This window comes from Candidatus Accumulibacter contiguus (assembly GCF_036625285.1).
In the GTDB taxonomy this organism is placed as follows: domain Bacteria; phylum Pseudomonadota; class Gammaproteobacteria; order Burkholderiales; family Rhodocyclaceae; genus Accumulibacter; species Accumulibacter contiguus.
Map to the genome: position 1 here is coordinate 1314051 of NZ_JAZKUC010000001.1, position 454820 is coordinate 1768870.

General features: G+C 61.6%; 413 protein-coding genes, 3 tRNA genes, 41 pseudogenes and 1 riboswitch (2 of these 458 cut by a window edge). Of the genes and pseudogenes, 210 read left to right on the top strand and 247 right to left on the bottom strand.

The window, feature by feature from the left end; all coding sequences use genetic code 11:
• Both V5B59_RS06380 and V5B59_RS06385 read right to left on the bottom strand, forming a co-directional pair.
• Nucleotides 1–284, bottom strand: partial view of a hypothetical protein gene (locus tag V5B59_RS06380; protein ID WP_332351704.1) — the 5' portion only. The gene continues 58 nt to the left of window position 1, outside the view; only the first 284 of its 342 coding nucleotides appear in the window; the start codon lies at nt 282–284; its stop codon lies off the left edge, out of view.
• Between the two features lie 96 nt (nt 285–380).
• Nucleotides 381–1016, bottom strand: coding sequence for a hypothetical protein (locus V5B59_RS06385; protein WP_332351705.1), 636 nt, complete (start codon nt 1014–1016; stop codon nt 381–383).
• Between V5B59_RS06385 and V5B59_RS06390 the strand changes: the two genes are divergently transcribed.
• Entirely contained in the window at nt 1015–1209 is a 195-nt protein-coding gene (locus V5B59_RS06390; RefSeq protein ID WP_332351706.1) for a hypothetical protein, read from the top strand. The genes V5B59_RS06385 and V5B59_RS06390 overlap by 2 nt on opposite strands.
• A 48-nt stretch (nt 1210–1257) precedes the next feature.
• Here V5B59_RS06390 and V5B59_RS26115 read toward each other — a convergent pair.
• A pseudogene (locus V5B59_RS26115) lies at nt 1258–1344 on the bottom strand (hypothetical protein); the annotation flags it as partial.
• Here V5B59_RS26115 and V5B59_RS06395 point away from each other — a divergent pair.
• A complete protein-coding gene (locus V5B59_RS06395; protein ID WP_332351707.1) occupies nt 1312–1494 on the top strand; it encodes a hypothetical protein in 183 nt (60 codons plus the stop codon). The pseudogene V5B59_RS26115 and the gene V5B59_RS06395 sit on opposite strands and share 33 nt — an antisense overlap.
• Nucleotides 1495–1512: 18 nt before the next feature.
• Here V5B59_RS06395 and V5B59_RS06400 read toward each other — a convergent pair whose 3' ends face one another.
• The 5 genes and pseudogenes from V5B59_RS06400 to V5B59_RS06425 all read right to left on the bottom strand — a co-directional run bounded on the left by V5B59_RS06400 (nt 1513) and on the right by V5B59_RS06425 (nt 5706).
• Nucleotides 1513–2559, bottom strand: a complete 1047-nt coding sequence (locus V5B59_RS06400; RefSeq protein WP_332351708.1) for a poly(R)-hydroxyalkanoic acid synthase subunit PhaE — start codon at nt 2557–2559, stop codon at nt 1513–1515.
• 221 nt (nt 2560–2780) lie between these two features.
• A pseudogene (locus tag V5B59_RS06405) lies at nt 2781–3191 on the bottom strand (MaoC/PaaZ C-terminal domain-containing protein); the annotation flags it as partial.
• Nucleotides 3192–3201: 10 nt separating this feature from the next.
• Nucleotides 3202–3642, bottom strand: a pseudogene (locus V5B59_RS26120) (MaoC family dehydratase N-terminal domain-containing protein).
• 57 nt (nt 3643–3699) lie between these two features.
• A pseudogene (locus V5B59_RS06420) lies at nt 3700–4880 on the bottom strand (acetyl-CoA C-acyltransferase).
• Between the two features lie 61 nt (nt 4881–4941).
• A pseudogene (locus V5B59_RS06425) lies at nt 4942–5706 on the bottom strand (3-hydroxyacyl-CoA dehydrogenase).
• 445 nt (nt 5707–6151) lie between these two features.
• Here V5B59_RS06425 and V5B59_RS06430 point away from each other — a divergent pair.
• Nucleotides 6152–8167: a PHA/PHB synthase family protein gene (locus V5B59_RS06430; RefSeq protein WP_248594717.1), complete on the top strand. Its 2016-nt coding sequence runs from the start codon at nt 6152–6154 to the stop codon at nt 8165–8167.
• Nucleotides 8168–8170: 3 nt separating this feature from the next.
• Here the strand turns inward: V5B59_RS06430 and V5B59_RS06435 are convergent, their stop codons facing one another.
• The gene (locus V5B59_RS06435; RefSeq protein ID WP_034912453.1) at nt 8171–9709 is read right to left on the bottom strand and encodes a class I adenylate-forming enzyme family protein; all 1539 of its coding nucleotides are present in this window, start codon (nt 9707–9709) and stop codon (nt 8171–8173) included.
• 604 nt (nt 9710–10313) lie between these two features.
• On the opposite strand from V5B59_RS06435, the gene V5B59_RS06440 reads away from it, so the two are divergent.
• Nucleotides 10314–11780 (top strand): metal transporter, encoded by a 1467-nt coding sequence (locus tag V5B59_RS06440; protein WP_169069618.1) that lies wholly within the window; start codon nt 10314–10316, stop codon nt 11778–11780.
• Nucleotides 11781–12015: 235 nt separating this feature from the next.
• Entirely contained in the window at nt 12016–12792 is a 777-nt protein-coding gene (locus V5B59_RS06445; RefSeq protein WP_034909634.1) for an enoyl-CoA hydratase, read from the top strand.
• 47 nt (nt 12793–12839) lie between these two features.
• On the opposite strand, the gene V5B59_RS06450 is transcribed toward V5B59_RS06445, so the two are convergent.
• Nucleotides 12840–15410, bottom strand: a complete 2571-nt coding sequence (locus tag V5B59_RS06450) for an extracellular catalytic domain type 1 short-chain-length polyhydroxyalkanoate depolymerase (RefSeq protein ID WP_169069617.1) — start codon at nt 15408–15410, stop codon at nt 12840–12842.
• Nucleotides 15411–15650: 240 nt separating this feature from the next.
• Between V5B59_RS06450 and V5B59_RS06455 the strand changes: the two genes are divergently transcribed.
• From V5B59_RS06455 to V5B59_RS06470, 4 genes are all read left to right on the top strand, one after another.
• Nucleotides 15651–16358, top strand: coding sequence for a glutathione S-transferase family protein (locus V5B59_RS06455; RefSeq protein WP_169069616.1), 708 nt, complete (start codon nt 15651–15653; stop codon nt 16356–16358).
• Nucleotides 16359–16580: 222 nt separating this feature from the next.
• The gene (ppa, locus tag V5B59_RS06460) at nt 16581–17129 is read left to right on the top strand and encodes an inorganic diphosphatase (RefSeq protein ID WP_288130918.1); all 549 of its coding nucleotides are present in this window, start codon (nt 16581–16583) and stop codon (nt 17127–17129) included.
• Nucleotides 17130–17192: 63 nt separating this feature from the next.
• Nucleotides 17193–18812, top strand: a complete 1620-nt coding sequence (locus V5B59_RS06465; RefSeq protein ID WP_034909139.1) for an NAD+ synthase — start codon at nt 17193–17195, stop codon at nt 18810–18812.
• A gap of 82 nt (nt 18813–18894) precedes the next feature.
• Complete coding sequence (locus V5B59_RS06470; RefSeq protein WP_034920839.1) at nt 18895–19233, top strand: P-II family nitrogen regulator; 339 nt, start codon at nt 18895–18897, stop codon at nt 19231–19233.
• A 148-nt stretch (nt 19234–19381) separates the two neighbouring features.
• On the opposite strand, the gene V5B59_RS06475 is transcribed toward V5B59_RS06470, so the two are convergent.
• Together V5B59_RS06475 and trxB are read right to left on the bottom strand one after the other, a co-directional pair.
• On the bottom strand, nt 19382–19942 hold the full coding sequence (locus V5B59_RS06475; RefSeq protein WP_248594716.1) for a Smr/MutS family protein: 561 nt from the start codon (nt 19940–19942) through the stop codon (nt 19382–19384).
• Between the two features lie 31 nt (nt 19943–19973).
• Nucleotides 19974–20939 (bottom strand): thioredoxin-disulfide reductase, encoded by a 966-nt coding sequence (gene trxB, locus V5B59_RS06480; RefSeq protein WP_169069614.1) that lies wholly within the window; start codon nt 20937–20939, stop codon nt 19974–19976.
• A 133-nt stretch (nt 20940–21072) separates the two neighbouring features.
• Between trxB and V5B59_RS06485 the strand changes: the two genes are divergently transcribed.
• The 3 genes from V5B59_RS06485 to V5B59_RS06495 all read left to right on the top strand — a co-directional run bounded on the left by V5B59_RS06485 (nt 21073) and on the right by V5B59_RS06495 (nt 22542).
• Nucleotides 21073–21148 (top strand) — tRNA-Phe (locus tag V5B59_RS06485).
• A 398-nt stretch (nt 21149–21546) separates the two neighbouring features.
• Nucleotides 21547–22266: a Uma2 family endonuclease gene (locus V5B59_RS06490; RefSeq protein ID WP_308240067.1), complete on the top strand. Its 720-nt coding sequence runs from the start codon at nt 21547–21549 to the stop codon at nt 22264–22266.
• A gap of 54 nt (nt 22267–22320) precedes the next feature.
• On the top strand, nt 22321–22542 hold the full coding sequence (locus V5B59_RS06495) for a hypothetical protein (protein ID WP_169069613.1): 222 nt from the start codon (nt 22321–22323) through the stop codon (nt 22540–22542).
• Between the two features lie 208 nt (nt 22543–22750).
• Here V5B59_RS06495 and V5B59_RS06500 read toward each other — a convergent pair.
• A tRNA-Ser gene (locus V5B59_RS06500) sits at nt 22751–22838 on the bottom strand.
• Between the two features lie 283 nt (nt 22839–23121).
• On the opposite strand from V5B59_RS06500, the gene V5B59_RS06505 reads away from it, so the two are divergent.
• Entirely contained in the window at nt 23122–23814 is a 693-nt protein-coding gene (locus tag V5B59_RS06505) for a Bax inhibitor-1/YccA family protein (RefSeq protein WP_034916141.1), read from the top strand.
• A gap of 39 nt (nt 23815–23853) precedes the next feature.
• Here the strand turns inward: V5B59_RS06505 and V5B59_RS06510 are convergent, their stop codons facing one another.
• Nucleotides 23854–24732, bottom strand: a complete 879-nt coding sequence (locus V5B59_RS06510; protein WP_169069612.1) for a polysaccharide deacetylase family protein — start codon at nt 24730–24732, stop codon at nt 23854–23856.
• Between the two features lie 57 nt (nt 24733–24789).
• Nucleotides 24790–25161: an Mth938-like domain-containing protein gene (locus V5B59_RS06515; RefSeq protein ID WP_034916152.1), complete on the bottom strand. Its 372-nt coding sequence runs from the start codon at nt 25159–25161 to the stop codon at nt 24790–24792.
• Between the two features lie 145 nt (nt 25162–25306).
• Between V5B59_RS06515 and alaC the strand changes: the two genes are divergently transcribed.
• From alaC to V5B59_RS06540, 5 genes are all read left to right on the top strand, one after another.
• A complete protein-coding gene (gene alaC, locus V5B59_RS06520; RefSeq protein ID WP_034916145.1) occupies nt 25307–26491 on the top strand; it encodes an alanine transaminase in 1185 nt (394 codons plus the stop codon).
• A 9-nt stretch (nt 26492–26500) separates the two neighbouring features.
• A complete protein-coding gene (locus V5B59_RS06525; protein ID WP_169069611.1) occupies nt 26501–27733 on the top strand; it encodes a pyridoxal phosphate-dependent aminotransferase in 1233 nt (410 codons plus the stop codon).
• Between the two features lie 80 nt (nt 27734–27813).
• Nucleotides 27814–29124 carry a homoserine dehydrogenase gene (locus V5B59_RS06530; protein ID WP_169069610.1) on the top strand — a complete coding sequence of 437 codons (1311 nt, stop codon included), beginning with the start codon at nt 27814–27816 and terminating at the stop codon, nt 29122–29124.
• Between the two features lie 76 nt (nt 29125–29200).
• Nucleotides 29201–29359 carry a hypothetical protein gene (locus tag V5B59_RS06535; RefSeq protein ID WP_169069609.1) on the top strand — a complete coding sequence of 53 codons (159 nt, stop codon included), beginning with the start codon at nt 29201–29203 and terminating at the stop codon, nt 29357–29359.
• 86 nt (nt 29360–29445) lie between these two features.
• A complete protein-coding gene (locus V5B59_RS06540) occupies nt 29446–30771 on the top strand; it encodes a matrixin family metalloprotease (RefSeq protein WP_169069608.1) in 1326 nt (441 codons plus the stop codon).
• Nucleotides 30772–30780: 9 nt separating this feature from the next.
• Here the strand turns inward: V5B59_RS06540 and pssA are convergent, their stop codons facing one another.
• Genes pssA through V5B59_RS06560 form a run of 4 tightly spaced genes read right to left on the bottom strand, consistent with a single transcriptional unit; the run spans nt 30781 to nt 35364 of the window.
• Nucleotides 30781–32163 (bottom strand): CDP-diacylglycerol--serine O-phosphatidyltransferase, encoded by a 1383-nt coding sequence (gene pssA, locus V5B59_RS06545; protein ID WP_169069607.1) that lies wholly within the window; start codon nt 32161–32163, stop codon nt 30781–30783.
• A gap of 36 nt (nt 32164–32199) precedes the next feature.
• Complete coding sequence (locus V5B59_RS06550; protein WP_169069112.1) at nt 32200–33642, bottom strand: bifunctional 2-methylcitrate dehydratase/aconitate hydratase; 1443 nt, start codon at nt 33640–33642, stop codon at nt 32200–32202.
• Nucleotides 33643–33683: 41 nt separating this feature from the next.
• A complete protein-coding gene (gene prpC / locus V5B59_RS06555) occupies nt 33684–34832 on the bottom strand; it encodes a bifunctional 2-methylcitrate synthase/citrate synthase (protein WP_169069113.1) in 1149 nt (382 codons plus the stop codon).
• A gap of 52 nt (nt 34833–34884) precedes the next feature.
• Nucleotides 34885–35364, bottom strand: a complete 480-nt coding sequence (locus tag V5B59_RS06560) for a septal ring lytic transglycosylase RlpA family protein (RefSeq protein ID WP_308240032.1) — start codon at nt 35362–35364, stop codon at nt 34885–34887.
• A 513-nt stretch (nt 35365–35877) separates the two neighbouring features.
• Here V5B59_RS06560 and V5B59_RS06565 point away from each other — a divergent pair.
• Nucleotides 35878–36396 carry a YqaA family protein gene (locus tag V5B59_RS06565; RefSeq protein WP_169069114.1) on the top strand — a complete coding sequence of 173 codons (519 nt, stop codon included), beginning with the start codon at nt 35878–35880 and terminating at the stop codon, nt 36394–36396.
• Nucleotides 36397–36413: 17 nt separating this feature from the next.
• Here V5B59_RS06565 and lipA read toward each other — a convergent pair whose 3' ends face one another.
• The 4 genes from lipA to V5B59_RS06585 all read right to left on the bottom strand — a co-directional run bounded on the left by lipA (nt 36414) and on the right by V5B59_RS06585 (nt 39587).
• The gene (gene lipA, locus V5B59_RS06570; RefSeq protein WP_169069115.1) at nt 36414–37406 is read right to left on the bottom strand and encodes a lipoyl synthase; all 993 of its coding nucleotides are present in this window, start codon (nt 37404–37406) and stop codon (nt 36414–36416) included.
• On the bottom strand, nt 37403–38029 hold the full coding sequence (lipB, locus tag V5B59_RS06575; RefSeq protein ID WP_034913616.1) for a lipoyl(octanoyl) transferase LipB: 627 nt from the start codon (nt 38027–38029) through the stop codon (nt 37403–37405). The genes lipA and lipB overlap by 4 nt, the downstream gene beginning before the upstream one ends.
• Nucleotides 38030–38082: 53 nt before the next feature.
• Nucleotides 38083–38352 (bottom strand): HP0495 family protein, encoded by a 270-nt coding sequence (locus tag V5B59_RS06580; RefSeq protein WP_034913614.1) that lies wholly within the window; start codon nt 38350–38352, stop codon nt 38083–38085.
• A 101-nt stretch (nt 38353–38453) separates the two neighbouring features.
• On the bottom strand, nt 38454–39587 hold the full coding sequence (locus tag V5B59_RS06585; RefSeq protein ID WP_034913611.1) for a D-alanyl-D-alanine carboxypeptidase family protein: 1134 nt from the start codon (nt 39585–39587) through the stop codon (nt 38454–38456).
• Nucleotides 39588–39784: 197 nt separating this feature from the next.
• On the opposite strand from V5B59_RS06585, the gene V5B59_RS06590 reads away from it, so the two are divergent.
• Nucleotides 39785–40699 (top strand): GAF domain-containing protein, encoded by a 915-nt coding sequence (locus V5B59_RS06590; RefSeq protein ID WP_034913608.1) that lies wholly within the window; start codon nt 39785–39787, stop codon nt 40697–40699.
• Here the strand turns inward: V5B59_RS06590 and V5B59_RS06595 are convergent, their stop codons facing one another.
• Genes V5B59_RS06595 through V5B59_RS06620 form a run of 6 tightly spaced genes read right to left on the bottom strand, consistent with a single transcriptional unit; the run spans nt 40700 to nt 47420 of the window.
• Nucleotides 40700–41779, bottom strand: coding sequence for a septal ring lytic transglycosylase RlpA family protein (locus V5B59_RS06595; RefSeq protein WP_169069117.1), 1080 nt, complete (start codon nt 41777–41779; stop codon nt 40700–40702).
• Nucleotides 41776–42882 (bottom strand): rod shape-determining protein RodA, encoded by a 1107-nt coding sequence (gene rodA, locus V5B59_RS06600; RefSeq protein WP_169069118.1) that lies wholly within the window; start codon nt 42880–42882, stop codon nt 41776–41778. The genes V5B59_RS06595 and rodA overlap by 4 nt, the downstream gene beginning before the upstream one ends.
• Before the next feature lie 3 nt (nt 42883–42885).
• On the bottom strand, nt 42886–44826 hold the full coding sequence (gene mrdA / locus V5B59_RS06605) for a penicillin-binding protein 2 (RefSeq protein ID WP_169069119.1): 1941 nt from the start codon (nt 44824–44826) through the stop codon (nt 42886–42888).
• Nucleotides 44827–44859: 33 nt separating this feature from the next.
• The gene (mreD, locus tag V5B59_RS06610) at nt 44860–45384 is read right to left on the bottom strand and encodes a rod shape-determining protein MreD (protein WP_034917194.1); all 525 of its coding nucleotides are present in this window, start codon (nt 45382–45384) and stop codon (nt 44860–44862) included.
• A 5-nt stretch (nt 45385–45389) separates the two neighbouring features.
• Nucleotides 45390–46322, bottom strand: coding sequence for a rod shape-determining protein MreC (gene mreC, locus V5B59_RS06615; protein WP_034917197.1), 933 nt, complete (start codon nt 46320–46322; stop codon nt 45390–45392).
• A gap of 54 nt (nt 46323–46376) precedes the next feature.
• Complete coding sequence (locus V5B59_RS06620) at nt 46377–47420, bottom strand: rod shape-determining protein (RefSeq protein WP_169069120.1); 1044 nt, start codon at nt 47418–47420, stop codon at nt 46377–46379.
• A gap of 104 nt (nt 47421–47524) precedes the next feature.
• Between V5B59_RS06620 and gatC the strand changes: the two genes are divergently transcribed.
• From gatC to gatB, 3 genes are all read left to right on the top strand, one after another.
• The gene (gatC, locus tag V5B59_RS06625) at nt 47525–47821 is read left to right on the top strand and encodes an Asp-tRNA(Asn)/Glu-tRNA(Gln) amidotransferase subunit GatC (protein WP_034917199.1); all 297 of its coding nucleotides are present in this window, start codon (nt 47525–47527) and stop codon (nt 47819–47821) included.
• Nucleotides 47818–49287 (top strand): Asp-tRNA(Asn)/Glu-tRNA(Gln) amidotransferase subunit GatA, encoded by a 1470-nt coding sequence (gene gatA / locus V5B59_RS06630; protein ID WP_169069121.1) that lies wholly within the window; start codon nt 47818–47820, stop codon nt 49285–49287. The genes gatC and gatA overlap by 4 nt, the downstream gene beginning before the upstream one ends.
• 94 nt (nt 49288–49381) lie before the next feature.
• Complete coding sequence (gene gatB / locus V5B59_RS06635; protein WP_034911397.1) at nt 49382–50833, top strand: Asp-tRNA(Asn)/Glu-tRNA(Gln) amidotransferase subunit GatB; 1452 nt, start codon at nt 49382–49384, stop codon at nt 50831–50833.
• 137 nt (nt 50834–50970) lie between these two features.
• On the opposite strand, the gene V5B59_RS06640 is transcribed toward gatB, so the two are convergent.
• Nucleotides 50971–51603 carry a hypothetical protein gene (locus tag V5B59_RS06640; RefSeq protein WP_169069122.1) on the bottom strand — a complete coding sequence of 211 codons (633 nt, stop codon included), beginning with the start codon at nt 51601–51603 and terminating at the stop codon, nt 50971–50973.
• Nucleotides 51578–52228, bottom strand: coding sequence for an orotate phosphoribosyltransferase (gene pyrE, locus V5B59_RS06645; protein ID WP_034910919.1), 651 nt, complete (start codon nt 52226–52228; stop codon nt 51578–51580). The genes V5B59_RS06640 and pyrE overlap by 26 nt, the downstream gene beginning before the upstream one ends.
• A gap of 43 nt (nt 52229–52271) precedes the next feature.
• Here pyrE and V5B59_RS06650 point away from each other — a divergent pair, with 43 nt between their 5' ends.
• The 4 genes from V5B59_RS06650 to V5B59_RS06665 all read left to right on the top strand — a co-directional run bounded on the left by V5B59_RS06650 (nt 52272) and on the right by V5B59_RS06665 (nt 54265).
• Nucleotides 52272–53054 (top strand): exodeoxyribonuclease III, encoded by a 783-nt coding sequence (locus tag V5B59_RS06650; RefSeq protein WP_332351709.1) that lies wholly within the window; start codon nt 52272–52274, stop codon nt 53052–53054.
• A 170-nt stretch (nt 53055–53224) separates the two neighbouring features.
• Nucleotides 53225–53545 carry a DUF883 family protein gene (locus V5B59_RS06655; protein WP_034910923.1) on the top strand — a complete coding sequence of 107 codons (321 nt, stop codon included), beginning with the start codon at nt 53225–53227 and terminating at the stop codon, nt 53543–53545.
• A 23-nt stretch (nt 53546–53568) separates the two neighbouring features.
• Complete coding sequence (locus V5B59_RS06660) at nt 53569–53979, top strand: phage holin family protein (RefSeq protein ID WP_169069123.1); 411 nt, start codon at nt 53569–53571, stop codon at nt 53977–53979.
• Nucleotides 53960–54265 carry a YqjK-like family protein gene (locus tag V5B59_RS06665; RefSeq protein WP_034910925.1) on the top strand — a complete coding sequence of 102 codons (306 nt, stop codon included), beginning with the start codon at nt 53960–53962 and terminating at the stop codon, nt 54263–54265. The genes V5B59_RS06660 and V5B59_RS06665 overlap by 20 nt, the downstream gene beginning before the upstream one ends.
• 73 nt (nt 54266–54338) lie before the next feature.
• Here the strand turns inward: V5B59_RS06665 and V5B59_RS06670 are convergent, their stop codons facing one another.
• The 19 genes from V5B59_RS06670 to V5B59_RS06760 form a co-directional block, all read right to left on the bottom strand.
• Nucleotides 54339–55070: a uracil-DNA glycosylase family protein gene (locus V5B59_RS06670; RefSeq protein WP_034910927.1), complete on the bottom strand. Its 732-nt coding sequence runs from the start codon at nt 55068–55070 to the stop codon at nt 54339–54341.
• Nucleotides 55037–56296, bottom strand: a complete 1260-nt coding sequence (locus tag V5B59_RS06675; RefSeq protein WP_169069124.1) for an AmpG family muropeptide MFS transporter — start codon at nt 56294–56296, stop codon at nt 55037–55039. Before V5B59_RS06675 ends, V5B59_RS06670 begins: the two co-directional genes overlap by 34 nt.
• Complete coding sequence (metW, locus tag V5B59_RS06680) at nt 56296–56919, bottom strand: methionine biosynthesis protein MetW (RefSeq protein ID WP_169069125.1); 624 nt, start codon at nt 56917–56919, stop codon at nt 56296–56298. The genes V5B59_RS06675 and metW overlap by 1 nt, the downstream gene beginning before the upstream one ends.
• Nucleotides 56916–58043, bottom strand: coding sequence for a homoserine O-succinyltransferase MetX (gene metX, locus V5B59_RS06685; protein ID WP_332351710.1), 1128 nt, complete (start codon nt 58041–58043; stop codon nt 56916–56918). Before metX ends, metW begins: the two co-directional genes overlap by 4 nt.
• A 33-nt stretch (nt 58044–58076) precedes the next feature.
• Entirely contained in the window at nt 58077–59825 is a 1749-nt protein-coding gene (gene ptsP / locus V5B59_RS06690) for a phosphoenolpyruvate--protein phosphotransferase (RefSeq protein WP_034910931.1), read from the bottom strand.
• 7 nt (nt 59826–59832) lie between these two features.
• Nucleotides 59833–60102: an HPr family phosphocarrier protein gene (locus V5B59_RS06695; protein ID WP_169069126.1), complete on the bottom strand. Its 270-nt coding sequence runs from the start codon at nt 60100–60102 to the stop codon at nt 59833–59835.
• A gap of 17 nt (nt 60103–60119) precedes the next feature.
• On the bottom strand, nt 60120–60512 hold the full coding sequence (locus V5B59_RS06700; RefSeq protein ID WP_169069127.1) for a PTS sugar transporter subunit IIA: 393 nt from the start codon (nt 60510–60512) through the stop codon (nt 60120–60122).
• A 70-nt stretch (nt 60513–60582) separates the two neighbouring features.
• On the bottom strand, nt 60583–61629 hold the full coding sequence (locus tag V5B59_RS06705; protein ID WP_332351711.1) for an FAD:protein FMN transferase: 1047 nt from the start codon (nt 61627–61629) through the stop codon (nt 60583–60585).
• Nucleotides 61616–62569, bottom strand: a complete 954-nt coding sequence (gene gshB / locus V5B59_RS06710; protein ID WP_169069129.1) for a glutathione synthase — start codon at nt 62567–62569, stop codon at nt 61616–61618. Before gshB ends, V5B59_RS06705 begins: the two co-directional genes overlap by 14 nt.
• A complete protein-coding gene (gene gshA / locus V5B59_RS06715; RefSeq protein ID WP_034916522.1) occupies nt 62560–63870 on the bottom strand; it encodes a glutamate--cysteine ligase in 1311 nt (436 codons plus the stop codon). The genes gshB and gshA overlap by 10 nt, the downstream gene beginning before the upstream one ends.
• A gap of 126 nt (nt 63871–63996) precedes the next feature.
• Nucleotides 63997–64479 carry a CreA family protein gene (locus V5B59_RS06720; RefSeq protein WP_034916520.1) on the bottom strand — a complete coding sequence of 161 codons (483 nt, stop codon included), beginning with the start codon at nt 64477–64479 and terminating at the stop codon, nt 63997–63999.
• A gap of 14 nt (nt 64480–64493) precedes the next feature.
• Nucleotides 64494–66845 (bottom strand): DNA topoisomerase IV subunit A, encoded by a 2352-nt coding sequence (locus V5B59_RS06725; RefSeq protein WP_332351712.1) that lies wholly within the window; start codon nt 66843–66845, stop codon nt 64494–64496.
• Between the two features lie 13 nt (nt 66846–66858).
• A complete protein-coding gene (locus V5B59_RS06730; protein ID WP_169069130.1) occupies nt 66859–67164 on the bottom strand; it encodes a hypothetical protein in 306 nt (101 codons plus the stop codon).
• Nucleotides 67165–67241: 77 nt separating this feature from the next.
• Nucleotides 67242–68009 carry an SDR family NAD(P)-dependent oxidoreductase gene (locus V5B59_RS06735; protein ID WP_169069138.1) on the bottom strand — a complete coding sequence of 256 codons (768 nt, stop codon included), beginning with the start codon at nt 68007–68009 and terminating at the stop codon, nt 67242–67244.
• 32 nt (nt 68010–68041) lie between these two features.
• The gene (locus V5B59_RS26125) at nt 68042–68284 is read right to left on the bottom strand and encodes a DUF3833 family protein (protein WP_372703486.1); all 243 of its coding nucleotides are present in this window, start codon (nt 68282–68284) and stop codon (nt 68042–68044) included.
• Nucleotides 68285–68287: 3 nt separating this feature from the next.
• Nucleotides 68288–69616, bottom strand: coding sequence for an NAD(P)/FAD-dependent oxidoreductase (locus V5B59_RS06745; RefSeq protein ID WP_169069131.1), 1329 nt, complete (start codon nt 69614–69616; stop codon nt 68288–68290).
• A 17-nt stretch (nt 69617–69633) separates the two neighbouring features.
• Nucleotides 69634–70449, bottom strand: a complete 816-nt coding sequence (gene folE2, locus V5B59_RS06750; RefSeq protein ID WP_034916513.1) for a GTP cyclohydrolase FolE2 — start codon at nt 70447–70449, stop codon at nt 69634–69636.
• A gap of 49 nt (nt 70450–70498) precedes the next feature.
• On the bottom strand, nt 70499–70705 hold the full coding sequence (locus V5B59_RS06755; RefSeq protein WP_211203277.1) for a hypothetical protein: 207 nt from the start codon (nt 70703–70705) through the stop codon (nt 70499–70501).
• Between the two features lie 251 nt (nt 70706–70956).
• Nucleotides 70957–71625: a ChaN family lipoprotein gene (locus V5B59_RS06760; protein WP_308240033.1), complete on the bottom strand. Its 669-nt coding sequence runs from the start codon at nt 71623–71625 to the stop codon at nt 70957–70959.
• Between the two features lie 169 nt (nt 71626–71794).
• On the opposite strand from V5B59_RS06760, the gene egtD reads away from it, so the two are divergent.
• From egtD to V5B59_RS06785, 5 genes are all read left to right on the top strand, one after another.
• The gene (gene egtD, locus V5B59_RS06765) at nt 71795–72715 is read left to right on the top strand and encodes an L-histidine N(alpha)-methyltransferase (RefSeq protein WP_169069139.1); all 921 of its coding nucleotides are present in this window, start codon (nt 71795–71797) and stop codon (nt 72713–72715) included.
• Nucleotides 72716–72739: 24 nt separating this feature from the next.
• Entirely contained in the window at nt 72740–73990 is a 1251-nt protein-coding gene (gene egtB / locus V5B59_RS06770; protein WP_034916507.1) for an ergothioneine biosynthesis protein EgtB, read from the top strand.
• 249 nt (nt 73991–74239) lie between these two features.
• On the top strand, nt 74240–74692 hold the full coding sequence (locus V5B59_RS06775; RefSeq protein WP_034916505.1) for an SRPBCC family protein: 453 nt from the start codon (nt 74240–74242) through the stop codon (nt 74690–74692).
• Nucleotides 74693–74744: 52 nt separating this feature from the next.
• The gene (locus V5B59_RS06780; protein ID WP_034916502.1) at nt 74745–75176 is read left to right on the top strand and encodes a PAS sensor domain-containing protein; all 432 of its coding nucleotides are present in this window, start codon (nt 74745–74747) and stop codon (nt 75174–75176) included.
• A gap of 66 nt (nt 75177–75242) precedes the next feature.
• A complete protein-coding gene (locus V5B59_RS06785; protein ID WP_034916500.1) occupies nt 75243–75533 on the top strand; it encodes a DUF427 domain-containing protein in 291 nt (96 codons plus the stop codon).
• A 65-nt stretch (nt 75534–75598) separates the two neighbouring features.
• Here V5B59_RS06785 and V5B59_RS06790 read toward each other — a convergent pair whose 3' ends face one another.
• From V5B59_RS06790 to V5B59_RS06800, 3 genes are all read right to left on the bottom strand, one after another.
• Nucleotides 75599–76201 (bottom strand): histidine phosphatase family protein, encoded by a 603-nt coding sequence (locus tag V5B59_RS06790; RefSeq protein WP_248594632.1) that lies wholly within the window; start codon nt 76199–76201, stop codon nt 75599–75601.
• 128 nt (nt 76202–76329) lie between these two features.
• On the bottom strand, nt 76330–76674 hold the full coding sequence (locus tag V5B59_RS06795) for a hypothetical protein (protein WP_169069133.1): 345 nt from the start codon (nt 76672–76674) through the stop codon (nt 76330–76332).
• A gap of 122 nt (nt 76675–76796) precedes the next feature.
• Nucleotides 76797–77537 (bottom strand): SDR family NAD(P)-dependent oxidoreductase, encoded by a 741-nt coding sequence (locus V5B59_RS06800; RefSeq protein WP_169069134.1) that lies wholly within the window; start codon nt 77535–77537, stop codon nt 76797–76799.
• Nucleotides 77538–77715: 178 nt separating this feature from the next.
• On the opposite strand from V5B59_RS06800, the gene V5B59_RS06805 reads away from it, so the two are divergent.
• From V5B59_RS06805 to V5B59_RS06820, 3 genes and pseudogenes are all read left to right on the top strand, one after another.
• Nucleotides 77716–78003: a TIGR02450 family Trp-rich protein gene (locus tag V5B59_RS06805; protein WP_169069135.1), complete on the top strand. Its 288-nt coding sequence runs from the start codon at nt 77716–77718 to the stop codon at nt 78001–78003.
• Between the two features lie 57 nt (nt 78004–78060).
• Nucleotides 78061–79033, top strand: a pseudogene (locus V5B59_RS06810) (NAD(P)/FAD-dependent oxidoreductase).
• Between the two features lie 365 nt (nt 79034–79398).
• Complete coding sequence (locus tag V5B59_RS06820) at nt 79399–79881, top strand: 3'-5' exonuclease (RefSeq protein WP_372703488.1); 483 nt, start codon at nt 79399–79401, stop codon at nt 79879–79881.
• Here the strand turns inward: V5B59_RS06820 and tnpC (V5B59_RS06825) are convergent.
• Together tnpC (V5B59_RS06825) and V5B59_RS06830 are read right to left on the bottom strand one after the other, a co-directional pair.
• Nucleotides 79863–80630: an IS66 family transposase gene (tnpC, locus tag V5B59_RS06825; protein WP_332351713.1), complete on the bottom strand. Its 768-nt coding sequence runs from the start codon at nt 80628–80630 to the stop codon at nt 79863–79865. The two genes, V5B59_RS06820 and tnpC (V5B59_RS06825), sit on opposite strands and share 19 nt — an antisense overlap.
• An 8-nt stretch (nt 80631–80638) precedes the next feature.
• Nucleotides 80639–81361 (bottom strand): DUF6444 domain-containing protein, encoded by a 723-nt coding sequence (locus V5B59_RS06830; protein WP_332351714.1) that lies wholly within the window; start codon nt 81359–81361, stop codon nt 80639–80641.
• Between the two features lie 208 nt (nt 81362–81569).
• On the opposite strand from V5B59_RS06830, the gene V5B59_RS06835 reads away from it, so the two are divergent.
• Together V5B59_RS06835 and V5B59_RS06840 are read left to right on the top strand one after the other, a co-directional pair.
• Entirely contained in the window at nt 81570–83186 is a 1617-nt protein-coding gene (locus tag V5B59_RS06835; protein WP_332351692.1) for an IS1634 family transposase, read from the top strand.
• A gap of 282 nt (nt 83187–83468) precedes the next feature.
• Nucleotides 83469–84473, top strand: a complete 1005-nt coding sequence (locus V5B59_RS06840; protein ID WP_248595015.1) for a GIY-YIG nuclease family protein — start codon at nt 83469–83471, stop codon at nt 84471–84473.
• Between the two features lie 929 nt (nt 84474–85402).
• Here the strand turns inward: V5B59_RS06840 and V5B59_RS06845 are convergent.
• The 4 genes from V5B59_RS06845 to V5B59_RS06860 all read right to left on the bottom strand — a co-directional run bounded on the left by V5B59_RS06845 (nt 85403) and on the right by V5B59_RS06860 (nt 90623).
• On the bottom strand, nt 85403–87457 hold the full coding sequence (locus tag V5B59_RS06845; RefSeq protein ID WP_169071536.1) for a nitric oxide reductase activation protein NorD: 2055 nt from the start codon (nt 87455–87457) through the stop codon (nt 85403–85405).
• Nucleotides 87458–87473: 16 nt separating this feature from the next.
• A complete protein-coding gene (locus V5B59_RS06850; protein ID WP_169071541.1) occupies nt 87474–88301 on the bottom strand; it encodes a CbbQ/NirQ/NorQ/GpvN family protein in 828 nt (275 codons plus the stop codon).
• A gap of 11 nt (nt 88302–88312) precedes the next feature.
• On the bottom strand, nt 88313–89692 hold the full coding sequence (locus V5B59_RS06855; protein ID WP_169071535.1) for a cbb3-type cytochrome c oxidase subunit I: 1380 nt from the start codon (nt 89690–89692) through the stop codon (nt 88313–88315).
• Between the two features lie 70 nt (nt 89693–89762).
• Nucleotides 89763–90623, bottom strand: a complete 861-nt coding sequence (locus V5B59_RS06860) for a c-type cytochrome (protein ID WP_169071534.1) — start codon at nt 90621–90623, stop codon at nt 89763–89765.
• Between the two features lie 571 nt (nt 90624–91194).
• On the opposite strand from V5B59_RS06860, the gene V5B59_RS06865 reads away from it, so the two are divergent.
• The 4 genes from V5B59_RS06865 to V5B59_RS06880 all read left to right on the top strand — a co-directional run bounded on the left by V5B59_RS06865 (nt 91195) and on the right by V5B59_RS06880 (nt 98078).
• Nucleotides 91195–92457, top strand: a complete 1263-nt coding sequence (locus V5B59_RS06865) for a ChaN family lipoprotein (protein WP_169071533.1) — start codon at nt 91195–91197, stop codon at nt 92455–92457.
• Nucleotides 92424–94499: a M1 family metallopeptidase gene (locus tag V5B59_RS06870; RefSeq protein ID WP_308240179.1), complete on the top strand. Its 2076-nt coding sequence runs from the start codon at nt 92424–92426 to the stop codon at nt 94497–94499. Before V5B59_RS06865 ends, V5B59_RS06870 begins: the two co-directional genes overlap by 34 nt.
• 343 nt (nt 94500–94842) lie before the next feature.
• Nucleotides 94843–95097 carry a hypothetical protein gene (locus tag V5B59_RS06875; protein WP_211203491.1) on the top strand — a complete coding sequence of 85 codons (255 nt, stop codon included), beginning with the start codon at nt 94843–94845 and terminating at the stop codon, nt 95095–95097.
• Nucleotides 95098–95339: 242 nt separating this feature from the next.
• Nucleotides 95340–98078, top strand: coding sequence for a hypothetical protein (locus V5B59_RS06880; protein ID WP_169071532.1), 2739 nt, complete (start codon nt 95340–95342; stop codon nt 98076–98078).
• 311 nt (nt 98079–98389) lie between these two features.
• Here V5B59_RS06880 and V5B59_RS06885 read toward each other — a convergent pair whose 3' ends face one another.
• From V5B59_RS06885 to V5B59_RS06905, 5 genes are all read right to left on the bottom strand, one after another.
• Nucleotides 98390–98710 carry a hypothetical protein gene (locus tag V5B59_RS06885; RefSeq protein ID WP_169071531.1) on the bottom strand — a complete coding sequence of 107 codons (321 nt, stop codon included), beginning with the start codon at nt 98708–98710 and terminating at the stop codon, nt 98390–98392.
• A 204-nt stretch (nt 98711–98914) separates the two neighbouring features.
• Nucleotides 98915–101893 carry an SUMF1/EgtB/PvdO family nonheme iron enzyme gene (locus tag V5B59_RS06890; RefSeq protein ID WP_169071530.1) on the bottom strand — a complete coding sequence of 993 codons (2979 nt, stop codon included), beginning with the start codon at nt 101891–101893 and terminating at the stop codon, nt 98915–98917.
• A gap of 270 nt (nt 101894–102163) precedes the next feature.
• Nucleotides 102164–102484, bottom strand: a complete 321-nt coding sequence (locus tag V5B59_RS06895) for a DUF2442 domain-containing protein (RefSeq protein WP_169071529.1) — start codon at nt 102482–102484, stop codon at nt 102164–102166.
• Complete coding sequence (locus tag V5B59_RS06900) at nt 102439–102699, bottom strand: DUF4160 domain-containing protein (protein ID WP_169071528.1); 261 nt, start codon at nt 102697–102699, stop codon at nt 102439–102441. Before V5B59_RS06900 ends, V5B59_RS06895 begins: the two co-directional genes overlap by 46 nt.
• A gap of 307 nt (nt 102700–103006) precedes the next feature.
• A complete protein-coding gene (locus tag V5B59_RS06905) occupies nt 103007–103903 on the bottom strand; it encodes a DMT family transporter (protein WP_169071527.1) in 897 nt (298 codons plus the stop codon).
• Between the two features lie 346 nt (nt 103904–104249).
• On the opposite strand from V5B59_RS06905, the gene purL reads away from it, so the two are divergent.
• On the top strand, nt 104250–108269 hold the full coding sequence (purL, locus tag V5B59_RS06910; RefSeq protein WP_332351715.1) for a phosphoribosylformylglycinamidine synthase: 4020 nt from the start codon (nt 104250–104252) through the stop codon (nt 108267–108269).
• 85 nt (nt 108270–108354) lie between these two features.
• On the opposite strand, the gene draG is transcribed toward purL, so the two are convergent.
• The 6 genes from draG to nifB all read right to left on the bottom strand — a co-directional run bounded on the left by draG (nt 108355) and on the right by nifB (nt 113152).
• On the bottom strand, nt 108355–109269 hold the full coding sequence (draG, locus tag V5B59_RS06915) for an ADP-ribosyl-[dinitrogen reductase] hydrolase (RefSeq protein WP_308240178.1): 915 nt from the start codon (nt 109267–109269) through the stop codon (nt 108355–108357).
• Nucleotides 109266–109640 carry a 2Fe-2S iron-sulfur cluster-binding protein gene (locus V5B59_RS06920; RefSeq protein ID WP_034916411.1) on the bottom strand — a complete coding sequence of 125 codons (375 nt, stop codon included), beginning with the start codon at nt 109638–109640 and terminating at the stop codon, nt 109266–109268. Before V5B59_RS06920 ends, draG begins: the two co-directional genes overlap by 4 nt.
• Before the next feature lie 38 nt (nt 109641–109678).
• Nucleotides 109679–109966 carry a 2Fe-2S iron-sulfur cluster-binding protein gene (locus V5B59_RS06925; protein WP_034916413.1) on the bottom strand — a complete coding sequence of 96 codons (288 nt, stop codon included), beginning with the start codon at nt 109964–109966 and terminating at the stop codon, nt 109679–109681.
• A 22-nt stretch (nt 109967–109988) separates the two neighbouring features.
• Nucleotides 109989–111263: an FprA family A-type flavoprotein gene (locus V5B59_RS06930; RefSeq protein ID WP_034916420.1), complete on the bottom strand. Its 1275-nt coding sequence runs from the start codon at nt 111261–111263 to the stop codon at nt 109989–109991.
• 79 nt (nt 111264–111342) lie between these two features.
• A complete protein-coding gene (locus V5B59_RS06935) occupies nt 111343–111621 on the bottom strand; it encodes a 4Fe-4S binding protein (protein ID WP_034916415.1) in 279 nt (92 codons plus the stop codon).
• Between the two features lie 10 nt (nt 111622–111631).
• Nucleotides 111632–113152 carry a nitrogenase cofactor biosynthesis protein NifB gene (nifB, locus tag V5B59_RS06940; RefSeq protein WP_169071525.1) on the bottom strand — a complete coding sequence of 507 codons (1521 nt, stop codon included), beginning with the start codon at nt 113150–113152 and terminating at the stop codon, nt 111632–111634.
• A 309-nt stretch (nt 113153–113461) separates the two neighbouring features.
• Between nifB and V5B59_RS06945 the strand changes: the two genes are divergently transcribed.
• Nucleotides 113462–113620 (top strand): hypothetical protein, encoded by a 159-nt coding sequence (locus tag V5B59_RS06945; protein ID WP_169071524.1) that lies wholly within the window; start codon nt 113462–113464, stop codon nt 113618–113620.
• A gap of 120 nt (nt 113621–113740) precedes the next feature.
• Here the strand turns inward: V5B59_RS06945 and V5B59_RS06950 are convergent, their stop codons facing one another.
• The 4 genes from V5B59_RS06950 to V5B59_RS06965 all read right to left on the bottom strand — a co-directional run bounded on the left by V5B59_RS06950 (nt 113741) and on the right by V5B59_RS06965 (nt 116904).
• Complete coding sequence (locus V5B59_RS06950) at nt 113741–114073, bottom strand: hypothetical protein (RefSeq protein ID WP_169071523.1); 333 nt, start codon at nt 114071–114073, stop codon at nt 113741–113743.
• Complete coding sequence (purB, locus tag V5B59_RS06955; RefSeq protein ID WP_169071522.1) at nt 114073–115440, bottom strand: adenylosuccinate lyase; 1368 nt, start codon at nt 115438–115440, stop codon at nt 114073–114075. Before purB ends, V5B59_RS06950 begins: the two co-directional genes overlap by 1 nt.
• Nucleotides 115441–115561: 121 nt before the next feature.
• Complete coding sequence (locus V5B59_RS06960) at nt 115562–116485, bottom strand: hypothetical protein (protein WP_332351391.1); 924 nt, start codon at nt 116483–116485, stop codon at nt 115562–115564.
• The gene (locus tag V5B59_RS06965) at nt 116482–116904 is read right to left on the bottom strand and encodes a hypothetical protein (RefSeq protein WP_034931510.1); all 423 of its coding nucleotides are present in this window, start codon (nt 116902–116904) and stop codon (nt 116482–116484) included. Before V5B59_RS06965 ends, V5B59_RS06960 begins: the two co-directional genes overlap by 4 nt.
• A gap of 167 nt (nt 116905–117071) precedes the next feature.
• Between V5B59_RS06965 and V5B59_RS06970 the strand changes: the two genes are divergently transcribed.
• A complete protein-coding gene (locus V5B59_RS06970) occupies nt 117072–117683 on the top strand; it encodes a glutathione S-transferase (protein WP_169071521.1) in 612 nt (203 codons plus the stop codon).
• A 3-nt stretch (nt 117684–117686) separates the two neighbouring features.
• On the opposite strand, the gene motB is transcribed toward V5B59_RS06970, so the two are convergent.
• Nucleotides 117687–118652, bottom strand: a complete 966-nt coding sequence (gene motB / locus V5B59_RS06975; protein WP_169071520.1) for a flagellar motor protein MotB — start codon at nt 118650–118652, stop codon at nt 117687–117689.
• Between the two features lie 32 nt (nt 118653–118684).
• On the bottom strand, nt 118685–119542 hold the full coding sequence (motA, locus tag V5B59_RS06980; RefSeq protein ID WP_034908604.1) for a flagellar motor stator protein MotA: 858 nt from the start codon (nt 119540–119542) through the stop codon (nt 118685–118687).
• A gap of 261 nt (nt 119543–119803) precedes the next feature.
• On the opposite strand from motA, the gene V5B59_RS06985 reads away from it, so the two are divergent.
• On the top strand, nt 119804–120343 hold the full coding sequence (locus V5B59_RS06985) for an NUDIX hydrolase (protein ID WP_034908602.1): 540 nt from the start codon (nt 119804–119806) through the stop codon (nt 120341–120343).
• Here V5B59_RS06985 and V5B59_RS06990 read toward each other — a convergent pair.
• The 16 genes and pseudogenes from V5B59_RS06990 to V5B59_RS26150 form a co-directional block, all read right to left on the bottom strand.
• Nucleotides 120340–121053, bottom strand: coding sequence for a TonB family protein (locus V5B59_RS06990; protein ID WP_332351716.1), 714 nt, complete (start codon nt 121051–121053; stop codon nt 120340–120342). The genes V5B59_RS06985 and V5B59_RS06990 overlap by 4 nt on opposite strands.
• Before the next feature lie 261 nt (nt 121054–121314).
• Complete coding sequence (locus tag V5B59_RS06995; RefSeq protein ID WP_332352177.1) at nt 121315–121605, bottom strand: FixH family protein; 291 nt, start codon at nt 121603–121605, stop codon at nt 121315–121317.
• On the bottom strand, nt 121554–121796 hold the full coding sequence (locus V5B59_RS07000) for a FixH family protein (protein ID WP_332351717.1): 243 nt from the start codon (nt 121794–121796) through the stop codon (nt 121554–121556). The genes V5B59_RS06995 and V5B59_RS07000 overlap by 52 nt, the downstream gene beginning before the upstream one ends.
• 19 nt (nt 121797–121815) lie before the next feature.
• Nucleotides 121816–122178, bottom strand: a complete 363-nt coding sequence (locus V5B59_RS07005; protein WP_332351718.1) for a FixG Ig-like domain-containing protein — start codon at nt 122176–122178, stop codon at nt 121816–121818.
• 6 nt (nt 122179–122184) lie between these two features.
• A pseudogene (locus V5B59_RS07010) lies at nt 122185–122650 on the bottom strand (4Fe-4S dicluster domain-containing protein).
• Nucleotides 122650–123153: a 4Fe-4S binding protein gene (locus tag V5B59_RS07015; RefSeq protein WP_332351719.1), complete on the bottom strand. Its 504-nt coding sequence runs from the start codon at nt 123151–123153 to the stop codon at nt 122650–122652. Before V5B59_RS07015 ends, V5B59_RS07010 begins: the two are co-directional and overlap by 1 nt.
• Nucleotides 123154–123488: 335 nt before the next feature.
• Nucleotides 123489–124388, bottom strand: a pseudogene (gene ccoP / locus V5B59_RS07020) (cytochrome-c oxidase, cbb3-type subunit III).
• Nucleotides 124385–124579 carry a cbb3-type cytochrome oxidase subunit 3 gene (locus V5B59_RS07025; RefSeq protein ID WP_169071517.1) on the bottom strand — a complete coding sequence of 65 codons (195 nt, stop codon included), beginning with the start codon at nt 124577–124579 and terminating at the stop codon, nt 124385–124387. The pseudogene ccoP and the gene V5B59_RS07025 overlap by 4 nt, the downstream one beginning before the upstream one ends.
• Before the next feature lie 4 nt (nt 124580–124583).
• Nucleotides 124584–125198 carry a cytochrome-c oxidase, cbb3-type subunit II gene (ccoO, locus tag V5B59_RS07030; protein ID WP_288129147.1) on the bottom strand — a complete coding sequence of 205 codons (615 nt, stop codon included), beginning with the start codon at nt 125196–125198 and terminating at the stop codon, nt 124584–124586.
• Between the two features lie 14 nt (nt 125199–125212).
• A pseudogene (gene ccoN / locus V5B59_RS07035) lies at nt 125213–126647 on the bottom strand (cytochrome-c oxidase, cbb3-type subunit I).
• 289 nt (nt 126648–126936) lie between these two features.
• Entirely contained in the window at nt 126937–127191 is a 255-nt protein-coding gene (gene ccoS, locus V5B59_RS07040) for a cbb3-type cytochrome oxidase assembly protein CcoS (protein WP_288129151.1), read from the bottom strand.
• Nucleotides 127192–127194: 3 nt separating this feature from the next.
• Nucleotides 127195–127359, bottom strand: a complete 165-nt coding sequence (locus tag V5B59_RS26130; protein WP_408612889.1) for a hypothetical protein — start codon at nt 127357–127359, stop codon at nt 127195–127197.
• A complete protein-coding gene (locus tag V5B59_RS26135) occupies nt 127356–128369 on the bottom strand; it encodes a heavy metal translocating P-type ATPase (protein WP_408612890.1) in 1014 nt (337 codons plus the stop codon). The genes V5B59_RS26130 and V5B59_RS26135 overlap by 4 nt, the downstream gene beginning before the upstream one ends.
• A 28-nt stretch (nt 128370–128397) precedes the next feature.
• Nucleotides 128398–129023, bottom strand: a pseudogene (locus tag V5B59_RS26140) (cation transporter); the annotation flags it as partial.
• Nucleotides 129020–129277, bottom strand: a complete 258-nt coding sequence (locus V5B59_RS26145) for a hypothetical protein (protein ID WP_408612891.1) — start codon at nt 129275–129277, stop codon at nt 129020–129022. The gene V5B59_RS26145 and the pseudogene V5B59_RS26140, both read right to left, overlap by 4 nt.
• Nucleotides 129278–129452: 175 nt before the next feature.
• Nucleotides 129453–129644, bottom strand: a pseudogene (locus V5B59_RS26150) (heavy metal translocating P-type ATPase metal-binding domain-containing protein); the annotation flags it as partial.
• 116 nt (nt 129645–129760) lie between these two features.
• Between V5B59_RS26150 and V5B59_RS07050 the strand changes: the two are divergent.
• The 17 genes and pseudogenes from V5B59_RS07050 (at nt 129761) to V5B59_RS07120 (ending at nt 145139) form a co-directional block, all read left to right on the top strand.
• A pseudogene (locus V5B59_RS07050) lies at nt 129761–130682 on the top strand (bifunctional riboflavin kinase/FAD synthetase).
• 56 nt (nt 130683–130738) lie between these two features.
• Nucleotides 130739–132110, top strand: a pseudogene (locus V5B59_RS07055) (class I tRNA ligase family protein).
• Nucleotides 132032–132663: pseudogene (locus V5B59_RS07060) on the top strand (class I tRNA ligase family protein); the annotation flags it as partial. The pseudogenes V5B59_RS07055 and V5B59_RS07060, both read left to right, overlap by 79 nt.
• A gap of 12 nt (nt 132664–132675) precedes the next feature.
• Nucleotides 132676–133263 (top strand): class I tRNA ligase family protein, encoded by a 588-nt coding sequence (locus V5B59_RS07065; protein WP_408612947.1) that lies wholly within the window; start codon nt 132676–132678, stop codon nt 133261–133263.
• The gene (locus V5B59_RS07070) at nt 133200–133520 is read left to right on the top strand and encodes a zinc finger domain-containing protein (RefSeq protein ID WP_332351720.1); all 321 of its coding nucleotides are present in this window, start codon (nt 133200–133202) and stop codon (nt 133518–133520) included. Before V5B59_RS07065 ends, V5B59_RS07070 begins: the two co-directional genes overlap by 64 nt.
• Nucleotides 133489–133973 (top strand): annotated as a pseudogene (gene lspA, locus V5B59_RS07075) (signal peptidase II); the annotation flags it as partial. The gene V5B59_RS07070 and the pseudogene lspA, both read left to right, overlap by 32 nt.
• 241 nt (nt 133974–134214) lie before the next feature.
• Nucleotides 134215–134651, top strand: a pseudogene (locus V5B59_RS07080) (FKBP-type peptidyl-prolyl cis-trans isomerase).
• Between the two features lie 8 nt (nt 134652–134659).
• A pseudogene (ispH, locus tag V5B59_RS26155) lies at nt 134660–134779 on the top strand (4-hydroxy-3-methylbut-2-enyl diphosphate reductase); the annotation flags it as partial.
• Between the two features lie 14 nt (nt 134780–134793).
• Complete coding sequence (locus V5B59_RS26160; protein ID WP_408612948.1) at nt 134794–135192, top strand: hypothetical protein; 399 nt, start codon at nt 134794–134796, stop codon at nt 135190–135192.
• Nucleotides 135102–135579 (top strand): annotated as a pseudogene (ispH, locus tag V5B59_RS26165) (4-hydroxy-3-methylbut-2-enyl diphosphate reductase); the annotation flags it as partial. The gene V5B59_RS26160 and the pseudogene ispH (V5B59_RS26165), both read left to right, overlap by 91 nt.
• A 154-nt stretch (nt 135580–135733) precedes the next feature.
• Nucleotides 135734–136180, top strand: coding sequence for a type IV pilin protein (locus tag V5B59_RS07090; RefSeq protein WP_332351721.1), 447 nt, complete (start codon nt 135734–135736; stop codon nt 136178–136180).
• The gene (locus V5B59_RS07095; protein WP_332351722.1) at nt 136174–136734 is read left to right on the top strand and encodes a GspH/FimT family pseudopilin; all 561 of its coding nucleotides are present in this window, start codon (nt 136174–136176) and stop codon (nt 136732–136734) included. Before V5B59_RS07090 ends, V5B59_RS07095 begins: the two co-directional genes overlap by 7 nt.
• Before the next feature lie 9 nt (nt 136735–136743).
• Nucleotides 136744–137379, top strand: a complete 636-nt coding sequence (gene pilV / locus V5B59_RS07100) for a type IV pilus modification protein PilV (protein ID WP_332351723.1) — start codon at nt 136744–136746, stop codon at nt 137377–137379.
• On the top strand, nt 137379–138425 hold the full coding sequence (locus V5B59_RS07105; protein ID WP_332351724.1) for a PilW family protein: 1047 nt from the start codon (nt 137379–137381) through the stop codon (nt 138423–138425). Before pilV ends, V5B59_RS07105 begins: the two co-directional genes overlap by 1 nt.
• Nucleotides 138422–138907 carry a pilus assembly PilX family protein gene (locus V5B59_RS07110; protein WP_034919177.1) on the top strand — a complete coding sequence of 162 codons (486 nt, stop codon included), beginning with the start codon at nt 138422–138424 and terminating at the stop codon, nt 138905–138907. The genes V5B59_RS07105 and V5B59_RS07110 overlap by 4 nt, the downstream gene beginning before the upstream one ends.
• A 33-nt stretch (nt 138908–138940) precedes the next feature.
• Nucleotides 138941–144373: a pilus assembly protein gene (locus tag V5B59_RS07115; protein WP_169071506.1), complete on the top strand. Its 5433-nt coding sequence runs from the start codon at nt 138941–138943 to the stop codon at nt 144371–144373.
• Nucleotides 144374–144410: 37 nt separating this feature from the next.
• Nucleotides 144411–145139, top strand: a complete 729-nt coding sequence (locus V5B59_RS07120; protein ID WP_034919185.1) for an energy transducer TonB — start codon at nt 144411–144413, stop codon at nt 145137–145139.
• A 5-nt stretch (nt 145140–145144) separates the two neighbouring features.
• On the opposite strand, the gene V5B59_RS07125 is transcribed toward V5B59_RS07120, so the two are convergent.
• On the bottom strand, nt 145145–146530 hold the full coding sequence (locus V5B59_RS07125) for a PAS domain-containing sensor histidine kinase (protein WP_169071504.1): 1386 nt from the start codon (nt 146528–146530) through the stop codon (nt 145145–145147).
• A gap of 1158 nt (nt 146531–147688) precedes the next feature.
• Here V5B59_RS07125 and istA (V5B59_RS07135) point away from each other — a divergent pair.
• The 3 genes from istA (V5B59_RS07135) to V5B59_RS07145 are packed head-to-tail and all read left to right on the top strand — an operon-like array spanning nt 147689 to nt 150136.
• Complete coding sequence (gene istA / locus V5B59_RS07135) at nt 147689–149188, top strand: IS21 family transposase (RefSeq protein ID WP_169071503.1); 1500 nt, start codon at nt 147689–147691, stop codon at nt 149186–149188.
• Complete coding sequence (gene istB, locus V5B59_RS07140) at nt 149175–149927, top strand: IS21-like element helper ATPase IstB (RefSeq protein WP_169071502.1); 753 nt, start codon at nt 149175–149177, stop codon at nt 149925–149927. Before istA (V5B59_RS07135) ends, istB (V5B59_RS07140) begins: the two co-directional genes overlap by 14 nt.
• The gene (locus tag V5B59_RS07145; RefSeq protein ID WP_169071501.1) at nt 149924–150136 is read left to right on the top strand and encodes a hypothetical protein; all 213 of its coding nucleotides are present in this window, start codon (nt 149924–149926) and stop codon (nt 150134–150136) included. Before istB (V5B59_RS07140) ends, V5B59_RS07145 begins: the two co-directional genes overlap by 4 nt.
• Before the next feature lie 492 nt (nt 150137–150628).
• On the opposite strand, the gene V5B59_RS07150 is transcribed toward V5B59_RS07145, so the two are convergent.
• Nucleotides 150629–150988 (bottom strand): transposase, encoded by a 360-nt coding sequence (locus V5B59_RS07150; protein WP_332351725.1) that lies wholly within the window; start codon nt 150986–150988, stop codon nt 150629–150631.
• Between the two features lie 196 nt (nt 150989–151184).
• On the opposite strand from V5B59_RS07150, the gene V5B59_RS07155 reads away from it, so the two are divergent.
• Together V5B59_RS07155 and tnpC (V5B59_RS07160) are read left to right on the top strand one after the other, a co-directional pair.
• On the top strand, nt 151185–152855 hold the full coding sequence (locus tag V5B59_RS07155; protein WP_332351726.1) for a DUF6399 domain-containing protein: 1671 nt from the start codon (nt 151185–151187) through the stop codon (nt 152853–152855).
• A gap of 431 nt (nt 152856–153286) precedes the next feature.
• Nucleotides 153287–154882: an IS66 family transposase gene (gene tnpC / locus V5B59_RS07160; protein ID WP_332351632.1), complete on the top strand. Its 1596-nt coding sequence runs from the start codon at nt 153287–153289 to the stop codon at nt 154880–154882.
• Nucleotides 154883–154967: 85 nt separating this feature from the next.
• Here the strand turns inward: tnpC (V5B59_RS07160) and V5B59_RS26170 are convergent, their stop codons facing one another.
• The 3 genes from V5B59_RS26170 to V5B59_RS07170 all read right to left on the bottom strand — a co-directional run bounded on the left by V5B59_RS26170 (nt 154968) and on the right by V5B59_RS07170 (nt 155591).
• Nucleotides 154968–155144, bottom strand: coding sequence for an H-NS family nucleoid-associated regulatory protein (locus V5B59_RS26170; protein WP_408612949.1), 177 nt, complete (start codon nt 155142–155144; stop codon nt 154968–154970).
• Nucleotides 155096–155260: a hypothetical protein gene (locus V5B59_RS07165; protein WP_332351727.1), complete on the bottom strand. Its 165-nt coding sequence runs from the start codon at nt 155258–155260 to the stop codon at nt 155096–155098. Before V5B59_RS07165 ends, V5B59_RS26170 begins: the two co-directional genes overlap by 49 nt.
• 115 nt (nt 155261–155375) lie before the next feature.
• Nucleotides 155376–155591, bottom strand: a complete 216-nt coding sequence (locus V5B59_RS07170) for a DUF6441 family protein (RefSeq protein WP_332351728.1) — start codon at nt 155589–155591, stop codon at nt 155376–155378.
• 852 nt (nt 155592–156443) lie between these two features.
• On the opposite strand from V5B59_RS07170, the gene istA (V5B59_RS07175) reads away from it, so the two are divergent.
• Genes istA (V5B59_RS07175) through V5B59_RS07185 form a run of 3 tightly spaced genes read left to right on the top strand, consistent with a single transcriptional unit; the run spans nt 156444 to nt 158915 of the window.
• Nucleotides 156444–157943, top strand: coding sequence for an IS21 family transposase (gene istA, locus V5B59_RS07175; RefSeq protein ID WP_332351729.1), 1500 nt, complete (start codon nt 156444–156446; stop codon nt 157941–157943).
• The gene (gene istB / locus V5B59_RS07180) at nt 157930–158691 is read left to right on the top strand and encodes an IS21-like element helper ATPase IstB (protein WP_332351730.1); all 762 of its coding nucleotides are present in this window, start codon (nt 157930–157932) and stop codon (nt 158689–158691) included. Before istA (V5B59_RS07175) ends, istB (V5B59_RS07180) begins: the two co-directional genes overlap by 14 nt.
• Nucleotides 158688–158915, top strand: coding sequence for a hypothetical protein (locus V5B59_RS07185; RefSeq protein WP_332351674.1), 228 nt, complete (start codon nt 158688–158690; stop codon nt 158913–158915). Before istB (V5B59_RS07180) ends, V5B59_RS07185 begins: the two co-directional genes overlap by 4 nt.
• A 94-nt stretch (nt 158916–159009) precedes the next feature.
• On the opposite strand, the gene V5B59_RS07190 is transcribed toward V5B59_RS07185, so the two are convergent.
• Nucleotides 159010–159366, bottom strand: a complete 357-nt coding sequence (locus V5B59_RS07190; protein ID WP_332351731.1) for a hypothetical protein — start codon at nt 159364–159366, stop codon at nt 159010–159012.
• 195 nt (nt 159367–159561) lie between these two features.
• Here V5B59_RS07190 and V5B59_RS07195 point away from each other — a divergent pair, with 195 nt between their 5' ends.
• The 7 genes from V5B59_RS07195 to V5B59_RS07225 all read left to right on the top strand — a co-directional run bounded on the left by V5B59_RS07195 (nt 159562) and on the right by V5B59_RS07225 (nt 168424).
• Nucleotides 159562–159834, top strand: a complete 273-nt coding sequence (locus V5B59_RS07195; protein ID WP_169071254.1) for a hypothetical protein — start codon at nt 159562–159564, stop codon at nt 159832–159834.
• Between the two features lie 168 nt (nt 159835–160002).
• Nucleotides 160003–161079 (top strand): hypothetical protein, encoded by a 1077-nt coding sequence (locus tag V5B59_RS07200; protein ID WP_169071253.1) that lies wholly within the window; start codon nt 160003–160005, stop codon nt 161077–161079.
• 39 nt (nt 161080–161118) lie between these two features.
• Nucleotides 161119–163020, top strand: coding sequence for an ROK family protein (locus tag V5B59_RS07205; protein WP_169071252.1), 1902 nt, complete (start codon nt 161119–161121; stop codon nt 163018–163020).
• A 264-nt stretch (nt 163021–163284) separates the two neighbouring features.
• Nucleotides 163285–163998, top strand: a complete 714-nt coding sequence (locus tag V5B59_RS07210; RefSeq protein WP_169071251.1) for a hypothetical protein — start codon at nt 163285–163287, stop codon at nt 163996–163998.
• A gap of 47 nt (nt 163999–164045) precedes the next feature.
• The gene (locus tag V5B59_RS07215) at nt 164046–164852 is read left to right on the top strand and encodes a hypothetical protein (RefSeq protein ID WP_169071250.1); all 807 of its coding nucleotides are present in this window, start codon (nt 164046–164048) and stop codon (nt 164850–164852) included.
• 392 nt (nt 164853–165244) lie between these two features.
• A complete protein-coding gene (locus V5B59_RS07220) occupies nt 165245–167359 on the top strand; it encodes a B12-binding domain-containing radical SAM protein (protein WP_332351732.1) in 2115 nt (704 codons plus the stop codon).
• A gap of 315 nt (nt 167360–167674) precedes the next feature.
• Entirely contained in the window at nt 167675–168424 is a 750-nt protein-coding gene (locus tag V5B59_RS07225) for a GntR family transcriptional regulator (RefSeq protein ID WP_169071248.1), read from the top strand.
• Nucleotides 168425–168609: 185 nt separating this feature from the next.
• Here the strand turns inward: V5B59_RS07225 and V5B59_RS07230 are convergent, their stop codons facing one another.
• Nucleotides 168610–169281, bottom strand: coding sequence for an IS66 family transposase (locus tag V5B59_RS07230; protein WP_248594976.1), 672 nt, complete (start codon nt 169279–169281; stop codon nt 168610–168612).
• A 1555-nt stretch (nt 169282–170836) separates the two neighbouring features.
• Between V5B59_RS07230 and V5B59_RS07235 the strand changes: the two genes are divergently transcribed.
• The 4 genes from V5B59_RS07235 (at nt 170837) to V5B59_RS07250 (ending at nt 174545) form a co-directional block, all read left to right on the top strand.
• Nucleotides 170837–171931 (top strand): isocitrate/isopropylmalate dehydrogenase family protein, encoded by a 1095-nt coding sequence (locus V5B59_RS07235; protein WP_034912885.1) that lies wholly within the window; start codon nt 170837–170839, stop codon nt 171929–171931.
• 212 nt (nt 171932–172143) lie between these two features.
• Nucleotides 172144–172854, top strand: coding sequence for an alpha/beta hydrolase (locus tag V5B59_RS07240; RefSeq protein ID WP_169071247.1), 711 nt, complete (start codon nt 172144–172146; stop codon nt 172852–172854).
• Nucleotides 172855–172990: 136 nt separating this feature from the next.
• Nucleotides 172991–173755, top strand: a complete 765-nt coding sequence (locus tag V5B59_RS07245) for a ParA family protein (protein WP_034912882.1) — start codon at nt 172991–172993, stop codon at nt 173753–173755.
• 145 nt (nt 173756–173900) lie between these two features.
• A complete protein-coding gene (locus tag V5B59_RS07250) occupies nt 173901–174545 on the top strand; it encodes an NAD-dependent epimerase/dehydratase family protein (RefSeq protein WP_034912879.1) in 645 nt (214 codons plus the stop codon).
• A 147-nt stretch (nt 174546–174692) separates the two neighbouring features.
• On the opposite strand, the gene V5B59_RS07255 is transcribed toward V5B59_RS07250, so the two are convergent.
• From V5B59_RS07255 to V5B59_RS07295, 9 genes and pseudogenes are all read right to left on the bottom strand, one after another.
• Nucleotides 174693–175922, bottom strand: a complete 1230-nt coding sequence (locus tag V5B59_RS07255; RefSeq protein WP_169071246.1) for an esterase/lipase family protein — start codon at nt 175920–175922, stop codon at nt 174693–174695.
• Between the two features lie 82 nt (nt 175923–176004).
• Nucleotides 176005–176580 carry a sugar transferase gene (locus V5B59_RS07260; protein ID WP_034912875.1) on the bottom strand — a complete coding sequence of 192 codons (576 nt, stop codon included), beginning with the start codon at nt 176578–176580 and terminating at the stop codon, nt 176005–176007.
• A 44-nt stretch (nt 176581–176624) separates the two neighbouring features.
• On the bottom strand, nt 176625–178571 hold the full coding sequence (gene rpoD / locus V5B59_RS07265) for an RNA polymerase sigma factor RpoD (RefSeq protein WP_211203471.1): 1947 nt from the start codon (nt 178569–178571) through the stop codon (nt 176625–176627).
• Nucleotides 178572–178623: 52 nt separating this feature from the next.
• Nucleotides 178624–180369, bottom strand: a complete 1746-nt coding sequence (dnaG, locus tag V5B59_RS07270) for a DNA primase (RefSeq protein ID WP_169071244.1) — start codon at nt 180367–180369, stop codon at nt 178624–178626.
• A gap of 89 nt (nt 180370–180458) precedes the next feature.
• On the bottom strand, nt 180459–180671 hold the full coding sequence (rpsU, locus tag V5B59_RS07275; protein WP_034910746.1) for a 30S ribosomal protein S21: 213 nt from the start codon (nt 180669–180671) through the stop codon (nt 180459–180461).
• A 159-nt stretch (nt 180672–180830) separates the two neighbouring features.
• Nucleotides 180831–182198 carry a phosphoglucosamine mutase gene (glmM, locus tag V5B59_RS07280; protein ID WP_034918910.1) on the bottom strand — a complete coding sequence of 456 codons (1368 nt, stop codon included), beginning with the start codon at nt 182196–182198 and terminating at the stop codon, nt 180831–180833.
• A 102-nt stretch (nt 182199–182300) separates the two neighbouring features.
• The gene (gene folP, locus V5B59_RS07285) at nt 182301–183125 is read right to left on the bottom strand and encodes a dihydropteroate synthase (protein WP_034918907.1); all 825 of its coding nucleotides are present in this window, start codon (nt 183123–183125) and stop codon (nt 182301–182303) included.
• Nucleotides 183126–183187: 62 nt separating this feature from the next.
• Nucleotides 183188–185071 carry an ATP-dependent zinc metalloprotease FtsH gene (ftsH, locus tag V5B59_RS07290; RefSeq protein ID WP_169071243.1) on the bottom strand — a complete coding sequence of 628 codons (1884 nt, stop codon included), beginning with the start codon at nt 185069–185071 and terminating at the stop codon, nt 183188–183190.
• 126 nt (nt 185072–185197) lie between these two features.
• A pseudogene (locus V5B59_RS07295) lies at nt 185198–185818 on the bottom strand (RlmE family RNA methyltransferase).
• 45 nt (nt 185819–185863) lie between these two features.
• On the opposite strand from V5B59_RS07295, the gene V5B59_RS07300 reads away from it, so the two are divergent.
• Nucleotides 185864–186223: a YhbY family RNA-binding protein gene (locus V5B59_RS07300; protein ID WP_332351733.1), complete on the top strand. Its 360-nt coding sequence runs from the start codon at nt 185864–185866 to the stop codon at nt 186221–186223.
• A 60-nt stretch (nt 186224–186283) separates the two neighbouring features.
• Here V5B59_RS07300 and V5B59_RS07305 read toward each other — a convergent pair whose 3' ends face one another.
• The 4 genes and pseudogenes from V5B59_RS07305 to carA form a co-directional block, all read right to left on the bottom strand.
• Nucleotides 186284–186748 (bottom strand): DUF4149 domain-containing protein, encoded by a 465-nt coding sequence (locus tag V5B59_RS07305; RefSeq protein WP_332351734.1) that lies wholly within the window; start codon nt 186746–186748, stop codon nt 186284–186286.
• Between the two features lie 7 nt (nt 186749–186755).
• A complete protein-coding gene (gene greA / locus V5B59_RS07310) occupies nt 186756–187232 on the bottom strand; it encodes a transcription elongation factor GreA (protein ID WP_034909153.1) in 477 nt (158 codons plus the stop codon).
• Between the two features lie 62 nt (nt 187233–187294).
• Nucleotides 187295–190505: pseudogene (gene carB, locus V5B59_RS07315) on the bottom strand (carbamoyl-phosphate synthase large subunit).
• Nucleotides 190489–191636: pseudogene (gene carA, locus V5B59_RS07320) on the bottom strand (glutamine-hydrolyzing carbamoyl-phosphate synthase small subunit). Before carA ends, carB begins: the two co-directional pseudogenes overlap by 17 nt.
• A gap of 374 nt (nt 191637–192010) precedes the next feature.
• Between carA and V5B59_RS07325 the strand changes: the two are divergent.
• Entirely contained in the window at nt 192011–192487 is a 477-nt protein-coding gene (locus V5B59_RS07325; RefSeq protein ID WP_169071241.1) for a CBS domain-containing protein, read from the top strand.
• 116 nt (nt 192488–192603) lie between these two features.
• Nucleotides 192604–193737, top strand: coding sequence for a cation diffusion facilitator family transporter (locus V5B59_RS07330; RefSeq protein WP_248594974.1), 1134 nt, complete (start codon nt 192604–192606; stop codon nt 193735–193737).
• An 18-nt stretch (nt 193738–193755) separates the two neighbouring features.
• Here the strand turns inward: V5B59_RS07330 and V5B59_RS07335 are convergent, their stop codons facing one another.
• A complete protein-coding gene (locus V5B59_RS07335) occupies nt 193756–194463 on the bottom strand; it encodes a DsbC family protein (RefSeq protein ID WP_034918424.1) in 708 nt (235 codons plus the stop codon).
• 27 nt (nt 194464–194490) lie between these two features.
• Nucleotides 194491–195660 carry a UbiH/UbiF family hydroxylase gene (locus V5B59_RS07340; protein WP_034918428.1) on the bottom strand — a complete coding sequence of 390 codons (1170 nt, stop codon included), beginning with the start codon at nt 195658–195660 and terminating at the stop codon, nt 194491–194493.
• Nucleotides 195661–195745: 85 nt separating this feature from the next.
• Here V5B59_RS07340 and V5B59_RS07345 point away from each other — a divergent pair, with 85 nt between their 5' ends.
• Nucleotides 195746–196126, top strand: a complete 381-nt coding sequence (locus V5B59_RS07345) for a hypothetical protein (RefSeq protein ID WP_169071239.1) — start codon at nt 195746–195748, stop codon at nt 196124–196126.
• Between the two features lie 43 nt (nt 196127–196169).
• Here the strand turns inward: V5B59_RS07345 and V5B59_RS07350 are convergent, their stop codons facing one another.
• The 14 genes from V5B59_RS07350 to ribBA form a co-directional block, all read right to left on the bottom strand.
• Nucleotides 196170–196373, bottom strand: a complete 204-nt coding sequence (locus V5B59_RS07350) for a PsiF family protein (protein WP_169071238.1) — start codon at nt 196371–196373, stop codon at nt 196170–196172.
• 49 nt (nt 196374–196422) lie between these two features.
• On the bottom strand, nt 196423–197367 hold the full coding sequence (gene hprK, locus V5B59_RS07355) for an HPr(Ser) kinase/phosphatase (RefSeq protein WP_034918435.1): 945 nt from the start codon (nt 197365–197367) through the stop codon (nt 196423–196425).
• Nucleotides 197368–197369: 2 nt separating this feature from the next.
• Nucleotides 197370–197816, bottom strand: coding sequence for a PTS IIA-like nitrogen regulatory protein PtsN (gene ptsN / locus V5B59_RS07360; protein WP_169071237.1), 447 nt, complete (start codon nt 197814–197816; stop codon nt 197370–197372).
• Nucleotides 197817–197914: 98 nt separating this feature from the next.
• On the bottom strand, nt 197915–198241 hold the full coding sequence (hpf, locus tag V5B59_RS07365; RefSeq protein WP_034918439.1) for a ribosome hibernation-promoting factor, HPF/YfiA family: 327 nt from the start codon (nt 198239–198241) through the stop codon (nt 197915–197917).
• 16 nt (nt 198242–198257) lie between these two features.
• On the bottom strand, nt 198258–199682 hold the full coding sequence (locus tag V5B59_RS07370; protein WP_288130470.1) for an RNA polymerase factor sigma-54: 1425 nt from the start codon (nt 199680–199682) through the stop codon (nt 198258–198260).
• Nucleotides 199683–199762: 80 nt separating this feature from the next.
• The gene (gene lptB, locus V5B59_RS07375; RefSeq protein WP_169071236.1) at nt 199763–200497 is read right to left on the bottom strand and encodes an LPS export ABC transporter ATP-binding protein; all 735 of its coding nucleotides are present in this window, start codon (nt 200495–200497) and stop codon (nt 199763–199765) included.
• A gap of 3 nt (nt 200498–200500) precedes the next feature.
• Nucleotides 200501–200935: a recombination regulator RecX gene (gene recX / locus V5B59_RS07380; RefSeq protein ID WP_034918253.1), complete on the bottom strand. Its 435-nt coding sequence runs from the start codon at nt 200933–200935 to the stop codon at nt 200501–200503.
• Between the two features lie 9 nt (nt 200936–200944).
• Entirely contained in the window at nt 200945–201958 is a 1014-nt protein-coding gene (gene recA / locus V5B59_RS07385; protein WP_034918250.1) for a recombinase RecA, read from the bottom strand.
• Nucleotides 201959–202107: 149 nt separating this feature from the next.
• Nucleotides 202108–203880 carry a type IV pilus assembly protein FimV gene (locus V5B59_RS07390; protein ID WP_169071235.1) on the bottom strand — a complete coding sequence of 591 codons (1773 nt, stop codon included), beginning with the start codon at nt 203878–203880 and terminating at the stop codon, nt 202108–202110.
• 132 nt (nt 203881–204012) lie between these two features.
• Entirely contained in the window at nt 204013–204522 is a 510-nt protein-coding gene (locus V5B59_RS07395) for a CinA family protein (protein WP_034918245.1), read from the bottom strand.
• A 54-nt stretch (nt 204523–204576) separates the two neighbouring features.
• Nucleotides 204577–205536, bottom strand: a complete 960-nt coding sequence (thiL, locus tag V5B59_RS07400) for a thiamine-phosphate kinase (RefSeq protein WP_034918242.1) — start codon at nt 205534–205536, stop codon at nt 204577–204579.
• 41 nt (nt 205537–205577) lie between these two features.
• Nucleotides 205578–206072, bottom strand: coding sequence for a transcription antitermination factor NusB (gene nusB / locus V5B59_RS07405; protein ID WP_034918240.1), 495 nt, complete (start codon nt 206070–206072; stop codon nt 205578–205580).
• Entirely contained in the window at nt 206072–206551 is a 480-nt protein-coding gene (gene ribH, locus V5B59_RS07410; protein ID WP_034918259.1) for a 6,7-dimethyl-8-ribityllumazine synthase, read from the bottom strand. The genes nusB and ribH overlap by 1 nt, the downstream gene beginning before the upstream one ends.
• 35 nt (nt 206552–206586) lie before the next feature.
• The gene (ribBA, locus tag V5B59_RS07415; RefSeq protein WP_169071234.1) at nt 206587–207723 is read right to left on the bottom strand and encodes a bifunctional 3,4-dihydroxy-2-butanone-4-phosphate synthase/GTP cyclohydrolase II; all 1137 of its coding nucleotides are present in this window, start codon (nt 207721–207723) and stop codon (nt 206587–206589) included.
• 364 nt (nt 207724–208087) lie between these two features.
• Between ribBA and V5B59_RS07420 the strand changes: the two genes are divergently transcribed.
• The 3 genes and pseudogenes from V5B59_RS07420 to V5B59_RS07430 all read left to right on the top strand — a co-directional run bounded on the left by V5B59_RS07420 (nt 208088) and on the right by V5B59_RS07430 (nt 215834).
• Complete coding sequence (locus V5B59_RS07420) at nt 208088–209416, top strand: response regulator (RefSeq protein ID WP_332351735.1); 1329 nt, start codon at nt 208088–208090, stop codon at nt 209414–209416.
• 69 nt (nt 209417–209485) lie between these two features.
• Nucleotides 209486–209917 (top strand): thioredoxin family protein, encoded by a 432-nt coding sequence (locus tag V5B59_RS07425; protein ID WP_034910247.1) that lies wholly within the window; start codon nt 209486–209488, stop codon nt 209915–209917.
• 172 nt (nt 209918–210089) lie between these two features.
• Nucleotides 210090–215834, top strand: a pseudogene (locus V5B59_RS07430) (DUF4011 domain-containing protein).
• Between the two features lie 5 nt (nt 215835–215839).
• On the opposite strand, the gene V5B59_RS07435 reads toward V5B59_RS07430, so the two are convergent.
• Together V5B59_RS07435 and V5B59_RS07440 are read right to left on the bottom strand one after the other, a co-directional pair.
• Complete coding sequence (locus V5B59_RS07435) at nt 215840–217375, bottom strand: class I SAM-dependent methyltransferase (protein ID WP_034909029.1); 1536 nt, start codon at nt 217373–217375, stop codon at nt 215840–215842.
• A gap of 138 nt (nt 217376–217513) precedes the next feature.
• Nucleotides 217514–217588: transfer RNA gene (locus V5B59_RS07440), tRNA-Val, on the bottom strand.
• A gap of 346 nt (nt 217589–217934) precedes the next feature.
• Here V5B59_RS07440 and V5B59_RS07445 point away from each other — a divergent pair.
• Complete coding sequence (locus tag V5B59_RS07445) at nt 217935–220139, top strand: SLC26A/SulP transporter family protein (protein WP_169071361.1); 2205 nt, start codon at nt 217935–217937, stop codon at nt 220137–220139.
• Between the two features lie 139 nt (nt 220140–220278).
• On the opposite strand, the gene V5B59_RS07450 is transcribed toward V5B59_RS07445, so the two are convergent.
• A complete protein-coding gene (locus tag V5B59_RS07450) occupies nt 220279–221229 on the bottom strand; it encodes a hypothetical protein (protein WP_169071362.1) in 951 nt (316 codons plus the stop codon).
• Nucleotides 221230–221504: 275 nt separating this feature from the next.
• Between V5B59_RS07450 and V5B59_RS07455 the strand changes: the two genes are divergently transcribed.
• The 3 genes from V5B59_RS07455 (at nt 221505) to V5B59_RS07465 (ending at nt 226103) form a co-directional block, all read left to right on the top strand.
• Nucleotides 221505–224492, top strand: a complete 2988-nt coding sequence (locus V5B59_RS07455) for an EAL domain-containing protein (RefSeq protein WP_211203481.1) — start codon at nt 221505–221507, stop codon at nt 224490–224492.
• A 282-nt stretch (nt 224493–224774) separates the two neighbouring features.
• A complete protein-coding gene (locus V5B59_RS07460) occupies nt 224775–225215 on the top strand; it encodes a hypothetical protein (RefSeq protein ID WP_332351736.1) in 441 nt (146 codons plus the stop codon).
• A gap of 132 nt (nt 225216–225347) precedes the next feature.
• Entirely contained in the window at nt 225348–226103 is a 756-nt protein-coding gene (locus V5B59_RS07465; protein WP_332351737.1) for an urease accessory protein UreD, read from the top strand.
• On the opposite strand, the gene V5B59_RS07470 is transcribed toward V5B59_RS07465, so the two are convergent.
• Nucleotides 226083–227618 carry a DUF6399 domain-containing protein gene (locus V5B59_RS07470; RefSeq protein ID WP_332351228.1) on the bottom strand — a complete coding sequence of 512 codons (1536 nt, stop codon included), beginning with the start codon at nt 227616–227618 and terminating at the stop codon, nt 226083–226085. The genes V5B59_RS07465 and V5B59_RS07470 overlap by 21 nt on opposite strands.
• A 214-nt stretch (nt 227619–227832) precedes the next feature.
• Here V5B59_RS07470 and V5B59_RS07475 point away from each other — a divergent pair.
• The 10 genes and pseudogenes from V5B59_RS07475 to V5B59_RS07520 form a co-directional block, all read left to right on the top strand.
• Nucleotides 227833–227967: pseudogene (locus tag V5B59_RS07475) on the top strand (urease accessory protein UreD); the annotation flags it as partial.
• Between the two features lie 138 nt (nt 227968–228105).
• On the top strand, nt 228106–229038 hold the full coding sequence (locus tag V5B59_RS07480) for a PEP-CTERM sorting domain-containing protein (protein ID WP_169071367.1): 933 nt from the start codon (nt 228106–228108) through the stop codon (nt 229036–229038).
• 209 nt (nt 229039–229247) lie between these two features.
• The gene (locus V5B59_RS07485; protein ID WP_034910451.1) at nt 229248–229769 is read left to right on the top strand and encodes a DUF1993 domain-containing protein; all 522 of its coding nucleotides are present in this window, start codon (nt 229248–229250) and stop codon (nt 229767–229769) included.
• A 202-nt stretch (nt 229770–229971) separates the two neighbouring features.
• Nucleotides 229972–231765, top strand: a complete 1794-nt coding sequence (locus V5B59_RS07490) for a SulP family inorganic anion transporter (protein WP_169071368.1) — start codon at nt 229972–229974, stop codon at nt 231763–231765.
• 159 nt (nt 231766–231924) lie between these two features.
• Nucleotides 231925–233589: a type I restriction-modification system subunit M gene (locus tag V5B59_RS07495; RefSeq protein WP_332352179.1), complete on the top strand. Its 1665-nt coding sequence runs from the start codon at nt 231925–231927 to the stop codon at nt 233587–233589.
• Nucleotides 233579–234640, top strand: a complete 1062-nt coding sequence (locus V5B59_RS07500; RefSeq protein ID WP_169071369.1) for a PDDEXK nuclease domain-containing protein — start codon at nt 233579–233581, stop codon at nt 234638–234640. The genes V5B59_RS07495 and V5B59_RS07500 overlap by 11 nt, the downstream gene beginning before the upstream one ends.
• 26 nt (nt 234641–234666) lie before the next feature.
• Nucleotides 234667–234768, top strand: a pseudogene (locus V5B59_RS07505) (type I restriction endonuclease subunit M); the annotation flags it as partial.
• On the top strand, nt 234758–236038 hold the full coding sequence (locus V5B59_RS07510; protein WP_169071370.1) for a restriction endonuclease subunit S: 1281 nt from the start codon (nt 234758–234760) through the stop codon (nt 236036–236038). The pseudogene V5B59_RS07505 and the gene V5B59_RS07510, both read left to right, overlap by 11 nt.
• A gap of 54 nt (nt 236039–236092) precedes the next feature.
• A complete protein-coding gene (locus V5B59_RS07515; protein WP_169071371.1) occupies nt 236093–236518 on the top strand; it encodes a GxxExxY protein in 426 nt (141 codons plus the stop codon).
• Nucleotides 236515–239715, top strand: coding sequence for a type I restriction endonuclease subunit R (locus tag V5B59_RS07520; RefSeq protein ID WP_169071372.1), 3201 nt, complete (start codon nt 236515–236517; stop codon nt 239713–239715). The genes V5B59_RS07515 and V5B59_RS07520 overlap by 4 nt, the downstream gene beginning before the upstream one ends.
• 90 nt (nt 239716–239805) lie before the next feature.
• Here the strand turns inward: V5B59_RS07520 and V5B59_RS07525 are convergent, their stop codons facing one another.
• Nucleotides 239806–240174, bottom strand: coding sequence for an ATP-binding cassette domain-containing protein (locus V5B59_RS07525; RefSeq protein ID WP_169071373.1), 369 nt, complete (start codon nt 240172–240174; stop codon nt 239806–239808).
• Nucleotides 240175–240396: 222 nt separating this feature from the next.
• Between V5B59_RS07525 and V5B59_RS07530 the strand changes: the two genes are divergently transcribed.
• Complete coding sequence (locus V5B59_RS07530; RefSeq protein ID WP_332351692.1) at nt 240397–242013, top strand: IS1634 family transposase; 1617 nt, start codon at nt 240397–240399, stop codon at nt 242011–242013.
• 50 nt (nt 242014–242063) lie between these two features.
• Here the strand turns inward: V5B59_RS07530 and V5B59_RS07535 are convergent, their stop codons facing one another.
• The 3 genes from V5B59_RS07535 to V5B59_RS07550 all read right to left on the bottom strand — a co-directional run bounded on the left by V5B59_RS07535 (nt 242064) and on the right by V5B59_RS07550 (nt 244000).
• A complete protein-coding gene (locus tag V5B59_RS07535) occupies nt 242064–242393 on the bottom strand; it encodes a hypothetical protein (RefSeq protein ID WP_332351738.1) in 330 nt (109 codons plus the stop codon).
• 11 nt (nt 242394–242404) lie between these two features.
• The gene (locus V5B59_RS07540; protein WP_332351739.1) at nt 242405–242566 is read right to left on the bottom strand and encodes a hypothetical protein; all 162 of its coding nucleotides are present in this window, start codon (nt 242564–242566) and stop codon (nt 242405–242407) included.
• A 300-nt stretch (nt 242567–242866) separates the two neighbouring features.
• On the bottom strand, nt 242867–244000 hold the full coding sequence (locus tag V5B59_RS07550; protein ID WP_332351740.1) for an ATP-binding protein: 1134 nt from the start codon (nt 243998–244000) through the stop codon (nt 242867–242869).
• A gap of 207 nt (nt 244001–244207) precedes the next feature.
• Here V5B59_RS07550 and V5B59_RS07555 point away from each other — a divergent pair, with 207 nt between their 5' ends.
• Both V5B59_RS07555 and V5B59_RS07560 read left to right on the top strand, forming a co-directional pair.
• Nucleotides 244208–245833: a methyl-accepting chemotaxis protein gene (locus V5B59_RS07555; RefSeq protein ID WP_332351741.1), complete on the top strand. Its 1626-nt coding sequence runs from the start codon at nt 244208–244210 to the stop codon at nt 245831–245833.
• Entirely contained in the window at nt 245808–246215 is a 408-nt protein-coding gene (locus tag V5B59_RS07560) for a PilZ domain-containing protein (protein ID WP_332351742.1), read from the top strand. Before V5B59_RS07555 ends, V5B59_RS07560 begins: the two co-directional genes overlap by 26 nt.
• A gap of 357 nt (nt 246216–246572) precedes the next feature.
• Here V5B59_RS07560 and V5B59_RS07565 read toward each other — a convergent pair whose 3' ends face one another.
• A complete protein-coding gene (locus tag V5B59_RS07565; protein WP_332351743.1) occupies nt 246573–247124 on the bottom strand; it encodes an Imm57 family immunity protein in 552 nt (183 codons plus the stop codon).
• A gap of 200 nt (nt 247125–247324) precedes the next feature.
• On the opposite strand from V5B59_RS07565, the gene V5B59_RS07570 reads away from it, so the two are divergent.
• Nucleotides 247325–248389 carry an IS4 family transposase gene (locus V5B59_RS07570; protein ID WP_332351744.1) on the top strand — a complete coding sequence of 355 codons (1065 nt, stop codon included), beginning with the start codon at nt 247325–247327 and terminating at the stop codon, nt 248387–248389.
• On the opposite strand, the gene V5B59_RS07575 is transcribed toward V5B59_RS07570, so the two are convergent.
• A complete protein-coding gene (locus V5B59_RS07575) occupies nt 248320–249480 on the bottom strand; it encodes an ISAs1 family transposase (protein WP_332351745.1) in 1161 nt (386 codons plus the stop codon). The two genes, V5B59_RS07570 and V5B59_RS07575, sit on opposite strands and share 70 nt — an antisense overlap.
• 162 nt (nt 249481–249642) lie before the next feature.
• Between V5B59_RS07575 and V5B59_RS07580 the strand changes: the two genes are divergently transcribed.
• Nucleotides 249643–249963: an IS4 family transposase gene (locus V5B59_RS07580; RefSeq protein WP_332351746.1), complete on the top strand. Its 321-nt coding sequence runs from the start codon at nt 249643–249645 to the stop codon at nt 249961–249963.
• 19 nt (nt 249964–249982) lie between these two features.
• Here the strand turns inward: V5B59_RS07580 and V5B59_RS07585 are convergent.
• The 3 genes and pseudogenes from V5B59_RS07585 to istB (V5B59_RS07595) all read right to left on the bottom strand — a co-directional run.
• Nucleotides 249983–250798 (bottom strand): annotated as a pseudogene (locus tag V5B59_RS07585) (IS1595 family transposase); the annotation flags it as partial.
• A gap of 293 nt (nt 250799–251091) precedes the next feature.
• Nucleotides 251092–251319: a hypothetical protein gene (locus V5B59_RS07590; RefSeq protein ID WP_332351674.1), complete on the bottom strand. Its 228-nt coding sequence runs from the start codon at nt 251317–251319 to the stop codon at nt 251092–251094.
• Nucleotides 251316–252077, bottom strand: coding sequence for an IS21-like element helper ATPase IstB (gene istB, locus V5B59_RS07595; RefSeq protein WP_332351730.1), 762 nt, complete (start codon nt 252075–252077; stop codon nt 251316–251318). Before istB (V5B59_RS07595) ends, V5B59_RS07590 begins: the two co-directional genes overlap by 4 nt.
• Before the next feature lie 135 nt (nt 252078–252212).
• On the opposite strand from istB (V5B59_RS07595), the gene V5B59_RS07600 reads away from it, so the two are divergent.
• The 11 genes from V5B59_RS07600 to V5B59_RS07650 all read left to right on the top strand — a co-directional run bounded on the left by V5B59_RS07600 (nt 252213) and on the right by V5B59_RS07650 (nt 262239).
• Nucleotides 252213–252629, top strand: coding sequence for a hypothetical protein (locus tag V5B59_RS07600; protein ID WP_332351655.1), 417 nt, complete (start codon nt 252213–252215; stop codon nt 252627–252629).
• Nucleotides 252617–252964, top strand: a complete 348-nt coding sequence (tnpB, locus tag V5B59_RS07605) for an IS66 family insertion sequence element accessory protein TnpB (protein WP_332351654.1) — start codon at nt 252617–252619, stop codon at nt 252962–252964. The genes V5B59_RS07600 and tnpB (V5B59_RS07605) overlap by 13 nt, the downstream gene beginning before the upstream one ends.
• 331 nt (nt 252965–253295) lie before the next feature.
• Nucleotides 253296–254897, top strand: a complete 1602-nt coding sequence (locus V5B59_RS07610; protein ID WP_332351748.1) for an IS66 family transposase — start codon at nt 253296–253298, stop codon at nt 254895–254897.
• A 288-nt stretch (nt 254898–255185) separates the two neighbouring features.
• A complete protein-coding gene (locus V5B59_RS07615; protein WP_332351228.1) occupies nt 255186–256721 on the top strand; it encodes a DUF6399 domain-containing protein in 1536 nt (511 codons plus the stop codon).
• Nucleotides 256708–258126 (top strand): IS66 family transposase, encoded by a 1419-nt coding sequence (tnpC, locus tag V5B59_RS07620; protein WP_332351749.1) that lies wholly within the window; start codon nt 256708–256710, stop codon nt 258124–258126. Before V5B59_RS07615 ends, tnpC (V5B59_RS07620) begins: the two co-directional genes overlap by 14 nt.
• 123 nt (nt 258127–258249) lie before the next feature.
• Entirely contained in the window at nt 258250–258423 is a 174-nt protein-coding gene (locus tag V5B59_RS07625; protein ID WP_169070494.1) for a hypothetical protein, read from the top strand.
• 414 nt (nt 258424–258837) lie between these two features.
• Nucleotides 258838–259815, top strand: coding sequence for an alpha/beta hydrolase (locus V5B59_RS07630; RefSeq protein WP_169070495.1), 978 nt, complete (start codon nt 258838–258840; stop codon nt 259813–259815).
• A 224-nt stretch (nt 259816–260039) separates the two neighbouring features.
• A complete protein-coding gene (gene flgA / locus V5B59_RS07635; RefSeq protein WP_288129274.1) occupies nt 260040–260690 on the top strand; it encodes a flagellar basal body P-ring formation chaperone FlgA in 651 nt (216 codons plus the stop codon).
• A 147-nt stretch (nt 260691–260837) separates the two neighbouring features.
• Complete coding sequence (gene flgM, locus V5B59_RS07640; protein WP_034916317.1) at nt 260838–261119, top strand: flagellar biosynthesis anti-sigma factor FlgM; 282 nt, start codon at nt 260838–260840, stop codon at nt 261117–261119.
• A gap of 14 nt (nt 261120–261133) precedes the next feature.
• Nucleotides 261134–261607 carry a flagella synthesis protein FlgN gene (locus V5B59_RS07645; protein WP_169070496.1) on the top strand — a complete coding sequence of 158 codons (474 nt, stop codon included), beginning with the start codon at nt 261134–261136 and terminating at the stop codon, nt 261605–261607.
• A gap of 20 nt (nt 261608–261627) precedes the next feature.
• Nucleotides 261628–262239, top strand: coding sequence for an NUDIX domain-containing protein (locus tag V5B59_RS07650; RefSeq protein ID WP_034916321.1), 612 nt, complete (start codon nt 261628–261630; stop codon nt 262237–262239).
• A 98-nt stretch (nt 262240–262337) separates the two neighbouring features.
• Here the strand turns inward: V5B59_RS07650 and V5B59_RS07655 are convergent, their stop codons facing one another.
• From V5B59_RS07655 to smc, 7 genes are all read right to left on the bottom strand, one after another.
• A complete protein-coding gene (locus tag V5B59_RS07655) occupies nt 262338–262829 on the bottom strand; it encodes a low molecular weight protein-tyrosine-phosphatase (RefSeq protein WP_034916323.1) in 492 nt (163 codons plus the stop codon).
• Between the two features lie 51 nt (nt 262830–262880).
• Entirely contained in the window at nt 262881–263414 is a 534-nt protein-coding gene (locus tag V5B59_RS07660) for a peptide deformylase (RefSeq protein WP_034916325.1), read from the bottom strand.
• Entirely contained in the window at nt 263407–264150 is a 744-nt protein-coding gene (locus tag V5B59_RS07665) for an S-methyl-5'-thioinosine phosphorylase (protein WP_034916327.1), read from the bottom strand. Before V5B59_RS07665 ends, V5B59_RS07660 begins: the two co-directional genes overlap by 8 nt.
• A gap of 1 nt (nt 264151) precedes the next feature.
• The gene (locus tag V5B59_RS07670) at nt 264152–264700 is read right to left on the bottom strand and encodes a hypoxanthine-guanine phosphoribosyltransferase (RefSeq protein ID WP_034916329.1); all 549 of its coding nucleotides are present in this window, start codon (nt 264698–264700) and stop codon (nt 264152–264154) included.
• Nucleotides 264701–264776: 76 nt separating this feature from the next.
• Nucleotides 264777–266798, bottom strand: a complete 2022-nt coding sequence (gene ligA / locus V5B59_RS07675; protein WP_034916334.1) for an NAD-dependent DNA ligase LigA — start codon at nt 266796–266798, stop codon at nt 264777–264779.
• Between the two features lie 16 nt (nt 266799–266814).
• Entirely contained in the window at nt 266815–267999 is a 1185-nt protein-coding gene (locus V5B59_RS07680; RefSeq protein ID WP_169070497.1) for a cell division protein ZipA C-terminal FtsZ-binding domain-containing protein, read from the bottom strand.
• 8 nt (nt 268000–268007) lie between these two features.
• A complete protein-coding gene (gene smc / locus V5B59_RS07685; RefSeq protein ID WP_169070530.1) occupies nt 268008–271514 on the bottom strand; it encodes a chromosome segregation protein SMC in 3507 nt (1168 codons plus the stop codon).
• Nucleotides 271515–271703: 189 nt separating this feature from the next.
• On the opposite strand from smc, the gene queF reads away from it, so the two are divergent.
• Together queF and V5B59_RS07695 are read left to right on the top strand one after the other, a co-directional pair.
• The gene (gene queF / locus V5B59_RS07690) at nt 271704–272123 is read left to right on the top strand and encodes a preQ(1) synthase (RefSeq protein WP_034916797.1); all 420 of its coding nucleotides are present in this window, start codon (nt 271704–271706) and stop codon (nt 272121–272123) included.
• Nucleotides 272124–272127: 4 nt separating this feature from the next.
• Entirely contained in the window at nt 272128–272838 is a 711-nt protein-coding gene (locus V5B59_RS07695; protein ID WP_034916799.1) for a UPF0149 family protein, read from the top strand.
• A 156-nt stretch (nt 272839–272994) separates the two neighbouring features.
• Here V5B59_RS07695 and katG read toward each other — a convergent pair whose 3' ends face one another.
• The 3 genes from katG to V5B59_RS07710 all read right to left on the bottom strand — a co-directional run bounded on the left by katG (nt 272995) and on the right by V5B59_RS07710 (nt 277403).
• Nucleotides 272995–275190 (bottom strand): catalase/peroxidase HPI, encoded by a 2196-nt coding sequence (katG, locus tag V5B59_RS07700; RefSeq protein WP_034916795.1) that lies wholly within the window; start codon nt 275188–275190, stop codon nt 272995–272997.
• A 144-nt stretch (nt 275191–275334) separates the two neighbouring features.
• On the bottom strand, nt 275335–276729 hold the full coding sequence (locus V5B59_RS07705) for a heavy metal sensor histidine kinase (protein ID WP_034916793.1): 1395 nt from the start codon (nt 276727–276729) through the stop codon (nt 275335–275337).
• Nucleotides 276726–277403, bottom strand: a complete 678-nt coding sequence (locus V5B59_RS07710) for a heavy metal response regulator transcription factor (RefSeq protein WP_034916791.1) — start codon at nt 277401–277403, stop codon at nt 276726–276728. The genes V5B59_RS07705 and V5B59_RS07710 overlap by 4 nt, the downstream gene beginning before the upstream one ends.
• 301 nt (nt 277404–277704) lie before the next feature.
• Here V5B59_RS07710 and V5B59_RS07715 point away from each other — a divergent pair, with 301 nt between their 5' ends.
• From V5B59_RS07715 to V5B59_RS07750, 8 genes are all read left to right on the top strand, one after another.
• The gene (locus V5B59_RS07715) at nt 277705–278934 is read left to right on the top strand and encodes a TolC family protein (RefSeq protein ID WP_308240118.1); all 1230 of its coding nucleotides are present in this window, start codon (nt 277705–277707) and stop codon (nt 278932–278934) included.
• On the top strand, nt 278931–280367 hold the full coding sequence (locus V5B59_RS07720; RefSeq protein WP_169070499.1) for an efflux RND transporter periplasmic adaptor subunit: 1437 nt from the start codon (nt 278931–278933) through the stop codon (nt 280365–280367). Before V5B59_RS07715 ends, V5B59_RS07720 begins: the two co-directional genes overlap by 4 nt.
• Before the next feature lie 24 nt (nt 280368–280391).
• The gene (locus V5B59_RS07725; RefSeq protein WP_169070500.1) at nt 280392–283523 is read left to right on the top strand and encodes an efflux RND transporter permease subunit; all 3132 of its coding nucleotides are present in this window, start codon (nt 280392–280394) and stop codon (nt 283521–283523) included.
• Nucleotides 283524–284229: 706 nt separating this feature from the next.
• Nucleotides 284230–284472: a hypothetical protein gene (locus V5B59_RS07730; protein WP_169070501.1), complete on the top strand. Its 243-nt coding sequence runs from the start codon at nt 284230–284232 to the stop codon at nt 284470–284472.
• Nucleotides 284473–284627: 155 nt separating this feature from the next.
• The gene (locus V5B59_RS07735) at nt 284628–285692 is read left to right on the top strand and encodes an ATP-dependent nuclease (RefSeq protein ID WP_332351750.1); all 1065 of its coding nucleotides are present in this window, start codon (nt 284628–284630) and stop codon (nt 285690–285692) included.
• A gap of 133 nt (nt 285693–285825) precedes the next feature.
• Nucleotides 285826–286617 (top strand): hypothetical protein, encoded by a 792-nt coding sequence (locus V5B59_RS07740; RefSeq protein ID WP_169070502.1) that lies wholly within the window; start codon nt 285826–285828, stop codon nt 286615–286617.
• Between the two features lie 106 nt (nt 286618–286723).
• Nucleotides 286724–287197: a hypothetical protein gene (locus V5B59_RS07745; protein ID WP_034919268.1), complete on the top strand. Its 474-nt coding sequence runs from the start codon at nt 286724–286726 to the stop codon at nt 287195–287197.
• A gap of 75 nt (nt 287198–287272) precedes the next feature.
• Nucleotides 287273–287920 carry a hypothetical protein gene (locus tag V5B59_RS07750; protein ID WP_034919265.1) on the top strand — a complete coding sequence of 216 codons (648 nt, stop codon included), beginning with the start codon at nt 287273–287275 and terminating at the stop codon, nt 287918–287920.
• Between the two features lie 186 nt (nt 287921–288106).
• Here the strand turns inward: V5B59_RS07750 and ltrA are convergent, their stop codons facing one another.
• The gene (ltrA, locus tag V5B59_RS07755; RefSeq protein ID WP_332351545.1) at nt 288107–289444 is read right to left on the bottom strand and encodes a group II intron reverse transcriptase/maturase; all 1338 of its coding nucleotides are present in this window, start codon (nt 289442–289444) and stop codon (nt 288107–288109) included.
• A gap of 537 nt (nt 289445–289981) precedes the next feature.
• Here ltrA and V5B59_RS07760 point away from each other — a divergent pair.
• Nucleotides 289982–290836: a transposase gene (locus V5B59_RS07760; protein ID WP_169070503.1), complete on the top strand. Its 855-nt coding sequence runs from the start codon at nt 289982–289984 to the stop codon at nt 290834–290836.
• 359 nt (nt 290837–291195) lie between these two features.
• On the opposite strand, the pseudogene V5B59_RS07765 reads toward V5B59_RS07760, so the two are convergent.
• The 4 genes and pseudogenes from V5B59_RS07765 to V5B59_RS07780 form a co-directional block, all read right to left on the bottom strand.
• Nucleotides 291196–291411 (bottom strand): annotated as a pseudogene (locus tag V5B59_RS07765) (type II toxin-antitoxin system VapC family toxin); the annotation flags it as partial.
• Between the two features lie 96 nt (nt 291412–291507).
• Nucleotides 291508–291723, bottom strand: a complete 216-nt coding sequence (locus tag V5B59_RS07770) for a type II toxin-antitoxin system VapC family toxin (protein ID WP_169070504.1) — start codon at nt 291721–291723, stop codon at nt 291508–291510.
• Nucleotides 291723–291950 (bottom strand): AbrB/MazE/SpoVT family DNA-binding domain-containing protein, encoded by a 228-nt coding sequence (locus tag V5B59_RS07775; RefSeq protein WP_034914363.1) that lies wholly within the window; start codon nt 291948–291950, stop codon nt 291723–291725. The genes V5B59_RS07770 and V5B59_RS07775 overlap by 1 nt, the downstream gene beginning before the upstream one ends.
• Nucleotides 291951–292364: 414 nt before the next feature.
• A complete protein-coding gene (locus V5B59_RS07780; protein ID WP_332351751.1) occupies nt 292365–292496 on the bottom strand; it encodes a hypothetical protein in 132 nt (43 codons plus the stop codon).
• Between the two features lie 411 nt (nt 292497–292907).
• Here V5B59_RS07780 and V5B59_RS07785 point away from each other — a divergent pair.
• Nucleotides 292908–293237: pseudogene (locus tag V5B59_RS07785) on the top strand (efflux RND transporter permease subunit); the annotation flags it as partial.
• Between the two features lie 264 nt (nt 293238–293501).
• The gene (locus tag V5B59_RS07790) at nt 293502–294086 is read left to right on the top strand and encodes a Uma2 family endonuclease (protein WP_169070507.1); all 585 of its coding nucleotides are present in this window, start codon (nt 293502–293504) and stop codon (nt 294084–294086) included.
• Nucleotides 294087–294434: 348 nt separating this feature from the next.
• Here V5B59_RS07790 and V5B59_RS26175 read toward each other — a convergent pair.
• From V5B59_RS26175 to typA, 6 genes and pseudogenes are all read right to left on the bottom strand, one after another.
• Nucleotides 294435–295069: pseudogene (locus V5B59_RS26175) on the bottom strand (transposase); the annotation flags it as partial.
• A 546-nt stretch (nt 295070–295615) separates the two neighbouring features.
• Nucleotides 295616–295882, bottom strand: a pseudogene (locus V5B59_RS26180) (transposase); the annotation flags it as partial.
• Between the two features lie 496 nt (nt 295883–296378).
• A complete protein-coding gene (locus V5B59_RS07805) occupies nt 296379–299042 on the bottom strand; it encodes a bifunctional acetate--CoA ligase family protein/GNAT family N-acetyltransferase (protein WP_169070510.1) in 2664 nt (887 codons plus the stop codon).
• A gap of 252 nt (nt 299043–299294) precedes the next feature.
• Complete coding sequence (locus tag V5B59_RS07810; protein WP_169070511.1) at nt 299295–300194, bottom strand: SphA family protein; 900 nt, start codon at nt 300192–300194, stop codon at nt 299295–299297.
• 100 nt (nt 300195–300294) lie between these two features.
• On the bottom strand, nt 300295–301902 hold the full coding sequence (locus V5B59_RS07815; protein WP_248594855.1) for a 4-hydroxyphenylacetate 3-hydroxylase family protein: 1608 nt from the start codon (nt 301900–301902) through the stop codon (nt 300295–300297).
• 148 nt (nt 301903–302050) lie between these two features.
• Entirely contained in the window at nt 302051–303889 is a 1839-nt protein-coding gene (gene typA, locus V5B59_RS07820; RefSeq protein WP_034915608.1) for a translational GTPase TypA, read from the bottom strand.
• Nucleotides 303890–304130: 241 nt separating this feature from the next.
• On the opposite strand from typA, the gene V5B59_RS07825 reads away from it, so the two are divergent.
• Nucleotides 304131–304634 carry a phasin family protein gene (locus V5B59_RS07825; protein ID WP_169070512.1) on the top strand — a complete coding sequence of 168 codons (504 nt, stop codon included), beginning with the start codon at nt 304131–304133 and terminating at the stop codon, nt 304632–304634.
• A gap of 314 nt (nt 304635–304948) precedes the next feature.
• Nucleotides 304949–305224 carry a hypothetical protein gene (locus tag V5B59_RS07830; protein ID WP_034915618.1) on the top strand — a complete coding sequence of 92 codons (276 nt, stop codon included), beginning with the start codon at nt 304949–304951 and terminating at the stop codon, nt 305222–305224.
• Between the two features lie 214 nt (nt 305225–305438).
• On the opposite strand, the gene V5B59_RS07835 is transcribed toward V5B59_RS07830, so the two are convergent.
• From V5B59_RS07835 to V5B59_RS07865, 7 genes are all read right to left on the bottom strand, one after another.
• A complete protein-coding gene (locus V5B59_RS07835; protein WP_169070513.1) occupies nt 305439–306878 on the bottom strand; it encodes a DUF294 nucleotidyltransferase-like domain-containing protein in 1440 nt (479 codons plus the stop codon).
• Between the two features lie 155 nt (nt 306879–307033).
• The gene (locus tag V5B59_RS07840; RefSeq protein ID WP_034919533.1) at nt 307034–307378 is read right to left on the bottom strand and encodes a Na+/H+ antiporter subunit G; all 345 of its coding nucleotides are present in this window, start codon (nt 307376–307378) and stop codon (nt 307034–307036) included.
• Nucleotides 307375–307644, bottom strand: a complete 270-nt coding sequence (locus V5B59_RS07845) for a K+/H+ antiporter subunit F (protein WP_034919535.1) — start codon at nt 307642–307644, stop codon at nt 307375–307377. Before V5B59_RS07845 ends, V5B59_RS07840 begins: the two co-directional genes overlap by 4 nt.
• Nucleotides 307638–308129 (bottom strand): Na+/H+ antiporter subunit E, encoded by a 492-nt coding sequence (locus V5B59_RS07850; RefSeq protein ID WP_169070514.1) that lies wholly within the window; start codon nt 308127–308129, stop codon nt 307638–307640. Before V5B59_RS07850 ends, V5B59_RS07845 begins: the two co-directional genes overlap by 7 nt.
• On the bottom strand, nt 308126–309646 hold the full coding sequence (locus V5B59_RS07855) for a monovalent cation/H+ antiporter subunit D (RefSeq protein ID WP_169070515.1): 1521 nt from the start codon (nt 309644–309646) through the stop codon (nt 308126–308128). Before V5B59_RS07855 ends, V5B59_RS07850 begins: the two co-directional genes overlap by 4 nt.
• Nucleotides 309643–309969 (bottom strand): Na+/H+ antiporter subunit C, encoded by a 327-nt coding sequence (locus V5B59_RS07860; RefSeq protein WP_034919543.1) that lies wholly within the window; start codon nt 309967–309969, stop codon nt 309643–309645. The genes V5B59_RS07855 and V5B59_RS07860 overlap by 4 nt, the downstream gene beginning before the upstream one ends.
• Nucleotides 309969–312761, bottom strand: coding sequence for a monovalent cation/H+ antiporter subunit A (locus tag V5B59_RS07865; protein ID WP_372703642.1), 2793 nt, complete (start codon nt 312759–312761; stop codon nt 309969–309971). The genes V5B59_RS07860 and V5B59_RS07865 overlap by 1 nt, the downstream gene beginning before the upstream one ends.
• 210 nt (nt 312762–312971) lie before the next feature.
• On the opposite strand from V5B59_RS07865, the gene V5B59_RS07870 reads away from it, so the two are divergent.
• The gene (locus tag V5B59_RS07870; RefSeq protein WP_169070516.1) at nt 312972–313811 is read left to right on the top strand and encodes an alpha/beta hydrolase; all 840 of its coding nucleotides are present in this window, start codon (nt 312972–312974) and stop codon (nt 313809–313811) included.
• Here the strand turns inward: V5B59_RS07870 and V5B59_RS07875 are convergent.
• Complete coding sequence (locus tag V5B59_RS07875) at nt 313800–315329, bottom strand: aminoacyl-histidine dipeptidase (RefSeq protein ID WP_169070517.1); 1530 nt, start codon at nt 315327–315329, stop codon at nt 313800–313802. The genes V5B59_RS07870 and V5B59_RS07875 overlap by 12 nt on opposite strands.
• A 248-nt stretch (nt 315330–315577) precedes the next feature.
• Between V5B59_RS07875 and rpsO the strand changes: the two genes are divergently transcribed.
• Together rpsO and pnp are read left to right on the top strand one after the other, a co-directional pair.
• A complete protein-coding gene (gene rpsO / locus V5B59_RS07880) occupies nt 315578–315847 on the top strand; it encodes a 30S ribosomal protein S15 (protein ID WP_169070518.1) in 270 nt (89 codons plus the stop codon).
• Nucleotides 315848–316022: 175 nt separating this feature from the next.
• Nucleotides 316023–318137, top strand: coding sequence for a polyribonucleotide nucleotidyltransferase (pnp, locus tag V5B59_RS07885; RefSeq protein ID WP_169070519.1), 2115 nt, complete (start codon nt 316023–316025; stop codon nt 318135–318137).
• A 112-nt stretch (nt 318138–318249) separates the two neighbouring features.
• On the opposite strand, the gene dksA is transcribed toward pnp, so the two are convergent.
• Nucleotides 318250–318675: an RNA polymerase-binding protein DksA gene (gene dksA / locus V5B59_RS07890; protein ID WP_034911337.1), complete on the bottom strand. Its 426-nt coding sequence runs from the start codon at nt 318673–318675 to the stop codon at nt 318250–318252.
• A gap of 336 nt (nt 318676–319011) precedes the next feature.
• Here dksA and V5B59_RS07895 point away from each other — a divergent pair, with 336 nt between their 5' ends.
• From V5B59_RS07895 to V5B59_RS07905, 3 genes are all read left to right on the top strand, one after another.
• Complete coding sequence (locus tag V5B59_RS07895; protein ID WP_169070520.1) at nt 319012–320394, top strand: DUF3300 domain-containing protein; 1383 nt, start codon at nt 319012–319014, stop codon at nt 320392–320394.
• Nucleotides 320395–320431: 37 nt separating this feature from the next.
• Nucleotides 320432–321379: a DUF2950 domain-containing protein gene (locus tag V5B59_RS07900; protein WP_169070521.1), complete on the top strand. Its 948-nt coding sequence runs from the start codon at nt 320432–320434 to the stop codon at nt 321377–321379.
• 170 nt (nt 321380–321549) lie between these two features.
• Complete coding sequence (locus V5B59_RS07905) at nt 321550–322335, top strand: 2-phosphosulfolactate phosphatase (protein WP_034911333.1); 786 nt, start codon at nt 321550–321552, stop codon at nt 322333–322335.
• A gap of 46 nt (nt 322336–322381) precedes the next feature.
• Here V5B59_RS07905 and V5B59_RS07910 read toward each other — a convergent pair whose 3' ends face one another.
• On the bottom strand, nt 322382–323773 hold the full coding sequence (locus tag V5B59_RS07910) for a DUF3999 domain-containing protein (RefSeq protein ID WP_169070522.1): 1392 nt from the start codon (nt 323771–323773) through the stop codon (nt 322382–322384).
• Nucleotides 323770–326505 carry a DUF2339 domain-containing protein gene (locus V5B59_RS07915; protein ID WP_169070523.1) on the bottom strand — a complete coding sequence of 912 codons (2736 nt, stop codon included), beginning with the start codon at nt 326503–326505 and terminating at the stop codon, nt 323770–323772. The genes V5B59_RS07910 and V5B59_RS07915 overlap by 4 nt, the downstream gene beginning before the upstream one ends.
• A 267-nt stretch (nt 326506–326772) precedes the next feature.
• Between V5B59_RS07915 and V5B59_RS07920 the strand changes: the two genes are divergently transcribed.
• Together V5B59_RS07920 and V5B59_RS07925 are read left to right on the top strand one after the other, a co-directional pair.
• On the top strand, nt 326773–327348 hold the full coding sequence (locus V5B59_RS07920; protein ID WP_169070524.1) for a DUF4337 domain-containing protein: 576 nt from the start codon (nt 326773–326775) through the stop codon (nt 327346–327348).
• 36 nt (nt 327349–327384) lie between these two features.
• On the top strand, nt 327385–328875 hold the full coding sequence (locus V5B59_RS07925) for a metallophosphoesterase (RefSeq protein ID WP_169070525.1): 1491 nt from the start codon (nt 327385–327387) through the stop codon (nt 328873–328875).
• A gap of 38 nt (nt 328876–328913) precedes the next feature.
• Here V5B59_RS07925 and V5B59_RS07930 read toward each other — a convergent pair whose 3' ends face one another.
• The 3 genes from V5B59_RS07930 to V5B59_RS07940 form a co-directional block, all read right to left on the bottom strand.
• On the bottom strand, nt 328914–330074 hold the full coding sequence (locus tag V5B59_RS07930; RefSeq protein WP_288131489.1) for a GNAT family N-acetyltransferase: 1161 nt from the start codon (nt 330072–330074) through the stop codon (nt 328914–328916).
• Between the two features lie 210 nt (nt 330075–330284).
• The gene (locus V5B59_RS07935) at nt 330285–331097 is read right to left on the bottom strand and encodes an ankyrin repeat domain-containing protein (protein ID WP_332351753.1); all 813 of its coding nucleotides are present in this window, start codon (nt 331095–331097) and stop codon (nt 330285–330287) included.
• 30 nt (nt 331098–331127) lie between these two features.
• Nucleotides 331128–331766 carry a tetratricopeptide repeat protein gene (locus tag V5B59_RS07940; protein ID WP_169070527.1) on the bottom strand — a complete coding sequence of 213 codons (639 nt, stop codon included), beginning with the start codon at nt 331764–331766 and terminating at the stop codon, nt 331128–331130.
• A gap of 710 nt (nt 331767–332476) precedes the next feature.
• Between V5B59_RS07940 and V5B59_RS07945 the strand changes: the two genes are divergently transcribed.
• Complete coding sequence (locus tag V5B59_RS07945; RefSeq protein WP_332351565.1) at nt 332477–333448, top strand: transposase; 972 nt, start codon at nt 332477–332479, stop codon at nt 333446–333448.
• A 627-nt stretch (nt 333449–334075) separates the two neighbouring features.
• Here the strand turns inward: V5B59_RS07945 and V5B59_RS07950 are convergent.
• Entirely contained in the window at nt 334076–334501 is a 426-nt protein-coding gene (locus tag V5B59_RS07950) for a hypothetical protein (protein WP_332351754.1), read from the bottom strand.
• A 941-nt stretch (nt 334502–335442) separates the two neighbouring features.
• On the opposite strand from V5B59_RS07950, the gene V5B59_RS07955 reads away from it, so the two are divergent.
• Together V5B59_RS07955 and V5B59_RS07960 are read left to right on the top strand one after the other, a co-directional pair.
• Nucleotides 335443–335637 (top strand): hypothetical protein, encoded by a 195-nt coding sequence (locus tag V5B59_RS07955; RefSeq protein ID WP_332351755.1) that lies wholly within the window; start codon nt 335443–335445, stop codon nt 335635–335637.
• 47 nt (nt 335638–335684) lie between these two features.
• Nucleotides 335685–336173, top strand: a complete 489-nt coding sequence (locus tag V5B59_RS07960; protein WP_332351756.1) for a hypothetical protein — start codon at nt 335685–335687, stop codon at nt 336171–336173.
• A 50-nt stretch (nt 336174–336223) separates the two neighbouring features.
• Here the strand turns inward: V5B59_RS07960 and V5B59_RS07965 are convergent, their stop codons facing one another.
• Nucleotides 336224–337840 carry an IS1634 family transposase gene (locus V5B59_RS07965; protein WP_332351692.1) on the bottom strand — a complete coding sequence of 539 codons (1617 nt, stop codon included), beginning with the start codon at nt 337838–337840 and terminating at the stop codon, nt 336224–336226.
• A 428-nt stretch (nt 337841–338268) separates the two neighbouring features.
• On the opposite strand from V5B59_RS07965, the gene V5B59_RS07970 reads away from it, so the two are divergent.
• The 4 genes from V5B59_RS07970 (at nt 338269) to V5B59_RS07985 (ending at nt 341715) form a co-directional block, all read left to right on the top strand.
• Nucleotides 338269–338646, top strand: a complete 378-nt coding sequence (locus V5B59_RS07970) for a hypothetical protein (protein ID WP_332351757.1) — start codon at nt 338269–338271, stop codon at nt 338644–338646.
• Nucleotides 338647–338939: 293 nt separating this feature from the next.
• On the top strand, nt 338940–339134 hold the full coding sequence (locus tag V5B59_RS07975) for a hypothetical protein (protein WP_332351755.1): 195 nt from the start codon (nt 338940–338942) through the stop codon (nt 339132–339134).
• Nucleotides 339135–340584: 1450 nt separating this feature from the next.
• Nucleotides 340585–340779, top strand: coding sequence for a hypothetical protein (locus V5B59_RS07980; protein WP_332351755.1), 195 nt, complete (start codon nt 340585–340587; stop codon nt 340777–340779).
• 513 nt (nt 340780–341292) lie between these two features.
• A complete protein-coding gene (locus V5B59_RS07985; RefSeq protein WP_332351758.1) occupies nt 341293–341715 on the top strand; it encodes a hypothetical protein in 423 nt (140 codons plus the stop codon).
• A 277-nt stretch (nt 341716–341992) separates the two neighbouring features.
• Here V5B59_RS07985 and V5B59_RS07990 read toward each other — a convergent pair whose 3' ends face one another.
• The 12 genes from V5B59_RS07990 to V5B59_RS08045 all read right to left on the bottom strand — a co-directional run bounded on the left by V5B59_RS07990 (nt 341993) and on the right by V5B59_RS08045 (nt 352992).
• Nucleotides 341993–342511 carry a transposase gene (locus V5B59_RS07990; RefSeq protein ID WP_332351759.1) on the bottom strand — a complete coding sequence of 173 codons (519 nt, stop codon included), beginning with the start codon at nt 342509–342511 and terminating at the stop codon, nt 341993–341995.
• 260 nt (nt 342512–342771) lie between these two features.
• Nucleotides 342772–343326 carry a hypothetical protein gene (locus V5B59_RS07995; protein WP_332351760.1) on the bottom strand — a complete coding sequence of 185 codons (555 nt, stop codon included), beginning with the start codon at nt 343324–343326 and terminating at the stop codon, nt 342772–342774.
• Nucleotides 343319–346204 carry a DUF927 domain-containing protein gene (locus V5B59_RS08000; protein ID WP_332351761.1) on the bottom strand — a complete coding sequence of 962 codons (2886 nt, stop codon included), beginning with the start codon at nt 346202–346204 and terminating at the stop codon, nt 343319–343321. The genes V5B59_RS07995 and V5B59_RS08000 overlap by 8 nt, the downstream gene beginning before the upstream one ends.
• Complete coding sequence (locus tag V5B59_RS08005; protein WP_332351762.1) at nt 346194–346412, bottom strand: hypothetical protein; 219 nt, start codon at nt 346410–346412, stop codon at nt 346194–346196. The genes V5B59_RS08000 and V5B59_RS08005 overlap by 11 nt, the downstream gene beginning before the upstream one ends.
• Nucleotides 346409–347077, bottom strand: a complete 669-nt coding sequence (locus V5B59_RS08010; protein ID WP_332351763.1) for a hypothetical protein — start codon at nt 347075–347077, stop codon at nt 346409–346411. The genes V5B59_RS08005 and V5B59_RS08010 overlap by 4 nt, the downstream gene beginning before the upstream one ends.
• A 251-nt stretch (nt 347078–347328) precedes the next feature.
• Nucleotides 347329–347862, bottom strand: a complete 534-nt coding sequence (locus V5B59_RS08015) for a hypothetical protein (protein WP_332351764.1) — start codon at nt 347860–347862, stop codon at nt 347329–347331.
• Nucleotides 347859–348113: a helix-turn-helix transcriptional regulator gene (locus V5B59_RS08020; protein WP_332351765.1), complete on the bottom strand. Its 255-nt coding sequence runs from the start codon at nt 348111–348113 to the stop codon at nt 347859–347861. The genes V5B59_RS08015 and V5B59_RS08020 overlap by 4 nt, the downstream gene beginning before the upstream one ends.
• 254 nt (nt 348114–348367) lie before the next feature.
• Nucleotides 348368–349045 (bottom strand): hypothetical protein, encoded by a 678-nt coding sequence (locus V5B59_RS08025; protein ID WP_332351766.1) that lies wholly within the window; start codon nt 349043–349045, stop codon nt 348368–348370.
• A 106-nt stretch (nt 349046–349151) separates the two neighbouring features.
• On the bottom strand, nt 349152–349463 hold the full coding sequence (locus V5B59_RS08030; protein WP_332351767.1) for a hypothetical protein: 312 nt from the start codon (nt 349461–349463) through the stop codon (nt 349152–349154).
• Between the two features lie 672 nt (nt 349464–350135).
• Nucleotides 350136–350360, bottom strand: coding sequence for a hypothetical protein (locus tag V5B59_RS08035; RefSeq protein ID WP_332351768.1), 225 nt, complete (start codon nt 350358–350360; stop codon nt 350136–350138).
• A 311-nt stretch (nt 350361–350671) separates the two neighbouring features.
• The gene (locus V5B59_RS08040; RefSeq protein WP_169070904.1) at nt 350672–351952 is read right to left on the bottom strand and encodes a tyrosine-type recombinase/integrase; all 1281 of its coding nucleotides are present in this window, start codon (nt 351950–351952) and stop codon (nt 350672–350674) included.
• A 173-nt stretch (nt 351953–352125) separates the two neighbouring features.
• The gene (locus V5B59_RS08045) at nt 352126–352992 is read right to left on the bottom strand and encodes a YicC/YloC family endoribonuclease (protein WP_169070903.1); all 867 of its coding nucleotides are present in this window, start codon (nt 352990–352992) and stop codon (nt 352126–352128) included.
• Nucleotides 352993–353096: 104 nt separating this feature from the next.
• On the opposite strand from V5B59_RS08045, the gene V5B59_RS08050 reads away from it, so the two are divergent.
• The 5 genes from V5B59_RS08050 to hemW are packed head-to-tail and all read left to right on the top strand — an operon-like array spanning nt 353097 to nt 357586.
• On the top strand, nt 353097–354059 hold the full coding sequence (locus V5B59_RS08050) for a serine/threonine protein kinase (protein WP_034916822.1): 963 nt from the start codon (nt 353097–353099) through the stop codon (nt 354057–354059).
• Nucleotides 354056–355012, top strand: a complete 957-nt coding sequence (locus V5B59_RS08055; RefSeq protein WP_034916820.1) for a PP2C family protein-serine/threonine phosphatase — start codon at nt 354056–354058, stop codon at nt 355010–355012. Before V5B59_RS08050 ends, V5B59_RS08055 begins: the two co-directional genes overlap by 4 nt.
• Nucleotides 355013–355020: 8 nt before the next feature.
• Nucleotides 355021–355737 (top strand): ribonuclease PH, encoded by a 717-nt coding sequence (gene rph / locus V5B59_RS08060; protein WP_034916817.1) that lies wholly within the window; start codon nt 355021–355023, stop codon nt 355735–355737.
• A complete protein-coding gene (gene rdgB, locus V5B59_RS08065; RefSeq protein WP_034916815.1) occupies nt 355734–356339 on the top strand; it encodes an RdgB/HAM1 family non-canonical purine NTP pyrophosphatase in 606 nt (201 codons plus the stop codon). The genes rph and rdgB overlap by 4 nt, the downstream gene beginning before the upstream one ends.
• Nucleotides 356339–357586: a radical SAM family heme chaperone HemW gene (gene hemW, locus V5B59_RS08070; protein WP_169070902.1), complete on the top strand. Its 1248-nt coding sequence runs from the start codon at nt 356339–356341 to the stop codon at nt 357584–357586. The genes rdgB and hemW overlap by 1 nt, the downstream gene beginning before the upstream one ends.
• On the opposite strand, the gene V5B59_RS08075 is transcribed toward hemW, so the two are convergent.
• Nucleotides 357546–358523, bottom strand: a complete 978-nt coding sequence (locus tag V5B59_RS08075; RefSeq protein WP_169070901.1) for an ankyrin repeat domain-containing protein — start codon at nt 358521–358523, stop codon at nt 357546–357548. The two genes, hemW and V5B59_RS08075, sit on opposite strands and share 41 nt — an antisense overlap.
• 88 nt (nt 358524–358611) lie before the next feature.
• Here V5B59_RS08075 and V5B59_RS08080 point away from each other — a divergent pair, with 88 nt between their 5' ends.
• A complete protein-coding gene (locus V5B59_RS08080; protein ID WP_169070900.1) occupies nt 358612–359136 on the top strand; it encodes an energy transducer TonB in 525 nt (174 codons plus the stop codon).
• Here the strand turns inward: V5B59_RS08080 and trmB are convergent.
• The 5 genes from trmB to V5B59_RS08105 form a co-directional block, all read right to left on the bottom strand.
• The gene (trmB, locus tag V5B59_RS08085) at nt 359095–359826 is read right to left on the bottom strand and encodes a tRNA (guanosine(46)-N7)-methyltransferase TrmB (protein ID WP_248594925.1); all 732 of its coding nucleotides are present in this window, start codon (nt 359824–359826) and stop codon (nt 359095–359097) included. The two genes, V5B59_RS08080 and trmB, sit on opposite strands and share 42 nt — an antisense overlap.
• Nucleotides 359827–359888: 62 nt before the next feature.
• Nucleotides 359889–360683 carry a thiazole synthase gene (locus tag V5B59_RS08090; RefSeq protein WP_169070898.1) on the bottom strand — a complete coding sequence of 265 codons (795 nt, stop codon included), beginning with the start codon at nt 360681–360683 and terminating at the stop codon, nt 359889–359891.
• A 32-nt stretch (nt 360684–360715) separates the two neighbouring features.
• Nucleotides 360716–360916, bottom strand: coding sequence for a sulfur carrier protein ThiS (gene thiS, locus V5B59_RS08095; RefSeq protein ID WP_169070897.1), 201 nt, complete (start codon nt 360914–360916; stop codon nt 360716–360718).
• Nucleotides 360917–361008: 92 nt separating this feature from the next.
• Nucleotides 361009–361467 (bottom strand): autotransporter domain-containing protein, encoded by a 459-nt coding sequence (locus V5B59_RS08100; RefSeq protein WP_169070896.1) that lies wholly within the window; start codon nt 361465–361467, stop codon nt 361009–361011.
• Between the two features lie 55 nt (nt 361468–361522).
• Nucleotides 361523–363694 carry a bacteriohemerythrin gene (locus tag V5B59_RS08105; RefSeq protein ID WP_169070895.1) on the bottom strand — a complete coding sequence of 724 codons (2172 nt, stop codon included), beginning with the start codon at nt 363692–363694 and terminating at the stop codon, nt 361523–361525.
• Nucleotides 363695–363709: 15 nt separating this feature from the next.
• Between V5B59_RS08105 and V5B59_RS08110 the strand changes: the two genes are divergently transcribed.
• Nucleotides 363710–364132, top strand: a complete 423-nt coding sequence (locus V5B59_RS08110; protein ID WP_034931510.1) for a hypothetical protein — start codon at nt 363710–363712, stop codon at nt 364130–364132.
• On the top strand, nt 364129–365052 hold the full coding sequence (locus V5B59_RS08115; protein WP_332351391.1) for a hypothetical protein: 924 nt from the start codon (nt 364129–364131) through the stop codon (nt 365050–365052). The genes V5B59_RS08110 and V5B59_RS08115 overlap by 4 nt, the downstream gene beginning before the upstream one ends.
• Here V5B59_RS08115 and V5B59_RS08120 read toward each other — a convergent pair.
• Nucleotides 365035–365526, bottom strand: a complete 492-nt coding sequence (locus V5B59_RS08120) for a hypothetical protein (protein ID WP_169071080.1) — start codon at nt 365524–365526, stop codon at nt 365035–365037. The genes V5B59_RS08115 and V5B59_RS08120 overlap by 18 nt on opposite strands.
• 318 nt (nt 365527–365844) lie before the next feature.
• Between V5B59_RS08120 and V5B59_RS08125 the strand changes: the two are divergent.
• The 3 genes and pseudogenes from V5B59_RS08125 to V5B59_RS08135 form a co-directional block, all read left to right on the top strand.
• Nucleotides 365845–366182, top strand: a pseudogene (locus V5B59_RS08125) (ATP-binding protein); the annotation flags it as partial.
• Nucleotides 366179–367003: a response regulator gene (locus V5B59_RS08130; RefSeq protein ID WP_169071081.1), complete on the top strand. Its 825-nt coding sequence runs from the start codon at nt 366179–366181 to the stop codon at nt 367001–367003. The pseudogene V5B59_RS08125 and the gene V5B59_RS08130, both read left to right, overlap by 4 nt.
• A gap of 22 nt (nt 367004–367025) precedes the next feature.
• Nucleotides 367026–367580: pseudogene (locus V5B59_RS08135) on the top strand (Crp/Fnr family transcriptional regulator); the annotation flags it as partial.
• Between the two features lie 214 nt (nt 367581–367794).
• Here the strand turns inward: V5B59_RS08135 and V5B59_RS08140 are convergent.
• The 3 genes from V5B59_RS08140 to V5B59_RS08150 form a co-directional block, all read right to left on the bottom strand.
• Nucleotides 367795–369276, bottom strand: coding sequence for an ATPase domain-containing protein (locus tag V5B59_RS08140; protein WP_169071083.1), 1482 nt, complete (start codon nt 369274–369276; stop codon nt 367795–367797).
• 85 nt (nt 369277–369361) lie between these two features.
• Nucleotides 369362–370087 carry a Crp/Fnr family transcriptional regulator gene (locus V5B59_RS08145; protein WP_248594955.1) on the bottom strand — a complete coding sequence of 242 codons (726 nt, stop codon included), beginning with the start codon at nt 370085–370087 and terminating at the stop codon, nt 369362–369364.
• 426 nt (nt 370088–370513) lie between these two features.
• Nucleotides 370514–370801, bottom strand: a complete 288-nt coding sequence (locus V5B59_RS08150) for a hypothetical protein (protein WP_034916107.1) — start codon at nt 370799–370801, stop codon at nt 370514–370516.
• A 367-nt stretch (nt 370802–371168) separates the two neighbouring features.
• On the opposite strand from V5B59_RS08150, the gene V5B59_RS08155 reads away from it, so the two are divergent.
• The gene (locus tag V5B59_RS08155; protein WP_169071085.1) at nt 371169–371318 is read left to right on the top strand and encodes a lmo0937 family membrane protein; all 150 of its coding nucleotides are present in this window, start codon (nt 371169–371171) and stop codon (nt 371316–371318) included.
• Between the two features lie 45 nt (nt 371319–371363).
• Nucleotides 371364–371576 carry a hypothetical protein gene (locus V5B59_RS08160; protein WP_169071086.1) on the top strand — a complete coding sequence of 71 codons (213 nt, stop codon included), beginning with the start codon at nt 371364–371366 and terminating at the stop codon, nt 371574–371576.
• A 112-nt stretch (nt 371577–371688) separates the two neighbouring features.
• Here the strand turns inward: V5B59_RS08160 and V5B59_RS08165 are convergent, their stop codons facing one another.
• The 4 genes from V5B59_RS08165 to V5B59_RS08180 all read right to left on the bottom strand — a co-directional run bounded on the left by V5B59_RS08165 (nt 371689) and on the right by V5B59_RS08180 (nt 374636).
• Nucleotides 371689–372078 (bottom strand): NADPH-dependent FMN reductase, encoded by a 390-nt coding sequence (locus V5B59_RS08165; protein ID WP_169071087.1) that lies wholly within the window; start codon nt 372076–372078, stop codon nt 371689–371691.
• 154 nt (nt 372079–372232) lie between these two features.
• Nucleotides 372233–373627, bottom strand: coding sequence for an ATP-binding protein (locus tag V5B59_RS08170; RefSeq protein WP_169071088.1), 1395 nt, complete (start codon nt 373625–373627; stop codon nt 372233–372235).
• The gene (locus V5B59_RS08175; RefSeq protein ID WP_332351769.1) at nt 373624–374286 is read right to left on the bottom strand and encodes a response regulator transcription factor; all 663 of its coding nucleotides are present in this window, start codon (nt 374284–374286) and stop codon (nt 373624–373626) included. The genes V5B59_RS08170 and V5B59_RS08175 overlap by 4 nt, the downstream gene beginning before the upstream one ends.
• Nucleotides 374286–374636 (bottom strand): PepSY domain-containing protein, encoded by a 351-nt coding sequence (locus V5B59_RS08180; RefSeq protein WP_332351770.1) that lies wholly within the window; start codon nt 374634–374636, stop codon nt 374286–374288. Before V5B59_RS08180 ends, V5B59_RS08175 begins: the two co-directional genes overlap by 1 nt.
• Before the next feature lie 139 nt (nt 374637–374775).
• Between V5B59_RS08180 and V5B59_RS08185 the strand changes: the two genes are divergently transcribed.
• Nucleotides 374776–375249: a DUF1924 domain-containing protein gene (locus tag V5B59_RS08185; RefSeq protein ID WP_332351771.1), complete on the top strand. Its 474-nt coding sequence runs from the start codon at nt 374776–374778 to the stop codon at nt 375247–375249.
• Nucleotides 375250–375287: 38 nt separating this feature from the next.
• Here V5B59_RS08185 and V5B59_RS08190 read toward each other — a convergent pair whose 3' ends face one another.
• Nucleotides 375288–375422, bottom strand: coding sequence for a hypothetical protein (locus V5B59_RS08190; protein ID WP_332352211.1), 135 nt, complete (start codon nt 375420–375422; stop codon nt 375288–375290).
• 18 nt (nt 375423–375440) lie between these two features.
• On the opposite strand from V5B59_RS08190, the pseudogene V5B59_RS08195 reads away from it, so the two are divergent.
• Nucleotides 375441–375664, top strand: a pseudogene (locus V5B59_RS08195) (cytochrome C); the annotation flags it as partial.
• Between the two features lie 186 nt (nt 375665–375850).
• Nucleotides 375851–377158: pseudogene (locus V5B59_RS08200) on the top strand (ferredoxin reductase family protein).
• Between the two features lie 168 nt (nt 377159–377326).
• Here the strand turns inward: V5B59_RS08200 and V5B59_RS08205 are convergent.
• The 8 genes and pseudogenes from V5B59_RS08205 to V5B59_RS08240 all read right to left on the bottom strand — a co-directional run.
• Nucleotides 377327–378676, bottom strand: coding sequence for a cation:proton antiporter (locus V5B59_RS08205; RefSeq protein WP_169071091.1), 1350 nt, complete (start codon nt 378674–378676; stop codon nt 377327–377329).
• Nucleotides 378677–378710: 34 nt separating this feature from the next.
• Nucleotides 378711–379628: a beta-ketoacyl-[acyl-carrier-protein] synthase family protein gene (locus V5B59_RS08210; RefSeq protein ID WP_169071092.1), complete on the bottom strand. Its 918-nt coding sequence runs from the start codon at nt 379626–379628 to the stop codon at nt 378711–378713.
• A gap of 34 nt (nt 379629–379662) precedes the next feature.
• Nucleotides 379663–380946: an NAD(P)/FAD-dependent oxidoreductase gene (locus V5B59_RS08215; protein ID WP_169071093.1), complete on the bottom strand. Its 1284-nt coding sequence runs from the start codon at nt 380944–380946 to the stop codon at nt 379663–379665.
• Complete coding sequence (locus tag V5B59_RS08220) at nt 380946–381398, bottom strand: hypothetical protein (RefSeq protein ID WP_169071078.1); 453 nt, start codon at nt 381396–381398, stop codon at nt 380946–380948. The genes V5B59_RS08215 and V5B59_RS08220 overlap by 1 nt, the downstream gene beginning before the upstream one ends.
• A 312-nt stretch (nt 381399–381710) precedes the next feature.
• Nucleotides 381711–382706 (bottom strand): annotated as a pseudogene (locus V5B59_RS08225) (ABC transporter ATP-binding protein/permease); the annotation flags it as partial.
• 4 nt (nt 382707–382710) lie between these two features.
• Nucleotides 382711–383664 carry an ISAzo13 family transposase gene (locus V5B59_RS08230; RefSeq protein WP_332352159.1) on the bottom strand — a complete coding sequence of 318 codons (954 nt, stop codon included), beginning with the start codon at nt 383662–383664 and terminating at the stop codon, nt 382711–382713.
• Nucleotides 383661–383882 carry a hypothetical protein gene (locus V5B59_RS08235; RefSeq protein ID WP_248594609.1) on the bottom strand — a complete coding sequence of 74 codons (222 nt, stop codon included), beginning with the start codon at nt 383880–383882 and terminating at the stop codon, nt 383661–383663. The genes V5B59_RS08230 and V5B59_RS08235 overlap by 4 nt, the downstream gene beginning before the upstream one ends.
• Before the next feature lie 127 nt (nt 383883–384009).
• Nucleotides 384010–384759: pseudogene (locus V5B59_RS08240) on the bottom strand (SbmA/BacA-like family transporter); the annotation flags it as partial.
• A gap of 166 nt (nt 384760–384925) precedes the next feature.
• On the opposite strand from V5B59_RS08240, the gene V5B59_RS08245 reads away from it, so the two are divergent.
• Nucleotides 384926–385348, top strand: coding sequence for a hypothetical protein (locus tag V5B59_RS08245; RefSeq protein ID WP_034931510.1), 423 nt, complete (start codon nt 384926–384928; stop codon nt 385346–385348).
• Nucleotides 385345–386268, top strand: a complete 924-nt coding sequence (locus tag V5B59_RS08250; protein ID WP_332351391.1) for a hypothetical protein — start codon at nt 385345–385347, stop codon at nt 386266–386268. Before V5B59_RS08245 ends, V5B59_RS08250 begins: the two co-directional genes overlap by 4 nt.
• A gap of 88 nt (nt 386269–386356) precedes the next feature.
• Here the strand turns inward: V5B59_RS08250 and V5B59_RS08255 are convergent, their stop codons facing one another.
• The 5 genes and pseudogenes from V5B59_RS08255 to V5B59_RS08275 form a co-directional block, all read right to left on the bottom strand.
• Complete coding sequence (locus V5B59_RS08255; protein WP_288129091.1) at nt 386357–386851, bottom strand: hypothetical protein; 495 nt, start codon at nt 386849–386851, stop codon at nt 386357–386359.
• 188 nt (nt 386852–387039) lie between these two features.
• Nucleotides 387040–387489 carry a hypothetical protein gene (locus V5B59_RS08260; protein WP_332351772.1) on the bottom strand — a complete coding sequence of 150 codons (450 nt, stop codon included), beginning with the start codon at nt 387487–387489 and terminating at the stop codon, nt 387040–387042.
• 228 nt (nt 387490–387717) lie between these two features.
• Nucleotides 387718–388041, bottom strand: coding sequence for a collagen-like protein (locus tag V5B59_RS08265; protein WP_332352180.1), 324 nt, complete (start codon nt 388039–388041; stop codon nt 387718–387720).
• Between the two features lie 245 nt (nt 388042–388286).
• Nucleotides 388287–388517: pseudogene (locus V5B59_RS08270) on the bottom strand (ABC transporter permease subunit); the annotation flags it as partial.
• A 55-nt stretch (nt 388518–388572) separates the two neighbouring features.
• Nucleotides 388573–388722, bottom strand: a pseudogene (locus tag V5B59_RS08275) (hypothetical protein); the annotation flags it as partial.
• Nucleotides 388723–388922: 200 nt separating this feature from the next.
• On the opposite strand from V5B59_RS08275, the gene V5B59_RS08280 reads away from it, so the two are divergent.
• On the top strand, nt 388923–389150 hold the full coding sequence (locus V5B59_RS08280; RefSeq protein ID WP_332351773.1) for a toll/interleukin-1 receptor domain-containing protein: 228 nt from the start codon (nt 388923–388925) through the stop codon (nt 389148–389150).
• A gap of 12 nt (nt 389151–389162) precedes the next feature.
• Nucleotides 389163–389753: a YiiX/YebB-like N1pC/P60 family cysteine hydrolase gene (locus V5B59_RS08285; RefSeq protein WP_332351774.1), complete on the top strand. Its 591-nt coding sequence runs from the start codon at nt 389163–389165 to the stop codon at nt 389751–389753.
• A gap of 242 nt (nt 389754–389995) precedes the next feature.
• Here the strand turns inward: V5B59_RS08285 and V5B59_RS08290 are convergent, their stop codons facing one another.
• From V5B59_RS08290 to V5B59_RS08315, 6 genes and pseudogenes are all read right to left on the bottom strand, one after another.
• Nucleotides 389996–390136: a hypothetical protein gene (locus V5B59_RS08290; protein WP_332351775.1), complete on the bottom strand. Its 141-nt coding sequence runs from the start codon at nt 390134–390136 to the stop codon at nt 389996–389998.
• Between the two features lie 135 nt (nt 390137–390271).
• Nucleotides 390272–390667: a GGDEF domain-containing protein gene (locus V5B59_RS08295; protein WP_332351776.1), complete on the bottom strand. Its 396-nt coding sequence runs from the start codon at nt 390665–390667 to the stop codon at nt 390272–390274.
• A 94-nt stretch (nt 390668–390761) separates the two neighbouring features.
• On the bottom strand, nt 390762–391319 hold the full coding sequence (locus V5B59_RS08300) for a GGDEF domain-containing protein (RefSeq protein ID WP_332351777.1): 558 nt from the start codon (nt 391317–391319) through the stop codon (nt 390762–390764).
• Nucleotides 391320–391360: 41 nt separating this feature from the next.
• Nucleotides 391361–392041: a type 1 glutamine amidotransferase domain-containing protein gene (locus tag V5B59_RS08305; RefSeq protein WP_332351778.1), complete on the bottom strand. Its 681-nt coding sequence runs from the start codon at nt 392039–392041 to the stop codon at nt 391361–391363.
• A 32-nt stretch (nt 392042–392073) separates the two neighbouring features.
• Nucleotides 392074–392238 (bottom strand): annotated as a pseudogene (locus V5B59_RS08310) (NADP-dependent oxidoreductase); the annotation flags it as partial.
• Nucleotides 392239–392282: 44 nt separating this feature from the next.
• Complete coding sequence (locus V5B59_RS08315) at nt 392283–393104, bottom strand: beta/gamma crystallin-related protein (RefSeq protein ID WP_332351779.1); 822 nt, start codon at nt 393102–393104, stop codon at nt 392283–392285.
• A gap of 252 nt (nt 393105–393356) precedes the next feature.
• On the opposite strand from V5B59_RS08315, the gene V5B59_RS08320 reads away from it, so the two are divergent.
• From V5B59_RS08320 to V5B59_RS08335, 4 genes are read left to right on the top strand one after another with little or no spacing between them, the layout of a single operon-like run.
• A complete protein-coding gene (locus V5B59_RS08320; protein ID WP_332351780.1) occupies nt 393357–394478 on the top strand; it encodes an ABC transporter permease in 1122 nt (373 codons plus the stop codon).
• 1 nt (nt 394479) lies between these two features.
• The gene (locus tag V5B59_RS08325; RefSeq protein WP_332351782.1) at nt 394480–395301 is read left to right on the top strand and encodes an ABC transporter ATP-binding protein; all 822 of its coding nucleotides are present in this window, start codon (nt 394480–394482) and stop codon (nt 395299–395301) included.
• Nucleotides 395282–396262 carry an MlaD family protein gene (locus V5B59_RS08330; protein ID WP_332351783.1) on the top strand — a complete coding sequence of 327 codons (981 nt, stop codon included), beginning with the start codon at nt 395282–395284 and terminating at the stop codon, nt 396260–396262. The genes V5B59_RS08325 and V5B59_RS08330 overlap by 20 nt, the downstream gene beginning before the upstream one ends.
• A complete protein-coding gene (locus V5B59_RS08335; RefSeq protein ID WP_332351784.1) occupies nt 396259–396933 on the top strand; it encodes an ABC-type transport auxiliary lipoprotein family protein in 675 nt (224 codons plus the stop codon). The genes V5B59_RS08330 and V5B59_RS08335 overlap by 4 nt, the downstream gene beginning before the upstream one ends.
• Before the next feature lie 25 nt (nt 396934–396958).
• On the opposite strand, the gene V5B59_RS08340 is transcribed toward V5B59_RS08335, so the two are convergent.
• On the bottom strand, nt 396959–397903 hold the full coding sequence (locus tag V5B59_RS08340) for an integron integrase (RefSeq protein WP_332351785.1): 945 nt from the start codon (nt 397901–397903) through the stop codon (nt 396959–396961).
• 138 nt (nt 397904–398041) lie between these two features.
• On the opposite strand from V5B59_RS08340, the gene V5B59_RS08345 reads away from it, so the two are divergent.
• The 3 genes from V5B59_RS08345 to V5B59_RS08355 all read left to right on the top strand — a co-directional run bounded on the left by V5B59_RS08345 (nt 398042) and on the right by V5B59_RS08355 (nt 402347).
• Entirely contained in the window at nt 398042–399502 is a 1461-nt protein-coding gene (locus tag V5B59_RS08345; RefSeq protein ID WP_169070536.1) for a PIN-like domain-containing protein, read from the top strand.
• Nucleotides 399503–399601: 99 nt separating this feature from the next.
• Entirely contained in the window at nt 399602–399922 is a 321-nt protein-coding gene (locus tag V5B59_RS08350) for a hypothetical protein (RefSeq protein WP_332351786.1), read from the top strand.
• 133 nt (nt 399923–400055) lie between these two features.
• Nucleotides 400056–402347 carry an NACHT domain-containing protein gene (locus V5B59_RS08355; RefSeq protein ID WP_169070535.1) on the top strand — a complete coding sequence of 764 codons (2292 nt, stop codon included), beginning with the start codon at nt 400056–400058 and terminating at the stop codon, nt 402345–402347.
• Between the two features lie 75 nt (nt 402348–402422).
• Here V5B59_RS08355 and V5B59_RS08360 read toward each other — a convergent pair whose 3' ends face one another.
• Entirely contained in the window at nt 402423–402662 is a 240-nt protein-coding gene (locus V5B59_RS08360; protein WP_169070534.1) for a hypothetical protein, read from the bottom strand.
• Between V5B59_RS08360 and V5B59_RS08365 the strand changes: the two genes are divergently transcribed.
• The 3 genes from V5B59_RS08365 to V5B59_RS08375 are packed head-to-tail and all read left to right on the top strand — an operon-like array spanning nt 402661 to nt 404355.
• Nucleotides 402661–403143 carry a type II toxin-antitoxin system VapC family toxin gene (locus tag V5B59_RS08365; RefSeq protein ID WP_169070533.1) on the top strand — a complete coding sequence of 161 codons (483 nt, stop codon included), beginning with the start codon at nt 402661–402663 and terminating at the stop codon, nt 403141–403143. The genes V5B59_RS08360 and V5B59_RS08365 overlap by 2 nt on opposite strands.
• On the top strand, nt 403133–403339 hold the full coding sequence (locus tag V5B59_RS08370; protein WP_248594859.1) for a hypothetical protein: 207 nt from the start codon (nt 403133–403135) through the stop codon (nt 403337–403339). Before V5B59_RS08365 ends, V5B59_RS08370 begins: the two co-directional genes overlap by 11 nt.
• 32 nt (nt 403340–403371) lie before the next feature.
• Entirely contained in the window at nt 403372–404355 is a 984-nt protein-coding gene (locus V5B59_RS08375; RefSeq protein ID WP_248594858.1) for a hypothetical protein, read from the top strand.
• A gap of 752 nt (nt 404356–405107) precedes the next feature.
• Here the strand turns inward: V5B59_RS08375 and V5B59_RS08380 are convergent.
• Nucleotides 405108–406295 carry an IS4 family transposase gene (locus tag V5B59_RS08380; RefSeq protein WP_332351557.1) on the bottom strand — a complete coding sequence of 396 codons (1188 nt, stop codon included), beginning with the start codon at nt 406293–406295 and terminating at the stop codon, nt 405108–405110.
• A 173-nt stretch (nt 406296–406468) separates the two neighbouring features.
• Here V5B59_RS08380 and V5B59_RS08385 point away from each other — a divergent pair, with 173 nt between their 5' ends.
• The 13 genes from V5B59_RS08385 (at nt 406469) to V5B59_RS08445 (ending at nt 418833) form a co-directional block, all read left to right on the top strand.
• The gene (locus tag V5B59_RS08385; protein ID WP_332351787.1) at nt 406469–406873 is read left to right on the top strand and encodes a type II toxin-antitoxin system VapC family toxin; all 405 of its coding nucleotides are present in this window, start codon (nt 406469–406471) and stop codon (nt 406871–406873) included.
• Complete coding sequence (locus V5B59_RS08390; protein WP_287667678.1) at nt 406866–407072, top strand: hypothetical protein; 207 nt, start codon at nt 406866–406868, stop codon at nt 407070–407072. The genes V5B59_RS08385 and V5B59_RS08390 overlap by 8 nt, the downstream gene beginning before the upstream one ends.
• A gap of 31 nt (nt 407073–407103) precedes the next feature.
• A complete protein-coding gene (locus V5B59_RS08395) occupies nt 407104–408870 on the top strand; it encodes an ATP-dependent nuclease (protein WP_332351788.1) in 1767 nt (588 codons plus the stop codon).
• Between the two features lie 130 nt (nt 408871–409000).
• The gene (locus V5B59_RS08400; RefSeq protein WP_332351789.1) at nt 409001–409297 is read left to right on the top strand and encodes a type II toxin-antitoxin system RelE/ParE family toxin; all 297 of its coding nucleotides are present in this window, start codon (nt 409001–409003) and stop codon (nt 409295–409297) included.
• Between the two features lie 5 nt (nt 409298–409302).
• A complete protein-coding gene (locus V5B59_RS08405) occupies nt 409303–409602 on the top strand; it encodes an addiction module antidote protein (RefSeq protein ID WP_332351790.1) in 300 nt (99 codons plus the stop codon).
• Between the two features lie 98 nt (nt 409603–409700).
• Nucleotides 409701–410219, top strand: a complete 519-nt coding sequence (locus tag V5B59_RS08410) for an HNH endonuclease (protein WP_332351791.1) — start codon at nt 409701–409703, stop codon at nt 410217–410219.
• 83 nt (nt 410220–410302) lie between these two features.
• Nucleotides 410303–411166 (top strand): PEP-CTERM sorting domain-containing protein, encoded by an 864-nt coding sequence (locus V5B59_RS08415; protein WP_332351792.1) that lies wholly within the window; start codon nt 410303–410305, stop codon nt 411164–411166.
• 361 nt (nt 411167–411527) lie between these two features.
• A complete protein-coding gene (locus tag V5B59_RS08420) occupies nt 411528–412526 on the top strand; it encodes a tyrosine-type recombinase/integrase (protein ID WP_332351793.1) in 999 nt (332 codons plus the stop codon).
• On the top strand, nt 412444–413541 hold the full coding sequence (locus V5B59_RS08425) for an IS91 family transposase (RefSeq protein WP_332352181.1): 1098 nt from the start codon (nt 412444–412446) through the stop codon (nt 413539–413541). Before V5B59_RS08420 ends, V5B59_RS08425 begins: the two co-directional genes overlap by 83 nt.
• A 153-nt stretch (nt 413542–413694) precedes the next feature.
• Nucleotides 413695–415230, top strand: a complete 1536-nt coding sequence (locus tag V5B59_RS08430) for a DUF6399 domain-containing protein (RefSeq protein ID WP_332351228.1) — start codon at nt 413695–413697, stop codon at nt 415228–415230.
• A 431-nt stretch (nt 415231–415661) separates the two neighbouring features.
• A complete protein-coding gene (locus tag V5B59_RS08435) occupies nt 415662–416414 on the top strand; it encodes a hypothetical protein (protein WP_332351794.1) in 753 nt (250 codons plus the stop codon).
• 440 nt (nt 416415–416854) lie between these two features.
• Nucleotides 416855–418225, top strand: coding sequence for a hypothetical protein (locus tag V5B59_RS08440; protein ID WP_332351795.1), 1371 nt, complete (start codon nt 416855–416857; stop codon nt 418223–418225).
• An 11-nt stretch (nt 418226–418236) separates the two neighbouring features.
• Nucleotides 418237–418833, top strand: coding sequence for an IS66 family transposase (locus V5B59_RS08445; protein WP_332352182.1), 597 nt, complete (start codon nt 418237–418239; stop codon nt 418831–418833).
• Nucleotides 418834–418858: 25 nt separating this feature from the next.
• Here V5B59_RS08445 and V5B59_RS08450 read toward each other — a convergent pair whose 3' ends face one another.
• The 6 genes from V5B59_RS08450 to V5B59_RS08475 all read right to left on the bottom strand — a co-directional run bounded on the left by V5B59_RS08450 (nt 418859) and on the right by V5B59_RS08475 (nt 423680).
• Nucleotides 418859–419296 carry a putative transposase gene (locus tag V5B59_RS08450; RefSeq protein WP_332351796.1) on the bottom strand — a complete coding sequence of 146 codons (438 nt, stop codon included), beginning with the start codon at nt 419294–419296 and terminating at the stop codon, nt 418859–418861.
• 62 nt (nt 419297–419358) lie between these two features.
• Complete coding sequence (gene tnpC / locus V5B59_RS08455; RefSeq protein ID WP_332351797.1) at nt 419359–421107, bottom strand: IS66 family transposase; 1749 nt, start codon at nt 421105–421107, stop codon at nt 419359–419361.
• Between the two features lie 331 nt (nt 421108–421438).
• On the bottom strand, nt 421439–421786 hold the full coding sequence (gene tnpB, locus V5B59_RS08460; RefSeq protein WP_332351654.1) for an IS66 family insertion sequence element accessory protein TnpB: 348 nt from the start codon (nt 421784–421786) through the stop codon (nt 421439–421441).
• A complete protein-coding gene (locus tag V5B59_RS08465; protein ID WP_332351798.1) occupies nt 421774–421950 on the bottom strand; it encodes a hypothetical protein in 177 nt (58 codons plus the stop codon). The genes tnpB (V5B59_RS08460) and V5B59_RS08465 overlap by 13 nt, the downstream gene beginning before the upstream one ends.
• Nucleotides 421951–422021: 71 nt before the next feature.
• On the bottom strand, nt 422022–423038 hold the full coding sequence (locus V5B59_RS08470) for a putative transposase (protein ID WP_332352183.1): 1017 nt from the start codon (nt 423036–423038) through the stop codon (nt 422022–422024).
• A gap of 390 nt (nt 423039–423428) precedes the next feature.
• Nucleotides 423429–423680 (bottom strand): hypothetical protein, encoded by a 252-nt coding sequence (locus tag V5B59_RS08475; protein WP_332351799.1) that lies wholly within the window; start codon nt 423678–423680, stop codon nt 423429–423431.
• A 207-nt stretch (nt 423681–423887) separates the two neighbouring features.
• Between V5B59_RS08475 and V5B59_RS08480 the strand changes: the two are divergent.
• A pseudogene (locus V5B59_RS08480) lies at nt 423888–425042 on the top strand (Mu transposase domain-containing protein).
• The gene (locus V5B59_RS08485) at nt 425029–425238 is read left to right on the top strand and encodes a hypothetical protein (RefSeq protein ID WP_332351800.1); all 210 of its coding nucleotides are present in this window, start codon (nt 425029–425031) and stop codon (nt 425236–425238) included. The pseudogene V5B59_RS08480 and the gene V5B59_RS08485 overlap by 14 nt, the downstream one beginning before the upstream one ends.
• A gap of 25 nt (nt 425239–425263) precedes the next feature.
• On the opposite strand, the gene V5B59_RS08490 is transcribed toward V5B59_RS08485, so the two are convergent.
• The gene (locus V5B59_RS08490) at nt 425264–426880 is read right to left on the bottom strand and encodes an IS1634 family transposase (protein WP_332351801.1); all 1617 of its coding nucleotides are present in this window, start codon (nt 426878–426880) and stop codon (nt 425264–425266) included.
• A 131-nt stretch (nt 426881–427011) separates the two neighbouring features.
• On the opposite strand from V5B59_RS08490, the pseudogene V5B59_RS08495 reads away from it, so the two are divergent.
• Both V5B59_RS08495 and V5B59_RS08500 read left to right on the top strand, forming a co-directional pair.
• A pseudogene (locus V5B59_RS08495) lies at nt 427012–427632 on the top strand (ATP-binding protein); the annotation flags it as partial.
• Complete coding sequence (locus V5B59_RS08500; protein WP_332351674.1) at nt 427629–427856, top strand: hypothetical protein; 228 nt, start codon at nt 427629–427631, stop codon at nt 427854–427856. The pseudogene V5B59_RS08495 and the gene V5B59_RS08500, both read left to right, overlap by 4 nt.
• 94 nt (nt 427857–427950) lie before the next feature.
• On the opposite strand, the gene V5B59_RS08505 is transcribed toward V5B59_RS08500, so the two are convergent.
• Nucleotides 427951–428619: a hypothetical protein gene (locus tag V5B59_RS08505; RefSeq protein ID WP_169071039.1), complete on the bottom strand. Its 669-nt coding sequence runs from the start codon at nt 428617–428619 to the stop codon at nt 427951–427953.
• 412 nt (nt 428620–429031) lie between these two features.
• On the opposite strand from V5B59_RS08505, the gene V5B59_RS08510 reads away from it, so the two are divergent.
• The gene (locus V5B59_RS08510; RefSeq protein WP_169071040.1) at nt 429032–429409 is read left to right on the top strand and encodes a nucleotide pyrophosphohydrolase; all 378 of its coding nucleotides are present in this window, start codon (nt 429032–429034) and stop codon (nt 429407–429409) included.
• Between the two features lie 39 nt (nt 429410–429448).
• Here V5B59_RS08510 and V5B59_RS08515 read toward each other — a convergent pair whose 3' ends face one another.
• The 8 genes from V5B59_RS08515 to cysK form a co-directional block, all read right to left on the bottom strand.
• The gene (locus V5B59_RS08515) at nt 429449–429931 is read right to left on the bottom strand and encodes a L,D-transpeptidase (RefSeq protein WP_169071041.1); all 483 of its coding nucleotides are present in this window, start codon (nt 429929–429931) and stop codon (nt 429449–429451) included.
• Between the two features lie 2 nt (nt 429932–429933).
• The gene (gene tadA / locus V5B59_RS08520) at nt 429934–430389 is read right to left on the bottom strand and encodes a tRNA adenosine(34) deaminase TadA (protein ID WP_169071042.1); all 456 of its coding nucleotides are present in this window, start codon (nt 430387–430389) and stop codon (nt 429934–429936) included.
• 210 nt (nt 430390–430599) lie between these two features.
• Entirely contained in the window at nt 430600–430869 is a 270-nt protein-coding gene (locus V5B59_RS08525; RefSeq protein ID WP_169071043.1) for a hypothetical protein, read from the bottom strand.
• 167 nt (nt 430870–431036) lie between these two features.
• A riboswitch (cyclic di-GMP riboswitch) is annotated at nt 431037–431123 on the bottom strand.
• Nucleotides 431124–431429: 306 nt separating this feature from the next.
• Nucleotides 431430–432275 (bottom strand): taurine ABC transporter permease TauC, encoded by an 846-nt coding sequence (gene tauC, locus V5B59_RS08530; protein ID WP_169071060.1) that lies wholly within the window; start codon nt 432273–432275, stop codon nt 431430–431432.
• An 11-nt stretch (nt 432276–432286) separates the two neighbouring features.
• Nucleotides 432287–433075, bottom strand: a complete 789-nt coding sequence (tauB, locus tag V5B59_RS08535) for a taurine ABC transporter ATP-binding subunit (RefSeq protein WP_169071044.1) — start codon at nt 433073–433075, stop codon at nt 432287–432289.
• 29 nt (nt 433076–433104) lie between these two features.
• Nucleotides 433105–434103, bottom strand: coding sequence for a taurine ABC transporter substrate-binding protein (gene tauA / locus V5B59_RS08540; RefSeq protein ID WP_169071045.1), 999 nt, complete (start codon nt 434101–434103; stop codon nt 433105–433107).
• A gap of 127 nt (nt 434104–434230) precedes the next feature.
• Nucleotides 434231–435547, bottom strand: a complete 1317-nt coding sequence (locus tag V5B59_RS08545) for an aminotransferase class III-fold pyridoxal phosphate-dependent enzyme (protein ID WP_332351802.1) — start codon at nt 435545–435547, stop codon at nt 434231–434233.
• Between the two features lie 170 nt (nt 435548–435717).
• Nucleotides 435718–436695 carry a cysteine synthase A gene (gene cysK / locus V5B59_RS08550; RefSeq protein ID WP_169071046.1) on the bottom strand — a complete coding sequence of 326 codons (978 nt, stop codon included), beginning with the start codon at nt 436693–436695 and terminating at the stop codon, nt 435718–435720.
• A 401-nt stretch (nt 436696–437096) separates the two neighbouring features.
• Here cysK and V5B59_RS08555 point away from each other — a divergent pair, with 401 nt between their 5' ends.
• The 7 genes from V5B59_RS08555 (at nt 437097) to V5B59_RS08585 (ending at nt 442314) form a co-directional block, all read left to right on the top strand.
• Nucleotides 437097–437312 (top strand): TOBE domain-containing protein, encoded by a 216-nt coding sequence (locus V5B59_RS08555; protein WP_169071047.1) that lies wholly within the window; start codon nt 437097–437099, stop codon nt 437310–437312.
• Between the two features lie 56 nt (nt 437313–437368).
• On the top strand, nt 437369–438157 hold the full coding sequence (ssuC, locus tag V5B59_RS08560; RefSeq protein ID WP_169071048.1) for an aliphatic sulfonate ABC transporter permease SsuC: 789 nt from the start codon (nt 437369–437371) through the stop codon (nt 438155–438157).
• Nucleotides 438158–438171: 14 nt separating this feature from the next.
• A complete protein-coding gene (locus tag V5B59_RS08565; protein ID WP_248594946.1) occupies nt 438172–439155 on the top strand; it encodes an ATP-binding cassette domain-containing protein in 984 nt (327 codons plus the stop codon).
• Between the two features lie 118 nt (nt 439156–439273).
• Nucleotides 439274–440107, top strand: coding sequence for an ABC transporter substrate-binding protein (locus tag V5B59_RS08570; RefSeq protein WP_169071049.1), 834 nt, complete (start codon nt 439274–439276; stop codon nt 440105–440107).
• Nucleotides 440108–440180: 73 nt separating this feature from the next.
• Nucleotides 440181–440879, top strand: coding sequence for an amino acid ABC transporter permease (locus V5B59_RS08575; RefSeq protein ID WP_248594947.1), 699 nt, complete (start codon nt 440181–440183; stop codon nt 440877–440879).
• Entirely contained in the window at nt 440876–441574 is a 699-nt protein-coding gene (locus tag V5B59_RS08580; protein ID WP_308240147.1) for an amino acid ABC transporter permease, read from the top strand. Before V5B59_RS08575 ends, V5B59_RS08580 begins: the two co-directional genes overlap by 4 nt.
• Nucleotides 441571–442314: an amino acid ABC transporter ATP-binding protein gene (locus V5B59_RS08585; RefSeq protein WP_169071051.1), complete on the top strand. Its 744-nt coding sequence runs from the start codon at nt 441571–441573 to the stop codon at nt 442312–442314. Before V5B59_RS08580 ends, V5B59_RS08585 begins: the two co-directional genes overlap by 4 nt.
• 32 nt (nt 442315–442346) lie before the next feature.
• Here the strand turns inward: V5B59_RS08585 and V5B59_RS08590 are convergent, their stop codons facing one another.
• On the bottom strand, nt 442347–442835 hold the full coding sequence (locus V5B59_RS08590; RefSeq protein WP_308240148.1) for a rhodanese-like domain-containing protein: 489 nt from the start codon (nt 442833–442835) through the stop codon (nt 442347–442349).
• A 270-nt stretch (nt 442836–443105) separates the two neighbouring features.
• On the opposite strand from V5B59_RS08590, the gene V5B59_RS08595 reads away from it, so the two are divergent.
• Nucleotides 443106–445886, top strand: coding sequence for an ATP-binding protein (locus tag V5B59_RS08595; protein WP_332351803.1), 2781 nt, complete (start codon nt 443106–443108; stop codon nt 445884–445886).
• Nucleotides 445887–446307: 421 nt separating this feature from the next.
• Here the strand turns inward: V5B59_RS08595 and V5B59_RS08600 are convergent, their stop codons facing one another.
• Both V5B59_RS08600 and V5B59_RS08605 read right to left on the bottom strand, forming a co-directional pair.
• Entirely contained in the window at nt 446308–447063 is a 756-nt protein-coding gene (locus tag V5B59_RS08600; RefSeq protein ID WP_169071053.1) for a transposase, read from the bottom strand.
• Nucleotides 446975–447643 carry a transposase gene (locus tag V5B59_RS08605; RefSeq protein WP_308240151.1) on the bottom strand — a complete coding sequence of 223 codons (669 nt, stop codon included), beginning with the start codon at nt 447641–447643 and terminating at the stop codon, nt 446975–446977. The genes V5B59_RS08600 and V5B59_RS08605 overlap by 89 nt, the downstream gene beginning before the upstream one ends.
• Here V5B59_RS08605 and V5B59_RS08610 point away from each other — a divergent pair.
• A complete protein-coding gene (locus tag V5B59_RS08610; protein WP_169071055.1) occupies nt 447596–447844 on the top strand; it encodes a hypothetical protein in 249 nt (82 codons plus the stop codon). The two genes, V5B59_RS08605 and V5B59_RS08610, sit on opposite strands and share 48 nt — an antisense overlap.
• Before the next feature lie 495 nt (nt 447845–448339).
• On the opposite strand, the pseudogene V5B59_RS08615 reads toward V5B59_RS08610, so the two are convergent.
• Nucleotides 448340–448510 (bottom strand): annotated as a pseudogene (locus V5B59_RS08615) (rhodanese-related sulfurtransferase); the annotation flags it as partial.
• Nucleotides 448511–448678: 168 nt separating this feature from the next.
• On the opposite strand from V5B59_RS08615, the gene V5B59_RS08620 reads away from it, so the two are divergent.
• From V5B59_RS08620 to cysI, 5 genes are all read left to right on the top strand, one after another.
• Nucleotides 448679–449713 (top strand): sulfate ABC transporter substrate-binding protein, encoded by a 1035-nt coding sequence (locus V5B59_RS08620; protein WP_169071056.1) that lies wholly within the window; start codon nt 448679–448681, stop codon nt 449711–449713.
• A gap of 38 nt (nt 449714–449751) precedes the next feature.
• Nucleotides 449752–451563: a SulP family inorganic anion transporter gene (locus V5B59_RS08625; RefSeq protein WP_169071057.1), complete on the top strand. Its 1812-nt coding sequence runs from the start codon at nt 449752–449754 to the stop codon at nt 451561–451563.
• Nucleotides 451564–451592: 29 nt separating this feature from the next.
• On the top strand, nt 451593–451778 hold the full coding sequence (locus tag V5B59_RS08630; RefSeq protein ID WP_169071037.1) for a SpoVR family protein: 186 nt from the start codon (nt 451593–451595) through the stop codon (nt 451776–451778).
• A gap of 193 nt (nt 451779–451971) precedes the next feature.
• A complete protein-coding gene (locus V5B59_RS08635; RefSeq protein ID WP_169071058.1) occupies nt 451972–453759 on the top strand; it encodes an assimilatory sulfite reductase (NADPH) flavoprotein subunit in 1788 nt (595 codons plus the stop codon).
• Nucleotides 453760–453780: 21 nt separating this feature from the next.
• Nucleotides 453781–454820 carry the 5' portion of an assimilatory sulfite reductase (NADPH) hemoprotein subunit gene (cysI, locus tag V5B59_RS08640; RefSeq protein ID WP_248594949.1) on the top strand. 652 nt of this gene lie beyond the right edge of the window, so only the first 1040 of its 1692 coding nucleotides appear in the window; the start codon lies at nt 453781–453783; its stop codon lies off the right edge, out of view.

The window sequence follows — 454820 nt, forward strand, 5'->3', positions numbered from 1 at the left end:
TCCGGACTCATGAAATGGGGAGCACCCGCAATCTCCCGATAGCTCAGCCGATCCGGATGCTCGCGATAGCGAGGCAAGAGCCTGGCGTGCAGGGCCTGGGCGGCTGCCGGCGGAACGACCGTGTCGTTCTCGGCGGTGATCGAGAGAAGCGCAGTGGGGAAAAAACGGTCAAGGGCGAGATGAGGGCTGTCCGGGAGCAGCCATTCAGGCGAACCGAGGAGCGCAGCCGCCGCACCAATGCGCCGATCAGCAGTAACCGCTCCGTAAACGATGCAGCCACCCATCGAAACACCGGCAACGGCGACTCGCTAGTCACGAACTCACTTTCCAGGGCGCCTCCCATCAACTCGCGTCCAGACGGACGCGAGCTGCTACAGACTTCAGGCGCCGCGCTCGCGCATCCAACTGGCAACCTTCGGCGCCAGGACCTTTTGCGCCAGACCACCGGTGTAGATGCCGATGTGGCCGGTGGCAATGGCAAACTCGGTGTAGTCCTTGCTGCCGACATGCTTGCCGAGGGCAACGGTGCACGGCGGCGGCACGATGTGGTCCTTTTCGGCAAAGATGTTGAGGATCGGAATCGTGAGTTCCTTGAGGTCCACCTTGCGGCCGCCAACCTCGAGGGTACCCTTGACGAGTTTGTTTCCTTTCAGGAAGTCGCGGATGAACTCCTTGAACATCTGGCCGACGGCGTCGGGACCGCCAAACAGCCACTTCTCCATGCGCAGGAAGTTCTGCAGCGCCAGACGGTCGTCGAGAATATCGATCACGTCGGCGTACTTGCCGTAGTTCAGGATAAACGGCGAAGCCATCATGAACGACTCGTTGAGCACAGTGGCCGGCACGTTGCCATGCACGGCAACCATTTTCTCGACGTCGGCGTCGGCCCCCATGGTGAACATCAAGCCCTCGTGCGGCTTGTGATTCGCCTTGTAGGCGTCGAAATCGATCGGCGACACGGTCAGAACCAGGTGGCTGATCTTGTCCGGATTGAGCGTCGCGTAGGTGGTTGACATGGCGCCACCCTGGCAGATACCGAAGCAGGGCAATCTTGTCGACACCATGGTACTTGCGAATGAAATCCACCGTATCGTCGAAGTAGCCGTTGATGTAGTCGTCGAGAGTGCGGTACTTGTCTACCTGACGCGGATAACCCCAGTCGTTGAGGTAGACGTCGATCCCCTGGTTCAACAAATTACGGACCAGTGAACGATCGGGCTGCAGGTCGGCCACCTCGTAACCATTGATCAGCGGCGGCACGATCAGCAGCGGCGTCTTCATGATCTTCGACGGCTCGACCAGCGGATGGTAGTGGTAGACCTTGATGCCGTCCTGCTCAAAGATGACGTCCTTCGGCGTGCTGCCAATATCGATATCGTCGTCGGTCAGGTTGGTGAGATTGCTGATGCCCTTGGCGAGCTTCTCGTTCAGGGCTGCGGTTTCAGCCGCGAGGTCAGCGGGAAGAATCTGGATTGGGAAAGAAAACATGGGTAGCACCCTCCTAAAGGTCTATTAGCTTATCAGCCGATCAACAACATTCAGGCTTCTCGGCTCATTCGCTCTTGGCACGCGCTGCCGCCGGCCTTGCGAGGCAACGCTGCCCTTGGCTGCAACTTGTGCTGCCGGAAGCAGTGCCTTTTTGAGCGCTCGGACCTCCTTCTTGAGTTCGTGGATGACCTGGTAGGTTTCGTCCAGTTCGCTGCGAGTGGGCATGTCCAGACTGCGGAAGATGTCCTCGACGACCGCGCGTTGTGCCAGCTTGAATTGCTGCTGTGCCTTGGTAAACGCGTTCTGCTTGTCGAGGAACTCTTGCGTATTGAAGGTCACCAGCAACGACTTGTCGGCCGTGCGGTACCAGAGGCCCATCAGTTGGCGCACAGCGGTGATCTTTTCACCCTTGGCAGCCACCTTGCCGAGTTCTTCGACGGTCGCCTCGACGGCTCTGGCCAGCGCTTCGGCGAACGCCGTGTGGAAATTCAGACTGGTCTTGCGCAGATCGACGACCGCGTCGACCAACCGCAACAACTTGGCGTTCTTCTCACGCGAAGCGCCAAAGAGAGGAATTTGACCGACGCCCGCCAGCGCACTGGCATCGCCTTCCATCGACAGCAGGCGATTGATTCCGGCGGTACCGCCGAGCATCGCCTCGCCGACGTGCCCGGACGAAGCCGCCTGCATCAGGAACGACAACCAGGGACCCATGGCTTCGGGCAAATCCTTGCTCAGCGTTCCACTCAGATTACCGATGTGCGAACCCATGCCAAAACTGCGCTCGAGCATGGCCGTCGACTCCTTGGCCCACTGCTCGGCAAAACCCTTGAGGTCGGGGCGCCAGTCCTTGTTGGCCTCGAGATTGGGCGCCACGACTTTCATCGACTTGAAAAAGAAATCCATGACGCGGTTCATCGCGCCCTGGCTACCGGTCATGCGATCCATCAGCATGCGTGCGGCTTCGTTCGTACCTTTGGTGGCGGCTTCAACACCTTGCTTCACCGCCTCGACAGGGGCCTTCCTGCCGCCCGGGAGATTCTGCAGCAGCGAGGACCAGTCGCCCCACATGCGCTTCTGCACTCAGCCCAAGCGTTGACGACGCCGCCCAGTTGCTCATTCGGATTCTTGTTTTCCACTCCTGTGATCTCCTTTCAGTGTGTCGGACACGCCTACCGCCACGGTAGGCGGATGCCCTGCGGTAGACGGGGTGCACTCTACAACAAAACTGCGGCCGTCTGTCGACGGCCGCGAGGATGCAGCTTTACTGGCCTGCTGATGGTATCAGGCCATGCCACCACGGCATCTGCCTTGTGCTTTGCCTCACCCTGCTCGTTGGCACAGGTCAACTCGAGACGAACACATTTTTCCCCACCCTGCTCCAGCTTTTCGACCACCTTGCCGGTGCACACCATGCGCTCACCAATCTGGGTGATGGCCGTGAAAGCGCACCCCAAAACTGCGGATCGCTTCCTGCGGCACCCATTGCGTCAGCATGCGGCCCAGGTAGCCATGCCCAGCATGCCGTGCGCAAAGACATCAGGAATCCCTTTCGAGCGGACATAGTCCTGGTCGAGGTGCAGGGGATGGTGGTCGCCGGAACCCGTGGCATACAGGGCCAAGGTCAGACGCGACACCGGCTCGGTGGTCAACGAAGGAATCTCGTCGCCAACCTTGAGCGCATCATAATTCGGTGTTGTCATCGACTTTCCCCTATGCCCGAATAACCATCACGGAGTGCACATCGCACACCAGTTCGCCCTGCCGGCGCACCTTGACATCCTTGACGACGAACTGCAGCGCACCGTTCTTCTTGTCGTAGATGTCGGTGATCTCGCCATCGAAGTCAGCGTATCGCCGGAATAGACCGGCTTGTGATACACGAACGACTGTTCGCCGTGCAGCATCTTGCCGAGGTCGCAGCCCATGGTTTCGAGGTAATCGAAGGGATGTTCCTTGTCCATGTCCATGCAGAAGAAAGAAGGTCGGTGGCGCCAGCACGCCCGGCAGACCGGCCTTCTTCGCGGCCTCCTCGTCGAAGTAGATCGGGTTCGTTTCACCCGTCGCCTTGGCGAACCACTTCAATTGCCACGCCGTCAAATGGACGGAATGTGGCGGCACTTTCATGCCAATGTGTTTCTTGTCAATCAACATCCGATTCACTCCTCGACCACCCCGGAGACCGGGGTGGAAACGCCGTTGGCGACTTGATCAGAGAATTTCGATGGCAATCGCGGTGGCTTCGCCGCCGCCAGCGCAGAGGCCGGCGATGCCGCGCTTGAGGCCACGCGCCTTGAGTGCGTAGAGCAGCGTCACCAGAATCCGCGAACCCGTGGCGCCGATCGGATGCCCCAGCGCACAGGCGCCACCATTGACGTTGACCTTGTCGTGCGGCAGATCGAGATCACGCATCGACGCCATCGTCACCGCTGCGAAAGCCTCGTTGATTTCCCAGAGGTCAACGTCCGTCGGTCTGCCAGCCGACCTTCTTCAACAGTTTCTGGAAGGCAAACACCGGCGCGGTCGTAAACCAGGCCGGTTCATGGGCAAAAGTGGCATGGCCGACAATCCGCGCCACGGCGTGATGCCGGCGCTCTTGGCGTCGGATTCGCGCATCAGGACAAAGGCCGCAGCACCGTCGGAAATCGACGACGAGTTCGCCGGCGTCACCGCCCCATCCTTCTTGAAGGCCGGCTTGAGTTTGGCGATCTTCGAAACGTCGCATTTCATCGGCGTCTCGTCGAGGGCAATCACTTCCTCACCCTTGCGGCTGGTAACGGTGACCGGCGCGATCTCGGCCTGAAGACACCGGAGGTGACTGCGTTCTGTGCACGCGTCACCGATTCGATGGCGAAGGCATCCATCGCTTCGCGCGAAAAGCTGTACTTGTCTACGCACAGTTCGGCGAAAGCGCCCATCAGCTTGCCTTGCTCATAGGCATCCTCAAGGCCGTCGAGGAACATGTGGTCATGCAGCACCCCATTGCCCAGCCGGTAACCCGTGCGGGCGGTGGTCAGTACGTGCGGCGCATTGGTCATCGACTCCATGCCACCGGCCACGGCGATGTTGATCGAACCGGCCAGCAGTTCGTCGTGCGCGATCATGACCGATTTCTGGGCAGAACTGCACATCTTGGTCAAGGTGGTGCACGGCACCGACTTCGGCAGACCGGCGCCCAGGACCGCCTGGCGTGCGGGCGCCTGACGCAAGCCGGCCATCAGGCAGCAGCCCATCAACGCCTCATCGATATCCTCGCCCTTGACGCCCGCCTGCTCGACCGCGGCCTTGATCGCGACGCTGGCCGAGTTGCGGCGCCGTCAACCCGCAAACTGACCCTGGAAGGCGCCCACTGGCGTGCGCTTGGCGCCTACGATGACAACTGATTCACTCATAAAACACTCCTTGATTACAACGGACTCTTGCCCGATTGAAATTAATGCTGCAGGTCAGAACTTACTTCCCTGGCATCCGGATGGCACCGTCGAGACGGATGACTTCACCGTTCAGATAGTGTTCTCGCAGATGTGCCGGACCAGCGCCGCGTACTCGGCAGGATAGCCCAGGCGCGACGGGAACGGCACCATCTTGCTCAGCGTATCCTGAACGGGTTGTGGCAGGCCCTTCATCATCGGCGTCCCGAAATACCCGGGGCGATCGTCACGACGCGGATGCCATGCGCTGCGAGCTCGCGCGCGACCGGCAGCGTCAGGCCAACGACAGCCGCCTTCGAAGAGGCATAGGCGGCCTGGCCAATCTGACCGTCGTAAGCGGCGATCGACGCGGTGTTGACGATCACGCCACGCTCACCGCCCTCGTTCGGCTCGTTCTTGCTCATCGCCTCGGCAGCCAGACGAATCATGTTGAAGGTGCCGATCAGATTGATGCTGACGACGCGCGCGAAGGTCGCCAGGTCATGCGGGCCATCGCGGCCAAGCACCTTCTTGGGTGGTGCGACACCGGCACAGTTGACCAGTCCGTGCAGCGCGCCGAATTCCTTGACGGCCATTTCGATGGCGGCGCGTGCGCTCGCCTCATCGGTCACGTCGGTCTTGGCAAAGCGCGCGTTGGCCCCCAGTTGCGCGGCCTGCGCCTCGCCGGCAGCAGCGTCGATATCGACAATCACCACTTTGCACCAGCATTGACCAGGCCGCTCGCCGTTTCCGCTCCGAGTCCGGAGCCTGCACCCGTTACCACAAACACACTGCCATTGATTTGCATTTTAACCCCCAAAAAAATATCGCGACATCACGCAATGCCGCGCTCCTGGCCTGTGCCGACGGCGATTCATGAACGAGCGTCGTCACAGTAAAAACAGAACCTCCTGGCACATCGAGAACTCCTCTTGATGATGCGAGTGCCTGAGCCAAAAAGACTGCTTGGCAACAACCCGTACAGCGAACCGTTGCGCTCAACAAGTTCCCTTGTGTCTGGCGCATTTACGCCTGGCCGGTAACGGCGGCGAGCAACCTCGCCATTGTCGAATGCAGACCGCTGCCGAGTCAAGCACCAGACGCAGTCCGGCAACGAGGGCCACGCCATTCCCATGCTGCAGTCGGTCGCTAAGTGCCAGGGCCGCGTCCGCGCGATGCTTTAGCATGCTGGTCACTTGGGCGCTATGGTGCCCTGATCTGACGATTGTTTCAGCACTCAACGGAGAATACTCATGGTCGAAACGCTTAACGAATCTCAGGAGCCTGCTGCGGCAACCGCGGCGGTCACCCCACCTGAAGCGAGCGGTGCAGCAAAGCCGCCCGCCAAGCCCCGCATCGCACGTCGGAAGAAACCCGCAGCAAAGCCGCCCGCCCTGCCACCGGTTGCTGATGCCTCAACAACCGCAGCGCCTGACACCACAACGGCCATGCCTCTGGCTGCCGTTACGGCAGCCACGCCGGCGACCGTCGATCCGCAGCCGCGAATGGAGTTCTCTCGCCGCCTGGGAGATCGCCATTTGCTGGATTCCGACGCACTGGAAAACATTGACCGGATGACCAATGTGGCGCTCGGTCAGTTGAGTGGCGGAATTTCACCAGCATCGCTGGCGATGGCTTATCTCGACTGGACGGTGCATCTGGCGGCATCGCCCGGCAAGCAGTTTCAACTGGCAGCCAAGGCGACCCGCAAGGCGATGCGCCTGGGCGCCTATGCCCTGTCTTCGGCAATCACGGGTAACGCCGAGCCGACCATCAAGCCACTGCCCGGCGACCATCGCTTCGATCATCCGGGCTGGCAACGTTTTCCCTACAACGTGATCTACCAGGGCTTCCTGCTCAATCAACAATGGTGGCACAACGCGACCACCGGCATTCGCGGCGTTTCCAAGCATGGCGAAGCCGCAGTCTGGTTCACCGCCAAACAGATCCTCGACATGACGGCACCATGCAATATGCCGCTCCTGAACCCTGAAATCGTTGAAACCACGATCAACGAGCGAGGCGCCAATCTGTCACGGGGTGCCCAGTTCTATGGTGAGGACATGCGCCGCTCGCTGCGTGACGAAAAACCGGCCGGAGTCGAGGCGTTCAAGGTAGGAGAAAATCTCGCCATCACGCCGGGCAAGGTGGTTTATCGCAATCTGCTGATGGAGCTGATTCAATACTCGCCGACCACGGATACCGTCCAGCGCGAACCCGTCCTGATGCAGTCGGCATGGATGATGAAATACTACATCCTCGACCTGTCGCCGCACAATTCGCTGGTCAAGTACCTGGTGGATCAAGGCCATACGGTGTTCATGATCTCGTGGCTCAACCCCGGCGCGGAACACCGCAATCTCGGCATGGAAGATTACCGCAAGCTGGGAACACTGGCCGCCATCAACGCCATTTCGGACATCCTGCCGGGGCGCAAGATCCACACCGTCGGTTACTGCCTGGGCGGCATTCTGCTGACCATTGTCGCCGCTGCGATGGCTCGCGACGGGGATGACCGGCTGGCCAGCGTCACCTTGTTCACCACCATGACCGACTTTACCGACGTCGGTGAAATCAACGTCTTCATGGATGCCAGCGAAGTGACCCTGCTCGAGGACATGATGTGGCAGAAAGGTTATCTGGGACACAAGCAGGTCTCCGGTGGCTTCCAGATGCTCAAGTCCGCCGATCTGATCTGGTCGAAGATGGTGCGCGAGTACTATCTTGGGCAACGCGAACCGATGTTCGACCTGATGGCCTGGAATGCCGATGGCACGCGCATGCCGTATCGCCAGCACTCCGAGGTTCTGCGCCGGCTGTACGTGGACAACGAACTGTTCCAGGGCAAATACCTGGTCGACGGGCGCGCCATCTCGATCAGCAACATCCATGTGCCGATGTTTGCCGTTGCTGCCGGGGCCGACCACGTCGCGCCGTGGCACTCGGTATACAAGCTGCACCTGCAAAGCGATGCGACCGAGCTGACTTTCGTCCTCACCAGTGGTGGCCATAACGTGGGCATCGTCAATGAGCCGGGGCGTCCGCGCCGCTCCTTCCAGCTCAGCGTTTGCCGGGAAGGTGAACGCTTCCTGGATGCCGAGACCTGGAAGGCAAAGACGCCGGTGTATCAGGGGTCGTGGTGGCCGGTGTGGCAACAATGGCTGCAGCGGCATTCCTCCGGCAATGAAGCCGCACCACCGATGGGAGCGCCCGACAAAGGCTATGTTCCGCTCTGCGACGCACCGGGAACCTACATCTATCAGGTTTGAGGATCAGCAACTTTCGCAATTCCCTGCCTGATAGTTGTCCCGCATCGTACGTTTCAAGGTCTTGCCTGCCGCGTTGCGTGGAAATTCGTCCATGATCTTCAACGCGTGCAGGCGCTGGTAACGGGCGTCGACACGCGCGTTGATCCAGTCACGCAGTTCGCAGGCGCCAACCGTCGCCCCGTCGTGGAGCAACACCGCAGCAACCGGCGTCTCGCCCCATTTTTCATGCGTCACGCCGAATACCGCCACCTCCCTGACATCCGGATGACGCGCAGCGACTTCTTCGATGTCCCTCGGGTAGATCTTGACGCCGCCGCTGTCGATCATGTCTTTCTTGCGGTCCACCAGATAGAGGTAGCCCTCGCCGTCGGTATAGCCCAGATCGCCGGTAAACAACCAGCCGTCGCGGATCGCCTGCGCAGTCAGGTCGGGGCGGTCGTAATAGCCCGACATCAGCGATGGTCCACGACCGACGATCTCGCCGACTTCTCCGGGCGGCGCGTCGCTGCCGTCTTCCCGGACGATGCGCAACTCGTAAAAACACGGCGGAGAGCCGACCGAACCGGCCTTGCGCAGCGACTGCGTCTTGTCGAGAATGGTCCAGAAACCTTCAGTCAGTCCGTAGAGTTCGTAGAAGCGGTCAGGCAACAGGCGATTGAGCAGATCCTTCTGTTCCTGATACAGCGGCGCACCCAGCGAAAGGATCATTTGCAGTGAAGAGAGCCGTTCGGCAGAGAAATTCGGCGAGTTGAGCACGGCAATGATCTGCGCCGGCACCATCATGGTATGCGTGACGCGCTCGCGAGCGATGATTTCGATCGCTTCTTCCGGATCGAACTGGCGCTGCAGGACGTAACGTGCGCCCAGATAGAAGCAAGGCATCATGGTCACGAAGGCGCCATTGAAGACGATGGCACCAGTATGCAGTACCACCGATTCGGGGCTCATTCGCCATGCCGAGGCGAACAAGGTGCAATACATCGAGCGCACGAAATGCGTGTGCATGATTCCTTTCGGGAGACCAGTCGTGCCGCTGGTGTACATCACATTGAACAGGTCATCCTGAGCGATCGATACCGGTTCCAAACGTCCATCCGGAGAGTTCCCGAACGGGGCCGTATAATCCGCGTAGTCGGCCCATGGGCCGTCGATCATCAGCACGTGCGCAGCCGTCAGCCCTGGCAACTCGTCGCGAATCTGATCAACCATCGGCGCCATCGAGCGCTGCGTGATCAGACATACGGCACCTGAATCACGCAGCAGGCTGGCCAGACCAGAAGCCATCAAGAGCGGACTCAGGGGTACCAGCACTGCACCGATCGACGGCACCGCCCAGTAGATTTCGAGCAGTTCCCGACAGTTGCTCAGGACCGTCGCCACCCGCTCACCTTTTTGCACCCCGAGCGATTGCAGCAAGCGGGCGCAACGGTTGACGCGCGCGTCAAACTCGCACCAGGTCAGACGTTCCTGCTCAAAAACGACGGCGACCTGATCCGGTCGGAACGTCGAGTGATGTTTGATCAAGCTTGCAAGTTGCAGCATTTCCCTTCCCTCCAAGAAACCGCGCCATGCGTGGCCAATCGCGGCAACCCGCCCGGTTCAGTACATTCCTGACTCGTCGAGAGCGAAACCGCCCCCCTCAGCCTGGCTGGCCCGCACCCGAGCGTTCTTCGCCGCCACGCTATCGCAGCGCAACAAAACGTTACTATACAACTCAACTTCGCCCGCCAGTGTAAAGCCCTGCGCAAACCCTGGCGCGGCTCGACGAATAGCGGCAACAAGCCCTCCGGAAAGCCATTTAACTGACGATTCGTGGCGCTTGCAGCCGCCTGGAAAATAATCCTTTCGAGAACTGTCAAGCGGGGTGAACAATTCCCGTACAGAGGAGTAGAATGCATTGTGCGGTGCGGAAAAGTGCTCGCTTGCAGCCGTCGTTCGGGCGCCAGCATGCATACCACCAGGTACGGCTGCTAGCGTTTGCTGTGCGAGTTGGCGAGCTTCTGAACTGCGCCAAGTGCGATGGCTGTTCGCATCGTTTTTCGGGAAGGAATCACCGGTGTCCGTTCTTGCGGCGGAGCCAAGGTAATCGTGGGTCGCCGACTGCGGTCTGGCCCGTTTTGACTGACGTTAATTTGGAGGTTGGAAAATGAATGCTCTGCTAAGGGAAATGCCTGATTTCACCACGAGTTGGTGGAGGTATACGCTGGCCATGATGCGCGCCACGAATCGCGAAGTCAGCGAGTTTAATGACAATCTCTTCATTGCCGCTCACATCGCCATGACCGCGGCCCGTGACAACCCGCTGAGCATGATGGAGACCTTCGAGATCCTCGAACACAACGTTGCCATGGGGCGCAAGGGTCTGGCCGGGATGCAGGCAAAGATGGCCGACTACTCTTTCGACCAGATCGAAGAAGGGACGCGCGCTTTCCTGAACACCATCCTCAATTCGGAAGGCGAAAAGCTGGGCGGCTACATGCGCCGCGAAGCCGAAATCATGGAGGCAGTCTCCAACTTCAATGAGCAGATCGAAGCCATCGCCGATGAATTCGGCTTCCATTTCAACACGGCGAATTACAAGCTGGTCCATGAAACGGACGCCTTCGAGCTCTATCAGGTATTGCCGCTGAAGGCGGGCGTTGAAGTTCGCAAGGATCTCAAACCAGTCATTCTCGTGCCACCGTACATGCTGGGGGTACACATCCTGGCGTTCCTGCCCTTCGAGAACAAGAGTTACAGCCACTCGTTCGCCAACGAGGGTATCCCGACCTATGTCCGTGTCGTCAAGGACATCATGAACAATCCGAAGGTCCAGACGCTCACGCCAGACCAGGACTGCGAACAGACGCGCGAGCTCTGCGCCAAGGTCATGGAACTCAACAGCGGCAAGAAAGTCACCCTCAACGGCACCTGCCAAGGCGGTTACATCTCCCTGATGAACATTCTGTCGGGTAAACTGAAAGATGTCTGCGACGCCTTGATCACCAACGTGACCCCGGTTGACGGCACCTATAGTGATGCCATCAGCGGCATGCCGACGATGCACCACGACTTCATCACCACGACCTTGCCGAGCGGCAACAAGGTCGCCAATGGCTACCTGTTGAGCCTGGGAATGCGCTTTGTCGCCATCGACCGGGAAACCCCGCTGGTCAAGGTGCTCGATCAGGTTTCACTGCACCGCGCCACCGACCTCAACCCCGGCAAGACACCGGCTGCCCTCTTCCGCTGGCTGCTCAAGGAACGTGTACACCTGCCGCTGGCGATCGCCAACATGAGTTCGCACACCTTCCAGGATCCGATTGCCGATGACGGTACGCTGCCCGTACAACTCTTTGGTCAGCCGCTGAATATCAAGAATCTGATCGATCTCAATGTGCCCTGGTATCAGAATTATGCGATCAAGGACGACCTGGTCACGCCACCGTGTGCCACCGCCGGCAACAAGTTCCTGGAAGGCTGGAATGGCCTGGAGTCGGTCGCTTTCTTTGGTGGTCACGTGGCCATCCTGACCAGTCCTCATGGCAAGAAAGCACCGGTCACCGGCACCTTCAAGGACGCCAACGGCAAGGATTCCCGCGGTCCGGTGAAATTCCAGCTGGACATCTCCTGATACCGCATCGTAGCTGACAGCAAGCAGCGCCGCAGCCTGAACATCCAATCGTTCAGGCCGGCGGCAGCATCTGTAACGAATGACGGCGCCAAACAAGGCGTCGTCAGCGTTAAGTGTCCGTGATTCCGGTTTTCCCCAACCCCGAGACGCAAGTCCCGACCCAGAGTACCAGGGAGAACCTGCGCCTCGTCACAGGTTCTCGAATCCATCCCTATTGAGCCCGGAGATTTTCTTTATGACCTACGTCAACATTACCGCCGAAGTGCGCGGAAAAGTCGGCCTGATCACACTCAACCGCCCGAAGCAACTGAATGCCCTGAACGATGACTTGATGGACGAACTCGGCAATGCGCTCAGCAGCTTCGAGGCCGACGAGAACATCGGGGCGATTGTCATCACTGGCTCGGACAAGGCCTTCGCTGCCGGTGCCGACATCACCGTGATGCAGTCGCTCTCGTTCATGGAGGCGTACAAGGGGGACTTCATCACGCGCAACTGGGATACCCTCAAGAGCTGCCGCAAGCCGGTCATCGCCGCCGTCGCCGGCTATGCCCTGGGCGGCGGTTGCGAATTGGCGATGATGTGCGACATCATCCTGGCAGCCGACACCGCTCAGTTCGGCCAGCCCGAAGTCCGCCTCGGGATCCTTCCTGGAGCGGGTGGCACGCAGCGCCTGCCGCGCGCGATTTCCAAGGCCAAGGCGATGGAATTGTGCCTGACCGCGCGCACCATCGACGCCGTGGAGGCTGAACGCGCCGGGCTGGTTTCGCGTGTCGTCCCGGCCGACAAGCTCCTCGATGAGGCGATGTCGGCTGCCACCAGGATCGCCGGTTTCTCGTTGCCGGTGGTGATGATGATCAAGGAATGCATCAATCGCTCCTATGAAAGCTCGCTGTCCGAGGGCCTGCTCTTCGAACGCCGCACTTTCCATTCGGCTTTTGCCCTCGACGATCAAAAAGAAGGCATGGCGGCTTTCGTCGAGAAACGCAAGGCTTCCTTCACCAATCGTTGACCTATGGCGCAACGGCCCCGCCCGAGCATCCCGTGCGGGGCCTGCGCTCAACAGTGGGCCAGATCGACGGCATTGTGAATCGTGATCTGGTCCACCCAGGCCTTGGCGTAAACCGTGCTGTAGATGTTCGAACAGGCAGCGACTTCGAGGGTCAGCGTGACCGTACGGTTGGCAAAGCGTGCCAGGTCGATCGCCGCCTGGCGCAGCCATTCGGTTTCCTGGTGGACCATGCCGATGGCAGTCACCTCGTCAACCACCTGGCCATCAATCAGGACACGGAAACTCGCACTGGTGTAATCGTTGACCCCGGCACTGAGATCCAGCCGCCGTACGTAGCTGAGTTCAGGCTGCGAACCCAGTTTGATCCGCCGAGAAATCGACTGTGCCCGTGCGCCAAGGGCACCGCGGTCGCCTGACGAGGCGTGGCCGTAGAGCATCGATCCACCCCGGAAGGCTCGCGGGTCGTCAAGCAGCAATTCCCATCCCGACCCTTCCCAGCCGGACGTTTTCAGATTCGCTTCGGGAGCTGCCGAAGCCGACCGCTGCGAGATGCCCTTCAATACACCGGCAGCCTCCAGCGCCGTCGAAATGATTCCCGGAACGTCGATGCCAAGCGGCGCCTTGCTGTCCGGTCGGCGACTGCTGGTACCCGGTTTGAGCAGGCCCGCTGCTTCCAGAGAGGCCGAAATGATGCCATGCACGTCGAGGCCGAATGGCCGGCCGGTTCCGGAACGCTGCTCCTGCGCACCGGATGCGTAGTCCTCCGGCCCGCTTTTTTGCGTGGCGTCTTCTTTGCAGGTACGCTGACCAAAGTCGATCGTGCTGGCACTCCCGGCAGTCGACGCACGGGCAGATCGCCCTGCTTCCTGCCCAGCCGTGGCCGGGTCACGCGCACTGGCCGGGCGCTCGGCAAGGAGTCCCCAGAAGTCGGCAATCCGGTGCGTCGAAGAAATTCCGACGGCGTTGAAGAACGGGGCTGCCGTGCCGCACTGATGGGGTTCGGCGCCCGGATCCAGAGCAGCACCGTGTGACATGCCGGTGACCGTATAGGACTCGATCAGTTCGTCGCCGCCGGGTCCCTGCCAGACTCGACGCGGATAGCCATCGACCGTCATCTGGATCGTCGGCTGCAGGTCGAGGCCATGGATGTCCGCCCATTGCTTGATGGTTTCTTCGGCGTTGACCGGCTTGACGGCGGTGTCGGCATCGCCATGCCAGACCGATACCCTGGGCCATGGCCCCTGGTGCGGCGATGCTGCCCGCACCAGTTCGCCCCACTCCCTGGACGAACGCGAGCGCCCCTGGAAGATGCTTTCGAGACCCTCTTGCAAACCCTTGGCCGTACGGTAGGGCACGCCGGCAATCACCGCACCGCCTGCGAAAACCTCCGGATAGGTCGCCAGCATCACATTGGTCATCGCCCCGCCAGACGAGGTGCCGGTGACGTAGACCCGGCGACGATCCAGGCCGTGATCACTGAGCATCCGGTCGACCATCTGTTTGATCGACAGTGGTTCACCCTTTTCGCGGTCATTGTCTTCCGGTTTGAACCAGTTGAAACAACGCAAGGGATTATTGTTCCAGTGCTGCTGCGGGAACAACACCGCAAAGCCGTAGCGATCGGCCAGTGTCGACCAGCCGCTCCCCTTGTTGTACGAAGCCGCGCTTTGCGTGCAGCCATGCAGCACGACCACCAGCGGGGCATTCGCCGGCAAGCGATCGGGGACATAGCGGTACATCCGCAATTCGCCGGGATTCGACCCGAATGCAGTGACTTCGAGCAAGCGGTTCTCTTGCGCGTCCACCTGCTCCGACCAGGCTTGCACCGCGGTCAGCGCCGACAGGAGTTTCTCCCAGCGACTTCCATGCGGCGTCTTCGCCGCGAGTTCTGCCATCTTCTTGATGGCGGCCACTTTATGGCCCAGTTTGTTCAACATTGGCGTACTCCTGTCATCGGACAAGGTGGTCAACAGACCGATCTCGAGCAATTTCCGGACCGGCAAGAAAACGGTGTGAAGGAGGCCCGGATCGACCACTCCACCACGTTGGGGATCAAGCCAGGCCGGCGGAGCAGCGTCCGGGGCCAGGCCATAGGTATGACTGATCACGGCGCGCCGGCCTTGCCAGCAAGCACTGAATTGCAGCGAGGCGACCGGGCAGCCGCGGTTGATCGAGACGCCGAACAGTTCGCTGGCAACGATTGGTCGCGTCTCCTCGGCACAAGCCAGTTCCAGCAGGCCGGCCAGCGCCTCACCGAAGGGCAGCCCATCCAGGCGGATCGAGAATTCGGGACGCTTCTCGGCGTTTTCATCGACCCTCGCCGGACCGAAGAGCACTCGCGGCGCGTTGCCACCCGCTGCTACCGCGTTCGGCCGCAGATCGGCATAACAACGAATGGCCTCGAGGGTCTGCGACTGTTGTGGTGCAGCCATCGCCCCGATCAGCAGATGGGCGGCGTACAGCGGACTCGCCGGCGGCGAGCCGCGCCCTCGCGGTCCAGGAGCGACCAGCCCGCCGGTGACCATCAGCGTAACGCGGAAGCGCAGGTCGCGCCGCGACTCGCCGAGAATGTCGGCGAGCCGCTCGCTGAATTCATAACGTGCCAGTCCATTTACCATGTAACAACGATAACACGCCTCCTGCAGAATTGCACGTAATTATTTAGTAAGTGACGATAAATAATTTTCGGCCGGATTCCTTTCGCTGCCGGAGCGGCCAAAAAGACCGACGGCAAGTTAGTCGGACCTCGCCACCTCCGGTTCCATGCAGTCACCCGGAAGGCGGGATTATTGTAAGATTCGGGAACGCTTCCTCACTTGCCACCCCGACCAGGCACTCGCTCCCAGGAATCTACGAGAATGATCGATCTGTACACCGCTGCGACCCCCAACGGGCACAAGATCTCGATTGCCCTTGAGGAACTCGCCCTGCCCTACACGATGCACACGCTGAACCTGTCCAAAAGAGAACAAAAACAGCCGTGGTTTCTGGCCATCAATCCGAACGGTCGAATTCCCGCGATCGTCGATCGCGCAGAAGACGATTTTACGGTCTTCGAATCCGGCGCCATCCTGCTCTACCTGGCGGAAAAAACCGGCCGCCTGATTCCTGACGACACCAAAGGCCGCTCACGGGTCGTGCAGTGGCTGATGTTCCAGATGGGCGGGATCGGACCGATGATGGGCCAGGCCAACGTCTTCTTCCGCTACTTTCCAGAGAAGATCACGCCCGCGATCGACCGCTATCAGGGTGAGTGCAAGCGACTCTTCCGGGTGCTGGATGGTCATCTCAAGGAGCACGAGTTCCTTGCCGGCGACTACTCGATCGCCGACATCGCCAACTGGGCCTGGGTGCGCACGCATCGCTGGTCAGGAGTTGACATCGATGACCTGCCGCAACTGCAACGCTGGCTTGAACAGATCCGCCGCCGCCCGGCGGTGCAGAAAGGAATCAATACACCACCATCGGAGATTGATCGCGACGCCGACGACGAGCAGGCGCGGCAATTTGCCGAGAAAACGCGCCAGATGGTCGAAATGGGCCAGTCGCTCCAGACCGGCGTCTGAGACAACACGGATTCAATCGCGGCAGCAAGCACCACTATCCACCCGGCCGCAGGCAGAGCGAGGGCACCATGAAACTTTTCATCTCGCCACGCACACCGAATATTGGCAATTGGCTTGGCGCAGCAGGGGCACCGCCCTGCCAATACACCACAGATCGAACCCAGGAATTAGGGATACGCGGGTATAATCGGCACTTCCGTCACCAGTAGAGAGATCACGAAAATGGGCCTAGATCGCGTGCCTTCCGGCAAGGCACTTCCCAACGATTTCAACGTCATCATCGAGATTCCGATGCATTCCGATCCGGTGAAGTACGAAGTGGATAAGGATAGCGGCGCGGTTTTCGTCGATCGATTCATGTCCACCGCCATGCACTACCCGTGCAACTACGGCTACATCCCGCATACCATCGCCGGCGATGGTGATCCGGTCGATGTGCTGGTGGTAAGCCAGTTTGCCCTGCCCCCCGGGGTGGTCGTGCGCTGTCGCCCGATCGGTATGCTGGCGATGGAAGACGAAGCCGGACCAGATGCCAAGCTGCTGGCTGTCCCGGTCGATAGTCTGTCGTCGATGTATCGCGACATCGAGTCGCCGCGCGATTTTCCGCAGGTCATTCTTGACCAGATTGCGCACTTTTTTGCCCACTACAAGGATCTCGAGCGCGGCAAGTTCGTCAAGGTTGCAGGTTGGCTCGGCAGTGACGAAGCCAAGAAGGAAATCATGGAAGGTGTCAAGGCGTACGCGGATGCCAAAGAGAAGCCGGCATTCTGAACGATTCCTCTGCTCACGCTGATCGGGGGCGCGCGAGCGCCCCTTTCGCTGGTACCTGCGCCCATGTCTCTGAAAATTGCGATTGCCCAGATCAATGCCACGGTTGGCGACTTCGCCGGCAACCGAAAGCGCATCCTCGATTTCGCCGAACGCGCCCGGCAACAGGGTGCCGACCTGCTGCTGACGCCGGAGCTGGCGCTCTGCGGTTACCCACCCGAGGACCTGCTGCTGCGCGACGACTTCTGTGCTGCCTGCGATCGCGAACTCGATACTCTGGCCGCCAGCCAGCCTGGCACCGATGGCATCGCAATCCTCGTGGGACACCCGGAGAAACGCGGCCTGCACTGCTACAACGCAGCGACGCTGATCAACGAAGGCAGGCGGGTGGCCACCTATTACAAGCAGCGCCTGCCGAGCTACGAAGTGTTCGACGAGGAGCGCTATTTCGACTCCGGTGACGACCCCTGTGTTCTGACGCTCAAGGGCGTTCGCTGCGGCGTGAATATCTGCGCCGACGTATGGGAAGCCGGTGCGGCCGATCTGGCTCGCCAGGCTGGTGCCGAGATCCTGCTGGTCCTCAACGCCTCGCCTTACCACATCGGCAAACGCGAGCGGCGCACCGAAGTCCTGCGTCAGCGCACCGCCAGCACCGGCCTGCCGGTAGTGTACGCGAATCTGGCCGGCGGACAGGACGAACTGGTCTTTGACGGTGGCTCGTTCGTACTGGACTCACAAGGTGCGCTCTGCTGCCAGTGGGCACAGTTCGAGGAAGCGCTGGGCATCGTTGACTTCGTCGATGGCCAACCGCAGCCGGGACCCATCGTTCCGGCGCCGTGTCTCGAAGCCGAGGTCTATCAGGCGCTGCTCCTCGGAGTCCGCGATTACCTCGGCAAGAACGGTTTTCCCGGCGCCATCATCGGCCTGTCGGGTGGCATCGACTCGGCGCTGACGTTGTGCATCGCGGTCGACGCACTGGGCGCCGACAAGGTCCGTGCGGTGATGATGCCTTCTCCATACACGGCCGAGATCAGTCTCGCGGACTCGCGCGAGATGGTCCGCCTGCTTGGCGTACGCTACGACGAAATCGCCATCGAACCGGCGATGCAGACGCTCGGCGGCATGCTCGACAAGCAGTTCGCCGGTCTGCCGGCTGATACCACCGAAGAAAACCTGCAGGCCAGGATTCGCGGCATGATCCTGATGGCGATCTCGAACAAGACCGGTTCGCTGGTACTGACCACCGGCAACAAGTCGGAAATGGCCGTCGGTTACTGCACGCTCTACGGCGACATGGCCGGCGGCTTCGCTGTGATCAAGGACATTGCCAAGACGCTGGTCTACCGTCTCGCGCGCTGGCGCAATACCGTCGCCTACGCAATCCCCGAACGGATCATCAACCGCCCGCCATCGGCAGAATTGAAACCCGACCAGACCGATCAGGACAGTCTGCCACCTTACGAAGTGCTCGACGCCATCGTCGAGGCGTACATGGAGAAGGATCTCAGTCCGCGTGAAATCATTGCCCGCGGTCATGCCGAAGCCGATGTGCGGCGCGTCGTGCATCTGCTCAAGATCAGCGAGTACAAGCGACGGCAGGCTCCGGTCGGCATCCGTGTCACGCAGCGCGGTTTCGGGAAGGATTGGCGCTATCCGATCACCAACCGCTACCGCGACCTCTACTGATGGCGATCGCGAGTCTACTGATCACTTGCGGATGCCTGATTTCTGATACGATTTCCTTACGATCTTCCCTGGAGCAGAGGCCATGAAAAAAATTGAAGCGATCATCAAACCATTCAAGCTCGACGAAGTCCGCGAGGCGCTGTCGGAAATTGGCGTCACCGGCCTCACCGTCACCGAAGTCAAGGGCTTTGGCCGCCAGAAGGGCCACACCGAACTCTATCGCGGGGCGGAATACGTGGTCGATTTCCTGCCCAAGGTGAAGATCGAGATTGTCGTTTCCGACAGCGCGGTCGACAATGCCATCGACGCCATCGTCAAGGCTGCGCGTACCGGCAAGATTGGTGATGGCAAGATCTTCGTCAGCACCGTCGAGCAGGTCGTGCGCATCCGCACTGGCGAACTAGACGAGTCGGCGATCTAAAAGCGCTCCGCAGCAGGAACGGCCTGCTGCGGGCCGTTCTCGAAGAGCAGTTTTTTCGCTTTCTCTATCCGTTTGGTCAGCAAGAGCTGGTGCGGCGTGACCGGTATTTTTGCACAGCCTCCCATACCAGTCATTCATTTGCGATTGTTTAGCGGGATCTGCCGCCCCCCTTCAGCAACACCCACAAGGCGCCATCACCGCCGTCGCTGGGCGGTGCGTGGCAGAAGGCCAGCACATCCTTGTAGCGACTTAGCCAGGCCTTGACCAGGTGGCGCAGAACCCCTTCCCGCCCCGGCGAGCCGTGGCCGCGACCGTGCACGATGCGCAAACAGCGCTTGCCGGCAGCCAGCGCTTCGGCAACGAACAGCGACACCTGCTCGTGCGCCTCGTGGCGGTTCATGCCATGCAGATCGAGATGATCCTGGATGCTCCAACGACCACGGCGCAGGTCACGCAGCAGGGTGCGCGGCAGGCCGCTGCGCAGGAACGAGTCGGCACCGCCAAGGTCTAGCCAGTCGTCGATGGCCAGCGGTCCGTGCAGCAACTCGGCCACCACCGCCGCTTCGTCGAGTTCGCGCTGCCGCGGTCGTGAACTTGGCTTGGGCGCTTCCAGGATGACCCGATCGAGCTTGCGCAAGGGCGTTGCGCCGTCGACAGCGGCGCGAAAAGCGGCCAGATCCTCCGGGCTGGGTTGCGGTCGCAGCGTCATCGCAGACATCGCTCCTCACGCCGGCAATGCCTCAGCCCGCCAGTCCAAGACTGTCCAGGTAGCGTTCGGCATCGAGTGCCGCCATGCAGCCGCTGCCTGCCGAAGTACAGGCCTGCCGGTAAATGTAATCCTGCACGTCTCCGGCAGCGAAGACGCCGGCAATCGACGTTGCCGTGAAATTGCCGTGTTGCCCGCACTGGGTCAGCAGGTAGCCGCCTTCCATCGCCAGTTGGCCGACAAACAGGTCGGTGTTCGGCTTGTGGCCAATGGCGATGAAGACGCCCAGCAATGGCAGGTCCTCGGTAGTATCGGTGAGCTTGTCGCGGATGCGCATGCCGGTCACTCCGGACTGGTCACCAAGCACTTCTTCCAGCGTGCAGTTCCAGCGGATCGTGACCTTGCCGGCTTTTTCCTTGGCAAACAGCTTGTCGTGCAGAATCTTTTCACCACGTAGCTTGTCGCGGCGATGCACGAGGGTGACGTGACTGGCGATGTTCGCCAGGTACAGTGCCTCTTCGACCGCGGTATTGCCACCGCCGATGACGGCGACCGGCTGGTCACGATAGAAGAAGCCGTCGCAGGTCGCGCAGGCGGAAACACCACGGCCGGCAAAGGTTTCTTCGGACGGCAGGCCCAGGTACTGAGCCGAAGCACCGGTGGCGATGATCAGCGCATCGCAGGTGTAGGTGCCCGAATCGCCGATCAGCGTAAACGGCTTTTCGGTCAGTCGGGCGGTGTGGATGTGGTCGAAGACGATCTCGGTTGCGAAGCGACGGGCATGCTCTTCGAAACGCTGCATCAGCTCCGGTCCCTGCACGCCCTGCGCGTCGGCCGGCCAGTTGTCGACGTCGGTCGTGGTCATCAACTGCCCGCCCTGCGCCATGCCGGTGATCAGCACCGGTTTGAGGTTGGCGCGCGCCGCATAAACGGCGGCGGTATAGCCGGCGGGCCCGGATCCGAGGATCAGCAGGCGGCAATGGCGGGTGGCTTGGGTCATATCGATGGGCTCTGGTAGTGAATCACGGAAAAATTATAACCGGCAACGCCGGCCGTTTCGCGCTGAAGTTTGTCGCTCGACGATTTCTTTCTTTGACGACGCGAAGTCGATTCGATATACTCCCGGCTTCGTTGGCCAAGTAGCTCAGTTGGTAGAGCAGCGGACTGAAAATCCGCGTGTCCGTGGTTCGATTCCGCGCTTGGCCACCAATAAAAACAAGCAATTAGCCCGATCCAAAAGGTCGGGCTAATTGCTTTTTATTTCTGTGTAGGCGATGTGTAGGTTTCTGGGGGTAACACACCGGCAGGTGCGTCGTTGGATCAGCGCAGACTAAGAGAAGGTCTGGCTCGCCGAGTCGGGCAGGGCTTCGGGTAGGTTCGCAAGATGGTGGCATGCTCGGCCGTTGCGGACGGAAAGGGATGCCGCCGACCGTTCGCCTACTACCCCCTCTGCAGAAGCAGTGCTTAACGGGTACTCTCTGCAAGAGGCCGGTGACTTTGCCCGCAGGCGCGTTGGGTGCTACACAGTATGCCGGCGGCAGCTGCGACCACTGCGCCAAGCACCACACCAGGCCGGTCGTCCGGGGACAGAGGAAGCACCGGGGAAAGTGGAAGCGATCCACCGGCGCGCCGCCCGCTACGCCTGGGCGCTGTTGCTCGCGCGGATCCATGAGGTCTTCCCGCCCCCTGCCTTGACGGCCATGTACCGGGCTTCATACACTTCTGAGGCTCCGTTGGATTTCTATCCGCTTTCAAACGAAGGGAGTACGAAGGCTATGTCCATGCAGCCAGCAGTAGAAGCCTACACGGTGCAGGATTACCTGCAATGGGAAGGTGATTGGGAGCTGATTCACGGCCAACCGGTTGCAATGGTCCCGTCGCCTAGCTTCGATCATCAGCAGGTAAGCGCCGCCGTATTTCGGCAACTTGACGAATCGCTCGACGATTGCCCGTACTGCCAAGCGGTGTTTGAAATAGACGTGGAATTTGCGCAAGACACCGTCGTCCGACCCGACGTGCTGGTGATCTGCTACCAACCTGAAAGTGAACGGCTGACCCGCGCCCCTGATCTGATTTTCGAAGTCATCTCGCCCAAGACTACCCGCCGGGATGAAGTTGTCAAATTCGAACTTTACCGCACGGAAGGCGTACCCCATTACGTGCTGGTCTACCCGGAAGCGAAAAAGGCCAAAGTGTGGCGGCTTGTGGAGGGGGAATATCGCAAGGTCGGCGACTTCCACGACGAAACTCACTGTTTCAAACTGTCCAAATGTGCCTTCGATTTCGACTTCAGCCGCCTGTGGAAGCGCAAGGGTGGCCAACCGTAAACGCATACGCTGCGAGAAATCTCCGCGCAGGCCTTTGCCCAAGCCCGGAAGCAGGTGTCGGCTATCGCCTTCGGGCTGCTCAACGAGCATTTCCTCGCCTTGGTCGATGCGCAATTCGGCTTTCCTCTCGGGCACGGGTTGCGGGTGGTGGCCGGCGATGCCAAGGTCCTGCGCCTGACCCGGTTCGGCAAGCCATTCGTCCGCCCTGTGGTCGACGCCATGGGCTTCGCGCTCTATCTGCCCGGGATCGAGAGGACTCTGGCCACCAAGCGCTAGACTCCCGACGTCGGCGAGCGCCAGAGGCTCTTCGAACCCCTCGACAAACTCCACCCCAACGACCTTCTGGTGCTCGACCGCGGTTAGCCGGCCTCCTGGCTCTTCGCCGCCTTGTGGCAGCGAGGACGCCATTTCTGCATGCGCGCGGACAGCCGCAATTTCAGAGTCATTGAAGCCTTCCGCCGATCCGGCCTGGCCGAACAAATACTGGCGGAAGCTCAGGGATTTGAACCCTGGATACCTTGCGGTATGCCGGTTTTCAAGACCGGTGCAATCGACCACTCTGCCAAGCTTCCTGCACGGCGCTGGAGACTGGGCACTGCTCCTGTGAGGAGCGGCCACGCGTCTGCAGCAGCGCGAATGATAGCACGGCTGCCACTCTGCCAACGTAGTCGGCGAGCCTTCGCAGAATTTCCAGCTTTGCGCTACCTCAACAGCGGGACGACCCGCTCCGGGGAGCGGATCGAGCAGTTTGCTCCGCTGGCTCAGGCGAAGCGGCGAAGCGCCAGTATTGAAACTTTTCCGTTAATTGGCTAGTCTTAAGCGCGTAATCGCATTTCCATCAACAGGAGGAACACCATGCAACCCCAATTTCAGATGACCGGCCAGGCCAGTGGCGAACTTGCGCTGCAGCAGAACCGGGTTCTGCGCAATACCTTCATGCTGCTCGCCTTGACCATGATTCCAACCGTCCTCGGCGCGCTCGTCGGCGTACAGATGCAGTTCTCGTTCCTGTCTGGCAGCCCGATGCTGTCTTTCCTGCTTTTCCTCGGTATCGCCTTCGGTTTCATGTGGGGCATCGAGCGCACCAAGGACAGCGGCGTGGGCGTGCTGCTCTTGCTCGCGTTTACCTTCTTCATGGGCTTGATGCTCTCACGCATCCTGCAGGTGGCGCTTGGCTTCAGCAATGGCGGTTCGCTGATCGCCATGGCCGCGGGCGGGACGGGGGTGATCTTTTTCTCGCTCGCCGGGGTGGCCACGGTGACCAAGAAGGATTTCAGTTTCCTCGGCAAATTTCTGTTCATCGGCATGATCGTCGTCCTGCTGGCAGCCGTGGCCAACATCTTCTTCCAGATCCCGGCCTTGTCGCTGACCATCTCGGCAATCGCGGTGATGGTCTTCTCTGCCTACATTCTCTATGACATCAGCCGGATCATCACCGGTGGCGAAGACAATTATATTTCGGCGACGCTGGCGGTGTATCTCGACATCTACAACGTTTTCGTCAGCCTGCTGAATCTGCTGATGGCCTTCAGTGGCGATCGCGATTGATCGTGTCCTGCACAGAAGGGCGGCCTTGGCCGCCCTTCTTCATTCAGGCGGCAGAAATGCGCCGCCCTGCAGCATGTGCGTACCGGAGCGACCCGGGATCTCGGCAAATATGACGTTGTGACGCGGCAGGGTCGCGAGCTTGCGCGAACTCAGCAGGTCGCGCAGAGCAACCAGTTGATAACCCTGGTTTTTCCACTCGACGAGCAGACGCTCGAAAGCATTGCCGAACTTCATCCCCTCCAGTTCGGCACGCAAAGTGAACACGTGCTCGCCGCCGGTATTGCCGGTCTCTTCGAGAAGCCGCTCGACGGCCTGATCCACAGACGCGGCTGCCGGAAGCAGCAGTTCGTCGAAGGTGGGTAGCGTCGTCGGAAGTTGCGGGCAGTGCACGAGTTCGCCGTCAATGACCGGGATGAACGGGAATTTCCCCCGGCAATCGCTGGCGTAAGCAAAGCCCAGGCGTTGTGTCAGGCGCAGAGCATGGCGATTCATCCGCCAAGCGGCAGCGCCGTGCGCCTGCGGTGGCTCGCCGAAAAGCGCTTCGAAACGTCGGTAGGCCTGCGCCATTTGGGCTTCGATCCAGGCGTTGTCGGCAGTGTAGACGCGGCTTTCCCAGCGCACGCGATTCCAGGTGTGGATGGCGACTTCAAAACCGGCAGCATGTGCCTGCCGCATGCTCTCGGCGCCGCGCCTGCCGATATCCGGTGCCGGCAGGAGCAGCCCGTAGAGGCGAGTGCGGAGATCGTAGTAACGGCCTGGCGAGGCCTGGCGCGTTTCCCGACCGCTGCAGTCCGGACCGAGCGAGAAAAAGAAACTGCCGGCAGCGTCGTGCCGCTGCAGCATCTCGATCAACGCCGGCACACCAACCAGCGTGCCGCGGCAGGTGTCGACGTCGATCTTGAGGGCGATTCGCTTCATCGGCACGGGAACCGTGGCTGTGTTCTGGCAAAACCTGCCGGCGATCGCCGAGCGCGCTCAGACAAGGAGCAGGCCGACGGCGACCTTGCGTCCTTCACCGATCAGAATGTTGTAGGTGCGACACGCGGCCGGAACATCCATCACTTCGATCCCCTTCTGTGCTCGCAGCAATGGTCGCATCAGTTCCGGGCTCGGAAAGCGCAGCCGCTGGCCAGTACCCAGCAGAACGACTTCGGAATCCAGTGCGGCGAGCAGTTCGATATCGGCGACGCTCAGTGTTTCGAAAGTCGCCTGCGTCCAGTTTGGCAGCAGGCGATCGGGCAGCACCAGCAGATTGCAGTGGTGACGGACGCCGTTCACGCTGACGTAGTCTTCTCCGTAAGCGGTAAAAGTGTTCAGACCGCTGGTGTTCTCGAGTTGCAGTTTCATGAAAATTGCGGTGCGCAATACGATAAAGTAGGATTATAGCTTTTTTGCTGATCACGTTCAGACGCCGGCAACGCGCAATCACTGCCTGTGCCACATGCTGATCGATGGCTCGTCAAGAACGCAGACCATTTCCAGAGACTGAATCATGAGAGAGTTTTCGCGCATCAAACGCTTGCCCCCCTATGTGTTTAGCATCACCGCCGAGTTGAAGATGGCCGCCCGTCGGCGCGGTGAAGACATCATCGACATGAGCATGGGCAACCCGGACGGCCCGACGCCGCAGCACATCACCGACAAGCTGGTCGAAGCGGCGCTGCGCGAGAATACGCACGGCTATTCGATTTCCAAGGGGATTCCACGCCTGCGGCGAGCGATTTGCGACTGGTATCAGCGGCGCTACGACATCAGCTTCGACCCGGACAGCGAAGCCGTGGTGACCATCGGGTCGAAGGAAGGCCTCGCGCATCTGATGCTTGCCACCCTGGATCGCGGCGATACCGTCCTGGTGCCCAACCCGTCGTACCCGATTCACATCTATGGGGCGATCATCGCTGGCGCCGACATCCGGTCGGTACGCATGACGCCGGATGTCGACTTCATCGAGGAGGTACAACGCGCCATCCGCGAGTCGATTCCGAAACCAAAAATGATGATTCTCGGCTTTCCGAGCAATCCGACGGCGCGCTGCGTAGACCTGGATTTCTTCGAGCGTATCGTGGCTCTGGCCAGGCAGCACGACATTCTGGTGGTGCATGACCTGGCCTACGCCGACATCACCTTCGACGGTTACCGGGCACCCTCGATCATGCAGGTCGAAGGCGCACGCGAGGTCGCCGTCGAATTCTTCACCATGTCGAAGAGCTACAACATGGCCGGTTGGCGGGTCGGCTACATGGTTGGCAACCAGGAACTGTGCAACGCCCTGGTGCGCATCAAGAGTTATCACGACTACGGCACGTTCACGCCGATCCAGGTCGCCTCGGTGATCGCGCTTGACGGTCCTCAGGACTGTGTCGAGGAAGTGCGCCAACTTTATCAGGGTCGTCGCAACGTGCTTGCCAAAGGGCTGCACGAAGCCGGCTGGATGGTCGAGATACCCAGGGCGTCGATGTACATCTGGGCGAAAATTCCCGCTGCCTATCAGCAGATGGGTTCGCTCGAGTTTGCCAAGAAGCTGCTCAACGAGGCGCGGGTGGCGGTGTCTCCCGGTATCGGTTTCGGCGAGTACGGCGACGATCACGTGCGTTTCGCGCTGATCGAAAACGAGGAACGCACCCGCCAGGCGATTCGCGGCATCAAGGACATGTTCAGGAAGGACGGCCTGCTCTAGGCCAAGACAATGAAAGCGATACGCAAATCAAACAAGCTGGACAACGTCTGCTACGACATTCGCGGCGCCGTGCTGCAGAAGGCCAAGCAGATGGAAGACGAAGGCCACCACATCATCAAGCTGAACATCGGCAACCTGGCGGCTTTCGGCTTCGAGGCACCCGAGGAAATCCAGCTCGACATGATCCGCAATCTGCCGAGTGCGGCCGGGTATGCGGATTCGAAAGGCATTTTCGCGGCGCGCAAGGCGATCATGCATTACACGCAGCAGAAGCATATCAAGGGCGTCGTGCTCGAAGACATCTACATCGGTAATGGCGTCTCCGAACTGATCGTGATGGCCATGAACGCCCTGCTCAATGCCGGCGACGAGGTGCTGGTGCCGGCGCCTGATTACCCTTTGTGGACGGCTGCGGTGAGCCTGTCGAGCGGCACGCCGTGCCATTATCTCTGCGATGAAGCGAATGACTGGCTGCCCGACCTCGACGATCTGCGCGCCCGGATCACACCGCGGACACGCGCGCTGGTGGTGATCAACCCCAACAACCCGACTGGCGCGCTGTATCCGGACAGTGTGCTGCGCGAGATGGTCGCCATCGCCCGCGAACACGGCCTGATCATCTACGCCGACGAAGTGTATGACAAAGTCCTCTACGACGGCGCCACGCACACGGCGATTGCCTCGCTCTCGCAGGACGTACTGACGGTGACCTTCAACGGCCTGTCGAAAAACTACCGTTCCTGTGGTTATCGCGCCGGCTGGATGGTGATTTCCGGCGACCTGCGCGAGGCGCGCGACTACATCGAGGGCCTCGACATGCTCGCCTCGATGCGCCTGTGCGCCAACGTGCCGGCACAACACGCCATCCAGACCGCGCTCGGTGGCTATCAGAGTATCGACGATCTGGTTGCGCCGGGAGGCCGCATGTGTCGCCAGCGTGATCTCGCGTATCAACTGATCACGGCCATCCCCGGAGTCAGTTGCGTCAAGCCAAGGGCAGCGCTGTACATGTTCCCGCGCCTCGATCCGCGGATCTATCCGATCGACAACGATCAGGAATTCATCGCCGAACTGCTGCAGGAAGAGCGCGTCCTGCTGGTCCAGGGCAGCGGCTTCAACTGGCCGTCACCCGATCACTTCCGCCTCGTCTTCCTGCCGTATGAAGACGATCTGCGCGATGCCATTGCCCGCATCGCGCGTTTCCTCGCCGCTTATCGCAAGCGCGCCGGAACACAGGCGTAGCGCGGCATGTCCACCCCGCAGCTTCCTCACGGTCGCTTTCTCCACGACCTTACTCCTTACTTCTTACTCGTGACTGCACTATGAAACCTATCCACGTTGGACTTCTCGGGATCGGCACCGTCGGTGGCGGTACTTACGCCGTTCTCCAGCGTAACGCTGAAGAAATCACCCGCCGCGCCGGCCGCCCCATTCAGATCAGTGTCGTTGCCGACAAGGACCGCGAACGGATCCGGCAGCTCACCGGTGGAAACTGCCGGATGACCGACGACGCCTTTGCGGTGGTCAGCGACCCGGAGGTCGACATCGTCGTCGAGTTGATCGGCGGCTACGGGGTCGCCAGGGAACTCGTACTGCAGGCGATCGCCAATGGCAAACACGTGGTCACCGCCAACAAGGCCTTGCTCGCCAGGCACGGCAACGAGATTTTTGCCGCTGCCCAGAAACAAGGCGTGATGGTCGCTTTCGAGGCCGCCGTCGCTGGCGGCATCCCGATCATCAAGGCACTGCGCGAAGGTCTCACCGCCAACCGCATCGAGTGGATCGCCGGCATCATCAACGGCACCACCAACTTCATTCTCTCCGAGATGCGCGACAAGGGCCTGTCCTTTGCCACGGTGCTCCAGGAAGCGCAGCGCCTCGGCTACGCCGAGGCCGATCCGACCTTCGACGTCGAGGGCGTGGACGCCGCGCACAAGCTCAGCATCATGTCGGCGATCGCTTTCGGCAACTCGATGAGCTTCGAGCAGGCGCACATCGAAGGCATCAGCCAGCTCGACGCGGCCGACATCCGGTACGCTGAACAGCTCGGCTACCGCATCAAGCTGCTCGGCATCACCAAACGCACCCCCGAGGGCGTCGAGTTGCGCGTGCATCCGACCCTGATCCCCGCCAAACGGCTGATCGCCAACGTCGAGGGGGCGATGAACGCGGTCCTGGTCAAGGGCGACGCCGTCGGCGCCACGCTCTACTACGGCAAGGGCGCCGGCGCTGAACCGACCGCTTCGGCGGTCATCGCCGATCTCGTCGATGTCACGCGCATGCATACCGCCGACCCCGAGCACCGCGTCCCGCATCTCGCCTTCCAGCCCGACGCGATGGTCGATCTCACGATTCTGCCGATCTCGGAGGTGGTCAGCAGCTACTACCTGCGCCTGCGCGTCGAAGACCGCCCAGGGGTGCTTGCCGACGTGACGCGCATCCTCGCCGACGACGGCATCTCGATCGTCGCCATGATCCAGCGCGAACCCGGCGAAGGCGAAGAGCAGACCGACATCATCATGCTCACCCACAAGACGGTCGAGCGCAACATCGACACCGCGATTGCCGGCATCGAGGCGCTGCCGGCAGTCAAAGGCCGGATCATCCGTTTGCGGCTGGAAGAATTGCTGTAAGAAGACCAGAATTCGCCTCAGCAACGAAAAAATCAGCTGCAGTGCGGGTTTACGAGAGGCTTGTGAGAGTGAGTACATGCCGAACAACGAATCCATCCCCGCATTGAATGCTGCCTTGACGGCCGATCAGTTGCGCAGGCGCTACATCACTGCTCTGTCGCTCATCGCGCTGCTCACCATCGCCTCCCAGATCGTCGTGCAGTATCTGATTTCCGATCAGGCTTATACGAGGTGAAACAGGAACGAAAACGGCTCTCCGTGCCGAAACCGTCGCCTTGAGTATCGCCTCGGCGCCCACCGACCCACCTTGAAGAGCGTACCATGACTACCGTCACCGACGTCAACACACAGGCCGCTTCCGGCCTGATCCATATCGATGCCCTCTTGAATACAGGCCCCGGCTGGAACTGGCTGACCCCTGCACGCAACACGCTCTTTTATACCTTCGCACTGAACGGCGGCAATAGCAGCGACATGGGCAGCCAGATCAGCACCACGCCGGTGGCCTTCAATGCCACACAGCAGACTGCCGCGGTGCAGGCCCTGCAGCGACTGGCGCAAATCACCGGCATCCACTTCGTGGCCACCGCCGACGGTGCTGCAGCCGACATCCACTTCGCTGCTGCCGACATCATCTCCAGCAGCACTGCGGGCCTTTGCACAACGCGCAGCAACTATGCTTTCGACGGTAACAACACGATCACTGCGTACACGGCGGACGCCTACATCTATCTTGACAACGCCAACTTAGCAGCCAGCAACAACGCGCCCATTGCAGGTTCGAACGGCTACGAGGTGCTCCTGCACGAGCTGGGCCACGCCCTGGGACTGAAGCACTCCTTTGAAGGCAGCGTGCGCCTGAGCAGAGCCGACGACAACACGGCGAACACGCTGATGTCCTATACCCATGTCGGTGGGCCCTACCGCGACTATTCACCCTACGACATCGCGGCACTGATGTTCCTCTATGGGGGTGACGGTCTGGGTGGCGCGCTCGGCCAGGGCGGCAGCGGGCAGTACCTGGTGGGCACCGCCGCTGCCGACGCCCTGACCGGCAGCAGTGGCAACGACCTGCTCGAAGGCAAGGCCGGCGACGACAGGCTGAGTGGTGGCGCCGGCAAGGACGCCGCCACTTACAGCGGTCCTGCCGACCGCTATGCGGTGGGCGTGGTGGACGGCGGCTGGTCGGTGGGTGACACCTCTGGCAACGATGGCCACGACCTCCTGTACGGCGTCGAACGCCTGCATTTTTCCGACCACAAGCTGGCGATCGACATCGATGGCAATGCCGGAACGACCGCCAAGATCCTGGGAGCAGTATTCGGCGCAGCCTCGGTCGACAACCTCGCCTATGTCGGCATCGGACTCGGCCTGCTCGATGGCGGCATGTCCTACCAGGATCTGATGCAACTGGCGCTGGATGCCCGGCTCGGCACAGGCGCCAGCCACGAGGCGGTGGTGACTTTGCTATACACCAACGTGACCGGCGGCGCGCCCCCGCCCGACGCGCTGGCGTTCTTCACCAAGCTGCTCGACAACGGCACATACACACCGGCCAGCCTGGGTGTGATGGCCGCCGAAACCCCGCAGAACGCGATCAACATCGATCTCGTGGGGCTCTCCGAAGTCGGCATCGGGTTTGTCTGATTGCCAAGATCAAAGCACCTGGTTCACCAGACGGTCCGCGCGCGTTCGCGCGAGGCGTTTGAGGATGCGCTGCACCGGCGCCGGGTAACTGTCGATATCATCTAGCGAGCGGTAATCATCGAGTCGGCGCGTGTGCGCCAGGATGCGATCGAGTTCCGCATGGTGCTGAGCGATCAGACGGCGCTCGGGATCGTGGATCAGCAGCCCGTTTTCGAGATCCAGGCGCCAAGCGCGCGGATTGAGGTTGCTGCCGGTGATCAGCGCGTAATCGTCGTCGACCAGAAGGCCCTTGAGATGAAAGCTGTGCTTCTCGTGGCGCCAGAGTTGCAGATCGAGCAATCCCTGGGCGACGGCGTTCTGGTGAGTCTTGCAGAAGCGGCGAAGATTGGTTTCGTAGAGGTAAGGCAGTGCGCCAATCGTCGTGAAGGGCTCTTCAGGAGGAATGTAGAAATCGTTGGCGGTCTTGTCGCCGACGACGATCGTCACCTGGCAGCGCTGCCGGATTTTTTCGTCGATGGCCCGGCGAACCACGCGGGGCAGGTTGAAATAAGGGGTGAACAACACCAGACGTCGCTCGGCGCGCTGGATCAACTGCAGAATCACTGCGTTGAGTTGGTTTTCGCGACTACCGAAACCGAGCAGCGGCGTGATTCCCACTTCGCCGCTGCCGATAGCCCCGGCAACGATGTGGTAGCGACTTTTCGCAAGAAGCCGGCGAAGCTTGACAATCGCACCGCGCAGAGCAGGCGTTTTTGGCCGCGACTCGGTATTGAGAGGGCATACCGCCGCATTGACCTGCAGGATCCGCGTCAGCAGCGAAGCCATGCTATCGGCAAGAGGGCGATTCTCGATCAGATGATAGCGATCGAGGCGATAGCGATCCTGGCGATACAGATAGACGTCATTGATGCTGGCGCCGCTGTAGAGCAGGCTGTCATCGATGACGAAGCCCTTCAGATGCAGTACACCCAGCCATTCCCGACCCTGCACCGGCACGCCGTAGATCGGGACGCCAGGGCCGAGGCGGCGAGCCATTTCAACGTAGAGGGCAGCATTGCCGGCGCTTGCCAGCTTGCCGATCAGGCCCCGCTGAGCACGGTGCCAATCAACGAAGATCGCGATCTGCAGGTATGGGCGCGCTGCTTTGGCGGCATACAGGGCCGCCAGCAGTTCTCGGCCGGATTCATCATCCTGCAAATAGAGCGCCGAGATGAGGATTCGCTGGCTGGCCGTGGCAATACGTTCGAGAAGTGCCGCACGGAACTCGCGCGGACCGAACAGGGTCAGGACACCCGCCGCCGCCACGGGGATGCAGGGCAGACCTTCCAGGCCGATCGCAGACTGACGATGGCCACGCAAATGCTGCACCACTGCTGCCAGGGCGCTGCTCATCGGAAGGTGCGCAGGAGTCCGATCGATGAGTGCCGATCAGGGTGCATATTGGTCGAGGTAATCGTGCACTGCCAGGGCTCCCAGTTGATATACGTCGCGCGAAGACTCTTCGATGCGGCTTTGCTGCTCCGGAGAAAACCGGCGTGCCAGATGCGTTCTGAATTTCTCGACCAGCACGGGAATACCTTCGGCACGGCGACGACAGTGCCCAAGCGGGTACTCGGAGATCAGTTCTGCTGTCCGGCTACCATCAGCGAATACGACTTGCACGGCGTTGGCGATCGAGCGCTTGGCCGGGTCCAGGTAGTCCGCCGAAAACCTCGGTTCTTCGCTGACCTCGATCTTCGCACGTAGCGCGTCGATGCGTGGGTCGGCAGCCGCTGCGTCCTCGTAGTCTTCGCCAGTCAGCCGGCCCTTGATCAGTGCAACGGCGACCATGTATTGCAGGCAGTGGTCGCGGTCGGCGGGGTTGAAGAGCGGCCCCTTCTTGTCGATGATGCGCAGCGCGGATTCGTGGGTACGAATCAGCACCCTGAAGATCGTATCGATCCGTCCAAGCACCTGTGGATGCAGTTCCACCGCACACTCGACCGCCGTCTGGGCATGGAATTCGGCAGGAAAACTGATCTTGAACAGCACATTTTCGATCACGTAGCTGCCATACGGACGCGACAGGCGGAATGGCTGTCCCCTGAACAGAACCTCATAAAAGCCCCAGGTCGGGGCAGTCAACACCGTCGGGTAACCCATTTCACCCTTGAGTGACATCAACGCCAGCAGCACACCACGCGCGCTGGCATCGCCGGCCGCCCAGGATTTGCGCGAACCGGTATTCGGCGCATGCCGATAAGTGCGCAGCGGCTGACCATCGACAAAAGCCTGCGAAACGGCATTGATGATCTGCTCTCGCCCGCCGCCCATCAGCCAGGTACATACCGCGGCAGTAGCCACCTTGACCAGTAGCACGTGATCCAGCCCAACGCGATTGAAGCTGTTTTCAAGTGCCAGCACGCCCTGGATCTCGTAGGCCTTGATCATCGCTTCGAGGACTTGGCGCATCTGCAGCGGCGCCTGCCCGCTGGCGACGCGGCTTCGCGACAACCAGTCGGCAGTGGCGAGAATACCCCCGAGATTATCCGAAGGATGCCCCCATTCGGCCGCCAACCAGGTGTCGTTGAAGTCCAGCCAGCGAATCAGGGTGCCGATGTTGAAGGCCGCCTGCACCGGGTCGAGTTGAAATGCGGTGCCGGGAACCCGGGCACCGTCGGGAACGACGGTGCCCGGGACGATCGGCCCGAGCAGTTTGCTGCAGGCCGGGTAGGCGAGCGCTTCGAGGCCACAACCGAGAGCGTCGATCAGGCAATAACGCGCCGTTTCAAAAGCCGCCCTCGACTCGACCTTGAAGTCGATGACGTAGTCGGCGATATCGACCAGAACCCGGTCCGGTACGGGACGAGTGGTGGGAATGCGTGTGCTCATGTCGGTTTCTCTTGCTGCAAAACGGATGCCTCGTGGAATACTCAGCTTCGTTTTGACAGGATGACGAACTCCTGTGCCTCCGGCCCGATGTAGTTGGCTGAGGGTCGGATGATTTTTCCATCGATGCGTTGCTCGATGACGTGCGCCGCCCAGCCGCTGGTGCGGGCGATGACAAACAGGGGCGTAAACATTGGTGTCGGAACGGCCAGCATGTGATACGCCACACCCGAGAACCAATCGACGTTGGGAAACATGCGCTTCTGCTCCCACATCACGGCCTCGATGCGACTGGCGATGTCGAACAGTACCAGGTTGTCTCCAGCGGTGCACAATTGCTGGGCGACGGAGCGGATGACCTTGTTGCGCGGATCGGCGATGGTGTACAGCGGGTGCCCGAAACCGATGATGATTTCCTTGTTTTCAAGACGGCGGCGAATGTCCTGCTCGGCGTGTTCGGCGTCGTTATAGCGGCTCTGGATCTCGAAAGCAACCTCGTTGGCACCACCGTGCCGACGTCCGCTGAGCGCGCCGATGGCACCGCTGACCGCCGCATACAGGTCGGCACCGGTGCCGCTGATCGTCCGGGCGGCAAAGGTCGAGGCGTTGAACTCGTGCTCGGCATAGAGCACCAGCGACTTGTCGAGGCTGCTCGCCTGCAGCGCCGTCGGAGCCTTGCCCCGCAAGAGGTGAAGGAAGTGCGCGGCGATCGAGTCGTCATCGGTCTCGGTCTCGATACGCCGGCCATTATGCGACCAGTGGTACCAGTAGAGCAGCATCGACGCGAAGCTGGCAATCAGCCGATCGGCAATCTCGCGCGCAGCACCGGGGTTATGGTCCTGCGCCTCCGGCAGAATCGTGCCGAGCGCCGAGCAACCGCTACGCAAGACGTCCATCGGATGCGCCGAGGCCGGCAGGTTCTCCAGCATCGGTCGCAGCATCACCGGCAACCCACGCAGCGTCTTGAGTTTCTTCTTGTACTGGTTGAGCTGGGTCAGACTCGGCAAGCGCCCATAGAGCAGCAGATAGGCCACTTCCTCGAAAGTGGCATGCTCGGCGAGCGCAATGACATCGTAGCCGCGGTAATACAGATCGTTGCCGACCCGCCCCACCGAACAGATTGCCGTGTCGCCGGCGACCACGCCGGACAGCGCGACCGATTTCTTGACCCTGGGCAGTTCGATTTCCTTCACTTCGTATTCCTCCCTCGTTGGCGAGCCACTCGGCCCGCGGCTGCAGGCCATCTTACTTCTTCGCAATTCCGGTATCTTGCCCGTCGCTGGCGTGCAGGTGCAGCGGTGGCAAAAAGGCGAGCAAACAGGCGTTTTCGTGGCCTTTCAGGTATTTGGGCAGGGCAACGACTTCCACCTCGGTGACGCCGGCCTCGATCATTCCGAGACGTACCGCCGCCTCACGTGACAGGTCGATCAGCCGGCTGCGATGTCCCATGCGATCATTGATCCTGACCACCACGCAACGCGCGGACAAGATCCGGCGCACGGCCACCAGCGAGCCCAGGGGAAAGCGATTGCTTGCTGCCGAAATGGTCTGGTGATCAAAATGCTCGCCGGAAGCCGTTTTGCGCCCGCTAAATGCGGTGCCGTAAAAGCTGGCTCGGCCGCTCAGGATCGGCGAAGTATTCGGCCATTCGCCCGGTGTACCGAGCGCAGGAGAGGCCGCGCCAAAAGCTGATCCTGAAAACAGCAAAACCAGCACCACAAACACAAATTTCACAGGATATGGCTCCTCAAGGTGGCCGCAAGAGCCAGATCGATTGCAGGCCAGGCCTGTCGTCAAGCATCCTCACTGCCTGCGCGCGCATCTGGGTGGGCAGCATCTGGTCAAACGGTCATGATTTTGCAAGACACACCCGATGATGAAAGTCAAGACCGTTTCCCCTCTCCCCCAACCCCTCCCCCGCGAGGGGGGAGGGGAGATTCGAGAGTCGCTCGCGACTTTCATAGTAGCCATAGTGCTGGAGGCGATCACCGCTGACGCACTGGCCAAGGGTGTCGAATACCGTCCGCAACAGCTCAGAGCGCTTACAATTCCGACAATTCCTGCAAGGTGGCGCATGGTGACTCCCCGGTGGCAATTGGCAAGGCTGCAGCTTCGCCTGCGTAAGCATATCCTGCGCTTCGGCACGCGCACAAGTCGGCAGACCATCAGGCTGCTGCCCGGGCGACCGCCGCGCGCGGCCGGGGTATGCAAATCGAATCGATCCGGGGCGTCGAAAGAATGAAGACGCACCCGCTTCCCGACTGGTTGCGACGGCTGCTGATGCGCAGTGTGGCACATCGTTACTATTCGCTGGTCGTGACGGCGATCGCCTTTTCGTCGACGATGACCTTCACCTTCCCATTCGTTGCCGTACTGATCCCGGCGGTGCTGCTCTCGCCCAGGCGCTGGCGATCGCTCGGACTGCTCTGTGGCCTTGCCAGTGGCTGCGGTGCTGCGGTACTGGTCGAGATTTTCCAGTATCTGGGATCGGAGTTCATCGTCTCGCACTACCCGGAACTGATGCACTCGCAGGCCTGGCTGACGGCCAGCGAATGGCTGCAGCGCTGGGGCCTGGTGGCCATGCTGATCATTGCCGGTTCGCCGATACCGCAGACACCCGCACTGCTTTTCTGCGCCCTGGCCGACGTATCGACGCTGGGCATCCTGATCGCAGTCGGCATCGGCAAGACGGTCAAATACCTGTTTCTGGCCTGGGCCACAGCCCGCTATCCGGCGCGCTTCATCCGTTACAACTGAGCAGCAGACACCCCGGATCAGGCGACGCCGGCGCTGTGCGCCTGCACATCCGCCCAGTAGCTGGAGCGCACCATCGGACCGCAGGCGGCACCAGTGAAACCCATCGCCAGCGCCTCCTGCTCGTACATCTTGAAGATCTCGGGATGCACATAGCGCATTACCGGCAGGTGATGGCCAGAAGGTGCCAGGTACTGGCCGATCGTCAGCATATCGACGTCGTTGGCACGCAGGTCTCGCAGCACTTCGAGGATCTCGTCGTCGCTCTCACCCAGGCCGACCATCAGTCCCGATTTGGTCGGCACCTGTGGATAGCGTGCCTTGAAGCCTTTGATGAAAGCCAGCGAATGCGCGTAATCGGCACCGGGCCGAGCCTGGCGATACAGGCGCGGCACCGTTTCCAGGTTGTGGTTGAGGATGTCGGGCAGCGCCTGCCCCAGGATCTCGATGGCGATCTCCATGCGGCCCCGGAAATCGGGAACCAGCGTCTCGATGGTCGTGTCGGGCGACCTGCGACGCACTTCGGCAATCACCTCGACGAAATGCTGTGCGCCGCCATCACGCAGGTCATCGCGGTCGACGCTGGTGATCACCACATAGCGAAGCTTGAGTCGGGCAACGCTGTCGGCAAGATGGGCAGGCTCGTTGACATCGGGCGCCAGCGGCTTGCCATGACCGACGTCACAGAACGGGCAGCGACGCGTACAGATGTCGCCGAGGATCATGAAGGTCGCCGTACCGCGGCCGAAACATTCGCCAATGTTCGGACAAGCGGCTTCTTCACAGACGGTATGCAGCTTCTGATCGCGCAACATTTTCTTGATTTCACCGAAGCGACCCGCCTCGTTACCCGCCTTGACCCGAATCCAGTCAGGCTTGCGCTGTGGCGCCTGCGGGACGATCTTGATCGGAATGCGGGCCGTTTTCAGTTCACCCCTTTCCTTGATGCCGGCGATCCTGGCACCTGTTCTTGCCACCCCCTGCCCTGCCTGCCCATCATTCTGACTGCTCATCGCTTGCGCTCCAGTTGTTCCACGAGATGTCCGGCCAGTGCCGTCGCTGCTTGTGCGGGGGTCAGCGCGATGCCGAGATCGCGGGTCTGCGTCACCGGCAGGCCGGGGTAACCGCAGGGGTTGATTGCTGCAAACGGTGACAGATCCATCGCAACATTCAAGCTGATTCCATGGTAACAGCACCCCTTGCGGACGCGCAGGCCAAGCGCCGCCACCTTGGCCACGCCCACATAAACTCCCGGTGCGCCGCCATGCCGCTCGGCAACGACACCATGCTCGGCAAGCAGGTCGATCGCCGCCTGCTCGATCGCCGTCACCAGCTCGCGCACTTTCAGCTTCCTTCGGTTCAGATCCAGCAACAGGTAGATCACCACCTGGCCCGGACCATGGTAGGTGATCTGGCCGCCCCGGTCGGTCTGCACCAGCGGAATGCCCAGGTCGGCCAGCAGATGCTCCGGTTTGCCGGCCTGCCCGAGGGTGAGCACCGGCGCATGCTGGCAACACCATAGTTCGTCGACCGTCTGGTCGCTTCTTGCAGCAGTAAAACGGACCATTTCCTGCCAGGTCTGCCAGTAATCGGTGCAGCCAAGATGGCGAACCCGCAGCGACGAGGCAGCCGGCATGGCGTCGCTGTCGAAACCGTCCGAATCACCGGCACCGCCCTCACCGGCCGGTTTCACAGAACGATCTTGACCAGCGGATGGCTGCTCAGTTCCCGATAGAGCGCGTCGAGTTGTGCCCTGCTGGTGGCATTGATGGTGCAGGTAAGGCTCAGATACTTGCCGGTCGATGAAGAACGCACCTCCATCGTCGCAGGATCGAAATCCGGCGCCTGCGACAGCATGACTTCGAGGACCGCCTGCGTCAAGGCCTCGCTGGCCGTTCCCATGATCTTCAGCGGGAAAGCGCAAGGAAACTCGAACAGGCGGTCAGTCTCGTCGGACATCGGCGCTCCGGTTTGTTTCATCGAGCAAAACGCTCATCGGCAGTAATCGCCTCTCGCGACGACACCCAGACATCGCGACGGCTGCATGCCCCATGTAAAGATCAAAGAAACCAGAGACGGACGCTGTCGATCATGCGGCCAAGAATGCCTGCGGCCGGCACCTCCTCAAGCGCCACTACCGGGTAATCGCCATACGCTTTGTCATCGATGCTGACCTTCAGGGTAGCCAGCACCTGCCCGAGGGCGACCGGCGCCATCAGCCGCTGTTGCGACACGAGTTCAGTCTTGATTTTGGGACCGAAACCCTTGGGCACTGTCATCACGAGATCCCTGGCAAAACCAATCTTGACCGTACTCTCCTTGCCCTTCCAGACCTTCAGCGTGGAAACCGGCTCGTTTTTCGCATACAGTTGCACGGCATCGTAGAACTGGAAGCCAAAGTTGAGCAGTTTCAGTGATTCCTGTGCGCGCGCACGGTCCGACGCCGCACCGAGCACCACCGAAACCAGGCGACGCGACCCGCGTTTCGCCGACGAGACCAGGCAATAACCCGCCGCCTCGGTGTGACCGGTCTTGAGGCCATCGACGGTCGGATCGATATACAACAGGCGGTTGCGATTCGGCTGCCTGATGTTGTTATAGCGAAATTCCTTCATCGAGTAGTACTTGGCGTACTCTTCGGGAAAATCACGAATCAGGGCATCGGCCAGAATCGCCAGATCGCGTGCCGTCGTATAGTGCTGCGGATCAGGCAGGCCGCTCGAATTGCGAAAACTCGATCCCTTCATGCCCAGTCTCTGCGCCTCACGATTCATCATCTGGGCGAAGTTCTCCTCGTCACCGGCAATGGCTTCGGCTAGCGCGACACAGGCGTCGTTGCCCGACTGGACAATCATTCCCTTCAGCAGATCCTCAACCCGGACCTCTGTGCCGACCTGGATGAACATTCGCGAACCGCCCGTTTTCCAGGCCTTCTGGGAGACCGGCACGGTCTGATCAAGCTTGATCGTACCCTGTCTGATCGCCGCAAAACTCAGATAGGCCGTCATCAGCTTGGTCAGTGACGCCGGCTCGAGGCGCTGGTCGGGCGCCTGTCCGGTCAGTTCCTGCCCGGAAGCCGACTCGACCAGCAGCCATGACTTGGCCGCCAGTACCGGCGGTGTCGGCAGTTGCTGAGCAGCGGCCAGAACGGGAAGGCAGAGGAGAACGAAAAGCAGGGATCGAAGCTTGAGCATGGCTGGATGTCTGGGCAAAGGGGCGATTATAGCAAGCCATCCCGGCCATACCCGTATGCGTTTTGTGACCAATCCAGTCAGGAGATTCCTCGCTTCCGTGATCTACTCCACAGCCCGTTACACCAAGCTGCCAGTACAGTAGTGACACTTTTCGGGATGTATACCCACGCGCAAGTGGTTACCGCTGGACTCTATTGTTGCCACCTTTCCGACCTATTTCGAACTCCCTTGATCTGCAAGGTGCGTTTGCACAACTGTCAAGACGAGGATTTGCCGGTCATCGCCTCGACGAGACCCTGCGCCAGCTCACCGCCACCACCAGCCAGATGCTCAACATCGAGCGTGTCAGTCTGTGGGGCTTGAGTTCGCAAGGCGAGAATCTCGAGTGCATCAATCTCTACGAGCTGTCTCGCGACCGGCATAGCAGCGGCCTGACACTGCGCGCGGCACGCTATCCGGAATATTTCCGGGCACTCGAGAAGGGCGACCCGATTGTTGCCGATGACGCGATGAAGCATCCGTCCACCCGTGAGTTCGGCAACGACTATCTGCTGATGAACGGCATCAGTGCCGTCATCAACTCGCCGATTCATGCCCAAGGAGAATTGCAGGGCGTGCTCTGCATCGAGCGCGTCGGACCGCACTCGGCCTGGACTTCGGTGCAGCGATTGTTTGCACATGCCGTCGCCAGTCTGGTCAGCCAGGCCCTGCTGCAAAATCAGCTGCTTTCGATCAAGGAAGAACTGCGCGACGCCAACAGCCTGCGACGCGCACTGTTCGAGAGTGCGCGTGACGCCATCCTGATCTCTGACGCCAACACCGGGCATATTCTCGAAGCCAACCCACAGGCGAAAAAACTCTTCGGGCGACAGTTGCAAGCGCTTCTCGGCGTCCAGAGCAATGCAGTCCATGGCAGCGGCGACAGCCTGGACATTCGTGATCTGTGCAAGCAGTTGGCCAGGAGCAGCGGTGCGGAGTCGGTGCGCAGCGAAATGCTCGCTCACGATGGCAAGCGCATCCCCCTCGAAATCAGGAGCCAGGTGGTGCAGCTCGGGCAAGGCAGGAAGGTCGTGCAGGGGGTATTCCGCCCACTCGACAGTGACGACGCCTGATCAGCGCGCCACGAAGGTGGGCTTGTAACCCAGTGCCAGACGAATCCTCTCGGCAATCTTTTCGGCATCGACACGGCTGATATATGGACCCAGATGGACGCGGTGCATGCCGCCACCGGCGTTGATCTGGATTCCCTCGTTGAGCCAGTCCAGTTCACGCAACAGGTGGGCACGCAGACTCTCGGCGTTTTCGGCGCTGGCAAAGGCACCCAATTGCAGGAAAACGCCGCGTAGGCCCACGGACGCGGTGGCAGATGCCGCCGGCGTCACATCGACCAGCAGGGATGGCGCGGCCGCCTTGTCGGGGCCGAGCCTGGCCGCCAGCAGTTCAATCTCGTCGCGCTCCGCCGGGCCGGGAACCACTCGTGATGGGCGTGCTGGCGCCGGCATCACCTGCGCGTAGCTCATCGTCGTCGCGCCTGCCGGCAGAATCGACTCGACTTCGACCAGGGTGCTGCCGTTGTCCACGTACCCCAATCGGTAAGCGGCCGCATACGAGAGATCGATGACACGATCCGCATGGAACGGCCCCCGGTCGGTCACTCTCACGACCACCGACTTTCCATTGCTGACATTGGTTACCCGCGCGTACGAAGGAATTGCCAGTGTCGGGTGTGCGGCGGTCATCGAGAACATGTCGTAGGGTTCGCCGATCGACGTGGGTTGTCCATGAAACTTCTTGCCGTACCAGCTCGCCACACCGCGCTCCTGATGGGGTCTGAGACTGGCATGTGGCTCATAGGCCTTGCCGAGAACGACATACGGTCGGTTGGCGAAGCGATGCAGCGGTTCAAGGCGCGGCTGCGCGTCGGGAATCTCATCGAGATTGTCGGGAAACTCGTCCCCCGGGCCATCGTCCTTGTAATAGGCGCCCCCTCGCTTCTGCAGGACGTTCGCCTTCCTGACCATCTTCGCCGGTGCCTTGGCCGGCTCGGCCGTGCGCGCCCCTGCCTCGGCCGGACGCGATGGCTGACTACCACAGGCTGCGAGGAGCAATGGCAACAGGCACAGTGCCGCGGTGTACGGCAGTTGCCTGGCCAGTCCAGCCAGCCCAGCCAGCCCACACTCCGCTCGCCTCATTTTCGGACCAGCATCCGGTGCGTCTGGATGCTCATCAGGATGCCGATACCGATCGACAGGGTCACCAGCGCCGTTCCGCCATAACTCATGAACGGCAGTGGCACCCCGACCACCGGCAGAATGCCGCTGACCATGCCCATGTTGACGAACACATAGGTGAACAGGCTCAGCGTCACCGAGCCGGCCATGACGCGCGCGAATAGCGTCGAGGCATTGGCGGCGATCATCAGGCCACGCGCAACCAACAGAAAGTAGAGCAGCACCAGGATGCTGTTGCCGAGCAAACCGCGCTCTTCGGAGAATACGGCGAAGATGAAGTCGGTATGGCGCTCGGGGATGAATTCGAGGTGGGTCTGCGTACCTTCCAGCCAGCCTTTGCCGAATGTACCACCCGAGCCGATGGCAATGGTCGACTGGATGATGTGATAACCCGCCCCAAGCGGATCGCTGGTCGGATCGATCAGGGTCAGGATGCGTTTGCGCTGGTAATCATGCAACATCGTCCACACGAAAGGTGCCGCCGCCGCCGCCGTAGCGAACAGGCCAATGATCACCTGCCAGGGCAGACCGGCCAGGAAAATGACGTAGAAGCCGGCGGCACCGACGAGTATCGCCGTTCCGAGATCAGGCTGCTTGGCAATCAAGGCGAAAGGGATGAGCAGCAGCAGACAGGCAAAGAGATAATGGCGGAATCTGAGCACCGCTTCGTGCTTGTGAAAGTACCAGGCGAGCATCAGCGGCACGGCAATCTTCAGCACCTCGGAGGGCTGGATGCGGGTAAACCCGAGCGACAACCAGCGTCTGGCCCCATTCACCTTGACCCCGAAGAAAAATACGCAAATCAACAGGATCACGCCGAGCACGTAGAGCGGCACGCCGAAGCCCATCAGCTTCTGCGGTGGCAACTGCGCCACCAGCCACATCGCACAAAATCCCACCGCCATGTTCACGGTCTGCGCCAGCAGGCGGTTGCTGGCGTCGTAGGTGGCGCTGTAGACGGTTGCCAGGCCAGTGGCCATGATCAATGCGGTGATCAGCAGCAAGGGCCCGTCGAGGTGTTCGACCAGGCGCACCCAGACGCGGTGCAGCAACGGCGGCAACATCAGCTAGTCCTCCTCGACATCGTCTTCCCGTGCTGCCCCCTTGGGCAGCTTGCCGAGCAGATAGTAATCGAAAACCATGCGTGCGATCGGCGCCGCCGACTGGGCACCAAAACCACCGTTTTCCACCAGCACGGCCAGCGCGATCTTCGGCTGGTCTGCCGGCGCAAAAGCGATGAACAGCGCATGGTCACGCAACTCCTTCTTGACACTCGACGACCGGTACTCCGCTCCCTTGAGGCTGAAAACCTGCGCCGTGCCGGTCTTGCCTGCGGAGATATAGCCGGCACCGGCAAAAGCGCGCGCGGCAGTGCCCGCAGTGTTGACGCCGATCATCGCCTTCTTGATGGTGTCGACATTCTGCCGCTTCCACGGCAGAATGCGCAGCGGCTCCGGCTCGATCATCGTCTGCTCGCCACTTCGGCTGTCGGTAATGTACTTCACGAGGTGCGGCCGGAACATCACCCCATTGTTGGCAATGGTGGCCGTCGCCTGCGCCAGCTGGATCGGAGTGTAGGCATTGTAACCCTGACCGATGCCGATCGAAATCGTTTCACCGGCAAACCACTTCTGCTGCTCCGGTCGCTTGAAACGACGCTTCTTCCACTCCGGCGACGGCAGCACACCTTCCGATTCCCCCTCGATGTCTACGCCGGTGCGTTGACCGAAACCCAGCTGCCCCATGAAGCGCGCGATGCTGTCGATGCCCATGTCGTTGGCGAGCATGTAGTAGTAGGTATCACAGGACTGGACGATCGACTTGTACATATCGACGCTGCCGTGCCCCCCCTTCTTGTCATCGCGAAACTGGTGCCCGCCGAAGTTGAAAACACCGGGATCGAAAATCGTCTGTCCGGGCGTGCGCTTGCCGGTTTCCAGCGCCGCCATTGCCATGAACGGCTTGAAGGTCGAACCCGGTGGATAGGCGCCGTTCAGCGCGCGGTTGAGCATCGGTTTGTCTGGCGAGTTGTTGAGCAATTCCCAGTCATCGTTGCGAATGCCATCGACAAAGAGATTCGGGTCGAAGGAAGGGGTGGACACCAGCGCGAGGATGCCTCCGCTCGATGGCTCGATCGCCACCAGCGCGCCACGGCGGTCGCCAAAAGCCTGTTCGGCCATTTCCTGCAACTTGACGTCGAGCGTCAGCGTCAGGTTGTTGCCCTGTACCGGCGCCGTCCGCGACAGGCTGCGAATGGCCCGGCCGCCCGCATCGATTTCGACCTGCTCATAGCCGGTTTCTCCATGCAACTGATATTCGTATTTCTGTTCCAGTCCGGTCTTGCCGATATGGTCGGTGCCTTTGTAGTTGGCGGTCTGTTCGTTTTCCTCGATGATCTCCAGGTCACGCTTGTTGATGCGATTGATGTAGCCGATGGCGTGCGCAGCGACCGGACCCAGCGGATACTGGCGGAACAGGCGCGCCTTGACCTCGACACCGGGAAAGAGATAACGGTTGGCCGCGAAACGGGCGACTTCTTCCTCGCTCAGGCGAGTACGAATCGGCAGGCTTTCAAAGTTCCTGCTCTCTTCGAGCAACCTGCGAAAACGCTTGCGGTCCTTGGGCAGGACCTCGATCACCTTGCCCAGACCTTCGATTGTCGCTTCGAGGTCCGCGACCTTCGACGGCGTAATCTCCAGCGTGAACGCCGAGTAATTGCGGGCCAGGACCGTGCCATTGCGATCGACGATGACGCCCCGGTTGGGAACGATCGGCACCAGGGAAATCCGGTTGTCCTCGGCGCGGGTGGTGTAGTAAGCGTGCTGAAACACCTGCAAATGGACAAAGCGCACAATCAGGACAATGAAAGCCGCCAGCACCGCGACCCCGGAAAGAGCGATCCGGAAGCGAAAGCGATACAGCTCGCGATCGGTGGCATTCAACGGTAACTGAGCAGCCAGCAAGGTGAAACCCTCAGCGATGACGTCGGACTCATGAGCGCTGCGCATCGGGGAACACAGCGCCGGCAGCACAGCACGGGCTCAGAGCGGCCGGTTGGCATCACGGTCTACGGGTTGGTGCTGCGGCAGCAGCAGGATGAAGGTCAGCAAGGGCCACAACAACGTACCGAAAATGGGTCCGAGGAAATAGCTGATGCCTGGTGAATCGGCGCCGGCGAGCAGGCGCACGCTGAACTGCACCAACTGGACCAGCAAGAGCAGCGGCAGTACCTGCAAGGCTTGCAGCCCGAGCGGAAACCACAGGATCCGGCGCGACAGCGAGGATCCGCAGTAAGCCGCCAGGACATAGGCCAGCGCGTGCTGTCCGAGCAGACTGGCATCGGCAACGTCCATGGCCACGCCGAAAACGAAGGCCAAGCCCATGCCGACGCGGCGTGGCTCGCGAATACTCCAGAAAACGATCAACAAAGCCAGCCAGTCGGGCACGCCGCGCCAGACGGTGGTCGGCAGGAAGTTCAGCAGCAGCGCTGCCAGCAAACTGAAACCGATGAACCACGGGCGTACCGGCAAGAGAATGCGTGATGAGGAGTAGCTGCTGGTCTGCATCGGGTTCAGTCCTTTTTCAGGCGTTTCTTCTTTGCCTGTCCGGATCGCACCGGCGATTTGGCTTCCCGACCGGCAGCCTCCCTGACGAGTTGCTCCGGCAAGACCACCGCCGGACGCGGGTCGAGGATCATCACTTCGCTGAAATTCTCGACGCCGGCCAAGGGCATGCAGAAGATTCTGGCAAATGAGTATGAGGTGTCGCGTTCGATGTGCACCACCCTGGCGACCGGGAAGCCCGGTAGAAAGATGCCGTCCAGTCCCGAGGTGACCAGCACGTCGCCATCCTGAACGTCGGCGTTGGCCGGCAGAAAACGCAGTTCGAGCTGGCCGTTGCCGAGACCGAAAACCACCGAGCGCAAGCCGGTGCGAACGATCTGTACAGGCACTGCCTGTTCCTTGTCGGTAATCAGCGTCACTTCGGCGACGAAGGGAAACACTCTGGTCACCTGACCGACGATGCCCGCATCATCGATCACCGGCTGCCCGGCAAGCACCTTGTCCTGCTGCCCCTTGTCGATGACGATACGCCGCGAATAGGGATCGCGCGCCGAATAGAGAATCTGTGCCAGTTGACCGCTCGCCTGCTGCCGCTCCTTGACGCCGAGGAGTTTGCGCAGACGCACGTTCTCGATTTCCAGGTGCTGGGTACGCAGCAGCGTCGCCACGTTGTCAAGGCGAGCACGTTTCAACTGGGCATTTTCATCCTGCAAACGCGACACGCTCACGAAATAATTCCCGGCGTTATCGAGAAACTTCGCCGGCAGCTGAGCCAGATGTTGCACCGGATGGGTGAACATGGACAGCGCCTGCCGCAGCACCTCCAGCGTTTGCAGGCGCGCGTCGGCCACCAGGAGTGCAACCGACAGCGCAACGTAGAACGACAGCAGCGCCACGGGTGCCGGCCCGCGTTTGAAAAACGGTGGCGGCTGGTGGTCCATCAATCAGGCCTGGAGTTGACAAGGTGCGGCGATCACAGCACGCACCGCGGCGCGTCAATCGGAAGCGAAAATGCTCCCGAGATTATCCATCTTTTCGAGCGCCATGCCACAACCTCGGGCAACGCAGGTCAAAGGCTCCTCGGCAACGATCACCGGCAGACCGGTCTCCTCCATCAGCAGGCGATCGATGTCGCGCAGCAAGGCACCACCACCGGTGAGTACCATGCCTTTGTCGGCAATGTCGGCGCCAAGTTCTGGGGGGGTCTTTTCAAGCGCCGACTTGACCGCCGAAACGACGCTGTTCAACGGCTCGGTCAGTGCTTCGAGAATTTCGTTCGAGGAAATGGTGAACTTGCGCGGAATCCCTTCGGCCTTGTTGATTCCTGAAACCTCCATCTCGCGCACCTCGGCGCCAGGAAACGCCGAACCGATATTTTTCTTGATGTTCTCGGCGGTGTTCTCGCCGATCAGCATGCCGTAGTTGCGGCTGATGTAGTTCATGATCGCCTCGTCGAGCTTGTCGCCGCCGACGCGTACCGAACCCGCATAGACCATGCCGCCGAGCGAAATGACGCCGACTTCGGTGGTCCCGCCGCCAATATCGACGACCATCGAACCCGTCGGCTCGGACACCGGCAGACCAGCGCCGATCGCCGCCGCCATCGGCTCCTCGATCAGAAAAACCTGACTCGCACCGGCTCCGATCGCCGACTCACGAATCGCGCGGCGTTCGACCTGTGTCGAACCCGAAGGCACACAGATGATGATCCGCGGCGACGGCGACAATAACCGCGAGTCGTGCACTTTCTTGATGAACTGCTTGAGCATCTGCTCGGTGACCGTGAAATCGGCGATCACGCCATCCTTCATCGGCCGGATCACCGTGATCGCGCCAGGTGCCTTGCCAAGCATTTCCTTGGCTGACTTGCCGACCGCCTGAATCGTTTTCTTCGAGTTCGGCCCACCCTGCGTACGAATGGCGACCACCGACGGCTCGTCGAGAACGATTCCCTTCGATCGCACATAGATCAGCGTGTTGGCCGTGCCTAGGTCGATCGCGAGATCATTGGAAAAATAACTGCGCAGAAAACTGAACATGCTTGCGAAATCCGTGATGGCCCGCAGTGAGGGCTGCGGTTGGAAAAACTTTTATGATACCTTATATGGCCTCCTCATTTAACAACCTTGGTGATTTCCTGCCCATGTCGCTTACCCTAGAACAGGTCCGTCGCGTTGCCCACCTCGCCCGAATCGAAATCAGTGATGTCGAAGCGCGTAGCACGCTCGGCCAACTGAACGAGATTTTTGGCTTGATCGAAGAGATGCAGGCGGTTGATACACAAGGCATCGAACCCATGGCGCATGCCCAGGATGTGGCACAGCGCCTGCGTGCCGATGTAGTGAGCGAGTCCGACCAGCTCGCTCAGCGTGCCGCTTTCCAGGCCATCGCACCGGAAACCGAGGCCGGACTCTACCTTGTGCCAAAGGTCATCGAATGATAGAGCACAGCCTCCAGGCGATGGCGGCCGCCCTGGCGAACAAGGAGATTTCGAGCGTCGAACTGACCCAGCTCTACCTCGAACGCATTGCCCGCCACAACTCGCAACTCAACGCTTACATCACCGTCGATCCGGCCCGCAGTCTTGCCCAGGCAGACGCCGCCGACGCGCGCCTGGCCAGGGGCGAAGGCGGTCCGCTGACCGGCATCCCGATCGCGCACAAGGACATCTTCTGCGCCAGTGGCTGGCTGACCACCTGTGGGTCGAAGATGCTGAGCAATTTCGTCAGCCCCTACGATGCCGCAGTAATTGCCCGCTTCCATGCCGCAGGTGCGGTGATGCTTGGCAAGACCAACATGGACGAGTTCGCGATGGGTTCGTCGAACGAAACGTCCTTCTACGGGCCGGTACACAACCCCTGGGACGACAGCCGCGTTCCCGGTGGTTCTTCCGGCGGATCGGCCGCTTCGGTCGCCGCGCGCCTGGCACCGGCAGCCACCGGCACCGACACCGGCGGATCGATTCGCCAACCGGCGGCATTGTGCAACCTGACCGGGATGAAGCCCACGTATGGCGTCATCTCGCGTTACGGCATGATCGCCTTCGCGTCTTCACTCGATCAGGCCGGACCCCTTGGCCGCTCGGCAGCCGACTGTGCCATCCTGCTCAACGCCATGGCCGGCTTCGACGAACGCGATTCGACGAGTCTCGACCGCCCAGCTGAAGATTTCAGCCGCGAGATCAATGCCACGAGCACCGCAAAGCCATTGGCCGGATTGAAAATCGGCCTGCCGGAAGAGTTTTTTGCCGGCGGCTGCAGTCCCGAAGTGATGCAACTGGTCGAGGCGGCAATCGGCGAGTACCGCCAGCTCGGTGCCGAAACCGTTTCCATCCGCCTGCCGAGCATGGGCCTTTCGGTGGCCGCCTACTACGTGATCGCACCAGCGGAAGCGAGTTCGAACCTGGCGCGCTTTGACGGCGTTCGCTACGGCTATCGAGCACCGGACTATCAGGACCTCAACGATATGTACTGCAAGAGTCGTGCGCAGGGCTTCGGTGACGAGGTCAAGCGACGCATCCTGATCGGCACCTACGTCCTGTCGCACGGCTACTACGACGCGTACTACCTGCAGGCGCAACGCATCCGTCGCCTGATCGCCAATGACTTCGCCAGTGCCTTCCAGAAATGCGACGTGATCATCGGGCCGACCAGTCCGAGCACCGCTTTCCAGCTCGGCGAAAAAGCGGCCGATCCGGTGCAGATGTACCTGTCGGATATCTATACGATCGCCGTCAACCTCGCCGGCCTGCCCGGAATTTCAATCCCCTGCGGGTTTGCCGGCGGCTTGCCGGCCGGCCTGCAACTGATTGGTGACTATTTCACCGAGGCCCGGCTGCTCAACATCGCCCACCGCTACCAGCAGGCAAACGCCTGGCACCTGCAGCGGCCAGGCGGATTCGACTGAGAAGCGGCAGCCGGCAAATACCGTCGGAGCGCCCTCCTCCGGCCAGCGCCGGCAGGCCTTTCGCCGACGGTTCTTGAAGAGAGAGTAAGCAGTGATGAAACAGTGGGAAGTCGTCATCGGCATCGAAACGCACGCGCAGTTGTCTACCCAGGCCAAGATCTTCTCGGGCAGTTCGACTGCCTTTGGCGCCGCCCCCAACGTCCAGGCGAACGCCGTTGACATCGCCCTGCCTGGCGTCCTGCCGGTGCTGAACAGGGGCGCCGTGATCTGCGCGATCCGCTTTGGCCTCGCGGTCGACGCGAAGATTGCCCCCCGATCGGTCTTTGCACGCAAGAACTACTTCTACCCGGATCTCCCCAAGGGGTATCAGATCAGCCAGTACGAATTGCCAGTGGTGCTGGGCGGCAAGTTGGCCATACCGGTCGGAGAAAGCGAAAAGGTCGTTTCCCTGACCCGCGCTCACCTCGAAGAGGATGCTGGCAAATCGCTGCATGAAGGCTTGGGGCAGCATTTCCGGGGCCGCTCGGGAATCGACCTCAACCGTGCCGGTACTCCCTTGCTGGAAATCGTCAGCGAACCCGACATGCGTTCTTCCGCCGAAGCGGTCGCCTATGCCCGGACCTTGCACGCGCTGGTGCGCTGGATCGGCATCTGTGATGGCAACATGCAGGAGGGATCCTTTCGTTGTGATGCCAACGTCTCGGTGCGCCCCGTCGGCCAGCCGCACTTCGGTACTCGCCGGGAAATCAAGAATCTGAACTCTTTCCGCTTCATGCAGCAGGCCATCGACTACGAGGTGCAGTGGCAGATTGCCACCCTTGAGGATGGTGGCAGCATCGAGCAGGCGACGGTCCTATTCGATCCGGAAAGCGGTGAAACGCGCGCCATGCGTTCGAAGGAAGATGCTCACGATTACCGATACTTCCCCGATCCGGATCTGCTGCCGCTGCTCATCGATCAGCAGTGGATCGAGCAGATTCGTTCGCAACTACCCGAGTTGCCGACCGCCAAACGCGAACGCCTGATTGCCGACTACGGGCTTTCCGCGTATGACGCCAAGGTTCTCACCAGTTCGCTGGAACTGGTCGGCTACTACGAAGCCGCCGTCGCCACGGCCGGCAAGGCAAACGCCAAGACCTGCGCCAACTGGGTCATGGTCGACCTGACCGCCCGCCTCAACAAGGAAGACCGAGAAATCAGCGAATCGCCGGTCTCGGCAGAACAACTCGGCGGCCTGCTCGCCCGCATTGGCGACGGCACGATCTCGACCAATATCGCCAGGAAGGTTTTCGATGCCCTGTGGAGCGGCGAGGGCAGTTCGGCTGACGAGATCATCGCCAGGCAGGACCTGCAGCAGATCAGTGACAGCGGCTCCCTGGAAACGCTGCTCGATGAACTGCTCGCCGCCAACCCGGCGATGGTTGCCGAGTTCCGGGCCGGCAAGGAAAAGGCCTTCAACGCACTGGTCGGTCAGGCCATGAAAGCGACGCGCGGCAAGGCCAACCCACAGCGCGTCAGCGACCTGCTGCGCAAGAAACTCGGCTAACGGTCATTACATGGCTTAATGTGAAAGTCGCGTATGCGACTCACGAATCTCCCCTCCCCCCTCGCGGGGGAGGGGTCGGGGGAGAGGGAAACGGTCATGACTTTCATGATCGGGGGTGCCTGGAAAAGTCATGACCGTTAGGGCCGCGCTGGTGGCCGCTTTGAAATCTCAACGAAGCGGCGCCGGTCCTCGTCGTACTTCAGCCGGATCGCCTCCAGATCCCTGTTCTTGGACTCGATGACCGACTCCTGCGCCCTGATCTCGTGATCGGCGTCGCGCAGACCCTTGGCCACGTCTACCGGCAACTGTCGGTTTCTGTAGAACTCCGCTTCATCCTCGAATTTCTTGCGCAGCCTGCGGATCTCCGCGATTCGATCCTGCGCAGCCTGAATCGCCGCAGTAAGGTCCCGCTCGGCGCGGCTACGCATGATTTCGATATCTTTTTCGCTGCCATAGGTATTGAGCAAGGCCTGATCCTTGCGCCGCTGTTCGTTGAGCACCCGTTCCTGCTCGCTACGCCGTTTTTCCTCGGCGGCGCGCTGGGCTCGCTGCTCGGCGGTCAGTGGCGCCTCGACAGTCCGTTCTCGGCCGGAAGTACCCAACTCGCGATAGGCACGTCCATAACAGGCCGGAGGCAAAACGTCGCCACATACCTGCTTGCCCTGCGCATCCGTGCAACAGAAAATCGAAGCGGCTGCGAAGCTCGCGTCTCCGCCGGTCACCACCAACAGCAGGAGGGCGCAACTAGCCGCTGTGGGCAAGAAGGCCATAGGTCTGCCGATAATGAGCTACCGCTGTCTCGTTCTGCCTGAAATCCGGATGCTGTTGGAGAAAGCTCATCAGATCATCGAGGTTGGCGACGGCCAGCACCGGAATGGCGTAGTCCCGCTCGACTTCCTGTACCGCCGACAACTCACCGCTGCCGCGCTCCATGCGATCCAGAGCGATGACCACGCCGCAGGGCGAAGCACCGGCGGCACGAATCAGCTCCACCGACTCACGAACCGAAGTACCGGCGGTGATCACGTCGTCGATGATCAACACGCGACCGGCCAGTGGCGCACCAACGATGCTGCCGCCTTCTCCGTGATCCTTGGCCTCCTTGCGATTGAACGAGAATGGCAGGTTGTGCCCTGCCCTTGCCAGGGCAACGGCGACCACGGCCACCAGCGGGATGCCCTTGTACGCCGGGCCGAACAGACCGTCGACGGCGATCCCACTGGCGGTGATCGCCTTGGCGTAGAATTCCGCCAGCCGCCCCAGCGCCGCACCGTTGTTGAACAGGCCAGCGTTGAAAAAGTAGGGCGAAAGCCGTCCCGCCTTGGTCGTGAAACTACCAAAACGCAGCACCTCCTGAGCAACGGCAAACTCGATGAATTCCTGACGAAAGCCCATAAAATATTTTCGCGATGAAAGCCGTTTCCGGCATCGGTCCTCTATGTTACGCATCATTACGTTGAATCTCAACGGTATTCGTTCGGCATGGCGCAAGGGGCTTCTGCCCTGGGCCGGCGCCCAGCATGCGGATATCCTCTGTGTGCAGGAAATCAAGGCGCATGCTGCGGACCTCGATGAAGAAATGCGAGCGCCCGAGGGTTTCCATGCCTACTACCGCTACGCCGAGAAAAAAGGCTACAGCGGCGTCGGTCTGTGGTGCCGCCACAGACCGGAGCGGGTATTCGACGTGCTGGGAAGTGAGGAGTTTGACCGCGAAGGGCGCTATCTGCGCGCGGATTTCGGAAATCTTTCGATCATCTCGCTGTATCAGCCCTCAGGTTCCAGCTCCGAGCAACGGCAGGAGGCCAAATTCCGCTTCATGGCCCTGATCTATCCGCATCTCGTCGAACTTGCGTCGAGCGGGCGCGACATCATTATCGGTGGCGACTGGAACATCGCCCATCAGGAAATCGACCTCCGGAACTGGCGTGGCAACCGCAGGAACTCGGGATTTCTGCCCGAGGAGCGTGCCTGGGTGAGCCGACTGCTCGACGAAGGCGGCTGGTGCGATGTATACCGCAGCCTGCATCCCGACAGCACTGGCGAGTCTTACACCTGGTGGTCGAATCGTGGCCAGGCCTGGGCAAAGAACGTCGGCTGGCGGCTCGACTATCAACTGGCGACGGCCGCCATCACCAGCAAGGCGCGCAGCGCAGCCGTCTACAAGGAACAGCGGTTCAGCGACCACGCGCCATTGACCATCGATTACGACTATTCACTGTAGGCCGATTGACGAGAATGAGTTCGCGTCTGCCCGGAACGGAGGCCCTGGCACAGCGCAACGGCTTTTATGCATTGCTCTCCGCGCCCGATTTCTATAATCTGAGAACCTCGTTGAGGTTTGCCCCTGCACCCTCGCTATTCCTGCCATCATCTTCCCCTGTGAGGTTCATCATGTCCGAAGTTACCGATCTTTCCTCCGCCAGCAAACAAAAACTCGTCTCCGACATGAAGGTCGTCGTCGCCGACGCAGAAGAAATCCTGCGTGCCACGGCTGGCGTTGCCGGCGACAAAATGGGCGATCTGCGCGAGCGCATCGGCGAGCGGCTGCGCGATGCCAAGCTCCGCCTGGCAGATGCCGAAGCGGCACTGGTCGACCGCACCAAGGCCGCGGCACGTGCCACCGACGACTTCGTACACGAAAATCCCTGGCGTGCCGTCGGCGTTGCCGCAGCTGTCGGTCTGCTGCTCGGGGTGATCATCGGTCGTCGATAATCGGTCGCGACCGTCTGACAGCCATGAGCGAGACACCGGGCGGCGCAAGCGGCGGCCTGCTGGCAGCCACCAGGAACAGCGCCGCCACACTGCTGGCCATCGGGCGCACGCGACTCGAACTCCTTGGCAATGACCTCAAGGAAGAAAAGCTGCGTGCCGTCCGTATCCTGCTCCTGTCGCAAGTACTGGCGTTTTCTCTGATGGTCGGCACGATCCTGGCGATCACCTTGCTGGTCGTCGTGTTCTGGGACAACCGGGTGCTCCTGCTGAGCGCTTTCACCGTCATTTCGCTGACCAGCGGAGGTATTGCCTACGCGGCTCTGCGACGTGCACTGCGTACCAGCCATCAACCCCTCGCGGCCAGCGTTGCCGAGCTTGCAGAAGACCTTCGCCAGATGAAAGGCGCCGCCAGCAATGAACCAAGAGCTGATTGACCTTGCCATCGAGCGCGGCAGACTGATCGAACGTATCAGCAACCAGCGCCGGCTCCTTGGCCAGCAACTGCAACCGCTGGGCGCAGGCCTCGCGACTGCCGACCGTGCCATTGCCAGCGTTCGTCAGGGCAGTGATTACGTCAAACAACACCCGGAAATGGTCGCCATCGGCGTCGCTGTGCTGGTCGTGCTGCAACCGCGCCGCGTCTGGCGATGGAGCCAGCGAGTTTTTTTCGTTTGGCGCACCTGGCGCATGCTGCGCAAACAGATCGGGATCCCGGCCTGATCATCCCTTGCCGCGCAAGCCGAGTCAGAGAATCACATCCCTCGCCTCCTCGGCAATCTGCAGAGCCTCCCGGTCACTCCCAGATACCCAGCTCGACCAGTTGCCGGGTCGCCGCTGCCGCCCAACCCTGATTCGCCAGCGGGCTCGCGGGACTCGGATGCAGCACGCGAGCGGTTCTGACCTGCGTCCCGGCGAGCGCTTCGGCTGCCCGCGTTTCGGCGAAAGCGCCGACGCCAACCACCCATTCGGGCTGCAAGACAGAGACCAGCGTCTTCAGGTGCGCATCGCAAGCCACCCGCAGCGCTGCCGCTGCAGCTGCCGGCAGCCTGTCGGGGGTCAGGTTGCGAGCTTGATCGAAAAAGGCCAGCGGGCAATAGTTGGCGACGAAATGCTCAGCAAAAAACGCGTCGGCAGAACCGAAGCGCTCGCGGAACAATCCCCACAGACGCCGCCCACTGACCTCGGAGCGTGCGCAGGCAAAGCCTTCGATCGGTCGCCGGGGATTTTCGACAGCCGGTTTCAGCACTGCGGCCTCGATCCCCAACCAGTCGCGCACCGCTGCGACTTCACCGAAAGGCACGCCGCATTGCACCATCCCGAAGGGACCCGGGTTCATTCCCAGAAAGACCACCCGCCGAGTGCTTGCTCCATAGCGACGCAGGTACAACTCGTGCGCTGACCAGGCATAACTCAGCGGATTGTAGACGTGGCTGACCGGCGGCGAGAAGGTGAGCGTCGAGACGCTGGCCGACAACTGCCGGGCGGCAGCGATCAGCGTGGCGGCGACGGGCGAATCTCGTTCCATGGCGCAACCTTCAGCAACAGCAACATGCCCGGAGCGGCAAGCAGAAAACACAGGATGAAGAAGCTGACCCAGCCCAGCGACTCGACCAGCGCGCCTGCCGTCGCGTTGATGAAGGTCCGGGGAACGGCGGCCAGGCTGGTAAACAGCGCAAACTGGGTGGCCGTGAAAGCCGGATTGGTGGCACGCGCGATGAAGGCGACGAAAGCGGCAGTACCCAGGCCGACGCCCAGGCACTCGGCAGCAATCACGGTGGCCAGAGCGGCCCGGTCAAGTGCATCGACAGGCGCCTGCACGCCACGCCACGCCAGCCAGGCGAAGCCGAGAATGGTCACCATCTGAACCAGGCCGAATAACCACAGCGCGCGGTTGATCCCCAGACGCACCATCCACAAGCCACCCAGCAGGCCGCCGAATACCGCCGGCCAGAGTCCGGCATGCTTGGCAATCACGCCGACATCGGTCTTGCTGAAGCCCAGATCCAGATAAAACGGCGTCGCCAGGGCGGTCGCCAGCGAATCGCCGAGCTTGTAGAGAAAAATGAAGCCGAGCACCAGCAGCGCACCCCGCCAGCCCTGACGGCCGATGAACTCGTGAAACGGCTCGACCACTGCCTGGCGCAAGGTCTTCGGCGCCCCGAGCATGGGCGGTTCGCCGACCAGCAGCACCATCACCATTCCCGGTAACATGAAAGCTGCAGTAATCCCGAAAACCTGCGCCCAGGGCAGCAGGTCGGCGAGGATCAGCGACAGCGATCCCGGCACCAGCCCGGCAATCCGGTAGGCATTGACATGCACCGAATTGCCCAGACCGAGTTCCTGATCGCTGAGGATTTCGCGGCGAAACGCATCGAGCGCGACATCCTGCGTCGCCGACAGGAAAGCCAGCGTCACCGACAACCAGATCACCGGTGTCAGATTGCTCGACGGCGAGAATCCTCCGAGCAGACCAATCGACAGTAGCAGGCCGAGCTGCGAGAACAGCATCCAGCCACGCCGGCGACCCAGGGGCAGGCGATAACGATCCAGCAGCGGCGCCCAGATGAATTTCCATGTGTAGGGAAACTGGATCAGCGCGAACAGGCCGATGGTTCTGAGATCCACTCCTTCGCTGCGCAACCACGCCGGCAGCAGATTGAGCAGCAGGTACAGTGGCAAACCCGAGCTGAAGCCGGTAAACACGCAGATCAGCATCCGCCTGGTCAGCAGCAGGCGTAGCCAGCCAGGCATCAGGATCTTCGTCCGAGGCGATAGAAGGCGAGACTGCCGTTGAGATTGGGATCTTCGCAGACCTCGCGTCCGGCTTCGTCGAAAGCCAGACGTTCGCGAATCTCGATGTCGAGCCGGCGACACAGATCCTCGAAGTCAACAATTGTGAAAAAGCGCACATTCGGGGTGTCGAACCAGTCATAGGGCAGGTCTTCGGAAACCGGCATGTGCCCTTCGCTGATCGCTGCTCGGTTGGCACGGTAGGCGAAATTGGGGAAGCTGACCACCGCCTCTGCAGCGACGCGCAGCATCTCGGTGAGGATGCGCTCGGTGGCACGCATCGTCTGCAGCGCCTGAGAAATGATCACATGCTCGAAGGATCTGTCCTCAAAACCGGAAAGTCCGCACTCGATATCCATCTGGATCACATCCACCCCGTTGCGGATACATCCGAGGATGCTTTCATGGTCGATTTCGACGCCGTAGCCACTGACATCCCGCGTTTCGTTCAGGTAACGCAGCAATCTGCCGTCACCGCAACCCAGGTCGAGAACGTGCTCGCCAGGCGGAATCCAGTTGGCGATCACCGCAAAGTCGAAGCGCTCCCGCTGCTCGGCCCGGACTCTCCGCTCATGCTCGGTCATACGGCGATGTTCTCCAGATAGGCACGTAGCAGCGCGTGATAGTGGGGATCGTCGAGCAGGAACGAGTCATGCCCGGCACCGCAGTCGATCTCCGCGTACACGACGCGCCGGCGATTGTGCAGCAGCGCAAAGACGATCTCACGCGAACGCGCCGGTGCGAAACGCCAGTCGGTCGAAAAACTGGCGACAAAGAAGCTGGCCTTGGCACGCGCCAGCGCAGCGGGCAGATTGCCCTCGTAGTCATAGGCGGGATCGAAGTAGTCGAGTGCCTTGGTCATCATCAGATAGGTATTGGCGTCGAAGAAAGCGGCAAACTTGTTGCCCTGATAACGCAAATAGGACTCGATCTCGAAATCGACCTCGTAACTGAACTTGTGCTCGCCATGGCGCAACTGACGACCGAATTTCTCGGCCATCTGCGTATCCGACAGATAGGTGATGTGACCGACCATTCTCGCCAGCCGCAAGCCCCTGGTCGGGATGACCCCATGATCAGCGTAGTAGCCCCCATGAAAATCCGGATCGGAAATGATCGCCTGTCGCGCCACCTCGTTGAAGGCGATGTTCTGTGCCGACAGCTTGGGCGCCGAAGCGATCACCATGGCGTGCCGGATTCGCTCCGGGAATTGCAGTGACCACTCGAGCGCCTGCATGCCACCGAGGCTGCCGCCAATCACCGCAGCCCATGTGCGCACGCCCAGATGGTCGGCCAGACGGGCCTGTGCCGCGACCCAGTCCTCGACCGTCACCAGTGGAAAATCAGCACCGTAGCGCTTGCCGCTCTCCGGATTGATCGACAATGGCCCGGTAGACCCGTAGCAGCCACCGAGGTTGTTGACCCCGACCACGAAGAATTTTCTGGTGTCGAGCGGCTTGCCCGGACCGACGAGGTTATCCCACCAACCGACGTTTTCCGGATCGTCAGCATAGTGGCCGGCGACATGGTGACTACCGGAAAGGGCATGGCAGACCAGCACGGCGTTGGTGTGTTCGGCGTTGAGCGTACCGTAGGTTTCGAAAACCAGTTCGAAACCCGGCAACTCGGCACCGCTCTGCAGCCGCAGCGGCTCGTTGAATTGCGCTCGCCGAGGCGCAACGACTCCGACTGAATTCTCAGGTGACATCGTGATCGGTTCGGTGGCAGGAAAAAAATGAATTCAGACGCAACTGTTGAGTTTCTCCAGTTGCTCGCGAATCTTCGCCGGTTCCTCATGGCGCAACAGGCGGCGAACGATGGGCGCCAGTTCGGCGCAGTTGCTCTGCATGATCTTCTGCTTGACCGAGAGGATCTGTGCCGGATGCATCGAGAACTGGCGCAGCCCCATCCCCAGCAGCAGCCGCGTCAGGGTCGGGTCACCGGCGAGTTCGCCGCAGATCGAAACCGGGATATAGACCTTTTCGGCGCTCGCGATGGTGTGCGCCAGCAGCATCAACACTGCCGGATGCAGGGGATCATAGAGCGGTGCGACCTCTTCATCGCTGCGATCGATGGCCAGTGTGTACTGGATCAGATCGTTGGTACCAATCGACAGAAAATGCATGCGCCGCAGGAACAGGCCGACGGCCAGCGCGGCGGCCGGGATCTCGATCATCGCTCCCACCTGGATCGCTTCATCGAAGGGAACGCGTTCGCCGCGCAGGCTCGACTTGGCCCGCTCTACTGCTGCCAGCGTCTGATCGATTTCGTGCGCCTGCGAAAGCATCGGGATCAGGAGCTTGATCTTGCCGTACTTCGAAGCGCGCAGGATGGCTCGCAACTGCGTCTGGAACATCTTCGGCTCGGCCAGCGACAGGCGGATGGCACGTAGCCCGAGCGCCGGGTTGCTTTGCAGGCGCTCGCCCTGCATCTTTTCCGGATGGAGATCCTTGTCGGAGCCGAGATCGAAGGTGCGGATGGTGACCGGCCGGCCGCCCATGCCCTTGACGACCGTACGATAGGCCTCGAACTGTTCGTCCTCGGTCGGCATGTCGCCGCGATCGAGGAATATGAACTCGGTGCGAAACAGGCCAATCCCTTCGGCACCGCCATCAAGCGCTGCAGCGACGTCGCCCGGCAGTTCGATGTTGGCCTGAAGATCGATATCGACGCCGTCGAGGGTCACCGACTTCGCTGTCCTGAGACGTCTGAGCTTGATCCTTTCAAGCTCGATCTGACTCTTTCTGAGCCGGTACTCTTCGAGGATGCGCGGATCGGGGTTGACGATCAGGACGCCACGCGTGCCATCGACAATCAACACCTCATCGTCGTGAATCAGTTGCCGGGCGTTATGCAGGCCAAGCACCGCCGGAATGCGCAGGCTGCGCGCGAGAATCGCGGTGTGCGAAGTCGAGCCGCCGACATCGGTGACAAAGGCAGCGAAATGATGTTCCTTGTAGGAAATCACGTCGGCTGGCGAGAGATCGTGCGCGACGACGATCAGATTCTCTTCCTTGATGCCCTTGCCGGTTCTCAGGGACATCCGGCCTGGCTGACCGACCAGTTCCTTGACCACCCGCTCGACGACCTGGCGTATGTCGTAGCTGCGCTCGCGCAGGTACTGATCGTCAATACTCTCGAACTGGGCGACCAGGAGTTCCATCTGCTGCACCAGCGCCCATTCGGCATTGCAGCGACGCTCGCGGATCAGTTGTTTGGGAACTTCCGCCAGTTCGGGATCGGAAAGGATCATCGAATGCAGGTCGATGAAAGCGCCGAACTCGGTCGAGGTATGCTGCATGCGTCCCTTCAGTGCCGCAAACTCCTCACGCACGCGCAGCAGCGCGGCCTCGAAGCGGGCCACCTCCTTGTCCACCAGGCGTGGCGCGATGAACAGATGCGAGACCTCGAGTGTCGCGTGCGACATCAGATGCGCCTGTCCAATCGCGATGCCACCGGAGACCGCCAGGCCATGCAGGGTAAAACTCATGATGCACTCACTCCGCCTCGCCGAACCTTTCCGCGATCAATCCGAGGATCGCCTCGTTCGCTGCCTGTTCGTCCGCACCGTCGGTCTCGACGACCACTGTCGAACCCTTGCCGGCAGCCAGCATCATCACGCCCATGATGCTCTTGGCGTTGATGCGGCGCGCCCCCTTCTCCATCCAGACGTCGCTGGCGAAGCGGCTGGCAAGTTGCGTCAGCTTGGCCGAAGCACGGGCATGCAGGCCCAGCTTGTTAATGATTGCAGTTTCAGCACGTACCATCAAAAACTCCTGTGATTCTAGGCAGGCGGCGGCAGCTTTACGACGCCATCATGGGCACCGCTGATCGCCTTCTGCAACATGGTTTCCATCCCTTTCTCGCGATAGGTCAGAGCGCGCAGCAGCATCGGCAGACTGAGGCCGGCAATGCCTTCGACACGGCCCGGCTCGAGCAGCTTGAGCGCCAGGTTGCCGGGTGTCGCACCGAAAACGTCGGTCATCACCAGGACCCCTTCGCCATGGTCGACTTCTTTCAGCAGCAGGCGCGCCAGCGGCAGGATGTCGAGCGGATCGTCCTGAGCTGCCACGCCAAGCTGTGCGATCAGGGGCGGACGCTTGTTGAGCACGTGACAAATATTCTGGATCAGGCTTTCACCAAACGAGCCATGCGTTATCAGGAGAATACCGATCATTGTTTCCACCCCTTACGACAGGCCGTCATTCTAAGCGATTCCGCGCTGCTCGGCAGCATTGGCGAACGCCTCAAGGGATGACTTCAAGCCCCTTCGGCTCGCCGCCGACGTATTCGAGCCGACCGTGCAGCGCACGGCTGACCTGCACCTGGCCTTGTGCGTCGACCCGCAGCACCTGCTCGACCTGCAGCGCACGCGCCAGGCGCGGCCAGTCGCTACCGGCAATGAACAGAGGCTTGGAGGCGACATCGGAAAGTGTCCCGGCCGCCGCGCGCGGCGTGATCAGGACGCTCAACGACTGCGTATGCGGCACCGGCTGCGCACTGCGCGGGTCGAGCAGATGGCAGTAGCGATGGCCGTCGAGCTCGAAGAAACGCTGATAGTCACCCGAGGTGCCGATCGCCTCACCATTCGCCAGTTCGACTGTCGCCAGCGGCCCGGGCTGACGCGGGTGCTGGATGCCGACGCGCCAGCGCTGCCCATTCTTGCTCCCCAGCGCCATGACATTGCCGCCGATGTTGATCAGTGCATTGTGCACCCCCTGCGCCTGCAGAATGGCCGCCGCGCGGTCGAGCGCGACACCCTTGAGGTAACCCCCGAAATCGAGGGCCACTTCGCGCTTGTCGCTGCTGACGTAAGCGCCCTCGATCCGCAGGTCGAGAAGGCTCGGCCGGACTGCCCGCCAGGCAGCCAGAGCCAGCGGATCGGGCAGGATGGCCGGCAATTCATCGGACTGAAAACCCCAGAGGCCGATCAGACGGCCGATTCCCGGGTCGAAAAGCTGTTCGCCGAGGCGAGTCAGATGCTGCGCCTCGGTAATCAGCTCGGCCATTTCCGGCGTCACCGGCTGCCGCCGGCCAGCCGCAATGGCCGCGTTCAGCGCGCTCAGTTCGGATGGCTTCCAGGCATGGTAGGTTCGATGCAGACGATCGAACTCGCGCAGCACGGCTGCCGCTGCCGGACGTGCTGCCGCTTCGTCCAGGCCGGCGATCAGCACTTCGACGCGGGTCCCGAAAACGAAGGCTTCCTGATGGTGCAAGGGCGCCCGCTCGCAGGCCGCCAGGACGCTGGCAAGAAGCAGCGCGAGCAGGCAGACTAGGAGGCTAGGAGGCGGCAAGGCACTGACGGTCGAGGGCGGCAATGAACATGGCGGCGGCGTCGAAACCGGTCTGCCCGGCGATTTCGACCATGCAGGTCGGGCTGGTGACGTTGATTTCCGTCAGCCAGTCGCCGATCACGTCGAGACCGACCAGCAACAGGCCGCGGGCGGCCAGCACCGGCGCCAGCGTGCTGGCGATTTCCCAGTCGCGCGCGCTCAGTTCGCGGGCCACGCCGGTGCCGCCGGCAGCCAGGTTGCCACGGGTTTCGCCGGCCTTGGGGATGCGCGCCAGGCAATAGGGAACCACTTCACCGCCAACGATCAGGATGCGCTTGTCGCCATCGACGATCTCGGGGATGTAGCGTTGCGCCATGAGCGTGCGCGCGCCGTCACGGGTCAGCGTTTCGACGATCACGTTGCGGTTCGGGTCGTCATGACGGACACGGAAAATCTGGGTACCCCCCATGCCGTCGAGCGGTTTGAGAATCGTGTCGTGTTCGTAGTCGATGAACGAGTGAATCACCGCAGCATCGCGCGCCACCAGTGTCGGTACCGAAAAATGCGCGAATTCGGCGATCGACAACTTTTCGGAATGGTCGCGCAATGCGCGCGGTCGGTTGAAAACGCGCGCGCCCTCGGCTTCGGCACCTTCGAGCAACCAGGTGGTGGTCACGTATTCCATGTCGAAGGGTGGATCCTTGCGCATCACAACGGCGCGAAAATCACGCAGGGCGACGACGCGACGGTCGACCTCGACGAACCAGTCCTGATCGTCGGCGAGCATTTCCAGATGCACCGCGGCAGCGCAGACGCCGTGCAGCGGCGACCAGTGAATCGCCTCCTGCTGGATCGTCCACACCGCGTGCCCTGCCGCCTGGGCAGCGCGCATCATCGCGATACTGGTGTCCTTGTAGGCCTTCAGCGACCGCAGAGGGTCGACGATGAATGCTATGCGCATGCCACTTGCTCCTCTATCGGTGCCGTACGTTCGAGTTCGAGCGAGGCCGCGAGCTGCGCCAGGCGGGCAACCACGCCGTAAACGTAAAAGCGGTTCGGTGCAGCATCGGGATTCTGGCAATGGTCGGGCAGCGAGCAACTGGTCTCGAAGGCCAGCGGCTCGAAGTGCATGCCCGGCGCGTTGAGATTCTCATCCTTGCCACGCCCGCTATGGACACGGTAGAAGCCGCCCACGACAAAGCGGTCGATCATGTACACCACCGGTTCGGCGACACCTTCGTCGCTACCGCTGCCGACCCGCTCATAGGAATGCACTCCTTCCTGGATGATCACCTGCGACACCGCCAGGCCTTCCTTGATCACCGACATCTTGTTGCGCTGCCTGCGGTTGAGGCCGGTCACCTGCGCCGCATCCTTGACCGTCATCACCCCCATGCCGTAAGTACCGGCGTCGGCCTTGACGACCACGTAAGGAGTTTCTTCGATCCCGTATTGCTGGTATTTCTCGCGGATCAGACCGAGCACGGCATCGACATTGGCAGCCAGGCAGTCCTCGCCCTGTCGCTCATGAAAATTGACGCTGCTGCAGACCGAGAAGTAGGGGTTGATCCGCCACGGGTCGATCCCGACCAGTCTGGCGAAATCCCCCGCCACCTCATCGTAGGCCGCAAAGTGGTTCGACTTGCGGCGCAAAGCCCAACCCGCATGCAGCGGCGGCAGAACGAACTGCCCGTCGAGGTTCTGCAGGATGGGCGGGATACCCGCCGAGAGATCGTTGTTGAGCAGGATCGCGCAGGGGTCGAAGCCTTCGAGGCCCAGCCGGGAGCGGCTGCGCAGCAGCGGTTCGAGAAGCAGCGAACTGCCGTCGGGAAGCGCCACCGGCGTCGGCCTGTCGATCTCCGGCGACCACGAGCCGAGGCGCACGTCGAGGCCGGTCAGGCGCAGGATCGCCGCGAGCTGTGCGACGTTCTGCAAATAAAAGAGGTTGCGCGTGTGCTTCTCGGGAATCAGCAGCAGCCTCCTGGCGTCGGGGCAGATCCGGTCGATCGCCGCCATCGCTGCCTGCACGCAGAGCGGCAGGAAGGTGGCGTCGAGGTTGTTGAAGCCCCCGGGAAACAGGTTCATGTCCACCGGCGCAAGCTTGAAACCTGCGTTGCGCAGGTCGACCGAGCCATAAAAAGGCGGCGTGTGCTCCTGCCACTGCCCGCGCAACCAGCGCTCGATCTCCGGCATGGCGTCGAGGAAACGCCGCTCAATCTCCAGCAGTGGCCCGCTGAAGGCAGTCATGAGACGTGGAACCATGGGCTTTCTCTCCTTCCGTCAGCGCCGGTCGACGCAGCGGAATGCTCGGTGGGAACACCTGCTCTACGGCAGATCGACTGGTGATCTTACAGCAGCACGGCTTCGGCAGGCGATCCGGACGCACCGTCAGCGTTCCCCCCAGGGCATCACCGGCACCGTCGAGATGCTGTTCGCTGGCGCGCCGTCGATCAGCTTGCGACTGATCGCGAGGTAGACCAGGGTCTTGTGGGCTTCGTCCCACATCCGGATGACGCGCGTCTCCTTGAACAGAATCGAGGTATCTTCGGCAAACACCGTTGCCTCTTTCGGCAGCTTCGCGGGCAGAACAATCGGTCCAGTCTGCCGGCATGCCAGCGAGAACTGCGAGGGGTCCTGCGCGAGGCCGAACGAGCCGCTGATGCCGCCGGTTCTCGCCTGGCTGACATGACAGGTCACACCCGGCACTTTCGGATCAGGAAAACTCTCGACGCAGACCCGGTGATTGGCGCCAACCAGCTTCCACTCGGTGGTCACACAACCGACCTGCTCGGCCATCGCCAGTGCGCTCCAGAAGGCAAGCAGGCCCCAGACAACAGCCTGCCGAAACGACGTCCAATGATTGCGATTCATCAATTTCACTCTCCTCACTCCGGATACGCGGCCAGCGTCACCTGGCCGAGTTGCCCCACCGGCGAGCCGCGCCGCGCACGCTGACCGAGATGCCGATCTTCCGAAAGCAGGGTCTTGATGCGGTTTCGGAACATCCCCTTGATCGTCACCCGGTCACCCTGGATGGCAACGACCGCGCGCAAGGATTCGTCGTCGTGCAGGCCGATGATCTGCACGCCCTTGCCGGCCGACAGGCGCTTCATCTGTTCGAGCGGAAAAATCAGCAGGCGGCCATCTTCGGATAATGCCGCCAGATGATCCTTGCCGGCAAGCCGCAGCGGCGGCAGGATGGTCGCGCCCTCTTCGACGCTCAGGAAGGCCTTGCCGGCCTTCTGACGCGACAAGAGGTCGGCGTAGGTGCAGATGAAGCCGTAGCCCGAGGTCTTGGCGACCAGCAGTTCGTCCTCCGGCAGTCCGGTGAGTACATGCGCGACCTTCCCGGTACCGAGCTCGACGAACGACGACAGCGGCGCGCCCATGCCGCGACCGTCGGGAAGACTGGCGACCGCCAGGGTGAACGCACGCCCTTCGGTCGACAGGATCACCAGCGAGTCCACCGAGCGGCATTCCTGCGCCGAACCGGCGCGATCGCCATCCTTGAAGACGACGCCCGAAAGGTCGAGGTTGTGCCCCTGCCGGACACGCGCCCAGCCCTTCTCGGAGATGATCACGGTCACCGGTTCATCGGCGACGGCAGCGACCTCCGAGCGCGAAGCGGTGGCCGCCGCGAGGAGGATCGTCCGGCGGGCGTCGCCATGCTTCTCGGCATCGGCCCGAATTTCGCGAATCACCTGCCGGCGCAACAGCGTGTCGCTGCCGAGCAGCCTGACCAGACCTTCGCGTTCACCACGCAGCTTCGCCAGTTCCTGCTCGATGCGAATTCCCTCGAGTCGGGCCAACTGACGCAGGCGGATTTCCAGGATGTCTTCGGCCTGCCGGTCCGAGAGCGTGAAGCGCGCGATCAACGCCCTTTTCGGATCGTCGGATTCGCGAATGATGCGGATCACTTCGTCGATGTTGAGGAAGACGATGTGCCGGCCTTCGAGAATGTGGATGCGGTCGTCGGCCTTCTGCAGGCGGAACTCGGTACGCCGATGCACGGTCCGGATGCGGAAGCTGCACCACTCGCCGATCAGGTCGGCGAGCGATTTCTGGCACGGCCGGCCGTCGATGCCGACCGCCACCAGGTTGATCGGTGCCGAGGTTTCGAGGCTGGTATGCGCCAGCAGCAGCGCCACGAACTCGTTGCGATCGATGCGCGAGCTGCTCGGCTCGAAGACCAGACGCACGTCGTCGTCCTTGCCCGACTCGTCGCGCGCGCGATCGAGCTGCGAAGCCATCAGCGCCTTGAGCTGCGCCGCCGCCTGTTCGATCACCTTCTTGCCCGGTTTCGGCTGTGGATTGAGCAGAGCCCCGACCTCGGAGAGCACCCTGGCCGAGGAAACGCCCGGTGGCAACTCCTTGAAAACCACCTGCCAGGCGCCACGCGCCATCTCCTCGATCTCGTAACGCGCACGCACGCGCAGGCTGCCGCGGCCGCTGCCATAGGCGGCGGCGATGTCGCTCGCCGACGAGATGATCTGCCCGCCACCGGGGTAGTCGGGGCCGGGGAGGTGCGCCATCAGTTCGCGGACGCCGGCGGCCGGGTGCTCGATCTTGTGGATCACCGCTGCGGCGACTTCGCGCAGATTGTGCGAAGGCATTTCGGTGGCCATGCCGACGGCGATTCCCGAAGCGCCGTTGAGCAGCAGGAAAGGTAGCCTTGCCGGCAAAAATGCCGGTTCATCGAAGGAGCCGTCGTAATTCGGCTGAAAATCGACGGTGCCTTCACCGAGTTCGCCGAGCAGCAGTTCGGCGATCGGCGTCAGGCGCGCTTCGGTGTAGCGCATCGCCGCGGCGTTGTCGCCGTCACGCGATCCGAAATTGCCCTGGCCATCGACCAGCGGGTAGCGCAGCATGAACGGCTGCGCCACGCGCACCATCGCGTCGTACGCCGAGGTGTCGCCGTGCGGGTGATACTTGCCGATCACGTCGCCGACGACGCGCGCCGACTTGACCGGTTTGGCGGTCGCCGACAATCCGAGTTCGCGCATCGCGAAGAGAACGCGGCGCTGCACCGGTTTCAGCCCGTCCTTGACATCCGGCAGCGCGCGACCCTTGACCACCGCGATCGCATACTCCAGGTAGTCGCGCGCCGCCGAATCGTGCAGCAGGATGCTGTCGTCGTCTTCGCCAGGCGGCAGCACCGCCGGCGGCGGTACGGCTGGCGGTGCCGCCGGCACCTCGAGCAGGTCGCCAAACAGGTCTGGCGTCGAATTTTTCCTCACTGGCAGATCACCCTCAAATTATTGCGCCGAGTCCCAGGCAACGCGAGATCGCCACCACCTCCGGCTGGACTCTCTCCAGTCGCAGGCGCTCGATCGCCGCCTCGCACTCGTCGCTGTCGAACGTATGGATCTTGCGCAGCATGTGCTTCCTGCCCTGGCCGGGGACATCATCAACCCGAAGGCCTGAGCGGAATGAGGAGGACAGGATCGCCTGCCTGGAGTGACGTTCCTGTGGTTCAGAATCGCTGTGAGTCAGTCCGGGAATCGTTTCGAAGCGCTGCATGGCATGCGATTGTACCGCACACGCGTGCTTCACCATGCCTGCGTGTTGCTGGCGGTGAAAAACCGCGTAAAGTTGGCGGCCAAGAGGTCCTGTCTGCAGGGCAGACGGTCATCTCAGCCCCCGGTGATGCGGCGAACGAGCGGAAAGTACCAGCTATAGGGCAGCAGCGACAGCCACTTCATCGCCCGCGTGAAGCGCTTCGGATAATGGATTTCAAAGGCGCTACCGGCAAAACCGGCAAGCGTCTCCACGGCCGCCTGTTCAGGGGTGAGCAGCGCCGGCATGGCGAAGTCGTTCTGGGCAGTAAGCGGCGTGGCCACAAAGCCCGGATTGATCACCCGCACGCCAATCCCTTGCGGGTGCAGATCAAGATACAGTGCCTCGGCAAAGTTGATCAGGGCGGCTTTGGTCGGACCATAAATCAGCGACTTCGGCAGACCACGATAACCGGCCACACTGGCGACGAAACCGATCTGGCCTTCGCCCTGCTGCAACAGTTGCGGGACGACACGGGCAGCGAACGCCACGGCACCGCCAAAGTTCACATCGATCATCTGGCGCGCCCTGGGCACGTCGAGTTCCCAGGCGCGCATCGGCAAATAGTCGCCAGCGACATAGAGCGCCACGTCGACGCCACCCCACGCCGCCAGCAGCGAGTCCCAGGCGCTGCACAGGCTTGCTTCGTCGGCCGCATCACAGGGGAGCACCAGCGCTTGCGGAGCGCCATTGGCCACCGCTTGCAGTTGGCGCACCTTCCGTGCCGAGAGCGCGACCCTTGCGCCGCGCGCCAGCAGCAGGCGGCCCAAGGCGGCGCCGATGCCACTCGAAGCGCCGAGCAGCCACACGCGTTTCCCCGACCAGTCGTCGATGTGCGGATTCATCATCTCATCGCCTGGTGAAACTCAGGGTGACTTCACCCAGATGAAAGTCCAGCGTCGACGCGGGTGATGGTCCATACGCGGCGCGAGGTGCGGCCATCCGACCACGAGAAATGCTCGTCAAGGGTACCGACATCGACTCCATCGCGCTTCTCCCAACTGGCGTCGATGATCACGTGAAAATGCCTGATCACTTCGCCGGAACGATTCTGAACTCCAGGGTGTTGCGCCAGCGCCAGGCCAACACGGCGGCGATGGACTTGAAGAGGTGAGGGCATTGTTCATGCGAAAACACCCGCTCGCCGCCGTACAGGCGGCGCCGGGGATGCCGCGGCCGTGCCTTGCCAGGGCGCACGACAGGCCAGGGCATTCGCCACCTGCAGCGCCGATTTCAGACCATCTTCGTGAAAACCGTAGCCGCCCCAAGCGCCGCAAAACCACACGCCGCTGGCGCCCGAAATGGTCGGCAGCTCACTTTGGGCTGCGATTGCGGGCCCGTCAAAAATCGGATGTGCATAGTCAAATTCGGCAATCACCCTCTCGGTCCTGGGCTCGCGCTGTGGATTCAGCGAAACCATCATCGGCATCCTGAAGGGCAGCGGCTGCAGACGGTTGATCAGGTAGGAGACACTGACCGGCCGCAGGTCGAGTTCCTGTGCGCTCGACAGGTAGTTCCACGCCGACCAGAGGGTAGGATCGCGGGGCAGAAGGGCAGCGTCCGTGTGCAGCACGGCGCGATTTGGCGCGTAGCGGATGGCACCGAGCGTGCGCCGCTCGGCCGATGTGGCTTCCTCTCCGAGAATTGCCAACGCCTGGTCGCTGTGACAGGCAAGCACAACCTGATCGTAGGACTCGACGCCTTCGTCGGTGTGCAAGAGCAGGCCGAGTTCGCGGCGCTGCACGTGGCGAACCGGCGTAGCCATACGAATGTCGTCGAGTCCGGCAGCCAGCTTGCAGACATACTCCCGGCCGCCGCCCCGGACTGTTCGCCAGAGTGGTCGATCGAAAACCTGGAGCAGTCCGTGATTGCGACAAAAGCGCACAAAACTGGCCAGTGGATAGTCGAGCATCTGGCCCGCCGGACAAGACCAGATCGCCGCCGCCATCGGCAGAAGATACCACTCGGCAAAGGGCCGCGAGTAACCGCCCGCGTCCAGGAAACAGCGCAGACTCCGGTCATACTCGGGATACTGTTCCAGGCAGGCAACGCTTTCCCGGTTGAAACGCAGGATGTCGGCAAGCATGCGCCAGAAATCACGCCGCAGCAGATTGCGTTTCTGCCCGAAGACGGTCGCCAGGCTGCTGCCGGCCCACTCCAGTTGCGGCTCTTCGAGGCTGACCGCAAAGGACATTTCCGTCTCGACGCTGGCTACCCCCAGGTGAGCAAACATGGCCGTCAGGTTTGGGTAGGTCTTGCTGTTATAGACCAGAAAACCGGTATCGACGGGATGCTCAACGCCGTCCACAGTCACATCGACGGTATTGGTGTGCCCCCCGAGATACGACCCTGCCTCGTACAGCGTCACCAGGTGCTTTTGCGACAGCAACCAGGCACTGGCCAGGCCGGAAATTCCCGATCCGACCACGGCGATACGTTGTGCGCCAGGCATGTTCTCGTCCTCCGGCTTCAGGCGACTTCACTGCCAGCATTTTCGCCGCTGATCTCGGCGTAGGCAGAGTGGTTGTGAATCGACTCGAAGTTCTCGGACTTGACCGTCCAATTTGCGATCCGTGGCTCGTTCATCAGACGCAACGCGATGTCGCGAACCAGGTCCTCGACAAACTTCGGATTGTCGTAGGCTCGCTCGGTCACCCACTTCTCGTCCGGGCGTTTGAGCAACCCGAAGACCTCGCAGGAGGCCTCCTCCTCGGCAAGGCGTACCAGTTCTTCCGGCGTCATCCCTGAACGGAGGCGGACGCTGATGGTGATGTGCGATCGCTGGTTGTGGGCGCCGTATTCGCTGATTTCCTTCGAGCAGGGGCATAGACTGGTAACCGGCGCGACCACCTCGAGCGTTAGTTCAACCGCCTGCCCTTGGCGCTTCTCCACAATCATCCGGACGTCGTAGTCGAGCAGGCTCTCGACCCCGGATACCGGCGCTGCCTTGCTGATGAAATAGGGAAAGGCGAGTTCGATTGCACCGCTCTGCGCATCCAGGCGCAGCAGCATGTCGTCAAACATGCGCAGCAAACGATTGACGTTCAGTGGTGCACGCCGCTGTTCGAGCACCTCGACAAAGCGGGACATGTGCGTGCCCTTCACCTCGGGCGGCAGGCCAACCGACATCGACAACCGGGCTACCGTGTTTTGAACGGTGCCGGCAGCATCGAGCAGCGCCAGCGGGTAGCGCAGGTCCTTGACGCCAACCTTGTGAATCGCCAACTGGCGAAGGTCGGCGCGGGCCTGCATGTCGGGAAGGAAGAATCTGTCTGGGGCGTTCATTTTGTGGTCTCCATGGTGGCGAAAAGGCTGGATGTCAGACGGACGTTGGTCACGGTTTGCCGAGAAACTCTTCGATCCTTGCGAGCAAAGCCCTGTCCTCGGGCTTGACGCGACTACCGAAGCTCAACACCTGCTGGCCGCTGCGATCGATCAGGTACTTGTGAAAATTCCATTGCGGTTCCGTACCGGTCACTTTGGCGAGTTGCGCGTAGAGCGGGTTGGCGTGCTTGCCGGTTACCGTTGTCTTGGCGAACATCGGAATTCGGTATCACCGGGCAGGCATCGGCTGCGATAGCAGGCGGTGCGGCCACTAGGCTGACCGCCAGGAACAGAGCAGACAGCAGGAGGGCACCAGTTGCTGGACCTACGTTGTGGCGCACGGTGGTGTTCACGTTTTGTCCTGGACAAAAATATAAATTACTGCCAATATATAAATACCTACCCATATTGTCAACAATTTTCTAAAATTTGTCCTGGACAACATGGGTACTCGTCCGGCCATGAATATCAGTGCCGTCGACTGCGATAGCGGCCTCGGAAAAGACACCCTGCGCGTCCGGGAGTGTCGTTACGGCTTCTATCGTGTTTTGAGCCGAGGCGCGGCGGCGCCACCGGTGTCGCGGGTTCTTTTGGAAAGGTGAAGACGGCATCGGCCAGGCCAGGGCGAATCTCGCGGCAGTCCTCGCCGGGTGAGAGCGGCAGGAGCGTCGTGACGCGATCGACGCCGAGACCGCGCAACTGGTGCGGCACGCCAAAGCCGAAGCGCAAATGCCCGCTGCCGATGATGCCGACGACCAGCGGCGGCTGCCCCTGCGGCCCGGTGACCCGTTGCGCCACCAGCGCCTCGGCCATGGCGTGCTCCCAGTTCTGCTGCGCCTCGACGAAGTACTGGAAGCCCGAGTCTGCCCGGCCGCCCTTCAGCTGCGCGTGCTGCCGATATACCGTAATCAGGAAGTCCAGGTAGGCCTCACTGGCCAGCGCCGGGCGGCCGACGCCCTGGCGTTGGTGGTCGGGGAGGGCCTCCCGGCCGCGCTCATCGATCGCCCGGGTCAGGCTGGCGTCGACATTGAGAGCGACCATCGGGATGCGGTTGATGCGCGCGAACTCGAACAGCGGCAGCCGGACGCTTGCAACCAGCCGCTCGGAGCGGCACAGGCAGCGGGCGGTGCCGACCAGCCGAGCGCGGCCGCGAGCACAGGATCAGCCGCGAAGTACGATAGCTATTCATGGCGCCGCTCCTGTCAAGTGTCGTTATGGTGGCTGGCAGGGCCGGTTGCAGTTCCCTTGTTCCTGCCAAGGAGTATGATCGGTCATCAAGACTTTTTTGGAGGTTGCTGAATTGCCTATGGCTTCCGTTGGCCTTGTCGCCGAAATCGCCGCCGGACTGTGCGCAGCGCAGGCAAACGTTTCGCCGAAGTATTTTTATGACGCCGCCGGCTCGGCGCTCTTCGAGCGGATTACGCGCCTGCCGGAGTACTACCTCACCCGTACCGAAGCCAAGATCATCGAGACCCATGGCGAAGAGATGGCACGGCAGATTGGTCCCGGCGCGACGGTGATCGAACTGGGGGCCGGCAACTGCGAAAAGGCGCGAGCGCTGTGCGCGATGATCAGGCCCAGGTGCTTCGTTGCCATCGATATCTCGGCCGATTTCCTGCATCAGGCCGTCGATGGCCTGCGCGACGCCTTTCCTTCCCTCGATGTTCGCCCCGTCGTCGCCGATCTGCTGGGCGAGATTGTCCTGCCCGGCGATGTTCCGTCCGCCCGACGCCTGGTGTTCTACCCTGGTTCGTCGATCGGGAATTTCGACCCTGAGGTGGCACTCACCCTGCTCGGCCGCATGCGCGGTCTGCTGGGGAACGATGGGGCGCTGCTGATCGGCGTCGACCTGGTCAAGGACGAAGCGGTGCTCGAAGCGGCTTACAATGACGCCGCCGGGGTGACCGCTGCTTTCAACCTGAATGTGCTGCAGCACCTCAACCGGCTGCTGGGTGCCGATTTTGACCTCACGCAGTGGCAGCATCGCGCTTTCTTCAATCGCCAGAAGTCACGCATCGAGATGCATCTGGAAGCTTTGCACGAAACGCGGGTAGCGTGGCCGAATGGCTTCCGGAACTTTCGCCGCGGCGAGCACATCCACACCGAGAACAGCTACAAGTACCGTATCGACGACTTCGCCGGCCTGCTCGGGCGCGCCGGCTTCAGCAACAGCCTGCGCTGGACCGATCCCGAGCAGTGGTTTGCGATCTTTCTTGCCCGGCCCTGAAAGCATCTCCTGGAGCATAGCCTGATGCCGCTCAACGATCTCTCGGCCCCCTACCGGCGGGTGCGTGACTGGACCCTGGAACTGTGCGCAGCGCTGTCGGTGGAGGACTGCTGCGTGCAGTCGATGCCCGACGCCAGCCCGGTCAAATGGCACCTCGCCCATACCACCTGGTTTTTTGAGACCTTCGTCCTGGAACCCTGGGAGCGTGGCTTCCAGCCCTTCAACGAAGCCTTCCGGGTGCTTTACAACTCGTATTACAACGCCGTCGGCGACAAGCATCCACGGCCCGAGCGCGGGTTGTTGACCCGCCCGGCGTTTGCTACCGTTCTCGCCTACCGGGCCGACGTCGACCGTCGCCTGCAGGGCCTGCTCGCCGAGCAGAGGGGGGGAGAAGCGTTGACGGCACTGGTCACTCTCGGCCTGCACCACGAACAACAGCACCAGGAACTGATCCTGACCGACCTCAAACACCTCTTTTCGCGCAACCCCCTGGCGCCGGCTTACGCCGCCAGGCCACCGGCCGCAGCAGCAGCGCCGGCGCTGAACTGGCATGACTTTCCGGGCGGGGTGGTGATGATCGGCCATCAGGGCTCCGGCTTCTGCTACGACAACGAGACACCGCGCCACCGTGTGTTCCTCGAACCCTACCGGCTGGCCTCGCGTCTGGTGACCAACGGCGAGTTCCTGCAGTTCATCGAGGCCGGCGGCTATCGGGAACCCGTCCATTGGCTCGCCGAGGGCTGGGACTGGCGGGTTGCCGAGAACCGCATTCACCCGTTGTACTGGCGGCGGCGGGAGGACTGGCAGGAATTCACCCTCGGCGGGCTGGTTCCCCTCGATCGCCAGCGACCGCTGGTGCATGTCTCCTACTACGAAGCCGATGCCTATGCCCGTTGGGCCGAGGCGCGGCTACCGACGGAGGCGGAATGGGAAAATGCGGCCGCCGGCGTCCCGATTGCCGGCCATTTCGCCGGTCGGCGGGACTTTCATCCCGCTGTCGCAGCAGCCGGCGGCATCAGCCAGTTGTTTGGCGATGCCTGGGAATGGACCCGCTCGAGCTACGATCCCTATCCGGGTTTCCGCGCCGGGGCGGGCGCCGTGGGTGAGTACAACGGCAAGTTCATGGTCAATCAGTACGTCCTCCGGGGTGGCTCCTGCGTCACCCCCGACGACCACCTGCGGGCCAGTTACCGCAACTTCTTTCCGGCGACGGCGTGCTGGCAGTTCTCGGGTATCCGCCTGGCCCGTGACGCCGAACCTGGCGGCAACGGATGACCCTGCGTGTGCGGTTTCTTCGCAGTGGGGAGTCGTCTCCTGCATTCGTCGAATGCACAGCGGCCGAAGAGGGAACGCAGGCGGTCATTGTCGTAATCGCATCAACTTGGGTTCAGGCGAGGCGCGGACAGCCTGACCAGAACGGCCTATAATCTCGCAATTGCTGGCGGGAACCGGGCAGACAGCACTGAGCCCAGCATTTTCGAATCGTTGCAGGCAGCACTACGCAACGATGATGAAGGATAGGCAATGATCACCGCTAAAGCGGACGTTCTGGTGTTTGAAGAGATCGACCGGGTCTACCAGTTCGTCGCCCCTGATTTCGTGACCAATTATCCCCGCTGGTCACCGGAAGTGGTGAGTCTCGAACCGCTGTCGGTCGGCCCGGTGCAGGTGGGTTTCCAGGCTCGGCAGACACGTGTCGATCACGGCCACAAGTCGGAATCGGTTTTTGAGGTGGCCGAACTCGAACCGCTGAAGCGGGTCTGCTTCAAGGGTGTTTCGGATCCGTTTCGCTCGATCTACGAATTCGATGACCGCAGTTCGTCCACGTTGCTGACCTTCACCTTCGAAGTGGAAGCGCTGGCGCCGCACATCCGCCCATTCGAAAAACTGGTGCGCATCGCGGTACAGGATGGTGCCAGGCGCTTGGTGAAAAAGCTCAAGCTGCTCATCGAAAAGGAAATGCTGAACAACGTCTAGCAGTGCAGGAGCAATCGCATTGCTGAGAGATTTGAGGTCCACGGAGGCTCTGATGTTCACGACGGCAAAAGACGATGGTTTGATTCCCTACGTTCTCACCCAGATTCTCGATGCCTGCGTCAATGGCATCACCCTGTCCGACCCGGATCTACCCGACAATCCCATTGTCTATGCCAACCAGGTCTTCGAGCAGATATCCGGCTACTCGCAAGCAGAGATCATCGGTCGCAACTGTCGCTTCCTGCAGGGAGAAGAACGCGAACAGCCGGCATTGGCAACCATCCGCGCGGCGCTGGCAAAAAAGGAGGGGTGCGTGGTGACCTTGCGCAACTATCGCAAGAACGGCGAGCTGTTCTTCAATCGACTGTCGATCCGCCCGCTGGTGGATCGCGAGGGCAAGGTTATTTACTACCTCGGCGTACAGTATGACATCACCGATCAACTCAGGGCCAGCGGCGAAGGCGACCCGATCAGCTTCGCGTAGTCAGCCTGAGCGGAACTTCAGCCGCCTCTGTGAGTCTTCATTGCAACCCTCAACGGGAGCCACACCATGCCAAGAGCCATTTGGAAAAACGCCGTCATTGCCGAATCCACGACCTTCGAGACTGTCGAGAACAATGTCTACTTTCCGCCTGGCACGGTAAAGACCGAGTATCTCCGCGCCAGCGACACCCACACTACCTGCCCGTGGAAGGGCGTCGCCAGCTATTACGACGTAATCGTCGACGGCCAGGTGAACAAGGACGCGGCCTGGTATTACGCCAACCCCAAAGACGCCGCGAAGAACATCAAGGACCACATTGCTTTCTGGAAAGGAGTCACGGTCGAGGCGGGTCGGTGAGCAGCAGGAGCGTGCAGCTACCAACGCACGAAGTGCGAGGCAGGTGCGTCGAATCGAGGCCCTATTCATGAACCTCCCCTTGTTTCGATCGGGATGGTGCCAAGCCACTTCGGCGCGCCGCTGCCGTTGATCTGAAAAATGCTGCCGCCACCGGCAGGAGGCGTTGCCTCGGTGAAGGCGTTCACCACGACCTGATGAGTGACCAGGATCACCGGCTGACCATCGATCGGCAGCCTGGCAAGAAACGCCCGCAAGCCGTCCAGAATCCGTTGCCGATCGTCCTGCCGTTCGAAAAAGGAATTCAGCGCGGGCAAGGGCTCTACTGGCCCAAGGTCCAGCAGGCGGGCCGTTTCGAGCGCGCGGCACCACTGGCTCGAAAAGACTCTCGCATGGGTCAGGCCGGCCGCACGCAGACGGGCCCCCAACTGTCGTGCCTGAGCCCGGCCACTGGCATCAAGATTGCGCTGGGTGGAACAATCGCCGATGACGAAATTCGGCGGGTCGCCGACCCCCGGCGCGTGGGCATGGCGGAGCATCAGCAAGCGGCCTGGCTTGGCCAGTTCGCCCAGCGGCACCGGCAGGCCGTCGGCCCGCGCCGGCAAGGAGCTTGCCATGGCCGCAAGGGAAAGGATGAGCAGCGAGAACAGCGTCCTCTTTCCTTCAGCCAACCAGTCCAGTCGCGAATCGATGGCTCTTGACCCGAGCCATCTGGCGATCGTCGGGCAGGTGACCTCGACGTCATCTGATCCTACAGTAGCCCGGAACATTGGCGAACAGTCCTTGGGCACGAAGACGGCTAACGCCGATCGGGAGAATCCGGGGTTTCCGAATCCTCGAGGGGATACGCGTCCGCCACATAAGCGGGCCCTTTCATAACCATGACGATGAGGGAAGCGATGGCCACTGTAAACACGGCCGTCCAGTGCAGGACCACGATACTGATCGCCAGAATGTCGACCGTCTGGAGGCGAGTCGCGGCCTGCACGGCATCCCCTTCCCCAGAAAAGATCCTGACGGCAAGCGACGGCAGTGCCAGAAGCAGCGTGCCGAAAACGAGCATGCGGGGTAACAGGCGCAGTACGTCGCGCTCACGCCCAGCTGGCGCCTGCACGAATCCCGGAAGTCTGTTGAAGGCGTTCATCGTTGCTCCTTTATTCGTTACCGTGAAAGTCGCGCCAGGAAGAGAAACGGCAGCAGTCCTCCGCAACCGAGCCAGGCAACGCTGTGTGGCATGGGATCAGGCAGCGAGTACGTTATGCCGCTTTACCTGACCAGGGGCCGAATCGTCGAAAAGCCGGCGTCCATCGACCACACCTGGCCGGTCACCCGCGCAGCCTTGTCCGAGAGCAGCCAGATCATCAGTTCCGCCAGTTCGTCTGGGGAGCCAATGCCCGGCAGCGGGTACTGGCGAGCCGCGGCGTCGCGGCCCATCGCGCTGCCGAGGATGGCCGTCGCGGCCGGCGTGTCCATGATGCCGGGCGCGACGGCGTTGATCCGGATGTTATTTCCCGCATAGGTCGCCGCCGCGCTGCGTACCAGTCCTTCGACACCGGCTTTCGCCGCTGCTACCGCCTCGTGATTGGGAGTGCCGATGCGCGCAGCAGCCGACGAAACCAGCACCGCCGATCCCGCGCACTTGGCGTCGCGCAAAGCGCCGACGAAAGCCGCCAGCGTATGGAAGGCGCTGATCAGATTGGCGTTGAGGCAGGCCGCAAAGTCGACCTCGGACATCCGATGCAGTGCGCCAAGGCGAATATTCCCGACGCAGTGCGCGAATGCTGTGGGCAGCATCTGGTGCGCTTGAGCCACCGCGAAAATGTGGCGCGATCCGGCTACGCTGGAGCAGTCAGCAACCACCTGTAGGTGGCTGTCGCCGTAGATGCGAGCCAAGCGCTCGCCCTCCCGGCTGGTCACGATCACCCTCCAGCCTGCCTCTGCCAGCCTGGCCACCACCGCTTGACCGAGCCCGCCTGCCGCTCCAGTGACAAGAGCTATTCTTTCCATGACATATCTTCTCCAGTTTCACCTGCTGTCCAGCAAGGGACTTCTTGTCCGTCACAGAAAGCAGCAGTTTGATCGATCGGAAGGCACTTTTGCGCTGGACAAAAAAGCAAAATGCACGTCAGATACACCTAATTTCGTGCTAGCATAACAAAACAACTGAATTTTGTCTAGGACAAATATGAAGAAAACCGAAAAAGGCTCTGCTACACCCCGAATTGGCGTCCAGGTTTTCGGTTCGCAAAATGCTCGCCGCCTGAACCCGAAGAAGCTGCTGCTCAGCAAGTGGACGGCGGTTACCCCGCATGACCAGGAGAAGCACTTCATCGTCACCCGAGTGATTCAACCGGAGCCCCCGGCCACTCGAATCGAGAGCATCGAACTGGAAGCCGTGTACTCTCGCCGAGTATTTTCGCTGTTCTGGCACAAGCTCACTGATCGCCAGCAGTGGCTGCAAGGCTGGCAATGACTTGTGCCAGGAAGAATCTGCGAACAGGCTCGCCGAATCGTGGTTGACAAGAAAACCATGAATTCAATTCCCCATCTGGCGCTGATCGGTGCCGGCATCGCCGGCCTGTCCTGCGCCACGGCACTGCAACAGGCTGGCCTCGAAGTCAGCCTGTTCGACAAGAGTCGCGGCGCGGGCGGACGGATGAGCACGCGTCGAGGCGACGACTGGCAATGCGACCACGGTGCCCAGTATTTTCCGTGCCGAAGTGGCGCGCTGGCAGCGGGCCGGGGTCGCGGGTTGGTGGGATCCCAGGCTATGGCTGTTTGATGGCAATTCGCCGAAAGAACGCGAGTCTACGGTCGAGCGCTTTGTCGGCATGCCAGCCATGACGGCGCCCGCCCGCTATCTGGCCAGCACACTGACCGTGCAAACAGCAACGAAGATCCAGCAGCTCAGGCGCCGGGCGCGCGGCTGGCAGGTTTTCTCGGCTGAAAACGGCTGGCTGGAGACGAGCTTTGCGGCCGTCCTGCTGGGCGTCCCGGCGCCGCAGGCGGCACCCTTGTTGCAGCACCTGGCCCCCGAGTTGGCGGCACTGGCCGGCAGTGCCGTGATGCGCGGCTGTTGGGCGCTGATGCTGCACTTTGCCGCTCCGGTGGACCTGGCCTTCGATGCCGCCTTCGTCAATCAGGGCCCACTGCGCTGGATCGCCCGCAACAGCGGCAAGCCGGGCCGCAGCGGCGAGGAAACCTGGCTGCTGCATGCCCGCGCAGAATGGAGCGAGGCGCATCTGGAAGAAGATCCGGAGAGCGTCGCCGCAGCGCTGCTGTACGCCTTTGGCCAACTGGGCGGTCCGGCCCCGCAAGCCTGGACTGCGCACCGCTGGCGTTACGCCGATACCGAACCAGCCCTCGTCGAAGGGTGCGCCTGGCGTCCAGAGATTGGCCTGGGGCTTTGCGGCGACTGGCTCAACGGTGGCAAAGTGGAGGGTGCCTGGCTCAGCGGCCGGACGCTGGCCGAACAGGTGGTGCGGTCGTTCGCGCGGTGCTGACCGCCGAACCTGCTCAGTCGCGGCCGAGGATGATGACCAGATCATCATGTTGACGCCCCATGACTTGCGGCACGCGCTGCGCGGGGCGCACACCCCAGAGGCGACAACTTCGCTGCGTCCTCTCCGCATTGCGGCGCAGCCCTGCCACGAACCTTTCCTTCTGACGCGCGGCTTGCCCTGTCTGGATCGGCAACACGACTTGCCGCAACGCCCGCGCATCGGGCTTGGTCAGAAAACCGTATGAGTCCCGGCACGCCCCTCCGGCAGACTAGCCGCTGGCGCGAGTACGTTCGCGTCTTCTACCGGGCGCACATGCCGAAGTATTTCGAGCAGAACGTATTCGGCCACACTCGGGCGCTGCCGGGATGGTTCTGGAACGGTCAGACCAGGATACGCTGTCTCTCGCACGCCATCGGCCAGTCTCTCTTCTTGTCCGGATGGTCGGCTACCGTGGCAAGGAGATCGCTCAACGGTTCGAGCTGCCGGGCACCGGGCTTGGCCTCGTGATTCCCGCGCGGCTTGCCTTCATCAACCTGCAGACCACCGGGGCCAATCCGGTACGGGACCGCATCACAAGGATCGGCGTGCTGGAAGCCGAGGGTGACCGGGTTTCGACCTGGAGCACCTTGGTCAACCCACAGCGGCCGATCCCTGCACTCATCCAGCGACTCAACGGTATCCGCAACGAGGCGATAGCCGACGCCCCTACTTTCGCCCAAGTCGCGGCAGAACTGGCCGATCGCCTGCATGGGCGTCCGTTCGTTGCCCACCATGCCCGCTTCAACTATGGTTTCGTCAAGGTAACTACTCAGGGCGACCACGCCGAAGCTCAAGCGAGGCGAGGCTGAGGGGGCTGGCCCTGGAAAGTGAGGATCAGGGCGTGGAAGAGATTGGCGCCCTGCTTGTGCATGGTTGCGAGATACGAGTGAATGATGCAGTAGGCATCGGCCCCCTTCTTGGTCCGGAAGCCGCCGGAGACTTTCTGTTTGACCTTGGACATGCGCACGGCTTGCTCGGCCAGGTTGTTGGTGAACGGAACGCCGGGATCCGTGGCAAAGCGCCAGACATCGTCGGTGTAGGTGCGCAAGCGCAGGAGGAGGTTCGTCGCCTTGCTTTGCCGGGGACGCCCGCGTTTGCCCGAGGGTGGAGCCCGGGGATTGAGGGCTTCCCCTTCACTGAGAATGTCGGCGTAGCGGGACAGGAAGAACGCCCGGCGGGATTCCGGCAGCGGCGCGCCGGTCTGACCGACCTCATGACAGGCCGTCCGCAGGAGATCGATCATGCGGCCGGCCCAGGCTTGCCCGAGATCCTCAAAGAGGTAGGTCAGCTCGCGCAAGTGATGGGCATTGCACAGACCGTGCTTGCAGAGGAGGTCACGATAAGGCTTCCAGCCATCGTGAATGAGGGTGCCCAGGAAGCCGGGCAGAATTCCCAGGGCATCGAACGCCTGCTTGCCGCGTTTCGCATGGCAGGCGACCCAGGTCAGCAGCGTGGTCGCCAGGACGTGCATCCAGTGCAGCGAGCCGGCGACACGCAGCCCGGTCTCATCGGCGTGCGCGACATCGGCGACTTGAAGGGCCTGGCCGATGGTGCTCACCGTCGGCGTCAGCCGGACCCCGGCCTCGCGACTTGAAGGGCTTGGCCGATGGTGCTCACCGTCGGCGTCAGCCGGACCCCGGCCTCCTGTGAGGCGGCGAGTACCGTGGCTTCGGCCATCGGCAGTCCGAAGAAATCGTCCATCAGCTCCGACGTGCGTTGCACCGGCATCATGTGGTGTTGCGTCAGATGCACCGCTGCCGCCAACGCCGCCGGCCCGTACTGGACCGGCGAAGAAACGCCTTCCGGGAACTCGCCACGGCACACCTCGCCGCAGGCGCAGGTCGCCGCCCAGACTTGATGCTCGGTGACCTCAAAGCGCAACGGCGGCAGATCGAACACCTGCCGGCTCTCGGCCATCGTCGCTTCCCCCAGGGGGCCTTGGCACGCGTGGCAGTGGGCCGCGGGCAAATGCACGACGACTCGATCCGGCTTTTCTACCTTCTGGAGCGTGTGTCCAGTATGCCCCGGCTGTCCGCCATTCGGGTGCTGCCCCGGTTTGCGCAGCGAACGGGGCTTGGCCGGCAGCTTGGCCAGCCCATCCGAGGACGGTGGTTTGCTCGAATTGTGGCTATTCTTGGCCCCTCGACCTTCCAGTTCCTGCACCTTCGCCTGCAGCTTCTCCACTTCTCCCCTCAACTGCCGCACCAGCGCACGTAAGGGCCAAAGCTCGCGGATCAGATCATCCTTCTCGGCAACACTCAGTCGTTCAAGGTCGGGAATCTCGTCCATGCCCACTCACCTGTACGAAGCCTATCCATTGCGAGGTCAATGCTGGGTTCTCTTGAAAGCTTGGACGTTCGCTCTGACGGACCTTCCCGGAGCCCTTGAGGTAAGTCGTTGATTCATGGCAAGAAACCAGAAAATCGGCAAAAATGTAGGCATGTAAATATAATAATAGCTATTTACAAACAATGTGCTATTGGCTATTATTGTCGGCATGTACATCGCCCGCGTCCCCAACCGAAAGTCCAGGCCGGCCATCCTGCTTCGCGAGTCCTATCGCGAGGGAGGCAAAGTCTGCACACGAACCATCGCCAATCTGACGAACTGGGCACCGGAACGAATCGTCGCCATGGAACGTCTGGTGAAGGGCGAATTCGACGACTGGTCGGGAGAGATGACCAGCGGCGAGATTTTTGGGGTGCTGTTTGCCCTCAAGCAGTTGGCCGACCAGGTGGGCCTCACGCGGGTGCTGGGCAGCGCTGCGGAAAGCAAGCTCAACCTGTTCCTGATTCTCGCGCGTATCGCGCATGGTGGCTCGCGGTTGTCGGCGGTACGCTGGGCGAAACAGCACACGGTGGCCGATGTGTTGGCGGTGGAGGCGTTCGATGAGGACGACCTCTATGCCGCGCTGGACTGGCTGGCGAGCCAGCAGGAACGCATCGAGCGGGAGCTTTACCAGGCCTATGTCAAGGCGCAGGGCCAACCGCCCGTGCTGGTGCTTTACGACGTCACTTCGAGCTACTTTGAAGGGGAATGCAACGAGCTGGGGCAATATGGTTACAACCGCGACGGCAAGCGCGGCAAGCCGCAAATCGTCATCGGTTTGTTGACCGCGGAGGACGGGGAGCCTCTGGCCGTGCGGGTCTTCGAAGGGAATACCGCGGACCCGACGACGGTGGCCAGCCAGATCACGATCCTGAAGGAACAATTCGGCATTGCCGAGGTGGTGATGGTCGGCGATCGGGGAATGATCAAGGCCAAGGGGAAAGCCGCGCTGTCGGTACAGGGCTTCCGTTATATCACGGCGTTGACGGACGCGCAGATACGCACCTTCCTCAAGGAGGGGGTGCTGCAGACGGATCTCTTCGATGCGCATCTGTGCGAGGTGGAGCACAACGATAAACGCCTGATCGTGCGCCGCAACGAGACTGTGCGGGTGCGCGAGGAGCGTCGGCGGGAGGACAAGCTGGCGCAGTTGCAAGCGAAGGTCGCCGAACGTAATGCCTTCGTCAAGGACTCCAAGCGCGCCAGCGCGGCAGCAGGCCTGGCCGCCTTGCAGCGCTGGACCAAGAGCCACAAGCTCAGCGCGTTTGTCACCCTGACGCTGAAAGAACGCGTCATTGTCTGTACCATCGACGAGGAGGCCAAAGAGCAAGACGCTCTGCTCGACGGCTGCTATCTGCTGGAAACCAATGTGCCGCTCACCTTGATGGACGCGAAGACGGTCGATGCGCGTTATCGCGATCTGCAAAAAGTCGAGCGCAACTTCCGCACCGTGAAAACCACCTTTCTGGAAATTCGCCCGATCTTCCTGCGCAAGGCCGAGCGGACCAAGGCGCATGTCTTCGTGGCGATGCTGGCCTTAAAAATCACGCGGCGGTTTGAAGCGGCTCTGCGGCAGACCTTCGGCAGCACCGAAGACGACCCCGCCGCCATCACCCCGGACGACGCCCTGGTGGCCCTCGGACGATTGACCTATCTCTACACCACCGACCGCAACGGTCAGCGTCACACGCATCTGCCACGCCCGGACGATCAACAGGCCAAAATCCTCAGCGCCATCGGTCTGTCCTTCCCGCTCAAGGCCAAAGCCGACAAGCTCGCCGCGTAGGCAGGCGCCGCTTTTGCGGCATCGGCTATTTTTTTAACAAAAACCGATAGTTACAGCATAACTGCGCTTGCTGGCTGGGGGAAGATCCGTCTGAGCAAAAATTCCAGTACCTGAGCGTCGCCACGCTTCAGCCTGTCCGCTTGGCGGAGGACTCCTGAGTAGTTACTCGTCAAGAGCGAATTCCAGCGTCTGGGGAAGTCCTTCCGGACCGACGTGTTGTGTACGGTGCGCCTGTCTCGCAAGCTCTTTCCTGAACATCAGCAACACAACTTGGACAGTCTCATGGTCCGTCATGATTTGACAACGGGCGACCGCTGCGGCGCCTTGGCCGAGGCTCACCTGCTTTGGCAGTTCTGGTGCCTGTTGAAACGGGATCACGGCGAAGAGGCTCTAGCCGAGGCCATCCGGCAGCAGCTCAAGCGCCCCAGCCTGCCGCCCCAGCTAGATTCTGTCGTGCTCGACGATCTGCCCGAATCCCCCGGGGTGTACCTGTTCTACGGCGACAACGACGCGCTTCTGTACGTTGGGAAAAGCGTCAACCTGCGTCAGCGCGTACGGGCTCACTTCGCGTCCGACCTGCGTGAGTACAAGGAGATGCGCCTCAGTCAGGAGGTGCGTCGCCTTCACTGGCATGAGACGGTCGGTGAACTCGGCGCACTGCTGCTGGAATCGCGACTGGTGAAGGAATGCCAGCCGATTCACAATCGTCGGTTGCGCCGCTCTTCGGATCTGTGCACCTGGCACTTGGTGCAAGTGGCCCCAGGCGATTACCGGCCGAGACTGGTTGGCGGCCAGGCTGCCGGCTGCCTGCGCTCGGAAGACCTTTTCGGCCTCTTTACCAACCGGCGGGAAGCCACCGACACCCTGCGCAAGGAGGCTGCCGCACACGAACTGTGCCCGATTATCCTCGGGCTGGAAAAGCCCGCCCGGCCCGGACGCCCCTGCTTCGCCCACCAGGTCAAGCAATGCCGGGGCGCCTGCGTGGGTAAGGAAGCCGTCGACGTGCACAGTGCTCGCATGATAGCGGCGCTGATGAAGCTGAAGCTCACCGCATGGCCGTACCCCGGAGCGATCGGCATCGTCGAGCGGGATGAGTTGCGGGAAGAGGAGGAAGTCCACGTCGTGAACGGCTGGCGGCACCTGGGCAGCGCGCGCAGCGAGGCCGAGATCCAGGGAATCCTGCTGGGTGAGTCGGGTCAGGGGCGGTTCGACCGGGATACCTACAACCTGCTCACCGCGCATCTGGCAAAGGGGCGAGTGCGCGTGCGGTTGTTGTCCGAGCGGTAACGACTCGCTATCGACGAAAGATCGATGGTGCCGTTGGATTTCCTGTCCTTTTCCCGCATCCCGAAAGCGGAGAAAAAATGACCTTCGCTCTCGTCTAGAGTGCCATCCGGGTTTCCTTCGAGATCAGGAAATCTGGAGTTACGGTGGCCAAGGATGCTATGCAAGCTGTCGAGTCCAGGCTCGAACGAAACGCCGGGTCGGCCGGAGGAATTTCACCTCCAGCCGCCCACAGAACCGTACGTAAACCTCTCGGTTTATACGGCTCGTCCCAGCCATTCCCTTGCCTCCTCGCGACGGCAAAGCGACTGCGAAAGTTGATGCTCCTCCTGGTTTCCCAGTTGGCAATGACTCTCGCAAAGCTCGTCCATCCCCTTCGCTCCACTTCCATTACAGAAGCTTCCACACTACTACGGGATGGTCCGCCCCCTGCATGTGCATCGATACTTTCCCCCTTCGTGGATCTCACTTATAAGGTTTTCTCTTCGCATCACATGCAGGTTTCCCAAGTTCCGTATTCGCGCCAAGACTAGAGTCGCGCCATCTGAACACCGGATACCGCGTGGCCAGTACACAGTTCTCCGCCACCCTTGTCCCGGGAAGGAGCGGCGTCCCCGGTTTCGATATCGCCTAACTTGTTTTCGATGCGTCATCGATGGTTCGCTTGCGCTCGCCTCTCTAATCCATACCTGCCGAAGTTCTTCTCCGGCTTTTGACCGTAACGTTCACCACCGCACCCTTTCGAATGAAGCAGCTTACGGCGGTTTGAAGCCTGTCACTGCTGCAGACCGACTTCGAAGGGCCTTCCTTCATCACGAATACAGCATCGACTCATCAACTACCTGAGTTCGTTCTTGGCACAACCGCTCCTACCCAAGTGGGACATCCTGATCCGACCGGCCTGCCCGGTATGAATATTCGTAGAAATCACCTTACGCCTGGATCAGCCGCTTCATCCACTCGAGTAGGACGATCGGCAGCAATTCAGGTTTCGTCAGGAGTGCGTATTGATGCACTCCGAAAACGGCAGCCAGGTAGGTGGCGGCGTTTCGATCCACGGTCAGGCAAAAAGGAAACACGCCCTGCAAGCGCGCTTCGGTTACTGCCTGCCGCGTGTCCTCGACGCCGTATCGGCCTTCGTACTGGTCCAAATCGTTCGGTTTGCCGTCGGATAGCAGCAGCAGCAGTCGGTGCGCAGCGGTTTCGCGCAGCAGTGTCGTGCTGGCGTGACGGATGGCGGCGCCTGCTCGCGTGTATTGTTCTGGTTCGAGCGCGGCGATGCGCCGGGCGACCTCGTTGTTGTACGGCTCGTCGAAGCGCTTGAGGGTCCGCAAGGTCACCGCATGCGGCCCTTGCCCGGAAAAAACCTGTACCGAATACCGTTCTCCCATTCCATCCAGGGCAACACAGACCATCAGCAATGCCTCTCGCTCGACGTCGATCACTCGCCGCTGGCCTGAAATCCAGCCATCGGTCGAGCCGCTGACGTCGACGAGCACCATGATGGCCAGGTCTCGCCTGGTGCGCCGATGCGTCAGATAGAGCGCTTGCGCCATCGGCAAACCGGCGCGGAAGTCGGCATGGCTGTCGATGTAGGCGTCGAGGTCGATTTCGTCGCCGTCGAGTTGCTTGCTGCGCCGCGTTCGCTGCGCACGCAGCATCTCGAAGCGCCGGCGGATCGCATCGAGCATCGAGCGGTGCTCGGCCAGTGTGCGGTCTACCCATTGTTGCGGGCCCGCTTGCGGAGGCAACAGGCGGATCGTGGCGCCAGGGTCACGATAGGCGCTGATGCGGTAATCCCATTCGGGGTAGCTGAAGCTGATGCTGGACGGATTCGCGACAGACGACTCGGCGGTTCGCTTGGCGCGCGCATCGGGAGGATCGTCCGACAGCAGGACTTCCTTGGCTCGGCCAGTTGTTGAAACCAGACGAGCCTCAGCCAGATCGGACAGCGAATCGGCAAATTCCTCGGCCGCCGTTTGGTCGTCGCGGTCCGTCGGGCGCTGCATGCCGAAGGGATCTTCGGCATGCTCGTGCGGCTGCGCCGACTGGATCATCCAGACCCCTTGCCGCACGTCATCCTCCTCCTCGTCTTCTTGGTCGCTCGATTGACGTACCTCGGGACGATGCGGCAAACGTGTGCTGCGGGGTTCTGCTGAGGTTTCGTGGCCGGAAACGCCGTCGTGGTTGGCGGCCCAGGTGGTCGGCAATGGGTTCGGCGCACGCAGTTCGCCCGTCCACCAGTCCTTGAACAGCGGATTGGCGCCAAGCAGCCGGGTCATCCCGGTCTCGGGAACGATCGCTGCCGCCAGCCGATGAGCGGCGCGCGCCGACTCTTGCGACGACGCCGGTAGTGGCTCGTCGCCGTTCGCTATCCCGCAGCCGCGCTGCAGCAGCGATCGGACATACTTCTCGAGAGGTTGCCGCTGCGCGGAGAAGCTGGCCAAGGCCGGCCGGGCCGCCAAGGCTGCCCGTCGCAGCGCATTCAGCGAGCCGATGATTCCCGGCAACTCCCGCGCCAGCGCTTCATCGGCTGCCTGTGCTTCGATCAGGAGATAAACATCGCGGATCAAAGGTGTTGCCTGGGCACTGATGAGGGCGGCGCTGCCGCGACTGGCGCGCATCGCCTGCTGTAGGGCGACGGTACGCAAACGTTCTGTGGCCAGCGCCGCATCGCTGATGCCGGCATCGGCTGGCAACCAGATGGACCACCCGTCCGTTGCCGGTATGGCGTATTGCACGCGGGGATCCTCGCGGCGCCGGAAAACCTGCGCCAGAAATGTCGCCGGCGCGGGCGCCTGTGCGCTGCGAAGTTGATAGCTGGTCCCGAACACGGCCACAATCAACAAGTCGATGCGTTGGGCGACGTCGGTCAAAGCGAGCATCGGTGTCGGCGCAGACCTGGCGCGATGTCGGCGCCAGAGTGCCTGTGCATAGACCGTCGCGTGGCGCGCGAGATCGGTGATAATCTCTTCGGCTTCAGCCACGCAGGCGGTGTCCGGGTCAGACGAAGGTCGCGTCGACCAGGTCGCGCATCGCGCCGACCAGCGACTCGTCGTCCGACAAGGGCGAGATCACGGCGCTGTAGCAAGCCTGCCGCACGGAAATGCCGCTGCTGATCAGCCGGGCGGCGGCAATCAGGAGACGCGTGCTCGGCACTTCTGCCAATCCCCGGTCGCGCAATCCGCGCAGTCGGTGGCCCAAGGAAACCAGCGCACGCGCTGTCGCACGGTCGGCGCCGCCTTCGCGCTCGATGATCGCCGCCTCACGGTCACCTGCCGGGAACTCGAAGTCGAGCGCTACGAATCGTTGTCGTGTACTGGGTTTCAGATCCTTCAGCAGGTGCTGATAACCGGGGTTGTAAGAGACGACCAACTGAAAGCCCGCGGCCGCCTCGATCGTCTCGCCTGTCTTGTCGATGGGCAGCATGCGCCGGTAGTCGGTCAAGGGATGCAGCACAACCACCGTGTCCTGGCGCGCCTCGACGACCTCATCCAGATAACAGATGGCACCCTCGCGGACCGCACGCGTCAGCGGGCCATCCTGCCAGATCGTACCGTCGTGGCGAATCAGGAAGCGCCCGATGAGGTCGCTCGCGGTCAGGTCGTCGTGGCACGAAATGGTTACCAGAGGGCATTGCAGGCGCCATGCCATGTGTTCGAGGAAACGGGTCTTGCCGCAACCGGTCGGCCCTTTGAGCATGACCGCCAGACGGCGCGCATGACATTGCTCGAACAGTGCCACTTCATCGCCCGACGGCAGGTAATAGGGCTCCGCGCGCGTCACCGATGGCTGGCCGTGCTGGTCGATGGCGCGCAAATCGCCTCGCATTGCGGACGTAATCACGAGATGGGTGCTGGGCGCACGGTATCCGGCCGCAGCGTCGGCTGCTTCTCGTTACCCACATCGAAGCGAGGCGCATAACGGAAGAAGTCGAAGATGAACAAGCCCACGCCGACCGAGAAGAGCGACGCAGTTGCCAGCAACATCAGGAAATGCACCTGGATCTTCAGTTGTACGTCGAGATACCCCATGCCGAGGATGCGCTCCAGATAGACCTGCGCGATGCCGGCGGTGGCGAAGGAGAGGGTCATTCCGAACATGCCGCCCAGTTGCATCCAGAACGCCCAGTAACCGATGCTGCTGCCACGTTCCGAGCGTCCTGGTGTCATGGTCGGCAAGGCGAAGGTGATCATCGCCAGGACGATCATTGCATAGGCGCCGTAGAACGCTGCGTGCCCATGCATCGCCGTGATCAGCGTGCCGTGCGTCCACTTGTTGACGTCCGGAAAGGTGTGTGCCAGTCCGAGCAAGCCGGCACCGAACAAGGTGAACACGGTGCTGCCGATCGTCCAGTGGAGCGCCAGGGTATTCGGGTGCGCCAGGCCGGAGCGACGCATCGCCGAGTAGGCGTAGATCGCCATGCCGATCAGCGCCAGAGGTTCGAGCGCGCTGAAAATGCCGCCGATCGGCAGCCAATAGGCCGGCACACCCACCCAGTAATAATGGTGAGCGGTCCCGAGGATGCCGGCAATGAGAACCAGTCCGACGATCACATACAGCCATTTCTCCATCACTTCACGGTCGGCGCCGGAGAGCCGAATCAGCAGATAGGCGAGAAACCCGCCCTGAATCATTTCCCATACGCCTTCGACCCACAGGTGGATCGTCCACCAGCGGTAGAAGATGGAGACGGTGTAGTTTTCGTATTCGAGCAAGGCCGGCAGGTACAGCAGCGCGGCCAGGCCTAGGCCGAGGACCAGCACGCCTTCGGTAGTCGTGAATCGCCGCGACTTCCAGATCGTCATGCCCACGTTGTACAGGAAGAGCAGCATGCAGATGACGATCACGATCTTGTGCGGCAAGGGCTGCTCAAGCAGCTTGTTGCCGGTGCCATAGCGGAACAGGTAGCCGACAACGGCGCTTACGCCCATCAGCGTCCACAGGATGAGCTGGATATAGGCAATCTTGACGCTATGCAACTCGGTGCGCGACTCGTCCGGTACCATCCAGTACGTTGCGCCCATGAAGCCCGTCAGCACCCAGACGATCAGCAGATTGGTATGGACGACCTTCGTCACGTCGAACGGAAGGATGTACAGCAGTGAGTCGGGGCCGAGGTATTTCGCCGCCGAGAGCAGCCCGAAGACCAGTTGCAGGCCAAACAGCACCATCGCGACGGCAAAATACCCATAGGCAACCGACTGAGATCTGTAACGCATTGCGCTATCCTTTCGAGAATTCGTGTGGTCGGGGCGACGTCTTTTCGGACAGGCAGGAATCAGTCTTCAACTACTTGAAGCTTGCCAGATACGCCGACAAGTGGGCTACCTGGTCGGGTGTCAGATCCTTGCCGAAGGTGGCCGGCATGAACGACACGCCATTCGCCGAGTACATCGCACCGGGAACCAGGTGCGCGCTGGGGCTCGTGATCGACTCGCTGAGGTAGCCCTCAACATCCTTGGCCTTGCCCTTGTACTCCGGCGAGCTGACGATCTGCTGGGCTCGCGTCGCGACGCCGGCGAGCGAAGGACCCGCCATGTTTGCCCCTGGTACGAGGGAGTGGCAGGCAGTGCACGCTGGCGAAACGGTCCGGAAGACGATCTCTCCCAAGGCCATAGGGTCCTTGTCTGAGGGCAGCGATTCCGGGCCGGGAGGCGGCGCCGATCTGCTGACAGCAGCCGCCTGGTCGGCGGAACGTGTGCCCGTAATGGCCACGCCGGCGCCAGTTACCAGGATCGGGCGCGGCGGCCAACCCTGGTTGTCGACCTTGCTCACCCAGTCGAGGAAGGCAACCAGGTCGGCAATCTCGGCGTCGGTCATGTCTTGTTTCGGCATCAGCCGGCGGTGGCGCTGTTCGTCGTAGAACTTGGATGGGTCGCGCAGGTAGGCCTGCAGGTAGGGGGCGCCTCGTTGCTGCGCGATCTTGGTCAGGTCCGGCGCGTAGTAGGCGCCCTCGCCAAACAGGGTGTGGCAGTTGATACAGTTGTTCTTGTGCCAGACGTTCTTGCCGTGTGTGACGGCAGGCGTGATATTCTGCGCATTCGTCAGGGCGGGAAACTGCCGGTGGCTGTCGATGGTCAGCGCCAGGAAAGCTACGGCCGCGACCACAGTCGAGCCGATCGCAAATAGTCTTGCTTGCCGTTTGTTCAATGGTCGTCCTTCTCGCGTTGGATTGCGTCAGACGCTGATGCCGGTCCAATACTTGATGCTGATGTAGCTCGCATAAACGATGCTGACGGCCAGCAACACCAGCACGACGTAGCTGAACGTTTTGAGTGCTGCATGCACGATCGTCCCCTGGAAGTGAACGGGATTTGCCTGCGTTGGCGAAGGGACTGCCCCGCCAGAAACAGAAACGCATGTTGGCCAACCCGCGCCGCGCCGTCTGTTCGGCAGCGCACAGACGGGCCTGGGCGTGCAATGGAGTCGAGCCTGGGCGAGATGACTCGCGCGCCGGGCGCTGAGGCCGCATGGCCACCATGCGCGTGCTGCTGGACACGCATCTCCGGCTGTCGGGCAGTGCCTAACCAGCGAGCGAGCCGGGAAAGATCATCGCCTTTGATGCCGACTCGTGCCAAGGTCGCAGCGTCTGTCCCGCTTGTAACACCCGGGGTATCTGGGAAAGAGGCGAGTGCGCGTGCGGTTGTTGTCCGAGTGGTAACGACTCGCTAACGACGCGAGATTCCTGTTTAATGTTCCTTTCTTCCTTGAGGTGCCCGGCATGAATTTTCCCCGTAGGCCATGGCTGTTCTTGTGCCCGCTGCTTGCCGCCGTCGCTGTACTGGTCGCTTCGGCAGCCTCGCTCGATTCGTCGGCACCGCCCGCCACCTGTGCCGCCCCAGGTGGCTGGTGGCAGATGTCCGGAACGATCCCTCAGAGCGTTTCCGGCACAGAGGTGCTGGCGCGGGCCGCAGCGGCCGAAATTGTTCTGCTTGGCGAGCAGCACGACGACGAGGATCACCATCGCTGGCAGGCGCAGGTGCTGGCTGGGCTGCATGCGCTGCGCCCGGATATGGTGATCGGCTTCGAGATGTTTCCGCGCCAGGCACAGCCGGCGCTGGAGCACTGGGTGGCAGGCCAGTTGACCGTGCCGGCTTTCCTGGCGCAGACGGCGTGGACAGAGCGCTGGAGTCTTCCGATCGAGTTCTATCTGCCCCTCTTCGAATTCGCGCGCATCAACCGCATCCCGATGATCGCGCTCAATGTCGATGCCAAACTGACCCGGGCCATCGGTGACAAGGGCTGGGATGCCATCCCGGAACGTGAGCGTGAGGGCGTCGGCCGCGCGGCGCCGGCTAGTGAGGCCTACCGCGATTTCCTGTTCGGCGTCTATGGCGAGCATGCTCACGGTGGGGACGCGCGCAGCAGCCGTGCTTTCCAGTACTTCGTCGAGGCACAGCAGAACTGGGACCGCGCCATGGCCGAGGCGCTGCTGGCGCGACGGATCTCCGGGCCGCAGGGGCAGCCGCCGCCGCTGATCGTCGGCATCATGGGCAGCGGGCATCTGCGCTATGGTCTCGGCGTGCCGCACCAGTTGCGCGATCTCGGCGTCGGTCGCGTTGTCACGCTCCTGCCGCTGTCGGCCAACGAGGATTGTCGCGAGATTCGCCCGAACCTTGCCAATGCGGTCTTCACCTTACCGAAAAAGCCCGCGCCGCCGGTACCGCCGCCGCGCCTTGGCGTTCAGCTCGAAGACGCCGACACCGGGCAGGGCGGCGTGCGCGTACTTGCCGTCACCGCGGGCAGTCTTGCCGACAGAAGCGGGCTCGTCGCTGGCGACAGCCTGCTCGAAGTCGCCGGTCGGCCCGCCAGCAAAGCCGCTGCGGTGACCGCAGTGGTGCGCGCAGCGCCGCCGGGCACCTGGCTACCCCTGCGCATCAGGCGTGGCGAGGCGATGCTAGATGTCGTCATCCGCTTCCCGCCGCCACTCCCCTGCTCCTGGCCGCAGGCGTGGGAGCCGCACCGGCGCTGGACCTCACCGTGACGCTCGATCCCGACCAGCGGCGCCTCGAGGTGATTGCCAAACTGCCGGTTTCCGGGCGGAGCTTCGAATTCGAACTGCACGAATCCCTGACTGTGAGCGAGGCCGTGGTGGCCGACTGTCGCATTCGGCCGGCAGACGCTGCCACCCCTCGTGACGGCACCCGCCTGTGGCGCCTCGCCCTGCCGGCAGGCGCCAAGCAACTGCGGATCACCTACGCCGGTACGCTGCCGGCGACCGAAGTGCACCGTGACTATCGCCAGGTGTTGAGCGGATTGCCGCCGATGGCGGCGGCGGAGGGATCGTTTCTTCCCGCTGGCAGCGGCTGGTATCCGCAGCCGCAGGCCGCGCTGTTTGCTTATCGGGTTCGCCTATCGGTGCCTGGCGAGCAGCGCGCGCTGGTTGCCGGCCGCCTGTTCGAGGAGCGCCTGCCGGTTCGCGCCGGCGAGCGCTACCAGGCCGAATTTGAGTTTTCCCAGGCAACCGGCGGCATCGATTTGATGGCCGGGCCATGGCGTATTCGCGAGCGCCTGGTGGCTCGCGGACGCGCACCGGCGCTGCGTTTGCGCACCTATTTTCCGGCCGATCTCGACTCCGAGCCGGGGCTGGCTGCGGGCTACCTCACCGATAGCGAGCGCTACATCGCGCGCTACAGTAGCCTCATCGGCGCCTATCCCTATGACGCGTTCTCGATCGTCGCCAGCCCGCTGCCGACGGGCTTCGGCATGCCGACGCTGACCTATCTCGGGGTCGACGTCCTGCGCCTGCCATTCATCCGCGCCAGTTCCCTCGGGCATGAAATCCTGCACAATTGGTGGGGTAACGGGGTTTATGTCGAGGCGCAGAGCGGCAACTGGAGCGAGGGGCTGACCACCTTCCTGGCGGATTACGCCTACAGCGAGGAGCGTTCGGCGGCGGCCGCGCGCGACATGCGTCTGGGCTGGCTGCGCGACGCCGCGGCGCTGCCGGCGACCGGCCAGCCAGCGCTAGGCGACTTTCGTTCGCGTCAGCATGGCGCCGAGGCGGCCATCGGCTACGGCAAGGCGGCAATGCTTTTCCTGATGCTGCGCGACCGCATCGGCGAGGCGGCCTTCCGGCAGGGGCTACGCGATTTCTGGCAGGCGCAGCGCTTCCAACAGGCCAGTTGGGACGATCTCTGCCGCGCCTTCGAGCGTTCCTCGGGCGCCGAACTGCGCGCTTTCTTCGCGCAATGGCTGAGTTCGCGGCAGTTGCCCGAGGTAGCGGTGGTTAGTGCCGTGGTCAGCGGACACGCCGCCGGCTATCGCCTGCACCTGACGCTGCGTCAGGAACAGCCGCCGCTCGCCCTGCGCTTGCCAGTTGAAATCGCCACCGGCGAGCGACGCGTCGTGCGCTGGGTCGCGTTTGACAAGGTGCGCGCGGTCGCCGAGATCGATCTCGACTTTCGTCCGGAGCAGCTTCGCCTTGACCCCGAAGCGCGTCTCTGGCGCCGCCTCGAGGTCAGTGAACGACCGCCCATCCTGCGCCGCTGGATCGGCGCGCTGAAGCCGCGCTCGATCGTTCTCGGTGGCGATGTCGCGTTTCGCGACGCGGCCAGGGTCGTCGTCGGTCAGTTTTTCGAGCGACCGGCGACGCCGCTTGGCTTGTCGGAGATGAAAGCGGCACTCGCTGCCGACGAGTCGGTGATGCTCATCGGCACACCGTCCGAGGTCGATGCCGCGCTGCTGGCCAGCGGCCTGCCAAAGCCGTCGGATGCCTTGGAAAAAAACGGTGAGCGGGGCTCGGCGCGGGTGTGGACGGTCGAGCGCGTGCCGCTGCTCGCGGTGGTCGCCACCGATGCCGCCGCGCTGCGTGCGCTGGCACGGCCGCTGCCGCACTACGGCGGGCAAAGCTGGCTGCTGTTCGATGGCGGGCGAGTCATTGCGCGCGGGCTGTGGCCGACACAGGCCCCGGTCATCAAGGTGCGAAGCGACAGACACGATCAAGGCCGCTCCAACATTCCCGAGTCGTTGTCACCCAGATCTGCCGTACCGACTTCGCACCCGTCACGCGCAGCATCCGGGTGACAGTCCAGACACGATGTTTTCACTCAGCGCCCCGAAAGCAAGGAGGCTTGATCAACCGGCTTGCGGGCGGATCGTTCATGGCTGCGGGTATTGCCCTGAGCACGGTGAACAATCGCTGAGCCCGTGTCGGTGCGCGTGAGACAGCTGAGCAGCAGAAGTACTGGCGTGGCGCTTCCCGGAGTTGACGGTGATTGTGGGTACTCGATGCTCGATCGCAGGACCTGCCCCCCGCAGCCTGAGCGACCGGCAACTCCGTGCGCATTGCGATCGTGGCGAAGATGCATTCCGCTCACAGCGGTGTGATGGTAAAGCCAAGGTTCAACAGTGTTCAACGAGGCAAACCATGGCCGGTGACGATTGGGCGGCGCATCTCGACCGCCTCGGCATCTGCGATGAGCGCCACCGCCACATCGCCACCGAGGCCGCCTTGTTGGGCGGCCACGTGGCCAAAGGCATCCATCCGATGCTGGCCATCGCCAGTCTGAAGAAAACCTGCCGAATGCTCGGTGTCTCCTTCTGGGCCTATCTCACTGACCGCCTCACCAACGCCGGCAAAGTGCCGTCCCTCGCCGACCGCATGCGCCAACGCGCCGCATGAGCCGGACCACCAGTTTTTGAGAAGCTACACTTGGGCTAGGGAGGTCCGTCTGGGTCGCTGGCCAGGCTTGACGGCGGACCCAAGGCGCTTACAATGCCCACAAGGGCTTTTTCGCTCGCCGCGTCAGCCCGCCGAGGTTCATCTGCTGTAATAGGCAAGCGATCAGACTGGGTAGTTTCTGGGCAGCGGATAAACGCTATCCTTGGGATCTCCGTTCGTTTGGCTATCCATAGGAGGCCGACATGTCTTACCACTTGTCCCCAGATTCACCAGGCGAGCAGGGAACCGCTCCGCCGTACGAAGCTGAAATCCAGCGTGCAAAAGGGCGCCGTGAGGGCTTCAAGGTCGTCCGGCCGGAAGGACACGACGACGAGCAATGGGCGCTTGCCTTCTCCGGTGGAGGGATCCGCAGCGCCACGTTTTGCCTAGGCGTCCTGCAAGGCCTCGCCAGGGCGCCCCGTCCGCAGGGTTCATCGATCGAGAAGTCGGGCCAGTCCGGCAGTAGCCGTGAGAGTCTGCTTCCCCAGTTCGACTACCTCTCGACCGTCAGTGGGGGTGGCTATATAGGCAGTTTTTTCGGCAGCCTATTTGCGAGAGGGCGTTTAAACAAGGAAGATGATCCTCCCAAGCAAGGTGATGCTCCGGACCCAGCCTTGGATGCAAAAACTGCACAACAAGCGTACGAGGTCTTCGCACACGAACCTCCCGGACGACTCACCAGCCGGGTTCACTTCACCCCTGAACGTCCAGGTGCGGCGCCGCTCGCCTGGTTGCGAGAAAATGGGCGGTACATGGCCCCAACCGGTTCCGGCGACATGGTGTATGCAGCATCGCTGGCGGTGCGAAACTGGTTTTCTGTGCAATACGTCTTGGGCATTGTGTTCCTGACGGCGTTCGCGTTGATCGCATTGGGTCGCGCCGGCCTTGTTGCGATTTCGTGTACCGGATGCTGGCTAGAGACCTACCGTACATACGAGTTGTCCCTGTTGAAGGGCGTGACCGATTGCGGCGGCTGGGTTTGGTGGAGTCCCGTGTGGTGGGTTTCGTTGCCGGTTGCGTTATTGTGGGTGATCCCCTGCGGACTCGCCTTCTGGTTTACGCACCCACCCCGTGGTGGAACGGTTCAGACCCGGCCGAAGGTGTTTTCGAAAGCAGGGCTTTTCGGGTTGCTGCTTGGCTTCCTCCTTGTCGTTGTGGCTGCCGCCTGTTATTCGAAACTGGGGCCGAATTGGCGTGGGTTCGCAAGAGCCTTGGGGGCTCTCGGGGCCTTAAGCGTGGGTGCCTTCGTCTGGTACGCGACGACTGCACGTACCGCCGTTTCCATTGGAGTGCAGCGTGTCACCCTGACACGCATGCTTACCACCGGGTGTATCTGGTTGGCCGGCGTGACCTTGGTGGCTTTGGTGGATACGACAGCCCAGTCGATTTATGTTCTGGACCATCGGATCGCCGCATGGCTGACATCAACGGCCGCAACCGGCGGATTGGCCTGGGTACTCCGGCAGATGGCGACCTCGCTGCCTGACGCGGCGAAGGGAGGTTGGCTGAGCAAAATCCCGGCCAGTGCCGCCGCGACGATTGGCGGAGTCGCCTTGCTGTTCCTGACGGCCATGTTTTGGTCGCTCTTGGTGCTGTGGATTCGTTGGCGGGGCGAGTCGCCAGTCGACCTTCTCGAATCGACAATTCAGACTGACCACGTCGACGCAGTCATTGCACTTGCCGTGACATTTGGCATTGCCCTGATCCTCTCCCTCGTCGGCGGCCGGTTTCCCGGATTTCTCAATCTGTCGACCCTGCAAACGCTTTATAGCGCACGCCTTACCCGCGCCTACCTGGGTGCCAGCAATGGCGACCGTTTTGGGAAAGGCAGCGACAAGCTTCGCAGTGTCGCCGAACCGGCCCCCGGGGACCAGATGACCATGGATCGGTACTATGATAATTCGTTGATGCCGATTCATATTATCAATGTGTGCCTGAACCAGACCAGCGACCCGGGTGAGCAACTCGTTCAGAGGGATCGCAAGGGAAAGCCGCTAGCCGTCCTGCCATCGGGCTTCGTTGTCGATGGCAAGCTCGTCCCAGGTCCAGGCAAGATCAGCAGCGGCGAACTGGATGCTGAACTGACGCTTGGTGAGTGGGTAGGGGTCTCTGGCGCAGCTTTCTCCACCGCTCTGGGACGAGGCACTACACTCGGCTTGTCGCTCCTCATGGGATTGACGAATATCCGGCTGGGCCGCTGGTGGGCGTCTGGAATCACCAGCTCAGGAAAGGGCTCCGGAGCTGGCAAACAAGTTACAGGGATGGGCTCCGGATTTGGTAAAGGCATCCGCACCCTGTTCAAGACCCAGACGTACCTGTTCTATGAATTGTTTGCGACCTTTCATGGGACCCGCCGGCCTCTACTGTATCTCTCCGACGGCGGCCATTTCGAAAACACTGCCATCTACGAGCTGCTACGGCCCGAGCGGAAAGTTCGCTTGATCGTCGTTTGCGACTGCGGGTGCGATCCCGGGTATCAGTTTGACGACATCGCCAATCTGGTGCGCCTGGCGCGCATCGATTTTCGTATTGAGGTCGAGGTCGACCGCGAAATAGCGGAAGACAAGATTCTCGGACCTGTATTCGGTATACCTGAGGACTTTGAGCCTGTTGGCGATAAAGGTGGGCCTGAGAGCGCCAAATGCGCATTGCTGTTGAAGGTGTTCCATGCGGGGGCCAATCCTGTTGCCAGGAACGCTCCGGATGCTCACGTTGTTGTTCTCAAGCCGCGGCTCGTCTCAGGGGTACCGGTCGATCTCGTGCAGTATCATTCCGCTCACCCAGACTTTCCCCAGGAGTCGACGACCGACCAGTTCTACGATGAAGCTCAGTGGGAGAGTTACCGTAAGCTGGGACTCGAGATCTCCACGCGCGTCTTTGGGGACAGCAATGGAAACGACACCTTCCGCAACGCACTTTGGAAGTACCTGGAGCGCGTATAGCCTGCCGTCGACATGCGTCATGTGATGTGAATGTCGCGGTGGGTCACGAATCAACGCTCTCAACCTATCAGAAGATAGCCATATTCTTCTCTTGTAAGCGTTTGATAAACGTGGATTTTACTTTAAATTTCTGGGGTATGACCGGTTTGGCTTGATCTGGACGAAGTTCTTGTGCAGAAATGGCGTCCTCGCTGCCACAAGGCGGCGACGAGCCAGTAGGCCTGCTAACCGCGGTCGAGCACCAGAAGGTCGTTGGGGCGGAGTTTGTCGAGGAGTTCGAAGAGCCTCTGGCGCTCGCCGATGTCGGGAGTCTAGCGCTTGGTGGCCAGAGTCCTCTCGATCCCGGGCAGATAGAGCGCGAAGCCCATGGCGTCGACCACAGGGCGGACGAATGGCTTGCCGAACCGGGTCAGGTGCAGGACTGTGACATCGTCGGCCAGCACCCGCAACCCGTGCCCGAGAGGAAAGCCGAATTGCGCATCGACCAAGGCGAGGAAATGCTCGTTGAGCAGCCCGAAGGGGATAGCCGACACCTGCTTCCGGGCTTGGGCAAAGGCCTGCGCGGAGACTTCTCGCAGCAGGTCGGCGCGGTTCGCCCGATTGGCGAAGAACGCGTCGAGTTCCGACTGCACTTTCGACGGATATCCGCCGAGCAGGCAGGCGATCAGACGGGGAAAACTGAGGAAGCCGGTTCGCGAGAAGGCTTTCTTCGAAAGACGCGACTCCAGGAAAAAAACTTGCGAAAAAAGATACTTGGAACATCAGTTAACGACTTTGTCATGGCATATAAAATTTTACATCCGTATCAAGGGCGAAAACCCTCGCCGGTCGGGTTTTCAGGAGGTCTGCACGCTGGGAGAGAGACACACCAGGCGCAAACCCAGGTAGCCGCTGCGGTAGCCAGGGAGGAAGCCGAGGCGGTAGGTACAGCGCGCGAAGCCGCGACCGTAATACCAGGAGCCGCCGCGCAGCACGCGCCGGACCTCGGCTTGTTCGGGATCCTTGCGGTGTCCATTGGGTGAATAAGAGTAAGGCAAATAGGGACTGCTGGTCCATTCCCAGACATTGCCGCACATGTCGACCAGCCCGTCCGGCGTATCACCTCCCGGAAAGACACCAATCGGTGTCGTGCCGCGCACATGGCTCTCGAAAGTGTTGCAGCGCGTCGCGTCAAAGACTTCGCCCCACGCATAGCGCCTGTGCTCAGGCCCGCGCGCAGCGGCTTCCCATTCGTCTTCGCTCGGCAGTCGCCAGCTCTGCCCGGTTTGCGCCGACAGCCACGCGCAGTAAGCAAGGGCTTCGTAGCAGCAGATACCGACCACCGGCTGACTGGGGTCATTGTACGCCGGGTCATTCCAGTACGCAGGCTGTGTTTGCCGACCGGAGGGGTACCAGTCATCGAGCAAGGCGTCAAATTCGCTGTCGGACATCTGCCGTATCGTCTCCCATTCCTTCGCATGCTTCGAGCTGATCCGCTCCTCTCTGAGCAGTTGTTCGATACGCTTCGGATTGTCACGCAGCCACTGCCTGAATTCGCGCTGCTGCTGCTTCTCTGCTTCCGTCGCCCCCTCGCCGCGCCGCCAGCGCTGCGCCGCTTTGCTCGGCCACCAGCGCTCGTCCTCATAGCCGCCAGCGTCGATGAAACCGCTCCATTCGGCGTTGCTCACCGGGAACTGACCAATCGCGAAAGGACTGAGCTGCACCTGGTGCGCCGTCAACTCTTCAGCGCTGCCGATCGAGTAGCTTCCGCCGTCGACAGTTACCAGCGGCGGCAACAGGAACTCGCCGTGTGGACCGGAGTGCCATGCGAAGCGCGGGTCGCCGAGTCCGCCGAGGGCACGGGCGGCGGCGATGCGCGCACGCAGGTCGACGGCGGGATCGCGAGTGCGCACGACCAGCGCCTGCTGCAGCCGCCGCCGCAGTGTGTCCGAGACGACGACGTCGGGCTGTGCCGCACAGCGACCGGCGAGCGGCAGGTTCACCGCCATCAAGGCGGTGACGAAAGCCTCCGGCGCCGGTGTCATGGCGGCAGCCAGAACGAAGGTTTCCTCCCAGCCGGTCGTCGGCACTTCGGGCAGCGGATCGGAATCGGCGAGGCTGGCCAGCACCTCGGCCAGGGTCGGTGAAATCTCATCGGTGCGCCAGGCGCTGGCCACGAGTTTGGGCTGCGGTTTGCCGGCCAGCACCCGCGCGGCAAAATACTCTTGCAGCAGTTGATGGACGTAGAGCACATCGTCCCACTGTACTTCGAGAACCTGCAGCGCGACGCCGGCGTGCAGCAGGTCGTCGCCGGGCTGTGCGCGCAGCAATTCGAGTGCGTCGTCGTACGGCACGCGCACCCGCGACACTTCACCGGGCACACGCCGCGCCTGCAGCGCGAAGGCGAGCTGGCACAAGGCCGGCAGCAGCGGCCCGCGTACTGGCAGGTCGATGGCGTTGCGCCATTGGCAGCGGATGATGCGTTCGTGGTCGCGCCTGCCGAGCAGCGCGCCGGGACGGAAGAGCGGATTGCCGGATGCGATCTCGCGCTGCAGCGCCTGCCGGACGAAACCGCTGAACAGCGCCGCCCTGCCCGACAAGGCCGGCCCGCCTTCGCCGGCCTGGGCGAGCAGCAGCTTGAGGAAAAAGAGCGAGCGGAAGAGGTCGAGCTGCGGCGTACCGCGCAGTTGCCGCCAAAGTGCGGGTCCGTGCCTGGAATCGTGGAGGGTCAGGAATTTTTCGACCTGGTGGTCGCTGAGCCGCTCGATGCGCACGTGCGGCACCGACAGCTTGGGAGTCGATAGCGAGGCGCTGTAATCGAGGCTGCGGCACGAGAACAGCACGCGTGTGCCGGCCGGCAGCTCGGCGACAAAGTCGCGCCAGCAGTGGATGCGCTCGCGGTAGTCGGCCTCATCGCTATGCGGAAGCTCATTGACGGCGTCGAGCAGGAGGATGAAGCGCCCCGCGTGCAGCACTTCGTCGAAAGCCGGCAGCTTCGGGTAGCGCCGCGCCCATTCCTGCGCCAGCCATTCCATCGGCGTCGGCAGTGCTTCGCCCGGGCGCGCCGGGCGATAGCGGTTGAGCGGCACGAAAAAGCTCAAGCACCCTGGCTCGGCTTCGCCAGCGTGCAAGGCATCGACCGCGAGGTCGAGTTCGAGCCGGCGCAGTAAGGTGCTCTTGCCACAGCCCGGCGGTCCGAGCAGTACCAGCGCGGGCTCGCTGAGCTCGGTCAGTACCGCGCGCAGGTCGTTGAAACGCTTCTGCTGCGCCTGCCAGCGCGGACCGTGCGTGTCCGGCCCCTGATCGAGCAGCAGGGTCAGGCGCGTGAAGCGCTTGTCGAGTGCATGGCGTGGCTGCGACCACTCGGCGATGCGCGCGAGACGGTATTCTTCGAGCGTGCACGGCGGATGGCGGAGGATTTCCTGCAGCGTTTTCTCGGTGAGTTGCAGGGTTTCGTGACGCACCATGAGCGCTTCACGAAAAACGCGCAGCGGCTCGGGCAACTCATCCGTTGCCGGCGCAACCCGCTGGCTCTGGATCGTGCACTGGCGGTCGAGTTCGTCGATCAGGGTCTGGAAGTGTTCCTGGAGTTCGCTGCCCGCTGCACCGCGTACAGTTTCAAGCAGCAGCGACAGCGCATGCCGGCTGCCGACACAGCCGCGTTCGAGCAGGTGGCGAACGCAGCGAACCGTGAAGACGGACGTCGCACCGTTCTGCGGAATGCCATCGTAGATACCGCGATGCTCGCCGTGGAATGCGAGTGTCAGCCAGGCGTCACGGTGATCCTCGCCCATGAAATGTCGCAGGAGCTGCGTCGCACGCTGGAGGATGTCCATGGTTTGCTCTGGTGGCCGGGCGGGAAGTCTGGCGCCTGTCGGGGGTGGGGTACAAGGGCGATGTTAGCCGAAAATCGTCGTTAACGGTCATGGCCGTTGCAGGCACCCCCGATCATGACAGCCATGACCATTCCCTCTGCCGCTTGCTGGCGAGGGGAGACCTTCGACAAGGATTCGTTGGTCCGGAACGAGAACTGCCAGCCTGAAGCCGGGTCAAGGGCTGGCGCCAGCCCGGCGCAGCGAATCCTTCACAAAGTCAAAAGGGCAAAGTCAAAATGGGACAGACCACGTTTTCTTGTCCGCCAATTCGGCATGAAGCCACCCGGGGTCGAGATCTGCGCCATTCGGCCAGGTCAGCGCACCGAGTTCCAGTCTGACCTGCGCGAAGAACTCCGGGGAGGCCAGGGGTGCATAAACTCCCGGATTGGTGCTGGTAAGGATAGTTGAGCAGTCGACGATGCCGTTGCTGCCATCGCGAAAGATCACAGCCAGTCTGTACTCGGGAAGGACAGAGACTGCCTGAATTCGCCAAGGTGCTGCCGGGATTACTCCAGCGGCTGAATTTTCTTTGGCTGCTGTTTGGCTTGGCATAAGTTCCAATCCTCCATGAGTTCTGCGCGATGTTCGATGGCCCACTCGATGGTGAGGTTAAACGCACGCTTGGGTAAATGGCCGACGATGACCTCCAGTGTTCGAATATCGATCTGCGCTTCGTGCTCTCCATACAGCGCATGGAAATGCGGTGGAGCGTGTTCGCGCCAAAACATCTGGATGACGATTCCGAAGAACTGGCTGATGGTTGGCATGGTGTTCTTAGGCGCTCGGCTATTGTTTGATGCCTGCAATGCAAAGCATCAGCGCTACTGTTCAAAGGTCGTCTGCCAGGCGGCGAGCGAGTCAAGCGCGGTGGCTGGCCAAACCGGAGAATCAAGGTTCTCACCGAGGGGCCGAGGCAGTGGCACGGCTGCAAGCCTGGCGCGCCAAGCATCCGGGCTATAGCCGCCGTCCGGGCAAAAGCCCGAGCCCTGCGCACCTCCCGCACCGTTACCAGAGGTCCTGCCCAGGCAAGGCCTTGAATTTGTCGGCGTATCCGGATGGGCTGCACGGCCCAGACTACAAGCTCACCAGCAACACGCCCGCGAGTACCAGCACCGCGCCGGCGATCTGCGCAGCCGAGATCGGCTCGGACAACAAGCACCAGCCGAAGAAAATCGTCAGCATCGGACCGAGGGTGCCGATCAGCACCGCCTGCGATGAGCCGATGCGGCGAATCGCCGCCGACTGCATGAACACCGGCAAGACCGTCGAGAACAACGCCATCGCTACACCATAGCCATAGATCGGCAGCGGCTGCAGCAGTGCCGAGAGGGGTTTGGTGGCGAGGAAATGGATTTGCGTCGCCAGTGTCGAAGCCAGCATCGCCAGCGCCGTGAAGCGCGCTGCGCCCAGTCGCTGGATGGCCGGGCCGCTGCCGGCGAGATAGCAGGCGTAACAGAGCGACGAGCCGAAAACGAAGGCCGCGCCGATCAGCACACTGTTCCTCTCGCCCAGCACCTGCAGGTCGTGCGCAAAAGCGAGACCGATGCCGGCATACGAGAGCAGCAGCGAACCGACCTCACGCCGCGACAGCGTCCTGCCCATGAACAGCACGCCGATCAGCACGGTCAGCGTCGGGTAGGTGAACAGGATCAGACGTTCGAGGCCCGCCGAGATGTATTGCAGGCCCAGAAAATCGAGCAAGCTCGCGCCATAGTAGCCGAGCAACCCGAGCGTCACCAGCGTCCCCCAATCCCGACCCGTCAACGGCAGCGCCGAACGACTGGCGACGAAGCCGACCCAGAGAAAAGCTGGCAGCGCAAACACCATGCGCAGCGACAGCAGCGTCACCGCATCGACCGGCGCCGCCGCGTACGCGAGCTTGACGAAGATCGCCTTGAACGAGAAACCCAGTGCCGCCAGCACCGCGAGGGCGATACCAAGACGTTCTGCGGACCATTTTTTCCAGGGCATCGGGACTCCGGAGTATTAAAGCGTCGCCGCCCAATCCTTGCGCGACCATTCAGGGAGCCACACCAGCGTCGCGCAGACCTCGGCCACCTGAGCTGCGCAGAACTCGCGATCGCAATGCACTCCATGCGTGCTTCAGGGCTGGGGCGGCGCGCAAGTTTTGACCCGATTCTAGCCCAGCAGCGCTGCACCCGGAATAGTCAATCATCGTCCACAACCGTTGCGAGTGTCTCGGGAGCGCTTGCCGGGCGACGGTGCAGGATACCGCTTCGGGCCAGAGCGCCCTGCGGGTCGGCTATAATCGCGCCGTTCCTTCCTTGAGCGCAGCTCGCCTGCCCTGCCGCCCACCATGGCCGATCTCCTGTTTCTCCGCGGTGCCCCCGCATTTTCTTCTTTCCGCCTGCAGGGCCTGCAGCAACGCGTGGCCACTGTCGCGCCAGGTCTGCGCATCGTGGCTGCCGAATATTGGCACTTTGTCAGCACCCGGCAGCCGCTGAGCGACGCTGAACGCCGGCAACTCGCGGCTCTGCTCGAAGAACGCCCGGCAGCCAAAGACACGCCAGGCGAGTTGCTGCTCGTCACACCGCGCATCGGGACGATCTCGCCCTGGTCGTCGAAAGCCAGCGACATCGCCGTCAATTGCGGACTGCACGCCATCGAGCGCATCGAACGCGGCATTGCCTACTGGCTCAAGGCCAGGCGACGCAAGCTGTCGGCCTCCGAGAAGGAAGCCCTCGCCGCCCTGCTCCACGATCGCATGCTGGAGACCGTTGTCGACGACTTTGCGCGCAGCGCCGACCTGTTCCGCCACTTTGCGCCGCAACCACTGACCCGCGTCGATCTGCTGGCCGGCGGTCGTGCCGCGCTGGTCGCAGCCAATGCGCGGCTGGGGCTGGCCCTGTCGGAGGACGAAATCGATTACCTCGTCGAGCTGTTCCTCAAGGCACAGCGCAACCCGACCGACGTCGAACTGATGATGTTCGCGCAGGCCAATTCCGAGCACTGCCGGCACAAGATTTTCAACGCCTCCTGGGTGATCGACGGGCAGCCGCGCAGCGAAACGCTGTTCGGGATGATCCGCGAGACACATCAGGCGCATCCGGATGGCACCATCGTCGCCTATTCGGACAACTCATCGGTCATCGCAGGCGCCAGCGTCCTGCGCTTCCACGCCGGCGCCAACGCCCGTTATGCCTATCACGAAGAGCCGACGCACATTCTCGCCAAGGTCGAGACGCACAATCATCCGACCGCGATCTCCCCGTTCCCCGGTGCCGCGACCGGCGCGGGTGGCGAGATCCGCGATGAAGGCGCCACCGGCCGCGGCTCGAAACCGAAAGCCGGCCTCTGCGGTTTCTCGGTCTCCAACCTCCACATCCCGGATTTCCCGCAGCCCTGGGAGCGCGCCAGCGCCGACTACGGTCGCCCGGCCCGCATCGCTTCGCCACTGGCGATCATGCTCGAAGGGCCGATCGGCGCCGCCGCCTTCAACAACGAGTTCGGCCGCCCGAACCTGGCCGGTTATTTCCGCAGCTACGAGCAACTCACCGGCAGCGGCGACGAACCGCTCGTGCGTGGTTACCACAAGCCGATCATGCTTGCCGGCGGCGTCGGCAACATCGCCGCCAGCCAGTCGTTCAAGGCCGGCACGCTGCCGCCCGGCACGCTGCTGCTCCAGATCGGTGGACCGGGCATGCTGATCGGCCTCGGTGGCGGCGCCGCCAGTTCGATGACCACCGGCAGCAACGACGCCGACCTCGATTTCGCTTCGGTGCAGCGCGGCAATCCCGAGATTCAGCGGCGCGTACAGGAAGTCATCGACCGCTGCTGGCAGATGGGTTCGCCCGACGGTGACGGCTCCACACCCGGCGACGGCAATCCGATCCTCTCGGTGCATGACGTCGGCGCCGGCGGCATCTCGAATGCCCTGCCCGAACTCGCGCATGGCGCCGGCAGCGGCGCGCGCTTCGAGCTGCGCGCTGTGCACATCGAGGAACCCGGCATGTCGCCAGCCGAGATCTGGTGCAACGAAGCCCAGGAGCGCTACGTGCTGGCGATTGCGCCCAGCCGCCTCACCGAGTTCTCGGCGCTCTGCGAACGCGAACGCTGTCCCTTCGCCGTCGTCGGCGTGACCACCCACGAAAAGCGCCTGCTCGTCGCCGACAGTCATTTCGGCAACCATCCGGTGGACATGGACATGGACGCGCTGCTCGGCAAACCGCCGCGGATGACGCGCACGGCGACGCACCTGCCACCACTGTGCGTGCCTTTCGATGCCACCGAGGTGGATCTCAAGGAAGCCGCGTATCGCGTGCTGCGCCTGCCTGCAGTCGCCGACAAGACCTTCCTGATCAGCATCGGCGACCGCAGCGTCGGTGGCCTGACGGCACGTGACCAGATGGTTGGCCCCTGGCAACTGCCTTGTGCCGACGTTGCGGTGACGTTGATGGCTTTTCACGGCTACCGCGGCGAAGCCTTCGCCATCGGCGAACGCGCGCCGCTGGCGCTCATCGACGCGCCCGCTTCGGGTCGCATGGCAGTCGGCGAAGCGCTGACCAACCTCGTCGCCGCCGACATCGCGACGCTCGGCGAGATCAAACTCTCCGCCAACTGGATGGCCGCCGCCGGTTTCCCCGGCGAGGATGCCCGCCTGTTCGATAGCGTGCGTGCGGTCTCCGATCTCTGCCAGCAAATCGGCGTCTCGATTCCGGTCGGCAAGGATTCGCTATCGATGCGGACTGCCTGGCAGGAAAGCGCCGGTGCCGACAAAGGCCGCCAGAAACAGGTGGTCTCGCCCCTGTCGCTGATCGTCACCGGCTTCGCGCCGGTGCACGATGCCCGCCGGACGCTGACCCCGCAACTGCGGCTCGACGCCGGTGAAACCGACCTGTTGCTGATCGACCTCGGCGCCGGCCGCAATCGCCTTGGTGCTTCGGCGCTGGCGCAGGTGTATCACGCCACCGGCAGCGAGCCCCCCGACGTCGACGACCCCACCCGCCTGCCCGCTTTCTTCACCGCGATCCGCCAACTCGCTGCCGCCCATCTGCTGCTCGCCTACCACGACCGCGCCGATGGTGGTCTCTTCGCCACCGTCTGCGAAATGGCCTTCGCTGCCCATTGTGGCGTTTCGATCGACACCGACGGCCTGTGCTACGACCCGCTGATCAACGACGTCGACGGCAACGAAAAACGGCCCAACCTGCTCGGTGGCCGTTCCTTCGAGAAGCTGATGCGCGCCCTGTTCTGCGAGGAACTCGGCGCTGTCGTGCAGATTCGCCGCAGCGAAAGGAGCCAGGTGATGGGTGTCCTGCGCGCCGCCGGCCTCGGAGCCTGCTCGCAATTCATCGGCGCCCCCAACCCCTGGGACCAGATCCGCATCATTCGCAACGCCAGGGCGGTGCTCAGCGAAGCACGCGTCGATCTGCAGCGCGCCTGGTCGGAAACCAGTTTCCGCATGCAGCGCTTGCGTGACCACCCGGAATGTGCGCAACAGGAATACGACCGGATTCTCGATACCGCTGACCCCGGCCTGTCGGTGACGCTGAGCTTCGATCCCGCCGACGATGTCGCGGCGCCGTTCATCCATAGCGGCGTTCGACCACAAATCGCGATTCTGCGCGAACAGGGCGTCAATGGCCAGGTCGAAATGGCCGCCGCATTCGACCGCGCCGGCTTCGCCGCCATCGACGTACATATGAGCGACATTCTCGCCGCTCGCGTCGCGCTGGCCGACTTCAAGGGCGTCGTCGCCTGCGGCGGTTTCTCCTATGGTGACGTACTCGGCGCCGGTCAGGGCTGGGCGAAGACGATCCTCTTCAACGACCGCGCACGGGACAGCTTCTCGGCCTTCTTCGCACGCCCGGACACCTTTGCCCTCGGCGTCTGCAATGGTTGCCAGATGCTGAGCGCCCTCAAGGACATCATCCCCGGTGCCGACGCCTGGCCGCGTTTCGCACGCAACCGCGTCGAGCAGTTCGAAGCGCGCTTTACGCTGGTCGAGGTGCCCGAGTCGCCGTCGATCTTCTTCGCCGGCATGGGCGGCAGTCGTCTGCCGATCGTCGTTTCACACGGCGAGGGGCTGGCCGTCTTTGCCTCGGCGGCACAGCAGGCGAGCGCGCTGGTCGCGATGCGCTACATCGACAACATTGCTCAGCCGACCGAAGTCTATCCGTACAACCCGAACGGTTCGCCGGCCGGTGTCACCGGCTTCACTTCCGCCGACGGCCGTTTCTCGATCATGATGCCGCACCCCGAGCGCGTCTTCCGCAGCGTCCAGATGTCCTGGCACCCGGCCGACTGGGAAGCGCGTGGCTGGGAGGATTCGCCTTGGTTGCGGATGTTCCGGAATGCAAGGCGGTGGGTAGGATGATTAGTTCCGTTTGCGTGTCCTTGCCCGCATTGCCGTCATCGCCTTGTTGGCCAGCACGCTGTCGGGCACCGGATGAACGGGGAATCTAATCCGGCACGGCCAGCGCCCGTGCCTGTGCCCGGCAACGCTCGTGGATATCGGGGTCGAGTGCCTGCAGCCAGCGCGCCGGCAGGGCTTCGCGGCCGTAGAGCGCGCCGGCCAGCATGCCGGCGATGGCGCCGGTGGTGTCGGCATCGCCACCGCGATTGACTACGTCGACCAGGCAATGCTCGAAGCCGTCGAGCTCGACCAGCGCCTGCAGCACGGCCTGCACCGTCTCGACGATCCAGCCGCTGGGGTTTTCGCGCCGAGGCCGCTCGTCGAAGGCGAATTCCGGATGCTGCTGCACCAGCGGCGAGATGCGCTGGCGGAAAACCTGACCCAGCGATGCGCCCGTGATGAAATCCTGCACCGTCAGCACGAGGAATTCGCAGGCGGCGTCGGACAGCGCATTGTGGTGGGTGACGCGGGCCTGGGCGCGGCAGGCGGCGCGAACCTGGGCCTCGGATCGGCCGAGGGTGACCAGCGCCACCGGCAGCACGCGCATCGCGGCGCCGTTGCCTGCGTCATGATCGGAATACTCCGCCACGGGATTACCGCTGTTGCGAAAGCGGATCAGGTTGCGGCGCACGGTGTTGCCGATGTCGATCGGCTTGCTACGCATCCAGGCGTCGAAGGCCTCGGCGCAGGCGAGCGGGACGACGTTGCCGCCTTTGGCCAGGATCGCCTCGCCAAGCGCCAGTGACATGCCGGTATCGTCGGTGATCTGGCCGGGTTTGAGCCTGAGCCAGCCGCCGCCGACGATCTCCCGATGCACGCCATAGTGATGGACGATTTCACGCGGCGTCATGAACTCGACCGTGGCGCCGAGCGCATCGCCGAGCGCGAGACCGAGGTAGGCGGCCTCGGCGTGTGCCAGAACCGTCCCGGGGGGCCGCGCGGACGCTGGCGCGGCAGTCACCGGCTCGGATACTCGACCAGAATGTCCTCGTCGCGCACGATGTACTGGCAAGCGAGACGCCATTCCGTCGGTGGCAGGTCATCGACGTACATCTGCTCGATCTGTGCCTGCCTGATCTTGCCCATGTCCTTGAGCACCGCAACCTCGCGTACGTTCAGAGGACCACCCATGTGCCCGTATTTGTTGTGGCTGCTCTTGTCGACGCTGCTGACCCTGACCAGGCAGGTGCCACACTCGCCATCGCCACAGGAAAAGTCGATCGGGACATGGTTCTCCTTGGCGAGCTTGAGAATCGTCTGGGTGTGGCTGCCGGCGACGGCGTAAATGGTCTTGTCCTTGTGCATCGGACTGGAAAAGGTGATATTGGGCATGCTGGACTCCTTGTAGATGGGAGGGTTGGTGAAAAAACTCAGGCAGGCTGGACGACAATGTTGCCGCCGAGGATCTGCGCCTGACACGCCAGACGGTGACGGCGTGGCGCGAGGTTGTCCTTGAGCACCTGGTCTTCGAGCACGGAAGGTGCGGCCAGGTGTTCATGACCGGAAACGATCCGCGTCAGGCAGGTGCAACATTCGCCTTCGCGACAACCGTAGGTGATGCCGGCACCGACTTTTTCCGATACCTCGATCAGGCGGGTGCCCGCGGGTACGGTAACGGTGACGCCGATATCCTGAAAAGTGACGCTGGCTTTGGGCATGGGGTTTCTCCGGTAAGTGAAATCAGACGAGGTTGGCCATATCGATGGTACGTGGCACGGCGCGACCCAGCAGGTGTAGCGCGACCTGGCGGCCGAGATCGTGGCAGGCGCTGAATTCGTCGGCGGTCGGCGTCAGGCGCGCCTTGACGCCGAGCACCGGCACGCGCAGCTTGAGGCGGCGCAGACGGTCCTCGATCATCGGCACCGCCTCGCCGCTCCAGCCATAGGAGCCAAAGGCGGCGCCGAGCTTGCCCTTGACATCGACCATGGTCAGCGAAGAGAGCAGGTCCCAGACCGGCTTGACGGCGTCGCCGTTGATCGTCGGGCTGCCGAAGACCAGCGCATCCGCTTCCTCGATCAGGTCAACGAAAGGCTGGGCGTGGCCGCCCTCGAGGTCGTAGAGTGAGACGCGCACTTCGCCGGCAGCGGTCGATGCCGATTCGGCGCCGGCCGCAACGGCCTCGGCCATGCGCCGCGTCGCACCGTAGGCGGAGATGTAGAAAACCAGCAGGGTCTTGGTACTCGCGCCGTGCAGGCCGGGCGCCGAGAGCGCGCGATAGCGCGCCACGTAGTCGCGCGGGTCGTTGCGCAGGATTGGGCCGTGTCCCGGTGCGATGACCTTGATCGGCAGCGGTTCGATCAGGTCGAGCGCATCGCGCACATGTGCGCGGAAAGGCCGCATGATGTGCGCGTAGTAGTACTCGAAGGAGAAACGGAAATCGCCGACCGCGTCATTGAACAAACGCGTGTCGCAGTAGTGGCAACCGAGGAAGTCGGCCGAAAACAGGATGCCTTCCGCCGCCAGCCAGGTGCACTGCGTGTCCGGCCAGTGCAGGTAGGGCGTGTTGAAAAATTCCAGCCGCCGGTCGCCGAGACCGGTACTGTCGCCGGTGCCGACCGAGACGATGCGGTCGGCAAATTCGCCCGGATCGAAAAGCCCCTTCAGCATCAGGCGCGCCTGCGGCGAGACATGCAGCTTGGCGCCGGGCGCTCGCCGCAGCAACTCCGGCAGGGCGCCGGAGTGATCGGGTTCGAGGTGGTTGAGGACGATGGTGGTGATTTCGTCGTATTCGGCAACCGACTCGAGACGACGGAAGAAGGTCTCCGAAAAACCGAGCTTGACCGTATCGATGACGGCGACGCCCTCGCTGCCGCGTACGGCATAGGCATTGTAGCTGGTGCCGTTGGCAGTGCGCAGGATGATGTCGAAGCTGCGCAGATCGGGGTCGAAAGCGCCGATCCAGTGCACGCCGGGGGCAACAGCCAGCGCGCTTTCAGGGTTTGCAGAGGCTCGCATGCGCTCTTTCATCGGCGAAGCGGCAGGGATATGCACCGCCGCCAGCCGATTGCACATAGAAAATGACCTCGGCCATGGCTCAGCGCGCCGCGATCTCGGCCTGCGCCGCGGCCCAGCGTTCGGGCGGAATGCCGGTCAGCGATCCGGGCGGGTTCAGCGCTTCGCCCAGTTCATCGATGATCGCTCCCTCGATCGGGCAAATGCTGGCGCACTGCGCTTCGGCAAAGTCGCCGACGCACTCGCTGCATTTGTCGGCGTCGATCAGAAAGTGAGGGGTGGCCGCATGGATGGCCTGGTTTGGACACAGCGGCTCGCAGGCCCAGCAATTGACGCAGCTTTCGATGATTTCGAGAGCCATGATCTCCTCCTCAGGCGCGCTTCGCGGCAGTCGACCCGGCGGTCAGCCTGCCGGCCACGAGCATCTCGTGCCACACGGCGATCACCGCCTCCTCGATCGGCTGCATGGCGTGCTCGCCGTTCGGCTGAATTCCGGCTGCTTCCAGTTCACCCCAGGGTTCATAACCGATGCGCGAGCAGAGCACGACTTCGCAGTCCTCGAGCGCCTGGATGGTTCTCGCGAGCACCAAATCGGCATCGCCGCAGTTCTCATCACCTGCACAGTAGGACTCGGCCTTGCGATGCCCGACCAGGCGAGCCCCGCTTGCCGACGCTTCATAGACCAGGAACTCCTTCGCGTGACCGAAGTGCACGGCGACCAGTCCGTTTTTTGCCGCGACCGCCATCAGTACGGGCCGACCTGCGGCTGGAGCGGGTTTCGCGGCGTGGGGCTGGAAGTGAATCACCTGCGGGGTCACTTGCGGCGCGGCCGGCGCGTGTGCCTGGGCACGCTTTTCGGCCAGATCCGCCGCGATCTGCGCGCGCAACTCGGCGCGCACGACCATCGCTGCTTCGTAATCGATGTCCATGGCCTCGATCTTGTCGAGCGTGAACTCGGCGCCGCGATCCTCACCGAGCAGTCCGACCGCATCGGCGCGGCACTGGCGGCAGTGGCGCATCATGTTCATGTCGCCTTCGCAGGCATCCTGCAGCGCCTTGAGTTCGGCCGGCTTCGGGCTACGCTGTCCCATCACGCCATAGAAGGTGCCATGCTCGGCCTCGGCAATCAGCGGCATGACGTTATGCAGGAAAGCGCCTTTCGCCTTGACGATCTTCGACACTTCCGGCAGGTGATGATCATTGACGCCGGGGATCAGCACCGAGTTCACCTTGGCCAGAATGCCCCGCGCGGTGAGCATCTCGAGTCCCTGCTGCTGTTGCTTGATGAGGATCGCGGCGGCCTCGCGGCCGAAAACGCGCCGGTTCTTCCAGAATATCCACGGATAGATGCGGGCGCCGACCTCCGGGTCCACGCAGTTGATGGTGATCGTGACGTGGTCGATGTCATACCTCGCCAGTTCCTCGACGTACTCGGGCAACACCAGGCCGTTGGTGGACACGCAGAGCTTGATGTCCGGCGCTTGCAGCGCCAACTGGCGAAAAGTCTCGAAGGTCCGCTGCGGATTGGCCAGCGGATCGCCCGGGCCGGCGATGCCGAGCACGCTCATCTGCGGAATCGTCGCCGCCACGGCCAGCGTCTTGCGCACCGCCTGGTCGGGCATCAGCAGTTCGGAAACCACGCCGGGGCGCGACTCGTTGGCGCAGTCGTACTTGCGATTGCAGTAGTGACACTGGATGTTGCAGGCCGGCGCCACCGCGACGTGCATGCGCGCGAAATAGTGATGCGCTTCTTCCGAATAGCAGGGATGATCCTGCACCCTGGCGCGGATGTCGTCCGACAGGCCATCCATCTGGCTGGCCGTCGAGCCGCAACTGCCGGCGCTGCAGCCAGCGGCTACGGGCGGCGAGGATTCAATGACAGGCAGATCCATGGCGAGCTTCCCTTACGTTCCGTCGAAGTTGGCGACAGCAAAGATCCAGCAATCGGCATGCCATGTTTGTCGAAACCATTAACAGGCTGAAAAATAAGGGGTTCTATCTTCCTGCCGGAATGTCGCAAACGCGACAATGGCGGATTGGCGACCAGCCGCAGCGGGCTGGTTTCCGGCCGACGCGAGGAGGGATCAGGAAGACGGCCAAATGATCGGCAACGACGACCTCTGCATAGACCCTCTCAGCGGCCCGCTTACGGAATCATGCGCGGCGGAACCGGTGGAAAGCCTGAAGCCATGGAGATTCGCATGTCCCATTACGCCTACATAACGCGCTGCCGTCTTCTGCTCGTCACCGCCGCTGCCAGCGGACTCTCGCTCGCGGAGGACAACCTCGCGGCCGGTCGTGGCCGCTTGCCAGACGCACGGCAACGGACCAGAATGGCCAATTACTTGGCGACGCTTTGAGCCGGAAGGAAGCTCCGCTCCTGCCAGCCCTTGCGTATCCCGTTCGCGCCAACAGTTGCCGAGAAGGGTGGCGGCTAGCCAGGCTAGCTTTTTCAGATTGTCGGCGAATGGCGGCGTCGCTTACGCTTTGCGATTGTGTATCGCGCCAAGCAGCATGCCGATCGCCGCGCAGGCCAGGGTGATCGCCAGAACCGGCTCGCCGCTAGCCTGTTCGGGACCGACGATCGAAGACCAGACGGCGGCTGCCAGGCCACCCGCCAGCAAGCCGAAAACGCCGCCAATGAAAGCGCCACGCTTGATCGCTCCACGCCGACCGTCTTCGCCGCAGCAATGCGGGCAGTACGGCGAGCCGGCAGGCAGCAGTTGTTCGCAACTGCGGCAGAGAATCATCGCCGCGCCAACCTCTGCTGGCGGCTGCTCGGGCGCGTTGACGGGGCTTTCCTCGGGCCGCATCAGATCCTCCGCGCCAGTTTGGCGGCCATACCCGTGTAGCCCCATGGCGTCAGTTCGAGCAGAGCGGCCTTCGCCGCTTCCGGAATCGCGAGTGACTCGACAAAGCGCTGCATGTCCTCGCGCGAAACCCGCTTGCCACGAGTCAGTTCCTTGAGCTTCTCGTAGGGATTGACAACGCCATGACGACGCATCACCGTCTGCACCGGTTCGGCCAGCAGTTCCCAGTTGGCATCGAGGTCGGCATGCAGGCAAGCCGGATCGGCCTCGAGCTTGTTCAAGCCACGCAACAGCGAGTCGTAGGCGAGCAGCGTATGGCCTAGAGCAACGCCCATATTGCGCAGCACCGTCGAATCGGTCAGATCGCGCTGCCAGCGCGAGACCGGCAATTTCTCGGCAAGGTGGCGCAAGACGGCATTGGCCAGACCGAGGTTGCCTTCGGAATTCTCGAAGTCGATCGGATTGACCTTGTGCGGCATCGTCGAAGAACCGATCTCGCCGGCCTTGAGCTTCTGCTTGAAGAAGCCCAGCGAGATGTAGCCCCAGACATCCCGGTTCAGGTCGATGAGGATCAGGTTGGCGCGCGCAAAAGCATCGAACAACTCCGCCAGCGTGTCGTGTGGCTCGATCTGAATCGTGTAGGGATTGAATTCCAGGCCCAGCGATTCGACGAAGGTTCTGGCAAAGTTCTCCCAGTCAAAGTCCGGGTAAGCCGCAAGATGGGCGTTATAGTTGCCGACCGCGCCATTGATCTTGCCGAGCAACTGCACCCCGGCGATGGCCGACCGGGAACGACCAAGGCGATAGGCAGCATTTGCCATTTCCTTGCCGAGCGTCGTCGGCGTTGCCGGCTGGCCATGCGTACGCGACATCATCGGCAAATCGGCCAACTCGTGTGCGAGTTCCCTGAGCCGGGCGATCGCCCGGTCAAGCGTCGGCAGCATCGTTTCGTCACGCGCCGCTTGCAGCATCAGGGCGTGCGCAAGATTGTTGATATCCTCGGAGGTACACGCGAAGTGAATGAACTCGGCGACGCGCATGACTTCGGTGTTGTTCGCCAGACGTTTCCGGATCCAGTACTCCAGCGCCTTCACGTCATGATTGGTTACTGCCTCGATCTCTTTCACCTCGGCAGCCTGCTGCGGACCGAAATCGGCCAGCAATGCAGCCAGCTCAGCGAGCGTTCTCTGCGAGAAAGCAGGAATCTCGGCAAAATGCGGCTCGGCGGCAAGCGCCTTGAGCCATTCCAGTTCGACCTGCAAGCGGCGCCGGATCAGCCCGTATTCGGAAAACTGCGGGCGCAGCGCATCGAGCCTGCCAGCGTAGCGACCGTCCAGCGGGGAAAGGGAAGTCAGGGAAAATAGGGACATGCAGTTTATCCTCAAGGCGTGCGCCGGGTAGCCCGCTATTCTACCTGTCTGTGAGATATGCCAGTAAACGGGATACAAGCACGAGGGTGCGAACGAAAGTGTTGGACGGGGAGTCTCGGTTTTAAGCCGCTCTGCGTAGAGGCTCCGCCCAGCGCTTTTCCCAATAGGTTTCCCACAGCTGGTTATGTCGCATGACACGCAGGTTGATCATGGCTTGAGCCATGTCCGCACGCCACCAAGCCCCTGGGCGCTTGAGGCGGGCCTGCACGAGGTAGCGATGAGAACTCTCGACCTCGCCAGAGCCGACGGGCAGATTCAGCGCAAGTGCGCGGGGGTAGTCCAACTGGTCGAGTCGGTTGGAGAAATAGCGCCAGGCGACGCGCACCGGAGCCTGCGGGTCATCGACCGATGCAGGTTCGAGGTGCAGTTTCATCTCTGCAACCACCTCGCGGGCCTGTCCCAGCAGGAATCGCGCCTTCTGGGAGGCCACCCAATCCTGGGCAGAATCCGGCGCGCAGACCTTGCTGGCTGGGGTCAGATATTCGCAGACGTGGAACAAGTCGACCAGGAAGGTCCCCTGAGTACCGAACAGTTCCTCGATTTGGCTGCTTATCCAAGCCGCCCCGTCGCCAACACAGTGAACCTGGGTCTTGGGGCCAAATCCCAGCGCATCGACCAGCCGCTTCAGGATGGCCCCCGCTTCCCGGGGACCCTCCATCGTCACGCCGGCCTTGGGAACGGCCTCGCCCTGCCGCTGTGCGATACAGACCTTCGCTTCTCGCCAGTGCGTGCGCTTCCCCTTGCGGGCGTCCGCAGCGCCCTCCACGGTCTCGACAAGGGGCACCATTCCGCCGTCCGTCTCCACAATCAGCCTCTTCGCGGTGTTCGATGGGCCCGCCACCGGCAGGCAATCTGCCTCCGTTAATTCACAGGCCACCCGTTCGGTGAGCGTCCGGGGCGCACTGACCGCCAAGTCAACACCGTAGTGCTCCTTGATTTTTGCCGCAACCTGTCCAAAGGGAAGGTCGGCGCCCAAGTCCGTCACGGCGCGCTCCAGTGGCAGAGAATGGCTCCGGCAACGGACACCGGCAGCTTCTGAAAAAGGACGAAGCAGCCGGTTTGTTTCTTTGTGGAGAAAGCATTCCTCCTCCACCATGACCGAGCCGTATGTCGTATACCAGAGAACTTTTTTTTCGCGTGTACCACGACCGGCTCAGCGGCCCGCACCTCGGCTGTCACCGCCTCAGCAACCTGCTCGGCCCATCCCGTCAGAATCTCCTGGCCCGTCCCGCGGAGAATTTCTATCACGCGGCGCTCGGCTTCATCGGCCCGACGCAGATCCCCTTCGGCGTTCTCCACCAACTCCAGCATCTCTAGCACTTTCGCCAGTATCTTTGGATTAGCCTCCAAACGGGCCACCAAGTCTCTGGAATCGCAAGGTTCGATGTGGGAAATCTTAGGCATGGCTTCTCTCCGTGGATGGGTTCCCTACTCTATCGCAACTCTCCGCTAATTTCCTTACGTTTGCTCACGTCGCTGACAATTATCAGAGCGGGACTCGCCCAACACTTTCGTTCGCACCCCAAGCACGATGCTATAATTCTGTGCAAACACTTATCATCAGGAAGCCAATGAAGCTTATCGGATCACTGACCAGTCCTTACGTCCGCAAAGCGCGCGTCGTGCTGGCCGAGAAGAAGATCGACTACGACTTCGAACTCGACTCTCCGTGGACACCGAACAACCAGGTGAACAACGTCAATCCGCTCGGCAAGATTCCGGTACTCGTCCTCGACGACAACACGGTCCTGTTCGATTCACGGGTGATTGTCGAGTACCTGGACAATGTTGCCCCGAACAACAAGTTGATGCCTGGGCAAAATCGCGAACGTACCGAAGTCAAGCGCTGGGAGGCCCTGGCTGACGGTGTGTGCGATGCGGCCGCACTGGTTTTTCTTGAGAAGAAGCGGCCTGGCGAGCAGCAGAGCGGCGACTGGATTGCACGCCAGGAAGACAAGATCGTCCGCAGCCTGGCATTCATGTCGGGCGAACTTGCCGACAACACCTGGTGCATGGGAACCCATTTCTCGCTCGCCGACGTGGCTATCGGCTGCGCGCTCGGCTACCTGGTATTTCGCTTTCCCGAAATCGACTGGCAGGAAAAGCACCCCAATCTCGCTCGCCTGTACGACAAATTGATGCGGCGGCGTGCTTTCCTGGACACCATCCCGCAAATCGGCTGATTCTCAACCGGGCTTGCTGCCCGGCGTGCTCCGTGGCGCAATCTGCCTGGTGTCCATTCCCTGCGCGCCAACTTCGACCTCATCACCCTTGCTGTCTTCCTGCAACAGCGACTCTTCCGATCTTTTGTTCAGAACGACGATGCTGATCCGGCGATTGATCGAACTGAGCGGATCGTTCTTGTCGAACAACACCGTGGACGCGAGTCCAACCACGCGCAGCACCTTGTGTTCATCCATGCCGCCGACAATCATCTCGCGCCGGGAAGCGTTCGCACGATTGGCCGAAAGCTCCCAGTTCGAGAAACCCTTGTCGCCACCGCCGAACTGCGCTGCATCGGTGTGCCCTGACAGACTCAGCTTGTTCGGTACGGCATTCAGCGCCTTGCCGATCTCGCGCAGAATCACCCGCGTATAGGGTTTCAGCTCGGCACTACTGGTATCGAACATCGGGCGATTCTGCTCATCGACGATCTGAATTCGCAAACCTTCACTGGTAATGTCGATCAGGAGCTGACTCTTGAACTGTTGGAGGGCCGGATTGCTCTCGATCAGTTTCTCGATGTTCTGCTTGAGATCACCGAGCATTGCCTTCTCGCGCTCTTCAAACTCCTTGCGCGCCAGTTCGGCATTGGTCTCCTTGAGGTTTATGGCCTTGCTCTTGGCTTCCGTGTCGCCACCCTTGACCTGCCCGGCGGTGCGCGACAAATCCTTGCCACCACCCTTCAGCACACTCGAACTGTCACCCGTCCCCGAACCGCCTGTCGAAGCGATCTTCAGCGGGTTCTGAAAATAATCGGCAATCCCTTTCAGATCACCGCTGGCAGTCGACCCCAGCAGCCACATCAACAGGAAAAAGGCCATCATCGCTGTCACGAAATCGGCATAGGCGATTTTCCACGCACCGCCGTGGTGACCCGCCGCGAACTTCTTGATACGCTTGATGACTATCGGTCGTACATCGTCGCTCATTCAGCTCCTCCGATCCGCTGCAACGGCATGGTTTACTTGCCCTTGCGGTTCTTGAGCTCTTCCTCGAGTTCGCTGAAAGTCGGGCGAACCCCGGCAACCAGCGTCTTGCGCCCGAACTCGACGGCCACTTGCGGCGCATAACCGGACATCGAAGCCAGCAGGACGACCTTGATCACCTGATAAATCTTCGCACCGTCCTGTGCCTTTTGCTCAAGCAGGTTGGCCACTGGCGAAACGAAGCCATAGGCAATGAGAATGCCGAGGAAGGTGCCAACCAGCGCTCCGCCGATCATCTTGCCGAGCACTGCCGGTGGCTCACCCACCGAACCCATGACGTTGACCACGCCCATCACCGCCACGACGATACCAAAAGCCGGCACGGCGTCAGCAACTTTGGATACCACATGCCCCGGTGTCTCGGCCTCGTGATGGTGTGTCTCGATTTCGATATCCATCAGATTTTCGATCTCGATGGCATTGAGGTTGCCGCCCACCATCATCCGCAAGTAATCGGTGATGAATTCCATCACGTGATGGTCACTGGCAAGCGCGGGATACTTGCCGAATATCGGACTGTTCTGCGGGTTTTCGACATCGCTTTCGATCGACATCAGGCCTTCCTTGCGCACCTTGGCAAGCACCTCGAAGAGCATTGCCAGCAGGTCGACGTAGAGCACCTTGGTAAACTTCGAACCCTTGAAGATCCCCGGCAAGGCGCCCACCGTCGTCTTGATGGTCTTGATGTCGTTGGATGCGACAAAGCCACCGATCGTCAAACCAACGATCGCTACATATTCAAGCGGTACCCACAGGGCAGCCAGGCTGCCGTGAACCGAATAGGTTCCCAGTGCTGCCGCCAGAATGATCACATACCCAACAATCAGAAACATCCGCCACCCCTTGTCATTGCGCGTTCCGCAAACGTCGCTGCTCCAAGCTCATCATTGTCCCGCATTCTAGCCAGATTGCGAACCACAGACGGTAGCCAATTTCCAGCTCACCGCCTCCGCAGTACAACTTGCGTCCCGCGCGCAACAATTCCACGCAAGTGTCGCCGCCCACTCTCGGGCGGTGCCGCCGGCGGAGACTTCCTTCTCGACACGAATCATATAAACTTGCCGAATGATCAAACAACGGCCGAGGGGATTCCAATGAAATTCTGCAGCGAGTGCGGCCAAACGGTCAGCCTGCTGATTCCTGAGGGCGATAACCTGCCGCGTCACGTTTGCCAGCACTGCGGGACGATTCATTACCTCAACCCCAAGCTTGTCGTCGGCTGCATTGCCGAATGGCAGGATCAAATCCTGCTCTGCAGGCGCTCGATTGCTCCTCGCCATGGCTTATGGACCCTGCCTGCCGGGTTCATGGAAAACGGTGAGACAACGACCCAGGCGGCAATCCGTGAAACGCTCGAGGAAGCCTGTGCTCGGGTCGACATCAGGCAACTCTTTTCGCTGGTCAATGTGCCGCATATCAACCAGGTGCACCTGTTCTACCGTGCCCGACTGCTCGATACCCGCTTCTCCGCCGGCCTGGAAACCCTCGAAACAGCGCTGTTCTCGGAAGATGCCGTACCCTGGCCGGATCTCGCCTTCCAGAGCGTCACACTATGCCTGAAAGCCTATTTCTCCGATCGCAGGACTGGTCGCTTTGTGTTCCACGAAGAAGCACTGCAGCCTCGGCAGGGTTAATGCTCATCCGACAGGGTGAATTCAATCGGCAACAAAACACGGAAATCCCTGCCTCTCAGACTGTCCGGCAAAGTCGTTGCCGCTGCGGCCTGTTCAATCATCGACAGTGCCTGCTCATCCAGTAGAGCACGTCCACTGGATCGAATCAGAGAAAGTTGGGGGCTCGGCTGCCAGGCACTGACGTTCACCGCGACCTCGACGCGCCCTTCCCAGCCACGCTCCCGCGCTACCAGCGGATATCGCTTGAAGCGACGTGCGGCGATCGCCAGAGCGACACGATACTGGCGCAAATCGTCGGCGCTGGCCCCTTCACGCAGCACGGTCGACGCACCGCTGGGCACGGGTACGGGTACTGGTGCCACCTCCGACTCTGACGGCGACAAGCGCTCAGTATTGGCATTCGCCGGGGACGCCAGCGCTGCCGTCCCGACATCGCGGACAGCCAACTCCGAACGGACACGCCGCCCGGAAATCGGCATTGGCGCAGTTTTCAGGCGCGCCGGCGCATGCGTGCTTGCAGGCACCGGTACGGCAGCACCGGCCGGCAGCACCCGATTCGGAACCTTGATCACCGCCAGCAGTGGCTTCGTAGACACCACAAGGCGTAGCGGCAATACCTGGACCATCATGGTCAGCAAGCCCGCGTGCACTAGCGTTGACACCGCCAGGGCAAGCCATAGGCGAGAGTGGGCGGACGCGAGCATCGACATGCTCTGGCCCCCCCACTTCAATATGAAAGTCGCGTCAGCGACTCATGAACCACCCCTCCCCACTCGCGGGGGAGGGGTTGGGGGAGAGGGAAACGGTCATGGCTTTCATGATCGGGGATGCCTGCAACAGCCATGACCGTTAATGTGAAAGTCGCGTCAGCGACTCACGAATCTCCCCTCCACACTTGTGGGGGAGGGGTCGGGGGAGAGGGAAACGGTCATGACTTTCATGATCGGGGGTGCCTGAAGAAGTCATGACCGTTAGTCAGAATTCCCCTTCGACGCAGCTGTTGCGATGGCAGACGCCGGCAGACGCAGCACCGACTGTTTCCCGGTCACCCAATCGCCCACCAGCCGCCACGCCTGCCCTTCGTCTTCGAGCGTAATGTGCCAACGGCCAGAAAACGGCTTCACTGCTCCGGCATAGACAGTACCCCCCTCGGAACGCAGGAGCACCTGCTGATCGAAACCCTGGCGCGTCGGGTGGGTAATGCGCAGGTTCAGTGTTTCCGGCAGGAGAACCCCCTCCTTGCCGCGCAGCAGGGCACGAATCCGATCACCGTCGCGCCCATGAGCAACTCGGCCTCGATTCCCAGCTCGGCAGCCCGCTGATCGCGCGCCGTACGCTGATTGACCGTCAGGCCCTGCTTGTAGTAGTCGTCTTCGACCAGACCATCACTGCTGACGACTGCCAGATAGGCGGTGACAAAACCCGCGACGATGACGCTCGCCGGGCCCAGCATCAGCAGCCACGGCCACGGCTCACGATACCACGCTGCTGGGGTTCATGGCCTCGCATTTTGCGTTCATGGCAGGAAGAAGCTCGTCTTTCTCGCGCACCGCGATCTTTTCGTGATTGTCGGCCCGGACTGTCGAAGAAGATCTGGTTCGAACCCTTCTTGCCCGCCCCCGGCTCGACCCGCGCCGACAGCGCAACCGTCGTCGATGAAGCCGACGGCAGTTCCACCTGCGTTCGCCGACAATATCGATACCGTCAATACCGCTGACGCTGATCGAATAGCGATGCGGAGCTTCGTCGGTATTCGAGATGTGCAGCCTGAACACGTTCTCGATGCGCCCGTCGTCGGCCTCGCGCGACAAGCGTCGAGCGGTCACGCAGGACATCAACCTTCAGGGGCACGCGGTGGGCAAGACTCCATGCTGCCGCCAGAATGATCGCCAGCAGGATGCTGGTGTACAGCAGTGTTCTGGCCGCAGCAGGTGGCCAAACATCTCGCTTGCCGTATAGTGCTTCGCCAAGGCATTCTCGGTCGAGTAGCGGATCAGGCCACGCGGCGAACCCACCTTGTCCATCACCTGGTCGCAGGCATCGATACAGGCCGCACAGGCAATGCATTCGAGCTGCAGGCCGTTGCGGATGTCGATGCCGGTCGGGCAGACCTGAACACAGATGCTGCAGTCCACGCAGTCGCCGAGCGGCTTCGCTGTCGCTGCGGCGCCTTTTGCGCCCCCCCCGCGGCTCGCCTCGCTCGGGGTCATAGCTGATGATCAGGGTATCCGGGTCGAACATCACGCCCTGGAAGCGCGCATACGGACACATGTACTTGCAGACCTGCTCGCGCAGGAAACCCGCCATCAGGTAGAGGAAGGCCGGTGTAGAAAAATATCCAGAAAGCCTCCCAGGGCCCCAGTTCGAAAGAGGCGATTTCGCCGAGCAGTTCCTTGATCGGCGTGAAATAGCCGACGAAGGTGACTCCTGTCCACAGGGCAACAGCAGCCACAGCGAATGTTTGATGAACTTGAGGCGAAACTTGCGCGCAGATTCATCGGCTGCGCGTCGAGCTTCATTCGCGCCGGGCGTTCGCCCTCGATCTTGCGCTCGATCCACATCAGAATTTCGGTATAGACCGTCTGCGGACAGGCATAACCGCAGAATAGACGACCGCCCACGGCAGTCACCAGGAACAGCCCGTAAGCGGAAATCACCAGCAGTACGGCCAGGTAGATCACATCCTGCGGCCAGAAGACCATGCCAAAGATGTAGAACTTGCGTTCGGTGATGTGGAAGAGCACCGCCTGCCGGCCACCCCATTCGAGCCAGCACAGACCATAGAACAAGGCCTGGGTGACGAAGACCATCGCCCAACGCCAGCTGTTGAAGATCCCCGTGACGCTGCGGGCGTAAACGGTGCTTGTGTTTCTCGTACAAACCATCGACGTTGATGGGAATTGCCTTGGCCTTGCTGCCGGCCGCCTGGTCCATGATCTCAGCTCCGATCCATTTCAGAATTACACCAAACTCTAATATTACCTTGTTGGCGCGAGCGTGGCGTTGATATGAATCAGCCAGAGCATCAATCTGGACTGGCGAGGCGAGAACACCGATGGGCACGCGTGCGTCAATCGGCCACCCTGGCACGCCGGTGGTAAACAAAAACGGAGCGGCCAAAAGCCGCTCCGTCGATCCCGCTTGACTACTTGCTGCCCGCACTCAGGCTCAACACGTAGGCGGCAAGAACGTGCACCTTTTCTTCGCCGAGGAACTCCTTCCAGGCCGGCATCTGGTTGGTGCGGCCCTTGGTGATGGTCTCGATGATCGTCGCTTCGGAACTGCCATAGAGCCAGATCTTGTCGGTCAGGTTCGGAGCCCCCATGGCATGCATGCCCTTGCGTCCGGACCGTGACAGCCCGAACAGCCAACGCTGTTGAAAGCCTCCTGTCCCTTGGCGACGCGTAGCGAATCAGCCGGCAAACCGGACAGAGAACGCACATAATTGGCAAGATCCTTGATCGTTTCGGCTCCGAGCTGGGCGTGCGGCGGCATCATCCCCATCCGACCGGCGCTGATCGTCTCGACGATCACCGCCGGCTCACCACCCCACTGCCAATCATTGTCGGCAAGATTCGGGAAGCCCTTCGAGCCACGTGCGTCAGCGCCATGGCACTGCATGCAGTAGGTCAGATACAAGCGCTTGCCGGTCTCGTTGCCTTCCTTGTCGGCCGCCAGCGCCCGCAAGTCCATTTTCATGTACTTGTCGTAGAGCGGTCTGGTCTGCTCGTCGGCCTTGGCCACTTCCTTCGCCAGCTGTCCACTCGACGACCAGCCAAGCATGCCCTGGTAGCTGCCCAGCGTCGGATAGAGCGCGCAGTAGACCAGCGAAAAAATCACCGTAATGTAGAACAGCCACATCCACCACTTCGGCAGCGGGTTGTTGTATTCCTCAAGGGTCTCGTCCCAGACATGGCCGGTGGTATCGAGCTTGCCGCCGGGGCGGCACACTTTGCATCCACAGCAGCACGCCGCAGGCAATGATGCTGACCAGCACGAGAAGAATGACGTACCAGTTCCAAAACTGATTCACAAAATCGTTCATGATGCTTTCCTTTGTCCGTTGCGATCCAGGCCCAATTCGGCCAGATCCGCCTCTTCATCGGTGAACGGCAGCATTGCCGCTTCTTCAAAGCGCTTCTTGTTGCCCTTCACGCCGTAGGCCCACCAGACTATCCCGAGGAAGGTCAGCAGGGAAACGACGGTCACGATGGCTCGCAGATCGTTGATGTCCATGCGCTTACTTGACGTTCTTCATTTCGAGGCCCATCCCCTGCAGATAGGCGATGAGTGCGTCCAGTTCGCTCTTGCCTTCAAGCTGCTTTCTGGCTCCGGCGATCTCGTCATCGGTATAGGGAACACCAACCTTGCGCAGGGCGTGCATCTTGGCTTCGATGCTGTTCGCATCAGCAGGCGCCTTCTCGAGAAAAGCGAAAGCAGGCATGTTGGACTCGGGAACCAGGTCACGCGGATTGATCAGGTGCGCACGCTGCCATTCGTCCGAATAGCGACCACCGACCCGATGCAGGTCCGGACCGGTACGCTTCGAACCCCACTGGAACGGATGATCGTACACGAACTCACCGGCCACCGAATAATGCCCATAACGCTCGGTTTCCGCACGGAACGGTCGAATCATCTGCGAGTGACAAAGGAAACAGCCTTCTCGAATATAGACATCACGACCCGTCAGACGTACCGGATCGTAGGGCTTGAGTCCGGTCACCGGCTCGGTGGTGGACTTCTGGAAGTAAAGCGGCACGATTTCGACCAGGCCACCGATGCTGACCACCAGCAGGGTCAGCACTACCATCAACGTGACATTGCGTTCAATTGCATCATGCGTAAGTTTCATTTGATTCTCTCCTGTCAGGCGTGGTGGGCGGCAGGCACCAGAACGACGCGTGCATCATCGACGAGCGGCCGCCGGCGATCGTCTTGACCATGTTGTAGGCCATGATCAGCATGCCGAACAGGAAGAGAATCCCACCGAGGAAACGGATCGCCCAGAACGGATACGAGGCCTTGACCGATTCAACAAAGCTGTAGGTCAGCGTACCGTCGATATTGACCGCCCGCCACATCAGACCCTGCATCACACCGGCAATCCACATCGAGGCGATATAGAGAACGACGCCGATCGTCGCCACCCAGAAGTGCACGGTGATCAGCTTGACGCTGAACATTTCGGACTTGCCGATACAGACGCGGCAACAAATAGTAGATCGAACCGATCGAGATCATCGCCACCCAGCCCAGCGCACCCGAGTGCACGTGACCAATCGTCCAGTCGGTGTAGTGCGACAGCGCATTGACCGTCTTGATGGCCATCATCGGACCTTCAAAGGTCGACATGCCGTAGAACGACAGCGAGGTGATCAGGAACTTGAGGATCGGATCGTCACGCAGTTTGTGCCAGGCGCCCGAGAGGGTCATCACGCCGTTGATCATGCCTCCCCACGAAGGCGCCAGCAGAATCAGCGAGAACAGCATGCCCACCGACTGGGTCCAGTCCGGCAGCGCCGTGTAATGCAGGTGGTGCGGACCGGCCCACATGTAGGTAAAGATCAGCGCCCAGAAGTGCACCACCGACAGGCGATACGAATAGACCGGACGACCGGCCTGCTTGGGAACGAAGTAGTACATCATGCCCAGGAAGCCTGCCGTAAGGAAGAAGCCGACCGCGTTGTGGCCGTACCACCACTGCACCATCGCATCCTGCACGCCGGCGTAGGCCGAATAGGACTTGGTCAGCGAGACCGGGATGGCGGCGCTGTTGACGATGTGCAGCAGCGCAACGGCAAGAATGAAGCCACCGTAGAACCAGTTGGCCACATAGATATGGGTCACCTTGCGCTTGACGATGGTGCCGAAGAACACGATCGCGTAGGCGACCCAGACCAGCAGCGATCAGGATGTCGATCGGCCACTCCAGTTCGGCGTATTCCTTGCCCGAGGTGAAACCCAAGGGCAGGGTGATCGCGGCCAGGACGATGACCAGTTGCCAGCCCCAGAAGGTGAAGGCTGCCAGACCATCCGAGAAGATCCTCGTATGGCAGGTGCGTTGGACAACGTAGTAGGAGGTAGCGAACAAGGCGCTGCCACCAAAGGCGAAAATGACCGCATTGGTATGCAATGGACGCAGGCGACCGAAATGCAGATAGGGCCCAAAGTTGAGTTCGGGCCAGACCAGTTGGGCGGCAATGATCACCCCCACCAGCATTCCGACAATCCCCCAGATGACGGTCATCACGGCAAACTGCCGCACCACCTTGTAGTTGTATGTTGACTGAGTTTCCGACATGGACTCACCTCGTTTTTTAACTAGAAACCGGTTTTCACCGCCCTGAATGCCCTTATCTCGAGCATTGCTATGTAGATGCTATTCTAACCTTTTGGGCACCAATTTGACACAGATCAAGCGCCACAGCCTTCACCAGTAGAATTCTGCCGCACAAAAAAAGGGTGCGTTTCAACGCACCCGAACCCCAACAGAGAATCATCCCTACACCCCCTCAAGGCGAATGGCATCGGCACTCCCACCATCGACCGGCGAATTATCCCAAGCCGCGGGAGAATCCTGTTGACTTGCATCAAGAGTCACGCAGATCGACTGCCGAAGCTGGCCTTGAACTTTCCCGAGGGGGCGCGCCTGAGTCCCCATCGGCAAGCTTCTCCGATGCTTGCGATGACTGCGCTGACACGCTGTCGTCATCCATCAGAATGCGATAGGCTGGCCCTTCGAGGTCGTCGAACTGACCGTTACGCAGCGACCACCAAAAGGCGATGGCGATCAGGAAGACCAGCACCACGGAAATCGGAATCAGCAGGTACAGCGTTTCCGTCATCGATCAGCCCTTGCAGCCTTTCTGCAGCCGCAGCGAATTCGCGACTACCAGCAATGAACTCCCGGACATGCCGATGCCGGCCATCCACGGCGTGATGAAACCGCTCATCGCCAGCGGCAGGGCAAGCAGGTTGTAGGCAAAGGACCATGACAGATTCTGCCGAATCACGCGCAAAGCACGCGCGCCAGAACCACGCCTCGCCAGAGATGATCCAGGTTCTCGGAGAGCAACACCAGATCGGCCTGCGTGCGCGCCAATTGCGAACCGCCCCCCATGGCCACCGAGACCTGCGCCTGCGCCAGTACCGGAGCATCATTGACGCCGTCGCCAACCATCGCCACCACCGCCCCGCTGGCCTGCAAGCGGCGCACATAGTCGTGCTTGGCCTGCGGTGACGCGTCCGCCTGCACCTCGTCGATGCCCAGTGCCTGCGCAACCCGGCGGGCAGCCGGCGCAGCGTCACCGGTCAACAGCGCAACCTGCCGCCCGGCGGCGCGCAAGGCGGCGACCATCGCCGCCGCTTCCGGCCGCGGCTCATCGCCCAGACGAAACAGCGCGATCCAGCCCGACTCGTCGCCGAGCGCGATCACCGTATCGCCACTCGCAGGCAGGGACTGCGCACCTTCCGGCAAGGGCTTGCCGTGCAGCGCCAGGACATAGTCCGGGCGGCCCAGGCGCACCGACCGGCCAGCATGCTGCGCGCTCATGCCGGACCCTGGCTCGTTGATCAACCCGTCGACCGCCGGCAGCAGCTTGCCCGCACTAGCCTGCCGCAAGGCTGCCCCGATCGGATGCTCCGAAGCCTGTTCGAGAGCCGCCGCCAGCGCCAGACTGTCCAGCTGATCGAGTCTGCCGAGTGGCAGTATGTCAAGCACACGCATCTCGCCGGTGGTCAGCGTCCCGGTCTTGTCGAAGACGAAATGGCTGGCGCGCGCGAGGGTCTCGACGGCATGACTGTGCGTCACCAGCAGACCGGTCCTGGCCATCGCCCCGCTGGCCACCGTCAGTGCCACCGGAGTAGCCAGCGACAATGCACAGGGACAGGTGACGACCAGCACCGAAACCGTGATCCACAGCACCTGCCCTGGATCGATGAACCACCAGACCACCGCCACCGCCGTCGCCAGAAACAACAGGGTGATGATGAAGCCGACTGGCAATGCGGTCAGCGAGTTCAACGATGCGCGGCTTCTCGGTCGCCGCACGCTCCATCAGACGGACGATCGCCGACAGGCGCGTCGCCTCGCCGACCTGCGTCACCTCGACCAGCAGCGGGCTCTCGACGTTGACCGCCCCGCCGTCACGAACGCTCCCGGGCGCTTGCTGACCGGCGCACTCTCACCGGTGAGCAGCGCCTCATTGGCGCTACTCTCGCCTTCAATGACCTGGCCGTCCGCCGGAATCGTCTCGCCGGGTCTGACCAGAACGACATCGCCGCTCCGCAGATCGGCCGCCATCACCTGCTCGAGGTCGCGATTCGCCGGATACGCAGAGATTCGCTCCGCTACCGCCGGCATCAGCCTGGCCAGCGCCTCGGTGACACTGACCGCGCGCTGGCGGGCCGTCATTTCCAGGAATCTCCCGCTCAGTAGAAAGAAAACGAACATCGTCACCGAGTCGAAATAGACCTCGCCGCTGGCAGTCAGCGTCGCCCAGACGCTGGCCGCAAAGGCAGCGCCAATCCCCAGTGCCACCGGCACATCCATGCCCGCACGCCGGAGTCGGAGATCGCGCCAGGCATTGCGAAAGAAGGGTGCGGCCGAATAGCAGACCACCGGCACCGTCAGGACCAGGCTGGCCCAGCGCAACAATTGTTCGACCGCCGGGGTCATCTCGCCGGTACCTGCGAAATAACCGGCACGGCGTACATCATCACCTGCATCATGCCGAAACCGGCGACGAACACCCGCCACAGCGCGCTGCGCCGTTCCTGGCGCGCCAGTTCCTCGCTTTTCGCCGTGTCGTAGGGATAGGCACGATAGCCGATCGCAGCGATCGCCGCCAGAATGGCCGACAGCTTGATCCGCCGCTCGTCCCAGCGCACCCGCGCACGCCGCGTCGCGTAATTGATTTCGACCGCGGTCACCCCGGCAAGGCGGCGAAAGATGCTGCTCGTTCAGCCAGATGCAAGCCGAACAGGTGATCCCCTCGAGAATCAGCGAGGCCTCGCGCTCGCTACCGTCAGGAGCGTCGCCGAGGATCCGCACGAAGCCCTTCTGGAAATCGGCGTGATCATAGAGCTGCAGGCCCTCGACGATCGCCGGCAGAGCCTCGTGTGGCGCATTCGGCAAGGCATCGCGATGACGGTAGTAGTCGGCCAGCCCGTTGTCGACAATCGCCTGCGCCACCGCCTGACATCCACCACAGCACATGGCGCGCGGCTGCCCGTCGATGCTTACCGCAAGATCGACCGCAGTGGGTACGGGCTGGCCACAATGGTAGCAATTGCCGATTCATCGCTGCCACAGACGAGGAAAAGGAAAAGGCGAAGGGAAAAAGGGGAGGCGCCGGCTGGTGCCTCACGAAACTGGTTATAATCGCACGTTTTGTCCGTTCCCACTCGCGCCCGATGCTCGTCTATCGCGGTTTTTCACAGACAGCGCCCAGTGCCACCGTCCTGACCGTAGGCAACTTCGATGGCGTGCATCTTGGCCATCGCGCGCTGCTCGCCCGTCTGAAGACGGCTGCTGCGACGCCGGCCTGCCGGCGGCAGTGCTCACCTTCGAACCGCATCCGCGCGAATTCTTTGCGCCCGAATCGGCTCCGTCACGGCTGTCCACGCTGCGGGAAAAACTCGAACTGCTCGCCGACGACGGCGTCGATCTCGCGCATGTCTGCCACTTCAATGCCCGTTTCGCCGCTCTGAGCGCCGAAGAATTCATCGAACGTGTGCTGCTTGGCGCGCTGCGCGTCCGGCATCTGATCGTCGGCGACGATTTTCGCTTCGGCGCCAGGCGCGCCGGCGACTTTGCGCTGCTGCGCGCTGCCGGCGCCAGGCTCGGCTTTCAGGTCGAGGCCATGGACAGCGTCACCCTCGACGGCGAGCGCGCTTCGAGCTCGGCAGTTCGCGACGCGCTGCAGGCAGGGCGGCTCGAACACGCGGCGCGTCTGCTCGGCCGCCCCTACTCGATCGACGGACGCGTCGTGCACGGCGACAAGATCGGACGGCAACTCGGCTTCCACACCGCGAACATCCGCATCAAGCACGAGCGGCCACCGCTGCAGGGGGTCTTTGCGGTCGAGGTCAAGGGCTTGCCGGGCGGCCCGCACCAGGGCGCCGCCAACCTCGGCTACCGCCCGAGTGCCCATCAGGTGTACGGCCGCTGCTTGAAGTGCATCTGCTCGATTTCTGCGCCGACATCTATGGCGCCCATCTGAACGTCCGCTTCCTGCACAAGTTGCGGGACGAAATGAAATTCCCTGACTATGACGCCCTCAAGGCGCAGATCGCCAGCGACGTTGCCGCCGTGAAACAGTACTTCCAGTTGTGAGAACCGCCATGGCCGACTACAAGAAAACCCTCAATCTCACCGACACGCCATTTCCGATGCGTGGCGACCTTGCCCGCCGCGAACCGCAGTGGGTTGCCGCCTGGCACAGACAAAGGCTCTACGAGCGGATCCGCGAGGCGTCGCGGGGACGCCCGCGCTTCGTTCTGCACGATGGCCCGCCCTACGCCAACGGCGACATTCACATTGGCCACGCAGTCAACAAGATCCTCAAGGACATCATCGTCCGCGCCAGGACGCTGGCCGGTTTCGACGCGCCCTATGTGCCGGGCTGGGACTGCCACGGCCTGCCGATCGAGCACCAGATCGAAAAACTGCACGGCAAGCATGTCCCGGCCGACCGCGTACGCGAGTTGTGCCGTGCCTTTCGCCGGCGAACAGATCGAGCGCCAGAAGAAGGACTTCATCCGCCTTGGCATTCTCGGCGAATGGGACAAGCCCTATCTGACGATGAACTTCAAGACCGAGGCCGACGAAATCCGTGCGCTCGGCCAGATTCTCGAAAAGGGCTACCTTTACCAGGGTCTCAAGCCGGTCAACTGGTGTCTCGATTGCGGTTCCGCTCTGGCCGAAGCCGAGGTCGAATACGAAGACAAGACTTCGGCGGCGATCGACGTCGCCTTCGAAGTACACCCGAATCATTCCGACAAGGTGGCCAGGGCTTTCGGTCTGACGCACCTGCGCGGGCCGGCCTTCGCGGTGATCTGGACGACGACGCCGTGGACGCTGCCGGCCAACGAGGCCGTCTGCGCGCACCCGGAATTCGACTACCAGTTGATCGACACCCCGAAGGGTGCGCTGATCCTCGTGCGTGAACTCGCCGAAGCCTGCCTGCAGCGGTATGCGCTGACCGGCACGGTGATCGGTGCAGCGAAGGGCGTCGCGCTCGAGCAGGTGCTGCTCAAACACCCGTTCCAGCCGCGCGACGTGGCAATCATCTGCGGCCGGCATGTCACCGTCGAGGCCGGCACCGGCCTGGTACACACCGCACCGGCGCACGGCACCGACGACTACCTGATCGGCAAGGTCTACGGTCTGCCGGTCAACAATCCGGTCGGCGACGACGGCCGCTTCGTTGCCGGCACGCCGGCGCTGGCCGTCGGCGAACTGGCCGGCAGGACGGTCTGGGAAGCCAACCCGCTGGTACTGCAGGAACTCGCCGCCAACGGCCATCTGCTCCAGTCCGAGAAAATCCAGCACAGCTACCCGCACTGCTGGCGCCACAAGACACCGATCATTTTCCGTGCCACGACGCAGTGGTTCATCGGCATGGAGCACCGCCCCAACTCGCCCGGCGCCACCTCGCACCGCCCGGCGACGAGCAGCCGACACTGCGCTGGTGCGCCGAGCGCGCGGTCGACGAAACGCAGTTCTTCCCGACCTGGGGTCGCGCGCGCCTCGAAGCGATGATGCGTACGCGCCCCGACTGGTGCGTCTCGCGGCAGCGCAACTGGGGGGTTCCCTGCCCTTCTTCCTGCATCGCGAGACGGCGGCGCTGCATCCGCGCACCGGCGAACTCATCGAAGCCGTCGCGCAACGCGTCGAGAAAGCCGGCATCGAAGCCTGGTTCGCGCTCGACGCCAGCGAACTGCTCGGCGCCGAAGCCAGCGAGTATCGCAAGATGAGCGACACCCTCGACGTCTGGTTCGACTCCGGGTCGACGCACTCGAGCGTCCTGCGCGGCTCGCATCGCAGCCAACTGGCCTATCCGGCCGATCTCTACCTGGAAGGCTCGGATCAGCATCGCGGCTGGTTCCAGAGTTCGCTGCTGATCGGCTGCGCAATGGACGGCCGCGCGCCATACAAGGCCTTGCTGACGCACGGCTTCGTCGTCGACGGCAAGGGCCTGAAGATGTCGAAATCCAAAGGCAATGTGATCGCACCACAGAAGATCGCCGATACCCTCGGCGCCGAGATCCTGCGCCTGTGGGTCGCGGCCACCGACTACTCGGGCGAACTGTCGATCTCCGACGAGATTCTCAAGCGCGTCGTCGAAGCCTACCGCCGCATTCGCAACACGCTGCGCTTTCTGCTCGCCAACACCTCGGATTTCGACGCCAGCCGCGACGGACTACCGATTGAGGAATGGCTGGAGATCGACCGCTACGCGCTGGCCATGACCAGGCAAATGCAGGCGCAATGCGAGGCCGACTACGAACGCTTCGAGTTCCACCGCGTCGTGCAGTCGCTGCAGACCTTCTGTTCCGAAGATCTCGGCGGCTTCTACCTCGACATCCTCAAGGACCGCCTGTACACCACGGCCGCCGCTTCCCCGGCACGCCGCTCGGCGCAGAGCGCGCTGTGGCACATCCTGCAGAGCCTGACCAAGCTGATGGCGCCGATTCTCTGCTTCACCGCCGAAGAAATCTGGCAACTGCAGACCGGCGACCGCGAACAGTCGGTGATGCTGCACACCTGGCAGCCGCTGCCGGCGCCGGCGTCTGAAGGCGAACTGCTCGAAAAATGGCAGCAAGATCCGCAGCTTATCGCGCCGAAGTCATGCGCGCCCTCGAAGAACTGCGCATCGCCGGCAGCATCGGTTCACCGCTGCAGGCCGAGGTGAGCCTCTACTGCGACGGCGAGAAGTACGAGATTCTCTCTTCGCTGGGCGACGACCTGCGCTTTGTCCTGATCTGCTCGCAGACCTGGGTCATTCGCGACGCCAACGACCGGCTGCTCTGCGCGCCGCTGACCCATGCCAAATGCGAGCGCTGCTGGCACCTGCGCCCGGATGTCGGAGTTCACCCCGATCACCCCGGCCTCTGCGGTCGCTGCATCGAAAACCTGTATGGCGAGGGCGAAACCCGTGCCTTCGCGTAACATCGACCGCTGGCTGTGGCTGGCCGGCATCATCGTCGGCCTCGACCAGATCAGCAAGTGGCTGGTCCTCGCCTGGCTGCAACCTGGCGACTCGATCTACGTCGCTCCTTTCTTCAACTGGGTACTGACCTTCAACCCCGGCGCGGCCTTCAGCTTCCTTTCCGACGCCGGCGGTTGGCAGCGCTGGTTTTTCACGGTCCTGGCGCTGTCCATCTCGGCCTGGATCGTCAGCATCCTGCCGCGCCACAGTGCGAGTTCCGACTCTCGCTGGCCCTCACCCTGATCCTCGGCGGCGCGCTGGGCAACGTCATCGACCGCCTGCGCTTCGGCGCCGTGATCGACTTCATTCAATGGCACGCTGCGGGTTTCTACTGGCCAGCCTTCAACATCGCCGACTCGGCCATCTGCATCGGCGCGCTGCTGATGGCCTGGGACCAGTTTGCCAGCAAACCGAACGGTCCTTTTCCAGGCACCCCCGATGATGAAAGTCATGACCGCCCGACCCTTCCCACGGCCCCGCTGCATCGCGGGCCGGAGCAACCGCGGAGCAGTGCTCCGCGAAACCCCGCCGGCCCCCGCGAGGGGGGAGGGGAAACTCATGAGTCGCTGACGCGACTTTCACAGGAACATCGACCCCATGCAGACCAGCCACCAGGAGCCGCCTTGATCGACACGCCGAACGCCGACCCACCGCCTGCCCGTCGCCACAGTGAGGTCCGACAGCTTCCTGACGCTGCACTACCGCCCTCTGCCGATGACGGCAGCGATTACGTCAGCACTTTCGACCTTTCGCCGGCGACCCTCCAGATGGGCAGTGGCCAGCTTGCCGAATCGCTCGAAAACTGCCTGCTCGGGCTCGCCGCCGGCGAGCGCCACGTCTTCCAGCTCGCCGGCCTGGACGCCTTTGGACCCCACAACCCGCGCCTCGTCGAACGCATCGCCCGCAGCGCGCTGCCCCCGGGAATCGAACTCCGGGTCAACTCGCTGATCGAGTTCAGCTCGCCCGACGGTGCGGCCAGCTTTGCCGGCTTCCTGCGCGAGCTGACCGACAGCAGCGCGCTCTTCGATTTCAACCATCCGCTCGCCGGCAAATCGATCCGCTTCGAAGTCGAAGTCATCGCCATCATGTGAGGCCCCGCATGCAGGTCATTCTCGCCAATCCGCGTGGCTTCTGCGCTGGTGTCGAGCGCGCCATCGCCATCGTCGAACGTGCCATCGAAATCCTCGGCGCACCGATCTACGTCCGCCATGAAGTGGTGCATAACCAGTTCGTCTGCGACGACCTGCGCGCCAAGGGCGCCATCTTCATCGACGAGCTGGCGCAGGCACCCGCCGGCAGTACGTCGTCTTCAGTGCCCACGGCGTCTCCAGGGCGGTTCGCGAAGAGGCCGCAGGACTCGGCCTCAAGGTCTTCGATGCCACCTGCCCGCTGGTCACCAAGGTGCACGTCGAAGTCGCGAAGATGCGCAGGGCAGGCCGCGAGATCGTGATGATCGGCCACAAGGGACATCCCGAGGTCGAGGGAACCATGGGACAGAGCCGGACGGCATGTATCTCGTCGAGACCGTCGCCGACGCGCGCCAGTTGCAGGTCAGCTCGCCGACCCGCCTGGCCTACGTCACGCAGACCACCTTGTCGGTCGACGACGCAGCCCTGGTGGTCGCGGCCTTGAAGGAACGCTTTCCCGAGATCATCGGCCCGAAGAAGGACGACATCTGCTACGCGACGCAGAATCGGCAGGATTCGGTCAAGCAGTTGGCCAGGACCACGCGAAGTCGTTCTCGTCGTCGGCAGCCGGTCGAGCTCCAACTCGAATCGCCTGCGCGAAGTCGCCGAACTGATCGGCAGCCGCTCCTATCTCGTCGATCAGGCCGAGCAGATCGACCCGGCCTGGCTCGCCGGCGCCAGCCGGGTGGGCGTCACCGCCGGCGCCTCCGCCCCGGAGGTGCTGGTCCAGGAGGTCGTCGATCGCCTGTCGGGCGGCGACCCGGCCAAGGTAGGCCAACTCGACGGCGCCGAAGAAAACGTCACCTTTGCCCTGCCGCGCGAACTGCAGTAGCCATAACCGTCATACCTCGCGCCACTCATCCTCCACAAGCCGCCGTATATCGCGCCGAGCTTGCTCGAAACCGGCCCTCGACTATGATGGAGTCGTGTCTGTGCTCCGCCGGACCCGCTCGAGGCCCTGCCCAACACTTCTCCTCGCAGGCGAAATGACGATGAATCATCGGACTGAACCAAAGAGTTCCGGCTTTACGCTGATTGAATTAATGATGGTTGTGGCGATCATCAGCATTCTGCTGGCGATTGCCGTACCGGCTTACAATGAATATATCAATCGAGCCCACCGTGCCGCCGCCCAGCAATTCCTGCTGGATGTCGCACAGCGCCAGGAACAGTTTCTGCTGGACAATCTGGGATACGCAGGGAATCTGGGCGGACTGGGCATGAGCATACCCGCGGACATCGCTGCCGACTACGACCCGCTGGTTATTACATTGAGCGCTCCTCCTCCCTCCTTTCTGCTGTCCATGGCCCCGAAGGCCGGCGCCAGAATGGCTGCGGACGGGACTCTGTTCATCAACAACAGAACCGAGAAGTGGAGAGAAACCGACGGAGACAAAAAGTACACGGCAGGAGGGACGGACAAACTATGGTAATTCCCTTCCAGCAAACACGGAATGACGGCTTCAGCCTGATTGAACTGCTCGTCGTCATTGTCATCATGGGTATTCTGATGAGCATGGCCACGCTCCCCTTTCAGGAAATGATCGCGAATCAACGCCTCAGGACAGTCAGCTCGGACCTCACTGCTGACCTGGCTCTGGCGCGCGTCGAAGCGATCAAGCGCAGCACTCGCGTCGGCATCACGCGCACCACGGCCCAGTGGGTTGGCGGATGGCAGGTCTTTGACGATGCCAACCGCAATGGGGTGTGGGATGCAGGTGAGGGTGTCCTCGTCTCCCGACCGGCACTCGACAATACCGTCAAAGTCTGCAGCGTTGGCACAAATGTCGACAATTCGATCAAAGTCCTGAGCTTTGGTGCAGATGGCCGGGTACGCACCTTCAATGATGACGGCACCGAAAAAACGGGGGTCCGGGGGATCACGGTCAGTTCCACGCTCACTTCCCCGAGCGTACCGGCACGCCTGCTGGAGTTCAGTCCGACGGGACGGATCACGACCGTCAGCGGTGTTACTGCTTGCCCTTGAGAACGCGCCATGAAACTCTTTCAGCAGGCCACGCGCGGATTCACTCTTCTCGAAGTGCTGATTTCCCTGCTCATCCTCATGATTGCTTTGCTCGGCATTGCAGCCCTGATGCTCAAGGGGCAGCGCGCCGGGTTCGAGGCCTACCAACGTCAGCAGGCGCTGGCCATGGCTCAGGAAATGGCCGAAAAAATCCGGGCCAATCAGGGAGGAGCCCCGTACTACGTGACGGGGGTTGCCGAGGGTGATGGTGATGCTATGCCTGGACAGGGAGGTTTGTTCAAGACGTACCATACGCTCTCCGACGAAGACAAGTGTTTGAGCGTCAAAGAGTGCGGTAACAAGCAGATTGCGGATAATCACCTCGCCACATGGGATGGCGTGCTTGCCGGTCTATCGGAAATCAAGGATGCTGCGACCAATCGTGTCGGGGGCATCATCGGCGCACGCGGATGTGTCGAACGGCCCGACGCCAATCAGCCGGTGTTCTTGGTCAGCGTTGCCTGGCAGGGCGAGAGCGACACGGGAATCCCAACGGCCTCGGCATGCGGTGCAGGACTTTATGGAACCGCTGCTCGCCGCCGCCTGGTCACCCTCACCGTCGTCACCTGCCAGTTGAACGCCGCCGCACCCTGGGGATGTTCCTGATGTTCAAGCGCGACTCCATTCGGCCCGCAGCCCGCTCGCGGCAAAGTGGCATGACCCTGGTGGAAATCATGGTCGCCATGACGATTGGCATCATCCTGCTGCTTGCCCTGGGCAGTCTGTTCGTCAATTCCACCCGGGTTTTCAAGGTCAATGACGAATTCTCCCGCATGCAGGAGAATGGAGCCTATGCACTCAATACCATGGGCAATGACCTGCGCATGGCGGGCTTCTATGGCCATATCGCCACCAACGACCTTGCCATTCCGGTGGCCATTACCATCACCAACGATTGTGGCGCAAACTGGGCCACCACTTTCACGCAATCGCTCGGTACGGGCACCCTTGCGAAAATGTCCTCCTGCATCAAGGCCGCCAATTTCCTCAGTGGCAGCTTCATTCTCGTGCTGCGCGGAGCCACCGGAATAGAGGTGCAGCCTGCCGATCTGAACGCTGGGACCTTGTATGTGCAGTCGGATCCGGGCGGCGGCATCCTGTTCCAGGGTGACCAATATGCCGGTTTGCCAGCGTCGTCCAAACGAGCTTTTCTGGGTGGAGCCGCGGCGCCGATTTATCCCTATCAGGCCAGGGCCTACTATCTGCGCCCCTGCAGTCGTCCCACCGGCACGGGCGGCACCGTCTGTCTTGCCACAGATGACAACAACCAGCCGATTCCCACATTGGTACGGCAGGAACTTGCCGGCACGACGATGACCGAGGTCGCTATCGCAGAAGGCATCGAGGCGGTGCGGATTCTCTACGGTCTCGGCACGGGCGGCACCGGCGCTCCGGTGACCTACACCGAGACACCGACGGCCGAGCAGTTTGCAGAAAGGGTGGTGACGGCGAGAATCTCTCTGCTGGTTCGCTCGCCCAGGCCGAGCAATGACTATGACGATCGCAGCAGATCCTATGATCTCGATGGTGACGGAACCGCCGAGTTGAACTGCCTGGAAGACGGACTTCCCTGCAATTATCATCGACATGTGTTCACACAATCCTTCCAGGTTCGCAATATCGCCCAACGGCTTGAATCCTCACCACCATGAAAACAACCGCCCAATCACAAACCGGCGTGGTACTGATGTTCAGCCTGATCATGATGGTCATCATGACGCTGCTCGTCGTTTCCATGCTGCGTACCGGTGTCCTCGAACTGAAGATCGGGGGCGCCAGCCAGACTTCCGCCCAGAACCTGGCCAACGCAGAAGCCGCCATCTGGGATTTCATGAACACGAACCGGGGAAAGTTCTCCCATCGCGCCGAACCTGAATTGGACGCAAAAAATTTCAATAAAAAGTTCGATTTGGACTCACGACAATTCAGCCATCTGAAGAATGTCACCTTGACCGCCACTGAAGTGGCATGTACCGACTTTGCCGGCCTGGGAAGCGGCAACATGCTGGGTCCGAGTGCCCTGCAGGCTGTCTATTTCGACGTTCTGGCGGAAGCCAGAGACCCGATCTTTAGCGGCAGAACCAATGTACACCAGGGGGTTCGTGGCGTCTTGCCCCCAGGTGGCTGCTCCTGATTACCAACCGTTGACGACATGCGAGGCCCGATCATGCTCACCCCCGACCCCACCCGGAATCCCCTCAAGCCCTGGCAAAGGCGTGTCGCTTGGACCCTGATTGCGGCGCTGGCAAATCCGGCGGCCGTACTGCCACTGTCTCTGTATTCCTCTGTCGCTTCGGCGCGAGACACGGACATCTACCTGTCGACGCCCTATGCCGGCAGTACCGCCGAACCGGCGATCCTGCTGATTCTCGACACCTCGGACTCGATGAACAGACCGGAAGGATGGCGCGAATATTCCGAGAATTCCGGCGCCTACGATTCGCATGTGGAATATCTGTGGAACGACCCCGGATTTATCAACAACATATCGGATACCGCAAGGGATCCCGGCCATGCATTGGCCAGAAACGGATTCTGGTCAGAGGAATTGATGGAATCCTATGGATCTTATATAAAATCGAAGAATATACCGGGCACCTTGACTACATTCCTAACTAACTACACCAACCAAGCCGAGGCAGACGACCCAGGGTCGCGCAGCATCTACCGCAATTACAATAACGCCAGCTGGATCTTCTGGCTGCCGGCCGGGGCCCCGGAGACAGACCCGCGACTGTGGTCGAATGCCTTCAATCGTTGGGCTGGTGGGGTGTCGCAGAGCAGTTTCCCTGCACAGGTTCGCGGGGGGATCGACTATGGGCCAACCCAGGATTTTCGTGAACATAACAAATGTAACGACTCGCCGGAGAAGCTTCTCCCATCCACGGTCTTCGCGCCGACACCCTACCCGCGCAATACGGGAAAATACCTGAACCAGCAATGGCAACGTTGGGAACCTTATCTGAACCTGAAAAATGGGCGGCAGAGCAACGGCGATACCACCTACCCCGGAAAATTGGATACTAGCCCGATTCCCAGCGCAACAAGCACGCTGCAGATTTCTAGCGGTAGCGTAGTCGGAGCCATCGGCAGCAACATCCGCGCACAAAGCGAGTTTCTGGGCACTGCGGGTGGCGGAGAACCCACCGGACCATTCCCGGTACGCGACAGTTTCCCACGTTCGGCTCCGTTTAGCAGCTGGACCGATATTGGCGACCAGGGGCAACCGATTCGCACCCAAGACACGTCGTCACGTTCCGGATGGACAGATCTCAAGGCCGACATGGGGGGATTCAACTTCCAGATTTACATCAATAGCATCCAGGTGGGGGGGCGTGAGTCGCTGTTCGACGTGCTCGGTCTCTACGGCCTCACCGTCACCTTCGACGCGATGACAACCACGGCAGAACAACAACTGTCGGCAGTAAAGCACACGGCGTGGAAAGGCAATCGCGACGCCTCCCCTGCCCCAGCTTTCGGCGATATGACCGGCACTCCTGCCTATTACGATTCCCCGAAATCGCTATTGAGACTGGCCGATGTCTCATCGGTCACCACCACCACGCTGTGTACACGCAGTTGCGTGATCGATGCCACGCCAAGCAGCAAGTTCCTGGGCAAAAAATGGGTTCCGAGTGGCACCCAATGCAGAGACAACGGCATCAATCCTGCAGATTGCAGCACGCCACCTCCGGCCTGCGGCGCGCCCGTTCCCGAGACGATCCAGAACACCATCAATTGCCAATGGAGTGACCGGCAAACGGTCCAGGTAGAGGGGGTGGGCACCTATTATCACGGTGGCACTTGCAGCGGCACTTGCACAGGGGTGGCCTGTTCGTTCGGCGCGAGCAGCTCCAGCTACTGTGAAAGCAACCTCCCTGACATTACCGTCGGTTCAACGGTCTATCGCAATGCCTCGCTCAACAGTAGCGCCGGTTGTAACGCAAAGCCCGACACCAGCACCACCTGCGAGGCAAACGAGGGCTCTCCCGCTTGTTTCTACGTCGGTGACAACGCTTGTGCCAATCCGATCAGCACGTCTCCAATCGATTACGACAAGGTTCCCAAGTACGATTACTACGTCTATCCGTTCGCTGCCAAGACGGATTATCTGGATCACGACTGCAAGGCCGATAATGGCACGAGCGGCAACCCGGGCAGCGGCTTCATGACTAACGCAACCGACCGTACCTTCGGCCAGGCCTGGAACACTACGAGTTCCGCCACAGGAAGCACAGCGTCCTATATACCGACCGACCCGTCCGCCAACTATAATGCGGTCGACATGTACTCGGTCAATTACCTCAACTGGAAATTCGGACCGAAAGGGCCGAATGGTGCCCCGATCGGGCGCAAGACACGTTTGCAGATCGCCAAGGACGCCTTCACATATCTGGTCGCGAACACGAACGGTGTCCGCTTTGGCCTGATGGTTTTCAACAGGATGCCCGCCCCTTCCACCGGACTTGCTGGTACTGAAGGTAGCCAGGGAGGCAACGTAGCCTATGCGATCCGTCGCATGGGTTCCAGCAGCACGGACACCGATTACGTCAATCGCGAGGGACTCTCCGGCGCAATCAACCGTGTGGTGGCCAGCGGCTCGACCCCACTGACGGAGGTGATGTACGAAGCATACCTGTACTTCCGTGGAGAAACTCCCCTATTCGGAATCAATTCCACCGACGCAGTCGGCGGTGGCAAGGTATCGGAGGGCAGAGACCCGTCAGCCATTGTCGACGGAAAATACGATTCTCCAATGATGAGTAACCCGCAAAAAGGCAAAGACAAACAAGCGAATTGTCAGAAAAACTATGTGGTTCTGGTTTCGGATGGCGGCCCCGAGAACGACAATCAGGCGGATACTCTGGTCAAGGCGCTCACCCAAGTCGGCACGCCCGAAATCAGCACACAGCAAGACAGCAGTTCAGGGCAGTACGAACCCGACCCAACCAGCCCCGGCGTACCGTATGGTCCACCGGACATCCTGTACCCCGCCAATTACATTTGGCTGGACGAACTGACCCATTTCATGGCCCAGGGCGACATGTCTCCCGGTGGTGCCACAGACTCTGACTCGATTCCAGGCACTCAGTCCGTCTCCACCTACACGATTGGTTTTGCCGGTGGCTCCTCGCCGGTGCTCGAAAATGCAGCCACAGCCGATAAAGGCGCTTACAAGGCAGATAAGGCTAGTGAACTGTCCAGTAAACTTTCCGAAGTCATCGCAACGATCCGCGACTGGAATCCGACGCTCGCTGCGCCGACCGTTCCCATCTCGGCGACCAACCGCGCAGAGAGTTCGGATGACATTTTTCTTGCTTTCTTTGGACCCAGACTGCAACAGTGTTGGGAGGGTACGGTCAAGAAGTTCAAGCTCAGTAGCGATGTCGATGAGTGCGGAAAAGACATCGACGGCGTGCAAATCCCGCTGTGCCTGACAGGCCAGACAACCTTCACAGACAAGCTGAAAAACATCGAGGAATTCGACACATCCAAGAGAACGGCCAGAGTGCGGGACGCGGCCGTGAGCCACTGGAGTGACCCTGCCAAGCCGGATGGTAGCAAGCCCAATGCGGGTGGGACCGGACATGTATTGAAGACGGCTTCCGGTTCCACGCCGGCTACCCGTAAGCTGTACACCCATCTCTCAAGCAGTACGGAGAAAGTCTTGACCGACAGCAGCAATGCCATGTCGGAAGTCAATACGGCGATCACCAAGACATTGCTGGGCGATCCCTCGATGCTGGATGCGACGCGGGCAACGATCATCAACTATGCCCGGGGGGGCGATCCGACGGATGCGGGATGCAAGGACGCCAACTCCGCAACGGCTTGTTCCACATGGCGAGCCTGGCCACATGGAGACGTGTTGCACTCCAACCCGGCCATCCTCATTTACGACAGCGACAAGAAAGGGGATCCTGCCGATCCGGTCGTCTATCTATTCTACATGTCCAATGATGGCCTGTTGCACGCCGTGGATACGAAGGATGGCAAGGAGCAATGGGCCTTCATGCCGGAAGAGTACCTCCCGAAACTCAAGACGATGTATGAAAACCCGATCGGCGAGCATCTCATCACAGGCGATGGCAGCCCGAAGATTTACTTTGAGGACAAGGATCAAGACGGCAAAATCGACAAGGCTTACCTGGCCTTCGGCATGCGCCGTGGTGGCCGTGCGGTCTACGCCCTCGACATTACCGACAAGGCGAAACCCCAGTTCCTGTGGAAGATTGACGACAAGACTACGGGATTTTCGGAATTAGGGGAGACCTGGTCTGCACCCGCCTTTACCAGGATGCGCGCAGATACGGAGAACCCCGTGCTGGTTTTTGGCGCCGGTTATGATCCGGTACCCAATGACCAGATCTCGGTGACGATCACTCGCTCGGGAACGACGGCAACCGCCACCACCCCCGTTGATCATGCTTACACCACAGGTGATTCGGTTCTGATATCGGGCGCTACGCTAGCTGGCTATAACGGCACCAAAACCATCACGGTCACAGGTGCTCGCAGCTTTACCTTTACGGTAAGCGATTCGCTATCCACTCCTGCGCTGGGTTCGGTGAAAGTCGAGAGTATTACGAGCACGAGCAAGCCAATGGGCCGTGGGGTATTTTTTGTGAACGGCAAAACCGGCGCCTTGATCAGGAGCTTTACCCCGCTAGACAAAACCGACCAGAACACACAGGTGTCCGAAATGGGGTTCAGCATTCCCTCGGATGCGACTCCTTTAAACACGGATCTCGATTCCAACGGCTATGCCGATCGTTTGTATCTGGGTGACCTGGGAGGAAACGTCTGGCGTTTCGATATCGACAGCGACAAGCCATCCGACTGGACCTCCATCAAGTTTGCCGATCTGACCAATGGCGAAACACCGCGGCGAAAGATTTTCTTCCCTCCCGCCGTAGTGAAACAGCTCGACCAGGGGCAGCGCTTTGACGCGGTATACGTCGGGACCGGAGACCGAGAGAATCCCTTGCGTACGGATAACCATGACCTGATGTTCATGATCAAGGATACCGACACAGGTTTGACGACGACGAAGGACAAGGCGGTCATCAAATACTCGTCCGACCCGAGCAAGAGTGACTTCTATGACCTGACCGACAATCTGGTCCAGTTCGGTACCGAGGACCAGAGAAAGACGGCGCAAACCGCACTTCACGACAAACTGGGCTGGGCGATGCGGCTGGACCAAACGGTCGACAGGGATGGCAAAAAGGTGGATGGAGAAAAGGTGGTCAATGCCCCATCGGTCTTCTTCAACATACTGCGTTTTGGATCCTATAGCCCGTTTGCTGCGGCCTCAGCCTCAGCCTGCGTGCCGCTCGGAAAGGGAACGAACTACGCCATGAACGCGCTCACAGGCGGAGTGGTGGTGGATACCAACTACGATGGTACGATCACGAGCAGCGATTCGCGCGTTTCCTCCAAGTATGCGATACGGGGTTTTCCATCGGATGGAATCCTCGTCATCCGTGGTGGCAAGATTTTTGAAGGGTCCTGCAGTGATGGCAACTGCGGGATGAGTCAAATCGGCACGGTGGGTGCGAATCAGCGCGCCTACTGGTTCCAGGAAGCCGAGAGATGAGGGTCGAACTGCTCGGTTCCCGGAGGCGCCTCTGCGGATGACACGGCAACTGGCAGGCTGGCTGCTGCTGTCCGCCTTGCTGCATGCCGAAATACTAGCCATCCTGGGGCCCGCGAGGGCCCCAATCCGGTCCACCGCACCCGCTCGTCTGGAGATCCGAATCCAGGATTCCCCGCATACGGTAGCCACTGATCCAGCACCACCCATTGAAACGATGACCTCGCCATTGGCTCCCTTCGCCATGGCTGAGGCCAGTAGTCAGGGGCCATTCGACTCACCCGGCACGCCTCCGGAGGCGCGGCTGCCCATGCCGGCGCCGCTCAATGAAACCGAGGCAAACGAGCGAATATCCACGCCGCCAGAAAAGGCTGAAGCCAGCAGTCCAGGATCATCCAACTCACCCGACGCATCCCCGGAGATCCCGCTTCCCATCGAGGAGTGGTTTTTCAAATCCTCCGAACTGGACGAACAACCGTATCCCTTGATTTCCGTAGTACCTGCCTATCCAGCGTATGCTCAAGCCCATGACCTCGAGGGTTGGGTTCGCTTATTGCTATTGATCGATGAAAGTGGCCGGCTGCGTCATCTGGAGGTGCTTGAGGCCAGCAGCCCCCCCGGCATTTTTGAAGAATCGGCACTGGCCGCATTTCGCATCACCCCGTTTTCTCCGGGGCGACGGGGAGGTGAGGCGGTCAAGTCTCGGATGATCATCAGGATAGACTTCAACATTACGGGAATCGAAGGGACCAAACTGCCTGGATCCTGACCGCATCAGGCCTGCGCCAGCGGCAGACTGAGAGTGAACAAGGCGCCGCCCTCTGGCCGGTTCGCCGCTTCCAGGCGGCCACCATGGCGTTCGACAATACCGTAACTGATCGACAGGCCGAGCCCGGTTCCCTGCCCGACCGGCTTGGTCGTGAAGAAGGGGTCAAACAGCCGCGACAGGTTCTCGGGTGCGATTCCTGGCCCGTTGTCGGCGAAGTACACCCGGATCATGCCGTCGCGGGGCTCGGCGCTGATCTCTAGGCTGGGCGATTCGCTGCTGCTGCTGGCGTCACGGGCGTTCTGCACGAGGTTCATCAGTACCTGCTGCATCTGGCCGGAAGAACCCATGACCGGCAACTCCTGCGGCAAATGGAACGTCACCCGAAAATTGCGCGGATCCGAGCGCGCCACCCAGCGCACCGCACGCGCAACGACTTCAGCGAGGTTGAAAGGCTCGGCAATGCTGCGGTCGATCGCCGAAAAGCGCTTGAGTCCATCGACGATGTCGCGCGTACGTTCGGCGCCCTCGTTCATGCCGTCGAGCAACGGCGGCAGGTCGGCCATGATGCGGTCGATGCGCAGTTCCTGGCGCAGATCTTCGAGTTCCAGCGAACGCGTGCACTGGTCCGAGTGGATCGCTTGCAGGTAAGTCTGCAGGCGCGCAGTGTAACGTCGGAGGGCCAGGACATTGCCGAGAACAAAGCTGATCGGATTGTTCAGTTCATGTGCCACACCAGCCACCAGACGTCCTAGCGAGGCCATTTTCTCAGCCTGTAGAAGCTGTTGCTGGGTGCGCTTGAGATCTTCGTGCGCCTGCCGCAGCGCGTGATAGGCACGCCGCAACTCGCCGACCGGGCGGCCGGTGAGCACCATGCCGACCAGCTTGCCGGTCCCCGAGAGGCGCGGCGTGCAGTTCAGCGAGACCGGCAGCGGACTGCCATCGCGGCCGCTGATCAACAACTCGCAATCCTGGACGGTCGCCGGACGGGCCGGCGAGAAGAAATCGCGGGCGCGTTGCTGCGACGCCTCGTCGGCGAAGAGATCGCAAAGCGGTCGCCCGCGCAGGACGGTCTCGTTCTGGCCGATGAAGCGGCACAGCGAATCATTGACCTCCTGGATCGCACCATGCCGGTTGCAGACGATCAGGATGTCCGACATCGACGCCAGGACGCTCTCGATGAACTGCTGCGAGTCCTCGAGCGCAGCGTTCTTCTGCTCGAGGACCACCTCGTATTGCAGGAGGTCATTGTAGACCTCGTCCATCTTGCGGATCACCTCGACCCAGACCGTCTCGTCCACGCCCGCAAACGCCGATGGTGACTCGGGCAGCGATTCGGGAGCAAGCAAAGGACGCCGCAGCGGCCGCTTGGCGGGTGACTCCGGGCTGGACATGGTGCGATCGTAGAGCCAAAAGACGCGCGCGGCAACGATCTGACGACGCCAGGGTGCAGCACCGAACCCCTCCTCCCTGACAGACTGCGAGTCCTCGCCGCCCGGCCCCTTCCTGGAAATGTTCGCCCGCGGCTCGCGCGACGGCTGGACGACCTGGGTTCAGCAGGCCGGCGCCTATTCTCCCGACTGGCCGACGTACGCCAATCACTCGCAGGCAGAAGCCGACGCCGACTGTCTGCTGGCGACGGGCCGATCGCGGCCCCCTGCCCCGCTCATCCTGGCAGGCAGGAACAGGAATCCGCGGCCGACCCTGGTTGCTGTTAACGGCGTCGTCATTCCGTAGAAATCTGGCGTCGACAGTTTTGCTACGTAGCCTGCAGGTCGGGTTTTTTGATTTTCAGTGATTTTTAAACCGGTTCTGCGGTTTGCGCCCGCAGGGCTTCCGGCGGAGGGATTGCATCGCAATCCCTCGTCTGGCAAGCGAAGCGCGGCAGGGCTGAGAGGCAGGGAATGGGTCGTCCCCACAGCCGGGGGCAGCGTTCGACTGGCGAGATTTTGTTCTGTACTGCCTGCGTGGGGATGGCGTCAGCGCCGCTGATGCGGTAGATAGTTGACCCGCCGGTGGAAACACGGGCAGGGCATCGGGACCAACCGCCAAGCCAGACCCGATGCCGCGCCCACAGCTGTGACGAAGCGACGCTGCCTGCAAAGTATGTCACGAAGCGGGCGTCGCCGTCTTTCCCCATTGGCCAAGGTGACCAATGGAACTGCCTGGAAGACGCTATCTGTGCGCCGCCTGCCGCACCGCTGTGCTGATCTGCAGCCACTGCGACCGTGGCCAACGCTACTGCACCCCCCGATGTGCCGGCGAAGCGCGCAGACGTTCGGTCCGTGCTGCCGGGCGCCGCTATCAAGCCGGCCTGCGCGGCCGTCATGCCCACGCCAAACATCAGCAGCGTTATCGGGCTCGAACGCAGAAAGTGACGCATCAGGGTTCCCCGCCCCCGGCCCCGGCTGATCCAATCTCATCCGAACCGTCGGTGCCGGTGAAGCCGGTGCCCTGGCACTGCTGGCGTTGCCATCGTCCCTTGCCGGACTGGGTGCGCCAGGACTTCCTGCGCCGTCGGATTCGCCGTAGCCAACCCGATCGGAGAACGCATGTCTATCCCCCCCGAAATTGAAGCGCAGATCCTGCGCTATTACCACGCCGAACGCTGGCGCATCGGCACCATTGCCACGCAACTGCACGTGCATCGCGACAGCGTCTCTCGCGTGCTCGCTCAGGCCGGCTTGCCGGCATTGGGTAGCTTCTGCCGGCCGTCGGCCATTGATGCCTACCTGCCCTTCATCCTGGAGACCCTTGCGCAGTTTCCGCGCCTGCGCGCTAGTCGCCTGTACGACATGGTGCAGGCGCGCGGCTACCCGGGACGACCGGATCACTTCCGGCATCTGATCGCTCGCCATCGACCGCGCCCCAAAGCGGACGCCTATCTGCGTCTGCGCACCTTGCCCGGTGAGGAAATGCAAGTGGACTGGGGGCACTTCGATCACCTTGAAATCGGACGTGCCCGTCGGCCGCTGATGGGCTTTGTCGCTGTCTTGTCGTGGTCGCGCCAGATCTTCCTGCGCTTCTATCTGGGCGCCCACATGGAGAACTTTTTGCGCGGCCATGTCGCCGCCTTCGAGGCGTGGCAAGGGGTGCCGAGGATGGCGCTCTACGATAATCTCAAGAGTGCGGTCCTCGAACGCCAGGGCACGGTCATCCGCTTCAATCCGACGCTCCTTTCCCTGGCCGGCCATTACCGCTTCGAGCCTCGTCCCGTGGCGGTGGCCCGAGGCAACGAGAAGGGCCGTGTGGAGCGCGCCATCCGTTATATCCGCGACGCCTTCTTCGCCGGTCGCGCGTTCCAGACACTGGACGACCTCAATGCCCAGGCCGATGCGTGGACCCGCGGACCCGCCGGCGAGCGTCGCTGCCCGGAGGACGAGGCACTGACCGTTTGCGCGGCCTTCGCCCAGGAACGGGGTCGTCTGCTGGCGCTGCCCGCCGACGGCTTCCCGACCGACGAGGTCAAGGCGGTAGTGGCCGGCAAGACCCCGTATGTGCGCTTCGACCTGAACGATTACTCGATCCCGCACGGCTGTGTTCAGCGCACGCTGACCGTTGTCGCCAGTCCGGATCAGGTGCGCATCCTCGATGGCCAGACGCTGATCGCCACGCACCCGCGCTCCCATGATCGCCGCCAACAGATCGAAATCCCCGCGCACATCGCCACCCTGGTCGCGCATAAACATCAGGCCCGTGCACATCGCGGCACCGATCATCTGATCCAGGCGGTGCCACTGAGCCGGGATCTGCTGACTCAGGCCGTCGAACGCGGCGAGCCACTGGGGCAAACGGTCAATACGCTGACTGACCTTCTGGCGCATTACGGCGTGGCCGAGCTGACGGCGGCGATTGCCGACGCCCTGGGGCGCGGTGTGCCGCATCCGAATGCGGTTCGCCTGGTGCTGGAGCGACGGCGGAAAGCACAGGCTGAACCGCCACCGCTGGCCATCACTCTGCCCGAACACATCAAGCACCGGGACGTTCCCGTGCGCCCCCATCGCCTCGATGGCTACGATCAATTGATGGAGAACGCCGATGACGACGACTGATGCCCGCCAGCGCGCAACGGCCTTGCAACTGCACGGCGTGTTGGCCCATTGGGCTGAATGCGCCGACCAGCCCTGGCTTGATCCGTTGTTGTCCTGGGAGGAAACCGAACGTGCTCGCCGCTCGCTTGAAAGGCGCTTGCGCTGCGCCCATATCGGCCGCTTCAAGCCGCTGGCCGATTTCGACTGGTCCTGGCCGCAGCAGTGCGACCAGCGTGCGATCGCGGAATTGATGACGCTCGACTTCATGGACTCGGCAAGCAATGCCATCCTGGTCGGCGCCAGCGGCCTGGGCAAGACGATGATTGCCCAGAATATCGCCCATCAGGCGGTCTTGCAGGGGCATACCGTGGTGTTTGCCACGGCCGGGCAGTTGCTCGGCGAACTGGCTGGTCTGGACAGCGATTCGGCCCTGCGTTATCGCTTGCGTCGCTATGCGGCGCCAGATTTGCTGCTGATCGACGAAGTCGGCTATCTCTCGTATTCGAACCGCCACGCCGATTTGCTCTTCGAACTGATCAATCGGCGCCACGAGAAGAAGAGCACCTTGATCACCACCAACAAGTCGTTCTCGGAATGGTCGGAGGTGTTTCCCAATGCCAGTTGCGTCGTGGCCATGATCGATCGCCTGGTGCATCACGCGGAAATCCTATCCATCAAGGGCGAATCCTACCGCCGCAAGGAAGCGCAGGAACACGCCGCTGCCAACGCCAGTAAGCGCAAGGCGAAGGGGGCGCCGTGAAAGGCTACCACTTACCCTCCGGACTGCACCACGGTCTGGAATTCCTCATCGATCCAAACTGGTCACCTGATCAGGCGCTTGCAATTGTCGAGTTGCTTGACGACCTGCGCGACCGGATCTGCTCTCACTATGGGCACGTTCTTCACCAACAACTGCGCAACGACCGGGTGATCCGGCTCCCCGTCGACAGCACCGATCCCCCTTTCTGACCAGCATCAGACTCTGTTACCCACAGGGGCCTTCGTGGCCCCTGTTTCGTCTACTCCCTTACCATGCTCGCCGCCAAATCCCACCGCCAGATTTCTGCGGATTTACTCCACCGGCAACAGTTGCTTCCCCCGTACCGTTGGCGACCACGTAGAGCAACAACGCAAGGGCGAATGAACGCCGGGTGGTGTTTTAGAGCGTGTTAAAAAACCTAACCTCTTGATTTATAATGATGGCTCATCCGGAAGGCGGGAAGAGAGGCCTGTCTGACCCGGAAAAATATTCCATCCGTTTAAACACGCCATTATCTATCCATTATATGAGCAGAGCAACCTACGATTCCGATCTGACGAACGAACAGTGGAAAATAATAGAACCGTTCTTGAATGAACGCCATCCGCTCGGGTCAATCCTCACAACTTAGCACTTTGTCATGATGGTTTATAGGCATGGGAGAGATGAGAGCGTGTTAAAAAACCATATTTGATTATGTTTTATATTTTAACAATGGAAGACGCGCTATGCCAAGGACTTGGAACAGGTGAAAGCTGCTTTAACATAATTCTAATCATAGAAATATAAATCATCGCCACGCTAGATTCCGTGGTACGCTCGTAGTCACGAGACATTCGTCGTTGCCGACTAATCCAAGCGAATGTTCTTTCTACTACCCAACGCTTACGCGCCGGCTTGAAGCCGGGCTCTTTCGGTGCCACCTCCGTTTTGATATTCAGAGTGTCCTTCAACCATTTTCGAAAAGGTTCCTGATAGCCAAGATCAGCGAATAAAATTCGTATTTTTGAATGCACGGCGAAAACCGGTGTGACCACACTCGGGGCGGCCTTGATCATCATTCCGGCCAAAACCGTCCGTTGCGCTTGATGAAAGTCCTGCGAGAGAGTGGCAGAACCCTCGAAATTTTGTACCCTTGGAAGTGCGAACTAACCGAGGGAGAAGGAATATGCTCAAAGGTCCTGCCGGGATGGACTGTAACCCAGACACAAGGAGAGTGCCCCTGCGCGCGGCACGGGCGTCGATGGATGGTTGGTTGTGATACGTCGCTCGCGCCTGGAGCGGGCGGAGCAGCTTGGGGCGGCCAGCGTTCGCTTGGCGGCGGGGCAGACGCAACGGCAGGTGGCCGCCGAACTCGGCGTGGCACGCAGTACCCTGCAGGATTGGCGCAAGCCGGAGGCGGTCGGCGCGGCTCCCGCGGTCCTGGCGGCGTGGATGGAGACGCCGGAGGGCGTACGGTGGCTGCATCAACTGGTGTTGGCGGCGCATTTCAGCATCACCCTGCAGGGCGCTGCCGGCATTCGGGTGGTGTGCCAATTCCTTGAGTTGAGCGGGCTGTCGGCCTTCGTCGGCGCCAGCTACGGCACCCAGCAAGGCCTCAATGCGGCGCTGGAGGAGGCGCTGGTCGCCGTCGCGGAGGAGCAGCGCGCGGCGCTGGCGCGGGGCATGCCGCATCGGGATCTCACGGTGTGTGAGGATGAGACTTTCCATCCACAGATGGGTCTGGTGGCGCTGGAGCCGGTGTCGGGCTTTCTTCTTCTGGAACAGTACGCGGCGGATCGTCAGGCGGCGACCTGGACGCAGGCGCTCCAGGAAGCCCTGGTCGGCTTGGATGTCGCCGTGATTCAGGGCACCAGCGACGAGGCCGGGGCGTTGCATCGGCATGTCGAGGTGGACCTGGGTGTGCATCATTCGCCGGACCTCTTCCCTGGCCAGCATGAGGTTTCGAAGGCCACCAGTCTCTCCCTGGCCCGCCAGGTTCGGCAGGCCGCCGCGACGGTGGTGGCCGCTCAGCAGGCTTGGGCGGTCGAGCGGGCGGCCCAGCAGGCGTACGAGAACCAGTCGCCTCGTCCCCGCGGTCGCCCGCCCGCGTTCGCCGCCCGCATCCACGCCGCCGTGAGCGAGGTGGTGCAGGCCGAAATCGCGCACACCCAGGCGCAGGCGCGTCAGTGCGAGGCCCGGGAACTGGTGCGTGAGATGGGCATCGGGTATCACCCGTATGACCTGGAGCGCGGACAGGCACAACCCGTCGAACCCGTCGCGCAGCGCCTCAACGACGTCTGGACGCAGCTCGGGCGCATCGCCGCAGCCGCTGAGTTGCCGACGCGCGCCCGTGAACGCCTGGCCAAGGCGCAACGTCTGACTACCCAACTGCTGGCCACCATTACCTTTTTCTTCGCCACCCTGCAGGTGCAGGTCGAGGCCCTCGCGCTGCCACCCAACCTGGAGCGCGCCCTCGTCGAGCAACTGATTCCCGCCCTGTATCTGGAGCGCGTCGCCGCGCGCAGCACCCACGCCGAGCCGCGTCACCGACTGCGCGCACTGAGCCACCAGTTGCTCGAACCGCTGCGCCACGGCGACCATCCGCTCCAGGCCTTGCCGAGCGCCGAGCGAGCGCGCCTGGAACATGTGGCCGGCGAATGCGCCGATCGCTTCCAGCGCAGCAGTTCCGGGGTGGAGGGCCGTAACGGACAACTGGCCCTGCATCACCAAGGCCGCCATCGCCTGAGCGACCGCAAGCTCGCGGCGCTCACCGACAACTATCACATCCGTCGCGCCGACGGCACAACCGCCGCCGAGCGCTTTTTTGGCCGTGCCCACGAAACATTGTTCACGCAGGCGCTCCAGCGCATGCCGTTGCCCCCACGACCCGCGCGACGACGACTTCGACCGCCCAAGCCGCCCTATCTGATGCCGCTGGCGGCGTAGGGGGTGGCCGGAACGATGATCAAGGCCAATAAACCACAGCGGATCAAGAAGTGTAAGCACTCGGCTTAGGACTCACCTGAATATCTTAAGTATGGTTATTCGTCCATTGAGCTATGCCTTCATCGAGCGCCTGCAACGCTTCATCAAACGTCAGGTACTCACGCTTGCCCTCAAAGACCATCCCGCCTTCATTTAGAGCACGTATGAAGGAATTCCTCTCATCCGTTTCACCAATCTCAATCCAGCCACCGCCGAACACCCACTCCGCAACATTCGGGTATCTATCTTCAAGAGCATCGGGCCGTTTCGGTGGCGTAACCGTTTAGCCCCCTACGACATATACCAACTATGCTGCAGTGGTTGCAAGCGAGGGATGGTTTGGCTATGGTATCTCACCAGTGAGCGGGTAATCGTGTTCGTGAGGCAAGTGAGTGTACCTGAGCGACTTTGATCTTCAGCAGTGGGATGAGCAGAAGCTGATGGCGTTACCGGCGAAGCAGAAAGATGGCTTGCTGGTGAAGTTGCTGTGGGATTTGAAAGAGGCGCGGGAGCGGCTCAAGGCGAACTCCCAGACCAGTTCTCGGCCACCCCGCAGTGACCCTCCGTGGCACAGCACAAACTCTGGGGATGAGGATTCGGAAGCGGCCGGGGAGGCAGATGGTGCGGTTGATCCCGAAGCGCAGGGCAGCGGCAGCGCCGCGAACGCGGCGGCGAATGCAGAGCCGAACGGCGTCGGGGCACCGGCTGAGGGGAAGAAGCCTTTGAGTGCGACGGCCGGGAAGCCCAAGAAAGCCGGTCGGCGTCCGGGGGCAGCGGGCCATAGCCGGCAGGTGAGTTTGCCGGTGAGCGACACCGTGATCCACGCGCCGGAATTCTGCGCGGGCTGCGATGAGGCGCTGGATCCGGCCGGGTTCATCGCGTGCAACGGCTTGTATGTCCTGGATATCGAGGCCGAGCCGAGTGCGGGGCTACGTGGCTTACGGGTACGCCACGACAAGCATGTCTACGGTGAGATAAGCTGTGGCCACTGTGGGCATGTCAACCGCAGCGAACCCGGCCGCTGTCCCGCCGAACCCGGGTGGACCGTAGGACTGAGCGAATGGCATCTCGTCGGACCGCTGTTAGTGAGCCTGCTGGTGTGCCTATCGCACCGTATGCACCTGTCGCGGCGGCGGACGCAAGAATTTTTGCGGGACTGGCTGGGCATCGCGCTCTCCACCAGCACGATCAACCAGTGTATTCATGAAGCCGGTCGGGCGGTCGAGCCGATCGAAGCGCAGTGGGTGGAAGAACTGCAGCAGGAAGTGCTGGCCTATGCCGATGAAACGCCGTGGAAGGAATGGGGCCAGTTACTATGGCTGTGGGTGATCATCACGCCGACGATCTGCCTGTACTTCATTGGCTACCGCAGCAAGGAGATTCTGGCGAACGTCCTAGGCGAGGGGTTTGTCGGCTGGCTGATGAGCGATGGCTACTGCGTCTATCGCCGATTCCAGAAGCGGCTGCGCTGTTGGGCGCACCTGTTGCGCAAGGCCGAGGGACTCAAAGAAAGCCTGAGCACCGAGGCGCGGGCCTTTGGAGAGGCCACCCACGGCCTGCTCAGCGACCTGATCACTGCGATTTACCAAGCACGTGAAGGCCCTCCGGTCGATCTCACGCCTCGCTTCCGCGACCGCTTGGACGCCTTCCGTCGGCTATGCGAAGAGCACCGGGATTCGGCTCATGAGAAAACCCGTGCGCTGGCGCGCGAATTTCTCTACGACTGGGAGGCGGTCTGGATCGTCGTCGCCCATCCCTATCTGCCGTTCACCAACAACGAGGCCGAACGGGCCTTGCGGCACTGGGTCATCGCCCGGCTCATCAGCCAAGGCACCCGTACCGAGCAGGGTACCCGTGCCTTTGCCCTGTTGGCCAGTGTCATCGACACCTGCCGGCGTCGCCACATCTTGCCCTGGCCCTACCTGGCCAAGGTGGTCGCCGAGCGGCGTAAAGGCAACGCAGCGCCCCTGCTACCGGCTGCTGCCTGATTTTTGGTAGTGGTCGTCGGGGAGGCTAAACGGTTACTCGGTGGCTTGGTTTTCTTAGGTTCAGGCATTATTTATTCCTACGGCACTAAATTAAGAACTCTTCCATCTTATGCCCAGCCTCAACCAGCGCTTTAAACACTCTCGGGGGCTTGCCACGCCCTGTCCACGTCTTTCCCTCGGGCGAGATGTACTTGGCCTTTGCTGGTCTACGAACTACTTCATCTTTCTGGCCAAAGCCGCACTGGCTGCCGTCAATCCGAATTCCTGAATGATTTCTTTGACCTGACGAATGGCTAGCCCCACCTCGTTTCTACGGATTTCTTCGATCTGTCTATCGAGTTCGTTGCGTTGTGCGAGCAGTTCTTGGTAAGCGGACATGATTTCTCCTGAGTAAGGAAGCGCCAGAAGAGCGCTACAAACGGGGATTGTAAGCCAGTATCACCTATTCCGATACCGTCACCGTTAATCTGTCATCCTCGTCAAATCACACCGATCACATCTTGATAGCCTCGATCTCCTTCTGAATCGCGGCGCTCAGGCTCGGCACACGCCCTCTCACCACGCCTTCTACATCCAACCGCTTGCGCACGTTCACCTTGTTCACCAGCACTGCAATCGGCACATCCGTCCCCCTTTTGAGACGCCTGATCCCCTCTGCTTGTCGGTATCGACGCTTGATCTTGGCCAGGGGTCTATCGTATTCCTTCATGTGTCAGTGGCGGTCAAAACCCGCCGATAGCTGGCGGAGAAGCGTAGGAGAGGCTCCCGGCGAGGGATGGTCCGTAGTCGAGACGGATTGGGGTTTCGGAGCGGCCGGGTCACCGATGATGCGGCAGGGGGCGTGTTGGAAGGAGCCCGAAGGGCGACTGGAGACACGCCCCCCTGCCGCGCGCCGGCCATCGGGGAAGCTTGCCGCTCATCGGCGAAGGGGGCAACGCGGAGATGACAAGCCCGTTCGCGATGCGGTAAAAAGGGCCCGCCAAGAAGAACGAGCACGACACCGGCCAAACCCGCAAAGTTGACACCGATGCCGTGCCCCACACCGTGCTGGGCACGGGTGCAGGGAGAGTCTTTCACGATCGACATCTCCCTGTCGATCGCGCATTGGCATGCCGGAAACCGCCAATGGAAATCACGGGCCGACTCTTCCTTTGTCATGGCTGCCGAACCCAGGTCGTCGTCTGCCGCCGCTGCGACCGGGGCCAGATCTATTGTGCCAGAGGCTGCGCCCAAGCCGCACGCCGCGCTTCGGTCCAGGAAGCCGGCCACCGCTACCAGAAGAGCCGAAGAGGCCGCCTCAAGCATGCCGAAAGAAGCCGCCGTTACCGGCTGCGCCGGCAGAATGTGACGCATCAGGGTTCTATGCCAGCGGCACAAAGTGATCTACTGGCGGCGAACTCGGCGGTGGGCCGGGAACCGACGGCAGTCGGTCCGACCGACCCTTCCCGAACGGCGCGCTGCCATTTCTGCGGTACGCGCTGTTCGGGCTTGCTCAGGCAGGGCTTTCTGGGCAGCTGCCGGGTTCCATCCGCTGTCCCACCTGACCGAAGAGGAACCCCACTTGACCATTTCCCCTGAACTGGAAGCGCAAATCCTGCGCTACTTCCACGCCGAACACTGGCGCATCGGCACTATCGCCAGCCAACTGAAGGTGCACCACGGCACCGTCTCGCGCGTCATCACGCAGGCCGGCTTGCCACGGGTCGGCGCGCCGCGGCGCGCTTCCCGCATCGACCCCTACCTGCCCTTCATCCGCGAGACCCTGGAACAGTTTCCCCGCCTGACCGCGAGTCGGCTATACGTCATGGTGAAGGGCCGCGGCTACAGCGGGCAGCCCGATCATTTCCGGCACTTGCTCGCCTTGCACCGACCGCGGCCCACCGCCGAAGCCTACCTGCGGTTGCGCACGCTGCCCGGTGAACAAGGACAAATCGACTGGGCCCACTTTGGTCATCTCGATATCGGCCGCGCCCGCCGGCCTTTGATGGCTTTCGTGATGGTACTGTCGTGGTCGCGACAGATCTTCCTGCGCTTCTTTCTCGATGCCCGCATGGAGAATTTCCTGCGCGGTCACTCCGCTGCTTTCGAGACCTGGGTCGGCGTGCCGAGGGTCCTGCTCTATGACAACCTCAAGAGCGCCGTCCTGGAGCGACAAGGCCAGGCGATCCGATTCAACCCGACGCTGCTGCATTTCGCCGGTCATTACCGCTACGAACCACGGCCCGTGGCAGTGTACCGAGGAAATGAGAAAGGGCGTGTTGAGCGCGCCATCCGGTATATCCGAGAGGCCTTCTTTGCCGGCCGCAGCTTTGCCGATCTGGCCGATCTCAATGCTCAGGCCGATGCCTGGTGCGCCGGCGAAGCCGCCGACCGGCGCGGCCCGGAAGACGTGACCCTGACCGTACGCGAAGCCTTTGCGCTGGAATCGGCGCATCTCATGGCCCTGCCGGACAATCCCTATCCAACCGACGAGCAGGTGGCGGTAAAGGTCGCCAAGACGCCCTATGCGCGTTTCGACCTCAACGATTACTCGGTTCCCCATACCCACGTGCAACGCACGCTGAGCGTCGTCGCGGATCCCCGGCAGGTGCGCATCCTCGAGGGCCAGACGCTCCTGGCGACGCATGCGCGCAGCTATGATCGGGGGCAGTGCATCGAGAATCCCGCCCATCTCGAGACGCTCGCCGCACACAAGCACCAGGCCAGTCAGCACCGCGGTACTGACCGCCTGACCCAGGCGGTGCCGGAGAGCCGGGACCTCCTCGTGCGGGCTGCCGAGCGTGGCGGCCATCTCGGCGCGATCACCAGGGCTCTGTTGCGCCTGCTGGATCGTTATGGTGCGGCCGAATTGCGCGTCGGCGTCCTCGACGCACTGGCGCGCGAGGTGCCGCACGTGAACGCGGTGCGCCTGGCTCTGGAACGTCGGCGCGAAGCCCAAGATCAGCCGCCGCCGGTCGAAATCACCTTGTCCGAGCAGGTCCAGCGCCGCGACACGCCGGTCCAGCCACACCGCCTGGCAAGTTATGACCAACTCACGGAGGCCGACGATGACCCCGCTTGAGAGCCTGCGCCGGCGCGCAGAGACCTTGCACCTGCATGGCCTGCTCGCCCATTGGCCAGAATTGGCCGACAGCACCTGGGTTGAGCCGCTACTGGCCTGGGAGGAAGCCGAACGGGCACGGCGCAGCCTCGAACGCCGCCTCGGCTGCGCCCATATCGGCCGCTTCAAGCCGCTGGCCGATTTCGATTGGAACTGGCCCACGCAGTGTGACCGAACGGCGATCCGCGAATTGATGGGGCTCGATTTCCTGCACAGCGCCACCAACGTCATCCTGGTCGGCAGTAGCGGGCTGGGGAAGTCGACCATTGCCCAGAACATCGCCTATCAGGCCGTCCTGCACGGCCACACCGTGCTGTTCACGACCGCAGGCCAACTTCTCAATGATCTCGCCGCCCTCGATAGCGATTCGGCTCTGCGCCGTCGATTGCGCCACTACGCCGCACCGTCTCTCTTGGTCGTCGACGAGGTTGGCTACCTGTCCTATTCGAACCGCCATGCCGATCTGCTCTTCGAACTGATCAACCGCCGCCACGAAACCCGCAGCACCTTGATCACTACCAACCGCTCGTTCTCGGACTGGGCGGAGGTCTTCCCCAACGCCGCCTGCGTCGTCGCGCTCATCGATCGTCTCGTCCATCACGCCGAGATCATCGCCCTCAAGGGCGAATCCTATCGCCACAAAGAGGCCCGCGAGCACGCCGAGCAGCGCTCCCGAAAACGCAAGGCAACCGCCGGGAGCACCCCATGAAACCCTACCCCCAACCCTCCGGATTGAACCACGGCCTCGACTGCCTGATATCCGCCGAATGGACACCGGCCCAGGCTTTCGCCGTCGTCGAACTGCTCGACGACTTGCGGGACCGGATCTGCGCTCACTACCAGACCGCCCTCTTTGAACTGCTTCGTGACGAGCAATCCAGGGACAGCGACGCCAATCCCTACGACCCCTGGACCGAAGAGCCGCCGTTCTAACCGCTGCCAACCTTCCAATCCTCAAGGGGCCCTTACCGGCCCCTCCTTTGTCCACTCAATCAGTCCAGCATTCTCTGCCATTCTTCTGCGCCATTTATGCGCGCTTCCTTCCAGCCACTAACAGTGGCCGCTGCAATTGATGCCACTTCCCGAAGACGGCCCTTTCGCGCATCACTACCATTTGCTGGAGCAGGCAACCCCCGACAACCCGTAGGCTGAACTGGTCGACGAGTTCTGCGGCGACCCCGAGCAGTTCCACGAACGTCATTACAGCGAATTCGTCACCTTCCTGCCCCACGTGCAGCGCTTTCTCTACGGTGAGGGCGGCGGCGGCGAGAGCAGCGCACGCTATGGCGAGTCGCCGATCCGCATCTTCCGCCGCCAGGACGTGGCGCAAGTGCGCATGACCTACAAGGAAAGCACCGAGCCGACGACCTTCGACATCGTGCACCTATCTGTATTTCTTCTACGACATCGATGTCGAGATCGTCGTCGTCGAGATCGCCGACGACGATCTCGACCTGCGGCAGGTCCAGGACACGCTCTACCGCTTCGGGCGCGCCTAAGCGCCCTCGGATAAGTTCTCCGATCTTCAGAAGGCTACGGGCCTCGGCAAACCGGGCACGGAAGCACGGAGAACTTTTTGATGGCCGCTTATCCGCCCTACTGGGACGACGACGGCAGCGGCGGCCACTGCCTTCGGCGTGCCGAATGGCTGACATCGGACGGCAAGGTTCTGGCTGTCTCCGATTACGAGAAGCGCAGCAAGTACCTCTCCTTCGTCAGTCGCTTCCGCGCGCCGTGCATCTCGTCCCACTGGGAATTCCTGTTGCGGCCGCTGGTCCTGCACCATTCCGACGAGGACGGCCCGGTCCGTTACCGACAGATCGAGTATCACCGCATGCCGTTGCTCGCCTAGCTCCCTGATCCTCCCAAGATGATGCCGACCCTGCCTTTATCAGACTGGCCATCTGGTGTATAGATAGTACAAGTAAACGGATATATACGCCTTTGAACCGTAGAATAGCTTGACATTTGCTGCATAGATAGTACACTTAGTTCAGTAGCAACGTGGAGGGGAATAGAGATGAAACCGAGAGATCTCTGTGGTTTGATCGTTCCGAAGACTGAGACTGTCCGTAACGACACGGAGCGGTTCTTTGAGGCGCTATCCGACGAGCAGGCTGTCAACACCGATGATTGGATCTTGGCCTGTAAGGGGAAGCAGTGGGTGCAGGACTTTCTGCTGGAAGCGGTCCGCGCGCGCTTGGAGGGCTCGTCGCAGCGCCTGGGTGCTCTCTTGGCCGGCACATCAGATCAAAGTCGCGAGGAGATGTACCAACTCGAACCCGACACCGATCTGGGGCGGACATCTTGGGCCGCCTTGACGTACCTCGCGGTCTTGCACAGCCACGATAGCTGGCACCAGCGATGGCACCATGATTTCTACTCCGCCGACGCTGCCTGGAATTCACTGCGCGGAAAACTCGGAGATAAGTCAGCAAGGCGGGTCTGCGCGATGATCGCCTTCCAAAATACGCTGCGCGGAATGCTCCATTCTCGACTTTCGTGTGAGGTGTCGACCTATGGACCTCCCAAGACGTTTTGTGATGACGGTGCGCGCTGCCTGGGCAAACTCAAGACGGTTATTTCAGCGGCGCTGGGCGAGACGCTTCCAACATCTTATTGGCGCTCCTGCGCATATGCGGCGCTTGCCCTCGACGGCCGTCGTCGGGTTTCCTCGGGGAATACAAACTCGGACCTGGACGACGACCTGCAGGAAGTCGAGAAATTCGTGGGAGCAGAGGAGGAACCCCAGGCCAAGCCTGAGGATTCCGCCCTCCTTTCATTCGAGTACGGCAATTATCTTGAGGAGGCTCTTTGTAAAATACGGCAGCTAATAGTGGAAAAGGTCCTAACTCTTTCTCAGCCAAAGCAGCATTTCTGTTCAATCAGCTTAGGCCGTCACTGGCGCAAATCTGACGTGGAAAACTTGCATATGGCAATTTGTGACAAGGAGTTTACAGTGGATGTCGATAGCGTCTCACGACGGTGGTGTGCTACTACCACTTCGAATAATTATTCGTTCCATCATGTCCATCTGCTAAAGCCCTTCAATCTTTGGCTTGACGTCAGAATCCCCGAACCCAGCACTGGCATGTAATGGTTCGCCATCGCCCAATCAGACGAGAGGAGCGCCACAATGAGCAATGACACGACTAGCGATCTTGATCCTTGGTCCCTTATCGGAAAAGGGCTCTTAAAGTATATAAAATGGAGCGCCCGATCTTGGGAATTTGGTGGCCATCATTTCCTGCCGGTTCCGTATGTGGACCGGCTGCTTCGGGAACTTCATCGAGAACATAGCAAACAATTTTGCCTGATGACGTTGAGGTGGTCGGCACCGGCGAACGAGAAGTTCACTGTTAGGGCTTTTGCACTGCCCCTACCATTGATCGCTCCAAAAACCCGCGATCTCCAAAGCACAGTCGACCGCCTGCCTGGGCCAGATAAAGGCGCAGAGCCGAGCACGGTTGCGGAGCTCTATAACAATGGAGGCTGGTGGAATCCGAAACTTGTAGTCGCTCGCTGTGCTGCTGCAGCATGGGTTAATCTTCGCATGTTGCTCGGACCAGGGGATCTTGAAGTCGACTTTTTGCAAGCAGAGTCTGGCAACAGAATTAATTCCGCTCGCCGGGACCAATGGATCAAAGCTATCAAGTGGGTTCAGGAGAAAGACAATCATGAAACTTTGCGGGCCTATTTGCTCCAGGTTGGCTGCCAGCGTTATCTCAATTTAGCTGACCAACCTGTCCGTACCGGAATTCAACATAACGCAGGTGATAAATCTCCCTATCTCCTCGGTATCGACATTGGAGGCACGAGCATCAAATGGTGCCTCTACAAACACGTCAAGGTTGAGGGCAAGCCCTCCGCCTTCGAACCATTTATTCCCGGTAAACTGCTCACAGAACGAGGAACAAAGTATAGGAACGGTGAGGATTTTTGTACGTATGTTTGCGGTCATATAAAAGCGGAGCTAAAAGCGAATCCAGAAGCGAAGGATATAGATCTGAAGGGCCTATGCGTGGGAGTAACGTGGCCGGGCCCGGTGCGGGGTGAGCCAGGACGAGAGTACGTCGCGGGGACGAGTGGGATTCTCGCAAAGTTTGAGAAGCTTAGCTCGACCATCAAGGACAATTCGCCCGATGATATTCACGGTTTGAAAATCCGCGAGGGTTTTGTAAGTCAATTTGGGGATTATGTTCGACTGATTAACGACGGTGACGGCCACGTCAACGCAGCTCGGGCCAGACTATTAGGCGAGTCGTGGACAGGGAAACGCCTGATGGTCGTGGTGGCCGGAACCGGAACGGCACTTGGGCTCGTCGAACACGACAAGATAACCCCATTTCTGAACGAAATCGGGAAAATGATCATCAATCTGGTTGAGCCGTTTCTTGACTACCAGAAGGGAGGCAACTTTCCTGCTGGGGTTGCCAATCAGCTATTCTCAGAAAAGACAAATCCTCGGATCGCAAAGGATCTTTTCAATTCCCCCATGAGCAACAGGGAAGTGAGCTGGCTGTACGAACTCTCCAAGTCCAATGAGAAGCAGTTTAACACCAACGAGTGGGAGAAGGAGGTTTTCGATAACTTGCCTGCGCATTTGACATGGATGAAGGATGACTGTAAATGCAGGGAATTGCTTAAGCAAGTGCGCGAGCAACAACTTAGCGGGTATTTGAGCAGCATGAGCAATCTGCTGGAAAGAGCGTCGTGGCTAACAGCGGATCTTATTGCTATGTGTGCCGACATCCTCAAGGCAGATGCTGTCTATTTGTCGGGTGGGCCTGTGACCGTTATCGGTGAAAAATTGGGGCAGGAAGCGAAGGAGCACTTGAAGACATTCTATGGCTTCGAGACCGAAAGCCCGGATGGGTCTCATGCTATCAAGGGCTTGAAATTTCTGCGATGCGAAGCAGGTGAAACTAATGCGGCGGAGGGAGCCGCACGCGCGGCATGGGAGACTTTTTTCTCTCCTTCGTCGTCGAGCGGCGGCGACGACTCGATCCGTGAGATCGACCCCGTGTTCCTTGTCTGAACCTGCGAAGACCGATCCGTGGCTTGTTTCGCCCAATTTGCACTTCTCGATCTCCCGGCGGGGACACCGGCCCGCGCGTTCTTCCCTGGAGCGGCGGCTGTGTCGAGTCCAAGCTACGGGTACGTACGATCATCCTTTCGGGCCGAACGTATTGCCCTGGCCCGGAACGAAGAACCACGCGTTGAACTCCCTTGGCGCGATTACGGCTCCGATGTCCGGTGCGCAGCCGATGTTCTGGCCCGCAGCGAAGGACGGGGGCATTCGATGCTTGTCGGTGCACGCAACGTGTTGAACGAGTTCGGTTTCCGGCTGCGCCTCAAAGGATCCTGGTTCGGTCGGGCCGGCGATCCGCCCCTTGATCCCTGCTGGCCGGTTGCGGCGCTTGGCGGGAGTGGTGTCTCGTTCCATCCATTGGGCAGCCTTCCGGAGGAACCCGATATCCTGACCGGACTGCCTCTGGTTATCGATGGCAGGCCTGTGTCGCGATCCTTTGTTGTTGCCAATTGCTCCGACCCCGCCCACGCCTACGAGGTGCACCCGAAAGGCTTGATCGGACCGTCGGCGCAGGCTTGGCATGAACTCGCTGATGCCTGGGAAGTCGGTAAGCAGGATGGCCTTGATGACGAATCCATTTGCATGCGGATCGATGCGATCGCGGAACGCCATCGCGCGAAGCCAAGCCGTAATATCCTGCATGGCGTGCTGGGCGGACGTGCCGACGGGTCGGTGCTGTGCGCGGCAATAACCGGCTCGCTGACCGACATCGCCTGCAGGCTGGTGGCTTTGGACATAGAGCAGGCGATTGTTCTGGATAACGGCGGCAGTGTCGGCTGGTATTACTGCCCGAAAACCGGCGCCACGCCGGTTGTCGTCGTCGCCGGCCCTAATCATCGTCCTTCCGGCACGGTATTCATTATGTTCGACTTGGGCAGCTTTCCGCAGCCGGTGAGTCATCCCGTGCTTGGCGGTCACTTGTAGGTAGGGAAGCGATGCCTCGCGAAAGGATGAGCCTCACGCGGCGAGACATGGATTCCCTCGTCCGACTGGTAGCGAGGAAACCTGCCTCCAAGAGCGAAGCGGCCATGTTTCTTGGGGTGGACCGAGCCTCCATCGACCGCCTATTAAATCGGATAGACGAGGTTGTCGGCGACACCGGCCTAAGCTGGAATGAAGGACACCGGTTGGTCTTCCCCGCAGAGGTCAAGCGGTTGGCTGAAGCAATTCGGCGCAATGACGACGAGATTGCCGCTGCCATACGGTTTCCTCGCGTTTCTGCGGGCAGTCTGTCGGCAATGCTCGTGCGCCAAGTCTTTGCCAGACTGGATTACACACCTCGCGCATTGCTTCTACGGTCGACGGCAGCGGTAGACGCCCTGCGCGACGGCGACATTGACCTTGCCATCGTGCACCGAGGCTCGGCAACCACGATCGACGAAGATATTGCTATGGTTTCTCTCGCCCCGTGGAGGGCCGTCATCGCCGCCCCACGGGGAACCAGCGCAAGAGTGCTCTCGACGCTGACCTGGGAATCCGGCGGTTATGGGGAAAAACTTAACCACCGCGTTGCGCTGGTCGAACCAGAGGTTATGACGCCTCACGGACCGCTCGCAACCTCCTACCTGTCCGCGCTCGAGATGGTTCGGCGCGGGCTGCCCTACCGCTTAGTGCTGCCCGACATCTATCTCAGCAAATTCGACTGGGAATACCTGTCGGTCAATCGTCCCGCGCGAGACGTTGTCGATGAGTTGGTCGCGCTTCATCGAAAGGTGGACGAGCGCAGACTAGGTGGCGTACTAGAACCGGACTTGTGGAAGGAGGTTGTGAAAGCATGAACACGACACGGTCGTCCACTAGCGAAGAAAGCCCCACCGGGTCGATGACAGGGCTCGTGGCACCTGGTTTCCCCCCGCCCACGCACTACCGGCTAAAGCACCTTCGGTCATCCATAGAGGATTTGATCAAAGTGTGTCCCTTGTCAGTGCGTCCACTGCGGGAGTTCGCACCCCAGATCAATCACAGCAACTCACCATCACGTCTCGTCATTGTCGGTAACCCCTCTGCTCAGGCTGTCTCCGGTCGGTCCATTCAGCCACCATGCGCGGCTGATTCAACTGGTTCGCACGGGAGCAACGCGTTCGCAAGCCACAGCCAACCTTTTCGGCGCTACTCCTTTCGCTGTAAAGGCGTTGACTTCCTGGTCGCTTGCGATGGGGATGCGATCTACGTGAGAGAGCAGCTCTTTAACGAGTTAGGTGTAGATTCCGATGATCTGCGTCAGTTACTGCTCTTTGCCGCATGTTACCACTCGCTGACGAGTCAAAATCGTCGCGACCCCGTGCCCGCCGGCACGCGTCGCTGGGTGCTCGATCGCCTGATAGTGGTAAACCAGCAGAGCCCAGGCCACGGAGTTACGCCTCTCCAAGCAGCCGAGCTTGCGTCCGATGAGGACTTTCTGGACAAGCTCGACCTCTTGCCTGGCATGGGCCGTCAAGTTCGCGCCAATGCCAGTTACTTCATCGCAGAGCGTCGCGCGAACGGCTTTCGACGCACAATTGGGCCGGACGATGGGCTCGTGCGGGACGCACTAGCTGATATCCTAGCCAAGGAGTTTCCCATCACGCCGACAAGCATCGAGTTCGTGACGTTCGGCTCTCCATGGCACTACGCCTTGTGGAATAACCTCAGCGTCGAAACGCTGACCGGTGATTTGCTTGGGGAGTATGGCGACGAAGTCGCCATCACCGTGCGTCGGCTAGATCGTCTCGACTTAGTCGATAGAGCATTCAATCGTGAGCGCGCTGCTTTCCCTGCTATCGTCGGATTGTCGGTCGAGCTCGGGACGCTACAGCTCGTAGACCGTTACCTTGACCTGTATAGCCAAGATCCCAGAGCACAGGGATCGATTCTTGTTCTTGGCAATCAGCTGCCAACCTATTTCCCTGAGCGCTTTCTAAATGACTTGCGCATACCTACGGCGATCGTCTGCCTACATGAGGGGGAATTGGTCATGCGCGGCCTCGTCGAGTTCATCCGCGGGCGGACCCAGCTCCAGTACATCAACAACATCGTTTACCGGTGCAATGAGACGCGCGCAATCCATCGCACACCACTGGTCAACTTGGACCTAACCGCGCTTCCGCATCCTCCGTCAGCCGACACGGTCAAGCCGGGCATCACAAACATGATCCAGACAAGCCGCGGCTGTGTGTTTAGCTGTACCTATTGCACCCGCTGGCGCAGCTTCAACGCCTCAACCAAGATTGACGCCATTGGCGACGTGACCACTCCGTCGCCCTCCACAAAGTGGCGGCATTTCTCCCTTGAGCGAGTATTTCAGAACGTCGAGATGTTCGTTTCTCGAGGAATTCGGGAAATCGAGTTCTGCGATGACGAGTTTTTCGGCGGCCGAAGCGTGACCGCTCTGAACCGGATTCATGATTTTGCCCTTGGGATGGCGTCGATAGCCCAGAAATGGGACACTCAGGTCTCGTTCCGAATTTTTACGACGCCTCTGATCATTTCCAGGGAGCCAAGAACGCAGAAGATCGCCGAAGAAAACAGGAGAATTCGATATGCGCTCCAGCTTCTTCGGAATGCCGGGTTGACCCGTGTCTATATTGGGCTCGAAAGCGGCAGTTGGGCGCAGAAACTCAGATACAACCGAAAAGAGACTATCGATGATACGTTGTGTGCTTTAAAGGTGCTTCAAGAGTTGGATTTAGACATTGATGTCGGCTTTATAATGTTCGATCCAAACTTAACAATTGAGGAACTTCTTGAGAACATCGCCTTTTTCAGAGCGAACGGTCTCGTGCGCTACAACACATGGCCGTTTCGGCCACTAGTGGTCAACGAGGGGACTGCTATTAAGCAGACGCTAGACAGCCAGGGCCTCCTGACCGGGGAACAAGATCCGAACTTTATGTCATCCCGCTACCGGTTTGCTGACCCGCCAGTCGCCCAGTTAGCCGAGGCCGTTCACAGGATATCTCGGTCTAGTGCTCCGGTCTTCTACGCCTTAAAGACCATCTCGAAGAGCCATTGGCACGGGGGAGATGAAGCGGTCGACTTCGCGACACAAACCGTTCAGGCTAATGCTGAGATCTATCTCGACATGATGGAGAGTCTAGGCGAGGCAGCCGTGATCGGTGGTATGGATGATCAGCTTGGGCAAATCTGCACCCAGGCGGAACGTGAAGTACGTGACCTTGTGAATCAAGTGTCGCAAATGATCGCTAGAGGTGTTTTTCGAAAGAGGAGTGAGGATGAGGCCATTCTGTTACGTCATATCGAGGCATATAGTAGAGAGCTCGATCGGCAGCACCTGCCGGTCGAGTAATTCAAGAACAAGACCCCGGGAACAAACGTGATAGGCGGGGTACGAGTTCTATCGCTGCTCACCGATCTGCCGAAGCCATCCAGAGTTGTCCTCACTACAACTCTCGCTGGTGCTAGGCAACCGGTCACAAAGCATGACAGTAGCTCCAAATACAGCAGCCATAGCGCTGCTCGAGGGTGAAGGCTGCAAGCCGCGGGGAAGAGGTATTCCATCAAGGAGTTGGCCAAGAAATCCGGCCACAAAACTATCCAAACACCAGGGACTGGGATGTTTATGACAAACGATCAGCATTCAATACAGGCACGAATTCAGCACTTGATCAGCGAGAAAGGCCTGGGCGAAGGTGCCTCCCTTCCGAGCACGGCAGAACTTGGCAAGATGTGGGGATGCAGCAAGGAGGCCATCACTGAAGGGCTAGAGGCCGCAGCGCAGAGCGGCTGGATCAAGCTTCAAGGGGACGGCTCTGCCATGGTGTTGTCCGCGCTCATCCACCATGAGGCTGAAGAGTTCAGCTTCACACGATCAGCCCATCTTCTCGGAGAAGAGGTAAGAACGGAGGTCATCGCGAGAGAAATGGTAATGCGTTTGCCATTTGCGGATAATCCCTTAACGCAAATGGAAACGCGAGCTTATACCGCTCTGGGCTTAATGGAGCCAGAGCCTTTCATAGTAATCCCACGGATACGCTATCTGGGGGGGAAGCCTCGAGCCCTCCACCGCGTTTACTTAGACCCAAAACGATTCAGTCCGACCTTCTTGGCCGACCATGACTTCGCGAAGGAGTCGCTAATCACTGTCTATGAGTCATATGGGTATACCTTGACTTCGCGAGACACAATCCTCACAGCGCGCTTCCCCAATCGCCTCGAATTGCACGATCTCGCTCTCCAAAACGAACCATCGTATACGCCGGTTCTCGTCGCCGAGCAACAACTTTTCGCGCTCGATCCCGCGACCAGGACTCCCTTTACTTTGGAGTTTCTGCAAGGCACGTACTTGCATTGGCAATACCGAATTCAAGACAGACCTCCACCTCGGATGCTTAAGAAAAACTCGGGTCGATGATTAAGCCGCTTAGATGCGTCGGACTGCAGTTACCCCAAAACTGCAGAGCGTTTGTAACCGTTCACTCCCCCTATGCGTAATCGTTCACTCCCCCTAAGCGGTCTTGGATAAGTTCTCCGACATTCCGAGACGGCATTTCCTCATGGATTAGCTGTTGAAATGTCGGAAGACTTCTTCACGACCGCTTATGCTGCTGCCGGGATGGCTGGGAGCGGCGGGAGCGGCAAGCCCTTGCGCGCGGCTGCGATGACGGTGCCGAGGTAGCGCCAGGAGGATGCCCCACGACGGCGGCAGGTTTCGATGACGCTGGCCAGGAGCGCGAAGGCGCGAGACCCCGCTTCGGAGCGGGTACCGTGGCTGATGTGGCGTGCAATCACCCAGTGGCGCAGCGCCTGTTCGGCAGCGTTGTTGGAAAGCGGCAGAGGGGGCTCGGCGACCGGGCGCAGGATCACCTCCCAGTCGTAGAGAAATTCGCGCACGACGCTGCGTAGCGCCGGGTGGGCATCCATCCAATGCGCCTCGCATAGGTGCCGGAGCCGCGCGATGTCGACCGCGTAGCGCACAGGCAGCCCTTCCGGCGGCGGATCGATCCTCGCCGCGTAGATGGCGTCCATCAGCGTTTGCATGAGGCCTTCCATTTCCTTGCCGACCCCGGCCACCCGTCTATCGGTCGATTCGGCCAGGCCTCGCAATTTGCGCATCAGATGCGGCCAACAGCGCAGGCGGTTTTTCCAGGCGCGGTAGACCACGTAGCCATCGCTGATGAGCATGCCGTGATAGCCGTCTTGCAAGGCGTTCTCCAGAATTTCCGCGGTGCGCGGGCCAATGAGGAACCGCACCGTGTGGGTCGTGACCAAAGCCCACAGCCACAGCAGCAGGCCGGATTCCTTCCATGAGGTTTCATCCCATTCAGTTGCGGCGCCGGCACGAGGTCCGCTACCAACCTATCCTCCAGCGGGAAACTGGCGCGCCCCGCTTCCCGGATCGTCTCGTCGATCACGCCGGTGCTCAGCATCAGGCCGAATAATTCCATCAGCCCCTCGCGAATACGCGCCCGCGACAGGCGCATGCGCAGCCCGAGGAAGACGAGGACTCCGGCCAACTGGGGGCCCACCAAGCGCCACTCGCCCAGCTCGACCTTCTCCCACTGGCTGTCCGGCGGCGCCCGCCAAGGCTGCGCACGGCTGACATGACCACAGGTACACTCCACTTCGAGCAGGAGATGACGCGTGACACTGAACAGCAGCCCTATCCTGCCTTCTGCCGGCGGGGCAATGTCGATTTCGTCCCAGCCCGTGTAAGCCTCTGACTTGGCGTCCGCCGCCAGCGCTAGCCCACACGCCGCACAGTTCTCCGGTCGGTGCTCGCAAGTGGCGGTGACCGTCAGTTTCTGGGTACGGCCAAAGCCCTGACTGCCGAGCGGCTTGCCGGCCTTCTTCTTTGCCGCCTTCGGCGCTGAGGGGGACTTCTCTTCCGATTGGGCCGTCTCTTCCCTTACCTCCCCGGTTTCCGTCTCCCCTTCATCCGCTTCTACCGGGTTGGTCTCGCTTGGCGAATCCTGGCCCACCTCCGCGTCGCTGGCTCTCTCCCAAGGGGCCTGGCTCGTGGGCGGGCGCGAGCTGTTGTCCGGGTTTTGGTTCAGCCGATCATGTCACTCTTTGACGTCGTCCAGCAAACGCTTCGACACCTCCAGCAATCGCTCCGCCGGCAGCTTCTTCAGCCACTCGTCGTTCATTTGCAGAAGGTCGTGCTTGCGCAGGTGCATCGCGTCGTGTCGTCGTTACGTTACGCCAATTATGACATAGAACTTGCCGCTGCGCGTGAATTTTTGCGGGGGTGTGAACGGTTACCCCGGCCGCTTACTTCGCCACCGACACCCATCTCGACCCCGGATCGTCCTACAAGATCAACCGCACCCAGGCGATCGACAAGATCAAGCGCCAGATCGGTCGCTGGCTGCTTCTCGGAACGGCCACCACGCGCAGTCTCCAATCCCTGATGCAGGAACTCGCCGCGAACCTTCAAAAATTCGTCCCCGATCGGTCCCGGCCTCGAAAACCTCAGCCCAAGCCTCATCTCTCCATGCCTATAAACTATTATGACAAAGTGCTAAGTTGTGAGGATTGATGCTTGCGCCCGGCTGCACGAAAACCGGGACATGCGGCAAAAAGCCCTTGACCGCGCGGCGCGTTTTCATTAAGTGTGCACGGATGTGGCCAGCATGGACGGCGGGCATGACCTGCGGCTGACGGATCTGGTACCCTTGCTGCAGCACCGCTGTCTGGCATGGGCGAGCAGCGCCATGCACGGGAATTGTGAAAGCACTTGCCTGACAATTCACTTGCCCATATCGTACTGGCCCGCAAGGGTCGTTCACCTCAGCAGCATTGCACTTTCAGGATAACGGAAACCATGAAAAGAGATTCTCGCTTTCATATCGCTGTCATTCCCGGCGACGGTATTGGCCCTGAAATCGTGGCTGCCAGCCTGCAGGTTCTCGACATCCTGCAAGAGCGCCTGGGTGGCATCGGTTTCGATTTTCGTCACCTCGAAGGTGGCGCCACTCTTTACCAGAAAACCGGCAACGCTTTCTCCGACGAGAGCATGGCCGTGTGCAAGAAAGCCGATGCCGTGCTATTCGGCGCCATTGGCCTGCCGGATGTTCGTTATCCCGATGGAACGGAAATCTCCACTCAGTTTGATCTGCGGGTTGAAATGGATTTGTACGCCGGTCTGCGCCCGATCCGCAGCTATCCCGGCTTGCCGCGAGTGCTTACCGACAAGCGAGCAGCGCTGATCGATCTCGTTCTCGTGCGCGAGCAGACCGAAGGGCTCCTCTACTCGCGCGGGCGAGGGACGCTGGAGGAAGACCGGATCGCCTGGGAGACGATGAAGATCTCGCGCAACGGCAGCCGCCGGATCTCCGAGTTTGCCTTCCGTATCGCCGCACGACGCTCCAAGAGCCGGCGGCGTTCGGGCAAGGTCACCTGTGTCGACAAGGCCAATGTGCTCTCTTCGATGGCCTTTTTCCGCAAGATCTTCGCCGAGGTGGCAGCCAATCATCCTGAGGTCAAGGCCGAGTATGCGTATGTGGATGCAACGGCCATGAACCTGGTCAAGGCGCCTTGGGAATTCGATGTCCTGGTAACCGAGAACGCTTTCGGCGGCATCCTTTCCGACCTCGCGGCTGGCGTCGTTGGCAGCCTCGGTCTGGCACCATCGGCCGACATCGGGGACAAGCACGCCGTTTTTCAGCCTGCGCACGGCAGTGCCCCGTACATGGCCGGTCAGGGGATTGCCAACCCGATAGCCCAGATCCTTTCGGTGGCGCTGATGCTGGACTGGCTGGCCGACCAGCATGGCGAACCCCGACTGGCGCATGGCGCACGCATCCTGGAGCGTGCGGTTGAAAAAGCACTGACCATGATCTGCCCGATCGAATTCGGAGGACAGGACGGAACGGCAGCAATTACCAAAGCAATCATGACCCAGATCCGCAAGGTCTGACCACTAACGGTCATGGCTATTGCAGGCACCCCCGATCATGAAAGGCATGACCGTTTCCCACTCCCCCGCCCCCTCACCCGCAAGTGGAGAGGGAGCCCTTCGACCAGGCTCAAGGCAGGATTCGTGAGTCGCGGATGCGATTTTCACATTAATCGATGCATGCGGTGCGACTGCTACAATGGCGACTACCGACAAGAACAAGGATCCCTTCAATGACTGCCAAGCCGACCCCTGCCACCGCTGATCGCCAGTTGCTGCCCACCGTCGAGCGGCAAACCGGGGAATCCCCAAGGTGCGCGATCATCTGGCTGCACGGCCTCGGGGCCGACGGGCATGACTTCGAGCCGATTGTCGATGAGTTCGACTTTGACCGCTTGCCAGCGCTCCGTTTTATCTTTCCGCATGCGCCCATGCGCGCAGTGACCATCAATGGTGGCTACGTGATGCGCGCCTGGTATGATATCGTCACGCTCGATTTTGCGCCGGGACGAGAAGAGGCAGAGGGTGTGCGTACATCGGCACGACAGATCGAGGACCTGCTCGATCGGGAAAATGCACGCGGGATAGCGGATGCGCGAATCGTGCTTGCCGGTTTCTCACAGGGCGGAGTGATTGCCTTGCACACCGGCCTGCGCCATCCACGGCGCCTGGCGGGGATCCTGGCGCTGTCGTGCTATCTGCCGCTGGCCGATACCCTGGCTGCAGAAGCGCAGCCGGCCAACCGCGATGTGCCGATCTTCATGGCGCATGGGCGTGCCGATCCGGTCATTCCCTACGACCTGGGAAAGCGTTCAGCCAAGTTGCTGAAGGCAGCGGACTATCCGGTACAGTGGCACGGCTACGCTGCCGAGCATACGGTGTGCCTCGAAGAACTGCATGACATCGAGGCCTGGCTGAGCAAAGTACTGGCAGACGTCTGCTGAGCATCCTGTCCTTACTGGGCGTAGCGCAACAACCTAGATCGAGTTGATGATGCCTTCTCGGGCATGCGTGCTCCTCGACTCGCCCCGCGGATTTGGCTACACTTCATGAAATCCTTACCATTCATGGGGAAATGTCATGCGCCGAGTCGTTTTCAATCAGAAGGGAGGCGTTGGCAAGTCGACGATCGCCTGCAACCTGGCGGCCATTGCCGCTGCGCAGGGCAAGCGAACGCTGGTGGTCGATCTAGATCCACAAGCCAATGCTTCCCGCTATCTGCTCGGCAAGGCACTCGACGAACAGACCAAGACCCTCGCCAATTTCTTCGAGGACATTCTTGGCTACAAGCTGTTTCCCGAGACACTCGATGCCTACGTTGTCCCCACACAGTTTCCCGATCTTGCCGTGCTGCCTTCTGACGCCAAGCTGGAGGAAGTGCAGTTCAAGCTCGAGTCACGCTACAAGATGTACAAGCTGCGGGAGGCGCTGGAGAAGCTGCAGGGGTATGACGAAATTTTCATCGATACCCCGCCGGCCCTGAACTTCTTCTCCCGCTCGGCGCTGATCGCCGCCGACACCTGCCTGATCCCGTTCGATTGCGATGATTTCTCGCGTCGCGCCCTGTACTCGCTGTTGGACAGCGTGCGCGAAATCCAGACCGACCATAACCGTGGCCTGCGGCTGGAAGGCATTGTGGTCAACCAGTACCAGGCACGTGCCAAGCTGCCCTTGCGTCTGGTCGATGAACTGCGCGCCGAAGGACTGCCGATCCTGGATGCCTTCCTGTCGGCGTCGATCAAGATTCGTGAGTCACACCATCAGGCGCTACCGATGATCCACCTCGACCCTCGGCACAAGCTGACCTGCGAGTTCACGGCTCTCTACGACCGGCTCCTTCGGTAGGTACGTGAAAGCCGTGACGCCATGACCGTTGACGCTGCTCCGACGCATTCCCGGCCGCATCTGCTTGCAGTTGTGCATCCAGAAAAGCATTCTGCTCGTATGCAGATGCATCGACCCACTCAACAATTCATCCGGGAAGGGCAAGATGCACGTATTCGTGACCGGCGGCACAGGCTACATTGGCAGCCACCTGATTCCGGAATTGCTCGCACGCGGCCATCGGGTTACGGCGTTGACGCGGCAGGAGTCGGCAAACCGGCTAGCACCCGGCTGCCGCATCGTCGTCGGCGATGCGCTCAATGCCGCAAGCTACGTGCAACAGATCGAGGGGGCCGACGTCCTGGTCCATCTGGTTGGGGTTGCCCACCCAGGGCCGAGAAAGGCTGCGGATTTCCGGAGCGTCGATCTCGCCTCCGCAGGCGCGGCGCTGACCGCAGCGATGGAGGCCGGAATCAATCACCTGCTCTACCTCAGCGTTGCCCAACCGGCACCGGTGATGCAGGCCTACATTGCCGCGCGTGCCGAGGGCGAAAGATTGATCCGCGCCAGTGGCATCGCAGCCAGCTTTCTTCGCCCGTGGTATGTGCTGGGACCCGGCCATCATTGGCCGTTGCTGCTTCTCCCAGCCTACCGCCTGTTCGAGCACCTGCCGCCAACACGCGAGGCGGCAAGGCGCTTCGGTCTGATCGACATCGAGCAGATGGTGAGAGCGCTGGTACGGGCAGTGGAAAACCCGCCCACAGGTGTGCGCATCTGGGGAGTACCAGAAATTCTGCTGGCAGCCGGGTAGACGAACCGGGCGGCGACGGGGCCAGCGTGCAATATGCCGGCGATGTACGGTCAGCTCAGGTGTATGCAACTTGACGCCGGCAAAGGGAAAGCAGGATCCCGCCTCCTGTCCTGCCTGCAACCCGAGACTGCGGCACTCATTGCGGCATCAGCGTTCTACCGGCGTTTCGGCTTCGTACAGCACACCGAGCCATTCCCTGATCTGCCGATAGACGCGCGTGTCGTTCAGCAATCCCAGGTGACCGAGTTTGCCGATCCTGGCGCTTTCGACGTCGCCTTCAATTTCGTGTGTGATCGCGCTACTCAGAGGCACCAGCCCATCGCCAAGGAATTCGCTGAGCGGATGCTCGACATTTTTGGCGAGACTGGCGCCAAGAAAGCGGAAAGCAATCGTGTGTGGCTCGGGTAGCGTCTGCGGAGCACCGGGACCTCGGCGCAGATCCTTGATGCCTTGGCTGCGCGTCGCGGCAATATTCCCGAGGGGACGGGTGACTGCGCTGAGTTTCAAGGCGGTGGTTGCCAACTGACCGAGTCGCTCAAGTGGTGAACCGAGATGCGGAGATCCGAGGCAGATCAGCATCCGTGTCGACTGCGGCCATTGCATTCCCGCCGCCACCGCCTGATCGCAGGCGCCACGCGCGATCAGTCCGCCCATGCTGTGACCGATGATCAGCAGTTCACTGGCTGGCTGCGGCCAGGCAGTCAGCAAATCCTCGAGAAAAACTGCCAGTTGCGCACAATTTTCGGCAATCGGCAGGCCGGTGTTGTAGCGCAGGTAGAGCGGTGTGCAGGCGAATTCCGCTTGCAGCTGGTGTCCAAAATGGCTTTCGCACGCGGCTGCAGGTTCGCCACGATCGGTACATTCCCAACAATGTTCGTCACAACCCAGTCCGTGGACGAAAACGCACAGGCGCCTGTCCGCTTCGGGAAAAGCGCTGCGCAGCGCATCGGTATTCAGCGGCACGCTGTTGCCGTGTACCCGAATCGCCATGTTAATCGCCAGCAAGTTGTTACTGGCAGCAAGATGGTCTCCGAAAGCGCCATTGAGTGCGCTGTGCAGGCCGCTTGCGAAGCGCCCCGGTGGCTTGCCAGGGGAAGAGTGCTGCCTTTCGAGTATTGCCGCAGCCTCGAGAATACCGCCGCTACCGTGGTGAATTGTTGCGTAGACGCCTGCTGAAATGCTGTCATGAACGGCTTGCACGAGCTGAGCCGGCCAGCAAAGCAGCGGAATTCGCCGAAAGACATTGAAAGATTTGTCGGCAATGGCGCCATGCATTTCCTTGACACACAGAGTGGTTTCCTGAACCGCAACTTTGGCGACCTGACTGTAACCAGTCCTCTGCGGCGTTGATCCGAAGTCTTTTCTGCCATGCGGCATGGGTTATCCTTCGCGGGTGGTGATTGGGAAAGATGAATCCGTGGTCAGTGCGTCCGTACTGCTTGTGCCCGAACAGCGACCGTCAATGAGTTACCCCCTCTCTGCGCAGAACCTTGGCAAAAGTCAGCCACAGTATCCGAATATCCAGCCACAAGGATTGGCGTTGCAGGTACTCGCTATCGAGCTTGACCTTTTGGGAAATCGGCAGTTCATCGCGGCCGTTGACCTGTGCCCAACCGGTCAGTCCCGGTAGCAACTCATGAACCCCGAGTTCGCTGCGCAGGGCAATCAAGTCATGCTGGTTATACAGGGCCGGACGCGGCCCGACAAAGCTCATGTCGCCGACCAGAATGCTCCATAACTGGGGCAGTTCATCGAGGCTGGATCTGCGCAGGAACGAGCCCACGGGCGTCAGGCAAGCCTGCGCATCCCTTAGTAGATGGGTCGCCACGACCGGGGTTCCAACCCGCATGCTGCGGAATTTCGGCATTCTGAAAATCCGGTTGTGACGTCCGACGCGATCAGACCAATACAGCACGGGTCCGGGCGACGTCAGCTTGACCAACAGAGCGAGCAGACCCGCAGGGAGCAGTAGCAAAACCGCCGCCAGGCAGGCGAGTGACAAGTCAAGAAGGCGCTTGACTGGAAAAAGCGGCATGTGCATGTATCTGCACCCTGCGGGAAACGGCGCAGCTGCAGGTGCTAGCTGTTGCCGTTGTCCAGAAAGCTGCGCAACTTGTCTGAGCGTGATGGGTGGCGAAGCTTCCGGAGCGCCTTGGCTTCGATCTGTCGAATTCGCTCACGGGTCACGTCGAACTGTTTTCCGACTTCCTCAAGGGTGTGGTCGGTGTTCATTTCGATTCCGAAGCGCATGCGCAATACCTTCGCTTCGCGCGGAGTCAGGGTGTCCAGCACGTCCTTGGTGATGAAGCGCAGGCTCGAGTAGAGGGCAGCCTCGGTCGGTGCGAGCGTCGCATGATCCTCGATGAAGTCGCCAAGATGCGAGTCATCGTCGTCGCCGATCGGCGTTTCCATCGAGATCGGCTCCTTGCTGATCTTCAGGATTTTGCGAATTTTCTCTTCCGGCATCTCCATCTTCTTGGCCAGTGTTGCCGGATCGGCTTCCAGACCGGTTTCCTGCAAAATTTGCCGGGAAATGCGATTCATTTTGTTGATCGTCTCGATCATGTGCACTGGGATGCGGATGGTGCGTGCCTGATCGGCGATCGAGCGAGTGATCGCCTGGCGGATCCACCAGGTGGCATAGGTCGAAAACTTGTAGCCGCGCCGGTATTCGAATTTGTCAACGGCCTTCATCAGACCGATATTGCCTTCCTGGATGAGATCGAGAAATTGCAGGCCGCGATTGGTGTACTTCTTGGCAATCGAGATCACCAGTCGCAGATTGGCTTCGGTCATTTCCCGTTTGGCGCGGCGTGCCTTGGCTTCACCGGTAGACATCTGCTTGTTGATGTCCTTCAATTCGCGCAACGGAATGCCGATACGGTCCTGCAGAGCAAGCAATTTCCTCTGCTCTTCCTTGATGTTCGGCGCGTTGCGCGAGAGGATCGCGCCATAGGTCTTGCCGGCCGTAGCGATCTCGGCATCCACCCAGTCGATGTTGAGTTCGTTGCCGGGGAAGACCTTGATGAAATGCGCCCGCGGCATGCGCACCGTGTCGACACAGATCCGCTGGATCTTGCGCTCGCAGGCACGCGCCTCATCGACCATCGCGCGGACCGAGTCGCACAGACGCTCAATCGTTTTCGAAGTAAAGCGAATGCCCATCATCTCTTCCGAGATCTGCTGCTGGAGCCTGAGGTAGGTTTTGTCCTGGGAACCTTTCCTGGGCAAAACGCCATGTGCTTGTGCGTAGTGCAATCTGATCAGTTCAAGGCGTGCAAGCCCTTCCGTCTTGAGTTTGAGCAACGAGGCGGCAGCAGCAGCGCCCTCGACCGCCTCGCCGCCTTCTTCCTCGTCTTCCTCATCGTCCTCAGCCACCTCCTCGGCCAACTCTTCGAGTGAGTTGTCAATTTCGGGGTCGATCAGCCCATCGATCAATTCATCGATGCGCATCTCATCGCGTGCGATCTTGTCGGCGCAACTGAGGATCTCGGCAATCGTTGTCGGGCAGGCGGAGATCGCCTGGATCATGTGCTTGAGGCCATCTTCGATGCGCTTGGCAATCTCGATTTCGCCTTCACGGGTCAGCAACTCGACCGAACCCATTTCGCGCATGTACATGCGTACCGGGTCGGTCGTCCTGCCGAACTCGGAGTCCACCGTTGACAGCGCCTGTTCCGCCTGCTCTTCCACATCGGCATCGTCTGCACCGGCCGCCGGGGTGGCATCCGACATCAGCAGCGTTTCGGCATCCGGCGCTTCATCATAGACCTGGATGCCCATGTCGTTGAAGGTGCTGATGATGCTTTCGATCTGCTCGGCATCGACGACATCATCAGGCAGATGGTCATTGATTTCGGCGTAAGTAAGAAAGCCTCGTTCCTTGCCGAGCTTGATCAGCGTCTTGAGACGCATCTTGCGCGTTTCGTCGTCAACCGGTACCGGTTGGCTCCCGACTTGCGCCAGAAGGTCTGCCGCTGCCTTGGCTTTCGCCGCCTTCGTAGTTACTACCTTTTCCCTTATCATGACCATTTCCCGAATAGCGTTAGACTGGAAAAACTCTTGATTGTATCATCCCTTATACTCCGGTGCCGTGCCGCCCACGCGCAGTGAGCGCCGCTAGATATTGCCGCTTTTCTTCGCTCGAGAGTCCGCTCACCCCAAGCCTCTGAGCCTTCTCCTGCAACTGCATGAAGACTCGTTTGTGTGCGCCTTCGAGTAGCTGCTGGACCGCGCCAGTAAATTCGGCATCAATCTCGTCTTCGGCAAAAGGCTCTTGCATTAGTTCAGCCGCGGCTGCACGCAGGATGCCCTCACATTCGCTGCCTCTGAGCTTTTCGATCAGGCTTGGGTAGGCCAGTGACTGGGTGCCGGCAGCAGCAATCGTTTCACATATCAGACGCACCGCTCCGGCTTCAGTCGAGTTGCCGGGAAGCAGGTCGAGTGGCAAGCCTGAGGCCAGTTGCGGTTTCTGGAGCAACAGGCGCAGCAATGGCCGTAGCAGCGAAGGTGCTTGTCGTGGCGCGCGCGCCGGCTCTGGCTGCGTCAGTGGTCGCAGTTCGCACAGCCCTTCCACCTCGGCTTGCGAAAAACCACTGACCTGTGCCAGGCGCTTGACCAGTTGCAGTCGAAGCAGGGAAGACTGCAGGCGGCCCAGCAGCGGTTTAGCGTCGGCGACCAGCCTCGCATTGCCTTCGGCACTGCTCAGATCGCAGTGTGCCGACAGTTCACTCAGCAGAAAATCGGAGAGCGGTGTCGCCTGCGCGATCATCTGCCGAAAAGCCTCGCCGCCGTGTCTGCGAACAAAACTATCGGGGTCCTCGCCGTCCGGGAGAAAGACAAAGGCAATGCTTTTCTGTTCAGTCAACGCCTCAAGACTGTTCTCCAGGGCACGCCACGCGGCCTTACGTCCGGCGGCATCGCCATCAAAGCAGAAAACGATCCGCTCCGCCTGGCGCAGCAGTTTCTGTACCTGCATGCTCGTGGTGGCTGTACCGAGCGTGGCAACCGCATTGCCGTTTCCGTACTGCGCGAGAGCCACGACATCCAGATAACCTTCGACGACAATCACCGTATCGCGCTCGCGTATGGCCGCGCGTGCCTGCGGCAGCCCAAATACCTCGCGGCCTTTTTCGAACAGAGGCGTTTCGGGAGAGTTCAGATATTTCGGCTCGCCCTGCCCAAGTACACGGCCGCCGAAAGCGATCACCTCGCCCTTCTGGTTGATGATCGGAAACATCACTCGCTCGCGAAAACGGTCGTAGAGACGCCCTCGCTCATTGCTGATCACCAGGCCCGATAGTTGCAGATCAGGACTGCTGTAATCATCGAAAGCGGCAGCGAGGTTCTGCCATCCCTCTGGCGCATAACCGAGGCCAAACCTGCGGGCAATTTCTCCGCTGACCCCCCGTTCCTTGAGGTAGCGGATTGCCTTTTCGGAACACTTGAGTTGCTCGTAGTAATATCTGGCGGCCCGCGCCATGCTTTCGGCAAGCGCTTGTGATTTCGGAGCGTGTGCTGGAGCATGTCCCTGATCCTCGGGAAACGGCATGCCGGCGTGAACAGCGAGTTCCTTGATGGCGTCAACGAAGCCCAGGCCGGCGTACTCCATAAGAAAGCTGATTGCATTGCCGTGCGCGCTGCAGCCGAAGCAGTGGTAAAACTGCTTGCTCGGGCTGACCGTGAAAGAAGGCGACTTCTCGCTGTGGAACGGGCAACACGCGGCAAAGTTGGCGCCCGTTTTCTTCAGCGGAACGTAGCCGTCGATCAGGTCGACCAAGTCGACGCGATACAGCAACTCCTGAATGAAAGTGTCCGGGATCAATGGGGCTCCCTTGAACAGCTACAGTTTCAGAAGCGACAAAAGCCGCCCGTCTACAGACGGGCGGCTATCCAGGCAACGCCAATCCGGTGTCAGTACATCTTGGGCGGCAAGGTCTGGCTGCGCATCCGCTTGTGATGACGTTTGACCGCTGCGGCCAGCTTGCGCTTGCGCTCGGCAGTGGGCTTTTCGTAGAACTCGCGAGCTCTCAACTCGGTCAGCAGACCGGTCTTCTCGACGGTTCGTTTGAAACGGCGGATCGCAACTTCGAACGGCTCATTTTCCTTGACGCGAATAGCAGGCATCGACTCTTCCCAGGTTCAAAAACATCAAAATATAGTTTAGCCGCATATTATAAACAGACTTGCCGCGGAACTCCAGGGAAATTTTTGAAGGATTTCGGTATCAATGCACATGCTGCATGTGATCGGTCAAAGCCATGCGCGCACCGCTGCCCGCCCGGATCAAGAAGAAACGGCTTCACGCACAGCGCTTGCCAACTTCTCGGCCGCTCGACAGACTGTCGCCAAGTCCTGACCCTCGACCATCACGCGCAGCAGCGGTTCAGTCCCCGAAGCACGCAGGAGCACCCGCCCACAACCATCGAGTTCGCTCTCCACCTCGTGCTGCGCGGCTCCGATCAGGGGGTGGTCTTTCCAGGGAAAGCCCTTGCTCAGCGCAACATTGATCAGCTTTTGTGGATAGAGCTTCAGGTTCCCGAGGAGTTGTTGCAGATCGCCCCCCGCGTCACGCAGCCCAGAAAGCACCTGCAGGGCGGAAACGATGCCATCGCCAGTAGTGTGTCGGTCGAGGCAGAGAATGTGCCCCGAATTTTCCCCACCATAAAGCCAACCCTTTTGCCTCAGCATGTCCATCACGTATCGGTCGCCGACATTGGCGCGGACAAAAGGTACATTGAATTCAGCCAGCGCATGCTCAAGGGCGAGATTGCTCATCAAGGTGCCCACGACACCTGCCACACTGCCCTGGCGCAGCCGGCTCCGCACTACCGCAAACAGGAGTTGATCACCATCGTAGATATTGCCGACAGCGTCAACCATCATGACCCGGTCAGCGTCTCCATCCAGCGCAATCCCGAGGTCGGCACCTTGTGCCACGACAGCGTCACGTAGGGCTCCGGGAGCCGTGGCACCGACCTCCTGGTTGATGTTGAGGCCGTTCGGTTCGGTGCCGATACTGCTCACCTCGGCGCCCAGTTCGTGGAAGACATGCGGTGCGATGTGGTAAGCCGCACCGTTTGCGCAGTCGACAACGATTTTCAGCCCCCGCAGATCCATTTCAAACGGAAAAGTGCTCTTGCAGAACTCGATATAACGACCATCCGCATCATCGATTCGCCGTGCACGGCCAAGACCGGCCGAAGGCACACAAGTCAGCGGCTCGTCGAGCGCTGCTTCAATCTCGGACTCCATCTCATCGGGCAACTTGGTGCCCCCTGCCGAAAAGAACTTGATTCCGTTATCATAGTAGGGATTGTGCGAAGCAGAAATGACGATTCCCGCCTGCAAGCGCAGGGCGCGGGTGAGGTAAGCAATGGCTGGCGTGGGCATTGGCCCGACCAGGCAGACATCGACACCGGCGGCAGAAAACCCGGCTTCCAGCGCGGCTTCCAGCATGTAGCCGGAAATACGTGTGTCCTTTCCGATCAGGACCGCTGGCCGCTCTCCCGCCTTGACATGGCTGCGCGCCGTGTCGCGGGCAGCGAGCACCCTTCCTGTCGCATGCCCCAGGCGCATGACGAAATCCGGCGTGATCGGGACTTCCCCAACACGCCCGCGTACGCCGTCCGTCCCAAAATACTTTCTTGTCACGATTTTCTCTCCCTCGGAGCGCAGATGAGTCGACGTCTGTCGAATGGGTTCCATTCTACGCAAACGCCGGTGAAGCGACTGTCAAGAAAGACACAAACAGGCTTATTGATCTTCCACGGCTTGCCAGATGGCCAGAGCGTCGCGTGTCTGCGCGACGTCGTGAACACGCAACAGGCGTGCACCGCGTTGCACGGCCAGCAAGGCGGCGGCGACGCTGGCAGCCAAGCGGTCTCCGACCGCCCGCGCGGTAATGGCACCGAGCATCGATTTGCGTGATATGCCCGCCAATACGGGCAGTCCGGCAAGCGGTAACTCGGCGAAGCGACGCAGAAGTTCGAGGTTGTGCTGCAGCGTCTTGCCGAAGCCAAAACCCGGATCAAGCACCAGACGATCACTCGCTATCCCGGCTGTTCTGACCTGCGTCACACGGCTATGGAGAAAGTTCAGGACCTCGGCGACGACATCGGTGTAGACGGGACTCTCCTGCATCGTCAATGGCTCGCCGCGCATGTGCATCAGGCAGATTGCACAGTTGCTGTCGACCACCGCAGCAAGTGCACCGGGCCGGCGCAGCGCGTAGATGTCATTGATCATCGAAGCGCCGTGCAGTAACGCTGCACGCATCACTTCAGGCTTGTAGGTATCGACCGAAATCGGCACACCGCATCCGTCCAGCGCATCCAGCACAGGCAGCAGGCGGCTGAGTTCCTCTTCAACGGTTGTCGGAATGGCACCTGGGCGCGACGATTCGGCTCCGATATCGAGCAGATCTGCACCTTCTTCGATCTGTCGGTGAGCGCGCACGATTGCCCTTGCGGCGTCGCCCGCCAAACCGTCACCGGAGAATGAATCCGGGGTCAGATTGACGATGCCCATCACCAGAGGACGGGCGAGTGTGAGTTGAAAATCCCCGCAGCGAAGCAGCATAAAAAAGCCGAACAAGCGTTGGACCGGACCCGCTGACGCGGGTCCAACTGGCGCTACTCCACTCAGGCCGGCGCGGTTGCGCTGGGCGCGGCATCCGGCGTGTTGTGGTCCGGCTTGCTCGGCGACGGTGCCTGTGGCTGCTTGGGTGGGCGTGGTGGCTTGCCTTCCATGATGTCATTGATCTGGTCGGCGTCTATCGTTTCCAGTTCAAGCAGCGCTGCTGCCATTGCCTCGACCTTGTCGCGATGATTTTCGAGCATTCGACGCGCCAAAGCATACTGCTCGTCGATGATCCGGCGTATTTCCGCATCGACCTTCTCCATCGTCGCTTCGGACATGTTCTTGTGCGTGGTCACCGAGCGTCCGAGGAAAACCTCACCATCGTTTTCCCCATAGACCATCGGACCGAGTGCATCGGACATGCCGTAGCGGGTGACCATGTCACGCGCCATTTGCGTTGCCCTTTCGAAGTCATTCGACGCCCCGGTGGTCATCTGGTTCATGAACAGCTCTTCAGCAATACGGCCACCGAACAGAACGGCAATCCGGCTCATCAGATAGACGCGGTCGTAAGCGTAGCGATCCTCCTCCGGCAATTGCATGGTCAGGCCGAGCGCACGACCGCGCGGGATGATGGTCACCTTATGCACCGGATCGGATTTCGGCATCAGCTTGGCGACCACTGCATGCCCGGATTCGTGATATGCCGTATTGCGCCTCTCGTCCTCGTTCATGACCATGCTGCGACGCTCGGCGCCCATCATGATCTTGTCCTTGGCCTTTTCGAAGTCTTCCATGTCGACCAGGCGCTTGTTGCCACGCGCGGCGAACAGGGCCGCCTCGTTGACCAGGTTGGCCAGGTCGGCTCCGGAAAATCCGGGGGTCCCGCGGGCGATGATGTCCGCCTTGACGTCGGGGGACAGCGGCACCTTGCGCATATGCACCACGAGAATCTGTTCGCGCCCACGGATGTCGGGAAGCGGGACGACGACCTGACGGTCGAAACGTCCCGGACGCATCAGCGCCGGGTCGAGCACGTCGGGACGGTTGGTGGCGGCGATCACGATGACCCCGACGCTGGCCTCGAAGCCGTCCATCTCGACCAGCATCTGGTTGAGCGTCTGCTCGCGTTCGTCATTGCCACCGCCAAGTCCGGCGCCACGCTGACGACCCACCGCATCCAGTTCATCGATGAAAATGATACAGGGAGCATGTTTCTTGGCGTTTTCGAACATGTCGCGAACGCGCGCAGCGCCGACACCGACGAACATTTCGACGAAGTCGGAACCCGAGATCGAGAAGAAAGGCACCTTGGCCTCGCCGGCAATCGCCTTGGCGAGCAGCGTCTTGCCGGTACCGGGGTTGCCAACCAGTAGCACGCCCTTCGGGATACGCCCACCGAGTTTCTGGAATTTTGACGGATCGCGCAGGAAATCAACGAGTTCCGAAACTTCCTCCTTGGCCTCGTCGCAACCGGCAACATCGGCAAAGGTGATGGTATTGGTCGATTCGTCGAGCAGCCGTGCCTTGCTCTTGCCGAACGAGAAAGCGCCGCCGCGTCCGCCGCCCTGCATCTGGCGCATGAAGAAAATCCATACGCCGATCAACAGCAACATCGGGAACCAGCTGACGAAGATGCTCATCAGGAACGATTGCTCTTCCTCGGGCTTGGCCTCGATCTTGACTCCGTGTTTCAGCAGATCGGAAACCATCCACAGATCCGGTGGCGCGTAGCTGGTCAGTTTGCGGCCGTCGGTCGTCGTTGCCTTGAGCACACGCCCCTCGATGACCACCTTGGCAATCGTACCCTTGCCCACTTCCTCGATAAACTGTGAGTACTCCATCGACGACTGGGTTACCTGGCGATTGTTGAACTGGTTGAACACCGTCATCAGAACGAGACCGATCACCAGCCAGACTGCCAGATTTTTGAACATGTTATTCAATGCGTTACCTCTTCCACGTTACCCGATCCGGGATTTCTCGCGAAACCTTGCCATTTCACAAGTTCACATTAGTACATTCTAAACCGATTCGCCCCTGCTGAAGCAAAAGCGACATCGAAGATACTCTCACTCTTTCAAGGTCCTGCCCAGCAGATATACTTCCGGGCTGCGATCACGCGAGGCGTCCGGCTTGCGTGCGGACACCACATTGAAAGTCTTGCGCATTTCCAGCAGAAAATCGGTAAAACCCTGACCCTGAAAAACTTTGACCAGAAAAGCGCCTTCGGGTTTCAGCCAGTTGCGGGCGAATTCCAGAGCCAGTTCGGCGAGGTGCGAGCCACGGGCCTGGTCGCAAGCCGCAGACGCCGGATATATTGGGCGACATGTCGGAAAGAACAAGCCCTGCTTTCTCACCCCCGAGCAGGTTTTCGAGGACATCGAGTACTTCCTGCTCGCAGAAGTCTCCCTGGACGAAGGTCACACCGTGCAAAGGCACCATCTCCAGCAGATCGACGGCGATGATGCGGCCCCGGCCCTGCATTCTCTTCGCTGCGACCTGCGACCAGCCACCGGGGGCCGCCCCCAGGTCGACGACCACGTCGCCAGCGCGGATCAGATGGTCCTTGTCATCCATCTCAAGCAGCTTGTAGGCGGCGCGCGAGCGATAGCCTTCAGCCCGCGCCCGCTGCACATAGGGTCGTTGACATGCTCACGCAACCAGGCATTGCTCGATCGACTTCGATTCATTCGCCAAAACCCGCTAAAATGGATGCTTCAAAAAAGGTACCCTGCATGCTCAACCTCAGTTCCAACGAGCGCCGCGCCTTGCGTGCCCGCGCGCATTCCCTGCATCCCGTGGTCTCGATCAGCCAGAACGGCCTCTCCGAATCGGTCGTCAAGGAGATCAACGCCAGTCTCGCCAGTCACGAACTGATCAAGATCCGGGTCTATCACGATGACCGGGAAGTCCGTGAGCACTTTCTCGCGACAATTTGTGAGCAGCTCGACGCGGCGCCGGTCCAGCATATCGGCAAACTGCTGGTGATCTGGCGCCCGCCGGCGGACAAGCCAGCCCAGGCTGCAGAGGCCGCACACCAGACCCCTTGGTCGGCGCCCCAGCAAGCGCAGCTTCCAGGGGGTTCGGAGCGCTGATTCCGCTGTGACCGGGGAAAGCGTCGCCGGAAGGAGGTGTCTTTCGGACAGCGCACGTCCTTATCTGGCGCCGCGCCCGGCACGGGTCACGAGCAGCAAGCCGAGCACGCTCTGAACGAGGTAGAGGATGCTCGAAACGCCATGCCAGGCAGCGAAGCGGTTCCGCAACACGCTCTCCATCACTTCGCGCGGCAAGGCGTCGGCTTTGAGCTGCGCCAACAGCGGCTGCAGTCCGAACAGACTGACCGCGGTGAGTACGAGCATCAACAGCAGCAACCAGAAGTTCCAGCGCCGCATGACCGCGCTGCCGCTACGCAGCAACAGGAACAACAACAGGTAGCTCGCACAGGCCAGGCCCACCCAGCCCATCAACTCGAAGAGCTTGCCGGCAAGCATGCCTGCCGTCTGACGGTCGCTACTCAGCGCGGCGAACAGGGTCGGCGCCACGAGATAGCCGATCGTCCACAAGCCACCAACCCAGAGGGTCAGCGCCACGTCGTACAGGGCATCCGCGAGGCGTCGCATGGCTCGCCTACTCGTAGCGGACTTCGATGATTTCGTATTCGCGAATACCACCGGGGGCCTGAACCTCGGCGATGTCACCGGCAAACTTGCCGATCAGCGCACGCGCGATCGGCGAGTTGATCGAAATCTTGCCCGCCTTGATGTCGGCCTCGTCCTCACCGACAATCTGATAGCTGACGCTGAGGCCGGTTTCCTGGTCCTCGAGATCGAGCGTTGCCCCGAAAACGCAACGCCCGTCGGCGTCGAGCAGCTTCGGGTCGATGATCTGGGCATTCGCGAGTTTGCTCTCGATTTCCTTGATGCGGCCTTCGACAAATCCCTGCCGTTCCTTGGCGGCATCGTACTCGGCGTTCTCCGAGAGATCGCCGTGCGAACGCGCCTCGGCAATCGCTGCGATGGCGCGTGGGCGTTCGACGGTTTTCAAATTATGCAGTTCGGCGCGGAGTTTCTCGGCGCCATTGACGGTTACAGGTATTTTGCTCATCTCATTCGCTGCCCACGAAGAACCGGCACCCCCCAGATCGGCGGATTCGACGATTCCATGGGTTAACTAAGTTTCAGTTGTGCGTGCAAATCCTGTATCGGATAGACGACCAGCTCGCCACGATTCCTGATCCCGTCCGCTGCCGCTTCCGCACCCCAGATCGTCGTGTAGATCGTCACCCGTGCCGCCAGGCCAGAGGTGCGGATCGAGCGAGAGTCGCTGATGGCCTTGCGCTTTTCGTCCACGGTATTGATGATCAGGACGATCTCGTTGTTCTTGATCATGTCGACCACATGTGGACGACCTTCGGTCACCTTGTTCACTGGCGTCACGGCAATTCCTGCTGCCGCGATGGCCGCCGCCGTACCGCGCGTGGCAATCAGCGTGAACCCTGCCGCCTGCAGTTCGCGGGCAATATTCACCGCCTTCGGCTTGTCCGATTCCTTGACGCTGATGAACACCTGCCCCGAACTCGGGAGGCGGACGCTGGCTGCCAACTGGCTCTTGACGAAGGCCTCGGAAAAGCTGAGCCAACTCCCATCACCTCGCCGGTCGACTTCATTTCGGGACCGAGAATGGTATCGACGCCGCGGAACTTGGCGAACGGAAAAACGGCTTCCTTGACCGAGAAATAATTCGGGACCACTTCCTGGTGACCCCCTGGCTGGCGAGCGATTGCCCGACCATGCAGCGGGCAGCGATCTTTGCCAACTGTAGCCCGGTGGCCTTGGAAACGAAGGGGACCGTACGCGATGCGCGCGGGTTGACTTCGAGGACAAAAACGACTCCCCTCTGGATCGCGAACTGGACGTTCATCAGACCGCAGACCTTCAGCCCCATGGCCATCAGCCGCGTCTGCCGGCGCAGTTCGTCCTGCAACTCGACCGACAGCGAATACGGCGGCAGCGAACACGCCGAATCACCGGAATGCACGCCGGCCTGTTCGATATGCTCCATCACTCCGCCGATGAGCACCTCCTGGCCATCGCAGAGCGCATCGACGTCCACCTCGCAGGCATCGTTCAGGAAACGATCGAGCAACACCGGCGAATCGTTGGAAACCTTGACGGCTTCACGCATGTAGCGTTCGAGGTCGCGCTCTTCATGGACGATTTCCATTGCCCGGCCGCCGAGCACGTACGACGGACGAACCACCAGCGGATAGCCGATTTCGGCTGCCAGGCGCAGTGCCTCGGGTTCGGTGCGGGCGGTACGGTTGGACGGCTGTCTGAGGCCCAGATCCTGGAGCAGCTTCTGGAATCGCTCGCGATCCTCGGCAGCGTCGATCATGTCCGGGCTGGTGCCGATGATCGGTACGCCGTTGGCTTCGAGGTCACGTGCGAGCTTGAGCGGTGTCTGCCGCCATACTGGACGATGACGCCGAGCGGTTTTTCCACGGCGACGATTTCCAGCACGTCCTCGAGCGTCAGCGGCTCGAAGTAGAGGCGATCGGAGGTGTCATAGTCCGTGGATACCGTTTCCGGATTGCAGTTGACCATGATCGTCTCGTAACCGTCGGCACGCAGCGCGAGCGCAGCATGCACGCAGCAGTAGTCGAACTCGATTCCCTGGCCGATGCGGTTCGGGCCGCCACCGAGGACCATGATCTTCTTCCGGTCGCTGGGATTCGCCTCGCACTCTTCCTCATAGGTCGAGTACAGGTAAGCGGTATCGGTGGAAAATTCGGCTGCGCAGGTGTCGACACGTTTGTAGACCGGGCGCACCTGCAGCTCGCATGGCGGCGCTCGACGAACCGCCGTCTGCGTCGTCCGCATCAGGGTCGCCAGGCGTTTGTCCGAAAAACCGGCACGTTTCAGATACCACAACTCGTCGCGTGACAGCGAAGCGAGCGGCCTGCCGCGGATCCGTTCGGCCTTCTTGTAGAGATCTTCGATCTGCGCCAGGAACCACGGATCGATGGCCGTCAGCCGATGAATCTCGTCCAGGGTCAGACCGATCCGGAAGGCGTCGGCACGTACCAGATACGTTCCGGGCGCGCCTCGCTGAGCGCCATCTCGATTTCCTCGCGGTCGACGCTGCGCTCGTCGAAGCCGTCGACGCCGATCTCGAGGCCGCGCAAGGCCTTTTGCAAGGATTCCTGGAAGGTTCGCCCGATGGCCATGACTTCGCCCACCGATTTCATCTGCGTGGTCAGCCGCGAATCGGCCTCGGGGAATTTCTCGAAGGCGAAACGGGGCACCTTGGTGACCACATAGTCGATCGATGGCTCGAACGAGGCCGGGGTCTTGCCACCGGTGATGTCGTTGGCCAGTTCATCGAGCGTATAACCCACCGCCAGTTTTGCCGCCACCTTGGCGATCGGGAAGCCGGTGGCCTTCGACGCCAGCGCCGAAGAACGCGAAACACGCGGGTTCATCTCGATGACGATCATCCGCCCGTCCTGTGGGCAGATGGCGAACTGGACGTTCGAGCCGCCGGTATCGACGCCGATCTCGCGCAACACCGCCACCGAGGCGTCGCGCATGATCTGGTATTCCTTGTCGGTCAGCGTCTGTGCCGGAGCGACGGTAATCGAGTCGCCGGTATGCACCCCCATCGGGTCGAGGTTCTCGATCGAACAGACGATGATGCAGTTGTCCTTGCGATCGCGCACCACCTCCATCTCGAACTCTTTCCAGCCGATCAGCGACTCCTCGATCAGCAACTCGCTGGTCGGACTGGCTTCCAGGCCGCGTTTGCAGATTTCGACGAACTCTTCCTGGTTGTAGGCAATGCCGCCACCCGAACCGCCCATGGTGAACGATGGCCGGATGATTGCCGGATAGCCGATCATCGCCTGCACCTGCAGCGCTTCCTCCAGCGAGTGCGCCATCGCCGAACGAGCCGAACCGAGACCGATGCGGGTCATCGCCGCCTTGAACTTCTCGCGGTCCTCGGCCTTGTCGATGGCTTCCCTGGTGGCGCCGATCATCTCGACGCCAAAGCGTTCGAGAACGCCATGTCTGGCCAGATCGAGCGCACAGTTCAGCGCCGTCTGCCCGCCCATGGTCGGCAGCAGCGCGTCTGGACGCTCCTTGCGATGATCTTTTCGACGACTTTCCAGGTAATCGGCTCGATATAGGTGACGTCGGCCATTTCCGGATCGGTCATGATCGTGGCCGGATTGGAGTTCACCAGGATCACCCGGTAGCCTTCCTCGCGCAGCGCCTTGCAGGCTTGCGCACCGGAGTAATCGAACTCGCAGGCCTGTCCGATGACGATCGGACCGGCACCGATGATCAGAATGCTCTTGATGTCAGTGCGCTTGGGCATGAGTCGCCTTTTCGTCTTGCATCATCTGGACAAAGCGGTCGAACAGGTAGGCGATGTCGTGCGGCCCCGGACTGGCTTCCGGGTGGCCCTGAAAGGAAAAAGCAGGCAGGTCGTTACGCGGCAGGCCCTGCAGGGATCCGTCAAACAGCGACACGTGCGTTGCCTGCAGGTTCGCCGGCAGGGTATCGGCATCCACCGCAAAGCCATGGTTCTGGCTGGTGATCAGGACCTGCCCGGTCTGGAGATCCTTGACCGGGTGGTTGGCGCCATGATGGCCGAACTTCATTTTCATCGTCCTGGCGCCCGAGGCCAGCGCCAGCAACTGGTGACCGAGGCAGATCCCGAAAATCGGTACGCGCCTGGCGAGGATTTCGCGGATGGCCGTGATCGCGTAATCGCAAGGCTCGGGGTCGCCAGGTCCGTTCGAAAGGAATACCCCGTCCGGTTGCAGCTTGAAGACCTCGGCGGCGGTCGTCTGCCGGCACCACCGTCACCCGGCAGCCACGCGCGGCCAGCATGCGCAGAATGTTGTGCTTGACGCCGAAATCGTAGGCGACGACATGCACAATGGTGTCGGCGCAGCACGATAGCCGCCCAAGTGCCATGGCCCGCCGTTCCACTCGTAGGACGCCGCAACGCTGACCACCTTGGCGAGGTCCATTCCGGCAAGACCGGGGAAGGCGCGTGCCTCGGCAAGCGCACGCTGCTCATCGATCTCGAACGCCATGATGCAGCCCGCCTGCGCGCCCTTTTCCCGCAGCAGGCGTGTCAGCTTGCGCGTATCGATACCGGCAATCGCCACGATGCCATGTTTCTGCAGATACCCGGCCAGTGTCTCCTGCAGCCGCCAGCTCTCGGCGCGAACCGGCAGGTCACGAATCACCAGACCGGCGGCATGATTGCCGGCGATTCGAAGTCCTCGGCATTGCAACCGACGTTGCCGATGTGCGGGTAGGTGAGGGTGACGATCTGGCGACAGTACGAGGGATCGGTCAGTATTTCCTGGTAGCCGGTCATCGCCGTATTGAACACGACCTCGCCGCTGGTACTGCCGCCGGCGCCGATCGCCAGGCCACGGAAAATCGTGCCGTCGGCCAGTGCGAGAATCGCGGGCGGAAGAGTGGGTAACAAGGACACGAAGGACTCCTGGTGAAGCTGCTGTTGAATTTGCCTGCCTGTCCGAGCTGTAGATACGCAAAAGCGGGACGGGCACACAGCCCTCCCGCTCGGATCCTTGCAAGCCGCAGGATTATACCGGAAAGAACCCTTAATTGGGCAATTCGCAGGCTGCCAGCGTCTGAAACCTGTGCAGCCAGCGCTTGTCAGAAGCCCGGCACAGTGCTTTAATCCCTGCACTACCACAGATCAGGAGAAATCAGGAAATGCCAGATACTCGATTCAAGCCTTTGCCCTGGACCCGGCTCAAGAGAGGCGTCCCCTGTTACCTGCCAAGAAGGGCAGCAACGAGCACTCCGGTTGATGCCCATTCGCCGGCGCTGCGGGTGATGACCGATTTTCAGCGCATGACGCCGATCACGATTGCGCGCGATGCCTCGCTTGACGATGCCAACCGGATCATGGCGCTGTGCCATGTGCACTACCTGCTGGTGGCCGACGAGCAGAGACAGTTGCAGGGGATCGTCACCGAAGCCGGGACCAAGGGTCACCGGCCGCTGGCCGTAGCCCATACGATGGGCGTTCGTCCCAGCGAACTGGTAGTCGGCGATGTGATGATCAAACAACACGATGATGTCGAAGTGATGCATCTCAAAGATGTGAGCCTGGCCCGGGTAGGCAACGTCGTGGCAACCCTGAAGGAGCTGGGGACGCCTTACTGTCTGGTCGTAGACCACGATGAAGAAGACCATCACATCCTCTGTGGCATCTTTTCCCTGGCCAAGATCGAACGTGAGATGGGGCTTGCACAATCGGCGGAAATCGCACAAACCTTTTCGCAGGTAGTGAGTTCACTTGACCACTGAGCATCGCACCACCCGTTCGCGATCCCATGCCGGGCGGTATTTCCGAAAGTAGCCGAGCCATGAGCGGACGTAACGACACCCCTGCAATCTCATTCGACGACCCAGGGCGGCACGGTATGACACAGCGTGTCACCTGGGTCAGCGTGCTGGTCAATATTTTCCTGACCAGCGCGCAGGTCGTCGCGGGCATCGTTGCCCATTCCCAAGGTTTGATCGCCGACGGCCTGCATTCGCTATCCGATCTGGTCTGTGATTTCCTGGTGCTCTTCGCTGCTCACCACAGCAAGGATCCTGCCGACGAACGCCATCCCTATGGCCATGCCCGCATTGAAACGGCGGCATCGTTTGCGCTGGGAGCCATTCTCGCAGTCACTGGCGCCGGGATCATCTGGGGCGCCGGGGTGAAGCTGCAGAACCTCGACAACCTGCCACCGGTACAGCAGCTGGCGCTATGGACCGCGATCCTTGCACTGGCGGCGAAGGAGGGCCTGTTTCGCTACATGCTGCACGTGGGTGAGCGCCTGCGTTCGCCGATGCTGATCGCCAATGCCTGGCATGCCCGCTCCGACGCCGCCTCGTCACTGGTGGTGGCCTTGGGAATCGTCGGCAATCTGATGGGCTACAACTTTGCCGACTCGGTGGCAGCAGTGATCGTCGGCTTCATGATCGTCCGCATGGGCGTGGTGTTCGCCTGGGATGCCATTCTGGAACTGATCGACACCGGCTTGTCGGTCGAGGAGGTCGACAGCATCCGCCAAGTGATCGTTGATACCCCCGGCGTCAGGAATCTCCACGAGCTGCGCACCCGTCGCATGGCGCATCGCTCACTGGTCGATGCACATGTTTGTGTCGACGCGCGCATTGGTGTTTCGGAAGGTCACCGTATTGCCGAGATGACCCGCAAGCGCGTCCTCGACAGCCATGCCTCGGTTTCGGACGTGCTCGTTCATGTCGACGTCGAGGATGATATGGATCACGACAGCAAGCTCCAGAGCATGCCCGACCGTAGTGAACTGATGAAGGAGTTGGCCCCCATGCTCGCCGATCTTCCGGAACCCCGGCGAGTCATCCTGCATTATCTCAATGGCCGCATCGAAGCCGAGTTACTCCTGCCTCGCCAGGCCCTCGGAGATCTTGCCGCGGTCAACAAGGCTGAACGCGAGATCGCCAGGCAACTGGCGGAATATCCACTGATCAGTTCCCTGTCGATCCACTACGGTCGGCAGGTTTTTCCCGCCAGGGGCCGCTGATTCCTGCGGGAAACGGGGTCACTTGGCCGGGTTCTGGGCGAGCTTCTGTTCGATCCTGGCCAGAGGAATGGCACCAGGGATCCGCTCCCCATCCGCGAAGAAGACCGTCGGCGTGCCGTTGATCGCCAACTTGCGGCCTGTCTCGATGGTTTTCTTGACTGCTGTCGTATCGCAATCCCCCTTGCCTGCTGGCGCCTTGCCATCGACCATCCAGTCATTCCATGCCTTGGCCTTGTCGGCGGCACACCAGATCTGATTCGACTTCTCCAGCGAATCCGGCGAGAGGATCGGGTAGAGAAAAGTGTAAATCGTCACGTTATCCAGCTTGGCGATGTCCTTGGCCATTTTCTTGCAGTAACCGCAGTTCGGGTCTTCGAAGGTGGCGAAGACACGTTTCCCATCGCCACGCACCTGTTTCACCGCCAATGTCAGCGGCAAGTCCGAGAACTTGATTGCGGTGAGTTTCTGCATCCGCTCCTCGGTCACGCTCTTCATCGTCTTGGCATCGATCAGAGCACCCAGGAGCAGCGCTGAAACCTTCTCGTCCGTATAGACGATCTGGCCATCGACGTAGACTTCGTAGAGACCCAGGTAGGGGGTCTTGGTCACGCTGCTGACCGGACGTTCGAGCTTGCCTTCAACCGCTTTCTTGACGCTGGCCTCGTCCGCAAGGGTTGGCAGACTGAGGACTGCGGCAAGTGCAAACGGCATTAGTTGTTTATACATCAGTAGTTTCTCCGGAAAGGGAACGCATCAGAAAGCGCCAATGGCATAGCGCACAAACAGATTCTTTAAGACTGGCAAAGCGTTCGTCAGGTTCATTCCGAAATTGCGCAATGGTTTGACTCCGGGAAAGGTTTGCTGGAAAAGGTGGTGTAGTGCGTGCGTAAAGGTTTGCATGAGCAGCGTTTCCTCGCGCCTTTGCCGTTGATAGCGAAGCAGCAGACGCTCACTGCCGATGTCCTGCCAGTCCGGTGTGGCCCCCAGCAGACCGGCCAGTACCTGCGCATCCTGAAAGCCGAGGTTGATGCCATGCCCGGAAAGCGGGTGAATGCCGTGTGCCGCGTCGCCAAGCAGCGCCAAGCGCGGCGCAACGATCTGCGGCACCCGTATCAGGCGTAGCGGGAAGGCGGCTGCCGGGGTCAGCAACTGGAAAGCGCCCAGCTCATGATTGCCAGCAGCGGCAACCCGGGTGCACAGTTCTTCGGCTGGCAGTGCCAACATGGCCAGTGCGTTTTCGTCAGGCGTGGACCAGACGATGGAAACGCGATTGCCCGCCATCGGCAGCCAGGCCAGCACCCCGTCGTGACGAAACCATTGACGTGCGATGCCGCGATGTGGACGCTGGCACTCGAAATTGGCGACTAGCCCCATCTCGCCGTAGGGCGTATTGATCGCCCGCAAGCCAAGTACTTCACGTACCCAGGAGTCTCGTCCGTCAGCGCCGACGAGCAGCCTGGCAGACACGGTTTGGCCGTCGCCGAGGGTCAGCGCCGCGGCCACTGAAGCCATTTCCAGGGCTTTGGGCGTCGCCGGGCAAAGCAGGGTGAGGTTGCCCTGCCGTTTGACGCTCTCCCAGAGTTCGCAGGCCATCAGCGATGATTCAAGAATCCAGCCAAGTTCGGGAACACCCGTTTCGTAAGCCGAGAAATCGAGCTTTGCGCTGCGGTCGCCAACGATTTTCATGGCTGAAATTGGCGCCATGCGCTCGGCCGGCATGTGCTTCCAGACGCCGATTGCTCGCAGGAAGTCAGCGTTGACCGGGGAGATCGCGTAAACGCGCGCGTCCCAGCCCGGTGCAGGAAGCGGCGGGCGCTGTTCGACCAGGGCAACCCTGAGGCGCGTGTCGCGCAGTGCGCAGGCCAGAGAAAGGCCCGCCAGTCCGCCACCAACGATAAGGACGTCGAAGTCCGTGACTTGCATACTGTGAAACCCAGAGAAATGAAAGTGCTGCCGCACACGATCGGGAATGTACAAGCGCGGCCAAGGGTGCTAGAAGTTCACCATCATGAACTCATCCACCAAACCACCTGATCACGGCTATTTTCCAGCCATCGTTTGTGTCGAGTGTGATTCACCCATAGACGCACTGGTCGCTTTGTGCATACCGCGCCACGAAGCAACGGACCTGGTTGCCGCTTCCTGGGTCGGGAGTGAGTCCCCTTGCCTGGTCGCTGTTCTTGACGGCGGTCGCCCAGTCGTCGTATTGCCTACGCCGGAAGGGCGCTGGGCCGCCTGCAATGCTTTCTTGAACGATCTCTGTGCCACCCATCAGGAAGCCGATCGGCGCCTGGCCAGGCTGCTCAAACGCCATCGCCACGGCTACGTGGCGTGCCTTCGGCAAGCAGACCTGCTGGCTGCAGATGCCAGATCGGAATCCCTTGACTGATGGCGCGGTGAGTCAGCCTGACCAGGCACGGGCGACGCAAGGCTCAGGTTGGGTTCGCTTTGAGACACTCGCTCATGAACTGCTTGCGTTCATTGCCTTTCAAATTCTTTTCTTTGGCCTGTGCGTTACAGGCGGACATTCTTTCCTGCTGCGCCTTCTGGGCTGCTGAGGGCGCCTTTTTCTCTTCGGCGGCAAAGGCGCCGCCGGTAGCGAAAGCAAGAGTGACAAGGGCGATTAGGGCTTTCATCGGGAGTTTCTCCTTTTCGAGGTGAAGAAGTCTGGTGATTAAGCCACTGCTACAGGTCGTCGTCAAGGAGAGCCTGCTGTTGGCGGTTAATGAAATCTCCCATGCTGTCGATACCGCGAAGCTGGAGGATGCTGTTGCGCACCGCCGCCTCGAGGAGAACGGCAATGTTTCTCCCGGCAGCGACGGGAATGACGACCTTACGTATGGGAACGCCAAGAATTTCCTGGGTTTGCGCGTCGAGGGGCAGGCGCGGACCATCCGAACCACTGATCTGCCTTTGCAGATGAGCGATCACCTTGAGCTTCATCTTCCGGCGCGAAGCGGTTTCTCCGAAGATGGTGCGGATGTTGAGGAGGCCCAGGCCGCGTACTTCAAGATAGTCCCGCAGCATGCTCGGACAGCGCCCCTCAATCGTTGTCGGCGCGATGCAGGAAAGCTCGACGACATCGTCGGCAACCAGACCATGGCCGCGCGAGATCAGTTCCAGAGCGAGTTCGCTCTTGCCGACTCCGGAATCACCGGTAATCAGAACACCCATGCCGAAAACATCCATCAGCACGCCGTGCACCGATGTCGAACCGGCTAGTCGACGGGAAAGATAGATGCGCAATAGCTCGATCACCGCCGAGCAGGGTTTCGGACTGACAAACAGCGGCGTCTGTGTCGATTCGCAGGCCTCACGAATCGTCGGCAGGATTTCAAGGTCGTCAGCGATAATCAGCGCCGGGGGCTTGGCGGCCATCAGTTCCTTCACCTGTGAGCGCAGACGTTCCGCGGTCACGCGGCAGCCCCAGGCTTGTTCGGCTCGGCCGATCACTTGTAGCCGTTCCGGATGAATCAGGTTGAGGTGACCGACGACGTCGGCGCCGAAATAGCCCTGCTCCTTGAGCTCGATCGCTCGGTCAACGCCGACGGCAATGACCCACGAAAGCTTCAATTTATCGCGGTGGTCCTCATACAGCTGGGCTACACTGGACTGACGCCGGGCGTTCATGCTCAGTCGGCAAAAAGCTGGCGAATATTGCTCGGGTTGGCTGCCTTGGACAGCGCTTCTCGACAGTTGCGGTCGGAAAAGTGCTGCGCCAGTTCGGAGAGGATTTGCAGGTGTTGCTCGGTCGCCACCTCCGGGACCAGCAGGACAAACAGCAGCGAGACCGGCTTGCCGTCGGGAGAATCAAACGGTACCGGCGTAGCAAGTCGCAGAAAAGCGCCCGTGGCATCTTTCAGTCCCTTGATCCTGCCATGCGGAATCGCCACACCCTGACCGAGACCGGTCGAGCCGAGTTTCTCGCGCGCAAACAGACTGTCGAACACAGTACTGCGAGCGATGCCGAGGTAGTTTTCGAAAAGCAGCCCCACATGTTCAAAGACGCGTTTCTTGCTGCTCGCGTCGAGATCAAGAATGATGTTTTCGAGGGGTAGTAGTTGGGTGATCTGGCTCATGCGACAAAAACCCGAAAAAACGGACGTGGATGAATCAAGACAAGGAAGCGCACGGCATCAACGGACTTGCCGCCTGGCCCGTGCGCGGACTACTTCTATCACTCGGCAACGATGTGATCGGTAATCTTGTTTCCGCGATGGTGGTCCTGCAGCTTCTGCTTGTACTTCTGGACCTGACGCTCCAGTTTGTCGACCAGACCATCCACCGCGGCATAGAGGTCTTCGTCTACAGACTCCACGTAGACATCCTTTCCTGCGAGATGAACTGTCACTTCGGCCTTCTGGTTCAGCTTGTCCACCGACAGAATCACGTTTACGTCGATCAGGTTGTCGAAATGACGAATGATTCGCTCGAGCTTGCCGGTGACGTAATCGCGTAGGGCCGGGGTGATCTCGAGGCGGTGTCCACTGACTTGCAGGTTCATGATGTGGCTCCTTCTTCTAAATGGACTTGCGTAAATTGACCGGCGGGATACTGAGCGCTTCACGGTATTTTGCAATTGTTCGCCGTGCCACGACAATGCCCTGCTGGCCAAGAACCTCGGATATCTGGCTATCCGAGAGAGGCTTCTTCGGCTCTTCTGCGCTGATCATTTGCTTGATCAGTGCGCGAATAGCCGTTGCTGAACAGGCCCCGCCAGCTTCCGTGCTGACGTGGCTGCCAAAAAAATACTTCAATTCAAAAATCCCGCGAGGTGTCGCCATGTACTTGTGGGTCGTCACCCGCGAAATGGTTGATTCATGCAGTCCCAAGGCTTCAGCGATCTCGCGCAGGACCAGTGGCCGCATCGCGACTTCCCCGTGATCGAGGAACTGGCGCTGACGTTCCACAATAGCCTGCGCCACACGCAGGATCGTGTCAAACCGTTGCTGCACATTCTTGATCAGCCAGCGAGCCTCCTGGAGTTGTCCGGCGAGACCAGAGCCACGCTGTCTGGAAAGAATCTGGGCGTAGAGACTGTTGATGCGCAGCCGTGGGAAGGCGTCGGCATTGACGTTTACCGACCACTGTCCGCGGATTTTGCGCACTACCACATCCGGTGTGATATAACGGGTTTCAGGACAAGCGTATGCGGCTCCGGGCCGCGGATTCAGGCTGCAGATCAGCAAATGCGCGGCACGCAGGGCGTCGTCCTCACAACCCGTCAGCTTCTTGATCTTGGGAAAATCGTGACTGGCCAGCAGTTCCAGGTGCTCACCCACGATCTCCTGCGCCAGCGTGCAGGCGTCATCATCTGGACGCGCTGCGAGTTGCAGTAGCAGACACTCCTGCGCACTGCGCGCGCCGACGCCGGTCGGGTCAAAGTGCTGCAGATGGTTGAGCGCGATCTGCAGCTCTTCCGGTGCAATCTCCAGTTCGTTCGGCATTACTTCAACCAGTTCATCGAGCGACTGGGTCAGGTAGCCGTCATCGTCCAGTGCTTCCACCAGGCAGCGCACCAGCACGCGGTCGCGGTCGGGGAGCGTCATCAGGCCAAGCTGCCACAACAGGTGCTCGCGCAGCGAGACGGTGGCCGCCTGGATGTCCTGATAGTCGCCATCGCCATCGTCGTCGTCGAAGGACCCGGAGGTGCCAAAGGATGCGGTTTGATCGTCCAGCCAGCTTTCATCATCGATAGGGGTGTGCTCGCCTGGCGAGTCGACACCTCCGGCATCCGGCGGAGAGGCATCATCGCTCCCGTCGCCATGCGCCGCTGCAGGCGCAGAGTATTCTTCTTCCCGTTCGAGCAGCGGGTTATCCAGCAAGTATTTCTCCAGCTCGTGTTCGAGTTCGATCGTGGACAGCTGCAGTAATCGGATCGATTGCTGCAGCTGTGGGGTCAACGCAAGATGCTGCGTAAGCTTGAGCTGAAGGGATGGTTTCATGTACGGAACCGGGTAAGCCACCGCATTGGCATGGGAACTGCCCGTATGGTTCTCGAATTATGGCTGAAGGACCGTCGGGTTCAGAGGCGGAAATTCTCGCCCAGGTACACCTTTCGGACATTTTCATTATAGATGATTTCGTCCGGCCGACCAGCGGCAAGGACGCTACCCTCGTTGATGATGTACGCGTGGTCGCAGATCCCCAGCGTTTCGCGAACATTGTGGTCCGTAATCAGAACCCCGATGCCGCGTTCCTTGAGAAAGCGGATGATCTTCTGGATGTCGAGCACCGCGATCGGGTCGACACCAGCGAAAGGCTCGTCGAGCAGAATGAATCGTGGTCCGCTGGCAAGGGCACGGGCAATTTCAACTCGCCGCCGTTCACCTCCGGACAGGGAAGTCGCGGGGCTGGCGCGCAGGTGACTGATGTGCAACTCTTCGAGCAGATCACCGGTGCGAGCTGCGATTTCGTCTGCCGACAACTTTTGCAATTCAAGCACGGCCTTGATGTTTTCACTGACCGTCAGCTTGCGAAAAACGGAAGCTTCCTGCGGCAGGTAGGAAACGCCCAGGCGGGCGCGCTGGTGAATCGGCAAATGTGTAAACTTGACGCCGTCGAGATGAACGTCGCCACCATCACACGCGACCAGACCGACCACCATGTAGAAACAGGTCGTCTTGCCGGCACCGTTCGGACCGAGCAGCCCGACGACTTCACCGCTGAGCACGTCGAAGGAAACATCATGGACCACCGTACGGGACTTGTAGCGCTTGTGTAGGTGATGGGTTGACAATGTGCTCTGCTGGTCTGACATGGCTCAATCGTCTTCAAGAGTGGCGCTCAGCAAGCGCCGAATGGTCTCACCCGAAAATCCTCGGCCGGCCAGGAAGCGCATTTGCCGAGTACGCTCGACGGTATCTGCCGGAATGTTGCCAAAGCGCCGCTGCCAGACCCGCCGCGCGCGCGTCAACTCGTCTTCTCCGGCGGCCAGGGTAGTGCGCACCAGTTCAGCTGCAACTCCCCTGGAGCGAAGTTCATAAGCCAGTCGCGCGTCGCCCAGGCGCGGCGCTCGCGAATTGCGCCGCGCTTCCGCATAACGTTCATCGGAAAGCAGATGTATTCTCGTCAGATCGTCGAGCAAGACTTCCAGTTGCTCTGCCGATTCGGCAAGGGGTGCGATCTTGCGTGACAGCTCCTGACGCGTGTACTCGCGTTGGGCGAGCAGGCGCAGAGCACGTTCGCGCAAGGCCATCGCTGGACCTCATGAAGTGATGATCGCAGGGGATGGGACTTTCACCGCCACACGGATCCTGGCCTCGATTTCCTCGGCGATTTGCGGCTTGCTCTTGAGGTACTCACGGGCATTGTCCTTGCCTTGGCCAATTTTTTCGCCATTATAGGCGTACCAGGATCCTGACTTGTCGACCAGTTTGTGCAGCACCCCGAGTTCGATGATCTCGCCTTCGCGCGAGGTTCCTTCACCATACAGGATATCGAAGATGGCTTCGCGGAAAGGGGGAGCGACCTTGTTCTTGACGACCTTGACCCGGGTTTCGTTGCCAATGACTTCATCACCCTTCTTGATGCTGCCAATGCGGCGAATGTCGAGGCGCACCGAAGCATAGAACTTGAGAGCGTTGCCACCAGTGGTGGTTTCCGGACTGCCGAACATGACGCCGATTTTCATGCGGATCTGGTTGATGAAGATCACCAGAGTGTTGGTGCGATTGATATTGGCCGTCAACTTGCGCAGCGCCTGGCTCATCAGACGGGCTTGCAGGCCGGGTAGGGAATCGCCCATTTCACCTTCGATCTCCGCCTTCGGGACGAGTGCCGCTACTGAGTCGATGACCACCACATCGACGCTGGCCGAACGCACCAGCATGTCGGCGATTTCCAGAGCCTGTTCGCCGTTGTCCGGCTGCGAGATGAGCAGTTCATCAAGATTCACGCCCAGTTTCTGGGCATAGCCGGGATCGAGAGCATGTTCGGCATCGATGAAAGCGGCCGTGCCACCGAGTTTCTGCATTTCAGCAATCACCTGCAGGGCCAGAGTTGTCTTGCCCGAGGACTCCGGGCCGTAAATTTCGACCACGCGACCGCGTGGCAGGCCGCCAATGCCCAGAGCGATGTCGAGCCCCAGCGAGCCGGTGGAAACGACCGGGATGTCGGTCACGACGCTCCCTTCGCCCATCTTCATGATCGAGCCCTTGCCAAAGTGCTTTTCGATCTGGGCCAACGCGGCGGTCAGCGCCTTCGACTTGTTGTCGTTCATTGTTGCTGTCCTTTTCCTTGACTTTCCTTGATTGAGAGGAATTATCCCACGTTCGACCGTGCTCGAGATGCTCGCATCCACATCACCATAAAAATGTCCTCATATACAGGAGTGTATAAATAAGCAGAACCTTCCGCCGGCGCGCGCAGTCATTCCGTCTGCAGGATTCCGGTCTGGTGCGCGAGGCGGCTTTCGAGGAGGTCGATCAGAAACAGCAACTCACGCGCGGTGCCCAGAGGAAAGCCTCTGCGCTCGCCATCGCGGTTGTTGCGCAAGAGTTTGTGCAGGTAGGCCAGACATTCGGGGGAATTCCAGGTACGTGTCACTGCAACCCGGATATGCGGCAATTGCCCCACCCTGGGGAGGCGCTCCAGCAGTTGTTCGATCGACGCAGCCTGCCCATCGCTGGCAGCAAAGACCGGTTCTACGAGTTCCTCGGCGCTTTCCCAGTCCGCTGCAGCGACATTGAAGTGGCGTGTAAGCCTCAAGCCGAGTGCTTCGAAGGCCTCACGCTGCTCATTCTGACGGTATACCTCAAGCAGTTTCAACCAGGGCGTCACAGCTAGCGTCGGCTTTTGTTCGACAAACTCTTCGAGCACCTGTGCCGCTCCCGTGACACGTCCGAAGGAAATCATGATCTCGGCGAGTTGGAGTACCGCAGTCGCCTCATCGTCGTCGCGCGCAGCCGACTCCCTCGCGACGCCGTCCGGAACCAGAAGAGTGGTGTCCATAACTGGCTCGCTCTCGGTAGTCATCGCCGGACGTTCCGCGAGCCCAATGGTCTGGTGTCGATTATCGGCATCGTCGCTGGAATCACCCGGCCGAGGCATGGGCTCGGCAATATCCGGCAGGCGAGACGCACGGCCAGAACGGCGGCGAAGCAGCCAGGTCAAGCCAGCAACCAGCCCGAACAGAAGCCCGGCCTCAAGCCACCAATCCTTGTTCTCGTTCACTCGCGCTACCGGCGCGGCCGCAATCCGGGATGGCGCTGTGGCCGGCTGGGGCATGCCTGCCGGCACAGCCGCCGCGACGAATGTCTGCTGCTTGCTGCTCTGACCCAGGCTCTTCCTCTGCAGGTCGTTGAGCGCCGCATCCAGCCGCCGTACCTGTTCCGCGACCACCAGTTGCTGCTCCGCCTGCGTGTGTAGTGCCGACAAGAGCTGGTACTCGATACGCAGCATCGAGCGCTGATTGTCGGTGGTCTTGTTCAGTAGTTGGGCAGATAGCCTGGTACTCAGACGCAGAGGCAGGTCGTCAGCGATTCGTGGCTGCGGGCTGTCGGCGCCGCCGGAAAGGAGCAGGCGATCGGTCGCACCATAGCCGGGGAAGGGTTTCCGGGGAAGCTGCCGTTCCGGTGGCAAGCCGGTCTGCGTATCGCCTGCCGAAGCCGCTCCGGGGTTCGTGACAGGACGCGCAGCCGCTAGCACTTGGCTATCCGGTGTGCCGGGTGGTGAGTTTGTGGCCGGTCGCTGGCGGGAGACTGGCTCCGCTACTGCTGCCATTCGGACAGCAGGCAGGTCCACCGGTGGCTTGCTGGCCAGGGGAGGATCGACCAGCAGCAGGTACTTGTGTACCACCTCGGCGCCGCAACCGGCATGCAGATTGACCTGCAATACCGGTTCGCTGATGGTCTGCTCGGAAACGATATGCAAACGCAACCCGCTGCCGCGCTGCTCAACGGTGAGACGAGCGCGCGTCAGCAATGGGATGTCGCTTTCGCCTGACTGGCCCCTTTGGCCAAGGCGAAAACATTCCGCCAACGGCTGCTTGCCGGCAGCCGTATCCAGGAGTTGGACCTCGGCTTCGAAGCGCGATCCGAGGTGTGACAGCACGGTCATCTTGCCGAGAGCCACCGCCTCGGCTACTCCCGCAGAACACAGCAGGATCGGTAGTAGCGGAAGCCGGAATAAAGGTAAATACATGAGGCCGGAGCGCATGGGGCGGAAGGTAAGGCACGTTCGAGTGACTCATCTTATTACAAGGCTGCATGGATTGGCCGAAATGGCTTGCGAGATTACTCGTCTGGTCGAACCGGCGGGTCATTGCTGCGACCGTCAAACCAGACGGCTTCCGGCATGTTCGAGGAGCTCGCTCAGGGCATGCGCAACCGACTGCGCTCGCACCGATTCGCGGTCGCCCTGAAAATGACGGGTACAGGTGGCCGCGCATCCTGCCAATCCGGCCCAGGCGAAGCAGACAGTGCCGACCGGCCTGCCCGGGGAACCCCCGCCCGGACCCGCGACGCCGGTGATGGCCAGAGCCCAGTCGGCACGGCTACGCTGCAGTGCTCCCAGGGCCATGGCCCTGGCTGTCGCTTCGCTGACCGCGCCGTGCGCCGATAGGGTGTCGGCGGCAACGCCGAGAAGCTCGATTTTGGCGTCGTTCGAGTAGGTGATGAAACCGCGGTCGAACCAGGCGGAACTCCCGGCGATCGCGGTCAGACACTGTCCCACCCAGCCACCGGTGCAGGATTCCGCCGTCGCCAGGCGCTCGCCATTCGCCAGCAGCAACTGTCCCACTGCGGCGGCCAGGGTTTCAAGGGCGGCCTGATCGTGTCGGATCATTCGCGTATGTAGCGCAGCATCGCCAGCAGGAGCAGGAAGTGAAGCGAAGGCGAGCTAGCCAAAGTGATCATATCCCTTGTCCTTGATGGGCACCGCTTGCCCGTCGTCGTCGACCAGCGTCAGTTGGCCGGGAGTTGCTCTGATGACACGGCCGCAACACCAGAGCGGCAACGCCAGCCGGACTGCGAGTTCGGCGATCTCGGCGCGTCTTGCCGGTGCTGCGGAGAATACCAGTTCGTAGTCGTCACCGCCAGCGAGCTGACATCGGCGAGCCAGTACAGGGTCTGCTGCCGCCGGCAGCGGCGGTAGCTGCGCCACGAAAAGCTCGGCGGCAACTGCCGAACGCTCGAGAACATGGCCAAGGTCAGCGAGCAGACCATCGGAGACATCGATGGCGGCATGCGCCAGGCCACGCTGGCGTAGCTCAAGCCCCAGTTCGACGCGCGCCAGCGGCCGTTGCAGGGCAGCCAGGCAGGGTTTGACGAGCACCTCGGCAAGCTCGGTCCGCCCCTGCAGGTGCGCCAGACCCAGGGCCGCGAGACCGGGCTGCCCAGAGACCCAGAGGTCGTCGTCGAGCAATGCCTGGTCACGGCGCAGGGCCGTGCCGACGGGGACTTCCCCGATGGCGGTGAGGCAGAAAGTGAGCGGGCCACGCGTCGTGTCGCCACCGATGACGTCGACGCCGTAGTGACTGGCGCAAGCAAAGAGTCCGTCGGCAAAGGCCGCGATCCAGGGCTCGTTCGCTGCCGGCAGGCTGCCGGCAAGCAAAGCCCAGCGCGGCCTGGCCCCCATCGCGGCGAGATCGGAAAGATTGACCGCCAGCGTTTTCCAGCCGAGCTGGTGGGGATCCGTATTCGGCAGGAAATGTGTACCGGCGATCAGCATGTCAGTGGTAATCGCCAACTGCATGCCTGGCGAGGAAGCGATGAGCGCACAGTCGTCGCCAGGGCCGAGGATTGCCTGCGGCGTCGGCCGCACGAAATGGCGTCGGATCAGTTCGAACTCGCTGGGCATCACCGCATCCGGGTAAGGGGTTGAATGTATCGACGCTCCGCTCAACGGCCTCTGGCGCGCCCCGCCCGTCTGGCTTCGACCTCGGCCGGACGCAAGCTGGCGGCGAGTCTGTCGAGAACGCCGTTCACGTACTTGTGGCCATCGGTTCCACCATAAGCCTTGGCCAGCTCGATCGACTCGTTGATAATGACCCGGTACGGCGTTTGCGGGTAATTGCTCAACTCGAAAGCACCGGCCAGCAAAACACAGGCCTCGATCGTCGAGAGTTCGCTGAACGGACGATCGAGATAGCCTTGCAATTTTCCCTCGAGCATCTGCCGCTGCGCGAGAACGCCACGCAGCAGACCGACAAAGAATTCACGGTCGGCCTTGTCGAAATCGTCAATGTCGCGCAGATAGGCTTCAATCGCCGCTTCGTCGTTACCGCTCACCCGCCACTGGTAGAGTCCCTGCAGGACAAACTCGCGCGCCCGTCGGCGCGGAGACCTGAGCGCAGCCGGTTTGCTCGCCGGAGTTGCTGGCAACTGCGCTGCCATCACCATTGCTCCCCGAGTGCGCGCAGCAGATTGGCCATCTCGACTGCCACCTGTGCGCAATCGGCCCCCTTCTGCTGCATGCGAGCCAGCGCCTGATCGTCGTCTTCACAGGTCAGAATGCCGTTGGCAATCGGAATGCCGCTCTTGATCTGCACGTCCATCAGTGCCCGGCAGGAATCATTGGAGACGATCTCGAAATGATAGGTTTCGCCGCGGATCACCGCACCCAGTGCGATCAGGGCATCAAAATGGCCACTACCTGCCATGCCCTGCAGCGCCAGGGGGAGTTCCAGAGCGCCTGGGACGGTGGCGATGCGAATGCTGGCTTCAGCGACACCGAGACGCTTGAGTTCGCTCGTACAGGCGCTGAGCAGACCTTCGCCGATGTCCTGGTTGAAGCGGCTCATGACCACGCCAATCGCCAGTCCGTCGCCCTTGAGCACAGCTTCGTATTCGTGGATATTCTCGTAACGTGCCATGGCTGGAGTGTCTGCAATTTTTTTTGGGGTACCCATCAGAGTCTTTCAAGGTCAGCCGGGGTGGCGATATGGCCAGTCACTTCGAGGTCGAAACCGGTCATGCTCGGCATCCGGCGTGGGCTGGAGAGGAGTTTCATCTTGCCGACACCGAGGTCGCGCAGGATCTGCGCGCCAATGCCGTAGATGCGAGGATCCCAGCGTGTCGCCGCCGGACGCTTGCCAGAGACTGGCGCACGGAGCAGCGCGAGCAGATCCTGGCCGCTTTCGGGACGATGCAGCAGCACGATCACGCCGGCGTTCACTCGCGCCAGTGCGGCCTGCGCATCATGCAGTGAAAAAGTATGTCGACCCCCGCCGGGATCCAGGAAATCGACGACCGACAACGGTTCGTGGACACGCACCAGTGTCTCCTGGTCGGGACGGATTTCGCCCTTGGTCAGCGCCAGGTGCACTTCGTTCGAAGTGCAGTCGGTATAGGCGTGCAGAGTGAGTTCGCCGTATGCAGACTGCACGGTTTTGGAGAGGGTGCGCTTGATCAGCGTTTCGTGCCGGCTACGGTAATGAATCAGATCGGCGATGGTGCCAATCTTGAGACCGTGCGCATGCGCAAACTCGACAAGGTCGTCGAAACGCGCCATGCTGCCATCTTCCTTGAGAATCTCGCAGATTACCGCCGCGGGTTCGAGTCCAGCCAACAGCGTCAGATCACAGCCAGCTTCCGTGTGACCTGCGCGCACCAGGACGCCGCCGGGGCGAGCCATGATCGGGAAGACATGGCCTGGCTGCACGATGTCGTCCGGTTGTGCGTTGCGGGACACCGCAGCCGCAATGGTCAGCGCGCGGTCGTGAGCCGAGATGCCGGTGGTCACGCCTTCTGCCGCCTCGATCGAAACCGTGAATGCCGTACTGTAAGGGCTCTTGTTATCGCGCGCCATCGGCGTCAGGCCCAGTTGCCGGCAGCGCGCCTCGGTCAGCGTCAGGCAGATCAGGCCGCGGCCAAAACGGGCCATGAAGTTGATTGCCTCGGGAGTGACATGCTCGGCGGCCAGCACCAGATCGCCCTCGTTTTCCCGATCCTCCTCGTCCACCAGGACAACCATTCGCCCGGCGCGTATTTCGACAAGGATCTCGTCGATCGGTGAGACATCGGCAGAAGTGCTTTGTGGTGCCATGGATACCTCCTCTGCTTGCCCGCTCGTTTGTCGAGCGGGCAAACCGTGTGTTGTCCAGGATTCGCTGCCGATCCTGATGCCCGTTGGCGTCGATTCATGCCGATCGGAGGGCTCCCGATTGGCTGGAATGGTTCGCAAAGGCGGATTCTCTCAGTTTCCAGGCATCTCCGCCATGTTCGGATGTGGCTCATGATTCATCGGAGACTGTCGAACTGTTGCCAATCGATCACCCAACTGCCTGGTCATTCGTTTTATCATGTTGATATGGATGGAGTGGCTGTATCGGCCAGGGCATGGAACAGCGGCCGGTTGGGCGTCGGCAGCTGCCGGTGTTTGTGATGCCAATGATGAAGGGAGCAATTCAATGACCATGATTCAGACCTTGCTGTTGATCGCTGTAGCTGTGCTCGCGGCTTTTCTCCTGATCCGCTTCTTCGTCGCTCGCCGTTCAGCGGCTGAGCGAGCGGATCGAGAAGCGCGTGAACAGGCCACCCGCGAAGCCGAACGTCAGGCTGCCGAGCAGGCCGCACGCCAGGCGGCAGCGGCCGCCGCACGTCGCCTGGCCGAACGCCAGGCCGCCGAGAAGGCCGAGCGCGAGGCGGCCGAGGTGGCTGAACGTCAGGCGGCCGAGGCGGCTGCACGTCGCGAGGCCGAACGTCAGGCGGCCGAGGTGGCCGCTCGTCGCGAGGCCGAACGTCAGGCGGCCGAGGTGGCCGCTCGCCGCGAGGCTGAACGTCAGGCGGCCGAGGCGGCTGCTCGCCGCGAGGCCGAACGTCAGGCGGCCGAGGCGGCTGCACGTCGCGAGGCTGAACGTCAGGCGGCCGAGGTTGCCGCTCGCCGCGAGGCCGAACGTCAGGCGGCCGAGGTTGCTGCACGTCGCGAGGCTGAACGTCAGGCGGCCGAGGTTGCCGCTCGTCGCGAGGCCGAACGTCAGGCGGCCGAGGCGGCTGCACGTCGCGAGGCTGAACGTCAGGCGGCCGAGGTTGCCGCTCGCCGCGAGGCCGAACGTCAGGCGGCCGAGGTTGCTGCACGTCGCGAGGCTGAACGTCAGGCGGCCGAGGTTGCCGCTCGCCGCGAGGCCGAACGTCAGGCGGCCGAGGTTGCTGCACGTCGCGAGGCTGAACGTCAGGCGGTCGAGGTTGCCGCTCGTCGCGAGGCCGACCGTCTGGCCGTAGAGGAAGCCCTTCGGCAGGAAGAGGATGAACGCCAGGCCGTTGAGGCAGCGATCGAGCGCGAAACCCAACGCCAGGCCGAGGAAGCACAGCGAACCCGCGCCGCCACGGCCGCAGCACTTGCACCGAAGCTCAAGACCGAGGAACAAACCGTGGTGATGATTGCCGACGACTCGAAGGTGGTCCGCGTCAAGACCAGCCGCCTGCTCACTGCACACCGATATCAGGTTCTGATGGCCGAAGACGGTCTGGACGCGGCGAGACAAATCGAGATTTCGGCGCCCGACGTACTGGTGACCGATGTGGACATGCCGGGAATGAATGGATTGCAATTATCGCGCCAGTTGCGCGACAATCCCCGCACCGCTCATCTGCCGATCATCATGGTGACCTCCGACAACGAACAGCTACGTGCCGACGCCGCCGCCGCCGGGGTCAACGTGGTGCTTGGCAAGCCTTACCCCGAAGAGCAACTCATTAGCCACATTCAACAACTCCTGCGGAGCCAGGCTGGCGCTTGAAGACTGCTGGGCATCAGCGACGTGGCCGACGACTGCTCCCCGGAATCACACCAGGAGTGCAGGAAAGTCATGGCAGTGATGCATCAGCAGCGATTACCGGACAGCGCCGAAAGCGCTGCTGCGGAATTCCTGGTCGTCTGTCTGTGCGCCGAATGGTGCGGTGTTTGCCGGGAATATCGCAGCGCTTTCCAGGAAATCGCCGGGCAGTTTTCTACGGCACGGTTTCACTGGCTGGATATCGAAGCACACGCAGATGAACTGGGCGACCTGGATGTGGAAAACTTCCCGACGCTGCTCATCAAGCGTCGGGAATGGGTACTTTTCTACGCCAGCATGCCTCCTTCTCCGAGTCACCTGCAACGCACCCTGAGGGCCTTCCTGCAACAAAGCGCAGATGAGAGTCGGGCGTACGCGCACGCCAGTGCGGAGCGGCGCGGCTGGCAGGAAAATATAGATCTGCGGCGGCTTGGCCCCGACGAGCTGGCGAGGATCTGCACGTAGCAGCGTTGACGCGCTCGGCAGCAGTTTAAGGGTGAAGTCATTGGCGGCCTTCCCGGGCTACGGCAATCGCTGACGCGACTTTCACATTAAACTCCTTTGGGGTCTGGATGAGAAAGGGGATGAGGCGATGGATGAGCACAAGCCGAGCAATCAGCACTTGAAGCTTCAGCGCATTGACGTTGAGCTGATCGCGAAGCTGAATCTCGCAGACTTCCAGAACGCGGTGCCGATGCTCCGCGAACTGAGCATCGTCAACGATGCCGATGAGGCGCTCGAGAGCCTCGAACTCGGCATCGAATCCATTCCGGCGTTTCTGCAAGCCAAGGTCTGGCAGGTCGAAGCGCTCGGAGCAGGACAGCGCTACCGTATCGGCGATGTCGATGTGCGGCTCGACGCGGCGTTGCTGACACACCTGACCGAGGCCGAGACTGCGACCGTCTCTTTTGTCCTGCGTCGCCGTGGCGATTCCGCCGGCGAACTGGCGCGACTTGAATGCTGCGTGCAGCTCCTGCCCCGCAACCAGTGGGGAGGACTATCGCAATTCCCGGACATGGTCGCCGCCTTCGTGCAACCCAATGACCCGGCAGTCGATCGCCTGCTCAAGCAAGCCAGCGAGGTGTTGCGCAGGAATGGCCGGAACCCGGCGCTGGATGGCTACCAGGGCGGTGCTCGGCGCGCCTGGGAACTCAGCTCCGGCATCTGGAGTGCCGTCGCGGCAATGGGGCTCGACTACGCGCTGCCACCGGCGAGTTTCGAACACAGCGGCCAGAAGGTGCGGGGACCGACACAGCTTGCCGAGTCGGGGCTCGCGACCTGCCTCGACCTGGCGCTGCTGTTCTCCTCGGCGATCGAGCAGGCCGGTCTGAATCCGCTGCTGGTGTTCACCAAGGAGCACGCCTTCGCCGGCGTCTGGCTCAAGCCAGAAGAATTTTCGAGCAGCGTCATCGACGACGTCGCGTCTCTGCGCAAACGCGTCAGGCTCAAGGAATTGCTGCTTTTCGAAACCACCCTGGTGACGCAGCGGCCGGCGCCGGCATTCTCTTATGCCGTCCAGTGCGGCGAGCAGAACATCGTTGAGGAGGATGCCTTCGAACTCGCGGTCGACATCCGGCGCGCCCGCCTACAGCGGATCAAGCCACTGGCGAGCGTCGACTTGCCCGGCACCGCTGCCGGCGGCGAGCCAGCAGCAGCGCTGGAACCGGCATTCGCCGAAGCGCCCGAACTGCCGGACGAAGATATTTCCGGCGAAGCAGACCCGGCGACACTCAGGCCCGCCGATCGCCTCGCGCGCTGGCAACGCAAGCTGCTCGACCTGTCGTTGCGCAACAAACTGCTGAATTTCCGCAGCAGCAAACAGGCGCTGACGCTCGAGGCTCCCGACGCCGCTGCCCTTGAGGATCGGCTATCGGAGATGCTGCCCTTGAAGCTGCTGCCCCGGCCCGATCTCATGGACGGCGCCGATCCCCGCAATCTGGCCATCCACGAAGCGCGCGAGCGTGAAGACCTGCGCCGCCAGCATGCCCTTGACGCCCTGCAACGTCGGGAGGTCTTTGTCGCGATCACGCGCGAGGAACTTGACAGCCGTTTGGTCGATCTCTATCGAACGGCTCGCAGCACACTCCAGGAGGGCGGCGCGAACACGCTCTTCCTCGCGCTCGGATTCCTTTGCTGGAGCCGTGACGAAAAGGGCGACCAGCAGCGGATCGGGCAACGCTACCGCGCACCGCTGTTGCTGGTGCCGGTGACCTTGAACCGCCGCAGTGTCCGTTCGGGTTTCACCCTGACCCTGCATGACGACGAGCCGCGCTTCAATCCGACACTGATCGAGATGCTGCGCCAGGATTTCAAACTCAGTCTCGGGGTTGCCGACGGCGAACTGCCCAGGGATCAAGGTGGCCTCGACGTCACTGCGATCTGGCGATTGGTGTCGCAGGCGATCAAGGACATCAAGGGCTGGGAAGTCAGCGAAGAGGTGGTGCTGTCGATGTTCTCATTCGCCAAGCATCTGATGTGGAAAGACCTCAGCGAGCGCACCGAGCAATTACGCGACAATCCGGTGGTCCGTCATCTGATCGACACGCCGCGCGAGAGCTATCCCGCGCAATTGGCTTTTCCCGAGCGCAGCCGGCTGGACCGCGAGTTCGCGCCGGAGCAGACCTTCTGCCCGCTGGCTGCGGATTCATCGCAGCTTTCGGCGATCATCGCCGCCGTGCGCGGCAAGGACTTCGTCCTCATCGGACCACCGGGGACCGGCAAGAGTCAGACCATCGCCAACCTCATCGCGCAGTGCCTGGCCGAGGGCAAGCGCGTACTCTTCGTCTCCGAGAAGATGGCGGCGCTCGATGTGGTCTACCGGCGCCTGCGCGAAGTCGGTCTCGGTGAGTTCTGCCTTGAACTGCATTCCAGCAAAGCCAGAAAGCTCGACGTCCTGGCACAGTTGCAGGCAGCCTGGGCGGCGCAGGGCAGCATCGATGCCGACGCCTGGCGCGCCGAAGCGCAGCGCCTGCAAGGGCTGCGCGACCAGCTCAACGTCTATGTCGAACGCCTGCATCATCGGCACCCGAACGGAATGACGATTTATCAGGCCATCGGGCGCGTGCTGGATGGCGAGGGTGATGATACGCGCAGCAAGGTACCCGCGCTGGCCCTGTCGTGGCGCAGAGCCGATGCTCATGATGCAGCCGCCATGGCAGCGATGCGCGAGATCACCGACCGTCTGCAGGTCAATGCAGTGGCGGTGGCTCAGGAGGATCTCAGGAACGGACCGCTGGCGCCAATCGGACACGCCGACTGGTCGCCGAGCTGGCAGCAAGCGTTCGTCGAGGCAGTTGGCCGTGTTCAGACGGATCTTCCCCCCTCGCTCTAATAATTTCAAGCACTTAGCTCATTTGTAGGCATGTAACGGTACTAATGTTTTCAAGCACTTAAACAGCTACGGGGGAAGACCCGTCAGAGCACGCTGCAGCTTCTGCGGAACGCTGCGGAACGTTTCTGCGAAGCCAGCGGACTACCGCGCACACCGCTCGACCGTCGCCGGCGCGGCGCCCTCGGCGTCCTCGCGGGAATCCTGTCGCAGGCCAGCGGCGACGATTGGCCATTCATCCTGCGCACCGACGCCGCAGCCTTCACCGAACCCTTGCCGGCCGATCGGGAGCTGCCCGCCAGACACCGCGAACGCAGCGGCGAAAACCTGCCGCCCTGGCCGGAGGCCGTCATCAGCGCCTGTCGGCGCGGCCTGGCCTTGCTGCAACAGCGCCGTGCGCTGTTCGACCAGATCGGCGAGCCCTGGTCGGCAGCGGTGGTCGAGGATCTGCAGCAGGGACTGCAGCTCCTCGCCGAAATCAAGCGCCTGTGTGGGCAGTTGTCGGTCGAGTATGACCCCCTGGTCGAGCAATTGGACGTGCTGCAACTGCAGCGCGACTGGGCAAAGGCCGAAAAGGCCATGTGGCCGATGTCCTGGCTGGCCAGACGCCGGATTCGCGCGACTCTGCAGACCGTACTGGCCGGTGCCGGTGAGCCGGACATCGCCGGCGACCTGTTTGCGCTGGCGAGGATCCGATCGCGGCGCGCGCAGGTGTCGGCGCTGGCGATCGGCAATGCTACCGACGGCGTCTGGGCCGGCCTCAAGACGCGGCCGGAACTTGCCGAGTGTGCGCTCGACTTCCAGCAGGTGCTGCGGGGGCTGCAAAAGGAGCAGCCCTGCGGCAATGTCGGTCGCTTCGCGGCGGTTGCCGACGGTCGCTGCGGCGAGCGCCTGGCCAGGCAGTTGCGGCAGCTGCGCAGCTTGCAGGCGCTCGATGCCGAGCTGCAGACGCTCGACCATCTCGGCCCGCTCACCGCACAGCTCTGGTCCGGTCTCGGCACACGTTCGGAAAACCTCGCAACCGCCCTCGACCTCCAGACGGCAATCACCCAGCTCGCCGACTCACCCGACGAGTTCGCTGCCATAATGACGTCGCTGCAGCGTCTCCTCGGCGACAACGGGGCGCGTCTCGATCCCGCCACCGCCGATGCATATCTTGACACCTGCGGCGCGCTGCAACCGGCGATCAGCCACCTCTGTGCAACCGGCGGTTTTACGGCAGCCGTCAGTCATGCTTTTGCAGACATCCCGCTCGATCAGCTGGATGAGCGCTGCACGGCGATGCTCCGCTTGGCGAACCGGCTGCATGCCTGGTGCGCCTGGCGCAAGGTTGGTGAACAGGCGCGGGCTCTCGGCTTGGCGCCGCTGGTCGCGGCGATCGAGAACAGCGAATTGGCACAGGGAACGCTGCGCCGGGCCTTTGAAATCAACTACAGCCGCTGGTGGTTAAACGCGGTGGTTGATGAAGAGCCGGTCATCCGCGGCTTCGTCGCCGCCGAACACGAACAGCGCATCAACGATTTTCGCGCCCTCGACGAGCGCTTTACCGAACTCACGCGGGCACGCGTTCGCGCCGGGCTGTGCGCCGCATTGCCGACGCAGGACGGGGTGACTCGCAGTTCCGAATGGGGGATCCTGCGCCACGAGATCAACAAGAAGAAGCGGCATCTGCCGCTGCGCGAGTTGATCCAGCGCATCCCGACAGCACTGACGAAGCTGACACCGTGCCTGCTGATGAGCCCGCTGTCGATTGCCCAGTACCTGGCCGCCGACGCCAGTATCTTCGATGTCGTCGTCTTCGACGAGGCCTCACAGATTCCGGTCTGGGATGCCATCGGCGCGATCGCACGTGGCCGCCAAGTGGTCATGGTCGGCGACCCACGGCAGTTGCCGCCGACCAATTTCTTCGACCGTGCCGAATCGGAGTTCGACGAAGAAGATATCGAAGCCGACCTCGAAAGCATTCTCGACGAATGCCTCGGTGCCAACCTGCCGACGATGCACCTGGCCTGGCATTACCGCAGCCGCCACGAGAGCCTGATCGCCTTCTCGAACCACCGCTATTACGGCGGCTCACTGGTGACCTTCCCTTCGCCGGTCACCACCGACCACGCGCTGAGTTTTCATTACGTCCAGGGCGTCTACGAGAAGGGCGGCGCGCGTATCAACAAGTCCGAAGCGAAAGCGCTGGTTGCCGACCTGGTCGACCGCCTGAAATCCCCCGCTTTCCGGGAATCGCGGCTGACCATCGGCGTCGTCACCTTCAACACCGAGCAACAGGCGTTGATCGAGGATCTGCTCGACGAAGAACGGCGCCGCGACCCGTCGATCGAGCCGCACTTCGCCGACGTGGAACTGGAACCTGTCTTTGTCAAGAACCTCGAAAGCGTCCAGGGCGACGAGCGCGACATCGTCTACTTCTCGATCACCTATGGCCCTGATCACGCGGGCGCCGTTTCGATGAATTTCGGCCCGATGAACCGCGCTGGCGGCGAGCGGCGGCTCAACGTCGCCATTACCCGCGCCCGTCATGAACTGCGAATCTTTTCGAGTCTCAGGGCCGAACAGATGGACCTCGCCCGCACGCAGGCGATCGGCGTTCGCGACCTCAAGCACTTCCTCGATTTCGCCGAACGTGGCGCGCCGGCGCTGGCCGAAGCCAGGACCGCCAGCCTCGGTGATTTCGAAAGCCCGTTCGAGGAAGCCGTCGCCACCGCGCTCGCCCATCAGGGCTGGGAACTGCATACCCAGGTCGGATCCTCGGTTTTCCGCATCGATCTGGCGGTCGTCCATCCCGATGCCAAGGGCGTTTACCTGTGCGGCATCGAATGCGACGGCGCCACCTATCACCGCGCAGCGACTGCACGCGACCGCGACAAGCTGCGCGAACAGGTATTGCGCGGCCTCGGTTGGGAAATCCTGCGTGTCTGGTCGACCGACTGGTGGATCGATGCTGCCGGCACGCTCGAAAAAATCGACGCCGACTTGCGCAAGCTACTTGAAAAGAGCCGCAGCCAGCGCGCTACAGAGGCTGCAGCCGCCAGTCCGTCGTGATACATTCATGCTATCTGCATGGCCTTCAAGATCGCTAACTGCTTGTCGGCGAAAGTGCTGGCCTGCGCTGTCAGCTCGGCGATGTTCTCTTCAACCGTCTCCAGCGTCTTGCCCTCCTTGATGATCTTCTGCCCTTGCGACGCTAGAATTTGCCACACCATCTGCGCCCAATCGCTGGGTTGCTTCTTGCCTTGACTGACGGCCAGCAGGAAGAGTTGCGAAATACGACCCAGGGATACGCCACCGCCGGTCACCGGGCTGGCGAGAAAGCCGAGGTCGCTACTGCCTCGGGCTTTCTGCAGCAGATGGGCGTTGAGCTTGTCGGTACATTTCCTGGCTTTGGCGGTCGCCGCCTCGTCCTGAGCTGCGGTCAGATGAGTTGCGCCAGTGAGGATCATGAGCGCCTGCACGATCTGGGCGAAGAGCACCCCTTTATCCTTCAGTACCTGTTCCAGCTGGCCCAAAGCCTTCGGCTTGTGGTCGGCAAGCGCGTCCAGAATGGGAAGGTAAATCGCCTCACTCATGGCGGACTCACCCAAAGTCCCGGCAACCTTCAAAGGAACATCGGCACGAGATTTCGTCAGCACTACCTTCTGTTGGCGCAGGGCTTCGACCTGCTCCAGTGGGTTGAGCTTGCGTGCCCCCTTGACCCAGTAATCACGGCGGAACTGCTGGTTGACCATGAAGTCGCGTACCGTCTGGCGAAACATCGGGTCGGGGATCTCGTTTAGCAGGGTCAGCTGCTCGGCGGTGAGATTCAGAGCTTCGAGATGATCGAGGTAGTGGGCCGAGCAGGCGTAATCGAGCTTGGCCGGCGAGAGCCACTCGGCCATCCGCGAGAAGGGTATGGGCAGCCAGTCGCGGTTGAAATACTCATGCGCCAGGTAGTTGCGATTATGTCCTTTGATCTGTTTGAGCCGTTCGTGCACCGATGGGTTGGCACGGGCGTAGCCGGGATTGGTGGCGATGAGCTTCTCGGCAAATTCAAGCGCTGCGTCGATGCGCTGGACGATGCCATGACCTTCAGCACCCAGGGTGGATGCGTGTTCGGTGAGCAGGTCGCGCATCGGCACCATGGCAGCCCAGCCGGGCTGGGTGTTGTAACTGATGTAAAGAACCCCGCCCACTTTGAGCTTGCGATGAATGAAGTCGACGATGACCTGCTGATTCTCTGCGGAGATCCAGCTCCAGATGCCGTGGATGCCAATGTAGTCGAATTCGGGCAAGTCGGAACGGTTGCAGAAGTCCACAAAAGAATCGTCGTAAAGTTTGGCACCTGAACCGGAGGCCGCAGCAAGCGCCTGTGCGAAACCCGCCTGCGACGGGTTGAAGTCCGTGCCGTACCACTGCGTCAGCGAAGCTGCTGCATGCAGATTGGCGCTCATGCCTTGGCCAAAGCCAAGTTCGCACGCAACCAGCACTTCGGGGAAGACCAGGCCTGCGTTAAGGAAAGCCATTCTTGCTCGCAGCGGGTTCAACTCTGGGTAGTAGCCATAGGTGTAGCCTATATCGGCAACGTAGCCGGCAGTCCAATCGCGCATGATTTGTCCTTGTCAAGCCAGCTGTTTGATCCGAGCAGGCAAAGGCGCGCCGCAGCGAGCGTTTATCTTCTTCGGCGAGCCATGCTATCTTGTTCAGCTGCTATGACCAGCCAAGGCGATGATTTTCTTTGGTTTTTCTGGTGGGCGATAGTGGGTTCGAACCACTGACTTCCACCGTGTGAAGGTGGCACTCTACCACTGAGTTAATCGCCCCAATTCCTGTTGCAGCGATGATGTCACACCGAGATCGTCACCACGCACACGGCTGCAAAGCTCATCTGTTTCCGCATGGATCGGTACCTTTCCGCCCCGGTACGGTCCGCCATAGCCACGGAAGCCGGGATTACATCACAAGTCGCTAGCCCGGTCAATCCGCTTAACTGGCACGGATGCAGCTGGCGTAAAACCCGGACCACCACTTTTCGCTGTGTTAGGATCAATGATTGCCAGGGTGTTGGTCTGGTAATTATCGCTTGTGCATGAGCGAAGGAGGTGTTGGCGAGAGGGCTTTTATTGATCGCAAGAATCTGGATGGAGGGCCTGTGCTATGGAACTGGCAATGCGTTTCAAGAATGACAAGCTGGTTGGCGATTTCTGGGGAGGCCTTGCGGCGATGCTGGTCGCTCTGCCGTCGGCGATCGCTTTTGGCGTCACCATTTATGCCTCGATCGGTCCTGCCTATGCCGGTCTGGGCGCACTCGCAGGGATTCTCGGAGCGGCTGCTCTCGGCCTGGTGGCGCCGAGCCTGGGTGGGACCAATCGGCTGATCACGGCGCCGTGTGCACCCGCCGCTGCGGTTCTCTCGGCGTTTGCCATCGAACTCGTGCAACTGGACGTCGACCCGGCGTTCATCGTGTTGCGGCTGACCGCCCTTGGCCTGGTGGCCGGGTTGATTCAGATCCTTCTCGGCTTGATGCGGATTGGCAGCCTGATCAAGTACATTCCATTTCCGGTGGTCAGTGGCTACCTGACCGGGGTGGGCCTGATCATCATCGGCAGCCAGATTCCGAAATTCCTCGGCGTATTCGGCAATCAGTCCCTGTGGCGCACGCTCACCTCACCGCAGACATGGCAATGGCAGAGTGCGCTGATCGGCGTCGTCACGGCGACCGTGATGCTTGGCGCGCCTTTGGTTACCCGCGTTGTGCCGGCGGCCATCCTCGGCCTGCTGGCCGGGGTGCTCACCTATTTCGGATTGGCGCACTTCGTGGACGAATCGATGCTGGTCCTCGAAGGCAACAAGCTGATCATCGGGCCACTCGGCGGTTCCGCTGCGGGCATGCTCGAGGCGGTCACCGGTCGTTGGCGGGACATCGGCGAGCTCAAGCTCGGCCAGATCGCCGCCCTCATGTGGACGGCGCTTACCCTGGCCGTGTTGCTGTCCATCGACACGCTCAAGACGGCCGTCGTTCTCGACGCACTCACCCGCAGTCGCCACGACTCCAACCGCGAACTGGTTGCGCAAGGTCTGGGCAATGTCGCCTCGGCCTGTGTCGGCGGTATGCCAGGCGCAGGGCAAATGGGTGCGACCCTGGTCAACCTGGCGAGTGGCGGACAGACGCGCGTCTCCGGAGTCGTTGAAGGTGTGCTGGCGCTGCTCGCATTTCTCGCCCTGGGAGCGTTCATCGCCTGGATACCGGTCGCTGCTCTGGCGGGCATCCTGATCGTCGTAGGTATCCGGATGATCGACCTCAAGAGTCTTCACCTGCTCGAATCCTCGTGGACGATGCTTGACTTCGCGGTGATTCTGGCGGTAGTGGCTGTGGCGCTCGCTTACAGCCTGATTGCGGCGTCAGCGGTGGGCATTGCACTGGCGATGTTCCTGTTCATTCGCGAGCAGTTGACGAGCACGGTCATTCGCCGCAAGGCCAACGGCAGTGAACGGTTCTCGAAGCGGGTGCGCCTGGGACACGAGATGGAACTGCTCGAACAGCGCGGAGACCGGACCACGATCCTGGAGCTGCAGGGCAGTCTGTTTTTCGGTACCAAGGACCAGCTGTACACCGCCCTCGAGCCTGAATTGAGCAAGCGCACCTACATCGTGCTCGACATGCGCCGCGTCCAGTCGGTTGACGTCACGGCGGTGCACCTCTTGAGTCAGATCCGGGATTCGCTGATTGAACGCGGTGCTTTCCTGGTCTTCAGCGGCTTGACGCATACCCTGCCCAACGGGCGGAATCTTGCCGAGCTGTTCGAGCGGATGGACCTCACGACCACGACCGATCATGTCCAGGTGTTCGGAGAACTCGACGACGCAGTCGAATGGGTTGAAGACCAGGTACTGGAGGACAAACTGGCGAAGGCGGCCGAGGTTCCGCCGCTCGAGATCTACGAGATGGAAATCTTCAAGGACTCCAAGGAGGATTCGCTGATTGCGCTTGTCGAGTGTCTAGAACGTCGCTCGGTGGCAAAGAACGAGAAGGTGTTCTCGATCGGTGATGCGGCTGACCGGCTATATCTCATACGCAAGGGGGCCGTGCGCATCACCACGCCAGTTCCTGGGACAGGCAGCAGCCGTCACCGCTTGACCTATGGGCGTGGCGATTTTATTGGCGGCCTGTCCTTCGTCACCAGGGCGGTCAGTTTCAGCGCCGACGCCACAGCCATGGAAGAAACCGAACTCTACGTGTTGCACCGAGAGAGCTTCGAGAAACTGTGCGAAGAGCACAGACGGCTCGCCTTGCAGCTGATGCAGGCAATTGCCCAGGTGCTGGCATTGCGCCTGAGCTACGCCGACAAGGAACTGCTCGCGATGCAGGAGTAGAGGGTCTTGGGAGGGTCTTGGCGCATCATCGGGATAGCTGATGTAGCCATGACCGTTAATGTGAAAGTCGCGTATGCGACTCACGAGAGGGAAACGGTCAGACTTTCATGATCGGGGGTGCCTGGCAAAGTCATGACCGTTAGAACCGCAGCGTTTTTTCATCAGGGAACCTGGTATGGAAGGCGACCGGAACAAACTCGTTCGGCAGTCGGACGGCACGCCCCAGCAGAATCAGGCCAATGGCTTCAAGGGAAGCGTGTGACAACCTCTCCAGATCGATCAGATATGCGCTCAATCCAAGTGCGCCGAAATTACGCCCACGAACGATGAGCCTGCCGTTGGAGAGATCGCAGCGGAAGTTGACTTGTACCGGGATCGATCCCGCGAGAGTGAATCTGACGCTGCTGCCATTTCTGGCAAGATCCACATTTCTTTCCCCTGTTATTCTCAGATTGAGCAGGTCCAGCTCATCACGAAGCTCTTGGGCCTTTTCGGCCGGGCGGATGACGTCTAAAGCCTCAGTGGCATAGCGTAGGCGTAAGGTGACGGTTTCGATCAGAGCCATCTCCGAGTTGCTGCGCGTTCGGTAGTTGACGAACCCCTCGGCGCATCGACCAGTGCCAAAGCGATGTCGAAAATCAAGCGTGTAGCCTACCAGGGATAGCGCAGGTTTGATGACGTTAAGGTGCTGTGTGAACTGATTCAGGTAGTCGAAGATCAGCCTCAGCGCGCGGTCAAAGCGTTGCTCGATTTGCTGCTGCGAACGATCTTCTTCGATTTTTTGTTGCGAAAGCCTCTCTGCAGCGTGTGCAAGTTCTGCCAGCAGACCCTGCCCAGACCTGTTGGGGGATGGGGCTTCCCCCGTTTGCGTTTTGGAGCTTGCGCCCTTGGCATCGGCAAAGGTATGCTGATACACAAGACCGATTGTCGAGTTCGCTTGACCCACTGGTCTGCTCGGCGCTGACCTGCATACGCTCAACTTCTCGTCGATGCTGGCTATTGAATTGTCAATGTCGTCCATCAGCGCCTGGACTTGCTCGGCGCTGACCGTGTCCTGTTTTCTGGATGGCAAGGGAGGTTTGTTCTGCATTTCAACACTCCTGCTGAATACCCGTGTCAAGATACGGAATATACTCCTTAATGAGGAATCAGGCCTGACCACCCAGAGGAGATTACGTTCCGGTATTTTTCGAGAAAAATGTCCATGTCGCGTCCCTTGTCGTGCGATAGTCTGGCTCCCTGGCTGAGCTTGCGGATCTCCCCGTAAATTCAATCCAGAGTTGGGTGCGGCAACACCTCTTTTTGGGATCAGCCATTGGCTGCGCCAAGCGCTAGCCTATGGGTTTGCGGCGCATGCACAAGCACATGGATACGGACAGAACGGACGATACGCGGCCACACTGGGAATACGACTCGACGCTACTGCGCGCAGTGTTGCAGACGATTCCCTACCCGGTCTGGCTCAAGGATCCCGACGGCGTCTATCTGGCGTGCAACCGGACTTTTGAAGGCCTCTACGGCGCCAGCGAAGCAGATCTCGTCGGCAAGACCGATTACGATTTTGCCGCGCCTGCGTTGGCCGATTTCGTCCGCGAAAAGGATTGCGCTGCGGTCGCCACCGGCAGTCCGTCGCGCAACGAGGAATGGCTGACCTTTGTCGCAGACGGGTATCGCAGCCTGTTCGAAACCGTCAAAACGCCGATGCACGACAGCAAAGGACGCCTGATCGGTGTGCTCGGCATCGCCCGCGACATTACCGAGCAGCGCACCCTCGAATCGACGCTGATGGCCACCGCCAGCTTCGTTTCGCAGCACCACGGCACGGACTGCTTCGACGCACTGGTCCGTTTCACTGCCGAGACATTCGACGCCGACCATGTTCACATCGCACTGCTGGAGCCCGATCCGACCCGGGTACGGGTGATCGCAGTCTGTGCCGATGGTCAGCGGCGCGAACCCGGGTACGTCTATGCACTGTCCGGGACGCCCTGCGAGAATGTCTTGCAGCGAACGCGCAAATGCTACAGTAGTCATGTGCAGGCGCTGTTTCCGGAGGACCGCGACCTTCTGACCATGCAGGCCGAAGCCTACATCGGCGAGCCCATTCTCGACGGCAACGGTGAGGTGGTCGGCCTGATCGCGATGGTCAGCCGGCGGACGCTGGCCTACTCGCAGACCATAGAAGCCGGCATGCGCATCCTCTCCGCCCGTGCCGGTGCCGAGCTGACGCGGCGGCAGGCGGAAGCCGCGCTATACGCCAATGAGGAGCGCTACCGGCGGATCAGCTCGCTCACCAGCGATTTCATCTTCTCCTGCGCGCGCTCGAACGACGGGTTGTTCCGCATCGGCTGGTGTGCGGGCAATGCCGTGGACGTCTTCGGCTTCAGCACCGATGAACTGATCACGCGCGGCTGCTGGCGCTGTTCGGTGGTGGCCGAGGACCAGCCGCTGTTCGAACGCCACATCACCCGGCTTGCCCCTGGCCAGTCGAGCGATTTTACCCTGCGCATCACTCATGGCGACGGCAGCATGCGCTGGCTGCGTTGCTACGCGCATCACGAGAACCATCCTGCAGCAAGCGGACAGCACCGGCTTCATGGAGCTTGCCAGGACGTGACGGCCCAGCATCTGGCGGAAGCGTCGCTGCGCGATAGCCAGGAGCAGCTGCGACTGATCCTCGATTCGGCGGCCGAGGCGATCTTCGGTGCCGATATCAACGGAATATGCACTTTCGTGAACAAGGCCTGCCTGCGCATGCTCGGCTACGAGCACGAGGAGGACATCGTCGGCAAGGAAGTCCACGCGCTGATCCACCATACCTATTCCGACGGCCGTCCCTACCCGAAAGAAGCGTGTCATGTGCGGCGCGCTACGCTCGCAGGCAAGAGCACGCACGTCGAAGGCGAGGTGCATTGGCGCGCCGACGGCACCAGCTTCCCGATCGAATCCTGGTCGCACCCGATGTTCCGTGGCGGTGATCTGCTTGGCGCCGTCGTCACTTTCATCGACATTAGCGAACGCAAGCAGGCCGAGGCGCGTATCGAGTTCCTCGCGCATCATGATGCCTTGACCGGCCTGCCCAACCGTGTGCTGGTGCGCGACCGCTTCGCGCAAGCCAAGGCCTTCGCCGAGCGCAACCATACGCTGGTCGCGATGCTGTTTCTCGACCTCGACAATTTCAAGGCGATCAATGACACCCTCGGCCACGCCGCTGGGGACGAATTGCTCAAGGCTGTCGTTCTCCGACTCGGTCAGTGTGTGCGGGACACCGACACCATGAGCCGCCAGGGCGGCGACGAGTTCATCGTCCTGCTCAACGACATTCCCGACAAGGCTACGGCCGAGCGCGTGGCTGGCGAGATCCTGCGGCGTCTGACCGAGCCCATTCTCATCGATGGCCACGCCATCGCCACGGCAGGCAGCATCGGCATCTCGCTCTGCCCCGACGACGGGGAGAGCTTCGACGCCTTGCTGCAACGAGCCGATACTGCGATGTACACGGCCAAGGCGGCCGGCCGAAATACCTATCGCTTCTTCGACGAGATGATGAACAACCAGGTGTGCCAGCATCTACTGCTGAAGAACCGCCTGCATCATGCCCTGAGCGGCAACGACTTTCGCCTGGTTTACCAGCCGAAGTATGATATCGCCGGCAAATGCATCACCGGGCTCGAGGCACTGTTGCGCTGGAATGATCCAGAGATTGGGGAGGTACCGCCGAGCAGCTTCATCCCGGTGGCCGAGGATTGCGACCTGATCGTCCCGATCGGCCGCTGGGTGCTCGAAGCCGCCTGTCACCAGATGGTTGTCTGGCAGCTTGCGGGGCTGGCGCCGCCGCCGGTGTCGGTCAACCTGTCGGCGCTGCAGTTCCGCCGTTGCCGTCTCGCCGAGGTGGTGACCGATGTGCTGCAGCAAACCGGCCTGCCCGCCGGCATGCTCGAACTCGATCTGAACGAGTCGATCCTGCTGCACGACGCCGACAACACACTGGACACGGTGCGCCGTCTCAAGGCGCTCGGCATCGTACTATCGATCGACGATTTTGGCACCGGCTACTCGTCGCTGGCCGACCTCAAGCGCTTCGCCATCGACAAGCTGAAAATCGATCAGAACTTCATCCGCGACATCGGCAGCGATCCGGACGATGCGGACATCGTCCGTGCCGTGATCCGGCTTGCTCACTGCCTGCGCCTCGGCATCGTCGCCGAGGGCGTGGAAACCGGGGAGCAACTGGCCTTCCTGCGGGCAGAGGGCTGCCAGGAAATCCAGGGCTACCTGTTCAGCCGCCCGCTGCCGCCGACCGAGATCGAGGATCTGTTGCGAATGGCGGTGTCAGCCCGCCGGCTGGAATGACGTGCCAGTGGCCAACCCATCCTCCGCGAGGATGTCGCCATGATTCGCCTCATCCCTGTTCCCTTTCTCCTCTATTTGTTCTGGTCTGCGTGCACCCTGCTCCTGACCTTTTACATGAAGGGTTGGGATGTCGATAACATTACTCACATCCTGCTCTTGTGTTTGTTGTCTGTCACTTTGATGTGGGCACTCAAAACCCGGTCAGCGCAAAGACCCAAAAACCCGAGGCTGCTTTTCGTTGGCGCGGGGGTCCTCTTCGCCGCACTGGCGGAAGGATGCTACATGATTTCTCAACCTTTCCTGCTTTCGCTCACCATCCGTTCCGGCATGCCGATCATGCAGATGATCCGCAATTATTCAATCGATCTGATGTTCACGCTGCCGGTCTACGTTTTCATTTTCTCGGTCATCTGGAAGTTGATCAACCGATATCGCTATGGCCGCTGGGAATACATCTTTGTTTTTGCTCTGGCGCAAGCGCTCGGCGATGGCAATCAAACATTTTTGCATGCCCCGACGCTGCTTTTGTTCATTCCCTATGTGATGATCAATTATCATGCCATCAACCTGGCGCCCTATCTGGTCATTGAACGACATTTGCCGCAGAACCGCTCCGACAGCCACTGGAAACTGCCTCTCGCGGTCCTGTCGATCGTGCTCACCTACCTCGTGGGCGGAGCGATCATCGTGGGTTTGTCCCGGGTGCTGGACTTTTCGAACTGAAAACGAAGTTTCTGCTGGTATGATGAGCTGGCCTCCTCACTTGCGGTATCCGCTGCGGGGAACTGGCGGGATCAGCATGCGCGGATGCGGAGAAGACATGAAAAAGGACGGGGTTCTGGCGGCCCTGCCGGATTGACGGCAGCGGCGGCCACCGAGAATGCGATCGAAGAAGCGGCGCGTCCCGGCTGGCAAGCACGGCTGACGCTCGGTTTCGAGCGCCGTGCACAAACGACGGTGCTGGTGCGACGCGAGCATTACGGTCCGCTACGCGTGCAGAAAGCGCTGTACCCGGAAGGGCCCGAGGTCTGTGAGGTGATCGTCCTGCATCCACCGGGCGGCATCGCCGGTGGTGACCGACTGGACCTCTCGCTTGCCGCGGCTCCCCACGCACACGCGCTGTTGACCACACCCGGTGCCGGCAAGTGGTATCGTTCGGGTGGTCGGCCGGCGCAGCAGTCGTTGCGGGTTCGCGTTGCCCGCGATGCCGTCGTTGAGTGGCTTCCGCAGGAGACGATCGTCTTCGACGGCGCCGACGCACAGATGCACACGCGCGTCGAACTGGCCGCCGGCGGCATGTTCTGCGGCTGGGAAATTCTCTGCCTGGGTCGAACGGCTGCCGGCGAATGTTTCGGCTATGGCCAGCTCGACCTGGCGACACGGATCGAAAGCGAAGGGCGGCCGCTGTGGATCGAGCGTGCTCGGCTGTCTGGCGGCTCTGCCTGGCTCGACGCGGCTGCCGGTCTGGCCGGCCGGCCTGTCAGCGCAACGCTGCTGCTTGCCGGCAGGACGGTGCCGCAGGAATGGCTCGATGCCTGCCTGGCGCTGCCGGCAAGCGATGGCCTGCTGACCGGGGTCACGGCTTCCCACTTAAGCCGGGACAATCTCTAACTTCAATGGGTTATGCACAACCCGGTGGCGGGACTTCCTCGGTAAGGGAAGTTCCCCCATCTGGTTGAGCAGCCAATCGAAAAGATCAGGGAAAGAGGTGCTAAACAGACGTTCGGCTGCGATAGTGCCGTCACTACGTCTCACCCCATAGTTGTGGATAACCGTTAGCGCAGCCAGGCGGCATTTCGTCAGACCTCGCCCGTTATGATACAACTGGGACAAGCGGCCATTGCGCCCTTCGACGGCGGAGGAGCTGCGATGGAACTGTCGCACCATCCATTCCCCCCATTCTAGCCAGCGCTGCAACTCACTCTCGGAGAATCCCGAATGGAACGGGTCTGCTTTCCAGGCCTCTAATGCTCGCTGCCAAGCCTCCTGATACCGTTTCCGGTGAACCCTGTTTTGCGTTTTCCGCATTTGGTAGTGCCAATAGAGTACGGGCAACAGCTTGCTCGTCAGCCATTGCCGAGTCGCTTCATCCAGAGACCAGCCCAGCAGGATTTCTTCTACCCAAAGCCACCAAAAGCTGACGTGACTCGATAAGGCGCCGATCTGGGCACGGAACTTCTTCAGGGCGGAACGGGTATCCTGGATCCCTTGTTGCGCCGCCAGAGTTTCCAGGGCCTGTGCTCGCGTTTCCAGTCCTGCCACTACGCTCTCCGCCGTCGTGCGAGTATTCTCCTCCAGGGAGAAGGGATGGATTTCCTCGGCGATTCCCAGCAACTGCTTCTGGTACTCTTGCTGCGCCTGTTCCACTTGCGCGCGGGCTTCCCAGGCACAGGCCTGTTGTGCCGCCAAAGCCGCCTTTTCCTCGGTACTGGCTCCGCGCGACGGCTGATCAAGGGCCTTCTGGGCCAGTTCGCAGCACTGATCCGCCTTGGCTTTTCGACGTCCCAAGGCCGGTGACAACCAGCGACTGAGGCCATATTGCTCGTGGAACGTATCCGCGCCCGAGGTACACTCAAAGCCTGTGACCGCTAATTTGATCAGGGCCTTCGCCCGGTCACTGATGGCGTGGTTGACTTCGATACCCAGTGCTTCCAGGCGCGGGGTCACCTGGGCAAACCAGGTATCGAAACCCCGGTCCTTCTGAATCGACTCCAGCAATAGGTAGCCCGAGGACAAATCCATCAGCACCAAGATCAGAATCTCCCCAAAGAACGTCTCATCCGCGGCCACCACCGCTTGGCGTGTCCGCGTCGGTACCGAGGCTTCACACTGTTGCTGAAACAGGGGCAACAGCGCTTCCATCCGGCTGAGTTGGGTCTGCAAGGCGCTGGGAGACACCCCCACATGGGTATGAAGGCGGATCAATTGGAAGAAATCCGACAAGGCACCCGCCCCCACATGATGTTGCAGCCCGAACGTGTACAGCACAGCAAATACCAGCAATCTCAGCCATGCCTCCCCCTCTTCGGTTTCCCAAAACCCCGATTCAGGATGTCGGTTCCTACGGGCTTGCGCTTGCAGGTGGCGATGAACACTGCTTTTCGGGCGATGAATTAATTCCCCCACTGCACGCAGGCTTCGTTTTCCCTGGTCTGTAAGTGCGGCAAAAATGACGCGGCTGGTTGTCCGTATGGCTTGAGTCGTAGAGTTTTTTTGTCATAAAACTGATGATACAGGAGATGCGGCAACCAGTTCCCATCTCCTCAGCTCCCTTCATCCTCAGACTCTATCGGTAGCATGACTGTCCCGCTTTAAGTGGGAAGCCGGGGTCACGGCACTGCCAGAGTTGCTGGTGGCGCGTTGCCTGGCGCCCAACGCCGAAACCGCACGCGCCTGGTTGAGCGAAGTATGGAAATGCTTGCGCCCTGCGGCGCTTGGCAGGGCAGCCGTCGTGCCGCGCATCTGGAACACCTGAATCGCTTCAATGTGAAAGTCGCGTCAGCGACTCACGAATCGCTTGCTGAATTCTTGACGACGTGATGGAGTCTGCTATCCTGTATTCGAGCGCTGCTGCCAGGATCGTCCTGGCAGCGAAAATCAGGAGGAGTATGTGATGCATACTGTTCGAACCATTGCCTGCGCGGCCACCACGCTGGTTTGCCTCTACATGGCCACACCAGCCCAAGCCACTACCACCAATACCCTTGCCGAACTGCTGAACAGCGGTACCATCCAGGTCGACGGACTCACCTTCTCGAACTTCAAGCCCTTGCTTGCCCAGAATTTTCCCTCGGGAAGCGTGCTGCTGGATGCTTTACGGAATAATCCCGGCTCGCTCAGCGGCATGCCCTTGATCGACCCGACGGGCAGCGGCGTACTTTCCCGTGCCTTCGGCAATGCGACACCGGTTGTGGCAGGCAACATCACGGTCGAACCACTGCCCGACGATGCCAGTACGCTTTCGGTAGTGGACCCGGGGCTGCGCTTCACGGGTCCGACGACCTGGTCGGTCACCGCCGGTAATACCGCTTCCTTGCAGATCACGGGCTTTTTCTATGACGTGACCTCGGATGATCCTTCGTCCAGGCCCCTTCTCAGTGCGAATCTCTTGCAGGAAGTGGCCGGGGCGGTCACGGTAGGTCCGGACAGCTTCCCATCCGGGGGTTTGCCCGACATTGCCCTCAGTCAGGCGCTGCAGTTCGTTTTCGACGCGAGGGGGAATTACATCGACGGCAACGCCACGAGCGACTTGTTTGCACGCTTTGATTTCCCTGGACTATTCCATTCTTCCGATCTGTCGTCCGGCTTCACTTTCTCGAATCAGGACTCTATCCGGGTATACAACCTGATACTTATCGGCGCTTCCTCAGAAGGCGCTTACACGCTCGGCGCACTGACCGAACGCTATGACCCGCCGTTGCCTGCGGGCAGCAACAACCGACCGCCCCCCCGCGCCTTTTCCGCAGCCGAGCCAGCTTCCCTCATGCTTCTCGCAATCGGCCTGGCGGGCCTTGGGTTCAGCCACCGCAAGCAGGAGCAAGAATAGCATCGAGCGCCCCGTCACCTGAATGACACGCTTCTGTCGGCTTGCCAACAGCTTCGAGGCGATCGTGACGTCCTGCCAGGGTTTTGCATGGCATGCTGATCAGGTCCCCGATCTACGTTCTACCACCCATCTTCAAACCAAGCCGCTGACGGTGACCGGCAGCTTTTTCGCCCGGCTCCGCCGCAGAGGCATCAACCAGGAAAGCAAGCATGGCGATTTCGCTCTATGACGGAAGTGTAGTGAGTTACCTCCAAACGCTGGGAGCGGTCAGCGGCTTTCTGGACCGGGGTCTTTCCTACTGCCGGGACAACCAGCTCGACCCCGAGGAGATCGTCGAGACTCGCCTGCACCCGGACATGCTGCCGTTTCGCTTCCAGGTCCAGTCGGTCGTTCACCATTCCCTGGGCGCGATCGAGGGAATCAGAAAAGGTGTCTTTCGCCCGCCAGCCGACCTCCTGCCGCTCAACTACCTGGCGCTGCAATCACTCATTGCCGATGCCGGCGACGCACTCAAGCGCCTGACGCCTGCGGAGATCAATGCCTACGAAGGTGGCGAGGTGATCTTCGAGTTCCGCAATACCCGCCTGCCATTCACGGCCGAAGAGTTCCTGCTGTCATTCTCTCTGCCGAATTTCCATTTCCACGCCACGACCGCTTACGACATCCTGCGCTCAAAGGGTGTCCCATTGGGCAAGCGCGACTACCTGGGGGCACTGCGCCTGCGAACGTGAACTTCGCTGTCTGCCGGACCGAGAACTTCAGGAGCAGCCAGCCGGCACTGCCGAAACCGCCGCTATCCTCGCGCAGGAGAACGCCGGCCAAGTTCTGCACCGGGTGCAGGTGGTCGGCGAAAGGATAGCGCTCTTCCAGCGAATTGACGAAGCCGAACATGAACAAGGTTCCGGGTTACTTGGTTGCCGACTGGCCGCTGACATGATTGAATCGAAACCTGCCGATCCTTGTGCAGAACGTGGCCGCATTGCCCCCCGACAGGGCGCTGCCGACCAGTCTGGCTGGTTGAAATGGCTGCCCGGCCTCTACACCTTGCGTCATTACGAGATGGCCTGGCTGCGCCACGACATCGCTGCCGGTCTGGTGCTGACCACCATGCTGGTGCCGGTCGGCATTGCCTACGCCGTAGCTTCCGGCGTACCGGGCATCTATGGACTTTACGCCACGATCATCCCGTTGCTCGCCTATGCGCTGTTCGGACCGAGCCGGATTCTCGTCCTCGGGCCGGATTCCTCGCTGGCCGCCTTGATCCTCGCTGTCGTCCTGCCGCTGTCCAGCGGCGACCCGCTGCGCGCCATCGCGCTGGCCAGCATGATGGCGGTGGTGTCGGGGCTGCTCTGCATCCTGGCAGGCATCGCCCGTCTCGGATTCGTCACCGAACTGCTCTCCAAGCCGATCCGCTACGGCTACATGAACGGCATTGCGCTGACGGTGCTGATCAGCCAGCTCCCCAAGCTCTTCGGCTTCTCGGTCGAGGCCGACGATCCGTTGCACAAGATCTGGGCGTTTCTTCAGGCCCTGCTGGCTGGCAAGACCAACGCGATCGCGCTGCTGGTCGGCGGCGGCACCCTGGCACTGATCATGCTGCTCAAACGCGACAAGCGCATTCCGGGGATACTGATCGCCGTGATCAGCGCCACCGTCCTCGTGGCAACGCTCGGCCTGGACAAGCACGGCCTGTCGGTGCTCGGTTCGCTGCCGCAGGGCTTGCCCGCCTTCGCCATCCCGTGGATCACGCCGGCCGATATCGCGCCGGTCCTGATGGGCGGCTTTGCCGTCGCCATCGTTTCTTTCGCCGACACCAGCGTGCTCTCGCGGACCTATGCCGAGAAGACCGCCAGCCACGTCGACCCGAACCAGGAGATGGTCGGACTGGGCGCGGCCAACCTGGCGGCCGGATTCTTCCAGGGGTTTCCGATCAGCAGCAGCTCATCGCGCACCCCCGTGGCGGAGGCCGCCGGCGCCAAGACCCAACTGACCAGCGTCGTCGGCGCCCTGGCGGTGGCCCTGCTGCTGTTGGTGGCGCCAAACCTGCTGCAGTACCTGCCGAACACCGCGCTCGCGGCGGTGGTGATCGCTGCAGCCATCGGCCTGTTCGAGATTGCCGATCTGCGGCGCATTTACCGCATCCAGCGCTGGGAGTTCTGGCTGTCGATCGGCTGTTGCGTCGGTGTCGTCGTGCTGGGTGCGATTCCCGGCATTGGTCTGGCGATCGTGCTGGCCGTGATCGAGTTCCTCTGGGATGGCTGGCGCCCCGACTCGGCGATACTGGGCCGCGTCAAGGGCATCAATGGCTACCACGACATCTCGCGCCACCCCGACGCCCGCCTGATTCCGGGCCTGGTCCTCTTTCGCTGGGCGGCACCGCTGTTTTTTGCCAATGCCGAGTGGTTCCACGAGCGCGCCCTCGACGCCGTGTCCGCCTCGCCGACGCCGGTACGCTGGCTGGTGATCACCGCGGAACCGGTCACCAGCGTCGACGTCACCGCCGCCGACATCGTCGCCAAGCTCGACGAGACCCTGCAGGCGGCCGGCATCGAGCTCTGCTTTGCCGAGATGAAGGATCCCGTGCAGGACAAGCTCAAGCGCTTCGGGCTGTTTAACCGGCTCGGCGCGGAAGTCTTCTTTCCAACCATCGGGGAAGCGGTGAACACCTATCTCAGACTCTATCCCGAGGTTGCGGTGGAGTGGAAGACCATGAGGTCCAGCCCTTGAGCGACTGAAACCAGGCCTGGTCGCTCGTGCCTGCGAAGGATCATGTACGGGCGGCCGGATGGTGGTCGATTTCGGCCCTGGCCAGCTATCGGCTAGAATGCTGCGAACATCGTGTGGCAAGCGCCCTTGAACACGGTCACCCGGCAAAAAGGCAAACTGATGGCGAAAGCGCAGACGAGAAAAGACGACTCCACCGCCACCATCGGCTTCGAGGGCAAGCTCTGGCTCACCGCCGACAAGCTGCGCAACAACATGGACGCGGCGGAATACAAGCACGTCGTCCTCGGCCTCATCTTCCTCAAATACATCTCCGACACCTTCGAGGAACATCGCGCCAGGCTCGTCGAGGGCAAGGGCGACTACGCCGGCGCCAACCCCGAGGACCCCGACGAATACAAGGCCGAGAACGTCTTCTGGGTGCCCGCCGAGGCCCGCTGGTCGCACCTCCAGGCCAGCGCCAGGCAGCCCGCCATCGGCAGGATCGTGGACGACGCCATGGTCGCCATCGAGCGCGACAACCCCCGCCTCAAGGGCGTCCTGCCCAAGGACTATGCCCGCCCCGGCCTCGACAAGCAGCGCCTCGGCGAGCTCATCGATGTCATCGCCACCATCGAACTGACCGCTGCCAGCGAGGGCGCGCAGTCGGGTGAGAAAACCCACCGCTCGGTCGATCTGCTGGGCCGCGTTTACGAATATTTCCTCACCCGCTTCGCCAGCGCCGAGGGCAAGAATGGCGGCCAGTTCTACACGCCGTCCTGCGTCGTGCGCTGCCTGGTCGAGATGCTTGGCCCATACAAAGGCCGCATCTACGACCCCTGCTGCGGCTCCGGCGGCATGTTCGTGCAGTCGGAGAAATTCGTCGAGTCGCACGGCGGCAAGATTGGCGACATCAGCATCTACGGCCAGGAGAGTAACGCCACCACCCGCCGCCTCGCCATCATGAACCTCGCCATTCGCGGCATCGAGGCCGACTTCGGCGCCGAGCACGCCGACACCTTCCGCCGCGATCTCCATCCGGACCTGCGCGCCGACTTTTGTCTCGCCAATCCGCCCTTCAACGACTCGGACTGGAACCGCCGCGACGACGACGTGCGCTGGCAGTTCGGCGTCCCGCCCAGGGGCAACGCCAACTTCGCCTGGGTGCAGCACTTCATCCACCACCTCGCGCCGGCTGGCTTCGCAGGTTTTGTGTTGGCCAACGGCAGCATGTCCTCCAACCAGTCCGGCGAAGGCGACATCCGCCGCGCCCTCATCGATGCCGACCTCGTGGACTGCATGGTCGCCCTCCCCGGCCAGCTCTTCTACAGCACGCAGATCCCCGTCTGCCTCTGGTTCCTCGCGAAAAGCAAGAACGCCGACGCCCAACGCGGCTTCCGCGACCGCCGCCGGCAAACCCTCTTCATCGACGCCCGCAAACTCGGCACCCTCATCGACCGCGTCCATCGCGAGCTGACCGACGCCGATTTGGAAAAAATCACGTCGACCTACCACGCATGGCGGGGCGAAGCAGGGCTCACGCGGAGGCGCGGAGAACGCGGAGAAAAACCCTCTGCCTCTGAATCCCTCCGCGCCTGCGCGTCTCCGCGTGAGTATTCCGACATCCCCGGCTTCTGCAAATCCGCCACCACCGCCGAAATCGCCGCGCACGGCCACGTCCTCACGCCCGGCCGCTACGTCGGCGCCGAGGAAGTCGAAGACGACGGCGACCCCTTCGAGGAAAAGATGCCGCGCCTCGTCGCCGAACTGCACGCCCAGTTCGCTGAATCGGCCAAGCTGGAGGAAGCCATCCTCGCCCATCTGAAAGGCCTCGGCTATGCCCTCTAGCAAATCCATCATCCCGGCGGACTACGCAAGCTGGCTGACCAGCCTCAAATCGCGCATCGCCAGCGCCCAGCAGCGCGCCGCGCTTGCCGTCAACCAGGAACTGGTGCGGCTCTATCACCAGATCGGCAGCGAGATACTGGAACGGCAGACCCTTCAGGGTTGGGGCGCCAAAGTCATCGACCGCCTGGCCAGCGATCTGCGTGAAGCTTTCCCTGAGATGAAAGGCTTCTCCAGTTCCAACCTGAAATACATGCGGTTTTTCGCCCAGCAGTGCCCAAGCGGTCTAATTGGTCAGCAGCCTGCTGACCAATTGCCCTGGTTCCACCTTGTCACGTTGCTTACCAAGGTTTCTGCGGATGCGGGGCGCGAATGGTACGCCGCACAGGCCATAGCGCAGGGCTGGTCACGGCTCACACTCGACATCCACATCAAGAACCGGCTCCATTTGCGCCAGGGCGCTGCCGTCACCAACTTCGAGCACCATCTGCCCGCGCCAGATGCGAGGCTTGCTGTCGAGGCGCTGAAAGACCCCTACCTCTTCGATTTTCTGGGTTTGGGCGACGAAGCTCACGAGCGCGATATTGAAAACGCCCTGATCCGCCACATCACCCGGTTTCTGCTGGAACTGGGGGCAGGCTTCGCTTTCGTTGGCCGCCAGTTCCGGCTTGAGGTGAGCGGCGACGAATTTTTCATCGACCTGCTTTTCTACCATACCCGCCTCAAATGCTACGTGGTGGTGGAACTCAAGAGCGCGGATTTCAAACCCGAGCATACCGGCCAGTTGAATTTCTATCTCTCCGCTGTCGATGCCCAAATCAAAGCCCCGGAAGACAAGCCCAGCATCGGCCTGCTGCTCTGCAGAAAGCAAAACCGTCTGGTCGCCGAATACGCCCTGTCCGGGATCAACAAACCGATCGGCGTGGCTGAATACCAACTCGTGCGCTCACTGCCTGAACCACTGGATACCAGCCTGCCCACCATCGAAGAAATCGAGGCCGAACTGGCCGGCGATCTCATTCCGCCCACGCCGGGAAAGACCAAAAAGCCATGAACCCGCCCAGCGCAAGCGAAACAGTCATGCCGCGCGGCGTCGCCGAACTGCACGCCCAGTTCGCCGAGTCCGCAAGGCTGGAGCAGGCCGTCAAGGCAAATCTGAGCGGGCTGGGTTATGGCGGGTAAATGGAAAGAAACAACGCTCGGCGAATGTGCCGCGTGGTTGTCTGGCGGAACGCCGTTCAAAGGGAACGATGAGTTCTGGTCCGGCTCCATTCCGTGGGTTAGCGCGAAGGACATGAAGTCTTTTCGGCTTCACGATGCAGAAGACCACATCTCGCCACTCGCGGTTGGCAAAGGCGGAAAGCTCGTGCCTGCAGGAACCATTCTGTTGCTGGTTCGAGGTATGACGCTGCACAACGACGTGCCGATTTGCATGGTCACGCAAGAGATGGCTTTCAATCAGGACATCAAAGCGCTACGCCCCGCGAAGAATGTCGATGGTGCGTTTCTCGCCTACTGGTTGCTCGCCAACAAACCAGACCTCTTGGCATCGGTAGACCACGCAGGACACGGAACAGGACGGCTTGTCACTGACACATTGAGGGAAAAGCCCGTTCAACTTCCACCCCTCGCCGAGCAAAAAGCCATCGCGGCAGTGCTTGGGGCGCTGGACGACAAAATCGAGTTGAACCGGCGCATGAACGCGACGCTGGAGGCGATGGCGCGGGCGCTGTTCCAGAGCTGGTTCGTGGATTTCGACCCCGTCCGCGCCAAACTCGATGGCCGCCCCCCCGCCAACCTCGACCCCGCCACCGCCGCCCTCTTCCCCGAGCACTTGGAAGACTCACCGCTCGGACACATTCCCAGAGGCTGGACGGCGCAACGCTTGCCAGAGGCCATTGAGGTAAACCCGCGCCGCACGTTGAAGAGCGGAACCATCGCGCCCTACCTCGACATGAAGAACCTGCCGACGCAGGGCCATTCCGCCGAGGAAGTCATCGACCGCGAGTTCAGCTCCGGCACAAAGTTTCAAAACGGCGACACGCTCCTCGCCCGCATTACGCCCTGCTTGGAGAACGGCAAGACCGGCTACGTCGATTTCCTCGAAGTCGGCCAAGTCGGCTGGGGCTCCACCGAATACATCATCCTCGCCACGAAGCCGCCGCTCCCGCCACAGTTCGGCTACCTCCTCGCCCGCTCCGACGCGCTCCGCAGCCACGCCATTCAAAACATGACCGGCACCAGCGGACGCCAGCGCGTCCCATCCGAGTGCTTCAACATGTTCTGGCTCGCCGTCCCACCGCCCGAAATCGCCCGCCGCTTCGACGAACTCACCGCGCCGCTGATGGCGAAAATCAAAGCCAACTCCACCGAATCCCGCACCCTCGCCACCCTGCGCGACACGCTGCTGCCGAAGCTGCTGAGCGGGGAACTAACAATTTCCAAGACATGAAACCAAAAGAAAGGAGACTCACGCGGAGGCGCGGAGGTCGCGGAGGAAGAAGCCATGAAGGAACTCAATGACATCACGGGGGCGATTGTGCATACGGCGCTCAAGATTCACAGGGATCTGGGGCCGGGGCTACTGGAGTCGGTCTATGAAATTGTCCTGGCTCGTGCGCTGGCGGAACGGGGATTCCAGGTCGATCGGCAGAAAGTCATTCGCTTTGAATACGACGGGATGGTTTTCGAAGAAGGCTTCCGCACTGACCTGCTCGTGGAAAGCCGCGTGATCGTGGAACTCAAGTCCGTGGAAAAACTCGCGCCCGTCCACAGCAAGCAAGTCCTCACCTATCTCCGCCTGATGAACCTTCCCGTCGGACTACTGATCCACTTCGGAGCCTCGACGCTCAAAGAAGGTCTCCACCGCATCGTCAACAGTCTGCCCGCCTCCTCGTCTCCGCGCCTCCGCGTGAACCAATCCCTGCCATGAGCCTCAACGAATCCATCGTCGAAGACGCCGCCCTGCAATGGTTCGGGGAGCTGGGCTATGCGGTCGGACACGGGCCGCATCTCGCGCCCGGTGAACCGGCGGCGGAGCGAGAGTCGTTTGGCGAGGTGGTGCTGGTGGAACGCTTGCGCGAGGCCATCCGGCGGTTGAACCCGGCAATTCCCGAGGAGGCGCGCGAGGAGGCCTTGCGCAAGGTGCTGCGGGTGGGAACGCCTTCGCTGACGCAGACGAACCGCGCCTTTCACTGGATGCTGCGCGACGGCGTGCCGGTGGAGTATCCGCGGCCCGATGGCAGCATCGCGGGCAATCATGTGCGGCTGGTGGATTTCGGCGATGTGCGGACGAACGACTGGCTGGCGGTGAACCAGTTCACGGTCATCGAGGGACAGCACAACCGGCGGCCGGACATCGTGATTTTTCTCAACGGTCTGCCGCTGGGCCTGATCGAACTGAAGAACGCGGCGGATGGGGACGCAACGATCTGGAGCGCCTACGCGCAGCTGCAAACCTACAAGGCGGAGATTGCCTCGCTGCTGCATTACAACACGGCGCTGGTGGTGAGCGACGGCTTGCAGGCGCGCATCGGTTCGCTGACGGCGAACCAGGAGTGGTTCAAAGTCTGGCGCACGATTGACGGCGAGGGCGACGCGCCGAAGTCGGCGCTGGAGCTGGAGGTGCTGGTGCGTGGGGTGTTCGAGCGGCAACGGTTTCTCGACCTGCTGCAGCACTTCATCGTCTTCGAGGAGGACACGGACTCGGGCGCGCTGCACAAGATCATCGCCGGCTACCATCAGTTCCACGCGGTGAATGCGGCGGTGGAAGAAACGGTGCGCGCCAGCGGCATGGCCGAGCGCCACCTGCTGCGCGGGGACGTCGGCACCTACTGGGCGGGCCGCATGCGCGGCGGCAAGCCAGGCGACCGGCGCGCCGGCGTGGTCTGGCACACGCAGGGCAGCGGCAAGAGTTATTCCATGCTCTTCTTCGCCGCGCGCGTGGTGCGGCATCCGGCGATGCAGAACCCGACGCTGGTGGTGCTGACCGACCGCAACGATCTCGACGACCAGCTTTTCGGCCAGTTCCAGCGCTGCGCGGACATCCTCGGCCAGACGCCGGTGCAGGCCAGCGGGCGCGAGGATTTGCGGGCGCTGCTGAACCGCGCGAGCGGTGGCGTGGTGTTCACGACGATTCACAAGTTCATGCCCGAAAAGGGCGAGGCGATGCCCGAGCTGAGCGCGCGCCAGAACATCGTGGTAATCGCGGATGAAGCGCACCGCAGCCAGTACGGGTTCGGCGGCAAGGTGAATGAGAAGACCGGCGAGATGTCCTACGGTTTCGCCAGCAACCTGCGCGATGCCTTGCCGAATGCCTCGTTCATCGGCTTCACCGGCACGCCGATCGAGAAGACCGACGCCAACACGCGGGCGGTGTTCGGCGACTACATTTCCATCTACGACATCCAGCGCGCCGTCGCTGACAAGGCGACGGTGCCGATCTATTACGAGAGCCGCATTTCCAGGCTCAGCCTGAACGCCGCCGAACTGCCAAAGCTCGACGCCGAATTCGAGGAGATCACCGAAGGCGAGGAGCTGACCAGGAAAGAGAAGCTCAAGACGAAGTGGGCCGCGCTGGAGGCGCTGGTCGGCGATCCGAAACGCATCGCGCTGATCGCCGCCGATCTGGTCACGCATTTCGAGAAGCGCGTCGAGGCAATGGACGGCAAGGCGATGATCGTCTGCATGAGCCGCCGCATCTGCGTGGATCTCTACAACGCGCTGATCAAGCTGCGTCCCGATTGGGCCAGCGCGAGCGACGACGACGACGCGGAAGCCGAGAAAAGCAAGGACTGCGTGGTGAAGGTGGTGATGACCGGCAGCGCCGACGACGGCCCCGACTGGCAGCCGCACATCCGCAGCAAGGACAAGCGCCGCCGGCTGGCCAACCGTTTCAAGGACAGCCGCGATCCGTTCCGCATCGTGATCGTGCGCGACATGTGGCTGACCGGCTTTGACGCTCCTTGCCTGCACACGATGTATGCCGACAAGCCGATGCAGGGCCACGGCCTGATGCAGGCCATCACCCGCGTGAACCGCGTCTTCCGCGACAAGCCCGGCGGTCTGGTGGTCGATTACCTCGGCCTCGCCGATCAGCTCAAACGCGCGCTCGCCACCTATACCGAGAGCGGCGGCCAGGGCAACCCGACCTTCGACAGCGCGCAGGCCGTCGCGATGATGCTCGAGAAACACGGCATCGCCTGCGCCATGATGCACGGCTTCAACCGGGACAAATGGACCACCGGCAAACCCGCCGAGCGCCTCGGCCTGATCCCCGCCGGACAGGAGCACATTCTCGAACAGGACGACGGCAAGAAGCGCTGGGTGCAGGCGGTGACCGAACTCTCCCGCGCCTTCGCCCTGTGCGCCGCGAGTGATGAAGCGACGCGGATTCGCGACGAGGTGAGCTTCTTCCAGGCGATCCAGGCGGCGCTGAGCAAACAGAACACCAACGACCGCAAGACCCCGGAGCAGGTCGACGCCGCCATCCGCCAGCTCGTTTCCCGAGCGATCACCACCGAAGGCCAGGTGATCGACGTCTTCACTGCTGCCGGATTGCCGAAGCCGGACATTGGCATCCTCTCCGACCAGTTTCTCGCTGAAGTGCGCGGCCTCAAACACAAGAATGTCGCCGCCGAGCTACTGGAGAAGCTGCTCAAGGACGAACTCAAGGTGCGCTCCAGGCGCAATCTCGTGCAGAGCCGGGTCTTCTCCGAGAAGCTCAGACAGACCCTCAACGCCTACCACAACCGCGCCATCTCGACGATGCACGTGATCGAAGAGCTGATCAAACTGGCGAAGGAACTCGACGCCGCCACCAAGCGCGGCGAAGACATCGGCCTCACCGACGACGAAGTCGCCTTCTACGACGCGCTCGCCGCCAATGAATCCGCCGTCATCGCCATGGGCGACGACAAACTCAAGGTCATCGCCGCCGAACTGGTCACCCAGGTGCGCAAGAGCGTGACCATCGACTGGACCCTGCGCGAAGGTGCGCGGGCCAGGATTCGCGTGATGGTGAAACGCATTCTGAACCAGTATGGCTATCCACCGGACTTGCAGGCGGAGGCTGTAAAGATCGTGCTCGCGCAGGCCGAGCTGCTGTCAGAGGCCTGGGCAACCGGATAGGCGGCATCTTGCCGGAGGCAACGGCAACTCCGACCGGCCAGAACCGGCAGGCTCAAGCAGGCAATCATCCTCACGGCCTCTTGCGCAGGCTCACTCCCGCACCGCGGTGGCGAGCCTGTCGCTCTCGATCTCCAGCGCCGAGAAGGCGGGCAGCAGATGGTGGAACTGGAAGACGAAGCCGAGCACCGCGCGCCGGCGCAAGGTGAGACCGGCGTCGTCGAGCCCGCCGGTCTCTTGGCCCTGAATACGGTAGCTGCCCGCGGTCAGTCGTTCGAGCAGACCGACGACGTTGAGCAGCGTGCTCTTGCCCGAGCCCGACGGGCCGATCAGCGCGACAAACTCGCCACGGCCGATGACGAAGGAGACGCCATGCAGTACCTCCGCCTCGTTGGGCATTCCCAGGTTGTAGCTCTTGTGGACGCCGGCGAGCTCGATCAGCGGCGGGGCGATCGGCGTCATGACCGACTCGACTTCGATGCCTCGCCACGTTGCGCGAGGCCGGCGCCGGAAACCATCGGCGACACCGCTGCCACCGCTGGCATCGCCTCGACGGACCTTCCCGGAGCCCTTGAGGTAAGTCGTTGATTCATGGCAAGAAACCAGAAAATCGGCAAAAATGTAGGCATGTAAATATAATAATAGCTATTTACAAACAATGTGCTATTGGCTATTATTGTCGGCATGTACATCGCCCGCGTCCCCAACCGAAAGTCCAGGCCGGCCATCCTGCTTCGCGAGTCCTATCGCGAGGGAGGCAAAGTCTGCACACGAACCATCGCCAATCTGACGAACTGGGCACCGGAACGAATCGTCGCCATGGAACGTCTGGTGAAGGGCGAATTCGACGACTGGTCGGGAGAGATGACCAGCGGCGAGATTTTTGGGGTGCTGTTTGCCCTCAAGCAGTTGGCCGACCAGGTGGGCCTCACGCGGGTGCTGGGCAGCGCTGCGGAAAGCAAGCTCAACCTGTTCCTGATTCTCGCGCGTATCGCGCATGGTGGCTCGCGGTTGTCGGCGGTACGCTGGGCGAAACAGCACACGGTGGCCGATGTGTTGGCGGTGGAGGCGTTCGATGAGGACGACCTCTATGCCGCGCTGGACTGGCTGGCGAGCCAGCAGGAACGCATCGAGCGGGAGCTTTACCAGGCCTATGTCAAGGCGCAGGGCCAACCGCCCGTGCTGGTGCTTTACGACGTCACTTCGAGCTACTTTGAAGGGGAATGCAACGAGCTGGGGCAATATGGTTACAACCGCGACGGCAAGCGCGGCAAGCCGCAAATCGTCATCGGTTTGTTGACCGCGGAGGACGGGGAGCCTCTGGCCGTGCGGGTCTTCGAAGGGAATACCGCGGACCCGACGACGGTGGCCAGCCAGATCACGATCCTGAAGGAACAATTCGGCATTGCCGAGGTGGTGATGGTCGGCGATCGGGGAATGATCAAGGCCAAGGGGAAAGCCGCGCTGTCGGTACAGGGCTTCCGTTATATCACGGCGTTGACGGACGCGCAGATACGCACCTTCCTCAAGGAGGGGGTGCTGCAGACGGATCTCTTCGATGCGCATCTGTGCGAGGTGGAGCACAACGATAAACGCCTGATCGTGCGCCGCAACGAGACTGTGCGGGTGCGCGAGGAGCGTCGGCGGGAGGACAAGCTGGCGCAGTTGCAAGCGAAGGTCGCCGAACGTAATGCCTTCGTCAAGGACTCCAAGCGCGCCAGCGCGGCAGCAGGCCTGGCCGCCTTGCAGCGCTGGACCAAGAGCCACAAGCTCAGCGCGTTTGTCACCCTGACGCTGAAAGAACGCGTCATTGTCTGTACCATCGACGAGGAGGCCAAAGAGCAAGACGCTCTGCTCGACGGCTGCTATCTGCTGGAAACCAATGTGCCGCTCACCTTGATGGACGCGAAGACGGTCGATGCGCGTTATCGCGATCTGCAAAAAGTCGAGCGCAACTTCCGCACCGTGAAAACCACCTTTCTGGAAATTCGCCCGATCTTCCTGCGCAAGGCCGAGCGGACCAAGGCGCATGTCTTCGTGGCGATGCTGGCCTTAAAAATCACGCGGCGGTTTGAAGCGGCTCTGCGGCAGACCTTCGGCAGCACCGAAGACGACCCCGCCGCCATCACCCCGGACGACGCCCTGGTGGCCCTCGGACGATTGACCTATCTCTACACCACCGACCGCAACGGTCAGCGTCACACGCATCTGCCACGCCCGGACGATCAACAGGCCAAAATCCTCAGCGCCATCGGTCTGTCCTTCCCGCTCAAGGCCAAAGCCGACAAGCTCGCCGCGTAGGCAGGCGCCGCTTTTGCGGCATCGGCTATTTTTTTAACAAAAACCGATAGTTACAGCATAACTGCGCTTGCTGGCTGGGGGAAGATCCGCTCGAGCACCGGCAGCAGCGACTGCCAGTTGGCAATGACCAGCGCGGTACTGCCCGCCAGCGGCGCGCGCGCCGGGAGAACGACGTCGTCGAGGGCACTGACCGTGACGTGCGCCTGGGCACCCAGTGTCTTCTCCAGGGTATTCCTCTGCAGACCGGTGATCAGTGCCGAAATGTAGGCGACGACCGCCACACCTGCAGCGACGCCGACAATGATCAGCACGGTCTGCATGCGCCCCTCGCGCAGAAAGCGCACCGCCACGCGGCGTTCAAAGCCGAGCCAGTTGAGCATGGGCGGACTTCTCAGCGGCCCATCGCGTTGCTCATCGCCGAGCCGGCATCTTCGCGCGTGCCCTTGTGCAGACCGGGCACGGTCGCCACCGGGATCGGTGTGTTGGCGATCGCCGGGCGCACCCGGCCCGGCTTGAGCACGCTGCCGTGCAGGATCTGGGCGCGCGCTCTCATCGAGATCGCAGCATCCAGCGGGGGTGCGACTCGCCCGCTTTCCAGTGCTCAAGACCCTTGATCAGTTCGACTGGACCTGGCCGACCAAAATCAACCGACCCCAGATCCAAAATCTCTTTCGACTGCGCTTCATCGAAGCCTTGAAGAGGATGAAGCGCACGCCGATGGCCGGCAGGTGGCATGTGCATTGCGGGATCGCCTGGGTCGATCCCGCCGACAGTCGTCGCCGACGCGCTGTCGCAGCTCCCACCGAGAGCCGGCAGCAATGCGATCCGCTTGACGTGACGGGAAATGCGCAGCTCAGACGTCGAGAGTAGCCAGCCACTCGGCCGCATCGGCGATGTAGACGGCAGCACGGTATTCCTCCTGGCGCAGGCTGCGCACCAGCTGTATGGCTTTGGCCGTCGGGAACTTGCCGGCAAAGCCGGCGAGTGGGCGATGGAGCGAACTGTCGGTCAGCTTGCATTCGATCAGGTGGGTGAGTCGTTTGTCTTCACTGAGGGCAAAATCGACTTCGCTGCCGTCCTTGGTGCGAATGTAGTGCAGGCCTGCGGCCTTGCCACGGGAATCCTGGCGGAAATGAACGTGTTTCAACAACATGCTGGCGACCGTGTTTTCGAAACGAGCGCCGCTGTCGCCTTGCACCAGTCCGCTATCGAAGAAGTAAACCTTCGGGGTTTGCAGGATGGCGCGGGCGATATTGTGATGCCAGGGCTGGACAGTGAAAACGATGTACAGCGCCTGCAGGATGTCGAGATAGCGTTTCAGCGTGGTCGGAGAAACGGCCAGATCGCGGGCGATCGAAGCGAGCGACACGGGAGAACCAACGCGTTCCCGCAGCAACTCGACAAACAGGCGCATGCTGTTGATTTCATGCAGGCGCGAGAACTCCACGACATCCTCGCGGATGAGATCAGTGAAAACCTGACGCCGCCAGCGATCGGCATCGTCCGGGTTTTCGGCCAGGCAGGGTTCCGGGAAACCGCCACGTGCCAGCAGTCGATCGAGAGCTGCCGCGGCGCTGCCGCCCTGCTGCTCGCACCACTCGCGGACAGAGATGGGGTGTAGCCGAAACGCCAGATAGCGTCCGGCCAGGGAGTCTCCGCTCTGGCGCCAGGTTTCCATCCGGGCGCTGCCGGTGACGAGCAAAGCCTGTCCCGGCGAGCGGCCGTCTACCACACCCTTGAGCCAGTTCTTCCAGTCGGGCATCTTGTGGATTTCATCCATTGCCAGCAGGCTGCTGCGGGGATTCCAGCTCTGCCGGCGCAAGATGGCTCGGTCCGCCGCAACGTCCCAATTCAGGTACTGCGATGGCCCGAAACGCGCCATCAAGTGCCGGCAGAGCGTCGTCTTGCCCACTTGGCGGGGGCCGGTGAGCAGCACCATCTTGCGCCGAAGATCGGTAGCGATGAGTTCGTCAAGATAGCGTTTCATGCCGACTATTTTATTGGCAACTGGAATAAAGTCGCGACTATTTTTCAGCCACAAGGCAATTGGTCGAGAAAGCGAGTCGCGGCAGCGCTGGTGCGGCCGGTCCTGCCGTGGGGCGGCAACCCGATCGCCGGCACTCGAGGGATTCCGGCCGGCCTGTCTGCGTGCGACAATCACGGCGGGGACTTTTTTCGAGGGGCCTTCAGAAACGTGTTTTCGAAATTCGGCAACCAGAAGATCTGGGTGCGCCTGATCATCTCGATCGGTGCCATGACTATCGCGTCCTGGGCCGTCATGATCCTGTGGACGGCGCACGTCAGTGAAAAGGCAGCGATCGAACAGGCGCAGGATTTTGCGCGGAGTGCCCACGACATGGTGCTCGCCGGGCTGACCGGCATGATGGTGACCGGAACGATCCAGCAACGCGAGGTGTTCATTGACCAGATCAAGCAGTTGCCGAGCATTCGCGAGGTCAGGGTCCTGCGCGGCGAGGCCGTGACCGGGCAGTTTGGTCCCGGGGTTGGGCAGGAACGCGAACACGATGCCCTGGAACGTCAGGTTCTCGCCATGGGGAAGGAGTATTCCGCGGTCGAGACCACCGCCGACGGCGAGGAGGCACTCAGGGTCATTCGGCCCGCGCTCGCGCACGAGAACTACCTGGGCAAGAACTGCATGATGTGCCACTTCGTGCCGCAGGGCACCGTCCTGGGTGCGGTAAGCATGAAGGTTTCGCTGAAAACGACCAAGGCTGCCGTGGCACGCCAGCGCATGCAGACCATTCTGGCCGCGGTATTGCTGACCCTGCCCATGCTGTTCGTGATTTTCGTGTTCATCCGCAAGGTGGTCACGCGGCCGCTCGCCCACGGGATGGATGTGGCGCATGCCGTGGCTGCCGGCAAGCTCGACAACGCTATCGAGGTCGTCTCGAGCGACGAAGTCGGCGACCTGCTCAAGACGATGAAGGTCATGCAGGAGGGCCTGAACGTCGTACTGCAGGAAGTCGAAAACTGTGGGTTGAGCATGGGCCAGTCGTCCTACCAGATTTCGTCGATTTCCAACGAGATCACGAAGGTCAACCAGCAGCAGCAAAGCCGTTCTGGCGAGGTGGACGGAGCGATGTCGCAGTTGGATGAAATCTCTCGGCAAGTGCTCGCGCAGGCTGTCGCCGCGGTCGAGCGCTCGAACCATGTGGAGGACATGGCACGCGCGGGAATCGCCAACGTCGAGAGCAGCATCGAGGCGATGAATGCGACTTCGGCCAGGGTCGAGAAGGTGTCGAGCGAAATTCGCGACCTGCAGCAATCGGCACGAGAGATCGATGAGATCGCCAACACGATCAGGGAAGTCGCCGGACAAACCAACCTGCTGGCGCTGAACGCGGCCATCGAGGCTGCCCGTGCCGGCGAACAGGGGCGGGGCTTCGCAGTCGTGGCGGACGAGGTGCGCAAGCTCGCCGAGCGCACCGCCAAGTCCGCCGAGCGGGTCGGGACCATCATCGGGCATTTGTCCGGGCAGGTGGGGCAGGTCGCGTCGACCATAGGACGCCCTGGTCGCCTCGGTCGGCTCGACGCGCGAGGAATCGCACCGCATGGCCGAAAGCATGGAGCGCATATCGAACAATGTCGCGGAAACCGTGCGAGCGAATCAGAACATTTCCACGGCCAGCACACAACAGCTCGATCAGTTCAGGCTGCTGCAGCAGACGCTCGATACGCTGTTCCAGACATTGCGCGAATCGAGCAACAAGGTCGAGGTCACGGCCGCGATCAGCGACGACCTGCGTTCGGTCGCCGCGCGTCTCAACGCCATCATGGCCAGGTTCTCATTCACCCATAGCTCGGTCATCGACAAGGCGCAGAACGAGCAGCGTCGCGCGCCGCGGTTGCAAAGCAACTTGCGTGTCCTTGTCGAGCAGCGGGGTGAGAGGTTCGAGGGCGTCACCAGCGACGTTTCGCTGGTCGGCGCGCGCCTGCGCCTGGGACGCTCCATCGCTTCCGATCACGCATTGACCCTGTCGATCTACCTGCCCGCGGAGGAGATGGCGCTATACGAGCAGCAGGCCCCGCTCAAGATCAGCGGGCGTGTGGCGTGGAGCGAGCGCCGGAGCGGTGAAGATTGCGTTTGCGGTGTCGAGTTCTTCGATCTCAACGAACAACAGCGGGCCGGCTTGGCACGCTGTTTCGAGCACTTCGGCAAGAAACCCCTGTTCAGCCAATGAGCCTTGTGCTCCAGGGTCTGCGGGGCGGCGACCTGCGCTCGACCGGGGGTTTGCCGCTCAGCTTGCAGTGAAGCTCTTCACGACTGAGCGTCCGGCCGACTGCCGGGGACGGAGCGCCGGGCAGTCCTCCAGACGTGGATATGAGCCTCATATAGTATTTTATAATCAATAGGATAGAGGTTACTATATCGACTTGATGGACACCACCCGAAAACTTCAGTGCAAGCCTCATCTCTCCCATGCCTATAAACCATCATGACAAAGTGCTAAGTCGTGGGGATTGACATGCTATCCGAGTGACGAGGCCCGGTGGGTGACCCCAAGCCTGTGGTTCCCTGGTTACGTGACCCGAATCTCTCAGAAATCTCCATCCACACAACGCGCCCCAGAACGAATCCCTGCGACGAGAAGTTTTTTCTTTTCCTCAATCTGAGCAACAGTTTGGCAGATATGCGATTCATCTATTTTCTCAAAGGAATGAGGGCTGCCTTTCTTGAATTGAGCGAATTCATGGTAGCACTGCGCAGCCAATTCGGCTGGCTGAATATTTCTGAGGTATGTGACGATTTTTTTCCCCTTGTTCGCCACATAGCAATGGTAACTCTCCGACAAACCTGCATCCATCCGGTAACGGATCAACATGGCAAGATGCCTGAGAGCATCAGATGAATTTTTGACCCCCAATACCGTTAGACCAAGTTCGGCCTGACTATCTGCTAGTTCATTTTGCCCAACCAGCCCCCAGAAAACAGCCGCCTGAGCCATAGCGTTTTGACGCTGATCGCGATTCCCTTCTACTCCAACAGCAAAAGGAACCACTCCCAAAAAACACAATATGCACGCTAATCTTTTCACCATTACTCCGTCACTTTTAACGTACTTGTCCGCGTCAAGCAATTGATTAAGCAACTGCATACTGCTTGCGGAACCGGTTATACAACCACCCGATTACCCACAACTCATCTGACATAGGAGGACGCGGCACGGCCTGACTCCAACGCGAGAGCAAACGCTGTTGCATTTCCGCCTACCCACCCCCTATGTGCAAACGGCAACCATTTTCAAGTTGTTGTTAAAACGCATATTTTGTAACGTTGTGGAGGTGTGACATGAGTTGGGCAGCGCAGGAGTTCAAGGATCTGGATTTGGGGGATGCGCGGCGGACGCGACGCTTGATCAAGTTGGTGGACGATCTGTCGGCACAACCGACCGGAAGCATCCCGGTGGCTTGCGAGGGTTGGGCGGAGACCAAAGCGGCCTACCGGTTGCTGGACAATCCCGCGACGGACTGGCGTGAAATCCTGGAGGTTCATACCCAGCGAACGGTGGAGCGGATGCAGGGTCAGTCGGTCGTCTGGTGTGTTCAGGATACCACCGAAGCGGATTTTACCTCGCAGCCTGGGATCGCCGGACTGGGACGGTTGAGCTACGACGCCCAGCCTGGAATGTTGGCTCATCCGACCCTGGCGATGACGCCGGCAGGGTTGGTATTAGGCACGATCGACTGCTGGATGTGGGCGCGAAAACCGAAAGGTCAGCCCGACATCCAGGAGAGTATCCGCTGGGTGGAAGGCTATCCCATCGTGGCGGATCTGGCCGAGACCGTGCCTGGCAGCCGGCTGGTCTATGTGTCTGATCGGGAAGGTGACATTCGGGCGCTGATGGACACGGCCGCCGAGCGGGGCTATCCGGCGGACTTTCTGATCCGGTCCAAGCACAACCGCAAAATAAGCCTGGGCGACCAGTTGTGGGATCGTGTGAGCCGTGGCAAACCGGAAGGAGAACTGGAATTCACCATGCCCGCAGCGCCGGACCGTCCGGCCCGACTGGTGCGGCAAACCCTGTACCGGGAGCAGGTCACCTGGCCCGTGCGCAAAGGCGCACCGGTCGTGACCGTGACCGCGATCCTGGCCCGGGAAGAACACCCGCCGGTTGGGCAGGAGGCCATCGAATGGCGATTGCTGACCAATCGGGCGGCGGAAACGCTCGAAGATATCGTGCAACTCATGGATTGGTATCGCCGTCGTTGGCTGATAGAAATTTTTTTCCGGATTTGGAAATCGGGCTGCAAGATAGAATCCCTACAGTTGGGCAGGGCAATCGCTTACACGGATAGCATGATGTCTTCGCTCGCCGTCGCCGAGAAAGCGAGACTGATCAAGGATTCGCGGTAATCCTGATGCCGGTCGGCGTGAACGCGTCGGCGGCGCAAACCCATCTTCGAATCCTCATCCTTGCGCAAGGTCGCCAAGGCGAACTTGCGCAGAACGGAGAAGTTCCGCGCTGAGTGACCTTTGCGGGCACGGCAGTGATCCTCGCGGAAGACCACATCGAGTGTCCAGTGCAAACCGTTCTCGATGCCCCAATGGTTGCGAGACGCATTGGCGAACATGGCGACGGTCTGGACGCCGCTGGAACCAATGGCGTAACGATGCTCGGTATGGACGGTATTGCCGATTTCCCGCACCGACTCGATCATGCCCACACCCCCGAGTTTCTTCCACGCCTGGCGCATCGGCTTGTCCATCCAGGAGACGTCATGGATCCACGTGTAGCGGCGTGTCTCGATCCGGCCGTGATCCTTCTCGATTTCCTCAAAACGCTGAACGTTCAGGCGACCAAAGCCGGCCTGGTTGCCCTCCTCAAAAAACTCCCGAATCGCTTCGGCCAAGTTCTTCTGGTTGTCTTTGACCTGCAGGACGTAATCCCCACCCCGGTCGACGATCTTCTCCGCCACCTCGGTTTGGCAACCCAGAGCATCTGTTGTGGCAATACATCCTTTTAATATCAGTACCTCAAGCAAGTTCTTGAGCCCCGCCAACTCGTGTCCCTTGCCGCAAGTTCCCTCCTGCGCCAGACAAAGGCCACTTCCTACCGCGTAGGCCGTCACCCTATGGAGGAGTTCATTGCTTCCTTTCTTCCCCGAACCACGCAAGGTCTTCCCGTCGAAAGCGACCACTCCTTCCACGACACCGACCAATCCCGCGACCCATTGCCGAAAGCGCTCCTCAAATACGCTCCCATCCAGCACCCGAAAGATATCGCCAAACGTGTCCTGGGAGGGCGTCCCTCCCTTCAGAGCCCAACCAAATTGCTCCCGCAACCACTCTTGTCGATCCCGACACCAGTCTGCGACCTCCGCCCAGTTGTCGGCGCCACACAGAGTCGCGCAAACCGCCATCACCACCGTTTCCATCAAGACGTAGCGCTTGGCTGGACCTCGACGTTTGTCCGGCAATCCCGAAAACGTTTCTACAAGCGTCATCAAACCGCCCTCCGAAAAGGAGAGAGTAGACCCCATTGCTATTTGCAAATCAATACTATGGCATAAATGCATGATAGTAAAAGAATATTCTCAGCTGCTTACGACATCTGCGTAAGCGATTGCCCTGTACAGTTGGGCACCATGGAGCGGCTGGAACGAGCCTTGGTCATTTACCTGATCATCGCCTGGCGCATCCTATACCTGGTCACCTGGGGCCGGGAATGCCCCGCTTTGCCCGGTGACGTGGTGTTCGATCCCGAGGAATGGCAGGCCGCCTGGATCGTCGCCTACCGCTCCCCGCCGCCGGACAATCCCCCGCCCCTGGGCCAGATGGTGCGGCTGATTGCCGGCTTTGGCGGGTTTCTCGGGCGAAAACACGATGGGCATCCCGGCCCCACGGCGATCTGGGAAGGAATGCAGAAGGTCAGAGCGTTTGCCATTGCGCTGGAGGCTGGCTGTGCCGCCTATTTCAATGACGGATAGGTTGTGGGTAATCGGGTGCCCTGTGGGGACGCAGCCAGGAGCGTAGCAGCGACCAGAACCCTTCCATGGTGTTGACATGGACCTCGTGGAATCCGTCGCCGTCCTCGTCACGGGCGTACTCTCCGCGGCTGTGACACACCGTTTTGTGCTGATAACCCCACTCGGGCAGACGGGCGTAGATGTCGTATTCATCGGTGTAAACAGTCGCGTTGGGCGCGATGGTGGCCAGGATCAAGGGCTTGATGGTCGGCTGCTGAACGTTTTCGAGCATCCCTATCCTCACCTCACCGCCGCGTTGGAGCATTCCCAGGATGGGGGGCTTCTCCTTTTCCAGCGTGCCGCGCCCGCGCGCGCCTTTCAGGCGCCGCCGGCGGCCCGGACGGTTCTTTCGTCTTACCGCCTCGGGATGACCCTTATGGCCCGCCACGATATACACTTCGTCGCACTCAACCTCGCCTGAAAGGGTCGGCTCCGGTTGCGCCGCCACGATTCCCACGCGCAATTGCGAGATCATGCGGTGCACATCGTCCTTGTTCAGACCCAATTCATCCCCGATCTGCTCGTTGGAGAGGTTCAGTCCCATCAGGTACAGGCACAGGAGCCACACCTTTAGCGGTTGGTGGTGGCCCGCGAAAATTGTCCCACTCAAATCGTCAAAGTACCGCAGGCAGGTCGCACAGCGATACCTCTGGCGCGATGGATGAGCCGTATCATGGCCTTGCTTGGTCACTTCTGGCGAAGCACAATGCGCGCAGCGTACTCCCTCCGGCCAACGCAACTCGCGCACTTCCGCGTAACACTTGCTATCGTCCAGCAAACTCTGAAGGTAGATCAACGCGCTACATCCTTAAGGCATAACAGCCTAAAATTCTATCGGATATCCAGCCTCCAGAACGACAATGCTCAACCGCCCGAAACACATAAAGAGCCTTTGTTTTTTGGTCTCTGGGAACGACTGGGGAACGACAAGATTGCAAGTGTCCCCGCGCTTCGTCGGTAACCCCATGTTAGTGGCTGGAAGGAAGCGCGCATAAATGGCGCAGAAGAATGGCAGAGAATGCTGGACTGATTGAGTGGACAAAGGAGGGGCCGGTAAGGGCCCCTTGAGGATTGGAAGGTTGGCAGCGGTTAGAACGGCGGCTCTTCGGTCCAGGGGTCGTAGGGATTGGCGTCGCTGTCCCTGGATTGCTCGTCACGAAGCAGTTCAAAGAGGGCGGTCTGGTAGTGAGCGCAGATCCGGTCCCGCAAGTCGTCGAGCAGTTCGACGACGGCGAAAGCCTGGGCCGGTGTCCATTCGGCGGATATCAGGCAGTCGAGGCCGTGGTTCAATCCGGAGGGTTGGGGGTAGGGTTTCATGGGGTGCTCCCGGCGGTTGCCTTGCGTTTTCGGGAGCGCTGCTCGGCGTGCTCGCGGGCCTCTTTGTGGCGATAGGATTCGCCCTTGAGGGCGATGATCTCGGCGTGATGGACGAGACGATCGATGAGCGCGACGACGCAGGCGGCGTTGGGGAAGACCTCCGCCCAGTCCGAGAACGAGCGGTTGGTAGTGATCAAGGTGCTGCGGGTTTCGTGGCGGCGGTTGATCAGTTCGAAGAGCAGATCGGCATGGCGGTTCGAATAGGACAGGTAGCCAACCTCGTCGACGACCAAGAGAGACGGTGCGGCGTAGTGGCGCAATCGACGGCGCAGAGCCGAATCGCTATCGAGGGCGGCGAGATCATTGAGAAGTTGGCCTGCGGTCGTGAACAGCACGGTGTGGCCGTGCAGGACGGCCTGATAGGCGATGTTCTGGGCAATGGTCGACTTCCCCAGCCCGCTACTGCCGACCAGGATGACGTTGGTGGCGCTGTGCAGGAAATCGAGCCCCATCAATTCGCGGATCGCCGTTCGGTCACACTGCGTGGGCCAGTTCCAATCGAAATCGGCCAGCGGCTTGAAGCGGCCGATATGGGCGCAGCCGAGGCGGCGTTCGAGGCTGCGCCGTGCCCGTTCGGCTTCCTCCCAGGCCAGTAGCGGCTCAACCCAGGTGCTGTCGGCCAATTCTGGCCAATGGGCGAGCAGGCCATGCAGGTGCAAGGTCTCTGCGCGCCGGCGCAGGCTCTCAAGCGGGGTCATCGTCGGCCTCCGTGAGTTGGTCATAACTTGCCAGGCGGTGTGGCTGGACCGTGTCCTTTCGGCAATGCTGCGTGAAATTCCAGCGCTGGCCTGGTACCTTGGTAGGCCCGTAACGACCGTTCGAAAGGCCTACCAATGTCAACGTCTTTACCTGCAACCGCCCCGCCACTGGCCGAAACCGCCGCGGCGCTTGCCCAGTGGCGGAGCACCCGCCGCCGCAGTTCTCGCATTCCGGAGGAGCTGTGGTCGCAAGCGACCGAACTCGCCGAGCGGTACGGCATCGCCAAGGTTGCCGTCGCCCTGAAGCTCGACTACAAGAGCCTGAAGCACCGCCTGACCGCCAGGAACGCCGCCGAAGACGCGCGCAGCGCGCCCGTGTCATCGAGCTTCGTCGAACTCGATCTCGGCCTGCCGCTGGCGCCACCTGTGTGCGTCCTGGTTCTCACCGACCGAGCGGGCCGCGCGCTGCGCATCGAACTGCCACAAGCGGCCAGCAGCCACATGGCCGAGGTCGCGTGTAGCCTCTGGCAGGTCCAGCCATGCTCGCGCTGAACGCGCGCCTGCGTGTCTGGGTAGCTGCCGAGCCCGCGGATTTTCGTTGCGGCATCGACGGTCTCGCCCGACGTGTGCGGCAGAAACTGGCCCAAGACCCGTTCAGCGGCGGCGTGTTCGTTTTCTGCAATCGCCGGCGCACGGCGGTCAAACTCCTGGTCTATGACGGGCAAGGCTTCTGGCTCTGTCAAAAGCGGCTGTCGCAGGGGCACTACCGCTTCTGGCCGCAGGAGTCACCAGGGAAGCTCCTCGCCCCGCACGCGCTGGCGGTCCTGCTCTCGGGAGGCGACTACGCCGCGGCCGGCGGAATCCCGGAATGGCGAGCGGTCGTCTGACCTGCGAGAGCGCAGCCCGCAAGCAGAACTTCCGAAAGCCGGTCGTCACCCACCGCAACGGGGATACCGAAAACGACCTTTCGCGAAAGGACTAGACATCGTCGCTGGTCTTTGGCAGAATACCTTGGGTAGAAAGGGTCACTGCTGGAGGACTGAGAATGCAGCTGGTGAGTTCGCAAAGCTGGGGGTACGGCAGACGGGAGTTCCGCGCCGAGGAGGTTGCGAGCCTCCGCGCAGCCGCGGTCAGTGGCCGCAAGGCCCCCCGCCATCGCTCGAACCGTTGCCGGAAGCGGCTGCGGGGGGACTTCGGCCAGCTCGTTGGCGTACGGCCATGAGCCGGCAGCGGGCATCCCACCGGAAGCGGCCTGCACACAACCCGCCGCAGCGGATGGTCATCCCGGTGCAGGAGATCGAGGCCATCGTCGAGCATAGCGGAACCAGACCGCTGACCGAGACCGAACAGGCGACCCTGAAGGCAGCGGTGGACACCCTCGCGCGGCTCACCGCCGAACTCGAGACGAAGGAAACCACGCTGGCACGCCTACGGCGGATTCTCTTCGGCGCGCCGACCGAGCGCACGGCCCATGTGCTCGGGGAAGGGAAGAAGGGCGAAACGCCGCCAGCGGACACGCCGACCCGTCCATCGGCGGAAGGCGGCGACGAGCAAGCCGCCGGCCAGGCTCCTTCGGACACCACCTCCCCGGAATCCGGGGTAGCCGAGCCCAAGAAGAAGCGCCCCGGGCACGGAAGGAACGGGGCGGCCGATTATCCGCGAGCGCCGCATATTGCCGTACCGCATGCGACGTTACGGCACGGCGATCCGTGTCCCGTCGACGGGTGTACCGGTCGGGTGTATGGGCAACGAGGAGAGCCCGCGGTCCTGGTTCGCATCACCGGCGTAGCGCCGCTGCTTGCGGAGGTCTACGAACTCGAACGGCTGCGTTGCGGCTTGTGTGGCACCGTGTTTACCGCCGACCCCCCGCCAGGCGTCGGCAAGGCAAAGTACGACGACAGCGCCGCGGCGATGATCGCGCTCCTCAAATACGGCTGCGGTCTGCCGTTCCACCGCATCGAGCGGCTGGAACAGGGTTTGGCCATCCCGATGCCGGTCGGCACGCAATGGGAAGTCGTGGCCGCCGCCGCCGCGCCCCTCATGCCGGTCTTCGACGAACTGGCACGGCAGGCAGCCCAAGGAACCGTGGTGTACAACGATGATACGACGATGCGCATCCTGACCCTGACGCAAGAGGCACGCGCCGAAGCGCTGCCCGCCGGCGCGTCCGCCGATCGCACCGGCGTGTTCACTTCCGGTGTCGTTGCCGAGACGCCAAATGGTTTGATCGCCTTGTTCAAGACCGGGCCCTGTCATGCCGGCGAACACCTTGCCGAAGTGCTCGATCTGCGGGAAGTGACCGATCCGCCGATCCACATGTCCGATGCCTCGACGCGCAACCGGCCGGGCGATCATTCCACGCTGTCCGCCTCGTGCATCCCGCATGCGCGACGCAATTACGTCGATGTGGTCGAGGCCTTTCCGGAAGAAGTGGCCTTTGTCCTGCACACGCTGCGCGCCGTCTTCCACACCGACGCGCAGGCCAAGCAGCAGGGGCTCTCGCCCGCCGAGCGCCTGCTCCTTCACCAGAAGGAAAGCGGCCCACGGATGAAGGCGCTGCAAGACTGGATGGCCAAGCAGTTCGCGGAGCACACCGTGGAGCCCCACTCAGGACTCGGCCAGGCGATCGCGTACATGCAGAACCACTGGGAGAAGCTGACCCTGTTCCTGCGCGTGCCGGGCGCCCCACTCGACAACAACATCACCGGTAACTACTCAGGAGTCCTCCGCCAAGCGGACAGGCTGAAGCGTGGCGACGCTCAGGTACTGGAATTTTTGCTCAGAGCGAACGTCCAAGCTTTCAAGAGAACCCAGCATTGACCTCGCAATGGATAGGCTTCGTACAGGTGAGTGGGCATGGACGAGATTCCCGACCTTGAACGACTGAGTGTTGCCGAGAAGGATGATCTGGCTTCCCACTTAAAGCGGGACAGTCATGCTACCGATAGAGTCTGAGGATGAAGGGAGCTGAGGAGATGGGAACTGGTTGCCGCATCTCCTGTATCATCAGTTTTATGACAAAAAAACTCTACGACTCAAGCCATACGGACAACCAGCCGCGTCATTTTTGCCGCACTTACAGACCAGGGAAAACGAAGCCTGCGTGCAGTGGGGGAATTAATTCATCGCCCGAAAAGCAGTGTTCATCGCCACCTGCAAGCGCAAGCCCGTAGGAACCGACATCCTGAATCGGGGTTTTGGGAAACCGAAGAGGGGGAGGCATGGCTGAGATTGCTGGTATTTGCTGTGCTGTACACGTTCGGGCTGCAACATCATGTGGGGGCGGGTGCCTTGTCGGATTTCTTCCAATTGATCCGCCTTCATACCCATGTGGGGGTGTCTCCCAGCGCCTTGCAGACCCAACTCAGCCGGATGGAAGCGCTGTTGCCCCTGTTTCAGCAACAGTGTGAAGCCTCGGTACCGACGCGGACACGCCAAGCGGTGGTGGCCGCGGATGAGACGTTCTTTGGGGAGATTCTGATCTTGGTGCTGATGGATTTGTCCTCGGGCTACCTATTGCTGGAGTCGATTCAGAAGGACCGGGGTTTCGATACCTGGTTTGCCCAGGTGACCCCGCGCCTGGAAGCACTGGGTATCGAAGTCAACCACGCCATCAGTGACCGGGCGAAGGCCCTGATCAAATTAGCGGTCACAGGCTTTGAGTGTACCTCGGGCGCGGATACGTTCCACGAGCAATATGGCCTCAGTCGCTGGTTGTCACCGGCCTTGGGACGTCGAAAAGCCAAGGCGGATCAGTGCTGCGAACTGGCCCAGAAGGCCCTTGATCAGCCGTCGCGCGGAGCCAGTACCGAGGAAAAGGCGGCTTTGGCGGCACAACAGGCCTGTGCCTGGGAAGCCCGCGCGCAAGTGGAACAGGCGCAGCAAGAGTACCAGAAGCAGTTGCTGGGAATCGCCGAGGAAATCCATCCCTTCTCCCTGGAGGAGAATACTCGCACGACGGCGGAGAGCGTAGTGGCAGGACTGGAAACGCGAGCACAGGCCCTGGAAACTCTGGCGGCGCAACAAGGGATCCAGGATACCCGTTCCGCCCTGAAGAAGTTCCGTGCCCAGATCGGCGCCTTATCGAGTCACGTCAGCTTTTGGTGGCTTTGGGTAGAAGAAATCCTGCTGGGCTGGTCTCTGGATGAAGCGACTCGGCAATGGCTGACGAGCAAGCTGTTGCCCGTACTCTATTGGCACTACCAAATGCGGAAAACGCAAAACAGGGTTCACCGGAAACGGTATCAGGAGGCTTGGCAGCGAGCATTAGAGGCCTGGAAAGCAGACCCGTTCCATTCGGGATTCTCCGAGAGTGAGTTGCAGCGCTGGCTAGAATGGGGGGAATGGATGGTGCGACAGTTCCATCGCAGCTCCTCCGCCGTCGAAGGGCGCAATGGCCGCTTGTCCCAGTTGTATCATAACGGGCGAGGTCTGACGAAATGCCGCCTGGCTGCGCTAACGGTTATCCACAACTATGGGGTGAGACGTAGTGACGGCACTATCGCAGCCGAACGTCTGTTTAGCACCTCTTTCCCTGATCTTTTCGATTGGCTGCTCAACCAGATGGGGGAACTTCCCTTACCGAGGAAGTCCCGCCACCGGGTTGTGCATAACCCATTGAAGTTAGAGATTGTCCCGGCTTAAGTGGGAAGCCGATGATCTGATCCGCGAGCTTTGGCCCTTACGTGCGCTGGTGCGGCAGTTGAGGGGAGAAGTGGAGAAGCTGCAGGCGAAGGTGCAGGAACTGGAAGGTCGAGGGGCCAAGAATAGCCACAATTCGAGCAAACCACCGTCCTCGGATGGGCTGGCCAAGCTGCCGGCCAAGCCCCGTTCGCTGCGCAAACCGGGGCAGCACCCGAATGGCGGACAGCCGGGGCATACTGGACACACGCTCCAGAAGGTAGAAAAGCCGGATCGAGTCGTCGTGCATTTGCCCGCGGCCCACTGCCACGCGTGCCAAGGCCCCCTGGGGGAAGCGACGATGGCCGAGAGCCGGCAGGTGTTCGATCTGCCGCCGTTGCGCTTTGAGGTCACCGAGCATCAAGTTTGGGCGGCGACCTGCGCCTGCGGCGAGGTGTGCCGTGGCGAGTTCCCGGAAGGCGTTTCTTCGCCGGTCCAGTACGGGCCGGCGGCGTTGGCGGCAGCGGTGCATCTGACGCAACACCACATGATGCCGGTGCAACGCACGTCGGAGCTGATGGACGATTTCTTCGGACTGCCGATGGCCGAAGCCACGGTACTCGCCGCCTCACAGGAGGCCGGGGTCCGGCTGACGCCGACGGTGAGCACCATCGGCCAGGCCCTTCAAGTCGCCGATGTCGCGCACGCCGATGAGACCGGGCTGCGTGTCGCCGGCTCGCTGCACTGGATGCACGTCCTGGCGACCACGCTGCTGACCTGGGTCGCCTGCCATGCGAAACGCGGCAAGCAGGCGTTCGATGCCCTGGGAATTCTGCCCGGCTTCCTGGGCACCCTCATTCACGATGGCTGGAAGCCTTATCGTGACCTCCTCTGCAAGCACGGTCTGTGCAATGCCCATCACTTGCGCGAGCTGACCTACCTCTTTGAGGATCTCGGGCAAGCCTGGGCCGGCCGCATGATCGATCTCCTGCGGACGGCCTGTCATGAGGTCGGTCAGACCGGCGCGCCGCTGCCGGAATCCCGCCGGGCGTTCTTCCTGTCCCGCTACGCCGACATTCTCAGTGAAGGGGAAGCCCTCAATCCCCGGGCTCCACCCTCGGGCAAACGCGGGCGTCCCCGGCAAAGCAAGGCGACGAACCTCCTCCTGCGCTTGCGCACCTACACCGACGATGTCTGGCGCTTTGCCACGGATCCCGGCGTTCCGTTCACCAACAACCTGGCCGAGCAAGCCGTGCGCATGTCCAAGGTCAAACAGAAAGTCTCCGGCGGCTTCCGGACCAAGAAGGGGGCCGATGCCTACTGCATCATTCACTCGTATCTCGCAACCATGCACAAGCAGGGCGCCAATCTCTTCCACGCCCTGATCCTCACTTTCCAGGGCCAGCCCCCTCAGCCTCGCCTCGCTTGAGCTTCGGCGTGGTCGCCCTGAGTAGTTACCATCACCGAACGTATACTCAAAAAGGCCATTCTGCATCGGAAGAACGCGCTCTTCTATCGCACGTTGAACGGCGCGCGCGTCGGTGATCTGTTCATGACCCTGATCCATACCGCCGAACTCCACAAGATCGAGCCGTTCCACTACCTCGTTTCCCTGCTGCGCCACTCGGGCAAGGTGGCGCTCGATCCGGCGGCCTGGATGCCCTGGAACTATAGCGAAGCCCTCGCACACGCCGAGGCGGAGAGTACCGAACCTCCGCCGGACTAACCCGGCAGCGCAACGATCTCCAACGTTCCGAACGGAAGCGAACGCCGGGTTGCCGCTGGGGCTTGCCTGCGCACGGCCGCGGGGCCGCGCGCCACCCGTGGCGGTCACCGCGGATCAGCCACCGCGCGGCTGAGGCCCGCGCGACCGGGGTTTCGCAGCGTTGCCGAAAGGACACGTTGGGTCAGCCTGCGTGATCGGCGGATTGATCGGTCGGCTGGCACAACCGCCGAGCAGGAACACAACAGCCAGCAGACAGCGGGTGGGCAATGAAGTCATCGTTTGGCCAAGTAGATCATGGAAGATGTGATTCTATCCTGTCTGGCCTCAGCCGAATCTTTTGCGATCAGGGCGCCGCGATGTCTCCACAACCCCGCAATTTCGCGTAGCCTGTACCCACGACAGGACAGCCATGCCATGCACAGCGAACCGACCTACCTCCACACGATCGAAATTGGCCCCAGTTGGCGGACGCGCGCGCTGAACGGCCTGCTGCGGCTGACGATGCGCCGGCGGCTGACCCAGGAATCCGATGTCGCCGCCTTGCGGTGTGAATACGAGGAGATCGACACCCGCTATTTTCGCCTCGCGCCCGACGTGCTGCGCACGCCGGTCGACTGCAGCGGTGTTTCGGCCGAGTGGATCACAGTCCCCGGTAGCCGCGACGAGCGGGTCATCCTCTACCTGCACGGCGGGTCATTCGCGTTCCGCTTCCCCAACGCGCACGCGGCGTTGGTGTCGCGCCTGTGCCGGCGCCTCGGCGCGCGCGCCCTCCTCCCCGATTACCGGCTGGCGCCGGAGCACCCGTTTCCGGCAGCGCCGGACGATTGCCATCGCGCTTACCGAGCGCTCCTTGCACAGGGGTTGAATCCCCAAAGCATCGTGCTCGCCGGCGATTCCGCGGGCGGAAATCTGGCTCTGGTAACGATCCACCGAGCAAGAGCGGCCGGCGAACCCTTGCCGAGCTGCACCGTCCTGCTCTCACCAGCGCTCGACTGCACGCTCACCAGCCCCAGCATGGCTGATTACGACGGCGAGGACCCGATGCTCCAGCTGAGCACCCTGCTGGTCCTGCGTCGGTGTTATGTGCAATCGCCTCAGCAGTACATCGACCCCGAAGTGTCGCCACTGTTCGCAGATTTTCACGGCTTTCCGCCGCTGTTCCTGCAAGCTGGCAGCAGCGAAATGCTGCGCGATGAAGCGATTCGCGCCGCCGAAAGGGCGCACGCAGCGGGTGTGGACGTCGAGCTCGAGATCTGGCCCGGCGTGCCGCACGCATTCCAGATGGCGGATTTTCTTCCCGAGGCAACCCTGGCGATCGATCACATCGCGCACTTCGTGCAGATGCACACTGGATGGAGCGAGGCGAATGCGCGGCCCGTTCCGGCTGACTGAACCCTGATCAGGCTGCCCATAGTCCCAAGCAGTTACTTCGCAAAGTGGTCGCTCCAGCGGTGAAAGCAGGGGCTTCCAGCAAACGGCTCCGATTCGACCGGGTCATGCGTCAGGGCTGCCCAAGGACACGCATCCTTCGCCGGCCAGGCAGATTCAGGCAGAATGGCGGGATGCGTATTTCTCCCGTTTTCCAGTCCCTCGGCAGATTGCCGAAGCAACTCCTCATGCTGCTCGCCTTCGCGAGTAATGGCGTGCTTGGCCAAGCCTCCTTGTCGACTGCCCTCGATGAGTTTCTGCGTATCCAGACGCAAGGATTGCCGGGCAAAGTCAGTTATAGCGTCGGGCAACTTGATCAACACGCCCAAAAAACGCCATGCATCGCCTTCGAGCCCTTCCTGCAACCGGGAAGTCGGTTGTGGGGCAATGCAATGGTTGGCATACGCTGCCTTGCCCCGAAAGCATGGACCGTGTATGTACCCGTACAGGTCAGGATCGCGGGTAACTATCTGGTCACGGCACGCCAGCTAACACCCGGCCAGGTCGTAAACAGCGCCGACCTGCGCGCGCAAAGTGGTGATCTCGGTGCGCTGCCGGCCAGCGTCGTGACCGACCCAGCGCAGGCCATCGGCAAAACCGTCAGGAACGGCATTGCGGCAGGTCAGCCGCTGCGCAGCGATCTGTTGAGCGCGCCATGGCTTGTTCAGCAAGGGCAAAGCGTCAAGCTGCTGTCGAGAGGGGCAGGGTTCACGGTCAGCAACGAGGGGAAGGCGCTGAACAACGCCACGGAAGGCCAGATTGCGCAGGTTCGAACAGCTTCCGGACAGGTCGTCAGTGGCGTCGCCCGTAGCCCTGGCGTCGTCGAGGTGTCGTATTGAGGTGTCGTATTGATATGCAGACTTCTTCCCGCCGGATAGTACGCGGGGACGCGGAGTGTATTTTTCTGTATTTTGAAAAAGAATGTTAAAGTTCAGCCGCTATCCGCCGATACCTGGGTTGAGTACAACCGTCTAAAAGGCACGACCGTGAAGATCGACCGCACAAGCAGCACCGCCATCACTGCCACCGAGATGCGTCCTCGCACCAGCGGCAGCCAGCCCGCAACACGCTCTGCCACGGAAGTTCACCTCAGTGAACTCGCCGGACAGCTGCAGTCCCCCGGTGAGGCATCGACCTTCGATGCTGCTCGGGTTTCTGAAATCAAGCAGGCAATCGCCGAAGGCCGCTTCACGATCAATTCCGGGGCGATTGCCGACCGGCTGATCGCGTCTGCCAGCGAACTCGTCGCTTCCTCCAGGCAGGCCTGATTCCCTGAGCCTTGATGGCGACGACGACGGGTTTCCTGCCTACGGTTGAGGCGGAAGTCGCCGCGGCAAGGCGCTTTGTCAGCCTGCTCGAACTTGAGCAGGAGATGCTCACCAAAGGTGAGGTTGATCATCTGCTGGCCCTGGTACAGCAGAAGAACGAGCTTGCCCTGACCCTGGCGACGCTCGCCGAGCAGCGCCACCAGGCGCTTGCCGCAGAGGGCCTGAAAGCGGATCGCCTTGGCGTGTCCGCCTGGTTTGCCGCTCATCCGACAGCAAGCCGTGCTCGCGCCGCCTGGTCCTCGCTGCTGTCCATTGCCAGCCAGGCCCGTGAACTGAATCGCCTGAATGGCGAATTGATCCAGATGCGCATGCAACACAACGCGCAGGCACTCGAAGCACTCCTGGGAACCCACAATGCCCTCGGCCTGTATGGCCCGGATGGGCAGAACACCCTGCCCAGCGGCCCACGCATCAGCGACAGCGCGTAGCGCGCGTTGGGGAGGCAGACATGCGCGAGCAGGATGTTGAGATTCTCGAACAGGAAATTTGCTATCAGGGCTTCTACCGGCTGGAGCGCTGGCGGCTGCGCCACCGCTTGTTCGCCGGCGGCATGAGCCCGGCGATCGTTCGCGAGACCATCGAGAAGGGAGACGTCGCGGCAGTCCTGCTCTACGACCCGCAGCGCGATGAAGTGGTGATGATCGAGCAGTTTCGCATTGGCGCCCGTGCTGACCCGCGCGGGCCCTGGCTGCTGGAGATCGTCGCCGGTCTGATCGAAGATGGCGAAACTCCGGCCGAGGTGGCACGCCGCGAGGCGATGGAAGAAACTGGCTGCATGCTGATCGATCTATTGCCAATCAGCACTTTCTATACCAGCCCGGCCAAGACCTCGCAGCGCACCCATCTCTACCTGGGACGCGTCGACAGCAGCAGTGCCGGCGGCATTCACGGTCTGCCACATGAGGGAGAGGACATCCGCGTCGTCTGCCTTGCTGCTGCGCAGGCGGTCGCCCTGTCCGAGCAGGGGTGCACCGACTCCGCCTGGCCACTGATCGCCCTGTTGTGGTTCGCCCGCCACCGCGAAGAAGTGCGTGAACGCTGGCTGGCCGGACCCGGCTAGTGTGCAGCCGTTCACAAAGAATTGGCCGCCTCGCGGTTGTCGTGCAATCGCCTGCGTGCATCCTCCTTGCCAATACGGCAGAACGAAGCAGTTCCGCCCTATCGCAAGCCCCGCCGGCGTACAAAATCAGCCAACAAACCTGACGCCGCCAACTCGCAAAGATCGAGCACCCGTTCGAATCCCGAGTCGGCACCGTAATACGGATCGGGAACTTCGTTGATTCCGAGACCTGGAGCATAATCGAGAAAAAAGCCCAGCTTCGACCGGTTTTCCTCGGAGCTCTGACGTTGCAGAGCGAACAGATTGGCCTCGTCCATCGCCAGAATCCGGTCGAAACGATCAAAATCGGCGTCGATGACCGAGCGTGCGCGCAATCGGGAGAGATCGTATCCCCGCCTGGCCGCGATCCGGCGCGCACGCACATCCGGCGCTTCGCCAGCGTGGTAATGACCGTGCGTACCTGCCGAGTCGAGCAACAGCATCGCCGCCAGGCCCTGCTGCTGCGCCATCGTTCGCGTCACCGCTTCCGCGATCGGTGAACGACAGATATTGCCCATGCAGACAAAGAGAATCCGGTATGGCTCTGCCACGGTTCGTGTCCTCCGCAAAAATGCATTCCGCGCTGCTCAGGTCAAGCCTGGCTATTCGAGCGCACCGCCGCCACCACCAGGAAAAAGCTCTTCGACGAAACCGAAGCGGCTGAAGTCCCTGATCCGCATCGGATAGAGAATGCCGTCGAGGTGGTCGCATTCGTGTTGCACCACGCGCGCATGGAAACCAGTGACGCTGCGGTCGATCGCCCGACCGAAAGCGTCGAAACCGGTATAACGTAGCTGGCTCCAGCGCGGCACCCAGCCGCGCAGACCGGGAACCGAGAGGCAGCCTTCCCAGCCCTCTTCGATCGTCGGCGCAAGCGGCGTCAGCACCGGATTGATCAACACTGTCCTCGGCACCTGCTCGGCATCCGGGTAGCGCGGATTGCCATCGACACCGAAGATCACCACCCGTAGACCGACACCGATCTGCGGCGCGGCCAGACCGGCGCCATCGAGGTGGCGCATGGTTTCCTGGAGGTCAATGATCAGCGCGTGCAGTTGCGGCGTGTTGAACTGCTCTACCAGTCTGGCCTTCTGCCACAGGCGCGGGTCGCCCATTCTGAGAACGGATCTAATCATCGCTCGTCAGCATCTTCTCGATAATCGCATGTACCTGCTGCATCGCCCCTTCCAGGACGGTGTGAATGGCGTCCATGCAGATTGCCTCGCGGCTGTCGCCGCGTCCCGCGGCGTAGTTGGCGACCACGTTGATCGCCGCATAGGGAATTGCCAGTTCGCGTGCCAGCACCGCTTCCGGCATGCCGGTCATGCCGACCACATCGGCGCCATCACGTTCGAGCCGGTTGATCTCGGCGGCCGTTTCCAGGCGCGGCCCCTGCGTTGCTGCATAGACCGCCTCGTCACTGACCCTGATCTCGAGCGCTGCGGCCGCGGCGCCAATTTGCCTGCGCAGAACAAAATCATAGGGCTCGGTGAAGTCGACGTGCGTGACTGCACTGTGCGGCCCTTCGTGGAAGGTCGAGTGGCGAGCCCAGGTGTAATCGATGATCTGGTGCGGGATCACCAGATCGCCTGGCCTGAGGTCGGAACGAATGCTGCCGACCGCCGCCACCGCGACGATCCCAACTGGCGCACACATGCGCAGAGCCCAGAGATTCGCTCGATAGTTTACCTGATGCGGTGGAATCGTATGTTCGTCGCCGTGACGCGCCAGAAAGACCAGCGGCCGGCCACAGAGATGGCCAAAGGTCAGCGCCGCCGAGGGATCGCCATAAGGCGTCGCCACCTGCCGGCGCTCCGCTACCTCCATCCTGACGAAGCGGGTCAGCCCGCTGCCACCGATGATCGCCAGCATCTCAATCCCCCCGCGTGGCGTAGATCGCTGGCAGGTTGCGCCAGGCGCCGCGAACGTCCATGCCATAACCGAAAAGGAAGCGGTCAGGAACACTCAGCGCGACGAAATCGGCCTGAATCGGTTTCTTCCTGCCAATCCGCTTGTCAGCAGCCACGGCCGTGTAGCAGGCAGCTGCACCCCGTGCCAGCAGGCGATCCCGAATCGCGGCCAGCGTCAGTCCTTCATCGAGGATGTCGTCGAGCACCAGGACGGTTCTGCCGCTCAGCTCGATCTCCGGCTCGACACGCCAGGACAACTCGCCACCGCTCTTTGCCTGGCCGTAACGGCTGACATGCAGGTAGTCGAAATCCAGCGGGAAGGTCAGTTGCGTCAGTAAATGGCCGGCAAAAGGAACGCCGCCCTTGAGCACACACAGCAATACCGGGTTGTGGTCACGCAGCCGTTCGCTGATCTCGCGCGCGACGCGGCGAACCGCAACATCGATGGTATCGGCCGAGTGGATGAGATCGGCCGAGGCCAGAATGGCCATCGCCTGGCGAGGGTCGATCATGGTTGCTCCCTATTGATCACAGGAAGTGAAGCGGCGCTGCTGCCGGGCCAGCACGCAATCAACACCACAAACGGGTTCATTGAGTCGTTTGCACCAGATTCAACAGCGCCAGCAACTGTTCTTCGTCGATGACCGTGACCCCCAGGGTGCGGGCTTTTTCGAGCTTGCTGCCTGCTTCGCCGCCGGCGACGACGAAATCGGTCTTCTTCGACACCGAGTTGCTGACCTTGCCGCCCGCTGCTTCGATCATCTGTCTGGCAGCATCGCGCGTCAGTGTGGGCAAGGTTCCGGTCAGCACGAACACCTTGCCGGCGCTGGCGCAGCCGGCCGGCGCCAGCACCTCGCCGTCAGGCCAGACGACTCCGGCAGCGCGCAACTGCTCGATGACTTCGAGGTTGTGCGGCTCGCTGCAGAACTGGCGGATGCATTGCGCGACAATCGGACCGACGTCGGGCACCTGCAGCAGATCTGCTTCATCAGCAGCGAGCAGACGATCGAGATTGCCGAAATGGCGCGCCAGATCCCGCGCTGTGGCCTCGCCGACATTGCGGATTCCCAGCGCGTAGATGAAGCGCGGCAGTGTCGTCTGCTTGCTCTGCTCGATCGCCGCCAGCAGATTGCTCGCCGACTTGTCGGCCATCCGTTCGAGATTGGCCAGCGCCAGCAATCCCAGCCGGTAGAGGTCGGCCGGGGTGCGCACGATGGCGCTGTCCACGAGCTGTTCGACGAGTTTGTCACCCAGCCCTTCGATATCCATCGCCCGCCGCGAAGCAAAGTGCAGCAGTGCCTGCTTGCGCTGCGCCGGGCAGTAGAGGCCGCCGCTGCAGCGCGCTACCGCCTCCTCTGCATTACGGACGACCTTCGAAGCGCATACCGGACAGCTCGTCGGCATGCTGAATTCGGGCGCCCCGGCAGGTCGCTTGTCCCGCTGCACGCGAACGATTTCGGGAATCACATCGCCTGCACGACGAACGACGACGGTATCGCCGATGCGAATGTCCTTGCGTCGTACCTCGTCCTCGTTGTGCAGGGTGGCGTTGGTCACCGTCACGCCACCGACGAAAACCGGCGCCAGCCGCGCCACCGGCGTCAGTGCGCCAGTACGGCCGACCTGAACCGAGATGTCGAGCAGTTCGGTGAGCACTTCCTCGGCCGGAAATTTGTGCGCAATCGCAAAACGCGGCGCTCGCGATACGAAACCGAGGCGTTCCTGCGCGGCCAGATCATCGAGTTTGTAGACCACGCCATCGATATCGTAAGGCAGTGACGCGCGCTGCCTGCCGATCTCGGCATAGTAGCCGAGCAGGCCGGCAAGGCCGCTGACCCGGCGCCGCGTTGCAGCGACCGGAAAACCCCAGTCGGCAAGCCGGTCGAGCAATTCCGAGTGCGTTGCCGGCAAGCCGGCCCCTTCGGCCAGGCCGATGCCATAGGCAACAAAGCGCAGCGGCCGCGTCGCCGTGATGCGCGGATCGAGCTGGCGCAGGCTGCCAGCCGCGGCATTGCGCGGGTTGACGAACTCCTTCTCCCCTTTTTCACGCTGCCGCGAATTCAGCCGTTCGAAGTCGCTGCGCCACAGCAGCACCTCGCCACGCACCTCGAGCAACGCCGGCCAGCCGCTGCCCTGCAGGTGCAGCGGAATGCTGCGCAAGGTACGCAGATTGGCAGTCACGTCCTCGCCGGTGGTGCCGTCGCCACGCGTCGCGCCGTGCAGCAGGATGCCGTCCTGGTAGGTCAGGCTGACGGCAAGGCCGTCGAACTTGGGTTCGGCCGAGTAATCGAGGTCGCCGTTGGCTGCCAGCCATTCGTGTACACGGCGGTCAAAAGCGGCGACCTCTTCGTCGGCAAAGGCATTGTTGAGCGACAACATCGGCGTCGCATGCACCAGCGCAGCAAACTCGGGCAGCGGCGCCGCGCCGACCCTTTGCGTCGGCGAATCGGGGCTCAGCAGTTCAGGGTGTTCGGCCTCCAGCGCCTGTAACTCGCGGAACAGCCGGTCGTACTCGGCATCGCTGAGCAATGGTGCATCGAGCACATAGTAGCGGTGGTTGTGCTCCTCGATCTCGACCCGCAAGGCCAGAACGCGCTCGTGGGCAGGCATGTACGGTGCTTCCAAGTCAGGAAAACAGGCGCAACGCCAGGGCACCGCCAGCCGGCAACTGGCGTGTCGCCATCGCCGTCTGGTACTGCACCACCTGCCGGCGGATCGGCTCGATGCCACCCTCCGACAGCGGCCGCCGGTTATCGTCAACCAGCGCACCGTGCAGGGAGTCGGCAAAGCGCCGTGCCAGTTCGACCATCTGGATCAAGACGCGATCGCCGTTCGCCACCCGCGGCACATCGAGCAGGAAGGTCACGCCATGCGTCGTCATGGTGCGCATCGATTCGGCCGAAAAGCCTTGCGTCTCCTGGTTGATGAGCACGAACAACAGTTTTCCTTCGTCATCAAAACGAGCAAAACGGCCTTCCGGGTCGATGGTCATTCCCGCCGATTCGGCGAGCGCACGTAACTTCGTTCCCGGAAAAACCTGCCCCTGGCTGATCACATTGACGCCGATCTGGATGTCAACGCCGGCACAGAACTCGTCGAGCTGCGCCGCCGCCTGCAAGGCCGGTTCGCGCAGCGGCAGCTCGGCAAAGCCCATCAATTCGGTCGCCAGATCCTGCATGGCGAGGTGAAAAATCGACAGGTCACCGTCGCGCACCGGACCCTGGCGATCGACCAGCTGCAACCCGATACGGATGTGCTGGTAAGCGCTGTCGGTGTCTTCGAGAATCGCTTCCCACGCGTGTTCCTGTTCGTTGAAACCGATCCAGTGCAAGGGTTTTCCCAGCCGCGCCAGAGCAGCACGCTGCGCTTCACGGATCTGGTAGGCCGCGGCCGGTTCGGAGACCTCGATTGCAGCGATGTAATCGATCGCTGGCGACAACAGGTACAAGGGCACCGTGCCCGCCTTGACCGCGGGCCTCTCCTCATCTGCACGTGTCGGTCGCGCAGTTCGCTCGCCGGCCGGCAGTGCCTCGGCATCATCGGCCGCCGCCGGCCTCATCGCGGGCCCCGCTTTCGACCCGCCTTGCGGGTGCAGCAGCGGTTCGACCCGCTCCAGACCCGGGCGCTCGGCCACGCCGGCGGCATCGTCGACCAGCGCCGCCGACTCGTCGAGCAGAACATCTGCCTGGCGAGCGCTCAACAAGGCCTCGGCGAGTTTGCGGTGCTTGTGCTCCTGCCATTTGTTGTAGGCCAGGACGCCAAGGACTGCGGCGACACCAAGGGCGATCAAACCCATCTGCAAGTCGGTCATATTCATTCCTAAACGAGTTGCTCGCGCATGCGCAGCGCTTCTTCCATATCGACTTCAACGATGCGCGAGACGCCGGATTCCTGCATGGTCACCCCGACGAGCTGTTGCGCCATCTCCATCGTGATCTTGTTGTGGCTGATGAACAGAAACTGCGTGTGTGTGGACATGCGTCGCACCATCGAGCAGAAACGTTCGGTGTTGGTATCGTCCAGCGGCGCATCGACCTCGTCAAGCAGGCAGAAAGGCGCGGGATTGAGCTGAAACATCGAGAATACCAGCGCAATCGCCGTTAATGCCTTTTCGCCGCCAGAAAGGAGATGAATGGTCGAATTCTTTTTGCCGGGTGGCTGCGCCAAGACCTGCAGGCCGGAGTCGAGAATCTCCTCGCCGGTCATGAGCAGGCGCGCCTCGCCACCGCCAAAGAGTATCGGGAACATCTCGCCGAAGCTGCGGTTGACCGAGTCATAGGTGCTCTGCAGCAAATCCCGCGTTTCCCGGTCGATGCGGCGAATCGCATTTTCCAGTGTCCCCATGGCCTGCGTCAGATCGTCCGACTGGTCATCGAGATAGCCCTTGCGTTCGCGGGCCGCTTCGAGTTCGTCGAGTGCGGCCAGGTTGACTGCGCCCAGCGCATCGATCGAGCGCTGTAACGCGGCCAGCGCACTCTGCAGGGCCGCCGGACGTGCTGCCGCGAGTTCGGGCAGCAGCGAGGATTCGTCGGCGCTGGCAGCGGCCAGTTGTGCCGCGAACTGCTCGAAATTGAGGCTGGCCGCCTGTTCCTTGAGTTTCAATTCGCCGATCCGGTTGCGCAGCGGGTCGAGGCTCTGCTCGACCTTCAGGCGCTCCTCGTCGAGTGCGCGCAGGCCATTTGCCGCGGCTTCGAGGGCATCGCGGGCGTTCGCCAGCGCGTGCTCGCGAGCGACGCGATGATCCAGTGCGACCTGCAGGCGGGGCTCCAGCTCTTCTGCCTGCAGGGCGCTGGCATTTTCCGCGCAGCGCGCCAGATCGGTGTCGATCCGCTCGATCTGCTGGCGCGCCAGCTCCCGGTTGCCGGCCAGCTCCTGCAGCTTGTTGCGGCACTCGCGTTGCGAGAACTCGGCTTCACGCAGCTCCCGTTCCGTTCCCTTGAGCTGCTCGCGCTGGTCCTGCAACGCCTGCTCGGTCTGTTCGAACCGCCCCTGCGCCGCATCGATCAGCGTCTGCAGTTCCTGCATCTGCTGGCGCTGCCGATCGATGGCTGCGTCGGCGATGTTCAGGCGTTCGCTCTCGCTCTCTTCCTCGGCGGCCATTTCGGCCAGGCTGGCGTCGATCTGCGCCTGCCGCTCATGGAATCGTTCGCTGGCCTGCGCAAGCTTCAGTGTGCTGACCTGCAGCGCGTGTGCCCGGCTCTGCAGAGCAGTCACTTGCTGGCGAGATTCGTGCAGGCTGTGCTGCACGTCGGCGAGGCGCCCCTCGATTTCGCCAAGGCCCGCCTGCGCCTGCACGACGTTTTCCTCACGCTCGGCAATCACCGTCGCCAGTGCGTCGATCTCGCGCTGGCGTTCGAGCAGGCCATGCCCATCGTTGTCCGGCGCAAACAGCGTCACACTCTGCCGGCTGACGATGTCGCCGCCGGGGGTGACGCAACAGGCGCTCGCCGCCAGGCCGTTGCGGCACGCCAGTGCAGCCGCCAGATCGGGAGCGCTGTGCACCTCGCCAAGCCAGTCGGCAAGAATCGCCGTCAATGCCGCATCGGCGCAACGAATTCGCGCCAGCAACAGTTCGTCGGCAGGCAGCGCCGGCGGTCTTACTCCGTCCAGCGGCAGCAGCAAGGTCAATTTGCCTCCCGGCCGATCCTTGCTCCACGCCGCATCGGCGGCAGCGGCGGGCAAGGCGGCCAGGCGTTCGCGCAGGACGGCTTCGACGGCATCCTCCCAGCCGGCTTCGACCTGCAGTGCTTTCCACAGCGGTTCGCCGTGCTGCAAGCCATGCCGGCGCAGCCAGTCGTCGAGCTTGCCGTTGGCCTGCAGCCGTTGCTGCAGTTGCTGCAGTGCCATCCGGCGGGCTTGCGCCTCGGCACGTTCCCTCTGCGCGTGCTGCACCTCAGCCAGAATCGTACGCCGCTGCTGCTCGAGACTCGGCAATTCATCCTGTTGTCCCTGCTGAATCTGCAGTGCCTCGGCAATACGCTCGCGCAAGTCGGTAAGCTCCTCCTGCTTGGCGGCAAGATCGACAGTCTCGGGAACCAGCAGCGCCGCGCGTTCGACTGCCAGACGTTCGCGGCGGCCGGTGACCCTCTGCAGCGAACGCAGCGCATGCCCACGATTCGCCTGTTCGACGTGCAGGCGCTGTTCGGCCTGGGTCATCTCGGCACGCTGGCGATTGACCGCCGCCAGCGCAGCAGCGTGCCTTTCCTCGGCCAGCGGCAAGCGCTCCTGGCACGCATCCAGGCGAAATTGGCCGTGTTCGACACGTTCGTCGGCAAGCGCCAGCAAATCCTGCCAGCGTTCCTCTTCGTTCGTCAGCTTGCCGGCCTGTGCCTGCCAATGCGCCCGGTCTTCGGTCAGCTGCGCCAGCCGTGTTTCATACTCGCGCCGTGATTCGCGGCGGTGACGGATCTCGGTTTCGAGACCTGCGACTTCCGCATTGGCGGCAAAAAGTTCACTCTGCGCCGCATGCACGCCGTCGCTGGCAGCAAAATGGGCTTCCCGCGCCTCCTCGAGACGCGCTTCCAGATCACGCAGGGCAGCGTTTCTGGCTTCGAGATCGATACTCGCCAAATCGATTTCACGCGCCAGTCGCTCGCGCTCGAGCTGCGCTTCATTGCGTCGCAGCAGCCACAGCAATTGCTGCTTGCGCGTCAGATCGTCGTTGTACTCGCGATACTGGCGAGCAACGCTGGCCTGACCTTCGAGCCGCTCCATCTGCGAAGCGAGCTCAAGACGAATGTCTTCGACCCGCGCCAGGTTCTCGCGCGTGTCGGCCAGCCGGTTCTCGGTTTCCCTGCGCCTTTCCTTGTAGCGGGTCACGCCGGCAGCCTCTTCGAGAAATACCCGCAGCTCGTCCGGCTTGGCCTCGATGATTCGCGAGATGGTACCCTGGCCGATGATCGCGTAGGCACGCGGTCCCAGGCCGGTGCCGAGAAAGAGGTCGGTGACATCCTTGCGACGGACATGCAGATTGTTGATGTAGTACTCGGACTGGCCATTACGCGTCAGCAGCCGCTTGACCGACAGCTCCGCATACTGTGACCACTGCCCGGAGAGACGGCCGAGCGAGTTGTCGAAGACCAGTTCGACCGCCGCTCGCGACACCGGCTTGCGGCTCCCCGAACCGTTGAAAATCACGTCCTGCATCGACTCGCCACGTAGCTCCGAAGCTTTCGATTCGCCGAGCACCCAGCGTACCGAATCCATCACATTGGACTTGCCACAACCATTCGGGCCGACCACGCCGACGAGTTGACCGGGCAGCGCAATGGTCGTCGGATCGACGAAGGATTTGAAGCCGGCAAGTTTCAGTTTGGTCAGGCGCATGAACCAGAACGCGGCCGCGGCAGCCGCCGCGCCAGAAGAGATCGGAAAAAGCATGGTTCCCAGCGAGTGTCACCCCGCACCCGGGAGGTGGACGACCCGCGAATATTCCTGCGGAATGCCATTATAAACGCTTATAATAGCATCCTGCCTGCCCGATTCGTTTCTCGCTGGATACCACTCGGAAAGACAATGAACCCAGTCTCCGCCAACACCCTCGAAACCTTCCCCAATCCGGCGCCGCAGCGGGATTTCCATATTCATATGGAAATCCCCGAATTCACCTGCCTGTGCCCGAAAACCGGCCAGCCAGATTTCGCGACCCTGCTTCTCGATTACATTCCGGACCAGACCTGTGTCGAACTCAAGAGCCTGAAACTCTACATCTGGTCTTTCCGCAACACCGGCTGCTTTCACGAGGATGTCACCAACCGCATCCTGGACGACCTGGCAAACGCCACGCAACCGCGCTACATGCGACTGACGGCACGCTTCTACGTGCGCGGCGGCGTGTTTACCACGGTGGTCGCCGATCGCCGTCAGGCGGGCTGGACGCCAGCGCCGACGGTGCAACTCGCCGACTTCTCCAGCCAATCCAACACCCGTGGCTGAGATCATGACCATCCAGACAGCACTCACCGACCAGCAACTCCTGCGCCTCGAGCAACTGCTCGAAGAGCCTGCGCTCGCCCAGTCGATGCGCCTCGACGAGGTACAGGGCTATCTCTGCGCGGCGCTATCGGGCCCCCAGGCGACCCCCGAGGCGCTGTGGCTGAGCGAAGCGCTGGGCAATGCGGAGGCGATCGCCAGCGCCGCCGGAGGCGAAGCTGCCGACTTGCTGCGCCTGCTCGCCACCCAGTTGCAGGCCGAACTGGCCAGTGGCGAACCACCCATGCTGCTGCTGTATGCCCAGGACGAAGACGAAAATTCTCCCAGCGACTACGTACCCTGGTGCCAGGCCTATCTGCACGGCATCGATTCGGCGCCTGCAGGCTGGTTCGAAGCGCTTGGTGCAAACGACGACAAGGAAGACAGCGATGAGATCGCCTACCTTGACGAGCAACTCTTCCCGCTGTTCATGCTCACAGGCGACGCCGCTGCGGCCGCCGCTGCGGCCGGCGAGGAATGGCTGTCGGGCAGGGATCTCGATCATATGCGAAACGAATGTGAAGAAAAGCTGCCGCAGGCGGTGACCAACATCTATCGTTTCTGGGTCGCGCAGCGCAGTGTCAGAACCTTTCGCCACGAGCAGGCCAGAATCGGTCGCAATGAGCCCTGCCCTTGTGGCAGTGGCATGAAATACAAGAGATGTTGCGGAACGGCGTAATGCGGTAGGGCGCAAGCCCCGGCGGGGCGTTCCGCCGCAATCTCCCAGCCGTACCTCTTGGCCACGCAAGATTCGCGTAGCCCCTGCCTGCTTCGGGACCACCTGAAACCAGGTCGAGGCTGCGCTGTCGAGGATTTTCAGGATCTGTCTTCCAGATCACTTCAGGTCGAAGCGATCCAGGTTCATCACCTTGTTCCAGGCCGCCACGAAAGCATGCACGAATGCCGTCTGCGCGTCACTGCACGCATAGACTTCCGCGAGGGCGCGGAGCTGGGAGTTCGAGCCGAAGACGAGATCGACGACGCTGCCTGTCCACTTGAGATCACCTGTCGTCCGGTCCTGCCCATTCAGTACGCCTTCAGAGGTGCCGGACTTCTGCCACTGCGTGTTCATGTCGAGCAGGTTCACGAAGAAGTCATTGGTCAGTGTCTCCGGACGCTTGGTGAACACGCCATGCCTGGCCTGCCCGACATTCGCATTGAGAACGCGCATGCCACCGATCAGCACGGTCATCTCGGGGGCGGTCAGCGTCAGCAATTGCGCCTTGTCCACCAGCAGTTCGGCCTGTGATGCCTCAAGCCCCTGACGACAGTAGTTGCGGAAACCGTCTGCCATCGGCTCCAGCACGGCGAAGGAGTCCACATCGGTCTGTGCCTGCGACGCGTCCATGCGTCCTGGCGAGAAGGGAACCTGTACGTCATGGCCGGCCTTCCTGGCAGCCGCCTCGACGGCTGCGCAGCCGCCCAGAACGATCAGGTCGGCCAGCGAGATTTTCTTGCTGCCGGACTGCAAGGCGTTGAACTCCTGCTGAATTGCTTCCAGCTTTGTCAGTACTTTCGCCAGTTCGGCTGGCTGGTTGACTTCCCAATCCTTCTGCGGCGCGAGGCGGATACGCGCCCCATTGGCGCCACCGCGCTTGTCGCTGCCGCGGAAGGTGGCTGCCGAAGCCCAGGCAGTGGTGACCAGCTGGGAAATCGAAAGACCGGACGCGAGAACCCTGGCCTTCAGGGCAGCGATGTCCTGCTCATCAATCAGGGCATGATCAAGCGCAGGGATCGGATCCTGCCAGATCAGCGCCTCCTGCGGCACGAGCGGGCCCAGGTAACGGGCGAACGGGCCCATGTCGCGGTGCGTCAGCTTGAACCAGGCGCGGGCAAACGCGTCGGCCAGGGCCTGCGGGTTGTCCTTGAAGTGCCGTGCGATTTTCTCATAGGCCGGGTCCATGCGCAGGGCCATATCGGCCGTGGACATCATCGGTGCGTGGCGCCTGCTCGGGTCATGGGCGTCGGGCACGGTACCCTGCGCGGCAGCCTCCTTCGGCGTCCACTGCTGGGCACCGGCGGGGCTCTTCGTCAGCGCCCACTCATAGCCGAACAGGTTCTCGAAGTAGCCGTTGTCCCACTGGATGGGGTTGTTGGTCCAGGCACCTTCCAGGCCGCTGGTGATGGTGTGGACACCCTGGCCGCTGCCAAAGCTGTTCTTCCAGCCGAGGCCCTGCTCCTCGATGGGGGCACCCTCGGGCTCGGGACCGACGTGGCTCGGATCGCCGGCGCCGTGGCACTTGCCGAAGGTGTGGCCGCCGGCGACGAGCGCCACGGTCTCCTCGTCGTTCATGGCCATGCGGGCGAAGGTTTCGCGAATGTCCCGCGCCGATGCGATCGGGTCCGGATTTCCATTCGGGCCTTCCGGATTCACATAGATCAGACCCATCTGCACGGCGCCGAGCGGATTGTCGAGTTCACGGTCGCCGCTGTAGCGCTCGTCCGCCAGCCACTTGCCTTCCGGCCCCCAGTAGATGTCTTCCTGCGGTTCCCAAATGTCCGCGCGGCCACCGGCGAATCCAAAGGTCTTGAAGCCCATCGACTCCAGCGCGACGTTGCCGGCCAGGATCATCAGGTCTGCCCAGGAGATTTTGCGGCCGTATTTCTGCTTGATCGGCCACAGCAGGCGGCGCGCCTTGTCGAGGTTGCAGTTGTCCGGCCAACTGTTGATGGGCGCAAATCGCTGTGCGCCGGCGCCGGCGCCACCGCGACCATCAGCAATCCGGTACGTGCCCGCGGAATGCCAGGCCATGCGGATGAAGAGGGGTCCGTAATGGCCATAGTCCGCAGGCCACCAATCCTGCGAATCGGTCATCAGGGTATGGAGATCCTGGATCACGGCATCCAGGTCAAGGCTCTTGAACTCCTTGGCGTAGTTGAACACCTCGCCCATGGGGTCGGACTTGGCGGAATGCTGGTGCAGGATCTTCAGGTTCAACTGCTTGGGCCACCAGTCGGCGTTCGTTGGCGCCCCGGCCACGGTGTGTTTGTGGGCTGCGCCCGAGAACGGGCACTTTGCTTCGTTGGACATGCTTCTCTCCTTGGGCTGTTGGTAAAACTACCATCACCAGACTACAGTTTGGGCCTCCCTCAATCAACGAAATTCTGGCAATCGGATCCATAGCGAAATTCAATGGCATCCAGGCAACCTTTGCGTCAAGTCTTCGAATGATGTTCAAGCGGGGATGTTCAGCTGAAACACCGTCACGCCGCTGCTGGAGCGTGTGTCGACACTGCCCCCGTGGGCACGCAGGATGGAACGGGTAATCGCCAGGCCCAGCCCGGCGCCGTCGCTGAAGCGTTGCCGGGAGGAATCCGCACGGTAGAAAGGTTCGAACAGTCGCGGCAAGTGCTCGGCAGCAATCGTCTCGCCGGTATTCTCGACAGACAGCCGTACCCAGTTTTCGCCAGTTTGCTCCAGACGCACGGCCATCCCTCCTCCGGTCGGCGTATGCCGCATCGCGTTCGAGAGAAGATTGTTGATGGCCCGGCGCAACATCAGCCGATCGCCAGAAACGACGGCGCTGCCCGAGCAGGATAGGGAAACCTTCTTCTCCTCGGCGAACGCCTCGTAGAATTCGAACAGCCCGTTCACTTCCGCGCGCAGATCGACGCGTTCCCGGTGCGGAATGATCAGCTGGTTTTCGGCCTTGGCCAGAAAGAGCATGTCCGAAATCATTCGCGACAGGCGTTCGAGTTCCTCGGCATTAGAAGCCAGAACCTCCTGGTATTGTTCGGGGGTCCGGGTTCTGGAAAGCATGACCTGGGTCTGGGTCAACAGATTGCTGACCGGTGTCCGCAGTTCGTGCGCCAGGTAGGAAGAAAAATCCGAGAGGCGCCGGAAGGACTCCTCCAGGCGTGCCAGCATTTCGTTCAATGTCTGGGCCAGTGCAACCAGTTCGACCGGAACGGAATCGACCGGCAAGCGGGCATTCAGCCGCTGCGCGGTGATCGCCGCCGCCTCGCGCTTGATCGCCTGCAAGGGCGCCAGCCCTCTGCGCACCGCGACCCAGCCGAGGAGCCCGATCGACAAGGCGGCCAGCACCATGAACGACCACAGGGTGGTCCTGAAGTCGCTCATGAAGTGCTCATGGTGCGAGATCTCTGTCGCCACGGCCACGAGTGCCGGCGGCGCGCCCTCGATGCTCGTCCGGGCAAGACCGGAGATGCCGCGAAAAGACTGCTGGTCGCGAGTCTTCCAATGAACCGGATGCCGGGAAGCGGGCTCGACGCCCCGCTCCAGAAGAGTACCCGGGAACTCGGCGCCAGCCATGGCGAACAGCGTTTGGCCGTCTGGCGCGACGACCACCATGGCGAGCCCAGGGTGGCCGACCAGGGAATCCTCGAGGTGCTGCGGCATGACTTCGAGATCGGCCGTGGAGCGAACTTTCTCGAGGGCGTGCCGAGCCAGTTGCAACTTCCCGGTCAGTATCTCCATGTCCAGTTCTTCGAAATGTCGTTCGACCGAGTTGGTGATGAGAACGCCGAGTAGCAGCAAGACCAGGGTGGACGCCGACGCGAACAGCAGGGTCAGCCGAAAGCTGATCGATTGCCGCCGGACTGGCTTCACTCGCCGCTCTCCAGTACGTAGCCCATGCCGCGCACCGTGCGGATCAGTTTGTCATCGAATCCCTCGTCCACCTTGAGCCGCAGGCGCTTGATCGCCACCTCGATCACATTGGTGTCGCTGTCGAAGTTCATGTCCCAGACTTGCGAGGCGATCAGCGAACGGGGCAAGACTTCGCCCTGCCGCCGCAGAAGCAATTCCAGCAAGGCAAACTCCTTGGCGGTCAGATCGATTCGCCGGCCCGATCGGGTGACGCGTCGTCGCCGCAGATCGAGTTCCAGATCCGCCGCGCGCAAGAACCCGGATTCCCGGACCTTGCTGCCTCGGCGCAACAGCGTGCGGACGCGGGCGAGCAGCTCGGAAAAGGCAAACGGCTTGACCAGATAGTCGTCTGCGCCAAGTTCCAGTCCCTTGACCCGATCATCCACCGCGTCGCGGGCGCTCAGGAATAGGACCGGCATGTCCTTGCCCGCCCTGCGGATGCCCTGCAGGATTTGCCAGCCGTCGATTCCCGGCAGCATGACATCGAGAATCACCAGGTCGTAGGCTTCGGTCAAAGCGAAGTGCAGGCCGTCCAGCCCGTTGCTCACCAGATCAGCCACGAAACCCGCCTCGAGCAATCCCTGTTTGAGGTAAGTCCCTGTTTTCGGTTCGTCTTCCACGACCAGGATTTTCATCGCCGTTCTCCATTGCCCATTCCTGCCAATGGCGCATTTTGTGCCGTATGATCAGACTTTCGCCGGACATTACCGAAATGTAATCTTCGCGTCAGCGTCCCGTTGGGAAGGCTTCCCCATACTGCGCCACGCGCCTCGCAAGCGGGGTATTTGCCAAGAGCCCACTGGAGGGACAAGCTGCGACCGGTGCAATGACGATCGTGATCATCCGATGGACACGGCATCATCGACAGGAACCATTCAAGCATTGGGAGGCGGTATGCGAGGAGGCAAGCCCACGAAGACATTCGCCTGCTGCTTGATGCTGAGTCTGGCAACACCTGCCCTGTCGCAGGAGGTCGCCATCGGCGGAACGGTCGAGAGCCTGCTCGAATTCGCCAAAGTTCGCAATCCCGAATACGCTGCCATGCAGGCGGAAGCGGACGCGGCGGCGGAACGGGTGACACCGGCAGGCGCCCTGCCCGACCCGAAGTTCAGGATGGAATTGCGGGACATCACCCACTCCGGTGAGCAGAACCCGACGCTCTCCCCGAGCCGTGTCGGCAGCACGAAGTACCTGCTGTCGCAGGATCTTCCCTGGTTCGGCAAACGCGATCTGAAACGCGAGGTGGCGGAATTCGAAGCAGCGAGTGCCAGAGGACGCGCCTTCGGAACCTGGTCGGAAATCGCCGCCAGAATCAAGACGACCTACGCCCAATGGTACTACGTCCAGCGCAATGAGCGCCTGACGCAGGAAATCCTCGACCTGATGCGGCGCCTCGAAAAAATCCTCCAGACACGCTACACAAACGGTCTGGCGACCCTGCAGGACCTCATTCGTGCGCAGGTCGAGCAGACGAGGCTGCGCAGCGAACTGGTGGCCCTGGAAACCGAGCAGCACCACCTGCGCACGCGCCTGAACGCCTTGCTCGCCCGGCCCGCAACGGCACCGCTGGCAGCACCGGAAAAGCTGCGCCCGCTGCCGCCACCGGCGCGGCTCGATTACGCCACACTCGAAGAACGTGTCCGCCTCCGTAACCCGCTGCTGGCGGCCGAAGCCGGCAAACTCCAGGCAGCGGAAAAAAACCGGGAACTCACCTACAAAAACCGTTACCCGGATTTCACCATCAGCGCCGGGCCGATCCAGTATCAGAGTGCGATCCGGGAATGGGATGTGATGGTCGAAATGAACATTCCGCTGCAGCAATCCTCGCGACGCGCACAGGAACGCGAATCGGAGGCGATGCTGTCGGCGGCGCGCGCGCGCCGGGAAGCGAGCACCAACCAGGTGCTTGCCGATCTGGCGGAGAATCTGGCCGCCATCGACGGTGCGCGCCGCAGCGAAGCCCTGGCCAGCAATGACCTGCTGCCCGAGGCCGAGCTGACCTTCAGGGCCGCGCTCGCCGGCTACGAGAACGGCAAGCTCGATTTCGCGATGCTGCTCGATGCGCAGCGGCAGATTCGGCAGGCCAGACAGGACCAGATCAGGGCGCAGGCCGAAGGACAGGCCCGCCTGGCGGAAATTGAACGTCTCCTGGGAGAAGATCTATGAAGCAGGGCGCGCGCATTGCAGCCGGAGCTTTGGCGGTCGCCGCGCTGGCAGCCGCCGCGGGCTATTGGGCCGGCAAGCGGAATACCCCCGGCCATCCGGAAGCAACTCACCAGACTGCCGCCACTGCCGGCGGGCCGGCGGCGAAAGAGCGCAGGGTTCTCTATTACCGCAACCCCATGGGCCTGCCCGACACCTCGCCGACACCGAAGAAAGACTCCATGGGAATGGACTACGTTCCGGTCTATGCGGACGAAGCCGACGAGGGGGCGGGCGCAGCGAAGCAGCTCAGGATCAGCACCGAAAAGGTTCAGAAGCTCGGCGTCAGAACCGAGACCGTCCGCCTGCGCTCGCTCGACCGGATCGTTCGTGCGGTCGGTCGCATCGAGCCCGACGAACGCCGCCAGTATGCGATCGCCCCCAAGTTCGAGGGCTACGTCGAGCGCCTGCAGGTCAATGTGACCGGTCAGATGGTCGGCAAGGGCCAGGTGCTGTTTGAAGTCTACAGCCCGGAACTGGTCTCTGCCCAACGCGAATACGTGCTCGCCACGCATGCGGCGGAATCGCTGCACCCGGCCGGCAGCGAAGCCCGCAGCAGCATGCAGCAACTGGCTGCGGCGAGCCTCACGCGCCTGAAAAACTGGGACATCTCCGACGAGCAGCTCAAGGCCCTGGCCAGTTCCGGAGACTCCCGGCGCACGCTCAGCTTCCGCTCGCCGGTTGCCGGCGTCGTGACCGAGAAGAAGGCCGTGCAGGGCATGCGTTTCATGCCGGGTGAAACGCTCTATCAGGTGGCCGATCTGTCTACGGTCTGGGTGATCGCCGACGTCTTCGAGCAGGACATCGGGATGGTAAAAGCCGGTGCGCCGGCCAGGATCAAGGTCAACGCCTACCCGGAGCAGGTTTTCGAGGGGACCATCCGCTACATCTATCCGACGCTCAAGGCGGAAACCCGCAGCGTTCCGGTCCGCGTCGAACTGAGCAATCCGGGAATGCTGCTCAAACCCGGCATGTTCGCCCAGGTCGAGCTGGCGATGGCCGCCAGGGGCCAGGTGCTGACCGTGCCGGTCTCGGCGGTGATCGACAGCGGCACGCGCCAGATCGTTCTGGTGCAGCTCGCTGAGGGTCGCTTCGAGCCGCGCGAAGTGAAGCTCGGGGCCCGCAGCGATGACCAGGTCGAGGTACGCGAAGGGGTGCGCGCTGGCGAGCAGGTGGTGGTCGCCGCCAACTTCCTGATCGACGCCGAAAGCAACCTCAAGGCGGCTGTCGGCGGTTTCGCCCAGGCGCAGCCCCCGGCCGGCGAAACCACCGCCAGGACGGCCCCGGCAAGCACGGGACACCGGGCGGAAGGCCAGGTCGATTCGGCAAGCAGGCCCGAGGCCAGCACCGGAACCGCGGCGCAGGCCAATCCGCACGCGGCGCACGCCGGCCACTGACGGCAACCCACGGAGCCCTTCGCCATGCTGGCCAAACTCATCGACTGGTCGAGCAGGAACCGTTTCCTGGTCCTGCTGGCCACCCTGTTCGTCATCGTCGGCGGCATCGTCGCCATCCTCAGGACGCCGCTCGACGCACTGCCCGACCTCTCGGACGTGCAGGTCATCGTATACACCGAATACCCCGGCCAGGCGCCACAGGTGGTCGAAGACCAGGTCACCTATCCGCTGACCACGGCGATGCTGTCGGTGCCGAAAGCGAAGGTCGTGCGCGGCTTCTCGTTCTTCGGCGCGTCCTTCGTGTACCTCATCTTCGAGGACGGTACCGACATCTACTGGGCGCGCTCACGCGTGCTCGAATATCTCAACTTCGCGTCCAGCCGCATGCCCAGGGGGGTGACGCCGCAGATCGGCCCGGACGCGACCGGCGTCGGCTGGGTCTATCAGTACGCGCTGCTCGGCAAAGACAGGAGCCTCGCCGAGTTGCGCAGCATCCAGGACTGGTATCTGCGCTACCAGCTCAGCAAGGCGCATGGCGTCGCCGAAGTCGCATCGATCGGCGGTTTCGTTCAGACCTACCAGGTGACGGTCGATCCGGTCAAGCTGCGCGCTTACGGTGTGCCGCTGCGGAAGGTCGTGCAGGTCATCCGCGATTCCAACCGCGACGTCGGCGGCCGCGTCGTCGAAATGGCCGAAACCGAGTACATGGTGCGCGGCAAGGGCTACCTGCGCGGCATCGGCGACCTCGAAGCGCTGGTGGTCAAGAGCGACCAGGGGACGCCGGTACTGATCCGCGACATCGCGCGTGTCGAACTGGCGCCCGACGAGCGGCGCGGCCTGACCGAACTCAATGGCGAAGGCGAGGTGGTCTCCGGCATCGCCATGGCGCGCTACGGCCAGAATGCCCTCGAAGTGATCCACAACCTGAAAACCAGGATCGCCGAACTCGGCTCCGGCCTGCCCGAAGGGGTGACGGTACAAACCGTCTACGACCGCTCCGAACTCATCCACCGCGCCATCGCCACCCTCAAGAGAACGCTGATCGAGGAATCGCTGATCGTTGCGCTGGTCTGCATCGTTTTCCTGCTGCATGTGCGCAGCGCGCTGGTGGCGATCCTGATGCTGCCGGTCGGCGTGCTCATCGCCTTCATCGCCATGCGCCTGCTCGGCATGAACTCCCATCTGATGAGCCTCGGCGGCATCGCCATCGCCATCGGGGCGATGATCGATGCCGCCATCGTCATGATCGAGAACGCCCACAAGCACCTGGAGCGGCTGCCAGCGCAGCATTCCCGACAGGATCGCGCTGCCGCCATGCTGCTGGCGTGCCAGGAAGTGGGACCGGCGCTGTTCTTCTCGCTGCTGATCATCACCGTTTCCTTCCTGCCGGTCTTCAGCCTGGAGGGCCAGGAGGGGCGGCTGTTCTCGCCGCTCGCCTTCACCAAGACCTTTGCCATGGCCGGCGCGGCGATCCTGTCGGTGACGCTGGTGCCGGTGCTGATGCTGGGGCTGATCCGCGGCCGCATCCTGCCGGAAGCGAGAAATCCGGTGAACCGCGCGCTGATCTGGGGCTACCGGCCGATCATCGCCGGCGTCATGCGCTGGAAGAAGCTGACCATCCTGGCCGCGCTGCTGGTCCTCGGCATTTCGATCTACCCGGCTTCCAGGCTCGGTTCCGAGTTCATGCCGACGCTCAACGAAGGCACGCTGTTCTACATGCCGACTTCGCTGCCGGGAATGTCGATCACCAAGGCGGCCGAGCTGCTGCAGACCCAGAACAAGATCATCCAGAGCTTCCCCGAGGTCGAGTCGGTCTTCGGCAAGGCCGGGCGCGCCAACACGGCAACCGACCCGGCGCCGACCGAGATGTTCGAGACGGTGATCAACCTCAAGCCGGAATCCGAATGGCGCGCCGGCATGACCACCGACCAGCTGATCGCCGAACTCGACCGGGCCCTGCAGTTCCCCGGCGTCGCCAACGCCTGGACGATGCCGATCAAGGCGCGCATCGACATGCTCTCCACCGGCATTCGCACGCCGATCGGCATCAAGGTCTTCGGCAAGGATCTCGACGAGATGGAAAAGCTCGCCAAGGCCATCGAGACGGTCGTCAAAGCCGTGCCCGGTACGACCAGCGCCTTTGCCGAGCGCATCACCGGCGGCTTCTACCTCAACATCGAACCCGACCGGCAGCAACTGGCGCGCTATGGTCTGGCGATCGGCGACCTGCAGGAGGTCATCGGCACGGCGCTCGGCGGCGAGATGGTGACCACCACCGTCGAGGGGCGCGAACGCTTCGGCGTCAGCGTTCGCTACCCGCGCGAACTGCGTTCCGATCCGCAGCAGATCGCGCGTGCCGTGCTGGTGCCGACGATGGACGGCGCCATGGTGCCGCTCGGCCAGGTAGCCCGCGTCGAGGTGACGAAAGGCGCCCCGGCCATCCGCACCGAGAACGCCCTCCTCTCGGCGTATATCTTCGTCGACATCCGCGACCGCGACATCGGCGGTTACGTCGCCGACGCCAAGAAAGCGGTGGCGGAACAGGTCAAGTTCCCGCCCGGCACCTACATTACCTGGAGCGGCCAGTTCGAGTACATGGAGCGCGCCATCGAGAAGATGAAGATCGTCATCCCGCTGACGCTGCTGCTGATCTTCCTGTTGCTCTACCTCAACTTCAGGCGCCTGACCGAAACGCTGATCGTCCTGCTGTCGGTGCCGTTCGCGCTGGTCGGCGGCGTCTGGCTGATGTGGGGGCTAGATTATCACCTGTCGGTCGCGGTTGCCGTCGGCTTCATCGCGCTGGCCGGCGTCGCGGCGGAGACAGGCGTGGTGATGCTGATCTATCTCGACCATGCCTGGCAAGCGGTCAAGGAGAGCTGCCGCGCCGCCGGGCGGGAACCGGGGGTCGCCGACCTCTACGCAGCGGTGATGGAAGGCGCCGTCGAGCGGGTGCGGCCGAAGATGATGACCGTCGTCGCGATCATGGCCGGCCTGCTGCCGATCCTGTGGGGCACCGGCACCGGTTCCGAGGTGATGAGCCGCATCGCCGCGCCGATGGTCGGGGGGATGATTTCGTCGACCGTGCTGACGCTGGCGGTGATTCCGGCGATCTATGCGCTGGTCCAGGAATGGCGGCTGCGGCGCGAGATCGAGTAGTTCGGCTTCCTGGCACGGCAATGCCGCGCCACCCCTGGCGTTCACCAGACCGGCCATGCCGGTGGCTACCGTGGCTGACGCCGACAGGCAGCAGGCAGGCATTTCTCGTCGACCGATTTGCCGAGTGTCTCGGCAGCGGCCCTTCCGCCGGTTATATGGTGCGGGGGCAGAACCCCATCGTCCTTGACGAACGGAGCGAACCTCAAACTGGCGGTCTATCGCGAACCCATCGACGGGCAATACCGCCGAATGCACAAGCCCACGATCTCCGAAAAAGTAGCACCGCTGTGGGTGCCGGGGGTCCGGGTTGCGTTGACGGACGTTCTGGCGTGAAGGAAATTACGAGGCGTTGGGGGAGCGACTGCGAATAAGACAAGGGCGGTGGAGTGCCTACACCAGCGCGCAGCGCTTTAGTTCAACGTCAACGCTCAGGCGACGGCCGCGGCTTCTTGCGGCCGCTCGCCTGGAACGAATGGTTGGGCATGGATGCATGATTTCAAGACATGACCCCGCGGCTTGTGCGTGACCCCGCGGCTTTGTGACCCCGCGGCTTTGGGCGGATGGCCCATGGCACTGAGTGGGGCGGGATTCGGATAACTTTTAAAGGGCCACTGGGGCGAAATTCGAGATTGACACCCCTTGATGGAGGCTCATACACTCTTGAGGGTGCCGTTGGATTTTCTATCCTTTGCAAGGAGGCTTGACCATGAGCGACAACGTTGACAATCTGGTTCTTGAGCACTTGCGCGCCTTGCGGGGTGGACAGGACCGCATCGAAAGCGAGTTGCGGGAGGTCGCCGCCCGGCTTACCAGCCTGGAAGCGAGCACTGCCGCTGGCCGACGCGATAGCGCGCACAACTACGAGGAAATCATCCGGCAACAGTCAAGTATCGATCAGATCAAGGCGCGAATTGACCGGATTGAAAGACGGCTGGAAATCGCGGGTTGAAGAAATCACCGATCGGGCAATAAGAAAAGACAAGTAGGATGTCCACTTCACGTTAGCCCGCACCAAGGCGCGGGCCAAACGTCGATAGCTTCCGGACTACGAAGCCAACACAACGATGGCGAGTTCCAGAGAACGGTCCGAAGCGTGATGTTTTCTTGTTAGATATTGCTAGGACGCTTCCTCTTGACGCATCAGTCGGCTACGCCAAGATTGCTCGCTTGGCTGCGGCCGAGATTGAAAGCGCGGAAATCAATGACGCCTTTCGGGAGAGGTTATCGCACGTACTAGGCCGTAATTACAAGAAGGCCCGGTTCGCGACCTCCGACGTGGATAAGAACCGACAGATAGGGCTTCTCGAGCGTGAGTGGGGCGAACTGTCACAGTTTCATCAAGGCGCGGGAGAAGACGCAACATTGGATCTTTTTCGTACGCTGCAAGGGATACCTGAAAACTCGCTACTACTCATCGACGAAGTTGAAGCTTCGCTGCATCCGAGAGCCCAAAGGCGGCTTGTTCGGTTTCTTCTATGGCTCGCCCGTCAGCGCCGCATCCAGGTTGTGCTATCCACGCATAGCCCATACGTCCTGCAGGAGTTGCCGCAGGAAGCTCGAATACTGCTTCTGCCAGGCCCGCAGGGGCTAAGCGTTGTGTATGGTGTGTCGGCTGAGTTTGCAATGAGCCGCCTTGACGATGAGGTTCACCCAGAAGTTCATCTCTTCGTTGAAGATCGCGAGGCTGAAGTTCTACTACGCGAAATACTTGCCTCTACCGAAGAAACGGGAAAGCTATTACACCGCGTCGCAATTAATCCCGTTGGCCCAGCTAATGTTGTGGCTATGCTTGGTGCCTTAGGGAAGACCGGAAAGCTACCGTATCGCTCGGCGGCCATAGTCGATGGCGATCATGTCGACGCAAATTGTTTATCGTTGCCAGGTACGCTCGCACCGGAGCGCATGGTTTATGCCGAACTGAAAGCGAAGGGTTGGCCAAACCTATCGCAGCGCTTCGGCATAGGTGCTGGGACACTGCTTACAGCGTTAGAAGATGCGATGCTTGAGCCGGACCACCATAAGTGGAATGCGAAGGTAGGGGACCAGATTCTGAAAAGTTCGGTCAGCGTATGGGAAGTGCTTGCCAATGAATGGTGCAGGTCGTGTCTCGACCCCGAGAAACGCAAGAACCTCGCCGAAGCAATTACCGCAACCGCAGATGCCGGCTAACCCATCAATCCACCGGACGCTGCGCAATGAAGCCGCGCAGCGCCGGTGATTTCAAACGTTACGCGTCGATACATGCGCACCTCGAACGCATGCCGAAAGAGATCTATTTCCACATTAGTTGGTATGGGTAATCATGAAATCACCTATTGTGTTCCACCTAACGCGTTGGGGCTCAGCCTTTCTAGCTGCAATAGTCCCGCAGCTCGCCAATGCGCAGATAAGTATCGAAGCGCAAACGAAAGGCCTTGACGCCATTGCGGATTTCGCTGAGCGTATGTGCGCGAAGATTCCACTTACAGGCAGTAGCGCAACTGTCGAGCTTTCTGGCCAGGCCAAGGCGGAGCTAAGCAAGCTATTGAAGAAGCTGGCCGATGCAGGCATTGGAGGCGCAGCAAAGTATCAGACTTTTGAGTATGAAAATGTACTGCAGAAGGATCTATTGCATGCCGTCAGAATGAGTCAGGATTGCCGAATCACAATATTCAAGGACTTGAACAGCAAGCTGATTCCTTCACCGAGAGCAGAACCTCCGGGTCCCTTGCCGCAGCCGAGAGTACCTTCGAGGAGCAGATCGTGCGCACCGCAATGGCAGACGTGTGTCGGTTTTGAAAACCTTGCTGGGTTATGGCGAGGCAAGATCCCGCACGGGCCAATCCTCTCGGTTGTCGTCGAACCACAAGAAGGTGCCGACGTATACGCGTCACTCGCCATTGAGAAGCAAAAATGCCAGGCGACGCTAAAGCTAAGTTATGTCAATGACAACATGCTTACCACGTCAGAGTTTTTCTTCAAGCCAGTTCGGGTCACATCTGCATGCCCGAGCATAGAGTCCATCGTCCTTACGCCTTCGCCAACAACGTCCTGGTTCAATCTGAACAAGCCGGATGGAAACCAACTTACTTTTGTCATCAACAAGAAGATTTAAGGTTCAGCGCCTAACCCGCGCTTGCAGGGGACCGACGCCCAGCGGCGCTTCGCTGGGCGTCGGTCCCTGAAGCTACACGTTAGACGCGCAATACAAGGAACCAACCATGCCCGACGTCCAAAGCCAAAAATCACCTGAAGAAGCGGAGCGCGACGCGCAGGCAATGGCGCGGTTCAGCGCTGCGCTGACGGCCCGTGCCAAGAGCCTGGAAATGCTCTATGACTATACGAAGTTCCACATTGGTGTGTATCTAACGCTCACCGCTTCGTACATCACAGTTGCCTCCGTGAAGGTGGTAGACCACAGAGGCCAGCCCTTCGAGTTCCTCAAGACCGAGCACCACTTGGTCGGCTTGGCTGTACTCTGCTTCTTGCTCGCCGGCTTTGCAGGTGGTGTCATCGTCAGCAGCATTACCCAATTTGCAGGAGGAAGCAGCAAGGACTTCCTCGAAACGCAGATCGGACCCTGGAACGCCAAAGCAATACATTTCTCTGGAACGACCTGGGCTTACATTGAACACACTTCCTTTTGGGCTGGTCTCCTGTTGGCCATCGCCTCTATCCTTGTGCCGCGCGTCTAACTCTTCGTTCAAGCGGACGCCTGACGGCGCCACTTAACTCAAACGTTATGCATCTGAGCCGTGGAGCATCGACCGATGAATGAGCTCAACGTTTTCGTCAGCGTCGGCGGTACTGCGACAGAACAGCAGGAGGCGTTCGTCCGCGCTGTGGAGGATCGACTCCGGAGCGAGGGCCTCATCCCGCACACGGTTGGCCGAAATGCCTTTAGTGCCGACGCCCCGTTGAAGACGGTGACCGAGTTGCTGGACCGGTGCTCAGGCACCATCGTGATCGCCCTGGAACGCTCATACTTTGCTTCCGGGACGGAGAAGCGTGGTGGCCCCAAGGAGATCGCTCTGGCCGACGTCAAGCTGCCCACTCCGTGGAATCAGGTTGAGGCAGCCATGACCTACGCCCGCGGTCTCCCATTGATGGTTGTTGTCGAAGCAGGCCTCAAGAGCGAGGGTCTACTCGAGCGTGGTTATGACTGGTACGTGCAATGGGTGAAGCCAGAAGCCGCCGCTCTAAGTACCAACGAATTCAACGGTGTGTTGGCGAGTTGGAAGAAGAAGATGATCGAGGCGCCCAAGAAGACTTCCACTTCAAAGATGCCCGCGGATCTCACAGTTGCCGAGCTAGTCGGCGGTCTAAAGCCAGTCCAGTTGTGGAGCGTCCTTGTGGCTCTATCGGCGATCGTTGCGGGCGCATTCGCGCTCGGCGGAAAGCTCTTCGGTGGTCCGTAGATGCATAATTCACGTTAGCCGTCAAGGAAACCAGATGCTGCAACGCCTAATCACGCAGTGGGTATATGGGGGCGGGTCACCAAGGCCGGGGTCACAAGGCCGGGTAGAGTAGAGGACAGGCTTTCGCCTGCCCTCCCTCATCAAACCGTGCATGCGATTTTCCCGCACACGGCTTTCCGATGCTCTTCACGCCACGGCATGCGCCGAGTTCCAGCCCGCCTTCGTAGGAACTTTGTATAGCCCGTAGCGCCCGTAGAGATGAGCACTTGGAAACCGGCGGAAACCAGTTCCTCGGTCCTTCACCTGATGACGCTTCATCAAATGGGTTCGCAACCGGTCTTCCGCGTGGTATCTGACTTTGCTCATCGCCAGACTTGAGTTTCGATAGTGGAAGTAGTTTGCCCAGCCTCGCAGGCTGCGGTTGACGTTTCCCACGATATCTCTCAAGGGGATGGGGGTCAGTTTCCGGCCCGTGAGTTCCGTCAGCCTCGCCTTGATTTTCTTCAGCGATTTGTCTGCTGGCCGGACATTCGGGTACGGTTTTCCAGTCTTGGCCCCTCGACTCATCTGAATCGTGAAACCCAGGAAGTTGAAGCTTGCTTGGGTGGCGTCCACGATGTGGGTCTTCGTCTCGTTGAGGCTGAGGTCCAGACGGTCCAGGACATGACGCACCACTTTCAGCGGTTCCTCTACCTCTTTTCGGCACAGGATGACAAAGTCGTCCGCGTAACGCACGAGATGTGCGGATAGCTTGCCCTTCAGGTGCTGCCGTTGCCATATTCGGTCGAGAATATGCAGGTAGCAGTTGGCCAAGAGCGGGGAGATCACGCCGCCCTGCGGCGTGCCTTTGCGATTGGCTTTTCCACCACCTACGGTCTTCTTCACTCCGTTGTCGTCTTCGCCGATGACCGGGGCTTTGAGCCATTGCTTGATGAGGTGCAGAATCCCCCCATCGACAACACGCTCGGCCACCACGGCCAGTAGCTTGGCATGCGGAATGCTATCGAAGTACTTTGATAGATCGGCGTCTATGACTTGAGTGTAGCCGGCCCATAACGTGTGGGCGATGTCATCCACGGCATCGTGGGCCGACCTCCTGGGCCGGAATCCGTACGAGTGCTCACAGAAGTCGGCTTCAAAGATCGGTTCGATGATGAGTTTCACCGCCATTTGTGCGACCCGATCGCGGAGCGTCGGTATCCCAAGCGGGCGCTGACTGCCATCCGCTTTGGGAATCATGACGCGCCTTACCGGCTGGGCGCGGTAGGTCTTGTCTTTCAGATCACGGGCCAGGTCCCGCAGAAACGTCTCTACCCCGATTCCGCTCTCGATGGCCTCGAAGCTGATCCCATCCATACCGGGACTGCCTCGGTTCGACCGGACAAGCCGCCAGGCATGACTGAGGATGTCTTCCCGGTAGAGCTTGTCGTAAAGCGCGTAAAAGCGATAGGCTGGTTCTTGCTTGGCCTTGGCATACAGCTTCCTCTGTAGCGTCCTGATCGTGTCCGGGGTGGTTAGCGACATGGCAATCCCTCGATCCTCCGCTCTTCGGTTGCACGAACAAAGTAGGGTCCCTTCCCTCGTCCGGGGTTATGTTGTCCCACGAACTCAGACGGTACTATGAACCCCTCCGACTCCCGCCTGCAGCCGCTGCGCTTTCGTTGCCTTATACGCAGCAGTCGGTGGTCTCCCCACCTCCGCAGACGGGCCTCCAGCACTGGGCAGTAAGTCTTCAAGAACATGCCATCCCTGCTACCCCGGGAGTCGATTGACGCCACTTCCGTTATTCCAGCGCCCATCCAACGGCCTTCCCCTTCTGACCACAGGGTCGGCTCCTCCACATAATTTACGAGGCTACTCATAGGTTCACTTGCGTTACGGCCTGCTCTCTTGCTGTTGGAAACTCACGACCCCGTGTCGCCACGGCGCCGCTTCCTCATGCTACCGGGGCGTACGGACAACTCCCCAGACGGGACTTAAACCCGCTAGACTTGCTGCTGTTACTGCGAACGGTCAGGTCTAACATTACAACACAAGACGAAAAGATGCTACGCTTGGCGTATGGCTAGACCGCTAAGGCTCGAATTCTCTGGGGCCGTTTATCATGTCACGTCGCGCGGGGATCGAAGGGAAGAGATTTTCCTAAACGATGCGGACCGCATCGACTGGCTGGATGTGCTGGGCGTTGTTTGCGCGCGCTTCAACTGGGTCGTGCACGCCTTCTGTCAGATGACCAATCACTATCACCTGCTGCTGGAGACGCCGGATGGCAATTTGTCGCTCGGGATGCGGCATTTGAACGGCCTCTACACGCAGCGTTTCAACCGCCGCCACGGCCTGGTTGGGCACCTCTTTCAGGGGCGCTACAAGGCGATCCTGGTGCAGAAGGAAGTCTACCTGCTGGAACTGACTCGTTATGTGGTCCTGAATCCGTTGCGCGCCGGGATGATCGTTTCGCTTGATGATTGGCCCTGGAGCAGCTTTCCGTTCGTTGTCGGCCGGGAAACTCCGCCACCATGGCTGGATGTGGACTGGCTGCTACGGCAGTTTGCTCCGGAGCGCGACGAGGCTCGCCGCTCTTATGTGGAGTTTCTGCTGGCTGGCAGGGGTTTGCCGAGTCCCGTTCTCGAAGCCTGCCAGCAGTTGGTGCTGGGCGATCGCGCTTTCGTGGAACGGCATTGCCAGAAAGGTATTCCGGAGCAATTGCGCGAGGTCTCGAAGGCTCATAGGCGCGCAGTGGCTTTACCGCTCGATGAGTACGCGATGCGCTACCCCGAGCGAGATCTCGCCATGGCTCTGGCCTACCAGTCCGGTGCCTATACGATGGCGGAAATCGGCCGACATTTCGCGGTGCACTACATGACCGTCAGCCGCGCCGTGCGCAAATACGAACTGCAACAAAGAGTGACAGGGTAGGGCTCGACCGGCTTCTCCGTTGGTGTTCGCACGGAAAGCGTCAAACCGTCGTCCCGCCGAACCGCCCACAGGCGATCGCCAGCCGACGCCGGCTTCAGATCAGGTGTATGCCAAGGCGCAGCGCCAGGTCGACGAATCGATCCCGCTGCGGCGGACTCGCCAGCGGCATCTCGTGCAGAAGGCGCCGGATCGGCGATCCGCGAGGTTAAAGGGGCCAGGCTCGAATAGGGTGCCGTAGCAAGAAATAAGGGGCCACGTTCGCTTTATCCAGCGAAAATCAGGTAAAGAAGTGGGCCTCTTGTTGTCTTTCGGCGCCAAAGGGATCAGCAGACAAAACACGCCTGCCCCTTTGATTTCCACTACGGCATCGAGTCGGGGGCGATCAAGCGTAGCTCGGGAAAGTAGCTGCGATAACGGCGGGCATCCCGGGTGAGCAAGGTCAGCCCGGCAACTTGGGCGTGGGCGCCAATGTAAAAGTCAGGCATCGGGGCGGTTTTGGTCCCGCCTGCACGGCGGTAGGCGACAAAAGCTCGCCCAGCGCGGAATGCCGCCTCCCAGGGAAGGTCAGCGCGCTCCAGCAGCATATCGGACGGATCTTCCCCCCTCGCTCTAATAATTTCAAGCACTTAGCTCATTTGTAGGCATGTAACGGTACTAATGTTTTCAAGCACTTAAACAGCTACGGGGGAAGACCCGTCGGAGAGGATCGAGGCCATCTGCGACTCCGAATCGGCATAGCCGGCCAACTCCGCGTAGATGATGGGGTTGATGAACACCGCGCCATCGTTCGAGGCGGAGATGAGCTGGGCAGCCGACCAGGCGTACCATTGGGAGTCCGGGTCCGCGGCATCGATGATGACGTTGGTGTCGATGAGATAACTTCGCATCAGTCCTCACCCCGGGTTTCGCGCATGATTTCATCGGTGGTCATGCCGCAGCCCTTGAAAGCGCCACGCAGGCGCTCAACGAGTTGCTGGCCGCGTGTTCCTCCCTTGGGCATGAGCCGGACAACACCGTCCTTGAACTCGAACTCCACATCCGTATTCGGCATCAGCCCGGCCTGTTTGCGAATTTCAACGGGAATGGTCACCTGACCCTTGCTGGTGATGCGCATAGTTTTCCCCTTCTTGCTGTAAGCAGTAAGAATAGCACGGCATTACGTCGGCGACCGCGTCGTGGAACGTCTACCGCCGGAGCATTCGCAGCCCGATCGCGCCGGCCACTGGGATTCGCTCATCGTCGCGGCGGCGCTGGCCGCAGGCTGCGCAATCCTTCACTGTGAGGACATGCAGTACGGGCAGGTATTCGAGTTAAGGGGGCCAGGCTCGAATAGGGTGCCGTAGCCTTTGATCGGATGGCTCCAACGGGTCAATGGCGACGTCCAACATCCGCGGCGGGAGACTGACGACCGTATGGCCACAAGTCGCCTCGATCTTCTGAATGTCGGCGCAGATGGCACGGAGGTCGAAATTGAACCTCCGCGCATGTTCAGCGCGATACTTCCGAACTTCGTCAACAATAGGGTCGATCATTCCAGATCTCCAAAGACCTCTTCCGGCGAACACAGTTCGGGGCACTGGTAGCCGTCCCGCTCGATGACCGACCGTATCTTGTGCCGGGTGACCGCGTTGTTGATGTGGGTGAGGTTCCAGGTCACCACGAAGTCCATTCCGTTCAGTGCCGCTATGGCAACGGCATGGCGTCTTCCGCGACTCCGCTGGGATTGCCCTCCTCTCCAGAACCAGCAGCTCGGTCATTCGTCCCGCGTCGTCTCCGACGTGCAACACCGGCAGCCCGTGTATGGCGTCCAGCCGCTGTGCGGCGGCCACCTCGTCACCCTTGCTGGCCTCCAGTACCACCAGCGCCGACACGAAGCACTCGCACTCGGTCAGTAGTCGATCCCATACCTCACGGGTAAGCTCCTGCCGCGCCGCAATAATCAGATCGCGGCTCGGTCTCGCCGTCAGATAGCTGATTACCGTCGTTTCGATGTAGACCCGCGGCTTCATGGGGTTCTTTGCGGTAGGGAGCAAGCATGCCGGGATGAGCAGTTGGCCGGAGTTTACTCCGCGTCGTGATGCTGATCTATCTCGACCATGCCTGGCAAGTGGTCAAGGAAAGCTGCCGCGCCGATAGGCGGGAACCGGGGGTCGCCGACCTCTACGCGGCGGTCATGGAAGGCGCCGTCGAGCGGGTGCGGCCGAAGATGATGACCGTCGTCGCGATCATGGCCGGCCTGCTGCCGATTCTATGGGGCACCGGCACCGGTTCCGAGGTGATGAGCCGCATCGCCGCGCCGATGGTCGGGGGGATGATTTCGTCGACCGTCCTTACCCTGGCGGTGATTCCGGCGATTTATGCGCTGGTCCAGGAGTGGCGGCTGCGGCGCGGGATCGAGTAGTTCGGGTTCCTGGCACGGCAATGCTGCGCCACCCCCGGCGTTCATCAGACTGGCCATGCCGGTGGCTACCGTGGTTCGCACCGACAGGCAGCAGGCAGGCATTTCTCGTCGACCGATTTGCCGAGTGTCTCGGCAGCGGCCCTTCCGCCGGTTAGTCAGAGCCCGCATCACTTGCGGAGGTGGCATTGGATCTCCTATCCTCCTTCCTATCCTTGCTATCCTTTCGCCAATCTGGCGCAAACTACTTCGCAGGAGAAACCAGGCATGGGCTCCATGAGCGAACTGATGGACCGAGCACGACACCGCATCAGCGTCGACGAATATCACAAGATGGCCGACGCGGGTGTACTCAGCCACGAAGAGAGGGTGGAACTGATCGAGGGAGAGATCGTCGACATGGCCCCCATCGGTAGCCAACACGCCTACGTCGTCAACCAATTGGCACGCCTGTTCACGCTCGCCGCCGGCGAAGACGGTTTGGTCAGCACGCAAAACCCGATCCGCCTCAACGATCGCTGCGAACCGCAGCCCGATCTTGCCCTGCTCAAGCCCGGAGACTATATGGCGCACCTCCCCGGCCCAGCGGATGTCCTGTTGATCGTCGAGGTTGCCAGTTCATCTGTCGACTACGATCGCGGCGTGAAACTTGATCTGTACGCGCGCCACGGCATCCCGGAAGTCTGGCTACTCGATCTGACAGGCAATGAATTGCTTGTTTGCCGCGATCCGGAGGGTGGAAAGTATCTATCGATCGCCGGACCGTCGGCGGGAGAGTGTGTCAGGCCGGTGCTGTTGCCCAGGATTGCATGGAGGCTGGCAGAGAGGAAAACGTGGGCTGTCCCCTTTTAATCCTCCTGATCTCGTCCGCCCCGAGTTCGCACCCTTCGCTGCGCGGTGGTGAATCGAGCGACAAGACCTGGTAGAGCGGGTGCTGATAGGCGATGAGGCCGATGCGCATCAGATCGCTGCGCGCCTGGCTCAGACGCGCGGGCGTTAGTCCGGACAAAGAACGCGTTTGATGGTCATTTTTGATCCTCCCCGCCATGATGTCAGTCCCCAGTTGTACCAGCAGCCGTGTGCTTCCAGCAGCCTGTCGGACTTAGGCGGGAAAAGCCAGAATCTTTGGCAGATCGCCTAATTTTTTGTGCAATGAATCTCATTTTTTGGCTAAAGGCGCACCTTTCCTGGGTGTTTTGCTTACTGCAGACGCAATACGGCCATACGCTTCAAATTCCAGGACAGGCAGACGAGGTTCCATTCGCTCTGGGCAGCAGCCAAGCCGCGCATCGAGAACTGACGAAAGCCCATGACCGACTTGATGATGCCGAATACCGGTTCGACGGTTTGTTTGCGCAGGGCATAGAGTTTTCGACGGGCAACCGTCTTCAGGCGATGGGCCATCCTTTGTACCGGCGTGGCGCCATCGGGCAAGGGTGGTGCAAGGGTGGTGGTTGGGTGAACCGCGCCATGGGGTCCGGATGATGGTGCTCCCGCGCTGCCGCAATCATCGGCGTAATCCCTTTGTCTTCACAGGCATTCGCGTTCGTCGTGCGGTGATAGCCGGTATCTGCCGTCAGATCCTTCACTGAACCCAGGCATGCGGGCATCTGGGATAAAGCTTCCAGCATGGGAACGATCTGCTGTTTGTCGTTGGTCGCTTGCGTGACGGTGGTCGCCAAAACCAGCAGGGTGCCTGTCGCCACGGCCGCTTGGGCGTTGTAGCACTGTTCATAGCCACCCCCCGAAACCGGCATGATGCGAGACTCCTCGTCGGCCCAGTTCACTTGGTCGCACGGTCGCGGCCCCGGAACCGGTTCCTTGGGCACACGGGATGTTTTTGCTGGCGCAACTGTTTCAGTGGCCTCTGTCGTCAAAGCTTGCCGCTCGGCCTTTGCCTTCTTCCTGGCCTCGGTAGCTGCGCACTTGGCGGCCTTCTCCGGATAGGCCGCCTCCCAGGCCTTGCGCTTGGCCTCCTTCAGAGCTTCCCTGGCCAGATGCCTGGCCATTTTCTCCTCGTACTCAGCGCGTTCGTGCGCATCGCGCCCCTTCGCACGGAGTTCAATTTTGGCTTTGGCCTCGGCAATGTCGGTGAGTAGATCCTTCCGGCGGCCGATTTCCTTCTGAAAATTCAGCCCCACAGGGAGTTCTTCGTGATCGCTTTCCGCCTTCTTGGCGTCAGCGAGCAACTGCTCTATCTCCTTCTCGATCCGCGCTTCCATTTTCAAGGCGTGGCCGTACGACAACGCCGAATGCTTGCTGCCGTCCACCGCTGCGTCGGGATTCTCCTTGGCCAGGCCCATTTCGTAGGCAAGAACGAGGACTTGCTTGAAAATATCCTTGAACTGCCCCTGGAATCGCTTCCTGAACTCGGCCAGGGAACTGTGATCGGGGTGCGTATTGCCGGCCAGGAAGCGAAAGGGAATTGAATCGTAAGTGGCCGCTTCGATCTTGCGACTGGTAAACGTCCGGCTGACGTAGCCGTAGAGAAGAGCGCCAGGAGCGTTGCCGGGGGATAGGCCTGGCTCCCTTTCCCGGCATACGCTCCCTCGAGTCTGACAGGCTGCTAGCGATGTCATCTTGTAACATACTGCCCATGAAATGAGCGATAAAGCCAATGACAACAGCGGGTTGGCCAAGCCAGACATCTGGTAACGCAGGTGGCAAGATGTCTTGAGACTCTGTAGTGATTTCAACGGGTTGCGCGGGGCAGACCTCTTGTAACGCAATCAGATCTGCCGGCCCTGTCGCCGCTTCCCCTCTCTGGCCTTTCGTCCGTCGCCAATATCCGGGGTGGGCCTCTCGCCATGCCTTCACCCGCGCGACATGCTCGGCACCGCGGAAATAGTTCTGGTTATTGGTTTTGGCCAGCCAGGCGCGATGACTGGCGGCCTGGCTCTCTTTCCGGCAAGCCGGTTCGGAACAGTATTTCTGGTGCCTCGCGTTTCGCGCATCCGCCACGGCAGTTTCGCGCTTACTGCCATGCAGACAGGGCCTCTTGACCGCCAACTTTACGCGGTTTTTCACCGCCAGCAACATGAACTCCAGTTTTCCGATGGGACCGTACGAAAGCGCGCCAGGACGGGGGCGTCGGCGTGCATCGCAGCAATGCGATTTTCCCATTCCTTCCTCTCTCACGACTCGTCACCCTTTCTCGTGCGGGTTCAACGAAAGACACAGATTCAGCGTACCACGATCCGCTCCTGTGGTCATGGTGAAGCCGAGGCTCCGTGCGAGACGCTGCATGCGCAGGTTTCCGTCCAGTGTTTCGCCACGCAATTCGGCGATGCCGCGGTTTCGGCAGTAGCTGACCAGGCATTGCAGCAACAGCCTCCCAAGTCCCCTGCCCTTGATTTCCGAAGCGACAACGATGGCAAAGTCCGCGAACGTACTGCCGGGATCGGCAACGGCCCGCACCTCGCCCAGCGAACGCTCGCTGCCATCACCCCCTCGCTCGATGGCCACCAGGGCCATTTCACGATCGTAGTCGATCTGGGAAAAACGGGCGAGACGGGCACGTGGCAGGCTCTTGATCGAGTCGAAAAAGCGCATCCGGGAATCCTCGGGATCCAGCGAATTGAGCAGTTCGCCGAGCATGCTTTCATCCTCCGGTCGGATCGGCCGGATCAGGAGCCGGCGATCCTGCCAATCCACTTGCTGTTCGAGTTCCTTCGGATAGGGGCCAATCGCGAAGCGGCGATGGCCGAGCCTGCCGGCCGTCTGCTCGAAGCCGATGCGTGCGCCCAGCACGACCACCCCCGAAGCCTCGGCGTGCAGCGGGTCGAGGTCGACGCCAGTCACCTCATCGAGGTCCGTCAGCAGTTGCGAAAGACGAACCAGTGCGTTGCTCACGGCTGCCTGCAGCGCCGGCCGATCCTCTTCCGGGAGTCCCTCGGCAAAACCGCTGCGGGCAACCAGATCGCCGGCCAGCATCAGGTTGAGCGGCGGCAAGGCGACCACCAGGCGGCCTCCGCGAAAGCCCGTGACCGATGCCGGGCCGAGGAAGATCACCGGACCGAACACCGGATCGTCGGCAACACCCAGACGCAGTGCGGGTGCGCCACTACGGGCCGCACTCGGTCGCAGCCGGTAAGCATTGACGCGGCTGCCAGACTGCTGGATGCGCAAACGGCGGCGAAGGTCGCGCGCCGCGATGCGGATCTCTGCCGGCGACCGCAGACCCGACGCGCCCTCCGAAAACTCCACCCCACTGGCAAGCAGCAGAGCGAGATCGATCGGATAGCCGATCGCATCGGCGCAGGCAATCGCCTCGTCGATACTGCCAGCCAGGGGATACTCGCCAACGCTCAGACCGTAGGCCTGCAACAGTCGCTGTGCCTGACGTGCCGATAGCTGGCTTGCGCCGGCCGCCCTCGCTTCGCCGAGGGCGCTGCGGGCGGCCTGCACGTCCGCTGAGAAACCCTCCGCGAGCGATGGCGGCATCTGCATCAGCAAGCGGCGATTGCGCCTGTAGCTGACGACGCCGAGAAAGACCGAAATCGCCATTTCCGGCGACTCATGGCTCAACACGCCTTGCGCCGCCACGATCTGTTGCGCCTCCAGCATTGCGGCTCCGCCAACCCAACAGGTGAAGACGTTGCACTCGCTTTTCCGGGACACCTCGCAGATCGCCGCAGCGACTTCGGCACTGGGTGCAAACGGAGAAGGTGAAAAGACGGTCAGGACATTTTCGGTATGCTCGTCGGCCAGTACGGTCGCCAGCGCGGCTCCCCAGTTCGTCGCCGTGATGTCCGCCGGCAGCGCCAATGGATTGGAGAGCCTCGAACGCGTCTGCAGCAGTTCTTCGAGACGCTTGATGGTAGCAGGCGACAGCTTGCCGAGCTGGCCGCCGGAACGTGTCAGCCTGTCGCCGGCAATCCGCCCCAGGCCATGACCGTTGGCCAGGATGGTCAGACTCTCGCCGCGTAAGCGACGCACCCGCGCCATCGCCTCGACGGCGGCGAACAGGTTCCCGAGCGTATCGATGCGCACCCAGCCTGCGCGACGCAGGGCCGCTTCGTAAACGTCGTCGGCGGCGAATGGTCCGCTCCCCTGCGGTCTGCCCTGCACCGGGCCGCCACGGATGGTCACCACCGGCTTGTTGCGTGCGGCGGCACGCGCCGCCGACATGAACTTGCGCCCGGCCGTCACCTCATCGAACTGCACCAGGATCGACTGCGTGGCGGGGTCTGCCGCCAGCCAGTCGAGCACGTCGGCGAGATCGACATCGAGGCTGGCGCCCAAGTGCAGTACCGTCGAGAAGCCGATTCCCTTGCTATAGGCGCGATCGAGCACGGCCGCCGTCACGGCGGTCGACTGTGCGACCAGAGCAATCTTCCCCGGCTTGATCGAGACGGGGGTCGCGCTGGCGTTCAGCCCTCTGGCCGGCACCACAAGACCGCCGCTGCCAGGCCCGAGAACGCGCATCAGGTACGGCTGGGCTGCTTCGAGAATGGCCTTGCGCGCCGTCGCTATCGCCCCATTGCTCATCTTGTGCCACATCCACGGACCGACGATCACCGCGCGAGTACCGCGCGCGCCGAGTTGAGCGATGATCGAAGGCACCTGTTCCAGTGAGGCGCAAATGATCGCCAGATCGGGGACCACGTCGATTTCGCCGAGGCGGACATCGTCACCCATGAAGAACAGGAAGCGTTTCCTTGCGCTGACCGACATGATCGGACCGCTGAATCCGCCGGCCGCGAGATTGGCCAGCACCACTTCGGCATAGCGACTCGGCTCGTCGGGCTCGGCGACCACCGCCACCGAGGTGGGACGAAAGAGCAATTCAAGGTTTCGGACAGTCATGATTACCTGCGATGGGTGGTCTCGATGTTCGCCAAACACCTCTTCTACGAGAGCGTCAAGCCCGGCATGGTCCAAGACGACGCCAAAGTGATGGCCTACCCTGATGTTCGGCATCCTGGCGCTGTCCGCCGATCAGCTGATGCGATTACGACAATGACCCCCTGCGTCCCCTCTCCGGCCACTGTGCATTCGAGGAATGCAGGAGGGCGTTCGCACCGAACGACAAGAATCGTGCGGGCACTGGATCGCTTTCTAGAAGGCGGATACGAACTTGAAGAAGAACTTGTTGCCCTGAAAGCGGTTGTCGACACTGGTTTCGTGATTCCAGCTACCGACAAAGCTCATCCCCTTGTAGTCGTACTTGACTGCCGGGCCGTAGGCGAAGACCTTGCCGCGGTTGCCGTTCGGGATGACGGTCCGGCCGTTGCGCTCGTCGTCGCTGGTCTGGGTCAGATAATAACCGGCCAGGCCGACGGCCCATGGCCCGAAGTGCTGACCAAGCAGGTAATCCATGTGGAAATCGTTGCCTGACTGGTAGTGGGTATCGAGGTTCCTGGTCTTGAGGTTGTACATCAGCTTGGCGGACGCTTCGAAACCGCCCTGATTGAGGTAGGTGAAGGCAAAGATCGGCTCGAAGCTGTAGTAGTTGGCGCCGATGCTGTCGGTGGGATTGGTCTTGCTGTACTTGCCGGTGGGCAGATAGATGTCGATGCCGACGGTCAGATGCCAGTCCGGCGGAAAATGCCAGCCGATGATCAGCGGGTCGATGACGACGTCGCCGAGACCGAAGACGCTGCCGTTACCGATGCCCGGAATCGGGGTGTGCAGTCGCTGGTAAACCAGTGGCACGATCGCATGCACTGCCCAGTCACCCCCCAGGATCTTCTGCTGGGTGACATGGATGAAGCGCAGGGCGTCGAAAGTGGCGCTGACATTGAGTCCCGGCACCTTTTGCCCGTCCTTGGCGCGATAGTCGCCCTCGTAATAGCCGAGATAGTTGATGAAATAGTTGCCCGGTGGCGGCAGGGCGCCGACCATGAAGTTTTCCGAGCCGTTCGGGTATTGGTCGGGACCCTCCTTGGCCAGGATGGACGGGCTGGCCAGCAGTGCCGGCATGGCCAGGAGCAGAAGTTTTTTCGCGGTATTATTCATGGTATTCCCCCTTGTTCCTGTGCTCCGCCCTTGGGTATGGCGACCGGTTACGGGCCTGGCGCAGCGAGATCGCCTATTCTAGCAGCGCTCGCCTCCGCTCTCAGGAAAGCTTGCCGGAACGCGGTAGCGGCACCATGATCGTCTGTCCCGGTGGCGAACAGCCGGCATCGCAACAGCGCCCTGGTTGACGGTTACGCGTGATCGCACGCGATTCATCATGCAGCACGCCGCGGTCAAGCAAGCTTTCAACCAGCTCGACCTTGCTGCCAAGCGGGTAGTGACGCCAGATCTCCTGCTTCATGGCGGCCGGCGAACCGCCGCCGTGCAGGCTGATCACCGAGTACCAGCCGCCCTGATACGACGCGGTCAGATCCTCGATGAAGCGTGCGACTTCGATGCGCTTGTCGTAAGGAACGTCCGGGTTGGCGCGCAGCACCTCGGCAAGGGTCGCCCCGGTCGCCGGGTTGTGGTCTTCGTCGGGGCCGGGCAGCGCGACGATCAAACCGCCCGACACTTCGTGCGCCAGGCGATGCATGTCGTAGATCTGGGTGGCCAGCAGGAGCTTGCCGATGTTGGCAAACACCGCTTCGGGCATGAAGCTGCCGCTATATGGGTCTGGCGTGCCATAGACGCTGGCGGCGACGCCGCAGGCGAAAAAGCCCTCGGTGATCTTGATCAGTTCGACCATCGGTTCGCGCAGGCTGGCCTTGCGGCCCGGATCGAAGCCGTTGGCTTCGCACATCAGGGCGCCAGCACCGATCAGTAGGTCGCCAAAACCGGCACGCGCGGCGATGCAGCTATGGCGGTGGTGGGTCGCGTAGTGGTAGGTCAGCGACCCGGAATGCTCCCACTCGCCGGCGAAGAATACCCGCTCCCAGGGGACGAAGACGCGATCGAAAACGAGCACCGCGGTCGATTGTCCGTAGCGGCGTGAAAACAGTGCCGCGCCGTGTTCCAGTTTATCGCCGGGGCGGCCGGCCGGGCGGGCGATGATGGTCAGCCCCGGTGCATCGACCGGCAGCGCGCAGCAAACGGCGAAATCGGCATCGGCTGGCCCCATGTTGCGGCTGGGCATGACCAGGAACTCGTGCATGTACGGCGCGCCGGTAACGATCGCCTTGGTGCCGGAGATGACGATCCCCCTGGGGTTGCGCTCGACGATGTGTACGTAAGTGTCCGGGTTTGCCTGTTGATGCGGCCGCTTCGAGCGGTCACCCTTGGCGTCGGTCATGGCGATTCCCAGCGACCAGTCGCTCGCCTGCACCTCTTCGAGATAGGCCGCGAAGCGCGCCCGATGTTCGCTGCTGCCGCGCGCGTCATCGATTCTGGCGCTGACCTGATGGATTGCATTGAGTGCATCGTGGGCCAGATAGCGTTGTGCGCAACCGGTCTCCTGACAGAGGATGCGCACCGCTTCGAGCTTGTTCAACAGGTCGCCTGCAGATTCGTTGATGTGCAGCATGCGATTGACAGTCGCGCCGCTGCTGGTTTGCACGGCGGTCATCAGCGGGGTTTTGTCCGAATCGAGAGCGAAATCGTAGCTGACGGCGAGCGCGTTGATTCCCGGCTGCAGCGTCGGCGCGTCGGCGACCGACGCGATCAGTTCACCATCGACGTAGACCTTCGGTGTGTAGCGCCGCAGCGATTCGCGGTAGCCGGCGCCGCTGATCAATCGGCCGGATGTGAGCAGCATGCGATCTCTAGTCATTGTCATTGCTCCCTACGTTCGGGGAAGGCTGCGGTCCCGCCAGGTCATGCGACAGAATCCGCTGCTTGACGGTGCAGCAGTTCCGGATCTGAAGTCAGTCCGATGGTAACCCGCTGAGGCCAGAGAAACCCTATTCGCCCTATTCGCCCTATTCGCGCGCGGCCCGGCGGCGTTCGTTGTCGGTGAGCAGGCGCTTGCGGATGCGAATGCTTTTCGGCGTGATTTCGACCAGTTCATCGTCGTCGATGAACTCGACAGCCGACTCCAGCGTCAGCGCCACTGGCGGCACCAGACGAACCGCTTCGTCGGTTCCCGAGGCACGGATGTTGGTCAGTTGCTTGCCCTTGATCGGATTGACGACCAGGTCGTTTTCGCGGCTGTGGATGCCGATCACCATGCCTTCGTAGAGCTTGTCACCGGGAACACTGAACATCCGTCCGCGCTCCTGCAGCTTCCATAAGGCATAGGCGACGGCTTCGCCTTTCTCGCCCGAGATCAGGACGCCGTTGCGGCGGCCCGGGATTTCGCCCTTGACCACAGCATATTCGTCGAAAACATGGCTCATCAGGCCGGTGCCGCGGGTGAGGTTGAGGAACTCACCCTGGAAACCGATCAGGCCGCGCGCCGGGATGCGATATTCGAGACGGACGCGGCCACGCCCATCGGAAGACATGTCCTGCAGTTCGCCACGGCGATAGCCGAGCGCTTCCATGACGCCGCCCTGATGCGTTTCCTCGACGTCGAGGGTGAGCAGTTCATAGGGCTCGCAGGCTTCGCCATCGATCTCCTTGACGATCACTTTCGGGCGCCCGACCGCGAGTTCGTAACCCTCACGACGCATGGTTTCGAGGAGAATCGTCAGATGCAGTTCGCCACGCCCGGAGACCAGGAAGCTGTCGGTGTCGGTGGTTTCCTCGACACGTAGCGCCATGTTGGTCAGCAGTTCCTTGCGCAGGCGCTCGCCGATCTGGCGACTGGTGACGAACTTGCCTTCGGTGCCGGCGTAAGGCGAGTTGTTGACCATGAAGGTCATGTTCAGTGTTGGCTCGTCGATGCGCAGCATCGGCAATGCTTGGGGCTTCTCGGTATCGGTGATCGTGCAGCCGATCGAGAGATCGTCGATTCCCGTCACCAGCACGATGTCGCCGGCGACCGCTTCGTCCAGCGGCACCCGTTCGAGGCCGCGGAAACCGAACACCTGGCCGACCTTGGCGGTCTTTGGCGGGCCATGTTCGAATTTGCCCTGGGCATCGGCCTGTCCGTACATCACGATCACCTGCTGCGCCGGTTTCAGGCGCCCGCGTTGCAGACGGCCGATGCCGATGCGCCCGACATAGCTCGAGTAATCGAGGGCGGAAATCTGCAGTTGCAGCGGCCCGTCGATGTCGTCGATATGTGGCGGTGAGACATGCTTGAGAATGGTCTCGAACATCGGCCGCATGTCGGGCGATGGCTTCGACAGATCCAGCGTCGCGTAGCCGTTGATCGCGGACGCGTAGATCACCGGGAAATCGAGCTGATCGTCGTTGGCGCCGAGTTTGTCGAAGAGGTCGAAAGTGTGGTCAACCACCCAGTCCGGCCGCGCGCCGTCGCGGTCGATCTTGTTGACCACCACGATCGGCTTCAAACCCAGGGCCAGCGCTTTCTTGGTGACGAAACGGGTCTGCGGCATCGGTCCCTCGACGGCATCGACCAGCAGCAGAACCCCGTCGACCATCGACAGCACCCGTTCGACTTCGCCGCCGAAGTCGGCGTGCCCAGGGGTATCGATGATGTTGATGTGCACCCCAGCGTAATCGACGGCCAGATTCTTGGCCAGGATGGTGATGCCCCGTTCTTTTTCAAGGTCGTTCGAGTCCATCATCCGCTCGGTGATGTGCTGGTGAGCCGAGAAGCTGCCGGCCTGGACCAGCAGCTTGTCCACCAGGGTGGTCTTGCCATGGTCTACATGGGCGATGATGGCGATATTGCGGACGGCGCGGGACATGTGGGGTCAAGCCTTTGAACAAGGGGCGCCATTCTAGCACGGGCGGGCGCTGCCTGTTGCGCCGCAAAAACGCCGCCGCCCTTTTGCCGCCAACACCGGCTGCCCGGGCGCCATGCTGCGCTGCAACAAAATGTTGACAACCGCCAATTAAGCGCTAGAATCAAACCTTCGCTGCACTGCAGCAATTGACCTCGGGAAATGCGAAGCCGGGGCAACATCTCGCAACCTGAAGGAGAACAGTATGTACAACCCCATAGAGAAATTCACCAGCGTTGCCGGTCTCGAAGCGCTCAGGACGGTGGTCAACACTTCGCTGGACTGCGTCGGCCAGTTGGCGGCCTTGAACCTGCAGACGGCACGGGCCGTCGCCGAGCGTACCAGCGAAAACCTCAGAGCCCTCACGGCGGTCAGGGATCTGCCAGACCTGCTGGCCTTGCGACAACCGATGGCCATGGCCGCCGTCGATCAATCGATGAGCTATTCGAGGCGTGCGTACGAGATCTGCAGCGAGTCGTCGAATGCCCTGCTGCAGGTTTTCGATAGTCAGGTCAACGGCCTCAGCGGCGGCCTGATGGCGGCGCTCGACAAGGGCTGGAAGACGGTATCACCGGTTTTCGATTCCACGCTGGCGACTGCAAAATCGCTACTGTCGATGACCGGCCAGAATGATGGCCACAACGTTCGGCAGTTGACGGCAAGCCCGGACGCAGCCGGCCAGGCGGCAATCAAACGGATCGCCGCCTGAAACGGTTTCGGCAGCGCTGCGGGCGCGCCCTTCCGTCAAACCCGGTGCCACGGCACCGGGTTTTTTACGCCTGACGGTGGCTTGCCCGTGCGCTGGCAGAGAGCGATAGCGAAGTGCTTGCCAGCCGGATCGCTGTGCTGCGAAGATGGGCAGAAACTCTGGAAGGAGTTCTGGAAGGAATTCTGGAAGGAATTCTGGAAGGAATTCTGGAAGGAATTCTGGAAGGAATTCTGGAAGGAATTGCCAGAACTCGATCTGCGGCGCACACTGCGATACCTTTCCAGTTCGCGAAGGCATTTTTTGGGGATAGTCAGATGACCGAAACGATAGTTGCTTACCTGAGAGCCAATGCGGAGCAACTCGATGTGGACATGGCCGAGGCGCTCAACATCCCGCTCGTCGAGTTACGCGAGCAAATCGCGCGGCTCGCTGCATCGGGAGACGTAATCTGTTGCCGGGTAACCCGCTTCATCGAGGGCCGGAAGATCGAGGGCATCAGTTGCCGCCTCTCGTGCGATCCACCGACGCCGGCACGCGGGCGCAAACCGGGCGTGAAAAAGGACGACGACTCGGAAGCAAACCTGTTTTGAGCGGGCGCGCGCAGCGGCCTAACGGTCATGGCTTTGTGAGACACCCCGGAAATGAAAGCCCTGACCGTTTCCCTCTCCCTCGACCCCTCTTCCGCGAGTGGAGAGGGGAGATTCGTGAGTCGCTGACGCGACTTTCACGGTAAGCGCTGCTGCGCCAGAAGTTCACAACAGTTCGGACGGGCTCACGCGACTCCCAATGGACGCGGTCGCCGAATCATCTGAGCAGATGCAGGTTGAAGTGACCCTTGATGAACTCCTGGAATTTCTCGACACCCTTCAAGGCGATTTGCAGCCGGCCAAATTCCATCATGTTCAGACGATCCAGCGTGATGTAGTTGTCCGGCTTGCGCCCTTCGCGCAGCGCTTCCACCTGCCCGCGCAGGCGCATCAGGACCAGGAAGTCGAAGCTCTCGGCAATCGTGGCCACCATTTTCTTGTTGACCACCTTCTCCCTGAGCAGCGCTTCCAGGCGTTGGTGGGTACTGCCTTCGAGCTTGCCGGCCTGGATCGCGAGCGCCTTGACGCCCTCGGACAGCGCAAAGATGCCTGCCTTCTTGATTTCCAGCATGCCCGAGTGTTCCCCTTCCTTCTCGCCCTTGATCTTGCCAAACCAGCCGAGCGGGGGGGCGAAGCGCAGCGTGTTCTCGACCATGCGCATCAGGAACAGCTTGTCTCGCTGCACGTACTCGTAGACCCGCGTCTTGAGTTGCTGCTCGAAGGAGGGGTCGCCGTAGATGGTGCGAATGTCGACAAAGGTACCGCAACTGAGGACGTGGTTCGGGCTGGGCGCCTGCAACCAGCGGTCGAGTTGATCGCTCCACTTGCCGAGGCTGCGCCGCCACTCCTTGTTGTTGGCCATGATCCCGCCCGTGCAGGGAGGAATGCCGATGGCAATCAGCGAATCGATCAGTACCTGCGAGAACTCTTCGATTTTCCGGATCTCGTCGGCGCCCAGTTCGTCGCCATAGATGATCGCATTGTCCTGGTCGGTGAGCAGCGTCTGTTCGCCACGCCCCTCGCTGCCGAGCACGACAAAGGCAAAGCGCTCGGGCAGATCGGAGAAGCGGTCCTGGCGCATCAGAGCGATCAGGCGCAGGAGAATCTGATCGTTGAGATGGGCAATCATGCGCACCACGTCTCGCGTCTTGGTGCCGCTGCCGCTGAGGTGCAGAACCAGGCTCTGAATTCTCGCGTAGACGGTTTTCAGTTCTTCGAAGTCCCTGGCCTTCTCGATGTCGAGTACCAGTTGATGCGGCGAGTGCGACTGCAGGCGGATGATGTCGCTGTCGGTGATGATTCCCGAGAGCTTGCCCTGGTCGTCGACCACCACCAGACGATGGATCCGCTGGCGCGACATCCGGTACAAGGCTTCGTAGAGCAGGTCGTTTTCGCCAATCACTGACAGCGGACTGTTCATGATCGCCCGGACGGAGAGCGTAGACGGGTCGGTGCCAGCGGCGACGACCTTGTTGCGCAGGTCACGGTCGGTCATGATGCCGCTCGGCAGTTTGTTTTCACAGACCACGACGCTGGAGATGTTCTTCTCGCGCATGGTTCTGACCGCATCGACCAGCGCATCATCGGGTCCGCAGGTGACCACCGCGCGCTGGCAGAAATCCTTCACCGGGCGAAAAAACTGACCCTCTTCTGCCATATCGCTTGCGACTCCTGATGAGATTGATTGGTTGGCCGGCGAGTGCCTTGCGTGGTCCGCTGGCGCGCAAATCAGTAAACTGAAACGTGTCATTCTAACATTGGCAGGACGGCCGCCCCTGCAAAACCTGCCATTTCTGCCATTTCACCCGATGCTCATGATTTCTTGTTCGTTTCGCGACGCATCCTTGTTCGCTGTTCGGTACTGGACTGGCGATGCAGCGCCGCCTTGGCCAGCAGATGCGCAGTCACCGGCGCGGTGATGAACAGGAAAAGCAGGATCGCCAGTTCGTGCAGGCTGATGCCGGTGCTTTCCCGGGTCGAAAAGAAGATCGCCGAAGCGAGCAGCAGCGCGCCGACGCCGAGGGTCGTCGCCTTGGTCGGGCCATGCAGACGGGTCAGGAAGTCCGGCAGGCGCGCCAGACCGATCGATCCGAGCAGGACGAACAGTGCTCCGAGAATGATCAGTCCGGCAAGCAGCCCTTCGGTCGCCGCATTCATTCGATGAGGTCTCCCCGCAGCAGGAATTTGCACAGTGCGACGGTGCCGACGAAGCCCAGCAGCGCGAGCAGCAGTGCCACCTCGAAATACGCGGTCGTCGCCGTGTGAATCCCGAACAGCACGATCAGTGCGATGGCGTTGATTCCCACGGTATCGAGCGCCAGGATGCGGTCGGTGGTGTCCGGCCCGCGCACGAGTCGATAGAGGTTGAGCACCTGTGCGGCGCCGATCAGGACGAAGGCAATCTCGATGGCAGCGGTCAACATGCAAAAATCTCCCGCAGTGGTCGCTCGTAACGCTTCTTGATCGCGCGCGCCAGCGCCTGCGGATCGGGTGCATCGAGGGCATGTACGAGCAGAATCCAGCGCTGCTGATCCAGGTCGATGGCAACCGTTCCCGGCGTCAGCGAGACGACGCTGGCGAGCAGCGTGGCGACAAACGGGTCGCGCAGATCCAGCGGCACTTCAATGAAGGCTGGCGACAGCCGCTGCAGCGGACCGATCACCTGACGCGCCACACGCCAGTTGGCAGTGACGATGTCGGCGGCAAAGATACCGAGAAAACGCAGCGCCTGCCAGGGCCGGACGAGACGTGGCGGGTTCGGCCAGAAGGATCGCGTCAGTAGCGGCACGGCGACGGCCAGCACACTGCCGAGCAACAGCAGGCCAGGCGTGACGGAACTGCTGATCACCACCCACAGCAGCAAGACCGTCAACGACAGCAGCGGCCGCGGCAGGATCCTGCCGATCATGGCATGGCCTCAGCAGGGGTTTTCGCCGGCCTGGGCCCGAGAACGCCAGCGACGTAGGCGCCGGGCGCATGCAGTTGTGCGGCTGCGCGCTCGCCGTAGTCGGCGAGCGGGCGTGCCAGCACGGCCAGCAGCGGACCCGCGGCGACGAGTAGCAGGGTGGCGCTCACTTTCTGCCAGGCGATGGCCTCGGTTGCTGCCTGCCCGGCTGCTGCTGCCCGGTTTTTCCAGATCAGATGGCAGCCGTCGCGCGCCAGGGCGATCATGACCACGAAGCCGGCACACAGCAGGACGACCCAGATAGCCGGGCCGGCGGCGACTGCGCGTAGCGTCGTCAGCAGCATCAGCTTGCCGACGAAGCCGGAGAAAGGCGGCAAACCGGCAGCCGTCGTCGCCGCGACCAGGAAAGCCACTTTCAGCCAACTGGCTGGCGATGCTCCTCGGGTCGTGAAGTGGTCGGCGGCACTGCCGCGCTGCTCGGCAATGACGCCGGCGAGCAGGAAGAAAGCGGCGCCGGCCAGGGTCGATTGCACCAGGTAGTAGATGGCTGCCGCGCTGACCTCTGCACTCGCCTGTGCCGGCGTGACCAGCAGAGCGCCGGCCGAGAGCAGGACCAGCCAGGCGGCGAGCGCCCGCAGACGCACCGCCACCAGTGTGCCGAGGGCCGCAAAGACGACCGTGGCAAGCGCCAGCGCCGTCAGCCAGTGATCGAGCAGGTCGGGCATCGTCGGCGCCAGGGCGATCACCTGTACGCGCAGGATGGCGACGATGCCGACCTTGGTCATGATCGCAAAGAGTGCGGCGACCGGCGCGCCGGCGGCGCTATAGGCGTGCGGCAGCCAGAACGACAGCGGCAACAGCCCGGCTTTCAGCAAGAAAACGGCGATCAGCAGGGCAAACGCCAGCCGGGCCAGCGCCTGATCGTGCCCTGGCAGCGTCAGTCGATATGCCAGATCGGCCAGGTTGAGCGTACCCAGCGTGCCGTAGAGCAGTCCCAGGGCAATCAGAAAAAGCGCCGAGCCAAGCAGGTTGAGTACGACATAGGTGATCCCTGCGCGCGTTCGCTCGAGTCCGCCAGCGTGCGCCAGCAGCGTGTAGGAGGCGAGCAGCATGACTTCGAAAAAAACGAAGAGATTGAACAGGTCGCCGGTCAGGAAGGCGCCGAGCAGGCCCAGCAACTGTAGCTGAAACAGGGGATGAAAATGCCTGCCGCGCTGGTCGAATCCGGCACTGGCGTAGAGCAGCGAAACGAAACCCAGCACGGCGGTCAGCAGCGTCATCGCCGCTGCCAGTCGATCGACGACCAGCACGATGCCGAAGGGTGCCGGCCAGTCACCGAGCGCGTACACCCGCAATTGCCCGTCGTCGGCGAGCAGCGCCAGCCAGGCCGTGAGCAGCACCAGCAGGGCCGTCGCCAACCCCCCGACTACGCGCTGGAACGGCAGTCGATCGCCAAGCAACTGCAACAGGGCGGCGGCAAATGGGATCAGGATCGGCAGGATCGGCGCGTGCGTGATCACTGCTCTTTTCCTGCGTCGACATGATCGGACCCCGACTCGGCCAGGCCGCGCAGGGCGAGCATCGCCAGATAGGCGGTCATGCCGAAACCGATGACGATGGCGGTGAGCACCAGCGCCTGCGGCAGGGGGTCGGTGTAGCTGGCGCCGGCCCGGAGCAGCGGCGGTGCGTCGAGTCGCAGGCGGCCGCTGGCAAAAAGAAACAGGTTGACCGCGTAGGAGAGCAGCGTCAGGCCGAGCAACACCGGGAAAGTGCGTGCGCGCAGGATGAGGAAGACACCGCAGGCGGTCAGCACCCCGACGGCAATCGCCAGCAGCGCTTCCATCAGCTCTTCTCCCGTGAACTGCGGGCGCGTAGCGAGAGTCCGCCAATTCCCGAGAGTACGGTCAGGACGACGGTGACCACGACGATATACACGCCGAGGTCGAAAACCATCGCCGAAGCCAGCTCGACGTCGCCGAGCAGCGGTAGCTGCAAGTGGCCGTGCGCGCTGGTCAGGAAGGGTCGCGCAAAAGGCCAGCTCGCCACCCCGATGCCGGCCGCCAGCAGCAGGCCCAGCGCCAGCAGCCTGGCGGGATGGTGTGGCAGGCGCGGCTGCGCAAAAGCGATGCCGTTGCCGAGATACTGCATGATCAAGGCGACACTGCTGACCAGCCCGGCGACGAAACCACCACCGGGCTGATGGTGTCCGCGCAGCAAGAGGTAGACCGATACGGTCAGCGCCAGAGGAAGCAGCGGGCGCATCAACATCGCCAGAAAGAGTGGATGCGCTTCCTCGCTCCAGCGTCGTCCATCGCCGTCCTGTGCCGGCGCGATCAGGACCAGACGGTCGAGCAGCGCATGCGAGGCGAGCGCGACCATCGCCAGCACGGTGATTTCGCCCAAGGTATCAAAACCACGAAAATCGACCAGGATGACATTGACGACGTTGGCGCCGCCCCCGCCGGGAAGCGATTGCTGCAGATAGAAGCCCGAGATGGTCTCGAACGGGGCCGCGAGCATCTGCAGGGTGATCAGCCCGAGACCACCGCCGGCGAGCAGCGCCAGCAGGAGGTCGCGGGACAGCCGGCGGGCACTGCTCTTCGGCGCGCTCTGCGGCGGCAGATAGTAGAGCACCAGCAGCATCAGGATGATCGTCCCGGTTTCGACGGCGAACTGGGTCAGGGCCAGGTCAGGCGCCGAAAAGCGCAGGAAAGTCAGCGCCACCACCAGTCCGACGACGCTGACCAGGAGCAGCGCCAGCAGCCGCTGTCGATACAGCAGCGTCGCCCCCAGTGTCCCGAGCAGCAGCGTCAGCAAGGCAGCGACGGCGGCTTCGTCGGCCGGCTGACCGGGTAGCCGGATCCCGGAGGCCGGCCCCGAGAAATAGGCCCAGCCGCCGAGCAGCACGACGAAGCTCAAGAGCAGCGCGTTGTAGCGCTGCAATGAAGCATTGTCGAGCATCGCCAGAATCTGTCGTGCGCTGCTCGCGAGCTGGCGATAGCAGCGCTCGAAAGCGGTGCGCGCGTGCATCGGCGGCAACTGTGCCTGCCAGGCGAATAGCGGCGCGCGCAACGCATAGACGATGACCCCGCCGGCCAGCGCCAGCAGGCTCATCAACACAGGTTGATTGAAGCCGTGCCACAGTGCCAGTTCAAATTCGGGAAGCGGTCCCTGCAGCGTGGACAGTGCCGCGGCAGCGAGCCAGGGACCGACCGTCCAGCCCGGAAACAGGCCGACCAGCAGACACAGCAGCACCAGCAGCTCGATCGGTGCGCGCATCCAGCGCGGTGGTTCGTGCGGCTGGCGCGGCAGATCGATCGCTTCGCCATTGAAGAAAACGTCGTGCACAAAGCGCGACGAGTAGGCGACGGCGAGCATGCCGGCGAGCGTGGCAAACAGCGGCAGCGCCCAGCCGAGCGTGGCAAACTGCGGGGCACTGACGGTTTCGGCGAAAAACATCTCCTTGCTCAGGAAACCGTTCAGCAGCGGTACGCCGGCCATCGATCCGGCGGCGAGGATCGCCAGGGTGGCGGTGATCGGCATCACCCGGAACATGCCATTGACGCGGCGCATGTCGCGCGTCCCGCACTCGTGGTCGATGACGCCGGCGGCCATGAACAGCGAAGCCTTGAAGATTGCGTGGTTGATGATATGGAAGAGAGCGGCGACCACCGACAGCGGCGTGTCGAGACCGAACAGCAGCGTGATCAGACCGAGCTGGCTGATCGTCGAGTACGCCAGCAGTCCCTTGATGTCGTTGCGAAACAGCGCCATGGCTGCGGCGTAGACGAGGGTCAGCGCACCGCTGCCGCCGACCAGCCAGAACCACAGTTCGCTGCCGCCGAGCGCCGGATACAGGCGGGCGAGCAGGAAAACCCCGGCCTTGACCATCGTCGCCGAATGCAGATAGGCCGAGACCGGCGTCGGCGCCGTCATCGCGTTCGGCAGCCAGAAATGGAAGGGAAACTGTGCCGACTTGGTAAACGCCCCGAGCAGGATCAGGATCAGCGTCGGGGCGTAGAGCGCGTGTGCGCGGATGCGTTCGCCGGCGGCGAGGATCACCGACAGATCAAAACTGCCGGCGATCCCGCCGAGCAGCAGAATGCCGGCAAGCAGCGCCAGACCGCCAGCGCCGGTGACCGCCAGGGCCATGCGCGCGCCGATACGCGCCTCGTACTGGTCGCTGTGATAGGCGACGAGCAGGAACGACGACAGGCTGGTGATCTCCCAGAAGATCAGCAGCAGGAGCAGGTTTTCCGAAAGAACGACGCCGAGCATCGCCGCCATGAACAGCAGCAGGATCGAGTAGAAACGCCCGAGACGATCGCTCTTTGGCAGGTACCAGGCCGCGTAGAGCACCACCAGCAGGCCGATGCCAAGAATCAGCAGGCAGAACAGCAGCCCGAGACCGTCGAGACGCAGGTGGAGATCGAGTCCATAGGCGGGCAGCCACGCCAGGTGGGCGAGTTGCGTGTGACCGGCCAGCGCCGCCGGCAGCAGCGGCAGCAGCAAGGCCAGACACGCCGCCATCACCGCCGCGGCAGCCAGAGCCGCGCTGGCTCGCCCGTAGCGCTGCAACAGCAGCGGCAGGGAAAAAGCGGCAAAGGCGGTAGCAGGGATGGCCGCAAGCAGCAGGCTCGAGTTCACAGGCGCCTTGACAGGGAGTGGATGGTCGGGTTCGTGAGGCCGGTGTGCCGGAGGCACGATTATAACGGCCCTGATCGCTTGCGCCCGGCCGCTGCCCGAGGGATGCGGGCGTCGGCGATCCGTCCGCTTGCATCACACCCGGTGGTACGGCGATGCCGTTGGATTTCCATTCCGGTCTCTCTGCGCTATGCTGCACAGATGACCAACAGGCAACCCGTCAAATTGCTGAACATTCTCGTCGCGCTCGTGGTGGCCTATGCGATCTTCTGCGGGCTCGTCTTCGCCTTTCAGGAGCGGCTGCTCTATTTTCCCTTGACCCTGGCTCCGGATGAGCTTGCCATGCTCGTTCGTGACGGCAATCTTCGGCCGTGGCGCCCCGAGTCACTGCACGCTTACCTGCGACAGCCCGAGGGCCGGTCTGCACGCGCAACCGTCGTCGTGTTCCATGGCAATGCCGGCACCGCGCTGCACCGTGACATGTTCACGGAGGCCCTGGTGCCGCTGGGTTTTCGGGTGATTCTCGCCGAATACCCCGGCTACGCGGGCAAGCCCGGAAGCCTCGGCGAGGCCAGTCTGGTGGCTGACGCCGTGGCGACGCTGCGAGCGGCTCGCGAGGACTTTCCCGGTCCGCTCATCGGATGGGGAGAATCGCTGGGTGCCGGCGTTCTCGGTGCAGCACTGGCGGGAAATCCCGGCCTGGTCGACGGGATCGTGTTGATGACCCCGTGGGATTCGCTCGCTGACGTCGCAAGTCACCACTATCCCTACCTGCCGGTTCGCTGGATGCTGCGTGATCGTTACGATACGGTCGCGAATCTGCAGGATTTTCCCGGTCCTGCCGCCGTTCTTCTGGCCACAGAAGACCAGGTGATTCCGGCACGCTTCGGACACCGGCTGTTCGATGCCTTGTCCGGTCGCAAGATCCTGCACATCTTTCCTGGCGCTGACCACAATTCGTGGCCATTCGATCCATCGCAGCGGTGGTGGGACGAGGTGATGCGCGCAGTGTCTCCCGGAGCCGGCCGGTCAGGCGATTGAAGCGCCCGTAACCGTCATGACCGTTGGCAAGCACAGTCCTTGGCTATCTGCCGAAGCGATGGCGGCCAGAATTGCCGTCAACAGATGCCAGGCATGCCCCACCGAAACGATCTCGACACGCTCTCCCGGTGCGTGCGCGCCGCGTATCGTGGGCCCGAACGAGACGATGTCCAGGTCCGGGTAGCTGGCGGCGAGGATGCCGCACTCGAGGCCGGCGTGGATGACCTGCAGCGTCGATTCGCTGGCGAACTCCCGCCGGTACACCGACTGGCAGAGCGCCAGCAGCGGCGAAGCAGGATTCGGCGCCCAGCCCGGATAGTGGCCAGACTTCTCGGCGGCGATGCCGGACAAGGCAAAAAGACTGGCAATCTCGTCGGCCAGCGCGGCGCTGCCGCTCTCGATGAGTGAGCGGACCAGGAAATTGCACGCGCCGCCGTCGGGGCTGAGCGCTGCCATGCCGAGGTTGTTCGATGTCTCGACCACGCCGGGAATTCTCCGGCTCATGCGCCGTACGCCATGCGGCGCGGCATGCAGCGACGCCAGCCAGACTGCCTGATCGTCAGCGGACATGACTCGTTCGGCGGCGGTGGCAGCGAAACGGATGCGCACGCCCGGATCGACGTCGAGCAGTTCCTGGCGCAGCACTGACTCCCACGAAGCCAGACTGGCGGCAAGGGCATCGGCCTGTTGAACGGGCAAGGCCACGATGGCCGAAGCCTCCCTGGGCAGGGCATTGCGGGCAGTGCCGCCGGTCAGCGCCGCGACGCAGAGCGGCAAACGACTCTCCAGATCACGCAGGACGCGCACCAGGAGCTTGATGGCGTTTCCCCGCTCGGCGTGGATATCGACGCCGGAATGACCACCGCGCAGCCCGTGCAGATTGATTCGCCAGCACGTGCATTCGGGCGGCAGCGGTTCTGCCTGCCCATCCCTGCGAACGTTGACGTCGAGTCCTCCCGCGCAGCCAAGGTAAAACTCGCCCCATTCTTCGGTATCGAGGTTGAGCATCAGGCGGCCCTGCAGTACGCCGCCGGCCAGACCGCGCGCGCCGCTCATGCCGGCTTCCTCGTCGACGGTCAGCAAGGCTTCGAGTGGCCCATGGACCAGATCCCTGGCCTCCAGAACAGCAAGGATCAGCGCCACCCCGATCCCGTTGTCGGCGCCAAGGGTAGTGTCCTCAGCGATCAGCCAGCCATCGCGAGCAACCGCCCGGATCGGATCACGGCAAAAGTCGTGCTCTGACCCGGTGTTCTTCTCGCAGACCATGTCCAGATGCGCCTGCAGAACCACGCCGGGTGCCCCTTCCCTGCCCTGGCTGGCCGCCTTGCGAATCAGGAGATTGCCGGCAGCGTCGACGTGCGCGGCCAGTCCTCGGGCGACCGCCCATTGCCGGATCTCGTCGCGCAATGGCCCCTCCTCTTTCGAGCGGCGAGGAATACGGCAAAGCATGGCGAAATGACCCCAGACGGCTGTGGGTTGCAGGTTGGCAAAGACGGGGGCGACGGCGGCTGATTTCATGGTCTGAGCGGCAGGGTGCGGGTTCCGGAGAGATTCGACGAGGGATTCCGAAACAGGATACGCAATCGTCGGTCACTCTGCCAGCAGGCTGCTGGTGGTAATCCTGTAATCCTGCTTGTTCCTTGCCGCCTCCCCTTCCCAGCGGTTACAATCCCGGCCTCGCTTCGCCAAGCGAATAAGACCTTCATCCATCAGGCGTTGGCTCTATCAAACCGGGGCTGCGCCGTTTTCCAGAAAGAGAGTTTGACATGGCGATCCATGTGGCACAAAAAGCGCAAATCATGACCGATTACCAGCGTACCGCCGGCGACACCGGGTCTTCCGAAGTCCAGGTGGCGCTGCTGACCGCACGCATCAATGACCTGACCGGCCATTTCAAGGAGCACAAGAAGGACAATCACTCGCGGCGCGGTCTATTGCGCATGGTCAGCCGTCGCCGCAAGTTGCTGGACTATCTGAAGCGCACCAACGTCGATTCGTACCGCAGCCTGATCCAGCGTCTCGGCCTGCGCAAATAAACCTGCTCGCCGACTCGCACTGCGGTCGGAGCTGCAGGCAACTCGAAGATCTGTCAGCGGCCAGCCCCTCGCGGGCTGCGCCGCTGTTTCTGCTGTTGCGGTTTGGCAAATGGGCGCTTCGGTCGCCTGCCGGAGTCGTGGGCAGGCACGCGCCAGACTATTGAGAAAGGGAACAATGTTTAATATCGTCAAGAAAAGCTTCGCCTACGGCGCCCATCAGGTCACCCTGGAAACCGGCGAAATCGCTCGCCAGGCCGGCGGCGCCGTACTGGTGTCGATGGACGACACGGTCGTGCTGGTGAGCGTGGTCGGCAACAAGATGGCCAAACCCGGTCAGGATTTCTTTCCGCTGACCGTCGATTACATCGAAAAAACGTATGCTGCGGGCCGTATTCCCGGCGGCTTTTTCAAGCGAGAGGGCCGCCCTTCGGAGAAGGAAACCCTGACCTCGCGACTCATCGACCGGCCGCTGCGCCCGCTCTTCCCCGAAGGCTTCTACCACGAGGTCCAGATCGTCGCGATGGTGATGTCGCTGAACCCGGAAATCGATCCCGACATTCCGGCCATCATCGGCGCCTCTGCCGCCCTGGCGATCTCCGGCATCCCCTTCGACGGGCCGATTGGCGCTGCTCGCGTCGCTTACATCGACGGTCAGTATGTGCTCAATCCCAGTGCCACACAACTCGCATCGAGCATGCTCAATCTGGTCGTCGCCGGAACGCAGGCGGCGGTGCTGATGGTCGAGTCGGAAGCCAGGGAACTCTCCGAGGAAGTCATGCTCGGTGCCGTGGTCTATGGACACCAGGAAATGCAGGCGGCGATCGACGCCATCAACGAACTCGCCGATGAGGCTGGCAAACCGGAATGGGACTGGGCGCCGGCAGCCAGAAACGAAGCCGTGCATGGCAAGCTCGATGCACTGGTTGACGGCGAACTGCAGGAAGCTTACCGGATTACCAGCAAGCAGTTGCGCAGCCAGCGGATCAAGGAAATCACCGCCTACGCGGTCGAAGCCCTGACCGCCGGCGACGACGCCCCGGACGCCAACGCCGTCCGCAACATGGTCTCCGCTGCCGAAGCCCGGATCGTCCGCGGCCGCATCCTCGCCGGCGAGCCGCGCATCGACGGCCGCGATACGCGCACCGTCCGGCCGCTGGCGATGCGCTCGGGCGTGCTGCCGCGGGCGCATGGTTCGTCTCTGTTCACCCGTGGCGAAACGCAGGCGCTGGTCGTGGCGACGCTCGGCACCGGTCGTGACGAACAGATCATCGATGCGCTCTCCGGCGAGTACCGCGAGCGCTTCATGCTGCATTACAACTTCCCGCCCTACGCCACGGGGGAATGCGGCCGCGTCGGAACGCCGAAGCGTCGCGAGATCGGACATGGCCGGCTGGCCAAGCGCGCCCTGCTTGGCGTCCTGCCTTCACCCGAAGAGTTCTCGTACACCATTCGCGTCGTCTCCGAGATCACCGAATCGAACGGTTCCAGCTCGATGGCCAGTGTCTGCGGGGCATCGCTGGCGTTGATGGATGCCGGCGTGCCGCTCAAGGCACACGTGGCCGGAATCGCCATGGGTTTGATCAAGGAAGGCAATCGCTTCGCTGTGCTGACCGACATCCTCGGTGATGAGGATCACCTCGGCGACATGGACTTCAAGGTCGCCGGCACCGAGTCAGGAGTCACCGCGCTGCAGATGGACATCAAGATCCAGGGAATCACCAAGGAAATCATGCAGGTTGCGCTGGCCCAGGCCGGCGAAGCCCGCTTGCACATCCTGAAACAGATGCAGGAGTCGATGTCCGGACACCGTGAGGAGGTATCGAGCTACGCGCCGCGCCTGTACATGATGAAGATCAACCCCGAGAAAATCCGCGACGTGATCGGCAAGGGAGGTGCCGTGATCCGCGCCATCACCGAGGAAACCGGCACGACGATCGACATCAAGGATGACGGCACGATCACCATCGCTTCGGTCAGCGCTGACACCGCCGACGCCGCCAAGGCCCGTATCGAGGCCATTACCGCTGACGTCGAAGTCGGCAAGGTCTATGACGGAACGGTACTGAAGCTGCTGGACTTCGGCGCCATCGTCAGCATCCTGCCCGGTCGCGATGGTCTCCTGCACATCTCGCAGATTGCCAACGAACGCGTCAACGCCGTGGCCGATTATCTCAAGGAAGGACAGAAGGTACGCGTCAAGGTTCTGGAAGCCGACGAGAAGGGTCGGGTACGGCTGTCCATGAAAGCCCTCAGCGCCGAAGAGGGTGGCGCTGCCGCCGCACAGTCATAACCGCCGCTGATCGACAGAGTACTAAAGGACGCCGCGGCGTCCTTTTTTGTCACACGCACTGCAGATCGACCGTCTGTGCGTGCATCGCCCTGCTCTCGCCTGCCGGCATCGACTACTTGGCGATCTGCTTTTCGCGCACTTCTTCGAGCGTCTTGCAGTCGATGCACAGTGTCGCCGTCGGTCGCGCTTCCAGACGCTTGATGCCGATCTCGACACCGCAAGCGGCACAGTAGCCGTAATCGCCGCTGTCAATCCGGTCGATGGTCTCCTCGATCTTCTTGATCAGCTTGCGTTCGCGGTCACGGTTGCGCAGTTCGATAGCGATGTCGGTTTCCTGGCTCGCGCGGTCATTGGGATCAGCGAAAACCGTCGCTTCATCCTTCATGGTATGCACCGTGCGCTCGATGTCCTCCATCAGCTGCCGCTTGAGGGCTTCGAGGATGCCACGAAAATGAGCCAGCTGGTCGCTGTTCATGAACTCCTCGCCCGGTTGCGGCGAGTAGGGAATGAAATGCTTGTGGGGCATGTCAGATGTCATCGGGGTTCCAGTGTATTGATAGTTGTTCGTCTGACGATGAGCAAACCAGGTGGTGGACCTTGAACAATCCTTATATTGTGCCACATGACCCAAAGACAAGTGCGTGTACAGCACAGCATTTCTCGAGAACACCACCCACCAGCGAGACTCTCCTTCAGACCAAGACAAACCGGACAGATTACTTGTTCTCTACAAAACACCAAACCAGAACTTGCCAGGCACCGCGGTCTGCGCTTATGCTCACGCATCGATTGCCAGGCGTTCACCTGATCCTGGAGAATGGGGGTTTTCCTGGCTTTGAATCTTTTCGTGAATTTTCACGCCTGAGGACGCTTGATGGAATCCACACCTTCCCAATCCTGTGCGCTCGTCATGGCACTGATGCTCGCCTTGTCGCCGGCGCTGGCGCAGCAGTCCCAATCCACCCTGTCGCCAGGGGCGACCGCAGGAAATCCGACGGCAAAGACTTTCTCTCAGCAAGACCTGGATCGGCTTCTCGCGCCGATTGCGCTCTATCCGGATCCCCTGCTGGCGCAGGTTCTGATGGCGTCCACCTATCCCCTCGAAGTAGTCGAGGCGGCACGCTGGGTGAAGGCCAATCCCAAGGTCAGCGGGGCGGCACTGGAGACGGCGATGGCCAGGCAATCCTGGGATCCGGCGGTCAAATCGCTGACAGCGGTGCCACAGGTGGTGCAACAGATGAGCGACAATCTCGACTGGATGCAGAAGCTCGGTGACGCTTTCCTGGCGCAGCAACAGGACGTGATGGACACCGTGCAGGGCCTGCGTGCCAGGGCCGACACGACCGGTCATCTCAAGACCACGGAAAAGCAGGTGGTCAAAACCGAGACACAGGGCAGCCAGACAATCTACGTGATCGAATCGCCACAGCCCGAGGTGGTGTATGTGCCCAGCTATAACCCGACCGTCGTGTATGGCAGCTGGTGGTATCCCGCACCGCCGTATTACGTGTATCCGCCGGCCTACGTCTACCCGCCTGGTCTCGCTTTCGCCACCGGCGTAGTGGTCGGCGCGGCGATCTGGGGCAGTTGCAACTGGGCCTGGGGCCGCGGCAACGTCGATATCAACGTCAATCGCTACAATTCCTTCAACCGCACCAGTATCAGCAGCAACCGCTGGAGTCACAATGTCGATCACCGCCGGGGTGTCGCCTACCGTGATCAAAACGTCGCCCGTCAGTACAATCGTGGCGGCAATGCGCAGGCGGCACAGGCGCGCGAGAATTTTCGTGGCCGCGCCGACGCCGGGCGCGCGGAGCTCCAGGGCATGGATCGTGGCCAGTTGAACGAACGCGTCGGGCAGGCTGATCGCAAATCGCGCGAGGATCTGGGTGCTCGCGGTGAAGCGGGCGCTGGACGGCCAGAGAACCGCGGGCTGGATCGAGGCGAGTTGAGCGACCGCCGGCCGGGCGCTGATCGGGGTGCTGCCGCCTCGACGCGTGACCGCTTCGAAGGTGGCGCGCAACAGCGTGGCGCCGGGATGCACGAGCGTGCAGGCGACGGCGGGGGCTTCTCCGGGGTTGGCAATGGCGCTTCGACGCGTGCGGCCAGCGAGCGCGGCAGCACCAGCAGGGCAGACATGGGGGGTGCTCATGCAGGCTTCTCCAGCAGCGGCGGACATCGCGGCGGTGATGGTGGTGGCTTCCGTGGCGGCGGCGGTGGTGGTGGCTTCCGTGGCGGCGGCGGCCGTGGTCGCTGAGCAGTCCTGTCCACCACTTTCTGCGGAGAAGAATACGATGAACTTCAAGAACATGATGCAAGCGCTCGCCGTCGCGCTGCTGCTGGCGACGTCTCCCGTGATCAACGCTGCACCGCCCGTACCGGCGATGCAGAAGCTTGCTCAGCAAAGCTTTGCCAAGCCGGAAGATGCCGCCAGGGCGCTGGCTGAAGCCGTGCGCGCCGAGGACGTGAACGCGCTGCTGGCAGTGCTCGGTCCGGCATCACGAAGCTGGCTGGCGAGCGGTGACGCGGTTGCCGACCGACAGGACTGGGCGAAATTCCTCGCTGCTTATGATCGTAAAAACAGTATCAGCCTGGTATCCGATGGCCGGGCAGTGGTTTTGGTTGGCGAAGACAACTGGCCCTTCCCGGCGCCTCTGCTGCGCCAGAGGGATCGCTGGGTTTTCGATGCAGCGGCCGGACGCGAAGAAATCATCAACCGACGTATCGGTCGGAACGAACTGAATACGATCCAGACGCTGTTGGCGATCGTCGATGCGCAACGTGAATATGCTGTCGATGACCTGGACGGCAACGGATCAAACGATTACGCCAGGCGTTTTGTCTCCAGCGAGGGCAAGCGTGATGGCCTTTTCTGGCCGGTCGAGGCAAACGAGCAGCCAAGTCCGCTGGGGCCTCTGGTTGGCGCAGCGACGCGCGAAGGCTACGTCAGGAAAGCAGGCAACGGGCAGCCGACGGCGTATCATGGCTATCGTTACCGGATGCTGACCGCGCAGGGCAAGGATGCACCGGGCGGCGCCTACGACTATCTGCTCAATGATCAATTGATCGGCGGCTTTGCGGTCATTGCCTATCCCGCAAAATACGGGATCTCCGGGGTGATGACCTTCATCGTCAACCATGACGGTACGGTTTTCCAGAAAAACCTGGGCAAGACCACCGAGACTGCAGCGCTCCGAATGAGCCGCTTCAACCCGGACAAGAGCTGGAAGAAAGCCGAGTAGGACTCCCGCTCGGAAACAGGAGCTGCGATCCGCTGGCCCTGATCATTGCCTCAAGGACTGCCAATGCGAGCGCAGGTGGAATTCATCTCTGCTGATTTCCCGCCGTATCCCGGCGAGGACAAACCGAGCTGCATTCGACTCACCCCTGACCCAAGGATGTGCACGCCATCATGCGTACCCGCCGCGTCTTCCTGAATCGCCTTGATCCGGCGCAAGAACCCACTGATGCCGTGGTGGTGATCGACGTGCTGCGTTCCTTCACCACGGCCGCCTACGCTTTCGCCGCCGGCGTCAGCAGCATTTACCCGGTGGAAACGATTGCCGGAGCATTCCGCCTGCTGCGGCGCTTGCCGGACGCTGCCACCACCGGCGCCATTGGCGGCGGTGACCCGATCCCTGGGTTCGATTTCGGCAATTCGCCATTGGCCCTGCAAGGCGCCGACCTGACCGGCCGGCCACTGATTCAGACCACCGCCGCAGGGGTGCGCGGTCTCAGCCGTTTTCGTCACGCGCGCTCGCTGTTCGCCGGCAGCCTGGTTCTCGGCCGTGCCACGGCGAAAGCACTGCTGGAGTTGCAGCCGGAGGAAGTGTGCTTCGTGATCACCGGCGAATGGGTCGATCGCGACGGCGATGAGGATATCGCCTGCGCGGATTATCTCGATGCACTGCTGCACGGCGAGGATCCCGACCCGGAACTGTATGCCAAACGCGTACGCAACTCCGATTTCGGCCGCCGCTTTCAGGCGGATAGCAACCCCAACCTGCCAATCGGCGATCTCGCTCTCTGCGCGCAGCCCGATCGCTTCGACTTCGCCCTGCTGGCCTTGCACACGGACGGACACCTGCAGCTCAAGCGGTCGCGCGCTGCCCAGGGCGATTCCTCGCCAAACCGATCAGAACTGCGCAACGGTCTGAAATTGCAGGAAAATGATCGTATCGGAGGCGTACGAGCCTAGGCCTGGAGCTGTCGGAGAGCCCGCGCCCACGGCGCGTCGGCTTCGATCAGCGGTCGCCCTGCCCTGCGCGCGACTGCTCCGGCTGCGCCCGGAACATTTGCCGGCTGAGCCGCAGCGCCATCCACCCCAACAGCCCCACGCCGAGCAGCAGGCTTCCCCACAAGGTCCAGCGCTTCCAGTCGATCGGGGTACGAGTCGCACGCTCGCCGGCCAGCGTCCGGGCGCTGCCGGTGCTCGCATGGCCGATCGGAAAAGGACGTGCCTTGCTGTCGTCCTCGGCGCGGTATCCGGGGACCAGCGTTGCGATCGGGTAGACGGCTGGGGCAGCGGTACTGCTGCCGTAGGCGAGCTGAAACGGTAGCGCCCCGCGCGCGGCAAAGACCAGACGCTGCGGCAGCCAGCCGGCTGCCAGAGCAGGCGCACCGGCACCGAGGCCACCACCGCGCGGATCGACCCGCAGCAGCCAGTAGCGATCGCTCACTGGCGCAATCGGGAGATCCGGATTCACCACCTCCTGACCGGCCACGCCCAGCCGATAAACGGTATTCGCCGTGATTCGCCGCCAGGGATCGCTGGCGCGGGTGCGTGCCAGGACTTCGACCGAAGCGACGCTGTTGGCCTGTGGCAGGACCAAACGCAGGCGGTCTACCGGAAAACGTCCGCCAAGGTCGAAGACGTATTCCCCGGAGTGCTCCTGGACTGCGCTGCCGGCCACCTGTTTCCATTGCCGCGGTGCCTCGACCACCGTTTCGCCCGGCTCGCCAGCGAGACCAGCGAGCTGCAGGGCGGGCGCAGCGCTCGGCCAGGACAGGCGAAAGAACTTCGCCTGGCACGGCGGGAACTCCACCAGCAGTTGCTCCAGTCGCTGGCCACCGGCCTCGAGACGCAGCACCGGCGCGTCCGCCACCAGCGTGCTCCATCGCGCCAGGTCATCGCTGGCATCGACGCGCACCCGCGTCACGACATTGTCCACCGAGCGCGGCAATTCCAGCGCCAGCGCCTGCAGCGGCTGCTCGATTGCCGTTGCATCGATCAGGTAGCCGAGCAGCGTGGCAGTGCGTAGCGGCGGCCGGCCGTTCATGGTGAGCACGGCCCGGCCCGAACTGCGATCGATCCGGATTTCGAGCGCGTCGACACCAACAACGGCGTCGCCACGCAGGGCGAAGAAGGTCAGCCGCAACGGCTGCTGCTTTTCTCGCGAAGTCGCCGGTTGCGGCAGGAACGCGTGCGGCACTGCTTCACCGCTGGCATTGAACACGCGCAGGTCGCCAAGATCGGCACGCAGCACGCCCTCGTACACCGCCTGTGGCAGTTCGACCTGAAAAAGCGCCTCCGCACCACGGGTTTCGAGCGGCACCCCGAAAGCGAAGTCTTCCGGCGTTTCGGCAATCGCCACGCCGTTGAGCAGGCACAACAGCCACGCGAGAACGATTCTCATGATGCCTGACTCCTTTCCTGTCTGGGCGGTACTGGCGCCAGATAAGCGATCACCAGCATCAGCCCGCCGACGCCGAGGAATGAAACGATCCGCTCGATGGTCCCCGCATTCGACAGGTCCACGAGAAGCAGCTTGACTACCACCACGGTCATCAAACCCGCTCCAGCCAACCACAAGGGGCGCCAGACACGCCGGGTGGCGAGCACCATCGTCGCCAGCGCGAGCAGCGTCCAGAACAGCGACAGCGAGGCCTGCACCAGATCCGAGCGCAGCATCGCCGGGAGGTACAGCGGCACCCCGGCCCAGTGGTGCAGCGTGCGCAGCAACACCGCATTCGTCCACAGGAAGAGCGCCGCCGCCAGCACACTCCAGGCGATGTTCAGCGGCACCGTCACGAGCGGCCGTAGCCCAAGTCGGCGGACTTCGACGAACCAGCTACAGAGCACCAGCAGCGCGCCGGCCTGCGCCAGATCGAGAGGATTCAGCAGCGGCAGATAAGGCAGCGGCCAGGGATTTCCGTCCGAGACGACATTGCCGAAAACAAACCAGGAGGCCAGGAATATCGCCAGCGGTGCACCGCCCGCGACCAGATAGGTTTCGAGCTGCGCCGCCACCGGCCAGGGCAGGCGCTCGCCGCGCAGCGCCAGCAGGGCGAGTAGCGATCCGGGGACCAGCGCCCAGGCGATCAGCGGCCAGGCGGCTCGCCCCGCCACCCACCAGTCGATTGCCCAGGCCAGTTCCCAGGCAGCGATCGCCGCCAGCAGCCACAGGCCGGCGGCGTGCAGCCACTTCAGGCAAGCGTCGCCGGCAGCCGCGTGACGGTGCAGCAGCAGGAGATGGGCGGCGAGAGCCAGTGGCCAGACGAGGTAGCCGAAATGCGCGCCAGGATGCGCAGCATGGAAGGTCATCCGCAGCGCCAGCAAGACCATCAGCGGCAGCAAGGCGAGTGCCGGGTAGCGCGCCTGCGGCCAGCTCAGGCAGCGCTCGAGCCTGCTGAAAAGCAGGCTCGAGACCGTGAAAAACACCAGCGCCGCGTTGCCCTGCAGAGAGTTGCGCAGATGGCGATCGATCTCGTGCAGACCGCCGCCGGCCCACCACAGGATGCCCCAGACAAATAGCAGGTCTTGCAGCCGGCGCTCGGCCGGGTGCAGTTCCTGCCGATGCCGCTGCAACAGCCATGCGCAGAACAGGCCAGCCAGCGCCAGCAGCAGGGCGCCCAGGTAGACACTGTTGAGCACCGGCCAATCGCCCGCCGGTACACCCTTGTCCTGAACATAGAAGAAACCGGCAAGCAACTGCAAGAGCATGCCGAATAGCCGCGCCAGCAGCCGCTGCTGCCGCACGCCGACCCAGACGATCGCCGCGCCCTCGATTGCCCATGCCGCAGAGGTCCAGCGCCCATCGAAGGCCAAGGGAATGGCCAGCGTCGCAAAAACCACGCCCAGGGCAAGAAACGCCTCGACCAGCAGGCGTTGGCCCTCGCCGCGGCGTGACCACAAGGTGCTCGCCAGCAGCAGGTAGAAAGCACCCAGCACGAGCGCACTCCAGGCCGATCCGTAGGTGAATTCGCGCACCAGGCCGACCTGCAGTCCGAAACTGATCAGGGGCACGCCGAAGACCAGGGTGGTGTCCAGGTGTCTCTCGACCGGCCCGGCGGCGCGTCGCGCAAACAGCACCGCGATCGCCACGTAGATCAGGAAGAACAACAGCAGGAAGGGTTCGGTGGACGCATACAGATCCGGCCGGTAGTGGAGACTCCCCCACAGCGTCGCGATGCCGAAGGTAAACACGAAACCCAGCAGGTTGAGCAGGCGCCAGGCCTTGAACCAGGCGATCGCCAGAATGCCCACGTTGAGCACGGCGTAGTAGCTGAACAGGGCGACATGACTCCCCTCGCCGGTCGAGGTCAGAATCGGCGCCAGAAACCCCCCCGCTGCCCCGAGCATCGCCAGCGCCAGAGAATCCTGCAGCACCGCCAGCAGCGCCGAGAGTGCGACCACCGCCAGCAGCAGGGCAAAGGCCGGAGCAGCGGGAAGCAACCCGTACAAGCGCAGCGCGCTGAAGATGGTCAGGTAGAGCAGGCCGACGCCGCCACCTTGCAGAGCCAGACCATAAGCTTCCCGAGCGAGCCGCAACCGCCAGCCGATGACCAGCAGCAGTACCGCCCCGAGCGCCACCGCTGCCAGCCGCAGTTCGATCGGCATCTGGATGTGCTGGTAGCTGTATTTCAGCAGAAAGGCGAAGCCGAAGAAAAGGATGACGATGCCGGCACGCGCCATCAGGTTGCCACGCAGCAGCCACTCCCAGGCGGGTGACGCTGCTTCTTCGCGCTGCGCCGGGGGAGGCGGCGGTATCTCTGCCGGCTCCGCAACGATTGCCGCAGCGACCGCCGGCTCAAGATCGGTGGCAAGGATGTGAGCGGTCTCGGGCGAGTGCTCCAGCGCCGCGGGCTTCGCACAATCCTTTCGCTCGGGTAGCGGTGCCCTGCCCGAATCCGGCTGTGATACCGGCTGTGATACCGGCGAGAGCGAACGCTGTTCAAGATGCTGCAGCGTCTCTTCGAGCCGGCGCAAGCGCTCTTCGATGCTCTTGAAATGGTCCTCATTCCTTTGCCGCGCCCGGCTGCCCAAAATCCAGCCAATGATTCCGCCAAACAGGGCACCAAGGATCCACAGTTCGGAATAGATTTTGGCGGCCACCACCGCTCCCAGCACTGCTCCGAGAAACCACATCCCGATTGCCCTCCTCGATCGTCGATTCCTGTACGAATCCAGCCCCCTGCCCGGCCCTGGTCTCCTGCATCGACACCGCTTGCGGCAGGGCGCGACTGCGTTCCATGACGAAGTCTAGCAGCGAAGCATGCAGAATCCAGCAGCGAATGCGCATCTTGAGGCAGAATGGCGACGGCTTTCATCCCACCATCTGAGTCGATGCCGGCCTGGTGTACAATTCGCGGCCCCACAGTACCACCAACACCAACTGCAGCAAGGAGAAAACCAATGTCAGGTCACGGATTTCATGTACATGGCCCGCATGATCACGAAGTCGAGCACGTTGCACAGCATGGCGGTGATCAATTCACCTCGCGCGTCGCCGTTCTCACCGCCGTGCTGTCCACGATCGGCGCCATTTTCGGCTATCTCGGCGGCCACTCGCAGAATGCCGCCCTGCTCTACAAGAACGAGGCCGCGATCCAGAAAACCTCGGCTTCGAATCAGTGGAACTACTATCAGGCCAAGAGCAACAAGCAGAACCTCGCCGAGCTGTCGATCACCCTGACGAGTGGCGAAACACGCGAGAAATATGTCCAGGAAGTCGAGCGCTACAAGAAAGAAAAACAGGAGATCAAGGCCGAGGCCGACAAGCTCGAAGCCGTCGCCAAAGCGGCCGACCAGAAAAGCGAACTCGAAATGCACGTGCATGAGCGCTGGGCGCTGGCCACCACGCTGCTCCAGGTTGCCATCGCGATGGCCGCGATCACGCTGCTGACGCGCAAGCGCTGGATGCTGTTCGGCGTTTATGGTGCCACCGCTCTTGGCCTGCTGGTCGGGGTGGCGGGTTATCTGCATCTCTGATCGACGATCGCTGCAGACTTGGGACGAGAGCCCGCGATGCCCGCCCTGCCCCAGCCGTCATCAGGGAAATCCCTTCTCCGTGCAGGCTTGCTGCTGCTTACGGTGGTCAGCCTGCTGGCTGGCTGTGCCGGCCGGCCGGTCAGCGGAGGCGCGCCGATCAGTCGCTGGACGCAACTCGGTACGCAGGACACCATCAGCCTGCGGGCCATCGTCGCCGCTACCGACGCCTGTCCGACGGCAATCGTCGATGGCCGTACCCTGCCCTTGCTGCCGCGCACCAGGGCAACGCCACCGAATACACCGGCGCGCAACAACCCCGCTTTCGAACCCGGCTTCGCAGTGCTCTCGTGCGAACTCGATTTACCCCGGTCAGCGCGCCAGGCAAGCATCGACGGACAAGCCATGCCGATGCTCAGGACCGATACCCGGCGCATCGTCGTGATTGGCGACACCGGCTGCCGGGTCAAGGTCCCCGCCGATTCGCCAGGGGATCCGATCCAGGACTGCAGCAGCTCCGCGGACTGGCCCTGGCGGCGAATCGCAGTCGCCGCGGCACGCACACAACCCGATCTGGTGATTCACCTCGGCGACTATCATTACCGCGAATACTGCGACCAGCCCGCGCTCTGCTCGCCACTCCGGGACAATGGCGTCGTCGTCGGTTACGACTGGGCCGGCTGGCATGCCGACTTCTTCGCCCCGGCGACCCCGCTGCTCGCGGCTGCAGCGTGGGTCACGGTGCGCGGCAACCATGAGGGCTGTGACCGCGGCGGCGAAGGCTGGATGCGTTTCCTTTCGCCGCTCCCTTACCAGGCCTGCCCCGACCAGCGCTTCAAGACCGACAGCCGCTCGGTGCTGGCCAACAATCTTACCGCCGACGCCTATCGCATCGACCTCGGCGACAAGCTGACGCTGGTCGTCGCCGACAACGCCGGCCATGAAGACTATCGCCCGGCCACGCCGCAGGAGGTCGAGATTTTTACACGTACGCTGCGTGCGCTGACGACACTGCCGGCGCTTCCGCAGGCGCCCCCGGTCTGGCTGCTGCTGCACCGGCCGATCTGGTACGACGGGCTCGACGCCGGATCACCACCCAACGCGCTGCAGACCGCCCTCGCCGGCAAGCTGCCGGCGAACCTGCAGTTCGTCTTCGCCGGCCATCAGCACGCTTTTCAGACGATCAATTTTGCCCCCGCAGCCGACCTGGCCCACTACCCGGCAGGTCGGCCGGCGCAGGTGGTGATCGGCGCCAGCGGCACCCAGCTCGAAGCGCTCGATCCCCAGTCGCCTGTCTACGAAGGGAAGGTCGGCAGCGGCGGCATGGAAAGGGCGCAGCCCGACGGCAAACTTTACGATGGCGTCACCGCCAGCAGCGGCATCTTCCTCAACCGCTACAGTTTCCTGCTGCTCGAACTGGACGATAGCGGCTGGGGAGGAACGCTGCTCGACGCCGACGGGAAAACGATCAGCCACTGCCGTCTCAACGGTGAACGCAAGGAAATCGCCTGCAGCTATCCCGGTCCTTGATTCGCCGGTTCAAGAGGCAAGGAGCTGCCCCGGCTGCGTCATTCCTGCGCAGGGTCTCGCCGGAAAGGCAGGTGCGCGGCCGCTTCGTCACGGTACTCGGCAACCGCTTCACTTTGCAGCGCCAGGTGACGGCCGAGCAGCTGCCGCATGCGCGCATCGCTGATCCAGTGCGCCGAATGCACGATGGTCGGCGTGAAGCCGCGCGCGAGCTTGTGTTCGCCACCCGCACCGGGTTCGAAGCGCCGGAGTCCCTCGCGCAGGCAATAGGCGATTCCCTGGTAGAAACAGAGTTCGAAATGCAGGCTGTGGTAGTGGCCGGAACCTCCCCAGTAACGCCCGTAGAGCGCTTCGTCACTGCGAAAACACAGCGCGATGGCGACCGGCACGCCGGCATCGCGGGCAATGAAGGCGACCATCCGTTTTCCCAGAGCCGCCGCCAGATCGGCGAAGCAGGCCGCCGAGAAAGCGGCGTGATTGTTGAATTTCTCGAAGGTGCTGGCGTAGAGCGCGTGCAGCAGTGGCCATTCGGCGGCCTCGATCTGATCGCCGTGGCGGGTCTCGATCGACAGGCCACTCTCCGCCACGCGCCGCCGTTCCGCCCTCACCTTGCGGCGCTTGGCGGCACTGAAAGTCGCCAGATAACCGTCGAAATCACCGCAGCCGGGGTCGATCCAGTGAAACTGGACATCATGGCTGATCAATAGTCCTTCGTCCTGCAGCAGGCTCGATTCGTCGCCGCCTGGCAGCGCGACATGCCACGAAGAAGCACCCGAGCGGCTGGCCAGCGTCCGCGCGCCATCGACCAGCGCCTGCCGGGTGGCTGCGGCGTCCGGCCCATCGGCGACCAGCAAGCGCGGGCCGGCAACCGGCGTGTGCGGCACGCAGCTCATCAGTTTCGGGTAGTACTCGCGGCCGAGTTGCCGGTAAGCCGCCGCCCACGACCAATCGTAGATGAAGTCGCCATGCGAATGGGTCTTGACGTACAGCGGCAGCAGACCGACGATCGCGCCACCTGCGTCGCTCGCCACGAGATGGCAAGGTGTCCATCCCCAGGCGCGTGCCACCGCCCCGTGCCGCTCGATGACCGTCAGAAAATCGGCGTTCAGGAAAGGATGTCCGGGGGGACAAAGGCGGGCCCATGCCGCGCGCGGAATCTCGCCAGCAGAAGCCGCGCTGCTGATCGAGATCGGAGACAGCAAGTTGGTTTGCGGGATCCTTAGCACAACGTCCTGATTTTTCGGCAAGCGTGCAGTCACCGGACGAGGGCATCGAGGTCGAGAACGATCAGAGGTTCATTTCTCAGTCGTCGACCGCAGGCTCGAACGGATCTACAAACGAACGTGTGGAATGTACGGTCGCATCGGAACCCATGTCAAGTCTTCAAGACAGGCTGACAGGCCGGGGGTAATTCAAAGTGATGTGCGGGTTGGATTGCCAAGCCTCTTCGTAGGTCGTAATGTCTGCGGGGTGGCATCGGCGAGTACGGTGGAAGTCGCTTGGGCTGAGGAACGAAGCCCGACAGGGAATCCACAGGAAGTATGGCGTATGGGAGAATTGATCGGGGGTACTCCTCGCGGCGCAGGCACGGAGCAGCGCTCGCTTTGCTGGCGCAATTCGGACATCGCCAACGCTCCACGTTCGCGCAACAGCCGCAGATGGTCGGGTCGCCGTTTGCCATACTTCACCGCCAAGCGGTCCAGGAAGCAAAGCCAGGCGTCCTGATCGGCCCGATCCGCTGCTCTGGCCTCTTCGGGCAGTTTGCTGTTCCAGACATCGTGGCGGTAAGCGAAATCGGCCCAGTCGTACAGGGACTCTTCCATACACTCACTTGCCAACGCCTGCAAATCAGCACCAACACCGAGCATAATGCGCAACATCGCATTCGGATCGGCACCCGCATCGAGAAGGATGCGCAACATCTCGGTGTCCATCTTCAGGACCGCGCTGAACAGCGGGTTCGAACCATCCCCGCTGCGACGGCATGGATCGGCACCAAGCCGCAACATTTCCTGGACCACACGGTACCTTGGCGCTTCCGGGCAGCAATCGAGTCCGCCAATCACGCGCTCGAGAATCGTGTCGCCAATCTGATCGGCACCATTCACATCGAATCCCCTGGCCACCGCAGCCCGCATTGCCTCGAACTCTCCCGCACACGCACTCGAAACGAATGCCTCGATTCGCTGTTCAAGCTCTACGGACTGCAGTTTATTGACTCGCATGCGAAGCTCCATTCCCAGGATTCATGACCTTCAGCGGGGACTGGCACACTCTGGATTTCTGCAGTCATGGCAGCGGACACGACCGCCCGTGCTAGCCCGCGTCATGCAGCGACAACGTGAAGGCCAGCGTTCGCAATTTCCGTAGACCAACTCCTGATTTGCCGAGCAACGGAGGCGATGTCTCGCTTGCCGCCAGGTTTCTCCTGGCAGCGGCAGCGATTTGAGCCGATGCATGTCCTTGGCGAAATGCAAACGTCTGATGTGCTCGATCGCGCGTTGTGCTGCCGGAAAATCGGGGCGTGTGGAGAGCGCAGATTGCAAAGCGTCCATCGATTGCCGGAATCTGCGCAGGCGCAACAACACCAGCCCGAGTTCGTACCAGGCGCCGGCCAGTGCCGATCCCTGGCTGCACGCCGCACGCAGACACTGTGTCGAGGCACGCAGACTGCCGTCGACACGAGAGCAATGCCGTGAATGTCGAGCCGCACTGTTGAACGCCTGCATGGCCTCGTCGCGGCGCCCGCTTCGGTAATAGATCAGACCGAGAAACTGCAGCGACACCGTGTCGTCAGGGATCGCCTGCATGATTCTGTGTGCCATCCGTTCGGCCTGGACGAAATCGCCCTTTTCATGGAAAGCGCCGAGAAGGTCAAACAGTGCGTCGATCATCCATAGTTCCTCATCGTATGCCATGTCTGGTGCTGGCGTTGTCAGTCGTCCTTGCAGGCATAGGGGTGACTCGATACCTGCCGAACTGATGTTTGCAGTCTGTCGTGTGGTCGCACCCTTCACCAGAGGAATACCTCCCGCTGTTGGCAGGAATATTTCCCCCATGTCAAACTACCCGAAAGCAGTCGGGGAGCCGTTGGATTTCCTAACGGTCATGACTTTCCAGGCACCCCCGATCATGAAAGTCATGACCGTTTCCCTCTCCCCCGACCCCTTGTATGCTTCGTTTTGTGGTTTTTCGTTCGTTCAAGAGAGGAGATGAAGTCATGGCTGGAAGGGTGTCAAGAGGACCGTGGAATAAATGCGAGAGAGGTATTTTTCTCTTGCGTTTATGCCGCGAAAGCCTCTTGACATCCTGTAAGCCAAGTACACTTGAGGCAGGGGCTGGGGAGGGGTTGATCATCCCCGGCCGCTGCCTCACGGCGAGTGCGGGGTTTGGGGCAGAGCCCCAAGGTTTAGGTCGTAGAGTGCCACGGAGGTGTGGTGGAAACGAGTTCGGAAGGCGACGCACAGCCCGACGCCCCTCTGGGACATCAAGCCCGTGGGAGAGCACTTGGCGTGCATTGTCAGCCGTTTGTCTGAATACCGAACAGTTGCTGGTTGGCACGTGCCGGAAAGCCGTGACCACGTATTTGCAAGGATGGCTATAGATGAACGCTTCTGAATCAACGTTTGTGGGTATTGACGTTTCCAAAGACACGCTGGAGATCGCTTTAGACGACCAATCAAAAACCCAATGCATTGCCAATGCTGACGCTGATATAGCGGCGTTGGTCAAAGAGCTCGTTCCACGTTCTGAGGAGATTGGGGCGATCGTATTGGAGGCCACGGGAGGCTTCGAGCGCCAGGTGGCGGCGGCACTCTGTGCGGCCGGGCTGCCGGTGATGGTGGTCAATCCGAGGCAGGCGCGAGACTTTGCCAAATCCATGGGATACCTTTCCAAGACGGACGCCATTGATGCGCGAGTCCTGTCGCACTTTGCGCGGACACTGCACCAATCGGCGCAGCGGGAACGGCTGTTGATGAAACTGCCCGATGCCAACCAGGAGGCGTTGGAAGCCTTGCTTGTACGCCACAACCAGCTCATTGGCATGCGCGTGGCGGAAGGAAACCGATTGGCCCTGAGCCATGGTTCGCAACACAAGAGCATCAAGGCAGTCCTCAAAATACTGGATCGACAGATCGTGGCGGTTGATAAAAGCATGGCTGGCATGCTGAAAGAGCATTTTGCCGAGAAGCTCGCTTTGTTCAAAGGCTTCAAAGGGGTCGGACCGTGTACGCAAGCGAGTCTGATGGGGGCATTGCCTGAGTTGGGCCAACTCACCCATGCGCAGATTGGCAAGTTGGTCGGAGTCGCTCCATTAAACGCGGACAGTGGTCGCCACAAGGGTAAGCGCATCACCTGGGGTGGTCGAGCGACGGTCCGTACCGCTTTATACATGGCGGCCTTAAGTGCCATACGTTACAACCCCGTCATCAAGACCTTTTATGAACGTTTGCTTGCTAACGGAAAACTCAAAAAAGTCGCGCTGGTCGCTTGCATGCACAAGATGCTGACGATCATGAACGCCATAGTCAAATCGGGTATTCCGTGGAATCCAGAGCATGCAAAATGCGCCTAAAAAACTTGACTGGGAACACAGTTGCTCTCCCGCAAGTGGAGAGGGGAGTTTCGTGAGTCGCTGACGCGACTTTCACATTAACCAGTTGTCGCAACTGTCGCAGCCATTCAGGAGGGTCTCACGAGGTCCTGCTGCAGAGTGAAAGCTCATTCCAGGTTTGCACCTGTTTTTTAAGTGGCGCCCTGCAAGCCTTATGGCCAGGGCCTCTCTTGTAATCTACTCTTTCCGGTAGTGCACACATGGGTGCACGGCTTTCGCTGCTTCAGCGCATGATGCACCGATAGGCCAATCTGAAGCAACTGTCCCGCTTTGTCTCCTGGTCATCGGCACTCGAATGGGGAACACCAACGGCTCGTCATGCTGTCCCACAAAACGCAATCCTTGAGGGTGTTTTTCCGCTTAACGCTGAGTCGTTCCTTTTCCCTTATTTCTGGTTGAATGCGCCAGATTTCGCCCTCCATCCATCCCTACCCTGTTTTTTTAGTGGGACACTTGGGACAGTTGCAAAAAATAGGCTTAACGCGTTGATTATGCTTAGTTTTACCTGTCCCAAGAGTTTGGGACACTTGGCCTTTTGGCTGGGACACTTGGGACACTTTTCCCCACGTTCTTGGACACCCGGCCGGCCTACTCGCCGCCGGCAACGAGTTTGAGGGCCACCCCGATGAAGGCCAAGCGCATCGATTGTTTCAAGCCGGAAGCGGCGCCAGCGTCAGGCGGTGCCTGGTGGCGATCGCCGGCAAGTGGCGTCAGGTCGAAGGCGAGGCAGCACACCGGCAGCCGATTGGGGTTGCTGTGGTCTGGTCGGGTGTCGGGTTGCTGGCAGGCAGGCGTTGCCGCCGGCGGCGCCAGCGAACAGGGCTTGATCTTCGGCAGGCAGACGTTGCCGTCAAGGTCGTGGCGGTCGTCAGCCCGTCGCGCGATGCTCGAACACGGGCAGTTCGTCCGGGTCTTCGTCTTCTCGATCAGTGAAGCCTGCCACGAGGCAACGACAGCGCCAGTATCGGGCGGTTCGTCGTGGCGATTGCCGGCAAGTGATGCCAGGTCGAACATGAGACGGCGCACCGGCTGTCGATCGGGCGTACCGTGGTCTGGTCAGGGTGTCGGGCTGCTGGCAGGCCACGGTTGCCGCCGGTGTGGCCAGTGCTGACAGTGCTCGATCACCGGCAGTTCTTCCGGGCCTTCGTCCTCTCGATCGGTGAAGCCTGCCACGAAGCGACGACGGCGCCAGTATCGGGCGGTACCTGGTGGCGATCGCCGGCAAGCGGTGCCAGGGCGAAGGCGAGGCAGCGCACTGGCAGCCGATCAGGCGTGCTGTGGTCTGGTCGGGGTGTCGGGTTGCTGGCTGTGATGCTCGATCACGGGCATTCTTCCGGGTCGTTGCCCTCTCGATCGGTGAAGCCTGCCACGAGGCGACGACGGCGCCAGCGTCGGCTATGCTTGGTGGCGATCGCCGGCAAGGGGCGTCAGGTCGAGGGCGAGGCAGCGCACCGTCAGCCGGTCGGGCGGTGCTCCAACACGGGCAGTTCGTCCGGGTCTTCGTCCTCTCGATCGGGGAAGCCTGCCACGAGGCGACGACGGCGCCCGCGTCGGGCAGTGCTCGGTGGCGATCGCCAGTGATGCCAGGGCGAAGGCGAGACAGCGCACGGGCAGCCGGTCCGGCGTGCTGTGGCGTGGTCAGAGTCGGGCGTTACTCGCTCGTCGGCAAACTGGCGTTGCTGTGGTCAAGGGCGTGCAATTCGTCGGGCAGTTGGTCCTGGGCTTCGTCCTCTCGATTGGGGAAGCCTGCCACGAGGCGATGACGGCGCCCGCGTCGGGCAGTGCTCGGTGGCGATCGCCGGCCAGTGGTGCCAGGTGGAACGTGAGGCAGCGCATCGGCAGCCGGTCGGGCTGGCCGTCGCGTGGTCAGCGCGCCGGGTTGCTGGCAGGCAGCGGTTGCAGGCGTGAAGACGGGATCGGCCGTCAGCCGGTCGGGCCGCCCTCGATGACGGGCAGTGCGTCCGGGTCTTCGTCTTCTCGATTGGGGAAGCCTGCCACGAGGCGATGACGGCGCCCGCGTCGGGCAGTGCTCGGTGGCGATCGCCGGCCAGTGGTGCCAGGTCGAAGGCGAGGCAGCACATCGGCAGATCGGGCTGGCCGTGGCGTGGTCAGCGCGCCGGGTTGCTGGCGGGAAGCGGTTGCAGGCGTGAAGACGGGATCGGCCGCCAGCCGGTCGGGCCGCCCTCGATGACGGGCAGTGCGTCCGGGTCTTCGTCTTCTCGATTGGGGAAGCCTGCCACGAGGCGATGACGGGGCCCGCGTCGGGCAGTGCTCGGTGGCGATCGCCAGTGATGCCAGGGCGAAGGCGAGACAGCGCACGGGCAGCCGGTCCGGCGTGCTGTGGCGTGGTCAGAGTCGGGCGTTACTCGCTCGTCGGCAAACTGGCGTTGCTGTGGTCAAGGGCGTGCAGTTCGTCGGGCAGTTGGTCCGGGGCTTCGTCCTCTCGATTGGGGAAGCCTGCCACGAGGCGACGACGGTGCCCGCGTCGGGCAGTGCTCGGTGGCGATCGCTGGCCAGTGATGCCAGGGCGAAGACGAGACAGCGCACGGGCAGCCGATCCGGCGTGCTGTGGCGTGGTCAGAGTCGGGCGTTACTCGCTCGTCGGCAAACTGGCGTTGCTGTGGTCAAGGGCGTGCAGTTCGTCGGGCGGATCTTCCCCCAGCCAGCAAGCGCAGTTATGCTGTAACTATCGGTTTTTGTTAAAAAAATAGCCGATGCCGCAAAAGCGGCGCCTGCCTACGCGGCGAGCTTGTCGGCTTTGGCCTTGAGCGGGAAGGACAGACCGATGGCGCTGAGGATTTTGGCCTGTTGATCGTCCGGGCGTGGCAGATGCGTGTGACGCTGACCGTTGCGGTCGGTGGTGTAGAGATAGGTCAATCGTCCGAGGGCCACCAGGGCGTCGTCCGGGGTGATGGCGGCGGGGTCGTCTTCGGTGCTGCCGAAGGTCTGCCGCAGAGCCGCTTCAAACCGCCGCGTGATTTTTAAGGCCAGCATCGCCACGAAGACATGCGCCTTGGTCCGCTCGGCCTTGCGCAGGAAGATCGGGCGAATTTCCAGAAAGGTGGTTTTCACGGTGCGGAAGTTGCGCTCGACTTTTTGCAGATCGCGATAACGCGCATCGACCGTCTTCGCGTCCATCAAGGTGAGCGGCACATTGGTTTCCAGCAGATAGCAGCCGTCGAGCAGAGCGTCTTGCTCTTTGGCCTCCTCGTCGATGGTACAGACAATGACGCGTTCTTTCAGCGTCAGGGTGACAAACGCGCTGAGCTTGTGGCTCTTGGTCCAGCGCTGCAAGGCGGCCAGGCCTGCTGCCGCGCTGGCGCGCTTGGAGTCCTTGACGAAGGCATTACGTTCGGCGACCTTCGCTTGCAACTGCGCCAGCTTGTCCTCCCGCCGACGCTCCTCGCGCACCCGCACAGTCTCGTTGCGGCGCACGATCAGGCGTTTATCGTTGTGCTCCACCTCGCACAGATGCGCATCGAAGAGATCCGTCTGCAGCACCCCCTCCTTGAGGAAGGTGCGTATCTGCGCGTCCGTCAACGCCGTGATATAACGGAAGCCCTGTACCGACAGCGCGGCTTTCCCCTTGGCCTTGATCATTCCCCGATCGCCGACCATCACCACCTCGGCAATGCCGAATTGTTCCTTCAGGATCGTGATCTGGCTGGCCACCGTCGTCGGGTCCGCGGTATTCCCTTCGAAGACCCGCACGGCCAGAGGCTCCCCGTCCTCCGCGGTCAACAAACCGATGACGATTTGCGGCTTGCCGCGCTTGCCGTCGCGGTTGTAACCATATTGCCCCAGCTCGTTGCATTCCCCTTCAAAGTAGCTCGAAGTGACGTCGTAAAGCACCAGCACGGGCGGTTGGCCCTGCGCCTTGACATAGGCCTGGTAAAGCTCCCGCTCGATGCGTTCCTGCTGGCTCGCCAGCCAGTCCAGCGCGGCATAGAGGTCGTCCTCATCGAACGCCTCCACCGCCAACACATCGGCCACCGTGTGCTGTTTCGCCCAGCGTACCGCCGACAACCGCGAGCCACCATGCGCGATACGCGCGAGAATCAGGAACAGGTTGAGCTTGCTTTCCGCAGCGCTGCCCAGCACCCGCGTGAGGCCCACCTGGTCGGCCAACTGCTTGAGGGCAAACAGCACCCCAAAAATCTCGCCGCTGGTCATCTCTCCCGACCAGTCGTCGAATTCGCCCTTCACCAGACGTTCCATGGCGACGATTCGTTCCGGTGCCCAGTTCGTCAGATTGGCGATGGTTCGTGTGCAGACTTTGCCTCCCTCGCGATAGGACTCGCGAAGCAGGATGGCCGGCCTGGACTTTCGGTTGGGGACGCGGGCGATGTACATGCCGACAATAATAGCCAATAGCACATTGTTTGTAAATAGCTATTATTATATTTACATGCCTACATTTTTGCCGATTTTCTGGTTTCTTGCCATGAATCAACGACTTACCTCAAGGGCTCCGGGAAGGTCCGTCGGGCAGTTGGTCCGGCCTTCGTCCTCTCGATTGGGGAAGCCTGCCACGAGGCGACGACGGCGCCCGCGTCGGGCAGTGCTCGGTGGCGATCGCCGGCCAGTGATGCCAGGGCGAAGACGAGGCAGCACATCGGCAGATCGGGCTGGCCGTGGCGTGGTCAGCGCGCCGGGTTGCTGGCGGGAAGCGGTTGCAGGCGTGAAGACGGGATCGGCCGCCAGCCGGTCGGGCCGCCCTCGATGACGGGCAGTGCGTCCGGGTCTTCGTCTTCTCGATTGGGGAAGCCTGCCACGAGGCGATGACGGGGCCCGCGTCGGGCAGTGCTCGGTGGCGATCGCCGGCCAGTGATGCCAGGGCGAAGGCGAGACAGCGCACGGGCAGCCGGTCCGGCGTGCTGTGGCGTGGTCAGAGTCGGGCGTTACTCGCTCGTCGGCAAACTGGCGTTGCTGTGGTCAAGGGCGTGCAGTTCGTCGGGCAGTTGGTCCGGGGCTTCGTCCTCTCGATTGGGGAAGCCTGCCACAAGGCGATGACGGCGCCCGCGTCGGGCAGTGCTCGGTGGCGATCGGCCGGCCAGTGGTGCCAGGTGGAACGTGAGGCAGCGCATCGGCAGCCGGTCGGGCTGGCCGTCGCGTGGTCAGCGCGCCGGGTTGCTGGCAGGCAGCGGTTGCAGGCGTGAAGACGGGATCGGCCGTCAGCCGGTCGGGCCGCCCTCGATGACGGGCAGTGCGTCCGGGTCTTCGTCTTCTCGATTGGGGAAGCCTGCCACAAGGCGATGACGGCGCCCGCGTCGGGCAGTGCTCGGTGGCGATCGGCCGGCCAGTGGTGCCAGGTGGAACGTGAGGCAGCGCATCGGCAGCCGGTCGGGCTGGCCGTCGCGTGGTCAGCGCGCCGGGTTGCTGGCAGGCAGCGGTTGCAGGCGTGAAGACGGGATCGGCCGTCAGCCGGTCGGGCCGCCCTCGATGACGGGCAGTGCGTCCGGGTCTTCGTCTTCTCGATTGGGGAAGCCTGCCACGAGGCGATGACGGCGCCCGCGTCGGGCAGTGCTCGGTGGCGATCGCCGGCCAGTGGTGCCAGGTCGAAGGCGAGGCAGCACATCGGCAGATCGGGCTGGCCGTGGCGTGGTCAGCGCGCCGGGTTGCTGGCGGGAAGCGGTTGCAGGCGTGAAGACGGGATCGGCCGCCAGCCGGTCGGGCCGCCCTCGATGACGGGCAGTGCGTCCGGGTCTTCGTCTTCTCGATTGGGGAAGCCTGCCACGAGGCGATGACGGGGCCCGCGTCGGGCAGTGCTCGGTGGCGATCGCCAGTGATGCCAGGGCGAAGGCGAGACAGCGCACGGGCAGCCGGTCCGGCGTGCTGTGGCGTGGTCAGAGTCGGGCGTTACTCGCTCGTCGGCAAACTGGCGTTGCTGTGGTCAAGGGCGTGCAGTTCGTCGGGCAGTTGGTCCGGGGCTTCGTCCTCTCGATTGGGGAAGCCTGCCACGAGGCGACGACGGTGCCCGCGTCGGGCAGTGCTCGGTGGCGATCGCTGGCCAGTGATGCCAGGGCGAAGACGAGACAGCGCACGGGCAGCCGATCCGGCGTGCTGTGGCGTGGTCAGAGTCGGGCGTTACTCGCTCGTCGGCAAACTGGCGTTGCTGTGGTCAAGGGCGTGCAGTTCGTCGGGCAGTTGGTCCGGCCTTCGTCCTCTCGATTGGGGAAGCCTGCCACGAGGCGACGACGGCGCCCGCGTCGGGCAGTGCTCGGTGGCGATCGCCGGCCAGTGATGCCAGGGCGAAGACGAGGCAGCACATCGGCAGATCGGGCTGGCCGTGGCGTGGTCAGCGCGCCGGGTTGCTGGCGGGAAGCGGTTGCAGGCGTGAAGACGGGATCGGCCGTCAGCCGGTCGGGCCGCCCTCGATGACGGGCAGTGCGTCCGGCCTTCGTCCTCTCGATTGGGGAAGCCTGCCACGAGGCGACGACGGCGCCCGCGTCGGGCAGTGCTCGGTGGCGATCGCCGGCCAGTGATGCCAGGGCGAAGACGAGGCAGCACATCGGCAGATCGGGCTGGCCGTGGCGTGGTCAGCGCGCCGGGTTGCTGGCGGGAAGCGGTTGCAGGCGTGAAGACGGGATCGGCCGCCAGCCGGTCGGGCCGCCCTCGATGACGGGCAGTGCGTCCGGGTCTTCGTCTTCTCGATTGGGGAAGCCTGCCACGAGGCGATGACGGGGCCCGCGTCGGGCAGTGCTCGGTGGCGATCGCCAGTGATGCCAGGGCGAAGGCGAGACAGCGCACGGGCAGCCGGTCCGGCGTGCTGTGGCGTGGTCAGAGTCGGGCGTTACTCGCTCGTCGGCAAACTGGCGTTGCTGTGGTCAAGGGCGTGCAATTCGTCGGGCAGTTGGTCCTGGGCTTCGTCCTCTCGATTGGGGAAGCCTGCCACGAGGCGATGACGGCGCCCGCGTCGGGCAGTGCTCGGTGGCGATCGCCGGCCAGTGGTGCCAGGTGGAACGTGAGGCAGCGCATCGGCAGCCGGTCGGGCTGGCCGTCGCGTGGTCAGCGCGCCGGGTTGCTGGCAGGCAGCGGTTGCAGGCGTGAAGACGGGATCGGCCGTCAGCCGGTCGGGCCGCCCTCGATGACGGGCAGTGCGTCCGGGTCTTCGTCTTCTCGATTGGGGAAGCCTGCCACGAGGCGATGACGGCGCCCGCGTCGGGCAGTGCTCGGTGGCGATCGCCGGCCAGTGGTGCCAGGTCGAAGGCGAGGCAGCACATCGGCAGATCGGGCTGGCCGTGGCGTGGTCAGCGCGCCGGGTTGCTGGCGGGAAGCGGTTGCAGGCGTGAAGACGGGATCGGCCGCCAGCCGGTCGGGCCGCCCTCGATGACGGGCAGTGCGTCCGGGTCTTCGTCTTCTCGATTGGGGAAGCCTGCCACGAGGCGATGACGGGGCCCGCGTCGGGCAGTGCTCGGTGGCGATCGCCAGTGATGCCAGGGCGAAGGCGAGACAGCGCACGGGCAGCCGGTCCGGCGTGCTGTGGCGTGGTCAGAGTCGGGCGTTACTCGCTCGTCGGCAAACTGGCGTTGCTGTGGTCAAGGGCGTGCAGTTCGTCGGGCAGTTGGTCCGGGGCTTCGTCCTCTCGATTGGGGAAGCCTGCCACGAGGCGACGACGGTGCCCGCGTCGGGCAGTGCTCGGTGGCGATCGCTGGCCAGTGATGCCAGGGCGAAGACGAGGCAGCACATCGGCAGATCGGGCTGGCCGTGGCGTGGTCAGCGCGCCGGGTTGCTGGCGGGAAGCGGTTGCAGGCGTGAAGACGGGATCGGCCGCCAGCCGGTCGGGCCGCCCTCGATGACGGGCAGTGCGTCCGGGTCTTCGTCTTCTCGATTGGGGAAGCCTGCCACGAGGCGATGACGGGGCCCGCGTCGGGCAGTGCTCGGTGGCGATCGCCAGTGATGCCAGGGCGAAGGCGAGACAGCGCACGGGCAGCCGGTCCGGCGTGCTGTGGCGTGGTCAGAGTCGGGCGTTACTCGCTCGTCGGCAAACTGGCGTTGCTGTGGTCAAGGGCGTGCAGTTCGTCGGGCAGTTGGTCCGGGGCTTCGTCCTCTCGATTGGGGAAGCCTGCCACAAGGCGATGACGGCGCCCGCGTCGGGCAGTGCTCGGTGGCGATCGGCCGGCCAGTGGTGCCAGGTGGAACGTGAGGCAGCGCATCGGCAGCCGGTCGGGCTGGCCGTCGCGTGGTCAGCGCGCCGGGTTGCTGGCGGGAAGCGGTTGCAGGCGTGAAGACGGGATCGGCCGTCAGCCGGTCGGGCCGCCCTCGATGACGGGCAGTGCGTCCGGGTCTTCGTCTTCTCGATTGGGGAAGCCTGCCACGTGGCAACGACGGCGCCAGCGTCGGGCAGTGCTCGGTGGCGATCGGCCGGCAAGTGGTGCCAGGGCGAAGGCGAGGCAGCGCACTGGCAGCCGTTCGGCCCTGGTCGCTCTATGGGTGAAGCGCTCCGCCAAGCGGTCTGGGCGCCCCGATGCAGGAGCGGTGCCCGGTAGCGATCGGCGCCAGGTGTCAGGCGTTGCCGGTACTGGCGCAGCTCGCCAAGCTCTCAGGCACAACACGGGCGGCCGTCCTCTTAAAAACCGGCTCCCGCACCAATCCACACCATACCTTTATACCTGCGTCATTAAAGCAAGCGTCTATCTTGGATTTTATGTCATTCAGCACACCATGAAAATCAAGGTGCTTTCTGAATCCTCTAATTAGGCTGGCCGAAGGTGGCTTCGGCTTCCATGGGTCAGTACCGATAAAGCGGGCAGTCGCGTAGCTATCCAGAATCACGGCCTCCGTCTGGTCATCGCTCAGATTCCAAAACCAGCGCACAACCAGACAGCGCAGCAGCATCATTGCCGGATAACCGGGCCTTCCCGTGCTGCGTTTGTCGCTCAGGTAGACGCCTCTTACGATCTTTTCCAGATCATCCCACGGTAATAGCCGTTCAAGGTTTGCAAGAGATTCTGCGCGTTTCGGCGATTTTGATCGAGGCCAGCGAACGCACGTAAACAGGCTATCTCCGTCAGCAGAAACCATAACTGAACACCCTTAGTATTTTATTAATCAACATGTTAACTATGCTTACGAATGGTCCGCGTGAGATTTTCCGCGGTTCGCATTACCCGCAGTGAAAGACACTCGGAAGGACCCGCAAACCCTTGCCAATAGGGGCTTGTAGCGGGCGGTCTGAAGCCTCCAATCAAGCCCTTTTTCCTCCTCAACCTGCCCTTCCTGCCCGTCCTTGCAAGCCCGCATGCCAGGCCGTTGTGACTGTTGAAAACGTCCGCTGCACGCCATCACCGCTGCTCCGACGGATACCAGCGCTCGAAACTCTGGCACTCAGGCGGGGCGATGTACACGCGCTCGGTTCCTCTGCCGTGCTCAAGGATCAGGTAGCCGTGCTGACAGGCCCAATGGTAGCGGCGCCGATCACCGCCTATCGCCTCATGCCTGGTCATCAGGTGCTTGCACTTGGTGCAGTCATCACCCCACGTCGGCGCCGGCAGGTAGAGCACGTGCCAGGGGTCAAGGCCCTCTCGAAGGTACACCCCATGCCACTGCCTAACCTGGTCAGCCGGGGCCACACCTTCAAGAGCGAGCAGGTACGCTGCTCGCTCATCCATGCTTGCCTGCTTCAAGCGAGTCCACGCCATGACCAACAGCACGGCAGCAGGGTGTGCCGGATAGATCGCGTCGACTTCTGCGTCTATCTGTGCGCAAAGGTTTTGCGGCTCCGCCGCCGCTCCCGCGCTTTCCTCGGATTCGTCCGCCTTCTCTCGTTTTTGGGCAACGTCTGGCACTTCCTCGGCTTGCCGCCCCGTGTCCGGCATGATCGCTGCCCAATCAATCATCGTCGGCTTCCATGATTTCAGGCAGGATGTGCACCACACGCGGGCGCCCTTCCCCGGGCACGCTGGCCCTGATCAGCCAGGGGCGATTGGCTTCGGTTCCTCTCTCGGCAAAGCCATGGGCCAGCAGCAGGCGCGCCATGGCGATGGGATCGTGACCCTTGCACACGCGTGCACGCCACGCGTCATAGGAAACGAAGTAGTGCACTTGATCCGTCGCGCTGTCATGCTTGCGCCAGCCGGCCCGGTCCGATCTAACGGGCGCGTGGGTGTCGGTCATGCTTGGCCGTTCCCAATCGGTGAAAGCCGATTCTCCGTACCGGCTCAGGAACTCGCGTATCTGTCTGAGCATCACGCGTTCTTCGTGATTGCCTTCGCCGCCCCGATTGGCCAGCCAGGCCGTGAAGCAGGCGCCGACCCCCTTCACAGCTTCGCCCGCTGTCCATCCGGTCATTCCCCATTGCGTGGCCAGCTCGCCGGCCACGCCGACGAGGGCAAAGCGGCCAGCCACCCGCCGCGCTTGCCCGCTGGCTCCATCGGTCAGGAATTGCCGCTCGAATGCCCGCACACCCGCGTGCACGTCACTGCTAATCGACGCGGTTGGCTCAGATACCAAGCGCTTCAGCCAGGCAACCCAGGCGCTCCCGTAGTGCTTCCTTGTGGCATGGTCGATGACTTTCGCAAACTCGGCGCCGCTGGCGCTCTCATGCAGGTTCTCGAACAAGCCCAAACCTTTGCCGGCATCCGCCGGGATCTCAGCCAGACGAAGCTCTTGCCCGGCGCGTGATTGCTTGCCGACTTCGGCCATGTGTTGCGCCAGGCCAATCTCACCGGATGACAAGAACAGCAGGCGCCAGTAAGACCGTGCGCGCATGACGCCCGTGCGGCCGGCGCGCGCCTTGCCGCTGCCATTGGCGAGCATATAGGCCACTTCGCCGGCCTCGCGAGCATCCAACTGCGCCAACTCATCGAGCAGCAAGGGCGCGTCACAGTACTGCATAGCCAGCGCTTCCAGACCATTCGACGTGGCGCGCCAACGCTGCATATACTTCTCACTCCCGCATACACTGGCGGCCACGCGCAGGGCCATCGTTTTTCCGTCGCTCGAATGGCTGCGCAGATGAAAGCCGCCAGACTCGGCGCCAACCAGATGCAACAGTGGCGCAGCGAAAGCCATGGATACCGCGAACACCAGCCGGGAATTGCCCACACAGAGCCGCGCTACGCGTTCCTTCCATTCGGCTAGCGTACCCTTCTGGCGGTAGGTGTTGCCGTCGGGTGAATCGCTCTCAAAAATCCACTCTTCACCGCCGCGGCCGAAGGCCCGATCAGGAAGCACGAAGGCGCCGCCATCGTCGGAATCGTGCCAGCCGGTTCGGTTGGTCACTCGGGCGCGCTTTTTCGGGCTCGCCGTTTGAAGGTACTCAATCAGCAACGGCCGGCCGCGCGGGGCGATCTTCAAACCTCGATCGAACAGCAAGCCGGAAGCCTCCAACCCTTCGCCGTTGAACGTTCTGGCAGGGATGATTTCCTTATGCGGTTTCCCGTCCGGATCTTCAAACCCGACCCACAACCCCCAGCCGGCGCTATGCTCGTCACGCACAAAAGCGAGAATATCGACAGGCGAAGAAATCCAGCGGGGCGCGGCCTGAACACCGTCCTTCACGTCGACAAACCAGATGCCCCGATCATCCAGACGAAAGCCACGGCGCGGTGAATGATCCTTGACCGCAGCGGCGTCGTTCTCGACGATCGCCGCCTCGATCGCCGCCGGCGTATTGCCCGTGGCATGTGACAGCAGTTCGTCGGCGTCGATCAGCAGCGCCAGGTGCGCCGCTTGCCACCCTCTGGCGATCAGGTCGGCCGCGTCTTCACCAGCAGCCAGCGGCTCCCCCGGCGTCAATTCCGGCTTGCCGTCCACATCGCTGGCGACCCTCGCCAAGGCGCCGAGATTCACCCGCTGCACTTCTGTGGCGCCGACTTCTTGCAGGCGCTTTTCGATCTTCTGCATGGCCTTGGCGCCGGCCTCGTCGGCGTCCGCCCACAACCACACCACACGGCCGGCCAGCGGCAGCCAGTCCGACTTGTCCACCGCGTTGCAGCCGCCCTGCCAGGTCACTACCGCCACATCTGGCAGCAACAGCGCCGCCGCATCGTGCGCCTTTTCGCCTTCGACCACGACCACCGGCGCGGCCGGCAGCGACGCCAGGCGATCAAGACCCAGCAAGGGGCGCGGTTCGCTCGGTGCTTTCCACTTCCAGACCATGCGCCCGCTGGCCATCCGCCACAACGACAGCGGGGCGAACTGCTTACGTTCGCCGGCCGGCTCGAATCGGCAGTGATGAAACATCACGGCACCCGACGGGTCGACGTAGACCCAGCGGGCGGCCGGCTTGCCGTATTTCGGATGCAGCGCCGGCGCGGTCGGCGCATCGGCCGGAACCGGCATGACACACACGCCGTCATCTGCCCCGGCGTTCGGTGTGCGCGGCTCGCCGGCCGGCTTTTCCGGGGTCAGTGGTGCCGGAGTATCGCCCGCGGCTTTTTCGGCTCGTCTGGCTCGAGGCTGACGGGCAGGAACGTCGACGCCCAAGTGCTGGCTAAGCCGCTCGGCAGCCTCGCCGTTGCCACAGTCCCACAGGTAAGCCGCCAAGCTGATCAGATCGCCGCCCTTGTCACCCGTGGCACCTTCCATCCACGCGCCTTTATCACGGTGAATCGAAAACGATCCGGGCGTATGGTCGTCTCGTTTCGGGTTCAGCGGCAGATACTCCCGGCCGGCATTCTTGCCACCGGCCAGGCCGAGAATATCCATGACCGAATCGAAGCGAGCCAGCGCCGCAGCGGCAACCGGCTTGAACCACTCGTTGTTACCCGTCATCAGGGTTCGCCTCGTCTTCCTCTTCCTCGCGCAGCGCATCGGCGCACACGCTCAGAATCAGCCCTGCACCACGGGTTGCACTCTCGCTGCTGGTCACGGTGTTTTCAGAACTGATTGCCAACAACGCATCAGACAAGAAGAACAGCACATCGCGAACCGCTTGCCGGGTGTCCGGTCCCGGCTTGTCGAGCATCCGTAGCGGGTTCACTGGGCCACATCCTGCGGTCCATTCCGGCGAGAATGCTCCCGCACGGCAGCCCGCGCCTCGCTGCGCTGTTGTTCCTCGAAATCGCGATAACTGCAGCCAACGGCCTCGGCCTCAAGACTGATTTCGTTTCCTGTGGTCTCGGTTTCTTCCACGATGATTTGCAACGCACTGGCCACCGCTTCAAGGCAATCGAACTGCCGCGGGGCTTCCATGGCTGCCAGGGCAAGCACGGCAAGGGTGTAAATCCTCGTGACCCCCCGTTGTGACCGCAGGTCCATCCGCTGCACCGTCAATTTCAGATCGATTGTTTTTCCCGCTCTCGTCTCAGCCACGGAGAACACCCCGCTTTCAGCAACGGAGAGAAACGCGGCCAGCGCGGCCGGGATCTGGTCGGCACTGCCGAAGACCGCATCTTGAAGGGCATACAGGCTATCCAGCAGTTCGCCGGTAGCGCCGGCCAGATCGGGCGACAAGTCGGGATTGACCACGAAGCAAGCCCGGTTGAGGGCATCGGACAGCACCAAGCCCGCCGCGGCCAGGGCGTGGATACCGGCAGGGTCGAAGTGGTCGAGCTTTTGCAGCGTGCGAGATTGGCGCAGAGCAGCGCCGAAGGGGTGAGAACTAGCCATTGCTGGCCTCCTTACGTTTTTGAGATTGAGAACCACCCGAAAAAGGGTGGGGGCGCTCTCAACGCACGTAAGCGCGTCCGGGTCCTTACGGATACCCGACACCCCCATTGACCGGGCCAGACGTGCGGACGCACGGCGGGCGGAATGAGGGGCACAAAAAGCCCGGCTTCGCAGCAAGGGTGCCGGGGTGCTGCTTACGTTTCTGAGAGAACCTTGATTTTGCACCGGCCTGGTCGACCGTGTCAAGACCTTGCGCAGTGGGCGCCCAGCGGGTTGAGGGTAAAAATTCACTTCGCCACCGCGGTATCGATCATGTCTAGCAGGATGTTTTCGTCACCAAGCCCCTGAACAGCCGCTATTGCCATCCTGTGGAGATCTTCGTTGCCAATCGCATCGATGCGAGCAAACAACACTGGCAAGCGCTCAGGGAGCAGCATGGCCAGTTCCAACGCTGCCCCAAGACCCAACATATAACCCGTGGAGAAATCATCGGCGTAGGGAAGGATTCGGTCGATTGCGCGGAGGTTGTGCACAATCAAATCAAGCCAGCCGCAGGGCTCCCCGCCCGCTATAAATTCAGGATCTCCGTCGTAGCGATGCAATTTGAGTGCAGCAATGCAGATAACCCCGGACAACATCCAGGCGGCTGTTCTTTGGGCGTCATCGCTGCTCTGTACGCCGTCAAACTCTGGCGCTATCGGGAACCTTTGCGGAAACTGCTGCGCGTCGGGAAGCTGGGAAAAACCCCACGAATCACCGGCACTGATGCTGAATACCAGCACCTTGCGCCACTGATCGAGCAAAACGGTTCGATCGTTCATGCTGCGCCGCCGATCTTCTCGCCGCCATTCTTGTTCGTGGCCTCGGCGATACGGGCAGCAATCCATGCGTCGACCGACTCGGCAGGAACGGCCGAAGAACGGGCCCCCAACTTCACCAGTGGGCCTAGGCGCCCTGCCTTGATTTCTCGATACGCCTGTGAAACTGAAATTGCCGCGCGCCGGGCTGCGGTGGGGACCTTTTCAAGCGCCGGAGCAGGCGCCTGAATGGTCGTGGTGCTTCTCTGTGCCATTGTCGTCTTCCACGTTTCGCCCTTGGCGCAGGAATGGCGCAGGGCATGGCGTGCAAGGTACTGGCAGTGACAAATCAATGTCCACGGGTGGGCCGGTAGGATATTTTTATCAGATCTTTGGCCTACTACCCCATTGCGGCAGGGACTCATGCCAGCCTAGTCAGCGCCGGCAGCGAGCACAGAGCCAGATCGGTGAAGCTAGGCGCCCCGATCGTCTCAGGTCGGCAATGGCGCCAGGGTCGTCTTGTCGTCGATCACCGGCCTTCGCTGAACACTTCCTTGCCAACTATCGCGAGGCGGTTCGTCGTGCTGGCCCGCGTCCAAGCTTTCAGAAACGTGTCTTTCGTGAACAGAGGGGTGAATTTCAAGCATTCAACCTCGGCAGCCTTTTTGCCGCCAACTGGAATGGCCATTACATCGTATCCGGCTTTCTTTAAGACCTCGAGTATTTTTTCTATGCGTCGCTCAAGGCGATTTCTGTTATCCACTCGCAGCCATTCCGCTATGTATTCGCTTGGCTGTGCGTCGATGGCTGCAAGCCAATTTGCACACGCCTCGCGGTCAACGTAACGTTTGGGGGGTAGGGTCTTGGTCTCTGTGTAAACCAATCGGGTATGAATTCCGTCGTGTACCGGAAATAGGTTCATCACGAACCGCTGACGGTCGCTCAATGCATCCGCATCGCGGGTAATCGTTATTGGCGCTTGCGTTTCCGATCTCGCAAACAGCGTACCGGCCTTGATGGCCGACTCGACAACACGGCACCAATCTTGATAAAGCGTCTTGTGTTCGCCCTTCCATCCGCCGGCCATCAATGCTGCTATCTGTTTCGGACTGAACTCATTTGGCCAGTCGGTAAAACTGGCATTAGCGATACGCCGGGCCTCAGCGAGCAGCAGCACCGGGCATTTCTTTGGGGGAACATCCGCCATTGATCCGCGCTCCTTCTCTGCGCTCCTTCAATGGGGTGCCCCGGCAGACGGGTGAAGGTGTCCCGCTTTTCGGTTCGCGGGCCTATCCGGGGCAAAACTCTGGTTACTACTCGGCGCCGATGTCTGGCACCCATTCAAGAACCAACCGCCGCGCTATTTTCTCGGCCGGATGTTCGGCAAGCAGGGCAATCTTCGCGCAGCAAATCGCCTTGACGGCCCACACCAGTGCACAGACCTTCATTATCCCTACATCGCAGGACGGCGCAACGCAGAAAAATAGTTGTGTTTGGCCAGTCAAGAACTCTTCGGATGTGGTAAGCCGCGCCGGGTTCAGCCGGCTGTCGATCACAGTTCGGGACACCCGCCCGGCCGGGTCGCCGCCGGCAGCGCGCATGAGGGCCAGCCCGATGAAGGCCAAGCGCCTCGGTTGTCCCAAGTCGGCAGCGGCGCCCGCGTCGGGCGGCGCTTGGTGACGATCGCCGGCAAGCGGCGGCTTTTTCGTAACTGTCACGCCATGGAAGGCTGACCGTTACTGCGTAGCGCTCCCAAGCTCCGGGACTCCCGGCCGGCCGGGTCGGCACCGGCAGCGTGCACGAGGGCCAACCCGATGAAGGCCAGGTGCCTCGGTTGTCCCAAGTCGGCACCGGCGCCGGGTTCAGCCGGCTGTCGATCACGCTCCGGGACTCCCGGCCGGCCGGGTCGCCGCCGGTAGCGCGCACGAGGGCCAGCCCGATGAAGGCCAGGTGCCTCGGTTGTCCCAAGTCGGCACCGGCGCCGGGTTCAGCCGGCTGTCGATCACGCTCCGGGACTCCCAGCCGGCCTGGTCGGCACGGACAGCGCGCACGAGGGCCAACCCGATGAAGGCCAGGTGTCTCGGTTGTCCCAAGTCGGCACCGGCGCCGGGTTCAGCCGGCTGTCGATCACGCTCCGGGACTCCCAGCCGGCCTGGTCTGCGCCGGCAGTGAGTATGAGGGCCAACCCGATGCAGGCCAGGTGCCTCGGTTGTCCCAAGTCGGTAGCGGCGCCGGGTTCAGCCAGTGGTCGATCACCGTCCGGGACTTCCGGCCGGCCTGGTCGCGGCCGACAGCGATCACGAGGGCCAACCCGATGAAGGCCAGGTGCCTCGGTTGTCCCAAGTCGGCAGCGGTACCGGGTTCAGCCAGTGGTCGATCACCGTCCAGGACTTCCGGCCGGCCTGGTCGCAGCCGACAGCGAGCACGAGGGCCAACCCGATGAAGGCCAGGTGCCTCGGTTGCCCAAAGTAGGCAGCGGCGCCGGGTTCAGCCCGTGGTCGATCACCGTCCGGGATACCCATCAGGACTGGTCGCCAAAACGGTTGAAATTGCGAAGTGTCCCAAACCCCTACCGGGACAGCGCAAAACGGGACAAAGTGTCCCAAGTGTCCCAGTCAAAAGGCCAAGTGTCCCAAACTCTTGGGACAGGTAAAACTAAGCATAATCAACGCGTTAAGCCTATTTTTTGCAACTGTCCCAAGTGTCCCACTAAAAAAACAGGGTAGGGATGGATGGGGCGCGACAGGCAAGGCATGAATTGAATTGGTAGACGACAATTACAAATATTCCATATAGATATATTGGGCATGCTATCCGGGAGTATTGGCGACTTTCATCCAGCACTTGCCGATACTTTCTGCCGCCTGATCGGAACCACTTTCTTCTCTTCTCCGCGCTCGATGTCGTCAAGCAAGTCTGCCCACTTCTGCAAAGCGTCCTTGCGCTCGTCAAAGAAGTCATGGCGGTTATAAATCCCTTCAACGCCCTTGATGGCGTGATTAAGGCAGCGCTCGGCAATGTACGGTGCAACACCCATGGCGGCCAGGTGCGTGCGTGCCGTGCGCCGGAAGTCATGGATGGTGAAGTTATCCGCCTCTGTCATCAGCGGCTTGATATGCTTTGCCATCGCCGCAGTGACCGTATTGAGGTCGATATGCGGCACCATGCGCTCCTGCATCTTGCGCGCGGGGAGCAGCCAGGCAGAACCACCACCAATGCGGACAAGTTCACGGAGATAAGCGACCGCTTGCCGGGGAAGCGGGATATCGATGGCTACGTCCGTTTTCGTCCGATCTGCCGGCAGATACCAGACTCCCGCTTCAAGGTCGAACTCGTCTACTTTGGCCTGTATCAGTTCTCCCTTGCGAACTGCCAGGATAAGCAACAGCTTCACCGTCAGGCCATTTTGGATATTCCAGCCTTTTGCGGTTTTCATGGCAGCGAACAAGGCGGACAACTCGCCACTGGTCAGCCAGCGGTCGCGGGACTCTTCTTTTCCGCCAGCGTCCGACACGTCGAATGCCGCTGCAGGATTGGCGTTAATCATTTCCCGTTTGATGGCGTAGTCAAACATTCGCTTGACCCAGCGAAGCACATCGTTGGCCATCGTCGGCGCTCCGCGCTTGACGATGGCTTTCAGCATGGCGTCGATGTGCGTCGGCCGGATCTCGCCGATAGCCAGCTTGCCAATAGCCGGCTTGATGTCGTTCTCGATTCGGCTACGCACGATGTTTGGGTGTTTCCAGCGGCCAAGGATCTGCGCCGAGAAATAATCATCAGCGAGCACCGCCATGGTGACTTCCGCTTTGCGGGCCTCGATCTTGGCCACGGCAACCCGCTTGCGCTCCTGCTTCTCTTCGGCCACGTCATAGCCCAGCGTCACCCGTGCCCGCATTTCCTTGGCGGTCTTTCTGGCGTCGGCCAGGGACAGATGGCTATAGCTGCCCAGGGTGACGATGCGAGCGCAGCCAGCCAAGCGATAGCGCAACTTCCACACCGGGACGGCGAAGCGCAGAGGAAAGCACAGATACAGCCCCTCACCATCGCCGCGTTGCTCGAAATGTTCGCCGGCCTTGATCCAGTTGCGAATTTCCAAATCAGTCAGCTTGCTCATGGCATTCTCTCGTGTGCACCACCAGATTGGCATAATGTGCACCACTGGGTGCACATGGTGGTGCACACTTATTGTGCGCTGTCCTGATTTGTCATGCAACGTCAGGAGAAGCTAGCCGCAGATATTTCAATGATTTTTCTCGGGTTTTGCACGTCCTGACACGTCCTGATTCATCATTCTAAATTCTGCACCTGCTCCCGCATCTGTTCGATCAGCAGCTTGAACTCGATCGCGGTCTGCGAAACTTCCGTGACGAGCGATTTGGAACCGAGCGTATTGGCTTCGCGATTGAGTTCCTGCATCAGAAAATCGAGGCGTTTGCCGCTCGCACCGCCGGCCTTGAGCACCCGCTCGACCTCATCGAGATGGGTCGACAAGCGCGCCAGCTCTTCGGCAACGTCGATGCGCGCCGCGAAAACGGCGACTTCCTGACGGATTCGTTCATCGTCGACCAATTGCACGGCGTCCAGCAAGCGCTGCCGGAGCTTTTCGTTGAACGACGCCTGCGCAGCCGGAATGCGTGGCGCGACTGCATGCGCCAGGGCTCGCATGTGCGCCACTTTTTCCAGGATCACTGCCGCCAGCTTTTCCCCCTCGCGTGCCCGACTCGCCGCGAAATCATCGAGCGCCTCGCCGGCCAGCGTCAGGCAAACCGGGACCGCGGTCTCGACATCGACGGTTTCATCGCCGAAGATGGCTGGCCAGTGCAGGATGTCGCTGACCGTCAGTGGAGCGGCCAGGGGCAGGACGCTGCGAATCTGGGTGTCGAAGACTTTGAGGCGTTCGAGCAGGTCGACATTCAGACCTGGTTGTTGCGTATTGCGGCTTGCCGGAACGAAGCTGACTCGACATTCGACTTTGCCGCGGCTGATGCGCGCGCCGATCAGCTCACGCAGCGCCGGTTCGGCGATGCGCAATTCGTCACAAACCCGGAATTGGCAATCGAGGTAGCGGGAATTGACACTTTTTAATTCCATGTGCAGTACCCCACCGTTGACGGCGCACGTTCTGGCGGCATAGCCGGTCATGCTATAAATCATTGAAATCCTGACATGTGAACGGTTCTGGATGAGCAGCCGGCTTTGCAGTTCACCTAAAAAAACCGGACAATGGATAATAATCTCAAATGATAGCCCTGACACGGATGGCGCAACAAGCGAACCACCCCCTTCCTGCCGGTTTCCAGCTCGACGAATATTGCATCGAGCATCAACTGTCGATGGGCGGCTTTTCAATCGTCTATGTCGCTGTCGACGCGCAGGGACATCGCGTCGCCATCAAGGAGTACCTGCCCAATACGCTGGCCTTGCGCAGTGAGGGACAGACGGCTCCGATCATCAGCGAAGATCATCTGCCGGCTTTCCGCTACGGCATGAAATGCTTTTTCGAGGAAGGTCGGGCTCTGGCCGGCCTTTCTCACCCCAACGTGATCCGGGTATTGAATTTTTTTCGTGCCAACGAGACGGTCTACATGGTGATGGAGTACGAGATCGGCCATACCCTGCAGGAACTGATCCAGAAGAACCGGGCCGGGGTCACCGAGAATTTCATTCGCAATGTGTTCACCAAGATGCTCAACGGCCTGCGCGAGGTGCATGCACACCGGCTGCTGCATCTCGACCTCAAGCCGTCGAATATCTACATGCGCAACAGCCATGTCCCGGTGCTGATCGACTTCGGCGCGGCACGCCAGACCCTGGCTTCCGATACGCCGATGCTCAAGCCGATGTACACGCCTGGCTTCGCCTCTCCCGAACACTACTGCCAGCGAGATCTGCTCGGCCCATGGAGCGATATTTACAGTGTCGGCGCCTCGATGTATGCGTGCATCTCCGGCAATACACCGCAACCGGCCAACAATCGCCTCGAAAAGGATCGGATGGTACCCGCCATGGTCCGCTGGGAAGGACAATACTCGGACCAATTGCTCGAAACCATTGACTGGTGTCTGTGCCTGAACCATCGTTACCGGCCGCAAAGCGTCTTTGCGCTGCAGAAAGCGCTCACCGAGCCCGTCCTTGCTTCCTCCCCGAGCCCGCCGCCGCAGCAGAATGACACCTGGCTGGGACAGGTGGTCGGCAAATTGAAGAAGGCCAAGGATTTATGAAATTCAGCATCTATCAGGAAAGTCGTACCGGCAAGCGTGCCAACAACGAAGACCGGCTGGCTTACTGCTACTCACGGGAGGCCTTGCTGATGGTCGTCGCCGACGGCATGGGCGGTCACTACTATGGTGAAGTCGCAGCCCAGATCGCTGTGCAGACGCTGACCGAGGCATTCCCGCGCGAGTTCAAACCACGCATGCGTGACCCCTTCATGTTCCTGCAGAAGGGAATGCTCAACGCCCACCGGGCAATTCTCGACTATGCCGACAGGCATCGCCTGGTCGACTCGCCGCGTACCACCTGCGTCGCCTGCATCGTCCAGAACAACATCGCATACTGGGTGCACTCGGGTGATTCACGTCTGTATCTGCTGCGTAACGGCAAGGTGTTGGCGCAGACCAGGGATCACTCGCGCGTACGGCAATTGTATGACCAGGGGGTGATCAGCGAGGCGCAGATGAATGGGCACCCCGACCGTCACAAGATCTACGGTTGTCTGGGTGGCCAGCAAAAGCCGGAGATCGAGTATTCCCGCAAGGCAACCCTGGAAGCGGGAGATGTCCTGGCGCTATGCACCGACGGCGTCTGGAGTGTGCTGCCTGCCGGCACCCTGGCGCTCTCTCTGAAGACCGCCGATCCGGCGCTTGCCGTGCCGCTGCTGCTTGGCGATGCGGAAGCCCGCGGCGGCTCGCATGCCGACAACCTGTCGATGATTGCCGTGCGCTGGGGAGACAGTTACAGCGATCAGAGCAGCGGCGGGAGTGGTGCTGCGAGTGGTGCTGCGAGTGGTGGTACGAGTAGCCTGGTATCCACAAGATCGATGCCGAAAGACTCGGTCACCAGAATGATGGATGAGTTCGGACGCCCCTCGAGAGGCAAGACCGACCTCAGCGAAGAGGAGATCGAACTCGCCATCGAAGAGATCCGCTCGACCATCCAGAAATATACCAAATAGGAATCCGCATGCGCCCCAGCGACCGCCAGCCCTCACAGTTGCGCCACGTACAGATTACGCGCCGCTTTACTCGCCACGCCGAAGGCTCGGTCCTGATCGAAATGGGCGACACCCGCGTACTGTGCACGGCCAGCGTCGAAGGGTCTGTACCACCCTTTCTGCGCGGCAGCGGCCAGGGCTGGGTCACCGCCGAATACGGCATGCTGCCGCGATCGACACACACGCGTACCGGACGCGAGGCAGCCAAGGGCAAGCAGAGTGGACGCACCCAGGAAATCCAGCGCCTGATCGGTCGCGCCCTGCGCGCGGTGACCGACCTGAAAGCGCTCGGCGAACGCCAGATCACGCTCGACTGCGACGTTCTGCAAGCCGACGGTGGCACGCGTTGTGCAGCGATCACCGGCGCCTGGCTGGCGCTCAACGACGCCTGCGAACACCTGCTGAGCCAGGGCAGACTCGCAGAGAATCCGCTGCGTGATCAGGTCGCCGCCATTTCGGTCGGGATCTATCAGGGAACAGCCATTCTCGACCTCGACTACGCCGAGGACGCCAATTGCGACACGGACATGAACGTGGTGATGACCGGCCGGCAGGGCATCGTCGAGGTCCAGGGGACCGCTGAAGGCGATCCCTTCACGCGCATGCAGATGAACGAGTTGCTGGACCTCGCGACGGCCGGCATCGGCGAGCTGCTGGCGCAGCAGAAAGCGGCACTGCACTCATGAAACTCGTCCTGGCTTCGAACAACACCAAGAAACTCAAGGAACTCGACGCGATTCTCGCACCGCTGGGCTGGCAGCTCGTTCCCCAGGGCGAGCTGGGCGTTCCCGAGGCCGAAGAACCGCATTGCACCTTCGTCGAGAATGCCCTGGCCAAGGCGCGCCATGCGTCGCTGCTGACCGGTCTGCCGGCGCTGGCCGACGACTCGGGGCTCTGTGTCGACGCTTTCGGTGGCGCCCCCGGCGTGCAGTCCGCACGCTACGCCGGCGAACCCAGGTCCGATTCCCGCAACAATCAGAAACTGCTCTGCGAACTCGGCGACAATCCGCAGCGTACCGCCCACTTCGTTTCGCTGATCGTTTTTGTTCGCCACGCCGATGACCCACAACCCATCATCGCCGAGGGCGAATGGCACGGCGAGATTCTCTCGGCAGCACGCGGCGACGACGGCTTTGGCTATGATCCGCTGTTCTACCTCCGCGAACTCGACCGGACCGCGGCGGAACTCGATGCCGCCGAGAAAAACCGCCGTTCGCATCGTGGCCAGGCGCTCGCCCGCCTCGTCGAGCGCCTGCAAGAGCGCGCGCGACTTTCACCTCCACGCTGATGCCGGGCAGCCGGAGTCGAAGGGTCATTCCGCTGCTGCCGCAGGCGCGCCTGGCAGCAGCGAAGGAAGCCGAACCACGATTTCGCAGTCCGCCGCCGCTCTCGCTTTACGTCCATATTCCGTGGTGCGTGCAGAAGTGCCCCTACTGCGATTTCAACTCGCATGCGCTGCCGTCTGCCGCTCGCGGCGCGGCGGCAATCCCTGAAAGCGACTACCTTGCCGCCCTGCTTGCCGATCTCGAATCGGCGCTGCCGCTGGTCTGGGGACGCCGCATCGACAGCATCTTTTTTGGTGGCGGGACGCCGAGCCTGCTCTCGGGCGAAGGGCTCGATCAACTCCTGGCCGCCCTGCGCAGCCGCCTGCCTTTCCTGCCGGGCGCCGAGATCACGCTCGAAGCCAATCCGGGAACCGTTGAGGCCGCCCGCTTCGCAGCCTTTCGCGAAGCGGGAATCAACCGCCTGTCGCTCGGCATCCAGAGCTTCAACCCGCAGCACCTCAAGGCGCTCGGCCGCATCCACGACGATCACGAGGCGCGGCGCGCGATCACGATTGCCGCCAGCCATTTCGACAATTTCAATCTCGACCTGATGTACGGTCTGCCCGGACAGACGCTGGCCGAGGCGCTCGCCGACCTCGACGCGGCGCTGGCGTTCTCACCGCCGCACCTGTCCTGCTATCAACTGACCATCGAAGCGAATACCGCTTTCGCCGCCAGGCCACCGGCACTGCCCGCAGACGACCTGTGTGCCGACATGCAGGACGCCATCGAGGACAGGCTGGCAGCGGCCGGCTACCTGCACTACGAAACCTCGGCTTTCGCAAAACCTGGCCGGCAGTGCCAGCACAACCTCAACTACTGGCATTTCGGCGACTATCTGGGGATCGGTGCCGGCGCGCATGGCAAGCTGACACTGCACGATCGCGTTCTGCGCCAGATGCGCTGGAAGGGACCGGAGCAGTACCTGGCCCAGGTTGCAGCCGGCATGCCGGTGCAGGAAGAGTTTGCCGTTGCTGCCGCCGATTTGCCGTTCGAGTTCATGCTCAACGCACTGCGCCTGGTGCAGGGTTTCGACGCGCAACTCTTCGAGTCGCGGACCGCGCTGCCGCTGCTCAGCATCGAGGGCAAGCTGCGACAGGCCGAGCACGAAGGCCTGATCGAACGCCGACTGCAACGCATCACCCCGAGCGAGCACGGCCGGCGCTTTCTCAATCGCCTGCTGGAGCGCTTCCTGGTCGACGGGGAGTGACGACCAACTGCGCACGCTCGGCGCCAGGCTGCGCGCGGCGGGCGGTGATCACCATCGAGCGCGGCACATAGGGGCGCGGCATCGGCCGCTGCGCCAGCGGTACCGAACTGACCCGCAATTCATTCACCGCGGCACGCAACTTCTTGTGCAGTTCCTCGCTCGGTCGCCCTTCTGCTTCAGCAATCCGAATCTCCTTGAGGATCGCGTCGATTGTCGGCGTGACCGCGGCCGAGCGCGTCGCTTCGCCAAAGCTCTCCTTCGGGGCCTTCACGGCAATCGCAAAATCCTCCGGAGTCGAGATCATTTTCGCCAGCCGCAGGTGATCGTAGCGCATCGCCATGGTCAGTGCCGAATCACCCCAGTCACTCTGGAGTTTCGCATTGGCACCGGCTTCGAGCAAGCTGCGCGCCAGATTCTCGTGGCCTTCGCGAGCCGCCATCATCAAGGGCGTTGCCCCGTTCGGCGCGCGTGCATTGACATTGGCGCCACGCGCCAGCAGATCGTTGGCCACTTTTTCGTGACCATTGAAGACCGCGTAGTGCAGCGCTCCCCACTGGTTGCCGGCACGATCCAGCGGCGCGCCGCGATCGAGCAGCCATTTGACGGCTTCCAGGTGTCCGCCCCAGGCCGCCAGTTGCAAGGCTTGTTCGTTATGGCGATTGGTCCGCCGCAGATCGGCACCGCGTTCGACGAACAGCGCCATCATTTCGATCTGGCCATACCAGGCAGCGACCATCAGTCCCGTCCCGACGTGCGCCGCCTGGTACTCCGGGTTCAGGCCCTCATCGAGCCAGCGCTTGACGGTGCGCAGATCGCCCCGCTCGACGGCATACTCGAAGATAATGGGATCAGGTGCCGGCACCTCGGCCAACGCCGGCGCGGCCAGCAGGCACAGGAAGCAGGCCAAGCGGCCCAGTGGTTTGATCAAAAGCTTCACCCGCGTTCTCCATTCTGACTCGGCACATTCGCTTGGCGAGTCGTACTCCCGTGCCTGCGGCACGATTTTGCTTCACAATGGCAGGCCCATGCCGTCTCGCCTGCTCCTTGCCGTTGCCCTTTCACTCGCCCTGCACGCCGGCGTACTGCTTTGGGACGCCCGCAAGCTCAGCCTGCCGCCGGCACAGCCGCCGCTGGAGGCAACATTCTCCCTGCCGGCAAAATCAGCAGCGCACGACGACGAGCCGCTGCTGAAGAATACGCTCATCCATGACCCGGCCCCCGTCAAGGCAGTGCACCCTCCCCCGCCGGCTGCCCACGCTGCGCCGCCTGCCGCCAAAACAATGGCGAGGCGCCAGATCGAAGCCGCACAGCGCAAACTGTCGCAGCACCTCTACTACCCGCCCGCAGCCGTCGCCCGCGGCCTCGAAGGCGAAGTGCGCCTGCTGCTGACGATCGCTGACGACGGCGGCATCAGCGACGTCGTCATCGCCGCCAGCAGTGGCCATCCCCTCCTCGACCAGGCGGCAGTGAAAGCGGCTTACGCGATGGGGCGTGTCAACTGGGCGAACTCACGCGAATTCATCCTGCCGGTCATTTTCCGCCTGGAGTGAATCCAGCCGGCGACGAAATACCAGATCCCAGACACCGTGTCCGAGTCGCCGGCCGCGCTGTTCGAACCTGGTCTGCGGGCGATGCTCCGGGCGCGGCGCGTAGCCGGATGCGGTATTCTCCAGCAGCGTTTCGGCCGAGAGTACGGCCAGCATCTGCTGCGCGTAATCTTCCCAATCGGTCGCGCAATGGAGATAGCCGCCCGGCTGCAGGCGGCTGGCGAGCAGCGCCACAAAAGGCGCCTGCAACAGGCGCCGCTTGTGGTGGCGAAGCTTCGGCCAGGGATCGGGAAAGAAGATGTGCACCCCGGCAAGCGACGCCGGCGGGAGCATGTCACGCAGCACTTCGACGGCGTCGTGCTGGACGATGCGCTGATTGTGCAGGCCTCGCTCGGCAACCAGTTTGCACAGACTGCCGACACCCGGGGTGTGAACTTCGATGCCGAGGTAGTCATTTCCGGGGTGCAGCGCGGCAATCGCTGCCGAAGTCTCGCCCATGCCGAAACCGATTTCGAGAATGCGGGGCGCCACGCGTCCGAACAGCATATCGAGATCGAGGCGTGCCGCCGCGTAAGGAACACCGATCTTCGCCATCATCTCTTGGTGATAGCGCTGCTGGGCATTCGACACCCGTCCCTGACGGCGAACGAAACTGCGGATATGCCTGGCCCGCGGGGCCGTACCACTACCCATATCCGCGCTTGCATCCACACCGGCTTCCAGGCCCGCTGCCACGGACTCCTGCACGGCCATGCCTAGGATCCGATCAGGCCGGTCGTCGGTGACGAGGGGTCTGCCGAGTAGTACTTGCGCGGCATGCGCCCGGCAAGAAAGGCCTCGCGCCCGGCCTCGACGGCTTTTTTCATGGCGCTGGCCATCAGCAGCGGAGCGCGGGCGTGCGCAATGGCAGTATTCATCAGCACCCCGTCGCAACCGAGTTCCATCGCAACCGCCGCATCCGAGGCGGTACCGACGCCGGCATCGACGAGCACCGGCACCCTGGCGTTGTCGATGATCAGGCGCAGGTTCCAGGGATTGACGATACCCATCCCGGAGCCGATCAGCGAAGCCAGCGGCATTACCGCAACGCAGCCGATCTCCTCGAGCATTTTCGCCTGGATCGGATCGTCGGCGCAGTAGACCATCACCTCGAAACCCTCCTTGACCAGCGTCTCGGCGGCCTTGAGCGTTTCCGGCATGTTCGGAAACAGACTGGTCGGATCGCCGAGCACTTCCAGCTTGCACAGTGCATGCCCTTCGAGCAGCTCGCGCGCCAGCCGCAGCGTGCGCACCGCGTCCGCCGCGGTGTAGCAACCGGCGGTATTCGGCAGGATCGTGAATTGCGACGGCGGCAGCACGTCGAGCAGGTTCGGCTCGCCGTCATTCTGGCCGATGTTGGTGCGGCGAATCGCGACGGTGACGATCTCGGCGCCGGAAGCGTCGATGGCGGCACGGGTTTCCGCGAAGTCCTTGTACTTGCCGGTACCGACGAGCAGGCGCGAGCGGTAGGTTGTGCCGGCGACCGTCAGGCTGTGTGGGGAAGATGGCATGTATCTTTCGCTTGAGAGCAGGTCAATGAGGCTCAGCCGCCACCGACGGCAACGACGATCTCGACCCGGTCACCATCGGCCAGCATCGTTTCGCCATGCCGACTGCGCGGGACGATTTCACCGTTGCGCTCGACGGCGATGCGCTTGCCAGCATGATTCAAGGTCAGCACCAGTTCGGCCACCGTGAGCGGCGAAGAAAATTGTCGGCTTTCGCCGTTGATCAGAAGTTCCATGGGGAGAGAATTCTAGCACGCGAAAGCAAGGAGAACTCTGGCAGGCGTGAGTGATCGGTCTACACGACCTCGTCCAGCCACGGTCATGACCGTTAGGCAAGACAGTCGGCCGACACCTCCTCGGTGCGCACGAGAAAGCTCCTGAGGACGCTCGGCCCGAAGGTCGTGACCATCGCCACGTAAGTGGCCAGAGCGCTGGCATAAAAGGCGCCGAACCTGTGCGCCGCGAATGCCGACAGCGCCCACTCGTCGTACTTCACCGAGCCCTGGCCATTGCCGAGATCGAAGGGCGCATTCCCGTAACCGAGGGTCACGCCGCCGAAGAGTTGCTCGCTGAAGGCCTTTTCGTACCCCATGACGAGACTGCCACCGGAGCCATTCGCCGAAGGCAGGCCGCCGCCATTGGCGTCCTGCCTGGACGAAGCATAGTCGCCGGTGACAAAGAAGCCCTGGCCCTGGTAGCCGAAGTTCTCGAACTGCTGCTCGGCCTGTACGCCGGCAACCACGCCAAGCAGCAAGGCCGCCAGTACCGCTCCGCGTTTCGTGACCAAGCCATGGTGTATGCATTTCACACCCGGCTCTGCATTCTAGCAGACCGTCGCAGCCCTACTGCCCCTGTAGCGCCGATACGCCGCGTTTCTTCAGGAATTTCCCCAGTTTCTTGTCGCTGGAATGGATGTGCCGTATCAGCCAGCCGTGCAGCGACACCACCAACTGTTGCAGGTTGATCTGCGGGTTGGCCTTGAGTTGCAGGTCGTAGCTCGCCAGTGCGTCGGCCAGTTGCAGGTGCTGCACCTGGTGCTCACCGATGTCCGGATAAGCGTGTTCGTGCATGAGTCCCTCCTCGAAGGAAAAGTGGCCTCGCACGTACTCGATCAGCGCCTTCATCACCATTCTCGATTCGGTCTTCTTTTCACCCGAACGCGTGCTGGCGTCAAATCGGCTGAGGATGCGGATCAGTTCCTGGTGCTGGGCATCGATCCAGGCATGCCCCGTCTCGTAGGTGAATGACCACGCCAGCAAGGGGTTGCTGGCCTCCGCAAGCGGTTTCTTGATGCGTGGCTTCGATGCGACTTCGTAAGGCGGGTCTTCTGCAAAGTCGGTCAAGGCCGCCAGCGGTAGCGGACGCGAGAAATGGTAGCCCTGGATGACATCACAACCGCTGGCTTCGAGGAAGGCCATCTGTTCCGGCGTTTCCACACCCTCGGCGACAGTCATGATGTTGAGCTTGTTGGCCATCTCGATGATCGCCAGCACGATGGGAACGTTGTTTTGATCCCGGATGAACGACTGGTCGATCTTCAGGTAATCGAAAGGCAGTTGGTACAGGTAGGAAAGGGACGAATAGCCGGTGCCGAAATCGTCCAGTGCGAGATTGACGCCGAGCTTCTTCAGGGCCATGAGCGTGGCCTTGGTCGCTGCAAAGTCGTTGATGAACGCGCTTTCCGTGATTTCCAGGGTCAGGCGGTAACCGGCCATGCCGTCAAGCGCTTCGGCGACCTTCGCCACAATGTCGCTTTGGGTGAGTTGCAGCGGCGACAGATTGACGGACATGTTGATGCCGGTGCTGCGCATGACGCGACAGGCTTCCTGCAATACCCACTCGCCGAGCTTGCAGATCAGGCCAGCCTCCTCGGCGATGGGAATGAAGCGCGCCGGACTGATGATTCCCAGTTCCGGGTGCGCCCATCGCACCAGCGCCTCGACGCCGTGTACGCTCCTGCTGACGAGGCAGAGCTGCGGCTGATAATGCAGCAACAGATCACCGGGGATGGCCTTCCGCAGCGCGCTTTCGACCATCATATCTTCCAGCGCCTGCGCGTTGATACGTTCCGTGAAGAACTGAAAATTGTTCCGTCCCTGATTCTTGGCATGATACATCGCGACATCGGCGTGCTTGAGCAAATCGGCGACGAACTCGCCGTCGGTCGGGTAGATGGCGATGCCTATCGAGGAAGTGGTGGTGACGGTATGCTTGTCGATCCGGCAGGGCTTGCTGATCGCGGCCAGCAATTTTTGGGCGGCGTGCGTGATATCGGCCTCGTCGTTGAAATCCTCGAGCAGCAGCACGAACTCGTCGCCGCCCTGCCGCGAGACGGTGTCTGTGGCGCGCAGGCAGTCCTGGATGCGACGCGCCACTTCCTGCAGGAGCAGGTCCCCAACCTTATGGCCGAGGGTGTCGTTGACCGCCTTGAACTTGTCGAGGTCGATGAACATCACCGCCAACCTGGAGCGGTTCCGCTCCGCACGCCCCAACGCCTGTCCGATCCGGTCTTCCACCAGGCTGCGGTTGGGCAACCCGGTCAGGAAGTCGTGATGCGCCATATGTTCGATTCTTGCCATCGTCCGACTGACTTCGGTGATGTCGTTCATCAGGCCGATGTAGTTGGTCACCGATTCGCCCGTCCGGACGACACTGATGTTGGCGTGCACCAGATATTCTTCGCCGGTCTTCTTCCTGTTCCATATGTCGCCCTGCCAATGGCCGATTTCGTGCAGGGTTTGCCACATCTTGCGGAAGAAGCTGCGCGGATGGCACCGGGAAGCAAACAGCCTTGGATTCCTGCCGAGCATTTCATCGGTGCGAAAGCCTGTCAGTCCTTCCAGCGCCCTGTTGGCCGAGATGATGTGGTTGTCCTGACTGGTGATCACGATGCCTTCCGCAGCGTTCTCGGGGTGCGAACGAAAGTGTTGGGCGAGTCCCGCTCTGATAATTGTCAGCGACGTGAGCAAACGTAAGGAAATTAGCGGAGAGTTGCGATAGAGTAGGGAACCCATCCACGGAGAGAAGCCATGCCTAAGATTTCCCACATCGAACCTTGCGATTCCAGAGACTTGGTGGCCCGTTTGGAGGCTAATCCAAAGATACTGGCGAAAGTGCTAGAGATGCTGGAGTTGGTGGAGAACGCCGAAGGGGATCTGCGTCGGGCCGATGAAGCCGAGCGCCGCGTGATAGAAATTCTCCGCGGGACGGGCCAGGAGATTCTGACGGGATGGGCCGAGCAGGTTGCTGAGGCGGTGACAGCCGAGGTGCGGGCCGCTGAGCCGGTCGTGGTACACGCGAAAAAAAAGTTCTCTGGTATACGACATACGGCTCGGTCATGGTGGAGGAGGAATGCTTTCTCCACAAAGAAACAAACCGGCTGCTTCGTCCTTTTTCAGAAGCTGCCGGTGTCCGTTGCCGGAGCCATTCTCTGCCACTGGAGCGCGCCGTGACGGACTTGGGCGCCGACCTTCCCTTTGGACAGGTTGCGGCAAAAATCAAGGAGCACTACGGTGTTGACTTGGCGGTCAGTGCGCCCCGGACGCTCACCGAACGGGTGGCCTGTGAATTAACGGAGGCAGATTGCCTGCCGGTGGCGGGCCCATCGAACACCGCGAAGAGGCTGATTGTGGAGACGGACGGCGGAATGGTGCCCCTTGTCGAGACCGTGGAGGGCGCTGCGGACGCCCGCAAGGGGAAGCGCACGCACTGGCGAGAAGCGAAGGTCTGTATCGCACAGCGGCAGGGCGAGGCCGTTCCCAAGGCCGGCGTGACGATGGAGGGTCCCCGGGAAGCGGGGGCCATCCTGAAGCGGCTGGTCGATGCGCTGGGATTTGGCCCCAAGACCCAGGTTCACTGTGTTGGCGACGGGGCGGCTTGGATAAGCAGCCAAATCGAGGAACTGTTCGGTACTCAGGGGACCTTCCTGGTCGACTTGTTCCACGTCTGCGAATATCTGACCCCAGCCAGCAAGGTCTGCGCGCCGGATTCTGCCCAGGATTGGGTGGCCTCCCAGAAGGCGCGATTCCTGCTGGGACAGGCCCGCGAGGTGGTTGCAGAGATGAAACTGCACCTCGAACCTGCATCGGTCGATGACCCGCAGGCTCCGGTGCGCGTCGCCTGGCGCTATTTCTCCAACCGACTCGACCAGTTGGACTACCCCCGCGCACTTGCGCTGAATCTGCCCGTCGGCTCTGGCGAGGTCGAGAGTTCTCATCGCTACCTCGTGCAGGCCCGCCTCAAGCGCCCAGGGGCTTGGTGGCGTGCGGACATGGCTCAAGCCATGATCAACCTGCGTGTCATGCGACATAACCAGCTGTGGGAAACCTATTGGGAAAAGCGCTGGGCGGAGCCTCTACGCAGAGCGGCTTAAAACCGAGACTCCCCGTCCAACACTTTCGTTCGCACCCGCGTTCTCGAAGACGCTGGCGGACAGTTTCAGTTGCTCCTCGGCCTCCTTGTGACGGGTGATGTCCTGGAGTACCTCGATCGCACCAATGATCTTGTTGCCATCGAAAAGCGGTTTTGCCTCGAAGGTCAGGTAACGTCGCTTGCCCATGAGGTCGTCGAACCAGCCCTCTGCCTTGTAGCCATCACTGGCAAATTCCGTTCTCTCATGCAGACTGTAGAAGCGCGAAGCATCCGCCAGCAGGTTGTCCAGTACCAGGTCGGCCAAGCAGGGCCTGGGCTCATCGTAGAAGCCCTTCCAGTGATCCTGCGTACCCAGGACATCGCCGGCGGCGATGCCGGTCAACAACTCGCACGGACCATTCCAGGCCACCACCACATGCCGGGTGTCGACCATGAATGCGGGCAGGCTCAGGGCATTCAGTATGCTGTTAGTCATTTTCATGTTCTCTCAATTCGGGGGGCACACTGCCCGTATCGTGCGAGCTTGCCGTGCCTGCGTCCCGGATATGACCTTGGCTTACTCCAAAGGTTCCTGCCTTCACAGCCCAGCATTCTAGCCAGGGCGGGGTGAGTGTGGGTAGGACCTGTCACATTCACTGGGTGGGCGCTCCCGGCTGGTACGCGTACATTCTGCCCCAACTGCGCGCAACCGTCCGTACGCCAGCGCACAGACCAGCGACGGAGCAATCGGTATCTTTCTCTGGCGCCCCGTAGCGGCCCTTTCCGGTCGAGATGGTGCGCAGTCGTGCGCCTGCTCATCCAGCCCTTCAATCTCCTCGGGCAAAAGGCCAATGACGAGGAAGGTACGGGCATCGGCCTGGTGGTGTGCAAGCGGCTGGTCGAATTGATGGGGGGGTCATCGGAGTGGAAAGCACCGTCGGCAAGGGTTGTGTGTTCTGGATCGAACTCGATCTGATCAGCGCCGCGCAGACTGCCGCGCAGGCGCTCGAGCCCGCGCCGCTGCTCCAGTCCGGATTCATTCGCTATCGCACCAAACCGATCAAGGTCAATGAGTTCATGGAGACCCTCGACGTGGCGCTCAAGTTTGCCCAGGCGGAGCTGGCCCACGCAGCACGAGAGGAACAGGCATGATCATCAGCCGCTCCGAGATTCTCGACGCCAGCATCCTGATCATCGACGATCAGCAGTCCAACGTGCTTCTCCTCGAGCAATTGCTGAGCGAGGCCGGCTACCGTCGTGTCGTGTCAACGATGAATCCGCACGAGGTCTGTGCGCTGCATCGCAAGCACCACTACGACCTGATCCTGCTCGACCTGCAGATGCCCGGCATGGATGGATTCCAGGTGATGGAAGGTCTCAAGACCAACGCGGCCGACGCCTACCTGCCGGTGCTGGTGATTACCGCCCAGCCGGGCCACAAGTTGCGCGCCCTGCAGGCCGGCGCCAAGGATTTCGTCAGCAAGCCCTTCGATCTGTTCGAAGTCCGCACCCGCATCCACAACCTGCTGGAAATGCGCCTGTTGTACAGGAAACTCGAGGACTACAACCAGGTGCTCGAACAGACGTTGCAGGAGCGTACTGCCGAGCTGCGTGAAAGCGAAGCGCGCTATCGCAGCCTGACCGAGCTGGCTTCAGACTGGTACTGGGAGCAGGACGAGAAGATGAACTTCACCAAGGTCTCCGGGCCGGCCCTCGAGATGCTCGGGATCCGCGTCGGCCCGCTGCTTGGGGATACCGCCGAGGTGCCGCCCGCCGGCTGGAACGAGGCCGAACGGGCGGTGCTGCAGGCGACCATTGCCGCCCGGCAGCCCTTCCTCGATTTTCTCTTCCACCGCGTCAATGCTGATGGCACGCAACAACAGTTTCGGGTGAGCGGCGAGCCGATGTTCAACCGCTCGTGCCGCTTCATCGGTTACCGGGGAATCGGCGTCGAAGTGATCCCAGGGAACTAGCATCCGCAGCCAGACGCCCACCGTGTCTACCCACCCTAGTCCGAGCCAGAACCATCTTCTCGCGGCGCTGCCGACAGCCGAGTTCGAACGTCTGGCGGCGCACCTGGAACTCGTGCCGATGCTGCTCGGCGACATGCTCTACGAACCCGGCGGGCAGTTGTCCTACGCCTATTTCCCGACCACGGCGATCGTTTCGCTGCACTACGTCATGGCGTCGGGCGCTTCGGCCGAATCCGCCGGAGTCGGCAACGAAGGGGTGGTCGGCATTTCGCTGTTCATGGGCGGCAACACCACGCCCAGTTCGGCGATGGTGCAGACGGCCGGTCATGCGTACCGCTTGGGCCGCTGCCTGTTGCAACAGGAATTCCAACGCGGCGAACTGCTGCAGCGCCTGTTGCTCCGCTACACGCAGGCGCTGATGACCGAGATGGCCCAGACTGCGGCGTGCAACCGGCACCACTCGGTCGAGCAGCAACTCTGCCGCTGGCTGCTGCTGACGCTCGATCGACTGCCGACCGAGGAACTGGTGATGACGCATGAACTGGTGGCCACACGGACTGACGCTGTCCGTCAGGCGCCCGGCTTTCGCCAGTGGGGTCGGGCCGGTCTCCTGCCTCTGCTCTCGATCGTGCTACGGTGCGCCGGTGATTCCGGCAGCCACCATTTCGTTCACTCACTCGCAGCAGGAGACATGATGACCAGGCGATTGCCTTGCTCGACGATCGTCGCGAACACCGGGTCAAGGTCAGCGTACGCGGGCAATGAGTGCCGCCCGACGCGCTCGCCCTCAGTCAGTCAGTCGCCGGCGGCATGCCGGCCGCCCCGCACCCGGCTGGACGCCGGCTTGGCTGGCCACCCAGCAGCCCCTCGTAATCGGCGAGCCGCTCGCCGATTACGATGCCCTGGTCGTCGATATGGAACAGACGCAACTCGTTGGTGTGCGCGCTCGCGCGCACTTTCACCACGGCCATCACTCGCCGCAGGCAACTGTCCACCTCGATGTAACGCTGCACGATGATCGCATCGGTCAGGAAGGCCGTGCCGTAGGGGCTGAAGCGCAGATCGTTGTAGCGGTCCTCCAGCTCCGAGGTCATCAGGACCGTGACGCCGGTGCTGGCCAGGGCCGACACCATGCGCGACAGCGACTCACGGAAATTGTCACGGAAGGTGGGCGCCAGGGCGAGTTCAAAGCCGGAGAGCGAATCGATGACGACACGCGTCGCCTTGATCCGGTGGATTTCGGTAATCAGCAGCATTGCAATCTCGTCGACCGATAGTGCCGCTGCGCGAGTGTCGACGACGCCGACCCGGCCGCTCTCGATCAGGTCGACCATGGCGCGGCCGCGCGAGTGGTTGGGCCGCTGTTCGAAAGCCGCGATCACCCCCGTCTCGCCGCCGCGCGCGCCCTCGGCCAGGAAGGCGGCCGCCAGGATGCTCTTGCCCGACCCCGACGGGCCGGCCACCAGCAAGGAGTAGCCGCGCGGCAGACCGCCGCCCATCATGTCATCCAGGCCGGGCACCCCCATCCGCAGGCGATCGCCGAAGGGCACCGCCGATGGTGGAGGAGCCGGCATGGCGAGTTGCGGCGGGGCGAAGACGTGAATTCCTGCCGAGCTGATGCGAAAGGTGTGCAGTCCCGGCATGGTGCACTGCCCGCGCATCTTCATGATCTCCATCTTGCGGACCATGGAGTTGCCCTGCACACTCTGGCGCAGCCAGAACAGCCCGTCGGTGACGGTGAGAATCGGGTTCTGATCGTTCTCGGTAAAGTATCCCCCGATCAGGAAGGTCGTGGCCTGCCAGCTCGTCATCAGTACGCCAAGATCCTGGACGAATTGTTGTAGGCCGACGAGCGACCTGCCTTCATCGCGACCGGCGAGGACCACCGACGTGAAAGAATCCACGAAGACCAGTCCCGGTTGGCGTTCCTCGACTTCCGCGACGATTCGCCGCAGCACCCTGGCGATGTCGCCCGAAACCGTGTCTTCTGCAAGGTTGATGAAGCGGACACTGCGGTTGAGCTTGTCGAGGTCGAAGAAGTCGAACTGCTGCTGGTAGCGGAACATTTTCAGCGGCGGCTCACCAATTGCCGTGAAGTAGAGTGCCGGGCGCTCGGGCGTTGCCAGCGCAAACATGATCTGGTGCGCCAGGGTGGACTTGCCGCATCCGGGCTGACCGGCGATGAGATTGAAGGAGAACTCGGGCAGGCCGCCCCCGAGTACTTCGTCGAGCCCCGGCACGCCGGTACGTAGCTTCTTGATCGCGATAGTCATGGCAAGTTGTCCTGCGCGGCATGGCCGCTTGAAGGGTTGTCGTACAGCGCCCGAGGCAGCCGTTGGGTGGGCAGAGAGAGCAAGCTCAGGTTGCCTTGCGTGCCGGCAGCAGGCGATCGTATTCCTTTCTGACGACGTCGTAGCACTCGCAACTGCGCCGTTCGAGCCCGGGACGGTCGAGTACCGTGATGCGCCCACGCCGGTAGTCGATCAGGCCGGCCTTTTGCAACTGGCCGGCTGCCTCGGTGACCCCTTCACGGCGAACGCCAAGCATGTTGGCCATGAGTTCCTGCGTCATCACCAGTTCGTTCGAAGCTAAGCGGTCCAGGCTCAACAACAGCCAGCGGCACAGTTGCTGATCCAGCGAATGGTGCCGGTTGCATGCCACCGTCTGCGCCATCTGGGTGATCAGGGCCTGCGTATAGCGCAGCAGGAGGTGCATCACGGAACCGGCGCGGTTGAACTCCAGGAGCAGCAGGTGCGCCTTCAGGCAGAATCCCCGGCCGGCGCTCTGCACCACCGCCCGGCTCGGCGTCGAGTCGCCCCCCATGAACAAGGAAACGCCGACGATGCCTTCGTGGCCGACAACCGAGATCTCGGCCGATGCGCCATCTTCCATCACCGACAGCAGCGAAATGATCGCCGTGGTCGGGAAATAGACGTGGCTCAGGCGTCTTCCGGACTCGTAAAGCACCTTGCCGAGCGGCAGGTCCACGGGTTCGAGCTGCGGCAGCCAGCGCGCCAGGTCGGCGTCCGGAAGTGCAGCAAGCAATTTGTTTTTCAGGGGGTCTTCCTGATGGTCGCCAGGCAAGGCCACGCTCCTCTCCCACGCGGTGGAACTGCGAAGCGCGAGTATACCGACTCTGGTGCAGGCGCGTGCAGTTCGGGTGCCTGTTCCACGAACGCCGCTTTCCAGCGGGCGGCCCCTGCGGCCTGATTCTTCACGCCCTTTGCCTGCTGCTCGTTGCTGCCGGTCAATTTGCCGAATTCTTCCCGACATACGATCTTGCGATGGATTGCCGGCCAGGAAGCGGAACGCAAACGCAAAAAATGGCCCGGAAACGGGGGGGTGCCGTTACCGGGCCATCACTACAAGCGCCTGACGTAGAGGAGGTCTGAGCCGCCAAGCACCCGATTACATTGTCTGCCGAATGTCCGACGGGATCTGTGCGCTAGCGAACATTGGCCAGGTTCTCCATCCGTCCGCGTCGATGCGACGACCCCACCTGCCGCAGATCTACTTGATTTGCGACTTGAAGTAACTGAATGAATGGATGAATGCGTCGCGTATCTTTTCCATTTCCGCGACCATTTTCTCCCACGAATCCTCACCCGCCGCCTTGAGTTCCTCGAGTTTGGCGACGGCCAAGTCGGACTGCTGGCGCAGCTTCGCCATCTCGGCCTCGTATTTCACCAGCGCCTCGGCCTTTGTTTCCTTGGTCCGCGCCTGCAATTCGTCGATCTTGGTGTTGAACTCGTCGAGTTGCAGTTTGATTTTCGCGGTGTACTCTTCTCTCGTTGACATATCCGTGCTCCTTGTTGTTGCAAAGTGGAAGACCTGGTTCGGGGGCGGCCGGAAGTTCGTCTCCTGCCTGGCGCCTTCTCCAGTCCACCCTCAGTATAGTCGGTGGCAAAGCCGGTCTCTGTTCGTTCGCGTACATAACGGGGAGGAGACTTCGCGACAGCTAAGCGCTCGTCAGGCATCCCGGGACGTGGACCTGGCCGGCGAGATATGTACGCAGGCGCACAGACACTTGCGGACCGTGACGAGGAGAATGCCTATTGAGTTCAACAAGCAGCGAAAAGCGCGCTGGCCGACGAACCCGTCAAGACCCGGTTTGAGCGCTTGCTTGATCGGGGAAGCCAAATACAACCTGGAAAGGATAATCGACATGCTCTACACAATCGCCGTCGTTCTCATCATCCTGTGGCTCGTGGGCCTGGTTTCTTCCTACACCATGGGTGGCTTCATTCATATTCTCCTGGTGATCGCCATCGTCTCGATCCTGGTCAACATCATCAGCGGACGGCGTTCCGGCTGACGCCAGCGTGACCATGCAGAAGGACACCCGGAAAATGAAAAAATCATGAGCACCAGCAGGTTCTTCCTGCTCTCCCTGGCTCTGGTCGCGAGCGCGACGGCTGTCTATGGCCTTGGCCGTCGCACCCGGCGTCTGGAGAAACGCCAGCTCGAAGAAGGTTTGCGTAACTGGGAGGACGAGGGCGGCAACCTGGCGCCGCCCTCCGATCAGGCCGTGCCGCCCGTCGCCGCTCCTCCGAGCGTTGGCCCGAATCCCTGACACCGGAATCGCGAGGACGCCTGTTCCAGCGCCGCTCAGCCGCCGGACTGGCATGTCGGCTTCGCATCTTCCGGCGCGGGTGCCAGTTCTGTTGCAGACCTGTTGCAGACAATCAATCCTCAACCGGCCGGCCCTTCGGCGTCGGACTGGTTCTTGTCAGGCGCACCAGCGCGCTGAGCAGCTTCTGAAGGCATTGCCTGGTTGGCTCGTCGGTCAGTCTGCCGGCTTCGTCAAAGCACTGCGCGGCATTGCCGATCATGACTTCCGGTTGATTGACCGTGGGCATGTTCAGCGTCACGAGGACTTGCCGAAGATTGAATTCAAGCACGCTGGCCGGGAGCGCCATTTCATCATCCTGGTCGAACACCGGAATGCCGTGGAGTTCGAACAGGCTCAGCAGCGCGCCTGCCGGCAGAAGTTCCTGCGCCGCTTTGAGTGCCAGGCGGTTGTAGGAGTCTTTGCGCAGACTTCCGACGATGCCAAGAATCCTTGTCTCGTTCATTGTTGCCTCCTCGGTTTCCGGGACTCCCCGTGACAGTCGTGAAGAGGATGGCATGTCGGAGGCGTCCGGCTCTGTGCGCCGGCGTACACAGGAGTCACCCGCGACCACCGCCGGCGGCCTTCTTCATGACTGCCACCGGCAAGGAAACGCCGAACTATTGGGCTACCGGCAGAATCAGCACCGCGCGCAAGCCACCCAACGGGGAATCTGCCAGTTCCACCCGCCCGCCATACAGGCGGGCCAGATCATCGACGATGGCCAGCCCAAGGCCTGAGCCCGGCACCTGCTCGTCCGCGCGAACCCCGCGCTGGATGACAGCTTCGCGCTGTTCGGCAGCGAGGCCAGTACCATCGTCGTCGATGAGGATGCGCAGGTTCCCGCCTTCGCAGCGCGCACTGATCTCGACCTGATGCGCAGCCCACTTGCAGGCGTTGTCGAGCAGGTTGCCAAGCATTTCCTGCAAGTCCTGCGGTTCGCCGCGAAAAGCCAGCGACGGCGACACCGGCATCACGGTCAGCGCCAGTTGTCGATCGGCATGGATGTGACGCATGGTCCGCACCAGTCCGTCGATGATCGGTGAGAGCGGTGTGCGGGTGCCGGGGATAAGCGCAGTGGCGGCCGCTTGCGCCCGGGCGAGGTGATAGTCGAGCTGCCTTCTGGCCGTACCGACCTGGTCGATCACCAGACGGGAAAGTGCGCTGTCTCTTGCGTCCGGAGCGAGGGCTGCGTTCGAGAGCACGGAGAGTGGTGTCTTCAGCGCATGTGCAAGGTTGCCCGCCTGCGTGCGTGCGCGCTCGACGACTTCGGCGTTCTGCACCAGAACGGCATTGAACTGATCGACCAGCGGCATGATCTCTGCCGGGAAGTCGCCATCGAGGTGCTGCATTTCGCCGCTTTGTACCTTGCCGAGCGCGGTATGCAGCTTGCGCAGGGGTGCCAATCCGATGAAGACCTGGACCAGCGCGGCGATCACCAAGCCGCCACCAAGCACTCCGAGCGCCAGCCACAGCGCGCCACTGAAGCGGCTGACGGGTTCAGTCATCAGACTTTCATCGGCCGCCGCGATCAGGCGGAAACTGCGGGACTTGCCATCGGGCGTGTCGTCGATGCGCACACTGCGCTCGACCATGCCGAGCATCTTGCCTTCCGGTCCGATGATCCGGTGCTGGTGGATTTCGCCGTCGGCTGGCGTGTCCGGCGGCGTCGCCAGCACGTGATCCCACAGCGAGCGAGAACGCAACACGCCGGTTTCTGGCGGCATGCCGTCATGGGTCTGGTCGATCTGCCAATAGCAGCCCGAGTAGGGCCGGCTCAGGCGCGGGTCGCTGAGGGGAAGCGCAAGGCTCGCGTGCCCTCTGCTGTCGAGGGTCAACTGAGCGGTGAGCTGGTCGAGATGAGTCTTCAGTTCGGCGTGGAACTGGGCTTCGACATGCTGTTGGAACAGGCTGCGCAGCCCCCAGCCGGCGACGATGATCGAGGCTGTGATCCAGACCAGGGTGCCGGCCAGTAGACGGATGCGCAGCGAACTGCGTGGTGCGACCATATTCATGGTGGCGCGGAAAGACGATAGCCAAGGCCGCGCACGGTTTCGATCAGCCCCGGTGGCAGCTTCTTCCGCAGCCGGGCGATGAATACCTCGATGGTGTTCGAGTCGCGGTCGAAGTCCTGCGCGTAAATGTGTCCGACCAGATCGCTGCGCGAGATGACTTCATCCCGATGGTGCATCAGATAGGCGAGCACCTTGTATTCATGGCTGGTCAGCGTGAGCGCCTGGCCATCGACGGTCGCGCTGCCATTGCGGGTGTCCAGGGTCAGTGGTCCGCAAGTCATCTCGGCGCTGGCATGGCCACCGGCACGACGGATCAGCGCTCGCAGCCGGGCCAGCAACTCTTCCATGTGGAAGGGTTTGGTCAGGTAATCGTCGGCACCCGCGTCGATGCCGGCCACTTTCTCGTGCCAGCCGTCGCGCGCGGTGAGGATCAACACCGGCATCGTGCGGCCAGCGGCACGCCACTTGCGCAGCACGGTGATGCCGTCCATCTGCGGCAGTCCCAGGTCGAGAATCACCGCATCGTAGGACTCGGCATCGCCCAGGTAGTGGGCATCGATGCCGTTGGCGGCGGTATCCACCGCATAGCCTGCCGCGCTCAGCCCCTTGGCCAGTTGCGCCTGCAGCGTCGGCTCGTCTTCAACAATCAGGATGCGCATCAGTTTCCCTCTCCGCCGTGGCGAGTCTTTTGCTGGTCCCGTTTGTGCTCGCCCGGCCCTCTTTTTCCAATGACGGTTCCGTCGCGCGCGTCGACCTTGAGTTTAACGAGGGAACCACCGCTGCGCAGAACCTTGAGCTTGTAGACCCAGCGTTCCTGGCTGTTCTCGCGTTCGCGTTCCAGCTCGACATCGACCACCTGGCCGGGATACTCACGGTCGACCCGCTCAAGAATGGTGCGCAACGGCAGTACTTCACCCGCCTCAAGCGCCTGCCGGGCGCGGTCGTGATCGTCGCTGGCGACCGCAGCCCCGCACCCCAAGGCAAGGGACGCCAGCGCACATTGCAGCAAACACCTCGCATTTCCAGTGGCTTGAGAACTGCTTCATCACGGTCGATTGGCGACCCCCGGATTGCCTTGGCTTGTCAGACTTTCTTATAGCCCGGTACAGGTGAACGCAGGATGAACGGCAGGTTCAGTCTGCGTTCAGTTGTCCGCTGGCATAGTAGCTCCCATACCGCCCCGACCGAGGAGAAACACATGCACCGAAAACGTCGACCGCGCTCCTGCTTGCAGCCAGCCTGGCCCTGATGTTTCCCGGCGCCGGCATCGCCGGCCCGCGCGAGGAGCAACTGGACAAGTATGCCGGCGCCGCCAGGGCGCCAACCCGGCCTTCGCCGGATTCTCCGCCGCCCGTGGCAAAACGCTGCACACCCAGGCCTTCGCCGGCGGCAAGCCGGATACGCCGGCCTGCACCTCCTGCCACGGCAACGACACGCGCGGCGCCAGCCGCAACCCCGCTGGCAAGAGCATCGAGGCGATGGCGCTGTCGGCTTCGCCGTCACGTTACACCGACCCGGCGAAAGTCGAGAAGTGGTTCAAGCGCAACTGCAACGAAGTGCTTGGCCGCGAATGCACGCCGCTGGAAAAGGGCGACTGGCTGAGTTTCATGATTAGCCAGTAAGCCGCGCAAGTCTTCAAGGAGCCGAACATGAACATCCCCTATCGCCCGCTGCCCTCGGCCTGCTCGCCATCGCCTTCTCCGCTCTCGTGCTCGGCCGCGCACAGGCCGGCGGCAGCCACTATTTCCCGCCCGTTGCCGACCCGGTGGTCAAGGAGGAGTGCGGCAGTTGCCACATCGCTTTTGCCCCTTCCATGCTGCCGGCCAGTTCATGGAAGCGCATGATGGACGACCTCAAGAACCACTTCGGTGACGATGCCACGATCGATCCCGCCATGGCGGCAAGATTACCGATTACCTGGCCAACAACGCTGCCGATAGCGGTGGCCGGCGCTACAGCGACAAGCTGCTGCGCGGCGTGTCGACCATCAGTGCGCCGCTGCGCATCACCGACCTGCCGAAGTGGGTGAAGGAACACCGCAAGGTGCCGGACCGGGAATGGAAACACAAGGATGTGCGCACCAAGGCCAACTGCGCTGGCCTGCCATGCCGATGCCGAGCGCGGCTACTACGACGAATGAATGACATGTTGCATGAACACCGGATGCAACCGATCCTTCAGGGCGCAACTGGAGGTACCTTCAACGTCTTCGAGCGAATCGCCATGAAAACCCTACTCGCCAGTCTGCTCACCGTGGTCGCCGCCGTCTGGGGCTGGGATGTGTTGACCACCACCTTTCCCGCCAGCGCGCATCCACTATGGATCACCCGCCAGGAAGCGCTCTATCTGAGCGGCCTGCTGTCGATCGCCCTGATGTCGCTGAGCGATGCTGTTGGCGACCCGCCCGACCTGGTTGGAAGCCCCTCTGGGCGGCATGGATCGGGTCTACCGCACGCACAAGTGGGCCGGCATCCTGGCCATCTCCTTTGCCGCGATGCACTGGCTGATCGAGTTGTCGGGTGACATCCTCAAATCGGCATCGGTCGCGAGGGCCGCCTGCCGAAGGAAAAATTCGCCGGCCTGCTCGAAATCCTGCGCGATCTGGCCGAAGACATGGGCGAGTGGGCGATCTATGCGCTGCTGGCAATGCTGGTGATCACGCTGTGGAAAAAGTTCCCCTATCGCGCCTGGCGTTTCCTGCACCGTGCCATGCCGGTGCTTTACCTGATGCTCGCCTTCCATGCCGCGCTGCTCGCGCCCAGAGATTACTGGGCACAGCCGGCGGGCTGGCTGCTCGCCACGCTGCTGGTGGTGGGCGTGTATGGGGCAATTCATTCGCTGCTTGGCGGCATCGGCCGTGGCCGCATCGCTGTTGGCAAGGTCGTTGCCGTCGAACATCCGGCGCACGACATTACCACGGTTATCTGTCGCCTTGATCGCGGCTGGCACGGGCATCGTCCGGGGCAGTTTGCCTTCGTCACCTTCGACGACAAGGAAGGTGCGCACCCCTTCACCATCGCCAGCGCCGATCATGGCGATCGCGTCATCAGCTTCCAGATCAAGGCGCTGGGCGACTACACCCACAGCCTCGCCGTGCGTCTTCATCCGGGACAGGCGGTACGCGTGGAAGGCCCGTATGGTCGCTTCGATGTCGCCCGCTGCAACCCACAGGTCAGGCAGATCTGGATCGCTGGTGGCATTGGCATCACGCCCTTCCTCGCCTGGCTGGAGTCGCTGCAGGCCGATCCCGATGCGGCGCCCGCGGCCGACCTGCACTACTGCACCCGCGATCAGGTGAGCGATGCTTTTGTGCCGCGTCTCGAAAGCCTCTGCGCAAAGCTGCCCCGCGTTCATCTTCATATTCACGGCGCACGGCAGGGAGCGACCTTGCAGGCGGCCGTGCTGGGCGAAGCAAGAAATGCGGAAATCTGGTTCTGCGGTCCGCGCGGGCTGGCCGATTCCTTGCGCAATGGCTTACGCGCCATGGGCGAGCCAGGGCGCTTCCATCAGGAGGCCTTCGAGATGCGCTGACGCGGGAGCTCTCTCTAAGAGTACGGACCATATTTCGATGATCCGGGGTTCAAGCCTATCGAGCACTGAGCCATTTGCCAAAGGCTGGTCAGCGAACCACCCGGCAAGCCGATGCTGATCGCCAGGCAATCCGCGTCAGCGCGCGCGGCGGCAGGCTGCAGCGACCTATCAGGGCGCTTCGTCGCCGTGCTTGCCGCTTGCGGCGCGGTCGCGCCGGCCGACTTTTCGCCTGGCGTACAGATTCATCAAGGGTGTCACGGAGATGCCATGGATGACGATCGAAACGGCTACCGTCGTCAGGGTGAGCGTGATCGCCTGGTCGACGACGGGGCCGGACAGGCCGTGGTTGAGGGCGAACATCAGATAGTAGATCGAGCCGATGCCTCGGATGCCGAACCAGGAGATCAGAAGGCGCTGATCGCGAGACACCGCTGCGCCGAGCAAGCCCAACCACACTGATAGCGGGCGCAGTACGCCGAACAGCAGCAGCAGGAAGCCGAGCGTGGCCCACTCGACGCGAACATAGGGCAGCATCGCGCCAACCACCAGAACAATGACCAGTTCGGCGATACGCTCCAGTTGCTCGTTGAAGCCGCGGACCGCCTGCCGCATGTAGGCACCGGCCAGGTCAGGATGGGTGGCCACGGCAAGATGCGCCGGCTTGTCCTGCAAGCCGGCAGGCCCTTCCTTCGGAGAGCCCTGCGAGCGACTATCCTCCTTGACCCGTTGCAGGGCCAGACCGGCGGCAAACACTGCCAGAAACCCGAGAGCGTGGGCAAGCTGCGCGACACCGTAGGCCAAGGCGACGAGACCGAGGGCGAGGAACTCGTCCAATCCGACGGCTTCCTGGTGATGGGTGCGCAGGTAGACCACCAGTTTGCCGATCATCGTGCCGAGCAGAGCGCCGATGCCAAGTCCGCCCGCCAGCCCCCAGAGGACATCGATCACCAGCCATCGCCAGCCAGCGGCGCCGAGATCGTGCAGACCGAGCAGACCGAGGCCGAGAAAGACAAACGGGAAAGCGGCGCCATCGTTCAGCCCCCCCTCGCCGGTCAGGCTGAAGCGCAGCAGGTCACGGTCACCGGGCTCGTCGACCTGGACGTCAGACGCCAGCACCGGGTCGGTCGGCGCCAGAATGCCCCCGAGCAGGACGGCGGCGCCGAGCGGTAGTCCCATGAGAAAGAAGGCGACCGCGGCGATCAGCCCGACCGTCAGCGCCATCGACGCAAATGCCAGGCGGAACGGCAAGCGCCACTGCCGGCTGGAAAGCGGCAGACCCAGTTTCAAGCCGACTGAAAAAAGGGAGATCAACAACGCGACTTCGGCAACGCGTTCGAGAATGTCGGGCACTTGTCGCGGGTCTGGCGTCAGCAGCCCCCAACCGGCAGCGCCCAGGCCGAAGCCGGCCGCCAGATAGAGCATCGAAGCGCTCACCGGCAGGCGCTTCAGCAACGAACCGGCGAGGGCCATGGTGATCAGCAACGCGCCGATGACCAGCGCCCAGAGGGGAAAAGTCATCGCCCTGGCAGCGCTACCGTCTGCCCCGCTCCACCTACGACGCCGCACCGAGGACGAGGACGGCGTTCGTTCCCCCGAACGCGAACGAGTTCGACAGCATCGTCCGCACGGCGGGGGTTTCGCGGGCCGCATTCGGCACATAGTCGAGGTCGCACTCCGGATCCGGCGCCTGCAGGTGCATCGTCGGCAAGACCACCGCGCTCTCCATGGCCAGCAGCGACAGCACGCATTCGAGCGCACCGGCTGCGCCCAACAGGTGTCCGTGCAGCGCCTTCGTCGCACTGATCGGAATACGGCCTGCGCACTTGCCGAACACCGCCTTGATCGCCGCCGTCTCGATCGCATCGTTGGCTTGCGTACCGGTGCCATGCGCGTTGATGGCGTCGACCGCCGAGGGTGCGATCGCAGCCGCTCGCAGCGCCGCGTGCATCGCCGCCGCCTGTCCCTCGACGCTTGGACGCGTGATGTGACTGACATCCGTCGACAGCCCGTAACCGAGAATCTCGCCATGGATCGAGGCGCCGCGCGCGACGGCGCGCTCCCACGGCTCGAGCACGAGCATCGCCGCGCCCTCACCGAGCACCATGCCGCTGCGGTTCTTCGAAAACGGCTTGCACGATGCGGACGGATCGATCGCATCGATGGCGGCCAGCGTGTGCAGTGCCTCCCAGGCCTTCAAGGAGCCGAACGAAAGCGGCGCTTCGGCGCCGCCGGCGATCGCCACCTCCAGGTCACCGCCGGCGACGCGCCGCCAGGCCTCGCCGATGGCCACCGCCGACGACGAGCAGGCGGTCGAATACGTCAGATTCGGGCCACGCAGATCGTGCTCGATGCCGATCCATGCGGCGGGCGCGTTGTGCATGCCCATCAGCACGGTGAACGGCTTGATGCGGTCCGAGTCGTCGCCGTAGAGTGTCTTGTAGCCGTCGTCGCTGGTCTGCGAGCCGCCCATCCCGGTACCGACAAAAACGCCGGCCCGGCTGCGGTCAAGCTGACTCAGCGTAGTCAGCGCTGGATGCGGCCGCCGTCACCGCAGTCGGCGCCAGCGCGGCGATGGTCCCGGCATTGACGGCGCAGCGCGTCTTGTCGCCCCAGTGCGCGCCCAGCGTCAGCAGCCCTGGCCAGTTGCGTGCCAGTTCCATCAGCAAGGCGGCGGAGGCTGGCCGCATTGCGAGGTGGGCGAAGACCGCGGCCAGACGCAGTCGCCGCTCGAACTGGCTGCGCCACGCCGCTGCATAACGGCGGGCGACGTCGTCTTGCCAGGCCTTGCCGGAGAGCTGGTCGCGCCGCTGGTCAGCGAGCAACTGCGCACACAGGAGCCAGGCGGATTGCAGCGCCATGCTCATGCCCTCGCCGATGATCGGATGCGCCTCGCCGGCCGCATTGCCGATGCGGAACAGCCGGTCGTCAGCACGCAAGCGGACCCCCGGATCAAGCGGCCCGGCCGCCAGCCAGGGACCTGCACGCGAGGCGGCCTGCAGCGCCCGGCGAACGCCGCGGCAGTCGCGCCGGAGCAGCGCTTCGACGGCGTCGCCGGCACGCAGCGCGGACGACGCCTGTCGACAGGCTTCGAGACGGTCGCGTCGTATACAGCAGGCGATGGTGGTCAAGCCGCCATCCGCGACGACCATGCCGCCATAACCTCCGGCGAACGACAGCACGGGCAGGAGGCCCTCGTCCAGCGACGCATCGCGGAAGTTGGCCTTGAAGGCGAGCAGGTCGGAGGCCCGGCGAGCCGGGCGCCGACGCTGACGATCGAGTGGCAGCGCCTCCCACGAGCCGTACGCAGCAATTGCCACCGGCGCGCGCAAGCTCACCGCCGCGCGCGTCTCCAGCGCCTTGACGGCGCAGCGCCAGTCGCCGGCGACGCCTTCGATCGCCAGCGCGGACCAGGGCTGCAGCACATACGCCCCGGCTGCCCGCGCCCTTTCGAGCAGCAGGGTATCGAGGGTCTCGCGGCCGAGCGCCCTGCCCCATGGGTATTCCGGATGCGGCGTTGCCGGCAGATCGGCAACGATCGTGCGCTCGCCGGACATCAGTGCGACCCGGCGCAGTTCCGGGCCGGCGCTGGCCGCGAACGCCGGCCCGACGCCGAGGGCGGCGAGCAGCGGCAGGTTGCTCGCGGCGAGGCATTCGCCGCAGACCTTGCGGCGCGGAAAGCGCTGCTTTTCCACCAGCACTACCGACCAACCGGCACGCGCCAGCAGGATCGCTGCCGAAGAGCCGGCCGGACCCGCGCCGACGACGATTGCATCGAAGTCGGTGCGCATCAGGTCACCGCGGCGCGCTCAGCGCGAAAGCAGTGGCTGAAAAGGCCGGCAGGATACTCCTGCAGGCGCCATTCGGCAGAGCGGCTCGGCCACAACGCGCTCAGATCCCTCCCCTTGAAGCCGGCATGGACGCTGAGCACTGCGTCTGCGCGCGTTACCGCATTGACGCCGAGCGCGCCGAGGAGATGACTACCGGCAAGGGCGACCCAGGCACGCCGCGGCTCGCAGGCAAACAGGCGATCGCTGCGCGCAGCGATGGCGCGGAGCAGCCCAGCGAGGTCCGCATCCGCGAAATGGTGCAGAAAGAGCTTGGCGACGATCAGGACAGGTAGCCGGTACAGGTGCTGACGATCACCGCACCGAGACCAGTCGGAGTTCTCGAAGGCTGCCAGGCACTCCGCCTTGGTGTAGCGAGCTGCCGGCGTCGCCGTGCCGATGCCTTGGAAATACATCTCTAACGGGCGTCCATCGGGAACAGAAGATTTCCGCAAAAGGGCAGGTGGGACAGCCAAGCCTCGCCTTCAGGAGTCTGCTGATTCATGATGATCTCTCCCGCGTGTGGATGGAACCTGGGATCGCACATGCGATAGCTTGTGCCAACGCATCGCGCACCCTGCAGCCCGCTGGCCGACGCGATTCAAGCCGTCACTGCGGGCAGGCAGCCATCATGACCGAGGCGCGCACGGGTGTATGTGCGCCAGCGAACGGAAGATCGGCCGACGGCATGATGCGTACTCGCCGACGGCGTGCCAGCACTTTCTCCGCTACTCGGCGGGCGCCTCCCGATCGAAGCGGTAATCGCTCGCCGCATACAATTGCCATCCGCCATCACCCGTCAGTTCCAGGACCTGCGGGTGGTATTTCAGGATGGAGGGACGGTGGCCGACGCTGATCAGCGTCGTGCCGCTGCCTGCCAACTGCCGATAGAGACTGTTCTCGTTGGCGATATCGAGGGCGCTGGTCGCTTCGTCGAGAATGGCGTAGCGGGGTGCGGAGAGGAGCACGCGGGCGAAAGCGATGCGTTGTTGTTCGCCCACCGAGAGGACCTTGGCCCAATCGAGCTCGGCATCCAGGCCATCGAAGCGGGCGGCAAGGTCAGGCAGATTGACCTTCTCCAGCAAGCGCAGCAGTTCCTCGTCGGCGATCTCCTGCTCGCGCAGCGGATACAACAACTGGCTGCGCAGGCTACCCAGCAGCATGTAGGGGCGTTGCGGCAGGAACAGCATTTCCTTGGCCTCCGGCTGAATGATGCGGCCACTGCCCGAACGCCACAGACCGGCAATGGCGCGCAACAACGAGCTTTTTCCGCAACCGCTGGCGCCGACGATCAGCACCCCCTCGCCCGGATCGATCACCAGCGAAAGATCCTTGATCAGCGTTCGCGCATGATTGGGGGTTTCGACGGTAAGGTTTTCGATGGCCAGCCGGGAATCCTGGACGAAGACAATGCCATCCTCGGCCTTGGCGCGATCGGCATCCTTGCCGGCGACGAAGCCGGCGAAGCCGTGCAGACGATCGATCCCGGCGGCAAACTTGCTGAAGGCCTCGAAGTTACTGATGATCACTGTCAGCGCCGTCAGGATCGCCGCAAAAGCGCCGGTGGCCTGGATTGCCCGGCCAACCTCGAGTTCCCCCGAAATCACCCGGCCGGCAATGATCGCGCTGGGCAGGATGATGGTGACGAAGCGATAGCCATACTGAAACAGGTTCAGATTCAGCTGCGCCCTGATGAGTTTGGAACGCCCACGAAATAACTTCCCGGTTTTATGCTGTTGAATTTGGCAGGATGGTGTAATTCCATGGGGGCAGTAGTGCATCGGCGACGATGCGCAGGGATGCCTTGAGATCAAGCGCCGCTTTCCGTCCGGTTTCGTAGACGCGATCGATAATATCGACGGTGACCTGAAGTCCAGTTCGAGTCTGGGTACGCTCGATCAGTTGTTTGACCAGAGGCACGCTTTCAAATACGACGCCTTCGCAAGCGCGCGTGACATGGGGGAAGACGCGGTGCTCAATCGGATTGTGCTTGGAGCAATACGGCGGGAAGTGGGCGATCCGAATTTCCAGCTTGAGCCGATTGGCAAGCGCTTGCAAGTCCTGCTGAAACAACGGCGAGCGTGAGGGGTTGCTGCCACCGCCATCGCACAGAATCAATATCTTATCGGCATTGGGATGATCGTGACGTCCGTGCAAAGACCACCAACGTTCCACGCTGTCACACGCGAACTGCGTGGTGTCATGACTCGTGCCCAGATTGACATGGGCTTTGTTCAAACCGATGTCGTACAAGCCATGCGGTACGACTTTGCCTTCGCTATAGCTGGGAAAGTCATGATCCAGCACGGCCAGGGTCTCTCGGGTGTAAAGCGTGCCGTTCCGGTAAAAATTGCCGAGCATCTCTTTCTTCTTGGTGTCCATGGAGAGTACGGGCTGACCAGCCGCCAGGTACGCGGCCTTGAGCGCTGTGATGTTTTCAAACTGCGGGTTGCGCTCAGGGTGCTGCTTGAACGACGTCTTCTTCTGCGCCTGACGGCGAACAAAGCCATGCTGCTTCAGCAACTGGCGAACAATCCGGCAACTGACCGGGGTTCCCGTCGCGCTAATGCGCCGGGCAATCTCCGGCTGGCGCAGATGGGTCCAACGAATGGCGTGCTGCGGACAGCCCGCCGTATGCTCTCGAACGACGTCCAGAAACGTCGTCGATAATTCGGGCGTCAGGTCGAGCTTACGCTTCCGCCCACCGCCTTTTTTCGGAGCTTATCCCCCGTCGCCTCTTCCGCTATGTCCAGGTCGGCCAGTCCTTGTCGGATCGTCTTGCTATCGATCTCAAACAACTGCGCGATGTACTGCTGGCCCCCATGCCCTAACTTGTCAGACTCCACCGCCGCGTACCGGCGACGATCCTTTTCCGATAGTCGCCGATAGAATTCCTTCATTCGCCGCTCTACGTCTTCCCGGTAATAGCCCACGCTGCATTCCCTTTGCTGTTTTCAGAACAACCAAGCAAGCAAGTGGCATGCCCGAGCGCACAGTCAAAACGGGAAGTTATTTCGTAGGCGTTCCTTTGCTGAAATTCCTGAACACCTCGTCGAAATGCCGACCGACCTGCCGCAACTCCTGTGCCTCGCCGCGATAGAAGGCGATCGCTTCGGCATTCTCGCGAATCCGTACCAGACTGAAGCGAAAATCGGCTTCGCGTTTGAGCTGATAGAAGTTGAGGCCAATCAGTACCTGGCCGAACACCAGCAGTGTTACCGCGGTGCCGACAATCGCATAAACGACCAGAAAACCGACCATTTCCCGGGAAATGGACCAGAGGACGCCGCAGAAAGCGACGAGCTGCAGCAATGCACCGACCGTTACCAGCAGAAAGTGCAGCGATTCCCCGGTGAAGGTTCTGATGTCCTCGGCGATCCGCTGATCCGGGTTGTCGATCTCGGCACTTGCATTCAGTCGGTAATACGCCCGATTGCTGAAATAGCTGCCGAGAAGACGCCGAGTCAACCAGCGCCGCCAGTGGAGACCGAGCTTGTCGCGTACGTAGTAGTAGAACGCATAAATCGGCACGGCGACAACCAGGATGGCGAGGCATTTCTTGATGGCACTCCAGAACCTGTCCACCTCCCTTGCCGCCAGTGCGGAGGTGAATTCTCCCGTCAACTGATTGAAGAGCACGTCGACTCCGGTCTGCCCCAACAACAACACGACCAGCAACGCCAGCAGCCCCCTGGCGATCCATTTTTCCTCGCCGAACCAGTAGGGTACCGCGATCGCCCGGAAGCGCTGCCACAGGCGAACGTCAAAATGAACCATGGTCGATCATGGGTTCGCCGAAAACGATCGGCGTCCTTCCGTCAATGGGGTGCGAACGAAAGTGTTGGGCGAGTCCCGCTCTGATAATTGTCAGCGACGTGAGCAAACGTAAGGAAATTAGCGGAGAGTTGCGATAGAGTAGGGAACCCATCCACGGAGAGAAGCCATGCCTAAGATTTCCCACATCGAACCTTGCGATTCCAGAGACTTGGTGGCCCGTTTGGAGGCTAATCCAAAGATACTGGCGAAAGTGCTAGAGATGCTGGAGTTGGTGGAGAACGCCGAAGGGGATCTGCGTCGGGCCGATGAAGCCGAGCGCCGCGTGATAGAAATTCTCCGCGGGACGGGCCAGGAGATTCTGACGGGATGGGCCGAGCAGGTTGCTGAGGCGGTGACAGCCGAGGTGCGGGCCGCTGAGCCGGTCGTGGTACACGCGAAAAAAAAGTTCTCTGGTATACGACATACGGCTCGGTCATGGTGGAGGAGGAATGCTTTCTCCACAAAGAAACAAACCGGCTGCTTCGTCCTTTTTCAGAAGCTGCCGGTGTCCGTTGCCGGAGCCATTCTCTGCCACTGGAGCGCGCCGTGACGGACTTGGGCGCCGACCTTCCCTTTGGACAGGTTGCGGCAAAAATCAAGGAGCACTACGGTGTTGACTTGGCGGTCAGTGCGCCCCGGACGCTCACCGAACGGGTGGCCTGTGAATTAACGGAGGCAGATTGCCTGCCGGTGGCGGGCCCATCGAACACCGCGAAGAGGCTGATTGTGGAGACGGACGGCGGAATGGTGCCCCTTGTCGAGACCGTGGAGGGCGCTGCGGACGCCCGCAAGGGGAAGCGCACGCACTGGCGAGAAGCGAAGGTCTGTATCGCACAGCGGCAGGGCGAGGCCGTTCCCAAGGCCGGCGTGACGATGGAGGGTCCCCGGGAAGCGGGGGCCATCCTGAAGCGGCTGGTCGATGCGCTGGGATTTGGCCCCAAGACCCAGGTTCACTGTGTTGGCGACGGGGCGGCTTGGATAAGCAGCCAAATCGAGGAACTGTTCGGTACTCAGGGGACCTTCCTGGTCGACTTGTTCCACGTCTGCGAATATCTGACCCCAGCCAGCAAGGTCTGCGCGCCGGATTCTGCCCAGGATTGGGTGGCCTCCCAGAAGGCGCGATTCCTGCTGGGACAGGCCCGCGAGGTGGTTGCAGAGATGAAACTGCACCTCGAACCTGCATCGGTCGATGACCCGCAGGCTCCGGTGCGCGTCGCCTGGCGCTATTTCTCCAACCGACTCGACCAGTTGGACTACCCCCGCGCACTTGCGCTGAATCTGCCCGTCGGCTCTGGCGAGGTCGAGAGTTCTCATCGCTACCTCGTGCAGGCCCGCCTCAAGCGCCCAGGGGCTTGGTGGCGTGCGGACATGGCTCAAGCCATGATCAACCTGCGTGTCATGCGACATAACCAGCTGTGGGAAACCTATTGGGAAAAGCGCTGGGCGGAGCCTCTACGCAGAGCGGCTTAAAACCGAGACTCCCCGTCCAACACTTTCGTTCGCACCCCCGTCAATGCAGTGTCAATCGTGAGTCGCATACGCGACTTTCACATTACATTCACCTGGCCTTCGCCATAAACGATACCTTGGCCGCGCTTCCGGGCGCGCCGGCCTGGACGTGCTGGCTCTGCCACACCCCGTCAATCTCGGCAGCGATCTGATAAGACCCCGGCGGCAGCTTCAGGTACAGCAGCGGCCCGTCGCTGACCGCCGCATAGATCTGCTGCCGGTTTCCCCTTGCCAGTCGGGTAACGGTAAACGGTATGCCGGCCAGGTAGCTGCCACGCTGTTCGCTGAACACGACGTGTACGTTGTAGGTTGCCGCAACCTTGCGCATCTCTTCGCGCGCCTCGTCGCCGATGCCGCCGCTCATCCAGGCACCCTGTTCTTGCGGAGCGCTGGTGGTGTTGACTCGCGTCACGTCGCCCGCCGCCGCGGCCAGTAGCGGCGCGCACGGCAGAGCGATGACGAGGGCCAGCAGGCCACTGTGAAGGGAAAGGCGGCAAGGCCGCAGAGGTGTCCGCATGTCGAACTTTGATGGGAGATGGCTCATGATCTGCTCCAGAAATCAACCCTGGCGGGCGCAAGGGAAGCCTTCGCCAGCCCGGCCCGGCGATCTGCCGAACCCTCTGATTGTCTGGCGATTGTCCTTGGTGGCGACCGCCGCCGTCTGTACGTCAGCGTACCGAGGCCACTGACCGCCGCGCAGGCACGCACCGGCGGAGCCCCAGCGCCAGTCGTTCAGTCACGATGACCGTGGCCTCGACCGCCGCCCTGGTGCTTGTTCCACTGCCCCTGACCATGGTCACCCCGGTACTCGTCGTGACGATCGTCTCGACGGTCATGCTGGTATTCCTGGTATCGCGGAACATACTCGCGTTCATACCAGCTGTTCCGCACGAAATAGACCCGCTCGCCGCAGGCCTGGTACGCGCCGCAATACCGGCGCCAGTGCTTCGCCTGGCCGGGCGGAACGTTGAGATAGATCGGCGGACGCACAACCGGCACCCGCTCGATGACCACTGGCTGCCGGTAGATGAGTTGTGGCGGCGGATAACCACCGATGTCCACGTGACCATAGAAGCCGGGTTGGCCGATGCTGACCGATACGCCAACCTCGGCGGCACGTACCGGCAAAGTGCCGGCGGCGGTGGCGGCTACCAGTGTGACGGCGAATAACAATCGTTGCATGTTGGACTCCTTGTTGTCGGCACTTCCGGATAACGCGTAGGCGCACGCATACGACCACAGTCGTGTTGTGACGTCTTGTCACGATCTGTGCGCCGCTCATCGCGAGCACCGGTCAAGCATGCGAACGCCACCTTGCACGTGGTGGCCGACGGGCAGTCCGGCGCCCGTCCCCGCGCCAGACCGTCGGCGCAGGGATGGGCGCCGGGTCCATGCTGCAAGTGCGCTTCCTCAGCGGCCCGGAACAACTACCACAGTACCGCCGGTTGTCGTCCCTCTTGCGCCGGTGTTGCCCCTTGCTCCGGTGTTGCCGGTGGCTCCCGTATCACCCGTTGCTCCGGTACTGCCGGTGGCACCGGTACCGCCACTGGCTCCGGTGTCGCCAGTCGCACCGGTCGCACCGGCACGGCCAGTGTTTCCGGTATTGCCGGTATTGCCGGTATTGCCGGTTGCGCCTTGCGGCCCGGCCGGGCCCGCTGGTAGCGTGAAGCAGGCGCTCAAAGCGAGCGTCGTCAGTGTTGCGGCAATCAGCTTCGAATGGTTCAGATAGTTCATGATGATTCCTTCCTCGTGACTTACCGGAACGACCCACGCCATGGTGGGCAATCCCCCGGATTTGATCAGCTTCCGGCGGCAATTTTCGGCGTCGGCGGATCGGGCCATCGCTACTGCTCGGACGGAACCGGGCTGACTTGCAGACATCCCCCCAAGGGGACTGACTGAGGCCAGCGCAGTACCGTTGGCGATGAGGCTACGCAAACCCATGCGCGTAGTCGGTGCGCTGGCGCGCATATCCGTGCAACCAGGGGGAACAGGGCCACCGACCCCTGTACCGGAACGTGCAAGGCGCCCTGCACGATGAAGACCAGCGCGACCATTGCCGCCAGCAGCACCACCAGTCCCATCGACCAGACCTTGGCGAGCATGATTTCGGCCGGCGTCACCGGCATCACCAGCAGGTGCTCGATGGTTCCGTGTTCGTGTTTGCGTTCGCGGATCAGCGCCGCGCCGGTCAGGATGATCGACAGCAGCTTGCGCCTGAGTCAGTAGGGTCTGCACCTGCGTAAGATTGAGACGCGCGCTTGCACCCACTTCGACGCGGCGCGAGACGATGCGGAAGCTCTCCTGGCGACTGGCGATCGTCTGTCGCGCCAGGGCGATGCGTTCGTCAAGCTCGCGCAAGACAAAATACGCGTTGGCCACCTCTGCGACCAGAGCGATTCGTGGCTGGTGCACTGGGACGGGGCGTCAGTTCCCGGCGCATACTGAGCGCGTGTCGCCTGTCGGTCTGTGCGCCAGTGCACCTGCGAGCTGACGCCGATGCGGTGGCTGGCAAGCCCGCAGCACATGCGGCGTCCGGGTGGGTCAGATTGGGTGGATAATCGCCTTTGCCGGTGAGACTTTCGCGGCCGGCCCATCGTCATGGGGACACTCAAGTGGCAGGCACTGTTGCAACAGGGTACGACGTATTCCTCTCCCATCGTTCGCCGGACAAGCCGATGCTCGAACGACTCGCGGAGAAGCTCGTCGAAGAGACACAGCTCAGTCCGTTTCTCGATCGCTGGTACCTGATCCCGGGGGAACCCTGGCAGGAGAGCCTCGAACTACGGAACGAAGACAAGTTAGCGCGCAGTTCGGCGCCCGTCGCGACCCTTAACCCTTGACCGGAGGTACGCATGGCTGATCCCCTTGCCGTCAAAGCCGTCGCCGGACTCCCCGTTCTCGACTACGACCAGGTGCGGGAGCAGCTGCGGACCGGTGACCTCGTCTTTTGCTCAGGCACCTATTTCTTCTCGCGGACCATCCAGTGGTTCACGAAGTCTGTCTGGAGCCACGTCGGCATCATCTATCGCGACGACAATCTGCAGCGCATCTTTGTGCTCGAAAGCGAGACCGCCATCGGGGTTCGCCTCGCGCCTTTGTCCAAGTATCTCCGCGATTACCACGGCCGGAACAAGCCGTACAAGGGACGCATCGTCATCGGCCGGATCACCCCGGCGCCGGATGGCGAGCAGTTCAACAAGGCGATCAGCTTCGGGATGGACGAACTGACGCGACCTTACGACAACTGGGAGATCCTGCGCATCGCGATGCGCATTCTGTTCAGGCGCGGCCGAAAGAACCGCGACCGCAAGTACATCTGCTCCGAACTGGTCTACGAGGCGTTTCGCAAGGCCGATATCGGTTTCAAGTTTCACCGGGATTCGATCAGCCCGGACGACATCTGGAAGGATGGACGCGTGGCGATGCAGTTCCGCATCATGTAGCGGCGATCCCGGTGACGGCACCCAAGGCTCGTCACGGCCGGCAGGGATCAGGGTGCCGCTACGCGCCAGGCGATGCACCCACCCCAACGTTCATTGCGAGAGCTGAGTCGCGCCACCCCGAATGATGAAAATGCTCAGAAAGCACGGCTTTATCCCAGCCACCGCCTGAGCCTCTCTCCCTTCGAGCCGTTCTTGATGGCATCAGATGCCGGAGATTCGCTCGCCTCCAGGAGGGTGTTCTTTCACGGTAACAGCTTGAGGGTCGCGTCGAGGTGGGCCAGATCATCCGCCAGACGCCCGATTTCCTTCTGTTGATGCTCGATCAGCCCGGCCAATTCGGCGCGCTTGGTGATCAGGTCCGCAACCACGTGGCTCTCTGCCATGAAAAATGCTCCCGTTCGTTGAAAACGTAGGCATTTTCGTCGAGCAGGGGGTCAGGCGCGGGGGTGGTTGCTCCATAATGCCAAGAACAGCGCTATCGGCCATGACCCGCCGGTGGGAAATTATATCCATTGCGGTCATTGGCGAGATAAACCCTTATTATGATCACTAGAAAATGAATATCCATACTTGTTCTGCTTTGCCCGGTACATGGCCTTGTCAGCAACATCAAGCAGCGCCTCTGAAGTCGTGCCGTCTTTCGGAAAGATCGATATTCCAATGCTAGGGTTGATGATCAGGCTGATGCTGATGTCCCGCACGCCAATGTCACACGGCACTTGAACCGCCCTGATAATTTTTTCCGCGACGATCACGAGGTCCTGCTCGCTCTCGATTTCCATCAAGATGTACAGGAATTCGTCACCGCCATGGCGGCAGACCGTGTCTTCGTCACGCGTCGTTTCCTTGAGTCGTCCGGCGATAATTTGCAAGACGAGATCACCGACGTCGTGTCCGTACGAATCGTTAATCATCTTGAAGTGTAACTACTCAGCTACTGCATCTTGTTAAAAATCAACACGTTGCGAGCATTGAAATAACATAATGACGAATGGGATTGCTTTAGAATCAAGTGGTTGCAAGTTTATGCCATTGTTCGCCTGTTTCTAACCAATTGTTTTTGCATAACATTTTGACCTGAGTAGTTACCTTGAAGTTATCCAAATCCAGAAACATCACGGCGAAATGAACACCGTTCCGCTTGGCCACTGCCAGCCCATGCTCCAGTCGATCATTGAACAGCGCGCGGTTAGGCAGGCCAGTTAAAGGGTCATGGAGGGACGCATGGCGCGCCTCGTTCGCCTGCGTGGTAACCGTGGCCAACTGAGCATCCAGAACCTTCCGCTCCTTGACTTCTTCCTTCAGCTCCGTATTGACCGAAGACAACGCCTCGGAAGCATCCTGGACCTTACTCTCGACGCCCTCGCTTTTTTCGAGAGCGTTTTCAACGCCTGGCGAAACATTCCCACCCAGTAGTTCACGCTTTAGTCCGGCATTGACCGACGACAAGTCGTCTGCGCACTCTTCGACAATATCCTTGACGCGCTCGCTTTGGCCTAACACCTGAGTCAGCGAATCGACGGACCGAGGGCCTTTCAACAACTGCCCGGTTTGAATTTTTTTCATGAGTTCAATGCTCCTGATGTTAAGACCATGTGCCGCCAGAATCACGACGCGAGCCTGGCCAGCAGTTCCCTGGCGACCGCCTCCGACGAGGCGGGGTTCTGCCCGGTGATCAGCAGGCCATCGCTGACGACGTGCGGCTGCCAGTCGGCCCGCTTGATATAGCGGGCGCCGCACTGCTCAAGCATGTCTTCGACCAGGAAGGGAACCACACGCGTCAAGCCAACCGCCTGCTCTTCGCTGTTGGAGAAACCGGTCACCTGCCTGCCCTGCACCACGGGCCTGCCGTCAGGCACCTTGGCACGGAGCAGCACGGCGGGCGCATGACAGACCGAGGCCACAGGTTTGCCCGCCAGGAGCATCGCCTCGATCAAGCCGATTGACGACGCATCCTCGGCAAGATCCCAAAGCGGGCCATGGCCCCCGGGGTAGAACACGGCATCGAAGTCGTCGGCATGAACCTCGGAGAGCCTGCACGTGCTGGCCAGCACCGCCTGCGCCGCCGGATCGGCCTTGAAGCGGTGAGTCGATGCGGTCTGGCAAGCCGGATCGTCGCTCTTCGGGTCCAGCGGCGGTTGGCCGCCGAGGGGTGAGACCAGCGTGATTTCGGCGCCAGCGTCCTGGAACACGTAGTACGGCGCCGCAAACTCTTCCAGCCAGAAACCGGTCTTTTCGCCGGTGTCGCCGAGTTGATCGTGCGAGGTGAGAACCATCAGTATCTTCATGTCGTCTCCTGCTACAGGTGAACATTTCTCTTGAGTTGCTCGCGCAGATTGGCGCTGCGGCGGTCGACGCAGGCAGCGAAACCAAACTCCTCGACGACGAAGTCGCACTTCGCGGCATCGCCGGCGACACCGACGACACGGCAGCCCTTGAGCCTGGCGATCTGACCAATCACCGAACCGACCGCCACCGGCGCGGCGCAGGACGGAGCATCGCTCATGCGGCCGCGCATCTACGGGTCAATCAAGGCCGCGCCTCGCGCGGCTCGCCACGTTGGTTGACCATAATGGTAGCGCCGGGGCGAGCCCTCATCTGGACACGATGTTCCTGCCCGCGGAAGCTGTAGGTAACGTCCCAGTAGTCGGGCGGCCCGTCGTTGGGCACGTCCGCACAGCGCTCCACTTCCTGCGTGCGCACCTGCTGGCCACCGCCGCTGCGACCGACGTTGGCGCCCACCGCGGCGCCGGCGACGGCGCCACCGGCCGTGGCGATATCCTTGCCCCGCCCACCACCCACCTGATGCCCGAGAATGCCGCCGATGACGGCGCCGGCAATCGCGCCCGGAACGTTGGCGCTGCTGCGATCCTCGACTACTTCTTGGTGCTCGATCCAGCATCGCCGCTCGGGCGGTCCGAGCACCGCGCGCAGCGAGGTGACCCTCGCCTCATACAGGCGCTCGTTGCCGCGCCAACGGTAGTCCTCGGCGACCGCGGGAGGCGGGGCATAGCGGCTTTCGTCGATGCGCGAGTTCCTGTCGACGATCCGCGCCGACGAAACACGGTCGTTCAAGCTCATCGCCTCCAGTGACGGATAATTACCCCGACGCAGGACGACGCAGCGACCGCTAAAGCGGGCGTCTTCGCAGACTTCCCACAGGCCGCGGGAAACCACGACCGACGAGGCGCGGTCGTTGAAGCCATAGCGCTGGAAGTTGCGGACCGGTTCGTTGGCGGTGAGCGAGCGGCCCGCAAAACCTTCGTGCTCGTAAAAGGTGACCTGCCCGGCCGCCTGTGTGGCAAGTGCTGCGCCGGCCAGTGCCAGGGCGATTCTCAGAATTGGATTCATTGCTGCCTCGTGGAAAGAGTTGGGCATTGCCAGGTCAGCGCCGCATCCCGGCGGTGCACTAGCCGAAGCGCAGCGAGCTGACGCTCGTGAAAGCGGTTGAAGAAGGTGGCGGCACGGGCTACGCGCCAAGCCCTTGCCAAAATCCTCGACACCATCCTCATTGTCATCGCTTCCCTGCCAGGCTTCTGTGCGCGTGCGTACATACGGGACAGGCCCCTTCACCTAATCTCCGGTCCACCTATGGACCCCTTGATGGCGACACCCGCCGCATTTACCGAGTCGATCCCCGAGCAACTCGCGCTTTCGGGAGACTGGACGGCGCGCGGGCTCGGCGCCATCGGGCGCCAGCTCGAGGCCGTGTCGGCGCCTGCCAGTTCGACGATGGTGGTCGACGCGGCACGCATCGAGGCGTTCGATACCGCCGGCGCCTGGGTCCTGCAGAAACTCTTGCGCCGTTTGCGCGGCGGCACCGGCGGCGTGCGGGTGCGTGACTTGCGCCCCGAGTTCACCAGACTCCTGGAAGCCGTCGCCCCGCAGACAATGGATCAGATGGCTCCCTCGCCGCCTGCCCCCGCGCCCTCTTCGACCCTCGACCGCCTGGGCCGCCGCGTGGTCGCCGCCGGCGCCCAGGGCATGGACCTGCTCGGCTTCGTCGGCGAGATTGCGGTGGCATTTGCCGGCGGCGTCGCGCACCCGGCGCGCATTCGCTGGCGGCCGATTCTGTACAACCTGCGCAGCGCCGGCTTCGACGCACTACCGATCGTCGGGCTGCTGTCGTTCCTGCTCGGCATCGTCGTCGCTTACCAGGGCGCCGACCAGCTCAGGCAATACGGCGCCAACATATTCATTGCCGACCTCGTCGGTCTGTCGATGCTGCGCGAGTTCGCACCGCTGATCACGGCGATCATCATCGCCGGGCGCTCGGGTTCCGCCTATGCGGCGCAGATCGGCACGATGTCGGTGACCGAGGAGATCGATGCGCTGCGCACACTCGGCATTGCGCCGCTGGACCTGCTGGTGCTGCCCAAGATTCTCGCCCTGGCGATCGCGCTGCCACTGCTGACGGTGTTTGCCGACCTGCTCGGTGTCTTCGGCGGCATGCTCATGGCGCGCGCCCAACTGGGCGTCGGCTTCGGCGAGTTTCTCGACCGTTTCGTCAAGGCAGTGAGCGTCACCGCATATCTGATCGGCATCTGCAAGGCGCCGGCATTCGCCATCATCATCGCCGTGATCGGCTGCTTTCAGGGCTTTCGCACGCACGGCGGTGCCGACAGCGTCGGCCGCCAGACGACGCGCAGCGTCGTCCAGTCGATCTTCCTGGTGATCGTCGCCGACGCCCTGTTCTCGGTGGCCTTCAGTGCGCTGGATCTCTGACGTGGCAAGCGACAGGCAAGCGGCGGACGCACCCGTCATCGAACTCAGCAAGGTATCGACACGCTTCGGCGAACATGTCGTGCATTCGCAGATCGACCTGCAGGTACGCCGCTCGGAGGTGTTTGCCTTGATCGGTGGCAGCGGCTCCGGCAAATCGACCCTGCTGCGGGAAATGATCCTGCTGCAACGCCCGAACTCCGGCAGCATCCGGGTACTCGGCGTCGACCTGCAGGACATCGGCGACGACGAGGCGCTGGCGTTGCGCCGGCGCTGGGGTGTGATGTTCCAGCACGGCGGCCTGTTCGGCTCGCTGACCGTGCAGGAAAACGTTGGTCTGCCGCTGCGCGAGCACACCCGGCTCGACGATGCCCTGATCGACGAAATCGCGGCCTGGAAGCTCGCCTTGACCGGACTCAAGCCGGAGGTCGGCGCCCAGTATCCGTCGGAACTCAGCGGCGGCATGATGAAACGTGCCTCGCTCGCTCGCGCACTGGCCCTCGATCCCGAACTGCTGTTCCTCGACGAGCCGACTGCCGGCCTCGATCCCGACAGCGCCGGCGGCGTCGACCAGCTCGTGCGCAAGCTCCGCGATCTCTTCGGCCTGACCATCGTCATGATCACGCACGACCTCGACCTGCTGTGGCAGGTCGCGGATCGCGTCGCGGTTCTTGGCAATGGCCAGGTGCAAGGTATCGGCTCGATGGCCGAACTGTCGCAAATGCCCCAGCCGGGCATCCGCATGTTCTTCGACGGGCCGCGCGGGCGAGCGGCACAGCAACAGGAAGAACACCAGGCCGGGCGAAATGCCGGCAGAAAACCGTGAGGCCAACATCGAAACCAAGGTGAACTATCCACTCGTCGGCGCATTCGTTCTCGTTCTCGGCTCCGTTCTCGTCGCCGGCATCCTCTGGCTCGCCTCGGGCGGCGCTCTGCGGACCACGCATGACCTCTACCTGGCGGTCGTCGACGAGTCAGTGGCCGGTCTCAATGCCGACGCGCCGGTCAAGTACAACGGCGTCGACGTCGGCAAGGTACGGCAGATTCGACTCGACCCGGGCAATCCGCAGCAGGTAAATCTGCTCTTCGCCATCGAGCGCGGCACGCCGATCCGGGAAGATACCGTCGCCGTCCTGAAGACGCAGGGCTTGACCGGCATCGCCTATATCGAACTCAGCGGCGGTACGCGCGATTCACCGCCGTTGCGGGCTACGGAAGGCAGCGATTATCCGGTGATTCGCACCAAGCCCTCGCTCGCTGCGCGGCTCGACAATCTGCTCACCACCGTGCTGACCAAGCTCGACAGCCTGTCGAACAACGTCAATGCCATCCTCAGCGACGCGAACCGGAAAGCCTTCGCCGACGCGCTCGCCGACATCGCCGTCGTCGCGCACACCATCGCCGCGCGCAAGGACGCGCTCGACTCGGGAATCACGCATGCCGCCCGCACTTTCGAGAATGCCTCGCGGGCGACCGCGCAGGTCGGGCCGGTGATCGATCGCCTCGGCCGCAGTGCCGACGCTGTCGGAAAAATGGCAAGCGAGGTCGCCCGCACCAGTGTCAGCGCCCGCAAGACGGTCGACGCGGTCGGCGCCGACGTGCAGCGCTTCGGCGCGGAAACGCTCCCCGAACTGGAACGGCTGCTCGAAGAACTCACGGTCCTGTCGGCTTCGCTGCGGCGCCTGTCCGAGCAGACCGAACGCAATCCGGCAAGCCTCCTGTTCGGTCGCCGGCCGGTGCCGGACGGGCCCGGTGAATCCTCATCCAGCGGAGCACGGCAGCCATGATCAGTTCATTCCTCGTTTCCCGCGGCCGGCAATGCGCCGTCGGTCTGCTGTTGGCCTGCGTCGGCGGTTGCAGCGCGCTCCGTTCGACGGGAACGCCACCGCCGGCCTTCTATGCCCTCGAGCGCGTGCGGATCGAGACCGCAGCCGCCAGGCCCGCCCCGGTGGCCCCGGCCAATGGAGCGCCGGCTCTGGTGGTCAATCCCCCACGCGCCGCGGCGGGCTTCGACAGCCAACGCATCCTTTACGTGCGCGAGCCTTACCAGCTCGAGTATTTTGCGCACAGCGAATGGGTCGACCCGCCGGCACGCATGCTGGCACCGCTCATCGTCGCCGCCGCCGAGAACAGCGGCACCTTCCGCTCGGTCATCCTGGCGCCGACCGCTGCCGCCGGTGACCTGCGGCTCGACACCGAGATCGTGCGCCTGCAGCAGGACTTCGCCACGCAGCCCAGTCGTGTGCATTTCACGCTGCGCGCCCATCTGGTGGACAACGCAACACGCCGGGTGCTGGCGTGGCGCCTATTCGATGCGTCCGTTGCTGCCGCGACGGACGATCCCTATGGTGGAGTCGTTGCCGCCAATCGCGCGGTGCAGACGGTACTGGAGCAACTTGCCGGTTTCTGTGCCACCGCCGCTGCGCAATGGCAGCCAGCCACGCCCGTACTGCCGTGACGTTATGACAAACAGGTTCCCTTGATCATTGGATGCGCATTGGAGGTATGGGCAAATCTCTGCAGCCGAAGAAAAAAAACGTGCGCGCTCCCTCGCTGCTCAACGCAGCGACCTGCGCATGTCGGAACCTGACCGGCCAAGCTGCTCTCTGCCGGCTGCCTACGTACGCCAGTCTAGACCAGGGCGTCGAACGGGCTCCGGACACCTCGCCCGCCGCGCCTGAGCACATGCGTGTTTTGGCGGCGACAAACACATACTGCCAGGCCCATTCACGCGCGGCGTTCGGGTATTTTCGTTCGAGCGCCCATGGCAAATACACTTCGCCAAAACCGTCAGCGAGGTCCGCTTCGTGCAGCGTCTTTACCCGCGCCAGATGCTCGCTGAGCGGAGCAAGCAGCTTTTCGGGCAGCATCGTCACCCGATCCTTGAACCCCTTTCCCTCCCGCACCAGGATCTCCCCGCGAGCGAAGTCCACGTCCTTCACCCGCAACCGCAGGCACTCCATGATGCGCATCCCGGTACCGTAGAGCAGTCGGAGGATCAGACCCACGGTTCCTTCGATCGGCGCCAGCAGGCGCTGAACTTCTGCCGGGGTCAGAACGACCGGCAGACGTTTCGTAGCCTTCGCCGACTCGACCTCATCCAGCCACGGCAGCTCAGTCTCCAACACTTCCTGGTAAAGGAACAATAGAGCGCTTTTCGCCTGGTTCTGGGTGGATGCAGAAACACGCCCCGCCACGGCAAGGTGAGTCAGAAATGCCTCCACCTCTTTTGCTCCCATTTCCCGCGGATGACGTTTGCCGTGGAAGAGAATGAAACGTCGCACCCACTCGCTATAAGCCTGCTCGGTCCGTATGCTATAGTGCTTGACACGGATGCGGTCGCTGAGCTGTTCCAGCAGCCGCCTGGGAGGTCGAGAAGCGCCGCCGGCATTGACGCAATTGCCCGAACTTTTAGTGAACGTGTCCATTGGGCACCTCCTTGTTTCGGTTGGAAATTTGCCGATAACTGTTCATGAGTACAGTATAATGACGCAAAGTAAATCGTCAAGTAGGATGTCCACTTCACGTTAGAAATCACAACGCCTCGAACTCTTGGATACCATCAAATGAAGACGAGCTTTTCTGGCTATTACCCACCAAGCGCAGAGCAATACGAACAACTCTGGAAAGAGGCCGTGATTGTTTTGGATACAAACGTTTTGTTGAATTTGTATCGATTGCCGACAACAGCAGGAGACGAGCTATTGGGGGTGCTAGAACTACTTAAGGAGCGCCTTTGGATTCCTCACCAAGTAGCGCTTGAGTTTCAGCGTCGGCGACTGACTGTAATTGCAAGTGAGCGCAAGGCTACAGAAGACGCGCTTTCGGCCACCAGTGAGCTAGTTGACGATATTAAAGCCAAGGTAGAGGGACTTCAGATCGACAAGCGAGGCTTGGGCATTGAGTCCCAGCCGCTATTGTCCGAATTGGAAAAGGCGAATGACCAGTTACTTGAAGCGATTAAGACTACTCATAACGCTCAACTTGACATATCAGCGTCCGACCCAGTACGTCAGCGTCTCGATGGACTTTTAGAAAATCGCGTCGGTACTGGGCCCGCCTCCCAAGCAGAGTTGGATGAACTCATTTCTGGGGGAGAAGATCGATTTAAGGAAAAGATTCCTCCCGGATTTGCAGATGTCGATAAAGAAAAGAATCCAAACGAAGCTACATTTATTTTCGATCACATCAAGTACCAGAGAAAATTTGGCGATCTAATTCTCTGGCGTCAGTTGATTCAGCATGTGAAGAATTCACAAATCAAGACTGTGCTGCTAATAACTGCCGACAGAAAAGAAGATTGGTGGTGGCGAGAGCAAGGAAAGACCGTTGGCCCCCATCCAGAACTGATTCGAGAAATTGGCAGGGAAGGCGGGGTTGATCTTTTTTGGATGTACTCGTCAGTACAGTTTGTGGAGCATGCAAACAAATACTCAACTGCCTCTGTATCAAACGAGTCGGTCGCCGAAATCAAACAAGTTGCACTATTCACTCCGGAAAACTCGCGCAATGTGCGTGAATTTCAAGGTCAGTCGCGGCAATTTTCCACCTCCAGCGCAGGCGACCTCGCATCGCGCTTCCTTAGCGATCGCATTGACACGCGCCTTATTGAGCAATGTGTCGAAGTTTGGCTATCTCGCCGTGGTGAATTGGTTGAGGCAAACCATCGCGGCTTCCCGGACTTTCTGGTTCGAAGTGATGAAGAGGTACATGGATACGAAGTCAAGTATCTACGTAGCTTCGACCGAATGCTGATGTCCCCCATTGTAGTAAATGGGCTCCTTCGCGGTTACCTAGAAATCAACGAGGGGCGCCTCTCTGGATTTACTTTGGTTATTGCAATTCCTGAAGACGACTTCTTTGAAATTATTGAATCACAAAGGAAACCCGAGCTATATGAAAGGTTAGCGCGACTGCTTGCCAAGTACCCCATAGATTCAATTGTTGTAGGCGCGGTAGTCGATGAGAAGTTTGAAGTTCTAGCTCATCAAAAGACCACTGGGCGTAGCGATGATTCGCTCATGTAACCCTGCGATTTCTAACTTCTCATTCCACCGGACGCTGCGCGATAGAGCCGCGCAACGCCGGTGAATTCAGACGTTATGCGTTAAGGAGGTTGATGCAAAATGAGTTGGCAAAGTGAATTTGATGCGGGTGGGCCAAGATGGGAGGGTAATGCTGCTGCTATTGCCGAAGAAAAGCGTCTTGAAAAAATGATGGAAAAATTGAGGGCAAGCAGAAACACTACACGAAGTGTCGATCAGACGAAATTAAATGAATTAGATGATGAAATGAAAAGATTGCACCTTAGAGAAAAGGAATTACTTCATGTTCTCGAAAACACGCTTACTGAGCATCAAACGAAAGAAATTGAGTCACATATTTCTATATTGAGGAAGCATTTCTATGAGATTAAAGATGAATATGTGCGACTACGAAATGGCTAGAAGCAAAAAGTATTAACGCATAACACGGCACTCCAGCGGATCGGCTAACCCGCCGCTTCGCTCTGGGTTTGCCGACCGCTGAGTTTGGTCGTTAGGCGTCACACGCCGACATCCGACCACGCAGGAGGTTCGCTTGGAACAGTGGAAGCTTGAAAAGTTGCGGTCTTTGACCGACGAGGTTCGCGACCTGCATCCCTTGTTGAGGGCAGTATTTACGAACGACAAGACTATTTCACGCTTCGAGTACACCCATGGTAATGGTGAAATGGGTGCCGATTTTGTATTGGCGCGCTCAGACCCAACACTTGGGGATGAAAACTATGTTGGCGTTATTGTCAAGTGCGGAAACATCAGACAAGACCATGCTGATGTCAAGCGGCAGATAGAAGAATGTGCAGTTGAGAGGTTCTTTGACGGGGCAAAGCGGAAGATTTACCTCAATGAAACCTGGATTGTATGTAACGGTAGCATCTCTGGTGGAGCCGAGCGAAAGATCTTTGAAGAATACAAGTCTCGAAACATTAAGTTCGTCGGCGGCGAGCGCCTGGCTCAGATAGTTGAGCAGATTTACCCGCACTTCTGGAACGAGATTCCGGCTGGGCTGGGCACCTATTTGAAGTCCACGTTGGTGGAGATCGTCAAGGCAGAATCCTATAGCACCCTCGGGGCGCCAGGCATTAGCCTTGACGTAGCCCAAGAACTTTATGAAGTCGAGCCTACTCGCCCAGGTCAGAAGGTGGCAAGATATAACAAGTCACTACGAACGACTCTAGCTGGTGCGCTCAAGCAGCATCGAATTCTATTGGTAGAAGGCGGTATGGGGTCCGGAAAGACCACGCTCTTCCGCAAACACATGAAAGCGCTGTGCGAGCCAGATGAATTTCAGAAGAGCAAAACCATCCCCAAGCTCGTGCATCTTTCGGAGATTGCAGATGACGTTCAGGCGGGGCTAACGCGATTAGTCAACGATCTGCAAACTGCCCTAGAAGGTGCCGCAGACGGACGGATCTTGATCTTCCTAGATGGGGTAGACGAAGTTCGCAGTGCGACGGATGGTTCTCTACTTGGCGCGATTGAGTCAGTGGCGAGTGCGGTCCGAGCTACGAGCAATCTCACCGTAGCAATCGGATCTAGGCTGGTTTGGACAATTGAAGAGGGCGAGGAGATTCTGCGGCACTGCCCGCGATTTCGCATACTTCCGTTGTCGTTTGACCAGCTTGTTAAGGTTGTGCAACACAACTGTAGTTCACTTGACATTAGCGAAAAACTTCGGTTGGATCTTGGAAGATCCACGCTGTTGCGGGCAATACCTAGAACGCCAATGACGGCAATTTTGTTGGCAAGAGTGTTAAATGCAAATGCCAAGGAGATTCCGCAGACGCTTCCGGAGTTGTATTCGAAATATGTTGAACTTGCGCTTGGCCGCTGGGATATAAGCAAGGGACTAATGACAGAGCGAGAGTATCCCGTTGTGGTTACTGTGCTCTCTCGAGTTGCCAAGTACATGCTTGACAATGAGCTTCAGCAGCTAAATGTTAATGAAGTCATGCAGATGCTGGAGGATTACACACGAACACGGGAGGGTCTCCCCCCGCCTGTTGACATCTTTAAGCGAATTGAACAGCGCTCGGAAGTCGTAATTGTGAATCGCGAAAGGCAGATCTTTTCCTTCCGTCACAGAAGTTTGGCGGAATTTCTGCTTGCCTTGCACCAGAAGGAAAATCACGGAAGAAGTGCGCCGTTCACGAATCCATTCGAAGGCTACTGGCTGGGGGTAGAATACTTCTATCTGGGTCTGATTCAAGACGCGGGAACGAGAATCGACAAGCTCTCTGATCTCATGCTCGGCACTGAGCGTGAAAAGATGCTTCGGTTGCTCAATTTCGGAAATCTGATGCTTTCCGCATACCAAACCGAATACGCCCACATCGAACGGGCTGTCTATAGAGTTGTACTGGAGATGACAAGGCACTTTCTCGGGGTGCGATCGGGGCAAGTGGAGTCTAAGCTTGCGGTTCTACCTGAACTGCAATTCTTCGCCACGCTTAGTTATTGCTTGCGGGATAGTCTTGAGTATCAGTACTTTAAGAAGGCACTGGAAACTGCGCAGATACAGTGCCAATGCGATCTAGATCTAAAGGATGAAGAGCGCGCCATCGCAAGCTTCTTCATCGACGCAGTTCGGGCCGGCTTAAGCGAGAAGGACACCTTCAAGTTCCTGACTACGCAGGAGTTGGGTGCTCTTCCGTGGGTCGTGAAGCTTGGAGTTCAGCATGTGGTTCAGGATGACAAGATTGAGTTGGAGCATGTCACGAGGCTTGCAAAGAGAATCAAGAAGGCGCGACAGAACAACCCTGGACTTAGAACCTATCTGACAGAGCTCTACAAAGGTTCTATGGAGAAGTCGCGACCCAAGGTCGATTAACAAAAAATAGGAAATCCCCCGGCTCTGCCGGGAGAATGGAAAAGTTTGACATATCAGGGAGTCCATCAGGAAACTTCAAGCAATGAGCCGCCAAGCACACGAGTCTGCGTCCTTTGCCGCCCATTTGATGACCAGAATCAGCTTCGCATACGCCTTGAAACGGATGCGGTGTTCCTGATTCTGAGGCGCATCGAAACCGGGCTTTATCGTGCAGTCGTATCGCCAGCCCACGTCAAGGAGGTTGGGGCGATCTTGGAAACCAGCAACGGAAAATAGGGGACGTACCACGGTTTTCTGAGCCAGGATTGCATTCATGAAGCGCAAAATCTACGTTGAAACATCCGTCATCAGCTACCTGACGGCTCGCCCCAGCAAGACCATCCTCGGCGCCGCCCACCAGCAAATTACTCTGGCGTGGTGGGAAACACGCAACCAGTACGAACTGTTGGTGTCAGAGTCGGTCCTGCGTGAGTGTGGCGCTGGCGACCCAGATGCCGCCCAAAAGCGGTTGGCAGTGTTAAATGACGTGCCTTTGCTCTTAATCACCGAGCAGGCGCTCAATATTGCGGAGTCTTTGGTGAGGCAAGGAATCCTCCCACCCAAAGCGGTGGAAGATGCACTCCACATTGCGGTCGCCACAGTCAATGGCGTGGATTATTTGCTGACATGGAACTGTCGGCACATCGCAAACCCAGAGATACAAAGAGGCATTGCTGCTTACTTGGAACAGGTTGGTTTGTTCCTTCCGTTTATCTGCACCCCGGAAGAACTTCTTGGAGAAGAAAATGTTGAATGACGAAATCGTCGATGAAGTACGAGCCATTCGAGATACCCACGCCGCCAAGTTTGGCTACGACCCGCGTGCAATTTATGAAGACCTGAAGAAATCAGAGGCTGAGCATATTGCGGCTGGGCACCCATTTGTGCCTCCACCGTCTGTACCCCCAGTGCCCAACTCTTCATTGCAGCGGACTCGCTTCGCTCGCCGCTGAATTTGGACGTTAGCCGGCAAGGCCTGCCCTAGATGGTGAACTCGCATGCATCCTTTGACGCGACTGCGCTCATCAAACTTGCTGAGCGCGTCGAATACGAAGCTTGGCTTCTCGAGGCGGTCTATGTTCTTGTGGAGCAGGAGTTGTTTCCGTCTTGGCCCGACGCCGTTGTCTACCCGGTAGATAGGTCGAAAGCTCAGTTCTTCGCACATGCCCGCGGCAATATCGTAATCGGCGATTGGAGACCTGGTTTCCTTAACGCCGGAGCGCCTCTGGTTTTCGTCTCGACCTTTAAACTTCTCGACATGCTCGTCGAGTGGATCCTGGAGGAGAACGGCGTTCCTTCGACGTTCCGCTTTCAACAGAAGCTGAAAAGCGTTAAGGGCTCACCCATCTTCCCGCCATTGATCGAATCCCGGGTTTGGCTAAAGGAGCGCCTCATCGGGCTTTACAGCACACTAGAGCCGCTTCGCGGCACGATCATTCATGGCAAGCACTTTACCGCGACGGATGGTGCCATCCGAGTGTCGGCGTCGAAGAACGGCGTTGTAGGCCCGGTCGTGGAGATTGACCCTGCTCACCTTAGGAAACTTGCTCTTACCATCGTGAGCGTTCTCAGATACGTCGACGGTACTTGGGAGATCGATCAAGTTCGCGAGAAGATCTTGCGGCATGACTTGGACGAACTAGCGATGCTTCATGCGCTCCCGCCTCTGGGTCAGAAGCGACCCTTCCACACGTGCGTCCGACTTTACTTGACAAGCTCTGATCCGCTTCGGTTCGATCCGATGACCATACGTGAGGATCTCGCCGCGAGATACGTAGACCAAGACTGTTCTTTTGACTTGCGCATACTGATGGTGAGGGGCAGTGAGGTAGCTGAAGCCTACCTTCTGCCCTGGGCCTTATTTGCAGTCGAAGGGGCTGAATGGAAGCAACGAATTGATCTTCAGCAGTACAGAACTGTGATACCCAGTGACATTCAACCCGAGCATCTCCGAAGTGGTGCCGGCTAACCCGCGCATCGACACGGACGCCCAAACAGCGGCTTTTCGCCGCTGTTTGGGCGCCGGTCATGCGCACCGTTGGCGGGCTTACTCCGACCAGTTCTCACCCGCAAAGGAGAGTAGATCATGCAAGGCGTCCGCGCTGTAATTGCCTGTGTGTTATCGGTGGCCATATCCGGCGTCGCATACGCCGATTTTGTCGCCGTTGGTCCCATAACGTCTAGCTCTTGCTCAAACTACATTCTCTTCGGCTCGTGTAAGACCGTGACTGTTGACGCCGTCGAGGTCGACGGAAAGCTCTATGAACCGCGGCGCCACTTTCAGGAAGTCACGTCATACGATGAGGAAAAGAACAAGTGCTCGGTCAGAGTTTCTCGGTCAACAGGCTTGTCAATGACAGGGGCCGTCGCTAAGGCACTTACGGCACCAACATTTCTCACGAAAACGTCGAGTGGCCTTGAGAAAATTGAGAACATTGAGTACATGTCATTCAAGTGTCGTCGGGCCTATTGATGCCGCCCCCCAACCCAGCAGTCAACCGGACCTGCGGGGGTCAAAAAGCTTGGGTAGAGCAACACGTTTTAGGGGACAGACCACGGTTTCCGAAAAAGGACCGAATTCATGAAGCGCAAAGTCTACGTTGAGACCTCCGTCATTAGCTATCTGACGGCACGCCCCAGCAAGACCATTATTGGCGCTGCCCATCAGCAAATAACGCTGGCTTGGTGGGAGCTCAATGCTCTCAACCTATCAGAACATAGTCATACCCCGTTTTTGTAAGCATGTGATAAATGTGGTTTTTTGGTGAAATTTCTGGGAGATGACCTGTTTGGTTTTATCTGGACGAGGTTCTTGATGAGTTCGTCGAAGACGGAGGCGACATTGTCGAGAGCATTGATGCCCTGGAGGAGCCAGCGTCCGAGGGTGCGCTTGATGCGAGAGAAGGTGTCGCCGCGGTTGATGAAGTAGCGTGCGCGGGTATTGGGATCGAGGGATTCACTGGCGGCATGGACGGCCAGGGCATTGAGGTTGTCGCAGAGGATTTTTGCGCCGAAGTCTTGTTGTGCGGCCAGCCAGGACATGCCCGACAGGTGTTCGAGGGCCAGACGGTGCTTGAGCCGTTTGAAGGCTTCCTCAATTCTCCAGCGGGAGTGATAGAGCGCCCCGAAGGCGGCGGCGGGGTAGGCATCCAGATCGAGGAGCGAGGTCACGAGAACGCGCACCTTGTGGCCGAACACCTGGCGAATGAGTCGAACCTGGCAAGGAGTGCGGGCAATTTCGTAATCGAGCGCGTCCTGTTTGCAGGGGGCTGGCAGGGTGACGATTTGCTCAAGCAGGCCGGATCGGCGGAATGTCTTGATGACGTTGAAATTGAGGCTGTCGACCCGCATGCAGAAATGGAGTTTTCGCTGCCACAAGGCGGCGAAGAGCCAGTAGGCTGGGTAACCGCGGTCGAGCACGAGGAGGTCATTGTGGCGGAGTTTGTCGAGGTGTTCGAAGAGCATCTGGCGCTCGCCGACGTCGGTGGAGTAGAGCCTGGCGGCCAGGGTCATTTCGATCCCGGGCAGATAGAGCGCGAAGCCTTTGGCCTCGATCTTGTGGCGGACGGAGCGCTTGCCGTCACGGGTCTTGCCGAACAGGGTCAGGTGCAAGTCCGTGGCATCGCCGGCGACGACGCGCAGCCCGTGCCAGAGAGGAAAGCCGAACTGCGCATCGACCAGGGTGAGGAAATGATCGTTGAGAAGCGAGAAGGCGGCGGCCGACACCTGCTTCCGGGCTTTGGCAAAGGCCTGCGCCGAGACTTCTCGTGCCAGGTCGGCGCGGTTCGCCAGGTTGGCGAAGAAGGCGTCCAGTTCAGACTGCACTTTGGACGTGTACCCACCGAGCAGGCAGGCGATCAGGCGGGGAAAACTGAGGATGCCTGTTCGGGAGAAAGCCTTCTCCGTCAAACGCGACTGAATGAAAAAAGCTTGAGAAAAAAGGAAGTTAGAGAACGAGTCAACGACATTGACATAAAGATCTTGGCATATAAAATCTTACCTGGGTATCAAGGGGATAGGCATTTTGCCAGGAGCCTGCCCGACGTGCAACCGGGTATCTGACCGTTGATCAAATTATGACAATGGCGCGTTACGTTGAGAGCATTGGGTGGGAGCTACGCTCGGACTATGAACTTTTTGTTTCTCAATCTGTTTGGCAAGAGTGCGCCGCTGGCGATCCGGTGGCTGCACAGAAAAGGCTTGCGGTACTTGAGGAGATACCCGTCCTCGCGGTAACGCAAGACATGATTCGCTTGGCCGGATCGCTTATCGAGCAAGCCATCATTCCTGCCAAGGCGATCGAGGATGCGCTCCATATTGTTGTTTCGACACTGCATCACGTTGATTTTCTTCTGACCTGGAATTGCCGTCACATTGCCAATCCAGTGATTCAGGAAAAGATCGCCATGTATCTTGAACAATTCGAATTGTTCCTCCCGATCATATGCACTCCAGAGGAACTTCTTGGAGGAAATGACGATGACTGACGAAATCATGATGGAAGTCCATGGCATCAAAGATTCGATTGGCGCCAAGTATGGCAATAATCTGGACGCACTGTTCAAAGAGATACAACGTGGCGAGGCCAGACTGAAGGCGGCCGGCGTCCAGATTTTGCCTCCCCCCGCCAATCCAACAAATTTGCCCAACACTGCATTGCAGCGGACTCGCTTCGCTCACCGCTGAATTTGGACGTTGGGCTTCTTGAGGATCGTCCATGAAAATTGAATCCGTTGCTATCTCCAATTGGCGCTCGATCAAGTATCTCGAAATCGCGTTCCAGGATTTGATGATCTTCATTGGTCAGAACAATCACGGCAAATCGAACGTACTTTCTGCGTTGCTGTTCTTTTTCGGAGAAATCAAGCCTCAAGACTTGGATTTCAACAGAGGGGCGCAGGAACTGTTCGTTGAAATCATATTCGGCGATCTCGACCAAACAGACAAAACGACCTTCAAGAAATACCTTACGGCAGACGGATCGATAAGGGTTCGCAAGTTTGCATATGTTGGCGGCAACTTCGAATATCGCGGTTATATTCAAAATCCGGTTGAGGAATGGCTACGCGAATCGAATGCCACCACCCTATCAAAAAGGGAAGTTGCCGAAAGCTTGCCGTTCTACCCCTTCCTTCCTGCCACTGGGAGGCTAACAAAACAAGACATCATCGATGCGCAGGCAAAATACATTGAGCAGAACCCAGGGGGTGTCGCCTTCAACTTTGAAATCGAGGAAACAAATTTTCTCGGCCTGAAGTCAGTTGCAAAAGGCATCTTTGGAGACGTCTATTTCATCCCAGCGGTCAAGGACGCCACAGACGATTTCTCTTCCAAAGAAGCGAGTGCATTCGGGAAGCTGTATTCCGGCATTATCGAGTCGATGTCTGCGAACAGCCCGGACTGGAAAGACACGAAAGCCAAACTCTCGTCATTGTTCAGTACGCTGAACAGACTAAATGGCGACGGCGAAGACAATCCCCATCGACCTCAAGAACTAGTCAATTTTGAGAAGGCGCTCAGTGCCGAACTAAACGCATGGGGAGCAGAGATTGATGTTGAGGTTATCCCACCCAATATCGACGACGTTTTCAGGGCTAATACGCAAGTCTGGATAAATGACGGGGTAAGGACAGATATTCGGCGAAAGGGGCATGGACTTCAAAGGGCTCTCACATTCGCACTTATCAAGGTCATCTCCGATAACTTGAAAGCTGAGCGCGCGAAGGCCGTCCCGGAGCAAGTTGCGCCGCGAACGGCTTCTGCGTCCACGTATTTCATACTCGAAGAGCCTGAGCTTTACCTTCACCCTCAGGCACAACGCGCGCTATTTGATTCTTTGGTATCTCTATCTGAGTCGAAGAACCAAGTGATCATGTGCACTCATGCTAGCGCGCTGATTGATGTCGAGCGGTACAAGTCCATTTGTATTGTCAAGAAAGATTCAGACGTCGTCGGCACCCAAGTTTGCCAATGTACTGAAGACATTTTTACCGGGGACAAAAGGAAGGATTTCAATCTCTCCTACTGGATCAACCCAGATAGAAGCGAGCTCTTCTTCGCAAAGCGGGTACTGCTGGTTGAAGGTCCTACAGACAAGACACTGATTCCTCTGTTGGCCAAGCAGCTCGGTGTTTTTCGATTCGACCATACCGTTGTCGACTGCGGTTCGAAGGACAACATTCCCCTTTACTGTCAACTCCTCAACAAGTTCAGCATTCCATACATAGCCGTCTACGACAAGGATCATCAGGCAGCCAAAGGCGATGACGGAAAGGCATCAGCGGACAAGAGTAGCGCGCTCATTGAGGCGGCAATCGATAAAGGAATTGGTGCCAGTATCGTCTTTTTGAACGACATTGAAGAAGAGGTCGGAATGATTGCGGGAGAAAAGAACAAGCCGTTTGTCGCACTCACACATATTGCGGCACCCGGTTTCACGATCTCTGTGGACCTAGCTGCGAAAATTGCGTTGATGTACCAATGACGCGAAGCCCAACCCATCATTGCACCGGACCTGCGCAAAAGCCGCGCAGGCCGGTGAATTCAGACGTTGGGCATCTCAGGACGGCGCGCATGGTATTGACAAGGTGTAGCCGAGTGACTACAGTGGCTGAATGATTGAAATTCGCAAAACGCTTCTCTTCGCTCAGTGGCTCGACGACTTACGCGATCTTCAGGCGAGAGCGCGCGTCCAAGCAAGGATCGAACGGCTCGCCGCCGGAAACCCCGGAGATGTCGAGCCAGTTGGCGAAGGTGTCTCGGAGTTGCGAATCAACTACGGCCCCGGTTACCGGGTGTATATCAAGAAGCGAGGGCGAGAACTGATCATTCTGCTGGCGGGTGGAGACAAGACTACCCAGGCCAAAGACATCAAGGCTGCATTGCGCCTCGCACGTAATCTTTCGGAGTAGCAACCATGACTAAGACCGTTACCACTCGCTATGACGTCGCCGAACATCTTAGAACGCAAGAGGAAATGGCTGCCTATCTTGAAGCTTGTCTTGAAGAAGCCAACGGAGATGCTGCGTTCATTGCCAAAGCACTTGGCGATATTGCTCGCGCCAAAGGTATGTCACAGGTCGCGCGTGACGCGGGACTGTCTCGCGAAAGTCTTTACAAGGCGCTCTCCGGTGATCGTAGCCCAGACTTCGACACCATCCTCAAAGTCATCGGTGCACTTGGACTGAAGTTGCATGCCGAAGCCGGTCACGTCTGACGAGATGCCCAACCCTGCGGTTGACCCCGTTCCCTTCGGTCACTGGACGCTGCGCGATGAATCCGCGAAGCGCCGGTCACCTTGAACGTTAGAAGCCTATGCCCACAAAGCCACTTGACCGCCTGATGTTTGTCCAAGGGGGACTGTGCTTCTTCTGCAAGCAACCATTGCCCAAGGCAGAGGCAAGCGTTGAGCATCTGCTGGCAAGCGCCAATGGCGGAGGCAACAACGATGAAAACTGTGTTGCCTGTTGCAAGGCGGTCAATGCGTTACTCGGCAGCATGTCGCTCAAAGAAAAGTTTCATGTCATACTCAATCAGAAAGGGCAGTTCAAGTGTCCCAACGGTGCTGGCTCTGCCAAAAAAACCACGCCACCCAAATCACCACCAAAAGCAGCGGCCTTACCAAAACCAAAGGACGACAAAGTCACGTTGGTTATCGCCAATCTGAAACAGCGCGGTAATGCAACACCTCGCACACTCAAAACCCTGACAAGCACTATCGCCTCTTTATTTCCCAAGGGCGTATCCGTATCTGAAATCACCGAAATGGTTGAACAGTTGCAATCAACGGGCAAGGTTACTGTCACGGAAAATAAGGTCACCTATGCACTTTAATTTCCGGCTTCTAACACTGCGCTCCAAGGGACGCTGCGCGATAAAGCCGCGCAGCGCCCCTGAGCTTCGACGTTAGGCGCCCGATGTTCATTGTCGGTTTTTTTACACAGGGTAATCTTGCCCACAACATGCCCTTTTTCATTAGCGAGGGGTCGAAGATGAAACGTGTTTTAAAAGTTGCTGCTGCGGTATCGTGCCTCACTGCCATGCTCTTGCCGATGCAATCCCAAGCGACAGTAATAGGTGTTTTTGGCGGATCCGACGGCGCTGAAACGGCTAACGTCGTTAGTGACCTTGCTGCGCTCGGAGTGTTCACGTCCGTTACTCAGCTCAATGGCACTGAGTCTGCCGCGCAATTGAATGCATACGATTCAATTCTGCTATATAGTAACTCTGCTGTGGGCTATCCGTCTTTTGGAGATACCCTCGCTGATTATGTCGATGCTGGAGGCGGGCTGGTGGCGGCAACGTTCTTATACCAAACCATCGGGGGTGGCTATGGTCAGTCCTACGGGAGGCTTCAGTCGGACGGCTACCTGCCTTACGACAGCTATATTGATAATTACTCCAATTCCTCGCTAGGAACTTACGACGCGAGCCACCCAATCATGGCAGGCCCGCTGGCTGTGAGTAGCATCACAGGCTACTATCGCGATATTGTTACCTTGAGCGCAGATGCGAACTTAGTCGCCAGTTGGAGTGATGGAAATCCGCTGGTAGCCGTCGACGGTAGCGGTGTTGTGGGGGTTTTTCTCTTTCCAAATGACTATTATCCTTATCTAAGCGGTGACTACATGAACCTGTTTGGCAATGCTTTGCTTTACGCAGCTAACGAACAGGTGCCCGAGCCTGCCTCTCTTGCCTTGCTGGGACTTGGGCTTGCTGGTCTCCTTTATTCGCGGCGCAGACCAATAGCCTCTCTTAAGAAACTCCTCCCAAGTGGTTAATATTGAATGTGTATTTTAAGCGCGTATTAAAATGGGCCAGGGTCGAATTAAATGCAAGTCAATAGCCTAGCGAATTAAAGGAATTAAAGGGGCCAGGATCGATTAATGGCCTAACTTTTCATTCAACCCGGACTGGCGCGATAAAGCCGCGCCAGCCGGTTAATTCTTACGTTGAACTAAAGCGCTCCGCGCTGGTGTAGGCACCCCACTGCCCTTGTCTTTTTTCGCTGTCGCTCCCTGAATTCGCTCTTCCCCTCACCCTGACTGTCTGACGGCTCGGCGCCTCGCTTCCCACGCCGCCCGTAAATCCTCGATCCTCGTCGCTGCGGGGGACGTCCCCGCAGCAATCGAGGAGAGGATCATGAGTGAGCTGCGTGAACGAATGAGCAACGCCATGTGCCTGCGGGGAATGGCGGCACGGACCCAGGAAGCCTACATCGGAGCGCTGGTCGAACTGGCGAAGTATTCCCACCGCTCGCCGGCGGATTTGCGTGTCGAGGAAGTGCAAGCCTACCTGCTGCACTTGATTCGCGACAAGAAGCTCGCCTACGCGAGCGTCAATCAAGCCTCGTGCGCCTTCCGCTTTCTTTATCGGCGGGTGCTCGGTCGCCCGGAAGCCGGTCTCGACATCCCGATGGCCAAGGTGCCCAAGCGTCTGCCGCAGATCCTCTCGCGTGAAGAAGTCGCGCGCCTGATCGACTCGGCGAGAACCCTGCGCGGGCGAACGCTGTTGATGACCACCTACGCCGCCGGCTTGCGGGTGTCGGAAGTCTGCACCCTGCAGGTGGTGGACATCGAGAGTGCCGCCGATCGCATGTGCCTCAAGGTACGCCAGGGCAAAGGCGGCAAGGATCGCTACACGCTGCTGTCGCCGCGTCTGCTCGCCGCCTTGCGGGCCTACTGGCGCGACACCCGGCCGCGGCTGTGGTGGTTTCCGAACCGGGCAGGCACGGATCCGATCGAGATCCAGACCGCGCAGCGGATTGACTACGCAGCGCGCCACGCGGCGGGCATCGCCCCCGAGGGCGGCATCCACGGTCTTCGCCACGCCTTCGCCACGCACCTGCTCGAAGCCGGCGTCGATCTTTACCGCATCGGCCGGCTCCTCGGCCAGGGTCCTCTGTCGACGACCTCGCGCGATCTGCATCTGGCACGCTCAAAGCTGACCGGCAACCCCTCGCCGCTGGAACTGCTCGACCCGCACCGTTGGGCCACCGCCAGTGACTCTGGCCGAGGTCTTCCGCCGGCACGGGCCGGCGTACCTCGCCAAGCAGGTCTTGTCGTCAGCCAAGGCCAAAGTCTGGCGGGCCATCGTCGCCTGTCGCACGGCCCTCCTCGGCGCCCACGTCGAGACCGGTGACTGCTGCGGGGTGACGCGACCCGTCGATCACTCGTGCCGCAACCGCCACTGCCCGCAGTGCCAGACCCGAGCCAAGGAACAGTGGCTGGCGAAACGGCGCCAGGAGCTGCTGCCGGTGCCGTATTTCCATCGGGTGTTCACCCTGCCGCATGCCCTCCATGCGCTGATCGGACAATGCCCGCGGGTGATCTACGAGCTGCTCTTTGGCGCGGCATCGGCCACGCTCACCGAATTCGCCGCCAATCCCCGCTGGCTGGGTGGCAAGCTGGCGTTCTCGTTGATTCTGCACACCGGGAAGCAGGACCTCGGGCGGCCTGTGCCTGTGCACGCCCTGGTCGCCGGCGGGGCGTTGTCTCCCGAGGGCGAAGGGAAGTCGCCCAAACGCGGCTTCCTGTTTCCGGTCCGCGCGCTGTCACCGGTTTTTCGCGGCAAGTTCCTCGCAGCACTGAGCGAAGCCCGAGGTTCCGGGCGGCCGCTGGTGGCAGAGCTGGCCGACGAGAAGGTCTGGCGAGCCCTGCGCCAGCAGTGGCTGGCGCACGACTGGGTGGTCTATGCGAAACAGCCGCTCGGTGGCCCGGAGCAGGTCCTCGAATACCTGGGTCGCTACACGCATCGGGTGGCGATCTCGAACGAGCGTCTGGTCGGGATGGACGAGACGACCGTCTGTTTCCGCGTGCGCGGCACGCCGGGTAAACGCGTGCTCAGCGTACCGGCGGAGGAATTCATCGAGCGCTTCCTGCTGCACGTCTTGCCGAGCGGCTTCCAGCGGATTCGGCACTGCGGCCTGCTGGCCCCGGCGGCGAAGACGACGAAGCTGGCGCTGGCACGGCAGGCCTGGTCGGTCCCGGAAGCCGACCCGGTGATCACGGCAACGGTCGAGGACTTCCTGCAGCGCGTCGGCCGCGCGGAGTGGGCGCGCTGTCCCCACTGCCACGAGGGACGGTTCGTGCCGACGGCGGCGATTCCGCCGGCTTCCCACTTAAAGCGGGACAGTCATGCTACCGATAGAGTCTGAGGATGAAGGGAGCTGAGGAGATGGGAACTGGTTGCCGCATCTCCTGTATCATCAGTTTTATGACAAAAAAACTCTACGACTCAAGCCATACGGACAACCAGCCGCGTCATTTTTGCCGCACTTACAGACCAGGGAAAACGAAGCCTGCGTGCAGTGGGGGAATTAATTCATCGCCCGAAAAGCAGTGTTCATCGCCACCTGCAAGCGCAAGCCCGTAGGAACCGACATCCTGAATCGGGGTTTTGGGAAACCGAAGAGGGGGAGGCATGGCTGAGATTGCTGGTATTTGCTGTGCTGTACACGTTCGGGCTGCAACATCATGTGGGGGCGGGTGCCTTGTCGGATTTCTTCCAATTGATCCGCCTTCATACCCATGTGGGGGTGTCTCCCAGCGCCTTGCAGACCCAACTCAGCCGGATGGAAGCGCTGTTGCCCCTGTTTCAGCAACAGTGTGAAGCCTCGGTACCGACGCGGACACGCCAAGCGGTGGTGGCCGCGGATGAGACGTTCTTTGGGGAGATTCTGATCTTGGTGCTGATGGATTTGTCCTCGGGCTACCTATTGCTGGAGTCGATTCAGAAGGACCGGGGTTTCGATACCTGGTTTGCCCAGGTGACCCCGCGCCTGGAAGCACTGGGTATCGAAGTCAACCACGCCATCAGTGACCGGGCGAAGGCCCTGATCAAATTAGCGGTCACAGGCTTTGAGTGTACCTCGGGCGCGGATACGTTCCACGAGCAATATGGCCTCAGTCGCTGGTTGTCACCGGCCTTGGGACGTCGAAAAGCCAAGGCGGATCAGTGCTGCGAACTGGCCCAGAAGGCCCTTGATCAGCCGTCGCGCGGAGCCAGTACCGAGGAAAAGGCGGCTTTGGCGGCACAACAGGCCTGTGCCTGGGAAGCCCGCGCGCAAGTGGAACAGGCGCAGCAAGAGTACCAGAAGCAGTTGCTGGGAATCGCCGAGGAAATCCATCCCTTCTCCCTGGAGGAGAATACTCGCACGACGGCGGAGAGCGTAGTGGCAGGACTGGAAACGCGAGCACAGGCCCTGGAAACTCTGGCGGCGCAACAAGGGATCCAGGATACCCGTTCCGCCCTGAAGAAGTTCCGTGCCCAGATCGGCGCCTTATCGAGTCACGTCAGCTTTTGGTGGCTTTGGGTAGAAGAAATCCTGCTGGGCTGGTCTCTGGATGAAGCGACTCGGCAATGGCTGACGAGCAAGCTGTTGCCCGTACTCTATTGGCACTACCAAATGCGGAAAACGCAAAACAGGGTTCACCGGAAACGGTATCAGGAGGCTTGGCAGCGAGCATTAGAGGCCTGGAAAGCAGACCCGTTCCATTCGGGATTCTCCGAGAGTGAGTTGCAGCGCTGGCTAGAATGGGGGGAATGGATGGTGCGACAGTTCCATCGCAGCTCCTCCGCCGTCGAAGGGCGCAATGGCCGCTTGTCCCAGTTGTATCATAACGGGCGAGGTCTGACGAAATGCCGCCTGGCTGCGCTAACGGTTATCCACAACTATGGGGTGAGACGTAGTGACGGCACTATCGCAGCCGAACGTCTGTTTAGCACCTCTTTCCCTGATCTTTTCGATTGGCTGCTCAACCAGATGGGGGAACTTCCCTTACCGAGGAAGTCCCGCCACCGGGTTGTGCATAACCCATTGAAGTTAGAGATTGTCCCGGCTTAAGTGGGAAGCCGATTCCGCCCCTGCGTCCGGCGACGCCGCAGACCGCATCGGTTCGCGGACCCCCATGAAAACGACCAGCGCTTGGCGAGAGGATTTTCGGTGTGCTCCATGGCGGTTCCGGCCGCCAGGAGAGGCCTCGTCGGCAGCGTCCCGAAGTCACCATTCCGGCGTGGCTTTCTGTTGGCCAGAGCACCCTGTTCGTTCCTGTCACCCCCTCGCGAACAGCAGGAAGCCGCTCGTCTGCCTCTGGCCAACCCGTCTGACCCATGCCCGTGGCTTGACCCGCGGCACGGGAGGCTTACAATCCCCATCAGTACCGCCGTCGAGGCGCTTCAGTCCAACGAGGTTTATCTGCCGCGGATACGCCAGCGGTTGGACCCAGCGCTTTCGGCGCGGCAGATAAACGCTATTCGTTAGGTTTCTTCACCATCATGGAACGCCTCTACGATCAAGCCTTGGCGAACATGGAACGTACAGTGCACGGATTGGCACAGCGGGTTTCGCCGCCTCAATCGGTTCCATACAAGGATTCGTTCGTTTTTCGATACGTTGAGAGAACACTTCACCAAGCTCTCGTGCAGAAGCTTGCACGTATCTTGACGGGCCTTCGTGCTGCGCGTCTCCTGCTGGAAAATGGTTTACTTCAAGAGCAGGGTGCCTTGCAGCGCATTCTTGATGAACTTCACGAAGACGTCTCATTTCTTGCGCTTGCGGTTATCTATGACGATCACACCCCCCTTCATCAAGCCTACCTCGATGCCTTCTATGAAGAAGAGTTTGACGCTGAAACGGCGTTGGAATCCACGCAGAAGCGACCAATGATTTCGAGACAGAAGATTCGGGCCTACATTGCGCGTATAGAAGGTGCAGCGCTTGACCCAAGCCGAAGAGTAGAGCTAACGCGAACAATTAGTAAGGCCTACTCTGGCTTCATTCATGCCGCCTCGCCTCACGTTATGGATATGTATGGAGGAAACCCGCCACGATTTCACGTTCAAGGCATGAAGGGAACGGAGCGACAGCAGGAACATCGTGAAGATCTTTGGAACTACTTCTATCGAAGCATCGTTGCCTTCGCATTGACCGCAAAGGCGTTCGGAGATGACGCGTTGTTTGCTCAAATCCAGCAGTTCTCCCGTGAGTTTGAACGGCAACGTGGGAAAGACTATGCACCAAAGCCATAACCCGAAACCTAACCCTGCGCTCGACCCCGTTCCCTTCGGTCACTGGACGCTGCGCGATGAAGCCGCGCAGCGCCGGTCAGCTCCACGTTGGGCGCTCGCGGGGGAAAGCGCGTGAGTCTTCCTCGCGGTCGCGGCCGTCGGCCTCGTCTTCGCGGGAAGCTGCGGCGTTCCGTAGCGCTTCCGGTGGCAGCGTTGCCGGGGCTGACGCGGTGGCTCCGTTGCCGGTCGTTCCTGTCCTGCGGCCGCATCGGCGGGCGCGCTTGCGGCGGGGTGCCGTTGGCGGGGTTCTGGCCCGGGGGCTCGTATCTTTTCCGGTCAGCAGTGGCTACCCTCTTGACTATTCGCCCAACCCGGCGCTCCAAGGGGCGCTGCGCGATAAAGCCGCGCAGCGCCCCTGAGCTTCCACGTTGGGCAGCATCGGCCGACACATCGAGGCTTTTATGGACGAAATCAACGGCATTCCTGTAATTCGCCTGGCTGACGTAATCAAACCCGTTCTCGATCACTATGGCCGTTCCGCTAACGACCCGTTGATCCGGACAGATATCTTGGTTGATATGCGCCACGCCGTCGTCAGTGGAGAGATAGAAGCCATTCGGTCTTTTCTATCCAAAGACGAAGCACGCTGGATCGGAAATCTGCAATGGGCGTACTTTCAGCGGTTCGAAGGTTTAGGCCCACTGGACGGTTACGAAAACTGGGCGCGCGCCAAATGTGACCTCCTCCTAGCAGTTGCGGGTGGAACCAGAGAAGACGATGGAATCATTCAACACCTGCTCAACTACGAAGACTTCCACGTTGAAGTACTGCCATTCCCCTTTGGCCCTACATTCATCGTTCGACTGTACGAAATGCGAGGAGTAGATTTTTTTCTGTTCCACTACATGGGAGGAGAGACTTCGGCACACGAAGATGGCGCGCTTTTCGACCACGCTGCGAGCGTTACCAAGTCTCTGACGAAACTCGGCCGTACCGCCGAAGCTACGTTGGTCGAACGAGAACTCGTGGCCCGAAAGGAACGGCTCACCGCAATTCGAAAGGACTTCCAAGGCCCAGAGTATGACCCGTCGGCGAACCTAATCGCACGCATTCGAATCGCCGGCGAACGGTTCTGGTCCGACTACTTGACTCCGGAAGTGTGGGTCAGAGTAGACCGGCAATCGGCTTCTGAATTGGTAGACGCGTTTTCCACGGAGTACCTACTCAGACAACACGTGCTCTCGACTTGGAGCACGGTTGCTTTGGCGCTATGCAAAGTCGTTGAGCGCGAGATCGCGAGAGCGATTTTTGTACCTTGGAAGCGTCATTTTCACGCGGCCACATGGGTACCTCCCCGCGCTGAGTCCGAGAAGTCGCGAAAGAGACTTGAGTCTCGCGCGATGACATTTAAGACACTTCAATCGTGCTCGGGTGAAAAGGGACATTCACCAACGCTCGGACAGTTACTCTTCATAGCGAAGTTCTGGAACGATCCGCTAATGGAGCAGTGCACGGAGGTTTTTCGGAGCATTCGTGCTCAAGCCAGCCGGGTTCGGCCGACGTTCTCCGACGACATCGTCCGCCTCGTGCGACTTCTAGAACAACCATTCACGATGAATGAATCGGTAGTGAATATCCCTGACGCTCGGAACCGTAGCGCACATCCCCGAGAAGATGATGAAATTGATTGGAACGTATTCATTGGTCATATAAAAGACACGCTCGGAAAACCGCCAGCGGAATTACTCAAATTGCTGGTAAGTCTTACTGCTGCAAGCAATGCTGCCCAACAAGGCGCTCCAGGGGACGCGCCGCAAGCGGCGCGTCCCTGAGCTTTGACGTTCTGCCCGGCTTCCTGGGCACCCTCATTCACGATGGCTGGAAGCCTTATCGTGACCTCCTCTGCAAGCACGGTCTGTGCAATGCCCATCACTTGCGCGAGCTGACCTACCTCTTTGAGGATCTCGGGCAAGCCTGGGCCGGCCGCATGATCGATCTCCTGCGGACGGCCTGTCATGAGGTCGGTCAGACCGGCGCGCCGCTGCCGGAATCCCGCCGGGCGTTCTTCCTGTCCCGCTACGCCGACATTCTCAGTGAAGGGGAAGCCCTCAATCCCCGGGCTCCACCCTCGGGCAAACGCGGGCGTCCCCGGCAAAGCAAGGCGACGAACCTCCTCCTGCGCTTGCGCACCTACACCGACGATGTCTGGCGCTTTGCCACGGATCCCGGCGTTCCGTTCACCAACAACCTGGCCGAGCAAGCCGTGCGCATGTCCAAGGTCAAACAGAAAGTCTCCGGCGGCTTCCGGACCAAGAAGGGGGCCGATGCCTACTGCATCATTCACTCGTATCTCGCAACCATGCACAAGCAGGGCGCCAATCTCTTCCACGCCCTGATCCTCACTTTCCAGGGCCAGCCCCCTCAGCCTCGCCTCGCTTGAGCTTCGGCGTGGTCGCCCTGAGTAGTTACTCGTCGCACAGCTTGCGTATGGCCTGATCGGAAGTGCTGTTAGCCATATGGTGCAGGCGTACGGTCAGGGTGCCTGCCTGTTCGTCGGGCAACAAATCGGCTTCGGTCATAAAAAGCGCTTGCAGCAGGCTTCTTGCCTTATCGTGGCGCACGAGGTTCTTCTCGCAGAGGGTATTGGCCATCGCGGTTTCTGAGCGATAGGCAATCATCTTGATGGTGTCGAGCAATTGCTGGCTGTGGGTGCTCAATTGGCGAAACCGCTGTTCTTCAGGGAGTTCCTCGAAGAGCATATGGGATGCTGTCTCCTTGCGCTGCTTCTTCGTGTCCTTTCGGCAACGCTGCGAAACCCCGGTCGCGCGGGCCTCAGCCGCGCGGCGGCTGATCCGCGGTGACCGCCACGGGTGGCGCGCGGCCCCGCGGCCGTGCGCAGGCAAGCCCCAGCGGCAACCCGGCGTTCGCTTCCGTTCGGAACGTTGGAGATCGTTGCGCTGCCGGGTTAGTCCGGCGGAGGTTCGGTACTCTCCGCCTCGGCGTGTGCGAGGGCTTCGCTATAGTTCCAGGGCATCCAGGCCGCCGGATCGAGCGCCACCTTGCCCGAGTGGCGCAGCAGGGAAACGAGGTAGTGGAACGGCTCGATCTTGTGGAGTTCGGCGGTATGGATCAGGGTCATGAACAGATCACCGACGCGCGCGCCGTTCAACGTGCGATAGAAGAGCGCGTTCTTCCGATGCAGAATGGCCTTTTTGAGTATACGTTCGGTGATGTTGTTGTCGAGTGGGGCGCCCGGCACGCGCAGGAACAGGGTCAGCTTCTCCCAGTGGTTCTGCATGTACGCGATCGCCTGGCCGAGTCCTGAGTGGGGCTCCACGGTGTGCTCCGCGAACTGCTTGGCCATCCAGTCTTGCAGCGCCTTCATCCGTGGGCCGCTTTCCTTCTGGTGAAGGAGCAGGCGCTCGGCGGGCGAGAGCCCCTGCTGCTTGGCCTGCGCGTCGGTGTGGAAGACGGCGCGCAGCGTGTGCAGGACAAAGGCCACTTCTTCCGGAAAGGCCTCGACCACATCGACGTAATTGCGTCGCGCATGCGGGATGCACGAGGCGGACAGCGTGGAATGATCGCCCGGCCGGTTGCGCGTCGAGGCATCGGACATGTGGATCGGCGGATCGGTCACTTCCCGCAGATCGAGCACTTCGGCAAGGTGTTCGCCGGCATGACAGGGCCCGGTCTTGAACAAGGCGATCAAACCATTTGGCGTCTCGGCAACGACACCGGAAGTGAACACGCCGGTGCGATCGGCGGACGCGCCGGCGGGCAGCGCTTCGGCGCGTGCCTCTTGCGTCAGGGTCAGGATGCGCATCGCCGTATCATCGTTGTACACCACGGTTCCTTGGGCTGCCTGCCGTGCCAGTTCGTCGAAGACCGGCATGAGGGGCGCGGCGGCGGCGGCCACGACTTCCCATTGCGTGCCGACCGGCATCGGGATGGCCAAACCCTGTTCCAGCCGCTCGATGCGGTGGAACGGCAGACCGCAGCCGTATTTGAGGAGCGCGATCATCGCCGCGGCGCTGTCGTCGTACTTTGCCTTGCCGACGCCTGGCGGGGGGTCGGCGGTAAACACGGTGCCACACAAGCCGCAACGCAGCCGTTCGAGTTCGTAGACCTCCGCAAGCAGCGGCGCTACGCCGGTGATGCGAACCAGGACCGCGGGCTCTCCTCGTTGCCCATACACCCGACCGGTACACCCGTCGACGGGACACGGATCGCCGTGCCGTAACGTCGCATGCGGTACGGCAATATGCGGCGCTCGCGGATAATCGGCCGCCCCGTTCCTTCCGTGCCCGGGGCGCTTCTTCTTGGGCTCGGCTACCCCGGATTCCGGGGAGGTGGTGTCCGAAGGAGCCTGGCCGGCGGCTTGCTCGTCGCCGCCTTCCGCCGATGGACGGGTCGGCGTGTCCGCTGGCGGCGTTTCGCCCTTCTTCCCTTCCCCGAGCACATGGGCCGTGCGCTCGGTCGGCGCGCCGAAGAGAATCCGCCGTAGGCGTGCCAGCGTGGTTTCCTTCGTCTCGAGTTCGGCGGTGAGCCGCGCGAGGGTGTCCACCGCTGCCTTCAGGGTCGCCTGTTCGGTCTCGGTCAGCGGTCTGGTTCCGCTATGCTCGACGATGGCCTCGATCTCCTGCACCGGGATGACCATCCGCTGCGGCGGGTTGTGTGCAGGCCGCTTCCGGTGAGATGCCCGCTGCCGGCTCATGGCCGTACGCCAACGAGCTGGCCGAAGTCCCCCCGCAGCCGCTTCCGGCAACGGTTCGAGCGATGGCGGGGGGCCTTGCGGCCACTGACCGCGGCTGCGCGGAGGCTCGCAACCTCCTCGGCGCGGAACTCCCGTCTGCCGTACCCCCAGCTTTGCGAACTCACCAGCTGCATTCTCAGTCCTCCAGCAGTGACCCTTTCTACCCAAGGTATTCTGCCAAAGACCAGCGACGATGTCTAGTCCTTTCGCGAAAGGTCGTTTTCGGTATCCCCGTTGCGGTGGGTGACGACCGGCTTTCGGAAGTTCTGCTTGCGGGCTGCGCTCTCGCAGGTCAGACGACCGCTCGCCATTCCGGGATTCCGCCGGCCGCGGCGTAGTCGCCTCCCGAGAGCAGGACCGCCAGCGCGTGCGGGGCGAGGAGCTTCCCTGGTGACTCCTGCGGCCAGAAGCGGTAGTGCCCCTGCGACAGCCGCTTTTGACAGAGCCAGAAGCCTTGCCCGTCATAGACCAGGAGTTTGACCGCCGTGCGCCGGCGATTGCAGAAAACGAACACGCCGCCGCTGAACGGGTCTTGGGCCAGTTTCTGCCGCACACGTCGGGCGAGACCGTCGATGCCGCAACGAAAATCCGCGGGCTCGGCAGCTACCCAGACACGCAGGCGCGCGTTCAGCGCGAGCATGGCTGGACCTGCCAGAGGCTACACGCGACCTCGGCCATGTGGCTGCTGGCCGCTTGTGGCAGTTCGATGCGCAGCGCGCGGCCCGCTCGGTCGGTGAGAACCAGGACGCACACAGGTGGCGCCAGCGGCAGGCCGAGATCGAGTTCGACGAAGCTCGATGACACGGGCGCGCTGCGCGCGTCTTCGGCGGCGTTCCTGGCGGTCAGGCGGTGCTTCAGGCTCTTGTAGTCGAGCTTCAGGGCGACGGCAACCTTGGCGATGCCGTACCGCTCGGCGAGTTCGGTCGCTTGCGACCACAGCTCCTCCGGAATGCGAGAACTGCGGCGGCGGGTGCTCCGCCACTGGGCAAGCGCCGCGGCGGTTTCGGCCAGTGGCGGGGCGGTTGCAGGTAAAGACGTTGACATTGGTAGGCCTTTCGAACGGTCGTTACGGGCCTACCAAGGTACCAGGCCAGCGCTGGAATTTCACGCAGCATTGCCGAAAGGACACGCTTCTTCAAGGTCTTCAGCTCATTTTGCAGAAGGTCGATCTCCGCCTGGGCGGCTGCTTTTCGGGCTAGAACAAGGTCAATTTCCTTGGGTTTGCTCGTCTCTTCGAGGTTGAAGGCTCCGAACTTGGCCAGCACTCGCTTGAGTTTGGTGGTGACTGAGTAAATTTGCCTGTCGAGTTCCCGGCGGGCAGGGTTTACGGCCTTGACGGGATCAGGAATATCTTCGGTACGATAGTCCGCAAGCTGGTCCAGGGCAAAGCGTTCGCGGGCGTACCTGAAGAAATTTTCCTGAGACCAGCGGGCGAACATGGCCGCGGCGGTGGGTTTCAAATCCGAGACGTAATCGGTGCTGAGCAGGGCGGTCTGGTGACCGCTGTCGGTCAGCTTGCGAATCTCACGCAGCCACACCACGCCAGAGAGATAGGTGCCCCGTTCGGCGAGTTTCATCTGCACCCGTTCACCGCTTTGCAGCTTCACGGTTTGTTCTATGAACTCCTCTGCCGACCAGTCCTCGCCCGGGTATTTGTGATAACAAAGACAGGCGATGCGGCGCGCTTTCATGCGCTTGACGAACTTCGGGCTGTAGCCCTCACGATCAAACACCAGGGTGAAGCGATGCAGCAGCGGCTGCGCTGCCAGGGACTCGGCGCTGTGCTGGGCCGGGACATCGTGCTCCAGGCGGGGCACGATCTCGCCTTCGATGACTTTGATCAGACCCGGATCAATCGCCTGGTTGACCCTGAAGAAAGGTTGGCCATCCATTGTCAATGGCGGTCAAGAAGTGCCGATAGTTGGCTGCGAGGCGTAGAGGAGGCTGCCGGCGAGGGATGGTCCGTGGCCGAGACGATCGGGGTTTCGGGGCGGCTGGGCCACCGATGATGCGGCAGGGGGGCGTGTCGGAAGGAGCCCGAAGGGCGACTGAAGACACGCCCCCCTGCCGCGCGCCGACCATCGGGGAAGTTTGCCGCGGATCGGCCAAGGGGCCAGGCGGGGATGACAAGCCGGTTCGCGATGCGGTAAAAAGGGCCCGCCAAGAAGAACGAGCACGACACCGGCCAAACCCGCAAAGTTCACACCGATGTCGTGCCCCACACCGTGCTGGGCACGGGTGCAGGGAGAGTATTTCACGAGCGGCCTCTTCCTGTCGATAGCTCATTGGCGTGACGGGAACCGCCAATGGAAGCCACCGGCCGACTCTTCCTGTGCCATCGCTGCCGAACCCAGGTCGTCGTCTGCAGCCGCTGCGACCGGGGCCAGATCTATTGCGCCGCTGGCTGCGCGCAGGCCGCACGCCGCGCTTCCGTCCAGGAAGCCGGCCGCCGCTACCAGAAGAGCCGAAGAGGCCGCCTCAAGCATGCCGAAAGAAGCCGCCGTTACCGGCTGCGCCAGCAGAATGTGACGCATCAGGGTTCTATGCCACCGGCACAAGAGTGATCTACTGCGGCGAACTCGGCGGTGGGCCGGGAACCGGCGGCAGTCGGTTCGACCGCCCTTCCCGGACGGCGCGCTGCCATTTCTGCGGGATGCGCTGTTCGGGCTTGCTCAGGCAGGGCTTCCTGGGTAGCTGCCGGGTTCCATCCGCCATCTCACCTGATCGAAGAGGAACCCGAGTTGACCATTTCCCCTGAAACGGAAGCGCAGATTCTGCGCTACTACCATGCCGAGCGCTGGCGCATCGGCACCATCGCCACCCAACTGGGTGTCCATCATGGCACCGTCCGGCGTGTCCTGACGCAGGCGGGTCTGCCACGCACCGGTATCGCGCCGCGCCTTCCCGCATCGACCCCTACCTGCCCTTCATCCGCGAGACCCTGGCGCAGTTTCCGACCCTGACTGCCAGCCGGCTGTACGTCATGGTCAAGGAACGCGGCTACCCGGGCGTCCCGATCACTTTCGTCATCTGGTCGCCTTGCACCGTCCGCGACCGAAGGCGGAAGCCTACCTGCGGCTGCGCACGCTGCCCGGCGAACAGGCCCAGGTCATATCCGAGAGGCCTTCTTTGCCGGCCGCAGCTTTGCCGATCTGGCCGATCTCAATGCTCAGGCCGATGCCTGGTGCGCCGGCGAAGCCGCCGACCGGCGCTGCCCGGAAGACGTGACCCTGACCGTACGCGAAGCCTTTGCGCTGGAATCGGCGCATCTCATGGCCCGGCCGGACAATCCCTATCCAACCGACGAGCAGGTGGCGGTAAAGGTCGCCAAGACGCCCTATGCGCGTTTCGACCTCAACGATTACTCGGTTCCCCATACCCACGTGCAACGCACGCTGAGCGTCGTCGCGGATCCCCGGCAGGTGCGCATCCTCCAGGGCCAGACGCTCCTGGCGACGCATGCGCGCAGCTATGATCGGGGGCAGTGCATCGAGAATCCCGCCCATCTCGAGACGCTCGCCGCACACAAGCACCAGGCCAGTCAGCACCGCGGTACTGACCGCCTGACCCAGGCGGTGCCGGAGAGCCGGGACCTCCTCGTGCGGGCTGCCGAGCGTGGCGGCCATCTCGGCGCGATCACCAGGGCTCTGTTGCGCCTGCTGGATCGTGATGGTGCGGCCGAATTGCGCGTCGGCGTCCTCGACGCACTGGCGCGCGAGGTGCCGCACGTGAACGCGGTGCGCCTGGCTCTGGAACGTCGGCGCGAAGCCCAAGATCAGCCGCCGCCGGTCGAAATCACCTTGTCCGAGCAGGTCCAGCGCCGCGACACGCCGGTCCAGCCACACCGCCTGGCAAGTGATGACCAACTCACGGAGGCCGACGATGACCCCGCTTGAGAGCCTGCGCCGGCGCGCAGAGACCTTGCACCTGCATGGCCTGCTCGCCCATTGGCCAGAATTGGCCGACAGCACCTGGGTTGAGCCGCTACTGGCCTGGGAGGAAGCCGAACGGGCACGGCGCAGCCTCGACGGATCTTCCCCCAGCCAGCAAGCGCAGTTATGCTGTAACTATCGGTTTTTGTTAAAAAAATAGCCGATGCCGCAAAAGCGGCGCCTGCCTACGCGGCGAGCTTGTCGGCTTTGGCCTTGAGCGGGAAGGACAGACCGATGGCGCTGAGGATTTTGGCCTGTTGATCGTCCGGGCGTGGCAGATGCGTGTGACGCTGACCGTTGCGGTCGGTGGTGTAGAGATAGGTCAATCGTCCGAGGGCCACCAGGGCGTCGTCCGGAGTGATGGCGGCGGGGTCGTCTTCGGTGCTGCCGAAGGTCCGGTGCAGATCGGCTTCAAATCGCCGCGTGATCTTCAACGCGAGCATCGCCACGAAGACATGCGCCTTGGTACGCTCGGCCTTGCGCAGGAAGATCGGGCGAATTTCCAGGAAGGTGGTTTTCACGGTACGGAAGTTGCGCTCGACTTTTTGCAGATCGCGATAACGCGCATCGACCGTCTTCGCGTCCATCAAGGTTAGCGGCACATCGGTTTCCAGCAGATAGCAGCCGTCGAGCAGGGCGTCTTGTGCTTTGGCCTCCTCGTCGAGGGTACAGACAATGACGCGTTCTTTCAGCGTCAGGGTGACAAACGCGCTGAGCTTGTGGCTCTTGGCCCAGCGCTGCAAGGCGGCCAGGCCTGCCGCCGCGCTGGCGCGCCTGGAGTTCTGGACGAAGGCGTTACGTTCGGCGACCTTCGCTTGCAACTGCGCCCACTTGTCCTCTCGCCGCCGCCCCTCGCGCACCCGCACGGTCTCGTTGCGGCGCACGATCAGGCGCTTGTCGTCGTGCTCCACCTCGCACAGATGCGCATCGAACAGATCCGTCTGCAGCACGCCCTCCTTGAGGAAGGTGCGTATCTGGGCGTCCGTCAACGCCGTGATATAACGGAAGCCCTCCGCCGACAGCGCGGCCTTCCCCTTGGCCTTGATCATTCCCCGATCGCCCACCATCACCACCTCGGCAATCCCGAACTGCTCCTTCAGGATCGTGATCTGGCTGGCCACCGTCGTCGGGTCCGCGGTGTTGCCTTCGAAGACGCGCACAGCGAGGGGCTCGCCGTCCTCGGCGGTCAGCAAACCGATGACGATTTGCGGCTTGCCGCGCTTGCCGTCGCGGTGGTAGCCGTATTGCCCCAGCTCGTTGCATTCCCCTTCGAAATAGCTTGAGGTCACGTCGTACAGCACCAGAACCGGTGTTTGGCCCTGCTCCTTGACGTAGGCCTGGTACAGTTCTCGCTCGATGCGCTCCTGCTGGCTCGCCAGCCAGTCCAGCGCGGCATAGAGGTCGTCCTCATCAAAGTCCTCCACCCCCAACACATCGGCCACCGTGTGCTGTTTCGCCCAGCGTACCGCCGACAACCGCGAGCCACCATGCGCGATACGCGCGAGAATCAGGAACAGGTTGAGCTTGCTTTCCGCAGCGCTGCCCAGCACCCGCGTGAGGCCCACTTGGTCGGCCAACTGCTTGAGGGCAAACAGCACCCCAAAAATCTCGCCGCTGGTCATCTCTCCCGACCAGTCGTCGAATTCGCCCTTCACCAGACGTTCCATGGCGACGATTCGTTCCGGTGCCCAGTTCGTCAGATTGGCGATGGTTCGTGTGCAGACTTTGCCTCCCTCGCGATAGGACTCGCGAAGCAGGATGGCCGGCCTGGACTTTCGGTTGGGGACGCGGGCGATGTACATGCCGACAATAATAGCCAATAGCACATTGTTTGTAAATAGCTATTATTATATTTACATGCCTACATTTTTGCCGATTTTCTGGTTTCTTGCCATGAATCAACGACTTACCTCAAGGGCTCCGGGAAGGTCCGCTCGAACGCCGCCTCGGCTGTGCCCATATCGGCCGATTCAAGCCGCTGGCCGATTTCGATTGGAACTGGCCCACGCAGTGTGACCGAACGGCGATCAGCGAATTGATGGGGCTCGATTTCCTGCACAGCGCCACCAACGTCATCCTGGTCGGCAGTAGCGGGCTGGGGAAGTCGACCATTGCCCAGAACATCGCCTATCAGGCCGTCCTGCACGGCCACACCGTGCTGTTCACGACCGCAGGCCAACTTCTCAATGATCTCGCCGCCCTCGATAGCGATTCGGCTCTGCGCCGTCGATTGCGCCACTACGCCGCACCGTCTCTCTTGGTCGTCGACGAGGTTGGCTACCTGTCCTATTCGAACCGCCATGCCGATCGGCTCTTCGAACTGATCAACCGCCGCCACGAAACCCGCAGCACCTTGATCACTACCAACCGCTCGTTCTCGGACTGGGCGGAGGTCTTCCCCAACGCCGCCTGCGTCGTCGCGCTCATCGATCGTCTCGTCCATCACGCCGAGATCATCGCCCTCAAGGGCGAATCCTATCGCCACAAAGAGGCCCGCGAGCACGCCGAGCAGCGCTCCCGAAAACGCAAGGCAACCGCCGGGAGCACCCCATGAAACCCTACCCCCAACCCTCCGGATTGAACCACGGCCTCGACTGCCTGATATCCGCCGAATGGACACCGGCCCAGGCTTTCGCCGTCGTCGAACTGCTCGACGACTTGCGGGACCGGATCTGCGCTCACTACCAGACCGCCCTCTTTGAACTGCTTCGTGACGAGCAATCCAGGGACAGCGACGCCAATCCCTACGACCCCTGGACCGAAGAGCCGCCGTTCTAACCGCTGCCAACCTTCCAATCCTCAAGGGGCCCTTACCGGCCCCTCCTTTGTCCACTCAATCAGTCCAGCATTCTCTGCCATTCTTCTGCGCCATTTATGCGCGCTTCCTTCCAGCCACTAACAGCGCAAACAGCACACCCCCACAGGGCACATCGACCACCGCTTGAAACTGCGGCAGCACCGCAGTCAGTCCGCCCATACTGGCAGCTACCCGGGCATCGATGTTCGACGCGCCCATCCCCATCGGGGCCTCACTGTCGAGCAGGCTGCGCTCACTCTTGTTAGTCAAGACGACCGCTGGCTTGGGCTTTGACGACGGTGCGTGCAGTCGCCCGGCACGCACCGCTTTCGATAGCGTGTCCGCTTTGATCTTCAAGCGGGCAGCCACCTGCGCAGTCGTCAGACCCTCGTCCAGAAAGTCTTGTGCCTGCTTCATGACGACGGCGGTCAGCACCGCTGGACCACGAGTTCCCCGTGGGGCATAAAACCCCTTGACCCCTTGCTCGTGGTAACGCTTCACCGCACGCTTGACACTGAGTACGGGTACGCCAAAGGCACGGGCAACGTCCACACCCCGGGCATTACCGCCAGCGATAAATTGTGCCGTAATCATTCGGAAGGTGGGGATGTCCTGCTCGTCATGGCTGAATACCGGCATCATCCCGTTGAAATAGGTGATCCGCTCGTCCTGCCTCACAAAAGCCAGCAGATTGTTGATGTGGATCGCCCCCGCAGGAAACATCGGCAACAGCATTTGCGGCATCGCTCTCTCCAGGTCAAGCGGAGCCGGTGCCCCGTCAGTCACCAACTATCTGCCAATTGCCGTATCTTTACAATATCCGACACACTCCTTCTCCAAAAACGCTCCATAGTACCGAAAACAAGAGTCAAGCCGTTGGACTGTAATGTGTTTTTTAAGGCTACCGCCCTAATGTCATGGCAATGAGATCAGGTGTTCTGAAGGTCATCAAGAATAGCAGGCAGTTTCGCGCCCCCTGTCGCGGTAGAATGGCAGCTTCGCGAAACCCGCAAGTGACCCGCATGCGCCACCCTACGGAGGACCTGTTTGCAGGCGAGAAAGCGTTTCCCAGATTACCGGGCGCTGCGCGCACGCGCGCAGGCAAATCACCTGCGCCTGCCGGAATAAGCAAGACCACGCTTCTTCACCTGAAGCCATGAGCCTTTCGACACTGACCGCGGCAGTGCTCGAATTTCGCGACCAACGCAACTGGGCGCAGTTTCACAGCCTGCGCAACCTGATCGTCTCGCTGAACCTCGAAGCCAGCGAGTTGCTCGAACTGACGCAGTGGAAGAACGACGCCGAGATGGCAGCGATGGCAGGCAGCGCCAGCGCGCAGGAAGCCCTGCGCGACGAATGTGCCGACGTCCTGATTTACCTGCTGTTGATTGCCGAAAATGCCGGCATCGACCTTGAACAGGCCGCCCGTGCAAAACTCGTCAAGAATGCGATCAAATATCCGGTCGCGAGCAGCTACGGATCGAACCGGAAATATTCGGATACCCGTCCGGCCCAGGACCAGACAGACACCTGACTTGCCGCACGACAGGTTTCATAACGGTCGGTGCAATGCTCAGTCCTCGCGGATATCGACCGGCGTGTACGGCGGCACCCACTCGAACAATTCAACAATATCGGCGTTGTGCATGCGAATGCAGCCGATCGATCCGGGGCGACCCATCGGCGTCGTGTCCGGGCTGCCGTGGATGTAGACATAACGGCGCATGGTATCGACCCGGCCCAGGCGGTTGCGACCGGGTTCGCAGCCAGATAACCAGAGGATGCGCGTGAGAATCCAGTCGCGCTGCGGGAATCGTTCGGCGAGTTCCTTGCCATAGATCTCGCCAGTCGGCCTGCGGGCGGCAAAAACCGTGTTGACCGCTTCGCCGGCACCAATCTTGGCGCGGATCAGGTGCCTGCCGCGCGGCGTGCAGAAGCTGCCCGAGACTTCGCCAGGGCCATTCGTTGCCGTGGACACAGGATAGCTGCGCAGCACCTGCCCGGAGTCGTCCGAGAGGGTCAGCGTCTGTTGTTTGATGGAGATCTCGATGTGCATGCTCACTCGCGGCTGCGCCGCGCCGCAAAAAACCCCGATAGCAACTGTCCGCACTCATCGGCCAGGATGCCGCCGACGACTAGCGTGTGATGGTTGAGGCGCGGCACCGCAAAGAGGTCGACGACGCTGCCATGCACGCCGGTTTTTGGATCCCGCGCGCCGTAGATCAAACGGGCAATGCGCGCCTGCAGCACCGCACCGCCACACATCGCGCAAGGTTCGAGAGTCACGAACAGTTCGCAGCCAGGCAGACGGTAGTTGCGCAGATTGCGCGCGGCATCGCGTAGGGCGGCAATTTCGGCGTGCGCCGTCGGATCATGTTCGCCGATCGGCGAATTGAAGCCCCGACCGACGATGACCCCATCGCGAACCACCAGCGCACCAACCGGCACCTCGCCGAGGCACTCGGCAGCCCGCGCCAGGGAAATCGCCTCACGCATGAAATAGTCGTCGTTCATCGATACTATTCTACCGCAGCGCAGAAGCAGGCTGCCGGGAACACTTCGACCCTGACCCTACTACCTCAGCTGAAGAAAGGGAAGCGGCGGCACCCGCAGCGACCCCGCAAAGCAGTGCCGCGACCCCTTCAGTCCTCTCAAATCTACTCAGCAAATCAATTCAATCAGAGAACATCCGTTTTGTCGTCCGCATGTTCTCCTGATTGGCAATCAGCTCTTGAGCCACTTGCGCAGCAGATGATCGAGGACCATGAAAAGGATCAGGCAAGCCACGAGCGAGATGCTGGCGTTGGTGAACCCGTTGAAAAACTGGGGCGAAGCGATGGGAGACGTCTCCCTGATCGAGTAGTGATACGACGAGTTCGCAGCCGACAGACTCCGTTCCGCCACCTGTCCATAGGCATCCTGGATACTGGCGGCCGCCAGTTTCATGGTCTCGGTTCCGGCGGGAGTTTCAATCGTCGCAATAAAGGTTCTCATGGTTTCCTCTGACTCTCAACGCATACAATGCATGACATCAGCAGCGGTTGTTGCGCCAACATTTTCTTGGCATCCATTGTTCAACAACACCGTTGCCGCACTCTCATACGAGAGTCATGTTTCAGCCGTGGAAAGGAAACCAAGTGCCCGCACGAACGTGCCTGGAGCGAGGTAACCCAGCCACCCACCTGGATTCCAGGTTAGGGTCTGCAGCTTTGCGTCCGGGGCTTTCACCCCGTTTGCCATTTGTCTCGTGGAATCATTATATGCCTGGAGCGCAGGCCTGCTGTGAGAATATTCACACCTGAGCCCATGTGATTACTTGCTCAACAACCTCATTCCCCGCCCCAGCCCATCGAGTGTCAGTGGGAACATGCGGCCACCCATCAGATGGTAGATGTAGTCATTGCCGTATTTGTGCAGCACGTCCTGGGTGGCGATGCTTCCCCGAGTTCATGGCCTTCTACTTCCCGCTGGCCCATGCCGAAATCGACCAGGAACTCACCCAAGTGGTACAGGATGCTGAACTCGGCAAGCGTTCCCAACGGCCATGGTCGCTTTCAGCTTATGCCCTGCTCCCGCCACGGGGCCAGGCGACGGGATAGGGCGCGCAGGGAGAGTTCGAGCGCAAAGGCAATGATGGCGATCACGGCAATTCCCAGGATGACCACGTCGGTCACCAGGAACTGTGCAGCCGACTGCACCATGAACCCCAGGCCGCTCGTCGCTGCGACCAGTTCCGCGGCAACGAGTGTCGACCAGCCGGTCCCCAGGCCGATGCGGATACCAGTCAGGATGTCGGGGACGGCGCTGGGCAACACCACGTAACGCAGCAACTGGACACGCGTCGCTCCCAGGGACTGTGCAGCGCGCAGGCGGTTTTGCGAGACCTGTCGAACACCACCCGCTGTGGCAATCGCGATTGGCGCATAGATCGCCAGGAAGATCAGCAAGACCTTGGACAACTCGCCAATCCCGAACCAGATGACGATCAGCGGCAGGTAGGCGAGCGGCGGCACCGGACGATAGAGCTCAATGAGGGGGTCAAGCACGCCCTGCGCGATTCGTGAGAGGCCAATCGCGATCCCCGTCGGTATGGCCAGGACGACGGCTGCGATGAGCGCGCAGACTACCCGACCCAGGCTTGCCGCCAGATGTTGCCAGAGTGTCGAGTCCATGAACCCCTTTGTGGTTACCAGCCAGAACTTTCCGAGCACAGCTTGAGGCGAGGGAAGGAACAGGGGTGCGATGAGTCCGGCCGTGGTCGTGGCCCACCACACGACAAGTAAGAAGATGATGGTTAGGGTACTGATGGTGTTGACGCTGAGCAAGAAGTTCCCGGCCGGGCGTGCCGGCGCCTGCTCGCTTGCGAACGCTGTCGATCGCGAATTGTCGCCGATGCTCATTTCGGTGGGTGTCATGTGGTGCTGACCTCGCGTTGGGCAAAGACCAGTGAGAGAACGTGCTCACGGGTTTCGATGAAGCGTGGATCCGACTTGATGCTGCGTGCGGATTCACCATTGGCATGACGGTGGCCGAAGTCCAGCTTCATCCGTTCGGCCACTCGACCGGGTCGTGGCGAGAGCAGGATCAGGTCGGTCGCCAGAAACACAGCTTCTTCCAGATCGTGGGTAATGAGAAAGATTTGTTTGCGAGTCTTTCGCCACAGACGCAGAAGTAGTTCCTGCATCTGTTCGCGAGTGAACGCATCGAGGGCCGCGAAGGGCTCGTCCAGCAGCAGAACGCGCGGGTCCGCAGCCAGCCCGCGCGCGAGCCCGACGCGCTGTCGCATACCGCCGGAGAGCTGCCAGATAGGATGCTGTTCGAACTCCTGGAGGTCAACGAGTTGCAGCGTCCTGCGCGCTGTCGCCTCACGTTCCGCCCCCGGAAGTCCGCGCAACTGCAATCCGAAAGCCACGTTGTCCAGAACGTTCAACCAGGGCAACAGCGCATCATCCTGAAACACCACCCCACGTTCCGCGGACGGCCCGGAAACCAGCCGATCGTCGAGCAGGATTCGCCCACTCGTCGGCTGCAGAAAGCCGGCAATCAGGTTGAGCAAGGTCGTCTTGCCGCAACCCGAGGGGCCGAGAGCGACTACCAGTTGTTCGGGGTCGATGACCAGTGAAACATCCTGCAGGGCCGCCACGCCCCGAGCAGCGCCCGGATAGTGAACGGTCACCTGGTCAATGACGAGTCTGGACATGGAAAGTGATCGCTCGGTCGCTCGGGCGGCTACCTGGCAGCAAGCGTGCTGGCCTTGCTGATGTAGGCGCTCGAAACGAATGGCGCATAGTCGCTCTGCAGGGTATCCACCTTGCCTTGCTCCTTGAGGAAGCCGGCGGTATCGGTCAGAGCCTTCACGGTCGGCTTGCCGAGTAACTCGCTCTGCTCCTTGGCCAACGGAAAGACGTTGCCCTCGAGCAGGCCGGCAATGTCTTCCTTCTTGGCACCGGTGATGCGAACGACCTTGTCGAGATTGTCGGCGTTCCCGAGCCAGGCCTTGGGATTGGCTCGATAAGCCGCGTACGCATCCAGTGTCACGCGCGCAAACTTCGTCACGAAGTCGGGATTCTTCTCGGCAAAATCGTTGCGCACGATCCAGCCGTCAAAGGTCGGCGCCCCCCACTTGCCGACATCCGCCGAAGTCGCCAGAACCTTGCCACTTTCCTTGGCCTTGCCGAGCGCGGGGTCCCATACGTAGGTGGCATCAATGTCACCGCGTTGCCAAGCGGCAGTGATTTCCGGCGGCCGTAGATTGATGATCTGAACCTTGGACGGGTCGATATTCCAATGCTTCAGTGCGGCCAGCAGACTGTAGTGTCCGGTCGACACAAAGGGCACCGCGATCTTCTTGCCGATCAGGTTTTCGGGCTTTGCAATCTTGCTGCCATTGCGCACGACGAGCGCCTCGGAACCGCCGAGCTGAGCAGCGACGAGAAAGGTGACGACCGGCAGTCCTTTGCTCGCGGCAGCAGCGATGGGGCTTGAGCCAACGTAACCGATCTGCACGTCACCCGAGGCGATTGCCGTGAGGACTTCGGCGCCGGCATCGAACTTGCGCCAGTTGATCCTGGCGCCTGTCGCCTTTTCATAAAGACCGTCAGCCTGGGCCACCTTGGCGGGATCGACGCCTGTCTGATAGGCGATGGTGACTTCGTCGGCAGCGATGGTGGTGCCCGAGAACGCCAGCAGTGCCAGGGCGGCGATCGTGAAGCGTCGATAGATGTGCATGTCGCATTACCTTCCGGTGGAGTGAGTGAGAAGGAGGCAATGTAGCAAAGGGGCATTCCCGTCCGGAACGAAGAAAGTCGGATATCTAAATCACGTCCTACGGAATATGCTCAGCAGAACGACGGCTTTACTTCTCTTCCGCCAGTGTTCGCCGCAGGATCGAGACGATCTTGTCGATATGTTGACGTTCGGCGACCAATGCCGGAGCAATGATCGCGGCGTCGCCGGTGGTCTTCACGTGTAGTCCGCGATCAAACAGGGCTTTCTGCAAGCGGTAGCCACGCACTCCCGGCTTCCCGTCCGGGGCAAGATCGATCCCGGCGATGAGCCCATAGGCGCGGATGTCGGTGACCACTGGCAACTCGCGCAAGGTGAAAAGCTGGTCGATGAAATAGCTCGACAATGCCTCGCCACGCGCAAACAATTCTTCGCGTCGATAGATCTCCAGGGTGGCGATGGCGGCCGCAGCAGCCACCGGGTGACCACCGGAAGTGTAGCCATGGAAGAACTCGATCTGGTCGGCTGGGACAGAGTCGATGATGGCCTCGTGGATTCCTCGGTCGACGGCGACCGCACCCATCGGGATGGCGCCATTGGTGATCGCCTTGGCAACGGTCAGGATGTCGGGCCGCACACCGAAGCTCTGGGCTGCAAAAGCCTTGCCGGTCCTGCCAAAGCCGCAGATCACTTCATCGAAGACCAGCAGGATGCCGTGCGCCGAAGTGATCTCGCGCAAGCGTTCCAGATAGCCTTGCGGTGGCAGCAGGACACCGGTCGAGCCGGCGATCGGTTCGACAAAGACGGCAGCAATGTTTTCGGCGCCGTGGGTGGCAATGATCCGGAGCAGATCGTCAGCGAGTTCCCCCCCGTGTTGGGGAAGTCCGCGGGTGAAACGGTTCTCCGCAAGCCAGGTGTGCCGCAGCAAGGGCACGTTGGGTAACTGACTGGCAAAGTGCCGACGGTTGTTTACGATGCCGGAAAGGCCCAGGCCACCGAAGTTGACGCCGTGATACGCACGCTCGCGCGAGACGAACAGGGTGCGTTGTGCTTCGCCACATACGCGGTGGTACAGGAGGACCATCTTGATCGCCGTATCGACGGCCTCCGAACCCGAGTTGACCAGAAACACCCTGTCCAGTCCGGCGGGGAGGATGCCGGCCAGCTTCTCCGCTACAAGGAAGGCAGGCGGGTTGCCGCGATAGAAGCTGGGAGCGAAGTCCAGTTCGTCGAGTTGTCTGCCGACTGCCTGGGTGATTTCCTCGCGGCCATGCCCAGCCGCCACCGCAAACAAGCCGGAAGATCCGTCGATAATCGGGCGCCCGAGGGGGTCGTAGTAAAACATTCCCTTGGCGCGGGCCAGGATCTTCGGCTCACGCCGGAAGTCCCGGTTGGGCGTAAATGGTAGCCAGTTGAAGGAGAGATCGAGGTCAGGACCGTTACTCATGTGTTTTCCTTGTGACCTTGAAGCAGGAAGTCGGCGCCACGCTCGCCGATCATCACCGTCGGGATGTGAGTATTGCCGAGGAGCGCGGGGTGAACCGGGCGGTAGCTGGTCCTTACTGGTTCTTCTGCTTGCTGCACCGGGGTAGCCAATGGCGCCCCGATGCAGCCGCCTTACAGCGCCTGGCCGGTGGCGTCGAAGACGCCGTCGAACAACACCGAACTCAGGTAGCGTTCTCCGGAGTCGGGCAGCACGACGACGATCGTCTTGCCGGCATTTTCCGGTTTCCTGGCATGGCGCACCGCCGCCGCCACGGCCGCACCGCAGGAAATCCCCGACAGGATTCCTTCCTCCCTGGCGAGGCGGCGGGCGTACTCGACAGCCTCTTCGTTCGACACCTGTTCGACGACGTCAACCAGCGAGAGGTCGAGCACCTGTGGTACGAAGCCGGCGCCGATGCCCTGGATCTTGTGGGGACCCGGCTTGAGCGCTTCGCCGGCGAGCGTCTGCGTGAGTACCGGGCTGGCGGAAGGCTCGACCGCTACCGAGAGAATGGGTTTGCGGCGGGTATTCTTGATGTAACGCGAAACGCCGGTGATGGTGCCGCCAGTCCCAACCCCGGAGACGAAAATATCAATATTGCCGTCGGTGTCGTCCCAGATCTCGGGGCCGGTGGTGCTCTCGTGAATCGCCGGGTTAGCCGGGTTCTTGAATTGCTGCAACAGCACGTAGCGATCCGGGTCCGACTCCGCGATCTCCTCGGCCTTGGCGATGGCGCCACCCATGCCTTTGGCGCCTTCGGTCAGTATCAGCTTGGCGCCATAGGCCACGAGCAGCTTGCGCCGCTCCAGGCTCATGGTTTCCGGCATGGTCAGTGTCAGGGGGATCCCGCGTGCAGCGGCGACGAACGCCAGGGCAATGCCGGTGTTGCCGCTGGTCGGTTCGACGAGTTCCTTACCTGGGCCCAGCAGACCACGCTGCTCGGCATCCCAGATCATCGCAGCACCGATGCGACATTTGACCGAATAGGCGGGGTTGCGTCCCTCGATTTTGGCGAGGAGACTGGCCGGAGCGCCGTCGGCGATGCGGTTGAGTCTGATCAGCGGCGTGCGGCCTATGGAAAGGGAATTGTCTGCGTACCATCTGGACATGCGAATCTCCTGAACTGGGAACGGTGTAGGGGCAACTGGCTGCCGAGATCCATGGACTCACCACGGGGGAATTCAGCGCGTAGCCGTCGACCTTAGGCCACGGCGCAACATCCTGCAAAGACAAAGTTTTTCTATGCTTATGCGTTCGGCGCGGAGCCAGTGGGGCGGCATGGCCAGGACTTCTTTGCCAGTCGACGAACAGGCTGCCGAGGGGGTCGTACTGACCGCTCGCGCGGTAGCTCTGGTCGCCGCGGCAACTGGATTTGCTGATCTCTGCCACCAATCGTGCTCCATACAGAGCAGGGATCCGGAGGAATAAGCTATGCATTTCTTATTATTTGTCGCGCCCGTCCTGGCTGCCCACAATGCGACCCTTGGTCAGTTACCCAACGGAGAACGTCGTGCCCATCCAGTCAATCAACGCCAGAAATCAGTTCCGCGGACGCATCAAGGAAATCATCGACGGCCCCGTCGTTTCCGAAGTGGACGTCGAGACACCGCATGGCATCGTCACGTCCGTGATCACCACTCGCTCGGTCAAGGATCTGCAACTGCGGGTGGGCACCGAGGTCCTGGCTCTGGTCAAGGCAACCGAAGTTTCGATCGCCAAGCTTTGACACGAATGTCGGGTTTCTGCCGGTCAAGTTTCCGGTGATTCCCGCAGGAGAACCGCATGACATCACCAATCGACGCCCTCAGGAATGGCGCCAAGGGGCTGTTGCCGTGGCTGGTGCCCATCGCCATTCTGGTCGTCTGGGAACTTTCCGCGCTCTTCGGCTGGCTGTCGACTCGCATACTGCCGGAACCGCTGGCTGTACTGAAGGCAGGCTGGACGCTGGCCCTTTCCGGCGAACTCTGGACCCACATCAGGGTCAGCGCCGGTCGGGCTCTGGCGGGCTTTGCCATCGGCGGTGGGCTGGGGCTCGTCCTCGGCCTGCTGACCGGATCTTTCCGCAAGGTGGAAATCGCTCTCGACACGACCTTGCAGATGATTCGCAACATCCCGCCGCTGGCACTGATTCCGCTGGTCATCCTGTGGTTCGGTATCGACGAGGTGGCCAAGCTCTTCCTGATTTCCTTCGGCGTGTTTTTTGCGGTGTACATCAACACGTTTCACGGCATCCGTTCGGTCGATCCCGCGCTGATCGAAATGGGCCGCAGCTATGGTCTCTCCGGCTGGCCGCTGTATCGTGAAGTGATCCTGCCCGGTGCCCTGGCGTCGATCCTGGTCGGCGTTCGCTATGCACTGGGCTTCATGTGGGTCATTCTCATCGTCGCCGAGACCATTTCCGCACAGGCCGGCATCGGCTACATGACCATGAATGCCCGCGAGTTCCTGCAGACCGACGTCGTTCTGCTTGGCATCCTGCTCTACGCACTGCTCGGCAAGCTTGCCGATGTCGCTGCCCGCTTGCTGGAGCGCCGCTGGCTCAGATGGAACGGCGCCTACAGCGCAGCCTGATGGAGGGAACGAGCATGCAAATCGATAATCCCGAACTGGCGCAAGTCGGGGCTGTCCGGGATGGTAGCGGCGGCCTTGACGTAGAGATCCGCGGACTGGTCAAATATTTTGGCGAGAGACAGGTACTGCACGGCCTCGACCTGAGCATTCCGGCCGGCGAGTTCGTCGCCATCGTCGGCCGCAGCGGCTGTGGCAAGAGCACGCTGCTGCGCCAGTTGGCCGGACTCGACTCGCTTTCCGGTGGTGCCATCGGCTTCGACGGCAAGGCGCGCGAGACCTTTGGTGACCAGGTGCGGATCATGTACCAGGAAGCTCGCCTGCTGCCCTGGCGGACGGTGATTCAGAACGTCGCCCTGGGTCTGCCCGGCAGCCGTGCGCAAGTACGTGCCCAGGCCGAGGAAGCACTGGCGCAAGTGGGCCTGGCGGACCGCGCCGACGAATGGCCGAGCCGTCTCTCGGGCGGCCAGCGGCAGCGCGTCGCCCTGGCGCGGGCGCTCATTCATCGCCCTCGCCTACTGCTGCTCGATGAACCCCTGGGTGCCCTCGACGCCCTGACCCGTATCGAGATGCAGCGCCTCATCGAGCAGATCTGGCACCAGCACGCCTTCACGGCACTGCTGGTGACACACGACGTCGCCGAGGCCGTGGCGCTGGCTGATCGCATCCTGCTCATCGAGGAAGGGCGTATCACCTTCGACGAGCCCGTTGATCTGCCGCGGCCGCGGGAGCACGGCGAAGCACGCTTCGCGGCGCTGGAAAGCCGCGTCCTCAAGCGCCTGATGACCGTGGATGCGCTCAACCCCCGCAATCAGTTGCGCGGGCGAGTGACCGAGATCGTCATCGGCAAGGTGCTTTCGGAGGTGCTGGTCATGACGCCTGCGGGTGTGCTCAGTGCGGCGGTGCCCACCAGCACCCTGAGCGAATTTCCCCTGGAACTCGGTGCCGACGTGCTGGCTGTTTTCAAGTCCAATCAAGTGGTTCTCGCCACCAGCGATTGAGTGTTCTGTTTTTTTGCAGATCGATATCAGGTCGGCGCTGATTTGTATCTGCCGATAACTTCGTTCTGTCCTTGTCCGATGCCCAGTACATTGAAAATCTGACTACTGGAGAACAATCATGAACCTGCGCAATCATCTGCTGGTTGGCCTGCTCGCACTTGTGACACTCGTTGGCGGCACTGCCTACGCCGACCAACTGGCCGACATAAAGAAGAAGGGCGAAATCGTCGTCGGCGTTCTCGGCACCGACGAACCAAACAGCTTTGTCGATCCGAAGACCCGCGAGATCGTCGGTTACGACGTTGATCTGGCCAAGGCGATCGCCAGGAAGCTGGGCATCAAGCTGACGCTCAAGCAACTCGCGGTCGCCGCTCGCATCCCCGAACTGGAACAGGGCCGCGTTGATCTGCTTGCCGCGTCGCTGACCCACAACAAAGAACGTGAAGCCAAGGTTGACTTCTCGCTGACCACCTTCGTCACTGGCCAGAAGGTCATCGTACGCAAGGACAGCAACGTTACGGCCGTGCCGCAACTGGCTGGAAAGAAGGTCCTGACGGTGAAAGGCGGGACGCAGGAGCCGAATTTGCGCAAGGCCGTGCCGACGGCGGAAGTGGTGACCTTCGAGACCACCGGCCAGGCCTTTGTCGCTCTGCAGCAGGGCAAGGGGGTCGGTTACGTCAACGATGAGGTGTCGATCCTGGCCGATTACGCCAAGCTTGGTCCCGCCCAGAAGGACTTCGTGATTCTTCCCGAGAATCTCAGCATCGAACCGTTGGCGCTCGGTATCAGGAAAGGCGAGCCCGCCTTGAAAAAGGTCGTCGACGACACTCTGCGCGAACTCGAGAAATCGGGCGAAGCCGAGAAGCTGTTCTTCAAGTGGTATGGGAATGATTCGAAGATCAAGTTCCAGGCACGCCCCTTCAAGATCGAGAGCGACAAGGTCGATAGCTGAGACGCTTGACCTCCCGGCCCCATCGCCCGTCTGCGGGCGATGGGGATGCCGTTCAACGTCTCTCTGCGCTCACATGACCCCGCTCTTCGATCTCGACCTTCTGCTGACCGGCACCTATCACGACTGGCTGGTGGCGGGCCTGATCACCTCCCTCAGTCTGACCGGAATCAGTCTTGCTCTGGCGCTGCCGCTGGCCATCCTCATCGCGCTGATTCGCCTCTCGCCGGTGAAGGTGCTGCAATGGTCCGGCTTCGCTTTCGTCGAAGCGATCCGCAACGTACCCTTGCTGGCACACATGCTGTTCTGGTACTTCGGCGCCCCCGAACTCCTGCCGACAGCCCTGCGCGAATGGCTCTACGCGCGCAACATCGAGGCCACCAGCGCCATCATCGCGTTGACGCTCTACACCGCCGCCTACATGTCGGAGGATGTCCGCAGCGGCATCCGCTCGATTCCCGGCCAGCAGTTCGAGGCGGCGCGTGCGCTCGGCTTCAGCTTCGTCGCCAGCATGCGACTGGTGGTGCTGCCGCAGGCACTGCGCGTCACGATTCCGCCGCTGATCTCGCAGACGCTCAACCTCTGGAAGGACACCAGCATCGCTACCGTCATCGGTGTCGCCGAGCTGATGTATCAGGCAGCCAAGGTGGAAAGCGCCAGTTTCCGCAGCTTCGAGGCCTTCGCCTTCGCCTCGGCCTGCTATCTCGGCATGTCTCTCCTGATCACCGGCGCGGCAGGCTGGTATCAGGGCCGCTTCCCGGTGCGAGCGGCGTGATCGACCTGATCGACACCTACTGGCTGTATTTCCTGGTTGGCCAGTATCCGCATGGACCGCTGGGCGGCTTGGCGCTGACGCTGATCCTCGCCGTGCTCGGTTTGCTCTTCGCCTTTCCTCTCGGCCTGGTCTTCGGTATCGCCCGCGTCAGTCCCTGGCGATGCGTACGCTGGCCGGTGAGCGCGCTGATCCAGGTCGTGCGCGGCACACCGCTGCTGATGGTGATCTTCTGGGCCTATTTCTTCCTGCCCAGCCTGACCGGGCAAAACACCGACCAGTTCTGGACCATGCTGACCGCCCTGGTGGTCTTCGACGCCGCCTACCTGGCCGAGATCATCCGTGCCGGCATCCAGGGCATCGGCAAGGGTCAGACGGAAAGCGCACGCTCGCTCGGCTTCAGCTATCTGGACGCGATGCGGCTGGTGATCCTGCCGCAAGTGGTACGCAACATGCTGCCCTCACTGGTCAACCAGTTCGTTGCAACCATCAAGGAAACCTCGCTCGGCTACATCATCGGCTTGACCGAAGTCTCGTTCATCGCCACCCAGATCAACACCCAGGTGCTCACCAAGCCGGCCGAAGTGTATCTGTTGCTCGGCCTGACCTATTTCATTCTCTGCTTCGGCCTCTCTCGCTTCGCATTCTGGCTGGAGCGCCATCACCAACAACGCACGCTGGCGAAGGCCCACGCATGATCAAGATCGAACGAGTCAACAAGTGGTACGGCAGCTACCACGCCCTGGTGGACATCACTGAGGACGTGGCCAAGGGCGAGGTAGTCGTCGTTTGCGGCCCATCGGGATCGGGGAAGTCGACGTTGATCCGCACGCTCAACCGCTTGGAGCCGATCCAGTCCGGACGCATCGTCGTTGACGGCGTGGATGCCTACGGTCGGCACGTCAAACTCAATGCCTTCCGTTCGCGCATTGGCTTCGTCTTCCAGCAGTTCAATCTGTTCCCGCATATCAGCGTGCTCGAAAACTGCACGCTGGCGCCGACCCGCCTGCGCGGACTCAAACCATCCGAAGCCCGCGACGAGGCGCTGACGCTGCTCGATCGCGTCGGCCTGGCCGCCAAGGCGCGCGCTTATCCGGGCGAGCTCTCGGGTGGGCAGCAACAACGGGTGGCGATTGCCCGCGCGCTGGCGATGCGGCCGCCGCTGATGCTCTTCGACGAACCGACCAGCGCGCTTGACCCCGAGATGGTCGGCGAGGTCCTTCTGGTCATGCGCGACCTCGCCCGTGACGGCATGACCATGGTGTGCGTGACGCACGAGATGGGTTTCGCACGCGACGTCGCCGACCGGGTGCTGTTCATGGACCAGGGCAAGGTTCTCGAACGCGCGGTGCCGAGCGAATTCTTCGCCCGGCCCGAGCATCCGCGGCTGCGCCAGTTCCTTTCGGACATCCGCACGCCGTTCCTGCAAGCGGCGTGAGCGCAGCGCCGGCGCGGGGTGATTGGCCGGCGCTATTGCACCGCTTCGAGCGGAAAATCGGCACCCTTCCATGCGAACAGACCGCCAGGGAAACGATAGACCTGCGTATAGCCGAGCTTGCGCGCCCACGCTGCACCGTTATCGCTGCGCGTGCATTTGACAAAGCCACAGTAGAACACCACCGGCTTGTCTTTGTCCTCGCCCAGCAAGGCGGTGAAGTCAGCCTCGGTCTTGCCATCGGTTTCCTTCGCATCCCAGGAACTCATGCGTGGCACCGGGAAGAGAAAATTCTTCGCGCCCGGAATGTGTTCCTTCCTGTAGCTGGCGTCGTAGGGCATGGTATCCACCAGCACCATCGGCTTGCCCTCGTCGATCATCTTTTTCAGCTCGGCCGCGGTCAGCAGTCGGTAGCCGCCAGCCTGGGTATCGCGGCTCAGTCTTACGGCTTCGGCTTCCTTGGCGGTTTCGGCTTCGAATCTGCTCTCTCTTGCCCCGGTTAGCCAGGCAGCGCTAGACTGCACGCAGCAGGCCGAATTCCCAATGGAGCCATTGTCGACAATGATCGGGTTCAAATGCCGGTGCCGAGCCAATCGACAGAGAACCAGCCAACAAACGCGAACGCTGGCATCGACGCTGACTGCGCCCTGGGTGTGGCGGCCGCGTCCGATCCATGGTGACTTTGCCGATCGGGAAGCGCTACCTGCGTCAATTGCGCGACCGGCCACGCGGGCACCACTTCCTTGGCCGGCGCTCGATCGTCCTATGCCATATCGAACCCGCCTGACATCGCAATGATCGAAGGCCCCGACCTCGGTCGCTCCACGGGAGAACCCCATCCGCTACGAGTGCGCTTCGACCGATTCGAGCTCGACGAGGCGAACGCGCGCTTGCTGCGCGACGGAACGGCTGTCGCGCTCGCGCCGAGGCCATTCGCCGTCCTGTGCGCGCTCGTGCGGCACGCCGGGTCCCTGCTCACCACGAATGCTTTGCTCGATGAGGTTTGGGGCCACCAGTTCGTGACCGACTCGGTGTTGAGAACCGCCATCAGCGAGCTCCGGACGGTGCTCGACGACGATGCCCGCAAACCGCGTTACATCGAAACGGTGTCGCGGCGCGGGTATCGCTTCTTTGCCGCTCCCAGTGCGCTCCCCGCTGCGCCAAGCGTCCAGCCAAGCGTTTCGGGACTCGCCGCCGTGCAGGTGCCCTACTTCATCGGTCGCGCCGAACCACTATCACGACTGCACCGCGCCTGGGACATGGCGTGCAGCGGCAAGCGCGCGGTGGTCTGGATTGCCGGCGAGCCGGGTATCGGCAAGACGACGCTGATCGAACAGTTCATTGCCAGCCTCGGCCACGTCGCGTGCGCGCGCGGCCAGTGCGTCGAGCACTACGGCACGGCTGAGTCCTACCTTCCTGTTCTGGAAGCGCTGGATGAGTTGTGCCGCAGCGACAGCGAGGTCCCGTCCTTGCTGCGCGCCGTGGCGCCGACCTGGCTGTTGCAGTTGCCGTGGCTCGGCACGACGGAGGAGCGAGAAGCGCTACGAGGAGAACTCGCCGGCGTCAGCCCGGATCGCATGCTGCGCGAGATGGGCCAGGTCCTCTATCGCTACACCGAGCGTCGCCCGCTGTTGCTGGTGACCGAGGACCTGCATTGGAGCGACCGCGCGACGATCCGGCTGATCGACTACATCGCGCGGCGCCGTGGCGGCGCGCGGCTCATGTGGCTGGCAAGCTTTCGTCTGGCCGAGGTCGTGGCCCTCGATCATCCGCTCAACCCGTTGCGGCACGAGCTGCGCCTGCACGACCTGTGCGAGGAGATCGTGCTCGATCCGTTCTCCGAAAGCGAGGTCGCCGACTACGTGGCGAAACGATCACCAGCGATCGCCACCAATGAAGCGTTCGTGCGCGCCTTGCACGAACGCACCGACGGCGTACCGCTGTTCGTCGCGTCGGTGATGACGGAGGCGATCACGCGCGCCGCGCCAGCCGGTGGCGACGCGGCAGCCCGGTCGTCGCAGCTCGCGACAATCGCGGTTCCGGAGAATCTCGCGGCCATCATCGATCATTACATCGCGAAGCTCACCAGCGATCAGCGCCTGGTGCTCTCGGTCGCCGCAGTTTGCGGCATCCAGTTCTGCATCAATACGATCTCGGGAGCGCTCGAGAGAGACGCCGCATGGGTCGGCCAGACATGTGACGATCTCTCGCGCGAGCAGTTGTGGCTCGTCGCCCCGCGTCCCCAGGGAGGCAACAATGCAGCAGAGTTGCCGTATTCGTTCCGACATGCGCTCTTTCGCCAGGTGCTCTACGAGCACACCAACCTGTCGGTTCGGTCGCAGCTCCACCGCAAAGTCGGCACCACGCTCGAACGCGAGCGTGCGCCCGGCGCATCGGTCGCCGCGGCGGAACTCGCCATGCACTTCGAGCTTGGCCGGGAGCCGATGGCCGCGCTGCGCCACTACGTTGCGGCTGCCGAAGCGGCGCTCGCGCGCCTGAGTCCGTGCGAGTGCATGAACCTCACCGAGCATGCGTTGACCCTTCTTGGCCAGGCGCCGGAGGGCACCCAACGCAACGCGCTGGAGATCGCGCTGGCCACGCTTCATGGAGTAGCGGCCACCCACGTACATGGCATCAGTCATCCCGAAGCGAAAAACGCGTTCCAGCGTGCGTACGCGCTTCTCGCCGACATCCCCGATCATTCGATGCGCGGACGGCTGCTGCACGGGTTCGCGTTCGTTCTCAGCCTGCGGGCGGACTATGCCGAGGCGCTGGCGGTGGCGGAACGAGCCGAGGCGCTCTCGTCTGCACCCAACGATCCGGTGCTTGTGCTCGTCACGTGTATCGTGCACGGATACGTGGCTCAGCTTCAGGGTCGACTGCGCGCGGCTGGCACATGGATCGAGCGCGGGCTCGCGGCCGCGGAGCTTCTCGAACTGGCGCCGGTCGAAATCTTCGTGGCCGATCCACAAGTCACGCTGCTGGGGCTGCACGGCATCCACCTTCTTCATTCCGGGTTCGTCGAGCAGGGGCGCGCGCGGCTGGAGCGGGCGCACGCACGCGCTCGCCTGCTGGGATGGCCGAACACGCGGCTGGCGGCCTTTTGGTACGAGGCGCTGTTCGAGGCCCGACTCGGCAACGCGGAACGTGTCGCGGCTCTGGCCGACGAAATGCGGGCACTTGTCGACAAATCCGGGGTCGCGCAAGGTCGGACGGCGTGCCGGTGGTTTCGCGGCTGGGCGGATGCCCGGATGGGACGACCGCGCGACGCTATCGCCGCATTCGAGAGGCGTACGAAGACAATACGCGGCTCGGGATGCTGGCGGGAGGAAGTGAGGTCCTGGGGTATGCCACGGAGGCCCTGCTGCTTGATGGCGACTGGGATGGCGCGCAACACGAACTCGAGGATGCGCTGCAAGTGGCAAACGTGCTCGGGGAGCGCGTGTATCTGCCGCAGTTGTTCGCGATGCAGGCTGCCATCGCGCTCGCGCGTGGCGACCGCGCAGCCGCCGACGCCGCGATTCGACGGGCGATGGCAGAGGCCAGAGCCCAGGAGGCTCCGTGGCTGGAGCTGATGGCGCTGATCGAACTGTGCGACGGCCACAGGGCAACGGCCAAAGACCGACGCGCGCTTGCCGCGCTCGTCGACAAACTACCCGAAGCGCACGACACAGCCGCTGTCGCGAGAGCGCGAGCGCTGCTCGACAAAACGAAGTCTGGGTAGACCACGCCGCTCCCGTTTCTGGCGCTGCTGGCGTGTCGATGCGACGCCGCACTGCCGAAGGATAGGAAATCCAACGGTACCAAAAAGAGCATATGAGCCTCCATCAAGGGGCGTCAATCTCGAATTTGGCTCCGGTGGCCCATGGCCCCTGAAAAGTTCCCCGAATCCCGCCTCGCCCAGCGCGTGTGGTCATCCGCCGGGCCGGGGACCAGCCAGGCGGATGACCACAGGCACGAGTCGTCCCACGACGGGCGATGGCAGTTCGTCATGCTTCAGTCTGGACCTTTGCGCATGGGGACTTCCAACCCGCACCTACCAGACCAGGCAATGCGCTGGTCGAATTCGTACTCAGACGCCGATTGAGCCTGTGGGTCGTCCTCGCCCAGGGTGGCGTCCGGCATCTCCCAGAGCGGCGGCGCACGGGCGGGCATCAGGCGAGGCGGCGAGGTCGGCTCGCCCAGAGGAGTCAGGATGTCGCGCACGGCACCCGCATCGATGATGAAGGCGATGATGCGCATCTCGCCGCCGCAGCGTGGGCAGACGAGCGGAAAGACCTCATAGATCCGCGCGAGCAGCAGCGCCCAAGCGTAACGAGCGGCGCGACGGTGAATCGCTTCCTCTGCCCCCTCTGCTTCCTCCTTGCTGTCGGAGGACACGCTTGCGGCGGTGATTTGCGCCGCGGCCGCCGCGATTGGCTCGGTCTCAGTCGCTGTGGCAAGCGGCGCGGTCAGACGCTCCGGCAGGCCGGCGAGCGCGGTCACCTGTGCGCGTAGCGGCGCGTTGGCTGCCAGCACCCCGTAGTAACGATGGCGATGTCGGCGCGGCGGCGGAATCAGCACCGCCAGACGCTCGATCCGTTCGAGTGGTGTGAGCATCAGGCTGACGCTGCCGCCGGGACCCGGCTTGACGCTCTCATAGACCAGGTGTTCTGCGTCGATTTCACGCAAACGCTCCAGCGCAAAGGCGGGCCGAGCGCAGTAGCGCAGCAGCCGTTCCAGGCCCTGGCGGTCGGCCCCTTCGATGCGCACGCTGGCGTCGAGTGAGAAGCCCCCACCGTGCTCCCAGCTCGGCATCTTCCGGCTCAAGTACACCGCGCCGGGTCAGCGCGCGCAGTAGACGGCGGCGGACCTTGGCCTGAACTTCGTCGAGCAACTTCTGGTCAGGGGCACGGCTTTCATGAAACGTCGCTGCTCCCGAAGCGTCCGCCTCGAAGACACCCTCGATGACGATGCAGTGGAAATGCACATGCGAATTGAGCAGCGCGCCAAAGCGGTGGATGAAGGCCACCGCGCCGATCCGGGAATCCGAACCCCCAGCCGGGCAGGCGCGGCGCAAGGCTTGTTCCACGACGCTCAGGAAAATGCGCAGCGCCAGCGTCTCGATCGCCGGATCGTGTTCGAGGTGATAACGCAGCCGCTTGGGAACCGACAGCACCCACTGACGGACCGGCAGGCGCGGCAAAATGGGGTCGGCCAGATGGGCGGCGGTTTCGACCATTCGCCGGGTGTTACCAGCGGGACAGACGCCGCGACCTTTGCACGGCCAGGCGATGAGAAAATCGTGACCGCACTCGGCGCATCGGGCGCGCGCAAAACCATTGGCGAGAATGCCGCATTCGAGATAGCGGCGGAACTGGCGTCAGGCGGTCATCGGGCGCGCGCGTGGCGACCGGGCAGCCGCCGACGCCGCGATTCGACGCGCGATCGCGGAGGCCAGAGCGCGGAGGCGCCGTGGCTGGAGTTGATGGCGCTGATCGAACTGTGCGACCGCCACAGTGCAACGGCCGAAGACCGACGCGCGCTTGCCTAGCTCGTCGATCAGCTTCCCGAAGCGCTCGACACACCTGCGGCCGCGAGGGCGCGAGCACTGCTCGACAAAGCGAAGTCTGGGTAGACCACGCCGCTCCCGCTTCTGGCGCTGCTGGCGTGTCAGGATGCGACGCCGCACTGCCGATTGGGAGAGCCTGGCTCGGCGGCTATCCAGGCAGCGAAGCCGGGCTATCCAAACGGTCATGACCTTCATGATCGGGGGTGTATTGCAAAGTCATGATCGTTTCCCCTCACCCCCGACCCCTTGAAGGCCATGAAAATTCTCCGATCAGGTGCCGCCATTGGGCGCCGCGCCACCGTCTGACGACAACGAACGCGCGCGCTACGATACGCTGCCCACTTCACTTCCTGCGCAATTGGTGACAACCAGTTTGTGGCATCTGGAGCGGTTGATGCTAGCCATCCGCCGGAACCGCGCCAACGATGTTTTCCTGCTTTGTTTATTCAAGAAGCGGTGTCTTGAGACAGCCGGCGCTTATTTGTTTACAAACTCCCAGTCGAGATAGGCCTGCATGGCCTCCCGTGGATTGTTGGTTCCTTCGTACGGACGGCGGTAGCGGTCGATCGATTGTGACGCCAGCCGGCCCGGCCCCGTTTCCTGCGCAAAGCCGGCGTTGACCCACGCCCGCGTGCCGCCAGCGAGCACTGATACTCTTGACCAACCAGACGTTCCAGTTCGACGACGGGCCTTGCCGGCAGCGGCGGTTGCCATGCTCCATGTGTGCCCCATATTCTTAGAAGGAATAACTCGTTGCTGAGGCGAATCGGAGTGCTCAGAATTCCGCCAACAATTAGTTGAAGGACACACTGACCGATGGCAACTCGAAAACTCCCTTGGATCAACCTGGCTGCAGTCGCCGCCGCAGCGCTTGCGATCACCCTGATCGTCGTCAAGAATGTCGAGGGCAAGGCGCCAGCGAAATTGCTGAATGTCTCCTACGACCCGACGCGTGAGCTGTACCGGGACATCAACGCCGGCTTCACGGCGGGCTATGAGAAGGCGTCCGGGCGCGCCATCGAGGTTCTCCAGTCGCATGGGGGTTCGTCGCGCCAGGCCAGACTGGCAGTGGGCGGTGAACTCAAGCCTGACGTCGTCACCCTTGGTTTGCCGTCGGACGTCGACGTCTTGCGCAAGCATGGGCAGATCGCCGACGGCTGGGCGGCGCGGCTGCCGAACCAGTCGCGGCCCTATTACTCGACCATCGTCTTCGTCGTTCGCCAGGGCAATCCGCAAGGAATCCACGATTGGCCGGATCTCGTCAAACCCGGTGTCGAGGTGATCACACCGGACCCCAAAAGCTCGGGTAACGGCAAGCTTACAGCGCTGGCCGCCTGGGGCGCCATCGTCACGCGCGGCGGCAGCGAGGTCGCGGCACGAGCCTATCTCAAGACGCTCTACGAGCACACGCCTTTCCTCGTCCCCGCGGCGCGCGCCGCCGGCACGGCGTTCGCCGTCGAGAAAATCGGCGACGTGCATCTGGCCTGGGAAAACGAAGCCTTGCGCGAAGTGGCCGAGGCGCGTGGCCAGCTCGAAATCGTCTACCCGCCGGTGAGCATCCTGGCCGAGCCGTCGGTGGCCTGGGTCGATGCCAATGTCGCCAGCCACGGCAGCGCGGAGGCAGCCCGTGCCTACCTTGAATATCTGTTTACCGACGAGGGACAGGAGATCATCGCGCGCAACGGCTACCGCCCGTTCAAGCCGCAGATCCTGGCGAACCACGCCGACAAGTTGCCGCCGCTGAAGCTTTTTGCCGTGACGGCCATTGCGCGCGACTGGGACGATGCCCAGAGCAAGTTTTTTGCCGACAACGGCATCATCGACACGGTCTATAGGCCGAAGCCGCGCTGAGCCCTGCGAACAACTCTTTTTCCCGAAGAAGGACAGACATGACAGAAGCAGTGATTTCCGGCGCCGTGGGGAGACGTATCGGCGGCATCAACTGGTCGTACCCGTGGCAGAGCGCGCGTGCCGACTTCCTGGCCGGGGTCACCGTGGCGGCCATCTCGCTGCCGCAGAGTATTGCGTATGCGCTGCTCGCGGGGGTGGACCCGCGCTTCGGCCTCTACGCGGCAATCATCTTTACCGCGGTAGCCGGCATCCTCGGCTCGTCGCGGCATCTGGTCAACGGACCCACCGGAGCGGTGTCGCTGGTCGTTTTCAGTGCGCTGGCCTTCATCGACCCGGAGGCGCGGCTCGACGCTTACGAGGCGATGTTCCTGCTGGCAGTGCTGATCGGAATCATCCAGATCGCGATCGCCGTGCTCAAACTCGGCGACCTGACGCGCTACATTTCCGAATCGGTCGTCACCGGCTTCATCGTCGGTGCCGCTTCCCTGACCATCATCGGCCAGATCGCCAATGCGCTGGGCGTCAAGGCGCAGGGCACCGGTCACCAGCACGTGCTCTACCGCTTGTGGCTGACACTGACGCAGGACGCAGCGATCAATCCCAAGGCGCTGGCGATCAGCGTCGGTGCAATTGTGCTGGCGCTGCTGTCGCGCCGCGTCGTGCGCTACTTCAAGCTGCCTCAGCTCGACATGTTCTTCGTGCTCATCTTCCTCTCCGTCGCCGCCTGGGCGGCCGGCTGGTCGGAGCACGGCGGCGGTGTCAAACCGGCCGTGTCGCTGATCGAGGCGGTTCCGGCCAGCCTGCCGCAAGCCCACATTCCGGAAATCAAATGGCACTGGTTCGTTGATCTCTCCGGCAGTGCGTTTGCCATCGCCGTGCTCGGGCTGCTCGAAGCGCTGGCGATTGCCAAGGCGATCGCGCACAAGTCTGGTCAGCAACTCGACTACAATCGGCAAATCCTTGCCGAGGGCGTCGGCAACCTGGTCGGCGGTTTCTTCCGTGCGATGCCCGGTGCGGGTTCGCTGTCGCGCACGGCGATCAATTATCAGGCCGGTGCGGTGACACGCTTCTCCGGCGTGTTCACTGCTGCTGTGGTCGCGGTCGTGGTGCTGACCGCCGGCCCGCTCACCGCTTATGTTCCGAAGGCGGCGCTGGCGGGCCTGTTGATCGTTGCCGCGTCCCGACTGATAGACCCTGAACGTTTGCGCTACATCATTCGCGGCTCGCGCTATGACGCGGTGCTGCTGATCGCCACCGCGCTGGCTGCTGTGTTCATCGATATCGAGTTCGCGATCCTGATCGGCGTCACCTTGTCGGTGCTCTGGTACGTACCGCGGGCAGCGAAACTGAAGGCCACCGAGCTGGTCGTGACGCCCGAACGCGTGGTGCGCGAACGCCTGCCGGTCGACCCGCCAAGCCGCGAGGTGCTGATCATAGACCTCGAAGGCGAGCTCTTCTTCGGCGCGGCGCCCGACCTGGAACGGCACCTGACGGACGCCGCAAGACGGGCGCAGCAGCAGGATATCCGCCATTTGGTGCTGCGCGTCAAGCGCGTCCGCAATCCCGACGTGGTCGCAATCGAAGTGCTCGAAAAGTTCCTGCGCGACGCCGCCGCCGGCGGTCTGACCGTGCTGCTGGCAGGCGTGCGCGCCGACCTGCTGAGTGCTATCGAGCGTGTCGGTATCGGCCGCTATCTGCCTGCCGAACTGGTCTTTGCCGAAGAGGACGAGGAGTTTTCGGCCACCTTGAAAGCGGTCCGCAAGGCTTTCGCTCTGCGCGCGGGTGACGGCGACGCGGGCGGTTCAGCCGCCATTGCGGCACCCCAAGGTGGTGCCTACTATCTGGTGTGAGTCGAGATTCAGTTTCGGAGATCAGCTCGATGGCCGCACAGTCTGCTGACGACGCGTCCCGCCGTTGCTGGCAGTCGGATTTGGATTCCGTCTCCGCCATCCACGACGAGGCCGGCTATCGCGTTCTGCGTGAGGCGATGTCGCGCCAGTACGACCTGGGTTCGCGCGAACCCAATATCCAGGTGTGGAGCGTCAACCTGCGCGGCGACGGCTGATCACGCCGGGTGCTGCGCGACCGGGCGCCAATATAAGGACATGCAAATTCAATCTATTGCCGGGAATCGGACTCTTGCTATATTCGACGGACACTTCTGCGGATCACAAGGACGTTTTTTTGAATCTCCGAAACGAAGGATCGGCGACTCACCGCCACCGTTTGGCAACCCAACCCTCTAGCGACATCGGCCGATGCACCCACAGCATGATCCCTTGATCCCGCAACAATGGGCAGCCCTCCAGCAACTGACGGCCGGCATCACTGCCGAGCAGTTGCTGTGGATCAAAGGCTACCTCGCCGGATTCGGCGACGCCAGACGATCGCCGGGCGAAGCCCCGGCGACCCAGGTCAATGCGGTGCCGCCAGAAATCGCCATCCTTTACGGGTCGCAGACCGGGAACGCCGAGAAGCTCGCCCACGAGTTGCAGACGCGATTGTCGAGCAGCGGCGTTTCGGCACGGCTGGAGGCGATGAGCAGCTACAAGACTGCCCGACTGAAGCGCGATCGTTTTCTCCTCCTGATCGTCAGTACGCACGGTGAAGGCGATCCGCCCGATAACGCGCGGCCGTTTCACGAATTCCTGCACAGCAGGAAGGCCCCCGGACTGGAAGGGGTGCATTTTTCGGTCCTCGCGCTTGGGGATACCAGTTACGAATTCTTCTGCAAGACCGGCCGCGACTTCGATACGCGGCTGGCTGAATTAGGTGCCAGCCGCCTCCACGAACGGGTGGACTGCGACGTCGATTATGAAGAAAGCGCCGAGCGCTGGATCGAAGGCGTCGTTATGAGCTTGCGCCAGCGGTGCGCAACAGTGCTTGCATCGGCCGTGCCGGCACCACTCGAAACAGTATCTGCCTGGTCAAAGCGAAATCCCTTTCCGGCCAGTCTGGTCGAGAACCTCCGTCTGACCGGTCGAGGTTCAAGCAAGGACGTGCGACATATCGAGCTATCGCTGGAGGGCTCGGGCCTGCGCTTCGAACCGGGCGATTCGCTGGGCGTCGTCGTCAGCAACTGGCCGGAGAGGGTTGCCGATCTTCTCAGCCGACTGGGTCTGGACGCCTCGGCACCGCTGACGGGTCCGTCGGGGCGCGAATCCAGCCTGGAAAACGCCTTGCTCAACGACTACGAGATCACCACGATCACCAGGCCATTCCTAGAACGATACGCGGAGATCTCGGCGGCTGGCGAGCTCAGGGATCTGCTGAAAGAGGAGAACCGCACGGCCTTGCGGGATTTCGTCCATGGCCGAGAAATTCTCGATGTGGTGCAGCGCTATCCGGTGCCGGGGATCAGCGCCGCGCAGTTCGTCGGCATCCTGCGCCGGCTGCCGCCGCGCCTCTATTCAATCGCTTCGAGTTACCACGCGAGTCCCGACGAAGTGCATCTGACGGTCGCCGTCGTGCGCTACGAGAGCTACGGCCTGCCGCGACAGGGCGTGGCCTCCACCTTTCTCGCTGACCGCGTTCCGGAGGGTGGAACGGTCCCGGTCTACGTGGATAGCAACCCGAACTTTCGCCTGCCCGCTGACCCCGAGGCGGCGCTGATCATGATCGGCCCGGGTACTGGCGTGGCGCCTTTCCGGGCTTTCCTGGCCGAACGGGAAGCCGCCGGGGCAAAAGGAAAGAACTGGCTGTTCTTCGGCGACCGCAATTTCCACAGCGATTTCCTGTATCAGGTCGAGTGGCTGGACTATCGGCAGAAGGGGCTGTTGAACCGGATCGACGTCGCGTTTTCGCGTGACAGCGACCGCAAGGTGTACGTGCAGCACCGGATGCTCGACAGGAGCCGCGAACTGTATCGCTGGATCGAAGAAGGCGCCCATGTCTACGTCTGCGGAGACGCACAGCGGATGGCGCCGGATGTTCACCAGGCGCTGATCCAGATCGTCGAGAAGGAAGGCGGCCATCGTCGAGAGCGGGCCGAAGAGTATGTGAACGAACTTCTGGCTGCCAGGCGCTACCAGCGCGATGTGTATTGAGTCTTGACGAGGAAAGAAGCCTTGACCACCGAGAAACAGGTTCCACGCAGCGAAGAGGAAGCGATCAAGGAGCGGAGTGCCTACCTGCGGGGCCAGATCGTGGAGGCTCTGGCCGACGACGTCACAGGCTCCGTGCCGGCTCCGGATGGCATGCTGCTCAAGTTTCACGGCACCTATCAGCAAGACGACCGGGATGTTCGCAGCGAACGCCTGCGGCAGAAGCTCGAGCCGGCCTACAGCTTCATGATCCGTGTGCGCATGCCGGGCGGTGTCTGCACGCCCGCGCAGTGGCTGGCGCTCGACGAAGTGGCCCGCCAGCATGCGGACTACTCGTTGCGCCTCACGACGCGTCAGACCCTCCAGTATCACGGCGTTCTCAAGCGCAAACTGAAGGCGGCGATGGCCGGAATCAAGCACGCCCTGTTCGACTCGATCGCGGCCTGCGGCGATGTCAACCGCAACGTGGTGTGCCACAACAACCCCTGGCTGTCGCCGCTGCACGACGAGCTACATGCCTGGAGCCGTCGCCTGAGCGACGCGCTGCTACCGAAGATGCGGGCTTATCACGAGATCTGGCTGGACGGCGAAAAAGTGGCCGCAGAGCCTGAGGAAGAGCAGGAGCCCCTCTACGGCGCCACCTATCTGCCACGCAAGTTCAAGATCGGTCTTGCCCTGCCGCCGCACAACGACATCGATGTCTTCGCGCAGGATCTTGGCTTCATCGCCATCGTTGTAGACAAGAAGGTTGCCGGCTTCAACGTCTCCGTCGGGGGCGGCATGGGGACGACCCACAACGATCTGGCAACTTACCCCCGACTTGGCGACGTGATCGGCTTCGTCCTGCCCGAACAGCTTCTCGAAGTGGCCGAGAACGTGGTCAGGATCCAGCGGGACTTTGGCGACCGGAGCAACCGCAAACATGCACGCTTCAAGTACACACTTGATGATCGTGGCCTCGACTGGTTCAAGGCCGAACTGGAAGAGAGGCTGGGCTGGCGCCTGCAGGCGGCTCGACCCTTCCGCTTCGAGAGCACCGGCGACCCTTTGGGCTGGGTCCGGGA

Bases quoted from the DNA above. Each gene is read 5' to 3' on its own strand.
- V5B59_RS06390 (WP_332351706.1), top strand. From the start codon at position 1,015: ATGGCGCCACCCTGGCAGATACCGAAGCAGGGCAATCTTGTCGACACC.
- V5B59_RS06385 (WP_332351705.1), bottom strand. From the start codon at position 1,016: ATGTCAACCACCTACGCGACGCTCAATCCGGACAAGATCAGCCACCTG.
- V5B59_RS06400 (WP_332351708.1), bottom strand. From the start codon at position 2,559: ATGTGGGGCGACTGGTCCTCGCTGCTGCAGAATCTCCCGGGCGGCAGG.
- V5B59_RS06430 (WP_248594717.1), top strand. From the start codon at position 6,152: ATGGTCGAAACGCTTAACGAATCTCAGGAGCCTGCTGCGGCAACCGCG.
- V5B59_RS06435 (WP_034912453.1), bottom strand. From the start codon at position 9,709: ATGCTGCAACTTGCAAGCTTGATCAAACATCACTCGACGTTCCGACCG.
- V5B59_RS06440 (WP_169069618.1), top strand. From the start codon at position 10,314: ATGAATGCTCTGCTAAGGGAAATGCCTGATTTCACCACGAGTTGGTGG.
- V5B59_RS06445 (WP_034909634.1), top strand. From the start codon at position 12,016: ATGACCTACGTCAACATTACCGCCGAAGTGCGCGGAAAAGTCGGCCTG.
- V5B59_RS06450 (WP_169069617.1), bottom strand. From the start codon at position 15,410: ATGGTAAATGGACTGGCACGTTATGAATTCAGCGAGCGGCTCGCCGAC.
- V5B59_RS06455 (WP_169069616.1), top strand. From the start codon at position 15,651: ATGATCGATCTGTACACCGCTGCGACCCCCAACGGGCACAAGATCTCG.
- ppa (WP_288130918.1), top strand. From the start codon at position 16,581: ATGGGCCTAGATCGCGTGCCTTCCGGCAAGGCACTTCCCAACGATTTC.
- V5B59_RS06465 (WP_034909139.1), top strand. From the start codon at position 17,193: ATGTCTCTGAAAATTGCGATTGCCCAGATCAATGCCACGGTTGGCGAC.
- V5B59_RS06470 (WP_034920839.1), top strand. From the start codon at position 18,895: ATGAAAAAAATTGAAGCGATCATCAAACCATTCAAGCTCGACGAAGTC.
- V5B59_RS06475 (WP_248594716.1), bottom strand. From the start codon at position 19,942: ATGACGCTGCGACCGCAACCCAGCCCGGAGGATCTGGCCGCTTTTCGC.
- trxB (WP_169069614.1), bottom strand. From the start codon at position 20,939: ATGACCCAAGCCACCCGCCATTGCCGCCTGCTGATCCTCGGATCCGGG.
- V5B59_RS06505 (WP_034916141.1), top strand. From the start codon at position 23,122: ATGCAACCCCAATTTCAGATGACCGGCCAGGCCAGTGGCGAACTTGCG.
- V5B59_RS06510 (WP_169069612.1), bottom strand. From the start codon at position 24,732: ATGAAGCGAATCGCCCTCAAGATCGACGTCGACACCTGCCGCGGCACG.
- V5B59_RS06515 (WP_034916152.1), bottom strand. From the start codon at position 25,161: ATGAAACTGCAACTCGAGAACACCAGCGGTCTGAACACTTTTACCGCT.
- alaC (WP_034916145.1), top strand. From the start codon at position 25,307: ATGAGAGAGTTTTCGCGCATCAAACGCTTGCCCCCCTATGTGTTTAGC.
- V5B59_RS06525 (WP_169069611.1), top strand. From the start codon at position 26,501: ATGAAAGCGATACGCAAATCAAACAAGCTGGACAACGTCTGCTACGAC.
- V5B59_RS06530 (WP_169069610.1), top strand. From the start codon at position 27,814: ATGAAACCTATCCACGTTGGACTTCTCGGGATCGGCACCGTCGGTGGC.
- V5B59_RS06535 (WP_169069609.1), top strand. From the start codon at position 29,201: ATGCCGAACAACGAATCCATCCCCGCATTGAATGCTGCCTTGACGGCC.
- V5B59_RS06540 (WP_169069608.1), top strand. From the start codon at position 29,446: ATGACTACCGTCACCGACGTCAACACACAGGCCGCTTCCGGCCTGATC.
- pssA (WP_169069607.1), bottom strand. From the start codon at position 32,163: ATGAGCAGCGCCCTGGCAGCAGTGGTGCAGCATTTGCGTGGCCATCGT.
- V5B59_RS06550 (WP_169069112.1), bottom strand. From the start codon at position 33,642: ATGAGCACACGCATTCCCACCACTCGTCCCGTACCGGACCGGGTTCTG.
- V5B59_RS06565 (WP_169069114.1), top strand. From the start codon at position 35,878: ATGAAGACGCACCCGCTTCCCGACTGGTTGCGACGGCTGCTGATGCGC.
- lipA (WP_169069115.1), bottom strand. From the start codon at position 37,406: ATGAGCAGTCAGAATGATGGGCAGGCAGGGCAGGGGGTGGCAAGAACA.
- lipB (WP_034913616.1), bottom strand. From the start codon at position 38,029: ATGCCGGCTGCCTCGTCGCTGCGGGTTCGCCATCTTGGCTGCACCGAT.
- V5B59_RS06580 (WP_034913614.1), bottom strand. From the start codon at position 38,352: ATGTCCGACGAGACTGACCGCCTGTTCGAGTTTCCTTGCGCTTTCCCG.
- V5B59_RS06585 (WP_034913611.1), bottom strand. From the start codon at position 39,587: ATGCTCAAGCTTCGATCCCTGCTTTTCGTTCTCCTCTGCCTTCCCGTT.
- V5B59_RS06595 (WP_169069117.1), bottom strand. From the start codon at position 41,779: ATGAGGCGAGCGGAGTGTGGGCTGGCTGGGCTGGCTGGACTGGCCAGG.
- rodA (WP_169069118.1), bottom strand. From the start codon at position 42,882: ATGTTGCCGCCGTTGCTGCACCGCGTCTGGGTGCGCCTGGTCGAACAC.
- mrdA (WP_169069119.1), bottom strand. From the start codon at position 44,826: ATGCGCAGCGCTCATGAGTCCGACGTCATCGCTGAGGGTTTCACCTTG.
- mreD (WP_034917194.1), bottom strand. From the start codon at position 45,384: ATGCAGACCAGCAGCTACTCCTCATCACGCATTCTCTTGCCGGTACGC.
- mreC (WP_034917197.1), bottom strand. From the start codon at position 46,322: ATGGACCACCAGCCGCCACCGTTTTTCAAACGCGGGCCGGCACCCGTG.
- V5B59_RS06620 (WP_169069120.1), bottom strand. From the start codon at position 47,420: ATGTTCAGTTTTCTGCGCAGTTATTTTTCCAATGATCTCGCGATCGAC.
- gatC (WP_034917199.1), top strand. From the start codon at position 47,525: ATGTCGCTTACCCTAGAACAGGTCCGTCGCGTTGCCCACCTCGCCCGA.
- gatA (WP_169069121.1), top strand. From the start codon at position 47,818: ATGATAGAGCACAGCCTCCAGGCGATGGCGGCCGCCCTGGCGAACAAG.
- gatB (WP_034911397.1), top strand. From the start codon at position 49,382: ATGAAACAGTGGGAAGTCGTCATCGGCATCGAAACGCACGCGCAGTTG.
- V5B59_RS06640 (WP_169069122.1), bottom strand. From the start codon at position 51,603: ATGGCCTTCTTGCCCACAGCGGCTAGTTGCGCCCTCCTGCTGTTGGTG.
- pyrE (WP_034910919.1), bottom strand. From the start codon at position 52,228: ATGGGCTTTCGTCAGGAATTCATCGAGTTTGCCGTTGCTCAGGAGGTG.
- V5B59_RS06650 (WP_332351709.1), top strand. From the start codon at position 52,272: ATGTTACGCATCATTACGTTGAATCTCAACGGTATTCGTTCGGCATGG.
- V5B59_RS06655 (WP_034910923.1), top strand. From the start codon at position 53,225: ATGTCCGAAGTTACCGATCTTTCCTCCGCCAGCAAACAAAAACTCGTC.
- V5B59_RS06660 (WP_169069123.1), top strand. From the start codon at position 53,569: ATGAGCGAGACACCGGGCGGCGCAAGCGGCGGCCTGCTGGCAGCCACC.
- V5B59_RS06665 (WP_034910925.1), top strand. From the start codon at position 53,960: ATGAACCAAGAGCTGATTGACCTTGCCATCGAGCGCGGCAGACTGATC.
- V5B59_RS06670 (WP_034910927.1), bottom strand. From the start codon at position 55,070: ATGGAACGAGATTCGCCCGTCGCCGCCACGCTGATCGCTGCCGCCCGG.
- V5B59_RS06675 (WP_169069124.1), bottom strand. From the start codon at position 56,296: ATGCCTGGCTGGCTACGCCTGCTGCTGACCAGGCGGATGCTGATCTGC.
- metW (WP_169069125.1), bottom strand. From the start codon at position 56,919: ATGACCGAGCATGAGCGGAGAGTCCGGGCCGAGCAGCGGGAGCGCTTC.
- metX (WP_332351710.1), bottom strand. From the start codon at position 58,043: ATGTCACCTGAGAATTCAGTCGGAGTCGTTGCGCCTCGGCGAGCGCAA.
- ptsP (WP_034910931.1), bottom strand. From the start codon at position 59,825: ATGAGTTTTACCCTGCATGGCCTGGCGGTCTCCGGTGGCATCGCGATT.
- V5B59_RS06695 (WP_169069126.1), bottom strand. From the start codon at position 60,102: ATGGTACGTGCTGAAACTGCAATCATTAACAAGCTGGGCCTGCATGCC.
- V5B59_RS06700 (WP_169069127.1), bottom strand. From the start codon at position 60,512: ATGATCGGTATTCTCCTGATAACGCATGGCTCGTTTGGTGAAAGCCTG.
- gshB (WP_169069129.1), bottom strand. From the start codon at position 62,569: ATGCGCATAGCATTCATCGTCGACCCTCTGCGGTCGCTGAAGGCCTAC.
- gshA (WP_034916522.1), bottom strand. From the start codon at position 63,870: ATGGTTCCACGTCTCATGACTGCCTTCAGCGGGCCACTGCTGGAGATT.
- V5B59_RS06720 (WP_034916520.1), bottom strand. From the start codon at position 64,479: ATGAATCGCAATCATTGGACGTCGTTTCGGCAGGCTGTTGTCTGGGGC.
- V5B59_RS06730 (WP_169069130.1), bottom strand. From the start codon at position 67,164: ATGGTGAAGCACGCGTGTGCGGTACAATCGCATGCCATGCAGCGCTTC.
- V5B59_RS06735 (WP_169069138.1), bottom strand. From the start codon at position 68,009: ATGAATCCGCACATCGACGACTGGTCGGGGAAACGCGTGTGGCTGCTC.
- V5B59_RS26125 (WP_372703486.1), bottom strand. From the start codon at position 68,284: ATGCCCTCACCTCTTCAAGTCCATCGCCGCCGTGTTGGCCTGGCGCTG.
- V5B59_RS06745 (WP_169069131.1), bottom strand. From the start codon at position 69,616: ATGCCTGGCGCACAACGTATCGCCGTGGTCGGATCGGGAATTTCCGGC.
- folE2 (WP_034916513.1), bottom strand. From the start codon at position 70,449: ATGAACGCCCCAGACAGATTCTTCCTTCCCGACATGCAGGCCCGCGCC.
- V5B59_RS06755 (WP_211203277.1), bottom strand. From the start codon at position 70,705: ATGTTCGCCAAGACAACGGTAACCGGCAAGCACGCCAACCCGCTCTAC.
- egtD (WP_169069139.1), top strand. From the start codon at position 71,795: ATGGCTTCCGTTGGCCTTGTCGCCGAAATCGCCGCCGGACTGTGCGCA.
- egtB (WP_034916507.1), top strand. From the start codon at position 72,740: ATGCCGCTCAACGATCTCTCGGCCCCCTACCGGCGGGTGCGTGACTGG.
- V5B59_RS06775 (WP_034916505.1), top strand. From the start codon at position 74,240: ATGATCACCGCTAAAGCGGACGTTCTGGTGTTTGAAGAGATCGACCGG.
- V5B59_RS06780 (WP_034916502.1), top strand. From the start codon at position 74,745: ATGTTCACGACGGCAAAAGACGATGGTTTGATTCCCTACGTTCTCACC.
- V5B59_RS06785 (WP_034916500.1), top strand. From the start codon at position 75,243: ATGCCAAGAGCCATTTGGAAAAACGCCGTCATTGCCGAATCCACGACC.
- V5B59_RS06795 (WP_169069133.1), bottom strand. From the start codon at position 76,674: ATGAACGCCTTCAACAGACTTCCGGGATTCGTGCAGGCGCCAGCTGGG.
- V5B59_RS06800 (WP_169069134.1), bottom strand. From the start codon at position 77,537: ATGGAAAGAATAGCTCTTGTCACTGGAGCGGCAGGCGGGCTCGGTCAA.
- V5B59_RS06805 (WP_169069135.1), top strand. From the start codon at position 77,716: ATGAAGAAAACCGAAAAAGGCTCTGCTACACCCCGAATTGGCGTCCAG.
- V5B59_RS06820 (WP_372703488.1), top strand. From the start codon at position 79,399: ATGGTTCTGGAACGGTCAGACCAGGATACGCTGTCTCTCGCACGCCAT.
- V5B59_RS06830 (WP_332351714.1), bottom strand. From the start codon at position 81,361: ATGGACGAGATTCCCGACCTTGAACGACTGAGTGTTGCCGAGAAGGAT.
- V5B59_RS06835 (WP_332351692.1), top strand. From the start codon at position 81,570: ATGTACATCGCCCGCGTCCCCAACCGAAAGTCCAGGCCGGCCATCCTG.
- V5B59_RS06840 (WP_248595015.1), top strand. From the start codon at position 83,469: ATGGTCCGTCATGATTTGACAACGGGCGACCGCTGCGGCGCCTTGGCC.
- V5B59_RS06850 (WP_169071541.1), bottom strand. From the start codon at position 88,301: ATGCGAGGCGATTTGCGCGCCATCGACCAGCACGGCCAGCCATCGGTG.
- V5B59_RS06855 (WP_169071535.1), bottom strand. From the start codon at position 89,692: ATGCGTTACAGATCTCAGTCGGTTGCCTATGGGTATTTTGCCGTCGCG.
- V5B59_RS06865 (WP_169071533.1), top strand. From the start codon at position 91,195: ATGAATTTTCCCCGTAGGCCATGGCTGTTCTTGTGCCCGCTGCTTGCC.
- V5B59_RS06875 (WP_211203491.1), top strand. From the start codon at position 94,843: ATGGCCGGTGACGATTGGGCGGCGCATCTCGACCGCCTCGGCATCTGC.
- V5B59_RS06880 (WP_169071532.1), top strand. From the start codon at position 95,340: ATGTCTTACCACTTGTCCCCAGATTCACCAGGCGAGCAGGGAACCGCT.
- V5B59_RS06890 (WP_169071530.1), bottom strand. From the start codon at position 101,893: ATGGACATCCTCCAGCGTGCGACGCAGCTCCTGCGACATTTCATGGGC.
- V5B59_RS06895 (WP_169071529.1), bottom strand. From the start codon at position 102,484: ATGCCAAGCCAAACAGCAGCCAAAGAAAATTCAGCCGCTGGAGTAATC.
- V5B59_RS06900 (WP_169071528.1), bottom strand. From the start codon at position 102,699: ATGCCAACCATCAGCCAGTTCTTCGGAATCGTCATCCAGATGTTTTGG.
- V5B59_RS06905 (WP_169071527.1), bottom strand. From the start codon at position 103,903: ATGCCCTGGAAAAAATGGTCCGCAGAACGTCTTGGTATCGCCCTCGCG.
- purL (WP_332351715.1), top strand. From the start codon at position 104,250: ATGGCCGATCTCCTGTTTCTCCGCGGTGCCCCCGCATTTTCTTCTTTC.
- V5B59_RS06920 (WP_034916411.1), bottom strand. From the start codon at position 109,640: ATGCCCAATATCACCTTTTCCAGTCCGATGCACAAGGACAAGACCATT.
- V5B59_RS06925 (WP_034916413.1), bottom strand. From the start codon at position 109,966: ATGCCCAAAGCCAGCGTCACTTTTCAGGATATCGGCGTCACCGTTACC.
- V5B59_RS06930 (WP_034916420.1), bottom strand. From the start codon at position 111,263: ATGCGAGCCTCTGCAAACCCTGAAAGCGCGCTGGCTGTTGCCCCCGGC.
- V5B59_RS06935 (WP_034916415.1), bottom strand. From the start codon at position 111,621: ATGGCTCTCGAAATCATCGAAAGCTGCGTCAATTGCTGGGCCTGCGAG.
- nifB (WP_169071525.1), bottom strand. From the start codon at position 113,152: ATGGATCTGCCTGTCATTGAATCCTCGCCGCCCGTAGCCGCTGGCTGC.
- V5B59_RS06945 (WP_169071524.1), top strand. From the start codon at position 113,462: ATGTCCCATTACGCCTACATAACGCGCTGCCGTCTTCTGCTCGTCACC.
- V5B59_RS06950 (WP_169071523.1), bottom strand. From the start codon at position 114,073: ATGCGGCCCGAGGAAAGCCCCGTCAACGCGCCCGAGCAGCCGCCAGCA.
- purB (WP_169071522.1), bottom strand. From the start codon at position 115,440: ATGTCCCTATTTTCCCTGACTTCCCTTTCCCCGCTGGACGGTCGCTAC.
- V5B59_RS06965 (WP_034931510.1), bottom strand. From the start codon at position 116,904: ATGCCTAAGATTTCCCACATCGAACCTTGCGATTCCAGAGACTTGGTG.
- V5B59_RS06970 (WP_169071521.1), top strand. From the start codon at position 117,072: ATGAAGCTTATCGGATCACTGACCAGTCCTTACGTCCGCAAAGCGCGC.
- motB (WP_169071520.1), bottom strand. From the start codon at position 118,652: ATGAGCGACGATGTACGACCGATAGTCATCAAGCGTATCAAGAAGTTC.
- motA (WP_034908604.1), bottom strand. From the start codon at position 119,542: ATGTTTCTGATTGTTGGGTATGTGATCATTCTGGCGGCAGCACTGGGA.
- V5B59_RS06985 (WP_034908602.1), top strand. From the start codon at position 119,804: ATGAAATTCTGCAGCGAGTGCGGCCAAACGGTCAGCCTGCTGATTCCT.
- V5B59_RS06990 (WP_332351716.1), bottom strand. From the start codon at position 121,053: ATGTCGATGCTCGCGTCCGCCCACTCTCGCCTATGGCTTGCCCTGGCG.
- V5B59_RS07000 (WP_332351717.1), bottom strand. From the start codon at position 121,796: ATGCTGGGCCCGGCGAGCGTCATCGTCGCGGGTTTTGTCACCGCCTAT.
- V5B59_RS07005 (WP_332351718.1), bottom strand. From the start codon at position 122,178: ATGTCCTGCGTGACCGCTCGACGCTTGTCGCGCGAGGCCGACGACGGG.
- V5B59_RS07015 (WP_332351719.1), bottom strand. From the start codon at position 123,153: ATGGTCTTCGTCACCCAGGCCTTGTTCTATGGTCTGTGCTGGCTCGAA.
- V5B59_RS07025 (WP_169071517.1), bottom strand. From the start codon at position 124,579: ATGGACATCAACGATCTGCGAGCCATCGTGACCGTCGTTTCCCTGCTG.
- ccoO (WP_288129147.1), bottom strand. From the start codon at position 125,198: ATGAAACTTACGCATGATGCAATTGAACGCAATGTCACGTTGATGGTA.
- ccoS (WP_288129151.1), bottom strand. From the start codon at position 127,191: ATGACGGAAACGCTGTACCTGCTGATTCCGATTTCCGTGGTGCTGGTC.
- V5B59_RS07070 (WP_332351720.1), top strand. From the start codon at position 133,200: ATGCGCGCCCTCGAAGAACTGCGCATCGCCGGCAGCATCGGTTCACCG.
- V5B59_RS07090 (WP_332351721.1), top strand. From the start codon at position 135,734: ATGACGATGAATCATCGGACTGAACCAAAGAGTTCCGGCTTTACGCTG.
- V5B59_RS07095 (WP_332351722.1), top strand. From the start codon at position 136,174: ATGGTAATTCCCTTCCAGCAAACACGGAATGACGGCTTCAGCCTGATT.
- pilV (WP_332351723.1), top strand. From the start codon at position 136,744: ATGAAACTCTTTCAGCAGGCCACGCGCGGATTCACTCTTCTCGAAGTG.
- V5B59_RS07105 (WP_332351724.1), top strand. From the start codon at position 137,379: ATGTTCAAGCGCGACTCCATTCGGCCCGCAGCCCGCTCGCGGCAAAGT.
- V5B59_RS07110 (WP_034919177.1), top strand. From the start codon at position 138,422: ATGAAAACAACCGCCCAATCACAAACCGGCGTGGTACTGATGTTCAGC.
- V5B59_RS07115 (WP_169071506.1), top strand. From the start codon at position 138,941: ATGCTCACCCCCGACCCCACCCGGAATCCCCTCAAGCCCTGGCAAAGG.
- V5B59_RS07120 (WP_034919185.1), top strand. From the start codon at position 144,411: ATGACACGGCAACTGGCAGGCTGGCTGCTGCTGTCCGCCTTGCTGCAT.
- V5B59_RS07125 (WP_169071504.1), bottom strand. From the start codon at position 146,530: ATGTCCAGCCCGGAGTCACCCGCCAAGCGGCCGCTGCGGCGTCCTTTG.
- istA (WP_169071503.1), top strand. From the start codon at position 147,689: ATGTCTATCCCCCCCGAAATTGAAGCGCAGATCCTGCGCTATTACCAC.
- istB (WP_169071502.1), top strand. From the start codon at position 149,175: ATGACGACGACTGATGCCCGCCAGCGCGCAACGGCCTTGCAACTGCAC.
- V5B59_RS07150 (WP_332351725.1), bottom strand. From the start codon at position 150,988: ATGATGATCAAGGCCGCCCCGAGTGTGGTCACACCGGTTTTCGCCGTG.
- V5B59_RS07165 (WP_332351727.1), bottom strand. From the start codon at position 155,260: ATGTCCGCTTACCAAGAACTGCTCGCACAACGCAACGAACTCGATAGA.
- V5B59_RS07170 (WP_332351728.1), bottom strand. From the start codon at position 155,591: ATGAAGGAATACGATAGACCCCTGGCCAAGATCAAGCGTCGATACCGA.
- istB (WP_332351730.1), top strand. From the start codon at position 157,930: ATGACCCCGCTTGAGAGCCTGCGCCGGCGCGCAGAGACCTTGCACCTG.
- V5B59_RS07185 (WP_332351674.1), top strand. From the start codon at position 158,688: ATGAAACCCTACCCCCAACCCTCCGGATTGAACCACGGCCTCGACTGC.
- V5B59_RS07195 (WP_169071254.1), top strand. From the start codon at position 159,562: ATGGCCGCTTATCCGCCCTACTGGGACGACGACGGCAGCGGCGGCCAC.
- V5B59_RS07200 (WP_169071253.1), top strand. From the start codon at position 160,003: ATGAAACCGAGAGATCTCTGTGGTTTGATCGTTCCGAAGACTGAGACT.
- V5B59_RS07205 (WP_169071252.1), top strand. From the start codon at position 161,119: ATGAGCAATGACACGACTAGCGATCTTGATCCTTGGTCCCTTATCGGA.
- V5B59_RS07210 (WP_169071251.1), top strand. From the start codon at position 163,285: ATGCTTGTCGGTGCACGCAACGTGTTGAACGAGTTCGGTTTCCGGCTG.
- V5B59_RS07215 (WP_169071250.1), top strand. From the start codon at position 164,046: ATGGATTCCCTCGTCCGACTGGTAGCGAGGAAACCTGCCTCCAAGAGC.
- V5B59_RS07235 (WP_034912885.1), top strand. From the start codon at position 170,837: ATGAAAAGAGATTCTCGCTTTCATATCGCTGTCATTCCCGGCGACGGT.
- V5B59_RS07240 (WP_169071247.1), top strand. From the start codon at position 172,144: ATGACTGCCAAGCCGACCCCTGCCACCGCTGATCGCCAGTTGCTGCCC.
- V5B59_RS07245 (WP_034912882.1), top strand. From the start codon at position 172,991: ATGCGCCGAGTCGTTTTCAATCAGAAGGGAGGCGTTGGCAAGTCGACG.
- V5B59_RS07250 (WP_034912879.1), top strand. From the start codon at position 173,901: ATGCACGTATTCGTGACCGGCGGCACAGGCTACATTGGCAGCCACCTG.
- V5B59_RS07255 (WP_169071246.1), bottom strand. From the start codon at position 175,922: ATGCCGCATGGCAGAAAAGACTTCGGATCAACGCCGCAGAGGACTGGT.
- V5B59_RS07260 (WP_034912875.1), bottom strand. From the start codon at position 176,580: ATGCCGCTTTTTCCAGTCAAGCGCCTTCTTGACTTGTCACTCGCCTGC.
- rpoD (WP_211203471.1), bottom strand. From the start codon at position 178,571: ATGATAAGGGAAAAGGTAGTAACTACGAAGGCGGCGAAAGCCAAGGCA.
- rpsU (WP_034910746.1), bottom strand. From the start codon at position 180,671: ATGCCTGCTATTCGCGTCAAGGAAAATGAGCCGTTCGAAGTTGCGATC.
- folP (WP_034918907.1), bottom strand. From the start codon at position 183,125: ATGCTGCTTCGCTGCGGGGATTTTCAACTCACACTCGCCCGTCCTCTG.
- V5B59_RS07300 (WP_332351733.1), top strand. From the start codon at position 185,864: ATGCTCAACCTCAGTTCCAACGAGCGCCGCGCCTTGCGTGCCCGCGCG.
- V5B59_RS07305 (WP_332351734.1), bottom strand. From the start codon at position 186,748: ATGCGACGCCTCGCGGATGCCCTGTACGACGTGGCGCTGACCCTCTGG.
- greA (WP_034909153.1), bottom strand. From the start codon at position 187,232: ATGAGCAAAATACCTGTAACCGTCAATGGCGCCGAGAAACTCCGCGCC.
- V5B59_RS07325 (WP_169071241.1), top strand. From the start codon at position 192,011: ATGACCGATTTTCAGCGCATGACGCCGATCACGATTGCGCGCGATGCC.
- V5B59_RS07330 (WP_248594974.1), top strand. From the start codon at position 192,604: ATGACACAGCGTGTCACCTGGGTCAGCGTGCTGGTCAATATTTTCCTG.
- V5B59_RS07335 (WP_034918424.1), bottom strand. From the start codon at position 194,463: ATGTATAAACAACTAATGCCGTTTGCACTTGCCGCAGTCCTCAGTCTG.
- V5B59_RS07340 (WP_034918428.1), bottom strand. From the start codon at position 195,660: ATGCAAGTCACGGACTTCGACGTCCTTATCGTTGGTGGCGGACTGGCG.
- V5B59_RS07345 (WP_169071239.1), top strand. From the start codon at position 195,746: ATGAACTCATCCACCAAACCACCTGATCACGGCTATTTTCCAGCCATC.
- V5B59_RS07350 (WP_169071238.1), bottom strand. From the start codon at position 196,373: ATGAAAGCCCTAATCGCCCTTGTCACTCTTGCTTTCGCTACCGGCGGC.
- hprK (WP_034918435.1), bottom strand. From the start codon at position 197,367: ATGAACGCCCGGCGTCAGTCCAGTGTAGCCCAGCTGTATGAGGACCAC.
- ptsN (WP_169071237.1), bottom strand. From the start codon at position 197,816: ATGAGCCAGATCACCCAACTACTACCCCTCGAAAACATCATTCTTGAT.
- hpf (WP_034918439.1), bottom strand. From the start codon at position 198,241: ATGAACCTGCAAGTCAGTGGACACCGCCTCGAGATCACCCCGGCCCTA.
- V5B59_RS07370 (WP_288130470.1), bottom strand. From the start codon at position 199,682: ATGAAACCATCCCTTCAGCTCAAGCTTACGCAGCATCTTGCGTTGACC.
- lptB (WP_169071236.1), bottom strand. From the start codon at position 200,497: ATGTCAGACCAGCAGAGCACATTGTCAACCCATCACCTACACAAGCGC.
- recX (WP_034918253.1), bottom strand. From the start codon at position 200,935: ATGGCCTTGCGCGAACGTGCTCTGCGCCTGCTCGCCCAACGCGAGTAC.
- recA (WP_034918250.1), bottom strand. From the start codon at position 201,958: ATGAACGACAACAAGTCGAAGGCGCTGACCGCCGCGTTGGCCCAGATC.
- V5B59_RS07390 (WP_169071235.1), bottom strand. From the start codon at position 203,880: ATGTATTTACCTTTATTCCGGCTTCCGCTACTACCGATCCTGCTGTGT.
- V5B59_RS07395 (WP_034918245.1), bottom strand. From the start codon at position 204,522: ATGATCCGACACGATCAGGCCGCCCTTGAAACCCTGGCCGCCGCAGTG.
- thiL (WP_034918242.1), bottom strand. From the start codon at position 205,536: ATGCCCAGCGAGTTCGAACTGATCCGACGCCATTTCGTGCGGCCGACG.
- nusB (WP_034918240.1), bottom strand. From the start codon at position 206,072: ATGGCAGCGCAGTTGCCAGCAACTCCGGCGAGCAAACCGGCTGCGCTC.
- ribH (WP_034918259.1), bottom strand. From the start codon at position 206,551: ATGGCACGTTACGAGAATATCCACGAATACGAAGCTGTGCTCAAGGGC.
- ribBA (WP_169071234.1), bottom strand. From the start codon at position 207,723: ATGGCACCACAAAGCACTTCTGCCGATGTCTCACCGATCGACGAGATC.
- V5B59_RS07420 (WP_332351735.1), top strand. From the start codon at position 208,088: ATGACCATGATTCAGACCTTGCTGTTGATCGCTGTAGCTGTGCTCGCG.
- V5B59_RS07425 (WP_034910247.1), top strand. From the start codon at position 209,486: ATGGCAGTGATGCATCAGCAGCGATTACCGGACAGCGCCGAAAGCGCT.
- V5B59_RS07435 (WP_034909029.1), bottom strand. From the start codon at position 217,375: ATGCGCGATTGGACTGCCGGCTACGTTGCCGATATAGGCTACACCTAT.
- V5B59_RS07445 (WP_169071361.1), top strand. From the start codon at position 217,935: ATGCGTTTCAAGAATGACAAGCTGGTTGGCGATTTCTGGGGAGGCCTT.
- V5B59_RS07450 (WP_169071362.1), bottom strand. From the start codon at position 221,229: ATGCAGAACAAACCTCCCTTGCCATCCAGAAAACAGGACACGGTCAGC.
- V5B59_RS07455 (WP_211203481.1), top strand. From the start codon at position 221,505: ATGGATACGGACAGAACGGACGATACGCGGCCACACTGGGAATACGAC.
- V5B59_RS07460 (WP_332351736.1), top strand. From the start codon at position 224,775: ATGATTTCTCAACCTTTCCTGCTTTCGCTCACCATCCGTTCCGGCATG.
- V5B59_RS07480 (WP_169071367.1), top strand. From the start codon at position 228,106: ATGCATACTGTTCGAACCATTGCCTGCGCGGCCACCACGCTGGTTTGC.
- V5B59_RS07485 (WP_034910451.1), top strand. From the start codon at position 229,248: ATGGCGATTTCGCTCTATGACGGAAGTGTAGTGAGTTACCTCCAAACG.
- V5B59_RS07490 (WP_169071368.1), top strand. From the start codon at position 229,972: ATGATTGAATCGAAACCTGCCGATCCTTGTGCAGAACGTGGCCGCATT.
- V5B59_RS07495 (WP_332352179.1), top strand. From the start codon at position 231,925: ATGGCGAAAGCGCAGACGAGAAAAGACGACTCCACCGCCACCATCGGC.
- V5B59_RS07500 (WP_169071369.1), top strand. From the start codon at position 233,579: ATGCCCTCTAGCAAATCCATCATCCCGGCGGACTACGCAAGCTGGCTG.
- V5B59_RS07510 (WP_169071370.1), top strand. From the start codon at position 234,758: ATGGCGGGTAAATGGAAAGAAACAACGCTCGGCGAATGTGCCGCGTGG.
- V5B59_RS07515 (WP_169071371.1), top strand. From the start codon at position 236,093: ATGAAGGAACTCAATGACATCACGGGGGCGATTGTGCATACGGCGCTC.
- V5B59_RS07520 (WP_169071372.1), top strand. From the start codon at position 236,515: ATGAGCCTCAACGAATCCATCGTCGAAGACGCCGCCCTGCAATGGTTC.
- V5B59_RS07525 (WP_169071373.1), bottom strand. From the start codon at position 240,174: ATGACGCCGATCGCCCCGCCGCTGATCGAGCTCGCCGGCGTCCACAAG.
- V5B59_RS07530 (WP_332351692.1), top strand. From the start codon at position 240,397: ATGTACATCGCCCGCGTCCCCAACCGAAAGTCCAGGCCGGCCATCCTG.
- V5B59_RS07535 (WP_332351738.1), bottom strand. From the start codon at position 242,393: ATGCTCAACTGGCTCGGCTTTGAACGCCGCGTGGCGGTGCGCTTTCTG.
- V5B59_RS07540 (WP_332351739.1), bottom strand. From the start codon at position 242,566: ATGAGAGCGCGCGCCCAGATCCTGCACGGCAGCGTGCTCAAGCCGGGC.
- V5B59_RS07550 (WP_332351740.1), bottom strand. From the start codon at position 244,000: ATGAAACGCTATCTTGACGAACTCATCGCTACCGATCTTCGGCGCAAG.
- V5B59_RS07560 (WP_332351742.1), top strand. From the start codon at position 245,808: ATGGCCAGGTTCTCATTCACCCATAGCTCGGTCATCGACAAGGCGCAG.
- V5B59_RS07570 (WP_332351744.1), top strand. From the start codon at position 247,325: ATGAGTTGGGCAGCGCAGGAGTTCAAGGATCTGGATTTGGGGGATGCG.
- V5B59_RS07575 (WP_332351745.1), bottom strand. From the start codon at position 249,480: ATGACGCTTGTAGAAACGTTTTCGGGATTGCCGGACAAACGTCGAGGT.
- V5B59_RS07590 (WP_332351674.1), bottom strand. From the start codon at position 251,319: ATGAAACCCTACCCCCAACCCTCCGGATTGAACCACGGCCTCGACTGC.
- istB (WP_332351730.1), bottom strand. From the start codon at position 252,077: ATGACCCCGCTTGAGAGCCTGCGCCGGCGCGCAGAGACCTTGCACCTG.
- V5B59_RS07600 (WP_332351655.1), top strand. From the start codon at position 252,213: ATGTCAACGTCTTTACCTGCAACCGCCCCGCCACTGGCCGAAACCGCC.
- tnpB (WP_332351654.1), top strand. From the start codon at position 252,617: ATGCTCGCGCTGAACGCGCGCCTGCGTGTCTGGGTAGCTGCCGAGCCC.
- V5B59_RS07610 (WP_332351748.1), top strand. From the start codon at position 253,296: ATGAGCCGGCAGCGGGCATCCCACCGGAAGCGGCCTGCACACAACCCG.
- V5B59_RS07625 (WP_169070494.1), top strand. From the start codon at position 258,250: ATGACCCTGATCCATACCGCCGAACTCCACAAGATCGAGCCGTTCCAC.
- V5B59_RS07630 (WP_169070495.1), top strand. From the start codon at position 258,838: ATGCACAGCGAACCGACCTACCTCCACACGATCGAAATTGGCCCCAGT.
- flgA (WP_288129274.1), top strand. From the start codon at position 260,040: ATGCTGCTCGCCTTCGCGAGTAATGGCGTGCTTGGCCAAGCCTCCTTG.
- V5B59_RS07645 (WP_169070496.1), top strand. From the start codon at position 261,134: ATGGCGACGACGACGGGTTTCCTGCCTACGGTTGAGGCGGAAGTCGCC.
- V5B59_RS07650 (WP_034916321.1), top strand. From the start codon at position 261,628: ATGCGCGAGCAGGATGTTGAGATTCTCGAACAGGAAATTTGCTATCAG.
- V5B59_RS07660 (WP_034916325.1), bottom strand. From the start codon at position 263,414: ATGATTAGATCCGTTCTCAGAATGGGCGACCCGCGCCTGTGGCAGAAG.
- V5B59_RS07665 (WP_034916327.1), bottom strand. From the start codon at position 264,150: ATGCTGGCGATCATCGGTGGCAGCGGGCTGACCCGCTTCGTCAGGATG.
- V5B59_RS07670 (WP_034916329.1), bottom strand. From the start codon at position 264,700: ATGATCGACCCTCGCCAGGCGATGGCCATTCTGGCCTCGGCCGATCTC.
- ligA (WP_034916334.1), bottom strand. From the start codon at position 266,798: ATGCCTGCCCACGAGCGCGTTCTGGCCTTGCGGGTCGAGATCGAGGAG.
- V5B59_RS07680 (WP_169070497.1), bottom strand. From the start codon at position 267,999: ATGACCGACTTGCAGATGGGTTTGATCGCCCTTGGTGTCGCCGCAGTC.
- smc (WP_169070530.1), bottom strand. From the start codon at position 271,514: ATGCGCCTGACCAAACTGAAACTTGCCGGCTTCAAATCCTTCGTCGAT.
- queF (WP_034916797.1), top strand. From the start codon at position 271,704: ATGAACCCAGTCTCCGCCAACACCCTCGAAACCTTCCCCAATCCGGCG.
- V5B59_RS07695 (WP_034916799.1), top strand. From the start codon at position 272,128: ATGACCATCCAGACAGCACTCACCGACCAGCAACTCCTGCGCCTCGAG.
- katG (WP_034916795.1), bottom strand. From the start codon at position 275,190: ATGTCCAACGAAGCAAAGTGCCCGTTCTCGGGCGCAGCCCACAAACAC.
- V5B59_RS07710 (WP_034916791.1), bottom strand. From the start codon at position 277,403: ATGAAAATCCTGGTCGTGGAAGACGAACCGAAAACAGGGACTTACCTC.
- V5B59_RS07715 (WP_308240118.1), top strand. From the start codon at position 277,705: ATGCTGAGTCTGGCAACACCTGCCCTGTCGCAGGAGGTCGCCATCGGC.
- V5B59_RS07720 (WP_169070499.1), top strand. From the start codon at position 278,931: ATGAAGCAGGGCGCGCGCATTGCAGCCGGAGCTTTGGCGGTCGCCGCG.
- V5B59_RS07725 (WP_169070500.1), top strand. From the start codon at position 280,392: ATGCTGGCCAAACTCATCGACTGGTCGAGCAGGAACCGTTTCCTGGTC.
- V5B59_RS07730 (WP_169070501.1), top strand. From the start codon at position 284,230: ATGAGCGACAACGTTGACAATCTGGTTCTTGAGCACTTGCGCGCCTTG.
- V5B59_RS07740 (WP_169070502.1), top strand. From the start codon at position 285,826: ATGAAATCACCTATTGTGTTCCACCTAACGCGTTGGGGCTCAGCCTTT.
- V5B59_RS07745 (WP_034919268.1), top strand. From the start codon at position 286,724: ATGCCCGACGTCCAAAGCCAAAAATCACCTGAAGAAGCGGAGCGCGAC.
- V5B59_RS07750 (WP_034919265.1), top strand. From the start codon at position 287,273: ATGAATGAGCTCAACGTTTTCGTCAGCGTCGGCGGTACTGCGACAGAA.
- ltrA (WP_332351545.1), bottom strand. From the start codon at position 289,444: ATGTCGCTAACCACCCCGGACACGATCAGGACGCTACAGAGGAAGCTG.
- V5B59_RS07760 (WP_169070503.1), top strand. From the start codon at position 289,982: ATGGCTAGACCGCTAAGGCTCGAATTCTCTGGGGCCGTTTATCATGTC.
- V5B59_RS07770 (WP_169070504.1), bottom strand. From the start codon at position 291,723: ATGCGAAGTTATCTCATCGACACCAACGTCATCATCGATGCCGCGGAC.
- V5B59_RS07775 (WP_034914363.1), bottom strand. From the start codon at position 291,950: ATGCGCATCACCAGCAAGGGTCAGGTGACCATTCCCGTTGAAATTCGC.
- V5B59_RS07790 (WP_169070507.1), top strand. From the start codon at position 293,502: ATGGGCTCCATGAGCGAACTGATGGACCGAGCACGACACCGCATCAGC.
- V5B59_RS07805 (WP_169070510.1), bottom strand. From the start codon at position 299,042: ATGACTGTCCGAAACCTTGAATTGCTCTTTCGTCCCACCTCGGTGGCG.
- V5B59_RS07810 (WP_169070511.1), bottom strand. From the start codon at position 300,194: ATGAATAATACCGCGAAAAAACTTCTGCTCCTGGCCATGCCGGCACTG.
- V5B59_RS07815 (WP_248594855.1), bottom strand. From the start codon at position 301,902: ATGACTAGAGATCGCATGCTGCTCACATCCGGCCGATTGATCAGCGGC.
- typA (WP_034915608.1), bottom strand. From the start codon at position 303,889: ATGTCCCGCGCCGTCCGCAATATCGCCATCATCGCCCATGTAGACCAT.
- V5B59_RS07825 (WP_169070512.1), top strand. From the start codon at position 304,131: ATGTACAACCCCATAGAGAAATTCACCAGCGTTGCCGGTCTCGAAGCG.
- V5B59_RS07830 (WP_034915618.1), top strand. From the start codon at position 304,949: ATGACCGAAACGATAGTTGCTTACCTGAGAGCCAATGCGGAGCAACTC.
- V5B59_RS07835 (WP_169070513.1), bottom strand. From the start codon at position 306,878: ATGGCAGAAGAGGGTCAGTTTTTTCGCCCGGTGAAGGATTTCTGCCAG.
- V5B59_RS07840 (WP_034919533.1), bottom strand. From the start codon at position 307,378: ATGAATGCGGCGACCGAAGGGCTGCTTGCCGGACTGATCATTCTCGGA.
- V5B59_RS07845 (WP_034919535.1), bottom strand. From the start codon at position 307,644: ATGTTGACCGCTGCCATCGAGATTGCCTTCGTCCTGATCGGCGCCGCA.
- V5B59_RS07850 (WP_169070514.1), bottom strand. From the start codon at position 308,129: ATGATCGGCAGGATCCTGCCGCGGCCGCTGCTGTCGTTGACGGTCTTG.
- V5B59_RS07860 (WP_034919543.1), bottom strand. From the start codon at position 309,969: ATGGAAGCGCTGCTGGCGATTGCCGTCGGGGTGCTGACCGCCTGCGGT.
- V5B59_RS07870 (WP_169070516.1), top strand. From the start codon at position 312,972: ATGACCAACAGGCAACCCGTCAAATTGCTGAACATTCTCGTCGCGCTC.
- V5B59_RS07875 (WP_169070517.1), bottom strand. From the start codon at position 315,329: ATGAAATCAGCCGCCGTCGCCCCCGTCTTTGCCAACCTGCAACCCACA.
- rpsO (WP_169070518.1), top strand. From the start codon at position 315,578: ATGGCGATCCATGTGGCACAAAAAGCGCAAATCATGACCGATTACCAG.
- pnp (WP_169070519.1), top strand. From the start codon at position 316,023: ATGTTTAATATCGTCAAGAAAAGCTTCGCCTACGGCGCCCATCAGGTC.
- dksA (WP_034911337.1), bottom strand. From the start codon at position 318,675: ATGACATCTGACATGCCCCACAAGCATTTCATTCCCTACTCGCCGCAA.
- V5B59_RS07895 (WP_169070520.1), top strand. From the start codon at position 319,012: ATGGAATCCACACCTTCCCAATCCTGTGCGCTCGTCATGGCACTGATG.
- V5B59_RS07900 (WP_169070521.1), top strand. From the start codon at position 320,432: ATGAACTTCAAGAACATGATGCAAGCGCTCGCCGTCGCGCTGCTGCTG.
- V5B59_RS07905 (WP_034911333.1), top strand. From the start codon at position 321,550: ATGCGTACCCGCCGCGTCTTCCTGAATCGCCTTGATCCGGCGCAAGAA.
- V5B59_RS07910 (WP_169070522.1), bottom strand. From the start codon at position 323,773: ATGAGAATCGTTCTCGCGTGGCTGTTGTGCCTGCTCAACGGCGTGGCG.
- V5B59_RS07915 (WP_169070523.1), bottom strand. From the start codon at position 326,505: ATGTGGTTTCTCGGAGCAGTGCTGGGAGCGGTGGTGGCCGCCAAAATC.
- V5B59_RS07920 (WP_169070524.1), top strand. From the start codon at position 326,773: ATGTCAGGTCACGGATTTCATGTACATGGCCCGCATGATCACGAAGTC.
- V5B59_RS07925 (WP_169070525.1), top strand. From the start codon at position 327,385: ATGCCCGCCCTGCCCCAGCCGTCATCAGGGAAATCCCTTCTCCGTGCA.
- V5B59_RS07935 (WP_332351753.1), bottom strand. From the start codon at position 331,097: ATGCGAGTCAATAAACTGCAGTCCGTAGAGCTTGAACAGCGAATCGAG.
- V5B59_RS07940 (WP_169070527.1), bottom strand. From the start codon at position 331,766: ATGATCGACGCACTGTTTGACCTTCTCGGCGCTTTCCATGAAAAGGGC.
- V5B59_RS07945 (WP_332351565.1), top strand. From the start codon at position 332,477: ATGAACGCTTCTGAATCAACGTTTGTGGGTATTGACGTTTCCAAAGAC.
- V5B59_RS07950 (WP_332351754.1), bottom strand. From the start codon at position 334,501: ATGTTCGACCTGGCATCACTTGCCGGCAATCGCCACGACGAACCGCCC.
- V5B59_RS07965 (WP_332351692.1), bottom strand. From the start codon at position 337,840: ATGTACATCGCCCGCGTCCCCAACCGAAAGTCCAGGCCGGCCATCCTG.
- V5B59_RS07970 (WP_332351757.1), top strand. From the start codon at position 338,269: ATGACGGGGCCCGCGTCGGGCAGTGCTCGGTGGCGATCGCCGGCCAGT.
- V5B59_RS07990 (WP_332351759.1), bottom strand. From the start codon at position 342,511: ATGGTTTCTGCTGACGGAGATAGCCTGTTTACGTGCGTTCGCTGGCCT.
- V5B59_RS07995 (WP_332351760.1), bottom strand. From the start codon at position 343,326: ATGATTGATTGGGCAGCGATCATGCCGGACACGGGGCGGCAAGCCGAG.
- V5B59_RS08000 (WP_332351761.1), bottom strand. From the start codon at position 346,204: ATGACGGGTAACAACGAGTGGTTCAAGCCGGTTGCCGCTGCGGCGCTG.
- V5B59_RS08015 (WP_332351764.1), bottom strand. From the start codon at position 347,862: ATGAACGATCGAACCGTTTTGCTCGATCAGTGGCGCAAGGTGCTGGTA.
- V5B59_RS08020 (WP_332351765.1), bottom strand. From the start codon at position 348,113: ATGGCACAGAGAAGCACCACGACCATTCAGGCGCCTGCTCCGGCGCTT.
- V5B59_RS08025 (WP_332351766.1), bottom strand. From the start codon at position 349,045: ATGGCGGATGTTCCCCCAAAGAAATGCCCGGTGCTGCTGCTCGCTGAG.
- V5B59_RS08035 (WP_332351768.1), bottom strand. From the start codon at position 350,360: ATGGGTATCCCGGACGGTGATCGACCACGGGCTGAACCCGGCGCCGCT.
- V5B59_RS08040 (WP_169070904.1), bottom strand. From the start codon at position 351,952: ATGAGCAAGCTGACTGATTTGGAAATTCGCAACTGGATCAAGGCCGGC.
- V5B59_RS08045 (WP_169070903.1), bottom strand. From the start codon at position 352,992: ATGATTTATAGCATGACCGGCTATGCCGCCAGAACGTGCGCCGTCAAC.
- V5B59_RS08050 (WP_034916822.1), top strand. From the start codon at position 353,097: ATGGCGCAACAAGCGAACCACCCCCTTCCTGCCGGTTTCCAGCTCGAC.
- V5B59_RS08055 (WP_034916820.1), top strand. From the start codon at position 354,056: ATGAAATTCAGCATCTATCAGGAAAGTCGTACCGGCAAGCGTGCCAAC.
- rph (WP_034916817.1), top strand. From the start codon at position 355,021: ATGCGCCCCAGCGACCGCCAGCCCTCACAGTTGCGCCACGTACAGATT.
- rdgB (WP_034916815.1), top strand. From the start codon at position 355,734: ATGAAACTCGTCCTGGCTTCGAACAACACCAAGAAACTCAAGGAACTC.
- hemW (WP_169070902.1), top strand. From the start codon at position 356,339: ATGCCGGGCAGCCGGAGTCGAAGGGTCATTCCGCTGCTGCCGCAGGCG.
- V5B59_RS08080 (WP_169070900.1), top strand. From the start codon at position 358,612: ATGCCGTCTCGCCTGCTCCTTGCCGTTGCCCTTTCACTCGCCCTGCAC.
- trmB (WP_248594925.1), bottom strand. From the start codon at position 359,826: ATGGGTAGTGGTACGGCCCCGCGGGCCAGGCATATCCGCAGTTTCGTT.
- V5B59_RS08090 (WP_169070898.1), bottom strand. From the start codon at position 360,683: ATGCCATCTTCCCCACACAGCCTGACGGTCGCCGGCACAACCTACCGC.
- thiS (WP_169070897.1), bottom strand. From the start codon at position 360,916: ATGGAACTTCTGATCAACGGCGAAAGCCGACAATTTTCTTCGCCGCTC.
- V5B59_RS08105 (WP_169070895.1), bottom strand. From the start codon at position 363,694: ATGGGTTCCCTACTCTATCGCAACTCTCCGCTAATTTCCTTACGTTTG.
- V5B59_RS08110 (WP_034931510.1), top strand. From the start codon at position 363,710: ATGCCTAAGATTTCCCACATCGAACCTTGCGATTCCAGAGACTTGGTG.
- V5B59_RS08120 (WP_169071080.1), bottom strand. From the start codon at position 365,526: ATGACTAACAGCATACTGAATGCCCTGAGCCTGCCCGCATTCATGGTC.
- V5B59_RS08130 (WP_169071081.1), top strand. From the start codon at position 366,179: ATGATCATCAGCCGCTCCGAGATTCTCGACGCCAGCATCCTGATCATC.
- V5B59_RS08140 (WP_169071083.1), bottom strand. From the start codon at position 369,276: ATGACTATCGCGATCAAGAAGCTACGTACCGGCGTGCCGGGGCTCGAC.
- V5B59_RS08150 (WP_034916107.1), bottom strand. From the start codon at position 370,801: ATGTCAACGAGAGAAGAGTACACCGCGAAAATCAAACTGCAACTCGAC.
- V5B59_RS08155 (WP_169071085.1), top strand. From the start codon at position 371,169: ATGCTCTACACAATCGCCGTCGTTCTCATCATCCTGTGGCTCGTGGGC.
- V5B59_RS08160 (WP_169071086.1), top strand. From the start codon at position 371,364: ATGAGCACCAGCAGGTTCTTCCTGCTCTCCCTGGCTCTGGTCGCGAGC.
- V5B59_RS08165 (WP_169071087.1), bottom strand. From the start codon at position 372,078: ATGAACGAGACAAGGATTCTTGGCATCGTCGGAAGTCTGCGCAAAGAC.
- V5B59_RS08170 (WP_169071088.1), bottom strand. From the start codon at position 373,627: ATGAATATGGTCGCACCACGCAGTTCGCTGCGCATCCGTCTACTGGCC.
- V5B59_RS08175 (WP_332351769.1), bottom strand. From the start codon at position 374,286: ATGCGCATCCTGATTGTTGAAGACGAGCCGACGCTGCAGGCGCAACTG.
- V5B59_RS08205 (WP_169071091.1), bottom strand. From the start codon at position 378,676: ATGACTTTTCCCCTCTGGGCGCTGGTCATCGGCGCGTTGCTGATCACC.
- V5B59_RS08210 (WP_169071092.1), bottom strand. From the start codon at position 379,628: ATGGGCGGCTCGCAGACCAGCGACGACGGCTACAAGACACTCTACGGC.
- V5B59_RS08215 (WP_169071093.1), bottom strand. From the start codon at position 380,946: ATGCGCACCGACTTCGATGCAATCGTCGTCGGCGCGGGTCCGGCCGGC.
- V5B59_RS08220 (WP_169071078.1), bottom strand. From the start codon at position 381,398: ATGTATTTCCAAGGCATCGGCACGGCGACGCCGGCAGCTCGCTACACC.
- V5B59_RS08235 (WP_248594609.1), bottom strand. From the start codon at position 383,882: ATGAAGGAATTCTATCGGCGACTATCGGAAAAGGATCGTCGCCGGTAC.
- V5B59_RS08245 (WP_034931510.1), top strand. From the start codon at position 384,926: ATGCCTAAGATTTCCCACATCGAACCTTGCGATTCCAGAGACTTGGTG.
- V5B59_RS08255 (WP_288129091.1), bottom strand. From the start codon at position 386,851: ATGAGCCATCTCCCATCAAAGTTCGACATGCGGACACCTCTGCGGCCT.
- V5B59_RS08260 (WP_332351772.1), bottom strand. From the start codon at position 387,489: ATGCAACGATTGTTATTCGCCGTCACACTGGTAGCCGCCACCGCCGCC.
- V5B59_RS08265 (WP_332352180.1), bottom strand. From the start codon at position 388,041: ATGAACTATCTGAACCATTCGAAGCTGATTGCCGCAACACTGACGACG.
- V5B59_RS08285 (WP_332351774.1), top strand. From the start codon at position 389,163: ATGGCTGATCCCCTTGCCGTCAAAGCCGTCGCCGGACTCCCCGTTCTC.
- V5B59_RS08290 (WP_332351775.1), bottom strand. From the start codon at position 390,136: ATGGCAGAGAGCCACGTGGTTGCGGACCTGATCACCAAGCGCGCCGAA.
- V5B59_RS08295 (WP_332351776.1), bottom strand. From the start codon at position 390,667: ATGATTAACGATTCGTACGGACACGACGTCGGTGATCTCGTCTTGCAA.
- V5B59_RS08300 (WP_332351777.1), bottom strand. From the start codon at position 391,319: ATGAAAAAAATTCAAACCGGGCAGTTGTTGAAAGGCCCTCGGTCCGTC.
- V5B59_RS08305 (WP_332351778.1), bottom strand. From the start codon at position 392,041: ATGAAGATACTGATGGTTCTCACCTCGCACGATCAACTCGGCGACACC.
- V5B59_RS08315 (WP_332351779.1), bottom strand. From the start codon at position 393,104: ATGAATCCAATTCTGAGAATCGCCCTGGCACTGGCCGGCGCAGCACTT.
- V5B59_RS08320 (WP_332351780.1), top strand. From the start codon at position 393,357: ATGGCGACACCCGCCGCATTTACCGAGTCGATCCCCGAGCAACTCGCG.
- V5B59_RS08330 (WP_332351783.1), top strand. From the start codon at position 395,282: ATGCCGGCAGAAAACCGTGAGGCCAACATCGAAACCAAGGTGAACTAT.
- V5B59_RS08335 (WP_332351784.1), top strand. From the start codon at position 396,259: ATGATCAGTTCATTCCTCGTTTCCCGCGGCCGGCAATGCGCCGTCGGT.
- V5B59_RS08340 (WP_332351785.1), bottom strand. From the start codon at position 397,903: ATGGACACGTTCACTAAAAGTTCGGGCAATTGCGTCAATGCCGGCGGC.
- V5B59_RS08345 (WP_169070536.1), top strand. From the start codon at position 398,042: ATGAAGACGAGCTTTTCTGGCTATTACCCACCAAGCGCAGAGCAATAC.
- V5B59_RS08350 (WP_332351786.1), top strand. From the start codon at position 399,602: ATGAGTTGGCAAAGTGAATTTGATGCGGGTGGGCCAAGATGGGAGGGT.
- V5B59_RS08365 (WP_169070533.1), top strand. From the start codon at position 402,661: ATGAAGCGCAAAATCTACGTTGAAACATCCGTCATCAGCTACCTGACG.
- V5B59_RS08360 (WP_169070534.1), bottom strand. From the start codon at position 402,662: ATGAATGCAATCCTGGCTCAGAAAACCGTGGTACGTCCCCTATTTTCC.
- V5B59_RS08370 (WP_248594859.1), top strand. From the start codon at position 403,133: ATGTTGAATGACGAAATCGTCGATGAAGTACGAGCCATTCGAGATACC.
- V5B59_RS08375 (WP_248594858.1), top strand. From the start codon at position 403,372: ATGGTGAACTCGCATGCATCCTTTGACGCGACTGCGCTCATCAAACTT.
- V5B59_RS08385 (WP_332351787.1), top strand. From the start codon at position 406,469: ATGGCGCGTTACGTTGAGAGCATTGGGTGGGAGCTACGCTCGGACTAT.
- V5B59_RS08390 (WP_287667678.1), top strand. From the start codon at position 406,866: ATGACTGACGAAATCATGATGGAAGTCCATGGCATCAAAGATTCGATT.
- V5B59_RS08395 (WP_332351788.1), top strand. From the start codon at position 407,104: ATGAAAATTGAATCCGTTGCTATCTCCAATTGGCGCTCGATCAAGTAT.
- V5B59_RS08400 (WP_332351789.1), top strand. From the start codon at position 409,001: ATGATTGAAATTCGCAAAACGCTTCTCTTCGCTCAGTGGCTCGACGAC.
- V5B59_RS08405 (WP_332351790.1), top strand. From the start codon at position 409,303: ATGACTAAGACCGTTACCACTCGCTATGACGTCGCCGAACATCTTAGA.
- V5B59_RS08410 (WP_332351791.1), top strand. From the start codon at position 409,701: ATGCCCACAAAGCCACTTGACCGCCTGATGTTTGTCCAAGGGGGACTG.
- V5B59_RS08415 (WP_332351792.1), top strand. From the start codon at position 410,303: ATGTTCATTGTCGGTTTTTTTACACAGGGTAATCTTGCCCACAACATG.
- V5B59_RS08420 (WP_332351793.1), top strand. From the start codon at position 411,528: ATGAGTGAGCTGCGTGAACGAATGAGCAACGCCATGTGCCTGCGGGGA.
- V5B59_RS08435 (WP_332351794.1), top strand. From the start codon at position 415,662: ATGGAACGCCTCTACGATCAAGCCTTGGCGAACATGGAACGTACAGTG.
- V5B59_RS08440 (WP_332351795.1), top strand. From the start codon at position 416,855: ATGGACGAAATCAACGGCATTCCTGTAATTCGCCTGGCTGACGTAATC.
- tnpC (WP_332351797.1), bottom strand. From the start codon at position 421,107: ATGAGCCGGCAGCGGGCATCTCACCGGAAGCGGCCTGCACACAACCCG.
- tnpB (WP_332351654.1), bottom strand. From the start codon at position 421,786: ATGCTCGCGCTGAACGCGCGCCTGCGTGTCTGGGTAGCTGCCGAGCCC.
- V5B59_RS08470 (WP_332352183.1), bottom strand. From the start codon at position 423,038: ATGGATGGCCAACCTTTCTTCAGGGTCAACCAGGCGATTGATCCGGGT.
- V5B59_RS08475 (WP_332351799.1), bottom strand. From the start codon at position 423,680: ATGCGTCACATTCTGCTGGCGCAGCCGGTAACGGCGGCTTCTTTCGGC.
- V5B59_RS08485 (WP_332351800.1), top strand. From the start codon at position 425,029: ATGACCCCGCTTGAGAGCCTGCGCCGGCGCGCAGAGACCTTGCACCTG.
- V5B59_RS08490 (WP_332351801.1), bottom strand. From the start codon at position 426,880: ATGTACATCGCCCGCGTCCCCAACCGAAAGTCCAGGCCGGCCATCCTG.
- V5B59_RS08500 (WP_332351674.1), top strand. From the start codon at position 427,629: ATGAAACCCTACCCCCAACCCTCCGGATTGAACCACGGCCTCGACTGC.
- V5B59_RS08505 (WP_169071039.1), bottom strand. From the start codon at position 428,619: ATGCCGCAAATGCTGTTGCCGATGTTTCCTGCGGGGGCGATCCACATC.
- V5B59_RS08510 (WP_169071040.1), top strand. From the start codon at position 429,032: ATGAGCCTTTCGACACTGACCGCGGCAGTGCTCGAATTTCGCGACCAA.
- V5B59_RS08515 (WP_169071041.1), bottom strand. From the start codon at position 429,931: ATGCACATCGAGATCTCCATCAAACAACAGACGCTGACCCTCTCGGAC.
- tadA (WP_169071042.1), bottom strand. From the start codon at position 430,389: ATGAACGACGACTATTTCATGCGTGAGGCGATTTCCCTGGCGCGGGCT.
- V5B59_RS08525 (WP_169071043.1), bottom strand. From the start codon at position 430,869: ATGAGAACCTTTATTGCGACGATTGAAACTCCCGCCGGAACCGAGACC.
- tauC (WP_169071060.1), bottom strand. From the start codon at position 432,275: ATGAGCATCGGCGACAATTCGCGATCGACAGCGTTCGCAAGCGAGCAG.
- tauB (WP_169071044.1), bottom strand. From the start codon at position 433,075: ATGTCCAGACTCGTCATTGACCAGGTGACCGTTCACTATCCGGGCGCT.
- tauA (WP_169071045.1), bottom strand. From the start codon at position 434,103: ATGCACATCTATCGACGCTTCACGATCGCCGCCCTGGCACTGCTGGCG.
- V5B59_RS08545 (WP_332351802.1), bottom strand. From the start codon at position 435,547: ATGAGTAACGGTCCTGACCTCGATCTCTCCTTCAACTGGCTACCATTT.
- cysK (WP_169071046.1), bottom strand. From the start codon at position 436,695: ATGTCCAGATGGTACGCAGACAATTCCCTTTCCATAGGCCGCACGCCG.
- ssuC (WP_169071048.1), top strand. From the start codon at position 437,369: ATGACATCACCAATCGACGCCCTCAGGAATGGCGCCAAGGGGCTGTTG.
- V5B59_RS08565 (WP_248594946.1), top strand. From the start codon at position 438,172: ATGCAAATCGATAATCCCGAACTGGCGCAAGTCGGGGCTGTCCGGGAT.
- V5B59_RS08570 (WP_169071049.1), top strand. From the start codon at position 439,274: ATGAACCTGCGCAATCATCTGCTGGTTGGCCTGCTCGCACTTGTGACA.
- V5B59_RS08575 (WP_248594947.1), top strand. From the start codon at position 440,181: ATGACCCCGCTCTTCGATCTCGACCTTCTGCTGACCGGCACCTATCAC.
- V5B59_RS08585 (WP_169071051.1), top strand. From the start codon at position 441,571: ATGATCAAGATCGAACGAGTCAACAAGTGGTACGGCAGCTACCACGCC.
- V5B59_RS08595 (WP_332351803.1), top strand. From the start codon at position 443,106: ATGATCGAAGGCCCCGACCTCGGTCGCTCCACGGGAGAACCCCATCCG.
- V5B59_RS08620 (WP_169071056.1), top strand. From the start codon at position 448,679: ATGGCAACTCGAAAACTCCCTTGGATCAACCTGGCTGCAGTCGCCGCC.
- V5B59_RS08625 (WP_169071057.1), top strand. From the start codon at position 449,752: ATGACAGAAGCAGTGATTTCCGGCGCCGTGGGGAGACGTATCGGCGGC.
- V5B59_RS08630 (WP_169071037.1), top strand. From the start codon at position 451,593: ATGGCCGCACAGTCTGCTGACGACGCGTCCCGCCGTTGCTGGCAGTCG.
- V5B59_RS08635 (WP_169071058.1), top strand. From the start codon at position 451,972: ATGCACCCACAGCATGATCCCTTGATCCCGCAACAATGGGCAGCCCTC.